Origin of the sequence: Shewanella sp. MEBiC00475, assembly GCF_005234075.1 — a bacterium.
Taxonomy (GTDB): Bacteria; Pseudomonadota; Gammaproteobacteria; order Enterobacterales; family Shewanellaceae; genus Shewanella; species Shewanella polaris.
Genome location: NZ_CP039928.1, coordinates 3,575,626 through 4,036,998, shown reverse-complemented (window position 1 = coordinate 4,036,998; position 461,373 = coordinate 3,575,626). Strand labels below are relative to the sequence as shown.

Below are 461,373 nucleotides of genomic sequence, written 5' to 3'. Positions count from 1 at the left end.
TTTGCTCAAAATGCGCTAAAACACTCGAAAAACCTCAATAACGGTAATAGATGAAGCTTTATTAATGTATTTCCCCAAAAGATTAACAATCTGTTGAACAAGATACACTACACCACGTTAACTAATTTTGGTTGATAGCACCTTATTATTGAATCGACTTAACTTTAATAGGACACTATAAATGAAGGCATTTGAAGGAGCATAACCGGCAGATAATAAATCAACTTAATATTAACTTTATTAGTAACTGCCCTCAATTATTGGCATTTCTCTCTGCTAGGTACACTGATATGTTTTCCAAAAGAGTTTTCAACTGAAATGTCTAACGCGGTATTAAACAAGTTAAGATACCTGCAATGTTTTAAGGCAACCAAACAGTATCAAGATATCAGTAAGCTACAAATGTTTTCTTTCAAACAGAGGCCAGACATTTCTAGTCCACAATAATTGCTCGCCAAAGACAATTACCTATCCATTCTTAATGAGAGATAATTTAACCAATGACGGCAACTCATAGGTTATCCCGAGGCAGATATACTTAACTCATATGCAGCCAAGCATTAACGCAAAACCTATCAAACCTAAACTCAAGGTGATAAACAGTAATCCAATAATTGATGATAAACTGGAACTCAAATAAAATAACGAATAAATAGATTTACTTAATCATCCTGAACATGATGTGCTATTTGTTAAATAATATTGTTACATCATTAACTAATCCGAATAGTTATGCAACGATTATAGATAACAACCTACAATCCACTACAATAGGCGATTACAGTAAAAGGAGAATATTAAAACAGCCACATCACCATTAGTTTTTATAATGCTAAAGCGTATTTTTTCTAGTTTGTCACATTAGTGTATTCATTCTATTATTACCTTGTTTTCAAGACACGTCTGATTCAGATGTTGAAAACAAAGAACTCTACACTGATGTAACCAAATACCTCAGTTCAACCTAGTTCTTATGCTTGACTTCCTTCCTTAAATTTGTTGATTGCAAATTATTTAGCCCACTTGGATTAAGTGGGTTTTTTTTATCTTTTTTTGCAAAAAATATCAGTCATATTACCTATTTGAACAATTACCAAAACGTTTTGAGTTTTTTCAATTCAAGCTTCATCAATGTAGAAGGTCCTAAATATATTTAGATTACTCAACATAGTAGTAGAAAGGTGCAAATAACAGACATTGATTGAGCTTCAAAAACAGATTATGCCAAGCAAGAATCATTAGACATAGATTCTAATGAACAAAGTCATTACTTGAGTTATGCTAGTTACTGATTAATTAAAGGATAATGACATCTAGTGAATGTGCCATCATCTCAATATTGGAGTATAAATTCGGGCATCTCGAGGTGGGATTCTTATGTTGGTGTTCAAAAATCAGTTTTTATATTAACGTTTACCTCAACAACAATTGTGACCGAAAACGACTAACCTTATTGTATAAAAGAGATTTAATATTGCATTTTACTAACAGAAACTAAAAAGCAGAAATAGCGTTATATAGGCTTAGTTATTTTAATCACAACTCTTCTATTTATTTTACGTTCTTCGGCAAGTTCGTTACCAGTAACATGACGTTTTTCGCCATGACCAGCGGAATGGATACGATCTTTGGGGATACCGCTAGCAATTAAAATGTCTTTAACAGAATTAGCGCGTTTATCCGATACTCTTTGGTTAACTGAGCGTCCACCATAACTGTCTGTATATGCATCAATAAGTACAAGTTCAACCTCTGGATCAAAAGACAAATAACGTTGAACTTTTTGTAATTGTTGTCTAGATGAGCGAGTAAGGTCAACCCCACCTTCTTGATAATTCAATACAGTAAACGCAATATCATCAAAACTGTAAGGCAATAAATTAGCTAAACAAGCACGAAATTGACGGTATTTAACGCCAAAATTAGCCGAAGATAACCCGACTGCAATCTTAGAATTGTGGTTATACCAATCCGCATAATAAAACGTCGGTTCCATTCCTTGACTCAACTCACTCAACATCGTCCAAGCTGCTTTTTTGGGCACTTCACCGTTAAATTGCTTATTGTAAGTCAGCTGAGTGATCTCTTTAGAGTTGTGACCAGGGCGCCAACTAGGAGCTCGGCTAATTAATGTCGCTTTAGTTACAGAATCAGGTTTAAGCCACATATCTAAAGTGAAATTTAAATTCAAATCTTTACCCGCTCGACTCGTAAATATCGCCCGACCATAATCCGGAATATCATGTTCAAGACGACACTCAATTGGATTATTCTCGCCAATACGCCAAGCTGAGTTTTCAAGTGACGCAACGTAATACCTCAAGTCAGCATGAGCTGTTGAGCAAAGACACAAACTTGCGAGGACCATCAGTTTTCGCCACATAAAACTACCCTTTATACCTGATTACCTTTTTACTATCGGCTACAAAGTCAGTTACTTTAGTAAACAATCATGCTTAATCGAGGATAAAAATCACAATCAGACATGACACTGCGCTTGAGTTTGCGCATAATACTCGGCTTATATCATTTGCACCGATAAATGATAGCTATTGAGGATAAAGACTGTAATGACTGATATTTGCGACGCTAACAAGTTTAAACACCGCTTCCGTGGTTATTTCCCTGTTGTTATCGATGTCGAAACTGCGGGTTTTAATGCCAATACAGACGCGCTGCTTGAAATTGCCGTCAGCTTATTAAAAATGAATAGTGATGGGGTCATTGAACTTGATAAAACCCTCCATTTTAATATTGAGCCTTTTGAGGGTGCGAACTTAGAACCTGAATCTTTAGCATTTAATGGTATCGACCCTACCAACCCACTTCGTGGTGCGGTAGATGAAAAAGTTGCTTTTTTAGAAATTTTTAAAGAAGTAAAAAAAGCCCAAAAAGCTGCAGATTGTCATCGCAGCATCATTGTCGCGCACAATGCAGCTTTTGATTTAGGTTTTGTTAATAAGGCTATTGAACGAAATAGTTTAAAACGTTCTCCTTTTCATCCTTTTGCTAGCTTTGATACCGCGACACTTGCAGGCCTTGCTATTGGACACACAGTATTAGCTAAAGCCTGTAAAATGGCAGGGATCGATTTCGACAATAAAGAAGCCCATTCAGCATTATATGATACCGAACGCACTGCAGAATTATTTTGCTACATTGTAAACCGTTGGAAAGCCTTAGGTGGATGGCCATTGGCGGCTGTAGAAGATGATAGCGACTCAGCAAGCGAATAATGGATACTAATCTTTTTATTATCTCATGCCATTCATCTACAGCGAGTTCTCGATAAAAAACATTAATTTCACCCAATAAAAAAGCTGCCGAAGCAGCTTTTTTTAATTCTAATCAGCAAAATTATAGTTTAGCTGAGTTGTCTTTTAGATATGCAGCAACACCTTCAGTGCTAGCAGTCATGCCTTTTTCGCCTTTTGACCAGCCCGCTGGGCAAACTTCACCGTGCTCTTCATGGAACTGAAGTGCATCAATCATACGGATCATTTCGTCAACGTTACGGCCTAATGGTAAATCGTTAACCACTTGGTGACGAACTTGGCCTTCTTTGTCCACTAAGAAAGAACCACGAAAAGCAACACCCGCTTCTGGATGCTCAACGTCATATGCTTTACAAATCTCATGTTTAACGTCAGCAACTAGAGTGTACTTAACTTGACCAATACCACCCTTGTCTACTGGAGTGTTACGCCATGCATTATGAGTGAACTGTGAATCAATAGAAACACCAATCACTTCAACACCACGCTTAGTGAACTCTTCCATGCGGTGATCAAAAGCAATTAGCTCTGATGGGCATACAAAAGTAAAATCAAGTGGGTAGAAGAAAATAACTGCAGGCTTACCTTTAATTGCGGTAGCAAGGTTAAATGTGTCAACAATTTCGCCAGAACCAAGAACGGCTGCGGCTGTAAAATCTGGGGCTGGACGGCCTACTAATACGCTCATTATCTATCTCCATTTAATGGCTTAAACACTCAACAACGGAATTATTTCATGGCTAGTTTGATGAGTAACTGTGATCAACTTAGCAATTCATTATACCGTTGGGACTTATATCAGTCGTATACCATACATCTAAATTAGCTGACTTATAAGTTATTTCAGATGAAAATTGGTTTACCTGCTGAAAAATAAAACATACAGACTCACTAATATAAAATTACTCTATGACAAATTAATTATCGCAAATTGACATCCTCCCCCACCTCAAAATCCCCAAAAGGATTTTGCCGCTACGCGCAATGGAAGGGGATTCCTACGGCGCTAAGCAGTTTTCAGCTTAGTCACTTCGATGGGTTCCTGCTTCACAGAGCGGCCTAAAGCTGCCGTTTCTCCACAGGCTAACAAGCGCTGCCCGCGCTCTAATATATTGATAGCGCCGACAACATCGGCGTTATTTTCGTAGTTACAATCTACACACAAAAATTGCGCTTGGGTTTTGCGATTATCCTTTGATACATGGCCACAGCAAGGGCAAGTTTGGCTGGTGTATTGCGCAGGCACCGCGAGCAAAACGCCGCCATTCCAAGCGGTTTTGTATTCCAGTTGTCGCCTAAACTCACCCCAGCCTTGGTCGAGAATGGCGCGGTTTAAGCCCGATTTTTGCGCTACTTTCTTGCCATGCTTTTCCGCCGTACCTTTTGATGATTTCGACATATTCTTAATCTGCAAGTCTTCTACACATACCAGCGCGTGGTTTTTGCTGAGGGTATGTGTGTGCTTATGCAGAAAATCCTTACGAACATTGCCGATATCGACGTGTATTTGTGTGACCTTGGCCTTGGCCTTTTTCCAATTGGCACTGAACTTCACTTTCTTGCTCATGCGCCGCTGATATTTAGCCAGCCGCTGCATCTGCGTTTTGAAGCTGTTTTTCGGCTCAATATAGCTACCGTCATTCATTGCCGCAAAACGCGCAATGCCCACATCAATACCTATGGCGCTTGTAGCCACTGGCACAATCTCAACATCGCGCCGTGTTTGAATCGACACAAACCACTTGCCACCTGATTGACTTACCGTGGCGTTACGCACTTCGCCCAATACATCTCTGCTTTTACGGTATTTTAGCCACCCCAGCTTGGGCAGGAAAATACGGTTATTGGCTTGGTCTAATTTGATTTGCTTGGGTTCTGGATAGCGAAAACTATCGCCACTGCCTTTCTTTTTGAAACGCGGAAAATCCGTGCGCTTTTCAAAAAATCCCTTGAAGGCTTTTTCTAAATCCTTGAGCGCATGTTGCAGCGCTTGCGAGGGGGAATTCTTAATCCAGTCGAAGCCCGCTTCGCGCTTCCACTTCGGCAGATCCGCCGCCATTGGCACATAGCCTATGAACTTATTTCCCGTTTCGTGGTTATCTTTCTGCAACGCCAACGCCTTGTTATAGACGAACCGACACGTACCTGCAAAGCGACGCATATTGCGCACTTGCTCGCCGTTGGGCTGTAGCTCGAATTTGAAGGCTTGTAGTCGTTCCATAGCCAAAGTATAGTTTGGCCTATGCAAACAAACAACGATATTCGACACGGTAGACATTGTGTATTCAATATGCACGTTCACTTGGTCTTTGTGACTAAGTATCGGCACGAAGTATTCACCAAGGAAATACTCGATGAGCTTAAACCCCTCTTTGCAGCTGTATGCGCGGATTTTGGGGCTGAATTGATTGAATTCGATGGCGAAGACGACCACGTTCACTTACTCGTTAATTACCCACCGAAAATAGCGGTATCGGCACTCGTGAATAGTCTAAAGGGCGTTTCCAGCCGCATGATTCGCAAGAAAAATATCCGTCCATCACGAAAAAATTGTGGGGCGGCGCACTGTGGTCTCCCAGCTATTTTGCGGGCAGTTGCGGTGGCGCACCTATCGACGTGATTCGCCGATACATTGAGCAGCAACAAACGCCGCACTAAAGTCAAAACCGTGCCAGCTACGCTGCCAGTGCCTTACATCCCCGACCTGAAGGACGGGGTTTTACGGCGCGTCTGATAAAATGTGGCTTTTTAACGTAAGATGAGAACCCAATGTAACAATCAAATCTGATTTCAGTTATCCATGACTCAAGCGTAAAGTACTCTCAATATTGTTTACATCACATTTTTCGAGTAATTCTGACGAAGAAACCCGCCAAAACAAGCATCAACAACGAAAAAATGCATCTAGGCTGGACAAATAGAGGTGAGACAGTCAAGAATACCCGCCTCACTTACTTTTATGAATTATAATTATGAATGCGGTTGTTATCGCGGTTTGCTTAATGTTGTTTTTAAGCTTTATTCGAATTAACGTTGTAGTGGCATTAACAATTAGTGCTGTGGCGGCAGGTTTAGTCGGTGGATTAGATATTCATCAAACAATCGCAGCCTTTAACGACGGCCTCGGTGGCGGTGCTCAAATCGCATTAAGTTATGCATTACTTGGCGCATTTGCTGCTGCGTTGTCGCATTCAGGCTTAACAACATTAATTTCTCACTTTATTATAAAAAAGCTCGGCAAAGAACCCAATAGCAGTAATACTATCGTTGTGCGTTGGTTATTATTAGCCACAATATTATTAATGGCAGTTTCATCGCAGAATATTTTGCCTATTCATATCGCCTTTATCCCTATTCTTATTCCACCGTTATTGCATGTCATTTCCAAACTGCATATAGACCGCCGCCTTATAGCTTGCATTATCACATTTGGTTTGGTGACCACGTATATGATATTGCCTATCGGTTTTGGTGGGATTTTCCTTAATGACATTTTGTTAGCAAATTTAAACACCAATGGGTTAAATGCGATAGCTGAACAAATTCCCAAAGCAATGTTATTACCCGCTATAGGCATGGTTGTAGGTTTACTTACCGCTATATTTATTAGTTATCGTAAACCTAGAGAATATTTGATCGAACAACCTGTGCTCAATGATGATGTATCAATCACGATCAGCCGTAAAAGCTTGTTGGTTTCACTTTCGGCAATTGTGGTCACTTTAGTGGTTCAGTTACAAACTGACTCAATGATATTTGGCGCCTTAAGTGGGTTTGTTATTTTCCGTTTTTCAGGGATCATTAAACATGACGTAAGTAAAGATCTGTTTAATCAAGGCGTGCTTATGATGGCCAATATTGGTTTTATTATGATTGCAGCCGCAGGTTTTGCTGCTGTAGTAAAATCAACAGGGGAAGTGGGAACACTGGTGACCTCTTTAGGCGACATCATAGGTGACAACAAAGCGTTAGCCGCGTTATTGATGCTAATTGTTGGGTTATTAATTACCATGGGAATTGGATCTTCGTTCTCAACGATTCCAATTATCGCTACCATTTATGTGCCGTTAGCACTTAGCTTTGGTTTTTCTCCCGCAGCTACAATTGCGTTGGTGGGAACTGCTGCGGCGCTTGGTGATGCTGGTTCACCTGCATCAGATTCAACATTAGGCCCCACTGCCGGTCTTAATGCGGATGGTCAACATGACCATATTCGCGACAGTGTGATCCCAACCTTTATTCATTACAACATTCCTTTACTGATATTCGGTTGGATTGCGGCTATGGTGTTGTAATCATGATACAGATATAAAAATGGGAGCCAATTGGCTCCCATTTTTATATTCAAATAATTACGTTATAGCATTATTTAGTACCAAATATTTTGTCACCTGCATCACCTAAACCAGGCAAGATATAACCTTGCTCGTTTAAGCAATCATCAATTGCTGCTGTGTATAATTCAATATCAGGATGTGCAAGCTCAAGAGCTTTAATACCTTCCGGTGCAGCAACTAACACTAGCGCTTTAATTGAACTACAACCACGCTTCTTCAACAAATCAATAGTCGCAATCATTGAACCACCAGTAGCTAACATTGGATCAACAACTAAAGCGATACGCTCTTCAACATTACTGACTATTTTTTCGAAATAAGGTATAGGCTGAAGCGTTTCTTCATCACGATATATACCGACAACAGAAATACGCGCACTAGGGAGATGCTCAAGAACACCATCCATCATGCCTAAACCCGCACGTAAAATAGGCACTACAGTGACTTTTTTACCTTTAAGTTGTTCGATGGTAACAGGGCCATTCCAGCCTTCAATTGTTACAGTTTCCGTTTCAAAATCAGCTGTCGCTTCATAGGTTAATAAACTGCCAACTTCAGTGGCAAGTTCGCGAAATCGTTTGGTGCTGATATCCGCTTCACGCATTAAACCGACTTTATGACGAACCAGAGGATGTTTTACTTCAACGACTTTCATTTATTTCTCCTAGATTTCTGACTATTTCAGGCAAATTTGACAAATGTTAGTCGATTTATCCTCTGTATAAAACATAAAGTTTCAAAATTGCAGTAAATCGTGACCTAAACCAATAAAAAATAGACGATTCATCGTTTTCTTTATGGGATAAAGTAAAAACATGACTTTCGACGAGCAACACAAACTGGTAGAATATCGGCGCATAAAATTCCATAAAACGATGTACCCTAGAGGATCCTCCGTGACCACTACTACCCCCCTAAGTTACAAAGATGCTGGCGTTGATATTGATGCTGGTAATGCGTTGGTAAACAACATTAAATCTGCGGTAAAACGCACTCGCCGTCCAGAAGTTATGGGCAATTTAGGTGGTTTTGGCGCACTATGCGAATTACCGACTAAATATAAACACCCAGTACTCGTTTCTGGCACTGATGGTGTTGGTACCAAATTAAGATTAGCCATTGATTATAAAAAGCATGACACTGTAGGTGTTGATTTAGTTGCTATGTGTGTCAATGACCTAATTGTTTCAGGTGCTGAGCCACTTTTCTTCCTCGATTACTATGCTACAGGTAAGCTTGATGTTGAAACTGCAACTTCAGTTGTCAGTGGCATAGCAGAAGGTTGCTTCCAGTCAGGTTGTGCATTAATTGGTGGTGAAACGGCTGAAATGCCAGGCATGTACGAAGGCGAAGATTACGATCTTGCCGGATTTTGTGTCGGTGTGGTTGAAAAAGCAGACATTATTGATGGCACAAAAGTCAAAGCGGGTGACTCATTAATCGCTCTTGGCTCAAGTGGTCCTCATTCAAATGGTTACTCGTTAATTCGTAAGGTATTAGAAGTCAGCAAAGCTGATCCACAACAAGACCTTGCCGGAAAGCCCTTAATTGACCATCTACTCGAACCGACAAAAATTTATGTTAAGTCATTATTGAAACTGATTGAACAATCAGACATTCACGCAATGGCACATATTACCGGCGGTGGATTCTGGGAAAATATCCCACGCGTCCTTCCTGATGATTGCAAAGCAGTCATTAAAGGTAACTCTTGGCAGTGGCCTGTTGTATTCGACTGGTTAATGACAAACGGTAACATTGCACAACATGAAATGTTTCTAACATTTAACTGTGGTGTCGGTATGGTCATTGCGCTACCTACAGATAAAGTTGATGCCGCATTAGCGTTATTAACTGCTGAAGGCGAAAATGCTTGGTTAATAGGTGAAATTGCAACTCGTCAAGACGACGAAGAGCAAGTGGAGATCATTTAAATGAGCCAAAGCTGTCGTGTTGTGGTACTGATTTCCGGTAGTGGCAGCAATCTTCAAGCTATCATCGATGGCTGTGACGATAACCTAAATGCTGACGTTGTTGGTGTTATCAGCCACAAACCGGATGCTTATGGATTAATTCGTGCTCATCAAAGCGAAGTTGATACCAGTTGTGTTATTCCTTATGCCAATGAAGCTCGCAGCGATTACGATGCGCGCTTATTCAAGGCAATAGAAAAATACCAGCCAGATCTGGTTATTCTTGCTGGATTTATGCGTATTTTAACTGATGAATTGGTCAGCCATTTTCTCGGTAAAATGATTAATATCCATCCATCATTATTGCCTAAGTATACCGGATTACACACACATCAACGTGCTATAGACTCAGGGGACAAGGAACATGGCGCTAGCGTTCATTTTGTTATTCCAGAGCTCGATGCTGGTCCAGTGATCTTACAAGCTAAAGTCCCTATTTATCCTGAAGATAATGCGGAAGTCTTAGCCGAACGTGTTCACGAACAAGAACATGCCATTTACCCTCTGGTAGTGAAATGGTTCAGCTTAGGACGTTTAGCTATGACAGATGGTAAAGCCTATTTGGATGGAGAGTTAATTGGTCTGACAGGTTACGCACCAGACTAAAATCAAATAATTCATACTAAGCCTTTATTATTCATAAAAAAACCTCACTAATTAACGAGGTTTTTTTATGGATTAACTTTCGAAAATAATAACTACCGAACAGGTAACACCATGTCAGCAAACATTTCATCGATCAATTGTTGATCGCGAAGTCCAACCGCTTTCTCAACTACATCTCGGGTTAAATGCGGTGCAAAATTTCTCATAAAGTCATACATGTAGCTGCGTAAAAAACTACCACGGCGGAAACCTATCTTAGTTGTACTGTGAGCAAACAGGTGACTCGCATCAATCGCGACTAAATCATTATCTACCGCTGGATCAATTGCCATAGAAGCAATCACCCCAACTCCTAATCCTAAACGAACATAGGTTTTAAGCACATCGGCACTGGTTGCGCTAAACACGACTCGTGGATCGAGATCTGCACGTTTAAATGATTTCTCAATTTCAGACGCTTTATCGAAACCAAATACATAAGTCACCAATGGATATGTCGCTAGATCTTCTATGCTGATTCTTGCTGATTGGCTAGCAAGCGGATGATCACGAGTTACAACAATTGAACGATTCCAATGATAACAAGGCAGCATAATTAAATCGGTATATAAATGCATTGCTTCAGTAGCAATAGCAAAATCAGCATCGCCTCTAGCAGCCTGCTCACTAATTTGTGATGGCGTACCTTGGTGCATGTGCAAATTCACTTTAGGGTACCGTTTAATAAACTCTTTAATAATTTGTGGCAGAGCATATCTAGCCTGAGTATCAGTAGTGGTAATATTTAACTCGCCCTGATTAGGCTGAGTATGTTCTTCGGACACTTTCTTGATACTATCGACTTTGCCGAGTATATCATTGGCAATATCAATAACTTGCTGTCCAGCAGGCGTCACATGAGTCAAATGTTTACCACTGCGGCCAAATATTTGAATGCCTAGTTCATCTTCTAACATTCTGACTTGCTTGCTAATACCCGGTTGTGAAGTATAAAGATTCTCAGCCGTAGATGACACATTAAGGTTATGTTTAACAACCTCTGCAATATATCTAAGTTGTTGCAGTTTCATGGTTTTATCCTTGATTTAACCGTCACTCATCCGCATGATATGCAAATAAGAAAAAATCTATGTTATTTCACAGAGCAGGAACGATTGTTCAACTATAATAAAATGTTATATATTAAATGAAATGTAATGTAAATAGTAATAACGAGCAAGTAATAATAGCACTGTTATAAATTGAGTTGGCTTTTCATAAACATAGACAGTTAACAGTTTAATGATTTATCAACAAAATGACTTATTATTCAACGACAGTCGCGATAACTTACGCTAAGATATAGATTCTTTTTGATGAAATTTTATTTCTATTATTTCATCCCGTATCAAAACAACTAATAGCTATAGCTATTAGGCTATATTAACCATTTGATATCCAAGATAAAACGGAACCTTTATGTCCTTAATGTTGATATTAATTCTTATTGGGGCGCTATTACTGCTGATAATCGGCTTTAGTATTGTCCAACAACAAAAAGAACGCGCAGAAGCCGAGCGTAGAGTAGAAATGTCTCGCCAACGAGCCATCATAGACGAAACCGATACTGTCTTATCTAATACTGGCATGGCCCCATCTTCTAGCCATATAATGCTAGTACTTTATCGTCGTATTAAAGATGCTTTAGAACAATCAATTGTCCATGCTTCTGGTCAACTTAAATCTGATTATGAACGTCGTTTAACTGATATAAAAACGCAAATATCCGCAGTATCAAACTCACCAGCCCAAGTTCCTGCTATTGAGAATTTTCGCTTACCTGATAATGATAGACAAATTTTAGAATTAGTAAAAACCCTTAAAAAGCTTAAAGCTATTTTACGAGCTGAACATAATAAAGGAAAAGTTGATCCCTCTATTTTTGTACAAGAAGAAATGCGTATTGATAGCCTTCAATTGAGGATCAATGTTGAGTCAATGATTAGTCGAGCTCGTGCCGCGTGTTTTATGAAACAATACGGTTCCAGTAAACAGATGGTCACTAAAGCCTTAAACACATTGCACACCATTAAGGCACAAACGCCTAATGATCCTTTTATAGCCCGCAAAGTAGATGAGGCGAAATTATTACTCGATGAAATAATGGGGGCTCAAAAGAATAGTGAGCCAAGCGCACCAAAACAAAAAAAAGAAGGTGATGATATTGATATGTTATTCCAACCTAAAAAGAAATGGTAGGTTGGTTGTCATCACTCAATAAAATAAGCTTCATTTAGAGGCTTTTTTTATTATAGCCAAAATCAATTTAACACTTAGTTTGCGTTATTTTTTGACCACAAAAAAAACACAAGTAAATACATGAAGTTACCAAAGCAACTCAGACAAATAAACAAAGTTGTCCACAGAATTTGTGGATAACAATTGTAGTCATTTGTTATCACAATTAAGGATAATAAAGAACCTTATGCTCAAACATTACTCCTTTATGATAAATACGAGTAACTTATAAAATGCTAATCACTCATACCTTATAAAATGGCATTATGTAAATGACGTATCTCATGTCTAACCGTATTTTAATAAGGTATGACATACCTTATTTATTACGTCAAGCCATTCTAATCGAAGTGTTCACTTTCTAAACTATTTGAACAAATAATAATTTCTTCAATATGTACTATCAGTATCCAATATTATTTTAGCCATATTCCAAATAGTGAATATATCTAGCACAATACTTTCAACATCAAGATATTCTTTGCAGTAATCTCGTGTTTAACGTGTAAACACATCAAGATTCCAATCTAATATTCATTAAGAAACCGGCTAACTTAACACTTGCTTGGTCCATATAGTGATATATCAAGACTAAAAAAATAACCAAAATATGACTAAATGAACTTGCTAACAAAGCGAATAATTAAGCCCACTAAACAGAGCTTAAGTGAATAATTCGTAACTAACGGAATATGAAATTTTTCATACTAGAACACTTAATATCTATACTCCGACATTGTTTATTCATCAGGCAGACTATTCAACATTGATATCTTTTAGTCTCAAGAAATGAAAAGTACCAAATCAACAACCTACGATTTAGGATCTAAGGTTTTAATACCATGTTCTATACTCGTATTATTTTTTACTATGTCTATCCTTGTCAGCGATGGCATAAATCAGGATACTAGCAACAAAATAATATAAACAGTAAAAGGGCTTTATGCTAAAGATAACTTCTATAAAAATGTTGCCTTTGTTTCTGTTGTTCATCCTCAGTGCATGCAGTCAATCGGATGATATAGGCCAACAGCTACTCTCACCTGAACAAGTTACACTGGGTTTCTTTAATGCGATTTATGTTGAACGTGATGTAGAGAAAGCACAAAGGTTTGTTGCCCCAGACCTCAAAGAAATAATCGACCATTATCATATTGCATCACAGGTACAGAGACATGTATTAGGTTTATCCATGAGTCAGGTCACAATCGCTATCGACGAAATTGATATCGATTTTTTTCGAAAATTTACTGACGATGTCACTGTTGTTGTCAAAATGGAAGGGTTAAAAGGCGGTAAAAAATGGGTAGATAACCGCACGATTCGTCTTCATAAAAAAGGAAACACTTGGATCATTGTAGATTTTTTACCTGAAAAAGGTCGAATTGAAGGTTAGGTGGTAAAAATCGAGTTAAGAAAAATGACTGATTTGTTGGATGTTAGATTGGTTAAAAAGTTAATGTTGATAAAGTGTTAAACTTGAACAATACTCACACAATATAGAAAAATATCATGTATATTTTTAATCACGCTAAACAATACTTAGCAAACAATATCATTAAAAATAACTAATAAAAATAGCAGCCTAAGCTGCTATTTTTATTTCAGTGTCGGAGTATTTAATGTACTGACTCAATGGCCATAACACCAATATGCTCGTTCAATCGTCTTATTCTTCGTTAGAAGGTAAAGACTCTAACACGTCATCTTTTACTTGATAGTAAGCATTTTCGTATTCATGAACTTCCATAATAACTCCAATCTTTTAGGTCGCTTTGTAGGGGAAGGCCTGTCTTATTTTAGTCAACAACATAATGTTATATACACAATACATACAACAAAAAACTGAAGCTGAGGATGACATTTGCCTTACAGAAAGAAGAGTAACAATCACGTACTTCTTGCTATGGAGTATATCAATAGTAAGATCACATTCAAACCATAATTACGAAAAACTTTCAGTTCTGTCGTGCGAATAATGTATCTACACCTTTAAATAGGCATAATTGCTAATAATTATGAAAGTCTTTCAATAACAAAAACATAAAAAATGAAACGCACTATCGATTGTCATTTAGCATAACCTCAAAATCAGACATATACATCTGACAATTAACACTCTGAATTTAAAGTGCTTATTAAATATAAGCATAAAATAAAAACCGATATTAACTAAGTAATATCGGTTTAAGTTATGTCTTTATGCATTAACACAATTGTTTAAAATTATACTTGGCTAATATGATTCAACACTCTTTTTTCTGAAATCGGATAAGCGGTGCCAAGTACTTGAGCAAAGCATGACACCCGATACTCTTCTATCATCCAGCGGGCTTCAATCAATGCTTCAGGGATCGGTTGCGAACGTGGCACTTTGGCTAATTGAGCGGTTAACGCCTCTTGAACTTTAGCAATACTGTGCATATGTAATCTATCGCGCGTGGGATCAATTGGCAGCTTTTCCAGTCTATTCTCAATAGCTTTTAAATAACGGGCTACGTCAGTTAATCGTTGCCAGCCACAGTCTTCGACAAATCCTTTATAAACTAGGCTATCCAGCTGAGTTTGAATATCACTCATCGCAAACGCAATATCAAAGCTAATTTTTCCTTTTAAACGTTTTTTAATTCGTTGATAAATGGTCAAAACTTTCTCTACGTTCAATGCAAGAATTTCCGCAGTAGGATTGAGTTCTTGGCGAACCCACTCTTTTGCTTGCTCGAATTGTTGTTCGTTACGAATATCTAATTGCTTTTGATCTAGCAACTGCTGTACTGCTGCATTAATAATATCTTCAATTAATATCTGTACTTGTCCAAAAGGATTAAAGTACATCGCAAGCTTAGCTTTATTAGGCAATGCTTGCTGCAAGTGCTTCACTGGCGAGGGAATATTAATCAATAACAATCTGCGTAGACCGACTCGATGATGTCGTGTTGCTTCATGTTCATCATCAAATAACTTAATCGCCACATCGGTTTTGTTGTCAATTAATGCCGGATATGCTTTAACTTCGTAGTTACCTTTACGCTGCTGATATTGAGCGGGTAAATCACCGAATGACCACGTAGTGATGGCCTGTTGTTCAATACCTTTGTCTGCGACTTTACGGATTGCTTTGGCGACAACACCTTGCAATTGACCTTTTAACAGTTCTAAATCACGGCCTTGTGCAACTAAACGACCTTGATCATCTTCAATCTTAAAGTTCATCTTAAGATGTTCTGTTAATTGAGTTAAATCAAAATCATCAGCAGAAATACGCACACCACTCATGCGCAGCAATTGTTTACACATGGAATCAAGCATTGATAACTCAAACGGCTTCATTGCTTGATAACATGCCCGGGCATAGTCAGGAGCAGGTACAAAATTGCGCCGTAAGTTTTTTGGCAAAGACTTAATCAATGCGATTAACTTTTCTTCTCGTAATCCTGGTACTAACCAATCAAAATCACTGTCGTCAATTTGATTGATAAGTGCCACCGGAATGTGCACCGATACACCATCATCCGAATTACCAGGTTCAAAGTGATAACTAACTGTTAAAGCCAAATTCCCTTTATGCCATACTTCGGGAAAGTCTAAAGCCGAAATATGATCGGCACTGCGCTGCATTAATAATGCTTGGCTGTAATCGAGTAAATCAGGGGTTTGTTGACGGGCTTTTTTCCACCATGCAAAAAACAATGGTGCGTTATAAATCCCTTCGGGCACCAATGGTTCGTAAAAGTCCACTAGAACTTGTTCATCGACCAAAATATCGCGTCGACGAGATTTATGCTCTAAAGACTCGATATCATTAAGTAACTTTTGGTTGTTAACAAAAAAAGCTTCTTTTGTTTGCAACTGCCCTTCTGCTAAGGCGCTACGGATAAATATTTCACGGGCTTCTACGGCATCGATAGGACCATATTGCACTCGACGGCGGTTGACTATGGTTAAGCCATAAAGCACCTGATTTTCAAGTGCAATAACGCTGCCTGCTTTGGCTTCAAAATGAGGTTCAAGATAATTCTTTTTCACTAAATGCGCGGCTAGTAGCTCTAACCATTCAGGCTCAATTTTAGCGCAGCAACGAGCAAATAACCGTGAAGTTTCAGTTAACTCAGCGGCCATAATCCACTTAGGACCTTTCTTAGCTAATGGCGATCCAGGAAATACAAAAAACTTGCGGTTTCGTGCCCCTAAATATTCGTTGTTTTCACCTTTAAAACCAACATGACTTAGCAAGCCTGACAATAATGCTTTATGCAACTGGTCGTAACTGGCAGCACTGTCATTAATACGCCATTTCAATTCATGTACAGCTTGTTTCACTTGGGTATACAGATCTTGCCATTCGCGTACTCGTAAATAGGCTAAATATTCATCGCGACATTGTTTTCTAAATTGACTGGCTGACAACTCTCGTTTTTGATCTTTAACGTGGTCCCATAATTTAACCCAACTGGCGAAATCAGAGTCTTTATCAGCATAACGACGATGGCACTCGTCGGCCGCTTGTTTCTTTTCTGCGGGACGTTCTCGTGGGTCTTGAATCGACAAACCAGCAGTAATAACTAATGCTTCATGTAGACAACCTAATTGATTCGCTTCAATGACCATTCTAGCCAAACGCGGATCAAGTGGGATTTTAGATAGATCTTTGCCTAATGGAGTTAGGACTAATTCATCACGAGATTTTTTCACAGCTTGCAACTCTTCAAGCAATAAAAAACCGTCTCTAATGTGTTTTTGATCCGGTGGCTGAATAAATGGAAATCCAGCTATATCGCCTAATCCAATCGACAACATGTGTAAAATGACAGAAGCTAGATTGGTACGCAAAATTTCAGGATCTGTAAATTCGGGGCGCTGAATAAAATCCATTTCATCGTATAGTCGAATACAAATACCCGGACCAACACGCCCACAACGTCCTTGACGCTGATTAGCACTGGCTTGTGAGATAGGTTCTATCGGTAAACGCTGTACTTTGGTACGGTAACTATAACGGCTTATGCGTGCGGTACCAGGGTCAATAACATAACGGATCCCAGGCACGGTTAATGACGTTTCGGCAACGTTGGTGGCCAATACAATACGGCGACCAATATGGCTTTTAAAGACCTTAGATTGTTCACCATAAGAAAGACGCGCGTAAAGAGGTAAAATTTCAGTATCGCGATATTGCTGTTTATTAAGTAAATCTGCGGTATCGCGAATTTCGCGCTCGCCATTCATAAATATCAATATATCGCCAGGCCCCGCAGCCATTAACTCATCTACGGCGGCAAAAATACCATCACTGACATCTAAATCTTCATCAGTATCACGCACTAAAGGACGATAACGAGTTTCAACTTCAAAAGTACGCCCAGACACTTCAATAACAGGCGCGTTATTAAAGTGTTTTGAAAAACGATCTACATCAATGGTAGCCGAAGTAATAATCACTTTTAAGTCAGGTCGTTTCTTTAATACCTGTTTAAGGTACCCCAATATAAAATCAATGTTTAAGCTACGTTCATGTGCCTCATCAATAATAATGGCATCATACTGGTTGAGAAATCGATCTGAGGTAAGTTCAGCCAGCAAAATACCGTCAGTCATCAATTTAATGTAACTGTTGTCACTCATGGCATCAGCAAATCGAACTTTAAAGCCAACAACTTCACCTAATGGGCTGTTAAGTTCTTCGGCTATACGATTCGCAACACTTCGAGCGGCAAGACGACGAGGTTGAGTATGGCCAATTAAACCTCGAGTACCTAAACCCAGTTCAAGACAAATTTTAGGTAACTGGGTTGTTTTACCCGAGCCTGTTTCACCCGCCACAATTACCACTTGATTATTGGCAATGGCAGAGGCAATATCATCACGCTTTTGTGACACAGGAAGTTCATCAGGGTAACTGATGGTGGGTCTAGAGTGTAAGCGCTGTTGCGCTTTCGCATAGGCTCGCTGGGCAGCTTCGGTTAACTGCGCTAACGTTTGGGATTTTTTTTCAGACTCAGCTTCTTTATTAACACGATACAAACGACGGCGAATTTTAGCTGCATCGGTTTGATAACAAAGATTGAGATATGCCTTAGATAGCGGGTGAAGGTCCGAATTCAAAACTGGTTCCCTTGCTTACATCGAAAAAAGCGATCCTAGCAAGGAAAACAGTATAATGGTATTGATTTTAACGATTGTTAAGCTGGAGATAAGTAACACTGCTGCATGTAAATATTCATCGCCTTAAGCACATTGGTGCGATTTATGGTACCAATGACTTTCCCCTCTTTTAATACCGGATAAATTTTCGGCTTTGCACCCAACATTTGTTCAGCGAGTTCTAAAATGCTGTCATCCGGCGAGACCGTCAAAACAGGGCTTTTCATGCAATCGTGTACGGTACTTGTCATATCGCAATGGTAGCTACTTTTTAACATTACTGATAAACAATCTTGTTGCGACAAAAAGCCGACAAGCTTGCCAAAAGGATCAATCACTGGCGCGCCATTTTTATTACTTTCAAGTAATTTTTCAACAGCAATTGCCAGCGACATCTCAGCGGTTAAAAGTATTGGACGTCTATCCATATAATCTTTAATTTTAATTGAATCCATATTTCCCCCAAATGCACGCTAATTGACAACGTGCTAAGTAAAACTCGTTATTCAATTCATAATGAATCAACCTATGAGTACTCACTTGATTAAGTCTAGTCAATAATGGTCCAATGGATAGATAATAAAACCGATTGTATTAACCTACTGTATTTGGCAATAGTATTAACAATGCTTAAGTGAACTACTCGCAACTAAAGCAGCGAGCTTCCAATATAACAGCCTAAGCTGCTAACTTTTCTTTTTTGACGCTTCGCAGGGTGCTGCGAGTGGAGCTTTTGGCTCTGCTCGACTTACGGTTCCCTCCACGTCCACTATCTGATTTTAGGCGTAAAACACCTTCATCAGACAACACCGTTCCAGTGTCTAAAATCAGATTAATTGCCCTTTTCTTAATCACCAATGATGCATTGTGATCTGCATTGTCAGTATTGCCACATTTACCGCACACAAAGGGTTCTTGTGATTTACGGTTGTCGGGGTGAGTGTAATCGCACTTGGCGCACTCCTGACTGGTATAAGCTGGGCTTACTTTACATACGACTTTGCCTGCCTGGTTAGCCTTGTATTTTGTATAGGTTTCGATAACGTGCCAGCCTACATTCAGGATGGCTTTATTTAATCCTGCTTTTTGCTTGGCTTTGTTAGAAATAAATTGACCGCTTTCATTCTGTTTGGCTTTGGGCTTTTTGGTCATGTTTGAGATGCGTAGCGCCTCAAACACAATAATCTTAGCGTTGCTATCGACTAACGAGCGACTTGTTTTATGAGCGAAATCGTTGCGGATATTGGCCTTTTTGGCGTGATGTGTAGCAATACGATGCTTGGTCTTGTTTCTGTGATTAGAGCCTTTTGTCTGCTTGGCTAATCGACGCTGTAATCGCTTAATGTAGCGTTCGGCTTTAGTCATGTGATTTTTCTGGTTATCAGAAAAATCGAACGTCATTAAGCCTGCGTGAACAGGAATAGCAACACCTCGGTCAACACCGATAGTGTGTTCTTCCAAATACTCTTTTGTTGAGCATTGCAGGAACGCCAAATGCTCTGCATTGCTCGATAGCTCAACCTCGCTCTTTCCATTCTCATAACAGAAAGACACCGTATATTGGCCGCGTTCTTTACGCACATAAAGTGAATTTGGGATTTTGAATTTACTGTGCGCTTTAAACGATAAATAGCCAATATTATTGGTCTTCGTGCCAATAAACAGCCTAATATTGCCATCTTCACAACGGTCAAATCGAAAGACTTCACAAGTAAGATAAATACTGCCTCGGTCTGTTTTGGGTTTGCGCTTAGGGCGACCGCACGCGCCTTTCATGAACTTCTGATAAGTCTGATACCAGTTGACGGCACTATTGCGGATAATCTGACTAGGACAGGCTGATAACCAAGGCGTTAGCTCTTTCGATTTAAACTGCGATGCTTTCTGATCAATAGGAGCATACGTGCCAATCGAATGATACTTTCTTGCAAAAGTGCGGAAATACCTTTCTTCATCAACCTTGGCATTCCAAATTAATCGAGCACAACCCATCCACTGACTTAATATCAGCTTTTGATTAGATGTTGGGTTAGCACGTAATTTGATGCCAGTTAGCATACTTGCCTTATACTGTAATTATATAAGGGCTATCCACTTAGCACAACCAACCACTATATGTTGTGGTTATCGATTTTTAATTGATTGGTACGTTATCGGCTTAGAACGCACTGCTTGTTCAAGCAACCTGTAGAATAATAATCCCCGAGAATCTGACTTTCTTCTATTGAAGCGAAATGTAAACTCATCTAAATAATAATCAAGTTGCTTAGCCTTTACCGCGCCTTGATATGTACCTAAAAGCCATCTTTTACATAATGATGAGACTCGATGTACCCCAGCCATTGTTTCATGTGCAGGTACAGATGAACCTAAATGCACTATTCGGTTATGCTTATATCCTTTCTTGTCTATTTGTTTGTATGCTTGAGAGCCATCACTACAAATTGTACTACCAGGTTCAATTACATCTTGAATGAATTGATGGATATGTTCTTTGGTTGCACTTTCCACTAGCCTTAAACGTATCCGGCCAAATCCAGAGGGTGATAGCAGCTCAACAGCGACCAAAACTACAGCCTTACGCTTACCCTGTTGATTTTTAATAGATGATTGGGGAACGACGCCACCTATTAGTGTTTCGTCAACCTCTACGATGCCGGACAGTTTATCCCTTTCAGGATCAACCATGGCATGCCTTAACTTGTGCATTAATGACCAAGCGGTTTGATAACTCCCAAGACCTAATAACCTATGAACTCCAAGAGCGCTGACCCCATTTTTTTGATTTGTAATAAACCAGACGGCAGCAAACCAACTTTTCATGGGGGTTCTTGTTTTGTCAAAAAGTGTACTTGATGTTACTGAACACTGAGAACGGCAAGCATGACATTTTAACTTGCCATTACTTAACTGATAAGGTGATTGATGGCTTGAACAGCTTGGGCATATGAATCCGTTTGGCCAACGAAGTTTGTAAAGGTAGCTAATGCAGGATTGTTCATCATGAAACCAATCAACAAATTCGCCCCAACTTGTAGGGTAATCTACACCCGCTTTTAATAAATACGATGAAGTTTTCATCACTACATATTGACACTGGTGGCGCTAAATGGATAGCCCTTAATTATATACAGCATCATGATAATGACATGAATAGTAAAGCCAACATCGCTCGACTTGACTCGCAGCTAAAGCAAGCGAGATTGAATCGAGCACTTGTTCAAAGCGGCTAAAACTTACTTGTCACGCCAGATCATAATATTCGCCTGTTGGCCTTTGCTTCGTGTTGCACGATACATACCTTCGGTATTGAATGGTGTAGCTATATTACCTCGTTCGTCTATGGCTATGACCCCACCCGTTCCACCCGCCGAGAGCAAGCGTTGGTTAATGACTTCATCAGCGGCTTGAATAATCGATAACAGTTGGTATTTCACTTTCGCACATATGTCACCCGCCACCTTATAACGAATAAAATACTCACCGTGACCTGTCGCGGATACAGCACAAACGCCATTTTCAGCATAGGTCCCGGCACCAATAACAGGGGAATCACCAATACGACCAAAACGTTTTGCTGTCATGCCTCCGGTTGACGTTCCAGCAGCAAGGTTACCTTGTTTATCAAGTGCTACAGCGCCTACCGTGCCGTATTTATAATTAGCGGGTAATTGTTCAACTGATGCTTGATAATCACCGCCGTTATTTTGCTCGGCTTTAATAATACTCGCTTTAGCATCTAACAATTGCGCATAACGATGTGGGGTATCAAAGTGACTGTTAGCCACCAAGCTAAATTGTTGTGTTAACGCAAACTCTTCCGCCCCTTGTCCGTAAAGCATCACATGGGGTGACTTATCCATCACCTTTCGCGCTAAATCAATTGGGTTTTTAATATGTTTAACCCCAGCCACAGCACCCGCATTCATGGTGTTGCCATCCATTATAGAAGAATCTAACTCGTGGCCACCATCAAAGGTATAAACAGCACCGACCCCAGCATTAAATAGCGGGCTATTCTCTAATACATTTATTGCAGCTTGAACGGCATCGAGACTGTCACCACCGTTATCCAACACCTTATATCCTGTATCCACAGCCTGCTTAAGCTTGTCGCGAAGATTTTGTTGTAACTCAGGACTTAAACTAGCTTCTGAAATAGTGCCTGCACCACCATGGATTGCAATAGCAAACGGTTTATCATCAGCAGCAAAATTGACAGTCGATGTGAGGCTTAAACAGAGCGCAATCGTTAAATATACTTTATTCATGTTAGTTAAGTCCTTTAAAGTGGTTTATCTTTATCACTATTTCTACTTGTCATTTCAATCATATCATTGCGACTTTTATGCTTTGTAGCGACAATAGACATTATCATCAATTTTGGAAAAGATAGCTTAACTTGTCTACAAAATGCCTTAAATTTAGTCAGTTTATATTACTTTCGTTGACATTAATGATGTCAGGCTTTGTGCTGGCTGATAATAATTGGTTAACGATTAAGGTTTCGGGCGTTAACAAAAAAATTGAAAAGAATATTTTTGCTCATTTAGGCACGTTGCCAGAAAACGAGGTTCAGCGTCGAGCTTTCTTATTTACCGTGGACGATAACACCCAAGATGCACTTGAATCCATGGGCTATTACCATGGTATTTTAGATGTCGATGTTAAAGAAAATGATAATGGCCCTTGGGAGTTAAGCCTCAATATCACCCCAAGCGACCCTGTAATTATTCAATGGATAGATATTCGTTTCCAAGGTGAGATGCTGGAAGACGATACCTTTTCGTTGTGGCTTAATCGTTTAAAAGTCAAACCCGGCGACACCTTAAACCACGGGGTATATGATTTAATTAAATCACAACTGGTAACATTAGCGCTTGCGCGTGGTTATTTTGATGGCCAATACACTAAAGCTGAAATTAGTATTAACCGTGACTTAAATACCGCTCAAATTAATTTGCAGTTTGATTCGGGGAAACGCTATTTATTCGGCCATGTCGATTTTGAAGGCAGTACACTACACGACGATCTTCTCGAGTCCTTAATCCCTTTTGATGCAGACGCCCCTTACGCGACACAACAACTCACTGAGTTTAATCGCAATTTATTAGATACTGGTTACTTTAGCAATATCAAAGTATTACCTCAGTTAGACAAGATAGATACAGGCTTAGTACCCATTAAAGTAGAGTTGAGTCCACGTCCTAGTCATCTTATTGATGTCGGTTTAGGTGCTGATATTGGCAATAGCACCGAAAACGCAGTAGACCCTCGAGTGCGCGTTACATGGCGCACGCCACAAATAAATAGCTATGGTCATTATCAAGAAACCAGTGCCGAATGGTCGCCTGAAAGACCCAAAATATTAACCACTTATACCATCCCATTGACCCACCCTTTGGATGACCAGTTGAAAATAAAACTAGGATTATTACGTGACACCTATGGCGTTACTCAAGATTATGATGCCGACAAACGTGAATTTAGTAATACAGGCCAGCTAGAGTCTAAAAAGTACTTAATCGGCTTAACTCGCCAAAGACGATCTAAAAATAATTGGCTACATGGTTATTCAATTGAATCAATGAGAGAGTTTTATACTCAACTGGATACTGACTATGATCCACGCTTTTATTTATTAAGCTATAACCTGACCAAAACAGTTCGAGGTGACAACACGCTCGATCCCAAGTCTGGTTACCGTCAGACATACAGTATTGAATATGCAGATCCTTCCTTAGGGTCGACCATTCGACTTGCTCGTTTACAAGCCCGATTTAAATGGATAGAGACCTTATTTGATAAACACCGTTTTGTCGCCAGAATTGATTTAGCAGCCAATATTGCCGATAAAAATGATATTGATTATATTCCACCATCACTACGTTATTTTGCCGGTGGTGACCAAAGTATACGAGGTTATAGTTATCAAGAGTTAGGGCCTTATATAGACTATACCAACGACGACGGAGGCTTATCTCGGCAAGTTGTTGGTGGACGTTATTTGGCTATTGGCAGTATAGAATATCAATATTATCTTACCCCGACTTGGCGAGTGGCCACTTTTGTCGATGCTGGTAATGCTTTTGATACACAACAATTTGAACCAGTGGTATCTGTTGGCGGTGGTGTACATTGGATCTCACCCATTGGCCCCATTCGCATGGACTTAGGTTTTGGCTTAAAAGAAACCGAGACCGTTGCACGTTCATATCGTTTCCATTTAACCATGGGGACTGATTTATGATACATAAAAATACTGACAAGAAAAATCAGCAAGATACCGAGTTACAGCCACAGCTCGATTCAAGTGACGAAAAGGCCAACATTTCAACAAGCTTATCGGCAAAGATTTGGCGGCATTTTAAGCTTTATACTCGAATACTCATCTACGTCCCTTTGGCATTATTGATGTTGTTTGCTGTCATTATTGGCACTCCATTTGGCAGTAAAATAGGCGTGATGCTAGCCAACCAATTTGTTAGTGATATCGAGGTTGAATATGCTTCAGGCACCTTAAATGGCGATCTCACCCTGCATCACTTGTCTTGGTCAATGCCAGGCATTAGCGTTAATGCTGATGATTTAACACTAGGTTGGCTGCCAAGGTGTCTCATTAATCAACAGATTTGTGTCACAAATTTAAGCGCATCAAAGATTGATGTAAATATTGTCACAGATGATATTCCAACCTCAGCAAACGTTAGTGACACAAACCAAAGCGAAGATCTTTTAACAGAGCTTGAATTACCCATCAACATTAGTCTCAGCAAGGCCCAATTAGCACAGGTTAATGTTGCTGTGAATAGCATGAAATTTCATGCCGACAAGTTAATGACTCAAGCTATATGGAATAACACTGGCCTTGTAGTTGAATCACTTACAAGCCAAGGATTAGTAGTTAGTATTCCTATAACGACCGAAGCAACAGGCACAACGGCATCGACTACAAGCCAAATAAATCAACAAGATAATAAAGCGATTAATCGATCTGGTGATACCGATAAAAACGTATGGCCGCTGGCTAACTTGCCACAGGTTTTTATGCCTTTTCCTATTAATGTAAAACAATTTAATGCCACTGAAACTCAGCTTACGATAGGTCAACGTAGCGACCATTTTAGTCATATTGGTTTAGCCGCCAGTTTTCACCAGTTTCAACTTGGAATAACCCAATTAACTATTCAACATGACGATGGTGATGTAAGTGTTATCGGTGATATTGCGTTTCAAGATCATTACCCTGTCACCTTAAAATTAGTCGCCAATATCGAAAACCTGCCTGAATTACCGGGTCTTCAACAGCAACAACTTAGTGTTGATCTTACCCAAGATTTGAGCAAATTAAATATCAACGCCATTGCTAAAGGCGATAATTATTTTAAGCTTGATGCTGAAATCAATCTCACCACACCAGAACTCAATTACCAAGTAACGATTACCGACGCGGCGTTACAGTGGCCATTAAAAAATCCGCAATATACTAGCAACATCAGTCGTTTTGCCAGTAAAGGAGATATTAAGAACCAAGAAGCACAGTTTGAAGGGCAACTCACAACGCCGTATCACCCTACTTTAGCTATTATTGCTGATGTCGTTAACCGTAAGCAAAAACTGAGTATCAACAAACTGAATGTAAAGTCAATTGCAGGAAATCTAGATCTCACTGGAGAACTGTCATATCAAGATGACATAACCTGGCAAACCAGTGTGCTTACCGATAATATTCAGTTGCAATATATCGATTATATTAATCAGCAAAACCCCATTCAAAGTAAATTTAGCGGCCACTTTAATAGCAGTGGCACCCTAGCGAATAAACAATGGCAAGTGGCCATTCAAGAGGCAAACTTAACGGGGCGTTTAAATGGTTATCCGCTAAATTTACAAGGTGATATTTCTTTAAATCAAGACATTGCTATTAACGCTAACAACCTTCAGGCAAACGCGCTAGGAGCTCAGCTCATTATCAATGGTCAAGCAGATAAAGCTTGGAACATCAATGTCGAATTAAGCGTTCCCGATGTTAGTCAGTGGCTAAATGGTGGCCAAGGTAATATTTTTGCCAAAGTTAACGTAACGGGGAATAGTGCTGATCCAATCGTTGATCTTAATGCACAAATCAGTAAGTTTAGTTACCAAGGTGGCAAAATCGACAGCCTCGACTTACACGGCAATTACCGCCCTTATTCCCAACATCAATATAAAGCCGAGCTGCACACAAATAATCTCGTGTGGGACAGCTATAAACTTACAGATATCGTATTCATCAGTGATGGAAACCAACAGCAACAACAAAGTAAACTCAACACCCAAGGTGATGTGGTTATCAATACACAAATGACCAGTCATAGTAATATTGATAAACAACAGTTTGATGCCACACTAACAGAGCTCAGTATTAGTAATGCTCTTGGAAAATGGCAGCAAGATAACCCAATTACAGCCAGTTGGGATCAGCTCAATAGCCGTGGTAGCGTGAGTCACTTCTGCTTAGTACATCCACATAATAAATTATGTTTAGTCAAGGATGTTAATTTGGGCAATACCGGCCAAGCCAATATAAATTTCTCTGGTAACCCAGGACAATTATTAGCACCCATTTTGTCTAAAAAAATTACTTGGAGTGGTGAAGCGGCATTAACCAGCCAAGTTAATTGGGCTAAAGGTAAAAAGCCGACAGCCAATGTTCAATTTACTCTTTTACCAGGCAATATTAAGCTAAGCCGTACCAAAAACAACACCATTAGCATTGACTACCAGCAATTACTATTACAAGCCTCCCTTGATGAAAAACAAATTAATAGTTCATTAAGTTTTAATTCATCCGGCATCGCCAGCTGGCAAAGTCAATTGAGTGTCAACATCACTCCCGATCGAACCTTACAAGGTACCATCAATGTTAATGATCTCAATCTGGCCCCTTTTGGAGAGTTCTTCCCTAAGCTAGAAACCTTAGAAGGCATTCTATCCAGTCGATTAATAGTCTCCGGAACTCTTATGGACCCAAGCCTATCGGGTAATATCAAGCTCAGCGACGGTGCATTTGCTTTATCAACAAACCCTACACTCATCGATAAACTCTACTTGTCACTTGCACTTGAAGGCCAGCAAGGACAACTTAATGGACAATGGCATATGGGTGATGGGCAAGTAAGTACTCAAGGAACACTTGCTTGGCCACAAGGAAAATTTAGCGGTGATATTGATATTAAAGGCAATAATTTAGCGGTGATTCAACCACCAATGGCAATATTGGATGTTTCTCCAGATATTAATATCACCTTTAATGAGCAACTGTTGGCAATAAAAGGCAAAGTAAACGTTCCATCTGGCCAAATAAAAATTATTCAATTAGCTGAGGGAGGCGTTGCGATATCAAACGATGTGGTATTTAACGATTCAGTATCTGAACAAACCGTTAAAACCAGCCCTTACGCTGTTACGGCTGATCTCAACATCAATGTCGGTAAAAACCTTACCATTGACGGTATGGGTCTTAAAGGTAAGCTAGAAGGTGATCTAGTATTACAACAACAAGCTTTTAAGCCCCCCATGCTATTTGGTGATATCAAAGTTACCAAGGGTACTTATAAGTTTATGGGACAAACCTTAAGTATTGATACCGGTGAAGTCCAATTTATTGGCCCAATTTCATTACCTAATCTAAATATAGAAGCGACTAGAGAGATTAAAGACAGCGACGTAACAGCAGGTGTTCGAGTCACCGGAACCCCAATGCGTCCAATTGTGACTTTATTCTCTAGTCCAGTGAAAGAACAAGCTGAAATACTCTCTTATATTTTGACCGGTAAAGGATTTAGCAGCACAACTAACCAACAAAGCAATTCATTAATGATGGGAGCGGCACTCAGTTTAGGTTCACAATTTGATGGTGGAGCAATGAATAGCATTGGCAACACCGCATCAGGATTGATTGAGCGGTTTGGTTTTTCCAACGTACAGCTTGATACCAATGATGATGGTAAAGTGGCTGTGAGTGGTTATATTGGCGAAGACTTGATGGTTAAGTATGGTGTGGGAGTATTCAACCCAGGTTATGAAATGACAGTGCGATATTATTTGTTTTCACAATTGTATTTAGAAAGCGTGTCGAGCACCTTAAGTCAATCACTGGATATCTACTATAGCTTCGAAATCGAGTAGTTTTTTATTATTCAGAATAAAATTCAGCCACAAAAAAAGCGCCCTTAGGCGCTTTTTCTCAACTCAGCAATTAAACAAACATAAAGTCGATATGTTCAACCATTTGCTTGAATGCATGACGTTGGATAGCTTTAGTGCGAACTATAACTTCTTTACCGTCGATTACGATAGTTAAATCAGTTGTATAAAAGTCATCGTTTAACTGGATGTTAACGATAGCTTTGTGTTCGAACATAATTGATACAGGCTCTTTACCTGGACCATAAATTACTGCAGGAACTTTACCAGCATGACGTAGGCGGCGGCTCGAACCTTTCCCGATGTTTGTGCGGGTTTCTGCGTTGATTGTGTAAGACATAAGTCACTCACTTAATAATTAAAATAGTATGAAGGCGTCATCATTTTCGACCAACGATGACTCAAATAAAGCGCGCGGATATTACCATAGTCACTCTAAACCCACAAGTAGATATACCAATCCTATTAAATATGTGATATTTCAGCGGGAGTTCAAAGTGCTGTAGGCAAGGCAGATGATTGAAACGAATAGTGATTCTATTTTGAAAGTATCTAACGAAGCATAAAGGACTTTGAAGCCCGCCAGTATGGAGTCTCTCAGGTATTCCACTTCTGTGTTGCATCAATTTAAAAGGGAACAACCATTTCTACATCAATGCGCCTTGAATTGAAAAACCTGAGAGACTCTGAACTAATCAGATATTGAATGGGATTGGTATGAATTACCCCCAACGCCTCACGGGGCCACAATCAATGTGTACAAAACCATCTCGAGGATAAAATCCAACGCCGCCTAACTTAAGTGATACGGCTGCATCACGCAAATGCTTAGTTTTCACACCTGGTAATGCAATATCCATCGCCATGCCTTTCATATGATAACTTTTCTTGGCAACCCCGTTACTGCGAGAAGCAAGCATCTGATTTGTTTTTGGTGAACGATAAGCAGAGATTACATTAATTTCATCATGATGATCTAAAGCGAGTTGTAATTTATATAGATATTCGAATACTCGCTTATCTATAGGTGCTGCAACGTTTTGGCGATGATCACGTAGGACATGATTAAATTCAGTCAGCGTCTCTGGTTGATATTGACCATCAACCCAAAAACTGCCCTGACTTCTTTCACCGGTATGAAGGTTATAAAAACGTAAATCTTTAACACCCAGAGTTGAACGACTTGCTTGCGCGGTATTAGGTAACAAAGTCACCACTGCGGCACCGCTTAAGCCTAATAATAACTGCCGACGAGTTAGGCTCTCGATTGTCATTTATACACCACTTTAATTATCTGAATTACAATACATATAAGCTTCAAAATCACAATTTCATCTTTACAATGCTATTGAACTAATTGTTGCTTTTTTATCCACTTGATGAATAAATTAACCATTAATATTCATAAATGCAAGTCTGCTGATATATAAGTAACTTAATAAATATGCTCTCTTGCATAATAGAGTGATAAAGCTCAATTACTTAGAGACAAAGTAAACCGTGATTAACTTTACTTCATTAATTGATAGTTATTGCACAATTTCTTTTTTGGAGACTTTATGGCTTAATAAATTGACAGGTTCTGCTGGTGCTAACTGATAAATATCATCACGATACTGCACGGCTTGCTGCTCATCCACCCAAGCACGCCAATACACCATGTGTACAGGTAACGTGGACGATAGAGAAAACCATTGAGTTTGAGTATAATTAGACTGCAAGCGATTCCAAGTACGCTTATCAATGACTAAGTGGTTTGCAAACCAATCTGCCAACTGTTGTACTTTTTCAATTCGCACACAACCTGATGATATATCTCGTTCCGCACGTGAAAACAGCTCTGGGGCTGATGTATCATGTAAATACAGACTTTGATTATTTTGAAAGTAAAATTTATAACGGCCTAATGCATTGCCACCACCAGGACGTTGCACAACTTTATAAGGGAACTTCCCTGCTGCAGCCAGCTGCCATTGTTCGGGTGTTTTATCAATACGATGGCCTTCATAATCAAACACATCAAAATGTTTATCGGCAAAGTAATGACCGTTTCTCCTAATTTGCGGCAAAATGTCTTGGCGTAATAACTGTCGAGGAACCGTCCAAGTCGGATTAATGATGACATTTGAAATTTGCCCATTCATCACTGGAGTCTGTCTATATGACTTACCCACAATCACTTTGGATGCCAACACCACTTGATTGTGATCAACTAACACCATTTGAAAAGCGGGAATGTTAATCAACAAATAAGGCTGAGATAGTTGGCTTACATAGGTCGTTTTTTCAACAAAACTTATTGCCAATAAAGAAGCGAGTTGCAAAGGAGTTTGATTTAGCCAGTATAACGTTTTAGGCCCAATAACAGCATCAGCCTTTAACCCATGACGAGATTGAAATCGCTTAACACTTTGTACCAATGTCGGTTGATAAATAACTTCGTCAGTAATATATTCGTTCGCATCACCCAATAACCACAACCGTTGATTAATTTGCTTAATACTTGGGTGGCTATCCCCAGGACGCAACAGACCGCCAGGATCAATAGCTTGCCAATCTTGGGTTTGTGACAACCACATTAACTTACGTAGAGAATTTATGACCCCAAGATAATCATCTGCGATGGGTTCCAGTGCAATATTTTTTTCTAACAATGAGGCGGTGTCATTTATTGAGTCGAATGCCAATGGCACTTGCTTACTATGCCAAAAATCGGCAACACTATGCTGAATGTCATCAATATATTCTAATTGTTCAGCAGCAGAACCCGTTTGTAATATCGCTAAGTATTGAGCACGTCGTGCGGTGGGCTCAGCCAAATACTGTAATTGTAAGTGCTGAGTCAAATTCACATATTGATCTTGAGTGCTGGCCGCAGTAAATGGCGACATACACAAAAGTAATATGCTTATTATGCTTATTATGCTTACGATTACAGAATGCTTAGGTTTGCTGAACATACTCTTCCCCGTTGGCGCTACCCATCAATATTGGCATGTTTTTCACTTAAGTGAAATCGATATAGACATTATGGCAAATAATAAAACTGTTTGAATGATCGACACATTAAAGTAACAAAAATTAATACCAAAACGTCACTTATCAGCACAAAAATCAATCAGAAAGATAAAAAGTAACCACTTAACATTAATTTATTTATACACAACTAGGAAGGACCATGCTGAATTGTTATAAGGGGAATAAGAAGTATTAAATCAAAGTGATTCTCATGAATAAAAAGCAACTAACCCAATCCATGGCCCATAAGATGGACATTCCGCAAACTCAAGCTAAGCAGCAACTAGAGCAAATCCTAGCGATTATTCATCAAGGTTTAGCTGAAGGTGAAAAAATTTATATTCCACAATTCGGCACCTTTGAATTGCGGTTTCACTTACCTAAAGTAGGTCGTAATCCACAAACGGGTGAAGCCATTGAGATTGACGGATTTAATCAACCCAGCTTTAAAGTATCTCCCGTATTAAAAGCATTGATTAACGACTAGCTGAGGCACCAGAGATTATAAATTCCTAGGTGCTAGAATGCTTCGTGACTAGAGTCTATAACTGTAGTTACCCAGTTATACTCCCATGACTGCAATCAACCGCTCTTATAGCCGCGCAGCGAACTAGCGAGGTAAATAGCGCCCTAGCTCAAGGCTCGTTCGCTTTTATCGCTCTCACTATTTCTATCGCTTATTACCATTCACAACCAAATTTCAGGTGTAAAAAAGCCCCAACTAATGTTGAGGCTTTTTACACCACTCTCTATTGCTAGAGATTATAATGGTACCCGAGGCCAGACTTGAACTGGCACGCTTATTCAGCGAGGGATTTTAAATCCCTTGTGTCTACCGATTCCACCACTCGGGCAAACTTATCGTGTTTTGATAAAAAATATCAAGCCACTTAATTCGCATTCACGTTAAATAAATAGAGCTGCTTTCGCGTCCCGTTTAACGTGGTGCATACTTTAATGATTTTTTGGGACCAAGCAACAAAAATATTCATTGCATCGAACTGAATGCTTCAAAAAACGCCAATCCGACGTAAAATACAACAAAACGAAGTCCTTAGCACAGAATATGATTAATTAGCTCTCACAGGCGTTAAGCCTTTACTGCGGTTAGTGACAGCTTCTTCAATTTCAAAACCGGCTTCACTCCACACTTGCGCTTCTTCAACATTAAACGCTTCTTTGGCCCAAATAGTTGCCGTGTCTAATGTAAAGTTGGCTTTTATCCACCCATCTGACTCTGTCGGGCCAAAGCCTCTTACACGCCAATTTTGCGCTTGGGTTGAATCAAAGCCTATCGCTTTCCATTGGCTAATTTCACGTTCAGACATACCTTGCCAGCTAGGAGCTGATGCGCAAGCTACCAATAACGAGACCAATAAACCTAACAATAATTTTTTCATATATTCCTAATGAACAATGTAAATGCTGCGACGCATAAATCGTCTCAAAACAGCACAATGATGTCTAAATTTTGAGAATCATATCTGAGAAAATTTTTTTGACAAGTATGTAAGCAATAATTAATTTTCATTGAAAAAAAAATAACAAAAAAGGCCGCATCTGCGACCTTCCGTAAATTAACCTACATCGCGATATTAGGTACGCTGACGAGTCGGTTTACCATGCTTACCAACCACTTTATGCTTATGAACAGCACGGCGGATTTTAGCACTTTTAACTTTAGAACGAGCAACACTGTGTTTGTCCGTACCTAAAACTGAGCGAGTTTCAGGTTCTAATCCAGCAAGTTGACGTAAGTAGTTAACTTGGTCAATAGGCAGTTCAATCCAGCCACCTCGTGGTAATGTTTTTGGCAATTCAACTTGGCCATAACGCACGCGGATCAAACGACTGACTTGGATTTCTTGTGATTCCCACAAACGACGTACTTCACGATTACGTCCTTCACGAAGGGTAACATGCCACCATTGATTTATGCCTTCGCCACCAGCAGCTTTAATGCTATCAAACTGTGCGGGACCATCTTCCAACGTCACACCGGTACGTAAACGCTGTACTGCGGCTTCTGGCACTTCACCAAAAGTACGCACAGCGTATTCACGCTCTACTTCATTTGAAGGATGCATTAAACGGTTAGCTAATTCACCATCACAGGTAAATAATAGTAAGCCTGAAGTATTGATATCTAAACGTCCTACCGCAACCCAACGAGCATCGCGCACTTTAGGTAAACGTTCAAATACGGTAGTACGACCTTCAGGATCTTTGCGCGAACAAATTTCGCCTTCAGGTTTATGGTATGCCAGTACACGACAAATAATGTCGTCAGCTGATTTTAATGAAATAGCTCGGCCATCAATACGTATTTTGGCATCAACCTCAACACGATCACCTAAACCAGCAATTTCACCGTCAACACTAACTCGGCCTGCAGCAATCCATGCCTCCATCTCACGACGGGAGCCATGGCCTGCACGGGCCAAGACTTTCTGCAATTTTTCACTCATTAGCGGACTCTTTAAAGGATTTAATATGAAAAACAAGATGTTATTAATTCTCGTTCCATTATCTTTTAGGATTGTACCCGCATGGAGCGCATACAATTTAGAAAAGTGCGTAGATTATACGCTGAATAGAGCTGCTGAGCAAAAAATACCATCATTAAGCTTAAATAGGGAAAATAGATGACATAAGCACATGAAAATCAATCAATTTAATGTCTCCAATATCAAACTTACTCTTTCTTGCTCATAAGGCTTATTAACACGTTATACCTGCCCTGTTATGAATCGATATAACCCAGATAACGGCAAGATAATTTTATACACCAGTAATATCTCGAATTAGGGTTATTTAGCCCTTTTAGCTACTGCGTACACTAAAACCAACAGAATAGATCAGCCAATAAAAAGGCTGCTAACGTTATCCGTCAACAGCCTTAATCACTTAATAAACAGTTTAATATGACACTTTAGCGGATCACTTTAAGGTTAAACACTAGGCTGTACATTACAGGTAACACTACTAAGGTTAATAGTGAAGCGAAACCTAAACCAAAGATGATAGTGATTGCCATAGAACCGAAAAATGCATCACTGATTAATGGGATCATCCCCAGCATAGTGGTAATCGCAGCCATCATCACAGGGCGAACACGGCTCACGCACGAATCAACCAGTGCAAATCCGGGCTCTTTACCTTCATCAAGTTCAATATTGATTTGATCAACCAACACAATACCATTTTTGATGACCATCCCTGAGAGGCTCAGTAACCCCAGTAATGCCATAAAGCTGAATGGGGCATCAAATATCAACAAACCAGCTGAAACGCCGATGACCGCTAATGGCACAGTGAACCAAATAACCAAGGGTTGTCGAACCGAATTAAACAGAAAAACGGTGATTAAGAACATTCCTAAATAGCCCAAAGGAATTGAACTAAATACCGCAGTTTGTGCCTCACCTGCTGATTCAAACTCCCCGCCCCATTCTAAGCGATAACCTGCGGGTAGCTTAATATCCTCAACTTTGCTTCTCACTTTTTTATGCACCGAGTCTGCTGTTTCGTCAGATCCCAATTTAGGATCTGCCAATACCGCCAACATACGAATACGGTCACGGCGCATAATTAAAGGGTTTTCCCATTCGGTACTGAATTCGCTAACCACTTGCGATGCAGGAACAAAGATATTGTTCTCTGTGCTCCATATTTGCATTTTCCACAAGCTATCGGCTTGCAAACGTTCAGTAGCGGGAGCTCGAGCGACAATCGGTAATAAATGGCTAGTCTCACGATATAAGCCGATTTGTTTGCCGCTAAAGTTAACCAGTAAAGCGTTATCTAAATCTTGCTTACTAATCCCCGTTTCACGCGCTTGCGCATTTTGCAGTTGCGGACGGATCACCGGGACTTGATTACGCCAATTGTGACGAACACCGTCCATTGTAGGTTCATTGCGGAAGATTGTTTCTGCTTGTATTGCTAAACGACGCAGTACTTGAGGGTCTTCACCGTAGAAACGAGCTTCAATTTTAGCCGCTGGTGACGGACCGTTTTCCATATTTTTTAAGCGATATTGAGCTTGTGGAAAATGACTATTTAATAATTGTTCAAGTTGTGGTTTATAAGCTTCAACCGCGGCTAAATCGCGCATTTCAATGATTAGCTGGGCAAAGGCTGGATAACCTTTTTCTGGTTGATAAGGTAACACAAAACGCTGCGCACCTTGGCCAATCACTGAAGTAAGATGCACTAAACCAGTATCATTGTGTTCACTTTCTTGCAGCAGTTTTTTCTCAATTTCGCTAGTAAAACGTTCAGTGGCTTTTATGTCTGTCCCTTCAGGCATCCATACATCAACAAAAAATATTGGCGTGTTCGATGCAGGAAAAAATACGTTTTTAATGTGACCAAAGCCGATCACTGCGGTCACTAACATTGCCAATACAATTGATAATGTCACCAAACGAAAACGCAGAACAAAATAAAGAAAACTTCGATAAGTGGTAAACAGCCAACCTTTATAGGGATCGGTTTGTTCAGCTTGCGTTGAAGCATCTTTGAACAACAAATTACAGAAAAAGGGTGTTAAGGTAATTGCCGTTATCCAACTGATAAACAGTGAAATCATCAACACTTGAAATAATGAACGACAAAACTCACCAGCCGCATTTTGTGACAAACCAATCGGTGCAAAAGCTATAATGGCTATTACCGTTGCCCCCAACAATGGCCACTGCGTTTGCGACACAACTTGTTTGGCAGCTTCTAAACGGGTTTTACCACGCTGTAAGCCAATTAAAATACCTTCAGTCACAACAATCGCATTATCGACCAACATGCCTAATGCAATAATGAGGGCACCAAGAGAGATCAGCTGCAATTCAATATCTAATACTTTCATAATAATAAAAGTACCCAGAATAGTGAGTAGTAGAATGAGGCCCATTAATAGACCCGATCTTAGGCCCATAAACAACAATAACACTGCGATAACAATCGCAATCGATTCAAGCAGGTTAATCAAAAAACCTTGCACAGTGTCATCCACAGCTAAACTTTGGTTATAAACCGTATCAAGGTTCATCCCTAATGGTCGCTGTGATTCTATTTCAACTAAACGTTCGCTAACACGTTGACCGACATCGACTACATTTACTCCACTGGAAAAAGAAATACCCAGTGATAACGCCGACTCACCTCTGTTGTGGTACAACACACTCGGCGTATCTTCGTAGTCTTTTTCAATATTGGCAATATCACCTAAGTAGATAAGCTCAGTGCTACCCGGTGAGCTAACCACTAAACGAGACAATTCCTCCACTGAACTAAACTCGCCAGTAGGATGCAAGCGAATGCGATTATCACCAATGACAACACTGCCAGCATTTGATACCACGTTTTGATTGTTCACCAATCCATAAATGTAGTTTTGGTCTAACCCTAAAGCCGAGAGTTTTTGCTGAGAAATTTCAATGACAACTTGCTCAGTCAAGTTGCCTACTACTGACACCTTTTTAACTCCGGGAACCAATACTAATTCACGACGTAAATAATCTGAATAATTGGTCAGCTCTCGGTTGCTAAAATCGTTACCTGATAAGTTAAGTAAAATACCGTAAACATCACCAAAGTCATCAATCACTTTGGGTTTGGCCGTTCCCGGTGGTAATAGGCCTATGGTGTCGTTAACTTTTCGACGCAACTCATCCCATACTTGGGGTAAGCGATGCTTGTCATAACTGTCTTTAATTTCTACCTGAATTTGTGATAATCCAGCGCTATTGATAGAGGTGATATGCTTAATGCCATCAAGCTGCTGCAAAGCATCTTCAAGTGGCAAGGTCACTTCTTCTTCAACTTGTTCGGGCGATGCACCTGGGTAAGCGGTGATAACCAATGCTTGTTTAATGGTAAATTCAGGAAATTCTAGTTGTCCTAATCCGGTAAATGCCACACTGCCACCAATAAGCAGCAAAAACGCAAACATCCAGCTAATCACTTTGTGATTGATGGAATACTCAGCAACATTCATCAACTACACTCCTCGTTGCCAGCGTAAAGGCTTTACTTTCATGCCTTCAGATAATTGCGACAAACCGGCAGCAACAATAACATCGCCTTTTTCCAACCCGGTTAATACTTCTACGCCATTATTGCTAACTCGACCCAGGGTGACTTTCACTGGATTAATGTCACCACTTTCAGCTTGATAACGCCAAACCATCACATCACCACTTTCATCTTGTTTGTCTACTGCAGAAATAGGCACTATCGCGGTAAAGCCTTGTGATGACTCATTGATGGTTGCTAGCGTCAACTCAGCACTCATACCAGGCAGTAATTGCACATTCTTAGGTTGTGGTAATGAAAAGACCACTTCATAAGCTTGGGTGCCGGGAGTGACTTGGGTTGAATATTCTTTAAATTTAGCATCGAACGACATACCGTCTAGTGCACTAAACCGCACTTTCGCAGCTAAACCATGGGCAATATCTTGAGTCAATACTGCCGCCATTGCTTCTGGTACTTGAATCGTGACATCAAGTAATTGGTTATTTTGCAGCGTCAAAACGCCTTGATTAGCTTGTACAATTTGATGATTATCCACTAATCGTTTTGCGATAGTCCCACTAAAAGGGGCTTCTAAACGCGTATAACTAACTTGATCATTAGCTGCCGCAAGGGCTGCTTTAGCTGATTTAAGTTGAGCTTTACTGCTGTCGAATAAAGCTTGAGAAATCAGTTTACGATCTAATAAAGTTTGATTACGGGTAAAATCAGCTAACATCAAGTCATACTCAGCTTCACGAGTCATTAAATTATTATGCGCATCGCGATCATCTAATTGAGCCAATAAAAAACCTTGTTTAACGTGCTGCCCTTCAACAAGATCGAGTCTAACCAATTGACCTGATATCCGAAATGATAATTCTGCACGACTGTTAGCTTCTACTCTCGCAGGAAATTGGCGGACAGTATTACCTGCAGAGGTCGCCACTTCAAACAATTTTACGGGACGCACAAGTACTTCTTGTACGACAATTTCGGCCGGTGCACAACCAGCTAAAACAGTAGAAATAAGCAATGCCAACGGCAATGTTAAGTGATATCTCATCGATTCTGATCCTTGATGACAGAAATTTAAACAGACTGGGTTACAACTCAATTGCCCCTTTTTAGAGACAACAGTTTATAGACAATTACGCCGAACCATACGCTGAATTATAGTTGCAATAAACGGGTTTATTTGGGAACATCAATCCCATTATTTGAGTTTGACTTATCAAGCATAATCCGAGCAATCAATATGAAAACCGAAGACATTGCATTATTTCATCGAATTGTCGAAACAGGCAGCATACTTGAAGCCGCTAATTTGTTGAATTTACCTAAATCGACCGTCAGTAGACGGTTGCAATCATTAGAAGAATCATTAAATTTAAAGCTATTTCATCGTCAAAGCCGCGCCATAACACTGACCTCAGCGGGCAGTCATTTCTACGAAAAAACCTTGGTGATGCTAGCGGATCTAGAACAAACCCTCTCCCACATTACCGACAACAAGGCGGAATTAACCGGCCATTTACGTATTTTGATGTTTCCAATTCCACAGATAATGGATGTAGTTAATAAAATTTTTGCCTTTATGGATCAAAACCCCAAGTTTTCGATTGAAATAATCACCAGCACTGAACCATTAGATATGGTACGAAATAATATTGATATCGCATTTATGGTCAACGAAACGTTTACTGAATTAGATATGGTGGCAAAGCCCATTATCAGTGAAGAAATGTGTTTCTTTGCCAGCCCTGAATATCTGGATAAAGCGGGTATGCCAGTGACCATAACTGATATTGAACAGCATAACTCAATTTTATTTCGCTTCCCCAATGGGAAAACCTTTAGTCAAGTGCCGCTAGCAAATGATGCCATGCAAGCCGTTAAAGGCAATTTATGCACTAATAGTATTCAACTTGCCTATGAAGCGACTAGGTTAGGTCGAGGGATCGGTTACTTACCACAAGGTTTATGTATAGAAGACATACAACAAGGGAAATTAGTGCGTTTATTTGATGATTTGCCCCCCTACATTGGCGTAGTATTTTTAGTGTACCCATCAAGGCGCTTTTTAAGCCTAGCTGGACAACGCTTACTTGATTATATGCTTACCGAGTCATCCACTCAAACAACCGAAACCGTGGTCATCAATAATAAGACATGGATTTAATCCAGCGGCTAATGTATCTGGTTTACATTGTTGTCATTTGAACAATTGTATTACTGATACCTAAACACAGATGAAACCTTTGTTGATGGTCGTAATAGCGCCCTTGAATTTATTCAACATTATTGAGGCCATCTTCGGTGCTGTCTTCACTATTGGCCTCATCTTCGGGCTCATCCATCGCTAACTGGGCTTTTTCAAATAACGCATGTAAAGAGCTGGCATCAGTTAATGCAGGTAAATCTGCCAGTTTGCTTAAATTGAAATAATCAAGAAATGCACTGGTGGTTGCATATAATGACGGCCTACCCGGTACTTCTTTATGGCCAACAGCTTTAATCCAATTTCTATCCACTAAACTTTTAATAATATTGCTGCTAATGGCAACACCTCTGATATTTTCAATATCGCCGCGCGTAACAGGTTGGCGATATGCAATAACAGCCAAGGTTTCAAGTGTCGCTCGCGAGTATTTAGGTGCTTTGTCTTGCCATAATGGTTGTAAAAATGGACTGAGTATTTCTTGAGTTTGAAATCGATAACCACTGGCTATTTTAACCAGTTGTACGCCCCGGTCTTGATAATCGAGTTGTAATTCATCTAGCGTTTCCTGAATCCGCGAGCGTGACACACTAAACTCAGCTAACACAGTTTCTTTGATAACTTTTACCGACAACGGCTTACCTAAGACAAATAAACTGGCTTCAATAAGTTGCTTAAGCTGGATGGGATTAATTGGCTTCATGGATCTCTTCGAATATAAGTGAGTTAAAAAGCTTTTACATAAATTGGCGAAAAGGGTTCATTTTGTACTAGCTCAACTAATAACTCTTTGACTAACTCCATTAGCGCTAAAAAGCTCACCACAACACCAGCACGGCCTTCGCTGACATCAAACAAGCACTCAAAACCAATGTATTCAGTACTGGATAACTTAGCTAAAATTTGGCTCATACGTTCCCGTGTTGATAAATGTTCACGTTTAACATGATGATCTTCGTTGGCATCTATGCGTTTCAGCACTTCGCCAAACGCACGGGCAATATCCACCAACGAGACATCTGGCGGCACTATCACTGGTTTAATATCTGGCGCGGCAGTAACAGATGCCTGAAATACATCGCGCTCAATACGCGGTAATGCATCAATATCAGCAGCCGCTTGTTTGATCACTTCATAGGCTTTTAATTGCCGTATAAGTACCACACGAGGATCTTCCTCCTCGTCATCTTCATTAGCCATTTTAGGCAATAATAACCGCGATTTAATCTCTGCCAACGTTGCCGCCATCACCAAATAATCGGCAGCAAGTTCTATCCGAGCTTCAGTAAGAATGTCGATATAAATTAAATATTGTTGGGTAATTTGTTGGATGGGTAAATCAACCACATCCAATTTTTGCTTACGGATTAGATATAATAATAGATCCAGTGGGCCTTCGAATGTTTCAAGAAACACCTCTAAGGCCTCTGGTGGAATAAACAAGTCTAACGGCATGCTTTCAAGCACTTCGCCACGTATTACTGCCAATGGCAGGCTTTGCTGACTGCCTTGCATGTTTATCCTTGGCTATTTATCAATAGTGTGAGTTTATTCAAATGCACTGGTATCGCCAGCACCATGACGTAATATCACCATTTCACCTTCAGACATATCAATTACAGTGGTTTGATTTTCAGGTAAATAACCGCCATGAATTATACCGTCTACCTGGTGATCGAGTATATCGCGAATATGCTCTGGATCTGACTCGGCAAATTGTTCATTTGGCATCACCAAACTGGTGGTCATCATCGGCTCACCCAATGCTTCAAGTATTGCCAACGCTATAATATTATTCGGAACACGGATACCAATGGTACGTTTTTTGTCACATTGTAAACGACGAGGTACTTCTTTTGTCGCTTTGAAAATAAACGTATATGGCCCAGGCATACAACTTTTTAATAGACGGTATGCTTGGTTATCAACGCGGGCAAAATTAGCCAACTCAGATAAATCCCGGCACATTAATGAAAAATTAGCGTCGTTTTCAATCTGGCGGATACGTGCCATACGCGTCATGGCATTTTTTTCACCAATCATACAACCTAATGCATAACCTGAGTCTGTAGGATAAACAATGACTCCGCCTTGTTTAAGAATATCCACCACTTGGTTTATTAACCGAGCTTGTGGGTTCTCATCATGAATATAAAAAAATTGACTCATGCTCTTTCCGTCCAATGTTGTGATTGCCAAACCCATTCCACACCTTGAGGTTGGAATAAGTTTTTACCTAGCTCGATCCAATTACTGGGAAAGTGAAAATCGCTCCCCACAGAAGCAAGTAGGTTATTTTGCTTACTTAATGCGATCAAATTATTACGGTCGTCTAATGTTTGCTGGCCTAAAATAACTTCAATCGCATCGCCACCGGCCTCTGCAAATTCACGCACTAAGCGTTTAAGCCATTTGGCCGATAATTTGTAACCGCTAGGGTGGGCTAATACTGCTACGCCACCCGCTTGATGAATATGTTCTATCGCATTGGTCATGTCGCCCCAATTATTGGGTACATAGCCCGTTTTACCGCGTGCCAAATAACGTTTAAATACACTAGGCATATCTGAAGCATGCCCATTATTAGCTAGCCATCTAGCATAATGACCTCGACTCAGTGCGGCATCGCCTGCAATAGCTTTGGCCCCTTCATAGGCGCCTTCAATACCAGCTTTAGCTAAACGTTCGCCGATCTCTTGGGCTCGCACTTCACGCAATTGGCGTTGATGAATTAAAAACTCGAGCAATCCCGTGTGAGCAATATCCAAGTTTAATCCAACAATATGAATGTCAAAACTGTTCCAACGAGTTGAAATCTCACAACCGTTGATGAGTTTTAAAGGCGTCTCATGTGCTTTATTAGCAAGATGCGCTTCTGCTAATCCGCCGACAGTGTCGTGATCAGTAATAGCAAACATCTCAACGCCTTTTTCAATAGCGCGAGTTAATAATTCTGTTGGTGTTAGTTGACCATCTGATGCGGTCGTGTGGCTGTGAAGATCGGCCAAGAGAGTCTCTGTAATCATATGGTTATTGTACAAGAGTAGCGGTATAAATACTGCTTGGATTTATGAATAAATGATGGCAATTGATAACTTTTTTGCTCTTTAGTTAGTTAAAACGCTCAATAAATAGACCAGATTTATCCTGATTATCATTTTTTAACAACTTTTGAGAAATATTCAATTGACATTAATCTCCAGCTGGGTTTTCCTATAGGTATTAAATACCAACTCAAGATGCTATTAACAATGACACACTGTTTTGCTTCATTACACATTACTTGGTGGTGGCACTTCCCAAATTAACGGGTTGTGTGAAGCGTTGTGCTCATTTTTAAGAGACAAGATTTTACCAGAAAGCCCGCAGAGATGTGGGCTTTCTTGTTATTTGGCCCATTCAACATTGTCACTCGGGTTACACTACATTTAAAGGCCAACAAATGAATAATACAATGACACAGGGAGCGGCTACACAGTGACTACAACAATGACCAAACTAAACCAGCTCGCTCAGGTTACCACGCAAACACAGCCGTTAACCTACCACACTGATCCGCTAAAGCTGTATCAGCAAGTTACCGGCAACGCGCCGCATACCATGTTATTAGAATCAGCTGAGGTCGAAAGTAAAGACCACTTAAAAAGCATCGTATTAACTCATGCTGCTATGATGATCCGTTGTGACGGTTATCAACTTACGTTTAGCGCATTAACTCACAATGGCGTGGCCTTGTTAGCGCCAATTGCCAACTTTTTCAATGATGCAGAGCAACAACGAGATAATGATACCTTAATCATCACGTTGAAAAAGGCCACCGAATTACAAGACGAAGATGCACGCTTAAAGTCTACGTCGCCTCTTGATGGCTTAAGAATGTTTATCAAACACATTCAAACCAATAATCCGCTTAAATTTGAAGATTTATTTTTAGGTGGCGTATTAGCATATGACTTGATTGATACAGTGGAGCCACTTCCAGCGGCGCCCAATGCGCATAATGACTGCCCCGACTACTTATTCTATCTTGCTGAGACGCTTATTTTAATAGACCATCAAACTCAACAAGCTGAGATTGTCAGTCATCAATTTAGTCAAGATACAGACATTAAAAACCAACTCTCTCAGCAAGTTCAACATGTCATACAACAATGTGCACAATTAGATGATATTGAACCGTTAGTACCAGTAGCAACCGACGCAATAGTCAACATCACTGACGAACAATTTAAGCAAACGGTTATTGATTTAAAAGAACACATTGTCGCAGGTGATATTTTTCAAGTGGTGCCATCTCGTTGCTTCAGCCTACCCTGCCCTAATACCATCGGGGCATACCGAGCATTGAGACTCACCAACCCAAGCCCTTATATGTTCTATTTCAGAGGCCCTGACTTCACCTTATTTGGCGCATCACCAGAAAGTGCCCTTAAATACGATGCCGCCAGTAATCAAGTTGAAGTTTACCCCATTGCTGGTACACGTCAGCGTGGCAAGAATGCCCAAGGTGAAATTGATTTCGACCTAGATAGCCGTATCGAACTTGAACTGCGTCTAGATAAGAAAGAGTTGTCTGAACATCTAATGCTGGTCGATTTAGCTCGTAATGACATCGCCCGCATCAGCCAAAGCGGTAGCCGTAAAGTCACAGAACTATTAAAAGTCGATCGTTATTCGCATGTGATGCATTTAGTCAGTCGCGTTACCGGTCAGTTACGCTTAGATTTAGATGCCCTACACGCTTATCAAGCCTGTATGAACATGGGCACTTTAGTTGGCGCACCAAAAGTACGTGCATCACAATTAGTTCGCCAAGCAGAACAAGCTCGCCGTGGTAGTTATGGTGGCGCAGTAGGTTACCTCAATGGTTTAGGCGATATGGACACCTGCATTGTTATTCGTTCCGCTTTTGTTAAAAATGATGTTGCCCATATACAAGCGGGTGCAGGAGTGGTGTTTGATTCAGATCCCCAAGCCGAAGCAGATGAAACTCGTCAAAAAGCCCAAGCGGTGATCTCAGCGATAAAAATGGGAGGTGGTCTATGAGCAACGCAACCACACAAACTGATCAACAGATGAAAATATACTTACTCGATAACTTCGATTCGTTTACTTACAACCTCGTCGACCAATTCCGCAGCCTTGGCTGTGAAGTGATCATTTATCGTAATGATGTCAGTGCCGATTATGTCGCTGAAAAGCTGATGAATGAAACGGGTAAAACAGCATTAGTATTATCACCTGGACCAGGTGCACCTCATGAAGCTGGCTGCATGATGGAGTTAATAGGTAAAGTGGCAGGAAAAGTGCCGATGCTTGGCATTTGTTTAGGTCAACAAGCAATGGTTGAATACTATGGCGGAAAAGTTGAGCGCGCGCCATTTGTGGTCCACGGTAAAGCCAGTCCGACCTTCCATAATGGTCAAGGTGTATTTGCCAATTTACCCTCACCATTACCAGTTGCCCGTTATCATAGCTTAGTGGCGACAATAGTACCTGAATGCTTAGACATTATTGCCACAACAGATGGCATGCCAATGGCAATACAGCACCCACAAGATCAAGCAATCGGTTTTCAATTTCATCCAGAATCCATTTTAACCACATTAGGCAGCCAATTACTGACACAAACATTGGCCTACTTAACCCAAGAACATACTTTTGCTGGAGGCGCATAATGGATAATCTACAAGCTTTATTTGACCGCCTTTACCAAGGTAAGTCGTTAGATCGCGAGCAAATGGCACAAGTGTTTAGCGCTATTATTCAAGGTGATATGCAACCAGCAACAATGGCGGGTATGTTAGTGGCGCTGAAAATGCGCGGCGAAACCATTGATGAAATAGCTGGAGCCGCGGACGCATTACGCCAAGCAGCCAAAGCATTCCCACGTAGCGATGCCTCAAAACACACTGGTATTGTTGATATTGTTGGTACGGGTGGTGATGGTTACAACACCATTAATATATCAACCACTGCCGCGTTTGTTGCTGCTGCAGCGGGCGCAAGAGTGGCGAAACACGGTAACCGCAGCGTATCAAGTAAGTCTGGTTCTTCCGACTTATTGTCTCATTGCGGTATCGCACTCACCATGGAACCAGAAGCAGCAAGCCAATGTTTAGATAAACTCGGTTTATGCTTTTTATTCGCACCGCATTACCATGGTGGAGTTAAACATGCAGTGCCAGTAAGGCAAGCGTTAAAAACGCGAACCATTTTTAATGTGCTAGGCCCGCTAATTAACCCTGCCAGCCCAGAGTTTATGTTACTAGGTGTTTACACACTTGAACTTATTGAACCCATTGCCCACGTGCTGCATGCCCTTGGGGTAAAACGCGCTATGGTGGTTTATGGCAGTGGCTTAGATGAAGTAGCCCTTCACGATAATACTCATGTGGCAGAACTAAAAGACGGTGTAGTGCGTACTTACCAGCTGAGCCCTGAAGATCTAGGGGTTGAACGTGCAGACATAGCACAGCTAACGGGTGGCGAACCGGCAGACAATGCCTTAATAACCCAAGCCATTTTACAAGGCAAAGGCCTGCCAGCTCATCGAGATGCGGTGGCCATTAATGCCGGTTGTGCTTTGTATATCAGTGGTGTTTGCGACTCAGTTCAAGCGGGCACTCAACTAGCGCTTGATACACTTGCGGGCGGTGCAGCCTTTACCTTATTAACCGATTTAGCTGCCGCGAGCCAAGCTGGAGAACATAATGAGTAAGCCAGAAAGTAATGTACTAACCCGTATTGTTGATACAAAAGTGGCGCATATTGCCGCACTTAAACTGCGTTTTCCAGAAGCCAGTTTACAGCCTAAAATATCAGATCGTAGTTTATATGACGCCCTAAAAGCGCCTAATGCTCAGTTCATCTTTGAATGTAAAAAGGCCAGCCCTTCTAAAGGGCTTATTCGTCCAGTGTTTGATGTTGAAGCCATTGCAGATATTTATGTTCATTACGCTGCAGGTATTTCAGTGCTCACCGACGAACAGTTTTTCCAAGGTGACATGGACTACATTCCAAAAGTGCGCGCAAGGGTAACTCAACCGATTATCTGTAAAGACTTTTTTGTCGACCCATACCAAGTAAAATTGGCAGCCCATCAAGGCGCAGATGCCATATTGCTGATGTTGTCAGTACTTGATGATGCACAATATCGTTTATTAGCCGATGAAGCCGCAAAATATCAATTGGATGCCTTAACCGAAGTCAGTAACGAAGCTGAATTGGCTCGGGCAATTGATCTTAATGCGCCGATTATTGGTATTAACAACCGCAATTTACGCGACTTAAGCACGGATCTTGCGACAACAGAGTTATTAGCACCACAGATCCCTGCAGACAGAGTAGTGATAAGCGAATCGGGAATTTACAACCACCAGCAAACTCGTCGTTTAAATCCATTAGTAGACGGTTACCTTGTTGGCAGTTCCATTATGGCGCAACACGATATTGATTTAGCGTGCAGACAACTTGTTTTTGGTAACAATAAAGTCTGTGGTTTAACTCAAATTGACGATATTGAGGCAGTCGCAAAGGCAGGTGCCGTGTTTGGCGGATTAATATTCCATCCTAAATCACCAAGAGCGGTTACTCCTGAAGTGGCAACTGAGTTAGTCGCACAAATGCACCAACGCAATATTGGCTTAAATATGGTGGGGGTATTTGTTAATCATCCCGTTGCTGACATTGCCAACTTAGCCAAAAAACTTGAATTATTTGCGGTGCAATTACATGGCGATGAAACTGAACTTGAAATAAAACAGTTAACAGCATTACTGGCTCAACAACAACTCAGCACTGAGATTTGGAAAGCCGTCGCTGTTGATAGTCAAAGTGGCGAAATGAGCCAAAAGCCAGCGGGTGCCAATCGTTATTTATACGATAGCAAATCAGCACAACAATTTGGCGGCACAGGACAAACATTTAATTGGCAAGCCGATATTGATGATAAACAAGATGCGATGTTGGCGGGTGGATTAACCCCAGACAATGTTTATCTTGCAAGCCAGCAAGGATTTTATGGGGTCGACTTAAATTCAGGAGTAGAATCTAGCCCTGGACATAAAGACCACCAAAAACTCATTGCCGCATTTACCCAATTACGCCGTAATTAATTTTATATTTACGACACTATTTTTAGTTAAAAACATGATTACTCGAAGGGAATATTTATGACCGAGCTCAAGCTTAACCCTTATTTCGGCGAATATGGCGGTATGTACGTACCACAGATTTTAGTGCCTGCATTAAAGCAACTCGAAACCGCCTTTGTTGAAGCTCAACAAGATGAAAGCTTTATTACTGAATTTACCGACCTATTGAAAAACTATGCCGGCCGCCCGACAGCGCTAACCCTCACCCGTAACCTAAGTCCAAATCCTTTGGTAAAAATTTACCTAAAACGTGAAGACTTACTCCACGGCGGTGCTCATAAAACCAACCAAGTATTGGGTCAGGCTTTGTTAGCTAAGCGAATGGGTAAAAAAGAAATTATTGCCGAAACAGGTGCTGGCCAACATGGTGTGGCCACAGCCCTAGCCTGTGCACTTTTGGGGCTAAAATGTAAAGTTTACATGGGCGCAAAGGACATTGAACGTCAGTCTCCAAATGTGTTCCGCATGAAATTAATGGGCGCTGAAGTGATTCCAGTAACATCGGGTTCTTCAACCTTAAAAGATGCCTGTAACGAAGCCATGCGCGACTGGTCAGGCAGCTATGATAAAGCCCATTACTTACTGGGTACAGCAGCCGGCCCGCATCCATTTCCAACTATTGTCCGTGAATTCCAACGGATGATAGGTGAAGAAACTAAAAAGCAAATTCTTGAAAGAGAAGGACGTTTACCAGATGCCGTTATCGCTTGTGTAGGCGGTGGCTCAAACGCTATTGGTATGTTTGCTGATTTTATTGATGAACCATCAGTAGAACTCATTGGTGTAGAACCTGCCGGTAAAGGCATTGATACCCCGATGCACGGTGCACCACTTAAACATGGTAAAACCGGGATTTTCTTTGGAATGAAATCGCCATTAATGCAAGATAGTGACGGTCAGATTGAAGAATCATATTCGGTTTCTGCAGGACTTGATTTCCCATCGGTAGGACCACAACATGCGTATTTAAATTCTATTGGTCGTGCACGTTATGAGTCAGCTACTGATGATGAAGCGCTTGAGATGTTTCAAACACTTGCTCGCTGCGAAGGCATTATTCCCGCATTAGAATCTGCCCATGCCCTCGCCTATGCCGTACGCATGGCAAAAGAAGCCACTAAAGAAACCATTTTAGTGGTTAATTTATCTGGCCGTGGTGACAAAGATATTTTTACTGTGGCTGATATTTTAGAAGCCAAACAAAAAACACAGGAGAGCGGCAATGAGTAACCGTTATCAAACAGCATTTGCTGCACTGAAAGCACAAGATAAAGGTGCGTTTGTTCCTTTTGTGACCATTGGCGATCCGAGCCCTGAATTATCGTTAAAAATTATTCTAACCTTAGTGAATAATGGCGCTGATGCCCTTGAATTAGGATTTCCTTTTTCAGATCCATTAGCCGATGGACCAGTGATACAAGGTGCAAATTTGCGATCGTTAGCCGCAGGTACCACCCCAAGTGATTGCTTTGATATCATCACTAAAATTCGTGCCCAACACCCTGATCTGCCGATTGGGTTATTACTGTATGCCAACCTAGTTTTTGCTAATGGTATTGATGCGTTTTATGCCAAAGCAAAGGCTGCAGGTGTTGATTCAGTATTGATTGCCGACGTACCCGTTGAAGAGTCAGCACCTTTTAGTAAAGCTGCTAAAGCTCACGGTATTGCACCTATCTTTATTGCACCGCCTAATGCTGACTCAGACACATTAAAAATGGTCAGTGAACAAGGTGAAGGTTACACCTATCTGTTATCACGTGCGGGCGTCACGGGTACTGAATCAAAAGCAGGTCAACCTATTGAAAACATTCTGGCACAGCTGGCTGAATTTAATGCACCGCCACCACTATTAGGTTTTGGTATTGCAGAACCAGAACAAGTACGTGCGGCCATCAAAGCAGGCGCTGCAGGTGCTATTTCAGGCTCAGCTGTAGTTAAGATTATTGCTGCACACCAACATGATGAAGTCACCTTATTGGCCAAACTTGCTGAATTTACCGCGACAATGAAAGCCGCAACCTAGACACTTTTTGATAACCATAGCCCAAAAAGAGCCGTTAATTCGGCTCTTTTTTCAGGTATTAATCTGTCCATAATACGGTTTCACTTTCCGATGATAAATATCAACAATCTAGAAACCTATAACGGTGCTAGAGATAGAAACACAAGCGCGACTGACCTTAAGCACTGATTAAAAAGTTACCACCGTAACTTACTCAGCCTAAATAACAACACATAAAAAATGATTCACTGGAGCATATATAAGGCACGGACAATCATCGATCTCGCTGAAGATTGCCGTTAACATTCCCTTGCAAGATGGCCGATGATTAATCATTTTTCGCTATCCTTGTTAATGTGAATAGGGATAACATCATGCTACAATCGATGATTATTACGGTGGTAATGCCACATCATCAGCCTCTTTTTCTAACCTGAGATCGTTATGAAACAACTGTTAGATTTTTTACCTTTAGTCATTTTTTTCGCTGTATATAAACTCTATGACATTTATACTGCAACAGCAGTATTGATTGCTGCTTCAGCAATTCAACTCGTCATCACTTATCTGCTTTATAAACACATTGAAAAAATGCATTTGGCCACATTCGCCTTGGTGACTGTCTTTGGGTCTCTTACACTGTTTTTCCATGATGATGCCTTTATCAAATGGAAAGTCAGCATCGTTTACGCCTTGTTTGCTATTGGGTTAATTGTCTCTCAAATGATGGGCAAACCTGCGCTTAAGAGCATGTTAGGTAAAGAAATGAAAGTTGACGATAAAATATGGGCTCAACTTACATGGTATTGGGTTGGATTTTTTGTTTTATGTGGATTCGCCAACATTTATATTGCGTTCAATTTACCTTTAGAAACTTGGGTTAACTTTAAAGTCTTTGGCTTAACAGCCCTCACCTTAATTAACACTGTTATTACGGTAGTCTATCTGTATAAAAATATGGAAGAAGACAACTCACAACCAACTGATGGTCAATAATCAATCAACAAGATCAAGTAAAGGAAGATGCTATATGTGGTATATGATTTCATCTCAAGATGTCGAAAACAGTTTAGAAAAACGTTTATCTGTTCGTACTGAACATTTAGCCCGTTTACAAACTTTAGCCGATGAAGGCCGTTTATTAACTGCCGGACCACATCCTGCAATTGATAATGAAAACCCTGGAGAAGCGGGTTTTACTGGTTCTTTAGTTGTTGCCGAGTTCTCTTCACTAGAAGATGCCCAAGCTTGGGCCGATGTAGACCCTTATATCGCCGCTGGCGTATACAAAAGTGTCATCGTTAAACCATTTAAGCGAGTACTTCCATAATGAAAATAGTGTCTTTTAACATTAATGGGATACGTGCTCGTTTACATCAATTACAAGCACTGATCGACAGCCATTCACCGGATATTATTGGTTTGCAAGAAACCAAAGTACATGATGACGCGTTCCCTGTCGCTGACGTAGAAGCTATGGGTTATAAAGTTCATTATCATGGTGGCAAAGCACATTATGGTGTGGCGATGCTGTCAAAAATAGAACCTATTTGTGTTATTAAAGGTTTTGAAACCGATGATGAAGACGCCCAACGTCGCCTGATCATTGGCAAGTTCAAGCAAGACAATGGCCGTATATTAACGGTATTCAATGGCTACTTCCCTCAAGGTGAAAGTATTCATCACGAAACAAAATATCCGGCTAAGCGTAAGTTTTATCAAGACTTAATGCTGTATTTAGAAAAGCATCATAATCCTAGTGAAGACATTGCGATTATTGGTGATATTAATATATCGCCAACCGATTTAGACATTGGTATTGGTGATGTTAACGCCAAGCGTTGGTTAAAATCGGGTAAATGTAGCTTCCAACCTGAAGAACGTGAATGGTTAGCGCGCCTAGAACAATGGGGATTTATCGATAGTTTTCGTCAATTACACCCAACTCGCACAGAACGTTATTCATGGTTTGATTATCGCAGCAAAGGTTTTGTTGACAACCGCGGCCTTCGAATAGACGTTATTTTGGTGACTGAACCTATGGTCCCACGCTTAATTGAATCTGACGTGGATTACGATTTACGCGGTATTGAGAAACCATCAGATCATGCGCCAATTTGGAGCACCTTTAGCGAAAAGCTAATATAAGTTAAACAATCTAGTTATAGGTTAACCAAATAACATATCAACTCGATAATTTCGCTACTAAAAGCCATAAAAGCTATAAGTTCATCTTACTTCTAGCGCATTTTTAGTAGCGAATTTGCCTTTAGAACACCCTCTCAGCTAATCTCAACGACCAATCACTATGACAACTCTCTATGGCTACTCTTTATGCCTAGAGTACTTGCAAAACCGCACAGCGCCAGCAGGAAAACACGATTTTAGTTTATATAGATTTTATGTTCAGTGATCTAAAAGAAATAGCGACTGGATAATTGCCATTGTTGTTCGACTAAATCAATAGATTCATTAAGGTAAGCTCTAGCGGGTCGATTTGAATCGATAAGATTGTACTCAAATTGAATAAACCATGGTCGGTCTAATTGGTACTGATAAGCAAGTGTGAATGATTGGCCATCTTCGTTGTTATTATCGCCTGGTACAGTGTCGTTATCGGTGACAGAAAAATCTTCAACACGCATATTGATTCTATGCTGCGACCAACGTTTACTGAGTAAAATATATCCCGATTGAAAATCATTATCTACCACAGGGTAACCTTCCGTGTTGGTCATCAAAGTAGAACCTTGCATAAACTGGCCAATTAAATTGATTCCGTATGGTAAACGCCATTTTGTGCCAACATGACCAAACTGAGTCAACCACACATATTGACCTTGTTTAACGATAAGCGTGTTGGCATTATTGTCATAATAACCAGCTTGAACACTGCCTTTATTACGCCAAGTCCACTTGGCTAACACATGCCCACCAATACGATCGTCAAGTTCAGTAAAAGGATCCGAATTAGCAGCTTGAGCCTCTAACATACCGCCAGTTTCCATTGCTGGAATGGCTGCTATGGGAAGCGTTTCTTGCACTAATGTTTGTCTTGAGGTTTGAGTCCAACCATGCCAAGCCAACATGGCACCAGTGGTATCGTTAAACATAAAGGCTTCAGCTGTTAATGAAAAATCATGCTCTGACTGACGATACTTGCCTAAAGACTCAATGGTTGTCGATAAACCAATGTGTCTGACTTCTTCAGCGAGCCAGCTATTTAACGTTGAGTAATTTAACGTGTAAGGCGATGCCCAAGCTGTTGCAACATTTTCTAACGAGATTTTCGGGTACATCAGCCCAAATTGTACATCAAGGCGAATGCCCGATTCACTTGGAATATCACGATAACGGACCAACGCTTCGGTGATGCCCAATCCATTATTGATCCCATCAACATAGCCATTAGCCGCTATGCGACTCGACCAAGCATCACCCCATTGGATGTGATAATTTAATCCTAGTTGTGATAACGCTAATTGCGCGCCATTGTCTGCGCCAAACTTGCCCAATCCACCCTCTAAATAAGAATCGATACTATCGGCATAACCGGCACGAACATCAATTACGCCACTGAAATCATGCTCAACGTTCTTCAGATCAATAGAGTCGGCATACACACTGCTACTCACAAACAGTAAACAGCACACCATCCTTGTATATAATGAGTAAATAATGATCACTCTCCTATTGATAATCTGATTGTGTTAACCAATCATTAAACTGGCGCTCAGGGAGCGGCCGAGACAAATAAAACCCTTGGCCCATTTCGCAGTTTAGATCGGTTAACCACTCTAACGTAGCCTTGTCTTCGATGCCTTCGGCAACCACTTTAAGCCCCAAGTTATGAGCAAGTTGTAGTGTTGATTGCACAATAATTTGGTCAGCTTGATTTTCTAGTAACTTTTGCACAAATGACTTATCAATTTTTAGCTCATCAACCGGTAATTGCTTCAACTGTGCCAGTGAAGAATAACCCGTACCATAGTCATCTATTGATAGTGTCAGTCCATTATTTCGTAATAATGTGAGCTGCTTTATCGCCAGTTCAGGATCAGATACTACCGCATCCTCGGTGATCTCTAACGTCATTGCAGCTACAGGAACATGATGCTCCGCGAGTGCATTAATGACCCAATGGCAAAATTGCTCATCTTTTAAATTTTCAGCCGAAATATTAACGGCAATACACATATCAATGCCCAATAATTGCCAGCGATGATATTGAGCCATTGCTTCGGTAATAACCCAACGTGTCAACGCATCCATTTGCATGGTTTTTTCAGCAATAGGAATAAACGTATCGGGTGGAATAATGCCTCTAGCAGGATGATCCCAACGAACTAATGCTTCAACATGGGTGATTTTTTGTTTGGCTAAGTTTAATTTTGGTTGGTAATACAATACTAACTGATTTTGCTCAATAGCCACTTTGAGTTCATTAATTAATTGAAAACGTTCAATGCTATTTTTATCAATATTAGCATCATAGATCTGGTAATCACGCTTATTTACTTTAGCGTGCTGCAAGGCGGTATCGGCTTGTCTTAGTAAGGTTACAATATCGATATTTGGCTGATAAAAGCTCACGCCAGCAGTAAACTGTAAATGTAACATCACATCTTTGTAATGATAATCTTGACCAATCTGTTGCTGTAACTTAGATAACACAACATCGAACGATTGATGCTCACAATGCTTAAATGCCAGAACAAATTCATCACCTGACAACCGGTAAGCAAAGGCATCAGAATTAATCTCACATAGACGCTTAGCCACCTCTTTAATCACTTCATCACCCACTTCATGACCTAAAGTGACATTAATTTCGGTCATACGGCGAATATTAATTAAACACAGTCCCATTTTTGAACCTGAAACCAACCAAGGTTCAATGTTGCGCTGTAATTCGTTGCGGTTACCTAAATTGGTTAACGGGTCATGAAACGCTTGATGCTCAATGGCTTTTTCACGCGCTAAAATAGCTTGCTGCATTGAGGTAAACTCGTTAGCTAATTGTTGTAACTCAACACTTGAGTCGACAGTAACATTCGAGTCGTAATTACCTTTGGCAATAAAGCGGGCCTGGGCAATTAATTGTTTAATCGGTCGAGTAATACTGCCCGAAATCAAAAATGCCAATAACAAAGAAACGGGTAACATTAATACCAGCACTGCCACTTGTTGTAACCACTGCGAGTCTATGGAAGCCAGTAAGTCTGAACGCGATTTATACATGTAAGCATGCAGAGCTTGTCCATCAACATCACCCAAAGACTGTTTCCACAAGATATAATCGAGATTGCTTTTTTGATCAGTGATATAGCTGGATAACAACATGCTTTCATCGTTTGACAACGACTCACCAGAGTGGCCAATTGTCGTCATCTTATCCGCCGAGGTTAGGATAAAACCACTATTTAACCCAGTGAGTTTATACAACGAATTGGCCAATGCATCGTCGACGAGAAAACCAAATCCAACCCAACCGATAACACTATTGCCACCACTGGTGAGTGGAGAAAACTTAATTTGATATAACTTATTATCTAATAAATAAAATGGACTTAATGTTTCAAACTCAGAACCTAACAGATAGCGAAACGTACTATTTTGCTCAGAGCCCAAAGCAACCAATTCACGGCCCTTGTCTGTTTGTGATGCGACCAGCTGACCAATAATCTTACCTTCCGCAGATACTGCCATTGCAAGCGAAGCATTGATTCGACTACGATGATTATTGAGTGCAACTAAAAAACTACGGTTATCACCATCAATAAAAATATCTTTTAAGCCGAAGTCTTTTGCTGCCGTTGCTGCGAATGCCGCCAAATAATAGCTTCGATTATCATATTGCGATTCAAAAACAAGACTGGCGACGTCAAGTTGGCTCGCCACATATTGTTGCTCTAATCTTTGATTTGCTTGATAAGACAACCAAAAAGACAAGCTTAATACAGCAATAATTAACAGGACAAAAAAAGCAAAAATCCGAGTTTGCAGGCGATTAAAAAATGCCAATACTAGTATCCTTCTAAAAATTCAAATTCATCTAAACTTTTCTGTTCCGGAATACTATCAAATTCACCCTGTAAAGAGATAGTAATGGTGTTATCACTGGGTAAATGGAACATTTTGACTTGTTGATTATCTGTCAATTTTAATTGTGGATGCCATACAACAATCTTGAAGTCATCGGCTGGTAAATCTGCAAATGTCACCTGCCCTTGTGGATTGGTCACTGCATAAAAAGGGGTGTCGACAACCAACAAATGGCCCGACATCCAATCATGAATATTACACCCCATCGACACATGTCCTGTTTGCTCGAATCTCAGAACTTGTTGTTCTTGATTATGACGTAATTTAAATGCAAAACGTTTCGGACCAAGTGCCGAATAAATATGATGAGTAATATCGTCTTCATTGACAAAAGCCACATCCTTATCTTTTTGCACAATAGTAATATAGGGGGAAAACTGTTTATCTTTTTGATGAACTTCAGCTTTTTTAGGTAATGTGCTGGCAACTATATGGGCTGGATTGCTTGGCAGTAGGTACACCACCATGTTTTCTGCTGGTAGTCCTTGGGTATTTAACACCATTATATTTTGCGAAGCCGCTATCGCAGCACTGGTACTAAATATTAAACTGGTTAAAGTCAGCACGATTACGCGCGTTGAGGTAATGATCATTGATACTCCTAAATGACGTTTGCCTGATCATACAATAAAGCACCGAAACAAGTTTACCATGAAGGTATCCAAGCGGTTGTTATTCATCGGTATCTAATCATGCTGTTATAAAAATAAACGTTGTTAAGCGAGTGGATTAAATTAAATGCGGTTAACTTAATTCAGCCTAACAACTTATTAACAGACCAGCTACCTTAGTACTTTATTTCAAGCTAATCAAAAAAATATCAATAATCCTCTATGATAAGGTAAGACAGACTAAACTAAATTTTATATTGACTTAAAATTACCCCTAAACCTTTAGAAGATTTATTCAAATCTTGAGCTAATATACCAGCTTGCTTGGAAGTACTACGAATAGTATCCGATTGCTGACGAATTTGATTAAGTTGCATGGCAATATCACCGGCAGACACACTCTGTTGTTCTGCTGAAGCAGCTATTTGGCTACTCATATCAAACACCGCATTAATAGACTCAGCCATATGAGTAATATCATCACCGACAGCTTTAATACTCGCACTACCTTGATCGGCTTCTGTCACAATTACAGTGGTAATAGTGGTGAGTTTTTTAGAACCTTGTTGTAATCCTTCAATCATTTTTTGAATTTCTACGGTTGCTTTTTGTGTCCGCCCAGCAAGAGTACGTACTTCATCCGCCACGATGGCAAAACCACGACCTTGCTCCCCAGCACGAGCAGCTTCAATAGCAGCATTTAATGCTAATAAATTTGTTTGCTCAGAAATACTATCAATGGTGGTAACGGCATCATTAATTTGGGTAGCATCGCGGGAGAGTTGCTCTACAGATGAAAATGCTTCAGCTATACATTCAGATAAATAACTAATACGTTTAACCGCATCATTAATCTTACTTTGGCTTTCACCTATGTGTGTAGCATTTTGCTTAGTATTTAATGAGGCATCACTTGCATGATGTGACACATCGGCAATGGCCGCCGTCATTTGATCCATGGCGTGTGCCACCGAATCTAAGAAATGGTGTTGTTGGTCAATTAGCTCGTCATTGGTACTGGCTTGATGATTAAACTCGTTAGCGGCAACAGCCAAGGTTTCAGCATTACTGCGGATAGCACCAACCATTTCACTCATGTTATCTGCGCTGCGATCAATTTCATTAGCAATTAAACTGAAATCATCAGAACCAAAAAAGTTTAACCTAACGGTTAAGTCACCATCAGCTAAACGTTTAATTGCTTGGTAAATATCCCATAAGCCTCCCCCTAATGAGGTGGAAATCCAATAGCTCAGTTGAAATAACGGCAATAAACCAACCAAAGCCAAAATCAACATTAAATTCGTTTGGCTTAGCGGCTCTTGTTCCCATTGCTGAACATTTTGACTTTTAGTTAAATACTTATCGCCAACGCTTGCGGACGTCGTTACCACATCACCACTTCGGACCGTGTTATCACGACTCGATAACTGCAATTGGTTATCTTGTGCAAATTGTTTAAGGGCATCATTATGTAAATCTTGGTTATTGGCAACCGAGGCGAAACTGTCAACACTTGCTTGAGCACGTTGTAACGATGTTTGCTCAATTAATTCTTGAGTTTGTTGGTAATTAATTAATGCAATAACACTGGTGATCAATGCAACAAGTGAACACACCACCCAAAATTTTCCATTGAGGCTTAATTTAATCAAAATAGCATCAATTTTTCTAAACTGGATTTGCTTCATATAAGCTTCCTAAGGCAACTTGCCATTATCTCAAAAGTGACAACAAAACTACATAAACGGACAGCACCCGTACAAACGTCAATCAATATTATAGAAGATCCAGGTTATTCAAATTCATTTGCCATCTTATAGCCGTATTTTTTAAAATGTTAACCTTGAGGCAATAACAATGCCTAAGTACGAATATACTTAGGCATTAGGCTTAATAGTTATCGACTTAAATGAGTAAGACTTAAGTGTTACAGCTCACGTAAATGGCTAAACGGATAAATATTTATTGAGCGGTAAATCGCGATATCTTGCACCGGTCGCTGCAAAAATTGCATTCGTTAAACTTGGCGCTACAGGTGGCACGCCAGGTTCACCAACACCCGCTGGTTTTGCGGTAGACTCGATAACATACGTTTCAATATCTGGGCTTTGTGGCATACGTAATAACGGATAATCATGAAAGTTTGATTGTTCAACCTTACCCTCTTTAAAGCTAATTTCGCCCATCATAGCGAGGCTTAAACCAAAAATAATCGCGCCCTCTAATTGAGATTTAACCCGATCAGGATTAATCACAGTACCAGCGTCCATCACTGCTATTGATTTAATCACCTTAAGCTGCTTATCGACAACTTCAACCAAGGTAGCAACAGCAACATAACTCACAAAGCTGCGATGAATAGCCATACCCCAGCCTTGGTTTTTAGCCGCTTTAGGCGCATTAGCTAACGCAGTTTCAAGTGTATCTAATACCTTAAGGTATCGACCCACATCCACGGGATGATCGGCGGACTCCTCACCATAGTTACCGTATTTAAAAGCTTGGTTTTCAAATGTTTCTATCCGTGGTTTACCCAAAAGATCACGCCACATTTGTATACAAGGCTTATTACCTTTAACGGCTAACTCATCAACAAAACTTCCCATACCAAAAGCGTGTTGAATGTTACACACAGAGCGCATCCAACCGATACGAGTATGCGCCTCTGCCTTTACCGCTTCCAACTGAACATGTCCCAGCGCTAATGGCACATCACTAAAACCTAAATCTAACTCACCAGCCGACGGATATTCTACGCCCTCAGCAAATGTTGAACTAATAGATGGAAAACCTGTCCGCGCTAACAATGCGATTGGCATATTGTTGTTATCAAGTTTTGCCTGATACATTTGCGCACTAATCGCATGGTAATAGCTATTTTGAATTTCATCTTCGCGGCTCCAACACACCTTAATAGGCTTGTTTAACTTTTGCGATAAAATAGCTGCTTCTACGCTAAAATCAGGTTTGGATTTACGTCCAAAACCGCCGCCCAATAAGGTCACATTAACCGTAACCTGCTCTTCTTTAAGCCCTAATGCTCCAGCTACATTCTGTTGAGTACTTTGCGGCGTTTGGCTCGACGCCCATAATTCGCAGCCATCGGCCGTCACATTTGCAGTTGCAACGGGTGGCTCCATCATGGCGTGGGTTAAGTAAGGGACTGTGTACACTGCATTAACGGTTTGCTCTGCAGGCCACTCAGTGATCGAATCACCGAGTTTGCGTATCACTTTCCCCGGCTGGTTAACTCGCTCAACCAAGCCTTGTAAATATAACTCTGAATCATGACCATCATTAATCGACTTAGACCAGGTAATCGTTAATGCTTTGCGCGCTTCAATCGCACTCCAACTGTTGGTAGCGATTACAGCTACGCCGCCCAAAGGTTGAAACAACGGTGCACCTTGTGGTGCTGGCAAGGTAATGATATCAACCACGCCGGCAATACTGCGGGCTTTGGTGTCATCAATACTTACCACATCACTGCCTAATACTGGTGGGCGAGTAATACTAGCGTACAACATGCCATCTAGCTTAATGTCATATCCATATATCGCTTTACCCGTTAGCATCGCATCCATATCGACAATAGTGTGTGACTTGCCAATATGAGTAAAATCACTAGCATTTTTTAACACCACTGAGTCTAATTCTGGCATTGGCAATGTCGACGCTACCAGTGCTAAATCGCCATAAGCAAGGCTTCTGTTACTGCCTTTGTGATGCACTTTATGAGCTTTGGCATATACCTCCGCAGCAGGCACTTTCCATTGTTGTGCCGCCGCTTGTTCTAACATAGTACGAGCGGTGGCACCCATTTGACGCATGCGATGGTAATGCTTACGGATACTGCGGCTACCATCAGTATTTTGGCTGCCATAACGCTTATCTGCTAGGCCTTGCACCACCACAACCTTATCCCAATCAGCTTCTAATTCATCAGCTAAAATTTGCGGGATACCGGTTCGAATACCTTGACCCATTTCAGAGCGATGACAGGTTAAATAGACTTTGTTGTCTTCACCAATAGCAACAAATAGATTCATTAAGGCTTGTTTGTCTTGTGCCAGCGCCATTGGGCTCCATGCTAAACTGGATGTGCCGAGGGCCAATCCGCCGCCAACAGCGCCAAATAGTTTAAGTACATGACGGCGACTGATATTTTCAACTGCAGTAAATGTAGTCATGGTTATGCCTCCGAAGCCGATTTTATCGCCGCTTTAATACGTGGGTAAGTACCACAGCGGCAAATATTGCCCGACATTGCATCGTCAATTTGTGCCTCAGAAGGTTTAGCTGTGGTTTTTAATAATGCAGCCGCAGACATCAATTGCCCCGCTTGACAATAACCGCATTGAGGCACATTGTGTTCCAGCCAAGCTTGCTTTAACTGTTCGGCCTCAAGGCCTTCAATGGTGGTAACTTGCTTGCCTTGCACTTGCTTTAAGCTGGTTAAACAACCGCGCATCGGACTGCCATCAACATGAATCGTACACGCGCCACATAAACCTGCACCACATCCAAATTTAGTGCCCGTTAAACCAAGTATGTCACGCAAAGCCCATAGCACAGGCATATTAGGATCGGCATCAAGGGTAAAATCCTTACCATTGACCATTAATTTTTGTGTTGAGGTTGTCATAATCATTCCTTAATTGGGCCGAAACTTAACTCACTTGATCTAACCAACGCGTTAAATCAGCTGGGGTATCAATATCAAATTGGGCTTGTTCCATAGTCAATATGTTCAAACTGTTATTTTTTTCATGGTGTTTTAATATACTTTTAGCGCCTTTATCACCTTCAATAGACATTAACGCGGCAAAATCCTCTGCTAAAAATATAGCGGGTACACCAACATTTTCCCGATAAAAAGCACAACTACTTAGACCATTTTGGTAATAAGCATCAACAAGCCGAGTATAATCTTGAGCGGTTATCGCCACTTGGTCGGCCAACACCAGCAATAAAGCCTCTGCATGATGATCAATAGCATATTGAGCAGCCTGTTTAACAGAGCTGGATAATCCTTGTTGCCAATCATGATTGATAATTCGATGTGATGTCGAAGTTATTGCCATAATCTCGTCATTAAGGTGTGCACCCAACACCACCGCAGGTGTTTGAATACCTGCTGCGGTTGTCACTTGATTTAGGGTTGTAATGCTATGGGCCAGCAAGCTTTGATCGCCCTGCACTTTGGCCGTTATTTTACGGCCATTAAATCGGCTGCTAGCCCCCGCAGCTAAAATCACGGTAACGATATTAGGTTTCATTATGCCCATCATTACAGCATCACACTATCAAGACTAGTGAGCTGACTGCCATATAGCACCCCGTGACACTGAGATAAAACACTTAATGCTATTGAACCAGGAAGCTCACCGCCTAATGCAAGCCCTGCAGGAGCGGAGAAATAACCACTAAAATCATCCAAACTAAGATCAGCCATTGCTAATACTTTATCGCGGCGGTGCACTGGCCCAAGCAACGAGATATAGGCTAAAGGTTGTGTCTGCAATACTTTAAGGGTCTTGGCATCAATTTGCAGATTGTGACTCATCAAAAAAGCAGCATCTAAATCACTGAGTAAGTGATTAGTTACATTGGCAGTCGGTTGTTTGATAATTTGGCAACCCGGAAAATCATAGCTACGCGCATAAGCGGTGCGCTCGTCAAACACCGAGACTTTCCAGCCCATGGTTTGCGCCATTAGTGCGACAGGTTGCGCGTCTAAACCACCACCGAAAATACCAATATGCACCGGAGGACGCAAAGGGATCTGCAGTAAGGTTTTACCCTGCTCTGTCACTTTAATGGTTTTAGTATTGAGGGTTATTGGTGTGGCCGAATCATTTGGATGCTCAATAAATAAGCCCGATATCTTATTGCTCGATACACCGTCATCGACAATATCCAACTGATAAATCCCGCTGTCTCCCCGCATTAATGCATCGTGTACGTGCAGTAAGCCCAAGTAATTATTAGCTTTATTTACCGACACCATCATAATATTGACAATACCACCACAACCAAGTTGATAACTGGTATCAGACTCGTCGGTCGCATCGTAGGTTAATTGAATAACCTGTTGGGTTTGAATCGCTCGCTGGGCATGACGACGAAGATCAGCTTCAAGGCAACCTCCGCTTAGCATGCCTAAACTTTTCCCCATCGGATGAAATAACATGATAGCGCCGGGCTTGCGATAAGAAGACCCTTGCACTTGAGTTAACACTGCTACAACCCAGTCTTCTTGATAAGAAGGTAACCAGGCATCGAGTAAATCAACAAGGTGTTGAACCATGAGAACTGTCCATCATAATAAACGCAGACTATTAAGCTAACAGACTGGCTTTACAATGCAAAGAATCAATCATTCATGGTATTAAAAATAACCTCAATGATCTGATTTTATAACAAATTATTAATCAAATAACTGATCAGCAACAAAGGGGTTGTTTCGGCGTTCATCTGCAAACGTCGACATAGGCCCATGACCGGGAATAAAATTGACATTTTGCCCTAATGGCCACAATTTAGTGGTAATAGAGTGAAGTAAATCTTGATGATTAGATTGTGGGAAATCGGTGCGACCAATTGAGCCCCTAAAAAGCACATCTCCCACCCAAGCTAAACTATCCTTTTTATCATAAAAAACGATGTGACCAGGGGTATGTCCTGGGCAATGAAGCACCTGCAAATGTTGCTCACCTACATTCACTTCGTCACCATCATTCAGGTATTGGTTTGGTTCAAAGGCTTCTACACGCGGAAAACCGAAGTTTTGACTTTGTTTGACTAAATTATCTAACCAAAATTTATCAGCAATGTGCGGACCAATAATCGGGACAGCTAATTGTTTCGATAACGCCGCAGCGGCACCGACATGATCAATATGACCATGGGTTAATAGTATTTTTTCAACATGTAAGCCTAGCTTAGTCACCTCAGCTAAAATCCGATCAATGTTACCACCGGGATCAACAACCGCAGCCTTTAAGGTCTTCTCACACCAAATGACACTACAATTTTGCTGAAAAGGCGTTACGGGGATGATTTGATACTTCATCGACAACCTCGTTCTTTAAAAAACACTTGCTGATTATCCGTTAATTCTACTTAGGCAGATGTGATCTAGATAGCTCTTTAAAGTGATTTACGTCTAGTGACTGATTGTAAATCATTAACGGGCTAATTAAATAACCTTGTTCGCGCTCGTACATGCGTTCATATATCATATCCACAAGATAAATTTAGTAACATCATTAATAACGACGGAATAGCCATTATATGCAGATTGATCTCACCTTAGCAGACATCGTTGCCCGTAAACATTTTTTCTCTGTGCCGCTTGATTACCAACAAAACCTAAGTAAGCAAATAACCGTTTTCGCCCGTGAAATATCCAGCATAGAAAACCAACATAAAAAGCTACCATACTTAGTGTTTTTTCAAGGCGGACCAGGCTTTGGAGCCGTAAGGCCGATTAGCAATAGTGGTTGGATAAAAAGAGCACTAAAAGAATATCGGGTATTACTGCTTGATCAACGCGGCACTGGATTATCAAGCCCAGTCAATGCCACCAGCTTAAGTGACATGAGCGCCACTGATCAAGCGGACTATCTAAGCTTTTTTCGTGCCGATAATATTATTCGCGATGCAGAGTATATTCGCGCAAAATTGTCACCAGACGAACCCTGGACCATTTTAGGCCAAAGCTTTGGTGGATTTTGTGTATTGCATTATTTATCTGCCGCGCCAGAAGGTTTGAAAGAAGCCTATATTACTGGTGGTATTCCGTCACTAACCCGCACTGCAGATGAAGTTTACCAAGCGACATATCAACGCGTTATCGCTAAAAACAAAGACTTTTTTAATCGTTTTAGTGACGCGAGATTACTGGTTGATAACTTAGCCAAGTACCTTTATGGAAACAAAGTTTACTTAGCAACAGGTGAACAACTGACAGTAGAAATGCTGCAGTTATTAGGCGTTAATATCGGCATGGAACAAGGACCTGAAGCGGTATATTACTTGCTTGAACAAGCCTTAATAGAAACGGCTCACGGTGTAGATTTAAACCCGTTATTTGCACATCAATTCAGTCAATTACTTAGTTACAATACCAATCCAATTTTTGCCTTAATGCATGAGTCGATTTACTGTCAACATAATGCGTCATCGTGGGCTGCTCATCGAGTACGATCGCAGTTTGAGCAATTTAATTACCATCCAGATAAACCTTTGTTGTTTACTGGTGAAATGGTTTATCCATGGATGTTTGCCCAGTTTGAAGCATTAATTCCTTTGCAGCCTGCTGCAGAGTTAATCGCCACAAAGAAAGACTGGCCAGCATTATATGACCTTGAAAAATTGGCTAATAATAAAGTCCCTGTGGCGGCAGCCATTTATAGCAACGACATGTTTGTGGAAATGCAATACAGCTTAGAAACCACCCAACAAGTCGGACAGCTACAATATTGGCTCACCTCAGAATATGAACATAATGGTATCCGTATGGATGGCGAGCGCATTTTAGATAAACTGATAAGCCTTAACCGAGGTCATTGCTTACGTTAGAAGAATTTACGCTAAAAGTATTGATGATAAAAATAGTTAAGTTAAAAGAGTAAGATAAAAAACGGCTTAAACGTTAAACGTTTAAGCCGTTTTTATAGCCTGTAAATAATTTTATATTGCTGCAAGCCAAAATCAATTAATTACAATATTTGAATAACCTGTTCTTTCGCTAAACGCGACTTAGGTAACCCAGCGTTATAATCTTCTTCCGAACTGTGATAACCCAACACGAGTGCCACGTCACAAATATAACCGCCCAATTCTTTTTCAAAAACTTGACCTATCAATTCGCTATCAACCCCTTCCATCGGTGTTGAATCGATACCTAAGCGTGCAACAGCATGCATAGTGTTACCCAAGGCTAAATAGGTTTGTGATTTAGTCCAAGCACCATTGTTGCCCGCTTCGTCGGTATTTAAATCTACAAATGCATATGCCCCAAACGCAGCTTCACGATCAGCAGGCTTAGTACGACCGTCTGCAATACCTTTATCAACAACCTTGGCATAATCTTCACGGGTATACTTAGGATTATAAGCAAACAATATGATATGAGATGCCGCTTTAATATGCGGTTGGTTGAACTGAAACTTGTTGGCAAATGTGTCAGACATACGTTGCTTAGCAGCATCACTTTCAATCACGATAAATTTCCATGGTTGAGAGTTAATCGATGAAGGTGACAGTCTCATTGCTTCATAAATCACGGCTAAATCTTGTTTTGGAACGCGCTTGGTCGGATCATAGCGTTTGGTTGTGTAACGTTTTTCTAAATCAGCAATAATGGCATTGGTCATGTGGTGCTCCATCTTTATTTTAACGATCATTAAAAGGACTGGCAGTTAACGATATCAAATAATAATATTATCGATTAGCTTGCCCTGTTAATCACGACAAAGAGTCGTGAACAACAAACGAGGAAAAGCATAAAACTAAAAACAAATTAACAATAAATACAATTGGTTAACAAGATAACTAAATCAATACATCGTCACCCTGTTGTTGTGCTTAAAAAGGTTTTTTCAAGGTTTGCATTCAATTAAAAGCTATTTAGCGCCATTTAATTGAGCACCCCATACTGGCTGTTTGTTGCTTAGGGCCTTTACCAATCCCAGCGATCATTTGCATGGCATTCAAAAGCTCTGGTTCTCGATTTGGATCATCGTGCAAACGTGCATCATCTAAACGGCCACGATATTGCAATTCACCAAGGTGATTAAACCCAAAAAAGTCAGGGGTACATACTGCGCCATACTGTTTGCCTACTTGCTGGTCTTCATCAACTAAATACGGAAACTCAAACCCATGCAACTCAGCAAAGCGCAACATGTTCTGCGGCGAATCCGCTTCAACATTTTCATAGTCGTTAGACATTATTGCCAATACATTAATGCCTTCGGCCATTAATTGTTTTGTATCCTCGGCTAAGCGAGTCGCAATGGCTTTAACATAGGGACAATGATTACAAATAAACATAATTAACAAGCCCTTTTTACCCAAATTTTCACTCATGGTAAAAGCGTCACCATTAGGCGTGTTAAGTGTGAAATCAGGTGCTTTCCAGCCAAAATCACAAATAGGCGTATCGAGTAACATAGGTCATATCCTTTACAGTTAGCATGAGTAACTTGGTAAGTCTGTCACTACATTAATTTGGTTATCATATCCGATAATTTAATTGCCATATACGGCGTAATAATTGAAAGATTATCAATTATTATTGGAAAATTATCTGAAATAAAAACAGCCGACTAATGCCAGCTGTTTAAAGAGTTTTGCCAGTTAAGTATTAGGCATTTGTGACCACAGTACGATAACCGCCTTGATGTTCATCGGCGACAAACTCAATAAAGTGTTGAATACTATCAAGGCTATCTTCTTGATAATGTGACACATATAGCAATTGAGTTAAGTGTTCTTTTGCAATAAGTTCAAGGGCATTCTTGATCAATCTACGCCCTAGATAGTCTAAACCTTGATAAGGTTCATCGAGGATAAGTAAGGTTGGCTGTTTAACAATGGCTCTGGCGATTAATAATAATCGCTGTTGACCGTATTCTAGTTGTCGAAATGACGATTTACTCAAATGACTCATGTGTAAAATCGCTAGCCACTCCGTTGCAATAGCGACTTGTTGTTTCGACGGTTGCTGATACAAGCCAATAGAGTCATAAAAGCCCGATACAATCACATCAAGCGCACTACAATTAACCCTATACTGTAAATGCAACGCAGATGACACCATGCCGATGTGCTTTTTTATCTCCCAAATACTCTCACCAGAGCCTCTTTTTTTACCAAAAATATCAATATCGTTACTGTAGCATTGTGGATGATCGCCAAAAATAAGCCCAAGCAAAGTACTTTTACCGCAGCCATTAGGGCCTTTAACTTGCCAATGAACACCATTATTGATGCGCCAATTCACCCCAGAGAAAATGACTTTGTCACCGTAAGCGACTCGGCCATTGTTCAATTGAAAAACCGGATTTGCAAATGTTGGGGTGTGACGGTGACGACGAATAAGCGCCAGCATATCTTCACTTTGTTGGCCAGATTGCGCGGTTAATTGAGTGATAAGCGGATGGTTATCCCACTCAGACTTAGCCATTACACTGTCTAATTTACCATGGTTAAACAGGGCAACATGCTCTATCCAATCTGGCATATCTTGCTCACGAGAGACCACCACCAACATTTGCACAGTTTGCGATAACAGCTGTAAATATTGGCTTAACGCTTGCCTATGAGCCACATCTAGCCCGGCATAGGGTTCGTCGAGCACTAAAAATGGCACCTTTGTCGCCAGCGCACGGGCAAGCATCACGCGACGGCTTTCTCCGGTAGAAAGCTGAGTAAACTGGCTATCACTTAACCGAGTAAGATCCAATTGCGCCAATAATCGATGAGTCAGTGCGTCATCATTACATTGGGCAAATATTACGCCATAAACAGTGGTTTTAGGATCGATATAACCTAAAGATTCGCTGTCATCTTGTTCGAGAATATCTTCAAGTAATTGTTGCTGTTCATGCAGCGACACCAAGGCGACTTGCGAATGCTCAAGACCCGATAGTTGGCCGGAATATTCCCAGGTTTTATCTAGCGGTTGCTGAGTTAACAATTTACCCAGTAAGGCGCCTAAGTCACCTTCGGTACTAAACACTCCCCAAGATTGATGCGATTTAATTAGCCAATCTTCAATGTCCATCATGACACTAGATGAACGACATTGCAGTTGTGTAAACCGGATTTCCATTTTGGCGCTTACCCTTGTCTATTTGTACTCATTTATCACCAGATTGTCTCATAAGTAGGTTTATGAAATCGACAAAAAAGCAGACCATTTTTATGGTCTGCCTTTCAGTTAATCTTGTAAAACTCAGTTATCGCAAGCCTTAATCGATTATCGTCATTTCATTCAAGGTAAATTCAACGACTGCACCTTCTGTCGCGGCCACATAATCAGCTAAATGTTGATTATTCATATGAACCTGCCACAATTCACGACTCTGCCAGTTTTCATAAAACATAAAATGTGCGGGATTAGCATTATCTTGGTGTAAATCATAGCTAATACAACCCGTTTCGGCTCGAGTCACTTCAATTAACTTTAACAATTCAGCTTTAACTAAATCGACTTTGTCAGCTTTGGCTTTAATGTTGGCTACGATAGTTAACTTTGACATGTTATATTCCTTTTAATCATACAATCAGTGAATTACCCCGCGACTTCGCTTCGCTCTGATCACGGGGCTTCTGCAATTTAGCTTTTAACGGCTAAGTTGCTTCTTTTTTCTCAGTTCCCACACCAAACTTTGATAGCTCAAAGACTTTCGTTTTAGTAGATGATTTCTTCTGAGATTTGGGGATTACCCTAGTGACTCTCCCAGTCACCATTAAATCATTTTCGCCTGTGTTTTCGATAGACTTAGCAGCCGCTAAATCTCTGCACTGGACTAAACCACAGCTTTCGCAAGCAAATTCTCGCACGCTAAGTCCAAACTTGTGCGGGTGTTTGCATTCATAACAAATGCCTGACGATTTCACATAACGACCTATTTCATGGTAAATACCACCATTCAATTCAACTTTGTATTGAGTCTGCGAAGTGATCATACCCATCACATTATCGTTCACCATATGGCCGTTAAATTGCTGCATACCTTTCACGTTTAAATCCTCAAACACTATGATATCACTGGTCTTGGCTATCGAACATGATACTTCGTGAGCGAACGCTAGGCGTTGGCGTGAGATTTTTCCGTGAAGTGTATTTAAGCGTGATTTGGTTTTATACCAGCGACGAGAGCCTTTTTCCCTTCGGCTCAACTGGACTTGAATTTGCTTTAGCTTTGTTGATGAACGTTTAAGTGCTTTTGGGTTTTTAACGTACCAACCGTTCGAACCTACAACCGTATGCTGACTGTTAATGTCGTAGCCTACTATTGATGACAAGATCCGCTTCGCGGACTTGCATTCAACCTCTTGGGTAAGCGATACATTCCATTTACCATGTGATAGTTGGACAGTAACAGTCTTGATTTCACTGACTAATTTACGGTGTAAAACAATCGGTACTTTGCCAATTTTCGGAATGCTGACCGCCCCATTTTCGATGCGGATACAGTTCGAGTTATTCACACACCTAAAGCTGTCATTGTGCAGTTTTTTCTGTTTGAAACTGACTTTAAACGTCGGGAATTTTTGCAACCGACTCTTAGAAAAAGAGTTTTTTAAAGCCATATCCAGATCTCTTGCCACTTGCTGTGCAGCCGCAGAATCAAAAGATTTTAACCAAGAGAACTCTTCGAATACCTTTAACTCTTTAATTAATTTTGCCATTTCTGGATAGAACAAAAACGTTTTGTCGTACCTATAACGACGCAGATTTTCTGACAATAATAAGTTCCACAACCCACGAGCATACGAGCCAAACTCAATAAGTTTGGCTTCCTGCTCTGGCGTTGGTTTTATCCTAAAATTGTATCTGAGCGTCTTTTTCATATACTGTATAGACTACTGTACGACCTGATATTATCAAGTGGAATACCAAACTAATTCACAGTGCAAGCATCTCATTGTGCAGCACTTCCGTTGATATGAACCGTCAATATATTCAAGAGCGAGGTTAGTTTATCGATTCATCCCCGCGACTTTCGCTACGCTCGGATCAGGGGGTTTTCTCGACAGATTAGATAAAATAAACTGTTTATAAATATGGGATTAGAACAGACTTTATAAAAGACTAAAAGCCTTCTAGTACAATCTTACCAATAGAACGACCTGTTTCTAATGCTTTGTGAGCTGCACGCAAGTTAGCTGCGTTAATTGTGCCCATGTGCTGACCTAACGTTGTTTGAATATAACCTTGGTCTACAAGATCTGCCACACGGTTTAATAAACGACTTTGTTCATCCATATCTGCAGCATTAAACATTGAACGAGCAAACATAAACTCCCAATGTAATGACAAACTCTTTGGCTTCAATTTTGTGATATCAAGAGCTTCAGGATCGTCGATCATAGCAATTTTACCAAATGGTGCTAACAATTGAGTGTAACTTTCAAAATAACTATCGGTGCTGTTTAAGCTTGCAACGTGAGTAACTGGGCTAATGTTCAACGCTTCAATTTGCGCAGCAAGCGGTTTGGTGTGATCAACAACATAATCGGCACCCAACTTTTTAACCCATGCGCTTGAACTTTCACGTGACGCAGTGGCAATGATAGTTGCACCTGTAATAGCTTTAGCTAACTGAACAAAAATAGAGCCTACACCACCAGCAGCGCCAACAACTAAAATGACATCGTCTGATTTGTCAGTCGATGCAGGGCTTTGTTGTTCAATAGCTAAATGCTCAAACAACAGTTCCCATGCGGTAATGGCTGTTAAAGGCAGTGCCGCAGCTTCTGCATTTGGTAAGCTTTTTGGCTTAAAGCCAACTATACGTTCATCAACTAATTGGTATTCTGCATTGCAACCTTGACGAGTAATATCACCCGCATAGTAAACCACATCACCCGGCTTAAATTGGCTTGCTTTATCGCCAGTAGCAATCACTTCACCAACAGCATCCCAACCAATCACTTTTACAGCACCGTCTGTTGGCGGCATATATAAACGTACTTTGTAATCTGCAGGGTTAACCGAAATAGCATTCACCTTGATTAATAAGTCACGGCCTGTCGCAATAGGGTGTGGTAACTCAACATCAATTAACGATTCAGGGTGAGTAACGGGTAATGATTGTGTGTATCCAATGGCTTTCATAATGTTATTCCTGTTGTGTTAATCTGCAAACGGTGTTCAAACTTGATGAAACAATATTAGCCCTTGTTTTACTATTCATAAACAGCATAATGATAGAAACATTATCAAATAAAAATGGATAATCATGCTTCTAGAAGACTTATACGTAGTACTAAAAGTAGCCGAGTTTCGCAGCATCACTGCTGCAGCAACCAATTTAGACATGCGTACAGCAACGGCTAGCGCAGCATTAAAACGAGTAGAAGCTAACTTAGGCGTAGAGTTATTTATCCGCACTACCAGACAATTACGTTTATCGAGCGCTGGCGAAAAGTACATCCCACAGTGCGAACAAGCCATGTTGATGCTGGAGCAAGCAAAGCAGAACATGAAAGGTGAACTGGACATTATTGATGGTGACTTACGTTTAGCCATATCATCGGATCTTGGTCGTAATATTGTTATCCCTTGGCTTGATGAATTTATGGCAACTCACCCAAAAATCAGCCTACATGCCAATATTAATGACAGTAATTTAGACTTTTATCGTGACTCAGTCGATTTAGCCCTGCGATATGGTTCGCCAAACGACGCAAATTTATATGGCTTTAAAATCTGTAATATTCCTAGGTTGTTATGTGCTTCCAAAGCCTACCTTGAAGCAAATGGCACCCCTATACACCCACAAGACCTAGCCTCCCATAACGGATTGTTATATCAACTCAATAATATTACTTATGATGTATGGGATTTTTATCGCAATGATGAACAGTACAAAATCAAAATGAAGGGTAATCGAGTCTCTAACGACGGTGAACTGGTTCATCGTTGGTGCCTTTCAGGTAAAGGCATTGGGCTTAAATCTTGTCTTGATATGTCGAGCGACTTACTTGCCGAAAATGTGGTACACATTTTACCCGAATACCAAGCAAAACCGACCGAACTTTGGCTGATATTTCCCAGCAGACAATCTATTACCCCTGCAGCGCGGTTACTACGTGACACCTTAAAGCAAAAGACCCACAGTATTTTACAGCAACTGATTGAGAAAGGCATATTGGATAAAAGCGTGTTGGATTGATAAGCAATCTTATTGGCGCGCTAAAGTCGTTTACACCTTAAATGAGCCTCTATATGTGTTTGCATACTGTTATTTGTAAAGGCACGATGATTTGACAGCTATCTGATAGACAAAATATAAGAATTTGTTAATTGATTTAAATTTGACTGTAAAAACAGTCAAATACTTTCGGTTAGAAAATGGCTCATCTATTGACTGGCGGGAGGCTCATATGTGTTAGTTTTCACCTTGATGTATCTAAAAGGCGATTATATGGAATTTCATATGCGTCACGATAATATGAAACTATAGAAGAATCTCCACCAACTATCTCATATAGTTCAATAAACTTAAAAAGCCCTTTAGCCGCGTTATACGCCATTAGCCAAATATCGCGATCTTGAAATAATTCTGAGTTAGGTTGCTTCCTAAAAGCAAGGCTATCTCGCAACTCTGCTAGGTGAGCCTCCCAATCAATGGCATCACTAGTGAGAAGAGTACGTAAAGGTAGATCTTTTATATCGTTAGCGGCATCAAAGTTGTGCCCCCATATCCAAGGCTGGTCACAAGTAACGATCATTGTATAACAATCTTTTAAATCAGCTTCATAAGACTTAATGGAAACTAGAACTTCTTCTTTTTCTTGTTGCCCTTTGATAAATCTTAGGTTTTCTAGACCAGCAAGAAAAGCTAGAAAAGCAAATGTCGCGCCTAAAGTACCACCAACATAACTACCAAAACTCCCCCAGTCGCTTTGTACTTTAGAGAAACCTGTATGGAAATTATAGAAATAGGCAAGAACTATAGATACTGCCGTTATTGCAGCAAGGTAAATTAGCCACTTAATCCGATTTGGCACAAAACTCTCCGTGAAAACTAACGCCGCATTAAGCAGACTAAAATAGTGGGTTAAAATTTGTATCGCCGCAAAACGTAACCCACTGTTTTAATTCCGTTTAAGTACCTTACTGAACGAAGCCGCTCTGCGGCAGAAAAGATAAAAGCCCATCTTTATCACCATCATAAATACTTACTAGACCCTGCCTAATAGGCATTACCTAAGAGTATCACCATGAACGACTACGCTTTGATTTTCTTTATGAACAACATCTTACCAATTTAACACTGCAAGGCAAGAGACCTGCTACCATCGATGCTTAAACTCTTGGAGTACCGTAAAACTTGACCGTAATGAATTACAGTTTTTCTATCGGTATGTCCTTAACCAACACTGGGAGTGGCTGAGTATTGTTAAGCCACCACAGGTCAAACGCTTACCCGATATTTTGACCCCTGCCGAATACGTAGATTCACGACGCACCGTTGTCCCTGTTGTCAGCAAAGAATGCGCTTTATGGGCATAGTGAAACGACCGACAAACTTATTGCTCACAACCTAACGTTGAAAATGATAATAAGGATAATGGCTAAACTGAATACCGTGGAGGATTAATTTAAGATATTGAAATATAGCGAGTTACATAACTGGCAAAGAGGCTAAGGGAACTTGCTGACTATTGAAAAGTGGCTAATAATCATAACAAACAGCGCGTTTTCTCGAACTGTTTTTGGCACAATAAAGAGTCACATCTCAGGTGTTCAGGCTTGTTCAACACTTGGGATATGGACGCGGCTTCGCGTGGCATATCTTTATTAGTTAGCAGTATGTTACAACAGCAATAAAAATTTTCGCAAGTCACGCTCTTGTCTCATGACGTGTAAAATATAAACCTTATCGGTCTCTACTTTATAAAATATGCGACATGGGTTAACGACAACCTCTCGATAGTTAAGATTACTTAACTCTATTGGTTTCTTGCCTGATTCAGGAAACGCTTCAAGTCGTTCAACATTATCGAATATTTTAACCACTAACTTTTTAGCTGATATCATATGACTCAAAGCAATATATTCAGCTATATCATTCAGATCCTCTAGTGCAGGGTTTGTCCAAATTATTTCAGCCATTTATTCATTTTCTCTTTCGCTTCAACATTAGACATAGTATCTCCGCGACTTATTGCCTGCTCACCTTTAGCAAGAGCCTCAAGAATTTGCATACGTTTTTGCATAAATTCGAAATCGTCAACATCTACAAGATATGCAGAAGGCTGTCCATGCTCAGTAATTAAGACCGGCTCTTTAGAAGAGTGGAGCTCAGACAATATTTTCGTTGCTTGACGTTTCAGTGTTGTTACTAGTTCTACTCTCATAATACCCCCTTTAAAATGTATCACTATAGTAGCACTCGGTAACCATTTTGGGAATTACTGCTAACGAACCGGTAGAATTACTCGTTTAAAATTTATTTTATTAATGGACAAGCGATATCTGATTTTCTTCTTTAACTCAATCATTTAGCTTGGCAGGCTTTAATACTAACTTGTTGGTTTTGCGGATTTTTAATCGCGGAACGGGTGAGGTTTTAAAGGTGTTTTTAAGGTTGAATAGGAATACACCTTACTTAGTGCATCGTGTTTTGCAACTTTTCTATGTTATGAACAAGGCAATATAGCTGCAATTAGGCATTTACTTTCACTTGACCTGGTAAGGTCAAGTGATTTTGTCTTTTTTAACAGTAATATCCCGAATACAGGCTCAATGCAATCCAGTCGCTTGCTATATTGTCGTCGCCCCCATTGGACGGTCTATTTTCACTTTCATCTTGTCGATGTAACTCAGTTTTTTCCGTGATTTATCATTTTCAAACAGCACCTGTAGTCCCATTTTTATGGGCGGTTTTCGCATACATTGCTGTTGCAGGGGACAGATTTTACAATCTTTAAATAACTGCAAAATCAGGTGTATTCTTGGTGATAGCTTTTTACATTGATGCAACTTCGCCACATATCATTGCTTGCGGGACATCGGCAGCTTTGTGTTGCTTCATCGTAATGAAAGTCATCGGAGGTAAAAATAGTGGCTTGCCATTACGCCTTTGTAACCTGCACTTTTCTTTCTCTGTTTCGTCAGTTTCACTTTTTTAAACAACGGGTTTCGTTTTCTAAATTGGCTATTTGCAATGTAGGTATCAAAGCAACTTTGCGCCATAAATGCCAGATTAGCTTCACTGTTAAACCCGCTGTCTGCGGTGAATTTATAAATGTATAAACTAGATTAATGTGTCGCTTTATCGCCCCAAATTTCTTTTAATCTTTTGTCCCTACCACAACTCCAGCGGTAAGTATTATATCTAATGGGGTTGTTTTTATAATAATCCTGATGATAACTTTCATCGCCTTTTATAGGATAAAAAATTGAAGCATTTAAAATTGGCGTAATAACGTTGCTATTAGGAAATTGCTTTTCGATGTCCTTTTTAGACTGTTGTGCAATGTCTCTTTCTGTTGCGTTTGCCACGAAAATCGCGCTTAAATAGCTGGTACCTTTATCACAAAACTGTCCTTTTGCATCAAAGGGATCAATGTTAACCCAGTAATAATCTAACAGCTCTTTGTAACTCACCTTGTTAGGATCATAGGTTATTTGAACCGCTTCAAAATGACCGCTATGATTACCATTATATATGGGGTCTTTTATGTTTCCGCCTGTGAATCCGGAGATCACATCGGTTACTCCATCAAGTTTTTCAAAATCAGACTCCATGCACCAAAAGCATCCACCAGCCAAAATGGTTTTATCTGCATTGGCATTAGAAGCATAAGACAATAAACTTGCTGCTAATATTATTAACCCTAGTGTAATTTTCATAATATTTCCTTTATTTTCAAGGTTATTGGCATGTTTACCTCTAACATAGCTACAATATGATCTTAATGGTTTAAACGCTTACAACATAATCAAAAATAATCAAACCACCCAATTTTATGACAATTAACATAACGGCTTTACGTGTTAATTACGACCGCATTTTCCATCTTTCAAATATATAAATTGACGGAAATCATCAAAAATTTGAGTTCAATATCAACAAGAGTAAGCATCGCTGTAGATATCACGCAGCACTCGCGATTTGATATCAATATAGCTGGGAAAAGCTAGGGTGAAAGCACGACTGTAACCATTAATGTAAGCAATACTGTCGTTAAGCTTAAACGAATGTGCTGGCAACATGCCACCCAAGCCCTTATAAATAACCCGAATAAAAGCCATTGATTACATTAAAAGACCAACTAAACAGAAAAAAACTTTCAAATAACCTTAGGGCCTGTTGATCTTTCAAGGTCATGTTTGCAGCGAATTGTTGGCCATTACTCACATTTATAACTGCGCGGCAGAGACTTTGTGGTGTAGTTATTCTACATAAAAAGTCGATAACGCAGTAAAAATGACCAACAAACGCTGCCCGAAGGGTTCGGCTAAAAAACCAAAATACAAACATAAACTACAGAATGGTAATAACGAGTTTATTGCTCTATAAAAAACGGCGCAAAATGCGCCGTTTGTTCAATGCTATCTATTCTACCGTTAGATATTCCAGAATAGATGTGCGATTACCCCGAGTACTATCATGCTAATCACGTTGATGATCATACCGACACGCATCATTTCTGATTGCTTGATAAAACCCGAACCGTACACAATCGCATTAGGTGGCGTCGCGACAGGTAACATAAAGGCACAAGATGCTGCGATGCCTATCATGACAGACAACATCACTGGCGATAAGCCTAACGCTTCAGCAATGGCAGCAAAAACCGGTACTAGCAAGGCTGCACTGGCAGTATTACTGGCAAATTCAGTTAACATCACTACGAATGCAACCACAGCAAACACAAATAGCGACATGTGTGTACTGCCAAAAATATCCGTCATAAAGTGAGCCAGAAATACACTGGTGCCCGTCGCTTTTAAAATAGCACTCAAGGTTAAACCACCACCGAATAGAATTAATACTCCCCAATCAGTCGTTGTTTCAATTTTCTTCCAACTAACCAAGCCTAAACTTGCCAGTACAACCACGGCGCTTAAGGCAATAATAGTGTCAAACTGAGGAATACCACCCAATGCTTTAGCTAAGGGCACACTAAATATCCAGCTACAAACTGTGGTAATAAAAATGAGTAATGTTAGCTTACCTCGACGCGTCAGCGTTTTGCTTTCACGTTGAAGCTCTATCTTGGCTGCAAGATTAGGCTTGAAATACCAATATAAAGCTAACCACATTAACGGCAGTAAAATAATAACGGTAGGTATACCAAATTCCAGCCAATCACTGAAGCTTAATCCCACTTGCGCTGCTGCAATGGCATTAGGTGGACTGCCGACTAAGGTTCCTATACCACCAATATTGGCTGAATAGGCAATACCTAAAAGCAAAAACAAATAGGTACTATGATATTTATCTTTATCTAATTGCGACAATATCCCCAACGCTAATGGCAACATCATCGCCGCAGTGGCCGTATTGCTAATCCACATCGAAAGTAAAGCTGTTACCCCAAAAAGCATAAAGCAAGCAACCCCTAATCTGCCTTTTGACGCAACTAGTAATTTTTGTGCAATTAATGTATCAATTTTCTGATGATTAAGAGCTGCAGCCAACACAAAGCCACCAAAAAACAAATAAATAATGGGATTGGCAAAATTAGTCATCGCAACTTTGGTTTCAAACACGCCAAAGCAAACACCTAAAATCGGAACTAATATTGCAGTAATACTAATGTGAATCGCTTCTGTAACCCATAAAATGGCCGTAAATACCAAGATAGCTAACCCTGTGTTTATCCCTTGCTCAAAGGGTAAACCGTAAAATAAAGCAAATAACAATATAACGTCTGAAATTAAAATAAGCATTTTCTTTTGATCAAGCCCCCCTCCGTTGTGGGTGTTTCGGAGGGGATGTTATTTTTTGAATTTGGTGACATAGGTACAGCCTTGGAATAATTTTATTATCAACGAATTTAAGGCATAGGTGACACTTATCAAAGTGCTATATTTTGTATGCTTTTAACTACAACATAACCAAATTAACCAACTAGAATCACACAAAATAAAATTACGTGATCTAAATTGCATTATTCTGATGTATTTTCATGTTTTAAATTTTCATTAGCATAAATAGTCAGCTGAATTGATAAGTTATCGTAATTTAATAACTAACACAAAATGTGATCTACGTTTAATTTTACTTTTTTATAAGCTGCAACAAGCAATTTCATTGTTGTTATAATCACCATTTTTAAGCGATAAATGAGATTAAAAGACAGCAATATTTTATTATAACTTTATGGTCAAAACGCTTAATGTTACTAAATTAAACAGAGGTGAACTTAGCCACTGATGTCTATGCCTTGTAATGGCCATAACACTGTTAACTCAGCTGATAAAATATCACAACAATTCCGGTATAGATAAGCCATAGCGCGAGCGATTTAAAGCTCGTGTTGTTAGATGTTTGCTCCGTTACCGTTGTTTCTGGATCGGCCGAGGCAATATTGGCTGATATGTTATTAGGTTGGCGGAGCGCTTTAACCAATAAAATAAAAATACCAACACTGACCATTAACCAAAAAACTAATTTAGTCAGTGCAATGTACATTATCGTTCCGCCGACAAGCTCACTAGAACCTACAGCAACTTCCCATAGTGCTAAAAATTTTACTATGATGGCATATCCCCAAATAACCGTCCCCAATTGATAACCTAATTTATGTCCCTTAAACAATAATACACTTGCAGGGATCCCTAAATAACCTGTCAGTAAGACTGTGGCTAGACTACTCACCATCAACCAAGTACTGGTTGATTCATTGAAAGCAAAACTAGTGAGTGCACTGATAGTAAGCAGGACAGGCAGTGCTTGAAGAATGGTAAGCACAGCGATAATGGGTGTTTTTTTCATGAATATCCTTGTGACAGCCCAAGCTTAAACCTTAGACTTTATTGAGTTAGCTACCAATATTGATGCGGCAGCCAATGAGTATTACTTTTTAACAAAAAACATACAACCGCAAATTGGTCAATAAAAATGCCACAAAGGTTCTTATGCATAGCAAGCTTACTGACAATATCGACTCTATTAATTACTCATGCAAAGTGATGACTTTGACAACCCCAGTAAGCATTTAACTCACTAATGCATTTCATCAAACATAGTGTTGTCCGTTTTATATGAATAAATATCACTATTTCTAAATTATTTAACTGACAAAATCTTTATACTAGGGACCATTATTGACTATGAAAACAGAATACTGCATGAGCTCAGCTATATTACATAACAAAGTACCATCTCGCTTTTCAGGCGTATTATTGGTGATGGGTATTTTGCTTATCGCGGCTAATTTACGCGCTCCTTTTACCGGCATTGCTCCAGTGCTAGAGCAAATAATTAGTCACTTTGGCCTAAGCGGATCTCAAGCAGGATTTTTAACCACATTGCCGTTAATTGCCTTTGCGGTTATTTCTCCTATGGCGGCCATTTTCGCCCGTAAACAAGGCTTAGAACATGCATTGTTTACTGCGTTAATACTGATTTTATTAGGTATTGTGGCTCGGTTTATTAATTCATCAACCATGCTATTTGTTGGTACTGCCATCATTGGTATAGGTATTGCGATTGCTAACGTATTATTACCCAGCCTGATTAAACGTGATTTCGCTACAAAAGTGGCACTGATGACCTCCGCTTACGTGCTAACAATGGGCGTTGTATCTGGTGGTTTTTCAGCATTGGTATTCCCACTTAGCCAGCTAAATGGTTTGGGCTGGCAATTTGCACTTGGTTCGGCAGCCATTATTTCTGTCGCCACCTTAATTGTATGGACCGCTCAACTGGGTAAACACACTAAGCCCACCTATTCCGCACACCAATCAGCACCATCAAAAAGTGTATGGCGCTATTTATTAGCCTGGCAAATTAGCTTGTTGTTAGGCTTAAATTCTTTTTTGAATTACATCATCATTACTTGGTTGCCAAGCATACTGACCGACACCGGCCACTCAGCAATTCAAGCGGGGGCATATCATGGGGCATTTCAAATTGCGACCGCACTACCTGGCTTAGTATTAATACCTTTACTGGCTAAGTTAAAAGATCAAAGCGCACTGAGCTTTATTCTAGCGCTACTGAGTGCAGCAAGTTCGCTAGGTTTACTGTATATGCCTCACTTTGCCTTTGCATGGACACTCATATTGGGGTTTTGCTCTGGGGCGTGTTTTATATTGGGGTTATCGTTTATTAGTTTACGCACCGACGACCCGCACCAAGCTGCGTCGCTTTCTGGTATGTCGCAAAGTGTTGGTTATTTACTGGCAGCCTTAGGCCCTATGGTGGCAGGGGCGCTACACACGGCAACAGGCAATTGGGACGCGCCATTATGGTTATGTGCTATTGCGGGTGTGTTATGTGCATTGTGTGGTTTAGGCGGCGGTAGAAACACCACTTTGCATAAATCTGTCGGAGAGTAAGCTTATTGTTATTACAAAAAAGTAACGACGCAGACCATCGTCATTCATTGTTGAGTTTTATATGATATTTAGACACTAGCGACGAGCAATGCCCACTTGGAATGATCCTTGATTTTACACCATCGTTATTATCTAAACTTTACCATCATACATACCGCAAATATCAAAGCGAAATTCTTCGCTTGATATTGTATTTCGAGCGCAGTATGGAATACCCAAAGAGTCAATCTTACTTATCGGAGATAAACCCGTTTCTTTTCTTAAAATGAGTAATATTTATGTCCACAATGTTTTCGCCAACTAAACTATTGGTGGATTAAATTCATATGTTGGTCTCAGCATCATGATGTTCCAAGTTCTACTATATTTAAAAAAGCCCTATATGTGGCTAGCTTTTAAACAATTTATAATTTACACATGTTACAGAATTCATTACTATCTGATAGGTAATTTCCTCGAGTGGGCAACATAATTGCTTTAGGATAATTAAGATTATTCATATTTTATAGGAAGTTTACTTACATGGACGATCATTATGACATTGTTGTTATTGGATCTGGATTTGGCAGCCTATTCTTTATAAAGCAACATTTGCAAAATAAACCCAATGCAAAGATCGCTGTTGTTGAGTGGGGTGAGAACAGAGATCGTAACTGGCAGATATCAAATAAAAGAAATTCTGATTTTTCTCCAGAGCAAACACATGCACAAGATAAAAATCATAAGCCTTGGAATTATACGATTGGTCTAGGTGGTGGAACAAATTGTTGGTTTGGACAAACGCCACGTTTTATTCCAGCTGATTTTGAAATGAAATCTCGATTTAATATTTCAGATGACTGGCCATTTTCATATGATGACCTGGAGCCTTATTATATGGCTGCAGAAAATATTATGTCTATATCAGGCTCTGATAAAATGGGGAGAGTGTCGCCTCGATCAGGTTCATTTCCTCTTCCTCCACATCGCGTAAGTGCTATTGATGAAATAATGATGGCTGCGCAGCCTAATCTACATTTTCCGATTGCCACAGCTCGCTCACCGCTAGCACTACAAAATCGCAATCAATGCTGTGCCACTGCGCAATGTAATTTGTGCCCCGTCAATGCTAAATTTACTGCTTATAATGGCTTAACAGATATTCTGACCCACCCTAATATCACATATATTATGAATGCTCAGGCTCGGGAGATAATACATCATAACGGCATAGCCACAGGGGTAATGTATCTCACTGTCAGTGATGAAGAGCGAAGCATCTATGGTGATCTTGTCGTTCTTGGTGCAAATGGAATACAAAGTCCTGCAATATTGATTAGATCTGGCATCAATCATGAACAAACCGGTGTCGGCATATGCGAACAACTGGGTTATGAGTTTGAAATATTTTTAGATGGTGTTGATAATTTTGGTGGCAGCACAATAACCACAGGACTTAATTACAGTCTCTATGATTCACACCCTAATCGTGAAAATGCTGGTGCTGCATTATTTTATTTTGAAAACCGGGTCAAACATGGTTTACGGCTAGAACAAGGCCGTTGGCGCCAAGTCCTTCCATTACTAGTGGCTATTGAAGACCTACCTCAAAGCAGTAATAGAGTGACGCTAAATGCTCAAGGTCAGGCTTACGTATCTCATGCTAGCGTATCTTCTTATGCTAGAGCTGGGCTAGAACACGTTAATGACAATCTTTCAAAAATATTAGCCCCCCTGCCTGTTGAGAGAATTGTAACACTGAGGGAAAGACCAACAGAGTCACATATACAGTGTTCACTTAGAGCTGGACATGATGCAAAAAACTTCGTTGTCGATGGTAACTCTTTACATCATAAAATGAGTAATCTCGTTGTTGTTGGCAGTTCTACATTTACAACGTGTCCTCCAGCAAACCCAAGTTTAACGGTTGCGGCAACAGCTTTAAGAGCTGCTGATAAATTGGTGTAAATATATGAATAATCCTATTGAACGACGTAAATTTCTGAAAATATGTGCTGGAACAGCAATCTTAGCCGCATTACCTTTAGGTATCTACATGCTAGATGGCCAGAGCCGTCTACACGATTTAGTTGAAAGCATACTAAACAAAAACCTACCAGGAAGAGTAATATCCCAAGATGATATCAAACAATTCTCGAAAGATTTTTTTGTCGAAAGATATGATATCGCTTTAAAAACTCATATCTTCTCAGTGTTAGACCCAGTGCTCAGAGTCGCTTCTGGATTTGATGAAAATCTTCATGGAAAAATTGATAATCTCGAACGAATGATTTTGACGAAGTTTCTTTTAAATAGTGATTTTTTTGCTAATGACACATTAAATGAAACGATAATTTACAATGGTGCTATGAGCTCTATATGCCGTACGTCTAACCCATTTGCACAATTTTTAAGCTCATAGGAAAAATATTACTAGCAACTACCAAAGTAAAATAAATGTTACAATTAACTGTCGTGCCAAAGGGTATTATCGCAATACTGCTTGATGAGAGCTTGGATATATTCAACTTCTGTTTCAGAGAAGTTTTTTAATATCGTGTTGTTACCATTGCCTGCTTTCTGAATGAACACTTCATAATAAAAAACACCCTCAGCGTTTTCTCTACCCTCGATAGAAAATGCATTTTCACTAATGATGAAATTGTCTTCTAGAGAAAATAGCACATTATAAAAACCAGAGTGAGAATGGAATTTAGCGCGCTCCAAACTGTCTTTCATTGGCTCGATAATTTTCAAAATTTCCGGATTAATAGGAAACCATTCACTACTGAGTAGCTTAGAAAAACTGACGCATTCTTGACTTATTTCACCTAAAGATTGTTTCAAAAAAACTGAGTCACCAGTAAGTGCCAAGCGATAAGGTGTTTCTCCCTTTTTATTCTGTAGATGAACATTAACAGGTGTTGACTCTGTGAACATTTCAAACATCCCGTCTATACGTGGGTTGGGCGGGTAAGGAGTCCCTGCTGGTAATTTTGCTTTTAGTATTGCGGTCGCGATGGTTTCGCCTTCAGAGGTATAACCATTGTATGCATCTGGTGCGGTATGGTTCCAATTAATATGCTCAACAAGCCCGCCTTTAACCAAAAACGCGACAATATCATCAGCACTACTCATTCCCATATAATGCTTATTAATTGTATTAGCGACTTTTTTAGGTAAATAAACCACAGCCGTCGTTTGATCACTGGTAGGAAGAGTCAGGTACTTACTTTGCAATTCTTTTTGAATAAAATTATTTAGCTTGTCATAAAAACTATCTGTAACCCAGCTAGACCCATCTTGGAGAATGCTAAATTTCTTCTTTTTATCTTTATATTCAAACTGTAACGTGACGGTTGTGTCCATACTCCCACTGACAGAAATATTAGTTGGCTTAAATTCGCCAAGTGTCACATAGACATGTTGCATAAATACGTATTTATATGATTCGATTCCATCAATACACTCTGGATCATAATGAAGAAAACGTTCTGGCGTGATACTTTCGAAAATTTGAAATAAATCATTGCTCGACTCGAGGTCACATAATTCAATTTCAACGTTAATATTATGCTTCTTAAGCAAATTTGTTATTCTTTTTAAAAGATCCATTTTATTGTTTCCATTAAATATACAGGTAACACAGTTGTAACCTCTTTAACTGAGGAAAACCTCAAAGCTTTAAATTACCTTACCACTATTTCACTTTTGCTTTGGTCTTCTTTTTATACGTTTTTTTAAAACTGCGCTTTGGCGCACTATTGGCAACACCTTGTAATGCTGAGGGTAACTGACTTGACGCTTGAGTAATAAGACCATCTAACTGACTGAGTAATGGCTGCATAAACGCATCGTACTTTAAGCGTTTTTGGCTAATGGCATCGAGGCTGTTTTCCCATAATGCGGTCATGTCGGGTGTGGTGGCAGAATCGGGTAAACTGCGAATAAGACCAACACCAACAGGCGTCGCTTTAATGGCTTTACCCTGACGAACTAAATAACCACGCTTGAACAGCAACTCAATAATCCCGGCACGTGTAGCCTCTGTGCCTAGGCCATCGGTTTCTTTGAGGATTTTTTTAATGTCGCTATCGGTAACATAACGACTGATGCCCGTCATGGCGCCTAATAAGGTCGCGTCAGTAAAATGTTTAGGCGCTTGGGTCATTTTTTCTAATAATTCACCACGCTCACATTGCAGTATTTGGCCTTTTACTAGCGGCGGTAGTGACTGCTCGTTATCGTCGTCATCATTGTTATTTGAATCAGTATTACTTTGATTTTCCGTTGTACGTTTAAATAACTGCTTCCAACCTAAAGCTTTATCTTGTCGCGCCTTAGTGGTAAATAATCCACCCTCAATGGTCACTTCAACAGCCGTTTCAGCATAGATATAAGCGGGATAAAACTGGGCTAAATATTGCCTTGCCACATGTTGATACAACTTGACTTCATTACTTGATAACACCGACAAATTTGCAACTTTTTCGGTGGGTACTATCGCATGGTGGGCATCCACTTTACTGTCATCCCAGGCTTTAGATTTAAGCTTGGCATTAGGTGCGTCGCAACCATCCACTAACCCAGAAGCGCCTCTAAGCACTGCATCCAATACTTTTGGTGCCAAAGCATGCTGCTCTTTAGGTAAATAGCGACTGTCTGAGCGCGGATAAGTGATCAATTTATGCCTTTCATACAAACTTTGGCAGGTGTCCAGTACCTCTTTAGCAGACAGGCCAAAACGTTTAGCTGCATCAATTTGCAGTGCAGATAAACTATAAGGCAATGGTGGATGTTGACGTTTATCTTTGGCTTCAAGCTTAGTCACTTCACCTGATTGTCCATTAATACGAGTAACCACATTTTCAGCTAAGCCTTTGGCTAAAACTCGGCCGTCTTCATCCATGTAAGGTTCACACGCTTCGCTAGGTTGCCACTTAGCACTAAAGGTTTGTTGTTGGTCGGTAACTAAATGTGCCAATACCTCATAAAAGGACTTGGGTTTAAAATCAGCAATCTCGTCATCGCGGCGTACCACTAAGCCCAACAAAGGCGTTTGAACTCTGCCAACTGACAACACTCCTTGATAACCCACTTTACGACCTTGAATGGTGTAAGCACGGGTCATGTTCATGCCATACAGCCAATCAGCACGGCTGCGAGCTAATGCTGAAGTCGATAAAGGAATAAACTCACGATTACTGCGTAACTGCCCTAGCGCTCGTTTAACTGCTTGTGGATTTAAATCATTGATTAATAACCGCTGAACTTGGTTGAGCTTGTCACCTTTTACGCCTAAATAGGCAATAACTTCATCCACCAGCAATTGCCCCTCACGATCTGGATCGCCAGCATTAATAATCGACGTGGCTTGTTTAACCAGTTTACGTAACACCGTAAGTTGACTGCGTGTTTTAGGTTTAGGCTGTAGTTTCCACGTTTGCGGCACTATGGGAAGGTGTTCGAGTTTCCAGGATTTAAAGGCATCATCATAAGCATCTGGATCGGCTTGCTCTAGTAAATGACCAATACACCATGACACGCAATCACCATTGGCAGCTGTAATAAAACCATCACCTTTTTTATGTGGCTTTGGCAGAACATCAGCAATAGCACGACCTAGACTGGGTTTTTCAGCAATATATAGAATCATAATCCATTATTGGGTCGCTAACGTTCAACTGAATGAACTTAATAACGCCACTTAACTGTATAAATTTACAGTATAGATTAGCGCTAAATACGCCAAGCTGCAAATACCAAATAATTATCCACTTTTTTGCTCAAATCATTACAATGCGCAGCTTCACTTTTAAACATGATAAACAGATGAAACTCAGTCAACGCTTAACACATATCAATAACATGATCCCCAAGGGTTACAGTCACATTTGGGATTGTTGTTGCGACCATGGATTGCTTGGCGCTGCGTTGCTAGATAAGCAAGCTACTAACATGATCAATTTTGTCGATATTGTGCCAGCATTGATGCAGCAGTTAACCACTAAACTTGAGCGGTTTTATCCGCAACAAACATCTCGTCAATGGCAGGTACATTGTAGTGACGTATCAGCGATACCACTGGAGCAACACCCGCAAATACCTTTGGTGATTATTGCTGGTGTTGGCGGAGATTTGATGATCGAGTTGGTTAATTCGCTTTGCCAACAACATTCTGCACGCAATATCGACTTTATCTTGTGTCCAGTTCATCACCAATATGAACTACGCCAACAGTTTATTAAACTTGATTGTGATTTAATTGACGAAAAACTGATTGAAGAATACCGTCGTTTTTATGAAATTTTGTATGTCCGATATGGTGGCCAGAAACCCCATAAAAACACTAATGAGGTGAACTACTCGCAACTGAAGCAGCGAGCTTCCAAGATAACAGCCTAAGCTGCTAACTTTTCTTTTTTGACGCTTCGCAGGGTGCTGCGAGTGGAGCTTTTGGCTCTGCTCGACTTACGGTTCCCTCCACGTCCACTATCTGATTTTAGGCGTAAAACACCTTCATCAGACAACACCGTTCCAGTGTCTAAAATCAGATTAATTGCCCTTTTCTTAATCACCAATGATGCATTGTGATCTGCATTGTCAGTATTGCCACATTTACCGCACATAAAGGATTCTTGTGATTTACGGTTGTCGGGGTGAGTGTAATCGCACTTGGCGCACTCCTGACTGGTATAAGCTGGGCTTACTTTAAATACGACTTTGCCTGCCTGGTTAGCCTTGTATTTTGTATAGGTTTCGATAACGTGCCAGCCTACATTCAGGATGGCTTTATTTAATCCTGCTTTTTGCTTGGCTTTGTTAGAAATAAATTGACCGCTTTCATTCTGTTTGGCTTTGGGCTTTTTGGTCATGTTTGAGATGCGTAGCGCCTCAAACACAATAATCTTAGCGTTGCTATCGACTAACGAGCGACTTGTTTTATGAGCGAAATCGTTGCGGATATTGGCCTTTTTGGCGTGATGTGTAGCAATACAATGCTTGGTCTTGTTTCTGCGATTAGAGCCTTTTGTTTGCTTGGCTAATCGACGCTGTAACCGCTTAATGTAGCGTTCGGCTTTAGTCATGTGGTTTTTCTGGTTATCAGAAAAATCGAACGTCATTAAGCCTGCGTGAACAGGAATAGCAACACCTCGGTCAACACCGATAGTGTGTTCTTCCAAATACTCTTTTGTTGAGCATTGCAGGAACGCCAAATGCTCTGCATTGCTCAATAGCTCAACCTCGCTCTTTCCATTCTCATAACAGAAAGACACCGTATATTGGCCGCGTTCTTTACGCACATAAAGTGAATTTGGGATTTTGAATTTACTGTGCGCTTTAAACGATAAATAGCCAATAAACAGCCTAATATTGCCATCTTCACAACGGTCAAATCGAAAGACTTCACGAGTAAGATAAATACTGCCTCGGTCTGTTTTGGGTTTGCGCTTAGGGCGATCGCACGCGCCTTTCATGAACTTCTGATAAGTCTGATACCAGTTGACGGCACTATTGCGGATAATCTGACTAGGACAGGCTGATAACCAAGGCGTTAGCTCTTTCGATTTAAACTGCGATGCTTTCTGATCAATAGGAGCATACGTGCCAATCGAATGATACTTTCTTGCAAAAGTGCGGAAATACCTTTCTTCATCAACCTTGGCATTCCAAATTAATCGAGCACAATCCATCCACTGACTTAATATCAGCTTTTGATTAGATGTTGGGTTAGCACGTAATTTGATGCCAGTTAGCATACCTGCCTTACACTGTAATTATGTACAGTATCATGATAATGAAATGAATAGTAAAGTCAACATCGCTCGACTTGACTCGCAGCTAAAGTAAGCGAGATTGCATCGAGCACTTATTCAAACGACCCACATCAACAAGATTTAGCCATACGTTATTTGCATAAAACGCTAGAACATTACAGCAAGATAAACAAATTCAATCCGAATGCAGCGTCACAGGCGCTTGAGTATTATCGCCAAATAAGCATAAAACTGAGGAGCTAGATCGGGCTACCTTACGAGTTTGCTTCGTGGTGATAAAATCCAGAGCCATTATCAATGCATCATTTGCTAGTCATTACACTGACTTTTTAGACTTGGTTTGGATAGAATCTCGCCGCAAAGCGACTAAGCTCTTAATTCGCGCATAAAAAAACCAGCATAAAATATGCTGGTTTTTATTGGCAAACAATCAGGCTAGCTTATGGATGACACTCGTTGTGCATTTCTAAGTTAGTACCGATATCTTTTGAGCGATTGGCTTTGGCATCGTCATTACGTAATTGAGTTAAATGATCCAAGTAAGCTTGGTCAACGTCATTAGTAATATAATGACCATCAAATACTGATGTTTCAAAACGTTTAATTTCAGGATTTTCCATTCTTACAGCTTCAATTAAGTCACTTAAGTCTTGGAAAATAATGCCGTCAGCACCAATGATTTTAGCAATTTCATCTGCATCACGACCATGGGCAATAAGCTCATTAGACGTTGGCATATCGATACCATATACGTTCGGGAAACGGATTTCAGGTGCTGCTGAAGCAAAATACACTTTCTTTGCGCCTGCTTCACGTGCCATTTCAATGATTTGCTCAGATGTAGTACCACGAACGATCGAATCATCAACTAACAACACGTTTTTACCTTTAAATTCGGTATTAATCGCGTTTAGCTTACGACGCACAGACTTTTTACGTTCTTGCTGACCGGGCATGATAAAGGTACGGCCGATATAACGGTTTTTAACAAACCCTTGGCGATACGGTAATTCCATACAACGTGCAATTTCTAACGCTATATCGCATGAGGTTTCTGGGATAGGGATAACAACATCAATGTCATGATCTTCCCATTGTTTCTGAATCTTTTTGCCTAACATAGCGCCCATATTTACCCGACTGGCATAAACAGAGATTTTATCGATGCTAGAATCTGGACGTGCAAAATACACGAATTCAAACATACATGGAGCATGGCTTGGATTAACAGCACATTGACGAGTAAATAACTGCCCATCAAGTGAAATATAAATCGCCTCACCAGGTGCTACATCGCGCATGACTTCAAACCCAACAGCATCCAGAGCCACACTCTCTGAGGCCACCATATATTCAGTGCCGGTTGGTGTTTCATGCTTACCAAGTACCAAAGGACGAATGCCAAACGGATCGCGAAATGCCACCATCCCTTGGCCTATGATCATTGCCACCACGGCATAAGCACCACGAATATGTGCATGCACTTTAGCTACAGCATCAAATACTTCGTCTGCACTTAAGGTTAAGCTGCGCGTTTCTTGCAACTCATCGGCAAACAGATTTAACAAAACTTCGGAGTCAGAGGTGGTGTTTACATGACGACGCTTTGTCACCAAAACATCTGCTAATTCAATCGTATTGGTCAAGTTACCATTATGGGCTAACGAAATACCAAATGGCGAGTTAACATAAAACGGCTGAGCCTCTGATGCACTCGAGCTGCCAGCGGTAGGATAACGAACATGTCCAATACCGGCATTGCCTTGTAAACGCTGCATATGTTTAGGTTCAAACACATCTTTGACTAAGCCGTTTGCTTTACGTAAACGAAACGCATTCATGTCAACAGTCACAATACCTGCTGCGTCTTGACCACGATGCTGAAGCACAGTTAGTGCATCATAAATGGTCTGATTAACTGTTGATTTTCCTACTATTCCGACGATACCACACATGGGTAAGGTTCCTCACTGTAAAGTGTTTTTAGGTTTAAATTTTGGGTACAAAGCTGGAGGTGTTTTCAAGATAGTTAAAAAACCACTGAATAACCACGCCAAATTCAGGTACAAGTACAGAATCCTGCCACCATTTAGTGTCAGGGAATGCCGTAAAAGCATCCATAAAAAACAGTAATGCGCTAACAATTAACGCGCCACGAATGGCTCCAAAACACAGGCCTAAAACACGGTCTGTGCCCGATAAACCAGTTTTATCGACTAACTGGCCTAACAAATAATTAGCTAATGCCCCTAGGATCAGGGTAATGATAAAAAGAATGGCAATCGCCACACCGTTTCTGACTAACTCGTCCTGCATTTGAGTTAAATGAGCAGCAAGATCGAGATAAAACTGGCTAGCGATAAAGAAAGCGGCAAACCAAACCACAAGAGACATGGCTTCTTTGGCAAACCCACGGATCAAACTAATAATAGTTGATAATCCAATGACAATAATTATTGCGTAATCAATCCAAACCATAAAGATGGGGATCCGGTATAGGGTTCAAGACGGCGGGATTCTAACAGAGACAGAGATGTTTCTCACCTCCGATTGTACAAATTATTCTTGCGTGATTTAGAACAATCAAATTGTAAATATTTATCACGCACGTAAACTGCCGTCTAAACAGGTTATTGTTCTTGAGGATTATAGGCTACGATTTTGCCTTTTAACCCCGTTAATTTTAATATAGGTTGTTGACGAGCTTTAAGTTTTTCTTCTGACACTTCTGGGCCAACAAACACACGTGTTAATTTACCTTCAACAGGGGTTTTAGGCAGTGTATAAGCGTTAAATCCTGCTTTTCTAAGCTGAATAATCAAAGCTTTCACATTAGTTACATTATTAAAACCGCCCAACTGCAGTGTAAAACCAGCGGTAACGGGAGATTTAGTTTTACTGGCATTTTGTGTCTCAGGTTTTTTCACTGTCGAAATGGCTGAAGCGGACTGTTGAACTACTTGGCTACCCTCTTTTTTGGGTTTATCTTCGCCTAATGCCACGATATCGTTGCTAATATCTTGTGGCTCAGCAATCGTTAGTACTTGGAATTCTTCCACTGAATCGTCGGTATTGCCCGACTTGGCCCCATTTGAAGAACTTGACTGAACTGGACGTAAAGGAATTTCAGTGAATTCCTCGACCACCTGTGTTTTTTTTCCGTCGAGTAAATCAGGTAAAAAAATCACCCCTAAGGCTGCTAATACAATGGTGCCCACCAAACGATTTTGAAATTGACGATTCAAAGCTAATTCCCTTTTTCAACGAAATGACGTTAATGATGGTTTGTACAACCAACGTCTGACATAAATAATGTTTATAAAGATTTAAATCCTGCCACAGTATAAAAAGATCCAAATACAATGACCACATCATTAGCATTTACGGTAGCTTGTATTGCTTGCCATGCGCTACTGATGTCAGTAAATTCGCTGACATGTTGACGGCAATCGTCATTAGGCAGTGCTTGACACAATGCTTGTGCTGATGCGCCGCGAGGATTATTTAAACTCACCATGTTCCAATGACTAACTTGTGCGGCCAATGTGGCCAGTACCGACTTAATGTCTTTATCCTTAAGCATGCCACATAAGGCTATAATACGACGACCTTTATACGCCTTCAATTGCTGCGATAAATATCTTGCAGCATGCGGATTATGTGCGACATCCAATAATACTAATGGTTGCTCACTCACCTGCTCTAATCGCCCGGCAAGTTGAGCTTGTTGTAAACCTTGGTTAATGTGCCGTTGGCTTATATGTGGCCAAATATGACTTAACAGCGCGACAACACTTGCAGCGTTAGCGAGTGGTAACCTTGGCACAGCTAAATCAGTATAAGACTGTTGCGTTGATTCAAAGTGCCATAATGCTGGTTGATTCTGGTCTTTATGGTAATGAAACTCATGACCAACACGATACAAAGACGTATGGATCTGATCCGCATATTCAGTCACGCTCATGGGTAAGTCTGGTTCACCAATAATAGCGACACAATTGGGGCGGAATACCCCTGCTTTTTCTCTACCAACCAGTTCTCGGGTATCACCTAAATATTCTTGGTGATCAAGATCGATAGAGGTCAAGATAGTGGCAGTGGAGTCAATCATATTGGTGGCATCTAATCGACCACCTAAACCCACTTCAAGAATAATCACATCGACTTTAGCAGCTTTAAACAAATATAAGCCTGCGAGTGTCGCATATTCAAAAAAGGTTAATGAAATATCACCTCGAACCGTTTCAATAGCACTAAATGCCTCAATTAGAGAGTCATCACTGGCATCTTGTTGATTAATCTGTACTCGTTCATTGTACTGCAATAAATGAGGTGAGCTGTAAACACCAACAGATAAGTCGGCCTGGCGTAAAATAGCGGCAAGCATTGCACAGGTAGTACCTTTGCCATTGGTACCCGCAACGGTAATCACTTTAGCTGGAGCCAAATCGATCACGTCAATACGCTTGGCTACGGCGCTAACTCGCGTTAGGCCCATATCAATTTCGCTAGGATGAATTGCCAGTAAATAATCAAGCCATTGATGTAAACTTGATTGTTGATTGGGTACCGTCATTTTAGACTCGATTGACATAATTCATTACCCTTTGACTTAGGCAAACCTTACAAGGTATTGCAACAACATAACGTTCATTTTGCATCTCAATAAATACGATACAAAGCATCTTAATCGAGCATAAACAAGGGACCGAGACTTAACTTAGGTAATTGAAAGTGCTCTGGGTAAGTCACATCAACCAAATACAAGCCGTTCGGTTTAGCTGTGGCTGCTGCTTGTTTGCGATTTTTTACTGCCAAGAGTTGTGTTATCCACTCGATAGATTGATTGCCTAAACCGATTTGAAGCAGTGAACCGACAATATTACGTACCATATGATGTAAAAATGCATTAGCTTGAATATCTACCATCACATACATGCCTTGGCGAGTCACATTGACTTGATGCACGTTTCTAATGGGGGTATTAGCTTGGCAATGCAAAGCTCTAAAAGTGGTAAAGTCATGTTCACCGACTAAAAGCTGTGCAGCTTGATGCATCAAGGTTTCATCAATAACGCCGTGATAATGACTTACACCAGCACTTAAAATGCCTGGTCGCAGTTTATGATTATAAATAACATAGCGATAGCGTCTTGCTGTAGCACTATATCGAGCATGAAAACTATCATCGACTTCTTTTGCCCACCGTACCGCTACGCTGTCTGGTAAATTAGCATTTACACCTTGGGTCCAAGCCGTTATTGGACGCTGAACATTGGTGTCAAAATGAACCACCTGCCCTGTACCATGCACACCCGTATCAGTCCGTCCGGCACATAATACTTTTATAGGTTCATTAGCCACAAAACTTAAGGCTTTTTCAATCTGGGCTTGCACTGAATCGACATCGAGTTGGCGCTGCCACCCATAAAAACTACTACCATCATATTCAACACCTAACGCGACCCGCATGCCTATATCCCCTCGTAAATAATCGCGCGCAGTTTACCACAAAAAAACGGCGCATGTATCTGCGCCGTTTGCTTTTATATGGTTAACATAAGCTTATATTTTACTTATGTAGCATCAATTGTTCCAATTAATTGACAGAGCTAATAGACCTAGTTAACTGAAGCTTTCCAGTAAACTTTTGGCCTCTAGTTTCTGTCGTTCATTGCCGTCCATTCGCACTTCTTTTAACAATGCTCTGGCACTGTCTTGATCTTCAATTTCAATATAGGCTCTAGCTAAATCGAGCTTGGCATTAACAGAGTTTTCTTCATCATCCACATCGACCATATCGGGATTGCCCATAAGCGAATTGGCTGATCCCATATCGATATTAACATCTTTATATTGATCCGTTTTATCGTCATTCTCATCAGCGTCATTTAATAGTTTATCGATATCAATGTAACCATTTTCACGCTCAAAACGCATCAAGTCATCATCAGTGGTTTTAGATTCAACTGATTGACTTTGCTCATTTTTCTCCAATTCAGCCAACGCTTCATCGACGGTTAGATTATCATCACTAAGGATATAACCGTCTTCAGAAGTAAAGTCATCATCATTGTCGTCTTTTAATGACTGTGAAAATGCCGCCAGTAAATCATCATCACTCACCTCTGGTTTATCGGTTTTTTGCTCTTCTGTTGCATACTCCGCAGCATTAAGTAAATCCGATTCCCAATCTAATAATTCAGGCTTAGGTTTACTTGATTTTAGGTCATTAAAAAAGCCTGAAACTTTATTGGCTTTTTGTTGCGCTGTAGGCGAAACAGTATCATCACCGTCCATTTTTGACAGTAAAACATCAAGGCCATCATCGGCTTCAAATGCCGTAGTTTCTGGTATTTCTTCTGAATCTTGAACTACTTCAATATCATCTTTTTGAGTTAAATTGTTATCAGTAAGATATTCGTCAAATTCAGCCAATAACTCGTTATCGTTGATTGGCTCATCAACCATAAGAGCTGTTTCGGCATCGGATGTTAATGAAGCTTGCTCATCATCACTATCTTCTTTAAAACTTGCCAATAACGTTTTCATATCCTCATCAAGCAACTCATCATCTGATATTGACTCTTCAGTAGATAGAGCATCTTCTGGTTCTGCAATGATTGGATCTTGTTGTGGGACAATATCTTGAGCTGTTACTTCAGGCTCAACCACTGTCTGGTTAAGGTCTGCTAATAATGCATCAATGTCTTCATCACAAGTGTCACTGTCATCGACATCAATAGCACCTGCATCATTTAATTCAGCGGTAATTTGTGCTTGTACTGAGTCGCGCTCAGGGTCGCTTGTTTCAGATGCAACAACAGGCTGGTTGAGATCCGCTAATAATGCATCTATGTCTTCGTCGCTGGTGTCACTTTCATCAATCGCATCAGCAACATCTTCATCATCTAATTCTGCAGCAATTTGTGCTTGTACTGAGTCGCGCTCAGGGTCGCTTGTTTCAGATGCAACAACAGGCTGGTTGAGATCCGCTAATAATGCATCTATGTCTTCGTCGCTGGTGTCACTTTCATCAATCGCATCAGCAACATCTTCATCATTTAATTCTGCAGCAATTTGTGCTTGCACTGAGTCGCGGTCAAAGTCGCTTGTTTCAGGCTCAACCACTGGCTGGTTAAGGTCCGCTAATAATGCATCAATGTCTTCGTCGCTAGTGTCACTGTCATCAATAGCATCAGCAACATCTTCATCATTTAATTCAGCCGCAATTTGTGCTGCTATGTCATCATCTTCAGTGTCTTGAAGCTCATCACTGGATGAATGATCACTTGATTTTACGAATATTGACTCAATAATAGGCTCATTTAAGTTAGCCAATAGTACATCTATATCTTCATCACTTGATTCATCATCTTGTGCGTCATCATTGGTATCATCTTGCAACTCAGCAGCAATCAATGCAGCTATATCGTCATCACTGTCAATGGAATCACTCGTTACAGGCGCAACTTCCGCATCATCAGCATTATCATCGTTGGTCGCTGCCAAGCCCACAAGAACATCATCTATGTCTTCGTCATACCCTGCTGGCATATCAAACTCAGCTAACAATGAGTCAACATCATCATCCACATTTGAGTTATCTACTTTAACAGCCTCGTCAGCTGTAGCAGGTTCATCGACAACAGTATTTGCTGATTCTGCAGGCATATCGAATTCGGCGAGCAATGAGTCAATATCATCTTCTGCGCTTGAACTATCGGCTTTAACGGGTTCATCGACTAGGGTATTTGCTGATTCTGCAGGCATATCGAATTCGGCGAGCAATGAGTCAATATCATCTTCTGCGCTTGAACTATCGCCTTTAACGGGTTCATCGACAACAGTATCAGCAGATTCTGCCGGCATATCGAATTCGGCGAGCAATGAGTCAATATCATCTTCTGTGCTTGAACTATCGGCTTTAACGGATTCATCGACTAGGGTATTAGCTGATTCTGCAGGCATATCGAATTCGGCGAGCAATGAGTCAATATCATCTTCTGCGTTTGAACTATCGGCTTTAACGGATTCATCGACAACAGTATCAGCAGATTCTGCCGGCATATCGAATTCGGCTAGCAACGAGTCAATATCATCTTCTGCTGAGGCATCTATGTCATCGGCATCATCTTTGCTATCAACATCCAAATCTGCCAACAAACTGTCTAAATCATCTTCCGGTGCGGTAGAGCTTATGGTTGCAGCGGGTTGATCATCTAATCCATCCAATAAATGGTCTAGATCATCGTCATCTTCTAACGGTTCAAGTTCTGAATCTTGATCATCCATGGCCTCAGCCCATAAATCATCTAATGAAGTGCCTTCATCATCTTCGATTTCTTTTTCACTAATAAACATCTCTGATGCCATATCCATCTCGGCATCACTACTCATTTGGGCTTCAGGCTGTAAATCAACGCTATCTAAATCCAATAAATCATCAATTGACTCTTCATCATCCGAATCTAAATGAACCACAATATCTTCAGCGTCATCATCAACTGTTGAAGTAGTCGATTGTTGTTCTGGTTGAATTTCTGATTTTATTTCTGCCTGTTGAGTCTTTTTATTGCGGCGGCTGAGTAACCAGAAAATAAAGCCGAATAACATAAGCAGCGGAATTGATGCGGCGAGGATTAACAAAATGGTGTTATCCATTAAGCTGCGCCAAAAATCAGTGGGTTCTTCTACAAGAGTTTCGACGTTTTCAGCTTGATAAGTAAGGTTTTCATTTTCTAAGGTTAAACCTTCATATTTCTCACGTAATAGCTGTAAATCTTCTTCAAGTGACGAGATATTCAATGACATTTGTTCAATTTTGTTTTTCAACACTTGATTATCATTGTTGCTAACCATTAATTCATCTTGTGAGCGCGCCAGCTCATCTGTCAACATTAACGTTTTTGCATTGGCTTTATCTAATGTGCTATTAAGCTCGCTGACCACAACATCATTAGCTTCTTTAATGGCTTTGGTTTGTACCGCTACAGCTGGAGTTTTCTGAACTATTTGCAGTGGTTTGCCTACAGTCGGTTTCTTTGCTGTGGTAATTTTAGGAAGTTGAGCTGGTTTACTAATCACAGGAGTAGTTGGCGTTGCTCGATTAACTCTGCGGTCATTTTGCTCTGCACGACGCTTAGCGACGTCATTGGGAATAGCAGCCATTACATCTGCCGAGGGAACTAATAATATCATCCCACGTTCTAATGTATTGTAATTATCACCACTAAACGCATGTGGATTGGCATCAAATAATGCGGCCATTACTTGATAAACACTGACCTTGTCATTCGGCCTGACTTTTTGCGCAATACTCCAAAAGGTATCTCTTACCGTAGTTGGACCATATTGGCGTTTTACTTGTTGTTTTAGCTCACCATTTGGGCCAGTAATTTTCAGTGTTTCTGCCTGTGCAGACTCAATAAGTTGTACACTTGTTAAACCAACAGTGGTGCAGGCAATCAAACCCAAAATATATGAAGTACGCAAAGTCATCAATCCTTCCCTTTTAGCGCTATTGAGTTACCAGCTTGGCAACAGGCTTTAGGCAATTTTTATCGTTAGTATTAAGTCGTTAATTATATCTAATCACATTCATGTTGAGCCCATTTTACAGGCAATGACAATATTATTGATGTTAAAAATGATATATTTACGACTATAAACTAGATTCACCTGACCTGCTACTATTGGGGTCTGTAAAACGAAAAAAGCCTGCTCAGCGCAGGCTTTTTAAACTAAATCGCGTTATTGATTAATATCATTACCCATTTAAAAAATGTAATTAATAATAATCTCTAATCAAAATTTCTGCGATTTGAACACTGTTTAATGCTGCACCTTTACGGATGTTATCGGCAGTAACCCATAAATTTATACCGTGAGAATGCGAAATATCTTTACGAACACGACCAACATAGACCGGGTCGTTACCCGCAGCATCGGTCACAACTGTTGGATATTCGTCGTCACTTTCAAATAACACCACACCTGGTGCATCACGTAAAACAGCTTTAACATCTTCAGCATCAACAGGTTGACGGGTTTCAATATGTATTGCTTCTGAATGTCCATAAAACACAGGTACACGCACAGCCGTTGGATTAACAACGATTTCATCATCGCCAAATATCTTTTGGGTTTCCCACACCATTTTCATTTCTTCTTTGGTGTAGCCATTTTCCATAAACATATCAATTTGAGGCAACACATTAAATGCAATTTGTTTTGGGTAAACTGATGGCTCTGAAGGTAAACCTTGCAATAATTTTGCACATTGGCCCGCTAGTTCTTCAATGGCTTTTTTCCCCGTACCAGATACGGATTGATACGTCGCCACGTTAATACGTGAAATGCCATAAGCATCATAAATAGGCTTTAACGCAACCAACATTTGGATAGTAGAACAATTAGGGTTAGCAATAATATTGCGATTACGGAAATCAGCAATCGCTTCTGGGTTAACTTCAGGTATCACCAAAGGCACGTCTACGTCATATCTAAAATGTGACGTATTATCGATAACAACACAACCGGCTTCACCCGCAATTGGAGCCCATTTGGCAGACACGTCACCACCAGCAGAGAAGAAACCAATTTGCGCTTGAGTCCAATCAAATGTTTCTACGTCAAGAATTTCAACTTGTTTACCATGAAAACTGACCGTTTCGCCAGCACTGCGACTGCTCGCTAATGGAAACAACTTCGCAACCGGGAAATTACGCTGCTCGAGGATCTCAATCATAGTTTGACCCACTGCGCCCGATGCACCTAAAACGACTACATTAAATTCCTGAGACATAATTAACGCTCGACTCCGATTATCCAGTTTGGACAATCAATTTACCTTAGATTGCTTATGCTTTACTAGGGTTAATATGCTAAAAAAGCCTGCTTTGAAGTGATTTTTTCTCAACAGGCTTAAAATACTCAATTTTACCCACAATATCGCTGCTTATTCGAATTGACTACTTTCAGAGTTAACACCCGTGGTTATGAAGTAAACCCCAAAGCCATTAGCATCGATTGGTTAATTGCACCAACTGATAACGATGACGTAACTTGGTTTAACGCAATAGCACTATACTCACGACGGTATGTATGGTTTTTACGCATTAAATCAAATCCTGCAGCGGTTGCAAAACAACCTCTGAAGCTTAAATCATCATCGCGCAAGTCGTAGACTAAACGTGATAATTTCAGTAATTGTCTTTCGTTTAAATCACCTTGACTGGAAATGTGACTAAATTGGAATCTCGGTAACAAGCTCTCCAATGATTTTGCTACTGGTAAATCAAGTAATTCACACCACTTCTGATACAGCATAAACGTGCCACGAGCTTTGCCTTCTAGGCTATAACCAGCAATGTGCGGTGTCGCAAATTCTGCTAACGCCACCAACGCTGCCATGGGTTTAGGTTCACCTTCCCATACATCAAGTACTAACTTTATATCATCACGTTGTTGCTTAACCTTTATTAACGCTTGATTATCAATAACCTCGCCACGACAACAATTTAATAACCACGTATTAGGCTTTAATTGATTGAGTCGCATTTCATCAAATAAATACCAGGTTTTATGCTGCCCCTGTTTCGTAATAGGTACATGTAAACTGATTATATCTGCTTGTTCGATGATAGTGTCGAGTGACACAAACTCACGAGGATCACCTTGCAATGCTTTAATTGGATCGCATAACAATATTTTTAGACCGTAAGCTTGCAAACACTTAGCGGCAGCAGTACCCGTATTACCGGCGCCCACGATACCCACAACTTTACCGGCTAATGATTCACCAAAACGTTGAGCTAACTCCAACATCGCAATAAATGCATATTCACCTACAGCGGTAGCATTACACCCTGGGGCATTAGTGAAATAAATATTGCGAGTTGCCAGATAATCAACATCAACATGATCGGTACCAATCGTCGCACTACCGACAAACTTAAGCTTCTCTGCATTCTCAATTAACGCTGCATTCACTTTAGTCACCGAACGCACCAGCAACACATCAGCATCATTGACTTGTTCTGGGCTCAAAGTTCGGCCATTTACATATTCAATTTGGCCTAAGTCGCCAAATAAGGCTTCAACATAAGGCATATTTTCATCGGCAATTATTTTCATTTTGAGATCTTATTCACTGGCGAAATAAACGATATAACATCGCGATTTATTGGCACTATCTTATACCAAAGCCAGCAAAGGAACGAGGAAAAACGACTTGATGTGGGGAACGGGTGACAAACGATACAAAGGCGAAAACACTTCGTTGATAGGCGCTTGACCACTATTATAACTAAAAACTAAATTTTTATGCCGCCAAGACACTAGGCCTCAAGAATTCTGCTTTTATCGCCCCATTATACTAGTGGTTTAATTTTCTGTGCAAAATTCCATACTTAGGCTTTTTTGTAGATGGTCGAGGGTATACGTCATCTTTTAATGTTAACTTTGCTTCTCCAAGTCTTATTAAAGCATCATCGTTCTGGCTGCGCCACATCACAAGGTACTCTGCTGGAGGTAGCTTAGGGATCTCAAAATAAAAGACAGTAGCAGGATTTTTAGGTACCTGAACATCTAAATTAAGCAAATAACCATCACTATTCTTGATTATAATTGAATGCAAAGTCACAGCGTCATCAAATGTAATTTTTAAAACACTTGCAGGTTCGATAATAAACTCAATAGCCACATCACTATTATCTGAGGGAATATCATTGGCATAAATACTAGTTGTTGCCAACATAGCGAATAACATCATGGTTAAACACTGATAAATTTTCATTTCAACACCTTATCAATTTTACTGAACAAACATCTTTAGACATAAAACTGTATGACTTAATCACTGATAAACCAAACACCTAACATTGCCGTTTCTAACTACGGACTATGCTATTAACGTTAACATAGCGTGCCAGTGTGTATAATTGGTGTAATCCAATATCGACATGGATTGTGCTTACAAACTACAGACAAGGCGCCTAATAACGCCTCTTGTTGGTCCACGGGATGCATAATTTCAAACTTACAAAACTCACGATAACCTTCAACTTGTTCCTTAATATTAAAATGGCTATGCTCGCGGCTAAAACCACAAATGCTACCCAAACTGAAACCTGATAAAAACTCAAGCTCGATCAAGGTATCAACAATATCGTCCTTAATATCATTTTGGGCGATCAGCACTAACAGTTGCTCCGTGATCATCGTCGTTTCTCCAGCCAGTAATAAAGGATTGGTAATAAATAAAGCGTTGTAATGGTTGATGTCAACAAACCTCCAATAACCACAATGGCTAAAGGTTTTTGGATTTCAGCACCAGGACCAGATGCGAAGACTAGCGGCATTAAACCAAACATTGCCGTAGTCGCGGTCATCAAAATAGGTCGTAAACGTCTTGCTGCACCTTGCTCGACTCGCGCCAATAAGCTGCTAAAAACATGTTTGGTCTGCTCGTAATAACTCACCATCACCACACCGTTAAGTACCGCGACGCCGAGTAATGCAATAAAACCAACCGAAGCAGGCACAGATAAATACTCACCTGAAAAATATAAGCTCACAATCCCGCCCATCATAGCAAACGGTACGTTAGCCAAAATCAAACCTGCTTTTGCAAGCGAACCAAAGGTCGTGAATAAAATAAGCGTAATTAATGCAATTGCGACGGGAATTACCAGTAGCAAGTTATTGGTAGCACGTTGTTGATTTTCAAACTCGCCACCAAAACTGACACTGTAACCGCTAGGGAATTTAATCTCTGCACCAATTTTAGCGTTCAGTTCTTCTACAAAACTAACAATATCTCGATCTTGCACGTTAGTTGTAATGACTGAAAAACGGTCACCTTGTTCTCGTTCAATTAAAATAGGACCCTCTTTGTAGTTTAATTGGGCGATATCGGTAAGACGTTTTAACGAATGATCTGGCATCACTAACAACTGATTTTGTAGTTCATTAATGCTACTTAATCCGCCTTGATTATTGGCTATCAATACAGGAGTACGTTTTTTACCTTGTAACACCTCTGTGACAACAACACCTTCAAGTTGGCTCTTTAAATAACGAGCAAACTCCATGGTGCTCATGCCAAAGCCTCGCGCCAGCTCATTGTCTAAGGTTAAATTAATAAATGGACTGCCTTCTATCATGGACATTTTTACATCAACACTGCCACGAGTCCCACTGACAAGCTGTTCAATTTGAGCTGTTAATTGCCCTAACGTATCGATATCAGTGCCAAATACCTTAATTGCCACATCACCAATACTGCCTGTTAGCATTTCAGATACGCGCATCTGGATGGGTTGAGTAAAATTAAAATTTACCCCTGGAAAATTAAGTAGCTCAGTACGAATAGCCTCAATCAATTGCGTCTTATCAGTAAATCGCCACTCATCTCGAGGGGCAAGCTCCAAAAACACATCCGTTTCGTTCAATCCCATAGGGTCTAAACCAATCTCATCAGAGCCTGTTCGAGCGACCATTTGCTTAATTTCTGGAACCTTGTCCAGTAAGGTGGTTTGAATTTGCTTATCTATAGCAATAGAAGCTTCAAGAGAAATAGAAGGTGATTTTTCTAACTGTAAAATAATATCGCCCTCATTCAAGGTGGGCATAAACGTTTTACCAACCAAACTAAACAGCCCTAAACTCACCACTAACAGAGTAAATGCGACAATCATAAAAGGTTTTTTATAAATAAAAGTCCTTTTTAAGCTACTCAAGTAGGCAGCCTTAAGCTTCTCAATAGCCTTGGGCTCTTGCGCCGACTTCTCGTTAACTAAATAAGAGGCAATGACAGGAATAACAGTAAGAGACAACACTAACGCGGATAACATCGCAAACACAATCGTCACAGCCACAGGTGTAAACAATTTGCCCTCTAAGCCTGTTAATGTCAGTAATGGTGAAAATACAATCATCACAATAACAGTGCCAGACACCACAGGAATAGCCACATCTTTGGTCGCACGATAAATAAGATGTAAACGAGGCAAACGTTGCTTGGTGGCAATAAGATTGACCATGTTTTCAACCACCACCACTGAGGAGTCAACCAGCATGCCAATGGCTATCACCAAGCCACCTAGGCTCATAAGATTCGCTGAAAGATTAAAAAGATCCATCATCAAAAAGGTCATTAATGCCGCAAGAGGTAAAGACAACGACACCACTAAAGCCGCTCGCACATTACCTAGAAACAGCGCTAGTAATACAATGACTAACAACACTGCTTCAAATAAGGCACTCGAAATAGTATCTATCGCGGTATTAATTAAATTAGCACGATCATAAAAAACATTGATATCACTGCCTTCTGGTAATGATGTACTAATTTGCGCTAGCTTAGCCTTAATACTGGTAACAACTTGGGCAGTATTGGCATCTTTAAGCGCAATAATTAATGCCTCTGCGGCCTCTTCACCATCTTTTGATACAGCGCCATAACGCGCTAAATGACCAATTTGAATATCAGCCAAATCCATAAGCCTATAAACCTGAGCACCATTAGCTTTTATAACCAACTGTCTAAGTTCATCAATATCATCAACTCGTCCTTCTGAACGCACAATAATGGTATCAGTACCAATCGTTAGCTTACCAGCACCTTCGTTATGATTATTGTCTGTAATAGCTTGTTGCAGATCGGCAAAACTCACTCTAGCTGCCGCCATTGCTGATGGGTTAAGATTAATACTAAAACTCTTAGCATAACCGCCCAAAATATTGACATCTGCCACACCGGCAACAGTACGTAGCAATGGCCTAACTTCCCACTCCAACAACTGACGACGTTCCATCAAAGACAAGTTAGGGTTTTCAAGTGTAAACATAAAAATTTCACTTAAAGGCGTACTCATAGGTGCCACACCACCAGAAACGCCCTCAGGAAAACTATCCCATACTGCAGCTAACCGTTCGCTTACCTGCTGTCTGGCCCAATAGATATCAGTCCCTTCAGTAAAATCTAAAGTAATATCGCTAATGGCATATTTAGTCGTAGAACGTAAAATAGCTTGATTCGGGATCCCCAATAACTCGGTTTCAATCGGCACAGTAATCTGCGCTTCAATTTCTTCTGGAGTCATGCCTGGCGCTTTTATAATAACCTTAACTTGCGTCGGTGAAATATCAGGAAAAGCATCAAGTGGAATAGCAAACCAAGCACGAGTGCCTGCTAACATTAATATCAGCGCAACTATTAGCACAAACAAGCGCTGCGTCAGCGAGAAACGGATCACAGAAGCGAGCATGTTATTCGCCTCCTAAACCAAGTAATATTCCTTTCACTGCAGCAACAGATTGGGACAACACCTTCATTTGACTTAAATCTTGATCACTGGCGACGATATATTCATTAGGAGTTGAGCCTAAAATATCGATATTCAGTGCAGACAAGGATTGAGCGGTTTGAGTAAAAATTTGGCTATCTTGCATCCAAGTAAACACACTATTTTTGGGCACCAAATATACGGCTTTTTGGTACTCAGGTATGACAGTAATTTGTTGCCCTAAAAGTAAATTGCACACTTTGGGTATTGGCATAGACCAAGCAGTTAAAAACACGCCATCAGCAATAGCAGACACTTCATCTATCGCAATATGACATTGATTAATATTCACCGCTGATAACGATGTTGACTGGCTCATAGGCACACTCACCTTCACCCGAATACTCTCGGCGGGTATAAGCGAAAATAACTGAGTCCCAGCACTGTAAGGGCTATTAAGATGATTAAGATTAACGATACCCGCCACAGGCGCTATGACCACCAGAGATTCTGTAACAGCATCAATGCGTTGCACCATTTCCATAAAATGTTGCATATGTTCGTATTCAAGATGAGAACTAAAATAATCTTGGCTAATCTCGCGCCACTTATCAGTACTAATACTGCCATTTTTTAACAAAGGCTTGTTACGGTCATAACGTTGTTGAGCTAAATCATACAGGCTTTTAGCGGCCTCAATTTGAGCAAGAAAATGAAATACTTCAGGCCCGGTCAATTTTACAATCGCTTGGCCTTTGGTAACAATTTCTCCCTGCCCCACTAAAAAGGTCACTTGCTGAATATTTTCAGGTGTCATCACCCTATAATCATTGCCAGGTAAACGCGCTATTTGTGCGGGAAGAGGACTACCTTCATAACTGGCCACCTTTTTAGGCGAAATATAACTCACATCTAAATGACCTAACGCTGTAAGCGATATGGACTCAGCACACACGTAAGTCGATGATAAACAGATTGTGATAGATAAAAGGCTGGTGCCAAATTTGGCCATCATAATGAAATCCCTAAAGCTTGCAGTTGCTGAGAATGAAGTTGTTGCTGAGCCACTTGATTAAGTGCTAAATGCGATTCGGTATCTAATGCATCCATGTAACGACGCAACCAGATTTCATAACCAATTTGATTTTGATCTTTCACTTTGGCTAAATCTTCAGTAATGGTACGGTCCAGTGTTACTCCACGTTGTAACAAGGCATGCTGTTTTTGAAGATTATGCTGCTGTAATGTCAGCTTTTGTGATTGTTTTTTTAATTCAAGATAAAGGCTTTCGCTATTGATACGGTGATCTTGATAATCTTTCTGCCAAACAGACAGTTCACTTTGCGATAATGCTGAACCGAAGCCGAGTGGTATGTTTACCCCCAAACCTAAATGTTGGTCGTTAAATTGATCACCAGCAGTTTCTTTTGCGGTTAATGATACGGTCCAAGGATCTTGATCCCCAGCTTGCTGACTTGCCATGATGACGTCTTGCAGTTGTTGTTGCAGAGATTGCAGTTGCCACAATGGATGCTGCATCAATACCATGTCAGCCCCATTGATAGATTGCGCGTCAAGATCAACAATATTATGGTTATTTTCTTCTATGCGTATTGGTATATCACTTAAGCCCGTGAGTGATTGAAAAAGCGCTAATGATTCATCTTGTTGCTGCATAAGATCAATTTGAATTAAATCTATGTCCACACGTTCACGCTCTAACAGCAATATGTTGACCGCAGGTAACTCACCAGCATCAGAAAGTTGTTTTTGCTGCGCATATAACTGTTCTAGTAATGAGGCTTTACGTTGCAACTGCTCAAGCTTCACTGATGCAATGCGGTATTCCCACATGCTTTGTCTTAGCAAACCAGATAAATACAATTTTTGTAGCGCCACTTGCTGATCAAGTAACGCATTAGTCAGTTGCTTTAGTTTGTTATCGCTACGATGCAAACTAAATGATTTGATGGGTAAGTTAAGTGATACTTCTTGCTCATAAATGTTACTATTATCTAGATCACCAAGGTAACTTAAACTGATACTGGGTAAGCCCGTTAACCAAGTTGAACTGCTTAATTGTAACGAGCGGCTATCATTGGATGGCATGCCATTTATGGTGGTCTTGTTTAATCTATTTTGACTTAATTGCAAAAGTTGCGGCAGGTCATTGGTTGTTGCTCCATAGCCATAAGCACTGCTAGCTAAAGCAATAATAAAACATATTTTGATACTAAACTTAACAACAGACATAAGTGATTTCTGTAACCCAAAATGTATACTTAACATATTCGCTTTTGGATGACATAACATGGGGGATATGTATCATAGACACCGTTATAGTACATATGTACTATAGTGTAAGATCATGATTTTAAACATACAATCCATAGATTAATCTTATTTGTATAATTAACTCACTTTTGGACTGATGTCATGAGAAAAGACGTATTCATCATTATACTATTACTGTTGATAACCCTGTTTAAGTTGTTTGACATCTTTGCCGATCTACAACTTAACATTCCCGCTTGGCATATTGCCCAAGAAAGTATGCTTGTACTACTTACCATTGCTGGTAGTATTTTTTTAGGTTATGACCTTATTCGCAGTTCTCGCCAAGTCAAAGCACTCAGCTCGAAACTAAAACAAGCTGACAAACAAATAAATAACATGTCAGGCCAAATGCGTGCAGCAAGACAAGAATATAGCCAAACCATCGCAACACAATTCGAGGCATGGCACTTCACAAAGAGCGAACAACAAGTCGCATTATTACTGTTAAAAGGGCTCAGTTTTAAAGAAATTGCAGAAGTAAGACTCACCAAAGAAAAAACAGTACGCCAACAGGCCTCAACGATTTATAACAAAGCTCAAGTAGACGGCCGCCACACCCTATGCGCATGGTTTATGGAAGATTTTATTCAAGAGTAATATATTTTACTCGCATAAATAATTGCATTCTATGTCCTGAATCTAGCAGGACTAACTCAGTCCTAAAAGCGTAACCCTCTAATATCAACTTTAAATATTCTTAGTTTTTCGTAGCTTTTTCAGCCGTCATCCCCGAGAGCTTTTATTAATAAACAATTCTTAGCTTTAACTTAAATATTAAAAACGCAGATTCTTTCCAGTTAACACTGTGAACAGGGATCTAAGCATTACAGAATATCGAGTACATGAAACAGGCAGGAATGACGTATACGGAAGGAAGCATGGCAGGAATAACAAAAGTGTTAAAACAGAATATGGTCATCAAACTCATTTATTATAAACAACAAAAAAGCCAGCTTGTTTCCAAGGCTGGCTTTAATCAATTAGCGGCAACAGCCACTCATACTATTTTATACTGAACGTATCTGTTTAAGCTTTATACTTACGCATCACTAATGTTGCGTTAGTGCCACCAAAGCCAAAACTGTTACTCATAACGGTATTCAATTCAGCTTTACGCATTTCGCGAACTACTGGCATGCCGGTAGCTTTCTCATCAAGGTTATCGATGTTAATGCTTGGTGCAATAAAGCTATCTTCCATCATGATTAAGCTGTAAATAGCCTCATGAACTCCTGCGGCGCCTAAAGCATGACCTGTAAGTGATTTAGTCGATGCAATTGGAGGCATATTATCACTAAAGACTTCACGTAATGCTTCAAGTTCACGCATGTCACCTACTGGTGTAGAAGTACCATGAGTATTAATGTAATCAACCGGTGTATCAACATCCGCTAATGCCATTTGCATACAACGAACTGCACCTTCGCCTGATGGCGCAACCATGTCATAGCCATCAGATGATGCACCATAACCAATAATTTCAGCATAAATCTTGGCACCACGAGCAAGTGCGTGCTCTAATTCTTCAACAACAACAATCCCGCCACCGCCAGAGATAACAAAACCATCGCGGTCAGCATCATAAGTACGCGATGCTTTTTCAGGTGTGTCATTGTACTTAGTCGACAATGCACCCATGGCATCAAAGCCCATGGTTAATGTCCAATCAACTTCTTCAGCACCACCAGCAAATACCATATCTTGCTTACCCATTTGGATAAGTTCAACGGCATGACCAATACAATGAGCTGAAGTGGCACAAGCTGAACTGATTGAATAGCTCGTCCCTTTAATTTTAAATGGTGTCGCTAAGCAAGCGCTTGCTGTACTAGACATAATGCGAGGCACAATATAAGGCCCTACACGCTTAACACCTTTTTCACGAAGTGTATCTGCAGCTTGCACTTGGTTTTTAGATGACGCGCCACCAGTACCAGCAATCAGTCCGACACGAAAATTAGAATATTGTTCTTCTGTTAAATTAGCATCTGTAATCGCTTCCTGCATAGCAATATAAGCATATGCGGCAGCATCACCCATAAAGCGAAGTGCTTTACGATCGATATGATCAGCTGGATTAATTTTAATATCGCCCCAAACTCTACTGCGTAATTGCATTTCTTCAAACTGCTCTGAGTGAGTAATACCGCTACGACCTGCTTTCAGTGACTCAGTCACTTCTTGCTTGTTATTACCGATACTTGAAACAACACCCATTCCGGTGATCACGACTCTTTTCATTTTTTTGCTATCCATTTGGTACATGTCAGTACTTAATTGCGGCAATCATAGCTTCTTTAAAGCAATTAAGTGGTCAGCTTTCCATAAACACAGGTAAAATAATGCCAAGTTATCGGCCCTGAGTAAAACATTTTGAATAAAACCACTTTATTATCTGTATCTCCCAATTTACAAGAAATGCATAGTTGTTCATTACTGGGCGCCGACACTCATCAAAATAGCCGATATTCCCAACTTGTTAAACAGTATATCGACATTGTATTGCAAAGCGGTGACGGTCATGAGACTGCCACAGATAATCAACGTCATTTACTCATGCTAGGCCAATTAGGTTTCGGCGATGGCCATGAAATCATCCTATTATGGGCTGCCTTAAGAGCTATAAATAGCCATGCTTCTCTAGCTAATCAACAAACCCGAGTTCACATCAGTATATTTGAACAAACACCTGTAAACCGAAAGCAACTTGAACAAAAATGGCAACAGCAAGGACTCCTTCATTCAGATCACCCTTTAATTGATTTGACCCAAGCATTACTCAATTGCGAAATAGCGGCTATCGAAGGTTGCCAACGATTAAGTCTACACCACAACGAATTAGTCATTGACCTATATCAAGGCTCGCCTTTAGAGCAAACTAAAACGATTGCCACACCGAAGAATAACAGAATAGCACACTGGTTTGCCCTACCCTATACGAGCCAAATGACTCATTCGGATCAATATTTTAATCAGTATTTACTGTGGCAATATGGGCGTATTAGTATTGATAACGCGACATTTTTTACCGCTACCCTTGATAATAACGGTATTCCCTCTGCAATCAAAAAGCAATTGGATTTTTGTGGATTTCCCCAAACAATTACGGCCACATCAACTGATAATATTGCCATTGCAGAACGAGAAGCACTCAGACAACAAACACGTCAACAGTTTGCCTACAATCCAATTCCTGCAATCAAGTGTAATGACCATGATCCTATTGCCGTTATAGGCGGGGGAATTGCTTCAGCAAGTCTGGCTTTATCATTAGCTGAGCGTGGAAAATCGGTAATCATTTATTGTAAAGATGAACAATTAGGGCAAGGTGCATCAGGTAACAAACAAGGTGCAATTTATCCTTTACTCACGCCTGAAAATAATTCACTCAGTCAGTTTTTTCAACAAGCTTTTCTCTATAGTCGGCGTCGTATTCAAGCATTAGTTGATGATGGTTATCATATTGGACATGATTGGTGTGGTGTATTGCACACGGGCTTTGATCAACGTAGCCAAACAAGATTAGATAAAATTATTCATGGTCAAACGTGGCCAGGTGAGATTGCTTTTAGTGTCAATCCAAAACAAGCTACACAACTTGCTAACATCGATATCGATAAATCAGGCTTTTATTACCCCTTGGGTGGTTGGGCTTGCCCGTTTGAATTCGCACAGGCGAGTATTGCCAAAGCACAAACATTAACCAAAGTGAGGGTAATTTATAATAGCGACATTAGCTCACTTAAATCACATTCATCTGGCTGGCAACTGTTTAGTGGCGAAAATATCAACTCCATAGCAACACATAGTCAGGTTGTTATTGCCTCAGGATCGCAACTTACTCGCTACCACCAAACAAAAAAACTGCAAATTACAGCTTTTAGGGGGCAAGTCAGTCATGTTCCCTCACAAGGTGAACTAGCACTGCTTAATACGGTTATCTGTGCCAATGGTTATCTGACACCACAACGAGATCAGTTACATTGTGTCGGTGCAAGTTACGTAAAAGATCCTAAGCATCTAGAATTTTGCTTACAAGAACAGCATGAAAATAGCCTAAAGATGCAGCAAAGCTTTCCTAACGCTAACTGGCCTAACGATATTGATGTTTCAAATAATGATGCCAGAGTTGGCGAAAGAATGGTGAGTCGCGATCATTTCCCCGTTATGGGATGTGTACCTGATGTTAAAGAGATATTTGCGCGTTATGCCGTACAGCAAAAATCTAAAGATAAACCCAGCCTATGGCAACGATACTGGCAAACTACACCAGCACCGATTTATGAAGGGTTATATGTATTAGGTGGATTAGGCTCGCGAGGATTAAGTTCAGGCCCACTCATTGCCGAATGCCTCGCTGCGAATCTATGCGATGAATTGTCGCCATTAAGTTTAGATTTACAAGCACAGCTTAACCCAAACAGAATGTGGCTGCGTAAACTACTTAAAGGCAAGGCATTGATGTGATAAGATTAATACATCAATTTTTAATTAAAGTGTCATTGTAAGAGTAATTTACAACATATAAGCAAGCTACACACATTATGACATGACTATATTCACGAACAACTTTGTCATTGATTATTATCAAAGCATTCAATACTAAGAATTAAACCCTCAACATTACTGTAAATTTTTAGAACTAAATATGGCATAAATGTTGAGAAGCAAAAAAACCTATTTAAACCTAAAGTTCTTTTACACCTAAATAGAATTCTATCATAGTTACAATCGAATTTTAATCACTAACTGATATCAATTAAAATCAAACTTATCCATAACATTATTATATTCAGAGTTTTTCATAAAATGTTTTGCTGAATACTTAGAACCTAAAATAGAAATGTGGCCGCCATCTAAACTATAAGGGACTTCAATACCATCTACAACAAATGTATTGTTATTTTTATAAAGCATTGCCCTACCTATAAATGTGACACTTTCATATTTATAAGATATATTCTTTAACCTAAGATTAGCCTCAGACATTCCTTTGTCACTAATCTGTGTTGAATTTATATATAATGGAATATCAAAATAAATACTTTTGTAAAAACTTGGTAGTGGATTTTTTCTATAACGGTATGGTGCAGTCATTATAAAAACATTTGCACCTACTTTTGCGGCTTTGTCAATAACAGCTATAACATCTTCAAACTGTCCCTTTTCTAAAACAGTATCCCAAGAACCAGCGAAAATAATATTGTTATAATTATGCATATTTTCATTTAAATAACTTCTATTTAACAAACATTGTTGATAAGATTTATGTGTGGTTGGGCCCGTGAAATTCTTACTTAAAGATGGAACACACCAATTCGTTGAAATTGATTGAAAAGATTCATTATTAACCTTAAATATTTCATCCCAGAATGGCTCATTATGACCTGCATAGGAATCACCAAAAAGTAAAGTTAATGGTTTCTCATCTTTAGCACCTAAATAACAATCTGTACCCACTTCCGTGTCAACAAAGTCAACCCCTTCATTAAATGAATAAAAGCAATATCCATTACTCCTTAAAGGCATGATAAGTTGCTTGTTTATTTTTTTAAAACCTTTAGCTGACTCTAGTGATAAATTAAACCTAGAGCTTATGCCATCAGTGTAAAAAACGACACCACCTAAAAATATAACGATTAATGCCATATAGACTGGGATACATTTAAAAATATGAACAAGTCGACTAAAAACTAACTCAAACCGAACCCCTTCAACATATCGATAACTTAAAAAACCTAGAAACAAAGAAAAAAATAAACCAAAAAAAATAAATATAGAGCTTAAGGAATAATAGTAAATAGCTACAACTAAAGGCCAGTGCCATAAGTAAATAGAATAAGACCAAACTCCAATTTTTTGAAGAACAACATTACCTGTAATTAAACTATTATCTCTTTTTGCTGATATAACCAAGAAAGTACCAAAAACCGGAAACAAAGCCAAAAAACCTGGCCAATAATTATCTTTAGATATTACAAAATAAGAACCTATAATTAATATTAATCCTAACCTCTCAACTATTATTTTCTTAGCATTATCCATCGATATAGGGTAAAGATAAGCAACACCGCCAAACATCATCTCCCAAGCTCGTGTTGGTAGTAAAAAGTATGATGCCTCAGGCCATCTGTAAGTAGAAAAAACGCAGAATAAAAATCCGACTAAGGTACCAGCTAACACAATAATCTTTAAGGTTTTAAAGGAAATAAAACGTTTCAAAGCGATTAGAGCTAAAGGGTAGATTATATAAAACTGCCATTCAACAGATAATGACCAAGTGTGTAATAGCCATTTATCATGTGAACTAGCATCAAAATATCCAGCTTCTTTCCAATATACTATATTTGATATAAAGCCTAGACTACTTCCTACATGATGACCTAGAGCTTCATAATCTGATGGAATTAAGTAGAGCCACCCAAAAATAAGTAATGCTAAACAAAGAAAAGCCAAAGCTGGTACAATCCTGTTTGCTCTATCGATATAAAACCCAATGATGGAAAAGTTGTTTTTTTCAATCTTTCTAAAAATTATCCCTGTCATTAAAAAACCTGAAATAACAAAAAAAACATCTACACCAGCAAACCCACCTGGCATCCAATCTGAATTAAAATGAAACAACACTACAGAAATAACAGCAAAAGCACGCAAACCATTAATATCTTTTCTAAAACTCATTTTATTAAAACCAACATTTTACTATGACAATTAAAAATCCAAATAAAAAAATGACTTTCAAATGTTTTAAATAGTAGAAAGTTTAAAATATACTTTTCGACGTATTCGTACTCAAACATTTTAATCCTTAGTTATATTAACTTTAACAAACCATTATCTTGCAAAAGTCATTCATAGGACACAAAGGCATTAATTAACAAATAATTATACTCGAAATCGAAGTTTGTCAGCGATTAAATCTAGAGTAACCTAAGGTTGGTTTCATAAGTGGAGTTTTGAGGAGAAGGCAACATAAACATGAATGCCTAAAATGATATTGGTAATTACGTATTATTTCGTTTCGAAGTTGCGGACATATTATATTTATACAGAGGGCGCATTGTGCCCTCTGTATAGCCTGATGGGTTATCTATACTCTTCTAATAAATTAACAAGTTCTTTCTTGAAACCGCTGCCTAATTTAGGGTCGCGTAAACCGTATTCTACGAAGGCTTTCATATAACCTAACTTGTCACCACAATCATGTGACTTGCCAGTCATGTTAAAAGCTTCTACGGTGTCAGATTCAATTAACATATCTATAGCATCAGTAAGCTGAATTTCATCACCTGCGCCAGGTAGGGTGCGCGCTAATAAATCCCAGATTTTTTCAGACAATACATAGCGCCCAACAACGGCTAAATTCGATGGAGCCAGGCCTATATCTGGTTTTTCAACCATATTGAAGATTTTAGTAGAATCGCCTGGATTGATAGTTTCACCACCACAATCTGCAATGCCATACTTGTGCACTTGATCATCAGGCACTGGGGCAACCATAATTTGACTAGCTTCTGACTCACGATAACGAATTAACATCGATGCTAAATTTTCAGTACGTTGATCAGCAGAGTAAGAATCTAAAATCACATCGGGTAACACAACAGCAAATGGGTTATCGCCAATACAGGGTTTGGCACACAAAATCGCATGTCCTAGTCCTTTTGCTTCACCTTGCCGTACATGCATAATAGTGACGTTTTTAGGACAAATAGCTTGTACCTCATGCAATAACTGACGTTTCACACGTTTTTCTAAGGTTGATTCTAGCTCATAAGATTTATCGAAATGGTTTTCTATAGCATTCTTACTTGCATGAGTCACCAATACTATTTCTTTAATCCCTGCGCTAACACATTCATCAACAATATATTGAATAAGCGGTTTATCCACTAACGGCAACATTTCTTTCGGGATTGCTTTAGTAGCAGGTAACATTCGAGTACCTAAACCGGCAACGGGAATAACAACTTTCATAAACATCCTTATATAGCTGAGGCTAAAAATAAATTGATTAAAAGTGAAAAGTGAAATTTAACAATAATAAGAACAAAGCTAAAACTGATGTGACGACTTCTGAGCACGAGTTATCTCAGAAGGCAAATAACGAACTAACCAACACAAGGTTATAATAGTTAAGAATAACAACGCATTTGAGGGCGATTGCAGGTTAAAATCAACTGAAATATGCAATAACATGTGTATAATGGCCATCGCACAACCAAAAGCGACACCTTTGTAAAGTTTATTATTGCGTAAATACATGGTTCTGCACGCTAACCAAAACGCATATAGCACCCAAAACCCTAAAACTGAAGTCATCACCACTCCGTACTCAACCAAGAACTGAACATATTCATTATGAGCATGGTCATAAAAACCTGAATAAAACTGCGGTTGGTATTGTGGAAATACAGTATAAAAACTGCCGCCTCCAGTACCAGTAAATAAGTGCTGTTTAATAATAGGTATGCTATCAAAAACTACTTCATCTCGGGTTTCAGAGCTAAAAGAAGTATCATCTAATCGCTGTTTTAGCTTATCAACACCGAAAATGGAGCCAACAATAAGCAAATCGAGGATAAAAATGCTAACAACTAAAGGTTTAAATAATGTAGGTGGACGACGGTAGATAAACATCGATAATAACGACACAAAGCCTAAAGCAGTAAAAAAACCGGCATTGCCCATGCGTGAACGACTTAATATTAGCCCTATTACCATAATTATAATCGCTAAACGTAAAATAAGTTTCCGACTAAATAAAGTCGATAACAAATCAATTAACATTTCACGTAAATCGAATTCTTTTTTGGTTGTTTTGAGCTCGGATAACAACCAACCAAAGGCTATACTTAAACAAAGGGCTAAATAATTGGCGAAATGGTTTTGGTATACAAATGAGCCTTTAGCCCTATCACCATCGTGATAGCCAAAAATCGGCGAGGTATCTAACTGCAATAAATTCAATAAAGTACCATAAAAAGCTTGTAAGCAGCCCGATAAAATAATGGCAATCAACAACCAACGTATTGCCTTTGGTTGTTGACAGTATTGACTTAACAGTAAAATAAACAAGGTGAAACAGAAGGTTTTTAGCAGTTGTTGAGCAGTTTGATAAGCATCTACAGTATCAATTCCCGGAATCCAATTAAGTAATTGCAAACATAAATATACCAACATTAATCCTGCTGGAATTAACAACTGTTTTTGCCAACGATAGCGCAATAATAGGTCATTATATTTAAAACAATATACTATATGAGCTATAGAAATTAATACAATACCAATCTCTAAAACAGCTAATGACCAAATTCGATTACTACCTAAAGGAATCGGCATCCAAATTATTAGCCCGCATAATGCCAACATTATGATTCGCTGAAATTGCCCAAAATACGCCGACGTTCTAGCTATATGAATACTCATTAGCGGCACATATCCTGTTTAATCCATTTTTCATCATTAGCACTAAAAGCTGGAATTGAATATTTAAAATAAGTACATATCACGTGTGTTAATTGATATCTCTTTGCCATTTTTTTTAAATCATTACGCATTAACCAATTTGCACTAGCGGCGTGTTTTGCCGTTGTAAACACTAACTGCTTTTGACTTACAGTTAGATTAGGCCAATGAGCAAAACCTATTGCCAACACTTGATGCAGCACCTCTGGGGTGTATGGACCATAAACCAACGCTTGTTCCAAATTTATCCAAGCGAGATTAATATCATGCTGAATAAACGCTAAATTATAAGCATAATCACTATAGGCATTTGGCCATGTAGGCCTTTGCTCAATAGCATCAAGATATAATTGCTTAAATGCCATATTATTAGGCTGAGCTAATTTTGAAAATGCCCCCCACTCCATAACCTTCGCTAAAGTTAATAAGTAGTGTGGGTTTTTACTGTCAATACTAAATGCATAATCTGCGGCTAATAGGGCATTGGCATATTGTAATGACGTTGGATTATGGCTTTGTTGCCACTTATCAATGTAAAATCGAGATTTAAAGTGGTAGGCATTCGCTAATCCTTTTTGCAGCAATATCGGGAGTAAACCTAATAAAGCCACAATAAGTACCATATACACCACACGCCTTGCCGACCAGTTTATTCTCTTCATCTACAAACTCGACGGTTCAAATAACGAGTTCGAAATACTGTAAGGCGTAGCATTAGTTAATAAGTAAGCATAATCCTCATCAACCAACGTAGTTATTGCATCATAAGCTAACGCGATTTTAGGAGGACGCCTATTTAGTGAATGACAGTCAGAAGCAACTATAGAATATAACTTTTTCTTCAAAAGATACTCACTCAACTGTTGTGGTGAAGGCCCCATATCACCAATAAGCGATGCTGCAGTAAGTTGTAATAAACACCCTGATTGTACAAAAGGCTTTATTCTATCGGGATGTGTTTGTAACTCGCGATTGCGCTCCGGATGGGCAATCATGGGTAACACATCTTTTGCTAATAACCAGTTAATTAACTTATCTGTACCAGACGGTATATGGCTGCTAGGCAGTTCTAGCAGCAGCACATCTTTTTGCTGGTAACAGCCTAAAAAAGGCAATTGCTGTAGCTCAATAAACTGCATGATTTCTGGCGAAATCCTTACCTCTGCAGCAGCGCGCACTTGCACGTCTATACTGGTTAACGCCAATGCCTCACACAACACACGATAAGCAACATTAATTGATTGTAAGTTATTATCATAAATGCCCAAATGAATATGTGGAGTCGCGACCATTCGCGACACTCCCTGATCAGCAGCTAGAGCCACCAAAGAAATGGCTTCGTCAATTGATTTAGCTCCATCATCAATATTGGGTAATATATGGCAATGTAAATCTATCATGCCTTACTCTTATCCTTATGCTTAGTTGGGGACTCTACTATTGACGGTTCGGCACCATAAGCTTGGTAATAACCATAATCACCTTGATACCGCTGGGCATCTTTAGTATTGAACTGATTTAATACCACCCCAAATACCTTAGCACGAGCCTGATTCAACTTAGCGATTGTCAGTTTAATTGCTTCACTGCGGGTTTGACCTGCTTTAACGACTAAGACAGTAGCATCACATAGTGAGGTAATAATCAACGCATCACTCACAGCATGAACTGGCGGTGTATCAATGATGATTTTACCATATAAAGTTTTGAGTTCGGTCAACAGCTCTGCGAACTGAGCTGAAGTTAACAACTCTTGAGGGTTTAGTGGAACTGCACCTGCTGGCATTACATCAACGTTTGGCTTAACGTCTTTAACAATACAGTGGTCCACGCTATCAGTACCAGATAATATATTAGCAAGACCAGGCTGGTATGTCGGTAAGCCAAAACGCAAACCTAAACTCGATTTACGAAGGTCTGCATCAATGATCAACACTTTCTCCATTGTTGCATAAGCAAAAGCCAAATTCATTGATGTGGTGGTTTTTCCTTCATTTGGATTTGACGATGTCACTTCAATAGTGGCGAGATCACTGCCCATAGCCATTAATGACATAGATGTTCGAATCGTTCGTACAGCTTCTGCATGCAGGGGAAGATTGCTGTCATAAAAGGCAAAGTTGATATTGTCGTAGCTGGTCCCTTTCTTAGCTTTTGGTACATATCCTAAAGCCCGTAAAGATAAAAGCTTTTCAACATCATCACTGATTTTTATGGTGTCATTTAAAGCATCAAGTATTAATACTAATATTATGGCAAAACCTAAACTGGCAATAAAGGCTAAAATAACAATCACTTTCTTATTAGGCTTTGCAGGTATTAACGGAACAACTGCGCGATCAGTAAAGCGGGCCACTGGCGAATCAAAATCACCTGTGACTGCTGTTTCTTTCTGCCTAGCTAAAAAACTGTCGAATAATTGTCTATTGGTATCGACTTCACGAAGCAAACGTTGATAATCTGTATCTTTAGAACTCAAATTTTGATACGCGCCTTTTGCTTTGGCAAATTGCGACTCTAATGCTCTTAAGTTTTGCGTCGCTGTTTCTGCTTCGTCTTCAATCCCTTGTACTAAGCGGCTAATTTGCTTATGCAGGTTTTGTTGTACCGCAATTAACTCCGCCTGTGCAGCAATCATTTTAGGGTGTTTTGGCCCATACACTTGTTGTAACTCAGATACCTTACGTTCAACCAGTACAACTTCACGTTTTACATTTTGTACCGATTGATGTGATGTCACCTCAGGTAGACTTTCTAGTCTGCTGATATCAGTAGCACCATAACGTCTCACCACAGCCATAAAACTATCAGCTTCGGCCATACGTGATCTAGCCACAGTAATTTCGTCACTTAAACGCTCTAGCTCTTTGGCATCTAAGGCTGTAACGCCTTCAACGTCAATTAAGCCGTTTGCAACCTTAAATTGCTCTAATTTAAATTCAGACTGATTTAAGTTTAAACGCAAATCCTCTAAACGACCGCTTAACCACACATTGGCTTTTTGAGTCATACCCAGCTTGGCCTCTAGCTGGCTAATGATGTAAGTATCGCCTACAGCGTTGGCTACTTGCGCAGCAAGCATTGAATCTGAGCTTTCATAGCTAATTCTCACCAGTTGTGTTTTACGTACCGGCGAAATGTTGATATTTTGTGCGAAATTATCAATCATTTGATGTTTAGCTATATCTTGAGCAATTTGATTATCAACTAAGGCAAGTTCTTCTGGTATGAAATTTAGTTGTGCCTTAAGTTCCGCAAACCAACTTGGAGGCTGGTTAAAAGCGGGGTGATTAATTAAATCAAGCTCATTAAATACTCGCTCAGCAATACTGCGTGATTTAATAATCTCAAACTGAGTTAAATAATATTCTTGCTGGCCAGAATTGATACCATACACTTCATCAATTTTGATCGCCATAGCTTGCTCGGACTCAATCAATAACATTGATGAAGCTTTATAAATTGGCGTCATACTTAACACTACAAACACTGTTAACGCAGTAATCAATAGCGCAAATGCAAAAATGCGCCACTTAAAATGTAATATAGGCATTAATAGTTTTTTGACATCTATAAGCTGATCCATTTGTAATGTTGTAGGACTAGCTATATTAGTAGATGAAGCATTTTGTCGTCTGTCTTGGAAGATCATTAAAAAAATCTCTGTTCAATAGTAATGGTATCACCGGCTAAAATTGCACTATTAATGCTGCCACGTTCAGAATCGATTTTGCTACCTTCACGGGAAATAGCTATTTTATCTTCCGAAGCACGTTCGGTTAATCCTCCTGCCAAGGCTATCGCTTGGTTTACTGTCATTCCAGGTTGATAAGGGTAGCCACCAGGTTTTTTGACTTCACCATGAATATAAAATGGCCTGTACTCCACCATACCGACAAACACATTGGGTTCAACAAAATAATCACCTTTTAAACCGTCATAAACAAGTTTCTCCACTTGTTTAATCGTCAGACCATTCAATTGTAACGAACCTAAAAAAGGGTAATTGATCGTACCGCTATTAGTTATTTGAGTTTCGAGTGTCAAAGCTTCTTCACCATAAACTTTTATGACAATCATATCTCCAGCACCTAAACGATAATTCTGTGTTTCTGCGCTAGCTATCATTGGCAATATTGCCAATGATAAATATAATATAACGGCTAAAAATGATGTTAAATACTTCATGGATGTCCTATAAGGTCATTTCGGCTTTAATAAAATATATATTTCGGTCATAAGAATATTGACTGTCAGTAGACTCTACATCAAACACATCGACACCAGTATTTAGGGTTAACCAGCGAGTGATATAATAATTAAGCCCAAATTGATATACTTTACTTTTATCTTCTCGTTCAATACCAGTATAGTCATCATCTACTTGCTTGAATCCAAATGAGGATGTAAATAACTCACTCCATTCATGATGCCACTTAACACCATAACTAGTGCCTCGAATGTAGTCACCCACCCCATTTGGATCACGACTTGTTCTTCCGGTAGAAAAATCAAAAGCAGAATAAGTTAAAGGCTTCCAGGTAACTTTAGCATCCCAGGACAAGCCGCTAAAATCGTCACGATTTTCGTTATCGAAACTTTTATTTTGATAACCTACTTTAATACTACCTTCAGTCGCGGCGCTAGCTTGCCATTCAACACCGACTTGTACAGTATTGGTTTTACTATCACGATCACCTGTTGGATCAACAATATCGTACACCGTATCTACATGTTGAAAGTCAAGGAAAATACTGCTTGCTGACTGGGTGTCATAATAAAAAGTTGCGCCTAGCGCGGTGTTATCAAAATTACGGTACTGAGTAATTGACTCAAAGTTACTGTACTCTTTACTTGAATATTTGGCATTAGCTCGAACACGAGCAGGCGTTGTTTTTGCACCATATTCATAATAGCCACCGACGCTTGTCACATCATAAGTATTTGGCTCATCTTGATCTGCACCACTGGTTCCTTCAAAAATACCGCTTCCTCGGTCTTCATGACCTGAAATATATGAGGCATCAAAACCAAAGCGTCTAGACTGATTAACATCAACGTCAGCTTTAGCTTTGATTAAAGCATCTAGGTAATTATCATCACTGCTTGAAAAGTAATCACCATATTCAATGCCAGCATCTAGTGTAAAGGTAGTATCACCGTCAATTAATTGTGCTTGCACTGCAGGCGTTACCGTTAATATCCAACTATCAAGTTCATCAGCTGAAGAATTTGCACTGGTAATGTTGTCATCATATTTCAAACCAGAGTTAACACCCGGAATAAAATCGATACCAGATTCTGTGCGAATAACACCTGCTTTTTCATCTACGGCAAACACTGGACTTGTAAATACTGTGGCAGCAACGACAGTAGCGACACAACTCAACTTAAATGGCATGTTCATGACTATATCCTTATAAAGTAAATAAATGGGATTAATTTACACTGACGCGATACGCCAATGGGTAAGCTTTAAAAAGTTAACAGATCGGATTCCTACTCAAATGCGTTTACCAGAATGACGTAAAAACAACACTACCGTAATAAGTAAAAATGCCTGAAGGACATGAAAAAAAACATTATGAGGATGAAATAATTTTATCGGAACGACTTAAAGAATAATATTAGCTGAATATCGTAAAATAGAGCGTCACAAGAATAAAATAAGTTAAACATCATTCAAAAGACTAATAAAAAACCAACTACTGCATGAATATTTCGTGGCTTCGTTAATAAACGTTCTTACCTACAAAGCCCTTGAAAAGCGTTAAAAATACAATTTTCACGTCCCACCACAATGTCCAGTTTCGAATGTAAGCCAAATCAAACTCAACACGCTTTTCCATCTTATCTAAAGTATCTGTCTCACCACGCCAGCCATTAACTTGTGCCCAACCAGTAATTCCTGGCAACACTTTATGACGTAGCATGTAATAAGTCACAAGTTTCCGATATTCTTCATTGTGTGCAACCGCATGAGGACGAGGGCCAACAACTGACATATCCCCCATCAATACATTAAAAAACTGTGGTAATTCGTCCAATGAAGTTCGACGTATAAATGAGCCAACATTTGTAATACGAGCATCGCCTTTACGTGCTTGAGTTACCTTGTCAGAATTTTCAGTTACTGTCATAGAACGAAATTTCCAGACTTTAATTTTCCTACCATCTAATCCATAACGATCTTGTTTAAATATAATCGCACCTTTAGACGATAAATATACGGCTATTGCAACACCAAGCAAGATAGGCGATATAGCTAAAATGGCACAAAAACTGAATACGATATCAAACGAGCGCTTATAGAAACGTCTCATGCCATTTACAGGAGATTCAAACACACTTAATGTATCAACTTCACCTACACTTCCAATACGAGCATGCATTAAGTTTTTTAATAAAAAATCCGGGGTAATCAACACATCAGCAGTGCTGTCACCAAGTGACTCGATAATATTAGCAATTCGTTGTTCCGCTATCATTGGTAAGCATACATATAGTTTTTGAACTTGGCCAAGACGAGCGAGTTCGACCGCATCGTTTATAGGACCTACAATCAATGATGAGTCGAGCTCTTCCATTCGGCTAGGCTCGCGATCATCATAGAATCCAATAAATTCAAAACCAAGTTCATCATGCTTTATAATCTCGTCATATAAATGTTTACCCATTTCAGTCATACCAACAATGGCAACTTTTTCTACGTTAAAACCTTTCGCTCTTCGGATACGTTTAATTTCACGAACACAATAGCGCCAACTAAGCAAAATAATCAAAGATAATGCATACCAACCAGCCATCGCAACTCTAGAATACACTTCACTATATTTAAACAAGAATAAAACGAGAGTCATTAATAAAAATGCAAAAGTTACTGTCACTAACATCAATCGGCACATAGTTGAGAAGCGGCCTAAACGCCAGGAGCGATATAATCCGAGTGACTCGCCAATATAGCTGAAAAAAAATAGTACCCCGATGAGGACTAATAAGTAATCCTTATTGAATACTAAACTGTAACCACGCATCATTATCAGCAATGAAACAGCAATGATAATAATGTCTGTCACACGTAACAAAAAGTTAGAGCGAGTAGCAACAAATTGGAATTTTGAAGGACTATCCATTTAGCTCACCTAATATATTATCCGTATTTATAACTGATAAACGCGCAAGAACAGTTTCAACACACTGCTTGGCATGAAATAAAGAATCGCTTTCAACATAACAACGAAACTCAGGGGCGTTTCCTGAAGGTCTTAAATGCACTATATCTCCATCATCTAAGGTAAACCGAAGTCCATCAATAGTATTTAAGGTAATGGCGTCTTTGGAGAGTAAACCAAGAAGAAATAGTAATTTTTTCGGAGAGGTTGCACCAAATTGAATTATTTTTTGACTTTTAGCCACTGCGAAATTTGTTAATCTATCGCTATGAGTAAAACGATTAGGCAAATTTTCTGTTAAAGATGAAACCGTACCATGTCTTGCACTAAACAGCGCCATTAGTACAGGTAAAACTGCATCTCGAGTAGGCAATGCTACCAGCACTTGATGGTTGAAATGAACGTCAGAACCTAATAAAAATCCGCCATTAGCCTCAAAACCTGCATAGGTATCATAGTCATGTTGTAGAGAATCGAAACCAGAAATAACATAAGGAGAACCGATTTTTGTGCGCATGACGAACTTAAATTGTCGAGATAATTCTATAGCCGTATTACAACTGACCGGAATGGCTAATGCATCAATGTTTAATGCTTGAGCACACAACAACCCCAAGATATCACCGCGCAACCATTGACCATGTTCATCTGCCAACATAGGCCTATCGCCATCGCCATCAGTAGAAAATAACGCATCCAATTGATATTTTTGGGTCCATTCTATCGCTTTTTGACAGTCCGTGTCGCTCACAGCCTCAGTATCAATAGGGATAAATATATCGCTTCGTTCAATTAATACAATCTCTGCGCCTAACTGTTCAAAAAGCTCAGGATAAATATCACGCCCAGCACTAGAATGCTGGTAAATCCCAATTCGTTTGCCTTTAAGCCACGGTGTTTCAAATAGGTTACTGTAGCGCGCTAAATAAGATTTAGCAGCAGAATTGTCTTCGACAATATCAACTAAAGTGTCTAACTGTTCAAACGTAAAATGGCCATTAACAATAGATGACTCATCAGCTTTACTGATTTCACCATCTGGTCGGTAAAATTTAAGTCCATTACGGTCAAATGGAATATGACTGCCAGTCACCATAATAGAGGGAATATTTAAAGCCATCGCCTTAAAAGCTAAAGCAGGGGTTGGTATAACCCCGTAATAAATGACATTAAGGCCGTGCAGTTGTGCTGCAGTAGCACAAGCCTTAGCCATAAAAAAACTACTCGGTCGGTTATCAATCGCAATAGCTAAGGTATCGAATTTAAAAGAAAAATGCATTGTTTGGATAAATGACAGAGTAAATGCAGCACATACATCAGCACTAAAATCTTCAACTAAGCCTCTAGCGCCACTCGTACCAAATGCAATATTGCTATTTTCAATCACCTTGTTAGTCATAAACATTATTTAGACTCCGTTGCTTCAACACGACCATATCTATCTTCGAAGCGAACAATATCATCTTCGCCCAAGTATGACCCCGATTGAACTTCAATCAGTTCTAAAGGGACTTTACCCGGATTTTCGAGTGCATGAACTACACCAACGGGAATATAGGTAGACTGATTTTCGGTCAATAAAATATCTTTATCGCCATTAGTTACTTTCGCTGTACCTGATACAATAATCCAGTGTTCTGCGCGATGATGATGCATTTGCACAGATAATTTTGCACCAGGCTTAACCGTAATACGCTTAACCTGAAAACGACTGCCATTATCAATAGAGTCATATTTCCCCCAAGGTCGATATACTTCACGATGATGCTGCCATTCACTGCGTTGCTCTAACTTTAATTGATCAACTACTTTTTTTACTTGTTGCACTTCTGACTGCTTAGCAACCAAAACGGCATCTTTAGTTTCTACAACGATGACATCATCTAAGCCTATGATAGATACTAGTTTTTCTGTAGCGTTAACATAGGTGTTGTTAGTATCAATACCTATCACATCACCTTTAAAGACATTGCCATGCTCGTCTTTATCCTCAATTTGCCACAGTGCAGACCAACTGCCAACATCACTCCAACCGCAATCCATAGGTACTACTACAGCGTGTTGGGTTTTTTCCATCACCGCATAGTCGATAGAATCGTCAGGGCAAATCTCGAAAGCTTGCTTATTGATACGAATAAAATCTGCATCATGAGTTGTATCTAGCATTGAAGCTTCACAAGCAGCAAAAATATCAGGACTATGTAACGCCAATTCTTGTAAATAAGTACTAGCCTTAAATAGGAACATACCACTATTCCAATAATACTGACCGGTCGCAATATAATTTTGAGCGGTTGTTAAGTTTGGTTTTTCTACAAAATTAGCAACGCTAAATCCAAGCTCGTTTGTTAGTAAAACACCACGTTTAATGTAGCCATAACCAGTTTCTGGTGCCGTTGGCACTATACCAAAAGTGACTAATTGATTTTGCTCTGCTAGCGGAATGGCTCGTTTAACAGCATCACAAAACGCAGACTCATCTCTGATAACATGATCTGCAGCCAACACTAATAATAAAGGGTCATTACCATTTTTTATAGCCAACATTGCAGCGAGTGCAATAGCTGGTGCAGTATTACGCCCTACAGGCTCGAGAATAATGCCACTGTTATTTATACCATTTAACCGAAACTGTTCAGCTACAGCGAAACGATGTTCTTCATTACAAATGACTAATGCTGGCGAATGCACAATACCTTGCAGACGATTTGCCGTGGTTTGTAACATTGAATGATTACCAAGCAAAGTCAGAAATTGCTTAGGGAATTGTTGACGAGACAGTGGCCATAAACGAGAACCTGAACCACCAGCCATAATTATCGGTAAAATCATATACAACCCTAATTAATTTATAAGATCTTTGTAACTTACAAAATTAGCAAAACTTTGTGAACCTAATTGATTTAAATGACCTTCATCTTTATATAACGGTAAACCAAGGCTTTCAGTTTTACATAATCCGTTATTGCAAATTACTTTATTCAAATCGACGAAATTATATGTTATTTTTTTGGACAATCTATTGTTTAAAGATATAAACCAATCATCATAGTTCGGTTTATCAACTAAACAGGTTCTTGAATCTGAAAAAAGCACGCGTTTAATCGGGCAGTTATATCCTATATCACCAGTACCAGCAATATCATTTACAACAACAACTTTGACACCAGAAGCTACTATTGAAAGCAGAGTTTGTTCAAATTTTAACTCGAATTTTTTTAAATCAACAACTTCAAGTTGATTATCAATTAATTGATGCATCTTGTTTGAACGTGGCCAACGTGCTGACATAACAATAATGTCAGGATTATATGTACTTATAACATTCATTGTTTTACTATTTTTTATAAAGCAAGCTGTAGCATGTTCTATACTAGGCGAAATACTATAAGAAAAATCTAAGATTGGATTACAAGCACCTTGAGTAAATTCTGCAATTTGAGGTTGTGAACCATTATTATCTTTCAAGCTTAACAGGAACTGATTTAAATGATTTGCATGCGAATCACCGATTAACAATATTTTTGTGCCATTACCACCATAAATACATCTTTCGAGAAGCCCCCTGGTAGCATCTCGGTCTGCTGCTAAACAATTCCTTTCGTTAGTTCCTTGGTAAATTGAATTAAAAATTTCATTTTCTTTTTTAGTAAACCTATTAGAATATCCGTCAGTAAACAAACCTGAAATTATTATTATAACTAGCGAAAAAATAACAAATAGAAAAAATTTCATTACGACTTCCTTTTCATCAAACTAAGCTCAATATATTGATAAGTAAAGTGAGAAAGTATTAAAGTAAGTAGTAAACCAATTACCTTGTGTATTAACAATGTATATTCTGCGTAATTTAAAAAAACAACAATTGGCCAATGCCATAAATAAATTGAATACGAGCATTTTCCTAAGTAAACAAATAGTTTATTTTTTAAAAAACCATTAAATACTGATGATTCCGTATAAATTATTAACATCGTACCTAAAACAGGAACTAAAGAATAAAACCCAGGAAAACGAGTGTAGGGACCAAAGTATAATGCAGAATAAAAAATTAAAGCAAGTCCAATTAAAGATAAAATAGATTGTATAAAAGTTGGTAATACGTTGTTTTTACTCCACATACAGAATAATGCTAACCAGCAACCAGCTAACAACTCATATGCTCTAGAAACTATTAAGTAATAGCCAGACTTTTGATAATAAATGGAAATATATTCAGATAATAAAACTAATACTACACAGATAACAAAAATGGCTATAACACCTCGAGCTATTTTCTTTAATAAATTTAGTTTATTGAAAAGAAGTAAGAAAAATGGAAATAAAATATAAAATTGCCATTCAACTGCAAGTGACCAAGTATGCAGTAGTGGTGCTTCCTTAACATTTAAGCTGAAATAATTACCATATTCTAAAAAAGCATACACATTAGACAAGAAAATAAAATTTGAAATAGTATGGTTAAATAAATTAATCAAATCTGGAGGTGTCATTATAAAACAGAAAACAATATTAGTGACTAACAAAACAAAAAACAAAGCCGGAAATAATCGAAAAACTCGTTGTTTAAAAAATATTATTACAGAAAAATTATCGTTCATTAGCTTATTATAATAACTGTATGTTATAACAAAACCGGAAATAACAAAAAACACATCAACACCAACATAGCCGCCATCGAAGGAAAAGCCAAAGTGATGAAATAAGACTAAAAAAACAGCAATTGTTCTTAAGCCATCTATGTCAAACCTGTAATTCATAACTTAATCTCTATTTATTATATATTTTAAAAAAATTGGGACAATTTTCACTCCATCAACAATATAACGTTTAAACAGTCTCCTAGGTGATTGGAGCAATCTAAATAACCATTCTAAAGATAACTTTTGAATTATCTTTGGAGCACGTTTTTCTTCGCCACTTAAAAATAAAAAGGATGCGCCAACACATAATGCAACACCAGTAGCACCAGCCGCTTTTAGTTTAATTGATAAGACTTCTTGTCTTGGGGAACCAACACAAATAAATATTATTTTCGAAGGGTTATTTAAAATAAAATCTATGCACTTCTTTACTTCAACAGTATCATCAATAAATCCCATTGGAGGATTATAATGATGTAAAGACATTAGATTATACTTATCGCTAACAAATTTAATCGTTTCATCAGAAGCACCAATAACAGATATTGGATAATCATTACACGGTAAACTTTCGATTAGCTCCCTTGTTAAGTCACTGCCAGGGATTACACCACCTATATCTACATTAGCAATTTTCGATAATAAATTTAAAATGCGACTATCATTGACTGTAATGTTAGCTTGTTGATATATTTTTTTAAAATCTGTATTTGAATTCAATCTTACAACATGATCGACATTGGGTGTCACTACAGTGATATATTGCCCTCTAAAATCGATAATTAATGAAACCAAACTTTCAATAGTGAATTTATTAAAGTAAACACCTAAAAAAACAGCCTTGTTTGAAAAATCCATTTAAACTTTCCTAATAAAAAAATCTGATATTTTAATTTTATTGGATAGTAAAAACACTAATCCAACTAAAAATTTTCGTAAGGTAATTAATAGCAAAGGGATTGACTTGAAATAATGATTTTTCAAAACCCCAAAAGAGCCTTTAAAGTAACGATATCTAAACTCAGCTATTGGATCTCTATGTCCAATTAAATCACTATTATTAAATACAATATTTTTAGCTAAAAGCATTGCCCTGATAGCGAAGTCGGTATCCTCCCCTCCATTATTAATGCTACCAACACCAAACTCTTCATTAAATACTTTAAGTTGGCTAATAATGTTGCTTTTGTAAATTGTAGTATTTGAAGAAGCATTTTTAACTAATTTATAAGTAGTGTGACTTTCATTTAAACTGAAATTATTTATAGGTTTAGAGGAGAATTTTGTATAAAAAATATCTACATCATCCGTTTCCGCTAACGCTTCAAAGCAACCCCAAAATTCAGATGGATACCAACAATCATCATCGGGGAATGAAACATATTCATAATCAGCTATTAAATCTAAATATTCACTTATTAGAAAATTTCTTGCTTTAGATAATGACATAATATCTTTGACATAAAATGCATTTACTGAATGATTCTCTGAACTATTCAATAACTTATTATCTAGAGTGTAATTTTGAAATAAGACCGCATGTTCAAAGAAAACAGATTTTTTTTGTAAAGACAAACTATTAGTGAGTCTCAGAAAGTCTGAGTAATTTTCTTCATTATATAAACATGTAGTTAACAGTAACACTTTCATAAATTAGTACCTAGATAAAAAACTGGAGAATCAAAAACAAACTTGATAAACGTACCACTATAATAATATGTCGTATAAGTAAGTTTAAGATTAAAATAAATAAAAGCTAGTGATGTAGAAATTAATAGTATAAAAAAATCTGCACTCTTGTATCTTATTAACTTTGAACTTAAAAAATTTAGTAAAATAAAGTACACTAGCCACTTAAACGAATCATAAAAAGTTAGAAACCTTAAGGGTAAAAAAGAACTAGCATATGAAAAAGACAATGCAATAAAAAATATGAATATAAATTTATATATGTGACGATACTTAGAATCATAAAAAAAAACTATTATTCCACTTAAAAAGAACAAGATAAAATCTAATAGTTGTAACGCTAAACCTCTTGATTGATCCTGTAAATCCTCATAGTCACCACTTATTTTAAAGTATAACAATATATAAATAAAAGATAAAATACTGCTGGTAAAAACAACTACTTTATATGACAAATAATTCAAATTATACAAGCAAAACAAAAATATCAAAGCTACAACTATAACAGTTGAATTATGAGTAAAAATAGATATTACACAGAAAAATAAGCAAAGCTGTGGTTTTTTTACATACATAAAATAAAATGAAAGAACTACAAAAGAGCTAGCAACTTGTTGCCGTATCATATTATATGCATTGCCGAAATCATAAAAAACTAACATTTGAAACAAAACTAATGACAAACAAATTAAAACGGGGACTCGTTCAATTTTACATATATTAATAATTACAAATGTAGGAACTAGATAAATAATGCTATGTATCATAGTTATATAAAAAGGATAATATCCATTAGTTAATTTACTCGAAGCATATACCAGTAAATGATAAAATGGTTCGCTTGATTTTAATGTGACGGTAGCTAAGTTATCATCTTGGAAAGCACTAAAAAAACCTAGTTGATAGTCCGAAAAGTTTTTAAAGTAAGAGTAATACCATAAAAGATCATTACCTTGATAAAAAAAATCTTTATTGAAATTAATAACAACAAAAAACATTACAAGAGCTATTGGAAGTGTTTTTATGAACTTGTAATCATTTGTATAGATGACTAAAATAGTACAACAAATAAAAGAAAAGAATGGTGCAGCGAAAGAGAAAACAAAAATAAACATGTAAAAAAATAATAAAGAAATATTCTTATTATTTGCTTCACCGTAATACTCTTTACTGTCTAAAATCTTTTCCACTTATCGTTTACCCTTGAGTTTATAAGCAAATCTTTTAATAAAAAATGGTAAGCCATCAACAGTTTTTAACGCATAAAAAAACGATTTAACAATAATAAATAAATTACTCTTATTATCCTGTATTGAATTTAAAAACCTTTTAGTACCAATAAATCTTTTTATAAAGGTATCGAGTCTTGGCATGACAATAAAATAGAAACATAAATAACTTTTTCTATCACTTATTACATTATTCAGGCGGTTAAACTCATTAGGTTTTAAATCAATTTCGTTAAGCAACTTAAATTCATATTTAAATCTAAATTTAACTGTTTGGTATGAACAAGCTTTATTAGATATTCTGTATTCATCATGATCTACATGGATAAAAGCAGGCTTATCGAAATAACATACATTCAATTTAGACAAATGTATCTTTAACATTAGCACATGATCTTGATATTTTTTACAATTATCAAAACCACCAATCCTCAGTAAAGCTTCTCTCTTAGCCATGATCATAGGCGTATAACAGTTACCATCAAGAAGTAAATCAATTGGTGTTAAACCTCTAAAATAACAAAAAGGTAATTGATACTCTTTGCCATTAAATCTGGAGAACATGTCACTACAACAAATATCGAAATCAATCTGATTTTCAAAATACTCAAGCTTTTGTAATGTTTCTTCTACTAAAAGCATATCGTCATCATCAAGAAAGGTGACAACGGATGTTTTTGCAAGCTCTATACCTTTATTACGAGCTATACAAGCTCCAGAATTAGTGTCTAATGCATGATAAATTAAATTATCAGTGTAATCAGAGGTAATACTATCAATTAGTTTTTTAGTTGCAATTTGATTATCCGTATTCAAGCCATTATCATCAACAATAACAATAAATACCTCAGGATGTAAGCAAGAATATATTGATTGTAAAATTTTATCAGACCTTCCATACGTAGGTATTACAACTGTTAATCCATTTAATATATCTGTTTCTAACAACATTTTACTTCCCAGACTAAGATAATGTTTTAAAACACAAATTGATAAAAAACTACTGACTTTAATTAATAACAATAATAAAGAGAATTATAACGCCAACTAATGTAAGAAGAATATTTTTTAGTGTATTAAAAACGCCAGAAGGTAATAAACTACGGCCCATAATATAATAGCATTGAATGTAATTAATAAATGAACAAGCCACTATTGCCCAGCAGAGTAATTGCAAATCATTTGTCCATACGCCTATTATAATACCTGTAACATTTGTAAAAAATGAAAACATGCCACACTTTAACATTAAATCAGCGCGTCCAGCCGCTTGATAAAAGCCACCACTGGTGCTCATTACAATTTGAATAGGAATTGATACAGCTAGAATTTTCAATAGTGGCGAAACTTCTCCCCACTGCTCACCGAGTAAAAATAGAACTATATAGTCAGATAGGTAAAAGATGCTAAAACCGACAATCAATCCTAATATAGACACATAACGTATAAATTTATTATGAAGTTTTTCAAATTCATGCAAATCATTTTTTAATTCTTTCATTACTGGTTGTATTGCTGGTGACATTGCAAATGTAAGTAACAGTAATGGGTAGCGCATTAATTGATATGCTTTGTCATATATACCTAAGCTTGCTGTTCCTAGATACTTACCTACTAAAATATTATCTAAATTTCTTGAGAAATAGTTTAAAAAATTAAAACCAGCTTGATGCTTTGAAAATGCTAATATTTTCTTAATAGAAGATAACTCCTTACCAAAACTAGGCATGCCTATTTCAGTTTTACTTGAGCTAACTAACACTAATATAAAACGAATAAATGCCACTGTTAGTGGTTTCAATGACAATGCCCAAATAGGGTCCATAAATTTAGTCGAAATCAATATAACAATGATTGATGTGATTTCAGCGACACCTTCACATCGGGCTATAGTTATAAATTTTTTATCACGATTAAATGCTGATAAAGGTACAATGGCAGCAGTGTTGAAAATAATACCTATTGCAACAGGGATAACAAGTAATTGGTAAATTTCATTATTATAAAACCAAGAGATCAAAGGGGATAGCGCGAAAAATAAAATAGCAACTACAACACCTAATATCCACGTAAAACTATAAATACCATTACGCATGTTTTTCGAAATGTTAGTTTCATTAACTAATGCGGGTCCAAAACCCATTTCACTGACTAAAGCAAAAAAAACAGCAAAAACTTGAATTATAGCAAATATACCAAATATTTCAGGGGTAAAAACTCGGGCTAACACAATCATAGAAATTAGCTGTATAGCATAAACTAAGTAGCGTCCAGTCATACTATGCAATATTGACTTTATAAGCTTTTTATCTATTGTTAAATCTGACATCAAACACTCTTCAAATGATAAATATTATATTATTTATAATATTCAATGCTTTTTTAAAATATCGTAAATTCTACGTAAAACTGTTATTTTGGATAGTTTATAGCGAACTTTAGATAAAAAATATTTTTTGTTTTTAAATCGCTTAAGTCCACCAGGCATAACCATCATATTTTCATCAACACAAAAAACAAACTTATTAGAGCGATTGGCTATTTCAATAGCTTGATTAATATCACTTTCAACAAAAAGAGAACAATCACTACTTTTATAAAAATTAGCTTTGTGAGCATAATAGTCAGTTTGAGCTAACCTTTCTTTTTTATTAGTTAAACCCAACATAACTAGTTGGTTAAATTTAACTCCATGTTTAGCTAACCAAGCTTCTGTTTGAACACGATACCTCTCTAATCGATTTGTCACTAAAAAATCAACTTTCTGGGTAGGAATAAACCTCGGTTTTGCATTAATTAAAAAGTCAATATATTTTTCACCATCATCGTTCTGTTCTTCAGATGGGTCGTAGCAAAGTACACCATCAATATCGAAACATGAATTATTAACGACTGGATGATGATATATATTCCATTCAAATACTCTTGGAGGTTCTACTTTGGTAAGTATAATATCAACACTTTCGTGCTCTTTATCACTTGAATATACCGCTGCTGTTAGAATTTCACCTTTAAAAGTAGATGGGATTTTCTCAATAGCATCACGCATTGATTTACCAGATAGGACACTGTCATCTATCAGTAGTATTTTTTTCGCTTCATGTGCTTTAACAATATTAGATTCGATATCTCGAGTAATACCTTTGCACAGTTTTTCGTTTCTAATAAAAGCAGGTAAATCTATACAGTGAACATTAAGCAATAATGACACCATATATGAAGGTACCATTCCACTTCGAGGAATACCTACAATTAAATCAAATTTTTGGTAGTTCAACCTATGGACATTATTACTAATATCACGACTTAAGCTACTGTAAGATTTATATATCATCGTTAACCCCAAGTACAAATAAAATAACTTCATATCATTATAATGTTGTTAAATATTATATTGACAAATAAAAATCATTAGCCTTTATATTTTTTATTGTTAATAGATAGCTTTTCACTAAATAAACGTCGATATATTTTTTTTGGGCTTGAAAGGTATCCAATATAACTTTCAGGAAATAACCGCACGTGCCCTTTATTATAACTTTGCAATACAGATTTAAATTCTGCGTATGAAATAGTAAATTTGGATTTTTTAACTAGAGAAAAAACAGAGTCTTTCTCAACATTGATATTATTGTCGTAAATATATTTAGACTCAGCTAATGACACCATTAGTCTAGAGCTTAAGACTTTTTTTGAAAAATTGACGGTTAACGTACCAACACCTCTTGTAACACAATAGAATGTTTCCTCTGAAGCTAATATTCTTGCTTTACTTGCTGAAATTAAAGAGAACATTACATCATTTGATGCAATGACTTGATCAAACTTATACTTATTATCAACTATATATTTACGTAGAAAAACTTTACTCCATGGGACATAATACTTATAACGAATATTTTGATTATTTCCTATTAAATAATCATCAATAAGTTTTGAGTATGGTATATGCCTATCGGATTGTTCTCCAGTAATTAAACATCGACTTGTAGGTTTAAAATAATATATATCAAAATCATCTCTGTTTATTTTCGAATCTAAAATGTCAAATGCACCATTGACAAAATAGTCATCTGAATCACAAAATAAAAGGTACTTACCAATTGCTTTTTTTAAACCAATATTTCTTGCCGAACCTGCACCTTTAACTCCTGAATCATTTAAATACAAACTCATTGAAAATTTATTACTTTTAATCATCAGATTTTTTAACTGATTTAAAACTTTAAGTTCACTATTATCATCGACTATAATTATTTCTAGATCACTTCTTTGTGGTATAGATAAAATTAAATTAATTATACCTTGAAAGTTATTATAATGTGGAACAATAATTGTGTACCGAACAACCATAAAAAATTACCTTCAATACAATTAAATTAAAAAAGCTTATTCATCTCACTTAATACTATATGGTTAGAACATTCCCTTAAAACTTCATTTATAACGATACGAGGTTCAATATATTTAGCATCAACTTCTTCATTAAGTTCAGAGACAAAGCTAAATTTATTTTCACAAAAATCATAAAACTCACTCTTGAACATTAAAACATTAGCTCCAAATGTTGCTGCATGGTAAAAAACTCCACTAACAATCATAGATTTATCATCATGAGGTAAAATAACGAACTTAGTGTTACTTATCATAATACCTAAGTCATTTTCAGATAAGAATACATTCTCTATATCTACATCAAGCTGTCTTTTTAAAATAATAGAGATCAACTCCTCATACAAAGCCTGCTCTTTACAGGAACCTCTAATTACTAATTTTTTATTTACTGGCCAGAAACTTAAAAGCTTTACCAAGCCTTTATATCTAGATATAACTCCAAAATATAAATAATCTATTTTACGTGACTCTATCAGAAATTTATTAATGTTAATATATAATGGATGTGGTATATATTTGTACCCAAGGATATCTCTATGTGTAACTTTCTCATCGCTTATATAATAAAGAAAAAAACAAAAGAACCTATAAACATATGGATTATGTTTATCATGTGGTTTAAAATTGTGTCTTATCCATATTACTTTTCTAAAAATTATTTTTATTATTAAAATATATAAAAACCTATAAATTATCTTAAAAAAATTCCCTCTAAGTGAGGTTTTATCTTCAAACCAATTTAAGATAATAATAGACTCTTTATAAATTTTCATCTGTGATAAAAATGTCTTAAAATCATTCACTTCCGGCATAGATTCTACTTTATGATTTACAGACAAAATACCCTTTATATTAGAAATATAACTATTAACTGACTCACCAGGTAAATAATAAATTCTCATAAAACCTTTGACTATTAATTAAAATTCATATTAAAGTTTAATAAATCATTGCCAAACAAATCTCTGGTATACACTTTCCCAGCAACATCATTTAATTCATCGGCAATTCTATTACCACTTGCTGTAACTTAACAAATTCTTCTGCGACACTGTTGTAATGAGGAATAATTATAGAGTAATTAATACCAATAATTTAACCTCTCAATCTCTTTAACCCTAGATTTATACGATATAGCCCGAACAAAAATAAGCAAGAAAACAATATAATTGAAATAAACAAATTTAAAAAATCAGCTTTGACGTACGTTAAAACCAAATAAGATATAAATATAAAAAACAAATAACGACATAACAACTTCAAGGAAGTCTCTAGCCTAGATATATTAAATAATTTCTTCCTAATCTGTACGCATGCATAAGAGCAGGTTACTATCAACAGGAACGATATAACAAATACAATATTCATCATTTTATCAAAATAAAAAAATGATGCGTAAAGTATAGGTATAAATATAAAAAAATTAACTAAAGAAACTCTAAATTGCAAATTAGATTTATCTGCACTGTTCCAAAACCCACCATTAAAAGATGTAACTATCTGTATTGGTAATGATATAGATAATATAGATATTATAGGTGCTACATCAATCCAAGTTTCACCGAGAATAATTTCTACTATAATCTCAGAATTCAATTGAATAAAGATCGATATTATAAAGCCGATATATATTAAATTGTCAAAATAATATTATAACATTTATTTGCAAAACCAACGTCAAATCCATTAAGTGCTAATGAAGGCTGAATAGCAGGACTGACTGCACTTGTCAGTAATTGTATAGGGTATTTCATTAAGGAATATGATTTTTCATATACCCCTAATGTAAATGCATCGAAAAACTTCACCATTAATAGATTATCTAAATTTCTAGAGAAATAATTTAAACAATTAAATCCGAAACTGTTTTTCATAAAGTCAATAATACTAGACACACCTGAGAAATCTTTTGATATTGAGTAAGCAACACCGCTAATTTTATAACAATAAATGTAAAAAAATATAAATGTGCATAATGGTATTGTTAAAAATTTTAAAGAAAGTAACAAAGCACTATCTTCAGAGTAAGTGAAATATATTAACCCAAGCGTTATCAATTCCGATATTATTAATGAAACAGAAATAAGATAGTACTTTGAGTTTAGATATAGCAATGACTTAGGTACAGTAAGGATTATATTAAAAAAAACACCAATAGACATAAAATAAACAATCCCAACATCATAATTTATATTGGAAAATGATAAAAAAAACTCACAGATAAAATAACTAATTATTGTTGATACAAAAGCAACTAGAATTGAAAAGGTAAACACGCCATTAATCTGTTTAGTTGATAAGGTATTTCTAGTGATAAGACTAGTTGTAATTGTCCCTTCTGATACAGTTATAAAAAAAATATTAACAGCAAGTAATAATGCAATTACGCCTTGAGTTTCTGGTGAAAAAAATCTTGCGTAAAATATTAGTGATACGACCTGGAAAACATAAGTGAGGTATTTTGAACCTAAACTTTTAATTAAATTTTTTTTTAAATTTATTGCTCTATTACTCATACATATATTCAACTATTCTAAAAACTAAAACACCTAACTGCTTCATACATTCTTGCAAATGAAATATTTTTATCATATGTTTTTTTGAAATCTATTTGTAGATCATTAAAAACCATGCTTTCTAATTGTTTCTTATTGAAAAAGTCTTTTTTATCTTTTAAAAAATATGCACATTCAAAACCAGAGGGATTATATGAATACCCAAACTTTGATAACTCTACTTCTTTAAGAAATGACTCATCTGTTATAACTTCAACGATTCTTTTATATTTATTACTTTTAAAAAAACTACTATTAGGGCACTTTTGCCTTATTAAGGCTAGTGGTACACAATTAAAAGCATGATAGCCCACTGAGTGACTTCTTTTATTTAACTTTTCTCTACCCAAAAAACGTTCTATTTTCTTTAAATAATGTTTAATTGTACTTTTTAGGTTTATTTTTACGTTATAACTAACAGAATCATGGTAGATAACCCCATCAGAGTATATTTCAACATTTGGAAGTATTTTATCTATGAATTTTAATGATAACTCTGCAGGTTTTGATCCTTGACCGAATAACAGGCCAACATATGCAAACCATAATTGTTGATTAAATGTACCATGGGGCATAGATGAACTTGAACCGTCAACATTTAATAAATGCCAAGCAGAATATTTTTCATTCCAAATATGTTGGTTAAATACTTCTAATGCTAAATCGTAACAATCACTTCTATTTAAAGTTTTTGATGCATAAAGTAATGATTCGATAACCCAGGCTTGACCTACAAGGCCATTAGAAAAGTCTTTTTCAGGATTTTTTCGGTTAAAAAAAGCACCTGACATAGGCCTCGCTTCATTCGACAAAAGAAAATCAATCGCTCTAGATGCTTTACATCTATACTCTTCTAGACCATTTATAGTTAAAAAGCATAATGAGATCAGTGAGTGCGATGTAGTACGGATACTTGTTTCTTCATCATCATGTGGACCATTTCTACCAGATGGAAAAGTTCCATCTTCATTTTGAATAAAATTATTTTTGAATAAGTTGTCTAGTATTGTAATTAATTTTTCTTTGTTTAAAGTTTGTATATCTATCATTAATCATTCCCAAATAAATCTCTGGTATAGACTTTCTCAACAACATCACTTAACTCATCAGCTGCTCTGTTTGACACGATCACATCCGCATCGACTTTAAATTGTTCGAGGTCACTGTATACTTTTGAGTTATAAAATTCAGCTTGTTCCATAACAGGCTCATAAATGATCACCTCTACCCCCTTAGCTTTTATACGCTTCATGATCCCTTGAATACTCGATGACCTGAAATTATCTGAGCCAGACTTCATGATTAAACGATAGATACCGACTACTTTAGGATTTCGCTTTAAAATTGACTCAGCAATAAAGTCTTTACGCGTGGTATTAGAGTCTACAATTGCACTAATTAAGTTATTGGGTACATTGGCGTAATTAGCACGCAATTGTTTAGTATCTTTTGGCAGACAGTAACCACCGTAGCCAAATGATGGGTTGTTGTAGTGATTACCGATACGTGGGTCTAAACAAACACCATCGATAATTTGTTTACTGTCTAGTCCGTGTGTTTCAGCATAAGTGTCTAATTCATTGAAATAAGCAACTCGCAATGCTAGATAGGTATTTGAAAACAGCTTAACTGCTTCAGCTTCTGTTGAATGAGTGAATAATACTTGAACGTCTTTTTTTATTGCACCTTGCAATAATAAATTAGCAAATTTTTTGGCACGTTCACTTAATTCACCCACGATAATACGTGAAGGATATAAATTGTCGTGTAACGCTTTACCTTCACGAAGAAACTCTGGTGAGAATAGAATATTGTCACAATCTAACTCTTGTTTAATACGTTCAGTATAGCCAACTGGTACGGTTGATTTAATGATCATCACCGCACTAGGATTTATGCTAATAACTTCTTTTATGACCGATTCTACAGATGAGGTATTAAAGTAGTTCGTTGCTGGGTCGTAATCTGTAGGTGTGGCAATGATGACAAAGTCTGCGTCTTTGTAAGCCGAAGCTTTATCTATTGTTGCAGTAAAATTCAGCTCTTTGTTTACGAGAAAGTCTTCAATCTCAGTATCAGCTATTGGAGATTTTTTTTCATTTAGCATAGATATTTTTTGTTCAATAATGTCCACCGCAACCACTTCATTGTGTTGTGCCAGTAACATTGCATTTGATAAGCCAACGTAACCTGTACCTGCAATTGCTATTTTCATGTTGATGTAATTCCTGGTAATGCTAAAGAAAAAGTCATTTTAAGCACAAGACCGAATGAAAAGGATTCAAGGATCATGATTTTAGTCGCGAAGCGTTCTATCCGAAAAAAGACACGCTACCGCCACTAGATTGCAGCCTCTAGATTGCTGTGAAAACGTTCAAATTGTAGATTTAATGAGGTTTAGCGTTTCAGAACAACACTGTAGATTGGTTCCCACTTTGTGTTTTTCAAACACAAGTACTGGTGTTATAGGCGCTTTTATTGCTGTAAAAACATGGCCTAATTTACTACCAGTCACAGATGATTCAGCTCATGGCTTTACATCCAGAGTGATTTAATGGGAAACAATAGGAAGCAACAAAAAGATGAGATCACATCGGTAAACAAATGAGGAAAATCAAACGACTTTACCCCTATAACAGTTCTCGATGGCATCATGCCTTGTTTAAAATTTCCTTTTCTACGTTCTGTTCTTACGTCTATCCTTGCAATTAAGTTGTAACTATAATGTATACATTAAGTTAATGACAGTTTTTTGACGCATTTTTATTAAATACCATTTTTTTGATGATTTTCTTTATTTAAACCTAAACAGGTATATATTTACACCTTTAGTACTAGTTGCTAGAAGTATGTTTATGAAAAATTTACTTCTTTACGTTTGTTCACAAAATCGTCAGTCAACAATGTATAAAGGTACCATTTTGATTTCTATTTTTTGCACTACTATGTAACTTTATAGGCCACCTGCACTATTTTCGTGCTTAAGAAAAATCAAAGTATCATGTTGTAACGCATATCTACTTAAAACGATGAAGTAATATAAAATCATCATAAACAAGCATAAGCTCTTGTTTATAATGATTTTTATATACGCATAATTAGAGCCATCTGTTTTTTTATGATTATTTTTTAACAATTTAATTTCGAAATATGCTCATTAATAACCAAGTACTGCGGTTTATATAACAATTAGCGTGCCAATAAATTGACTCTGTCAAAAACTGTTAATGGCACGGGATTGACTAATAGGGTATCTTTAAGCAGATTAGCTTGATTATAGTTTCTAGCTTGGGAAGATGAGATCGCTAATTCAAGCATTAAAAACACGGTTACAGCGTCATTTTATTGTCACTTTGCAATTAACTAGCTTATGATAAGTATAGTTATTGTATTAATTTAGTAAAATTATAGTGGTATAATTAATTATCATATTCCATGGGATTCGCGTATTAAACTCGTTTTGCGTTACACAGATAGATATCGCCACTGTCTTGTTATGTCATTGGTGTTTTCGGCTGTGTGTATCGCCAATATAACCGACGATTTATTTACCCGTGATTTTTTTACGCAAGTCGAACAACGCTATGGCTCAGAGAGAATAGAAGATTTTAGTGACTGGCGTGACACTATAAATAAAGGCATTACATTGAGCGATTACGATAGGCTAAATTTAGCCAATCAGTTTGCTAATCGCAGGATACGTTTTGTGAGTGATAGCGACCATTGGCATAAAAGTGATTATTGGGCCACGCCGCTTGAATCATTAGGTACTAAAGGCGGTGATTGTGAAGATTTTGCCATTTTTAAGTATTTTACTTTAAAGGCTATGGGTGTAGATGAAAGCAAAATGCGCTTGATGTATGTGCGTGCATTATTGATTAACGAGCCTCATATGGTGTTGATTTACTTTGAAGACCCGAGAGCGATGCCTTTAGTGTTGGATAATTTAAAAACCAAAATTTTACCCGCTGACCAGCGCCGAGATTTAAAGCCTGTTTATTCATTTAATGGCCAAGGATTGTGGTTAGCAAAAGCACAGGGGCTAAGCAGTAATAAACCCACTAGCAGCGGCACAAAAAGTTGGACTGATTTAGTTAATCGAATAGAAAACGGTGAGTAATCGTTACAAAAGGATCTGGAGCAAACAATGTTTACAAAAGGAATGTCTTTGCGGCTACAGCTTTATTTGCTGATAGGTTGTTTATCTTTATTTAGCTTCGGCGCCGCGTTATATAATAATGTATCGAATATGCGTGGTTATTTAAATGAACAGTTAGCATCTCATGCGCAAGGAGCAGCGCACAGTTTAGGTTTATCTATCTCACCTTATATGGATGAAGAAGGTTTGGTGATTGCCGAGACAATGACTAATGCTATTTTTGATTCAGGCTATTACCAACATATTATTTTTACCAACCTTGACGGCAAAGTGCTATTTGAGCGCCATAATCCTCAGGGTAATTTTGCTGTTCCACTGTGGTTCATTAACTGGTTTACCCTGCATCCTCCGGTAATGACAAGTGAAGTGAGTGATGGTTGGCGTATTGCAGGTAAATTAGAGGTACAGTCGCATGCGGGTACCTCCTATAAGAGCTTATGGGATCATGCTGTGAGTACGTTTACATCAACATTGTTTCAACTTGTACTATCATTGATATGCGCTTATTTCATTTTAAAGGCAGTGCTCACTCCGCTTAATAGTATTGAGAAACAAGCTGAATCGGTGATCCAGAAACGTTTTACCTTAAATAAGATTAACCCTTTCACAACTGAACTAAGAACTGTTGTAAATGCCATTAACCGCATGGTTGAAAATATTCAACGTTCGTTTAATGAACAAACTACATTGGCTGAAGCTTTATCTAAAGAAGTCTACATTGACCCGCATACAGGTCTGCCCAATCGCCGTGCTTTGTTAAAGAAGTTTGAGTCGATTCAGGCTGAATATGAACAACACGGTAACCGTTTTTACTTAGGCTTATTGTCAATGACCTCTTTAAAACAGGTTAATGATAATGATGGTTATGGCAGCGGTGATGACTATATTTTATCTGGTGCGCAGCTTTTTAGTGAACAGATAAATAATTTGCAAGAAGCCACCTTATACCGTATTTCAGGCTCTGAGTTTGCATTTTTAAGCTTACTTACTGAAGAAGCGGCCAAAGAAGTTGATCAGAAAATGGCCTCTTGTATTTTGATTGAAAGCTCGTCGCGTTTTAGTAATGGCTTTGCAAAACACAGCCTCACCCGTGTAAATCACCAAGAAAACTTTGTTGATGTGGTTATGCGTTTAGATAACCAATTGGTTCATAATCAATATGCTGATAGCTCCAAAGGCTTGATTTCAGCACAGACAATGCAAAAAAATCATACCCGTGAAGAATGGGTTGGTATTTTGACTCAATTTACTGAATATTTTAAAAATGAGATACGTCATTGTAATAGTAAAGACTTTGCGATTAAGTGTATTCCATTAGATAAGATATTTGATTTAATGCTGCAACCTGTAGTCGATAAAACTCAATCTATTTTATATGTTGAATCATTTGTTCGCTTTAAAATTACCGGCGAAACGCTGTCGACATTAGATGTGTTTGCAATGGCTGAGCGTTTAGGAGTTTTGCAAGAGCTTGAGCAAGCAGTTGTGTGTTTTATTTTTTATAAATTGCAGCACATTGAACACACCCGCGTGGCTATTAATATTAGTAACCGCGCCTTACATAATCCTGTATTTACAGATTGGTTATTTGATTTGTACCAAAAAATGCATAAAACCCTTCCACCACTTTTGTATGAATTTAACGAATCTGGTGCGATGCTTTCTTTGGATTCTACAGATGCATTTATCCGTAAAGCCAAACAATTTGATATTGATATTGCTATTGAACGTTTTGGTTCAAGTTTAAGTTCGTTTTGTTACATAAGAAACTTAAATATTGATTTTATTAAGATTGATGCCAGTTATGTTCGTGACATAGCCGAGTCTGACACTCGTTTTTTTGTCCAAACCGTAACCCAAATTTGTCATGGTATTGGTATAAAGATCATTGCTCCCCAGGTAGAATCAGCTGTAATAGGTGAACTTTTTTCACTCATGAACATTGATGGTTTACAGGGTAATGGATTGTATGCTGTGCGCAATTTTAGTACAATAATTCCTGCAAACGCTACCCACTCATGGACATGTGCATTGCAGCTGAACGACTTTAGTCACTCAACCAATCACGAGGCAAGATAATGCGTAAAAATAAATTAACTCTGTTATTAGTTTCGGCATTAATGACTGCCGGTATGTCTACTGGTGCGATGGCGGCAGAAGAGTCGCTAACTGCTAGCACTCAAAATGTTCCGGTATCAGAAGCCGCAACGCAATTAGCAAATGCATTTATTGCAGCTAATGGCGATGAAGCATTGATTATCGAAGCAATACAAGCGGCTGTTACAGCAGGTATGACTCCAGACGATATTTTAGCTATTGCGATTGCTAACGGTATTGACCCTGCAATTGTTGAAGCAAACCTTGAAGAACTACAAACCGCAGCTGGCGGCGCATTTGGTGCCGCACCCTCGCCTGGTGGTCCAGGCTTTGGTGGTGGCTCAGGCGGCGGTGCAGGCACTATATCTAGCAACTAACTGCTAGAAATAGGGTTTATAACTAAGCTATAGTCCATAAAAAAAACAGCGCTAAATGCGCTGTTTTTTTATGTTTAATTCTTGGGCTGGGAAGTTAATCGCCAGCGGTAAAAAGAGGTAGCAAGTGATAACAGGCGAAAAAGCGAGAATTCAGTGACGTGAGGAAGCTTCTCAGCTGCTCTTATTGTCATCGCTTTTCATCTATTCTAAGGCTTGCTCTATATCCGCGATCATATCCTCTACATTCTCTAATCCGACAGAAATACGTAACAAATTATCAGTTATACCTGCCGCTAATCTTGCTTCTGGTGAGTAGGGCGAATGGGTCATTGATGCGGGATGTTGGATCAGCGATTCTGCATCCCCCAAGCTTACGGCTATGGTGAATAGCTTGAGTCGATTGACGAAGTTTATCGCATCTTGCTTATCACCTGTTAATTCGAATGCAATAACACCACCCGCACGTTTCATTTGTTTACCGATGAAACGATGACCTTGGTGGTGTGCTAAACCAGGGTAAAACACTTGGCTAAATTTAGGGTGTTTATCTAAATACTCGGCTAACACTTCGGCGTTGTCGCAATGACGAGTTAACCGTACATCTAACGTTTTTAAACCGCGTAAAATTAACCATGCATCGTGCGGAGATATCACGCCACCGAAGTCTTTTAATATTTCGTATTTTAATCTGTGCATGTGCTCTGCATTGCCACACACAATACCAGCGATAACATCACCGTGACCATTTAAATACTTGGTGGCACTGTGGATCACCATGTCGATGCCCAACGCTAGCGGTTGTTGCAATAGTGGTGTCATAAAGGTGTTATCGACAATAGACACAATATTATGCGCTTTAGCGATATTGGCCATGGCAGCAAGATCGAATACTTGTAAATGCGGATTTACTGGCGTTTCGCAAAACAGCACTTTGGTGTTTGGAGTGATGGCGGCTTCGATTGCGGCGAGATCAGTAAAATCGACCAAGGTTGTTGTGATGCCTAAACGCGTTAACTGGGTGGTCATTAGTGCGAAGGTGCAACCATAAACGGCTTTAGATGCGACTAAATGATCGCCTGCATGCAGATGCGTTAATAACGCACTTGATACGGCAGCCATGCCAGATGCTGTTGCTGCAGCGCCTTCGGCGCCTTCTAATAGCGCCATTTTGCGCTCAAGTTCTGCGGTTGTCGGGTTGCCTAAACGAGTATAGATATAACCCGGTTCTTCTCCGGCAAAGCGAGCTCCGCCTTGTTCGGCACTATCGAAAACAAATGTGGCAGTTTGATACAAAGGTGTGGTGAGTGAGCCAAAGGCTTCGCGTTGATGTCCGCCATGAATGGCTAATGTGGCTAAGTTCCATTTACCCTGATTGTTATCTTGCATTGCTTCTCCCTGCGCCACCTAGTTATGAGTTGTTACCCTCTTTGGGGTTATTATCGTGGTGGTCAGAATTTAAGATACAGTGGAATAAAATATAACCAAGTGATTACTAAAAATAACCAACGGAAGTGATGTAAGAACAATGTTACAAACGACTTTTCATGTCGTTTAGACCATTCATTTTTTGTATGCTGTTGACGCAATTAAAATGGAGGGGCCTAACAATTAAGTTGTGAGTGATATCTTTAATTTTTGCATGCCTTGGTCAATGTTAAGCAGCGGTTGGTAACCTAAGTCTTGTTTAGCTGCGCTGATATCAAAGTAATGGCTAGTTGAGAGCTGCCTTGCGACAAAACGAGTGATGATGGGTTCTTGCGATTTATTCAATAAACCATATACGGTTTCAAGCACTACGCCTGCAGTATAAGCAACACTTGCTGGCACACGCTTGGTCACTGGCGGTAAATCAACACACGCGAGAATACGATTAAGCATATCAGCCATGGTAATGGGTTGATCGTTACTTAAAAAATACGCTTTACCAGCACACTTAGCATTAGTCACTAAAGCTAACGCGGCTAAAATATGGGCATAGGCAGCGTTATCGACATAAATGGTATCAACCAGTTTGTCTTCATTCCCAACAAGCTTTAACCGCCCTGCTCTAGCCCGTTCAATCACTCTTGGCACAAGATGAGGATCGTTTGGTCCCCAAATTAAATGTGGCCGTAAGGCTGTTGTTCGAAGTTGAGCGGAGTTAGCCGTAAGGACGAGTTGCTCGGCTATGGCTTTAGATTCACCGTAATAATTGAGGTATGTTTTTGCATAAGGTGCTGACTCATTAATACCATTTTCGTCCTGTCCGGCAAAGGTGACACTTGGAGTGCTGGTATAAATAAGATTTTGAATATTAAGTTCTTTACAAGCATTGATAATATTGTTTGCACCATCAACATTAGGCGAGTAATAACTTTGCTTGTTGCCCCACACACCTGCCTTTGATGCCACATGAAATATCAGATCGCACCCATGCATGGCTTGTTTAACACTATCATAGTCACTGATATCGCCTTGACGCATATCGACGCCCAGTTCAACGAGTCTTGGGTAGTCGCTACGGGCATAACCCACCACCTGAATACCAGCCGTTAATAAGCGCTGACAGACAGCCAATCCTAAAAAGCCGCCAGCTCCGGTAACAAACACTTTGTTGACCGACAATGCCAATTGCCTAAGCGCAGATTGCTCAAGTGGATGTAAATCTGTCAGATTCATGATGATGACCTTATTCTTTCCACTGTTTTTGTGCCCAGACAGCAAGTTTTTCTCTGAATATTTTTGCGTTATGACGCACATCGACCGGAAATTCAGGATGAATTAAAAAGCGTCCTATTCCGTCGGTATGTGGATATTGCTCAGCCAAGGTTAATAACTCTTGATACAGTGCTTTAGAGGTTGAGCATACGATGTCTTTTTGTAATTCAATGCACAATACGGGCACAGTATTATCACCAAGATTAACACCAACAATGGCCGAACGCTTAACTTGTGGATGGGTATTGAATACGCGCTCACAAGGTAATGTATAAAAACGCTTTAACCTTTGCTGACCGCGTGTGGCATCTACAATATGGCCTTTACGACCACACATCCACAATAAGCCATTATCGTCTAAATATCCCACGTCACCCATGCGGTGCTTAACGTGTTCACCGTCGTTAATTTTAGCTAATTGAGTGGCTTGTTCACGCTGATAATAGGCTTGGCTGACCATAGGTCCGCCCACCACAATTTCACCAATTTCGTTAACGGCAAGTTTTTTGACTTCAGCCCAATTAAATTGGGCTGTGTTAGTAATGGCAACTATATCAACGCTCACCGACGATATCGGTTTGCCGACACAAATCCCTTTACCTTGATCTGTCAGTTCGCTGGTCGCAAACAATGCATGGCTGCCAATCATGCTGATGGGCAGCGATTCTGTCGCCCCATAAGAGTTAAGCACTTCAACCTGTGGATTGAGCATTTTGCTAAAGCGCTTAATAGAGCTAATGGTTGCCGGAGCACCAGCTGATATTACTCGTTTAATGCTGGTGAGTTTATGTTGGCTTTGCTCCCCTGCTTGGCCTAATCGCTCTAACAAGGCTGGGTTAACAAACATGTTACTGCATTGATATTGCTCAATAGCAGCAAACAAATGGGCTGGATTGGCGGTAATGGGTTTACTGGCATCCATGTCTGGCACAATAGACGCCATGCCAAGTGCAGGGCCAAATAATGAAAACAGCGGAAAAGTCGCTAAATCGCGCTCGCCAGGTGCAATGCCGTAATCGTGTTTAAGGGCGCTAATTTGTGCTTCAAACATTGCATGACTGTACACCACACCTTTGGGAGTGCCGGTACTACCACTGGTAAACAAAATGGCTGCCATATCATCAGGCTTTAGCAATACCATTTCAAAAGGATGGGTAACACTACGCCCAATTTCGGAGATGGTTTCTAAACTGGTAGCATTTGTTAACCAGCGTTGAATGGCTGAGCCACCCACATTAATCACATGCTTAACACTGCCTTTGCCCCAGCCTAAAATGCGCCTAGCAATGTGCGCTTTAGGGATGCCGATAAACGCATCTGGCTGCGATTCTTCAAAACACTGTTTAAGGTTGTTAACGCCCATACCTGGGTCAACTAGAATTGGGATGATACCGGCTTTGAATAAGGCAAACGTTAACGTGAAAAACTCAATGCTTGGCGTCACCATTAATACGGCTTTCATGCCGCGTTTAATACCGTACTGAATAAGCCCTTTAGCAATCATGTCCGATTGCTGGTGTAAGGTAACAAAGTCAATTTCTTGATAATTAAATTGGCCTTGCTTAGCGTGTTGTACAGCAACTGCAAGCCCAGCAGGCATTGTTTGCGCGGCCGTTTTAAGGTGCTGACAGATATTGGCATTAGCAAGTATAGTGGTTTGAGTCATGTGGCTTCATTTTTGGCTAATGTAAGTAACGTATATATGTTGGCTAACAACAAAAGACACGCCAATATATTGATGATTGAAGACGATTAAATAGCTAAAAGGCTCAAATGAGCCTTTTAGGATGTGATTAGTTTTTTGCGATAAAGTCTTTAATTAAGCCAATCACTTCGTCACTTGCATCTTCAAGAATGTAATGACCGCAGTCAGCAAACTCGTGCACAGTTGCATGAGGCATTCGCTTTCGCCATTCTTCTAAAAAATATTTATCGAATACAAAATCTTGTAAACCAAAACAAATCAAGGTTGGTACATCAGCAAACTCGCTTAAGCTATCGCCAATGCTAGTCACTAAATCATAGTTCCTATCGCCAGGCTTAAGTGGAATATCTTGTACAAATCGTAATGTTGAAATACGGTTTTTCCACGAATTAAACGGCGCGACATAAGCTTCACGTACTTCTTTAGACATGGGTTTGCGTTTTACACCAACATACGATGCCGCTGATGAAAATGCATTTAAACCACGGACTAATAACGAACCCAGTAAGGTTTCGCGGCAAATCCACAATGCCCAAGGAAACGGCTTAGTGTTAGGCAAATGAAACGCTGCTGTGTTTAAACAAACTAGGCGTTTGATACGCTCAGGATGACGAGCCGCAAAGCCCATTCCAATCATTCCACCCCAATCATGTACAACCAGAGTAATGTTTTGTGTTACCCCTAAACTGTCAAGTAAGGCTTCTAAGTCATCAATACGATTCTTTAAGGTGTAATCGTATTGCGGATCATCGGGCTTGTCTGATAAGCCACAACCAATATGGTCTGGCACAATACACTGATGCTGGTCACTCAACGCGCTAACTAAGTTACGATAATAGTAACTCCAGCTAGGATTACCGTGCACCATAACCACTGGCTCGCCTTGGCCTTCGTTAATGTAGTGCAGTTTATTGCCGTTACGGTCTAAATAGTGACTTTCAAATGGCAGTAAGTTGTCTAACATGATGCATCCTGTTAACTATTTTTATAATGAAACACAACACTCAGTGTTACCACTTAATTCCTAACATCATGCAGTTTAAGCCACTGCCTATTCCTAAAAAGCTGACTTGATCGCCAACACGTAAAAAACCTTCATCGTGTGCGATAGCGGCGGTAACAGGTAAAGACACTGTGCCCATGTTGCCTAGCTTTTGGTAAGTTGGAAATTCTTTTTCGTGAGGTATATTTAATGCGTTTAACACTTGTCGGCGGTTTGATGCGCCCACTTGATGACAAATCACTTTATCAACTTGTTCGACGACCCAATTGCGTTGCTCTAAAAAATGTCCCCAAGTGTCTTTGGCAAGCTCAACACCTTCTTTAAGCAGGGTTACCGCATCTGTACGCATAAACTCACGATACAATAAGTGTCCTGCTTCTTGTAAACCCCATTGACACAATTGGTAGTGCTCAGGGGCAGACAAATGACTGGCACCTAACAGTTGATGTTGACGTTCGGTTTTAAGCGGTAAACTGCCATCAGTTAGAATAACGGCAACCGCGCCAGAACCGCCAGTCAATGTTGCTAAAGACTGGGCGAAGTTTTGCATCGTCGGTTCGGCTAACATATGCTCTATGGTGGCATCAACGATGTCTCGTGCAGATTCACATGACACCACCATACCGGCTTTAATTTGCCCAAGCTCGATACGATTGGCTATATCCAAAATACCCGACAACACTCCTAAGCAAGCGTTACTGATATCGTAAATCGCGGTGTCTTTTGACACCCCAAGTTCCGCAGCTATTCGACAAGCCGTTGCAGGTTCATGTTGATCTCGGCACACACCAGTGTAAACCAATGCTCCCAAGTCACAGACATTGATACCTGTTTCATTAACAGCCTTTTGCGCAGCGGCAATAGCGCCATCTGACAAACGGTGACCTTTTGGCCACCAGCGGCGCTCAGTAATACCCGTTAATGCGGCAAGTTGCCCCATTGGAATACGAAACTTTTGATATAAGGGTGCTAAGCGTGACTCTAAATCGCTACTCGACACTATTTGTGGTGCTAGCTCATAAGCCAGACTATTGATAAAGACGCGTGAATATTTCATTAAACCGTATAATTCGCTTCGCTCTAGCATGCCCAAAGCCACTAGATTGGTTGTTATTCGTTATTAACCCGCCATTTGAACAAGAATGGCTTAATTATTCAATCAAAAACGGCAAGCTAATGCGGTAATTTGGATGATTTTTTGTGGTTAGATTTTAATGCTTGATTAACTCGTTGGTTAATTTTCACAGTTTTAAGCCAAGTAAGCCAGTTTAAACAAAGGCTTAATTTACACTTTTGTGATAAAGGTTACTATTAGTTTGTTTTAATTGCTTGGATCATCGCATTCCTAGGGGTAACACTGTTTGCACAAAATTCAGTCAATGCAACTTGATACCCCTGTTCTTGTAAAAAACACACCCGATCAAGTAATAACCAGTACTCTAATGCACGGCGAAATAGATGAGCCACTAAATCAATACGCTTAGTGAGCCGTTGTCGCTCAAATCCGCGTTGAGAGTAATCAGTAAAATCGATATCGCTAGGTAATACTAATTCTTTTTGATCTGCAGCCCATTGGCAAAATTCAGTAAAACTGCCGTTAAGCTGACTTTGTTTAACTGTCGGTACCGGTAAATAGGCATTTATCCCTCGAACATTCCGCTGCAGGCTATCAAAACCTAAACGCCATGACACTTGTTGATTACGAAATTTTTGCTGTTTGGGGGTGGCAATAATACTTTGCTGTAACGGCAACTGCAAATCATGGCGCGACAAACTTAATTCACTGTCCTTTGCTGCGATCGATAATGGTTGATAATGTGATTGTTGAATTAAATGATAACAGCAAGGTGATATAGAAATAGCCTGAGTCTTTGCCGATACAGCAAGATTAAGCAACCGCACATGTAAATCGCCACAGGCATGTAATGAAATAGCATGCTGCTGCGCTAATAACAGAGGCTTTTCAGGATCTAGTGGCATAAAAGCATCAGCACATATAAAGGTTTGCGGTATTTGCCATTTCGTAGCAAAACCTTGACCTTGTTCACATAAACGGGCTTGCCACTCAAGACTGATCACATCAACACGCTGTGTTTTAGCAATTAAACGCCCTAAATGCCCTTTACCGGCACACCATTCTAATATGGGTAACAAGGTTAGATTAGGTTGATTTTGTGGATCGACTTTATTTGCAAATGCGATAATTTGTTGCCATTTCCGACCTTTAATATGCGCGCTAAAATGGGCTAACGCGTTTGTTTTATCATTGTTATTTTTCTGGCTTCTGTCAGGCGTTTGTTGAATAGACTCAGGATTAATCGAGTGTGTAGGCAAAGTGATGGCTAACAAGCTTAATTGACTCATTAACTCCTCAGTCTGTGGATGTAAGTTCTGTTTTATGTCGCAAATCAAGCTTGGTAATAACGTCTGGACCAGCTGCAGCTGGTCCATATCTAGGCTATCTATTTCTGCATCATCAAGCTGCCACACTTTTTGAGCTAAATGTGTAAATTTTTGCTGCCAAGGTAAGTGTTCACACTCAAACGCAACTAGCTGCCATAAAGGTTTAAAAGTATTAAGAAGTGAGTCGACTGCATTAAAGCTAAGTTGATAATCGGTTGCTGGCATATTGTTGCTTATGGTTAACCTTAGCTGATTGAAATGATAGGATGCGCTTTATTGATACCCAAACTGGAATTGTAAACCATGCACTCACCTTGTGTCGCCCGCTGCGGCTTAAATGAAGACGATTATTGCATGGGTTGTTTTCGTCATATCGACGAGATAGTGACTTGGTCACAAACAAGTCATGAGCAAAAACAGCAAATTTGTGATAGTTTAGCACACAGAAAACAACAGTTTTTGGGTGATAGTAACAACCAAACCTTGTCTCGTGCAAAATGGCTTGAAGTTGAAAAACGTTTAGGTGAGGACGCTGATAAACTAGAAAACGATAACACGCAATAACGAGCAAAACGGCTAACGCTAAGCACTAAAACCTAAGGCGAACAGTGTCAAGCCAATGCACGCCGCTTATATAAAATGGGTAAAGCAAACAGCAGTCCCCAAAATTATTTACAGGCTCTCAGAAACATTACGACAACGAATCAATTATTGGTTTATGACCTTGCTTGCATAACATCTCTTCACAAAGCTTCTAGATTTTCTAGTATTACTTTTTCATCATCGCTTTTAAATCGGCAAAGGGGTTAAACGTTGCGGCGTCTTGTTTAGCTTCTTTGGTGCTACCATAACGAATAAGCTCTTCAAAACGTGAATGTTCGTTGTCGTGACAATACAGGCACAATAACTCCCAATTGGTCCCATCTGACGGATTGTTATCGTGGTTATGATCACGATGATGCACTGTTAATTCAGACAAATTTTTATGGGTAAATTCGCGGGTGCAGCGACCACAAACCCAAGGATATAGTTTAAGCGCTTGCTCACGATATCCTTTTTCGCGACTGGCTTTGTAGTCTCTGGCTTCTGCTAATACTTTATCTAATTTACTTTCGTTGGCTGACATTGATTTATCACTCATAAGAAAAACTACCCCAAGGATAATCACTGTTATCGCTTGGGGCAATTGTTTGCTAGATCTTATTATCTAATTATTCTGCTACTGGAGAATAATTAGATAAATGGAGCTAGTAAAATAACGTTCATACTGGGTCACAATATCCACAATAATCTGTGATTGTGTATAACCCATTACATCATACTGTTGGCCTCCATGCTCAAGATACACTTCGACACGATAGAAAGTTTATTATGCATTTTCGTCCGTTAATTCTGCACCCAACATGTTGTGTGCTCTGTTCCGTAAACCATATGCAAATTAATATAATGTCAGCAGTCGATGCTAGCCCCTATTGATAAACCCTTAATGGCAAGGGGCAATTTGTTGAGTGATTAATGGTTATAAGGCAAGATTTGTCGCACTAAAACAATATTGGAGAACTGTAAGTTTATTGATGACAGAATCTAAACGTTAGATTTGGTATATGAGTTGTTTTTTTACTACCAGTCACAACATTAGCAGCTTACTCGTTCAGATAGCAGCACAGTGAACGAGCGAGTACCAGACTGTGCTAGTGCCAAGCTTTATAGTGATTAAACCGCTTTACTATTTGATATTCCAGCCGTTAAATTAAAGCGCATAGCATCTTCGAATGACCAATCAACACTGATTAAGTCTTCACGTTTTACTAAGCTGGTCACGCCGGCTATTTGATAGCTTAATTGAAATAAAACCGGCACCCATTCACCTTCAGGCAATGCATCAGCCAATGGCTGTGGTGCAGTCTCACTCATGATAAAACCCACAACATAACTACCATTGGCTTGTTTAACTAAAACAGTTTTTTGAGTTTTAGGTTGGCCGTCGCGATTCATTAAACTGGCGATGTCTCGAATACTGCCATACACAGACTTAAACAGCGGAAACTTCATTAGCTGGTTTTCAATCCAACCATACATCCACGCTATAGGGCTGACTGAAAATAATAAGCCGGCGATAAACACTAAACTCGCCACCAAACAAAAACCTGCCCCGACAAATACAGGTTCTCCCCCCACAATATCGAGCAATAATTTACCTAAGCCATCAAGGGAAATAAACAGTGACCAAAACAGCCAAATAGACAGCACCATAGGCAATAAATTAGTTAAACCACGAGCAAGGGTATTTTTCATTGAGCACACAAAAAAGAAAGAACAGAACAAAAATGTTACCACAGTTTGCTGATTAGTCACTTCAAATATACCAACTGACTCATTGGGGAATTATTGTTCAGTCAACCTGTCCATATAAAAAAGCCCCCATCAGATCAAAATATTACAACACTGGTGCGCTATTATCTTTTTGAGCTAGCAAGATTCAACCATTGATGACGACCTAACTCCAATACAACACCGACAGCCAAGCCAGCTGCGGTATTAATCCATAAGCACGTTATGGCCGTTGAAAAAATAACCAAGATACAAAACGGGTTACCATCAATGAATCGTTTCGACCAAGCTAATTGGGTTCCCGCAATAGCGAGTAAACTACCTAATACAGCTAAAGGAATTAATGACAACGCACTGGCAATACCTTGCCCCCAAAAGATAGCAATGAGGACGCATGTACTGCCAAAAATAGTCGGCGCTAACCAGGTTCGAGCGCCAAAGTGATATTGTACCGCTAACCCACCAGCCCCATGGCACATTGCAGCCGCCCCAAAAGGTGATAACAGCAAATTAGCCCAACCAGAGCTTTTAGCAAATTGTTGCGGTTCAAAATTTTCACTGTCTTCAGGAAACTTATCTTTCGCCATCGCAGAAATCGCAATCACCGCATTGGTCAATGTCAACGCTAACTGTGGCAGCACCAATAAAACGGCAGCGGAGCCCCACTCATCGATACTTGGCCAACCCAAGTGCCAAACACTGGTTTGGGTAAAGTTAAAGCTGGGCATAGTCCCACTGGTTAATTGCCAAACAATACCGAGGGTTATCACTAACGGCATCACCAAATATTGCATTGGCATAAAACGACTGGCAAACAGAAAACCAAAAGCAAGTATGCCGACCAACCATGTTTCGCTCATCATGACGCCACCTAACCATATCAGTTGGAGTCCTATTGCTAGCTGGATACCGATACTGATCGCCGGTGATAACAGCTTAGCCATCCATTGAATAATGCCGCTATAGGCTAAAACAAGTAGAATAAGGCCCATTAACATGGCGGATGCTTGTAGCATTCCAGGAGACATTCCTTCTGCAATGACTAACGCACTGATCACCTTCATAGGCTGTATCGGAATGGGGCGTCGATAATAAAACGCAGTAAATAAGGCAAAAAAACCAAAGCCTAAAAATATCCCTTGGGGAGAGAATTGATTAAGGGCTATTAAGCCTAAAACTAAAGGAAGGAAGGTGCCTAAATCAGCAAACGCGCCACTGAACTCACCTGAAATCTTATTTACGTTGTCGAAACGATTGATTTCACATCTCATATATCTTGCCGTAAGGAATGGATACTAAGATAAAGCAAATACAGTGCCACATTAAAAATGCGACACACCTCTAAATAAAAATGCCTAAACATGAGTTTAACAAAATCATTGCGACAATATGAACCATAGCATGTTGTCAACAATGGTCATTATGTCCACATCATCATTAGCCAAATAATTATCATTTAAAAAACCACATCTAAAAGCATAATACCAATCCTATTAAATATGTGATCTTTCAGCGGGAGTTCAAAGTGCTGTAGGCAAGGCAGATGATTGAAGCGAATAGTGATTCTATTTTGAAAGCATCTAACGAAGCATAAAGGACTTTGAAACCCGCCAGAATGGAGTCTCTCAGGTATTCCACTTCTGTGTTACATCGATTTAAAAGGGAACAACCATTTCTACATCAATGTGCCTTGAATTGAAAAACCTGAGAGACTCTGAACTGACCAGATATTTAATGAGATTGGTATAATTAGCCGAATCAATAATTCTTCAATAGCATGAAAAAGCCCCAATTAATGGGGCTTTATTACAGCGTCGAAAAATAGCTAACTTAAGTGCTCTAGATTCAAGTTTATAATTCAGAGACTTACAGTTCTTTTTCCATTTCTTCGTAAGAAATATGACGAACGTCTTTGCCTTTTACATAGTAAATCACGTATTCACAAATATTCTTACAACGGTCTCCGACTCGCTCAACCGCACGCGCAGCCCATAATACGTCTAACACACCAGGAATTGAGCGAGGATCTTCCATCATATGGGTCATTAACTGACGGATTATACCTTCATATTCTTTATCTAATTTTGCATCTTGTTTATGCAACTCAAATGCTTGGTCAGCATCCATACGTGCTAATGCATCTAAGGTTGAGTGCAACATACGCGTCGCGTGACGCCCCATGTTTTCAATACTCACCAATAAAGGCTGTTGACTGTTAGCACGCTTTTCTACCGCAGCTTTGGCAATGCGCACACAAGCATCACCAATACGTTCAAGATCGGTAATGGTTTTCGAAATCGCAAGGATCAAGCGTAAATCACTTGCAGCAGGTTGACGTTTGGCAATGATACGAGTGCATTCTTCGTCAATAGCCACTTCCATGCCATTCACTTTATGATCGCCTTCAATCACTTGTTGTGCTAATTCTGTATCAAGTGATGCTAGTGCATCCAATGCCTGTTCAAGCTGACGCTCAACTAAACCGCCCATGGCTAATACGCGATTACGAATATCATCAAGCTCAGCATTAAACTGCCCTGATATGTGTTTACTTAAATTCATTTTTTCCATGATACCCACCTAAATTTTGTATGTTAATTAAAAGCGTTTCTAGTAAAGATTAACCATATCTTCCGGTAATATAATCTTCGGTTTTACGCTTTTTAGGGGTAGTAAAAATGGTATTGGTATCAGCATATTCAACCAATTCACCCATGTACATAAAGGCTGTTTGATCCGACACTCGTGCCGCTTGTTGCATATTATGCGTCACAATCACTACGGTATATTGCTGCTTTAATTCAGTAATCAATTCTTCAATAGTTAAGGTTGAGATAGGGTCCAGAGCTGACGTTGGTTCATCAAGTAATAAGACTTCCGGCTCAATGGCAATGGCACGGGCAATAACCAAACGCTGTTGCTGACCACCCGATAATCCAAAGGCATTATCATGTAAACGGTCTTTCACTTCGTCCCAAATAGCGGCGCCACGTAATGAACGCTCTGCCGCTTCATCTAATTCACGGCGGTTACTTAACCCTTGCAAACGTAAACCATACACCACGTTTTCGTAAATTGACTTAGGGAACGGGTTAGGACGCTGAAACACCATTCCTACGTTACGACGTAATGCAGCTACATCAACTTTCTTGTCATAAATGTTCTGCCCATGAAGCAATATTTCACCTTCAATTTTACAACTATCAACCAAATCATTCATACGGTTAATACAGCGTAACAGCGTTGATTTACCACAACCACTAGGGCCGATAAATGCCGTGACTTGTTTTTTAGGGATCTTCATCGACACATCAAATAACGCTTGTTTGTCACCGTAACGTAAATCAAGATTGCGGATCTCAAGTGCGGTATCCTGTGCCGGTAAGTTAACTAAATCAACGGCTTCTGTTTGCATTGCTGAACTATCAATTGAAATCATTTTTTATCTTTCCTCAGGATATCGCTAATTAATGTTCTAGCGAACGGAATTTTTCACGTAAATGGTTGCGCACGCTGATAGCGGTTAAATTAAGAGCAACAATTACAGATACTAATAAGAACGAAGTTGCATACACTAATGGGCGTGCTGCTTCTACGTTAGGGCTTTGGAAGCCTACATCGTAAATATGGAAACCTAAGTGCATGAACTTACGTTCTAAATGCACAAACGGGAAGTTCATATCAATCGGTAATGTTGGGGCTAATTTTACTACACCCACTAACATCAACGGCGCCACTTCACCGGCGGCACGTGCCACGGCTAAAATCAAACCAGTCATAATTGCTGGGCTTGCCATTGGGATCACAATGCGCCATAAGGTCTCGGCTTTAGTCGCGCCTAATGCCAAGCTGCCTTGACGAACTGCACTCGGAATTCGGCTTAAGCCTTCTTCTGTTGATACAATGACCACCGGCAAGGTTAAAATGGCTAAGGTTAATGCAGACCAAATTACCCCAGGAGAGCCAAATGTCGGTGCTGGTAACGCCTCAGGGAAGAACAATTGATCAATTGAGCCGCCCATCATGTATACAAAGAAACCTAAACCAAACACACCATAAACAATTGACGGAACGCCCGCTAAGTTAATTACCGCAATACGGATAAGCTTAGTAATAGGGCCTTTCTTGGCATATTCGTGCAAGTAAATAGCAGCAATAACCCCAAATGGCGTCACGATAACAGCCATGAGCATCACCATAAATACCGTACCAAAAATAGCGGGGAAAACACCACCTTCAGTATTGGCTTCACGCGGGTCATCACTAACAAAGCGACCTATTCCCACAAACCAGTGACCCACTTTACCTAGCAAACTCATGTGATTGACATAACTTACGTCTAAAATTGAGTCCAGTTGCAAGGTGACTTCAACACCGCGCATGTCTTTAATCACCACAGAATCACGCGCCGCTTTATCTCGCAGGGCAAACAAGTCTTTTTCAAGCACTAGGTAGTCTTGGTTAAGCTGTTCGATTTGCGCCTTGATATCCGCTTTACGCTCAGCAGTTAATTCACCATCAAGCTCATAACCACGTTCTTTCAAACGTAAACGTTCCATTTGATAATTGATCGAACCAATATCGCTTTTTTGCAACGCCAAGGCTTGATCAGAAATAGCCACTGCGCGGTCGATATGGTCGAACAAAGACGCTTCTATGTCAGCTTCACTGGTTAACTCTAAACGTTTACCGTCTTCAATTACCGCAACAGGATAACCATAAAAATTACCGTTTTTAGTCCGTTCAAGTTTAGCAACATCAGCAGGGGTTGAACGGCTAACGATATCGGTTCCTAAAATCCAACGGAAATCTAAACCAACAAACTCACGGTTACCGGTTTTTACCAAGTAACGAGTAACAAACTCACCAGGATGTTTGGCAAATTTATGACCGGCTGAAATTAAACGCTCTGTAGGCACCTCTTCACGGTCGTATATCTCACCAATTAGAGTGCTTTTAACCCCATTGTTGTCTTCAAGTTGCCATTCATAAATATCAGCAGGCCAAAAGTAACTCAAGCCACGCCAAGCGATTAACAGTAATAAGCCTAAAACGGCAATCAAACTGATACTAACGGCACCACCGGTCATCCAAATCCACGGTGAACCTGATTTAAACCACTTACCCATTGCACAAACCTCTCAAGGCGATTGGCGAATTAATCATTAATTGAGTCATCATCTTTCCTTACAGTGAGCTATAACGTTCGCGTAAACGTTGGCGAACAACTTCAGCAATGGTATTAAAGAAGAAGGTGAACACGAACAATACAAAGGCAGCTAAGAACAATACGCGATAATGCGTACTACCAATGGCCGACTCTGGCATTTCTACGGCAATGTTTGCCGCTAAGGTACGCATACCTTCAAATACACTCCACTCAAGGATTGCAGTATTACCGGTTGCCATTAACACAATCATGGTTTCACCCACTGCACGACCTAAGCCCATCATAATAGCTGAGAAAATACCCGGGCTGGCGGTAAGTAATACCACCTTAGTCAGGGTTTGCCAGTTTGTTGCACCCAGTGCCAAACTGCCGTTTGATAAATGACGTGGTACAGAGAAAATAGCATCTTCAGCTATCGAGAATATGGTTGGAATTACCGCAAAGCCCATGGCAATACCCACAACCAGCGCATTACGTTGGTCGAATGTGATGCCTAAATCATTGGTAATAAATTGACGAGTATTGCCGTCAAATAATGCCACTTCAATCACAGGGCTGATTTCAAAGGAGAACCAACCAATAAATATAATCACCGGCAATAGCATTAGCTCTTGGTAGGTTTCTGGTAAGCGCTGCTTCCATTTTTCTGGCAATTTACTCCAAGCAAATGCGGTGGCAAGTATTGATGTGGGCAATAACATCAACAACACCACAATGCCGGGCAAATGATCTTCAATCAGTGGCGCTAGCCATAAACCAGCCAAGAAACCCAAAATAACCGTCGGCAATGCTTCCATGATTTCAATGGTAGGCTTAACTACATTACGTACTTTTGGTGTCATAAAGTAAGCGGTATAAATCGCACCAGCTATCGCTAATGGCGCGGCAAATAGCATAGCGTAAAATGCCGCTTTCATGGTGCCAAATGCCAGTGGCATTAAGCTCAACTTGGCTTCAAAGTCGTCAGAACCAGAAGTGGACTGCCACACATATTGTGGTTCAGGGTAACCTTCGTACCATACTTTTTCCCACAGTGCGCTCCACGATATTTCTGGATGATCATTTTCAACAGAGAAAAGGTTAAGTTTGTTATCGGCTTCAATCACCAAGGCATTTGAACGTGGGCTAAAGCCCATTTTACCAGGGTTAGTTAACTGAAATTTTTCGTCGAATAACTCACGTTCACTGGTTGTATAAAGCAGTGTTAATTCGCCATCTGCACTCAACACTGCAAAGCTTTTACGATAAAACTCTGTCGCCATTACACTAACAGGAGCAAGGTCATCAAACTCACGAATCTGCTGATATAAACGACCTTTTTCGCTATTAACTTGGAAGTACTGACTCACAATACCGCTGTCATAACTCACCAATATAGAGCTTGCTCCGGCAAGCAAATTAACTTGCTTAACTTTAGCGCCGGCTTTATTTACATCGACAACCTGAAGTAACTCAACAGAATCGGCATCGCGAGTGTTATAAATAAACAGTTTATTATTTGCACTCAAAATTAGCTGACGATGGTCAGGGGTCATGATTGCTGATATGACATGATTAGGTGCATCGTTAATAAACACTTCAACTGATGACCACTCAACCTCTTCGGTCATCATGTTTTCTTCGCCTTCTTGGCGATTAAGCTTCCACGCACCGTTTTTGTCTTGATAAGCAAAACTCATGCGGCCGTCACTATAATCAAACACCAGATTATATACTGCACCATCACTGTTAATGGTTAACGGCTCTTCGCCCAAGGGGTAACGTAAAGAAGGGGTAATCACGCGTTTGTTGTCAGGATAAGTCAGACCAAACTCAATACCCACCACAATGACTTGGCCATTACTGAGTCCTAATGCAAAACGTTGCTCGCTAGGGCTAGATTTTGCACTACTAGTAACAGTGGCGCCTTGTGGTAATTTAGGCGTAAAAGATGAAATGAGCTGACCTGTAATCGACGAGTAAAAATCAACCGAACCCGATTCAGTAACTCGGTATAACACTTCATTTTGTTCGTCACTGCCAACCATTAACGTTTTAGCATCAGCATGCTGATAACTAATACTGGTAACTGGCTCTATATGTGCACCATCAAAAATGGGTTTGATGACATACAGCAAATAGAAAAATATTAATAACAATGTGACAAACACTAAGGTGCCGCCAACGGTTACCCCAATCTCTGCTGCTTTATCCTTAAATGCTCTGCGAGTTGCATGTCTATCAACAAGTAGACTTTTTTCAGCAGAACCAGGTTGATTTACCTGACTTTCCATTAAGAACCTCTAATAATTAATCGATGCCATAATTAGCGCTTTGATTGTGTAGTTTACTGTGCTAACAATAAATATTTATGACCAAATAACTAATATAAATAACTTATTTAACTAAGCTAAAAACTCAGTAAAAAAACAAGTTAATAACATAAGTAAAAAAACTAGTATCTGAATAAATGTTTGTAACACAAGCGTAAAGCATTTACGCAATCTTAAGTGGCTGCGATTATATGACGTAAAGATGACAGTTGTGTTACAGCCAATATTAATAGGAGAAATATCGTATGATGCGTTACCTTATCACTCTGCAAGCTCCTGATAGAAAAGGTTTAGTCGAACAAATAGCTAATGTTGTTAGTCGACATAATGGCAACTGGTTAGACTCAGAAATGCGTCATATAGACGGTATTTTTGCAGCAATATTACAGTTAGAAGTGCCTGCACTTAAGTGGGATCAATTAATTGATGCTTTAGAATGCATTGACGGATTAACCTTAACTTTTGCAAAAACTAGCTTAAGTGCTAAGCCAATCAAGCATCTGCATTACAACTTAGTTGCATATGACCGCCCAGGAATTGTGTTACATATTTCTAATAAAATGAATGAACTAGGTATCAATATTGAACAGTTTAGTAGCCAATATGAAACGGCTAGTCACACTGGTATTGCATTATTTAGAGCCACCATGGCCTTGGGCTTAACCGATCCTAATCAAGAAGAGAAAATTACAGCATCACTTTATGAAATGGGTGATGATGTTGTATTAGATAAGCTCAATAAACCAACCTGAGTTAATTTTAAAAACCTGAATTATTCAACGTTTTACCAATCTACTTAACCATTAACCCAAGGTGGAGCCAAATTAAGCCTAAAATCCGTTTTCATCATCTGCTAAACTGCCACAAATAATGATGATAAAAATGGATTGACCATGTTTGGAACGCTATCAAAACTGAAAACCCACCTCAATGATAACCATGAGGTGGAGTATCATTTACCTGTAGGTGAAGCGCGCTTAGCCCTTAACCCGCTTATAGGTAAGTCATTAACCATGGTTCACACGGGTAATATTTTTTGCAGCAACTGCGGTAAAAAAACTAAAAAAAGTTATTCTCAGGGTCATTGTTACGTATGCATGACAAAACTGGCCAGTTGCGACCTGTGCATTATGAAACCTGAAACATGCCACTTTGATCAAGGTACTTGCCGTGAACCAGAATGGGCCATGTCAAATTGCTTTGTTCCTCACTATGTCTATTTGTCTAATACTTCAGGTATTAAAGTGGGTATTACTCGCTACACCCAAATTCCAACTCGTTGGATAGACCAAGGCGCAACTCAAGGTTTACCTATTTTTAAAGTGTCGACCCGTAAAATGTCGGGCTTAATCGAAATTGAATTAGCCAAATTTATTAACGATAAAACCCATTGGCAAGCCATGCTTAAAGGCAATAATGATGATATCGATCTCATCGAACAAGCTGGCCAACTTATCCCATTAATTGAAGATAAATTACAAGCCCTCGCTGCTGAATATCAAGACATTGTCATTGAACGTCTTGATGCAAACATCCAAGCCATTAGCTACCCTATTACGCAATTTCCTATCAAAGTGAAATCGCATAATTTTGATAAAATTGCTGAAGTGACAGGTATCTTGCAAGGTATTAAAGGGCAATATTTAATCTTTGATACTGGCGTAATTAATATCCGAAAATTTAGCTCTTATGAAGTGGAAGTCAACCACGATTAATATCAATATTGTTGAATAAAAAAGACGCAAACAGCGTCTTTTTTATGCACAAAAGCCGTATTTAAGCTTGTGGAATATCATTTAACATCATTTTAATCAGCGCATCAAATCGAGCTTCTCGTTCTTCAAGTATACGATCTGGCTCGGTAAACCCTTGCGCTAAAACACGCCAAAATGGCAAGTTAACTCTGGGATTGAAAAAGGCGATTAAGACGGACCCTTTCTCATAATTACCATTAACATCTTGGGTATACAAACCGGGTACTAATCCGACTTTAGCGAGGATCTCTGTATCACTCATTTCTGACTCGAGTGCCATACCAAACCCAACAATCATTTGTGGCGAATCATTAATCGATACTAACTGATAGCCTTTGTTAGCCATTAATTTATTGACTGAACTGATTAATTGTTTGCGTAAAACTTCTTCATCCATCTTATTGGCTGTATGCACAACAAACATGGTTTCATGCCAAGCGTACGTTTTTGATAACGTAGATAAATCACCACTAGCCACGATAGTAATACGGTTATTGGGTGTTGTACTCACTGTATTTGTTGTACAAGCAGTTAACAGCACTATGCTAAGGAAAAAAATAATTTTACTTAGGTTTCTTAACATAAAAGAATTTCCCATTTATTAGTTTGTTTTAAACCTTATCGATATAATGTTTAAGCTACCCCGTTCAACTTGAGATAACAATCTTTAGTTTAATTATAAATTAGCGAACAATTAATATTAGATTGTCATAGCATTAACCGTTAAAATGCCAACAATTTTTAATGAGACCAGGACTAAATACAACATGGAATTGGTATTTGCAATAGCATTATTTGCATTTTCTGCCGGCATAACCCCCGGCCCAAATAACATCATGTTAATGACTTCTGGTGTGAATTTTGGCATAAAACGCAGTATTCCACACTTACTAGGCATCAGCTTAGGCTTTCCGACAATGATATTGGCGGTAGGACTTGGATTAAGCGCAATATTTAAAGCCTACCCAATAATCCACACAGTAATTAAAGTAGTTGGCATAACTTACTTGCTGTATTTGTCATGGTTAATTGCTAACAGCAGCAGTAAAATGGAAGGCAAACAAGTCAGCAAACCGTTTAGCTTTATTCAAGCTGCTGCATTTCAATGGGTAAACCCAAAGGGGTGGATTATGGCTGTCGGTGCTATTGCCACTTTCACCTCGGTGCAACAAGAACTCAACGGCCAAGTGATCACTATTGCAAGCGTGTTTTTATGTGTGGCATTCCCCTGCGCGATTGTCTGGCTTGGGTTTGGCGTAGCATTAAAGCGTCTACTTAAAAATGATCGTCAACAGCGTATTTTTAATGTCACAATGGCTTTATTATTAGTGGCATCTATTATCCCAATGATGTTGCCACCTACAGCACGCTGATGAATTTAATAGGGTTAAAGGCTAATTAATGGAACAACATGAATATCTTATCCACACTGAAATGTGGGTAAAAGATGTCATTATGAAATACAACATATGCCCTTTTGCCCGCCGAGAAGTCGAACGAGCCAGTATTCGTTATGTTGCCATTGAAGACACTAAAATAAAGGCTGTTTTAAAGGCGTTATTGGCAGAATGTCAATACCTAGATAATCACCCTGAAACAGAAACTACGTTATTTATTTTACCTCGCGGTTTTGAAGGCTTTTATGCTTATCTAGATTTAGTTGATGATGCAACAGCGTTATTATCTGAACAAGATTATGATGGCGTGTACCAGTTAGCCACCTTTCATCCAGACTATTGTTTTGATGGCGAACCACAAGACAGTGCAGCTAATTTTACCAATCGTTCGCCCTATCCTACTCTGCATATTATCCGCGAAGTCAGCATGGAAATAGCATTGGCAAGCTATACCGACCCAGAATCCATTCCAGAGCGAAACATTGCTTTTGCTGAACGTAAAGGCAGCGATTTTTTTATTCAGTTATTGCAGCATTGCACTAAAGATATATCAAAAGTAACAGGCGATAAATAACGGTTATTAGTTTGATTGTAAGTCTACACAGAAATCACTGATAAGCTGTGGCCAATCATCAACATCATCCATCGAATGAGCTATATGAAGCGTGGAACGAGGTAATGCCTTTTTAAGTTCTATCGCGGTATTGATGGGATGGGCCTCATCATCTTGCCAAGCTAGAATTAATGTTGGAATTGAAATAGTGGCAAGTTGCTTTTTACTCGGTAAATCATTCACTGCTGCTGCGCGAAATAGTTGGTCAAGCGTGTGACGGGTCATCAATTTCAATCCGTCTAATATGCCAAGCACACTGTGTTGATGTGCATCAACCAACCAACTTGGAAGCATTTTATCTAAATGTTTAGCATTTATTTTAGCTAAACCTTTACCGCCCCATATTCTTGCCGCTTTAGCCATTTTATAATAATCGTCGACTTTTTCTGCCCGAGTTTGCCATGCTGTTGGCGGCGTCATCAAAATCAATCCTTTGACCTTTTGTGGATATTTCAATGCGGCATACAAACTAGTGGCACACCCCATTGATTGACCGCCTAAAACGAGCTCTGACGGTGCATTAAAATGAGTAGCGACATTTATCATATCTTTTGCCATTTCTGGCCATAAATAATCTTCGACACACTTACCCGCTGAAGATAAGCCATGACCTATGGCATCATAACGGATTAGCTGCAATTTTTTGGGGAATCGATGCCAAGCATATAAACCAATCGCATCTTCACTTTGAATACTGCCGGTTAATCCATGAGCCCAGATAAGGGATTGCCCTTTACCGCTAATGGAACAATTATACTGATTAATATTAAATTGCTCTGTCATGGTGGGAGCTCCTAATGAGTTGGCTTATCCTTTTACAATTTCAATCAACCTATTAATGAATAATGTAATTGAATCTGTAGTATCAAACTCAAATGCTAAACCGTAGTGGGTTAACGTTTCATTTAAGCCTTTGTTTTTACGTGTTGGGAATCGGGTCATTTGAGCATTGTGATAGTAATCATACTTTGCACGTACACCATCAATAGTCACTAATTCTGTCGAAAAAATTTCAAAGGCTGGACGGATAATCAATAACGGTGTTTTACCGTCAACATGCAAATAAACAGGTTCTTTTAACTCAGGCAACATGTATTCGGTAACATTCTTTATATTAAAATTAGTACGACATTGCAGTTCATTCAAGGTTGATGCGATTTGTTCAAGGGTAATGCTCATAAAATAGATGCCTGTTCAGGATAATGTCATTGATTTATAACGCTAGAGTATAGAGTCTTGCTGAATAAATAAAAACAAAAAGCCCCGAACATTTGTTCAGGGCTAATAGTGTTAATGCGTTGGTATTGACTATAACGGCTATTGATTGTTAAAGAAGAATTACGCTTCGATACCTTTACTTGCCAAAAATTCGTCATAAGTACCTTTGAAGTCATTAATCCCTGTTGGGGTAACTTCAAGAATACGGGTGGCCAATGATGATACGAATGCACGGTCGTGCGAGACGAACATTAATGTACCTTCGTATTTTTCTAACGCGTTGTTTAATGACTCAATCGATTCCATGTCCATGTGGTTGGTTGGTTCGTCGAGTAATAAAATGTTTGGTTTTTGCATGATAAGTTTACCGAAATACATACGGCCTTTCTCACCACCAGATAATACTTTAACAGACTTCTTAATGTCGTCAGAACCAAACAACATACGGCCTAAAATACCGCGTACTGATTGGTCATCGTCATTTTCTTTGCGCCATTGACTCATCCATTCGAATAAAGTCATATCATTAGCAAAATCAGCTTCATGATCCTGAGCATAGTAACCTATATTGGCATTTTCAGACCAATTAATGGTTCCTTCGTCTTGTGGGATATCATGCACTAATGTACGTAACAAGGTGGTTTTACCCACACCGTTCTGACCCAAAATAGCAATGCGCTCACCGACTTCAACCATTAGGTTAAGCTTGCTAAACAATGGCGTGTCGTAACCTTTAGCAAGGTTTTCAACGATGAGTGCATTACGGAACAATTTCTTTTCTTGTTCGAAACGAATAAACGGGTTAACACGACTTGATGCTTTAATATCATCTAGCTTAATTTTATCAATTTGTTTAGCGCGTGACGTGGCTTGTTTGGCTTTCGATGCGTTAGCCGAGAAACGTGCGACGAAGGTTTGCAACTCGGCAATTTGAGCTTTCTTCTTGGCGTTGTCACTCATTAAACGTTCACGTGATTGCTGTGCAGCCATCATGTATTCGTCATAGTTACCTGGGAACAAACGCAATTCACCGTAATCTAAGTCAGCCATGTGTGTACATACTGAATTTAAAAAGTAACGGTCATGGGAAATAATAATCATGGTACTGTTACGTTGATTCAACATATCTTGTAACCAGCGAATAGTATCGATGTCCAAGTTGTTGGTTGGTTCGTCGAGTAACAGTAGATCTGGATCTGAGAATAATGCTTGTGCCAATAACACCCGCAGTTTAAAACCCGGCGCAATTTCGCTCATCAGTCCGAAGTGTTGCTCTATGTCAATACCGACACCTAACAATAAGTCACCAGCACGAGATTCCGACGTGTATCCGTCCATCTCAGCAAATTCCATCTCAAGTTCTGACACTTTAATACCGTCTTCTTCACTCATTTCAGGTAAAGAATAAATACGGTCACGCTCTTGCTTCACCTTCCACAACTCGCGGTGGCCCATGATCACAGTGTCTACAACAGAAAACGCTTCGTATGCAAACTGGTCTTGGTTTAATTTACCCATACGTTCATTAACATCTAATGAGACGTTACCGCTTGATGGCTCTAAATCACCGGCAAGGATTTTCATAAAGGTGGATTTACCACAACCATTCGCGCCAATTAAACCGTAGCGATTACCGCCACCAAATTTGACTGAGAGATTTTCAAACAGTGGCTTAGCGCCAAACTGCATAGTGATGTTAGCTGTTGTAATCAAAATGAAATTCCAAATCGTGTTGTGTGTTAAAGCCCATATCAAATTATTGTTTATTCACTCGAGTTAACGTATGTATGACTCAAGCCAGCACTTAAACAAATGCTTAAAAAAATACTAATGAGATTAAAACGGGCATACGGCATTGCCGAAAGGGTCGTTATAAAGCGCGACATTGTAAGGATTTCTGGTCTATTTATCAACCTAAACTGGACCTATATCTCTAACCTTCATACTTTAATGAAGGTTAGATCATAACAGCCTAGAAGTTAAGACGAAGTCCGCCCTAGCCTCTAGACTTTATCACTTTTTATCATATTTGAGCTTTGTTAAAGCTTCAAATAATCAACAATGTAATCCAATCCACCAGTAACGGCAGCCACTTGTGCATCATTACATTGTTGCGCTGTCACCAATGGGCTATCAGGATAGACCTCAGTAGTGGTGTTAAAGTGATTGACAGTAATACCGGCACATAAACTGAGTTTTTTAACCGGATAGTTAATTACCCCAAATTGCTCTATCGGTACTTCAATTAATTGTCCGTTATCGTCAGGCGCGATATGAGTCACTTTAGCCACTGAATCAATCACCGCTTTTTGAAAATCAGGGGTTGGGTTGTCACTGTCGCCAACTAAGTAGAAACCATCAGGAATGATGCCTTTATCGTATTCAACGCCATCACGCGCAGATAGCAGAGGCCTAAACTCTAATTCGTCAGTATCAGTCGTTTCATGTAAATCAATGTGGGCATATACCGTCCCCAAACTTGCGACAAATGCCATCAGCGCGGCAGATTCTTCGGCGGGGCTATTGGCATAAAAAGAGCGATTAGGATCGATGGCTTTAGGATTCCATCGATTAATGGTTTCGTAACCCCAAGGGCTAACACAAGGTGCAACGGCCACATTAAAATACTGAGTATAATCCTGTGCTTTAGTGGCTAAAAACTGAATAGCACCATGAACACCACTGGTTTCATAGCCATGTACACCACCGGTAATCAAAATCGTTTTTTTATTGTTGTCCCAATGTTTTGATGTAAAGCCAAATAATGGGTACTTGTCAGCATTAAGGGATAACGCGCCATATTGAACTTGGTCAAATTGGCTGGTAAGCGGGATTAACTTACTGACAACTTCATTTTGATAAGAGCGCTTGATGGTAACTTGTGCTAACCATTGTGCTTTGTCTGCATCGGTCCATTTTTGACCTGGTGTACCAATTGGATAAGGTGTGGAATTGCTCATGTAACCTCTTAATCATTTATTTTATTGAGTTATGTATCTGTCAGTCATTTGCTTGTAAATGATGTTTATTGCTCAACTATCTGTTTAGTTACTGGGTCGGCTTACTAACTGGATGGGCTTTGGCAAAAATAACCAATGCAATCCCAACAAAAATAATCCCAGCCGATACACTAAGATGAAAGCTAATCACTTCATCTAAAAAGAGTATACCGCCCACAGCTGCAATCACTGGGACCGTTAATTGTAAAACCGCCGCATGGGTTGATGTGAGCCCGCGTAAGGCTTGATACCACAGCGCATAACCAATACCCGAGGCGATTGCACCAGATAAAACCGCTAACCATACACCTTTGACAGACAATACCGTTGTTTGTGGTGTTGAGGTTAATTGAGGCAGTATCCACACAACCAATATCATCAACGCAACCAAGGGTATACTGCGAATAAAATTATAACCCGTATCGAATAGTGGATTAACAGACTTTTTGCCTAACAAAGTATATCCGCCCCAAGCACAACCGCTAATGGACATTAACACTAATCCGGTTATCGAAGGCGCGCTCACACCGGGCAACACCAAATACGCAAATCCGCTAAAAGCCAATAATGCCCCAATCCATTCAAGTAACGTTAAGCGATGACCTTGAAAATAGCTGATTAACATCATGCTAATTTGTACCGCTGCAAACAAAATCAACGCACCAGTGGCGGTATCAAGTAGCACGTAAGCGTATGAAAACGTCACAGCATAGGTAAATAATAATCCCGCCGCAAATAGGCTGCCACGGCTAGTTAAATTTGTGGTGTTAGTTTTAGTCGTGCGCAATAACATCAACAACCACAACACTAAAGCACCGGCTATTAAACGGATGGCAGTGAAACTACTCGGGTCTATTAATGGTGTGATTTGTTGGGTTGATAATGCCATACGGCACAACACCGAGTTGGCCGCAAATGCGACCAAGGCTATCAAGGTATACAGAGCGATAGAAAATCGAGATAAAAAGGCTGATAGATCAGACATAAACGGGACTACTTAGCGTTTTTTTTAAAGGTGAATTTACTTGAAAACCAATGCAACACTCTGACTTGCTGTACATGGCTCAAGCCAAAAAATACACAAATCCAAGGCGAAATCAGTAAAAACCACGGTAAAGCAGCCGTCGAACGACCTGAAAAGAATAGATATAAAAAACCGCCATAGATAACAATGACGCCAAGGAGCCCTACAAACAGCATCATTTTTTTAAGCAGGTATTCTAATTTTTCCACGAGATAGCATTCCTAGAGAATAAAAAGTTACGCCGAGCATAGGCTCGGCGTGACAACATCATAACAAACTGATTATGTAAATTACTACCCGCTTATAAACGCAAACCACCGTCAATTTCAAATACTCGGCCGTTAACGTAATCATTTTCGATAATAAAGCGCACAGTAGCAGCTACTTCTTCAGGTTGACCTAAACGTCCTACTGGCACCATTTTTTCTAAACGTTCTAAGGCTTCAGGCTTCATGGCCGCTGTCATTTCAGTAGCCATAACCCCTGGAGCAACTGCAGCACTACGAATATTATGACGAGCTAACTCTTTTGCCCAACCAACCGCCATAGCTGCAACGCCGGCTTTAGACGCTGAGTAGTTAGATTGTCCCATGTTACCAACTTTAGCAATGCTAGAGATATTGATAATCACCCCAGCTTGCTTGGTTTCAATCATAGCTGCAGCGGCTTCACGACCACATAAAAAAGTACCTGTTAAGTTAACGTTAATAACAGACTGAAACTGCTGATACGACATGCGGTCAGTGACCACGCCGTCTTTGGCTTTAATCATTAAGCCATCTCGTAAAATACCGGCATTGTTGATCAACACATTCACTTGGCCAAAGTCTTCAGCAATAAATTTAAAGCCCGCGACCACATCTTCTTCGTCAGTAATGTCTAAGGCATAGCCTTGTACTTCAGTTATTGAACCTAAATCAGCACAAGCTTGTTCAAGTTTAGTTTGATCAACATCGATAAGCGCCAATTTAGCACCTTGGGTGGCTAAATCATGCGCCATCGCTAGACCTAATCCACCCGCTCCGCCAGTAATGACGACAACCTTACCTTTTAATTCCATCAACTGAATCCTTTATTTTTTCTTTGAAAATTGTTCAAAAATACTCGAAAAATCGCGGCGACCATGGCCTTGGCGAGCATGATTAACATATAAGCTGCGAGCCAAAGATCCCATTGGTGTGCTTGAATTAGAGGCGACTGCCGCTTCTTGCGACAACCCTAAATCTTTAACCATCAAGTCAACCATAAAGCCACCTTGGTAGTCTTTTGACGACGGCACATTTTCCATCACGCCTGGGCATGGATTGTATTTCTCTAACGTCCAGTTACCGCCGCTACTGACTTTCATGATATCAGACAACACTTTAGGATCTAAACCATTATCCAAACCAAGTTGTAACGATTCGCTAGTACCCACCATCAATACAGACAACAGCATGTTATTACAAATCTTAGCGATTTGACCTGCTCCTACAGCACCGGCGTGAAAAATATTGCCGCCCATAACCGTTAATACCGTTTGGGCTTGTTGATAGGCGGCTTCACTACCACCACAAATAAAGGTTAAGGTACCCGCTGCAGCCCCTGCTGTGCCACCAGACACTGGCGCGTCCATAAACTCAATGCCTTTTTCGGCCGCTTTTGCACCCACTAAGCGAGCGCTGTCGACATCAATGGTCGAGCAATCTATCAGTAATGCCTGTTTAGATACCACATCCAACAAACCTTTATTGTTGTCATCGCCTAGGTATAAGCTACGAACATGCTTGCCTGCTGGTAGCATGGTAATCACAAAATCTGCAGAAGCTGCTGCACCACAGGCCGTTTTAGCTCTGAGTGCACCTTGTGCTGTTAACGCTTCTACCGCAACTGGGTTTAAGTCAAATACGGTAACTGTCATACCCGCTTTTACTAAATTGGCAGCCATTGGGCCACCCATGTTACCTAAACCAATAAATGCTACTGTTGCCATCTCATTAATCCTTTTTTAAGTAAAGTCAGCTAATGGGTGTTTATCTTCAGCCCAAGGAGAAGTAACCAGTTGAGTCACTTTATTCGCATCCACTGCGTCGACATCTGCAAATAGCCATTTAGGTTGGCGATCTTTATCAATCAGTAAGGCACGCACACCTTCGCAAAAGTCGCCCATAGAACAACAGTTAACACTAACGCCAAGCTCCCATTTAAAACAGTCTACTAAGCTAAGCTCCGTTCCTAAAGCGGCTTGTTCAAAAATAAGATGCCAACTAATTGGGCTACCCGCTAACGCCGTTTTTTGCGCCCGTTTCAACCAATCAAGTTCAGTATTTAAGGTAGATAATTGATAGTGAACATCAAGAATATCACCCGCCATTAACAAATCGATTTGTTGTTGGAATTGCTGCAAATGGCTGGTTGGCAACGAAGCGATGTGCTGCTTGGACAAATCAGTGAGCAAGTCACTTAATCGTTGATGATTTTCCGCGTTATCTTGACTCCACATGACTTCAGCCATGGCATCAAACAATGGCTCTTTTTCATCGCTATTTAAATAATAGTTACCAAGTTCAACATACAAGGCATCTGCGGCATTCATGTTGTAAGCGGTTAACCCTAAAAATAGCCCTGTCTTACCCGGCATACGGTTTAAAAAGTAACTACCACCAACGTCTGGGTATAAACCTATGGTCACTTCTGGCATTGCAATACGGCTACGATCGGTAACAATACGATGGCTACCGCCAGCCATTAACCCTAAACCACCACCCATTACAATGCCGTCACCCCATACCATCACGGGTTTACCAAACTGATGCAATAAATAATCAAGTTGATACTCTTTGGTGAAAAATTCACAAGCTTCTTCGGTGATATTATTGGGGTTTGCTATTGATGCATGATAAATAGCCCGTACATCACCTCCGGCACAAAAGGCTTTCTCGCCGGCGCCATTTAGCACCACGCAAGCAATACTGTCATCGTTTTTCCAACGGGTTAGTTGGACTTGCATGGCATCAACCATATCGAGTGTTAACGCATTAAGCGCTTTTTCAATATTCAGAGTGACCACACCGATAGATTGACCTGATAGCGTGCCTAATGTTTGAAAAATTACATCTTGAGTCATTAGCAGTTCTTCCAGTTTGCGGCGCGTTTTTGTAAAAAGGCGTTCACACCTTCAGTCTGATCTTCGGTATCGAATAAGCCCACAAACAGTTCTCGTTCAAGCGGTAATGCTTGAGTGCGAGGCATATTCCGCCCAGCTTGAATAAGTGTTTTACACGCACTAACACTACTAGGAGACTGTTTAGCCACTTTAGCGGCCAATGCTACCGCAGCATCTAGTGATTGACTTTTTTCGACCACCTCTTCAACTAAACCTATGTTAACTGCTTTGGCGGCATCAATCAGTTCACCACATAAAATCATCCGTTTTGCCCAACCCTCACCCACTAATGCCGTTAAGTTTTGGGTGCCGCCCGCACAAGGTAATAAACCGACAGAAGCTTCAGGCAACGCCATTTTTGCCTGAGCTTCAGCAATACGTAAATCACAAGCGAGTGCGATCTCTAAACCTCCACCCATGGCGTAACCATTAATGGCAGCAATAGATACCCCACGAAACGCGCTTAAGGTTTCAAAGGCTTCACCAAAGTTTTGCGCCATGATGGCTGCATTGTCTTTATTGCCATCGGCGAATAAATTTAAATCTGCACCAGCTGAGAAAAACTTATCACCTTCGCCGGTAATCACTAGGGAATAAATATCCTTGTCCTGATCCAGCTTAAGGATGATGTTTTTAAGTGCTTGTAAACTGTCAGCCGTCCAAGTATTTGCAGGCGGATTGTTCAAGGTCAATATTGCCGTGTGGCCGATAATATGTTCAAGAATCGCAGGTGGTTTTGTCATAACCTTATGTCCTTATGCTAGGGAATATATTGTGGTTTAGTCACCAGTGGATCTGTTTATTACAAGATTGGATGGGCGTCGCTAGCTAACAAACGCCGGGCAATGATTAAACGCATTATCTCGTTAGTGCCCTCTAAAATTTGGTGCACTCGTACATCACGAAAATGACGTTCTAATGGATATTCACGGATATAACCATAACCGCCGTGAATTTGCAGCGCACCGTCACACACTTGGAAACCCACATCAGTAGCAAAACGCTTCGCCATGGCACAATACGCACTGGCCTCTGGGTCTTGAGTATCTAATTTAAAGGCCGCTAAACGTACCATTTGGCGGGCAGCCACTAATTCTGTTGCCATGTCAGCCAGTTTGAACTGCAATGCTTGGAATGCCGCTAGCGGTTTACCAAATTGCTTACGTTCATTCATGTATTCAGTTGCACGAGTCAGTGCAGCTTGCGCCGTACCAATTGAACAGGTAGCAATGTTAATACGTCCGCCGTCTAGGCCTTTCATGGCAAAGGTAAAACCTTGGCCTTCTTCGCCTAGTAAGTTGGCGGCAGGCACGCGCACATTTTCAAAACTGATTAATCTTGTTGGCTGTGCGTTCCAACCCATTTTATCTTCAGCTTTTCCGTATGTAACACCGGCCGCATCAGCAGGTACAGCAATGGCAGAAATGCCTTTAGGGCCTGCTTCACCAGTACGGCACATTACCACTAATAACTCGGTTTCACCGGCACCAGAGATAAACATTTTTGAACCTGTGATCAGGAAATCATCACCATCACGCACGGCTTTGGTTTGCAATGAAGCCGCATCACTACCAGCACCAGGTTCAGTTAAACAGTAAGATGCTAATAATTGCCCAGTGGTTAAGCCTTCTGACCACTGTTTACGCAACGTTTCTGTGCCCCATGTGGTAACCATCCAAGTAGCCATATTATGAATCGTTAACATTGCTGTGGTAGCTGTACAACCATGGGCTAATTCTTCAAAAATAATCGAAGAATCTAACCGAGATAAGCCCATACCGCCTTCTGATTCTGGCGAATACAACGAACAAAAGCCCAGTTCACCGGCTTTTTGAATAACCTCTTTAGGAAAATGATGTTCTTCATCCCACTTAGCGGCGAATGGAGCGAGCTCTTCGGCAGAGAATTGACGAGCTAAATCAGCAAACTGACGCTGATCTTCGTTTAAATTAAAATCCATGCTGGACTCCTAATATTGTCTTGGATGACTCTTGGGTCATTTGAAGTTTTGCCCGCCTGCGGCTTAAGCTGCTTATCCATTAGATTGTCTGTGTTACAACATCATCCAATGGCGCGGGTCAAAATTGTCTTGTTAAATTAGCTAATAAATATTGCCGCAATAAATCAATAAACTAACTATCACGGCGAATGGAGACTTACCCGAGCAGGGATTATTTGAGGTCAATGCTCATGTTAGGACCACTAACGGCTTCTGTGTCAAACCAGCGTGAAGTGATGGTTTTAGTTTCAGTACAAAAACGCACCGCTTGTTTACCATAGGCGTGCTGATCACCATAGAAACTGCCTTTCCAACCAGTGAATGAGAAGAAAGGTAATGGCACAGGGATCGGTACGTTAATCCCTACTTGGCCAACTTCTATTTCGTGTTGATATTTACGAGCGGCACCGCCAGATGCAGTAAAGATAGAGGTGCCATTACCGTAAGGACTGTTATTAACCAGCTCAATAGCATCATCTAAATTGTCCGCTTCCATGCAACACAATACAGGGCCAAAGATCTCTTCTTTGTATATGCTCATGTCGGTGGAGACATTGGTAAACATGGTTGGACCAACCCAGTTACCCGATTCGTAACCTTCTAAGGTAAAATCGCTGCCATCTAATAAACACTCAGCACCTTCAGCTTTACCTTGGGCAATGAGTTTGAGTACCCGTTCTTTTGCTGCAGGACTAATCACTGGGCCGTAAGCAGCGTTTTTGTCATCCCACAAACCTGGGCGCACTTTAGCTAACGCCTCTTTTAACTCAGGGATCCACTCTTTGGCTTTACCCACAAACACTGCGACCGAAATAGCCATACAACGTTGACCTGCCGCACCCACTGAGGCGCCGACCATGTTATTGATCACTTGCTGCTTATTCGCATCAGGCATGATCACGCAATGGTTTTTAGCCCCCGCAAACGCTTGCACGCGTTTTAGGTTGTCGGTGCCCGTTTTGTAAATGTATTGACCCACCCCCACAGAACCAACAAACGAAATCGCTTTAATAGCAGGATCCCTAAGCAAAATATCAACTGCGGTTTTGTCGCCATGAATAAGTTGTAATACACCTTTTGGCGCACCCGCTTCAACAAACAACTCCACTAAACGTTGCGGCGTCATCGGATCTTGTTCAGAAGGCTTTAAAATAAAGGTATTACCGCAAGCAATTGATAATGGGAACATCCATAACGGGATCATTGCAGGGAAATTGAATGGCGTAATACCCGCACACACACCTAATGGTTGCGTGTAACTGTAGGTGTCGATGTTACGGGCAACGTTTTCTACCGTTTCGCCCATCATCAATGACGCTACGTTACAGGCATGTTCGGCTACTTCAATACCGCGCCATACATCGCCTTTAGCATCTTCAAAGGTTTTACCGGTTTCTTGGGCCAAAATGGTCGCCAGTTCATCGTGATGTTCTTTTAGCAAATGTTGGTAACGTAACATGACGCGCGCACGTTCAGATACGGGAACTTCTTTCCATGTCTTAAACGCTTCCTTAGCACTGTGAATAGCCAATTCGACTTCGGTAGTGGTAGCACAGTTAATGTTGGCGATAACTGAATTATTAGCAGGGTTAGTCACATCAATATTGCGGTCACCATTACCATGTGTGAATTCGCCGTCAATGTAATGCTTAACTTGTGTGATCATGTTGCTTTCCTCGATCCTTGAACATCTTATGAGTGAAATAAGCCCACTCGTATTGAGTTACTGCACAGGTGACGCGATTTGTTGTGTTTGTCAGTCTCACTAAAGTGGCTGCGTGTACATCTACCTGTGCGGTGGTCTTGTCGAACTTAACTTGTATTGTCTATTTACACTTCGATCGCCATTGCTGTAGCTTCGCCGCCACCAATACATAACGATGCTACGCCACGCTTAAGGCCTCGTGCTTTTAAGGCGTAAATCAATGTGACTAACAAACGCGCACCAGAACAACCTATTGGGTGTCCCATTGCACATGCACCGCCATTAACGTTGACTTTACTGGCATCTAATTTCAGTTCAGAAATCGCCAACATGGTGACCATGGCAAACGCTTCATTAATTTCATATAAATCGACATCATCTTTACTCCACTGCACTTTATCGAACAGTTTTTGCATCGCGCCAACAGGTGCGGTAGTAAACATTGACGGTTCTTGTGAATGAGTAGTGTGACCTTTAATGGTCGCTAATACGCTTAAGCCCAATTGCTGTGCTTTTTCGCGTGTCATTAACATTAACGCTGCTGCGCCGTCCGAAATTGAACTTGAGTTGGCAGCAGTAATCGTGCCGTCTTTGGTAAATGCTGGGCGTAATGTCGGGATTTTTTCTGGGCGAGCGTTACCTGGCTGCTCGTCTGTATCAACTGTCACGTCACCACGACGCGTGCTCATGGTGACTGGCACCACTTCATCTTTAAATGCCCCAGAGTTAATCGCTGCATTGGCTTTTTCGAGCGAACTTAATGCAAAAGCATCCATTTGCTCGCGGGTTAAGCCAAAGTCATCTGCCGTTTTTTGTGCAAATGTACCCATTGCACCACCAGTGTAAGCATCTTCAAGGCCATCTAAAAACATGTGGTCCATCACTTTGCCATGGCCCATACGCATTCCGCTGCGCGCTTTGTCGAGCAAATATGGTGCTTGGCTCATACTTTCCATGCCACCCGCTACCACAACTTGACTACTACCCGCTTTAATCAAATCATGAGCTAGCATTACGGTTTTCATGCCAGAGCCACAGACCTTATTGATAGTAGTGGCGCCAACACTATAAGGTAAATTGGCACCAAGTGATGCTTGACGAGCTGGGGCTTGACCAAGACCTGCGGGTAAAACGCAACCCATCAACACTTCGTCAATGCTGTTTTCACTTACACCAGTTTGGGCTAATAGGCCTTTAATCGCAGTAGCCGCTAATACTGGAGATGCTACCTCAGACAATGCACCTTGAAACCCACCCATTGGTGTACGCTTCGCGGCAACAATAACGATATCTTGACCTGTTTGCTCTGTACTCATAACTACTCCAATTTAAATACGCTTAGAAATTAACTTTATCAATATTGATATCACTCTGACGTTGACGCGAACGTAAAGCAAGTAAAAAATGGTCTAAATACTGATGTTAATCAATTGGAATTGTCAGTGAAGATTTACAGTTTAAGAATATTAGCTTTAGATTAGATTTAAGATATTGTTTTTATTCTATATATCAACAACCACGCATCAGTAACGTTATTACTGTTGAGTGATTTAATCAGCATAAAACTTTAGTCTAAGCAGAATGTAGCCATAGTGGCCAAATAAACCCAATAGCCATTTAGGGAGGATTAATGGTCCATAATCACTACTTGATTGCGGCCTTTATCTTTTGCTTGATATAAGCCTAAATCGGCTTGCTTAATAATGTCGGCAAGCTCATGAGTTTGCGGGGTTAACATAGCAACGGCCACACTGATGGTGAAATTAATTTTAACATTGTGAAAAACAAACTGGTTTAACTCAATACTGGTTCGTAATCGCTCTGCTATTTCAACGGCTTGTAACTGTCCTGTATCGGGTAAAATAATTAAAAACTCTTCGCCACCTATGCGACCTAAAATATCGTTTTTCTTGAGCCAATTCCGTGCACGTCTTCCACACGCTTTTATGGCTAAATCGCCAATATCATGGCCATAACGGTCATTAATGGCTTTAAAATTATCAATATCAAACATAATCACGGCGAGTGGTCGATTATTTTTTTGAGCCTGATTAAAAATCTTTTTACCCTGTTCAAAAGTATGACGTCTATTAGCAATACCCGTCAGATAATCAGTTTGAGAGCGACGTTTAAATTGTCGGCGAGATTGCCACAAGAAAATCACCACAACCAATAACACCAATGCAATGAGCACTGCGATTACCATTGATAAGTTAGTGATTTTTTGAGTATCAATTTCGGCCTCCAAATTAAGCTTATTAATTGCCAATTGATTTTCGAGCAGGCGATTATTAAATTCAGCAACGGTAAGGTTATGGTCTAATGATGAATTAACCACATCATTATTGATAATATTGGCAAAGTTCTTTTTTTGTAAATCGATGGTATCTAACAGCTTATTCATGCCAAGATTACTGGAACCATTGGCGTAATCAATGATGGCTGCAATCATCAATTTCAATTCACTTGAATGACCGTGATAAGTCGCCGAATGAGAAAACTTTTCCGCATATTTAAAGGCTTTATCTGGCTGTTGTTGACGAAAATAACTTAATGCCAACCATGCATGAGTGGCGTCGACAAAGTATTTTTCTTGAGTTGTATCTTGCACTTCAAGTGCTCGTAAAAAATGCTCAATACCTTCTTGGAATAAACCTTGAGCCCAGCAGCTAATACCAGTATTAAATTGATAAAAAAACTCAAAATCAGCAAACTCTGGCGATTGCTCAACCAGTTGCTGCATTTGCAATAAATGGTCTTTATTCTCCACCCACAAGCCTAATTTAATCGATTCACCCACCATGTTATGTAACATATTAAACATGTCTTGTTTATCTTGGGCTTGCTCCCAAAAACCATAGGATTTTTTAAAGTATTGATAAGCTTTACGATTTAAACCATTGTCACGATAAATAGCCGCGGTAGCATTAAATATCATCGCTTGCCGGCTCAGTCCTAATTGATGCTGTTGTGCTAACGCTAATGCTTCATTTAACCTTTTCAGACCTTCGCCAAAATCACTTGGTTTATTATAACAATACGCGCTTTGCGCTAACACTTCGGCCAAGATATCAACGTTTCCAAGCTGACGGGCTAATGTAATCGCCACTTCACGATCTGGGCAATAAACTTGGGTGTCGTTAGTTTGAAGGTAAAGTATGAATGAGCGTTCGATATAGCTTTTGACCAGTTCTTCACTAAGAGGATGTGGCGTAAGTAATTTAATGGCCTGAGTATAGCTGTCAACTGCAGCAACAAGATCACTGTTAACTTCTTGCTCTATTGCCAACAAATGCAATAACTGGCCTTGCTGTTCAATTGGCCATTGAGCGCTTTGCGGTCGCTGTTGTTGTAAAAAGTCAATACGTTGCTGTGGTGAGCTTAATGTGGATAACTGCCGTTTGATATCCGTTAATGTTGCGCTACCAGTAATACCACTTACATTGGTGCCATTAACATTGGTGTCATTTGCATCAGCGTCACTAAAGAGGTCACTGGCCCCCAATGAGGTTACAGGCCCACTCACTGCACACACCAATAATAACATCAACCGCGTTTTAACCATTTAACCTCGACCTTACAATAAAAACCATTAAACTTAACAATAGCTTTTATCGAAACGATGTCAACGTTAAAGCGCTGGTGAAACTATACTCAGATTTACTTTTTACTTTCCCATGGCGTTTTCGCATTCATGTCAGACAAGTCATATGGTGTTAACTGGTAAACATAATAATTAAGCCAATTACTGACTAATAAACTGCCATGACTATGCCAACGAACAATAGGGTCTTGGTTGGGATCATCTTGACGATAATAATTTTGTGGAATGTCAGGGTTAAGTCCTTGTCCTTTATCGCGCACGTATTCTTCGTTCAAGGTTTCTTTTTGGTACTCAGGATGGCCCATCACAAACACATTATGGCTATCACGGCTAAGTACAATATAGGCGCCAGCCTCGTCAGATTCAGCTAACACTTCTAAATCAGGATGTTGGCGGATTTGTTCGACGTCCATTTCCGCAAAACGAGAATGTGGCGCAAAAAACTCATCATCAAAACCACGTAATAAAGGATGCGGGTCGCTTGTTCGGCGATGATTAAATACGCCAGACCGTTTGTTGGCTAACAACTTACGTTCTAAATCATAAAGGTGATAAAACCCAGCATGAGCTGCCCAGCAGAGAAATAAAACCGATGTCACATGTTGTTGCGACCAGTCAATGATCTCGCGAATATGGTCCCAATAAACCACATCTTTAAAATCAATTTGCCCTAATGGTGCCCCTGTAATAATCAAACCATCGTAATTGTTATGTCTGATGTCTTCAAAATCACGATAAAAAGTGTTCATGTGATCAACTGACGTATGCTTAGATTCTTTATCATGAATACGTAATAAATCGACCCCAACTTGCAATGGCGTATTCCCCAATAAACGTAATAATTGGGTTTCAGTTTCGATTTTGTTGGGCATCAAATTCAAGATGAGTACCCGCATTGGACGAATGTCCTGATTAGCCGCACGGGTTTCAGACATCACAAAGATATTTTCAGACTCTAAAATACCTGCAGCGGGCAGATTATCAGGAATACGAACCGGCATACGTCTCACCTTATAGATTAATTAAACACAGCGTCTTGATTGAGTACGTGCCAAATGGGCTAATAACCTCAACCATTATGCTTACCACATCACAGTTTCAACATTCTGTTAAATTCGCTAAACAGTCAACTTGACCACCAGTATTAACTTATATTTACTAAGGTTATTTAAACCAAACACTGTCAGCACGCTATATCAGCGAGTAGTAGTACAACAATCATTTGTATAATTCATCATACACAAGGATGTCTAGAAGTCTACACGTCTTGAGTTGAATTTTTTTCTCGCTTGTTATCAACAAGCGATATTTCTATCATGAGTCATTACTTAAGATGAGGTTAACTATGTCAATCGCGACTGCAATGATAATTGGTGCAAGTTCCCAACTAAGCCAAACCCTTGCTAAACAATTATCTGCACAGCAGGTTTCACTAGTGCTATTTGTTAACGATCCTGACTCGTTTAGCGAGTTTAGTCAAAGCTTGCCCGGTGAAGTCAGCGTGTATCCATTAGCTATTACCCAACCCGATACACTAATAGCACAACTTAATGCGGCCTGGACCAAGCATGATGGAGCCCATTTAGTGATAGTCAACACCGGCGTTAATGAATATGATTCAACTCTCCCCTGGGCCATTGACCAACATACTATTGATGTAAATGTCATGGGATTTGCCGCTGCCAGCCAGTGTATTTTTAAATTGATGTGCGAACAGGGTTACGGCCAATTAGCAGCGATTAATTCTATAGCCGGCCAACGTGGTGGTCCAAACGTGGCTTACCATGCCTCTAAAGCTTTTGCTGCAAATTATTTGCAAGGCCTTAGCATGCATGCACAACGCTTAAAATTACCTATAACCATTAGTGATATTCAATTAGGCTTATTTGATAAGGCGGTCCACTTAAACACTCAAATGCTTTTATCGCCCATTGATAAAGTGGCAGAACAAATTTTAACGGCACTTAAAAAAGGTAAACGCCGAGTGTATGTCACCAAGCGCTGGCGTATTGTCGCGTGGATTAATCGTTTATTACCTGAATATATTTATAATACCCGTCATTGGAATCCACGTAAAAAATAGTGAATTAGCGTATCAATAAAAGCAGGAACCCAAGGGTTCCTGTTTTTATATCAGCTAACGATATTAAGAGGATAAACTTATCATAGTTAATTTTTCGTTAAGTTTATCAAATGCTAGTTGGGCACTATCAAAATCATATCCATTTATTGCAGATAACACCTTGTTAATATCGGCCTTCATGGGAGTCGATACGAGTAGTAGTTCAAGTTGTTCCGCTATCGAAACCGCTTCTGTATCATAATCATCAAGCAATATTTTAAGTTTCTGAGCACACTCGTTTATTTTAACAATATCCATATCACCGTGTTCAAAACAGGTATTCTCAGACTGCTCAAAGTAATGTTTCAAGCCTGCCACTATTGGCAATAAACTCAAGTTAAGCTCCAAAAAGATATCTTGAGCAACCGGACTTTGTTTATGACAGGCTTGTTCTAATTTTTCTGCAAGTATCTGTATATTTATTGCACCTATGGTGCCAGCATTACTCTTAAGATTATGGGTTTCACGCTCTAATTCTGCCCAATTTTCTTGTTCGAACAAAGAGGCCATATCCGCTGCGAAATTTATATTATTCTGCATATAAATTTCTAGAATTTTATTATAAAGCGTGACGTTATTCATTGTGTGGCTCAACCCTATCGAGCAATCGATCCCAGGAACTTGAGGCAAATTTTTTGACGCCGCTAAGGTAACCTTGTTATCAATATTACCCTCTACCAAGGTTTGTGGTTTAACCCATTTAGCGATAGTAACAAACATATCTTCGATGGTAATAGGTTTGGCAATATGGCCATTCATCCCCGCAGACAATACTTTTTCACGATCACCAATCATGGCATTTGCCGTCATCGCAATAATAGGTAATAGCTTATATTGATGCATTTTTCGAATATGTCGTGTTGTTTCATATCCGTCCATTATTGGCATTTGACAGTCCATGAGAACCCCATCAAAATCATTATCAACTTGAAGCGCTGCTAATGCTGCTGCGCCGTTTTCAACAATTGTGACTGTCACTTCGTTATTACTCAGCAGCTCACAAGCCACCTCTTGATTGAGAGTATTATCTTCAACTAATAGCAACTTGGTACCCTGTAACTGTTTTTTTGCCTGTGTAAAGCGCTTACTGCGGAGTTCGTATTTATTTTCTATTACTGCCCCTTTGCCTTGTGATATTAATATGGCATCTAACATGCTTGAGGGAGTCCCAGGCTTGCTTAAGATGCAGCCTATTGCATTGTCATATTCAGGTGTTCTGTCACTAAGTGCACTAATCAGTATCGTCGCGGGTTGATTGGTAATGTTGAGATTATTGCGAATTGCCGTCAGCATTTCTCCACCACGGATCACTGACATGTCTTCATCGACAATAATAAGGTCATAGGGATTGGTGTGGTTTAATGACTCAATTTTTGTAATCGCTGTTGCGGCACATTTCTCAGTAGAAACAGTAAAATTCATGCTCTCTAACATTTGTCCATAAATGGCACGAGAGGTAGCATTATCATCAACAAACAACACCTTAAGCCTGCCAATTTTATCAATAACGTCTTGATGATAGTCTATTTGTAATTGCTGCTTACCAAGCTTGACGGTAAAGAAAAATACAGTACCAACGTCAGGTTCACTTTCCACCCAGATATCACCATCCATTAAATTAACAAAACTTTTAGATATTGCTAATCCTAAACCGGTGCCACCATATTTTCGTGTTGTAGAAGTATCGGCTTGGGAGAATGACTGGAATAACTTACCCTGTTGCTCCACGGTCATACCAATACCGTTGTCTTTCACAGAAAATTGCAAGGTTACGTCGTGAGTTGATTCTTGCTGTACTGAAATACCGATCACTATTTCACCACCAGAATGGGTAAATTTAACGGCATTATTACCTAAATTAGTTAACACTTGGCCTAAACGTAATGGATCACCTATTAAGGCCGTAGGTAACTTAGTTGGCATATCAAAATTAAGTTCAAGTGCTTTTTTCTTAACGCCAAACCCAATTATATTACCAAAGTTTTCTAATACTTCTTCTAAGTGAAAATCAATTTTTTCTAGCTCCATTTTCCCAGCTTCAACCTTAGAAAAATCGAGAATATCGTTAATTATGCCAAGCAGAGATTGAGCACTGAAATGTAATTTTTCAATATAACTCCGCTGTTTCGATGTTAATTCAGTATCAAGGGCGAGTTGGCTCATTCCGATAATCGCATTCATCGGAGTTCGGATTTCATGACTCATATTTGCCAAAAAATCAGACTTCATCTGACTAGCGGTTTCAGCTTCTAGTTTCGTTTGTCTAAGCGCTTCTTGAACTTGGTGACGTTCGGTAATGTCGCGAGCAAGGCTTATAGAACCGCAAATATTTTGGTTAGGATCGATCAACGGTGTCGATATAATATCTAATAGCAGTTTTTGTTTACTTTCGGGGTTTTCAATCCATAACTCAATTCTATTAGTATCTTCTATTTCAACTTTAGCTGTTTGGGCTAATATGTCAGAGTGAATCCCGTATATTTCCTTTGCTGTTTTACCAATAATCTCACATCGAGACTTACCCACTAATTTTTCAAACGTGGGGTTAGCATCTTGAAAAAGTCCTTGAGTATCAGTTACCGATAAGGCGTCAGGGATACTGTTAAATAATGACACTAAAGTCATTCGTTTACGTTCAGACTCGACATTAGCCTTTCGCAGATCTTCGGTAAGCGTTTCCATCTTTTTCTGAGCACTACGTAACACTTGTGCTAACAGAATAAACATAATCGCAAACAGCCATATAAAAATGGCCATAGCCCCAACCTTATTTCGAACCGAATCCATGGTGTCTTTTACTTGTTGTTTGTGTTTTAACAACATTTTGTCGGCCGTAGATGCCGATATACTTGCATGCTCTATATCAGACGAGAGGTCATTAAACACATTAGACAGAGAAATAAATGATGTTTTATATTGAGAAATAGAAATTTTTATCTCTTCAATAGACTTAAACGATGTGCTGTCAGTAACCATCCCCTCAAGATTGTTTACAGTCGTGATTAAGCTATCGATTCTGTTTATAAATTCGTCGTTATCGATTGAAATGCGCCGCCTATCATGCGGTTGGGGGCGCATAAGATGCTCTGCATCTTTTAATATCTGACTGAATGTATTGAAGAGTATGTCTATAGCAGCTGTCAATTCGTCAGTTGGCTCAAGACCAATAACTTGCTGTCTTTTCTTAAAGGTATTAATAAGCGCCCAAGTCATATCACTGTTGTTTAACATGGTGTCATGTAACATTTTTATTCGATGTTGCTCTTCAATAAAAATGTTGAAGCCATCTCGATAATGCGTGAGTTCTTGGATAAAGCTAGACATAATGTCTGTCGAATCCATTTGTTGATCATGGGACTCTAAAATAGTAAAAATGGCCGCAATGGATTCCATCATTTCACGAGCTTCAGACTCTTCATGATCACGCATGTATGACAACTCAAGAAGCCTTGCTTTATCAAGATGATATATAACTTCAGTTGAGATGTTATAATCATCTACTGTAGCAAAATACTTTTCCGACCAATAATATACGACAGCATTAAATAGTATGATTGAGACGGCAAATATGAAAACCAAATATTTACCACGCTTAAAAATAGGTTCTTGAAACAAAGCACTTTCCACCAGTTAATATATAATCGATTGTTTTATAATTTTTTATTTAAAAAAACCATCATTTAAACTAACAATATGACTATATTAAAAGACCTAATATGAGTCTGAATATTGCTGCATAATCACAGTTATTTCGTCGATACTTTCAACAAATAACGGCACTAAAGATGGGTCAAAGTGAATTCCAGCCTGTTTAACAATGAAACTCATAGTATCTTCAAGTGACCATGCTTTTTTGTAAGGTCTGATACTCGTTAAAGCATCAAATACATCTGCAATGGCAATCACCCTTGCTGACAAAGGAATATTGTCACCTTTTAGACCAAATGGGTAACCGTCACCATTCCACTTTTCGTGGTGATATAAAGCAACTTCACGCGCCATACGCAGTAATGGATTTGTATGTTCACCAATAATCTCTGAGCCAAATTCGCAATGTTTCTGGACCATACACCATTCATCAGAATCTAACTTTCCGGGTTTGCGTAAAATATGATCTGGAATACCAATTTTGCCTACATCATGCATCGCAGCTGAATTGTAAATTAGATCTACCCAAGTTTTATCATTGGACACTTTACTCGCCAAAAGTTCCGAATATTTACTCATTCGAATGACGTGTAACCCAGTCTCGTTATCCTTATATTCAGCGGCGCGCCCCAAACGACGAATAATCTCCAATCTGGTATCTTGTAACTCTGAAGTTCGCGCTTGAACTAATTTTTCCAAATGACGTGATTGATCATAAAGGTCTAAATGAGTTTTAACTCGTACTTTAATCAAAGAGGGGCTGATAGGCTTATTGACATAATCAACGGCGCCCAGTGTTAAGCCATACTCTTCATCTTTTACGGATGTTTTGGCCGTAACGAAAATAATGGGGATTTTACTTGTAACAGGGTCTTTCTTTAAAATTTCACAGACCTCGTAACCGTCCATGTCAGGCATCATGACATCAAGAAGAATAAGATCCGGTTTAGGGTTTGTATTGGCAATTTTGAGTGCAATCTTGCCACTTAGTGCGGCTTTTACACGATAATCTCCTCTTAATACATCGCTTAACACATCGATATTTTCGGGGGTATCATCAACAACCAGAATTGTCGCTTTGGAATTTTGCATACTCACAGACTCAACTCTTATGTCATATTTAGTTAACCAGGCATCAAAAGGAGCTACTTTCGAAATCTGTTAATGCGTTATACATTTAAAATGGTAGGTAACAAAAAAATGCACTTCAATATACTTAAAGTGCGATTTAGTAAATTATTTTGCAAAAAATAGCCAAACAAACCAATGGTCAGCAAGGTTTAACATTATCGATGAACTTTAACGATATTATGACTATTGTGATACTTTCGTATTGCTGTTTTGAGATACAGGCTCAGTTTTAAAGTGTATTTTTTAGTTCACATCGGTCCAATATTTTTAAATATTAAGATTTCACTATTTAACACATAACTTAAGACAATATAGAGTTATTACAGAGGGTGAGACTGGACATTCATCTATTATGGCCTGACAACTTTCAATACGTGGCTATGGATGTTTTTAGTTTCGATGAAGATAGTCAAATAGTAGAGTATTTATACTCAATTTAAGAAGTGCCAAGCAAATAAAAAATGGCTATCCAATGTACTAAATTTAAGACGATTAACTCAGAGCCTTAACGTTTGTATCAAAAAACTTAATCCATCGAATGAATAAAAGCAGGAACCCAAGGCTTCCTGCTTTTGAATCTGCACATGCTAATAAATACTAGAAAGAATAACCTACACTCACCATATACACCCAAGGATCAATATCGGTATCAACGACAACATGATCTCCACCCATATAAAAGCTCACATCAGTTGAAATTTGTGCATACCATACCGAAGCATTAACCAACCATTTTTTATCAATTTGGTAATCAAGACCTAATTGAGCAGCAATCCCCCAAGAGTTCGACAAACTTAAATTGTCTAAACCAAGGTCTTTAGCATCTTGGGTAAACTCACTATCATAGAAATTAGTAAAGTTAACCCCTAAACCAATATAAGGACGGAAAGCAGATTGTGAATTGCCAAAGTAATACTGTGCCACCAATGTTGGGGGTAATTGTTTAGTGTCTCCAATTTTACCTAATTCACCTAGTGACACATCATGGCTAAAAGGCGATGCTGCTAATAATTCAACCCCAAAATTATCAGTTAACATATAAGCAAAATTTAGCCCTAGTTGCACATCATTATCTACCCCAAATTCTGCAATGTTTGCTACTACAGGACTTGACTCATTAGGTGCCACCATAGCAACACCTGCTCGAACGATAATATCACCCGCTTGATGTGCCGCAGCACCAAAAGATAATCCAGCAGTTAATAACGTAGCAGCGGCCAAACTTAGGCTAATTTTATTATTCATTTTTAACACTCCATGGTAATGACAACTAGATGCAACTCTGTGCATCCTCAACATTTTCCGCCAACCTACCGAAGTAATCTGTTAATAACATTGACATAGATCAATGAAAACCAAATACCTCTTTAGAGGTACAAAGGAGGTTGCAGACACTTGATTTAGATCACAAAACGAGGGCATAAAGAGACAAAAGAGGTATTTAATAGTTGGGTTTTGTGAGGTTGATCAAGTAAATAATTGTTGATGACTATTCTGTTACGGATAGTTTGGGGTAATGAGTTAACCACGCCTTTTGATACACGCGATGATTAAAAATCGCCTTGTCACGCTTTGGATTTTGGCTTAACGATAAATCAAACATACAGTTTAAACCAAACACACTGATTACCTGTAATTGAAATTCAGAGGATGTTAGCTTATCAATTGAGACTAATTGAACCCCAATAGCGGTTTGTTTTTCTGGCCAATATGACATGGCATCAGCGCAAGATTGATAAGGTTTATCACCATTTCTAACATGCATTCTAGCTTGATTTTTCACCGACCAAGGCAGATCTATCTGTTTAACCAACATTGCTTGTATCGCTTGGTCTTTTTCGGAAGATGGATTGTTATCGCACCAGTAAATTACATCAATGTCATTTAAGGGTTGTGAAGCCATGCTGTGTAAATTATCCCAAATCATATTTCGTATAAAACCTGCGCTAATTAACCAGTCAGTGATCCCCTGTTGTTGCATTACTTTCTGACACGCTAATAACACTGCTAATCTAGATTCATCCTGTTGCAACCACTGCGCCAACAAGGACAATAGATTTGCTTGCCCCTGTTGCAACTGATCAATAGCCACTTGATTTAACAGGGGCTGATTTAATAGGGTTTGATTAAGTCGCGTCATACTGTTGTTCTGGCGCAGCATCAGCAAATGCTGTTAACTTATTGCACTCATCCCAAATTCGGACAATATTAGGATAAGCAGCAAGCTCTAAATTAAAGCGTTTGGCATTATACACTTGCGGGATTAGACAAATATCGGCCAGCGACGGAGTATCACCAAAACAAAAACGTCTAGAATATTGACTTAACTGCTTTTCTAAAGCGGCAAAGCCAAGGTGTATCCAATGATGATACCAACGCATTTTATCTGCTTCTGATACGCCCATTTCGTTAACTAAATATTGTAATACTCGAAGATTATCTAATGGATGAATTTCACATGCGATGGCTTGAGCCATGCTACGCACAATAGCACGCTGCTCAATATTTCTGGGAAGTAACGGTTGTTGAGGGTGTTTTTCGTCGAGGTATTCCATAATCGCTAACGATTGCGATAAGTTAATCTCACCAAACCCGTTATTGTCGATAAATGTCGGTACAAGATCCGAGGGATTGAGTTGATGATAAACTTCAGAGTGTTGCTCACCACCATTATTAACTAAGTGAACTGAAATATGTTCTGCCGTTAACTGCTTTAAATTTAACGCAATACGCACGCGATATGCCGCACTTGAACGCCAATAGCCATAGAGTTTCATGTCTATATCCCTGTTATTTTTTCATTAAAAAAGGCAATAACGCTTTATCGCTATTGCCTTTTTATTTCGGTTTACATTGCATACATCATCTTAAGCTTTGTATTCAACCACTTTTTGATCGATAGAACCAAAGATGCTCACACCATTATCATCAAACATTTCAATGCGAACTGTGTCGCCAAAGTGCATAAAAGGTGTTGATGCTTTGCCGTCGGCAATAATTTCCAGCATCCGCTTTTCAGCTAAGCAACTAGAACCCGCACTGCGATCATAATTAGAAATGGTACCTGAACCAATGATTGCACCTGCGCCTAATGGACGTGTTTTAGCCACATGTTCAACTAACTGGCTAAAGTTAAACGTCATATCAACACCAGCATTCGGGCGACCAAATAATTCACTGTTTAAATGAGTCACTAACGGTAAATGTACTTTGCTGTCTTGCCATTTGTCACCTAACTCATCAGGGGTAATCGCAATTGGCGAAAATGCACTCGATGGCTTGGATTGGAAAAAGCCAAAACCTTTACCTAATTCACCTGGAATTAAGTTACGCAGTGATACGTCGTTAACTAGCATCAATAATTTAATGTGCTTAGTCGCATCCTCGCTGTTAACACCCATGGCAACATCATCAGTAACAATAGCGATTTCTGATTCGAAATCGATACCGTATTCTTCACTGGCCATTTGAATATCCGCTTTAGGGGCGATAAAACAGTCAGAACCACCTTGATACACGAGTGGATCAGTCCAAAATGATGCTGGCATTTCAGCACCGCGGGCCTTACGAACGAGTTCTACGTGATTGACATACGCACTGCCATCGGCCCATTGGTAAGCTCGTGGTAAAGGTGATAAACAACGTGCTTCATCAAAATTTACTGCATTGTCCATTTGTCCGGCGTTTAATGCTTCATACAACTCATTAAGTTGTGGGTATAACAAATCCCAAGCATCTAATAGTTGCTGCATTGTATGGGCAATAGCAGGCACCGCGACTGTCTTGGTCAAATCTTTACTGACTAACATTAATTGGCCGTCGCGACGTCCGTTGTGATAACTTGCAAGTTTCATTATTGCTCCTAAATACGAGGTGAGTTGTAGTGGATAAACCACACTGCAGACTCATTTTGACCATACAAATAACTGATAATGGCTGAAAAACCTATAGCATGCACAAATCACATGTTATCGGAATAAACCATAGTTCGTAAAATATTCGTTACATTAATTTAACAGTCGTTAAAACACTGAGCTACAGCGCTTAAGTGACTAAAATGCCGGCAATAAGCTGGCATTAAATCGTTACATTACTTTTTCTTACTAATACTGTAGTCACGCAACTTATTGGCAATAGCGGTATGCGATACCCCAAGTTTTTTGGCTAATTGTCGCGTACTTGGGTATGCAGGGTATAACCGGCGTAATAAACTCGCTTCGTATTCTTTCATCGCTTCATCGAGGGTACCTTCGAATTCTTCATCGAAATAACCAAAGCCTTCGGCATATGACGGTAATTTAAGTTGTTCAACGGTCAATTCTGTTGAACCATCCCACATTGATACAGCTCTAAAAATAGCATTTTTCAACTGACGCACATTACCCGGCCACGCATAAGTAAACAGGTAATCACGACAGCTTGCCGAAATACGTCTTAAAGGGCTAGATAACTGCTGACTGTAATGTTCTAAAAACATCTCAGTTAACGGCAGCACATCAACACGTCGCTCACGCAATGAAGGAATGTGATAACTCAATACGTGAATACGATAATATAAATCTTCTCTAAACTCACCTGTTTGGCAAAGCTCTGCTAAATGCTTTTGGGTTGAACAAATAATCCGTACATCGGCACGAATTTCTTCATCACCACCTATGCGCCTAAAGGTGCCATCTTGTAATAAACGTAGTAACTTAACTTGAGCGGCTTTAGACATCTCGGCTATTTCATCAAGAAACACCGTACCGCCTTTAGCTTCTTCAAAGAAACCTCGTTTAACAACAGTGCCATTACTGACAAAACCAAATAATTCTTCTTCGGCGACGCTATCTGGCAGTGCTGCACAGTTAATAGCAATAAACGGATGTTCGCGGCGCATACTGGCATCATGGCTTGCTCGGGCCATTAACTCTTTACCCGTACCGGTTTCACCTGTAATCAATAAAGGAGCATCAAGCTGCGCCATACGCTTGGCTTGCTTGAGTATATCTTTCATTTTATCGCTAACGACTAATACATTGTCAAAACCAGTAGTCTGATTTTGCAACGCATTAAACTGCTTACCCACTCTTGCAGGTGACTTTAGCGAGATAACAGCCCCACCTAAGATTGTCTTATCATTATCATCAGGTAAGTAAATGGGTAACATTTCAGCTAAATACTCGTTCGAGTTAATTTGCACTCGAGTCGCTTGAGGTAATACAGGCGTTTCACTCATCCAACGGGCAAAATTAAATCCTTGCACCCAATGATTAAGTGACTCCCCTGCCACTTCATGATCGCCCATATTGAGCGTCAATAATGCAGACTCATTCGCAATACGAACCCGTCCTTTTACGTCAATTGAAAAAACTGAATCCGGTAAGGTTTTAAGCAATGTTTTTAACGCGTAGTGTTCTTGCTCTGAAGGCATAAAAGAGACAGTGCGAACATCATGCACACTTTCGACTTTACGAATTTGTGGCATAAGTTCACGCAAGGTTTCAAAACTGTTTTCTGCAAATTGCAAAAATAGGAAACCTTTATTGCTGGCATCAATAGCAATTAAGTTAATACCATGATTTTCAAGCACGACTAGGATGTCTTTCGCTAAACCAACACGATCGATACAACTGACTTCCAAACGCATAATGCAACGATTCCCTAATTATTAAAGTTTTATTTTGGAAATTTGGCACAACGTTAGAGGGATATTGCCTCGGTGGCAAGTGAAGTTTACAGCAGAGTTGTAACAGAGCAATTATTTCAGTACATTACGTTTACGTAATGTACTGAAATAGATGATGATAACGATTAATCAAGCAACTGGTCGGTCTTGGCTGCCATGATGAAATCGTTCTTGTGTAACCCCTTAATCGAGTGTGACCACCAAGTCACGGTAACTTTGCCCCACTCAGTTAAGATACCAGGGTGATGAAACTCGGCTTCAGCTAAATCGGCCAACTTATTAGTAAAGGCCATCGCTAACTTAAAATTTTTAAATTTATATACCCGCTCTAACTGCATAATGCCGTCACGAACTTCAACGCCCCAATCTGGGATCATACCGATAAGTTCTGCCAACTCTGCATCGGTTACTTTTGGTGCATCTGCTTGGCATGCTTCACACTTCATCTCGGTTAATGCATTCATTTGTACTCCTTGGCTTAATTAAATAGTGTCTAACTTGCAGGTTATTGAGCCACAAGCCCTACTACAATAAATCGTTAACTGGCTTTAACTTTTGGAGCGAATTTAGGCTCAAACATGCCTAACTGGCGTGCTTCTGTCACCATACTCATAATGTCCATACGAGCAATCTCATCCAGATAATCAATATTATCAATCACATAATAAATAGGCTGCATAATATCAATTCGATATGGCGTACGCAGTACATCAAGTAAATCAAACGGTTTGCGTTCAGGGCTATTACTTAATGCATACATGGTTTCACCCGGTGAACTTAAAATGCCGCCGCCGTAGATTTGCAGTGATTCATTTTTTGTTTGGACTAAGCCAAACTCAATGGTGAACCAATATAATCGCGCCAAAAATACTCGCTCTTCTTTCGATGCGGCTAACCCTAACTGACCATACATATGCGAAAAATGCGCGAAAGAAGGATTGGTTAACAATGGACAATGGCCAAATATTTCATGAAAAATATCAGGTTCTTGCAGGTAATCAAACTCTTCTTTGCCACGAATAAACGTTGCCACTGGAAACTCTTTATTGGCCAGTAACTCAAAGAAACGTCCAAATGAGATCAGTGCAGGCACTGCTGCGGTTTTCCAACCTGTTGCATCAAGCAACACTTTATCGATTTCAGGCAATTGCGGAATGCGATCAATCGACATACCTAATGCATCGAGCCCTTTTAGGTATGCTTGACATGCACGACCAGGCATATTGGTTACTTGGCGTTGATACAATTGTTGCCATAATTGATTCTCATGCTCTGAGTAATCAATGTAACCTTGGGCATCAGGTTGATGTGCTATATATTTTGTTGTTGCACTCATAGGTTCCACTTTACGTCAACTTCACTCCCTACATAGTGTGCTAAGGTTGACGTTTTGTTAACTGTTTCACAGTTTTTTGTCTAACTGTTATCTAGCTCAAAACGTAAACAAATAAATACAACTAACAAATTAATGGCGATAATATCGTCACGTTTACTCACCTTATTATCCCGTTCCCGAAAAACGTTCAGCGTTTATTTGGATGCTGCATCAATAATTTAACTGACGATTGACCAGTGATAACTTACAATATAAACAAAACTTGGTTCATTAATTCACAGGACGATTAAACTATGACAATTTTGGTAACCGGTGGCGCTGGCTATATTGGTACACATACCGTAGTAGAGCTATTAAAGGCCGGACAGAAAGTCGTCATCGTAGACAATCTATCAAACTCAAGTGTTGAAGCATTGGCGCGAGTGCGAACTATTACAGGAAAAGATGTCACTTTTTATCAAGGCGATATTTTAAATAAAGCATTATTACAAAAAGTCTTTACTGACCACAGCATCGAATCAGTGATTCATTTTGCAGGATTAAAAGCGGTTGGTGAATCAGTCGCTAAGCCTTTAAAATATTACGAAAATAACGTCACAGGCACCATTATTTTATGCCAAGTAATGGCTGCAAATAATGTTAAAAACTTAGTGTTCAGCTCATCTGCAACCGTATATGGCGACCCAGCCAGCTTACCGATTAAAGAAGACTTTCCAACGGGTGCCACTAACCCTTATGGTCAGTCAAAATTAATGGTGGAATATATTTTAGCTGACCTACATAACTCAGATAACAGCTGGAATATTGCCCGTTTACGTTATTTCAACCCTGTTGGCGCCCACGAAAGTGGCTTAATTGGCGAAGACCCTAACGATATTCCAAATAACTTAATGCCGTTTATTGCTCAAGTTGCCGTTGGTAAGCGTGAAAAGTTAAGTGTCTTTGGTAATGACTACAATACCCCTGATGGTACTGGCGTGCGTGATTATATCCACGTTGTTGATTTAGCTGTCGGCCACTTACAAGCGCTTAAAAAGTTGCAAACCAAACCAGGTTTGGTGACTTATAATCTCGGTACCGGCATAGGCTACAGCGTGTTAGACATGGTCAAGGCATTTGAGAAAGCTTGCGGAAAAACCATTGCTTATCAAATTAGTCCTCGTCGTCCTGGCGATATTGCTGCCTGTTATGCCGACCCAAGCTTTGCTGCTACAGAATTGGATTGGCGTGCAACTCATACAGTTGAAGACATGGCCAACAGTAGTTGGAAATGGCAATCAAATAATCCTGATGGTTACAATACCAACTCCGTTAATTAGGTGAGCAATCAGAGTCACTCAGGTTTTTCAGTTTGAGGCGCATTGTTAAAAGAATGGTTATTCCCTTATGAAGCAATGCAACAAAAAAATGGAAAGCCTGAGTGGCTCCCGCAGGGCGAGTTTATGCACCTACTATGCTACTTAATAGAATTTTGACGTAGAGCACTATCCTATTACTTGCCTAGAAAGTGCAGAACTCTCGCTGAATGACCAGATAATTATTGGAATTGGTATGAATTGCCAAGCGCTTAACAATTTGGTGCTGCAGTTAATGCTAATATTGACTGCAGCAAATGTGTTTAAGTCCAATTGGAACCCAAATGACCCAAGGTATTAATCAAAGTCGTCGTAATCTTTTTAGTCGCAGAAAGTCCAATGTGACTCGCCCGCCTTGGAGCAAAACAGACCAAGAATTTACGGACAACTGCACCCGCTGTGATAAGTGCATAAGCGCCTGTGAAACCCAAATCATTAAACGTGGTGAAGGTGGCTTTCCTGAAATTGATTTCACTAAAAATGAATGCACCTTTTGTAAGCAATGCGTTGAGGTGTGTCCTGAACCTGTATTTGATGACACGGCGGTATTGCCGTGGACAATTGTCGCCAGTATTAAAGATAGCTGTTTAACCGCTAAAGGAGTCTGGTGTCAAAGCTGTAAAGACGCCTGCGATCCTCGCGCAATTAGCTTTATCATGGCGGTAGGCCAAGTCCCCAAACCCTTGATAGATATTGATGCCTGTACTGGCTGTGGTGCATGTGTGTCACCTTGCCCTACTGATGCAATACTTATCGGTCATCCAAGCTAAGTTTATCGACAAAAAAGTCAAGGTTGTCAAAAATACTGTTAGCTGTTTTGATGTTGTTTCTCAATTGATAACGCTATATTACCCACACAATATAACCATAAGAGCACTAAGATGTTTGGTCAAAAAAAACCTGCTAATTCACTCAGTTTCATCGCCCAAGAATGTCATTTAACCGGCAAACTTATTTTTAGCGGTGACGTGCTCATTGCTGGCTATATCAACGGTGATATAAAAGCCCAAGGCAATGTAACGATTGAGCCTAGCGGAACCGTTGATGGTGATATTTTATGTCGCGAGTTGATGATTTCAGGACAATTGACGGGAGAAGCTCGTTGTAAAAAAGTCACCCTGCATGATCAAGGCGTTTTTGAAGGTGATGCATATTGTGAAAATATTGAGATTTTAGACGGAGGCCAATTTTTAGGTTACCGTCACCGAGATACACCTACCAGCGCTTAATCCACCGTTCTCGCGGCCTTATAACGTCGACAACTATCGTCAATTTTTAACCAACTCACTTGTTCATCAGTGTAGATATGATAGGTCGGTTGCACTCGGTCTGGTTGATCTAAAGATGCGATCGATAATGTAGTGTATTGCGGGTAACTCAGATGTCGGAAAGTCAATGAGCAGCCGCATTGTTGACAAAAGCCACGACGTATATCGTTTGAAGAAGCAAACTCAGTCACTTGTCCTTGTAACCACTGCACTTGTTCACGATGAAAATCCATCCAGCTCACCAACACCGCACCAGAACTTTTACGGCATTGACTGCAATGGCAATGATCGGCATCAAATGGTGTACCATTAACTTGATAACGGATTGCACCGCATAAACAACCACCTTGTAATAACTCAACTTGTGACATTTAAGCTCCTAGATGATCTACTTTTATTTATAAATATACTACTTATCAATTCCTTGAAGTTTCTGCTGCCATTGACGCAATAACACCACAAACTCTTTTGGTTCTCTGTCTAAGCTGTCGATGGATAAATATAAATGATACCCCAACTGCTCATGTAACGTTTGGCAGCGATGACCAAACATGGCCAATACCCCACGATAGCGATCGCCATTTACCAGCAGCGGCGTGTATTCCACGCCTAAATAACCTTCTAAACTTTGTAAATCTTCATCTTGGGTGGCGGCCGTCATTAATAATGGACGTTGTTCGGTTAATAATCCGGTGGCCAGACGTGGCGAAATACAATCTAAAATAGGATTAATCTGTTTAAGTTTGACACCAATATAGGGCAGTTCAATCAGCTCCATATTTTGATTTACCCGTACGCTATCAACGCGCTGAATATTATGCCATTCAATAAACACTTGTCCGCGACGATGAAAAAATTCTACACCTTCAGTGGTTAATTTAAAGCTCACGGCTGGCTGATATAGTTTAGCAAACCCTAAAATAAATCCTACCGATCCAAGGGCAAAGCACAACATACCAAGTACAAAAAAACCTTTAAACCCGATAAAAATAATCAAGCTAGCGATTAAACTGACTGCACCAACAATAGAGAGTGTTATGCCATTGCGCTTAGAATAAGGGCTGATTAGCATTTGCTCATCACTCACGAAAATATCCTTCTCATTGATAATTTATTCCACATACGATTACTCTAGGTTATTCATTAGGCCGACAGTGTTACCTGTTGGTAGACCTTTTATTTGTAGCCATAATATCCCCACATATTCATGGATAGCTCGTTGCGATGTAAGTAACTGATCCGCATTTAAACGCCACCAATAACCACGGCTAGCAATAAAATCGCTTGGCGCTGCTTGGGGTTGCATTCCCAATGAGGTAAAAATTCGCATTGAACGTGGCATATGAGTCGCCGAAGTGACTAACCTAAACGGTTTATAACCAATCATGCTTTTAAGTGCATAAGCTTCTTCAATGGTGTCTTTAGGTTGATTAAATACCAATATACTGGTTTTCGGGATCCCTAATTCTTGTGCGGCTTGGGCCATCATAGTCGCATGGGCTGTAGGTTGGTTGCCACCGCTCCAGCCACTCACAACTAAGGTACAGTGCTGACCAAGACCATACTGCCGTATTCCCTCACTTAAACGAGCCAATGCCGTGGATGATAATTGCTGTACTGCTGTATGGCCAGATTGCTCAAGATTACCCGACCCCAATACCATCACAACACAACTGCCCGTTATAGGTTGATGATTAACTTGATACTGAGACTCTAAAGAATCGGCTAAAAAATAACTTACTTGGGATTGGCTGGTTAGTACTAGCACCAATATAGCAATAACTAATGCAACTCGGCCGCATCGCAGCAAGGTTACCCGCTGGGTTCGCCATAAAACGGCTGCAATAATTAATAACATTATGCTAAAGGGAATGGGCATCACTAACTGAGATAACACTTTCTTAAGCCAAAACATCCGTATATCACTTAATCAATAAAAACTGCCGCTAGTTTATCGTTATCAGCTCTGAATACAAACCCTAGCTACAGTTATTCCTATAACAAAAACGGCACTGTTTAAGTGCCGTTTAGTGAGTGAACTCTTAACGATGTGAATTGAGATTAACTATCATCGATATAATATTGAGGCTATTTTTCGTCTTTGCCCCACAACCATGCAGCCCCACGAACGCCCGATGATGCGCCAAATTGATTCTTCACGACTTGAGTTTCGCACTCACGGCCGACGACGTATTTCGGTAATAATGACGGTAACTCAGTGTAAATGGCGTCAATATTAGATACGCCACCACCCAATACAATGATGTCTGGGTCCATCATATTAATCACATGTGCGAGTGAACGAGCTAAACGGTCGATAAAACGCTTAAATGCCGCGGTTGCCAGCGGATCACCTTGCTGCATCATCTCAGAAATTTGAATACCACTGGTAGCGTCACCGCCTGCGGCGCGAAAGTCTCGGATAAAGCCTGTGCCCGAAATAAAGGTTTCGATACAATCGCGATTCCCACAAAAACACGTTGTGCTATTAAACTCATCGGGGGTCATCCAAGGTAACGGGTTGTGGCCCCATTCGCCAGCAATACCGTTACCACCAGCATGAACAGTGCCATTTATAGATATGCCCGCACCACAACCTGTACCAATAATACCGCCAAATACTAAACGCTTACCCGCGGCTGCACCGTCTACTGCTTCTGAAACAGCAAAACAGTTGGCATCGTTGGCAACACGTACTTCTCGGTGTAATACTTCGCTTAAATCTTTGTCTAAAGGATGGCCGTTAATCCAAGTGGAATTAGAGTTTTTGACTAATCCAGTAAACGGAGATACCACACCAGGAATACCCACACCAACAGAACCGGTTTGTTTCGTTGCCGATTCCGCATCAGCAACTAAACTGACAATGGCTTCTATGGTACCTGGATAGTTTTTTGGCGTTGGAATGCGCTTTCTGAATATTTCAGTACCGTCTTCGGCTAACGCCACTATTTCAATTTTAGTACCACCGAGATCGACGCCCATGCGCATCATAACTTGTCACTCCACTTGTTTATTATTAATTGGGGTTCCATATTTAGCTTACAAAGGTCGATTGACACTCCAGCTATTTACGTGGAAACCATGCCGATGAAGCGGCAATAAAATACGGATTTAAAATATTTTCTTTCTGGTTATATTGAAGCGGTGTTAGCCCAGGATATTCAACTACCTGTCCACCCGCACTTTCTAATACCGCTTGCGCAGCTGCAGTATCCCATTCACTGGTAAGGCCTAACCTTGGATAAACATCCGCTTGGCCTTCAGCAATCATGCAAAACTTTAACGAGCTACCGACACTGAGCATCTTGTGCTCACCAATAGTCTGTAAATAGGCGGCAACATCAGGGCTAATATGGGAACGACTCCCCACCACAATAGGTGGCGATTGCAATTCCCGGTTACGAATATCTAATGTTGCTATCAAGCCGTTATGCTCAAGCCAAGCACCTTGGCCGACTATGCCGCTATAGCATTTATCTAACACTGGCGCATACACTACGCCAGCAATAGCTTGTCCTTGGTGGATCAGCGCAATATTGACGGTAAATTCACCATTGCGTTTAATAAATTCTTTGGTGCCATCCAGAGGATCGATCAACCAATAGGTTTGCCATGTTTGTCGTTCAGTCCAGCTAATATCAGCCGCTTCTTCACTCATAACTGGAATATCTGCAAAATGCTGTTTAAGGCCCGCGGCAATTACATTGTGACTAGCTATATCAGCAGCAGTAACCGGGCTATCGTCTTGTTTCACTTCAATCTGCAGATCAGTTTGAGCATAAACCTGCATAATGGCTTCACCAGCTTGCTTGGCGAGTGTCACTATCAGCTGCAAGTCTGTTTTAGAAAATACAATGTTAGACAAATCAATTCCTTATAAAATTCATATCGCGCTAGCGATCAACACACTATTGATACGACATTATGCCATTGTTAACATCATAGATTGATAACTTTTTGATTGTACTTAATCCAAAAGTACTCGAAAAAAACAGCAGACAAAACCACCACATTGACACAACATACCCGCAACAAAATAAAACCAGTTCTATACTAAGCTAAGCGTCGCCCAGCTCAAAACAAACAGTGTGTTTATGCATTCGTATTCAATTATGGAGCGAATCCGTTAATAAAATGTAGCATCATCATTTAACGACTTATATTTCAGTTACCCTTGGCTAGACATACCTATCTAGGTAAGTCTAGCCAGAGCGTTAACGACTCATTGATTAATTACATCGAATCGTATTTTCAGTTGAAGTTGTTTTAATCACAACATCACTAAAACTGATGTCTACTTTAGCGTCAGTCGTAAGATAAAATGGTATCGTAATTTTACCAAAGTCCATTGGTTCTCCTGCAAAACAGGCCAATGAAATATTGATATTTTGCCAGTCACCTAATTTAGCATTAACCAGTTTGGTAATATCCACTTGTTGACGACAGTCTCCTTCACACGCCAAGCCTAGCCACAGCGGTTTTTGCACTAACTGTAGCGCTTTAATACTTACAGATAACACTGAATCACGATTGCTATAGGCTCTAAGATCGCGCGGAAAATTACTGATTAAACCAACAGTACCTAGCTCACTACCATTAAAAGAGACTAAGCGAGCATCTTCTTGCACTACGCGATCCATAGTACGGATATTCAGTGCATTATTGTTTGCCACGCTGCTTGATAAGCCCTGTCGTTCATTATTGGTCGCTATGTACATTGACCAAGGAGATTTCACTGCTCGTTCAAATAAAGCTAAGTCTTCAAGTGTTTGAGTTGCTGAAAAATTATCTTCTGATAACTTATCTAAGGCTATCGCATCGGTTGATGCTGACTGATAGCTTAACCCGTATCCGTAAGGAATAAGCGGTTGATAGTCTGCTTGTGCTTGCGCACTTTTATCTTGTACTAATGGCACATTCACTTGAGTTTGTTGTGGTGTAGATGGCCACGAGAATGACAATTTACCGACAAAATCATAACCAACACTCCCGTCTGGCTTTGTGAACAACACATCTGCAATACCTTGACCTTCAGACCCAGGAAGCCAAGCAGCAACAAAAGCATCTGACTGATTAAACTCAGAATTAACCCACATTGGGCGACCGCTGATAAATACTGACACAACAGGGATACCTTGCGCCTTCAGCTTTTTCAATAACGCCAAATCTCGCTTATCACCACGTTGATATTCTAGGTTATCAATATCACCATTGCCCTCGGCATAAGGTTCTTCGCCAAACACTACAATGGCAACATCAGGCTTCTGTTCTGGGCTAAATTCACCCGTCACACTTAACATTGCTTCTCCACCGCCTTGGGTGACCACCTGCTTGATACCTGAATAAATTGAAGTTGCACCAGGAAAATCGGAGTTTTTATTATCGGTACCCTGCCAAGTAATCGTCCAACCCCCTGATTGTTTACCTATATTGTCAGCAGCGTCACCAGCAACAAGTACTTTTGCATTTGGCTTGAGCGGCAATAACGATTGATTATTCTTAAGCAGCACCAACGACTCGCGCACCGCTTGACGGGCAACATCGCGATGACTCGCTTGACCTATTAATTCAGTTTTACCCGATAATGGACGATTTGCAGGGCTAGGTTTATCAAACAAACCCGCACGAAACTTTACTCGTAAAATACGGCTTACCGCATCATCTATCCGCGCTTGGCTAATTTCACCGCTATTAACTTGAGCAATGGTATTTTCATATAATGGTTTCCATGCAGCTGTAGGCACCATAAAGATATCTAATCCGGCATTGACAGATTGAGCACAAGACTCATTGCTACAACCAGCAACTTGTCCGTGACCATTCCAATCACCCACGACGAAACCATCGAAATTTAATTTATCTTTAAGCACATCTGTTAACAGGTATTTGTTACCATGGTTTTTAACCCCGTGCCAGCTGTTAAATGAGGCCATAACACTTTGCGCCCCAGCATTTAAGCCACCCACATAACCTTGGGCATGTATGTCATATAAGTCTTGTTCGTTGGCAATATTATCGCCTTGATCTATGCCGTTTTCAGTCCCGCCATCACCGATAAAGTGTTTTACCGTTGATATAACATGTTGGTCAGATAAAAAATCGGCTTTAACAGAACCTTGCAAACCTTCGACAATGGCATACGCGTATGCTTTTACAATCTGTGGATCTTCAGAGTAACCTTCATAAGTTCGGCCCCAACGATCATCGCGCACCACGGCAACAGTAGGAGCAAACACCCAATCAATCCCAGTAACCATTACTTCTTGGGCTGTAATAGCCGCTATTTGCTCAATCAATTTTGGATTATTCGCAGCACCTAAACCAATATTATGTGGAAATAAGGTCGCACCAATCACATTGTTATGCCCATGTACTGCGTCAGTACCCCACATAGTCGGAATATTAATGCCATCGACACTGTCATCTATCGATGCTTGATAAAATGATTCTGCTAACGCAATCCAATCTGCCGGTGTAGCGTGTTTGTCATTATTAGGGTAAGCACCACCACCGTTAAGATAAGATCCAAAGCCATATTGACGCATATCTTCAACAGTGATATCGCGAATTTCAGGCTGGATCATCTGCGCGACTTTTTGCTCAAGTGTCATTTTGGAAATTAATCCAGCAATTTTAGCTTCTAATACAGGATCTTTTGCTACTGCTGGCGTTAATTCAGGCCAAATGGTTAATGTGTTTGATGCCGTTTCATCCGCGGTGACTGTAACAACCGCGGCTTCTGTAGCAAGCTGGTTAGTGGTTTGATTGTCGCCACATCCGCTAAGCCCAAGCAAAACCCCTAAGGTAATCAAGCTGATTTTTGTTAGCATATTTACTCTCGTGACACCTTGCAATTGAGTCTGTTTCATTCTATTTCCCTTAAGCATTTTCAGTTGTCGCGGGACGTTTTGCATCACATCCAATCAAACCGTAGTAGCCAATAAACCCGTAGCATAATAATGGTAAAATAAAGGCAAATTGTATTCCCATGCTGTCAGCTAACATGCCTTGTAATAAGGGTAATACTGCACCACCGACAATGGCTAAGCATAAAATACCTGAACCTTGGCTAGTGTGCTGTTTTAAATCTTGCAGCGCTAAACTAAAAATAGTGGGGAACATAATTGAATTACACAAACCCACTAACAACAATGCCCACATGGCAACAGTACCGGCACTCAATATTGCAGCAGCAACTAAAATGCACGCACATAAGGCATTAAATGCTAACACCTTACCGGCTTTAATTTTTTGCATCACTGCAGCGCCAATAAATCGTCCCACCATAGCGCCACCAAAGTAATAAGCTATATAATGTGCAGCTTCAGATTCAGATACGCCACTCGTTCCATCTTGAGTAATAAAACTAATCAGAAAACTACCAATACCTACTTCAGCGCCAACATAGACAAAAATCCCCACAGCCCCCAACACTAAATGCGGATACTGCCAAGCACTCCCCGATGCAGAGGTCTTAGACTTAGCTTCTCTTTTTCCCAATAACGGTAATTTTAACAACATGAAAATAAGTGCTAATGCAAACAATGACGCGGCTAAAATTAAATAAGGAGTTTGTACCGCACTCGCCTGCTGCTGTACTGACAACTGACCAATCACTTCACCAACTTCAGTGATTTTTTCATCGTGTTCAACGGTTGATAAAATTAACCAACTACCAAAAAATGGCGCAACAGTCGTACCTAACGAATTAAATGCTTGAGTTAATGTCAGTCTTGATGATGCTGTTTCAGCCGGCCCAAGTACACTCACATATGGGTTTGCTGAAACTTGTAAAATAGTAATACCGGATGCCAATACAAAAAAAGCAAACAGAAACATGTTATATGAGCCATAACTGGCTGATGGATAGAATAATAAACAACCAATGCAGGCAATAATCAATCCGGTAATAATCCCTTTTTGATAACCAATTTTACCCACTAGCGCACCAGCTGGAATCGACACAATAAAATAGGCACCAAAAAAGCAAAACTGCACCAGCATTGCTTGGGTGTAGTTAAGGTCGAACATGTTTTTTAGATAAGGGATTAAAATATCATTCAAGCAGGTTAAGAAACCCCACATAAAAAATAATGATGTTAATGCCACTAACGCAAAGCGAAAGTTACCTTGCTGGTGTGTTGAATTGGCATTTGCCAGTTCAGATTGAAGTTGTGAAGTCGCCATGACATTCCCTTATTTTTGTTAATAGTTATCTTGGGTTTCTGCCCATAATGACAGTGAATCAAAATCAATCATCGTCGTTTGAAAGTTAACTCCCCCGTAAACTCTCGCTATTTGACTCATCACCTTCCCCATACCTGTTCAAGCAGATGAGGATTTAATAATTAGCCAAATCAATTATTGACCTTTGGATAATTAATCACTAATCTCAATGTAAGCGCTTTCATTTTTAACATATCGATAACTGATGTCAACGATTTTTAACTACTAGAGCATAATCTTTACTGTGTAACTAACGTGGCACAATGCCATTACCAGTGTGTTTCAAGCAAATTAGTTAATCATAAAAATAGAAAAAATTAATCAATACTAAGTGAATTAAAATATGAAAATTATGTTACCAGCCGATTCCAAAATGCATTCAAAAGCGTTCACCTTTGGTGTGGCGACTGCTTCTTTTCAAATTGAAGGCGCAGTGGCATCACGCCTCCCTTGTATATGGGACACATTTTGTGCCATCCCAGAAAAAATTCGTGATGGTTCAGACGGAGAACAAGCTTGCGAGCATGTCAAATTATGGCGTGAAGATGTCGATTTAATTGAATCATTAGGTGTTGACGCTTACCGTTTATCGATTTCATGGCCGCGAGTAATAAACAAAGATGGCAGCCTAAATCCACAAGGTGTTAAGTTTTATACCGACTTACTCGATGAGTTAAATCAACGTGGAATTAAAACTTTTGTTACTTTATACCACTGGGATTTACCACAACATATTGAAGACAATGGCGGTTGGTTAAATCGTGAAACAGCATACCTTTTTGCTGATTATGCCGACAAAATTACTCAAGCATTTGGTGATAGAGTTTACTCGTACGCCACTTTTAACGAACCTTTTTGCAGCTCGTACTTAGGTTATGAAATCGGTGTACATGCACCAGGATTAGCCAAAAAAGCTTATGGACGCCAATCAGCTCACTATTTATTATTGGCTCATGGCTTAGCCATGAAAGTTTTGCAAAAGAATAGCCCTAATAGCTTAAATGGTATCGTGCTTAACTTTACCCCTTGTTATAGCGCAACCGATTCAGCAGCCGATGTCGAAGCAGCAAGCAAAGCCGATCAGTACTTCAACCAATGGTACATAAAGCCACTCTTTGATCGTTGTTATCCAGAAATAATTTATGATTTTGCAGTTGAAGATGTTCCCATCATCGAAGATGGCGACTTTGATATTATTGCTCAACCTATCGACTTTTTAGGCATCAATTTCTACACCCGTGCAGTATATGAAGCGGATGCGGTAAATGGTTTTAGCCAAGTAGACATGGTCGATAAACCTAAAACAGACATTGGCTGGGAAATTTACCCACAAGCCTTTACTGATTTATTAACCTCATTAAATGCTCTTTATCCCTTGCCACCAATATACATAACTGAAAACGGTGCGGCGATGGACGATAAACTGGTTAATGGTAAGGTAGATGATCAAGATAGAGTCGAATATTATAATGGCCATTTAAATGCCGTTAATAATGCTATTGAGCAAGGTGTGAACGTTGTAGGCTACTTTGCCTGGAGCTTAATGGATAACTTTGAGTGGGCTGAAGGTTATTTAAAACGTTTCGGAATCGTCTATGTTGACTACCAAACTCAACAGCGAACACTAAAAGCCAGTGCCTATGAGTATCGAGACTTTATCAGCGCTAGAAAATAGTCATTTAATCAGCGCTGAATGTTACATAAATGACTTAGCCAACTTCAAACAGTCGCATCATTTTAATTAATAACAACAATAATTGGGGCATGTATGATCAGTATCAAAGAGAAAATAGCCTACGGACTTGGGGACACAGCGAGTAACATCGTGTTCCAAACCGTAATGCTGTTTTTAACCTTTTTCTATACCGATATTTTCGGTATTTCGCCAGCATTTGTCGGCACCATGTTTTTAGCCGTTCGCTTAATCGATGCAGTAACAGACCCTTTAATGGGGGCTCTTGCAGACAGAACCAATACCCGGTGGGGTAAATTTAGACCCTACTTGTTATGGTTTGCACTGCCATTCGGTTTCATCAGTGTGTTGGCCTTTACGACCCCTGATTTAACTGAAGATGGCAAAATGATTTATGCCTTCGTCACCTATACTGCATTAATGATGGTGTATACCGCAATTAACATTCCGTATTGTGCATTAGGCGGTGTACTAACAGCCGATCCAAAAGAGCGCGTCTCAGTACAGTCTTACCGTTTTGTGTTTGCAATGCTTGGCGGTTTATTAGTGTCAGGATTAACCCTGCCATTAGTCGAGTTTTTAGGTGAAGGCGACCAAGCTAAAGGTTACCAATTAACCATTACAGCCATGAGCATTTTGGGTGTAGCGATGTTTTTGGTGTGTTTTTGGGGTACAAAAGAACGTTTGCATCCCCCGGTTGATCAGCAATCTAGCTTCAAAAAAGACTTCACTGATATGCTTAAAAACGATCAGTGGCGCGTGTTATCCGTTGCATCAGTGTGTTTATTATCAGGTATGGTATTGCGCACCAGCTTAGCAATTTATTATGTTAAATATTTCTTAAACATGCCCGACTCAATTACCCTGTTTATTACGCTGGGAATGGTCGGTAATATTTTTGGTTGCATTTTAGCCCAACCTTTAGCAAAACGTTTTTGTAAAGTTAAAGCTTATATTACCCTGCAATTGTTAGCCGCTGCCATGTGTATAGTGAGCTACTTTGTACCTAGTAACCAAGTTGAATTAGCATTCTTCATGTTTATTATTTGGGGTTTCACTTTTAATATGGCTACCCCATTATTATGGGCAAAAATGGCAGATGTAGTCGATTATGGTCAATACAAAAATGGTGTTCGTATTACTGGGATGATTTACTCTTCGGTAATATTCTTCATTAAATTAGGTGTTGCCATTGGTGGTGCCGCTGCGGGTTGGTTGTTAGCTGGCTACGGTTACCAAGCTGATACGCTTCAAACACCAGACACTCAGCAAGGGATATTGTTATCTTTTACAATTTACCCTGCGATTGGATCGATATTGGTTGCATTTGTAATGCGCTGGTACGTTTTAGACAATCAAAAAGTCGACCAAATTCACTTAGAATTAAATAGAGAAGCAAAATAAAAGCATGTTAGTCTTGGAGCCATGTGCTCCAAGATGGCTTTTGCAAACTAATTATATGGCAACAATTTACGATGTATCTGTAATGGCGGGTGTATCTCTGGCAACTGTGTCCAGAGTGATGAATAACAACACCAAAGTCAGCGATAAAACGAAACAAAAAGTAGTTGATGCGATGGAGTCATTAGGTTATCGCCCCAACACTATTGCTCAGTCATTAGCGTCAAACCGTTCAAACAGTGTCGGAGTGTTGGTGTCGCAACTGGACGGTCCATTTTATGGACCGATGATGACCGAAATTGAAATGGTGCTGCGCAGTGCCAATAAACACGTCATCATTGCCGCGGGTCACAGTGATGAAAAACAAGAAAAAGAAGGAGTGGAATTTTTAATGAGCCGTGGTTGCGACGCACTCATTTTAGATGTTGAAGCCGTGTCTGACGAATATTTAATTGAACTCAGTAAAGCCTCAACGCCCATCGTCTTTATTAACCGCTATATCGATGAAATTAAAGATCGCTGTGTTTACCTTGAAAATGAACAAGGTGGTTACATGGCAACTGAACACATTTTATCCCTAGGACATAAACACCTCGCCTATATTTCGGGACCGCTATTCAAACTCGATGTGCGAGATCGCTTAAAAGGCCATAAAAGAGCATTGCAAAAATACCATGTTCCGTTTGATGAAACGCTTTGTTACGAAGGCGATTTCCGTGAACTTGGAGGTAGCAATGCAATGAAACATTTATTGTCGTTAAACAAGCCGATAACAGCTGTAGTGTGCGCCAATGATCAAATGGCCGCAGGTGCTATTGCCGTATGCTTAGAGCACGGGTTACGTGTACCGGAAGATATTTCATTTATCGGTTACGATAATATCCCCTTCCCACAATATATTTCACCTAAATTGTCTACCGTAAGTAATCCAATTCACGAAATGGGCAAAATGGCTGCTCGCTGGGTACTTCAGGAAGTGTACAACGATAAAGAGGTGGTTATTGAACACTCATTTCAACCCGAATTATTTATCCGAACATCAACAAAATCGATCAATTAGCGCTTCAAGCAAACTCGTCTTCTGGTTTTATGCCTCAAATTTAGCCAATCGATTCATTTACGCAACGTAGATGCACCTTCTCGTTAGCGATTGCCCTGCTGTGAACAATCATCCCCAAGACAACTTACAAAACCATTAACATTAAGCACTTAATGGTTACTGATTAAAATCCTGCCAACATTTGATAATTCATACTCAATTTGTAGAATCAATTTGTAGAATAAACGCCCATCACCCCTGTAACATTTTTTGTAACAAAAGAAAGCGCTTACATATTGTTTGTGATAAATACTGTAAATAAAATCATTTAAAAACAATGATTAAAAAATATTCGTATGAGACAGTAAATATTACGGTTAATGAAATGTAATAATTTAAACTTGTTTTTGTTGACTGCGGTCACATTTTACACTAGTTTTATGTAAGCGCTTACATTAGATGTTTTATAACACAACAATTATAAATAATGATTATCGCGTGGATAGAGTATTAAAAAAACGATTTGCGCCTACCCGCAATATTGAGAGAAGTAAAATCTAGTCAATGGGGATTTCCTAGATGAAAACAACAAAATTTACAAAAACTAAACTTGCGACCAGTTTATCTGTCGTGCTAGGCGTTAGCAGTATGCTACCTGCTTATGCTGCTGATGAGATTAGTGATGAAAATATCGAAGTGTTACAGGTCACAGGTATTCGTGGCAGTTTAATTAAATCGATGGATGTAAAGCGTTCATCAAGTGGGGTCGTAGACTCTATTTCTGCTGAAGATATCGGTAAGTTTCCTGATACTAACTTAGCTGAATCACTTCAACGTATTACTGGTGTATCAATTGACCGTTCTAATGGTGAAGGCAGTAAAGTATCTGTGCGCGGTTTTGGTCCAGACTACAACTTAATCACTCTAAATGGTCGCCAAATGCCTGTGACTACAGGTTCGCGCTCATTTGACTTTGCAAACATCGCTTCAGAAAGTATTAGCGGTGTTGAAGTACATAAAACGAGTCAAGCCTCAGATTCTACCGGTGGTATCGGATCTACTATCGATATCTTAACCCATAGGCCCTTCAGTTCTCCGGGCTTAAAAGCGACATTTGGTGTAAAAGCGGTTGATGATCAATCAACAGATAATGGCTCAGTAACACCTGAATTATCTGGTTTATATTCGAATACTTTTGCAGATGACAAATTTGGTATTTCGCTTTCAGCCAGTTATCAAGAACGTGAAAGTGGTAACCAACAAGCCCAAGTTGGCACAGGCTGGCGTACTTTCCCAGGGTCGGCAACAAACGACAGCGAATGGGGCGGCGTAGCGAATGACGACACTCAAGTTAACCGTCCTGGCGATGATGATTTTTACTCAGTACCGCAAACCACAGTTTACCGCTTTGAAGAACAACAACGTACACGTACTAACGGCCAACTAGTTTTACAGTACAGCCCAGTTGATAGCGTAGTAGCGACTCTAGATTACACCTACATGCGTAACGACATTGATACTCAATCAAATGATGTTTCAGCATGGTTTAACTTTGTACCGTCTGAAAACGTATGGTCGGATGGACCATATGCAACACCACTTATTTATTCAGAAACCTACGATTCACCAGCTGACTTATCTATGGCTGCAGGTGACTATGGCGTACGTAACGAAAGTGGTTCATTAGGTTTTAACATTGAATGGCAAGCTAGTGATGACTTAAAGCTAACCTTTGATGCTCACAACTCAACAGCAGAAAACAAACCGAACAACCTGTATGGTTCAAGCAACAACCTAAGTACTGCAGCGTTTGTGCGTACCAGCGCAGCAACTGACTTTAGCGGTGATTTACCAATACTTGCCGTTGGTGGTGGTAACGCAGTGACTCCTGCAGACATGATGCTAACAGGTTCTGTTTTTGGTAACTCACGTAATAAGTCTGAAATCGATCAATATCAGTTTAACGGTGAATATCTATTTGAAGATGCTGGTAGCATTGACTTTGGTATTGCCCTAACGAATGTTAACAATCACTCCCAAAGCGTTAACGTACAACGTAACGATTGGGGTGGTGTGGGTTCAGCCGGTGACTTTGACGATGCCTGGTTCCCAGCAGATACTATTCAAGACAAATTTGATGCTAATGGCGGTGATTTTTCGCTTGCTGATGGTAACTTCGATGTTTTAGATACCATTTTCATGTGGGACTTTGCTGCAGTACGTGATTTTGCCGCAGCAAATTATGCCTCTTCGGTAAGTGGTGATTGTGGTAATGGCTTCTGCCCTTCAACAAATTATGCTGCAGAAACAGATCGTTATACTGAAGAAGAATCACAGGCAGTTTATATACAGTATAATTACGATAACGAAATTGCTGGCATGCCATATGACGTGCATTTTGGACTACGTTATGAACAAACCGATGTAACATCAACTGCTGCTGTTGCAGGTTATGATGGTGCAGATTGGATTGCTGAAACTGAAATTTTATTATCCGCGACAGGTGAACAAGTCTTTGAGACCAAATCGGGTGATTATGATTATTTATTACCAAGTTTCAACTTCAATATTGAAGTGGTAGAAGATGTCATACTTCGTGCTGCGTATAGTGAGACCATTGGTCGTCCTAGCTACACAGACATTCAAGGCGGTACTGTATTAGCTACACTTGCGAATCGTACCAATGGTGGTGGTTCAGCGGGTAACCCTACATTATTGCCATTAGAATCTGAAAATATTGACTTCTCTGCTGAGTGGTATTACGCGCCATCAAGCTATGTGTCTGTTGGGTACTTCCGTAAAGACACTGAAAACTTTATTAGTGTTGATCCGGTTAAAACCACTAACGGCATTTATAACCCTGCATCAGGTGACTTATACAAAGCTGCAGTAGCTGCAACAGGAACAACTGAAGCTGGCGCCGTTCGTGATTATATTTTCGCAAACTTTGCTGATAATGCTGCGGTAGATGTAACCAACCAAATCATTAGCGGCAGTGCGGCTAATAATGATGAGTTATTAAACTTTAACATTAACACACCATTAAACAGCTCTGAAAACTCAGTGATTGATGGTTGGGAATTTGCAGCTCAACACTTCTTCGGTGAAACCGGGGTTGGTGTTATTGCTAACTACACCTTGGTTAACAGTGATTTAGCACTAGTAGGCATCAGTGATACAGCTAACGCCGTATTAGTGTACGAAAACTATGGTTTTCAAGCTCGTGTCGCTTACAACTGGCGTGATGAGTTCTTAAGTTCCACAAGTCAAGGTACTGGATTATTCCCACAGTACACTGAAGCTTACTCGCAAATCGATTTATCGGTCAGTTATGACATCGAATCTGTTGAAGGCTTAACGGTATTTTTCGAAGGACTTAACATTACTGAAGAATATACTCGTGTACACGGTCTGGCTGACGATCAAGTGTTAAATCTAACTGAAACCGGCGCACGCTATAGCTTAGGTGCTCGTTACACTTTCTAAATGATATTGAGCTAAGTGACATTCCGCCTAATTGGGTGGAATGCACTGAAGTCTCCTTTAAGGTCGTTGAGGTGAATAAACTTTATCACCTCTTTTTGCTAGATATTAAGTAACAAGGACGTTACTATTTTTATTGTTAATAAAGGAACTTGGCAACAACATCTACCAATATTGAAAACCAGTATTTGAAAGTGATTACATTTTCCTGAATTCTAAATATGATGTGACTTGAACATTATAAAACCTGCATTACAAACACAAAATAACAATAACGCCAAAGGCGTAGGTAAATATTATGCAAAAACCAATCACCCAAATAGTCATTGTAGGTGGCGGTACAGCCGGTTGGATAACGGCTGGATTATTGGCTGCTGAGCATAATGTCGACAAAGGTGTTCTGGCCCACGACCCAAAGTTAACGATTACCCTAATAGAATCTCCCGACGTTGCCACTATAGGCGTTGGCGAAGGCACTTGGCCTTCAATGCGTTCAACATTGAGTAAAATCGGTATTGATGAAAACGAGTTTATTCGCCGTTGTGACGCTAGCTTTAAACAAGGTTCACGATTTATTAATTGGCGCCATGACTCAGTTAATAATAACGCCCAAACTCAATCTGAGAGTTATTTACATCCCTTTAGCTTACCCCACGGCCATCAAGAACTCGATTTATGCCCATTTTGGTTACCCCATGCAGACCAAGTGAGTTTTGCAGAGGCGGTGAGTAGCCAAGAAGTTCTGACTCAAATGGGGTTAGCACCAAAAGCCATTTCATCGCCACAGTATCACTTCCAAAATAATTACGGCTATCACCTCAACGCCGGAAAATTCAGTCAACTATTAAGCGAACATTGCACCCAAAAACTAGGCGTAAAGCATATTCGTGATCATGTCTGCCAAATTGTTAATAATGACCAAGGCGATATTGATAAACTGATGACCAAAGAGCATGGTGAAATTAGTGGCCAATTATTTATCGACTGCACGGGTGCCAAGTCACTATTGTTAGGTGAGCATTTACAGGTGCCCTTTTTATGTCAAAAATCCGTTTTATTTAATGATAAAGCCCTTGCCGTGCAAGTACCCTATGAACAAGTCGACAGTCCTATAGCATCTTGTACTCATTCCACTGCGCAACCCAATGGTTGGATTTGGGATATAGGCCTACCAACACGTAAAGGCGTGGGTTATGTGTATTCATCAAGCCACACCAATGACGGCGACGCCGAACAAACGCTGTTTAACTATTTAGGCGTTGCTAGTGCCGCAGCCGATAAACTTCAACCGCGAAAATTATCTTTTAACCCCGGTTATCGAGCCAAGTGTTGGCAAAACAATTGTATTGCCATTGGTATGGCTGCGGGGTTTATTGAACCATTAGAAGCCTCTGCATTAGCATTAATTGAATGGACAGCATCAACTTTAGCGCAGCAATTACCGCCAAATCGTCAAGTCATGGACACCATAGCGGCAAGGGTTAACCAACGCTACCAAGTGCATTGGCAACAAATTATCGATTTTTTAAAGCTGCATTATGTAATAAGCCAACGTGAAGTTGATGGTTATTGGCGCGATCATCGCGACAACCAATCGATACCCGACAGCTTACAGGCGCAACTTGAATTGTGGCGCTACCAAGTGCCAAGCCAACAAGACATTAGCTACAAAGAAGCACTGTTTCCTGCGGCTAGCTTTCAATATGTATTGTATGGAATGGGATTTAACACTCAGTTGCCCACTCATGTAAAACCGTCAATGCAGCAACTCGCCCAACGACTTTTTAACGATAACCAGCAACGCACTAAAGCATTAAGCAATAACTTACTCAGCAATCGCGCTTTACTTGAAAAAGTGGCTCAATATGGGTTTTCTAAACTGTAATCTACTTTAGCAGAGCAAGCTGCTAGTATTGAAAATGATTAGCTCTAGCAACGACTAGCACCATGAATCACCTACAATAATCATAACAACAACGTATTTGAACGAACAAGATAGGACATCAATATGAGCCAACATGTATTACTCAACAGCATCGATCATAAAGACCTTAAGGTTATTACCACTCGTTCTGCCGCATTAGGCGACAACCTTTGGTTCAGCCTGACTTTTCCGCAAGAATTTCGCAGCGTTCAAGCTCATTACCCTATTTTCTTTCATAAAGACGCTGCCACGGGTCAGTTTTACTCAATAGCATTGTTTGGTTTTCAGCAGAATGAAAATCTGTTTTTATCTGACGCGGGTTGGAATGCATCATATATCCCATTAAGTGTGCGTCGTCAGCCATTTTTGATTGGTCAACAAACAGTACAAGAAGATGGTGTTGAACATCAGCAGCGTGTTATTCATGTTGATTTAGCCCACCCAAGAGTGAGCAAAACAGAAGGTGAAGCCTTGTTTTTACCTTATGGCGGTAACACACCATTATTAGATGAAGTCGGTGAAATGCTTGAAGTCATTCATCACGGACTCATCGACAACAATCGTTTCATTGATGTGTTAGTTCAACATGAGTTACTCGAATCTTTCACTTTAGACATCGAATTAGATAATGGCCAAAAACATCAAATGATTGGCTTTTATACCATTAATGAAAACACCCTAGCGACATTGTCAGCCGAAACACTAGGTACTTTGCATCAACAAGGATACTTGCAAGCCATATACATGGCGCTTGCATCGCAAACCAAAGTCCGTGATTTACTTAACCTTAAAAATGCTCAAGGTTAATCGATTATGCTGATGCCCAACACTGATTCAATACAAACGGATGCTATGAAAATGGTTAACAGCGTTAGCGGTTGGACCTTAGATCAAGTGTTGGCTCATATTAAACATGCAGATAAACCCATGGTATTTAAAGGCTTATGCCTTACATGGCCACTAGTGCAAGCAGGTCTAGAATCTGCAGACAAGGCAATGGATTATCTGCATCAGTTTTATCAAGGTTCACAAGTTACTGCATATTATTTACCCCATGAGCAACATGGGCGGGTGTTTTACAACCAACAAGTTGATGGCTTTAATTACCAAGCGGGCCGCCTTGATTTCAAACAATTATTAAACCGTTTACAACAAGAAAACACCAACCCAGAACCTGCCGGGATATACATGGGTTCAACTGACATACATCAATGTTTGCCAGGACTGGGTGAACACAACAGCTTAGATTTATCACCGACACAAGCGTTAACCAGTATTTGGCTCGGCAATCAAACCAATGTCGCAGCGCATTTTGATTTCCCGCTCAATCTAGCTTGTAACGCGGTAGGTAAACGTACTTTCACCTTATTTCCACCAGAACAAATTAGTAATTTATATGTTGGCCCAATGGAGTTTGCTCCTGGCGGACAAGATATCAGTATGGTGGATTTCGCCGCTCCTGATTTTGTGCGTTTCCCTAAATTCAAGCAGGCACTGGCGGCATCACTTACTGCCGAATTGACCCCAGGCGATGTGCTTTTCATCCCCAGTATGTGGTGGCATCACGTTCGCGGCATTGAAGACTTTAACGTTCTCATTACTCATTGGTGGCGCGACACACCAGGCCATTTGGGTCGACCGAATAATGCTCTACTGCACAGCATGCTAAGTTTACGCTCATTACCTAAAGCACAGCGCCAAGCATGGAAAGCCTTATTCGATCATTATATTTTCGACCACGATGACGTTGATGATAGCCATATTCCCGACAACGCCAAAGGCATGTTAACCAAACCATTAGATGAGCTAAATGCCCGTAAATTACGCGCAGATTTAATCAACAAATTAAAACGATAATGCTGAACACAGCAAGATACTAAGACATTAAACAGGATGCCAAGATGAATAAATCAATCAAAAAAGTAGTGATTGCCGGTGGTGGTACAGCAGGTTGGATGGCAGCTGCCGCTTTTAGCAAACTATTAGGCAAAAACCTGGATATTGTTTTAGTTGAATCCGACGAAATTGGCACCGTTGGTGTAGGCGAAGCCACCATCCCTACCCTGCACATTTTTCATCGTTTGCTGGGATTAAAAGAGCAAGATGTGATGGCCGCTACCAACGCAACTTTTAAGCTCGGTATTCAATTTGAAAACTGGCATGACGTCAATAAAGACTATTTACATTCATTTGGTTTTTTAGGCAAAGACTGCTGGGCCTGTGGTTTTCAGCACTTTTGGCTAAAAGGTCAACAGCAAAATATGGTCAGCCAAATTGGTGACTATTGCACCGAACATTTAGCCGCTCGCCAAGGGCGTTTTGCGGTGTTGCCAAACCAAGATTACAACCATGCTTACCATATGGACGCCAGCCTTTACGCTAAGTTTCTGCGAAAATTTGCTGAGCAACACGGCATAAGCCGTATTGAAGGTAAAATTGCCGATGTGTTGCAACATGAAGACACAGGTAATATTCGCGCATTACAGCTTGAAAATGGTGAGTTAATTGAAGGCGATCTATTTATCGACTGCACCGGATTTAAAGCCTTATTAATTGAACAAACGTTGAATACTGGCTTTGAAGACTGGAGTCATTGGTTACCTTGCGACAGTGCTATTGCAGTACAAACTGAAGCGGTACAGAAACCCATTCCCTACACGCGCTCAATTGCTCGAGAATCAGGCTGGCAATGGCGCATCCCATTGCAAACTCGTACTGGTAATGGCTTGGTTTTTTGCAGTAAATATATTTCTGATGCCGACGCGACCGAGTTGTTACTGAACAATATTGAAGGTTCACCTATCAATCAACCGCGGGTAATCAAGTTCAAAACCGGCACACGTCGTCAACACTGGAACAAAAACTGTATTGCTGTTGGTTTATCAGCAGGATTTTTAGAACCTTTAGAATCCACCAGCATTCATATGATCCAACGCAGTATTGTACGCTTATTACAGCTATTCCCCTCTCATGGGGTTATTCAGGCTGACGTAGATGAATTTAATCAGCAAACCAAGATAGAAATGGACAATATTCGCGACTTTATCATTCTCCATTACAAAGTGACTGACCGCGAAGACAGCCGTTTTTGGCGTTATTGTAAAAACATGCCAATTCCAGCGTCATTACAACATCGTATCGACATGTTCAGTCAGTCTGGCAAGGTTTACAAATACGGTAACGAGCTATTTGGTGAAAGCTCGTGGATCCAAGTCATGATGGGACAAGGTCTAGAACCTAAAGAGTACCACCCAATTGTCGACATGATGGAAGAAGCTGAATTACAAAGCTTTTTAAACAGCATTAAAGCGACCGTAAAACGCAAAGTCGAAACCTTGCCTGCTCATCATGATTTTGTGGAACATTATTGTAAATCGACTGCGATGCAGGGCTAAAGCGGATGTCAGCATCAGAAACTACAACGCCGATTGTTGAGGTCAATAACTTTGCACCACAGGTGCAATACATTGGCCAACAACAAACGCCGATCATCGTTATTGATAACTTTGCAGGTGATATCACCAAGCTAATTGATATTGCTATCAATGACAGCCAATTCAGTCAAGACCAAGGCTCATATTACCCTGGGCAACGCACCGCACTGCCAAGACAATATATCATCGACGTTATCAATGCGGTATTTCAGCTAATTTATGATGTTTACCACATTCCAACCCAATTACGGCTAAAGCCGCAGCAGTGTGTTTATTCGTTAATCGACAAACAACCAGAAAGCTTAGCACCGCTGCAATGCTTGCCCCATTTTGACACCCCAAGCCCGTATTACTTTGCCATTTTGCATTATTTAAATGATGGGCCCCACGGTGACACGGGGTTTTTTAGGCATAATCTGAGTGGTTATGAGCGGATCACCGCAGAAAATATCGACCAATATTTTGTTAAAGCACAACCTTTTCTCGATGACAAAAAACACACTACACCCAGTTACTTTGTTGCTAGCGATGAACATTACAGCTTGTATCATCAAATAGAATATCGTCCTAATCGCTTAATTATTTACCCGGGCAATTTGCTTCACTCAACCTTGGTAAACCCACAAGCTGATATAGATGCTAACCCCATTTCTGGCCGCCTAACCGCCAATATATTTATCAATTTCCAATAACAGGGATCACGTTATGATTAACCCTCTTTGGGCATTTATGCCTACTTGTTATAAACATAAACGCAATAAAACGCATGCTGCATTGCTTGCGATCAGCTTATTTAGTGTCACTCCTAGCGCATTTGCCACCCACCCAAATATCACCCCAGAAATGCTGCATGCATTAACAACATTGCCAGACAGTGAAAAACTGCGTATTGGCGATCGGATCAGTAATGTTGAAGATGAGATTAATCGTTTATTACCACAGCTCACACTGGTTGAAAAAGTATCCTTGGTACATGCTGCAGGTAAATTTCATATCCCTGCCATTGAGCGCTTAGGCATACATGAAATGTGGATGTCAGATGGCCCCCACGGAGTGCGCTACGAAATTGAACGTGATTCTTGGGCACCCGCAGGCTGGACTAACGACTATTCGACCTACTTGCCACCACTAACTGCCGTTGCGGCAAGTTGGGACCCTAATATGGCGACCCTTCACGGTAATGTATTAGGTGCAGAAGCACGCCATCGCAATAAGGACCTTATTCTTGGCCCAGGGGTTAACCTCGCAAGATTGCCATTGTATGGGCGTAACTTTGAATACATGGGTGAAGACCCTTTTTTAGCCGCCAGTTTAGTGGTGCCAGAAGTATTAGCGATTCAAGCTAATGATGTAGGAGCAACAGTAAAACATTACGCCTTAAACACTCAGGAACTCAACCGTACTGGGGTAAACGCCAAACCGGATGAACGCACCTTGCGCGAAGTGTATTTACCCGCCTTTGAGGCGGCAGTAAAACAAGCCAATGTGTATGCCATTATGGGCGCATATAACGAGTTTCGTGGCACCAATGCCAACCAAAGCGCTCACCTAGTCAATACAATATTAAAAGGTGAATGGGGTTATCAAGGCGTGTTATTAACCGACTGGAATGTCGACATCAATACCTATGATGCCGCAATGAATGGCCTTGATATTGAAATGGGTACCGATGTCGCTGATTTCGACGATTACTTTTTAGCTAAACCATTATTGGACATGATTAACGCAGGCAAAATACCCGTGGCGGTTTTAGATGACAAAGTCCGCCGTATTTTAAGGGTACAACTCAGTATCGGCATGATGGATAAACAGCGCTTATCGGGTCAGCGTAACACTCAAGCACATCGTAATGATGCCAAAACCATTGCCGCTAACGGTATCGTGCTATTAAAAAATGACACTAATACTCTGCCGCTTAATCCGAATAAACTCAAACGGGTACTGGTGTTAGGCCCTAATGCCGATAAGCGACATGGTTTTGGTGGTGGTTCATCTGAAGTCAAAGCTTTATATGAAATTAGCCCGCTTGATGGTTTAAAAGCCAAACTCGGTGACAAAGTCGATATTACTTTTATGCGCCCAGCCAGCAGCGACTTTATGCCTATTCCGAATGACTATCTCACCACTCGCCATTGGACAGGCACCCCGTCTTGGCAAATTAACTATTACCGAGACAATGAAATGAAGCAGCTGGCCAGCGAATCATGGATCGCCGATCCGCAATTTGATGCCAAAGGCAAAAGCCAATTTATTGAAATTAAAGCAAGCCTTAAACCTATCGAAACTGGCAGCCACAGCTTTAATATTAAAGCAGATGGCAAAGTAGCGTTATACATTAATGACAAACCACTGCTCAATACAACCTCAGCAAATTCGGAAAAAGTGATAACTAACACAGTCAAGTTAACCGCGGGCGAAACCTATGCGATTAGCTTACGCTACCAAGGCGACAAACAAGCCACATTAGGCTGGGAAACACCCAACAGCTTATACAATAGTGAACAAGAGTATTTAGCCGCTGCAAAAAAAGCAGACGCTGTCATTTATTTTGGTGGCTTAAGCCATGCTGACGATCGTGAATCGATTGACCGCCCAAACATGACCTTACCCGGCCAGCAAGACGAAGTGATAACTAAACTGCTTAACGTCAACCCAAACACAATAGTGTTTTTGATTGGTGGTTCAGCGGTTGAAATGCCGTGGGCTGAAACGGCCAACACCATAGCTTGGGGTTGGTATGGTGGTATGGAAGCCGGTAATGCTTATGCAGACATGTTATTTGGCGATACCAATCCAAGTGGTAAAATGCCAATAACCATACCGAAAAAGCTCACCGATACAGCACCGATTGCCTTAAATGACTATAACGAAACCGAGTCGTTGTATTCTGAGGGGGTATTTATTGGTTACCGCTGGTTTGAGCAACAACAAATTAAACCTTTGTTTGCCTTCGGCCATGGCTTGTCTTACAGCCAGTTCAGTTACCAAAACATCAAGCTATCAAGTGCGAGTATTGCTGGCGATGACACTATGACAGTCAGTGTAGATATTACTAACACCAGTAAAGTGGATGGCGCTGAAGTAGTGCAGTTGTATTTACACGATGCCAAAGCCAGTGTTCCGCGCCCCACTAAAGAACTAAAAGGTTTTGATAAACTCTGGTTAAAAGCCGGCGAAACGAAAACCGCTAGCTTTACCCTCACTCAACGTGATTTATCATTCTGGGACGTTAACACTAATGATTGGTTGGCAGAATCTGGCGAGTTTAAAGTAATGATTGGCGCATCGGTTGCCGATATTCGCTTACGCAAAACTTTTGACTATCAGAATAAGGCTAAATAATAGCTTGTGACTTGCTAGCATTCTTTATGGACAATAAGTTTACTTGCATTAAGTTTACTGACGATAAGTCTGCTTTATACACCAGCAAAAAGGCAGGACACAGCTTTATGTACGCGGGTTCTGCCAATATATTCTCCCTGTGTAACGTAAACATTGTGGTGCAGGTACTCGCCAATCTCAACTAAACATTAATCCTCAATAAATGCCATTAGCTGATCGGTTAGTTGTTTCGCCAACACAGGTTCACCAGCATTTTTCAGCAGCAAAGCGACACATTCTGCGGTGCATAAACCGCCTTCTATCTGATTACGCCGTAATGGATAAATCGAAGCCTGAGAAGCTTGCAATGCAACGCGAGGTAAAGTCTTAAGATAAGGGCTTTGATTAAACATCTTGCGCGCTTCTTGCCACGTTGCATCGATAAGCACTAAATACTCTGCAGATGCTGACGATACATGAGTCTCTGTCACAATCTCATCGCTTGGAAATACCAACCCCACCTTACCTGCTGCGATCAAACTCAATAAGGCTGCATCAGGTTGTTTACGGTGCCATTCAACCACTCGTGCTCGTTCACCTAATACCTTAGACACCAACTGCCCAGTATTATTGGCTCGCAACACTTCGCGAGTATGGGTTAACAAAATAATATTCACAATAATACCTAACCGAATGAATGCTTTATCTGCATAATGTAACACAGCGATGCTAAAATCATAAAACAGCAACTATGCCAATATGATAAAAATATACCCTAATAGAATTACGTTATTCTTTGCAGTACATTTGCACCATCAATTTAAGCTATAATCGCCAAAATCTATTTTGTGTCACACGTCCTTTAATCCGAGTTGAAATCAGCTAATGATATTCCAGCAAGTTATCGCGTTATTTTTTGCCATGTTTATTTTAGCTATAGTGCCTGGCCCCGCAGTATTTGCGGTCGTATCAAGATCACTGTCAAATGGATTTAGTCACGGCGCAGCAATAACGTTTGGCGTGTTGCTTGGGGATTATCTCTGTATATTGTTAGCACTGTTTGGCTTATCCACTATAGCTAACGCCATAGGGCCAGCATTCGAATTGATAAAATACGCCAGTGCGTTGTATTTATGTTGGCTTGGATTCAGCATGCTGCGCGCAACGGCTAAAGGCGCTAAATTAACAACGACACTGAGAGTGAGTCAGTTTAAAAACATCATCACAGGTAGCTTTATCGCCCTAAGCAACCCTAAAGCATTGATATTTTATGTCAGCTTTTTTCCTGCTTTTGTACCGATGAATCACGTCAGCTTTACCGACGTTATCCTAATACTCACTATTGCAACCTGCGCTTTTGGTTCTGTTAACCTCGCTTATGCTTACCTCGCATCGGGTGCTAAACGACTCTTTATCTCACCCAATTTTACAACCATAATGAATCGTATAGCAGGGTCTATCATGCTGCTTTCAGGCATTTTAGTTGCTATTACGATATAGGATTATCAATGACCGCGTTACGCTTTACCCCATTAACCTTAACAAGTGGATTAACCTTAAAAAACCGTGTTGTGGTACCACCAATGGCATCACAAACTGCAGACAGTAATGGTTTAGCTACCGAACAAACCTTTAACCATTATCAAAACTTAGCCCAGTCTGGCGCTGGCCTAGTAATGGTAGAGTACAGCCATGTCAATCTTGCTGGTCGCAGCGAAGTTAATCAACTGGGTGCACATAATGACGCGTGTTTACCCGGACTCAGTAACATTGCCAAGTTATTACATCAAATGGATGTTAAAACAGGCTTACAGATAACCCATTGTGGCGGTAAAGACAGTGCCGGTATTAGCACCGATATAATGGGCCCTTCTGGCATAACGGTGCCAGCATACGATCGGGTATTACCCACCCCCCGCGCCATGACATTGGAGGATATCGCGACTTGGCAACAAGACTTTGTTAATGGCGCTATTCGAGCGGATAAAGCTGGTTTTGATTTAGTCGAGATCCATTGTGCCCATGGTTACGGCATCAATCAGTGGTTATCGCCGCTGACCAATCAACGCCAAGACCAATACGGCGGCAGTGTTGAAAACCGCGCCAGAATATTGCTCGAAATTGTGAGCAAAATAAAACAAGCCACACCAAGATTGGCAATAATGACTCGCATTCCTGGGCAAGACGGTTATCCCGGAGGGTTATCTCATGCTGATATGGGTCAAGTTAGCCAGTGGTTAGTTGCTGCAGGTGTTGAAATACTCAATGTATCTTCAGGTATTGGCGGTTGGAATCGCCCCAAAGATAAACGCGGCGAAGGCTTTTTAGTTGAAGATGCAGCACCGTTAACCGGTAAAACCTCTGCCGCGGTCATTGGTGTCGGCGGTATTGAAACAGTGAATTACATTGAAACCATTTTGGCGACTAAGCAAGTCGATTTAGTGGCAGTAGGCAGGGCTATTTTGGCGGGTCCAAGTGATTTTGCAACCCGAGTGATGGCTCAACATAAATAATGCAGTAACATCAGTAATGGCTCGCGCTAAATGATGCTCTAGAGCCTAAATCTAATCTTAATTGCTAAGTATTAAGTACTAAAAAGCCCCTCAATAACGCGTTATTGAGGGGCTTTTTAGTAAGTGTTACAAAGACGAGTGATAGAAATTAGTTACCGATTGTTTTCAATTTCTGTAGATAATCCGCTTTGCTTAATAATGCTATCACCTCTGCCGGTTCTAACCATGATTCTAATTGCAATAAGCTTTCAGCATGATTCAATTTCCACTCAGCAATGATTCTCGGGGCATAAAATGTCGGTTTCTGTTCGCCTAAGTCAGGTAACTGAGCAAGATGCCATTTAAATAATATAGGATTATTTACCAGCCGACTAAACGGATGTATGTGCTGTAAATGGGGCAAATTAGCTAGATTCTTTTTCAATTCCACCAAAATCTTAACTGGATTCTTTTCTTCAGGCGCTCGCAGTAATCCAATGGTTTTAATCCATTTAGTTCGCCTCGCGCCACCACTTAGCCATGACAAAGGGATCGATAACATCAACCCTATCGTAATCGGTAGTAACCAGTAAAATAGTTCTTTGCTCAGCAGCAGTGCGGTCAATGCAAGCATAACGCCAAACACAGTGTGACCTGCATGAGCACGCACAACTGATATCCAGCTCAATGCACCATCGTCTCTAGATTGCGGCATCCAGCCACTGTCTTTTCCTCGAAATATAGACAACACCACGCCAAATTGAGAAACCATCAGAATAGGCGCATATAGACCTGACATCACCATTTCCAACAACGTACTCAGCGTTAACAATATTGGCCCGCCAAATCGTAAACAACGAGGAATATTAATCAAGGCAGCAAACCACCCAAACGCTTTAGGTGCGAGAACAATTGCCATTGAGACGATAAACAGACTTAACGCACGCTCAGAATCAAATACTGGCCATGTTGGGAACAGCGATGGATTGGCAAAATACTCCGGACGAATAAAAGCCGCCTGCACGGCAATCGCAAGCCCTACCATAATCAAGGCTAACCAAAAAATTGCACTCAGGTAAGACATCACCCCAGACAATAGATGTAATCGAGTCGGTAACACAAAACCTCGGGCAAACATAAATGCCGAATGCTGTAAATTGCCCTGACACCAGCGTCGGTCACGGATCATCACATCAATTAACGACGGTGGAGCTTCTTCAAATGAAGCCTCAATATCAGTATCAAAACGAACTCCCCACCCTGCACGTCGAAGCAAAGCCGCTTCTATAAAGTCATGACTTAACACATGGCCGCCAAAAGGCGCTTTACCAGACAGAATAGGCAGATGACAGGACTCAGCAAATGCTTTGGTGCGAATAATGGCATTATGCCCCCAAAAATTTGAGGACAAACCATGCCAAGCCGACAAACCCTCGGCATAAATAGGACCGAAGCATTGATTGGCAAACTGTTGCAAACGGCTGTAAAGCGTATTGGCAAACACCAGTGTCGGTAAGGTTTGAATAAGACCGACGCCAGGTGCGCCAGCTAAACGACGTGATAATGTCACCATCGACTTTGCGCTCATTATGCTGTCAGCATCAAGCACTATCATGGCATCATAATCCCCTCCCCAGCGTTGAACCCAGTCGCCGATATTCCCAGCTTTACGTTCACTATTTTGATGACGTCGACGATAATAAACCGGACAGCCATACTGATTTTTATTGATCAACTCAAAGAAAGTATGCTCCTCAGCAATCCATGCATCAGCTCGATTAGTGTCACTGAGAATAAAAAAAGCATATTTTCCAGGTACTGTAGCAATGAGATCCGCACTCATAGCCTCTATGGTGGCCCTGATACGAAGCGGGTCTTCATTATAAATGGGTAGCAATATAGCTGTTCTGAAGCTTGGTTCTATCTCGTTCTCTTTAATTAGACGCGGTTTGAGATGTAACAGAAAGCCCAATAAAGCTTGTGAAAAAGCAAAAGCAACCCAGAGAAAGTTAATGCTAAACAACACTAAAAAGACCATCTGTAAACTGGTAATTGCATTGGTATTAAGCACCAAATACATTTCTCTTATGCCATAAGTCGATAAACCCGCGGTGACCATAAACACAAATAACCGTGCAACAAATGTTCGAAGCGTAAACCACACAGTTTGTTGACTCGGATTCAACCTGTGGCCCGGCTCAGAAACCTCATGACGAGACATAACCAATGGCGACTCGTCAGGCAATGCACGTCCGCCATAGTAGGTATTGTTAACTTGAGCAGATCGAGGATTATTGTTTTCTATCATAAAGGCCAGTCCTCTGCTGTAAATCGATACAGCCATGTCATACCAATTGGTTTATCTTTGTTCCTAAGCTGTACACGTAATTCAGCAACATCGGCATCTTGAGGATCAAACGTGATAAAAACTCTGGCACCATCAACATTGGGATTAGACTCAATGCGTGATTCCAAAATAGCGCCGCTGCTGATACTGGCATCCACGTGAATATGACTGACATCGTCAGCACTAATATGGCTGTAATCGATAACGATTTCGTTTTTATCCGTCGATAACTTACGGCCCCCAGCAGTTCGAACAATCCTGACTTTCCCCTCTGTGTTGGGAATATTATCAACCCAAGTCAGTTGGTATGAGTACGCGAATGGCTGACCTTTTTTCAAGCCTTGTTCTGGCTTCCAATAAGCTACAATATTGTCATTGGCTTCAGAATCCGATGGAATCTCAACCAGTTCGACTCTGCCTTTACCCCAATCACCAGTTGGTTCAACCCAGGCAGATGGACGAAGATGATAATTTGCTTCAAGATCCTGATAATAATCTAATTTTCTATGTGGTTGAATCAGACCAAATCCTTTAGGATTCTCATCCATAAAAGAACTCACTTGTAATCCCCGAGGATTATTGAGTGGCCGCCAAATTTTCTCACTGTTGCCTTTTTCCATTAACAGTCCTTCAGAGTCATGCACCGCTGGACGGTAATCGGCACTATCAGCGCGATCTATGCCACCATGCATAAACATTGACGTTAACGGTGCCAGCCCCACATTTTTAACATCCTGCCTTGGGAAAAGCATCACATCGACACCCATTCGAGTTGGATCACCGGGATAAATAGCAAAACGATAGGCACCCGTCACACTTACACTGTCTAGCAACGCATGAACAACAATCGCCTTTTGGTGGCTTGATGGTCGTTCAATCCAGAACTTTTTAAACAGAGGATATTCTTCGCCTTTAGGATCGGCAACATTGATGGCAAGTCCTCGAGTGGACAAACCATACGCTTGCCCTTTCGATACTCCGCGAAAATAACTGGCGCCCTGAAATACCAGAAACTCATCCTTATAATCATCGCGATTTATTGGATAATGCAGACGAAATCCAGCATATTTACCGACTTGTTCTAATATTTTGCCGATGGATTGATTGGGTACTTTGAAAGAGGATTCTGAGAGTTTAACCGGAAATGATTTACCGCTCTCGACCACATCAATGTCAATCAACTGTTGATAAATATAACCAGGAGCAAATAACTGTATCGAAAAAGGCGTGGGCGCATTGCCCCAAATAGCGGCATGTTGTTGGAAATTAATTTGACGATAGGTTGAGTAATCTATTTTAGTCAGCGCTTCGGGGGCTTGTTTGGGTTCGATAAAGGGGGTCTGGGACAGTTTTCGAGCAACGTCTACGACTGTGTCATGGGAGAATGGCTTACTATCAGGCTTGGAGATTGGCGTTTCTGCATAAATAACATTTGCCCATGATACTAACAAAAGTAATACAGCAAGATTAACCAAAGCTTTCACAGAAAATCTATCATCAACCATTTGTTTAACTGGTGAATTACAGAACATATCAAAATTCCTTATTGAAAATTCACAAAATAATTTCACAACAAAATGTTACAACATCATACTAATGTCTAAATCTAGAAATATGATTTTAATCGAAGATCATTGAGCTCGACTTAACTTCAGATCGGGTTAAGGTGTGGGATAAATTAGTTAACAATAGAATATTGGGTCTATTTCAAATCAAACTTGTCATTTGTTTTACTAACAAGGCACATTGACATATCAATCGCGAGCCTATGATAAGTTAATGAAACACTGTTGTAGGACAAAGAGCAGCTTAATGGCAGTATTCCGACAGAAGTGATTTAGTTTACTTAACACTATGAACATCACTCCGATTTTTTCTAAAGATCAATGCCAAGTAACTTGAACATAACAGTTGTTCTAGTATTAACAGAAAAATCTAAGAATTTTGAGTAATTTCCCTACTATATGAATAATCTTTAACACTCCAAACATACTTGGTCGAAATACAAAACCAATATAGAACCAAACACCAACTCAACATATGACATATTGAGTTGGTGTAGTAAACCTGGAGCGCCAATGTAGGTTGATTAAAGTAGACGAGATCGCCAAAAGCTAGCTGAGCAAAGCCAATAAATCATTGGCATTACCCTGCCATGGACCTTGAGTGCCATCCGATAAAATACTATCTGCTAAACCTTGTTTGTGCTGCTGCATTTCTTGAATTTTCTCTTCAACGGTGCCTTGAGCAATCAATTTATACACGAATACTGGATTTAACTGACCAATACGGTGAGCGCGATCAGTTGCTTGACGTTCTGCCGCTGGGTTCCACCAAGGATCGAAGTGAATAACAGTATCAGCAGCGGTTAGGTTAAGCCCAGTACCACCAGCTTTTAAACTGATCAAAAACACTGAATTATCGCCTTCTTGAAACGCATCAATTTGAGTCTGTCGGTCACGAGTTTGCCCCGTCAACTTACTATAACTAATGGCCAAACGTTTTAGTTCATCTTCAATTAACGCCAGCATGCCAGTAAATTGGCTGAAGATAAGAATTTTACGACCGTCTTCAATCATGTCTGGCAGGTTTTGAATTAACCACGTCATTTTAGCGTTGTCTTTGACTTGCTGCGCTTGTTCAAGCTTCACTAAACGCGGATCGCAACAAGCTTGACGTAGCTTCAACAGTGCATCTAAAAATTCAATATGACTACTTGAAACTCCCTTTTTAGCAAATAATTCACGCAGCTTTTTCTCCATCACTAAACGGATAGATTCGTACAAATTACGTTGGTCTTTTTCAAGTTCCAAAGTTTGAATAATCACCGTTTTTTCGGGTAACTCAGAAACCACTTCTTTCTTAGTTCGGCGCAACATAAACGGAGCGATTCGTTTGCTCAATAACTGCGACTTTTCTACATCAGCTTGTTTCTCAATTGGGCCACGAAACTCTTTATTAAAATAAGTGTGTTGGCCTAATAAACCCGGTAAGCAAAAATCCATTAACGACTTTAGCTCGCCTAAATGGTTTTCAAGCGGTGTGCCAGATAAACATAAGCGAAACTTACCTTTAAGGGTTTTAATCACTTGAGTCACTTTGGCTTGCGCATTTTTGATTTGCTGTGCTTCATCCAAAATAATGTGCTCAAACACATATTCACTGTAAATGGCTTCATCTCGAAGCATTAATGGATAAGTGGTTACCACCACATCAAACTGGTTAATTTGCTCTAATAACGACTGGCGTTTACTACCGTGGATCACCACGACATTCAGCGATGGTGCAAATTTATGGGCTTCTTTTAACCAGTTCCCCACTAAACTAGTAGGACAAACAATTAAACTGGTGCGACGTATCGTCGCGTCTTGCTTAGCTTTCAGTAAAAAAGCCAAGGTTTGAATGGTTTTACCTAGGCCCATATCATCGGCCAAAATGCCACCTAATTGATATTCTTTAAGAAAACACAGCCAATCAAATCCCTGCTTTTGATAATCACGTAACGTTGCATGTAAACCAGCAGGTAACTCTACGGGAACGACACCTTTAAACTCTGCCAGTTTTGTGGCTAGGTTGCGTACTCGTTCACCATTAAGCAAACGCACGTCACTGGCCGATAAATCATTCAAAATATGTGCACGGTTACGGGGTATAGCAATAACATCACCAGAATGACGATTAAACAATTCTTGGATAATGCTAATTAATGGCTTAATGGTTTTAGCTTTAATTTTAATAAAGCCACCATTGGGCCCAGGTAAAAGTAATTCATCATCATCTGCCGGCTCACCATTTTGTTGCAACCAACGAGCCACTAAGGCTAATAACGGTACGCTTTGGCCGTCAATATCGGCACTCAGCGATAGTGAAAACCATCCTGATTCATCATCGTCTACGAGGTCGACATCTAGCTGAGCATCGGTAATTTGTAGGTCAAAGTCATCATCAAAATGAATCTCCATGCCTAATGCATTCAATGCATCAAGACCGTTACTGGTCAATTCAGACCATTCGAAGATAGATTCTGGTAATAAACCAACACTGACATAATAAGCTTGCTGGGAACTCGCTAAAACATTCTCAGGCTCTAGTGTCACCAAACCAACATCAGTTAATGATTGCAATGCCGCAAGTTCTTTTTCAGTATCTCGGTGTACTTGATACTGAATCTGATTTTTTTTAACAAGACTAATACGCTCAGGTTTAGTGCTGGCATTAAATATTATTTCGCCATAACAATGATCCACCCGAATAACCGGTTGCATAATCTGACTGCCGGCAAAAAACTCGCGGGTAAAGGTTAATCGAGTCAGTAATGGATCCGTGATTTCACAAAAATCAATTTCACTTGGCACCGGTACCGTTTTAGGTGAAAAGTGCTGCAGCATTTTATGGCTAATCGCATCAACTTGAGCTAATGGAACGGGCGGCATGTGTTGCAATAAACTCAATTTTTTTACCGGCAAATCAGTGTCGATTTGACCTAAATGCAAATAATCTAACTCGACATATAATGGTGGCACTGTGGCGATAAATTCCCAATTTTCCAGCCCTGGCATACGCATTTGCATTTGGGTGTGTTTTTTATCATGCTCAAGCCAAATAAACTCAGGCACTATGGCTTTGCCCCACGTTAACGGTGTGCGATTTTCTTCCCAAAAACACACTTCTGCAGCCAGCATTTTTGTAATCGCTAAAAATGAAATTTCACCTTCAATGTAAATTTTAGAACCATGATTATTTGATGATAATAATAAGCTGATAATTTGCTTATCTTCAGGATCTATCCACCACGGCATACTGTAACGAATATCGGCCAAAGCAAGTTTACTGCCCTTATTAAATTGACCTTTTTTATTTAATTTACTGCGTTTAAACTCAACATAAATGCCCTGAGGGTCATTGGACAACACATAAATAATGCGGTCTTTTTCTTCATCTTCAACCTCAAACTCAGCAACCGTCTTTTGTTCGTCAAGCTGACGTAACCATTGGTGAATACGTTGTTCTTCAACTGGCTTTTTATCGACCAGTGCCAGCAATGCTGCTGTAACATGTTTGCAGTTGGTTCCGACCGGACAAGTACAATAAGAACGCATCACAATTTTGTGATTAACATTCACTAGGGTGATTTCTTGCCTATATGGCTCTGCTGCAGAACCTTGAACATAGGCTTCAATGTCATGGTTATCACTACTAGCAGTGACTTCTAGCACACGGCCTTGGATCAAATAGTTTTGCGCTTTTTGAATTTGGGGGGCCGAAAACAGTTTCGCAATCATCTCTAATGAGAGCTTAATGGGAAGATTAAACAGTTTCGCCGACATCAATATACCTAATAAAACCGCAGCAAAATAAGCAATGGCTGCTGATAAAAAGTTAACTTACCATTCTATGGAAGAAAGCAGATAATATCTAGGCTTTGCTGATGTTTCGAGCAAAAAACTCAACTAATAACGCAATCGAGCAGCTGTGGCTTCGCTAAAGTACACCAAGATTAAAAATCGACTGTCGATCTTGATTAACAAACAAAAATTTCACACTTAACCCATTCGCGCCATCAATAGGTGATTATGGTAATCACAATCATCAATAAAAAAGGCGAAAGTAAAAACAAGGTTTTTAAGCGAGTTAATTGATGTCTTAACCGCTGTAAAGCAGGATCTTGCAACAATGATAAATGACCAGAATGAAACGACTCCATCAACAGAATTTGAGTATACTTTTGTGCCTGCTCCATTTTACTGCTCATGTCATGGCAACGTTGATACTCGTCAGGATAGTAAAGCTGAATATATTGGCAAATACCTTGGGTCATCATATTCAATTTATATATCAAAAAACTCATTGTTATTATTGATAAAACAACCCAACTAAACACAATCATTTAACGCCTCTATTTACCTATACCAACACGCTCAAAAATCTTATTCGATCAATCACGTTAAAAAGTAACAGCCATGTAAAATGGTTACTATGAAAAAATTAATGACTCACTAAAAACGCTCAACAGACCATTGTATTGCCATCAATCCAATCGCGACCGAGCCAAGTTGCATCCCCCAGTTTCGATACCAGAGGGTATGACGAATAAATATTAATAACGGCAAAACTACCGCTAAAATAGCCAGTTGGCCTATTTCAACGCCAACATTAAATGATAAAATTGCTAATAATTTTTGATTTTCAGGCAATCCAAGTTCACCTAATACTCCAGCAAATCCCATGCCGTGTAATAAGCCAAACGCAAAAGTGATCCAACCTAATCGCAATACAATTGGCCACACATTATTTAAGGCGGCAAACAACACCGACAATGCGATGCCAAGCTCAACCCAATGGCTACTGAAATTAAGGACTCCCATCGCAGTGGCCGTTAACGTGACTGAATGCGCTAACGTAAATGCGGTAACAATCCACGCGGTATCCTTAAAAATTTGTTTCGGGTTATCGATTGCATGCCATTTTTTTTGTTCTCGAACCAATACACAAGTGAGCAACAATGCCAGCAAAAATAAAATATGATCTGTGCCTTTCCAAATATGAATCATGCCTTGATAAACATATTCAGTAAACGTAGCGCTGGCCTGACTTTCACCTAAATTAACCAATATTGTTGGCTTATCGTTATTGATTACACGAGCGTATTGATGATCGGGCACGGTAATAGTCACAATCACTTGATGATCGGGATCAATATCAAAAAAGGCTTGATCATTGATGGATAACACCCCCGAACTATTACACTCTGCTTGAAACGAGGCGACTAAATAGCCTTCATTAAAATGCTGATCAATTTGTTGGGCGTCTTTAAAAGTCAGCGGACAATCTTGTTGTCGACCAATGGCTAAAGAAGATTGTAAATAATCAACCACAGCCACATGATGGGCTTGTAGTTCTGCCCAAGTGATCTCGCCATCTTGGTTATCATCCATAGGAACAATTTGATTGATATCAAAAAATCCCACTTGCCAAGTCCCCTGTATTTGCCCTTGTTTATCCACGTTAACAGACAAATAACTGGTGCTCATTTGATGGGCAAAACTGCTATAACAAAATAATATCGAAAGCAATAATACACTGCTGGTGAACAACTTAAGGAATTGTCTATATCGTTTCACTAAAGGGTCCTTACAGACTATGTTGTCGAGACAAAGATGACGGCGAGTAATACTAACGTTTTATCATTAATAGCGCGACCCAACAATGCTTTAGCTTGCTATTAAAACAATCAGTTATACAAAAGCTTCTACCTGCCAGATTATTGTTATTCAGTAAAGTACTTATTAACGTTTACAAAAAATGTGGATAAACAACCTAGGAAGTCAATTATAAAACATCAATGCATTAAACAAACCTATAAAAAAACACCATAGGTTCGCTATGGTGTTTCTAAGATAATCAACAGTCCTTAGCCTTGGAGTAAATATTCTTCGGCTTTCTCAATACTGCGCGGTTTACCCACCAGCATTAAAATATCATTACGAGTTAACACCCACTCTGGTGGTGGCGGATCTATTTCCTCCCCTTTACGGCGTACAGCACGTAGCTCTACATCCAAAGTTTGCCACGGAATATCGGCAACTTTTTTACCTACCGCACTGGCTCCAGAAGCCAATGACACCGCGTGCAATAAATCCAAGGTGAAGTCAGTTTCAGTTCCCGAGAAAAAGCCATGTAGATATTGATAGTGATTACGCCGCTCAGACTCAAGGCGTTTAATGATACGGGGTAATGGTACGCCACATTTGTACAACACTTGCGAGACCAACATCAAACTACCTTCGAGCGACTCAGGAATAACTTGCGTGGCACCCGCGTCTTTAAGCTCATGCAAATTACTATCATCACGAGTACGCACCAATATTTTTACGTCAGGAGCAAGCTTACGCGCCACGGCTAAACACTCTTCGGATTGTCTGGGTTCGCAAAACGTCACTACTACTAAACTGGCTTGGCGTATGCCCATATTCTTTAATAGCGCCATCCTGCAGGCATCACCAAAATGAATATTTTCACCCGCAGCCCTCGCCTCTGTCACCCGAGTAGGATCTAAATCCATTACCATGTAAGGCACGGCTTCAGTTTTTAAAAAACGGGCAATGGTTTGTCCTACACGGCCATAACCTAAAATAAGAACTGCATCACTGCTATCAGAAGGAGGCAATGCTCTCTCTATTGCTTCTTGTTTAGAAGACAATCTATTGCCGCTGACCTTTTTGGCAATATCAACGCTATGACGGATCAACCAAGGTGCCATCGACATCGAAATCACCGCCACCGCAACTAACACAGTACTCACTTCGGTTTCGAGTAATTGATAATTTACCGCCAATGCTAACAATACAAAACTAAACTCACCAACTTGGCCTAGACTGATTGCGGTACTGAGCGATACCTTGGTATTTTCGCCCACAAGTTTAAGCAAACCATGCACGATCAATATTTTAGTTAACACCACGCCGACCAAAATCAATAATACTTGCCACCAATATTGCATCACTAAATTGAAATCTAACAGCATACCAATAGAGATAAAAAATAAGCCCATTAATAAATCACGAAATGGCCTAATGTCAGCTTCTAGCTGGCGTCGATACTGACTTTCACCCAACAACATCCCCGCAATAAAAGCCCCCAATGCCATCGACAACCCAAGCCATTGAGTAAATGCGCCGGTCACTAGGGCTACAACCAAGGTTGATAACACGAATAACTCATTTGAACGTGAGCGTGCCACTTCATCAAAAATCCGCGGCAATATCCATTTACCAAATGACATTAATCCTAAAAAGGCCAAAATACCGGTGAGTAATCCCCAGGCGATATTGTTGAAGCTCATTTCAGCACCGCCTTTGGCTAACAGCGGCATTAAAATCAATAACGGCACTACCGCTAAATCTTGAAATAACAACACACTAACCGACAGCTCGCCATGCTTTCGTCTTAACCAACCCAGTTCATTAAGCAACTTCAACACAATGGCTGTCGACGATAGCGCGATAGCAGACCCAATCACCACTGCAGCGACTAAGTTTTGCCCAACCAACATAGCAATACCGCCAGCCACAAAAGCCGTTAACAGCATTTGTGCACTACCCAAACCAAAAACGGTGCGACGCATTGCCCACAATCGAGGTACTGAAAACTCAAGGCCGAGGGTAAACATTAACAGTACAACACCTAACTCAGCCACTGATTGCATTTGTAACTGGGTAAACCAATGGAAACCATTGGGGCCACTCACAACCCCGGTCAACAAATAAGCTAAAATAGCTGGCAAGCCAAGTCTACGTAACAATGCAATCGCCACAATAGCAATCACAAGCATCAACAAAATATGGATAAAAATGCTGTGTTCCATTCGGGATCAGGCTCCTTGTCAAAAAACTGTCGAAAGGGAATTAAACGTTTTAATTCTACTACAGTAAAACAATAACCAATTAATAACTATAGAAAAATTTTCATAGGCACGATTATTGCTATTAACATAGTAATTAGTTGTCACGTACTGGAACAAATACAATGGATTTTTCAATAGCAACAGAATTATATCCTGAAGATTACTGGTATCGTTCAGACACTTACTTGAATACGGAATCTGAATTAGACCTTATTCAAGTAATTCAACAACTACATGGAAGTTTAGATCCTCGGACAGTTTTTGCCTGTTTTGGCAAAACCCTAGGACAACATTTGCCTGTCAAAGGAGTGCAGTTGACCCTAGATAAACAGAAATTTGTTTGGGGACGTCACTACGGTATTGAACTACAACGTACTGTTAATGATATGTTTTACATAACATATCAGTTATCAGTCCCCCTCACGCCGTCACAAAAACAAATATTAGAACGACTTGAAAGTGTGTTAGTTCAGCCGTTAAATAATGCGTTAAAGTATCAAAATATGTCAAATCAAGCCATGTTTGACGCATTAACTAACTTAGGTAACCGTTACTATTATCGGCAAGCTATTGATATTGCATTAGCACGAGTCAATCGCCGGCAAGGGCAAGTGTCGTTAATTGTTTTAGATTTAGATAAATTTAAACAACTTAATGATGTACACGGCCATAAAGTGGGTGATTTTGTATTAGTTGGTTTTGCAGAGTTAATCAATCAGGCCATTCGTAATACCGACCAAGCTTTCAGGATCGGTGGTGACGAATTTGTCATAATTACCCAAGGCGGATCCCACGCGGCGGCAAATGTATGCGAACGTATTATAGAAATGATGCCAAAACATGCTGAACTCACCGAATATAACATTCAATGCAGTTTCGGCGTTGCGGAGTCGTTACCGCAGCAAGAGGTAGAAGATTTATACGAACGAGCAGATAAAGCAATGTATGCAGCAAAAGCAGCTGGTCGCAATTGTTATCGAATCTGCGATAAATAGCCTGAACTCGGGATAAGTAATATAAAAGTTACCATCCAAACTGACAACTAATTGTAAAAAAAGACCTTATATCAATCAATAAGGTCTTTAATAACTGCATTAAAATGACATTACATTCCACGCAGTTGAATACGTCTTAAAAACTCCGTCATTACACGATCATAAACTAAATCACCTAAAAACAAATCCTCGACTCCATGGTCAATACTTGGATTGTCATTCACTTCAATCACATAAGCTTTTCCGTCTATTTCTTTTAAATCGACACCATACAATCCTGCACCAATTAAATTAGACGCTTTTACCGCTGCATCAACAATATTTTGCGGCACCATTTTCAAATCGATACAGTCAAAATCACCACTGCTTACGCGGCCACTTTGATGATGTTGGTAAATCTGCCAATGGCCGCGACTCATAAAGTAACGACAGGCATAAATAGGTTGACGATTTAACACCCCGATACGCCAATCATAATCGGTTGGCATAAACGCTTGGGCTAAAATTAACGCACTGTGTTCAAAAATTATAGCAGCTTGTTCAAGTAAGGTTTCACGGTCTTTCACTTTAACCACCCCGAGCGAAAATGCGCCATCAGGCACTTTAAGCACAATCGGTAAGCCGATGGTATCAATCACATTATCGGCCCAGTTTTTATCTGAGGCTTTAAAGATTAAACTTTTGGGTACAGGCACTTTATGTTTATTTAATAGCTCGGTTAAAAATACCTTATTAGTACACTTCATAATGGATTCAGGATCGTCCATTACCACCAACCCAAGTTGCTCAGCAGCTTTTGCAAACCGATAGGTAAAGTTGCTGATATTGGTGGTTGAGCGAATAAATAAACCATCAAATTCGCTTAACCGAGCCAGATCATGAGATCCTATTTGGACCAAATCCATACCAATACGATTAGCTGACTTAGTAAATAGCTTGAGTGCGCCTTTGTTTGATGGCAACATTTTTTCATGCTCATCCACCAACATGGCAATTTCGTAACGATAACGTTTCGACGGTTTCGGTAAACGCCACACTTTTTGCGAAAACACTTCAAGATACTTGGCAAATAAATCTTGTTCTGAGTCGGTTAAGTCTTGAAACGCAGCGGGCTCAATGGTGTTAACTTGCCATTTACCTGACATTTTTAACAAACTCACCTGCAATACAGGCACGGTAAAACGTTCAAATATTTTACGCGCAAGCTTCTCCAGTGATGGATTATCACAATAGCCAAAAAACAGCTTCATGGTCACTTCATTCACCGTATCTGGTAGCTTATCTAAGTCTGATTGCGGCAAACTAAAAAAACGGTCTTGAGATAAATCATTAATGGTCATTACCCTAGGGATCACCCTATGACCGCGAGCTTCAGCCATGAGCGAGCAGTAATAACCGGTACTTAAATAGTCATAACTGCGACACAAGTTAATCACTTGCATGGCACTTTGATCTGCAAATGCACCCATTTCTAAATAATCATGAACCGTGACCATATGGTCACTGGGTAAATAAGGACGCCAATCATTAACATCGTCGGTGACAATTAAAAAATGAGCCATAAATATCTGTTGCCTCTTGTGCGGTTTAGCGCGTAAATTAAGCCACTATCATGTTTGCCAACTCGAGCCGACTCATGCTGCTTCGTCAAGCTATCCCCAGCGATTTACCACAACTAAACCACATCGAAAATAATGCATTTAGCGGTGATAAAATCAGTTCACGGCAGATGAAACGTTTCATTAATTCGCCACTAGACAGCTTATTAGTGGTAGAAATAGACGGTACACTGGCAGGCTATGCCCTAGTGTTGTTTCATCGTGGCACTCGGCTAGCTAGGCTGTACTCTATTGCCGTTGCTAGCGAATTTAGAGGCCGCAATATTGCCTTTGAACTGGTCACACAATGTGAGCACACCGTGGTCGAGCGTGGTTTCATTACATTACGCCTAGAAGTGCGAAACGACAATATCGCCGCAAAAAATCTTTATTTGAAAATGGGTTATAAAGTCCTAAAAACCTTAGTGCATTATTATGACGACTTGGCCGATGGCGTACGCATGCACAAACGCTTAGACCCTCCAGGGCCAAGCAAAGTGATTAAGATGCCATTATATGTACAAACCACACCATTCACCTGTGGCGCAGCCTGCTTAATGATGGCCATGAGTGCTATTAAACCGCAATATCAACCAAGTCGAGTTGATGAGCTGAGCATCTGGCGCGAAGCCACTACTATTTTTATGACCAGCGGTCATGGTGGTTGCAGTGTTCATGGTTTGGCGTTGGCGGCGATTAAACGTGGCTTACAAATTGAGATGTACAGCCAATCAACGTCAGTCCCTTTTATTGATAGCGTACGTGATAGTAATAAAAAAGAAGTCATCACGATTGTGCATGACGATTTTTGCCAACAATTGGCTGCACAAGGCATTGAGATCCATAATACCTCGCCAAGTTTGGCTCAACTTCGTGACTGGATAGACAGCGGTTATGTAGTTTTGCTGATGATCAGCACCTATCGCTTTAATGGCGAGAAAGGCCCACATTGGGTGGTATTAAGCGGTTACAACGAGCAGTTTATGTTTATTCACGACCCGTTTGTTGAAGCACAAAAAGATGCGATTAATGCGGCGTATGTACCGATTAGTCAATCAGAATTGGCGCAAGTGATGCAGTATGGGAAACAGAAGTTGGTGTCTTGTTTAGTGGTTAAGTCATCTTTGGCTTAATGGTGGTTAAGCTTTTTATGGCCTGCGGCCACTAACGTCGTGGCGCTTCACCCACACCAGATTTATCAAACTGCGTTTGAATTAAGATCGCAAGGTTCCACCCTGCACGGACCAAAAGGGGATCAACAGCAATCCCCTCTTGGATCACCCCTGCCGTTCCGGCAACATTTTCGCTTTTTAACCAAACAACAGCAGCGTAAAAATTGCGACGGAAATTAATCGAGTTTTTGGCCGCGTATTTAGCTCTTCGGCCCATCTTACAATAAAGAGTGAAAATGCTAACGCTTCCGATGGTACATCCTGTACCGCGAAAACTAAGCTCACATCCATGTGAGCTTCACGCTATTTTCTTCAACAGCCTCAAGTTCAGAGTTGAATTTAACCATTTGAAAGCTGAGACTAACTCGTTTTTGAACAAAAGTGAGTTACAACTTATCTTTTTGTAAAACTTTACCCTGACCCCACTAAATTCACCACTAATCCAAGTCCAGAGTTGAATTTATGCATTTTTAAACAGCGAGTGATTTCGGATGATTTAACTTGTTTGGTGTTTGGCTCAAATAAATATTTATTTAAACCTTGGAGCGCAAATTTGGCATAAACCACGGACATCTAGCTCCATTACTGGAAACATATCCTCAAAATTAATTTTTGGGATATCATCCGGTGTTCCAGGATCTCTGCCATATTGGCCACAAGCAGCACATTGCCTAATCCATTTCCGTGTCCTTGGATCACGCAAAAACCACTCTTGAGTTTTAGTCTCAGTTTTCATATCGCCTAACGCCTCAAGCATCGGAAAGCGCGAAAGCTTTGGCGCACCCAGTGAGTGGTTTTCCGATGGTGTGGCTTGTTATGTGTTACCAAACTCGGACCTTTGTTTCTAAATAAATGGAGGTTTCGTCCAACTCTCCAGATGGCATAATTGTAATTGACTTGGTTTCAACCAATTTATCTACCGTTACAGCTTCATGCAACCAAAAGTCCTCACGATCAATAAGTTTTTCTGGATATCCACCAATACTATTGTAGTCGTCATCTAATATTTCAATGGAAATAACATCAACTAACTCACCATCGTCAAGCAAGGGACCTGCATGGCTTATCTTCCCGTTTGTAATTTCAAATTCAGAAGATTCCCACCACTCATCTGAGCCTATTAGGGGGTTTTGATCGAAAAAATTGGGAAAGGTAGCAATAATTTCCTCATTGATATCTGTTGCCCACTCACAAAATTCTGACTTAAGGTCGAAAATTATTGTCACAAAACCTCCAGTAACACATAACACTTAAAAAAGGTTATTTATAGCATTTAGCGTAGCGAAAATACATTAACCATGCCATCACCCATTTTTATGATAGTGAAACGACCGACAAACTTATCGCCCACACCCTAACGTTGAAAATGATAATAGTTTAACTGAATACCGCGGAGGGTTAATTTAAGATACTGAAATATAGCAAGTTAACTAATTGGCAGAGAGGCTAAGGGAACTTGCTGACTACTGAAAAGTAGCTAGCTAACAATCACATCAAACAGTGCATTTTCTCGAGCTGTTATTGACATAATAAAGAGTCACATCTCACGTGTTCGGGCTTGTTCACACTTGGGATAAGGATGCGGCTTCGCGCGGCCTATCCTTAGTTATGTTTTAAAGTTCGTTTCTAGGAGCAACTCTACCTGTACTATAAAACTTAACAGGTACTCGACTCTTATTTGAACCAGATGCAACGAGCTGGGTTTTAGGCATTTTATTTATTTGTTCTTGTGTCATAAACCCTTCAGGGTTTGAACTAATTAAAGTATTTTCTACGGTATGCCCATTAGAATCAATTACAGTTAATACTATCCACTCACCTTTCCCTTTCGGTAACCAGTTAGGGCGTTTCTTTAACATCTTTATTTTCTTCGAGCTTACGACCCAATAATTATTTAATTCTGTTGATTCAATTTCAATAATATCAGACGTAAATTCTGGGGTCACATTTGTTGAAGTGCTTTGACAACCTACTAGACTTAAAACTAACAAAACAATACTGATTTTTTTCATATATACCTTCCGTGAGTGAATAAAACATAACAGCGTATCAGCGTGAATTCCGATGAACATCCTGAGAAGCCAACAAAATTCAACTTTAATCTCATTTTTTATTAATATTGATTAGTAACTTATCAGCATGTATTAGCTAAATCAACTCATTAGCGCTTGGATGCTCTTTATGGAGAGAATCGAGAATTTTTGCGATTACATAACGAGAAGCAACACTGTTGTTTTTACATAAATGAATTATAACTGTACAAAAAACAGTATGTTACTGCAAAGATTTATGATGTTTATTGTAGATAGGTTTGCATGAAAACTCATTAATCAACTATTGAAAATGGACAAATTCAACTCTGAACTTGAGGACGTTGAAGAAAATGACGTGATCTGGCCATGGATGGCACCACTAAATTAGGACGCGGCTTCTCACTGCCTATCCTTATTAGTTATTTGTTTTTTGCACTCCACTTTCTATATGTGTGTTTTGTACCCCACTTTCCAGAAATAATCATGACATAAACACCAATTGTAATTATACCAAACATTAATCCTATGAAAGGCGATGAACTCCCAACGAATATAGACATACCAAGTGAAGTTCCTAAGCATAAGGTTACAGCACCAAGCTGCGCTCGATTTAGTTTATTGTTTAATTTCATTTTGGACTCCTCATCCGTGAATTTACTGAGAATAATCTTAAACACATAACGTTTTAGTATTTATGCGTTGCGCTGCTTGCAAGGCATAAATCGCTTGTTAGGCTTGGCCGATGCCACATCCATATTAATCTGTATATTTTATGCTATAGGAATTTGCTTTTTAACGGTAGTGGTATTTTGTACAACCTTTCGGCTAATTGTCTGTTCTGATTACACCTTTTAAGGTGAGATTTAAAGTATTTCACTTTCCATTGACTTATTATTATTTTTATCCTGATAAACTTAACTAACACAAAATGAGATATAAGAGAGTTAATTTTTTGACTCTAAAATGTCCAAGTTCAACTCTGAACTTGAGGACTTTGAAGATCAGCTCATATGTATCAGCTAATAAGCATCACCTCCAGAGCTTAACTCGATAAAGTTAACGTTCTTATTTTTCAATTTTTTGAGCTAGCGTTACTTTTATTCGTTTTATATCAAGTCTACTAGAGATAAAATTCAATATCGGTGGATATAAGGTATTAATAATGCAAAGTTTAATCAATTGGCAATTGCTACATAAGCGCTTATCTAAAAAAAAGAGACCAGAAAGTGAGTTTCTATTGAATTGGGATGAGTTTGCCGAAATGTATGATGGAATGATCCGTCTTGAAGCACGTTTTAGCGAACAGCAAGTCGCCTGTATGCCTATTGAAGCAAGTGATACCGTTGTCGATATTGGTTGTGGCCCGGGTCGTTTATCTGTGCCATTAGCTCACAGAGCTCGCCAAGTAACGGCTGTGGATGCCTTTCCTAATATGTTAGCCCGCTGTATGAAAAACGCTAAAAATGCAGGTGTTGATAATATCAAACCGCTATTACAAGATTGGGAAGCTGAAGATGCTTTAGAACAAATAGGCATGCATGATATAGCAATAGCTTCCCGTTCAGTCGGTTTAGCCGATTTAAAAAAGCTCAATAAAATTGCCAGAAAATATGCCATTATCATCGCATTTGCCAATGCGCCGAGTTTAAAACAGATTCATTTTGAGTTTCTAGAAGGTATGATTCCCAATGCTAAAAGAAGCAAAACAACAAAGGACAGAGCATTTAGTTATAACATTACTTACAATATGCTTTACGACATGGGCGCAGAACCAAATGTGTTAATCCTTGATGATGGTTTTGAGGCTATCTATAACACCAAGCAAGAAGCCTATGATGATTTAACGTTTATGGGTAATATTCAACAAGATGTTGAGCATCTATTTCATCAAAATATTGATAAACATCTTACCGCGACCGAAGATAATCGTTGGAAATTATTTTGTCCCACCCGTTCTTTTGTCATGTGGTGGAAAACCAGTGATATAGTGGAATAGCTAACCCACTTATCGTATAAATATTAACATTTATACGATAATACCAAAAAGGAGGCTTTTGCCTCCTTTTGCTTATCTAATCACTTTTTAATAGCCAACTGACATTACTTACCGTCTTTACTTACCGTCTTTAGCTCGACGCTTTTTAAAGTCTGAATCTTCGATCCATTTTGGCCAGTCGTTGTTGTTGGCTAGCTTTTCAATAATGTCGCTGATTAAGGCTAAGTCTTGTTCTACCCCGCCTAAATCCCAGCTGGCATCGTAGTCATCGGCAGCTTGATGGTACTTGTGGGCGATGTAATCTGGGTCGGTATCACCTAAGCTCATGAACATTAGGCCGGGTACACCTTGTTGGGCTAAGGCAAAATGGTCTGAACGGAACATTAAACCATTTTGCGGACGAGGATCGGCTTTTACAGTACGGCCTTGCGCTTTGGTAGCATCATCTAAATAAGTTTCAAGCTCTGACACTCCTTGGCCATAACGCAAGATGTAATCCACGCTTTTGCCTACGTTCATGCCATCTATGTTTAAAAATGACACCAATTGCTTGGTCGGTACTGGTGGATGGGCGGCAAAGTATTGCGCGCCAATAAGGCCCGTTTCTTCTGCGGTAAAGGCTGCAAACAAAATAGACCGTTTTGGTGCTTTGTTTTGCTGTTTAAAATGACGAGCAAGTTGTAATACCCCAGCGACACCCGATGCATTATCAACGGCACCGTTATAAATACGGGTCTTGCCATCTTGAACGGTTTTACCTAAATGATCCCAATGAGCATGCATGACCACCCATTCATCGGCTTGAGTTGTACCAGGTAATAACCCGGCGACATTATATGAGGTGGCTAATTCTATGGTATTTTTCACCGTTAAATTAGCTTTAAGCTTTAAAGGAATAGACTTAAACCCAGCCTTAGCCGCAGTTAATTTTACCTTGTCATAATCTAGTCCTGCTGCCTGAAACACCTTTTGCGCGGTTTGATGTTGGATCCAACCCATAACGCCAATGTGTGATTGATTTTTATGTTCGTCAACTAAGGTGTATTTAGTATTGGTGTTGCTGTTTTCTACTACGTTCCAGCCATAAGCTGCTGGTGCAGTTTCATGCACAATAAACACCGCTTTGGCCCCCTGCCTTGCAGCTTCTTCATATTTGTAAGTCCAACGACCATAATAGGTCATGGCATTACCTTTAAAGATGGCTGGGTCTTGGGTGGCAAATCCTGGGTCATTGACCAGCATGATCACTGTTTTGCCTTTTACATCGACATTGGCGTAGTCATTCCACTGATATTCTGGCGCATTAATACCATAGCCAACAAACACTACATCGCTGTTATCTAAACTGACTTGAGGTAACACTTGCTCTGTACGTGCGGTGAAATCAGTGCCGTTTTTAAACACTACATCACCCATAGTCAGTTGCATTGTTTGATCGGCAGTAATTTTCGCCATTGGCACAGCTTGACGGTAACTGTCACCAAAACCTGGGGCAAGTCCCATCGCTTTGTATGCACTTTCTAAATACTCAACTGTCAGCTTTTCACCATGGGACAATGGCCCACGCCCTTCAAACTCATCACTCGCGAGGGTTTGTACATCTTGACGGTAGGTTTTTTGATCAAATTGAAATGGCGTAGCATTTACGCTTGGTAGCAAAAACACACCAAACACGGCTAATAAACGAAAGGTATTCACAGACAACATCCTTTGTTAAATATTAAGAAAAATAATTGTAACAGCTAGTGATTAAATCGAAAGAAGTATATCGGTCCTTTTTAAATCAAGGTTAAACAAATAAATCAAAAAAATTTGACATATTATGTCAAACTGGTTAACTTAGATGCTCATGATGACATATTATGTCGTTTGCATTCTAGCAAAAACAAGGAAAGTATATGAAAATTATCATCATAGGAATTTTCAGCTTTATTTTAGGAATGAGTACAGCTGGCGTTGTCGGATTGAAGATATTTGCTTATGGCGGACAAAGTGTTGCAGCAGCTGAAATCCAAATGGCTACCACGACATTACAATTAATTGATTCAAAGCAGCTCGATGTGGCTATCAGTAAATTGTGTTCAATACTGCCCATTGCATTAAACAATAAAGCAGACATGGACTCTTCATGGTTTGCTACTGAGTTTAACTACGGTACGAACATAAATGGGGAAAACATTGAAACACAAGCTACTTCACTGCTCAATCAACAAGGCATATGTCAACATCACTAGGCCTGATCGCTTTTTTATCTCTTTGTCAAAAGCGGTAAACTTATCCCTTGCTGCCCTGCTTGCGCCAAATAACGTTTATCGATCCATAAGCCGATAGCGGCAACTAATACGTCATCATAAAAAACCAATGGGATTTGCTGGCGACGCCAAGGTGGGATATTACATTCTTGCCACAGTTTTTTTAACTCACGCGGTTTTTGACGTTGTGATGAGGCAAATTGCGGATAACATTTTATAGAGCCAACAGCGCCAAAGCATATCGTGATGTTGCTGATAGTTGGCGGCAAAGCTAATAAAGGTATATCAACAGATGTTTGTTGGCTTAAATGATATTGATGCTGGCCGATTTCACACATCATATCTGTTATATCGCCATTAACTAGGCTGATAAAGTCAGCCGTTAATTGGCTAGAAGGTGGCGTTTCCAGCTCACTGTTTTTGAGTACATATGCCACACGGGCAAAACGCTTAACGTGATACTCACCCCATTGAATTGACATGTTAGCATCATCTTTGGCGGCTAAAAGCTGTGACAGTATCTGCTGTAATTGCGCTTGCGAAGGTAAACTAACGCCACAATGAATTAAATAACCACGAAACAGTAATGCTTGCCAAGCGGCACTCAATTGACCAAAATCAGTAAGCGTAAACCCGCTTGATTCGGTCATTAATGCATTGACATCACGGGCTAATACTAACCATTGAGGTAAGCGATGACTGACTTCATCATCAACAATGTGTTGTTGTTCAGCACACAATGCCGCACTTCTCGCTGCTGTTGTTGCAATACTGGGCCAACGCTGCTTTAAACGCGGGATAATATCTAAACGGAGAAAGTTACGGTCATAACTGTTGTCTTGATTACTTTCATCTTCAATGTGAGTTAAGTGATATTCAACGGCAAATTGCTCTATTTGATCACGGCTTATTGATAATAACGGCCGAAGTAACCATGACTGTTTATACGCTTGCATAACGCCCATTGCCGCCAATCCTTTTGGCCCTTGTCCCCGCTTTAGCGCCAGCAATAGCGTTTCGAGTTGGTCATCTTGGTGGTGGGCGGTTAGCAGTATGTCACCCGGATTAAGGTAACGATCAAATGCTTGATAACGAGCGTCGCGAGCTTGTGCCTCAAGACTTTGTCTGGGGCCTTTATCAACGTTAACTCGTTCTACTTGCAGTGGTAATTGGTAATGCCCTGCTCGGGTGACACAATGTTGTACCCAAGTGTCGGCATTTGCACTAAGCCCATGGTGAACATGAATAAGCAGGCAAGCAATATGTGGGTGTTTTTGCGCAAATACACTTAACCCATACGCCAGCACCTCTGAGTCAACTCCGCCACTGTAAGCCAGTACTAACTTAGGCGATGATTCATCTTTAACTACACTCATTTGGTAAAGAGGTAATACAGCTTGTTCGAGCAAACTTAACAGTTGTTGTGCACTCATTTGCTCTGATAACGAAGACTTTTCAATCATGATGATCGCCTAATTAAACACGATTTTGACGTTGGTTGAACCAAGCATACTTTCTAGCGCTAGCATTAATTCATCACTAGGGTTCACTCGCCATTCTTCACCTAACATGATTTTGCCACTGGCTTGTTGTTTGGTGTAGTTAATCACAACAGGCACGGCGCCATTACGCCACGGTGTTAATGTTTGTTCAAAGGTTTCTAGCCAATCAGGGGTGACATCATCGCCATGAACGTTGATTTCTACCGCTTTGGCAAAGTGACTGCGCGCTTCACCAATTTCAATGATATTGCGCGCGTTCATGCGATTGCCGCCAGAAAAATCATCAAAGCTGACATCACCTTCACAAATAAGAATGCGATCTTTTTCAAGCATGTGGCCAAACTTTTCAAACGGTTCGGTAAATAACATCACTTCTAAACGGGCACTTTTATCATCTAACGTGACTAAACCCATTTTTGAGCCACGCTTAGTGATCATGACTCGCGTAGCCACCACTAATCCCGCCGCTTTAACGGTTTTACCGCGCTCGGTTGGGTGAATGTCTTTTAAGCGGCCATTAGTGTATTGCTTAAGTTCTTTTAAATACTGGTTGATAGGATGACCAGTAAGATAAAGCCCTAAGGTTTCACGCTCACCTTCTAGCCAAATTTTATCTGGCCATGGTGTACATTGAACAAAGTTTTGCTTACTGTCTTCAGGCTCACTATTGAGCAAACCAAACATGTCATGCTGACCAATGGCTTCTGCTTTTGCGTGTTGTGCTGCGGCACTAATAGCCTCTGGCAAGGTTGCCATCATTGATGCGCGATGCGGCCCTAACGTGTCTAAGGCGCCCGCTAAAATCAATTTTTCGATCACTCGTTTGTTGAGCTTTTTCAAATCCACACGGGCACAAAAATCAAATAAGTCGGTAAATGGACTGTCTTTACGTGCTTCTAAAATTGATTCTACAGGGCCTTCACCCACACCTTTAATCGCACCAATACCGTAAACAATATTAAGGTCATCATCGACAGTAAATTTAAATAAGCCTTTGTTCACGTCTGGCGGAATTAACGGTAAGCCCATGCGCTCACATTCATCTACCAAGGTGACAATTTTATCGGTGTTGTCCATGTCGGCAGACATTACCGCGGCCATAAACTGCGATGGGAAATGGGTTTTTAACCACAGGGTTTGATACGACACCAAAGCATAGGCAGCTGAATGCGATTTGTTAAAACCGTAACCAGCAAATTTTTCTACTAAGTCGAATATTTTCATCGACAAGTCGCCGTCGATGCCGTTATTAATAGCCCCTTCTTTAAAGGTGCCGCGTTGCTTGGCCATTTCTTCAGGTTTTTTCTTACCCATTGCACGACGCAGCATATCTGCGCCGCCTAGGGTGTAACCTGACAATACCTGAGCAATTTGCATCACCTGCTCTTGGTACAAAATAATACCGTAGGTGGGTGCTAGTAGTTCTTTTAAAGACTCATGCTGATATTCAGCATCTGGGTAAGAAACTTCTTCACGGCCATGCTTACGCTCAATAAAGTTGTCAACCATGCCTGACTGCAAGGGACCTGGGCGGAATAATGCTACCAGTGCAATCATGTCTTCAAAACAATCGGGTTGCAGACGTTTAATCAAGTCTTTCATACCACGAGATTCGAGCTGGAATACCGCGGTGGTTTCGTAGCGCTGCAATAATCTAAAACAGGCAGGATCAGCAAGTGGAATGGCTTCGATACGTACCGGTTCTTTACCTTCTTTAATTTGGCGCGGATTTATCATCTGCAACGCCCAATCAATAATGGTTAAGGTACGTAAGCCCAAAAAATCGAACTTAACCAAACCAGCTGTTTCTACATCGTTTTTATCAAACTGAGTAACCGGGTTTAAGCCTTCGGCGTCACAATATAAAGGTGCGAAATCTGTAATTCGAGTGGGGGCAATCACCACACCGCCGGCATGCTTACCTGCGTTACGTGTTACGCCTTCTAAACGGCGACACATGTCGATAAGTTCTTTAACGTCTTCATCACCGTCATAGGCTTCAGGAAGCGCGGGTTCAACTTCAAAGGCTTTAGCCAATGTCATCCCTGGTTCTGCAGGGATTAATTTGGTTAGACGTTCAACAAAGCCATATGGATGACCTAATACGCGGCCAACATCTCGTACCACGGCTTTGGCGGCCATGGTACCAAAGGTAATAATTTGTGATACGGCTTCACGGCCATAAAGCTCAGCAACGTGATCGATCACTTCGTCACGGCGGTCCATACAAAAGTCGACGTCGAAATCGGGCATGGATACACGTTCAGGGTTCAAGAAACGCTCGAACAGTAAGTCATATTCAAGTGGATCTAAATCAGTAATTTTTAGTGCGTATGCCACTAACGAACCTGCACCAGAACCACGACCCGGGCCGACTGGAATATCGTTATCTTTACCCCACTGAATAAACTCCATCACAATAAGAAAGTAACCTGGGAAGCCCATTTGGTTAATCACTTTCAGTTCAATCTCGAGACGTTCGTCATACTCTGGCCGTTTCTCGAGGCGAACTTGCGGATCAGGGAATAAAAATTCGAGACGTTCTTCTAAGCCTTTTTCTGAGGCAGTAACTAAGAAGTCTTCTATCGATAAATCGCCGGTCGGGAAATTAGGTAAAAAGTATTCATGTAAGCGAATAGTGACGTTACAGCGCTTAGCAATTTCGACACTATTTTGAATGGCCGATGGAATATCGGCAAACAAGGCGATCATCTCGTCTTCGGTGCGCAGGTATTGTTGATCGCTGTAGGTTTTAGGACGACGCGGATCGACTAAGGTAAAACCATCATGAATAGCGACACGAATTTCATGAGCTTCAAAATCATCTTGTTTTAAAAACACCACTTGGTTAGTGGCGACAACAGGCAACCCTTTTTCAGATGCTAGCTCAACCGCCATGTGCAAATAGCGTTCTTCATGTGCACGGCCAGTACGGATAAGCTCTACATAATAACGATCTTCAAAATGTTGTTGATAAAAAGCAATCAGTGACTCAACTTGATGTTGATTGCCTTTTAATAATGCCTTACCAACGTCACCGTCTTTGGCGCCTGAAAGAATGATCAAACCACTGTTAAATTTGATTAACCAGTCTTGATCTATCACAACTCTATTATCGACATGTCCACGAAGATAAGCTTCACTGATCAATTGAGTCAGATTTTGATAACCCTCGTTATCCATGGCAATAATGGTTAAGGCACAAAACTCTTTTTCAAAACCTGGAGTTTGCACCCAAAAATCGGCACCTACAATGGGTTTAATACCAGCATTATTACAAGCACCATAAAACTTTACCAAACCACAGAAGTTGTTTTGATCGGTTAATGCTATCGCTGCCATCCCCTGATTTTCAGCGGCTGCAATGATAGGTTTCACTTTGGCAACGCCATCTGACATTGAATAATCACTGTGGACACGCAAATGAACAAAACGAGGATCGGACATAGATTATTTTTTCTTCGAAAAAGATGAATGAAACAACACGAAAATGCGGGATTTAGACTAGCAAACTAAGCGACGTTATCCAATGATTAAGTCGTTTAATCTTGGTCTTATTACAAGGTATCCTGAAGCAAAATACGTTCTGCAACAGGTTTGAAACTTTTACGATGCTCAGGTAACACACCATACAAGGCTAACGCTTCAAAATGTGCCTTGGTTGGATAACCTTTGTGTTTAGCAAAGCCATATTGTGGATATTGAGTGTCTAACGTATCCATCTCTGCATCTCGAGTCACTTTAGCGATAATAGATGCGGCGCTGATGGCGGCAACTAATCCATCGCCTTTTATAATTGCATGGCTAGCAATACCAAACTCTGGCACCCGATTACCATCTACCAATACTCGTTCAGGTAAAATAGATAATCCAGCCACTGCGCGCTGCATTGCCAACATAGTGGCGTGTAAAATATTCAGCTCATCAATTTCAGCCGGACTCGCTCGGCCAACACTCACGCTTAACGCATTATCCATAATCTGTTGATACAAAGCATTGCGACGTTTTTCACTGAGTTTTTTAGAATCGTTAAGGCCTACTATCGGTTTACTCGGATCTAATATCACCGCAGCAGTCACCACATCGCCAACTAATGGACCACGTCCAACTTCATCAACACCAGCAACTTGCCCATGTGAAATCATGGCAACTTGTTCAGGAGTAATATTTTTTATCACGACGGGTAATGCGTTAATAGAAGTCATTGGTTTTATCCTACAGCACTAAGCAGTTTCAATTAGCGCAACCACAGCATCTGCGGCTCGCTCGCTAGCATTGCACTTAAGTAGTTGATGTAATTGTTCAAAGCGAGCATTTAATGGCGCAAAATCTAGATTGAGTTGCTTGATCACTGCATCGGCAATTAACTGTGGTTGGCAATTAGCTTGCATCAGTTCTGGCACGATCGTTTCGTTAGCGAGTAGATTAGGCAACGAAAAGTTTTTAATCTTCATCATCCGCATACCTATCGCATAGGTAATCGGGCTGACACGATACGACACCACCATAGGACGTTTTACCAACATAGCCTCTAACGTCGCGGTGCCAGATGCCAATAAAATACAATCCGCGGCAGCCATTACTTCGCGAGATTGCCCTTCAACAATAGTGACTTCTAAATCGGGAGCAAACTGTTCAAGCGCAGCAATAAATTGTTGACGACGAGCATCATTCACCACTGGAGTGACAAATTTGATATCTGGATAGGCTTGTTTGACCAATTGGGCCGCTTTGACAAACGGTTCAGCTAATTGCTTTAGCTCTCCGCCTCTGGATCCCGGCAATACCGCCAAGTATTCAGCATTAGGATCTAATCCTAATAACTGCCGAGCAGCCAGCTTATCACTGTGCATCGGAATGTCGTCTGCAAGTGTATGCCCTACAAAGGTACAAGGCACTTGATGTTGGTCGTAAAACGCTTTCTCAAACGGCAATAACGACAACACCATATTAGTGGCTTTAGCGATTTTAAATATACGTTTTGGACGCCAAGCCCATACTGACGGGCTAACATAATGGACGGTTTTAATCCCTTTGACTTTTAATTTAAGCTCTAGGCCAATGTTAAAATCGGGCGCATCAATACCAATAAAACAATCTGGCGCTAGTTCAGTAATTTGTTCCACTAAGCTTGAACGAATATGCAGCAGTCGTGGTAAATGTGATAACACCTCGACTAATCCCATAATCGAAAGCTCTTCCATTGGAAATAAACTTTCAAACCCAAGCGCTTGCATACGAGGACCACCAATGCCAATAAAGCGCGCATCTGGATAGCGTTGTTTAAGTGAATTGACTAAACCGGCACCTAAAATATCGCCGGAGATTTCTCCGGCGACAATGGCAAATATTTTTTGAGAAGTGTGAGTCATTATGTCTTCTATCGAATGATGCCACGACCAGAGTGGTTAATAAACTCCATAAATGCTTTTACATTTATGTCATTTTCGGCCGCACTGCTTAATTCCGCATTAGCTTCTTCAATGGTTAAACTCTTACGAAATACCGTTTTATAAGCATTAAGAATAGCACGCTGGTCTGCTTTACTAAATCCACGACGTTTCAAACCTTCAAGGTTTAAGCCACGGGGAGCCGCGGGTGAACCTGCGGCCATAACAAACGGCGGTACGTCTTGTAAAATCAATGATGCTCCGGCGGTAAATGCATGTTCACCAATGTGAACAAACTGGTGCACGCCAGTCATGCCGCCTAAAATAACCCAATCACCAATATGTACATGACCAGCAATAGAAGCATTATTGGCCATAATAACGTTATTACCAACAAGACAGTCATGAGCAATATGAACATACGCCATGAATAGGTTATTAGACCCTATTCGGGTTTCACCCTTGTCTTGAGTAGTACCACGGTGAATCGTAACCGACTCACGAATAATGTTATTGTCGCCAATAATTAAGCGAGTTTGTTCGCCTGCGTACTTTTTGTCTTGACACTCTTCGCCAACAGAAGCGAATTGAAAAATACGATTACCTTTACCAATAACGGTTGGACCTTTGACCACTACATGAGAGTTGATGCATGTGTCATCGCCGATTTCAACATTCTCGCCTATATAGGTCCAAGGACCAATAGTGACATTGTTACCAATTTTGGCTGTTGAGTGAACAAACGCTAATTTATCTATCACTTTTCAATCTCTCTACGTGCGCACATAATTTCAGCTGAACAAACCAGTTCACCATCAACCAAGGCTTCACCAATAAACACACCGATACCACGACGCTCTTTAATCATTTTAACGTGAAAATGTATTTGATCGCCTGGCTCAACAACACGTCTAAAACGCGCTTTATCAATACCAGCAAAATAATACAATACGTCAGGAGATGGTTCTGTGCTCATGGTTTTAAACGCAAGCAAACCTGTTGCTTGAGCCATAGCTTCTAAAATTAGAACCCCAGGCATAACAGGTTGTACAGGGAAATGTCCCTGAAAAAATGGTTCATTAATCGTGACATTTTTAATCGCATGTAATTGCTCACCTACGGTAAAATCTAACACACGATCAATTAACAAGAATGGATATCTATGAGGCAGATATTTAAGTATCTCTTTAATATCCATGGTGTTTAATTGATTTGACACACTACATTCCTTAAATAAGGCAGAATTACAATTATTCTGTGCCCTTAGCACTTTTTTCGAGATGTTTTACTCGATTAAAAAGCTCATCTAATTGACGGAAACGAACAGTGTTTCGACGCCATAATTTATTTTCCATCGCAATCGTCGCAGATGAATACACACCTTTATCACGGATAATGCTGGTCACATTCGTTCCGCCGCTAACATGAACTCCGTCAGCAATACTCAAGTGTCCTGCGATTGCACAATTACCGCCAATAATACAGTATTTACCTATGGTACAGCTACCAGCCAAAATAGTACCACCTGCAATGGCGGTATTTTGCCCAATAATAACATTATGAGCAATTTGGATTTGGTTATCGATTATGACACCATCATGTATTTCAGTATGTGATAATGCACCACGATCAATACTAGTACATGCACCGATTTCGACATGATTGCCAATCCGAACACCACCGGTTTGCGGGATTTTAATCCAGTTACCGCGCTCATTGGCATAACCAAAACCATCAGACCCAATAACAGACCCTGAATGGATGATGCAATCATGGCCTATATGAACATTATGATAAACACTCACATTTGCCCAAAGACGTGAATTTGAACCAATAATACTGGTTTCACCAACAACACAACCAGGACCTATCTGAACATTTTCACCTAAAATAACTTTAGCACCAATCACCGCATTAGCACCAATGGCAACACCTTCACCCAAAATGGCTGAAGGATCTATTTGTGCAGAGGGATGAATACCGGGGGTTTCTTTAGGAGTGGTATCAAGTAATTGCGCTATACGAGCAAAGCCGACATAAGGATCGTTAACGATCAAGGCATTGCCAGAATAACCATTTGCATCTTTTTCGCTCAGCAATACCGCACTAGCTTGAGTGGCCTCAAGCTGATCGCGATACTTGCTATTGGCTAAAAAAGAGAGTTGGCCTTGAGTTGCATTTTCAAGGGTAGCCACGCTAAATATTTCCAGGGTGTCATCACCTTTAACCGTTGCCCCCAATAATTGGCCAAGCTCTTTTAAAGTCACTTTCTGCATATTTATTATTGGCCTTTGCTTAAGGCTTCTACCACTTGGCTGCTAATATCAGCTTCTGGCTTAACAAAAATAACTGCGCCACGTTGTAGCACCATGTCATATTGTTCTTTACTAGCAATAGTATTAATGGCTTTTTGAACTAGAACTAATAGCTTGTTTTGCTCTTCACCTTGACGACGACGCATGTCTTCGTCTAATGCTTTGCCTTTCAATTGGAATTCAGATTTTAGAGATTCCATTTTACGCACTAATTCAGTCTTTTGTGTGTCGCTCATTAACGCGCCATCACGTTGTTGCTTTTCAACCAAAGAACGCATTTCTTCCTGCATTTTTTGGACGCTTGCAACACGATCTCCAAATTCAGCTTTTAATGATTTTGAAATCTGTTCACGCTGAGGCAGTTGTTCAAACACTTCGCCCATATCAACTACAGCGAGTTTTTCCGCTTGAGCTAGCATAGGTGTTGCACAAAATACCAATGTAATTAACGCGCGATTTACCATCTTTTTCAAAGTAGACTCCTTGTTAAACTTGTTGTTATCAGCAAAACTTGCCGAGTGTATTAGTTTTAGAACGTTTTGCCAATATTGAACGAGAAAATCTCTGTCTCGTCATCTTCATATTCTTTCAGTGGCCAAGCTAAGCTAAATACCATAGGGCCCATTGGTGATATCCACTGCACACTCATACCCCATGAAGCACGTAAGCGATCCGGATCACTATAGTCTTGTAATTTAGTGAACTGATCCGCTGGCAGAGTTCGGTAAGAATCATAGTCGAACTCGGTATCCCAAACGTTACCAGCATCGAGAAAGAAGCTGGTCCGCACTGAGTTAGTGTAAGCTTCATCAAGGAATGGAGTCGGAACAATCACTTCCAAACTAGCGGTAGCAATGGCATTACCACCAATTGAATTCCCTGAACTCACTTGAATCGTATCTAAGTTGCCAGGTAAGCTACAACCATCACCAGACACATCTGGTGAACATGCTTCACTACCACGGTATAAGTAAAATGAACGAGGACCTACAGAGTTAGATTTAAAGCCACGTAACGAGCTAGAACCGCCTGAATAGTAGTTTTCCCAGAAAGGTAATATCTGATCATTGTCGTCAAACTTACCATAACCATTGGCGTAACCTAAGTGAGCACGCGCTAACATGACAAACCCATGCTGAGGTGTCAGAGGGAAGTAAAAACTGGTGTCAAAATCTGTTTTAAAGTACTTTAAATCAGAGCCAGGCACTGTCATTTTACCGCTTAAACGTTGTGATGAACCATCAGTTGGAAACTGACCACGGTTAACGGTGCTGCGATACCAACCAGCATTTAATTCAAAGTTATCAAAGCTTAAGTCTGAATCAGGATCATCGTTACGATATACGTTATAAAAACGTAATGCTTGTTCATAAGACGATATTTCTGAAATCGTATTATGACGGTAACCAATACCACCGTTCAAACGATTAGATTCGTTAATGGGGAATCCTGAATTTAATGCAACACCATAAGATTTGTTCTTATAACGTTCAAGGTTAGCCTCGTTAGCATCAAATTCATTCCAAAAGATACTGCCACCTAAGCTAACGCCATCTTTAGTAAAATATGGGTCGGTATAAGATAAATTAGCACTTTTTGAATATTTGTTGGTATTAATACTAAAACCAGCTTGGTTACCTGTACCAAGGAAGTTATTTTGCTCAACACCAAACTGCAAACTCACGCCTGATTCAGTACCATAACCAACACCTGCATTAAATGAACCAGATGGTTGTTCTTTCACCTTAACGGCCACATCAACTAAATCATCGCTGCCCGGAACGGGAATAGTTTCAGCATCAACTGTTTCAAAATAACCTAAACGGTTAAGGCGTAGTTTAGATTGCTCAATTTGGGCCGAATTTAACCATGCGCCTTCCATTTGGCGCAATTCGCGGCGCATAACTTCATCTTTGGTTACAGTGTTACCAGTAAAGTTAATCGAGCGAACGTATACTCGTTTACCTGGATTAACATTGATGTTAAGAACCACTTCTTTAGTTTCATCGTTAATTTCAGGATACGTTTTCACTTCTGGATAAGCATAACCAAAGCGACCAAGGTATTTACTGTACATTTCTTCGGTGAATGTCACATCGGCACCGTTGTACATGTTACCGGGTTTAATCGGCAAAATAGCTTTCATTAACTTTTCGCGACCCATAAGGTCACCAATTAAGTTAACTTCTTTTACTTTATACTTTTCGCCTTCATTCACATTGATAGTAATGTACAAACCTTTACGGTCTGGTGTCATTGCTACTTGTGTTGAGGTCACATCAAAGCGAATATACCCTTGATTATGGTAATAGGTTTTGATGGTTTCTAGGTCAGCTTGTAGCTTTTGTTTTTGGTAACGACGCTCACCAAACAAATCCCACCATGCAACATAATCTTTCAATTCAAGCATACCAATAAGCTCATAATCAGAAAACACAGTGTTACCCACTACGTTTATCTGGCGGATTTCAGCCGCTAAACCTTCGGTGAATTTAAATTTAAGCTCAACACGGTTACGAGGTAAGTTGATGATTTGCGCTTCAACTTTGGCACCGTATTTACCCACACCGTAATAGAAATCTTGCAGACCTTTTTCAATACCTGTCAACATAGTTCTATCGAGCGATTCGCCAGCTCTAACACCAGAACCGTCAAGACTTTCTTGTAACTGCTCGTCTTTAATATCTTTGTTACCTTCGAACGAGATAACGCTAATAGTTGGACGTTCTTTAACTGTTACAAAAAGTATACCGTCTTCATGACTGACACTAATGTTTTCAAAATTGGTTGAACCGTAAAGGCTCTTTATCGCTTGCTGTAATTTAACTTCATCTACTGTGTCACCTACTTTCACAGGCAAACTCAATAGTGCTGCACCGAGAGCAACTCGTTGCAAACCTTCTACTTGGATGTCGGTCACTTCAAAAGGTTGGAAAGACTCTGCCCAACCATTCCCTGAAAAAGACGCGCCGACGAATAACATCGAGGCAAAAATTTTATTCAATCTCATAGAGCACTTCTAATTATTGTCTGTCTTGCTCAGAGTCGGGCGAAATCGTTGAATAAGGCTACGCCCATCAACATTAGCAGCAAAGCTGCACCAAACCTGAAACCTATTTCCTGTACCTTTTCGGGTACAGGCTTACCAGTAATCACTTCTATAAAGTAATACAGCAAGTGTCCACCATCGAGCACTGGCAAAGGCATTAAATTAATAATCCCTAAGTTAACGCTGATGAGCGCGATAAACCCTAGAAAGTACACTAATCCGTAACTTGCACTGGCGCCAGCGCCTTGTGCAATGGAAATAGGACCACTGAGGTTTTTAACCGACACATCGCCGGTAAATAATTTTTCAATCATCTTAAAACTGACGGCAACAAGTTGCCAAGTTTTATCTGTTGCAGCGACAATCGAATCTACTATGCCATACTCAAGCTCAAAGCGCATATTATCAGGCCATGGTGCTTGGGTTGGACTAATGCCTATAATTCCGATAGTTTTACCGTCAGAATTTTGCTGTGCTTTTGGCACTACATTCACATTGATGGATTGACCTTCACGTATCAATGTCATATTAATATTTTTGTTGGCAGAGCTTTGTACCACATCAACAAACGCTTTCCAATCACTGTATTGGACACCATTAATATTGACGAGTTTATCGCCCACTCTAATGCCAGCTTTTTCTGCCGCACTGTCTTTGCTGATCACCGCAATGGTAGGATCTATTCCTGGACGGAAAATGCCTAAACCTAATGAAGTAATTGGAGATTCTTTTTCTGGATCAAATTGCCACTGACGCGTATCGAGCTTAACGGTACGTAAGGGCATATCCACACCTGATAGTTCAGATAATGGCGCTAAGGTTATATCAATGCTTTCATCACCAATATGGCTAACCAAGGCTAAGTTAACCTCTTCCCAGGTTCTTACTTTTTGTCCTGATACTGCCATTATTTGTTGCGGTTCAACCAACTGAATAACACTGGCAGGGCTATTTAACGTGGTGCTATCAATAACAGGCTTGATTGATGGAGTACCTATCAGATACATAACGTACAAGGCTGCTATAGCAAAAATAAAGTTAGCAATGGGGCCTGCTGAAACAATGGCAATACGCTGCCATACCGTTTTACGGTTAAAGGCTTGATCGACGAGCTCGGCTGGGACGTCTTCTACCCGCTCATCAAGCATTTTGACGTAACCGCCTAACGGGATCATAGCCACCACATATTCGGTGCCATCTTTACCCATTTTGCGCCAAATGGCTTTACCAAAACCAATAGAGAATCGTTCAACTTTTACCCCACAACGACGGGCAACCCAAAAATGGCCGTATTCGTGTGCGGTAATCAAAATACCTAATGCAACAATAAAAGAACCTAAGCTCCAAAAAAAATCTATCATCATTCCCCTGAACTAATTAAGTGCTTTAATAGCAGACATTGCTATCATGCGAGCTTGTCCATCTAACTGTAAAATATCGCCAATACTCGCTAAACATGTTTGCGGTATGCTATCTAAACACCGTGCATTTATATCCGCAATATCAGTAAAACGTATTTGACCATTTAAGAAAGCTTCAACGGCAATTTCATTGGCCGCATTCAACACTGTGGTCGCTTCCTGTCCATGTTCACATGCTTGCATTGCTAAACGTAAACATGGAAATCGACTGAAGTCAGGTTCACAAAAGCTTAACTGTCCGACTTTGAAAAAATCCAAAGGTTCAACACCAGCGTTAATTCTTTGCGGATAGCTCATACAATGAGCAATAGGAGTACGCATATCAGGGTTACCCATTTGCGCAATAACTGAACCATCGCGGTACTGCACCATGGAATGAATAACGCTTTGAGGATGTATCACCACTTTGAGTTGATCGGCCTGAGTATTAAACAACCAGCGTGCTTCAATAAACTCTAAGCCTTTGTTCATCATCGTGGCTGAATCGACAGATATTTTAGGTCCCATAGACCAATTAGGATGATTACAGGCTTGTGTCGGTGTCATCGCACTAAGTGTCGATAAATCCGTTTGCAAAAACGGACCACCTGAACCGGTTAATAAAATATGAGCGATGCCTGATGCGGCTATATCACAATAACCCAATTGTGCTTGTGCATTGGTAGGTAAACATTGAAAAATCGCATTATGTTCACTATCGACCGGTAACACTGTTGCACCAGAAGCCCTTGCCGTGTGCATAAATAATTCACCCGACATCACCAATGCTTCTTTGTTGGCTAACAGTACCCGTTTGCCCGCTTTAACAGCATCAAATGTTGGCACCAATCCAGCAGCACCAACAATGGCAGCCATAACGGTATCGGTATTAGCATCGGTAACCAATGCATTAAGCGCTTCTGCCCCTGTTGTTACCTGAGTAACACTTCCTTGAGGCAATAAGGCTTTAAGTTGCATGGCGGCGCTCTCATCCACCATATGAGCATATTCAGGTTTATAGGTAATACACAATGCCAGCATTTTATCTACGCTGGCATTAGCCACTAGACCATAGACATGAAATTCCGCTGGATTATTTGCCATCACACTTAGCGTGCTAGCACCTATCGAGCCTGTTGCCCCTAAAATCACCATATTTTGCATTGGCATCACATCCACATCGCTATGTAGATAAAGGTAAATACCGGTAGCGCAGCAGTAAGGCTATCGATGCGGTCTAAAATTCCACCGTGTCCCGGTAAAATGGTGCCAGAGTCTTTAATGTTAGCAGCACGCTTAAACATACTTTCAGATAAATCACCAAAAGCAGATGCTAACGCAGTGATTAACGTAACCACAATGAGTAAACCTAGTTCTTGTTCTGGTGCAACATACATAATGCCTGCCACCACAACCATAGACGTAATTAATCCGCCAACCAGACCCTCAAGGGTTTTTGCAGGACTTACACTCGGCATCAGTTTATGTTTACCTAATTTACGACCCGCAAAATAAGCGCCAGTATCGGTAGCCCAAACCACTAACAATACTAAAAAGACTAATGTGCCACCATAATAAGGGTGAACATTGCTGCTTAACGATTTAAGCGCGATCAAAGACGTAAAACACGGTATGAGTGTTAACTGACCAAACATGGATTTTAGCATTGGGCTTTTTTTCCATATGCTGGCGCTTTTAGGAAAACTAAACACTAATCCAATACTCACTATCCACCAAAATACACCAATGGTGATAATGGCAAGATACATGGGATGCAATTGTCCCTTAAACCATAAAACATCAACGGGGACCGCTAGATTAAGCGCTATCAGTAACAGACTGAGCGTCGCGGTAAAAGACCACTGAGTGACATTACAACTGGGGTCAATGAAACTCCCCCACTCTTTTGCTGCAATTAAAAATACTGGTACTAACGCCCATGCAAAATAATTTGCAGGAAGTAAAAAGATTGCCCCAAGTACAATTGGGATTAACCACAATGCTGTTATTATTCGTTGTTTTAGCAAAAATTAATCCTCTTAAAATTTATATTGCGCGTATATCTTCAATTTGACTTCCAGTCAAACCAAAACGGCGCTGCCGACTGGCAAAAATGGCAATAGCATCACGAAACGCTAGCTCATCAAAATCAGGCCATAAGGTGTCAGTAAACACCAACTCGGCATAAGCGGCCTGCCATAAAACAAAATTACTAATGCGGCAATCACCGCCTGTTCTTATCATTAAATCAACTTCGCTCTGATTTTGCATGCACAAATGTTCATTTAATGCCTCTTCAGTCATCTGACTGCTGTTGATTTCACCACTTTCAACTTTTTTGGCTAATTTTTGTGCAGCCTGCAAGATATCCCAACGGCCACCATAGTTAGCTGCCACATTTAATATCAAACCAGTATTGTTTATTGTTTTCTCTTGAGCAGCAGCAATCTGCTTTTGTAAACGCGTCGAAAATCGACTGGTATCACCAATAATATTGAGTTTAACTTGGTTTTTATTAAGCAGTTTTAATTCACGTTGTAACACGGTAAAAAACAGCTCCATTAACAAGCTGACTTCTTTATCTGGTCGGCGCCAGTTTTCACTAGAAAATGCAAACAGAGTTAATGATTCAATGCCAAGTTGAGTCGCAGTACTTACCGCACGGCGAACCGCTTTAACACCTGCTTTATGGCCAAACACTCGAGCTTTACCCTGCAGTTGTGCCCAACGGCCATTACCATCCATAATAATCGCAACATGCTTGGGCAGAGATTGTTTTACCACATCAGATAATTGTTCCGGCAACAATTGCGAAGTCATTTGCTCCGAATCGGCTTTGGGGTCTGATTCAAACTCAACTGTAGATGACATCTACGACAATCCTTTATAAAAACAAACGCCGTGTAGTATACCCTTACACGGCGTGTTAACTCTAGCGTCTAAGATGACAGATTATACTTCCATCAACTCTTTTTCTTTTGCAATGAGAATTTGATCGATACTCTTGATAGATGAATCAGTGTACTTTTGTACTTCATCTTCACTACGACGTACATCATCTTCAGTACATTCTTTGGCTTTTTCAAGCTTCTTAACTTCGCTGATAACATCACGACGAACGTTACGAATGGCAATACGACCGTTTTCTGCTTCATTACGAACGACTTTAATAAAGTCCTTACGACGCTCTTCAGTTAACGAAGGTAACGGAATACGCAATGTCGCGCCAGCAGTCATAGGGTTTAAGCCAAGATCAGAACTCATGATGGCCTTTTCTACCGCTTGAACCATAGTTCTATCAAACACGTTTACAGTAAGTGTACGAGAATCTTCAACACCAACGTTTGCCACTTGCTTAAGCGGTGACATAGTACCGTAACAAGCAACTTGAATAGAATCTAATAAACTTGGATGAGCACGACCAGTGCGAACTTTCGCCATTTGGTTTTTAGTCGAGTCAACACATTTACCCATGCGCTCTTGCGCATCCAACATAATAGTATCAATCACAATAATTTCCTTTTTGTCACAAATTCACGTTTGTTTGAGCATTAGCCTAAGAATGACACATGCAATAAAACCGCTCAAACAGTTAAATTATATAATCTAAATATATTTTATGTCTGTGATTAAGCAGGTTGTTTACTGCTAATAATCGTACCTTCTTCCTCACCCATGATTACACGACGAAGTGCACCAGGTTTGTTCATATTGAACACAAGGATAGGTATATTATGATCACGCGCCATGGTAAATGCAGCAAGGTCCATTACTTTTAATTCTGATTCAAGGACTTCGGCATAAGTTAGCGTGTCATATTTAACAGCTTCAGGGTCTTTCATTGGGTCAGCAGAATAGACGCCGTCTACTTTGGTGCCTTTTAATACCACTTCAGCTTCAATTTCGATACCGCGCAAACAAGCTGCAGAATCGGTTGTGCAAAAAGGATTACCCGTACCCGCAGCAAAAATGACTACACGGCCAGATTTCAATAAGCTAATTGCTTCAGCCCAATTATAGTCGTCACACACGCCTTTAAGCGGTATAGCTGACATTAGACGAGCATTAACATATGCTCGGTGTAAGGCATCACGCATGGCTAAGCCATTCATTACGGTTGCTAACATACCCATGTGATCGCCCACCACGCGGTTCATGCCTGCTTTTGCTAAGCCTTCACCACGGAACAGATTACCACCACCAATGACCACACCAACTTGAATACCGAGTTCAACAAGCTCTTTTACTTCTTGTGCCATACGATCAAGTACTTTTGCGTCAATGCCGAAGCCTTCTTGACCCATTAATGCTTCACCGCTTAATTTAAGCAGAATACGTCTAAACGCTGGTTTTGGATTGGTACTCATAATTCTCATCCTGATCATAACAAAACCGCAGCGGTTGCTGCGGTCTTAGGGTATTTAGATAAAAGCGATTACGCTTTTTTAGTAGCAGCGATTTGCGCCGCGACTTCAGCAGCAAAATCTTCTGCTTTCTTCTCGATACCTTCACCTACTTCTAAACGAATGAAGTTGGTTACTTTAGCGCCTTTCTCTTTAAGAACAACGCCAACAGTTTTCTTAGGTTCCATGATGTAAGCTTGACCAGTAAGAGATATCTCACCAGTGAACTTCTTCATACGACCAATAACCATCTTCTCAGCGATTTCAGCAGGCTTGCCTTCATTCATCGCGATTTCGATTTGCAGCGCTTGCTCTTTTGCAACAAGATCAGCAGGCACATCTTCAGGGTTAACAAACTCTGGCTTAGAAGCTGCAACGTGCATTGCAATGTGCTTTAGGGTTTCTTCGTCAGCTTCGCCCGCAACAACAACACCAATACGATCACCGTGACGGTAAGACGCTAGGTTTGCACCATCGATATACTCAACGCGACGAATATTGATGTTTTCACCAATTTTAGTCACAAGTGCAACACGAGTTTCTTCAAACTGTGCTTTTAAGTCTTCAATAGTGATTTTAGATGCTGCAGCAACATCTAGCACTGCGTTAGCAAATGCTAAGAAGTTTGAATCTTTAGCAACGAAATCAGTTTGACAGTTAACTTCTAATAGTGCAGCGAAACCGTCGCCATTCTTGATTAGAATAGTACCGTCAGCAGCGATGTTACCTGCTTTTTTGGCAGCCTTTGCAGCACCGCTCTTACGCATGTTATCAATCGCTAGTTCGATGTCACCGTCAGTTTCAGTCAGTGCATTCTTACAGTCCATCATGCCAGCGCCAGTGCGGTCACGAAGTTCTTTAACTTGGGCAGCAGTAATTGCCATTGTTAAATCCTCTATTTTAATTCGTCTAATTTTGCATTTATAAAACAGGGGCCCAAGGGCCCCTGTTCACCAATTATCTTATTGGCAAATAAGGGGGGATGCTATGCATCACGCCTTATTAAACAGCTTCTACGAAACCGTCTTGCTCAGCTTGAACAGCTAAATCTTGACCACGGCCAGCGTTAGCAGCTGCAGCAACAGAAGAAGTGTACAAACGAATAGCACGCATCGCATCGTCGTTACCAGGAACGATGTAGTTAACACCGTCTGGAGCAGAGTTAGTATCAACAACTGCAACAACTGGGATACCTAGGTTGTTTGCTTCTTTAATAGCGATATGCTCATGGTCAGCACCGATAACGAATAATACGTCAGGTAAACCGCCCATGTTCTTGATTCCGCCTAGAGACTTTTCTAACTTGTCTAATTCGCGTGAACGCATTAACGCTTCTTTCTTAGTAAGCTTGTCGAAAGTACCGTCTACAGACTGGCTTTCTAGCTCTTTAAGACGCTTGATTGACTGACGAACAGTTTTCCAGTTGGTTAACATGCCGCCTAACCAACGGTGATCAACATAGTACTGATCACAAGAAAGTGCAGATGCTTTAATCGCTTCGCCAGCAGCGCGCTTAGTACCTACGAATAAAACTTTACCTTTCTTAGAAGCAATGTTGCTAATGAAAGCTAACGCTTCGTTAAACATTGGTACAGTGTGCTCAAGGTTGATAATGTGTACACCATTACGAGCACCGAAGATGAAAGGCTTCATCTTAGGATTCCAGTAACGAGTTTGGTGACCGAAGTGAACACCAGCTTGAAGCATGTCGCGCATTGAAACAGTAGTCATTGTATATACCTTTATGTATGTAAGGGGTTAGACCTCCACGCATCCCATGTTTCGACCCTCTAACTTCAATAAGAATTAGAAAGCACCCCGAAAAATGTGTCGATACGTGTGTGATTTAGTATTTAAGTTAATTGCCATGTATAATGACCGTCATCTTTTACGGTTTGCCGAACTTTATGTGAATTCTGCTTATAAAAGCAACAACACGCATCTCGTTAACTCGAACCGTACAACAACAATCTTATACATAACGGCGCGCTTTATACCATAAACGGCATGTAAATACAAATTTTTGCCGTAAATTCCTTGGATAAAACATGCCTATTTTGACCGCCAAAAGATAGAGAGTTTTCATGAGCATTGTCATCAAAAAAGCAGACGAAATAGAAAAAATGCGAGTAGCAGGTAAATTAGCCGCTAAAGTATTGGAAGTAGTAGCCCCTCACGTTAAAGCGGGGGTCACAACAGATGAATTAAACGACATTTGTGCCAAGTATACCGAAGAACAAGGTGCCATTTCTGCGCCACTCAATTATCACGGATTTCCGAAGTCTATATGTACTTCAGTTAACGAAGTTGTCTGTCATGGTATTCCTTGTGATTACGCCTTAAAAGAAGGCGATATGATCAATCTAGATATTACGGTGATTAAAGACGGTTATCATGGTGATACTTCAAAAATGTTTTTAATCGGTGAAGTATCAGCTAAAGATAAACGTTTGAGCCGCATTGCCCAAGAAAGTCTATATTTAGCGATTCGAAAAGTGCGTCCTGGTTTAAAATTAGGCGAAATAGGCACTACAATCGAAAAATTTATCAAAACCAGCAAAACAGGGCTTGATAAGTACTCAATCGTGCAAGATTATTGTGGTCACGGTATTGGAACAGGCTTCCATGAAGAACCTCAAGTTGTTCATTATAAAAACAATGACAAAACCGTGCTAAGACCAGGCATGTGCTTTACGATTGAACCTATGATCAATGCAGGTCGTCATACTACTGTTTTGGATAAAAACGATAATTGGACTGTTAGCACATCTGATGGTAAAAATTCAGCACAGTGGGAACACACCTTGTTAGTTACTGAAACGGGTGTAGAAATATTAACGTTACGTGAGGAAGAAGATTTTCCTCGCATCATTAATCACTAGATATAATTAGTAAGGACATCAATGAATACTGCGCTGGACGCCAAAAATGCATTAATTGACTTAAACCAGCGCTTAGTTGAGCAATATACTGCAAAACATCCAATTGCTGATATTGTTAAACATCGTAGTCAATTTGTTGATTCCTTGCTAACACAAACTTGGCAAAATTTTGGCCTCAACAATGGCCATCTTACCTTAGTTGCCGTTGGCGGTTATGGTCGAGGTGAGCTGCACCCACATTCAGATATTGACTTACTGTTTTTGGTTGATGATGAACCATTATCAGCTGAAACTGAAACTCAGTTGAGTCAATTTATTACCTACCTGTGGGATACGGGGCTTGAAATAGGCCATAGTGTTCGCACCATCGCCCAAACCATTGAGCAAGGTAAAGCCGACATCACCATTGCCACCAATCTGATTGAAGCCAGATTACTTACCGGCAGTGAATTTCTATTTGATGTGCTATACGATGCCATTCGCCAACAAGACTTTTGGCCCTCTTACGACTTTTATAACGCAAAAAAAGACGAGCAAACCGCTCGTCACAGCAAAGCCAGCGCCTTTGACTTAGAACCTAATATTAAAACCTGCCCTGGTGGATTACGCGATATTCAAACGATTGCTTGGGTAGCAATGCGCCATTTTGATGCCGCAACCTTAGAAGAACTCGTCGAACATGACTTTTTGTCACCAGCAGAATTAGATGAGCTCATTGAATGCCAAAATTTTCTTTGGGAAATCCGCTTTGCATTGCACATCACAGCTAACCGCAACGAAAACCGTTTGTTGTTCGATTTACAACGGCAAATCGCCAGTTTATTAGGTTATGAAGATGCCACCCAGTTAGCCGTTGAACAAATGATGAAGCGTTACTATCGCACGGTCCGCCGCGTGATGGAGCTTAACCAAATGTTACTGCAATTGTTTAAGCGCGCGACATTAGGTCACACTCAAGCATTAGAAATACAGCCTATCAGTGATATTTATCAACGTCGTGGACGTTATATTGAAGTGTTAGATGATGATGTGTTTAGCCTTCATAATGAGGAAATATTACGCTTATTCTTATTAGTAGCAAAAAACTCTAATATTCAAGGGATATATGCCCCAACGCTAAGGTTGTTGCGTAATGCCCGCAGAGCACTGACCTCGCCCTTACAAGACAATCCGGCCTGTCGTAAGGTCTTTATGGAGATCCTAAAACATCCTCGGGGTATTGCGGCATTATCTTTGATGCACCAACACGGTATTTTATCGTCGTACTTACCTGCTTGGCGTAAGATTGAAGGCCAAATGCAGTTTGACTTATTTCATGCTTATACCGTTGATGAACACACCCATCGATTGCTGCTCAATATTGAGCGTTTTTCACAAGCCGAGCAAAAAGATGAATTCCCACTGGGAGCCATCTTAATAAATCAATTGCCTAAAAAAGGCTTATTGGTATTGGGAGCGATTTTTCATGATATCGCTAAAGGACGTGGCGGCGATCATAGTAAACTAGGTTCAAAAGATGCCATCGATTTTTGCAAATTGCATGGTATGAATGATCATGACGGTCGTTTAGTGGCTTGGTTAGTTGAAAATCACTTAGTGATGTCAGTCACCGCCCAACGCAGAGATATTTCAGATCCAGAAGTAATCGCACTGTTTGCTGAAAAAGTACATGATGCCGCCCACTTGAGTTATTTATATTGCCTCACGGTTGCTGACATTTGTGCCACTAATGAAAAAACGTGGAACAACTGGAAAGGCTCACTATTACGAGATTTGTATTTTTCAACCCAACGAGTATTGGCTCGGGGCAAAGAAAAGCCTATCGATGTCAAAGCTCGAGTTAAAGAGATCCAAGCTAAAGCTAAAAAAGAGCTGATTAGACGTGGATTAAAAGAAAAAGACATGGATGCACTCTGGTCTCGATTCAAATCTGACTATTTTTTACGTCACCAGCCAACTCAAGTTGCTTGGCACGCTGAGGCCATTTTAAAACATCATCACGATGAACCATTAGTATTAATGTCTAAAAATACCACTCGAGGTGGTACTGAACTGTTTATCTATAGCAAAGATAAACCTAAACTGTTTGCAACCGTAATGACGGTGTTAGATAACAAAAACATTAATGTTCATGATGCTAATATCATGACATCAAAAGATAACTATGCACTCGACACCTTTGTTATTCTAGAACAAGATGGTGAACCCATCATTCAACTATCACGCATTCAAAGTATCCGTAAGGCATTAGAAAAAGCCTTAGCCACAGAAAAACCTAAATTGCCAAAGTTTAGGAAATTAGCGCGGATCATGAAACCTTTTAATGTTGCGACTCATGTGAGTTTCTTACCTAGTACTCGTCATGGTACAAGTATGATGGAACTAACCACCTTAGACACCCCTGGCTTATTAGCCAAAGTGGGTGACACGCTTTATCGTTGCAACGTAACACTATTGGCCGCCAAAATTACCACTATTGGTGAACGTGCAGAAGATTTTTTTATATTACAAAGCCAAAGTGGTACGGCCTTAGATGAGCCCCAGCAACAGCAACTATCTGACGCGCTAACACTCGCGTTAAAATCATCTAACTAATTTAAACAATAATTTACGTAATCATTTAATATCAGGAGAAAACAATGGAGGCTTTACGTCAACGCATTGAAGCTGCATTCGAAACACGTCAAGACATCTCACCTGCAAGCGTAGAACCAAGTGTTCGTGCCGATGTGGAAACCGTGATCAATATGCTTGATAAAGGCCAAGCACGCGTTGCTGAAAAAATTGACGGTGAATGGCATGTTCACCAGTGGCTAAAAAAAGCGGTACTACTGTCTTTCCGCATTTTTGATAATGCCATGATTGAAGGTGGAGACACCAAGTATTTCGACAAAGTCCCACAGAAATTCAGCAGCTATGACGAAGCTCGCTTTAAAGCTGAAGGCATTCGAGTGGTACCACCAGCAACGGTTCGTAAAGGGTCATTTATCGGTAAAAATACCGTATTGATGCCATCTTATGTGAACTTAGGTGCTTATGTTGATGAAGGCACTATGGTCGATACATGGGCAACCGTGGGGTCGTGTGCACAAATTGGTAAGAACGTACATTTATCTGGTGGTGTGGGCATTGGCGGCGTATTAGAGCCGTTACAAGCAGGACCAACCATCATTGAAGATAATTGCTTTATTGGTGCTCGCAGCGAGATAGTTGAAGGTGTTGTCGTTGAAGAAGGCAGTGTGATATCAATGGGCGTTTACATTGGTCAAAGCACCCGAATTTTTGATCGCGAAACCGGTGAAGTACATTACGGTCGTGTTCCAGCAGGCTCGGTTGTCGTGTCAGGTAACCTACCATCTGCTTGTGGCAAATACAGTTTATATGCTGCGATTATTGTTAAAAAAGTTGATGCGAAAACCCGTGGTAAAGTGGGTATTAATGAACTTTTACGTATCGTTGATTAATTTTATAATCCGACGGTAAAAGTAATAAAAAAGGCTCTTTGGAGCCTTTTTTATTACCATAAGCATTATGAATTTATGAGTATAATAATCAATCGGAACAGCATCATATTAGTAACCTCACAATGGCATTATCTATTAAGCAATGCTGCGGCTAAAATCCGCCATGTCAACATACCAACGACTTGTTGCTTGTCATTATGAACAATCAAATAGCTAGCATTAGTTTTTTCCATCATCAATTTGGCATCATGCAAAATGGTATGATCAATAATCATATTCATTTTATGCACCATCACTTGATGCACTCGTTTCTTAAGCAAACTTCTATCAACCGCGCGCTCTGCTGTAGTATCTAAAAAAGGGCTGTGCCAAAAAGCTAAAACATTACTGTCAATAACGCCAATTGGACTACGTTCTTTTTCCGATAAAACGACAGCCACATCCATTTTCGCTTTTTTAATCATGGATTCAGCGTGTTCAAGAGTATGAAACTCTTCAAGAAACACCACAGGTTCTAGTGGTAAGCCACTGACATATTGCTCTTCTTTAAAATCTTCAACAGCCAAAATTTCAAGACAAGTATCAACAATAACCTCATCGTACTCTTTGCCTCTGCCTTTAAGTAACTCTTGGGTTAACACCTCCATTCCAAGTGAAGGTCGATACGGTCGATGACTGAGAATAGAATCTGCAACGTCAGCCACTGCAATGATTTTAGCTTCAAGTATAATGTCATCAGCTTTTAATCCTTTGGGGTAACCAGAGCCATCTAAGCGCTCATGATGTTGAAGGATCATTTGCTTGATAGGCCATGGGAACTCCACTTCATCAACGATTAATGCACCATGCTCTGGATGCTGCTTAATTAGACCAAATTCAGCATCACTTAACCGCGACGGTTTAGATAAAATCTCGCTTGGAATCGCCAGTTTGCCAATATCGTGGATCAACGAACCCAATTTTAATCCTTCCAAAACGGCGGGTGTTAAGCCCATTTTTTCACCAATAAGATAACTTAACTGTGCGACTGACTTTTGATGCCCTGCGGTGTATGCATCTTTAAGCTCAAGCGCTCCAGAAATAGCTCCAATTAGCTGTACGAGAATCGATGTCATCTTCTCTTTTTGGGTTTTAATAATACTCGACTGCCTTGAAACAGCCTTCATCGTTCGAGGTAATTCGACACTGTGCCACAAAATAGTAGCAAAAATACTTAACGATTTGGTATCAACTTGAGTGTAGGGTTTATCTCTATTACCTACACCAATAATGCCGACTATTTTATTACGATAATGAATAGGAATGCACAGGTGATTTTTAAAAGCGAAAAAACCATCCTCTTGAGTTTTATTTGTAATCAGTTCAGTTAAATCATTATGAATAACTGCTTTACGAGTCTTTATGGTTTCAGTCCAAATACCAGAATCAGCTTGATAAGTTTGTTGCTTTGAAATATTAAAGTAATCTTCTACACCATCATTCCAAGCTGTTTTGGTTATTCGGTTATTCTTTTCATCAAAAATATGTACATAACCCACTTTTGATTGTGTTAACGACAGACCTTGTTTTATAGCAGTAGTAAAAACCACATCACCACTCGCATTAATCACTTCTTCAATTTGGTGAAGCCAATCATCACTAGACTGAATCGCCTGATGATAATCAGGGTGCAACTCTGTTAACCAGGCTTTATCCAACTCTATTTCAATGACTGTAATACACCAGTTTTCATCACTTTCTTCTATAGGGATTAAGGTAGCTTGTAATGCATGCCCTTTGTCGTCAACAAAGTTGATAACATGGTGAGTTTGGCGTTGGTTAAAATCGATATCGTTCAATTTAAGGGCTGAAAATGCATTTAGAAGTGGTTGCTTCAAAATAGTAACAATGGGTTTATTTACTAATTTATACAGTGACTCACTCAGCTTAATTAATTCAAGCCTACCGTTAACAATTCCCCAGCAAAGTCCAACTGAATTAGGTAATTCTGCTGGTTTTAAGAAAAAATCCTTTTTGAGTACCATTCTGAGTCCTGTTGAATAATTCGAATTTAACTGATAGCTGAAACGTTTTCATATATTACATTCATTGCTACTGAAAATGTTAACTCTGACATATTAGAAAAAACACAATATGAATGAATTAAACAATATCATTGATGAGTGTAAAACCTTATTAATAGGCTGCAAGCAGAACATTTCTCATACTTTTAACTTACAAGTATTGATTTACTTCTATCGACCCAAACAGAGAATATACAAGGGTAACAAACCTTAGTGTTACCCTACTTAATTTAAAGCGACATACATTACACCGTATCAAATGGTTTAAAATACGACTGTCTTATTGCCATAAACAATAACTTGCTCATTTAATACTAATTGCAACGCTTTACTTAATACGCTTTTTTCTACATCACGACCGTTATGAGCTAATTCTGCTGCGCTAAAGCTGTGATCTACCGAAATAACATCTTGTTTAATAATAGGTCCTTCATCAAGATTATTATTAACAAAATGCGCCGTTGCACCAATAATTTTAACGCCACGATCCCACGCTTGCTTATACGGTGAAGCACCAATAAAAGCAGGTAAAAATGAATGATGAATATTAATAATTTTATCTGCAAATGCAGTCACAAATTCTGGCGTGAGTACTCGCATATATTTTGCTAGTACCACAAAATTGGGATCATATGGCTTAATCACTTTAAGCATAGCTTGTTCATGCTCTTGGCGACTTAATCCTTCATGACTGACAAAATGAAATGGAATATCAAACTTTTCAGTTAATGGCTGCAAAACATCGTAATTACCTACTACTGCTGCAATTTCAACATCTAAACCACCATAATAGGACTTCATTAAAATATCACCCAAGCAATGAGCTTCTTTTGTCACCATGATCACGATACGTTTTTTACCCATATCGACTAGTTTCATATGATTTTTTGCAGGTAACACATCACGAAGTTCACTCAACAAACGTTCATCATCAAATTGCCCCTCAAGTTCAGCACGCATAAAAAAGCGTCCTTGAGCATGGTCAACAAATTCGGTATTTTTAATAATATTGAGCTGATTGGCAAAACATACGCCGGTAATTTTTGCTATTAACCCTTTAGCATCGACACAATCGGTAATTAATACTTTGCGTTGTAGTTGGCTTGGATCGGTTTTTATGGATTGATGACTCACGCTTACGACTCCTCTTTAACGACTATGTATGAGTGTGCCATTGAAAAGGAAATTTAGGTGATGTTTTTTAATGATAAATACTCATAAATGCTAAAAAAAATTCAATTTAAGCACAAAAGCTTAAAAACAGAGTAGATACGAAAAAATGGTATATGTTTCATCGTTAAAATGAGTTTGAAAAAATAGATTTTCGAATTATAGCAATAAGTAACACCGAGTTAATCAATGCTGTTATCGACGTGAATCGAGGTACTTTTGCAGTAATTTACGCAAACTTTCGGCTTTAGTACCATAGACGACTTGCACCCCTTTCCCCATTACCACAACACCTTTGGCCCCCAAACGCATCAACCGAGCTTTATCAATTAAATTAGCTTGGTTAACACTAATTCGTAAACGGGTTAAACAGGCATTAATTTCAATAATATTGTCACGCCCACCTAAGGCCGCAATCATCGCTCGCAGGCTTTCTTTAGGCTCAGCAGGTAAATCTGTTTGCTCTATTCGACCAGGAGTTTTCAAATTGAACGCTAAAATGCTAGCCCTGAAAATAGCATAATAAATTAATCCAGTAAGTGGCCCAAGTATCCAAATCCACTGAGTATTTTCTGAGCGTGAAAACAGTAATGTGAAATCAACTAAGCCATGTGAAAAGACAATACTATGGTGAATACCAAGCAAAATACACACGCTATAAGCTATTCCTGTCAACAAGGCATGCACGATAAATAGAATCGGAGCAACAAACATAAATGCGAATTCAATGGGCTCTGTAACCCCCGTTAACCAACTTGCCGTAGCCGCAGATAACATAATTCCTGCTACCCTGTTACGTTCGGGTTTATCTGCGCAACGCCAAATTGCCAGTGCAGCGGCAGGTAACCCCCACATTTTGATTAAGTATCCCCCTGCGAGATTTCCCGCCAACGGATCGCCGGCTAAATAACGTGCCACTTCTCCTCTGACCACTGTACCTTGATTAATATACTGCCCCACTTCCAAATAAACTGGGGCATTCCAAATATGATGCAAACCTAGCGGAATGAGTAAACGCTCAACAGTGCCATACACCCCAAAGGCAATAGCAGGATCTTGATAAACAGACCAATCAGAAAGGTGCTCAATAACAGTCGATAAAGGAGGCCAAACATGTACTAATAAGTACGCCAATACCATAGACAGGGGAATAACAAGAATAGGGGCACTGCGACGACCTTCAAAAAATGAAAATATAGCAGGTAATTTTACATGATGACTGAGATTAACAGCTAAACAAGTGATAGCGCCAACTAACATACCACCTGCGATACCAGTATCAATGGTTTGCATGCCCCATAATGGTCGAGATACCAAACCATAAATATTTGTCAGGGCCCCCATGGTAGATAAAAACACCCCAAAACCAAATACTGCGGAAAACGCCGCAATCCCTTGATCACGACAAAAACCAATGGCTACAGCAACACTAAACAACAAAGGCATCATGGTAAAAACCAGATTACCTACAGCTGACAGCACAGTATTTAATTCAGTTGGAATAAAGGGCAACGGATTAACCGTTATCCCCAACATCAACCCTGCTGCAGGTAAAATAGCAATAGGTATAAGCAACGCCTGACTGAGGCGCTGGGCAAATTTAAACCACTGTTGTGTAAAAAGGCTTACGCTACGCTTACCGATGTGACGGCGTTGTGCCAACTGGCTATCCATGTTTTAGCTTCTATTTCCGGTTCCATTGTTTCACAGGCATCAATTTCTAATCGCTCAGTAAGCGGCTTTGCGCCAAGCTCAGCTAGCAACTCATCAAACTTTTTTATCGCTCCACAAAAGGTTTCATAACTTGAATCACCTAGCCCTATTAAGCTGTATTGCAATGCTGGTAAATAAGGTGCTGCGGATTTAAGTTCATTAAACCACGGAGCAATATCTTCAGGTATATCTCCGTGTCCCGTGGTTGATGACACTATAATTAAAAATTCGTCTTGAGGAGGTACAAAATCTAATAATTCATTAGGTTGCCAAAGCTTAGTTGTAAAACCTAATTTTGCAATCGCCTTAGTCACTGTTTCTGCAGTAAATTGAGCGCTACCATAAACGGTACCAAAAACAACATTGACCTTTTTCATGGTATACTTTCCCCTTAATTGTAATACGATATAAAATACCTTGAGTCTTAGTAACTTACCTTACTGTATTCCTTGAGTCTCTCGCAAGTATCTTTTATGGTGTGATTAAAGTTGATATGACCAACCCTAGTTGGCTCAATGTGAAATAGCGCAATAACGGAACCATGACCATGCGACAAGTGAGCAGAAAGCGGAAACTCAAACTACAACATAAATTCGCCCATATACGCCGCAACTACTACTTCCGTATAGAACAAAAGCAGCAGAAACTCATACCCAAAATCCCTGAGTTTGAAAAGCTTAAAGCTTTACTTGCTGACCATATGGACTAACTTAATAGCATGCTTGGCTCAGATGATAACTGATCATCATCCCAACCGAATTCCTTGAAAATAGTTAACCACTCTAACTCAAGCTCAGTTTCTATGTGCATCGGTTGTTGCGTTACCGGATGTATAAACTGCAGACTTTTTGCAATCAACCACAAACGATTAATCGCAAAATGTTCACGGAAAAATTTATTTTGCTTGCCGTCACCATGCGTGGTATCTCCAACGATTGGATGACGCAAATGTGCCATATGACGACGTAATTGATGTTTTCTCCCAGTATGAGGGCTTAATTTTATCAATCCATAACGGCTAGAAGGATAGCGGCCTGAACTAAATGGTATTTCTGTATTCAACAACGGCTGATACTCTGTCACGGCTTCTTGAGCAGCTTTGTTGGGATCAACATGCTTATCACCCAAATCATCAAACTCTTGTTTTAGGGCATAATCTAAAGTGCCAGATTCATGCATATTGCCACGAACTATCGCTAAATAGTGCTTCTTAATACAGTGATTGGCAAATTGCTCACATAACAATCGAGCCACTTCGCTGGATTTAGCAAACAGCAGCACGCCAGATGTAGGTCGATCAAGACGATGCACAGGAAAGACATGACAACCCACCAAATCTCGAGTCATCTGCATAGCAAAAAAACGCTCTCTACGGGCTAAATAACTGCGATGAACTAATAAACCTGCGGGCTTGTGAATAGCAACGATATGCTCGTCTTCAAATAGTATGTCGATATGGGGAGGGTGTAAATCATCGTCTAATTCGGTATCTGTAGTAGAGGGCATGTCAATGTCTTCTGAGCTTATTGGCTCACATAAGTCATCGTTATCTAATGAGTATTCAGCATCGTTATCTTTTGAGATCATGTTTATCACTTTACTTATTTGTATTGGCTAAATCTATATTGGTTTAGTTTATAGGCACTTAATTTATATATACTTAACTTATATAGATTTCATTTTTATAGTATTTGTTGGTATTAATGTCATCAAGTGGCGCGGCAGTACTCTTAACGCTGACTAAGCTCAGCATCAAATTGCTGCAACTGAGCAACCATAATGGTGCCATGGGGCATACTTTGCCAAACATGTTCTGCCATAGGAGCCAAGGCCATATTGGTCGGCAAAGGTTGTTGTAGCACTACAAGCTCAGTCATCTTGGGAATAAAAATAAATTGTAACCATTGCTCAAATGCCATTACATCACAGCAAAATGGCGCAGTACTGACCATCGCAGTTTCAGGAGGTGGTGTTTCAGACCAAAGATCATAGGCCTTAAGCAATTGTTCTAATTTAATTAAATGATTTTTGCTGGTTAAATAAAGCATAAAAATGAACGACAATATCAAGGCTAAGTCCGAATATGATATCATTTAGCGGATTGAATACCCATCCAACTTCTTTGATTTAGTGACAACACAATGACCGAGATAACCACCTTAAGCCAGTTTCTGACGACCGCTAATACTCAATTCCAAATATACGATTTAGGTCGCCGGGTGCAACATATCGATATGTTAGCATTTCAGCAAATCGACTCTTTACTGGCACCATACCCTTATCCAATTCAAGGCCATGCACAGTTTGCTATTGTATTTTGGCAGCAACAACAATTACCGTATATTTGGTTTGTAAAATTACCTTTAGATGAACAAGGTTTGTTATCACCTGCGCCGCGAACTCAATTTATTAAGATGATTTTAGAAGCCCTCGGTCGTAATCCAACCCAAACATTAACCGATGAACAGCAAGAGCAATTAGCCAATCATCCTTTTAGTTTTAAACCTAATCAACATAAATTGGCATTATTTAATGCACTAGTTAGGCTTCAACTTGGTCAACCGGCATCGAGTCAATATGAATTTGCGGCACAGTATTTATCAGGTCAAGCAACACCAGACACGTGGCCACAGCTTGGTTTGCAGGGATTAGCTGATATTTGTGTTCGCGCAGATCAATTTAACCATCTTGATGACATCACCAATGCGCTTAATAACGCGCCAATAGAAGTACAAGCTGCACTTTGCCAATGTTTAGAACATATTAATGTCGATAAACGTCTCGCTAAACAGTTATTCGAAAAATTAAATCAAGCCGAAGACCATCTAAAAGTAATGTATTTAGCGGCATTGGCGTCAGATGTTCAATACAGTATGAAAGCGATTAATCATCTCAATGAGCAACAACTTTTAGATGATAATAAGCTCATCACCATTGCAGCACGTAATTGGTTAGCCTTAAAAGATGACCTAACCCGCAAAGGTTATTTAGAAGCATTAGCAAAACAACCTCAGCACTTCTTTAATCAAGTATTTGCTGATATTGTGGCAATACCTAGCTTGCGATCAGGATTATTAGCCGACTTAAGGTATCCTGAAAGAAGTGTTCAATTAGCAACCGCAATTGGCGGATTATTTAGAGCAACCAGCCTATGATGAGTGATTTTTTATTAATTGTTGCTTTAGTCGTGATAGCGGCCTTTTTTTGGCAACTCCGACAAATGGCAGAGTCAAGCCGGACCCTTGCAGAGCAAGCCTGTAAAAAACAGAATGTACAATTACTTGCCATTGCAATGGAATCAGCTCGCCCAAGTGTTGGCGGCAATGCGGGTATCTGTTGGAAAGCCACCTTTATGTTCGAATTTAGCACTGATGGTATCAACCAATATCGAGGCCATATTTTCATGCATGGTAATCGAGTCACAAAAATTGATTGGCCAATATTTCCCGAACCAGAATGGATGGATGCCCCAATGGCCAGTGGTAAATTTGGTGGGTGTGGTAGCAGTAAAAGCTGTGATTCAGGTAAATGCCACTAATTACCCTCCTTTATTAGTCGATGTTGAATCCAAAAAAACGCTATTTTTCAAAAAATAGCGTTTTTTATTGCCACACAATGCAATTAAGTTTGTGGATTGTTGAGGATTTTATAATCGCTGTAGGTAACAGTTTGAACACTGTCGAGTGACTTAAAAATTGCCGCTGTACCCATTATAGTGGTTGATGTATGAGCTGGCATCACTAATCCCTCAAACACATCAAAACTTAACTCTAATTCAAATTTAGTTAAAGTAACTGAAAACGCAGGATTTAACTCGTCAGTATTTCTGATGAGAATTTTACGTAAATGCTTGGATGTTTTATCCAAATAGAGCACGCCTGCTAATACGTTATTGTCTAACTCATCAATATTGGGTGTAAACGTAAATGACATATTATTGTCATCCTCACCGACAAAAACCAATGTCGACAAATCAATTAAATCAGAAAACGCTAATTCATAGCTAGTTTCGTCTTTATCTTCATGCAAATCTTGTTGACGTTCTCGGTATTCAGTTAAGCGCTTTTTACCAGGAGTATCACCATTTTCAGACACCAAACTCCAACGTTCAGTTTCAGGTAAGGATGCATTGAATTGTTCAATACGTGTCATGTCTGGCATCACTGTTTGCTGTGAATACTGCCAAAGCACCTTGGTACCGTCATTATTACTATTGAGATCGCTGAACGCTTGATCAACCCATTGTTGTTGTTCTTCGCTCACGACTGCATTGGCGTTATAGCAAAAGAATGAAAAACCAACCAATAGTGCAACTTTAAACCCTTTCATGCTATCTCCTTATACAATGGTGAGTTAGATATTGTGTACTTTAATGAAGTAATCAAACCCTGCACATAGGCACTTTACAATTTGACAACATAACCACCATTAGTTCCGCCGATACTGAAAAAAAGCCAAAAGAAAGGCCACGACAGTAAATGCCGTGGCCTCTTTGTTTCTTGTTAAGCTTTCCTGCTATAACTGTGCTCCCTGCACCATCCATGCGTATCGCTTGCGTCCTGCTCTATCCTTGTTCAATCCTTGATGTTCCATGTACATAAAGTACTTTCCTTCTTACTCGATTATCCTTTTACCGAGCCTGCTCTATCCTGAGCGTGTCCTTATATCATCCATGGAATTCTTACTTTATCCTGTCGCAAATCATTTGCGTAGAATCTTGCATCCATTGCACACTATCATCCTGATAATGTTATTAAACTCACTTAATCCGCTATTGCGTCCATTGAGCAAGTCTACTGTTTCATCCTGAAACTCAAAATCGTCCATTACGTCCATATACTCATGGTCTTCTAGACCTTTTTACTACCTTGTAATATTCCCGTCCTAGGAACAAACAAATAATAATTCATTTACCGTAACGTAAACAGATACCTCAAAATGATTAAAGTCTCTCACAGATACCAAAATAATAAATATTAAATACAATCAACAACTTAAATTTAAACTAGAAATATCAACCATCAAATACGTGATTTGTCTCACACGATTTGTGCGATATATCTCACAAAGCAACAAGCAAAATAGGTAAACATTAAGTTAACTGTTAGCATTTACATAACATTATCATTATCGCTACAGTTAGAAATAGGCTCAAACTATAATTTGGTTAGGATTTGGTTCAGTGGAAATACATCAATATGAGAATAATTAAGCTCAGAGCAAAACAGAAAGCTGGAGAGAAGCCACGCAAATGAGTTTTAGTTAAGTTAGTAATGAACTAAAAACACCAGCAGTTAAACATTTAACAACAATTTAGGTATTGTTGTTTTAATGACTCACATGTTTACAAAAAGCTTGAAAACAACATTATATTTAAAATCGTTAGAATTACGGCAATCGATAACAATAGCAGATTCATTAATGTTGAATTTTTGTGTTTACCCATCACTTTTTTAGATGACGTCAAATAAATTTGCAAAAAAACGGTAATGGGTAATTGAATACTTAATATCATTTGCGAGATGATCAGACCTTTAAATGGGTCTGAAATCAAAAAAATAATCAACGTTGAAATGACTAATATCCCGGCTACCCCAATTTTAGTATGTGTGTTTCTGATGTTATAAGGTTCTTTAAATAGTCCAGCATAAACGGAGCCGCCAGCCATACCGGCGGTAATCGTTGAGGAAATTCCCGCAAACAATAAAGCAATGCCGAAAACAAGAGCAGCCTTTGAACCAAGCATTGGCGCTAAAAGATGTTGTGCCTGCTCTAACTCGGTAACGACTATCTTTTTATCAAAAAATGCAGCCGCCGCAAGTATAATCATTGCACTATTAATAGCCCATCCAATAATCATCGATACTAACGTGTCGGTAAATTCATACCTTAATTGCTTTTTAATAACGGCTTCATCTTCGTTGTTCCATTGCCGACTTTGAATGATTTCTGAATGCAGAAATAAATTATGTGGCATCACAACTGCGCCCAATACAGCCATTACAATCACCATAGAACCATTAGGAATACTGACAGTTACCCAACTTGTTAACGCTTCTGGCCAGTTAATGCTGACAATGCTCATTTCGTATAAAAAAGAAAAACCAATTATCGAAACAAAACCGATTATCAGTTTTTCAAGCTTGGTGTAAGTGTTTGTGAAGAGCAATACAATAACAATAGCGAGAACAATGACAGAGCCAACTACTATTGGTATATCAAAAAGAAGTTTTAGTGCAATTGCACCGCCGAGAATCTCAGCTAACCCGGTCGATATAACCGCGAAAATGCTGGTCAAAAGGATAACTCTAGCTAGATGAATATTTACGTTTTTCATCGCTGATTCGGCTAAGCAATCCCCAGTGACAATGCCAAGATGCGCAACATTGTGCTGTAGTATAATCAACATCAAAGTCGATAATGTCACCATCCACAAAAGTGTGTAGCCAAACATTGATCCAGCGGCAATATTTGAAGCCCAATTACCAGGATCAATAAAACCTACGGTGACCAGCAACCCCGGTCCCATATACTTCAGTACTTCACTAAACCCATGATTATGTTTGCTTTTGTATTCAGGATTCAGTGTAAACAATGACTTGATTTTCATGAAGATTCTGGCTGGCCGTGTAATTACTCATTTGAATTAGACTAAACATTTATCTATTCACTCGCTGGAGGTTGATAGATAGACATCATATTATCCTTGGTTTAAAACCTTATACATTTATTTGATTAACGGTACGCCGTAGGAATAGCATTTAAGTATTTGATAACAATTATAGAAGTAGCAACGTCACACGCTGAAATCCTATTTTATATCAGTCTTTTAGGCAATCATATTGGTAAATAAACTGAGTAGCATACGCTTAACTGATGACAATAGTTCCGTGTAAAAAAGCTATTACAAATGCCCTAAACCAGTTTAATAACCTAGTACAATAACAAATAATACCCCTCGAACGAGTAGAAAAACAATAATTCCTGATGATAATCCGTGAAAAAATTCTAAGCTAATGAATACCTATCCACATCTGAAATAATAAAAATTTGAATTCATAAAGTGGGTACATAAGAGATTGATATAAATAATTTAAAAAGTAAAATTTTGAACGGTGTTATCAGTACGTTTGTTTCTAAACGGTACATTGCCACTTTAAACAAAAATAATTTTGATCATAAAACGAGGCTTAAAACATGAGAGAACAACGCAAGCTAGGTATCAGCCAAATTGTTATGTTGTGAATAGTATTTCGCATAACCCAGCCCCAAAAAACATCCACGTTTGGCCAGAAAGCAAAAGGGCACAACCTTACATAATAAGGTTGTGCCCACTGGCACTTTTGTCAGCAATCCTGCTGATATATTGCTCCCTGCGTCATCCATGTACACCAGCTTCCTGCCGTCCTTTTCCCTGTGCTCATTTCCTTGTGTTTTTAATGTGGCTTACCATTTAAAAATACTTATGAGTGTCATTCCATTGAACAGTCGCTCCATCAACTGAGGGGTAAATCTGTTCAATCCGTTGAACCATCCATGCTGCATCCGGCAGTCCTATCCATATATCCTTGTGTCGACAAATTATCGTCTTCACCCATCCTTGATTCGGCTATCCATTTGCCGAGCTTATGCACTATTTCCTTGAGCGTGTCCTAGTATCATCCTTGATATTCTTAAGCATCATTAGTCTTATTTCTAATCCTAAGAAAACCAACTAATGACCCGCTTTCGATAACAATATAGTAACCTAAAAACGTAATCTTAAAAGTCAGCCAATGCGCTTGAAACAAATATTTTAGTTTTAAAAAAAACTAAAATAAACCTAATGTACTGATTGTAATGAATTTAAAATAAATCGCGACGCCAAATACTGACAACTTAAGATAAAATACCTTACATGCTTGCAAGATATGTCTTACACCAATGTGAGCAAGTTAATCCTACAGCTTTACTTTCGCCATAAACGCATTAGCATTTGGCCAAACATAACCCAATCAGCCCACAAGCTGTATAACGGATAAGTGAATGTTGCAGGCCGATTTTTTTCAAACATAAAATGCCCTAGCCATGCAAAACCATATCCGACTACAGGTAACCACAGCAACTGCCACCAATGGTGGTTAATCAGGGTATTAACCACAATCACCAAAATAATAGTACTGCCAATATAATGTAGCCTTCTACAAACGGGATCTTGATGCTGAGACAGATAAAATGGATAAAACTCTGCAAATGAAGCGAAACGTTTAGGTTCCATTAACTTACTCCTTTATTTGTACCGTTGACCTTTCGAACAAGATGTATACCAAACGTTTTCAATTACAGTATTCAAGCTAGCGCTTTGTTACATAACACTTCAGTGAAACAACCATTCATTACCGCAGAAAGAATCCACAGTTCCATTCAGCTGAACATACGTGTTAGCTTATTCTAACGTTGCCTTATACCTTACTGTAAAACAAAATTTCACCATCAACGTTACCGATACTGACACTAGCAATATTAGTAAATCCTTGTTGTATAAATGCTTGATGATGCAATGGATTACTTACAAACACCCCTATTCCATCAAGTCCTGGTTGTTCATCACACCAACTCAATACCGCTTGAATTAATTTGGCACCATAACCTTTTTTTTGCTCATTAGGTGATAGAGCAATAAATTGTAAAACCCCACATTTTTGAGATGGGAGATGCTCTACGATACACGTTTCCTTGTCCATTAAACCTTGAGTAGATTTCCATCCTGTACCCAGCATCATTTTCAAACGCCAATGCCAATAACGTCCTTCACCCAAAGGCACTTGCTGAGTAATAACACACACAACACCAATTAAACGGTCGCCATCAAATAGACCAATCAAGGGTTGTTCTTGTTGCCATAATTCATTTAATTCTTCGCGAATAGCGGCTCGTAGTTTCTGTTCATATTGTTGCTTGTCATCTTGGCCAAGCACTTCCATAAAATATGGGTCGTCATGATAAGCATTGTAAAGAATAGAAGCCGCAACGCGTAAATCTTCAGCCGTTAAGTAAACTGCACGTATGGTTTCCAAGGTGTTATTGTCCATTATTATTCCTTGTTTTTTGACTCTATAAACTTAACTTAACAAGTTTGAAACAATCTACAAGTTTTGTTTACCCAATTAAGTAATAAAGCCGTTATCAACATCAGTTGTTTGCAATTTAGCGTATCAAGACTGATACTAAAATGGTTTACTTAACCATGACGAGGAATGCTTCAAATGGATACAACATCAAATGATTTAAGCCACTTATTTAAGCAATTAGGCTTACCCAATAATCAAGAGAGCATTAATGACTTTGTTAACAAAAATAAACTTGATAAACATACATTGATGATTGATGCCGATTGCTGGAATTCAAGCCAAAAAGCATTTTTAAAAGAAGAGTTATCTGAAGACGCCCAATGGTCAGAAGTCATTGACCAATTGGACGTGATGATGCGAGCTTAAGAGTAATTTATTGTGAGTGTTAGGTGACACAATTCAATGATTAAATTTGTTGATAGACAGTGTCACCCCAACCCACTAAAACGTCATCTCGAAATACTATTGGCGTACATTCGTCTTTGGTTGTTTTACCATCTCCTTCAGCCCATTGGGTTCGATAAAACAACACTTTGATAGACTGTTCGGCATGGTTTTGAGTTGGCTTAGTATAAGCCTCACTAAAATCAGCAGTGCCCATAACGGTTGTCACTTGATTACTGCTCATCCCCAAAGACAATTTGCTCAACAGATCACGATTTTTATCTTGCTGTTCTTGCCAATAATCGCCACTCTTAGACGATTCATGATCGCCTACACTGATAACACAACCACTTAAGGCTAATGATGTTGCGCCAATTAATCCTGCTGCGATAAGTTTTAATTTCATGTTGCATCCTTTTTGTTAAAATATAATCCACATGTATTTACAGACCTTTTGAACCCAAATAATGCCAAAAATAAGACATTGATTTGTATGGACTTATTTTTAACTCAACAACAATTAGTTAATCTCACACTCTTGAATTAAGGAATTTAGCCAACAATGAGTCCAATTGAACAAGTGCTTGCAGCGGCTAAGTCAATTGCCAACAATGGGCATTCCCCTAGCTTGGCACTGATAAAAGGTCGTTTAGGTAATAGCATTCCAATGCCAGTCCTAATCCAAGGATTACAACAATTTAAAGCACTGCCGAAGTCTGAGTGGCAAAATATACCTGAATTAAGCGATATCCCTTCTACTGAAAGTTTGCCAGCAGAACAATGTGATCCTGTAGTGAAATTACAGCAGCAAGTGAGCGATATGCAGCAACTTATTGTGCAACTCACTCACAGAGTCCACGAACTTGAACAACAAGCCAGCAAAATGAATCATAAGGTTAAATAATCCATGTTTGTTTTTGAACTGCGCTTTGAATGTTTTGCAGATACCACCATTGAGGCAGCAGAAAAAGCTATTAATGGTTTACTTGAGGCTTTGCGTGCCAACGGACAAATATTGGGTCGTGAATTTGCGGTAGCTTTCAACGAAGGCGAATTTAGAGTTCGCTTGTTATTACCTGAAAAAACCAGCCTCGCTAATCGTTATAATAGCCCGTGGGTAAAAATGACATTAGCAGGCTTAACAGCGGCTAAACTATTGGCTCCTAGAGAAAAATTTATCGGCCAAGACATTAATTCTGAAGCCAGCAACAATGACTCTCCTTCGTGGCAAGTCTTGTATACCAGCTATGTGCATATGTGTTCACCGCTTCGTAATGGTGACAACCTGTTACCTATTCCTTTGTATCAACTGCCCGCGACGTTTAATGGCGATCATAAACGCATCATAAAATGGCAAACAGAATGGCAAGCTTGTGATGAATTGCAAATGGCTGCAGCCACTAAAGCAGAGTTTGCAGCATTAGATGAAATCACCCGAGCTGACAGTGACCTATTTAGACGTGGTTGGGATTTACGTGGCAGGATAGAATATTTAACTAAAATACCAACTTACTATTATTTGTACCGCGTTGGTGGTGAGTCTTTAGAAAGCGAAATGAACCGAGCTTGTCCACGTTGCGGTTCACATGAATGGAAACTCAAACAGCCACTTTTAGATATGTTTCACTTTCGCTGCGAACCTTGCCGCATTGTGTCAAATTTATCGTGGGATCATCAATGATCCCAATAAGCATTCAATAGCCGCATCGCTCAACGTCATTGAGAGATGCAGGTTACGGCTATCATTATTTGTTTCCACGCAATGATTGCCACATGCTATTGATCCGCTGCCAGATCCCAGGATGATCGGTAACCGTAGAGGTATCTTCGATAGGTTTAACGGGTGGTTTAACCACGGGAGACAACTGTTCGATAAATTGGCTTAATGATGCTGCAATGTGAGTGCTTTGCTTCTGACCAGGTATTTCTACCCATACACTGCCATCATCATTGTTTACCGTGAGCATTTCATCACCATCACCTAGCACACCGATAAACCAAGTCAGTGGCTGTTTCAGCTTTTGCTTCATGATTAAATGCCCAATTACATTTTGTTGCAAAATCTCAAAATCAGCTTGATTCCATGCTTGGAGTAATTCTCCTTCACCAAAGCTTGAGGTAAACGGCAATGGAGCGGAAAAATATTGACCATAAAATGCATGAATATCAGGGTATAACTGAATATTTAATGCATGTTCAACATTAGTGAAATCTGCTATTTCATCACGTTTAATAGGCTTCCAGAACACTACCTCATCACTATTTTCATCAAACTCACCTTGAATACATATTGACGCTTCGCCCAAAGGATAATAGCGTGGAAATTCAGATAGGGTATCTTGATAAGAATGAAGATAATTTTTTATAAAGCAATCTAATGCAGATGAACAAGACACTTAAGCCACTCGTAGTTTATAATAAAACCATATTTTGACACGGAAACCGATTCGATGACAAACAATCACGACCCTTATAGTGATGCAGCTGCATTAAAAGGCCTAACATTAGGCCATGCAACTGCGTATCAAGCTGAGTATGACGCGTCACTGCTGCAAGGGGTTCCACGAAAACTCAACCGAGATGCATTAGCATTAAGTGGTGAGCTTCCTTTTCATGGCACCGATATTTGGACCGGCTATGAATTGTCTTGGCTTAACGCCAAAGGCAAGCCTGTTGTGGCCATTATGGAAGTTCAGTTAGACATTAACAGTGTCAATTTGATTGAATCGAAATCGTTTAAACTGTACTTAAACAGCTTTAACCAAACTAAGTTTGAAAATGCTGAAGCGGTACAAGATACATTAAGCCGTGATTTAGCAGCTTGCGCTCAAGGAGAGGTAACAGTAAACGTTATCGAACCGAAACATTTCAACCTTGAACGCATTGTTGATTTACCAGGCACTTGTATTGACGACTTAGATATTGAAATCGAAGAATACACCTTTAAGCCCGATCACTTACTAGACAGCACCGACTCAGATAAGAGTGTCGCCGAGACGCTAAATTCTAATCTGCTAAAGTCTAACTGTTTAATTACTTCGCAACCCGATTGGGGCAGCGTAATGGTACGTTATCAGGGGCCTAAAATTGATCGTGAAAAACTGCTGCGCTATTTAATCTCATTCCGCCAGCACAATGAATTTCACGAACAATGCGTCGAACGTATCTTTGTTGATTTAAAGAAATACTGTCATTGCACTAAGTTAACGGTTTATGCGCGTTACACTCGCCGCGGTGGTTTAGACATTAATCCATATCGCAGCGATTTTGAAAACCCGCCAGAGTCAAACAGACTCGCCAGACAGTAACTGTTTGTAAACTCTTTTGCTGTAGACGCTAAGCCTTTATCGAATGATAAAGGCTTTTTTGATTTATCATTATTTTTATACCAACAATGGCAAGTGCATATGGTGTTTCGTTATCAAATTGAAACACCTTAATAAACCAAACATTTAACTAAAGAGCGCTCTCTTCAAGGGTAAATGGATCATCAAGACCACCCTAAACTTAAAAAAGGTAACCACACCAATTCCATTTTCAAGCCATTATGAAAGAACGCCGAGGGTACACATATTACTTCTCGAGACCATTAACGACTCAAACTAAAATTGTGATTCAATATTGCACAATTGTTTACAATATTAGCTCATCTTCCCGCCCCCGTTTAAGCAATCGTTATGCTAATCTGCTAGTCACTCGACAATGACTAATCACTTTAACGAGACCTCTTATGCGCCATTATTTATTCAAAACATGTGTCATCGTGCTCTGCCTGCAAAGTTTTTGCATTTCATCAACGGCTTTCGCCGACGAAATAAGACAAGTTCCCATTGATGAAAAAGTGATCACTGAACATAAAATGCAAATCAATGGCAAAAAAATCTCCTATCACGCAACTACAGGTACTCAGCCAGTATGGGATGACGAAGGTCACCCAACTGCAACCTTGTTTTACACCTATTACCAGCGCACAGATATTAAAGATGACAGTAACAGACCGTTAATTATTTCGTTTAATGGCGGCCCAGGTTCTGCTTCGGTATGGATGCACATTGCCTACACGGGACCTAGAGTATTAAATGTCGACGATGAAGGTTATCCACTGCAGCCTTACGGTGTTAAAAATAACGACTACTCGATATTAGATACCGCCGACATTGTATATGTGAATCCAGTTAATACTGGCTATTCAAGAGTATTGCCTAATGCAAAAGGGAAAATGCCGTCAAAAGATGAACAACAAAAAATGTTCTTTGGCGTAAACGCCGATATTAAATATCTAGCGGAATGGGTTACCACCTTTGTGACACGTAATGAGCGCTGGCGCTCGCCTAAATATTTAATCGGCGAAAGCTACGGAACGGCACGCGTATCAGGTTTAGCTTTAGAGCTTCAAAAAAACCAATGGATGTATCCAAATGGCGTAATTTTAGTATCGCCAACCGATCTCGGCATTGAACGAAACGGACCTGTAAAAGCGGCCAATCGTTTACCGTATTTTGCCGCCGCAGCTTGGTATCACAAAGTGCTTGGGGAAGATTTACTACAACAAGATTTAACCCCACTACTGGCTGAAGTAGAGCAATTTACATTAAATCAATATCTGCCTGCGCTCGCTAAAGGTAGCTTTATTGAACCAGAAGAAAAACAACGTATTGCCGAGCAAGTCGCCCGATATTCAGGGCTAAGTGTCACTGAAGTACTGCAAAGTAATTTAGATATCGATACCAACTATTTCTGGAAAGCGCTTTTGCGTGACCGCCAACAAACCATTGGCCGCTTAGACTCGCGTTATATTGGTATTGATGAAAAGACTGTTGGTGGTCGACCAGACTACAATGCGGAACTGACATCTTGGTTACACAGTTTCACTCCAGCCATTAATGATTACCTCCGCACTGAACTAAATTACAAAACGGATCTAAAATACAATATGTTCGGCCCTGTTCACCCATGGGATAAAAGTAAAGACAATACTGGTGCAAACTTACGCTTAGCGATGGCACAAAACCCATACCTTAATGTCATGATTCAATCAGGCTATTATGACGGAGCGACCAATTACTTTGACGCTAAATATACTATGTGGCAACTTGACCGTAGCGGATTAATGAAACATAGATTGTCTTTTAAGGGCTATCGCAGTGGCCATATGATGTATCTTCGTCATGACGACTTAAAACAATCGAATCAAGATTTACGCGAGTTTATAAAAACAACGCTACCCACAACAGGCCAACCGGCAAAATACTAACCTGTTACAAAGTGAATTAATTGCGTCAACGAGATTATCAATATCGTTGGCGTTTTTATTTGCGCGTCGATTGAGGTTATCGTTCACCAATACACTGAATAGAAATAGATCGAATACATATACTCGTCCAACGTAAATGGCCATCGCTCTAAGTCATAATCTGCAAGAGCTCAACTTTAAATTTGGCTTTTTTGAAGAGCCTCTTTTTTATGAAGGTTTATATGCCTCTTTCATCAATGTCTCAATGGTTTGCCGTAACCAAATACACGACTTATCTTGTGAATGCTTACTCGGCCAAATACTGAATAACTCAATAGGTCGAGTTTCAAACGGCAATTCAAGTAAATTAAGGTTAAATAATTGTGCGTAACTTTGGCTAAATGCGTAAGGCGCAATACCAATGGCATTTGATTTACTGATCAAAGACAACATACTCAATATCGACGACTGTTCACAATATAACGTCCGTTGCGGTAAAGGTTCATTGGAAATAATGTCAGCGACACGCATGTTGTCGCGATGAAAACGATACATGACATGTTCTGCAGCAAAGTAATCTTCACGACTAACACTATTATGTATCTGAGGGTGCTGTTGACGTACAACACAGATAATCCGTTCTTGAGCGACCTTTTGAAAACGAAAAGTTTTGAGTTTTGGAGGAACAATATCAATTAACAAATCAATTTTTTGCATTTGTAAGTCTTGATATTGATCGTCCTCATGCACAGGAGAATTTCGAAAAACCACTCTCACCGTTAACTGAGCTAACGCCTTATCTAAGTGCGGTTGCAGTAAATCAATCACAGCTTCATTAGCATATATGGTAAATACTCGTGAAGAGGTATAAGGATCAAACTCGCTGATCCCCATCAATGTTTGTTCAATAGCATCAAGCATAGGTTGCACCGAATTAAAGATATACAACCCTGTCGCAGTAGGTTCAATACCACGACCAATCCGAATAAATAACTCACAATCTAATGCGATTTTAAGACGATTTATCGCATTACTCACAGAAGACTGGGTTAATGCTAACTGTTCAGCAGCACGAGTAATCGACGATTGCTGACAAACCACACAAAACACCCGTAATAAATTCAAATCTAAAGTTGATAATTTATGGCTCAATTCATCATTCATATGCTTACCTTTATCATCAATACATTTACATTGTGAATATATTATAACCATTTAGCTATAGTTATCTTTTGGTGTTTATTCCTTAAGATAGGTTCATCAAGTTTAAAACCTATATTTTAATTTAACGAGGAATACCACTATGAACAAATCAATCATCGCACTATCAATGATAACAACACTTTCACTCAATGCATTTGCAGCACAACACGAGCACGATCATATAACGGTCGACTATCACGGAAAAGCGGCAACACCTGCTACTATTGCACATAATGCTGCCTTAGCAAAAAGCCTGAATTTTGATGACAAAGTCGCTTTTGAGCGTTTTAGTAAAAACCAAATTGCTGAGTTCGACCAAACAACCGCTGACATTTTACGTGCAGAATTTAGCTTTATCAGTGAACAATTTCCGGACTCGGTTAATCCATCACTTTATCGCCAAGCACAACTCAATATGGTACCCAACGGTTTATATAAAGTGACTGACGGTATCTACCAAATTCGTGGCACTGACTTATCTAATATGACCTTGATTCGTGGTGAAACAGGCTGGATTGTTTATGATGTACTGTTAACAAAAGAAGCCGCAGAGCAATCACTAAAATTTGCTTTTGAACACTTACCTGAAGGCAACAACTTACCCATTGTAGCAATGATTTATTCCCACAGTCATGCAGACCACTTTGGTGGAGCGCGCGGGGTTCAAAACTTATATCCTGACGTGAAAGTGTACGGTTCAAATAATATTACCACAGAAGTTGTAGATGAAAATGTACTGGCTGGTAACGCGATGAGCCGCCGAGCTGGTTATCAATATGGCGCCACATTGGGTAAACACGATCATGGTATTGTTGATGCAGCCTTGGCAAAAGGCTTATCAAAAGGTGAAATTACTTATGTGAAACCAGACTATGAACTTAACCAACAAGACAAATGGGAAACGTTAACGATCGACGGGCTTGAAATGGTATTTATGGATGCCTCAGGCACTGAAGCGGCCAGTGAAATGGTGACTTATATTCCGTCTATGAAAGCGTTATGGACAGGTGAACTCACCTATGACGGTATGCATAACATTTATACATTACGCGGTGCCAAAGTACGTGATGCCTTAAAGTGGTCAAAAGACATCAACCAAATGGTCAATGCATTTGGTCAAGATGTTGAAGTATTATTTGCATCACATTCAGCACCGGTATGGGGTAATGGTGAAATTAATCAATATCTTAAAATGCAACGTGACAATTATGGTTTAGTGCATAACCAATCATTACGATTAGCCAACCAAGGCGTTGTGATACAAGATATTGGCGATGCAATCATGGACACTATTCCGCAACAGGTCAAAGACACCTGGTACACCAATGGTTATCACGGCACATACAGCCACAACGCCAAAGCGGTTTACAACATGTATTTGGGCTACTTTGACATGAATCCTGCCAACTTAAACCCACTACCCACTCAACAAGAGGCAAGTAAATTTGTCGAATATATGGGTGGAGCTAATAATATCGTGAAAAAAGCTAAAGCAGACTTTAGCGAGGGGGATTACCGCTTTGTGGCTACGGCACTCAACAAAGTGGTGATGGCCGACCCAAATAATCAACCTGCCCGAGACTTATTGGCTGACACTTATGAACAACTTGGTTATCAAGCAGAAGGTGCAGGCTGGAGAAATATTTACCTTACGGGAGCCCAAGAGCTACGTATTGGTATTCAGCCTGGCGCACCAAAATCAGCGTCACCAGATGTATTGAGCGAAATGGATATGACAACATTGTTTGATTTTCTAGCCGTTAAAGTGGACAGTATTGCAGCAAATAAATTAGGGGATATAAGTTTAAATGTGGAAACTAAAGCAGCCAAAGGCGAGCCAGCGAACACAGTATTTGTAGAGCTAAGTAATGGTAATTTAAACAATATCATTGTCGAAAAAGCTAAAGCGGCAGACGCAACCTTAACGATTGCAAAATCGGATGTTGTTGATATTTTATTAGGTCAAACAACGCTAAAGCAGTTGCTTGAGCAAGGTAATGCCACCATGACTGGCGACCAAGATGCCTTTAGTAAAATAGCTTCAACGTTAGTTCAATTTGACGAAAATTTTGAAATCGTTCCATTACGTTAATGCTAAACTAGCTCAACTAAACACAATTCAGCCGAAGTTTTGCTTCGGCTGAATTGTTTGTACCGGCTCAAATTAATTTTTTTATTTAACATCTGATTTTAGAAAGTAGTTTTTGGCTTTAACCAAGTAATTCTGCCAGCGACAATTGGTAAATATTTAATGAATTATCAATGGGCTCTATTCTAAGTGAATGTTGTTCATTTACTTGCTTAGTTAAGCCAAAGGTTATTGCAAAACGATATTGCTGGTCAAGCCGGCCTAATACTGTTTGCCACGCCATTGTAGTGGCGATGTCTTCATCCTCCGTAAAATGGAGCTTAACGTCTTGCTGTAACTCAATCGTTTGGTGTGATTTATCAGCGAGCTGCACATTTACATTCCCTTGCGTTATTAAGCCAAAATCAACAGAAAATGATTTAAGTGATAATGCTAAACCTAAACCACGGGCTTTAATGTAAGACTCTTTTACCGCCCATAAATCAAAAAATCGCTGTCGCTGCAATGATGATGGCAATTGTAATAAAGTGTCTGTTTCAGCTTGGGTAAAGTAGTGATTAAGAATAGGTACAATATCTGTACTGCTACGTTCACGCTCAATATCTACCCCAAAACATAGGTCAGCATCAGCGTAATGATCAGCTTTTAACGCATGTCCGCCCATCACGATCCCAATCATTAACCACTCACCGCTGTGACTTAAATTAAAATGCAATCCAGTTTGAGCTAATAAATCTTCACTAAGCGTAGGTTTACCTTTGTCTCCATAACTAAAACGCCACTCATTGGGCTTAAGCTCACTATGAAGTGATAACACCGCCCGAAGTGCTAAACGGACTTGTAAACCATTGTTGCGAGCCGACTCGCTTCTATAACGGCTCACCTTAGTAACCTCATCATCGGTTAACCAACCTAAAGCTAAACCCGCTTCAAAATCAGCAGGTGATAGCGCCCCATTAAGCGGCATAAAATAAACATAGGGTAGAGAAAGCCCAGTAGATCGAGTGCCTGATTGAACAGCTGATGGTGTCGTTGATTGAGTTGCTGAGGACATAGCCGACATTAAAAATACATAACACCCTATTAAACAATAATACGGCTAAATTACCTCAATAAGACCGATGCCGCGAGAGTTTTGTCAAATATCCCCCATATAGCGAGTAGTGCAAATAAGCACTTTTAGCATCAAAAAAGATATTTTCGCTTTTACTGTTGATGATTGACGCTAATTCATCAACAATCACCACTATCATCACAACATCGAAAGCTTATACATTCATGCGCATAGTCAGTTTAGTCATCATGCTATTTTTATCGCTACTCAGCTCAAACGCTGCGTTTGCTCAATGGCATCAAAAGAGTTTTGATGTAATGGGAACGCTGGCCCATGTTGAGTTTTGGTTACCCGACACTGCCGAGTCATCAACGGCAGATAATTTAATTGCCGCTGTAGAGCAAGAAATGCAACGCATTGATCAAACAATGAGTCCTTACATCGCCACCAGCGAACTCAGTATCATAAATCGCGATGCCGCCACAAAACCCGTCAAAATCAGCCCAGAGCTATTTGATTTACTCACCGACGCGCAAGATATTGCCAAATTAACCAATGGCATGTTTGATATCACCTACGCTTCTGTCGGCTACCAATATGATTACCGTAAACACCAAAAGCCCGACCAAGCAGCCATTAACAACGCATTAAAAGCGATAAACTACCAAGCGGTAATGCTCGATAAATCCACCTCTTCAGTTCGTTTTGCTCATACCGATGTCAAAATTGATTTAGGCGGCATAGCCAAAGGACATGCGGTTAAAAATTGCATTGCGATATTGAAAGTCGCAGGCATAGAACATGCTCTTATCAGCGCTGGCGGCGACACGACATTACTGGGCGATCGCATCGGACGCCCTTGGTTTGTTGGTATAAAACACCCTCGTGCAGACGACAAAACGGCAGTGCAATTACCGCTTAGTAATGAGTCAATTTCAACCTCTGGCGATTACGAACGTTACTTTATCGAAGACGGCGTGCGTTATCATCACATTATTAATCCTAAAACAGGCGACTCAGCACGCAATGTTGTCAGCGTGTCGATTATCGGCAAAAATCCAACTTTTGTGGATGCCCTTTCCACCGCCATTTTTGTCATGGGATTACAACAAGGCATGGCGCTAATTAATGAGTTACCTGAATACGAAGCCATCATTATTGACAATCAACAAACGTTACATGTATCGACGGGATTACAACAAGATTGATATTGTGAATTAAGTTGCTAGAAGCGATCTTGTCACCCATACAGGTAAACCTAGCGTTATATTAATTAACTACGTGGATGGCCATGTTAATTGTTGTTCACTCAAAAGCGGTGAACAGCACTTCATACGACTTCACGTCGCACGGGCATTTTCGTGTTAAAAAAGGCAGCACTAGTGATACTAACGCTGGCTATTGAGTTTGATACTCTATTACTCAGTATCAAACTTATTATCTTCCAACACCTAAGCAGGCATTATAGCTTTTATAAACTCTGCAAACGGCACAACGTTATTATCTATCGAGGCATTCTCTAGCGCATCAAGGTACTCGGTACGCTCAGTTACAGGAACAATTGTCCAGTTATAGCCTCCGAGCAAGAACATAAAGTTCATCAAAAACCTACTAGTTCTTCCATTTCCATCCGGGAATGGGTGTATGTACCCCAAGAAAAAATGTCCTAGTACAGCTTTTACAGCAAAATTCGGTTCGCTGACAATAAGGTCTTTCAATGCACCCATACAATCCATAAGCTGTTCACTCTGCGGCGGCATATGTCTCGACGTCCTGATTATGATTGGTCCCTTTCGGTAACCGGCCAAATCACGATCATTAATGATCCCTGCTATAACGCATGGTTTGAATAACGACGTGTATATTTGCGTAAGGCTGACATCAACAAGGTACGCAAGATCTAAATCGTCTGCGCCTTCATCATACGCTTCCTCAATAAGGCCTCGTAGCGCTTGAAAAGCCTCGTAGTAGCCTCTTGCTGCTAGAGCATCTTTTTGCTGCTTGTCGGATTCAATATGCTCTGTATCCCACTCCCCATTCGCTACCCGATTAATCAGCTCTTCGGTAACAACATATCCTTCGATAGAAAGAGAGTGATATGCATCCGAGACGTACACCTTATCCACTGAATCCAGCAGTTCATTAAGCGGGCTTTGAAAGAAGCCTGAAACTGCTGTGTCAATGAATACCTGTTCAACTTCGTCGCGGAGTTTTTGCCAAAGCAACCTAACTCGTATAGCCGCAGCAGACTCTTGGCGCTTATTATCAATCTTTACTACTGGCACTTCGAATGGGTTTTCTGCTTTAAGTGGCCCCAAACCGACTGCATTAATTATATTTTTGAGGTTGCGTGAGTCGGCCTTTCTCCCGATTTCCAAGTAAGCTCCAATCAAACGGTTGGCTGATTGAACATTCTTAGTTACCAGCAAACTACTGGCAACAGCATTAACGTCAGATTTACCCAGTGCGATTTGTACGGCCAGAGGGTTTGAGCGATAAATGGTTGGAGCCAGACCTGCTAATGCAAATTCCAAAGAAAGAACGTTCACACCATTAAACTCAATAATTTCAGTAGACTTACCTGATTTCTTGATCACCATCAGGCTCATATTATTTGGTAAGAGAATGTTCTTTGTAGCCCCCTCACTGGTAAACACTACGAGCTGCTTTGGCAGAGAGTTGTTTGCCGTGTGTATATCGATCGATGCCTCTGGATTTAACCAATAATCATCACCATAAGACTCTTTCAAGTATTGGCCAATGAACTGCCAAATTGACTGATACCAGAGTGCTGATTCTCCAGCCTTATCAACGGATACATCTGCGTCAAACAGGTACCACCCACGAATGATCTGTTTTAGATATCCTTCACTGACTAAAAGTGTGCGTGTAGTGGGCTTGAGGTTACTACTATTCACTATGTTTCCAGATCTTATTGCAGCAGCTTCTCTAAGAGCATAAGCTAATTTTTCATTACCAGTCTTTGCCATAACAGAGCCCTTGTCTTGGGTATATACGTTAGTCAATCGAAATAAATTGCTTTCATTTACGCAATTGTATCACTTGCTTTTATGGATTCAAATAATTCTTACTTATGAATTTATATTTGTATCACTTACGCAATCAAATAATTTTCACTTATGCTTTTTTATGTCTTTTTACACGCCAAATAAATACAACCATTTGATTGAATTAAGGCGTTAGGTTTTACACTGAATAGTCACCTAACTATTTTTTGTGTAGCTCATAGCATTAGCTTATGTATCTAAAATTCTAAACTAGAGACATGCTCTGGCAATTCGGCTAACAAGGAATGGGGCGTGCGACGTGAAGTCGCATGAAGCGCTGTTCACCGCTTAACGAGTGAACCATCTGTATCACCAGATGAACCTAGGGCTCTGAATAAAGTAGCGAGCCTGACAATGTAACGAAGATTGGTCATAGACTAATCGGAATCTAAATCGTGAGAGAACGATCCTCCTGATAACCACAAATCGGGTGAGTGCTAGGCTGTCAGTATGATGAACATCAGTGAATCCGCATAAGGTGCGTTATGTGATGAAACAGCGGAAGTGGTTAATACGCTGTAGCCAAAAGGCATGAGAGTTGGAAAGAGATTGCCCCATGCTCTTTCGTGATCGTTAAGCTCTTCGCACTATAGCGGGCATCTAACCTGAGATTGCGCGACATGCGGAACACGGTAAGCGAATAAGGACGAAGAGGGTTAAATACGCGGTCAGAAGCTGGATTTAACCACGTCGCGAAATTATCGCTTCTCAGATAATTTTGATGTGGCGGTTGGGAGATCCAAGAGGGAACAGCCGTTGGTTTCCTCTTGGTCTGGTGTGAGCGAAGCGCCACGACGGTGATGGCCGCAGGCTATAGTCTAAACACATTCACTACACTATTGGTTGAAACGCGGTTAACGAATCAAGCATAGTGGCATTGCCTAATCCTTGTCCTGGGGCAATTGATGTAAACTGGCTTTGTTCGCCATGTAGAGCCATATAATTTAGCAATACGGTTTCAACTAACAAGTTAACGTTATTGGCCGACGGCGCTGACGCGGTATCAACTGATGCATCAGATCGCATAAAACCAATTTGTTGTTTCATAGCCATTTGGTCGGTGTTGCCGCCCATTAGCTGTGGTTTTCCAGACGGATTGTAAACTAAAAAGAATGACGCGCCTGTTGACGAATTATCGCCAGTCCACTCACCTTTACCGCGCCCTTCCATTGAGTCATCGATGCGGCCATTGCTAGCAACTGAACCATCACTAAACACATATAACATTAACGGCATATTGCGACGTGAAGCATATTCTAAACACGCGCCCATGCAGCGACCAGCTCGTAAATCTCTTAACTCACCAGTGGCGCGCTCGCCAGTGTGATAGTCAAAACCCCCCATGGTGACAGTACCCGCACCAGAAAAGCCATTAACCACTAACTTCATGATTGAGGCGGTTTTTTGGAACTCAGACTCTGAATCAAATTCATTAATCCCAAAAATGCCACCAGGGCCAACAATATCAGGATCTAACAATGGGTTTAATGTTGATGGATCGCCAAAGCGGTCGGCAAGATCGGCACTTTTAACATAACCACAATTAACCAAATCTTTAATCACATCACCGCGGGTAACTTGCGTGTTCACCGCCGCCATTTTTTGCGCGCTAATACGTTGAATACTTTCCATTACAGCCACGGCATCACGTTGCGACAATAAATTGAATAAATCACCTACATCCACTAAACCTGTTACGTCTGAAGGTCGGTCAATTTTAGTGGGCCGTTTGCTTAAATCGATAAAGCTGGTGGGCGCCATTGAATTGCCGCCTGAATCTGAATTACGCGACCCCACTAGCGGCATTAACGAACCGTTCGCCCCTGCTGCCGCAATGGCATACATTGGATTGTGTGGATTATTGCCCGTGTCATTGTCTGAACGGTTTGGGATCACAGCACCATTGATACGTGATGCGGTATCTGACGATACTTTCTCTAAAATCCCGCGTAAAAAAGCCGAGTCAGAGTGAAACGCCAGCCCTAAATCAGTATTAATAAAATCAGACATTCCCGCATTGGGGTTCGCAATAGACGGAGCCATATCACCAGGTAAACCCAGCTTGTTATAACCAGCCGTGGATAAGAAATCTTGCTGGCCGCCAGCGCCACCAACGAGTACGTTAGAGCCAGCAATGTTAGCACCACCGGCTAAATCGAAACTAATAAACGGAATTTTCCCCGCCCCTTGTACGCTTATGCCACAAGAGTCTCTTAGTGCTTCAAGATCAGGCGATAACGCCGCATTGGCTTTATTAGGGTTAGCAAACATGCTAAATAGCGATAAACCGGCAACTGCCGCGCCCCCTTTGTACAGGCCTGTCGAAATAAAATCTCTTCGAGTCATCGGTTTACGATGGTCAGCAAACAACAATGGACTGTCTGGATGAAGGTGCTTAGGTCTAGTCATTGTTGAATCCTTTTTGTGTCTGTATTAAGGCTACATCCGTTGCATGCGTTAATCGTGAAACGGTCAATCCAACAACCGTTTTTATATGCTGCGCGGTTAATGGTATCAATCGCTTTATATATCGTTTCATACTGTCGCCCCCTATTGCACTAACATCACGGAACTGGCCAATACGGCTGCACAACTAGACTTGGCGATAGTACGGGTACGTTCGGCAGTACAAGTGCCACTACAAACCGACAGACCGCTCACTAAGCTATCAAGTTCATTGTATACCGAACTTTGACTTGGCTGACTTGCTAACGATAACGGCATAAGTTGGTTAATTAACGGGTTCAATAAATTAGCGCGATCAGTGGCATTTAACGCCACACTAGGCACGGCAGTAAAGTCCACATCAGGGAACCAATTACCACGAATCGTGTTGTCTTCAATCGCAGTGTCACAATAGGCAATTGCAAGCTGGGTAATGCCCATTTGCTGCGCTGAAATAAAGGTTTCGATATTTTCTAGGCTCGGTAATTGACGCTTAACGAGTTGGTAAGTATCAAAAACTTTGGTCGATTGTTGTTCGACGCCCGTGAGCATACTCATACTGTGATTGATTTCAGCAAAGTTACGCACGCCAACTTGGGCCGACTGAGTCGTTGCAGGCACCTCGGCTGGGGTAACAAATACCCCAGGTAACACCACATTGGTGTGTTCGCCCAATTGTTCAAAGGTTAAGAAAAACTCATCCAAATTAGCACCTTTTTCAAGGGCGATAATAGTACCCAGCGAAGATATTGAAAACGGCTCAGCAATCGCTTGGCTTGCCGATAAAGACAAGTCCAAATTAGCATAAGACTGACCTTGAGCACTTTCTTTACCGTTAATACCAATACGTAAGCCTTTAATATCAAAACTGTCGGCAATAGGCGTACCATCAATGTTCACAATAGCTGCATTGCTGAATAAATAGCTGTAGTTATCAAACTGACTGACTTCAAACATGACGTAGGTATTTGGAAGATCAATTAAATGACTTATCGAGAACAGTAAAAAGAATTTTTCACCCACTCCAACATTATAGTTTTGTTGTACTTGCTCAGGTGCGAGCACCCGATTATAAATAGCTAATAAGCGAATGTCGCCTTGCCATACATGTTGGTTTGACGCTTCTTTGCCCAAAATAAGCGCAAAGCTGTCGTCCCAATTGGCCAGCGGCGCAATGTCTTCATCGACAACATCAATTAATTGACCATTAACATAAATACTGCGGCCAGCGGTGGCATTATAGGTCATCACTACATGCTGCAATGTTGCTTGTAATACTTCATCGGCATCTGGCGTACTTAAGGCCGGCTCACCATTAGTGTTTGACGCTTCAGTACGAAGCATAACATCATAATTATATAGGGTTTGTCCTAAGGTAAAGTTACGAGCATCGTCACCTGCAGAATAGGTTACAATACGGGCGGGACCTTCTTGAGTTACATTATTGGGAGTGACCCAGGCTTCAACAGAAAGCTCACCAGTGGCAGTAATTAAATCATGTAACTTTTTACTGTTAGCCGTACTCGCCTGCGCTTTACCGTTAGTAAACGACAAGCCCCAACTGCCCAGCCAATCTACATCACCTGTTAGGCTTAAGTTGGCTGCGGGTGAAATGCCTGACGTGTCATAAGCAATGCTGCCCTCACCTGTTTTAAATTGATATAAAGCAATTACGTCAGTTTCGAAGCGTCCACCACTTGATGCGGTAATGCCATCGGTTAAACGCAATGATTTTGACACCACCATGTCTGGTGAGATTTCATCAAGTTCAATGCCATCACTGAAGGCTATAATCGCATCACGCATTTCAATGCTGTCGTCTACACAATTGCTCCAACAATTATGAAACTCAGAACCTAACCGCACAACAAGCCTTGATTGCGCAGGATCATCTAAGTTAATGACCCCTTTAGCAGCTTCATAAGCTTGCTCAATGTCGTTACTGGCAAAAAACGGCGACTGTGCAGCTTGCACGCCTTCGTTATGGCAAGACGCACAATATTGACTCACGATGGGATAAACGTGCTGACTAAATAGGCTGCTGTCATCAGGGAAGTTTTTACTTGAACCAGGATCACGAATAACCGGTGCGGTCAGCTCAATAGTATTGGCACTGCTAACACGTTCATCGGCCCACAATTTTATCCATTGAGTCATGGTTTCGCCACAAGCTGAATCACTGGCGAGCCAACAATTGTGGCCACCAGCCACTTTGCTAACCAAACGAGATGCTTTGGGGTCGGTTAAATCAACCAATGGATTCGTGGCGGCATAAGCATCATTTACATCATTGCGACTAGCAAAATAAGGCGCTTGATTACCTTCTGTATGACACGCACCGCATTTTTCTTGGGTTGAAATATTATCCCACAATGATGTTTTGTATTTTTGAATATCAGCCGTTGCCGCTGCGGGGCCGGTATACACGTCAGATTGCGGGTTTTGTTGTGCAGGCGGATTTTTTTCAACATCCCCACCGCCACAAGCAGAAAGTCCCAAGATTAATGAGACAATAACAAGGCCTTTAGCCATTAAATATTTCACGGTCATTCTCCCATACAGTAGTTGCCAACTTCAGCAAACACGCGCTTAAGTTGGTAAGAATTCTGTTTAAAAGAAGCCGTAGTGGCACTAATTTGTGCAATATCCGCTTGGCTTTCTGCATCTCGTAAACACACAGTTTTAAAAACTTTTTTGACTTGGCATTGCGCAAAGGCATTGCTGTTTGCCAACTCTTGCCCTAAGGATTTAGCTCCACTACCTTGACCTGACAAACTGTTATCCCAACCCAATTTTTGATTAGGTCCTTCGCGCCAGTAATTGTTCCATTTATCGTTTGGCGTTGCATAGCCAAAAGGAAAGCTGGTTGAATTGATATGATACTTACCTTGCACTCGAGTGCCGGTGGCAGGGTCGGTTTGACCGCTGGTGTTGTAAACTATCGCACCAGCCTCACCGGTTGGATCTTGGTCACGGTTAAACTCATATTCATAATAAGCAAACGCTTGTGCCAGCGGATCCATACCACTGTGGCAACTTGAGCAGTTATTAATAAACAAACGACTGTCACCACCTGGGCTGCGGCTCACATCTTGTCGAATACGATCAGTTGGGCGGGTGTTGTCTTTTAATGGCTCTAAATCGGTACACAAATGATTCATTAAGGTAAAACGAAACATGGCGCGGTTAGTGCCTAAATAAAAAAATTCTTTCGCCGCGGCACGGCTAGTTAACACCCCAGCGGTTGCGTCAGCAGGTAATCCATTCACACTCGATTGAGTGGTTCGCTCCAAGCCGTCTTTTAAATCAATAAATTGGTCTTCTAACGCTTGATAATGGTCATTATTGTTGCGGTTGTAACTGGGCAAGCTCAAACTATTTTTACCTACATACACCATGTCTGCTTGAAGAATATCTCTGAAATCAACATCGTCCCTAACCGCACCAATCACAGTGGCAGAATAGTCATTTAACGGCGCAAAAATGTCTTGATCAATATTGGTCCACGGCGTGGCGAACAATTTCAACGTCGTAGAATAAAATGCCGGCGTTTCCATTGCGAGGTAGGCGGCTTCGATGGATTTGCCATCATCAAGTAATGCCGCCATATTTTGCAATGTGGCTTCTGAAGCGGGAACCCCAGCGATGCGGTCATGCAATTGTTTTGCTTGCTCTAAGCTGGCCGCTACTGCATTGATCGAGAAAAGACCAAATACACCAAGTGCTAATACACTCCTAACCTGCTTAGAATGCATTGTTTTTCCATAATAAGATAATAAGCTGAGGCTTTTTATCGTACGAAGTCGTTGCTTCATACTATCTCCTTGTTAGCACTTGACTGCCTTACATTGAACTGACATTGATGTTTGCACATGATGAAAATCGAATTGTGCTGATTAAATCATTCAACGGCTCACAATAAAAGTTTTAATTTTGTTAATTTTTTTGACACTTACAGCCAATTACTTGACGTCAAAAAAAATACCTACCCCGTCAAAAAAAAGTATTCAAACTATTTGATAAAAAGTGTTGAAACACTGGCTCTAGAAAGCAATAATGTCAGGCGCCATCAGGTTTTGCCATGATACTAACAAAAATAATAAATCGTTAAGGAAAACAAATGAGGCCGACTTTTGGCTATAACATTATGATGTTTACGGTAATTGCATTGTTATTGGGATGTAACACCGAAACAGCAATCAAAGATCAACAGCCTGATCCTGTTCTGGTTGAATATCCTGTGGTTTATATTGAGCGTAATTTAACTGCGGTCGATCAAACACCGGCACAATTTCAATCCCTCAATCCTGCTTATTTTAATCCTGGCGCTCAATTACTCATTAAACGCAATGCCTTCGCTGATTCACCTGCGACGAATTTAACAGCCTCCTTATTTGCAGAAGATCAGCTGATTGATATTCGCGATCTGTCAGTGTCTGACGATGGCCAACAATTGCTTATGGCCATTCGCGCACCAGAAATCGATGGTGTTGACGACGATGAACAACCTAAATGGAATATCTGGCGTTATACAGTTGCTAGCGAAACCTTAGAAAGAATCATCACGAGTGACATAACAGCTGAACAAGGCAATGACCTAATGCCTGCGTTTTTGCCAGACGGCAGAATTATATTTGCATCAACCAGACAACGTTTATCTCGAGCCATTTTGCTTGATGAAGGTAAACCACAATACACAGCATTAGATGAAAGCCGCGCTAATGAAACCTTCAATATCCATGTAATGGACCCAGACGGCAGCGCCATTAAGCAGTTAACCTTTAACTTAAGCCATGACTTTTACCCATTGGTACTGCAAAGCGGAAAGATTTTATACAGCCGCTGGGACCGTATGGGCGGCGACCATGGTATTAACCTGTACCGTATGAATCCAGACGGAACTGAAAACGAATTAGTATTTGGCTGGCATTCGCATCAATTGACCCTTGACGGCCAAGCCGAGCCGATTGATTTCATCAAGCCACAACAAGTAGCTAGTGGCGAGATATTGATGTTGTTGACATCACAGGATGACACCGTAATTCAAAAGCGCCCGGTGCTGATTAATATTGATGACTACATTGACGCTCAGCAAGCCACTGCCAACTCTGGCGCACAAGGCGAAGCGATTACAGACGCCACGTTATCGGAATTTAATTTCTCATTTTCTGCCGCATTATCAGAAACAGGTAGAATCAATCATTTATACCCGCTACCCGATAACAGTCAGCGCTTCTTAATGAGTTGGGATCTGTGCCGTGTAGTCGTTAATGACATCATCCGTGCCTGCGGCCAATTTACCGCGGAGCAACTCGCTGACGATAATCTGATTCAGGCCGATCCACTATACGAGTTATGGCTACTCAATAATGCCAACAACACTCAACAGTTAGTTGCCAGCACCACTCAAGGGACAGTGTTAACCGAATCGGTAGTGATGCAACCTAGCGCACTGCCGAAAACCTTTATAGCAGACAAAGTTGTTGGCAACGAACTCGATTCACAGCTTAGCCAAGAATTAGCCGGCTCGATCCACATTCGTAGCGTTTATGACTTTGATGGCGTTGACAGCACAACTAGCGCAGGCGGGTTAACTCTCCTTAGCGACCCGTCGCAAACACCCGCGGTAGATTTGCCAGCACGTTTTTTGCGTATCGTTCGTGGCGTTCCCATGCCACCAGACGATGTTAGAGATATTGCCAATACTGATTTTGGGCGCAGTAATAACCAACTGATGCGCGAGATTATCGGTTATAGCCCAATTCAGCCCGATGGTTCAGTCAAAATAAAAGTGCCTGCTAATATCCCGTTAGCCATCAGTATATTAGACATCAATGGTCAGCGTATTGGTGGACGCCACAGTCAATGGATCACCTTAACGCCGGGTGAAACCTTAGAATGTACCGGTTGCCATACTGCTAACAGTCAACTACCTCATGGCCGACTAGACGCCCAAGCCGCTAGCATTAATCCAGGAGCCGCGGGTGGTTCAGCCTACCCTAATGCCACTAGCAATATCATTCCTGAGCAAGGACAAACCATGGCCGAAGCCGATGAAATGGTGAATGGCCTTGCCGAGCTTAGCGACAGTATTAAATATCAAGATATTTGGACTAACCCCGTATTGTCTGCCGTTAATCCAAATATTGAATACAGTTACAGTAATTTAGCCACACCAGCGCCTAATGGCAGCGAATGCTTTGAAAATTGGACGCCCTATTGCCGTATTCAAATTAATTATGTTGAACATATTCAACCGCTGTGGGACTTAGCTCGACCCGTTATAGACGAGACAACTCAAATAATCGTTGCCGATAACACTTGTACCATTTGCCATAATATCGTCGATGCCGATGGCACGGCGCAAGTGCCTGCGGGACAGTTGTCGTTAATCAATTCACCTTCAAGCGATCAAGCCGCACACTTAACCTCATATCGTGAACTGTTATTTAACGATGTTGAGCAAGAAGAAGTCGACGGCATTTTAATCGACAAATTAATTGAAGTCCTCGATGCCGATGGCAACGTGGTCTATCAAGTAGACAGTAACGGTGAGCTTATTCTCGACGCTGACGGTAACCCCATTCCGATGTTAACGACAGTCAATGTGCCCGCTATTTTGTCGACTAATGGTGCTCGCTCAAGCAGTACGTTTTTTGAGATGATGACAAATACTACCCATCAAAATATGCTGTCGGCCGATGAGCTCAAATTACTCAATGAATGGTTAGACATTGGCGCGCAATATTACAACACGCCATTTTATTCACAGGACTAACAAAGCATGCCACAAGCAAATCCATAGGTTTGCTTCATGACTTTGCGATAGGGAATTATGCGAACATATTTACGAAACACCTTTTTGTTACTGATATTGCTGTGCTTAAGCCCAGTGTTGCAGGCCGACGACAACCCAAGTTTGCGTATTGAGGTGCCCTTTATTGAGCTACATTCTGGGCCAAGTGCTGGCTACCCTGTAGTGTCAATTATCGAACAAAACGAAACAGTCACTGTGCTGCTTAAGCGTACATCTTGGTTAAAAGTGCAAAACAAACGTGGCGTTGAAGGCTGGTTTCATGAAGATAACCTAAAAGGTTTATCCCAAGATGGCCAAGCCATTGATACCAATTTAATCACAGAACAAGACGTCATCAATCGTCAAATAGAAGCCGGTGTCATGTACGGCGATTTAGAAGGTGCCAATTTTTACAATATCTATGCAGGCTATGCATTTACCCCCGTATTTAGTGCTGAAATATCAGCGGGTAAAGCACTGGGGAGCATTTCAGACAGTGATGTATTTGAAGTCATGCTGTTTAGCCAACCTCTACCCGACTTAATCGTAGTGCCATACATTGGCGTTGGCGCGGGGATCATTAATACCGAGCCCCATAGTGTGTTAGCCGACACCGAATCGCGTCGCAGCACCTTAATGAGTGCTGCGGTTGGGATTAAATATCACCTTGCACGTAATTTTTTATTACGAGCCGAATATAAACTCTCGTTAGCCTTAACCGACCGAGATGAAAATGAAGAGATCCAAACATGGAAAATAGGATTCAGCGTATTTTTTTAATGCCTTTGTTCACCGCTAGTACCTTAGCGCTGACCGCATTAACGCCAAGCTCAGCAGTATTTGCAGCAGACGATGTTCCAACCACAGTCAAAGCCGATGTAGAACGTCGAACAGTGCTTGATGATGTGATTGATACTGAAAACTTTGAAGTGGGTATTCAAGGCGGTATTTTGTCAATTGAGGATTTTGAATCAAATCCTTGGATAAGTGCCCATGTGGGTTACCACATCAGCGAGCACTTTTATGTCAAAGCTCGCTATGCTCAAGCCAAAGCAGGTGAAACCAGTTTTGAAAAACTGTCTAACGCAGCCCCTTTGTTAACTGACGATGAGCGCGAGTTAACTTATTACGGCTTAAACATTGGTTATAACTTGCTGCCTGGTGAAATCTTTTTCAGTAAAGACACGGTGTTTAACAGTGTCTTTTCAATCGAATTAGGTGGCGGCAGTACCGAGTTTGCCGGTGACGAGCAATTTACCTTCAACCTCACAGCAAACTACCGAGTATTTTTAACCGACTGGATAGCATGGGATTTAAGCATGAGTGATTACCTGTTTAATACCGAGGTCACTGGCGCGTCTAAAACAACCCATAACCTGAATTTTGCTACGGGTGTGTCGTTCTATTTTTAATCCACCTCGATAGCGGTCGTTAAAAGAGACCATAGAATATTCGAGTAGCAAAAGTGAAAAACCAATAAGGAAATACAATGTTGTTCAGTCGATTTAGTGGTAAATGTCTTATTACATTAGGTGCAATATTGTTGTCGATGCAGGTACAGGCGCTCACGCCTGGCCAAGCTGCACCCGACTTCACCTTAAAAAACCAGCAAGGGACTAACCTCAATTTAGCCGAGCAACGTGGCGAGATTATCTTGATCAACTTTTGGGCATCTTGGTGTGGACCATGCCGTAAAGAAATGCCGGTTTTGCAAAAATTACAAGACAAGTATCAAGACCTCGGCGTTCAAGTCTGGGGCATTAATGTTGAACAGGAAAATCAAGCAGGCAAAGACTTTCTAGCCGATCTTGATTTACGTTTTCCGATATTTTTCGACCAAACCAATTCTTTGTCTAAGACCTATCAAGTTGAAGCCATGCCAACCACTGTGATTATTGATCGCGATGGTAATGTGCGCTTTATATTTCAAGGCTATAAAGACGGCTTTGATAAAAAGTATGCTGCGGCCATTAAACAGCTGATAAGGGAGTAAATTGATGAAAAAAACCTTATCTCCTCGTATCACTGCTTTATCGCTTAATTGCATTGCGCTATTAAGCTTAATTACTTTGAGTGGTTGCACGAGTATGGGCATTGAACCTTGGGTTAAACCTTACGAGCGCCAAAATTTAGCCGACCCCATAATGCGCTTAAATCGTCATCCCAGTGCCAGCATGCATATGGCTCACGTACTTGAAGGTCGTGAATCGGCCCGTGGCGCAGAAGGAACCGGAGGTGGTGGTTGTGGCTGTAACTAATTTTATCAATAAAGGCGTTAAGTTATTGGCGGTACTACTTGTCAGTATGACGAGCTTGTCTGTCCAAGCTGCGGTGCTCGACCCTGATCGTGCTGACGTCTTGTATCACAGCTACGAAGGCGGCGGCATGACCATTGATGGCCCGTCTGTATTACTCAGAAAAAAGACCTCTGAATCTGTCGCATTTACCGCATATTATTATTTAGACAGTATTTCATCTGCATCGGTAGATGTTATCAGCACTGCCAGTGCTTACACAGAAAAGCGTAACGAAGGACAATTTGGGGTTGAATACCTGCATGACAAAACCTTGATGTCGTTTAACCTGCGCCAAAGTGATGAAGACGATTATTTAGCGCAATCATTTAGCATCAATGTCTCACAAGACACCTTTGGTGATTTAACCAATTTAAATCTGGGTTTGTCTTATGGCGATAATGAGATTCGCCGCAATGGTGATGACCAGTTTGAAGAGCAAAGCGAGCAATATCGTATCCGCGCTGGCATCAATCAAGTGTTAACCCGCAACCTTACGGCGAGTGTTAACGTTGAAGCTATTGCCGACAGTGGTTATTTAAATAATCCATATCGCACGGTGAGATACGTAGACAACAACGTTCCATCAGGTGTGGCTTATCAGGCAGAAGTGTATCCAGAAACTCGCAACTCGTTTGCGGCAAAATTATCTGCCAGTTACTTTTTACCTTATCGAGCTGCCTTGTTTTTTCATTACCGCCACTTTACCGACAGCTGGGAAATCACCGCCAGTGATGTAGAGCTTGGATATCGACATCCGCTGGGCGACAGTCTCGAATTAGAATTTAAAGTGCGTTATTACCAGCAAACTCAAGCTGAATTTTACAGTGATTTGTTTCCTTATCGCGACGCACAAAACTACCTTGCGCGCGACAAAGAACTCAGTGACTTTAGTGACATTACTTACGGTGTTGGCATTACCTATCAATTACCCGCCTCGGTATCGTTTGGCGACACTCGCTCGGAAGCATCGCTTCAATGGGATTATATTGACTTTCAATACAATAACTTTAGGGATCCTACTGCAGATGGCGGAGTGGGCAACGAACCGTTTTATGGGTTCTCTGCCAATGTCATCCGTGCTTTTGTCAGCGTGTATTTTTAATTGCTAGCCCTAAATATTGATACTTTTAACAACGTAATTGCCAAGGCCATAACTATGACGACCGACCGTAAATGGGGTACTTTTTTAACACAGATTTTCGCAGCAACTGTGCTTATTGCAGGTTTATTTGCATTACCAGCCCAAGCTGAAGAGACCAAACAAGGCAATGGCGCATTAGCCAGCGAGCTTGAAGACATTAAAAGCCAAGTACTAAAACTCAATCGCGATTTATTTATTTTAGAAGAAGATTTGTTGTTTCCTGCCAGCACCCAAATTGCAGTGTTTGTATCGGTTGATGTGGGGCGTTTTCTAAAACTCGACAGTGTCGAGTTAAAAATTGACGACAACAATGTCAGTGGTTTTTTATATACCGAACGTCAACGTAAAGCACTAGAGCAAGGTGGAATTCAACGTATTTACTTGGGTAATCTTAAAATGGGTCCTCACCAACTAACGGCTATTTTTACCGGCAACGATGCCGAAGGCCGCACTGTGCAACGAGCCATTAGCCATAGTTTTGATAAAACCGATGAAACGGTAATGATAGAACTCAAAGTCGAAGACAGTGAATCAAGCTATCGTGCTGATATCAAAGTCGAACAGTGGGTATTGTAAACAACAATGGCTGTTAATACTCAATCACTTAGCGTTAAGCTAGCTCACATCAGTAACCGACTCACACGACGTTTCGGCTGTGCCGCCATGTTTTGCAGTTGCTTGGCACTCTTGCACTTGGCTGACCTTCAAGCTGCAGAACACGCTGTGAAGGACTCAATGGAGGCAACGGCAGCTAAAACAGACTTAGAAGATAAGTTTTACCGTCAATCATTGTACTTTTATTTTGCCGGTGATTATGGCGCTGCTTTAAGGCAAATTAGCCTCAACCGCCAACACAAAGGCATCGATTCTGATCGTAGCCAATTGTTCGAAGCCGGACTACAAGTGTCGATAGGCTTACACGATCAAGCCACCCAAACCTTGGTGCAATTTGAACAACAGCAAGCGAATGCTACGGCCAAAACCACAGCGAATACCAGTACTAATACCAATAGCAGCAAAACGAAGTCAGCCACATCGCCAACCGAATTATTATTGATCGCTTTGTTGCAACTCAGCGAACAACAAATTGAGCAAGGCGATATTGATGCGGCCAAACTCACACTAGGCAGAATTACCATATTACTCCCCGATTATGTCGAACAATATCATGTGTTAAATCAATTAGCTTATTGGCCAGATGCGCCGCCGTTAACCGCGCAAGTACAGCAACAATCAACATCAGAAGATGACCAGCCACCAACAAGTTCATCTGCCGCCTACATCGCCTTAAACCAGGCGTTGCTGCATATGAAGCAGCAACAATACAGTGCAGCACAACCTATATTAATAGAGCTTAAAAGCCAACAATGGCAGCCACCCAAGATTAATTTTTGGCAGCAAGTGTTTAACCCTTTTGCTGAACCCAATATTTTTGACGATAACGACGAGTTATTACCAGAAGTTAAGGACGCCTTGTTGCAACAACAAGCCGTCAATGATTATGCAAAGTTACTGTTGGCTCAGTTGTATGTTGCCAATAAACAATACGATTTAGCCTATAACGAACTGGCCGACTTTCCTGAGCAAAGCCCTTACGCTGAATCCGCTTTGTTTTTATTTGCCTACTCGGCCCAGCAACAACAGCACTATGACATGTCATTTAAATTACTCACGCTATTGCAGCAGCAATACCCCTATTCAAATTTAGCTTGGCAAGCCGCGTTGTTAAATGCGAAACAAGTCAGTGAGCAGCAATCTTTAGCCCAAGGATTAACCTTATATCAGCAAGCTGAACAAGTGTATTTACAAAAGATTGCCGATATTAAACTGTTTGCAGAAGCATTTAGCAATATTAACAATGTCACTGATTTTGCCAGTAAGACGCTTGCTCAACAAACCCCATCATTAGCGCCTAAGTCTGACGCGTTAGAACTTATTCTTACCGAGCGTTTTAGCACTGATTCACCTTGGTTAAAAAAAGCCTTAAATGAACCGCAATTAGCGACCGATTATCAAACCTTACTAAACCTAGATTTACTTAGCGACAATGTGCAAAAACAACAGATTAACAGTCAATGGTTAAAAGACACTTTAGCGCTCAACACTCAACGCCAAGCAAACGTTATTGAACAGCAAAAACAGCTCGCTTACACAGAGATTATTAATGCGATCACCGAGCAAAAACAACGTATTGTGAAGATTATTGAACAAGCTGAAGCAGAGCAAAATGGGCAAGTGTTTGCCGACCAAAGCCAGCAACAATGGATAGACCGTATTGATGCCAGCCAAGCCACGTTAACTAAATTGGCACCTCAACGTAATATCGACGATGAACAACAAAGACTTGATAAGGTTAAAGGAGTATTGCATTGGCAGCTGCAGCAAACATTGCCACAACGACTTTGGCAACATAAAAAAAGCCTTATGCAATTAACAAAGCAACTTGAACAGCTTGAAGTACAAGCCAGTCGATTTAGTGCATTGTCGAGTAACACACGTTTGTTGTCTGACTTTGAGTTACGTCAACAACAAACCCAAACCGACATTAACAGCATGAACCTTAATATTACCGGACTGCGTGATAAAACCGACCGAGATATTCGTGGGAAAATCAGCATCTTTACCCAGCAACAGCAATATACGTTACAACAGCTGCTGCTCACCACTCGCCATCAGATGGCAAATGTATTAGAGCAAATGTCACAAGCAGACACTGCGCCAATCAGTCCCTTTTCAGTAAACGAAACGGCGGTAAATGAATCGACTGAAAGTGATTCCACCGCAGGTGAGTCAGCTGCACAAGGAGCGTACTAATGTCAGCATCGGCTTATTTATCACGCGCATTAATCTTAATAAGCGGTATTGCATTATCAGGTTGTTTTAGCAGCGGTCAGGCTGATTACGATCAACAAGCCAAACGCACTAGTTTAGGCGACTTGGCCAACAAACGCAGCAACGAAACCGTGGCGAGTGTTGAAATGACCCAAAATCAACGCAGTGTCGCATTGGCCAGTATTTATCAGCAACTGCTGACACTTGAGCCCGATCCTGAAATCCGGACGCACGTTGAATATCGTTTAGCTCAAATCAATACTGAATCATTTGAAACACAATCTTATGCTGACTTAGATGACGAGTCGCAGACAGATAGCCAAGTATTAGCACAGTTGACTCAAAACGATGCCGCACTGCAAAAATTAATCACCGAATATCGACAATTATTGCAGCGATATCCACAGCGACCTGAAAACGAGCACATACAATATCAATTAGCTAAAGCGCTCGATTTACAAGGCAAGTTAGATGCTAGTCTGGCTGAAGTTGAATCACTATTGTTACACTATCCGCAAACTGCTTATCTCGCCGAGCTTAACTTCAGACGTGGTGAAATCTATTATAATTTGCAAAATTACTCTGCGGCGATTCAGTCGTATAAGAAAGTGTTAACCGCTCAACATAATCAAAAATACCGACTGAACAGTTTATATATGCTCGGTTGGTCTGAATTTAAACTCAATCGACCTGCCAATGCCGACAAAGCATTCTTGCAAGTATTTGAAGCATTAGTGGCCAGCCAACAAAGTAATAGTGATGTTGCAAACTTAACGTCCGACAACTTTACCTTTGAAAAACTCGGCAGTCGCGCACAAAATTTGGCGATTGATACCCAAAGAGTATTGAGCATTTCATTAAGCCAACAACTGCAATCACAATCATTATTGACTTTGGTTAATGACAATCAATCGCTGCCTTATCTTGGTCTATATCAACATGTATTATTTGCCAATTTAGCTGAATTCTTGCTCGACAAAAAACTTGATTATGACGCTGAACAAACCTATCAAACTTACATTGCACTGGCTCCCGACAATATTTGGTCAGCACGTTACTCGCTAAAGTTGCTTGATCTCTACCAAGGTCAGGGTAAATTTGCTTCAATGCATAAACTTAAAAATGACTATGTTAATCAATATGGTCTTAGCAGCACTTTTTGGGTAAATGCCAGCACAGCGCAGCAAGCAGAGTTATTACCACAACTGCTTAGCTTTAGTGACGAGCATAGCCGCCGTTTGTATGCCGATGCGCAAACTCAACAAGGCGCACAACGGGTTAGCGCTTTCGCACAGGCTGCCAGCGCATTAAACACCTATTTACAATTGGCCAAATTACCTCAAGCCAGCACGTTACTCACTAAAGATATTCTTAATGACGAGTACTTGTTTGCTGACGCCAATTTTGAAGCCAAACAATATCAGCAAGCACTTGCCAGTTATTACGCCATTGCCTATGACGCTACAGCAACCTCTGCGGCCTTGCACAAGATACAACAGCAATCGGCTTACGCAACAACCGTCACGGTACGCAATATCCTTTCGCAACATGAACAAAGCCAACAAAATCAAAACCAAAATGAACAACGCAATACTGATGATTACAATACACTCATTTCACAACGTAATCAGTTAGATAAAGAATTCATCAATACATACCCATCAGATGAGCGAGCCTTACAGTTAGCCAGTAATGCCGCCCAATATTCGTTTGATGCTCAACACTACACAGACCTTAAATATTTTACTGATTTTGTATTACAAGCCCACGGCATTAACACACTCAATGACGCGGCAAGCTCAGTGCAAACCGCGACGCCATTGTCAGACTCTGCCCGCAAGCAAGTGCAGTTTGTCAGCCAGCTTTATGCCAATAGCTTGTATCAGCAAGAGCAATACGCTCAGGCTGAAGAAGGTTACATTTTAGCGCTGCAATACACAGACAAGAGCACAGACTCATGGTCTGAAATGCGTAATCTGTTAGCTTCAAGCATTTACTTCCAAGCGCAAGCCGTTAAACAAACACAACCAGAGTTAGCCGTGAGTCAATTATTACGAGTCGCTCAGGCAGTGCCCGAATCAAAATATGCAGTTAATGCCGAACTCGACGCAGCAAACTTATTGCTGGAACAACAACGCTGGCAAGAAGCGGTCGACGTATTAAAACCGTTTCAACAACGTTATCCAAACCATGAGTTTAGCGCGATTATTCCGGCCAAATTAGCCCAGTCCTACGAAGCACTTTCTCAATGGGACTTGGCCGCCGAGCAGCTTTTAATCATTGTCGCCAATGAAAAGCCCGGACCATTAAAACGTGAAGCTCAATACACCGCGGCGGAGTATTACTTAAAAGCAGGCGATAACAATAACGCACTCAGCACCTTTAGAACATATGCAAAAACCTACCCTCAACCGTTTGATGTGGCACAAGAAGTCCGCTTTAAAATGAGTGAGTTTTATCGTCAAAGCGGTGAAGCCAATAAACAATATTACTGGTTTAGACAAATACTCAGCTTTGATCGCAAACAACTGCAACTCGACCCGAATGCCATTCAAGCTCGCCAAATTGAACTCGCCTCCATCGCGGCGTTTGCCTTGGCTGAAGCTGAACAACGCAGTTTTGTGGCAATAAAACTCAACGCACCATTGCAAAAGAGCTTAAAGCGCAAACAAGATGCGATGAAAAAAGCCATTGGTTACTATCAACAAGTGCTCGATTTTCAATTGGCTAAATACGTACCTCATGCGACATACAATCTCGCTGAAATGTATCGCCAACTTGCAGCCGACATGATGAGCTCACAACGCCCTAGCGACTTAGACGAGTTAGCGCTAGAAGAGTACGAGATCTTAATCGAAGAACTGGCTTACCCATTTGAAGAGAAAGCCATCGAAATCCACGTCAGTAATACTCAACGCGCATGGGAAGATATATACGACCAATGGATAGAAAAAAGCTTCAATCGATTGGCTGAAATGTCTCCAGCCTTATACCAAAAATCTGAATTAACTCATGAGGTCATCGATGCTATCCATTAAGTCATTATTTGCCTCATCGACACCGCAAGTGGCACTCATGGCGCTATTAGGACTCATGCTGTTACCTGGTTGTAGTTCGTCACCTAGCGGCACGAACAAACAAATCACTACGGATCCAAGCCCAGATGGCATGGACAAAAACATTGTCGACTTAGTTAACCTAAATACAAAAGGTGCCAATAACAGCACCAGTAGCAGTGCAAGTTCAACCGATAACCGTAATGTGTATATTGAACAAGCCTCACAACGTTTAGCCGATGTGCCCGCATCGGTATTGAGTCAATATCAGCAAGCCATTAGCCACATGAAAAACCTGCAATGGCAAGCAGCGAATAGTTTGTTTGATAAAGTGATTGCAGCCCAGCCTCAGTTGTCGGGCGCGTATGTGAATAAAGCCATCATCGCGATGGATCAGCTGCAATTAGATCAAGCTGATGCACTGCTTGCACAAGCGATAGCGGTTAATAATAACAATCCATATGCGCATCAAATAAAAGCCAATATCGCAAGGCGACAAGGCCAGTATGATAAGGCCGAGCAAGGTTACTTAACAGCGTTGACACTGTGGCCACAATACCCACAAGCGCAATTAAATTTGGCGATATTATTAGAGTTATATCGTGGCAAGCTGCTGCAAGCACGCCAATACTACCTGGCTTATTTGGTTAACCAACCAAATGATGAACAAGCCAAGCGTTGGCTCGCTGGCGTGGAAATTAAAATTCAACGCGCTGGGTTAACATTACCCGACAATGCTAATGGAGCAGGCTAAGATGACCATGAAAAAGGTGTTTCAAGCAAGGTGTCGTCTTGGCACATTGCCGCTGTTTTTAGCCGTCAGTTTACTGAGTGTCTCTGCTCAGGTGGTTGCCAATGATGACACTGAAAAACAACAAACAGTGAAACCCACAAGCAACAAACCTGTGGTGATCCAAAGCCAAGTGACCGGCTCACAAGAGCAACCCAAAGTGCTTTATATTATGCCGTGGCAAGGGATCACCAACCCAATAAATATTAACAACCAAGACATGCAGCTAACCTTGCCAGAATTTAAACCCATTAACCCTAAAATATTTAGGCAACAAGTGAGAGATTTTGCCGATAACGGCCAACAAACTAAACAATAATTTGATCCATTAATTAGACCAACAGTTAGATCGTAAATTAAGCAATAAATGATCCCAAAAACCTGAGTAAGCAGTCAATAAAACAAGATAACTGAACCCATGTAGCCATTAGTGCCTTGTGTTCACTACAACAAAAAAGAGAAGGAACATCACATGAGCTTTACCGACCATATCATTGCGTTTTTACAAAATGGCGGCCCATTTATCTACCCTATTGCTTTGGTATTAGTGGTCGGTTTGGCCATTACAATCGAACGCTGGTTATATTTAAGCTCAGCACATCGTAGTAATCAGAAGGCTTTTGCACTGATTAAAAATGCCCTAAAAACTGGTGATATCGATACCATCAGCCAACAAGCGCAAAACAACAAAGCGCCAGTTTTTGATGTATTACAGTCAGGTATTGCACGTATCTCCAGCGCAAGTCGACGTGAAGATGTTGAATATGCCATGGAAGAAACCGTGATGGAATATATGCTACGTCTTGAAAAACGCACACCCTTTATTGCCACTCTCGCCAACATCGCTACATTATTAGGTTTGCTAGGTACTATTATGGGGCTTATTGCGGCGTTCTCGGCCGTTGCAAGCGCAGATCCTGCTGAAAAAGCTAACTTATTGTCTTCAAGTATTTCGGTCGCAATGAACACCACCGCATTTGGTTTGATCACTGCCATTCCGCTGATTTTATTTCACTCAAGCCTACAAACTAAAACGGCAACCATCGTTGACTCGATTGAAATGGCAGGCATCAAACTGCTTAATTCATTGTCATTTAACAAGTAACCGGATAATAACCGAGGCTAATGAGTATGAGACGCCGTCGTCGCCCTAATACCCAAGATGCAGAACTGGATATCACCTCATTCATGAATTTGATGATCGTGTTAGTGCCAGTACTTCTGCTGAGTTTGGTGTTCTCACAAGTGCGTATTTTAAATCTGCAATTGCCAGTATTGTCTGAAGCTGAGCAAGCACAAGATGATCAAGAACCCAAAATACTCGAATTAGTGATTACCCCTGCTCGCTTAGAATTAAACTACCCTGCAGGTATGTCACTTAAACGTTTTGAACTGACTGATAACGGTTATGATTTCGCCGCATTGTCTGTTTATCTGCAAGACTTAAAGCTGACATTTCAACAGCAAGATATTGAAAAAAATGACATTGTATTGTTACTCGATCCTGCTATTGACTACCAAACGATAGTGTCAGCCATGGACACAGTTCGCTCATTTAAAGCGGTAGTGGCAGCCAATTTGGTTGATGCAGAACTGTTTCCGATGATCTCATTAGGTGATGCACCTGCCGTTAATGACGCAGATATCGCCCCACCGACGCAAGCCACTATTGGAAAACCAATAGGAGCCAAACAATGATGAAGCAATCGGCAAGAAGTCGCAGATTAGGCAAACATCACAAGCGCTTAAAAAACGGCAGTAAGCTCAACTTAGTGGCGTTGATGGACATATTTACCATTTTGGTATTTTTCTTAATCGTGAATCAATCTGAAGTGCGAGTACTGCAAAACATCGACAAGATGACTTTACCAGTGTCGGTGGCAGAAGCCCTGCCAGTCGAAAATCTGGTGATTACCGTATTAGCAGACACAGTATTAGTGCAAGAACGCGCAATATGGCAAAAAGGCCCAGATGGAGTGGGCTTAACCGAACAAGAAAACCCTGAGTTTATTAGCACCTTAACCACAGAGTTAACCTATCAAGCCAGTAAACGTATTGAACTAAGCGAAACCGAGCAACAAAATGGCCGTGCAGTAACCATTATTGGCGATGCATCCACACCTTATGTGGTGCTAAAGCAAATTATGGCCGCATGTGCTCAAACGGGTTATCGTGACATTTCTTTAGCCGTTGAGCATCTAGCCCAAAAAGCTAATGGTGAGGGCTAATATGACAGCTGCAACCCTACAATCAGGTGGACTAAGCGGGCAAACTAATAATAGCTTTAATGACTTAGGTGACTTATTTAAACCCAGTAAACAAGACAAACTGTACAAACAAATTTTGTGGTTGTTGCTGTTGGTTTATCTAGTATTGGCGGTGGTCGTTCCTATGCTTGAACAAGTTGAAGTTCCGCGCGAAGTGAAAGAGCAAGTGCCACCGCAATTAGCCAAAATCATCTTGCAAAAAAAGCAGTTACCTCCACCAGTCAAACCTGAGGTGAAACCACCAGAACCTGAACCATTGCCTGAACCTGAGCCTGCACCACCAGAAGAAAAGGCACCCGAAAAGCCTGTTGAACAAGCTGTAAAACCTCAAGTTGTTCAACCGATAACTCGTGACGCTGCAAAAAAGAAAGCCAGCACATCAGGCTTAGCGGCGATGAAAGATGAGCTTTTTTCAATGCGCGAAGCATTTGATATTAAACCTACAGCGCAACGTAAACTTGACCAAACCACGTCTCAAGAAGTCAAAGTAAAACGTGATTTATTAGCTGGTGCGGCCAATAAACAAACTGACAGCTTGGCAAAATCAACTATCAGTAAAACTGTTGCTTCGGGGTCGTTAACAGGCAACGAAACCCAACAAATTCGCTTAGCAAAAGAGGAAGTATTGGCAAGCCAAGGGGCCGTTTCTGAAAAAGCCAGCCAAGCGAGTCAAAATGGACAACGTTCAGAAGCGGCACTTAGGCGTACATTGGAGGCCAATAAGTCTCGGCTTTATTCGTTATACAATCGCGCACTGCGAAAAGATCCGTTCTTAAAAGGCAAAGTGATGTTTGAAATTGTCATCCAACCTAATGGCAATGTGAGCAAAGTGACGATTAACTCAAGCGAACTAAATAACGCCAAATTAGAGCGCCAATTAACCTTGGTATTACGCTCTATCAGCTTCCCAGCAGAAAAAGTCGCGGTAATGACCACTATCTGGGCTATCGACTTCTTCCCGAGTTGATTGGTGTAACCTTAATGTCGATTGATAAAAAAGCAGGTAATGAGGCAACTCTTACCTGCTTTTTTTATTTGAATACGAAGATTAAATAGATAAACAGCTAGAGTTGAATTCGGGCCTTTTATAAACAGCTACCCATCGACAGTTCATCACTTATTTCAAAAGAATCAATACTGGGTCTGGAATGTATAACGTATTGTTCTCCCCTAATGAGCGAAGGTGGTCGCTCCTCACATTCCTTAGGTAAATATTTTTTTACATCTAAGATATCGTTTTTAGTCTCGGGTGATTGTATCGAAGTGAAACCTCAGGTAATGTGCTTTGTGATAAAAAAACCATAAATGGATATTTAAACGAAATTTAACTTATTTAAGTCAGATTTGAGTATAACTTAAGTAGGTACGAGCGAGTTTGAGTGAACTGAAGTCCCAATAGATTATTTGGAATCCCGGTCTAGATGACAAAAAAGATAACAACACATTTAGAATCAGGTCTATTTAAGGGCAAACCCCGCCAAAAAACGGTTCAACACCGTAATGCGACGACGACGCCTGAAATGCGTCAATTTATTCAGCAATCCGATTACAGCGTCAGTCAATTATCCAAAATCCTCAATATCAGCGAAGCCACAATACGTAAGTGGCGTAAACGTGACTCAATCGATAACACCCCAAATACCCCGCACAAACTCAACACCACACTATCTCCGATGGAAGAATACGTGATGCTGGGCTTGCGTTATCAATTAAAAATGCCTTTAGATCGGCTACTAAAAGTCACCCAAGAATTTATCAACCCCAATGTCTCTCGCTCCGGCCTTGCCCGTTGCCTAAAACGTTTTGGGGTCTCGAAACTAGACGAATTTGACAGCCCTTTTGTGCCAGAAAAATTCTTCAATCAGCTGCCGATTACTCAGGGCGCTGATATACAAACCTATACCGTTAACCCTAAGACCTTAGCCGATACATTGGCACTGCCAAGTCCAGATCCGGACAATGTAGTGCAAGTGGTGTCGTTAAGTATTCCGCCTCAATTAACAGAGCAGCAAGCTTATTCTGTTTTGCTTGGAGTCGATTTTAAGTCTGATTGGGTTTACCTCGATATTTATCAAGACAGCCATACCCAAGCGAGTAATCGCTATATCACGCATGTCTTAAAGCACGGACCATTTCATTTACGTAAATTATTGGTTCGGAACTATCACACTTTTCTTGCTCGTTTCCCTGGAGCAAGTCAACCAGCCGCAGTATCCACTAGCACCATTGATGCAGCTGGATCCCAACACCAGATAACTGAACCTCAGTTATCAAACGGAGACTCATATGAGCCAATCCAGTAATAAAGATAAGCGTTTAAACAAACGCTTAAAAGACATGCCTGTCGCGATTGTCGGCATGGCAAGTATTTTTGCTAACTCACGTTACCTAAACAAGTTTTGGGATTTAATCAGCGAAAAAATTGATGCGATTATCGACGTTCCAGAAACCCATTGGAATGCCGAAGATTACTACAATGCCGATAAATCAATGGCCGATAAAAGCTACTGTAAGCGCGGTGGTTTTTTACCTGAAGTCGATTTCAATCCAATGGAATTTGGCCTGCCACCTAATATCCTCGAACTAACAGACACCTCGCAACTCTTATCGTTAGTGGTCGCCAAAGAAGTGTTAGCTGATGCTGGTATTGATGCACAGTACGATACCGATCGCATCGGTATTACACTAGGTGTCGGCGGTGGTCAAAAAATCAATCATAGCCTCAGCGGTCGCTTGCAGTACCCAATACTCAAAAAAGTATTTAAAAATAGTGGCCTAAGTGATGAAGACACGGAGATGTTGATTAAGAAGTTTCAGGATCAATATATCCACTGGGAAGAGAACTCATTTCCAGGCTCACTCGGCAATGTAATTGCAGGACGTATCGCTAACCGCTTTGACTTGGGCGGCATGAATTGCGTGGTTGACGCAGCTTGTGCAGGTTCTTTAGCGGCAATGCGCATGGCGATTACAGAGTTAGTTGAAGGCCGCAGTGACATGATGCTCACTGGTGGTGTGTGTACCGATAACTCGCCTTCTATGTACATGAGCTTTTCAAAAACCCCGGCATTTACCACCAACGACACCATTCAACCTTTTGACATTGATTCAAAAGGCATGATGATAGGTGAAGGTATTGGCATGATGGCGCTTAAACGTCTTGATGATGCCGAACGAGATGGTGACCGAATTTATGCTGTTATCAAAGGTATTGGCTCATCATCAGATGGTAAGTTTAAAAGTATTTATGCACCGCGCCCTGAAGGCCAAGCTAAAGCACTTCGACGCGCTTATGATGATGCAGGTTTTGCCCCGCAAACTGTTGGCTTAATTGAAGCCCATGGTACTGGTACTGCAGCAGGTGATGTTGCGGAGTTCAATGGCCTAAAATCGGTGTTTGCCGACGGTAATGACACTCAACAGCATATTGCTCTTGGATCTGTTAAATCGCAAGTTGGCCACACTAAATCGACAGCCGGAACCGCTGGAGTGATTAAAGCGGCTCTGGCTTTGCATCATAAAGTGTTGCCGCCGACCATTAACGTCAGTAAACCGAATCCAAATTTAAACATTCAAGATTCGCCATTTTATTTAAACACCGAAACCCGCCCTTGGTTACCTCGTGCAGACAATACGCCGCGCCGCGCGGGTATTAGTGCCTTTGGTTTTGGTGGCACCAACTTCCACATTGTGTTGGAAGAATATCGTCAAGAACATGCTCGAGGCGATAAGTATCGTCAACGTTCAGTGCCACAAAGTCTATTGATCCATGCTGAAAATAAAGCAGCATTACAGGCTCAATTAACCGCACTGCAAAGTGAAATTAATGCTGTTGATACCACACAGCAAAATCGCCAAGAAATTGTATTAGCCGATTTTGGTAAACGTTTTGCCTTGAATACCATCGCCCCTAATGCGGCACGTATAGGTTTAGTGGTTGCTTCATTAGCAGACTTAACCATTCAGCTGACTCAGGCGCTTGCGCAGTTAAGCTCAAATACTGCCGACAGCTGGCAATTGCCTTCTGGTACCAGTTATCGCGCAGCAGCATTGATTCATCCTGAAGCGGCAAGCCATAAAGTGGCAGCACTATTTGCTGGGCAAGGGGCACAATATCTGAACATGGGCGCCGATTTAGCCTGTTTGTATCCAGAAATGCGTCAGCAACTGATGCAAGCTGATAAGGTATTTGCGCAACATAAACAAACGCCACTATCGCAAATCATGTACCCAAATCCTGCTTTTGAAGCCGAAGATATTGCCGCGCAACAGGCAGCATTAACCAATACAGCCAATGCCCAGAGTGCTATTGGCGCGGTCAGCATGGGCCAATATGCAATATTGACTCAAGCAGGTTTTAAAGCCGATATGGTTGCTGGCCATAGTTTTGGTGAACTGTCAGCATTATGTGCAGCAGGCGTCATTAGCCAAGCTGATTATTACCAATTGGCCTTTGCTCGTGGCCAAGCAATGGCGGCGACACCTAAAGATCAAGACGCTGGCGTAATGTACGCCATTATTGTCCCAGCTCAATCTGTTGACCACGGAGTTGAAAAGCTTGAACAGTGCATTAGTGCATTTGAAGGCGTTAAGGTGGCTAATTACAATGCACCAACCCAACTGGTTATTGCAGGCCCAACAGCGTCATGTACCTTAGCGGCACAAGCTATCACCACCGAACTTGGTTTTAAAGCAATCGCCCTGCCGGTTTCTGGTGCGTTCCACACTCCATTAGTGGCGCATGCGCAGCAGCCGTTTGCTGCGGCAATCAATAAGATTAAATTTGCTAAGCCAAAACTAAGCCTTTATGCCAATGGCACAGGTAAAGCACATCCTAACGATGCTAAAGCAATCCAAGCAGCATTTAGTGAACATATGCTGCAATCGGTTCGTTTTAGCGAGCAACTAAACGCCATGTATGATGCTGGTGCTCGTGTATTTGTTGAGTTTGGTCCTAAAAACATCCTCCAAAAATTGGTGGAGGCTACCCTAGGCAATAAAGCAGAATCAGTCAGTGTAGTGAGCTTGAACCCAAATCCTAAAGGCAATAGTGACACTCAACTGCGCCAAGCGGCTTGTCAGCTTGCAGTATTAGGTGTTGCATTAACCGAGGTTGATCCATATCAAGCGCCTATCGCAGAACTTGCAAAAGTGTCACCGATGAACGTTAAGTTGACCGCGAGTAATTATATTAGTCCGGCCACTCAAGCCAAAATGCAAAAATCATTGCAAACTGGCACCGTTACCAGCCAGACAGTGGAAGTGCCTGTCGAAAAAGTTGTGGAAAAGATTGTGGAAAAAGAAGTCATTAAAACTGAATACATTGAAGTGCCTGCAACATCAGCACAAGCTCAAGCCTCTGCAGTCGCCACACCTTTAGCGGCAACGACTCCTGTAGCTAAAGCTCAACCGGTTAACTCAAGTGTGCCAGCGTCGGCCGATAGTATCGGTTCATTTTTTGCTGCGCAGCAACAAACAGCTGAATTACATCAGCAGTTTTTAGCCATACCACAGCAATATGGCGACACCTTTGCTCACCTGATGACAGCCCAAGCACAAATGGCGTCATCGGGATTAGCCATTCCAGAAAGCTTGCAACGTTCGATGGAGATGTTCCACCAGCATCAAGCACAAACATTGCAAAGTCATACCCAATTTTTAACGCAGCAAGCACAAGCAAACCAAGCCGCATTAGCCATGTTGCAAGGGCAAGCGGTAACACCTTCAATACAAGCAACAGTATCTGTACCTGCTCCATCAGTACAGCCTGCGTTTGTACAGCCAAACCAAGTTGATCAAGCCACAACGACACCTTCGCCAGTGGTAGCACCTATTGCTCCAGCTCCGGTTCAAACAGCTCAAGCAGTTCAATCTCAACCGACACCCAGTCAACCTGTTCAAGCTCCTGTCGCTCAGCAAGTTAGCTCAGCAGCGGTTTCTGCACCAACAGCCGGACTAACACAGCAACAAGTGTTAGACACTATGCTCAATGTGGTCGCAGACAAAACCGGTTACCCAACAGAAATGCTTGAACTTGGCATGGACATGGAAGCCGACCTTGGTATCGACTCAATCAAGCGGGTAGAAATTTTAGGCACAGTACAAGATGAGCTTCCAGGCTTACCTGAACTGAGCCCAGAAGATTTAGCCGAGTGTCGCACCTTGGGCGAAATCGTTAGCTATATGCAAACCAAATTACCAGCGGCCAACTCGGTTGCTGTAGCGTCAACGGGATCAACATCGGTAGATGCTGTTGCACCTGCATCAACAGGCTTAACGGCTGAAAACGTCCAACGTACCATGTTAGCTGTGGTTGCCGATAAAACCGGTTACCCAACTGAAATGCTTGAACTTGGCATGGACATGGAAGCAGACCTTGGTATCGACTCCATCAAGCGTGTAGAAATTTTAGGCACAGTACAAGATGAGCTTCCAGGCTTACCTGAACTGAGCCCAGAAGATTTAGCCGAGTGTCGCACCTTGGGTGAAATCGTCAGCTACATGCAAACTAAACTGCCTGCTGCCAGCACAGTGGCGCCAGCATCAGTTGCATCTACAGTGCCAGCAACAGGCTTAAGTGCAGAAAGCGTTCAGCGTACTATGTTAGCTGTGGTTGCCGATAAAACCGGTTACCCAACTGAAATGCTTGAACTAGGCATGGACATGGAAGCCGACCTTGGTATCGACTCAATTAAACGCGTTGAAATTCTCGGCACAGTGCAAGATGAACTACCAGGTTTACCTGAACTGAACCCAGAAGATTTAGCCGAGTGTCGTACCTTGGGCGAAATCGTCAGCTACATGCAGACTAAACTGCCAGCAGTCAGCACTGCGGCTCCAGTAGCAACTGTATCTGCAACGTCAACAACGGGCTTGAGTGCTGATACAGTATTAAGCACCATGATGTCAGTAGTAGCCGACAAAACCGGTTACCCTGCAGAAATGCTTGAACTGAGCATGGACATGGAAGCTGACCTTGGTATCGACTCAATCAAACGTGTTGAAATTTTAGGCACAGTGCAAGACGAACTACCCGGTTTGCCTGAGCTGAACCCAGAAGATTTAGCCGAGTGTCGTACCTTGGGCGAAATTGTCAGTTATATGCAAACCAAATTGCCTGCAACCAACACTGAGGCTCCAGTATCTGCTCCAGCAACAACAGGATTAAGTGCTGATAGCGTTTTAAGCACCATGATGTCAGTAGTAGCCGACAAAACCGGTTACCCTGCAGAAATGCTTGAACTGAGCATGGACATGGAAGCTGACCTTGGTATCGACTCAATCAAACGTGTTGAAATTTTAGGCACAGTGCAAGACGAACTACCCGGTTTGCCTGAGCTGAACCCAGAAGATTTAGCCGAGTGTCGTACCTTGGGCGAAATTGTCAGTTATATGCAAACCAAATTGCCTGCAACCAACACTGAGGCTCCAGTATCTGCTCCAGCAACAACAGGATTAAGTGCTGATAGCGTTTTAAGCACCATGATGTCAGTAGTAGCCGACAAAACCGGTTACCCTGCAGAAATGCTTGAACTGAGCATGGACATGGAAGCCGATTTAGGTATCGACTCAATCAAACGTGTTGAAATTTTAGGCACAGTGCAAGACGAACTACCCGGTTTGCCTGAACTGAACCCAGAAGATTTAGCTGAATGTCGCACCCTAGGTGAAATCGTTAGCTACATGCAAACCAAATTGCCTGCAGCAACCAATATTGCGCCGGTCGCACCAGCATCAACTGCAAACAAGGTTGACGTTAACACCGCAGCATTACCTCCACACAGCGAGGTAGCGCTAAAAAAGTTACCAGCGGCGGATAAACTCGCAGATTGCTTTTCAACAGACTCTTGTATTGTCATCACAGACGATGGCCACAATGCAGGTTTACTGGCTGAAAAGCTAAATGCAAAGGGATTAACCGTCGCCGTTATTCGTAACCCACAAACCATTACCGTGGCACATTCACCCTTAAGCAGTGATATTAAAAGTTACACCTTGAGCAGCATTGATGATGCCCAAATTGCACAAGTGATTGCCGATATTAAGGCCGACTTGGGCGCTGAACATGCCATTGCGGGCTTTATTCATTTACAGCCACAAACCACCGCTAACAGCAGCGAATTAATGTCGTGCACTGTTGCAGCAAAAGCCGCTGTCGACAACGCGTTTTTATGGGCTAAGCATCTTCACGCTGAGTTTGCCAAACCAACTCAAGCTTCGCGTTTATGCTACTTTACCGTGAGCCGTTTAGACGGTGGATTTGGTTATCTTGATAATACTCAGCTAGCAACAGCAGAGCTTAACCAAGCAGCCTTATCTGGTCTAAGCAAAACCCTAAGCCATGAATGGCCAAAGGTGTTTTGCCGCGCATTAGACATTGCCAACAATATTGATACTACAAGCTTTGCCGATGCCATCGTTGCAGAGTTATTTGATATCGATGGTGCCAATACTAGCGCGGACCGCATTAATGAAGTGGGGATCAGTAGCCAAGGTCGAGTAACCTTAGTTGCCGGCAATGCCAGCGAGCAGTTCGCACCAGCAAGCTTAAACAGAAATGACACTATTTTGGTCACCGGCGGCGCAAAAGGCGTAACGTTTGAATGCGCCCTCACCTTAGCCAAACAATGCCAATCACATTTTGTGTTAGCAGGTCGTAGCCAACATTTTGGCAAAGACTTACCGGCTTGGGCACAAGGGAAAAAAGCCTCTGAGTTAAAAGCCGCTGCCATCGCTTATATTCAATCTCAAGGCAACAAGCCGACGCCAAAACAGATTGATGCACTCGTATGGCCAATTAGCAGCAGCCTAGAAATAGATGCTGCGTTAAACGCGTTCAGCAAGGTTGGTGCCAGTGCTCAATATGTCTCGATGGATGTCAGCAATGCCACCGCGGTAGCTGCCAGCCTTAAAAGCCTGACTAATACCAAGGGCGACTCATTCACCATTAACGGGGTTATTCACGGTGCTGGCGTATTAGCCGACAAGCACATTCAAGATAAAACCTTGGATGAACTTAACCGCGTATACCACACCAAAGTGACTGGGCTTGCTAGCATTATTAATGCACTCGACCCACAACAGATTAAGCTTATTGCGCTGTTTTCATCGGCTGCCGCTTTTTACGGTAATACCGGTCAAAGTGATTACGCTATGTCTAATGAAATTCTCAATAAAACCGCACTGAAACTGGCACACACCTTACCGCAAGCTAAAGTGATGAGTTTTAATTGGGGCCCTTGGGATGGCGGTATGGTCAGTTCAGCATTAAAGAAAATGTTTGTTGAACGTGGCGTTTACGTTATTCCGCTACAAGCAGGTGCCGAGTTATTTGCCCACAGTTTATTAAGCCAACAAGGAGCACAACTGCTCATTGGCTCTGATATGCAAGGTTCATCAGAGCAGGATAACACTGCAAAAAAGCTTAATGCGGACGCTTTGCTTATTGCCAAGGGTTCGCTGACATTTGCTACTAATACACTTGTGACTAAAGCATTTGCGGCTAACGCAGTTACGACTAAGTCATCAGCTACTGATATTATCAGTCAGACGGTGACTCGAGTATTAACCCCGGCTGAAATGCCTTTTGTTAGCGATCATTGTATTGCTGGCAATCCGGTATTACCAACGGTATGCGCCATGCAATGGATGCGTGATGCGGCAGAAACCTTATGTCATGTACCTGTCAGTATTGCTGAATACAAATTGCTTAAAGGGGTTATTTTTGACACCAATGAGCCACATTTTTTGCAACTGGAACTAACGCAAACTGACGCAGGGATCAGCGCGCTGATCTCCTCTCGTTTGTTAAACGATCCTAGCGCAGTCATGAAACCGCAATACCAAGCTCAATTGGTGATCAATAAAGCAATATTGGCAATTGATGTTGCTAAACCCACTGTTGGCGACAGCAGTTTGGCTCAATGGGCTAACATGGCACCATTGTATTCAGGCGCTGAACTGTACCAAAATGGAACCTTGTTTCATGGTCCGCGGTTGCAAGGCATTGCTCAAGTGTTGGCATTTGATGACGCTCAACTATTGTGTCAGGTTCAATTGCCGAGCATTAATGCCAGCGATTGCCAAGGTTTTATACCGTCATCGGCATTAGGTGGTAGCCAAATTTTCGCTGAAGATTTGCTACTACAAGCCATGTTGGTATGGGCAAGACTAAAATACGATGCCGCAAGCTTACCGTCATCAACCGGTGAGTGTGTTACTGCTTGGCCATTTGCAAATGGCGATAAAGGTTATATTCAACTTGATGTGGTTAAACACAGCGGCAGAATGCTAGTGGCTAACGTGAGTTTATATCATCAAGACGGCCGCCTGAGTTGCCAAATGCTCAATGCTAAAGTGACCATTAGTAAGAGTTTGAATGGGGCATTTATTCCACATCAAGCTTCTGCTGAACTTTCACACAAGGACACAGTGTGACAGCCGCAGATAACATGGTGCTAAAACCCATTAGTGAGCGTATTTTGCAGCAACAAACCAAGCCAATGCGCTTGGCTTTGTTGCTGAGCAAACCAAATATCAACTCGGTTAATGAGCACCACGTTGCGATTGATACTCAGCGTGGCGACAGTTTTGAACTGGCGTTATTGCACAGCATAGAGAGGCTATCATCCACTACCGATGAAATGATCAATATTGCCGATCGGTTGTGGATAATGCCAGGGCTACTTGCCGCGAAAAATAGCGTCAATGCGCACGCTTATCTCAATGGTGTTGCACTTGGTAGCAATCAGGCTGAAGCAATCACCCTCGCGCTGAATCATGCAAAACGTTTACATACTCAACCGCAGATTGTCGCGTTAGATGGCAATGCAAAATCCAATACTGCCAATAATGCACAAACTGCATTGGTCGCAATGACCACCTTAGTAGAGTCTATCGCCAGTCGTTGTATACCAACACAGGACAAGGTCAACAGCCAGTATTGGTTTAGCCCACTTCACCAAAGTCGAGTTGCAGCGTTATGTTACCCAAGTGCCAACGGTGTTCAGGCAATGATCTTGACCCAAGGGCGTGCATTAGTCGCCTCAAAGCAATTGGTTAATCCCCAACGTTTATGGCTGCCACTGTGTGCCACTTCATTGGTGCAACTGCACACTAAACTGATGGCTTTTTCTGCGCAGGTCAATTCGGCGACAGACGATGTCAGCTTACTTACACTTATCAAAAGTACATTGGCCGATTATCAAACTGATGCGCCCCTAGCTTTAGTATTAATGGCGCAGGATCGTAACGGATTAATCATAGAAATTAATGCGATGTTGGCAACGATGTCGACTCATCTTCAGTCAGACGTTAGCGATAAGCCATCGATAGAATATAAAACCCCTGCTGGCAGTTGTTTTTATTCCGCACCGCTGGGTGATCATGGCTTAAGTTTTGTCTATCCTGGTGTCGGTACTGTGTATCCAAACATGCTCAGTCAAATGGGCTTGGTTTTCCCCAATGTGTATGCAGAACTCGAAAACCAAGGTGACATGCAATCGATGTTACAAACCGAGTTTATTTACGCGGCAGATAAAAACCGTACCGCACAAATGAGTTTGAGCCAATTAGCCATTGCCGGTGTGGGCGCCAGTTATGTGTTAACCAAACTGTTGCAGCAAGAATTTGCCATTGAACCTAAGTTTGCCTTGGGTTACTCCATGGGCGAAGCGGCCATGTGGGCGAGTCTAGATGTTTGGCAAGCACCACACACTATGATTGAAGCAACCCAAAATAGCAGTATCTTTACCCAAGATATTTCAGGCGAGCTTCGCTGCGTTCGTCAACAATGGCAATTAGCCGATGACGAAACCATTGTGTGGAACAGCTTTGTGACTCGAGCCAGCATTGACGAACTCACGCCCCATTTAGCGGATTACCCGCGTGCTTATATTGCCATCATCCAAGGCGATACATGTGTTATCGCAGGTTGTGAATCCAGTTGTAAAGCATTGTTAAAACAAGCAGGTAAACGCGGTATTGCAGCCAATCGAATTACGGCAATGCATACACCAGCCGCACTGAATATTACCGACGATGTACGGCAATTTTATCTGCAAGCGCTGTTGGCAAACTTACCCGAACATTTACAGTTTATCTCGGCGGCTCAAGTTGCGCCTGTCACGTTAGACTCACACGCTATTGCACAATCGATTGCCGATACTTTTTGTCATCAGCTGGATTTTACTCAATTAATCCACAATGCTCGAGATCAAGGCTGTCGATTATTTGTTGAAGTCGGAGCCGATAGACAAACCACCACCTTAATTGACAAAATCAATGCTCAAAGTAACAACACGTCTCCAGCAATGGCCGTTGCCGTTAATGCCAAAGGCGGCGACGATGTCAGCAGTTTACTCAAGTGTTTGGGACAATTAATGGCGCATCGAGTGCCGATGTCATTAACCCCCTTTATTCGCAGCCTTGACGATGCAATTAGCTCATTATCTCAGCAGACGGCAATAGCCGACGGCTCACCACTGTCTCGTTGCAGTGAAACATCATTAGAAGGAGAACCTCATTGAGTTCTCAAGCCACCCCTAAAATAGCCATTGTCGGTTTAGCCAATCAGTATCCCGACGCGGATACTCCCGCTAAATTTTGGCAAAACTTATTAGATAAAAAAGATTCTCGCAGCCAAATCAGTGCTAGCAAACTCAATGCTTCACCGAGCGACTACTTGGGTGTACAAGGCGAATCGGACCGTTTTTATTGTGATAAAGGCGGCTACATTCAAGACTTTCAATTTAACCCTCAAGGTTATCGTATTGAGCCCGACGCATTTACTGGTTTGGATGACAGTTTCTTGTGGGCAACCGACACCGCACGAAATGCGTTAACCGACGCGGGTATAGACCTTAACAATAACGTTCTGCAACGCACCGGCATTGTCATGGGCACTTTATCGTTCCCGACTGCCAAGTCTAACGAGCTATTTGTGCCGCTTTATCACAGCGCGGTCGAAAAAGCCTTACAGACTAAACTCCAGCAGCCAAACTTTAATCTGCAATCGTTTAATCAAGCATCGCAAAGCAATAGCGCAGAAAATGCCAATAACAATAATAATGTAGCGCCTAAAACGGTTAACTTGCGTAATGGTGCCATTGCCCATAACGCCTCTAAAATCGTTGCCGATGCTTTGGGCTTAGGTGGTACGCAACTGAGTTTAGATGCCGCCTGTGCGAGCTCGGTTTACGCATTAAAATTAGCCTGCGACTACTTGCATACCGGCAAAGCAGACATGATGCTGGCTGGCGCAGTGTCGGGAGCCGATCCGTTTTTTATCAATATGGGCTTTTCGATATTTCATGCTTACCCGGACCACGGAATTTCAGCTCCGTTTGATCAAAACAGTAAAGGCTTGTTCGCCGGTGAAGGTGCTGGAGTCTTAGTGCTAAAACGCCTTGAAGATGCCGAGCGTGATGGCGACCATATTTATGCTTTGGTCAGTGGCATTGGCTTATCAAACGATGGCAAAGGCCAGTTTGTATTAAGCCCAAACATTAAAGGCCAAGTACAAGCATTCGAGCGCGCTTATCTTGATGCCGCCGCAATTGACCCTAACATTACGCCTGCCAGTATTGAAGTGATTGAATGTCACGCCACGGGGACACCATTAGGCGACAAAGTTGAATTAGCTTCAATGGAACGTTTTTTTGAAGACAAACTTGAAGGCAGCGCCACGCCATTAATTGGTTCCGCAAAATCCAATTTAGGCCATTTACTCACAGCAGCAGGCATGCCGGGGATCATGAAAATGATTTTTGCGATGCGTGAAGGCGTGTTGCCACCGAGTATTAATATCAGTGCCCCTATCGCCTCACCTAATGGCTTATTTGGCCAAGCGACTTTGCCAAATGCAGTGCTACCTTGGCCCGATAAAGTTGGCAATAAAGCCCGTCATGCAGGTTTATCGGTATTTGGTTTTGGCGGTTGTAACGCCCATTTATTACTTGAGTCGTATCAAGCTAAAGCCGTCGCTGACAAGACGCTGAACAATCATTCTCAAAATAATAATTCTCTAAGTAATAATACTCAGAACAAAAACGCTCAAACTCGCAGCACAGTGTTAGTTGATGCAGAAACGCCAATGCACATTACCGGCATGGCGGCGCATTTTGGTCAATGCAGCAGTATTGATGCACTGGCGAAAAAAATCATCGCCAAACAAGCCATCTTTAGCCCGCTACCCACTCAGCGCTGGAAAGGCTTAGATAAACATCCTGAGCTATTAGCCCAATATGGCATCACCCAAGTGCCGCAAGGCGCGTATATCGATCGGTTCGATTTTGATTTCTTGCGTTTTAAAGTGCCACCCAATGAAGATGATCGCCTGATCTCGCAACAACTACTGTTGATCAAAGTCGCCGATGAAGCTATCGCCGATGCCAAGCTAACGCCAGGTAGTAAAGTCGCGGTATTAGTCGCCATGGAAACCGAACTTGAACTGCATCAATTCCGTGGTCGAGTAAACTTACACAGCCAAATAGCTCAAAGCCTTAACGCTCAAGGTATTCAATTATCGACAGCAGAATATGACAGCCTTGAAACCATTGCGATGGACAGTGTGCTCGACGCCGCTAAGCTTAACCAATACACCAGTTTTATTGGCAATATTATGGCGTCGCGGATAGCCTCACTATGGGATTTCAACGGCCCAGCATTTACGATTTCTGCGGGCGAACAGTCAGTTAACCGCTGTATTGATGTGGCGCAAAACCTGTTTGCGTTAGGCTCGTTACAAGAGCCATTAGATGCAATTATTATTGCCGCGGTTGACCTGTCTGGCAGTATTGAAAATATGTTGTTCAATACCGCCAAGCTTAACGCTAAAGGATTGCGTTCAACCGATTGGTTAGTGGGTGAAGGGGCTGGCGCGCTAGTGCTGCAACAAACCAGTGCAGCACACTCTCAGCTTGATAGTTACGCCAGTATCGACAGCGTTAACTTTACGCCATTGTCACAATTACCAACACAATTGCCAACACAATTACCAACTGAGTTATCGGCAGACATTGTTGAGTTAAACCAATCGCCGGAATGTATATTATCGACTCAAGGTCAACAGTTTGCCCAAGGATTAACTGATGCTGCGACAGCGGTCAGCTCAGCACCGTTATTGAGTAAAGCCCATGATATTCTCGGTCATACATTTGCCGCTTCAGGCATGGCCAGTTTGCTGCACGGTTTAGTGCAAACTCGCCACATCGACAAACCGTCTATCAATGCCAGTGTATTCACCAGTAGCGACAATCAATACTCACAAGTTAATCTGTCGGTTTCTGCGGCGCAACAACACGCATTGCACGCTCGACTGGGTAATAATTTAACTCAACAACTCGCCACGGGCAGTAAGTTAAGTTTAATTAAACAAGTCAGTTTAGGTGGTCGCGATATTTACCAACACATTATCGACAGCCCACTTGATACCCTCGACAGTATTATCAATCAATGTGCTGATATCGCCCCTAGTGCGGTCAGTTCCACTGAAAGTAAGCAACCAACTATTGGTGATAATAGCCCTCTTAGCGTCAATAATAGCGAGAATATCGCCGAGCCTCTTATGTCAGAAAATATGCCCGATAAAACGTTTCCAAAGCAACCAAGGGTTGCCAGTATGATAAATCATACGATTCCACCAGCACATTTAACGGCATTCCAACAAAATCAGTGGTTAGTACAACAAGCGCATTTAGCTTATTTAGCCAGCCGTGATACTGGTTTGAAAGTGGCAGACTGTTTATTACGGTCCCAATTAGCCGGTTTGAGCCATCAGCCAACCGCGACTCAAGTCGCGTCTCCGGCGGCTAATACTTATGCGGTTAATGCTGCGGTTCAAACAGCGGTTAAGAGTGAAGCAATTAGCCCAGCTAGGTTAATCCAACCTAATCATGCTTGTGTGCCAGCTTACACTGCGCCTATTCCAGCGGATAAACCGTGTATTTGGAATTATGCTGATTTAGTTGAATATGCCGAAGGCGATATCGCTAAGGTGTTTGGCCCAGATTACGCCATTATCGACAGTTACTCGCGCCGAGTTCGCCTACCGACCACAGATTATTTATTAGTGTCGCGTGTGACCAAACTCGATGCCACCATGAATCAATACAAACCGTGTTCAATGACCACCGAATATGACATTCCCGTCGATGCGCCGTATTTAGTGGATGGTCAAATTCCTTGGGCTGTAGCGGTAGAGTCGGGTCAGTGCGATTTAATGTTGATCAGTTATTTAGGTATCGACTTTGAAAACAAAGGCGAACGAGTTTATCGCTTATTAGATTGTACTTTGACCTTTTTAGCCGATTTACCTCGTGGCGGCGACACACTGCGTTACGACATAAAAATCAATAACTTTGCCAGCAATGGTGACACGTTATTATTCTTTTTCTCTTACGAGTGTTTCGTAGGCGACAAGATGATCCTAAAAATGGATGGTGGCTGTGCAGGCTTCTTTACCGACCAAGAGTTGGCCGATGGTAAAGGGGTTATTCAAACTGAAGATGAAATAAAACATCGTCAACAAGTGCTCAACAATCCAAATAAGCCGACCTTCACTCCATTATTACACTGTAGCCAAACGGCATTTGATTATAGTCAAATTCATCATTTATTGACTGGCGATATTGGCAGCTGTTTTGGCGGCGAACATGTTGCACACCAACTGCAAACTGGAATACAAAAATCGCTTTGTTTTGCCTCAGAAAAGTTCTTAATGATTGAGCGAGTGAGTCAATTACAAACACAAGGTGGCGCGTGGGGCTTAGGCTTACTCGAAGGTCATAAACACATTGCGCCAGACCATTGGTATTTCCCTTGTCATTTCCAAGGCGACCAAGTGATGGCCGGTTCGTTAATGGCCGAAGGTTGTGGCCAACTATTACAGTTCTTTATGATCCACATTGGCATGCATACTCTAGTCGAGAATGGTCGATTCCAACCATTGGAAAATGCTTCGCAAAAAGTTCGCTGTCGGGGCCAAGTGTTACCACAAACGGCTGAGCTGACTTATCGCATGGAAGTGACTGAAATCGGTATTCATCCCCGTCCTTATGCCAAAGCAAATATTGATATTTTACTCAATGGTAAAGTCGTGGTCGATTTCCAAAACTTGGGGGTGATGATTAAAGAAGATGCCGAATGTACTCGTTATCCGCTTATCTCATTAGACGCTAGCCCTGCCGTTGATTCAAACGCTAGCAGTAAAGTGATGGCTAACAAAGCGCCGTTAATGGCGCAAATTCCAGATTTAAACGCCCCGACTAACAAAGGCGTTATTCCACTAAAACACGTTGAAGCGCCCATAGTCAGTGCCGATTCAAAGTACGCCAATCGCGTGCCAGATACAGTGCCATTTACCCCATACCATATGTTTGAGTTTGCTACTGGCGATATCGAAAAATGCTTTGGCCCTGACTTTAGTATTTACCGCGGACTTATCCCGCCGCGCACACCTTGTGGTGATTTACAGTTAACCACTCGCGTGGTTGAAATTAACGGTAAACGCGGCGAATTGAAAAAGCCATCATCGTGTATAGCAGAATACGAAGTGCCGGCAGATGCTTGGTACTTTGCTAAAAACAGCCATCAAGCGGTAATGCCTTATTCGGTGTTAATGGAAATTTCATTACAACCCAATGGCTTTATTTCTGGCTACATGGGCACCACCCTAGGTTTTCCTGGGCAAGAGCTATTTTTCCGTAACTTAGACGGTGGCGGAAAATTATTACGTCATGTGGATTTACGCGGTAAAACTATCGTCAATGATTCAAAGCTATTATCAACTGTCATTGCTGGCAGTAACATTATTCAAAGCTTCACCTTTGAGTTAAGTGTCGATAACGAGCCGTTTTACACGGGTAGCGCGGTATTTGGTTACTTTAAAGGTGATGCGCTTAAAAACCAGCTCGGCATAGATAACGGCAAAATAACCCAACCATGGCATGTTGACAATAATGTTGCTGCTGACATTAGCGTTAATTTACTGGATAAACAGTCACGGGTGTTTACTCCGCCAACTAGCCAACCGCATTATTGTTTAGCGGGTGGCCAGCTTAACTTTATCGACAAAGCTGAAATTGTTGAAGCAGGCGGAAAATACGGTAAAGGCTATCTTGCTGCGTCACGCACTATTGACCCTAGTGATTGGTTCTTCCAATTCCACTTCCATCAAGATCCTGTGATGCCAGGTTCATTAGGTGTTGAAGCCGTGATCGAGTTAATGCAAACTTACGCCATCAGCACAGACCTAGGTAAAGGTTTCACTAATCCAAAGTTCGGCCAAATATTGTCGGATATTAAATGGAAATATCGCGGTCAAATTAACCCACTGAACAAACAAATGTCACTTGATGTACATATCAGTGCAGTAAAAGATGAAGACGGTAAACGCATCATAATAGGCGACGCAAACCTCAGTAAAGATGGTCTGCGTATTTATGAAGTCAAAGATATCGCCATCTGTATTGAAGAAGCTTAGGCCAAAAAGGAATAATAATGACAACTCAAGTGCATAACGAAAAGCTTTCTCCTTGGCCATGGCAAGTTAGCCAGCAACACGTCAGTTTTGACCCTGTAGGCATGGATAAGAAGCTTAAAGATTTATCACAAGCGTGTTATGTGGTTAACGACACACAACAAGGCTTAGGGGTTGCTCAGCAAGCCCAAGTCGTAACCGATGCTATTACTGCAGCAAATGCTCTGCCAGTCAGCGCATTTGCCCCTGCCCTTGGCACCCAAAGCTTAGGTGACAGTAATTTCCGCCGCGTGCATGGGGTAAAATTCGCCTATCATGCTGGCGCAATGGCCAATGGTATTTCTTCTGAAGAACTGGTTATTGCGTTAGGTCAGGCTGGTATTTTATGTTCATTTGGCGCAGCAGGGTTAATTCCATCTCGAGTTGAACAAGCGATTAACCGCATTCAAGCCGCGCTGCCAAACGGGCCTTATGCGTTTAATTTAATCCACAGCCCAAGTGAACCCGCACTTGAACGTGGCAGTGTCGAGCTATTTTTAAAGCACAAAGTGCGCACTGTTGAGGCCTCTGCCTTTTTAGGTTTAACCCCACAAATTGTCTATTACCGTGCAGCCGGTTTAAGCCGTGATGCAAACGGTGATGTGCAAATAGACAATAAAGTGATTGCGAAAATCAGTCGTACTGAAGTGGCGATTAAATTCATGCAGCCTGCACCTGTTAAAATACTGCAACAGTTGGTTGATGAAGGACTTATCAGCGCAGAGCAAATGGCGTTGGCTCAGCTAGTGCCTATGGCTGATGATATTACTGCTGAAGCAGACTCAGGCGGTCATACCGACAATCGACCATTAGTCACTTTATTGCCCACTATTTTGGCATTAAAAGATCAAGTACAAGCACAATACAAGTATAAGACCCCTATTCGTGTTGGTGCCGGTGGTGGTGTTGGCACGCCTGACGCAGCACTGGCGACATTTCATATGGGTGCAGCCTACATTGTTACCGGTTCAATCAACCAAGCCTGTGTCGAAGCCGGAGCCAGCGAGCATACTCGTAAATTACTGGCCACCACAGAAATGGCCGATGTGACTATGGCACCTGCTGCCGATATGTTCGAAATGGGCGTGAAGCTGCAAGTGGTAAAGCGCGGCACTTTATTTCCAATGCGCGCCAACAAGTTATATGAAATATATACCCGCTATGATTCTATTGAAGCGATTCCAAGCGAGGAACGTGAAAAGCTTGAAAAACAAGTATTCCGCTCAAGCCTGGATGATATTTGGGCTGGCACGGTAGCGCATTTCAATGAGCGCGACCCAAAACAAATTGCGCGCGCTAAAAATAATCCTAAACGTAAAATGGCGTTAATTTTCCGCTGGTATTTAGGTTTATCAAGCCGTTGGTCAAACACTGGTGAGCTTGGTCGCGAGATGGATTATCAAATCTGGGCAGGTCCGGCACTCGGCGCCTTTAACGCATGGGCTAAAGGCAGTTATTTAGATGACTACACCCAGCGTCATGCAGTAGACTTAGCCAAACACTTAATGCATGGCGCAGCTTATTTGGCCCGAGTTAATTTATTAACGGCACAAGGTGTTAGCCTTCCGGTAGCATTACAACGCTGGCGTCCAATTGACCAAGTAAAATGATCGACCAAATGAAATAGATTGATCTCGCTTTATTGCGAGATCAGCTAGAAAGATAGGAACCGACATGAGCGATACCCAGAAACTCGATTTTTCAGCGATTAATGACCCAACATTGGCATCGTTTAATCAACAAAAAAACCTGATAAAACGCATGCTCAAAGGTAACAGCGCAACTTGCAGCGACTGTAGTAAACCGCTGACGCTGCAACTACCGCCTAACACTAAAAAAGCACCAAAAAGTACTAAAGCCCCTGGGATTTATTGCGCTAAAGGTTGCACTGACATTGAGCTAGACATGGAAGCCGTAGCGTTAATGAAATAGCATTAATTAAGCGAGCCAATTTAATGCCTTCATAAAAAATGACCTTCTTTAATAAGATGGTCATTTTTTTCGAGCATTCTTTATTTCACGGCCTAACGCTATTTTGCCTGCCATTGCTTAACGATTTCTGGGTTACCACAAAGCTGTTCAATCGGTTTATCCCCCGACTGTGCAGCTTCAAATACAGTAAATGGCACATTAGCCCATAAGCTCAGCTCAAAAGTAGCATTTTCTGTCACCACACCTACGCCTTTAGGTGTGCCTGTCATGACAATGTCACCATCGTTTAAGGTCATAAACTCACTGACGGCGTTATAAATAGCGTGTGGCTGGTACATCATTAATTGCTGATGACCTAATTGCGTCACGACATTATCAATGGTTAATTGAAAGCACCAATCTTTTATATCTGCAGTTATAGCAATAAATTCGCTGAATAACGCCGAGCCATCAAAAGCTTTAGAACGCTCCCACGGTAAACCTTTGGTTTTTAACTTGGTTTGCAGCTCACGCTTGGTCATATCAAGCCCAACACCAACCGCACTAAAATGACCATTATTCACCATAAAGCACAACTCGGCCTCGTAATGTAAGGGCTCACCTAAGTAACTACATAAGGTGTTAGTAATGGCTGAGTTTGGCTTAAGAAACACTACCATATCATCAGGAATGTCATTACCGAGTTCGTGAATATGCTCGGCATAATTACGACCAATACAAATGATTTTTGATGGGGAGATTAATTGATGATCGTCTTGTTGTTTTAGTTCTACCGTTTGTAAACCCACATTAACCTCTTCAAAATGAAAACACCTCTAAAATCGTTAATTTAGGATAAGCGTTACACAAGGATATGAGCAATTAATATTTTTGATTATCTAAGAAAAAATCAATTTACAAGTCAATGAGTCATTAATTAAACGGTGTGATACAAAGTATGAGGGATAATCAATGAATCGCGTCGGGTTAGTCCAACGCGATTCATGTTTATAGCAAAAAACTAAGCGTATTCTTGCATAAAATCATCAAGGTTATCGTTGATAATTTCTATTTCATCACCGCTAAATTGGGCGATATGAAACAAGGCTTCACCTTCATTCGTCACCGGAATATTACTGTTACCAATAATAATCCCGTCAGTAGGTGCAAGTAGAGGCAATGGTTCACCACCCAAAGGATTAACAATATTGGCTAACACCTGCCCTTTGGATACGCGCTCGCCCAATTTAAGCTTAATGTTAACTAAGCCATCTGACTCACTGCGAACCCAATAACTGCGGCTGGCATTAACACTGGTACTTTTAGTTTTAATTTTGCCTTTAGTCATATTTAAACAGCGCATCACATTGATAACGCCATTGACGCCAGACTTAATCGACATATCACTAAAACGCAGCGCTTCGCCTGCCTCATATAAAATACAAGGAATATCAAGGCTATTAGCGTAACCACGCATTGAACCTTCACGTGCTTTTGATGACATTATCACCGGTGCACCAAAGGCATTTGCCATGTCGAGCATCACTTTATTATCGGTATCACAGCGGATCTGCGGTAAATTATCTCGATGGATAGCACCGGTATGTAAATCGACAATATGCGTCGCTCGTTTAACTAAAACACTACTGAATAAATGTGCCAGACGACTTGCTAACGCGCCTTTAGCTGAGCCCGGGAAACAGCGATTTAAGTCGCGGCGATCCGGTAAATAACGAGATTGTTGAATAAAACCAAATACGTTAACGATGGGAACAATTAACAAGGTTCCCGTTAAGGTTTTAGCATTAACACGACCGAGCAAGCGTCGACATATTTCAATGCCATTTAACTCATCACCGTGAATGGCTGCACAAACCAATAAAACGGGGCCCGCTTTAGTGCCGTGAAATACTTCAACGTGCAGATCCATCGGTGTATCGTTATACAGTTTTGCTGCGGGCAATTTGACACTTTGTTGAGTGCCTGCCGCTACGCTAACATCACCGAAAACGAACGGTTCGTGCTTTTTTGCCATTAACCAACTCCTTTCGTTTTTGTACTAGAAGGTTTCACATTTTTTTCGATAAATTGAATGATTTTTTCAGCGACATCAATACCGGTGGCTTTTTCGATACCTTCAAGACCTGGAGATGAGTTAACTTCCATCACTAAAGGACCGTGTTTTGAGCGTAAAATATCGACACCTGCAACATTTAGCCCCATTGTTTTAGCAGCACGTAACGCCGTTGAGCGCTCTTCTGGAGTCAACTTAACAATGCTAGCAGAACCGCCACGATGCAGATTAGAACGAAACTCGCCTGGTAATGCCTGACGTTTCATTGCCGCTATCACTTTGTCACCAATCACGAAACAACGAATATCTGCACCGCCTGCTTCGGCAATATATTCTTGCACCATAATGTTGGCTTTTAAGCCCATAAACGCTTCGATAACCGATTCTGCTGCTTTACGCGTTTCAGCTAAAACAACCCCAATACCTTGGGTTCCTTCAAGTAGCTTAATCACACAAGGGGCGCCACCAACCATGTCTAATAAATCGGGGATGTCTGCCGGTTTGTTAGCAAAGCCTGTTACTGGTAAACCAATATTCTTACGTGATAATAGTTGCAATGAGCGTAACTTATCCCGTGAGCGCGTAATGGCAACCGACTCATTTAATGGATGAGTTCCCATCATCTCAAACTGACGTAATACTGCAGTGCCATAAAAGGTGACCGATGCGCCGATACGCGGAATAACGGCGTCAAATTTTGGTAGTTCTTCACCGCGTACATGGATACTTGGCGCATTCATGTTGATGTTCATATAACATTTTAATGGGTCAACAATATTAACAATATGACCACGAGCTTCTGCTGCTTCTTTTAATCGACTAGTCGAATATAGATTTTTATTTCTCGACATAATTGCTATGTGCATTTGTTATTCTCCTGCTAAAAACGATTCTGCTGAATTAACCAAAAAACGCCCGGCTAATGCACGACGTCCCAATAACATTCTAAATTTCATGTGATCTCGATTAGTTAACGTCAATTCGATATCAAAAAGTTCCTCACCAATAAGGATAGGTGTTTTTATCACGTAGCGTTTGGTGACATGACCACCTGAATCGCTGACATCTCGTCGATCAAATACACTAAACTCACACACAACTTCACGATCTGAATCTTGATCAGGGTGAAGCCAGACTCTTACCCATTTTTGGTTGTTTTTTTGAAACGGTTTTATTTTAAATGCATGTAAACAGGATGTTTTTGCCCCTGTATCCACTTTGATTTTGACTCGTTCGTTGCCAATATCAGGAAAAGTACCCCATTCACGCCAACCCACAATTCCGAGGGAATGTTCAGTCATGGTCAATCCTTTCTTGTAGAGGAATTATTCATTCCAAGTGTAATCATTCAATAAAATCAATGTTTGAATAAACGTCATGTTTAGCTTAATTCGAGACAGGCTAAATAGACAAATATTACTATATAGGATGTTAATAAACAGGTTTTTACACCAATAAAATAGCCTTAGCAACAACTTTAGCACTAAGGTGTTATTTATATCGAATTAACATCAACAAAATAGTTAAAAAAAATATTTATGTCAGTAAGTTACAATGATAATAAAATAATATCAAAAGCACTAAAAAACAAAGCTTACTTGATGTTTTAACACTACAAATACTCAGTTAATATAAAAGTGTTCAAATAATGTTCATAATATTAATGACTTAAATCAATGTATCCTATTTCACTCATGGCAGACATTGTTTAACATGTTAGAAAAACTATCACATCATTCAGCATCGCTATTGTTAAAAAGGTATTACCATGTTCAGCCAACTCAGTTTCAACTTTTTAAACAGCTTAGCCATTAACAACGATAGAGAATGGTTCAAAGCCAATCAACAGCAATACGAAGATCAAGTTAGAACACCTGCGTTACAGTTTATAGAAGCCATGCAAGGGCCTATTTTAGGTATGTCTCCGCGCTTCACCGCTGTGGCTAAAAAAGTGGGTGGCAGCTTAATGCGTCCACAACGCGACAGTCGCTTTAGTAAAGATAAAACACCCTATAAAACTAATGTCGGCATTCAGTTTAAACACTTTCAAGCCAAAGATGTCCATGCTCCGGGGTTTTATGTTCACATCGCTAATGATGAATGCTTCATTGCCGCGGGCATTTGGCACCCCGAATCAAAAGATCTCAATGCCATTCGTCATTGTATTGATGAAAACCCTAATGCTTATCAAAAAGCATTAGCTCAACTATCGCAAGCAGGATTTGAATTAACGGGAGATAGTTTAATTAGACCTCCACGAGGATTTGATAAAAATCACCCAATGATTGACGAGCTCAGACGCAAAGACTTTATTGCCATCAAGCCTATTAGCTCACAACAAGTATGCCAGGCTGATTTTGTTGAATTTTGTAACCAAGAATATCAACATACACGCGCCTTAATGGCTTACTTATGTTTTGCATTAGATTTAGACTTTTAATTATCAGTAACAATCGTAACAACAAGAAAGTTTTACTCCGTTGACACTATTGTTACTGAAAATGTAATAGCACAATTATAATGATAATCTTCTAAGGTTTCTTCACTTTGGAAGATTATGATTACAGTATTCGGTGCTTTTTAATGCGTCACAGTTTTAGATCATCATTTAGATAAGCCATGTTAAACTAGCAGAAAATAGTCTTCAGAACAGCATAATGAAATTTGCTGTTCAGTAACCTCAGGTCAATTCATGAGTAATAACATTCCCGCCATGTCTAACGTAACTGCATCAGACGATAAACATGTGCAAGACATCGCTGCGACCACACCAGCGCAAAAACGAGCCCTAAGTTACGCTACAACCATTGCGATGCTATTTGACCAGGTCATGAGTACAAGCATGCCCGCTGATAGAATCATCGGCCAATATTTTCGTGAACATAAAAAGCATGGTTCTAAAGATAGACGAGTAATCCGTGAAAGTTTGTTTGGTCTATTTCGATGGAGGGGCTGGTTAAACCAATTAGACTCAGGTCAAAAACATTCTATCTGGTTTCAACAACTAAGCACCTGTGCGATGTTAGAGCAACATCAGTGGAGTGACATAATCACTGCTTGGAATGAATTTGCACAATGGCCTCAAACTCGCGCGGACCAAATACAACTAGAACACAAAGCATCTTTGAATGACAAATTGAGCGCATTTGCAACATTAAGCGGCATTACTACCAGCCAAATCACCCAACTATTACCACAATGGTTTTGGCAGCTTTGTCCTGTCGCTGAAGCCGATCAATATGCTGTTGTTAACGCAATGAGCAGTCGACCACCAATATGGACTCGTGCACAAACACTGTCGGCAGCAAAAGTGATTGAGTCTCTTAGACAAGCGGGGGTTGAAGCAGAAGCTAGCCATTACTTTTCAGATGCCATAAGTTTGGGCCATAAAAGTATTAACCTAAATGAGATAAATCTTTATAAGCAAGGTCATATTGAAATTCAAGATTTAGCCTCGCAAGTCATTGGCCAAATTTGCCAACCAAGTAGCCATGAAAAATGGTGGGATGCTTGCAGTGGTGCTGGTGGTAAAACCCTGCAGTTATACTCATTAATGTCACAACAAAATGTTCCCATCACTGGCAACATTATTGCTTCTGACATTCGCCGCAAACCATTAGAAGAACTTCGTAAACGCGCTAATCGGGCAGGTTTTGAGAATATTAGTGTTGTAGCTTGGAAGGGCGATGAATTACCAGTAGATGCTAAAGCCTTTGATGGTGTTTTAGTGGATGCTCCATGTAGCTGTACTGGTACTTGGCGTCGCAATCCTGATATGCGCTGGCTTGATGATGCCAGTGCAATAACAGACAAACCAATACTACAATTAGCCATTTTACGTCGTAGTGCTGTAGCAGTAAAATCAGGCGGTAAATTGATTTATGCAACTTGCTCTTTATCACCAAGTGAAAATGAGCAAATAGTGCAAGACTTCTTATCTGAAACCACTGAGTTTGAGCTAGAACCAGTCACCCATCCTTTTACCGGCCAACAATGCGATATGTTAACAATTTGGCCTCAGCAAGCTGATAGCGATGGTATGTTTGTCGCCAAGATGCGTCGTAAATAGCATACTTCACCAAAGATTAACTAATACCAATCCTTATTAGATAAAGCATTACCCACTAAAAAGCCATCATATCGATGGCTTTTTTATTATGGAGAGCCAGACTGGCAACGCTCGACTATTTACGATGTATACGAAGTATTAATTCAGCTTCTGCTTTCGGCAGTTCGCACTCTTGCATTAACTCATCAATTCCTGCGCCTAAACCCACCATTTTCACAGCCCGAGAATATAATTTTGCTTGTGGATCTTGTTGGCTGGCTTCTTCAAGCATGTCAGATTGTTTAGAAAGTTTTTTCTCTAATTCAACAACCCGTCTACCAACACCGATTGTACCACTGCGCAATTCGTGTAATTCACGCTTAAAAGCTTCTCGTTGGCGATCACTTTCTTTGACAAGTACTGTCAGAGCATCGACTTTTTTCTTCAATTTACTCGATTGTTTTTGTAAATAAAGAACCAAGCCAAGACATGCAATCACGTACACTAAAGCTGCAATTAGAAATTCATCACCCATTAATATACCTATGTTGGCATTACCTAAATACAAAGCTAAAGCAAAACAAAAAGCCAACAATAATTAGGTTGGCTTGTTTTATTAGAATGTATTTAAAGTTGAGTTAATTCAACCCATTCATCGTCAGATAATAACTTATCTAAATCAACTAAAATTAATAGTTCATTATCGCGATTACTCACACCTTGAATAAATTTAGCACTTTCTTCAGTGCCGACGTTAGGTGCATTATCGATTTCAGACCGGCGTAAATAGACCACTTCGGCGACGCTATCAACCAAAATACCGATAACTTGTTTTTCTGCTTCAATAATAACGATACGAGTTGAATCGTCTAATTCAGCAGATTGTAAACCAAAACGTGAACGAGTATCGATAACCGTTACTACATTTCCGCGGAGGTTAATAATCCCTAAAACATAATCAGGAGCACCTGGCACAGGTGCTATTTCGGTGTAACGTAATACCTCTTGAACTTGCATTACGTTAATACCATAGGTTTCATTATCTAATTTAAATGTTACCCATTGTAATACGGCATCGTCTTTACTTGCAGCAACCGCTGCTACACTTCTAGAATCGCTCATAGTTAACCTCGGTCAATCGAATCCTGACAACCTAAACCTGCATCAAGCATTTTGATTAATGCTTGAACATGTAAAATGCCACACATTTGTTGCTTTACTACCCCAGCAAGCCAAGGACGCTTACCCGGCTTTTCACGCCAATTGACGTGAGATTTATCTATTTTAACGGCGTTAACTAACGATTCGCACGTTAATCCCCATTGACTATCTTCAAGCATTACAAGGTACTGATATTTTACCGTTTGTGCTAATTCTGGAGAATACTTTTCAGGCATCACCCATGCACAGGTATCAACCACATTTATTTTACTGTCGCGATGGGTTTGCACCCCCATAAACCAAGAGGGTCTACCAATAAGATGGTTTATCTTCTCAATTTTAATAATTCCACCTAAGCTCACCAGTGGAACCGCTAACGTTAATCCTGCTACCTTAAAAAATAACACCTGAAATTCATCATCGAGTAATTCTTGTAAATCATGAGTAATACTCGGCGGTTGATGGCCAACCTGAGTTTGTGGCACCGTGTCTTCGTGTACCGCAGCCTCCGCCACCAACTGATCATGCTTAATAATAGCGTCTTTTATGTCAGTACGTGAACTTTCATTAATTTTTATATCGACTAACGGCTTGATTTCTTTATCCGTTAATCGTGTTTTTTGTATTTCTGCAGTATCGATTACCGTTTTAGGTTCGATCTGAGTGATAGCCCGACGCACACGTTCAGAGCTGGCTTTAATTTGTTGCGATATATCAACTTCTGTTTTTGGTTTAGACACCGCTGACAGTAATTTTTCCAACGCAAGTTTATCGACATTAGTCGTCGGCTCTGCATATAGCCGTTGATTAACAATAACAGGAGCAGATTTTGAAGATGTCAATTGCGAATAATGAGCCGATAATGCTATTTCTGCTGCACTTAAATTGACAGAACTACTAGCGATGTCATTGACGGGAGCAACAGAAATAGTTTGTTTTATCTCAGGGCTTCTTTCAGGAGTAGCTTTTGGCAGTTCCTGTAATAAAAGACTGAAATAATCAAAAACAGTTTCATCAACCGATTTTGACATGATTGAACTCCCGAGAATATAAAAAATCTAGCAGGCGATTATATGCTTTTACACCTCGGCTACTGGCAGAATAATGTGATGCTGGTAAATGAGCCAAGCTCGCGTCTCTAAATTTAGTATCAACAGGAATCACGTCATCAGGCCAAAGCATTGGACCATATTGATCCTGTAAAAATTGCAGTGCTACTGGGGAAGCTTTTGTACGCTTGTCATACATAGTGGGCAGAACAGTATAGCTATAACGTGTTGTTTTAGAACGTCCCATGATGTCCATGGTTTTGACCATACGCTCAAGTCCTTTTATGGCCAAAAACTCAGTTTGAACAGGAATAATAATATGATTACTTGCCGCTAATGCATTAACCATTAACACCCCTAAAACGGGTGGGCAATCGATAATAGCCACATCATATTTATCTTCAACCAGTGCTAATAAATTTCTTAGCACCAAGCCCATTCCTTCTTGATGGCCTAATGATCGATCGAGTGTCGCTAACGCCATATTTGCCGGAATAATATCCAAGCCTTCAATCTGAGTTGGGATAACATTTTGTAAAATGAATTCTTGGGTCAACGACTGATGCTGCAAAAATACATTATAAAGTGAGCTAGGCACTTCGTCGGAATCAATACCCAAATAATAACCAAGAGAGGCATGAGGATCTGTGTCAATCATCAACACACGTTGACCACGCTTAACCAATGATCCGGCTAAACTGGCTACAGTGGTGGTCTTACCCACTCCACCTTTTTGGTTAGCTACCGTCCATACTTTCAAAAAAGCCTCTCAACTTATCATAATGATGCTGTTATCGAATAATGACTACTGTTTATCTTGCTTATCATCACGGGTTGTTACGCGAATACCACCATTGGATAAACGGATCACTTTAACCCCTTGAGCATTTTCCGATACGATAACGTCTTGCTTTTTCAATTCAGCAGAAACATCAGTATCATTCTTATTGCTATCAACTTCAGTTAGCGGTTCACTATCTAAAGCTCCTGGTCCCAATAACACGCTTTGTGTTTGATCCTTTTTTGCAGACGATATCATTGCTTTTGTCTGTTCAGGGTGTTGAGTTAACCAATTAGCAATATTAGCCGCTTGGTCTTCAGGTGCCATCAACAATACTTGAGAAGCAGTTAAACGTAAAACATCTTGCTCTAATAATGTGACTTTACGATGAGCATGAATATATAAACCCGCTAACACTAATATGACTATAAAGGATAAAAATAACCCCAGAGAGAGCTTAGTCTGTAAAGAGTATTCAGACTTAGCCACGACTAGACTCTTTTAAAATGGCTTCAGCCATATTTTCTAGCGCAATAGAATGAGAAGATAGTCCAGCTGAAGCTATAGCTTGCGGCATTCCATATACCACACAACTAGCTTCATCTTGTGCCCAAATAGTCGCACCAGCAGACTTTAACATTCTGGCCCCTTCTCTACCGTCAGCCCCCATTCCCGTTAATATAACGGCTAAAACATCACCACCAAAAGCTTTAGATGCTGACGCAAAAGTAATATCCACAGACGGTTTATAGTTCATTTCAGGGGTTCCTGGAATCACTTTCAATCTTCCGTTCATACCATTTCGGTCAATCATCAATTGCATTCCGCCAGGCGCTAAATAGGCACAACCAGGATGCATAACATCACCATTTTCGGCCTCTTTCACTTCAATTTTACACAGTGTATTTAACCGAGCAGCAAAAGCGGGCGTAAAAGCAGCAGGCATGTGTTGGATCAACACAATAGGATGAGGATAATTAGCCGGGAAAGCCGTTAACACTTTTTGTAATGCTACCGGACCCCCTGTTGATGTTCCGATCAATAAAACTTTATATAGCTTACCACTGGCTCGAATAGACGATACTGAAGAAGTGGATTGATGAGCAGTCTGACGTTCCGGAACTGGAGTCGCTATACTTGAACGAGTTTCCGTAGTTGAATTCAAACGACTGCTTAGAGGGCGAGAAGACAGCTTTGCTTCTTTATCGACAATCGTTGTTCTACGAGGTTCAGGTGCATTTACAAAAGTAGACGTTAACGAACTAGGACGATACATTCTACGTCGCCCTAACGCTTTAATTCGTTGTTGTAATAAAAAAATTGCATCATCTTTATTAGTGGCAATATCTTCAAAACGTTTAGGCAAAAAATCTAATGCACCGGCTTCTAACGCATCGAGAGTGGCTTTTGCGCCATCATGCGTTAATGATGAAAACATCAAAATTGGAGTAGGATTCTTAGCCATGATTTCACGGACAGCAGTTATACCGTCCATCACAGGCATTTCAATATCCATCGTAATGACTTGTGGCTTTAACTTTGCAGCCATATCAACAGCTTCTTTGCCATTAACAGCAACGGCAATGACTTCGAGATCAGGATCTTGATTGACAATCTCACTGACTCGACGTCGAAAAAAACTGGAATCATCTACAACAAGTACTTTTATGGCCATTTAAGTCCTTAATTAATGGAACTTTTGTTGTTATTTTCTGCTCTTTGCATAATGTTTTAGCAACCCAGGTACATCTAAAATAAGTGCAATACCACCATCAGATGTAATTGTCGCGCCAGCCATTCCAGGTGTACCTTGCAACATACTACCAAGCGGTTTAATGACCACTTCTTCTTGGCCAATCAACGCATCAACAACAAAACCAATTTGCATGGTACCAAGCTGGACAATCACAACATGGCCTCGTTCTTTGTCACCATGTTTAAAAGTAGACTTTTTACTGTGCAGCCAATGCTCTAAATAAAAGAGTGGTACGGCTTTATTACGGAAAATAACCGTCAGCTGGCCATCAACAATATTGGTATTTTTTAAATCTAAATTAAAGATTTCATTTACGCTCGATAATGGCAGTGCAAATACTTGATTAGAAACATCAACCATTAATGTCGGCATAATAGCCAAGGTTAATGGCACTTTAATTTCAAGTATTGTGCCCTTACCTTTCATCGAGTCTATATGAACAGTACCATTAAGTTGATTAATGCGGGTTTTAACCACATCCATCCCTACACCACGACCTGAAATATCTGAAATTTCAACCTTGGTTGAAAAACCAGGAGCAAAAATAAGGTTATAAGCTTCGCTATCGGTCATTCTCGAGGCGGCATCTTCATCTAACACACCACGATTTATTGCAATTTGTTTTAACTTCTCAGGATCCATCCCTGCACCATCATCCTCAATTTTTAGTAGGATGTGGTCACCTTCTTGGCTAGCTGATAAGGTAATGGTACCAGCCCGAGGTTTACCATTCGCTTCGCGCGTAATCGGCATTTCGATACCATGATCGACCGAGTTACGAACTAAGTGAACTAAAGGGTCGGCTAACGCTTCTACCAGGTTTTTATCAAGATCTGTGTCTTCACCAATCATGATTAAATCAATTTCTTTATTTAGGGTGCGCGCCATATCTCGAACAACACGAGGGAAGCGTCCAAATACCTTCTTGATTGGTTGCATGCGAGTCTTCATTACCGCGCCTTGTAAATCAGCGGTAACTAAATCAAGATTTGCAAGGGCCTTAGACATTTCCTCGTCTTCACGATTAATTCCTAAACTAACCAATCGATTACGTACCAATACTAACTCACCAACCATATTCATGATTTCATCTAAACGAGCTGTATCTACACGAACCGTTGTTTCGCCTTGTGGAACAGAAGGTGCTTTCGCAGGAGCTTTATCTTTAACCAGTTCTACTTTCGGTGTGACCGCCGGTGGCGTTGCAGCCGCGGGCTTCGCAACAGGTGTCACTACGGATTTCTTAGGTTCTATTTTGGCAGCAGTGACAGGTTCTGATTGCGTTTTAGCAACCGCTGGGGCACCGGCTTTACCATGCAACTCATCTAAAAGGCGTTCAAACTCATCGTCAGTAATTTCATCTGAATCAACTAGAGGTTCAACAACCGGAGTACTTGCTGGCGGCTTAGGTGAAACAAGGGGATCAGACTTTTGTGAAAGTGAACCAGAACCGTGTAACTCATCTAGTAATGCTTCAAATTCGTCATCAGTAATTTCGTCGCTATTACTTGCAGCAGGCTGTAAAGCCGCTTGAGATGATACTGGACTTTTACCAGTACCATGTAAAGCATCAAGTAATGCCTCAAATTCGGACTCATCAATGTCATCAATACTACCAGAACCAGACAATATACCTGATGAAGAGGAGATACCTTCGATGTGTTCTGGTTCGCTTGGCTCAAGATCTTCAACTGTCATTTCTGAAGGTAAAGGGGCGCCTGAACTTAATAATTTGAGTTTAGCGAGCAGTTCAGAATCTGCAGAGTCTTGTTCTTGCCCCTGCTGAGTTTGAGCAAACATAGTATTAATAGCGTCGACCGCTTGCAAAATAATATCCATTAACTCTGCATTTACGCCACGTTTTCCGGTGCGTAATAAGTCGAACGTATTCTCAGCTTCGTGACACACATCAACCATGGGTTTTAGGCTTAAAAAGCCTGCGCCACCCTTAACAGTGTGAAATCCACGGAAAATAGCATTAAGTAAATCACTGTCATCAGGATTATTTTCAAGAGCAACAAGCTGCTCTTGTAGAAGCTCTAAAATCTCGCCAGCTTCAATTAAAAAGTCCTGGAGTATCTCTTCATCAACATCAAAGGACATTAAATTGACTCCTAATTAGAAACCGAGGTTTGATAGCAGATCGTCTACTTCATCCTGACCAGTCACAACATCTTCACGTAATTCAGCATGCATGATGGGACCTTCTGCTTCTATCTTATTATCGTTTATAGCTGGCGATGATTCGGTAACATGATCTCCAAACACAGTTAACATTGAGACCAAATTACTTTCTACTTCACGAACTAAATCTATCACTCTGCGGATCATTTGACCCGTTAAGTCTTGGAAGTCTTGTGCCATTAAAATTTGATTTAATAGCTCACGTAGACGGTTTGAATCATGTTCGCTATGGGACATAAACTGCTGAACATCATGACAAAGTGATTTAAACTCACCTAATTGAATATCACGACTCATTAGCTTATCCCACATAGGCGTCATAGATTGTATATTACTAATGATGGTATCGGCCAAAGGTAGACATTCTTCAACTGCGTCCATGGTTTTATTTGCAGCTTGTTCTGTCATATCGATAACATAATTCAATCTTTCTTTAGCATCCGGTATCTCGGTATTCGCTAATTCAGATAAACGGTTATCTACTTGAAAATCTCTTAATGCACTATGGAGTTGTCGAGTTAACTTACCGACCTCTTCAAAAAGCTCGCGCTGCAATGGTGTTGCAAGCTCCCTGATAACGTCATCTGCTTTATTTTGCTGACCAGAAGAAAGCAACTCAACAAGTTCTTGGGCCTGTTCGAGAGTGATCAACCCCGATATTGATGCCTGCATGACTTATCCTTGCTTATGCGAGTCGTTCAAAGATTTTATCTAACTTTTCTTTTAACGTCGCCGCGGTGAAAGGTTTTACCACGTAACCATTAACACCGGCTTGCGCTGCTGCAATAATCTGTTCACGCTTAGCTTCTGCGGTTACCATCAATACAGGTAAATGCTTTAAAGAATCATCGGCACGAATCGCTCTAAGCAAATCGATACCTTGCATTCCCGGCATGTTCCAGTCTGTTACTACAAAATCAAAATCGCCTTTTTGTAACATAGGTAGGGCTGTTGAGCCATCATCTGCTTCTTGGGTATTATTAAATCCCAAATCTCGCAACAAGTTCTTAATGATACGCCTCATTGTTGAAAAATCGTCAACAATGAGAATCTTCATATTCTTGTCCAAGGTTTCCTCCGGTGAGCTGATACTCATTTGCTCTAGATAAGTTATTATTCTTGTGTCCAATGCTTGAGTTTTGCTTTTAATCTGAGCATTGCCTGACTTAATATCTGGCTTACTCGCGATTCACTAACTTCAAGGATTAAACCAATTTCTTTTAAATTTAATGCTTCGTCATAATATAATGACAACACTAAGGCATCTCTTTCTGGTAATGTTTTAATTGCTGCAACCAGCGCAGATTGGAATTGCACTTCAGCAAGTGAGTCAAAGGTTTTATCTGTCGGTTCGTTGTCAGTGACTAACACATCTTGCGAAACGCCAAGATCTTCTATGCCTATGATTTTACCAACAGAAACATCATTTAAGATATGATGGTACTCATCGAGCGACATATCAAGTTTTTCAGCAATTTCAGTGTCATTAGCATCACGTCCAAGCTGTTGCCCTAATTCATCAATTACCTGGGCAACACGACGATTATTTCGATGTACTGAACGTGGGACCCAGTCACCACGGCGAATTTCATCTATCATTGCGCCACGAATTCTGATACCCGCAAAGGTTTCAAATTTAGCGCCTTTACTGTTATCAAAGTTAGATGATGCTTCAAGTAATCCCATCATCCCAGCTTGTAATAAATCATCAAGTTGCACCGATGCTGGTAATCTTGCCAGCATATGATGGGCAATTTTTTTTACCAGCGGTGCATACTGTTCAACAATAGACGTTTTGTTATCGAACTGAGTATACGCAGCGGCTTTATTCACTCGTTGTTCCTTCTTCTTGTATCGGTTTACGTTGTACAAGACGTTCAACAAAGAACTCTAAATGACCACCGGGCTGTTGTGGTACAGGCCAGGTCATAATTTTATTAGCCAATCCTTGGTAAGCAATAGCTGAAGGTGATTTAGGATACGCTTCAACAACTAACTTTTGCTTACGAACAGATTTTCGTAAATTTTCATCAAATGGAACGGTTGCCACTAGTTCTAAAGCGACATCTAAGAATCTATCCGTCACTTTACTTAGTTTAGCAAATAACTCCATACCTTCTCGTAGACTTCGCACCATATTTGCTACAATTTTGAAGTGGAACACACCATGTTCACGGCTTAAAATTTTAATCAATGCATAGGCATCAGTAATTGATGTCGGTTCATCACATACTACGATTAATACATCTTGTGACGCTCGAGAAAAACTCAGCACCATATCTGATATACCAGCCGCAGTATCTACAATTAAAATATCGAACTGAGTACGCATTTCACTAAATGCACGGATTAAACCGGCATGTTGTGCTTGTGTTAACTCAACCATCGCTTGAGAACCTGACGTAGCTGGAACAATACCAATACCTTTAGGTCCACGTACGATGATGTCATCTAATTCGGCATCACCGGACAAAACATGAGATAAATTTTTCTCCGCACGTATCCCAAGCATGACATCGACATTAGCTAAACCTAAATCGGCATCAAGCACTAATACACGTTTGCCCTTTTCAGCTAGCGCTACCGCGGTATTAATTGACACACTGGTTTTACCCACTCCGCCTTTACCACCGGATACGGCAATTACTTTTACTTTATCGTTATTTGGTTGATTCATCATACGTAAACCACTTGCTTGATCCCGAGTCATATTTTCACTCAAATGCATAGGCTGTGTCATTAGACCACACTGGGTCTTGTGACGTCTGTTGTTCTTTTTCGTTTAATGCTGCTAATGCTTGCTTCGCTAATTCTAATGTATCAGCCACTTTCATGTCTTCAGGAACACGTTGACCGTTTGTAACATAACTCAATGGTAACTCATTTTGAATCAATACGCTCAATGCACCTGCAATTGATATCGATTCGTCTAATTTAGTCAGAATAGCACCAGATAATGGAATCCGCTTAAAGTGCTCTACCGCATCTTGTAATACGCGACGTTGACCTGTCGCAGATAATACTAAGTAACTCCGAATAGGGATCCTACTGTTTGCTGTCAAATTATCAAGTTGTTGATACAGACGCATGTCACGTTGTCCCATACCGGCAGTATCAATTAACACTAATTTCCGGTTTCTAAACTGATAAAGAATTTGTTCTAATTCTGATAAATCATTTGCTTGCTTAACTGGACAACCCATAATTTTCCCATAAGTCGCTAATTGGTCATAAGCACCAATTCGATAATGGTCAGTGGTAATTAATGCAACTTGTTCAGGGCCATGATGGGCAGCAAATCTCGCAGCGATTTTAGCTAAAGATGTTGTTTTACCGACACCAGTAGGTCCAACAAATGCCACAACGCCACCACGTTTAACAATGTCATCACCTTGATTATCAAGTAGATTAGCTAAACTTTGTGGTAACGCTCTCACTAAATCTGCTGGAGAGTAATGTTGGCTTAATCCGGCTAGTTTAGCCGCTACTGCAGGGGAAAACTCAGCTGCAATCAATTTACTTTCAAGCATGGCACCAACAGGGTCGGTGCGCTTTTTTTGATCCTTCATTAATGAAGACACTTGATGGGTCAATAAGCTTCGTAATGAAGCCATCTCTTCGCGCAACTCTTCCATATCAGCAGATTGATTTTTATTGGCTTTCTTAGAATGTTCCGCGGTAGTTTGTGGTTGAAAAGTTGCAGCTGATTTAGCTGGCTTAGCACCTTCTAATTGACGAGCCCATTCAGGTAATTCTGGCTCATCTTGGCGCACTGACATCTGCTGAGTCATGCGGTTATGTTGTTTTTCAAGTAATGCTTGCAGTGAATCAGCCGCTGGCGGTGGGCTAACTTTAGATTGAGCTTTCACAGCAGGTTTAGCACCTAGTGATACTCTATCTTCACTCACATCCATAAAACTGCTGGTCGGCGCTTGTGACGCAATAGCGGCTTTAGGTTCGTCATAATCAACCGCCGCGACAATTTCTATCCCACCAGTGACTTTCTTGTTTGACATAATGACAGCGTCAGAACCTAGCGTTTCTTTAACTTGGGCCAATGCTGCGCGCATATCTTTGGCAAAAAATCGTTTAATTTTCACTTATGCACCTCTAAAAACTGACATTATCACTATTGACCTACAGCTGAAACAATTCGTATTTGCTTCTCGTCTGGTATTTCTTGATAAGAAATCACTCGTAAATTTGGAATAGTGTATTTAACAAATCGTGACAGCGTTGACCTAAGCATGCCAGATGTCAATAAAATGGCCGGTTGCCCTACCATTTCTTGCTTCTGAGCAGCATCTAATAACGACTGCTGCATACGCTCTGCAAGGCCCGGTTCAATATTAGGTCCTTCACCGCCGGTAGCCTGCATAGACTTATGCAACATCTGTTCCAACTCTGGCGCCAATGTAATGACAGGGATTTCAAGCTCTGGACCAGAGATTTCTTGTACAATCATACGTTTTAACGCAATACGCACTGCAGCCGTTAGCACTTCAGTATCATTACTCTTAGTGCCATATTCTAGCAATGTCTGCACTATGGTGCGTAAATCGCGTACCGATACGCCTTCATTAAGTAAGTTTTGCATCACTTTAACGACCGAGCCCAGAGGCATAACATCTGGCACAAAACCATCCACTAATTTAGGTGAATTTTTGGCCAACATATCCATTAATTGCTGCACTTCTTCGTAACCTAATAGTTTTGCAGCATTATTACTGAGTACTTGACTAATATGCGTCGCTACCACAGTTGCGGTATCAACTACGGTATAGCCCAATGTTTGCGCGTGTTCACGTTGCTCAGGTGCAATCCATACAGCCTCTAAACCGAAGGCTGGATCATGAGTCTCAATGCCATCAAGCTTACCGTACACTTGGCCAGGATTAATCGCTAATTCACAATCATGCCTAACTTCAGCTTCCCCGACCACGACGCCCATTAACGAAATGCGATAAGCATTAGGTGATAAATCTAGATTGTCACGAATATGTACAGCGGGAACTAAAAAACCTAATTCTTGCGAGAGTTTTTTACGTACGCCTTTGATCCTGCCTAATAGCTCACCACCTTGAGACTTATCAACTAATGGAATTAAGCGATAACCGACTTCAAGTCCAATGGTGTCTACATGACGCACATCATCCCAACTTAAATCTTTAGGTTCTTTATTTTTAGTTTCAACAGGCCCTTTAGTCGCTAGTGTCAATGCGGCTTGTTTTTTATCTACGTTACGCTTGTAAACAAAGTACGCAGCACCTGCGGTAATAAATGCAAATGTTAAAAATGCAACATGGGGCATACCAGGCACGATACCCATAACAAATAATAACCCAGCGGCAATGGCTAATGATTTATGACTGTCAAACATCTGACTAAACATCATTTGGCCCATATCACCAGACTCATTTTGACGAGTCACCAATAAAGCAGCGGCAATAGATAATAATAAACCAGGGATCTGTGCAACCAAACCATCACCGATGGTTAATAACGTATAAATTTCTACAGCACTAGAAAAATCTAGATCATGCTGCACAATACCGATAACAAAGCCACCTAAGATATTGATGACTAAGATCATAATACCAGCAATCGCATCACCTTTTACAAATTTTGAAGCACCGTCCATAGCACCATAAAAGTCAGCCTCTCGGGTAACTTCAGCGCGACGAATACGAGCTTGATCTTGGGTTAACGTCCCCGCATTTAAATCGGCATCAATGGCCATTTGTTTACCAGGCATGGCATCTAAGGTAAAGCGAGCACTCACCTCAGAAATACGTCCAGCACCTTTAGTCACAACGGCAAAGTTAATGATGATCAAAATAAGAAACACCACTAAACCAACGGCATAGTTACCACCGATAACCACCGAACCGAAAGCTTCGATCACTTTACCGGCAGCATCACCACCATTATGACCTTCAAGCAATACAATACGAGTAGAGGCAACGTTAAGGCCAAGCCTTAACAAGGTAGCCACCAGTAATACGGTAGGGAATGCAGCAAAATCGAGGGGTCTATCGGTATAAATAGTAACAAGCAACACCACTAATGCTAACGCGATATTGAATGAGAAAAGGATATCGAGCAAAAAAGCAGGAATGGGTAACACTACCATTGCCAGCGCCGCAAGCACCAATAAAGGTGTACCAATACCTTTAAATGTCGCCAGTCTTATTTGTTTAAATTGCCCGAAAGCTGCTTTTGCATCCATTGAGGTAAACCCTTCGTATAGTCTATTGCGAAATAAAGTACTGATATTTGACGCCAATAAAACTATAAAGCAAAAATTGAGCCACTATTAGTTATTGCACAACATAAGCTAATTGAGTGGTGATTAATGCTTCAAATCATCAGGGATAGGTTGATTAAGTGGGATGGCTTTAGGTCGACGGCCTTTACCTTTCTGGTATTGTCTTAGTTGAAATACATACGCTAATACTTGAGCTACTGCGGTAAATAAACCTTCTGGCACTTGTTGATCAATCTTAGTGGTATGGTAAATAGCGCGAGCAAGTGGTGGTGCAGAAACAATAGCAATATCATGCTCACGAGCAATCTCTCGGATCCTAAAAGCAACGTCATCAACGCCTTTAGCGAGTAAGAATGGAGCTGACGAACGTTTTACGTCATATTTAACTGCCACCGCATAATGTTCAGGGTTAACCACAATAACATCTGCATTAGGCACCTCAGTCATCATACGTCGCTGTGCCAACTCTTGCTGCATCTGTCTTATACGGCCCTTAACTTCAGGCTTACCTTCTGAATCTTTATATTCATCTTTGATTTCCTGCTTAGTCATTTTCAGTTGTTTATTGTGATTCCAAATTTGAAAGGGTACATCAATAATCACAATAAATAGCATTGAACAGCATAGCAGGATAAACATCCAAATAAGTAAATCTAAAGCATGGTAAACATTACCAGGAAGGTGATCACCAGACAGAGTTAAAATATCATAAAAATAAAAACTTAGGAGAAAATAAGCGGATAATGCAACCACTAAAAATTTAGCTATCCCCTTAGTAAGCTCAACTAAGGCTTGAGTGCCAAACATGCGTTTAAAGCCGTTCATTGGGTTTAATTTACTGCCTTTAGGCATAAACGCTTTTACTGAAAAAGACATACCGCCTAAAACGATATTACCCAAAAAAGACACAAATGCCAGTAAAGCAATAAAACTCATTAACGGCCAGGCTAGCTCGTTTCCAACAATGCCCCATACCCGAAACATGGAGTTAGTATCAAAAATTTGATCACGTTCCATGGAAAATATTTGCTTCATAATGGTATAGAGGCTTTTGGCAATTGCCGGTCCTGTCATCGAAAAACCAACCGATGCAGCAATCAGTACAGCTGCGGTACCGAGCTCTTTAGAACGAGCGACCTGACCTTTTTCACGAGCTTGTTCAAGTCGTTTCCCTGTGGGCTCCTCGGTGCGTTCTTGACCACTATCACTTTCTGCCATCAGTGTCCCTAGAAAACGACTGAACTATCAATTGGACATTGAAGCAGCAAAATATCACACAAAAGTAACTGTGCAGCTGACCAGACTTCATCAAAATGCTCCATGATGGGTCCCAATGTTAACCATAGAATAAATAAACCACTGACCATGGTGACTGGAAAACCAATCGAAAAAATATTCAATTGGGGTGACGCACGCGTCATCACACCAAATGATAAATTAATTAATAACAAGGCAATAATAGCCGAAATAGACATAGTTAATGCGGCACCAAACATAAAACCGCCCCATTCAGCAAGAGCGCGATAATTAGCGATTGAGATACCTTGATTTGAAATTGGAATCGATTCAAAACTCGCCACCAGCATTTTAAACATCAATAAATGACCATCTACAGCCAAAAAAATCAATGTTGCCAGTAATAGAAAAAAGTTACTTACTACAGGTGTTTGTGCACCAGAACCAGGATCAACCATTGAGGCAAAACCTAAGCTGGTTTGCATACCAATAATCTGTCCCGTTAACACAAAAGTTTGCATTACCATTAAGGTGACAAACCCCATGGTCACCCCAATTAGTATTTGTTGCAAAATGACAAAGACAGAACTTAATGCCATTAACTCGACATTTTCAATCGGGGGTAAAATAGGCGCAACGGCCATTGTTATCGCAACGGATAACATCAGCCTAACTCGAGTTGGAGTGGTATTGGCGCCAAAGACGATCATGACCATCAACATGGATGAAATACGAAAAAAAGGCAATAAATAGGCAGCTATTGTTTGACTAATTTCACCAAACAAAATGTCCATGACTTAACCTATCACTTGTGGAATGAGATTCACCATCTCGATAAAAAATTCCATCATGGTTTGCACTAGCCAATGGCCTAAAAACATCAACGCAAATAACGTTACCAGTAAACGGGGTAAAAAACTTAAGGTTTGCTCGTTAATAGATGTCGCGGCTTGAAAGACCGCCACAACTAAACCGATGCATAAGCCGGGTAAAATAATCGCTGACACCATCAATACAATAACGGATAGTGCTTCTCGGAAAATATCAATTAGCGATTCTGGAGACATAATTTAAGCGCCTTATATTCCGAAGCTGTTCGCTAAAGTCCCCATAACAAGACCCCAACCATCAACAAGAACGAACAACATAATTTTAAACGGCAGTGATACAATCATCGGCGACAACATCATCATACCCATAGCCATTAAAATACTGGCCACAACCAAATCCAATACCAAAAATGGCACAAACAACATAAACCCAATTTGGAATGCCGTTTTAAGCTCACTAGTAATAAATGCTGGAATAACAACACTCATTGGCGTTTGTTCAGGTGATTGAATATCTTTATAACCAGATATTTCAATGAACGTTTGTAAATCGGTGGTTCTCACTTGCGACAACATAAACTTTTTAATCGGTTCTTTGCCGACATCATAAGCCTGAGTCAAGGTTAATGTTTCATTGATATAAGGTTCAACAGCTTCGGCATAAATTTTATCAAATACCGGCGCCATAATAAAAAATGTCATAAATAAGCTAATGCCAATCAACACTTGATTTGACGGCGTTTGCTGTAAACCTAGGGCTTGTCTCAATATCGATAACACCACAATAATACGGGTAAACGATGTCAACATGATAACCATTGCGGGGATGAAACTCATTGCTGTCATTAGCAATAAAATCTGCATCGTTACCGAATATTCAGTTGTACCATCAGCTCCTGTGGTCACCGTTAACGCGGGTAATACACCATCCTGAGCAAATGCAGTAGGAGATAATCCCATTACCATTAGTGCAACAAGCAAGATTAACACTGTAGTGCACTTATTCATTATTGCTGTTCCTTAGCTTGTTTTAGACGATTGGCAAACGAGGATATGGGAATGTCGACAGGGTTAGCGAGCTTATCAATGAGGTTAATCTGTTGTGAGGTCACACCAAGTAGGTATTGTTGGCCGTTAACCTCAACTAATACCACTTTCTCACGTTGTCCTATCGACGTAACAGCAACGGTTTTAATGACACCACCACTTGATGGCACTAATTTAAGACGTTTTACAATATAAGCTAACAAAAATATTAGCGCTAATACCACAATCAAGCCACCAACCATATTGGCTAATGTGGCAACATTTGACACTTCATTAGTCTGCGCTGCGGTATTATTGGCAAGCGTACTTGACACTTCAGGTGCGCTCAATGCCTCACTCATAATGCCAAGCATTAGTATCATATTCGCCACTTTAATTCCTTGAGATGTGGAATCAACTCAGCAAATCGAATATAACAATATATAATTTGCTGCGTTAATGAATGTGGTTATTTAAGCTTTTTAATCCGCTCAGTCTGACTAATCACATCAGTTAAACGAATACCAAACTTATCGTTCACCACCACGACTTCACCATGGGCAATCAATGTACCGTTAACCATTACGTCTAAAGGCTCGCCCGCTACACGGTCAAGTTCAACTACCGACCCCTGGTTTAACTGAAGTAGATTACGGATACTAATAAAACTGCGCCCTACTTCCATAGAAATAGTCACTGGAATATCTAAAATACCATCGAGCTTTGCAGCTTCTTCTTTAGTAATGGGTTTAGAGTCATCAACTAACTCATCAAGCTCAACCTGTGCAGCTTCTTCAATCGCCTGCTCAGCCATTGCTGCAGCCCAGTCATCACCTGTATCTTCTGTGCTCATTTACTTCACCTTATAAATCTGAAATATCACGCGACTTGCCTTTGCGAGTCACTAACTGCAGTTCTGACTTAACCGTCTCTGGCCGCGGTATTTTTTCTTTAATTTTTAATGCTAAATTATCGCGTGATTTACCCAACTTACAACGATAAGTAGGTAAGTCCTCGATTCGCATCATAATATGCTCGGGTAACTCAATTGGGATAATATCACCCGCTTTAAATCCCATCACATCACGCAGTGTCACTTCATGTTCTATAATGTTGGCATCAAAGCCCACTTGCACATCCATGATTTCATCACGTAATGCTTGCGACCAGCGCATGTCAGTATCTTGCTTATCACTTTGGACACCTGCATCCAATAACTCTCGAATGGGTTCAATCATTGAATACGGCATAGTGATATGAAAATCACCACCGCCACCATCAACTTCAATATGAAACGAATTAATAACCACCACTTCTGTTGGGCTAACAATATTCGCCATCGCAGGGTTCACTTCAGAGTCCAGATATTCAAACTCAACATCCATTACTGGCGCCCAAGCATCTTTATAATCTTCAAAAATAATTTTGAGCAACAACTGTACAATTCGACGTTCTGTTGGCGTAAATTCACGGCCTTCAATTTTGGCGTGAAAACGGCCATCACCACCAAAAAAGTTATCAACAAGAATAAACACTAACCGTGCTTCCATGGTAATTAAGGCCGTGCCTTTGAGCGGGCTAAATCGCACCATATTTAAGCTGGTTGGAACAAATAAAGTATGAACATACTCGCCGAACTTTAGCATCTGAACGCCATTAATAGACACTTCAGCAGCACGACGCATCATGTTAAACATACTGATCCGCAAATGACGTGCAAATCGTTCATTAACAATTTCAAGCGTGGGCATACGGCCACGTACAATTCGGTCTTGAGATGAGAAATCATAAGAACGCGCATCAGCACGATCCTCTTCTATTTCATCATCATCAACATCATCGACACCATGTAATAGCGCATCAATCTCATCTTGACTTAATAAATCACTCACATAATCGCCTTAGCAGTTAATGCTTTTGGTTATTGCATTACAAAGCCAGTAAACAGGACTTTTTCAACGATTTTATTTCCTGTTATTGGTTGCAGCGTATTTTGAACATTAAGTAACGCTAACTGACGTAATTCATCTTTACCAGCTTGGGTACTCAGTTTTTGTACATCAGCACCACTAAAAGTGGTTAATAATGCAGCTTCAATTAATGGGATATGTTTTTGGACAAGTACACTGTCATTTTCACCACGCACCATTAGTTGAACTTTTATTTCGACAAGCCTAGCTCTGTCAAGACCAGGTAAATTAAATAAAAATGGCCTCGGCATACCTACATAATCAGCTTCTACATTGTTTTTTGGATCCGATTGAGATGCGACAGAAACATCCTCTCCATCAACTGGAGCTGTGTCATCCGACCCCATGAAAAACCAAATAGCACCACCAATTAATAATGCAACCACTAAACCAATACCGCCAAAGATAAGCAGTTTACTTTTCTTCTTACCGCCTTCAGCGGTTTCGTTTAATTCTAATTCTTCTTCAGCCATCTTAGTGGTTCCTAATCAACATAGTGATTAACATTAAAACTGGCTTAAAAAGTCAGTATTTGATTGAGCCGTCATATTATTGCTATAGGTTACCTACTTAAGCATAATAATCTATAGCTGAATGTAAACTCCTTGACGGATTTGTCATCAAGCTAACCTCTTGTGTTGAAATTTCATCCAATTGGCTATCACTATCACTCTGACCACTTGATTGACCTTGTTGTTCACTTCCCTCATCGCCCTGAGAAACATGACTATCTGTCAATTGTAATCCTTCTTGAGAGAGCATATCTCGTAGTCGAGGCATAGCCTGTTCAACAATATCACGGGTTTGCGACTGGGCAACATGGAACTGAACTTGTGTTTGATCGCCCTGGATTTGAATTTTAACGGTTAAATGCCCAAGCTCTGGTGGATCAAGACGAATTTCAGCTTGTTGGATGCCATTACTTACCATGGTGATCAACTGTTGTTTCATCACAGGAGAAAACCGCTGGATCATCTCTTGCATTTGACCACCCGCCTCGCCTTGCGTTCTTAACGATAACTGAAATTGTGGTACATCACTTTTGTGTGTGGGGGTCAAACTACTGAGATTTTGTAGCGCTTTATTGTCAGTATCACTCGCGCTGGCCAAAGCGTCCATTCCCAAGTTAACTTGATTGGCGTTAACAGATGCATCAGCTGAAGTGCGTTTTGCCGCTAAAGAGTCCAGTACCACGGCAAAATCCGCTTTTGCCAATACTTTGGCACTATCTGTATCTAATTGAATATTGCCATCAGTGAGAGTTTTATCACCTAAAATAGTCTTAGGATCAACACCCGTCATTGTTGATGCGGATTCAAGTGAGGTTGCCGAACCGCTAACCCCAGAGCTCAAGGGACGAGTCATATCTGATTTAACTTGCGCAGCATTCACACCGCTAGCACTGGCCTGTCCAGGTATCGCCACGCTTGCGGCCACCGACTTATCAATCTCGCTTGGTTTATTTCCCATCACTATATCGTCTGATACTTCATCACTATTATCAACAGTGTTGTCCATCATGGCTAAACTAGAAGGTTCTGTAGCCAGTGATTGTAAATTAAATTCACCAATTAATTTATTTAACGCCTGGTTGTCTAGCGCTTGTAAATCTTCTAAAGATAAATTAGCAAATGCCATAATCTTATCTAGGTCTTCACTACTGAGCTGAGAAAGAGCATCTGTGGCAGTTGCAAAATCAACGGGTAAATCGATCGTATCAGTAGAATTATTGCCAACAAGGTCATTTCCAGAGACTAATAAAACTGTCGCGTCAAAATCTCCTTCGGTCATCTCGCCGAGCGGCAAGTCTTTTCCGTCGATGGCATTACGGTTATTCAATGAGTCAGCCATATTAAGCTGCGCAAAAATCATTTCCGCATCGGCATTTTCTTCTGAAGAAGACTCAGTGCCAATATCGACATTCGCTTTTGCAACTTCGGTATTAAACGAATTCTTGGTCGTATTAACGTTACGTTGTGAAGCAAGATTGGATTCGTTTGCTTGATCTAAAGCAGATAAGAACGATTTATTATCAACATCTTGCATGTTTGCTTTCGAACTCACATCAGCAGATTTACTGCTACTGCCGAGTAAGATATTGTTGACCTGCTGCATAATCTGCCCCACTCAATTAAACAAAATTAGGTAATCTATCGTCGAATAAACACAAGTCAATGAAACACTATTTGCGCATATTAGTCTTCTTGGCGATACAAAATGCTCATTGCAAAATCTGCTCGTGAATTATTCACTGTCGCTTCGCTGACGATTTTTACTTATATTTGTAATGTTAAGCAATTTAAATGCCAACACTAATGACTTAACGATCTTTACATGAAAAGCGATGTACCAGAAGATTAGCGGAAAATAGGGGGGTAAGTGATATTTAGATTAGGTTAACAAAGACTATTTCTTTTTTTGACGGAAATATTGCTGCATAGCAAATTCATCTGACATTTTTTGCTCGCGTTTAGCTTCTATTACCCTCGCTTTATTGGCTTTTTGGGCCAATAACATCTCAACGGCTTTGCGCTTTTGTTGTTTTTCTTGCCAATGGATTTGACGATAACCGACTTGCTTTTCGGCATCCTGAACCGCGGCAACTTGCTGTGTTATCGCACTATCCACTTGACGAATAAACTGATGGAATTGATGATATTGATTTGCCCGTAACGTAGTACCAGCATGCCCTTCCATCTGTTTCATATAATCTAAACGATAATTGTTTAATGCATCCAGCTGACCTTGACGTTTTTGTTTTTCAAATTGGGCGGATTTGAGCTGTAATGCCGCTTGTTCTTCTGCGGAAGTGGCTAACTTCAATACGGTTAAAAGGGGATCAGTTCGAGTCATTTACCTTATCCCTGACACTGTGCAGCTATTTGAGTCAACATTACTCGGCTTTCTTCAAATGTCACAGGATCTTTAAATCCCTGACGTAAAAAAGCGTTCATTGCGGGTTGTAAGCGTATTGCGTTATCAATGCGAGGATCGCTGCCCTGAGAATAGGCCCCAATTGAAATAAGGTCGCGATTCTGCTGATATAAAGAATACATCTGTTTAACTTTACGCATCGCTTCTAGATGTTCCACACTAATGACCATAGGCGCGACACGACTAATTGATGCTTCTACATCAATAGCAGGATAATGACCCGAATCGGCAAGCTGACGAGACAACACTATGTGACCATCTAAAATAGCCCTTGAAGCATCAGCAATAGGATCTTGTTGATCATCACCTTCGGTCAATACAGTATAAAATGCTGTAATAGAACCTTGTCCTGCGCCACCATTACCCGCTCGTTCAACCAAACGTGGAAGTTTAGCAAATACTGAAGGTGGATATCCTTTAGTTGCAGGCGGCTCGCCTACCGCAAGAGCGACTTCACGTTGTGCTTGTGCGTAACGTGTTAAGCTGTCCATCAGCAATAGCACATCGTAACCTAAATCTCTAAAATACTCAGCGATACGAGTGGACGTTTCACAAGCCCGTAAACGCATTAATGGCGACGTATCAGCAGGCGCAGCCACCACAACGGATCGCGCACGACCTTCATCACCCAAAATTTCTTCAATAAATTCTTTAACTTCTCGACCACGCTCGCCCACCAAACCCACCACAATAATGTCGGCTTTCGATCCTCGCGTCATCATGCCAAGCAGCACACTTTTACCTACACCAGAACCAGCAAACAAACCCATACGCTGACCTTTACCCACAGTCAACATTGAATTAATCGCGCGAACACCAACATCTAACGGTTCAGTAATCGCGCGTCGAGATAATGGATTAATATAAGGACCATGACGTGCAGCATGTTGATCTGTATTAAGCGGACCTAGACCATCTAATGGCACGCCGCTACCGTCTAAAACCCTACCCAGTAATGATAAACCAACATTTAATCCCGATTGCTCACCAAGTGGTTGAACTCGAGCTCCGGGCAACACACCTCTTAGCTCTTCAATAGGCATTAAATACAGTAACTTGTCATCAAATCCTATGACTTCAGCTACCAATTCACCCACCATAGTCTCAATAGAACATAAACTCCCCACCGGCGCACGACACCCAGTGGCTTCGAGTGTTAAACCAACCACCCTAACTAACTGACCACTTGCAACAGGTCGCAACGGCAATACATGCTTATGATGCACCGCAAATTTATTCAATAGTTTATGTTGACGAGTACTCATCGGTGTTTCCTTAAGATAAGTCATTCTGTGGAGGCTGAATGTCATCCGCTTTATCAGCTCGCACGGGATCGTCACTTACATCAGGACTTGTATTAGGAGCAACAACTTGGTCAACATCGATTGATGCAGAAGGTGGATCCATTTTTTCATCCACCACAGACTCAGTTGATTCGGTGACATCGTCTTGGAGAGCTTGATGTTGAACTGAACTGCCAGTATCAGACATACCAATGCCGCCATCATCCATTTCTTTACCAATAGCCCTGTCGGAAAGCTCAGCCGCTTGTTGATATTCACTTAAATTGTCGACTGATGTGGTTTGGTATTGGGGATGAGTGGTCTTTTGTTGTTTTACATTTTTGGCTAACTGATTTGACTGAGCATCTAACTCGCTAAATACTTGATTGATACGTTGTTCAACACGTAAATCGACAGATGAACGAACACTGTCGAGCATACAATCACCATTTGATAATGTCGGATCGATATCAATCTGCCACTGATTTTTTTGCAGCTGCTCAACACTAAAACATTGATTCACGATTTCCGAATCTGTTTGATTCAGGCGTATTTTAACAAGTTGTTCTTTTAGTGGAAGTGCATCAACACCTTGACGTAGCGCCGATAAAACATGCTCTGGATGTGTTTTAAGCTCATGGCCAATCACCGCTTTTGCTAAGCTTAACGTCATGGCAAGCAGCTCAGCTTCTATTTCGTCATCGAGTATTGATAATGGGTGCTCAAATTGACTAATAATATGATTAAGTTGCTCACCAAGTTGATTTGCATTTGCTTGGCCAGCCTCTAATCCTTGCTGCTCGCCCTGAGTAAAACCTTCAAGATGCCCTTGCTCTAGCCCTTCTAAACGCCCTTGTTCTAATCCTTGTTGATAACCGTCTTGCTTACCTTGCTCAAAACCTTCTAGCTCTGCCGCAGCACGGATCTCTTCAATTTGCGCCATGGTAGGTGGAGCCATAGGTCGGCTCGACTTAACAACAGGATCTTGTTTATGCTCGCCAGAAAACTTACCAAATAAATTTGAAGGACTTTGACTGCGATCTTGAGTAATATCAGGTAATTGCCAATGACTAAATTCATGCTCATCATCCGCATTAAGTACCTTTTTAGGTGATTTTGATTCTGGCATAATGGATCACTTATATTGTTGAAGTCATGGTTTCAAAGCAAACAACAGGGCATCACATTATAATGTGGCACTCATGATAATGTGCACTCATGGTAAACATACAAACATAACCGAGAACAATCCAATGGAGATACCACCCATATACAGATAATTGTTATTGGTTACAAGAATTCGTCACCACCACCGCCAGCTAACATAATTTCACCACTGTCACTGAGACGACGAGCAATCGATAAAATCTCTTTTTGTGCGACTTCAACTTCACTAATACGAATCGGTCCCATAGCTTCTAAGTCATCACGCAACAGTTCAGCGGCACGTTTAGACATATTACCCAAAATTTTCTCTTTCAGTGCATCATCAGCACCCTTAAGTGCTTTCATCAGAATATCTTGCTGTACTTCACGTAACAAGGCCTGAATACCACGATCATCCACATCGATAAGGTTTTCAAATACAAACATCATGTCCTGGATTTGTTGCGCCATTTCTTCGTCAGTGTCGCGCATCGTTTCCATGATCTGGCTTTCAACCCCAGTATCAAGATAATTCATAATATTGGCAGCCGCTTTCAAGCCACCCATCTTCGCGGCTTGAGCACCACCTTGACCAGCAAATTGTTTCTCCATAATGTCATTCAACTCTTGCAATGCTGCAGGTTGAACTTCCTCAAGATTAGCAATACGCATCATTAAATCTAAGCGGGTATTCTCTGGAAACTGGCTAAAAATCTCAGCGGCTTGATCGGGTTCTAAATACGACAACACAATCGTTTGAATTTGCGGATGTTCATTTTGAATGATCGTTGCTACTTGACGCGCATCCATCCATTTTAACGAATCAAGCCCTTTAGCGCCGCTACCCATGATAATTTGTTCAATCAAATTACCGGCTTTATCTTCACCCAATGCAGCGGTCAACGCCTTACGGACGAATTCTTCACTGTTAAAACCAATAGACGAATATTTTTGAATATCATCTAAAAATAATTTATGAACGCCGATGACTTTTTCTTGACCAAACTCTTCCATAGCCGCCATCGCCATACCCACTTTTTGCACCTGTTTAGGTTCTAAGTGTTTTAAAATTGACGCAGCATCAGCTTCACTCAAACTCAGCAGTAAAATAGCTGTTTTTTCGACGCCAGTGACAGAATCAGGATCAAAACCTGCTACTGCCGCTTTTTCGGTTTTTTCTTTTTTATCATTAGCCATTGTCTTGTAACCAATTTTTAATTACTTGAGTGGAAAGTTCAGGCTCATTGGCCACGAGAGCTCTAATTGCTTTAATCATATCATCATCTTTATGCAAATTAGGTATGTGAATTGATCCGTCATCGGCATAGCTGTATTCCGCCTCTTTGGTATTAAGCATACCTAAGGTATCTGCGGCATATTGATCTTCAATTTCGGCTAATTCATGCCCAGGGCGAACATCGTCAGGCATGTTGACCCCACTAGGATTCGTTAGCTTCTTAAGCATAGGTCGAACCACAGCTAAAATGAGCACTAAAATAACAATTGCACCTAAAGCCAATTTTATCGCTCGCCAAAACCAAGGCTGCTCCCACATATCCGGTTCTGGTAATTCTTCAATTAACTGATCCATAAAGGGAACGGTAACTACTTCGAGTGCATCACCACGTTGAGAGCTAAACCCTACAGCACCTTCTAATAAACGGCGAATATTGGTTAACTCTTGTTCTGTTCTTGGCACCCGTGATACTTGACCATTCTCATCAACCTGACCAGGTTTAAAATTAATTGCAACAGATGCACTCACCCGACGTACAACACCAATTTGCTGACGAGTATGACTTATCGTTGTGTCTAATTCATAATTTCGCGTAGCTTCTTTTGAAGAGTCACCTGAAGTAGTAGAACTAGCACTAGAAGCCTCACCTGCCACTTCTGGAATAGTAGATTCCATTGGCGGTTGATTACTTAACGCCCCAGGAATGCCACCAGAACTTTGACCAGATGAGTTACGCTCAATCGTCATTTCACTGCGAATAGCAGGTAAATCAGGCGAGAAACGTTTAGCCGTTTGTTCTACAGCGGTAAAGTTCATATTCACATCGACTTGAGTGGTAAAATTCTCAGGCCCTAAAATTGGCATCAATATTGATTCAATTTTATTACGGTATTCGGCTTCTTTTTGTTGTACCAACTCAGACTCACGACGTGCTCTTGCAGAGGTACCATCTTGGCTACCAGAATTAAGTAAGCGGCCATTTGAATCGGTTACCGTTACGCGTGATGGAACCAACCCTTGTACCGCAGAGCCAACAATATCAACAATCGCATCAATCTCTTCCTGGCCTAAACCGCCACGACGAACACTCACCACCACAGTCGCACTTGGTTTAGACGCATTACGAGCAAAAACGTTTTCCTTCGGTAATGCTAAAATCACCTTGGCGCGACTAATACTTTTTAACTCTTCTATCGCTCGGGCTAAATTAGATTCCTGGCTTTGCTTTAAGCGAGCTTGCTCCATGCGCTGGCTTACCCCAAAACCACTGTCTTGACTTAAATAGTCATTGGCTTGAGTGCTACTTTGAATCCCAGCACGGCTAAGCAGTAATTTTACATCTTGATATTTATCTTCAGGCACTTTCACCACATCGACATTAATTTGATAATCGATTTGGTTTTTATCGAGAACATCTAAGACCTGGATCATCTCAGCAGTTTCCATTTTACCCAATGGGCGATAATCAGGCTCCTGCGCCCACATCATCACAAAAACCGCCAACGCAAGACAGATTGCCAATGCCAGAATCATGATCACCTGACGCATCATGTCGGCACCACCAGCACCGCCAAGCAATCCAGATTTATTCTCTTGCTGGACTCCGTCATCAACTGTTGAATCTGAACCTACCATTATGTCTGTGCTCACAATACGTACCTGCTATATCTGATGGTGTTATGTAATTTAGTGCTTAAAAACGTCTGCACTAAACAGGCATATTCATAATTTCTTTATAAGCATCAACCAGCTTATTACGTACCTGCACCGTTGCCTCAAACGCAACGCCAGCTTTTTCACGCGCAATAACGGTATCAGACAAAGAAACAGTGGTGTCGCCCATGTCTAAACGAGTCGCTAAACTTGCCGATGTTTGCTGCAATTCATTAACACTACCCACGGCTTGAGACAGTAACTGACTAAAATCAGCTCCCGTCGTGTTATTCACTTGTTGGGTAAGGTTGGGACGAATAGATGAACCAATAGAAGGAGATATTTCGCCACGAAGTGACTGCATTTCTTGCATTAATGGATTTGCGCTAATCTGCATGGTGTAACTCCCTTTCGTCGATTTTTTGACGACAATAATAACTAATACAGAGTTAAAGCAATTTAGATGCCAAGATGTTAAATAACAGGAGAAAGATAGAAACCAGGAAGGCAAAAATAACCTATTCACATAATGGAATAGGTTATTTGTTGGTATATAAAGCGGTATCAATCTAATTTAATGAACAGAAATAAAATTATTAGAGTGCTAAATCATAGACTTAACAAAAAACTGATAACTGCACTTTTTGCTATGTCGGTTGCTATGCAGGTAATTGGATCCCCATATCACGCATTTTAGCCATTTTATAACGTAACGTGCGGGCACTGATCCCCAGTTTTTCTGCGACCATTTTCCGACTGCCCTGACATTGATTAAGGGTTTCTAAAATAATCACATGCTCTTGAGCTTTTAATTCATCGCCTAAACCGTCTACGTCAACAGACTTATCATTTTCAATACTCTCTGTAGAAACCAACTTCACATCGGCAGAGTCAATAATAATATCATTGACACCTATATAATCATTAGCCCGTAATATCAGTGCACGTTGAATAACATTATCTAACTCACGTACATTACCTGGCCAACGATGGGTTAATAAACGTCTAGTGGCAGCATCATCAAGCTTAGGTACTGTAGTCATATTAAATGCTTTAGCATGCTTAATCAGCAAATGTCGCGCCAGCGGTAAAATATCTGCAGGGCGTTGATGCAGCGCAGGCCAAGTTAACGGAAACACATTAATTCGGTAGTATAAATCTTCTCTAAACTCACCAGATGTCGCCATGGCTTTTAAATCTCGGTTTGAGGTAGCCAGTACTCGCACATCAAGTTTAATGGTTTTACGGCCACCTAAACGCTCTACTTCGCGTTCTTGCAATACCCGCAATAATTTAGCTTGTAAGCCAAGTTCCATCTCGGATATTTCATCAAGCAATATGGTGCCACCTTGGGCTTGTTCAAACTTACCTGGGCAAGCTTGATAAGCGCCCGTAAATGCGCCTTTCTCGTAACCAAACAAGGTGGCTTCTAACATGTTTTCGGGTATTGCTGCGCAGTTAATCGCAATAAACGGTTGGTCATGGCGTTGACTATGTTGGTGAATAAACCGTGCCAACACTTCTTTACCCGAACCACTCGGCCCCATAATCATGACCGATGCATCTGACACGGCTACCCGCTGAGCCAGCGACAACAAGGCTAAACTTTTGTCATCGGCAACCACAGGTTTATCGTGATTTTGCGTTAACGGTAAATAACGTGACACCTGATTCAACAACACTTCAGGCGCAAACGGTTTAGCAAGATAATCTACAGCACCTAATTTCATCGCACTAACCGCACTGTCAATCGTGGCATAAGCGGTCATTAACAATACCGGCAGTTTAGGTTGATGTTGCTGTAAATAGGCCAACAAACCCAGTCCACCAATGCCTTCCATCTGCACATCGCTAATCACCATATCAAAATGGTTGGCTTTTAAGGCCAAAATAGCCTCTTCGGCACTACCGACATCAACACAGTCGTAATGGGCAAGCATTAAGGTATCAAGCAATGCTTCACGTAAATCAGCGTCATCCTCAACTAATAGAATATTGGCTTCAGTCATGCATCACCTCCTGATCTGCTGTTTTTTTAATGTGCGGGAAGCGCAAACGAATATGGCAACCCATACCAGGCTTACATGACAACTGAATGTGCCCGCCATGGTTACGTACTACCGACTGAACAACGGCTAAGCCTAAACCGGTACCTTGGCTCTTAGTGGTAAAAAAGGGTTCTAATATTTGCTGTTGCATTGACGGTTCAAGCCCTTTGCCATTATCAATGACATCTAACAACAGCCCCTCTGGGGTTTCACTGGCACTGACTTTAATTTTTGTGGCACCCGCTTCAATACTGTTCATCACTAAATTATTCACCGCAGAGCTCAATGCATTAGCATTGGCAAGCATCAATGAATTGGATGTATCTTCAACAACAAGCTGGCAGTGTTTTTTATCTGCAATAGGCTCGCAGCTTGCCATCACTTGAGTAATAATCTCGTCCATTGAAACGGATTCTGCCATTCCCTCTTGACGCCCTTTGGCCATCAATAACATGTCATTAACTTGACGCTCTAATTCATTCAGTCGATCAACTAACTTAGATTGAAACTTAGTTCGAGCTGAATCTGATAATTTAGGACTGGCGAGATTAGAAGCATAGAGCAAGGCGGCAGATAATGGGGTACGCACCTGGTGGGCTAATGTCGCCACCATTTTTCCTAATGCGGATAAACGTTGTAAATGAGACAGGTTTTTCTGTAACAAACGGGTTTCAGTAAGGTCGGTTATCACTATCAACTGTCCAGATTCTGGTGCCAATGGCGTTATGGCCAATTTTACTCGGCGACCATTTTTTAATGACACTTCATGGCCATCATCATCTTGTGGAGCAAAAGCACGTTGAATAATGTCAAACCAGCGGGCACCTTGTAATGGACGCCCCAAAAGCTCGGTAGCAACGGGGTTAGCAAGCGTCACCACGCCATCGCCATCAATAATCACTACCCCAGATGGCATGGCTTGGAGAATATGCGCCATTTGATTCGACATATTGGCAGCCTTACTTGAATAAGCACTCACAGCCGGCGTAAACACCGGTGTTTTAGCGTGAGCAATACTTTGACGAATGGCACTTTCATTCGGCCGGGAAACAGGCTTAGTCGATGCATAAGGTGTGGTGGTAAACGATGCTGTAATAGGCAACTCAACCTCCGCATTACGCGGATTTGATAACACTCGAGCTGAATACATGGCCACTCCGTCAAAAGAATTACATTTGACTAACCTAATGCATTTAGTGTGCCAATGAAAACATTTTTTATTGGTGCATCAACAGCCATAAAAACAAAAACACACCCGAAGATGTGTTTTTGTTTTTATGCGATACTTCATTCATTAACAATGTAATGTCATTTAACGCTATTCTTTACTCAGTCCATATTTACGCATTTTTTCGACCAATGTTGTACGGCGAATACCCAGCATTTCAGCGGCTCTTGCAACAACATTGTCTTGCAGCTCAAGAGCTTGACGGATCATGTCAATTTCCAGCTCCGCCAATAAATCTTTTAAATTAACCCCTTCGGCCGGCAGTTCACTGGGAAAGCGGGTTTCCGGAATATTAACGGGTTCTTCATCACTAAATATCGACGCTAACGCATCTCGCTCTAATTGTTCTTCATTCACTTCGACACAATATTCAGGCACGTCAATATAGCGATACTTTTGGGGTAAATCATTTACGTCAACCAGCCCACCAGGAAACAAAATGGTTAAACGTTCAACTAAGTTAGACAATTCACGGACATTACCAGACCAGGAATGTTCTTTTAACGATTCAATAGCCCGTTGGGTAAAACGAACCTTGCCACGGCCTTCATTAAATACTCGATTCACTAATTCATGGAGTAATAACGGCACATCTTCACTGCGCTCACTTAACCCTGGCATTTCAATTGGGAATACATTAAGTCGATAATATAAATCTTCGCGAAACAAGTTATCAATAATCATGGTTTCAAGATCGCGATGCGTCGCCGCAACAATACGAACATCTGTCGCGATAGTTTTACTGCCACCAACACGCTCAAATACCTTTTCTTGCAATACACGCAGCAACTTAACTTGCATTTGCAGCGGCATATCACCAATTTCATCTAAAAATAATGTGCCGCCTTCAGCTAATTCAAAACGACCTTTACGTGAAGATATCGCACCAGTGAAAGAGCCCTTTTCATGACCAAACAATTCACTTTCTAGCAACTCCGCAGGAATAGCACCACAATTGACCGGAATAAACGGCCCATCGCGACGTTCAGATAAATAATGAATATTGCGCGCGACAACTTCTTTACCCGTACCCGATTGCCCCAGTATTAATACGGTGGCATCAGAACTTGATACTTGATTAATCAAATGACGAACTTTAGCAATACCTTCACTGCGGCCCACTAAACTACGGAACAACTTGGTTTGATTACCGCTGGTGAGTGTGTAGTCTCGTTTGGCTTGGCCAAACACCTGACAAAAATGAAGTAGTTCAGTTAATTGCGGATAATTTATCGGTTCTTCTATGGTGCCAAGAACGCTAGATAAACTGATATCGGTATCACCCAGTAACAACATGGGTTGCCAAGGCGCTATCACAGCTATATTTTTAATGCTGTCGGCATCAACGTGATCTGTCGCCATGATGAGGGCGCGGAAACGAGATTGCTCGAGTAAGGTGAATAAGCTCTCGGTTGAAACAATTTCACATTCTTCGCCTAAAAATTCGAAAATGCAGCACAAACGAGTCACACGCTCTGATGGGGTACCGACAATTAAAATTCTTTGTTCTATTTGCATCATTCAGAAGGCCAAAGCTCTTGTTATAGGTATTTACTCGGGAAGGTTATAGCCAATAAGCTACAACACCAAAATACAGTGTAGCCAAAAAATTGACTACTGTGACAATATACTATCATTATGTCTAAACAGGGTTGTTAATTTGTTAATTAACGCAAAAACGCAGTCACAACAATAGATACAATCATAAATACTGTATTATCAAGCCATCATAAGCAAGTACCAGTTACATTTTATCGATATCAAGCCACATTTTTTTTAAAAATGCTGCTTTTTCATTCAAAAAATCTAATGAATGCTTACAAGCTTACCGCTTTGTTATTTTTATTCAGCTTAACAGCAAGCCAACTACCCGTTTATCTACAAGAAGAATCACTGTAAGCCAAATAGCAAAAAAGACGCTATGCGTCTTTTTTATTACCTGGATTACAGTATGCAGTATACTGTAACGATTAACTCGCTTCTGAGGTTAACTCATGCATATCTTGTGGAATTGTATCCCAACCTTCTTTAATGGTTCTAAGCAAAGCAGAAACTTCTTCGAGCATTTCCACATCATTAGCGACATTGGCCTCTGATAATCTTCTCAACATATACTCATAAAGAGAGTCTAGATTAGCAGAAATTTCGGAGCCAGCATCCATGTTTAGGCTACCACTCAGCCCAGCAATAATACTAATTGCTTTACCGATATTTTCGCCTTTTTGCGCAGGTTGTTTCTGCTGAATGGCATACTTAGCTTGTGCAATACGCTGCAATGCGCCTTCAAACATCATTTGTATAATGCGATGCGGCGAAGCCACCGCAATTTCGCTTTCTAGCGAAACTTTTCTATATGACTGTAGTGAGCTTCTCATAAATACCTACCTATCTGAATCAATACTTTTATAAACATTAACTTGACGTTGGTTTTTCTTTCCTAAATGTATTTCAGCATGCAAACTCTTCATGACTAACTTTGCTTTCACCTCAAGGCTTAATGTCAGCTCCAATTGGCGTTGCAAATAATCTTTTTGCACAAACGAATCGTCTGCAATCAAAACATCCAATAAGTTTTGACGCTTAGTAACCAACTCTTGCAAATCTAATACCAACTTATCAAATTCTTCTGTCTCATTTTTGCTTTTTAAACTATCTAATACTGTTCTGCATTGTTCGCTGGTCGCATCCAAATCATCGATTAACATTTTTTGTGCTGTTGTTGTCATTTATTTTCAACTCGCCATCATCTTTTAAATAGATTAAATCCACAGGTTAATTGCGCAGGTTAATTTCACAGGTTAATTTCACAGGTTAATTTCACAGGTTAATCAACCATGCAATTAATCATTTTGGCTCACAAGCCCAGGAAGTGAATCGAGTCGAGATTGCAAGTCGGAACTCTGAGTGCTCAGTTGCCCCACAATTAAATCCATATAGTTATACTGGGTATACAAGCGCGCTTCAAACGCCGCCATTTTTGTGGCAAACGCTTCACGCTGATCAGCCAAACGTTCCAAGCTACTGTCAAGGGAGGTATCACGGCTATCAATAATGGAACCTGTGCCAACATATGAGTCTAAATAGCCATCTAACTTGGTTGCAACACCGGTATCTTCCGTGGTAAACATTTCTTTAATACCGTCTACATTGTTTTTTAATGCTGCGGTTAAAATATCGTCATCAATTTCTAAGGTGCCGCTGCGAGTGGTGGTAATACCGATAGAAGCCAATGACAAACTACCGTCCGTTGTTGAAAATGATGATGAAATCACATTACGTAACTGGCTTTGTATCCCGCGCGGTAAAGAGTCACCCTGTAAAACGCCAGCCACTTGGGTATCAGCATTATAACTGGTTAAACTTGTAATGGACTCGGTCATAGAGTTAAAAGCGTCAACAAAGGCTTGTATCCCCGTTTTAATTGAGCTGGTATTCTGGGAAACGGTTAATGTGGTCAACTCGTCAATATCAGCGCTTTTAAGGTTAAGCGTCACGCCTTCAATGGCATCTTCAACGGTATTACTGCTTGAGGTAAGCTTTAGGCCGTCGATATACACAATCGAATCTTTAGCGGGCTGCAACTCAGTCATGGTAAAGGTATCGGCTAGCACAGTACTAGCACCGGCATCTGCATCGGTGGCAGAAACCGTTATATTATTGGCGGTACCGGTTTCGTTAGAGGTTAAGACTAATTTGGCACCGTCATCACTGTTCACTATGGTTGCCGTAACACCAACATTATCATCAGCACCATTAATTTTTGCTACCAGTGTTTGTAAGGTGTCTTCTGCGCTAACGGCAATGTCAAAGCTGTCACCATCCACAGCAAAGTTTAACGAGCCCTCACCTAACGCCGCCGTTACATCACTCACAGCCGCAGAACCGACTTTTTGATTTACCGCCAACTGTTCAACAGCTACACTATAACTGCCTGATACCGCGTCATCCGTTACCGTTGAACTTAAGTAGGTGCTCTTTGACAGTTTCACGCTTTGACTTTCAAAGGAGTCTTCTTTAGAGAGAAAGCTTAAGCTGTCTTGAAATTCCGATAAGGCACTTTTTAAAAACCCTAGCGCTGATATCTCAGAGTTAATCGCGCCCTCTTTTGTGTCAAATTGAGCAACCTTAGGAGCTTGTTCCGAGCTAACTAAAGCCGATACAATACCGTTAATGTCTAGGCCAGACCCTAGCCCTACCGATGTTAATCCCATGTTTACCTCAACTTATCTCAATTAATCTTAAAGCGATTTAATTTGTTGTCACAAAAAAACGCAATCGACTTATTCTATCAACAACTCGCCATGCCCCATCAGGCATTAGCATCAAGCATTAGCTATTAGGCTTCGGTTCTCATCAACAACCCTTTTACGTCTTGCAATTTTTGCGCCAACTCTAGCGCCTCATCACTGGGGATTTGACGTATAATTTCACCCGAACTAATATCCATTACTTTAACAATAGCCGAGCCTGAATCTTCGTCAACCGAAAATGCCAGCCCTTTATTCATTAATGACATCACTTCCGACAACTGGGAAACTACTTCTTCTAAGGCTTCAGTTTCAGTCTGCTCTGCTTTAGCATCTGTTGCAATATTAGCGTCAGCTGCAATTTTAGCGTTTACTTCAGTTTCTGCTACCCCGTTAACCAACGACACTTTATCGACTTCCGCCACATAAGCGCTTTTATCTACCGCTATATGCGCCGCAACATTCTTGCCTGATAAAGTATCTGATACCGCATCCGAAATAGCTTCGGTTTTATTTGTAATGGCTTCAGGCCTATTTGTTACAGAGGGATTTACAGGTGAGCCTGTTATACCCATTGAATTATTATCCATAACATCCTCTCTAAATAATGTAATCCCGATTAATGTCTTACTTACTAAAACGACTCAGGCAACAAAGTCACACTCATTGAGTAAATCACCAACTCAGTAAATCACCAACCCAGCAAATCGTCTATTGGCCTGCTTGCCAAAAGATTAGCATACTAAATAGTGCCGTTAAGCTCTATGTCTATCTAATTTCTATATATTAGTTATTTATATAGGTATTAAACAAAAAGGAAGATTCAACAATGTGAATCTTCCTTTTCAATTTTGACGTTATTTACTGATTCACTCAGTGAGTTACTATCAAGCTGCTACTTATCAATAGCTGATTATAGTAGTGGCTACAGTAATGACAATGCAACCTGTGGCAACTGATTCGCTTGCGCAAGCATTGAAGATGATGCTTGTGACAAAATTTGTTGCTTACTTAACTCAGCACTTTCAGAGGCAAAGTCAACATCCTGAATACGACTACGCGCATCTGACACGTTATTTTGAATGTTACTTAAATTGCTGATGGTGAAATCCATACGATTTTGCGTTGCACCCAAGTCTGCTCGTTGGCTATCGATGTCAGCCAATGCCGCATCAATGATATCAATTGCGTTTTGTGAGCCACCAGCAGTAGAAATATCAATACTGTCGACCGAAGCAAATTTTGATGCGCCTATTGTCGCTGCAGCCCCACCAGTAAAACCAAGCGTTCCACCCGTTACATTTAACGAAGCTGTAGCAACTGTACTGGCCACTGTGGCATTAGACCAATCAAGTGTTCCTGTTACGTCCGCAGAGACCGAGGTAGTCCCAGAAATACCCGTTGCCGCTGCATCAACTACGGTACCTATTTTAGTGCCTGTACTATCCACAGCATCAATATTGACATCCAAGCCCTCTACCAAGCCACCTGTAGTAGTTGCCGCAACCGCTATATTCTCGCCTGATGCTTTTTCAAAGATAAGGCCACCAGTTGTCGCATCTAGACTATACGTTATACCTTCAGCAGCAAGCGCATCCGTCGTAGCTGAATCACTTACCAACGCAGCATGCATGAGCCCACTTTGAGCTATTTCATCACCTGTAGCATCTATGGTGAAATTCATATCAACGCCATCAATAGATAAAGCTATTGAATCACCAGCAGTGGCGTTGTCAGTACCAATACTAATCATAACGCGAGAAGTTGCCTCTACACCATTCAAGCCTTCAGCCGCATTCAACTCACCAGCCAAATCAGCAGCGCTCATCCCATCAGTTAAGGTAACAGCAGTCTTTTTAGTGCCTATCTGCATTTCAAGCGCTTCAGTACCATCGAAGGTCATCGGTGAAGTCCGTGCACCACCAAAACCAGTTACTGCTCCCACTGACACTTCTTTACCTGTTAAACCAATTTTGTCAGCTGAAACATCACCCAAAGAAATTGAAATCGTTTCGTTAGAATTAGAACCTACTTGGAATTTTTGGGTACCATAAGAACCATCGAGTAATTTTTGACCACCAAATGAGGTAGTTTCAGCAATTCGTGTTAACTCCTCTTGCAAAGAGGTAATCTCTGATTGCATTGCAACACGGTCATCAGATGAGTTTGAACCGTTAGACGATTGCAATGACAAGTCACGCATACGCTGGAGGATATTGGTTGACTCACTCATGGCGCCTTCAGCGGTTTGCGCAATGGAGATACCATCGTTGGCATTACGCATCGCGATACCAATACCGTTAATCTGGCTGGTCATACGATTCGAAATCTGTAGGCCGGCGGCATCATCTTTAGCACTGTTAATGCGTAAGCCTGAAGCTAAACGCTCCATTGATGTTGAAGTGCTGCTTTGAGCGCTATTTAAATTGCCTTGGGCTTTCATTGATGTGACGTTAGTGTTAACTGAAATAGCCATGATTTAATTCCTCGTATTCCTGACTGTAGACATTGCCTGTCTGTATTAAGCCAGGCGGATCATATATTGGTTACACTTAAGGTAACGGCAATAAAAGGAAGAACTTTAGTTTTTTTTTACACCACACTAAAATAAATCACTAAAAATTAAATAAACATTTAAATTCAGTAGATTAAGCTTACAAACAAAAACCGCCACTTGATAGGTGGCGGTTTTTAATATCACGTTTAATGACTCAGTTGATGACTAACCAAGTAGTGATAACGCTACCTGTGGTAACTGGTTAGCCTGCGCAAGCATTGAAGATGATGCTTGAGACAAAATCTGCTGCTTACTTAATTCAGCACTCTCTGACGCAAAGTCAACATCTTGAATACGACTACGCGCATCTGACACGTTATTTTGAATGTTACTTAAATTGCTGATGGTGAAATCCATACGATTTTGCGTTGCACCCAAGTCTGCTCGTTGGCTATCGATGTCAGCCAATGCCGCATCAATGATATCAATTGCGTTTTGTGAGCCACCAGCAGTAGAAATATCAATACTGTCGACCGAAGCAAATTTTGATGCGCCTATTGTCGCTGCAGCCCCACCAGTAAAACCAAGCGTTCCACCCGTTACATTTAACGAAGCTGTAGCAACTGTACTGGCCACTGTGGCATTAGACCAATCAAGTGTTCCTGTTACGTCCGCAGAGACCGAGGTAGTCCCAGAAATACCCGTTGCCGCTGCATCAACTACGGTACCTATTTTAGTGCCTGTACTATCCACAGCATCAATATTGACATCCAAGCCCTCTACCAAGCCACCTGTAGTAGTTGCCGCAACCGCTATATTCTCGCCTGATGCTTTTTCAAAGATAAGGCCACCAGTTGTCGCATCTAGACTATACGTTATACCTTCAGCAGCAAGCGCATTCGTCGTAGCTGAATCACTTACCAACGCAGCATGCATGAGCCCACTTTGAGCTACTTCATCACCTGTAGCATCTATGGTGAAATTCATATCAACGCCATCAATAGATAAAGCTATTGAATCACCTGTAGTGGTGTTGTCAGTACCAATACTAATCATAACGCGAGAAGTTGCCTCTACACCATTCAAGCCTTCAGTCGCATTCAACTCACCAGCCAAATCAGCAGCGCTCATCCCATCAGTTAAGGTAACAGCAGTCTTTTGAGTGCCTATCTGCATTTCAAGCGCTTCAGTACCATCGAAGGTCATCGGTGAAGTCCGTGCACCACCAAAACCAGTTACTGCTCCCACTGACACTTCTTTACCTGTTAAACCAATTTTGTCAGCTGAAACACTACTTAAGGTAACAGAAATAGTTTCGTTAGAATTAGAACCTACTTGGAATTTTTGGGTACCATAAGAACCATCGAGTAATTTTTGACCACCAAATGAGGTGGTATCTGCAATACGAGTTAATTCTGATTGTAATGCAGACAACTCTTTTTGCATTGCGGCACGGTCACCACTAGAGTTTGAACCGTTGGCAGACTGCAAAGACAAGTCACGCATACGCTGTAAAATGTTGGTTGACTCGCCCATTGCGCCTTCAGCGGTTTGGGCAATTGAGATACCATCGTTGGCATTACGCACCGCGACGCCAATACCATTAATTTGACTTGTCATACGGTTGGCAATTTGCAAACCTGCGGCATCATCTTTAGCGCTGTTAATGCGCAAACCTGATGCTAAACGTTCCATAGACATGGATGTAGCATTCTGAGCACTATTTAAATTACCCTGCGCCTTCATGGATGTCACGTTAGTGTTAACTGAAATAGCCATATGTAAAATTCCTCTTCTTAGTTGAACGCCAAGACTCGGAGCTTGGCTAAACGGTTAATCATGTAAACTGTTTAATGTTTTGTTAACGCTATGTATAAGCGCTTCTGTTTTTATGGTTTACAAACAACCAATCAAAAGCTTGCCTAAACCTGTTATATATAATCAAACAAACTGGTCGAACTAATTTTACTGAACAAACTCGATGCTGCATTGAGCGCTAATTGTTGCTTTTCAAATTCGGTAATTGCCGAGGCAAAATCTAAATCTTCTAATTTTGATAATGCCGAAGTGTTAATCAACTTTTCGTCAGTATGATTGTCGCTGTACTGTTGCAACACTTTTAAGCTGTTGCCAGTTGAGCTTCGCTCTTGACTCATTTGATTGACGCCACTATCAATGTTATTCAAGAGCTGTGCCAACTCTGACTGACTAGCAGGCGTTTGTGCGTCATCGCCACTTTCATATAATGCAATAACCTTGCTGAACGTATCGAATATACTGACTTGCGCTACTTCTTCTATGCTGAATGTATCGCCAGCTTGAGGCTCGCCAGTGATGTTAATTGCCATGCCGTTAAACTCTATTGGCGTTGAAGCGTCAAAAGAAGTTGCTGGGTAGGCAATAGTTGCCGTCGGTGTGGCGTTATCTGTCACCTCTACGTTCAGACCACCGGCACCATCATCGGTAAATGCAAAGCTATAGGTATAGTCATTATCAACATAAGCAACGCTATCAGTAACTTTGGCACTGGTAACCACAAAGTCGCCTTGCTGTAATGACGAATAATTGACGCCATAATCGCCCATGCCGCTAGGTGCATTCATAAACGCAGCATCACCGGGCACATTGGTATTAACTTGGACGCCCGAAGCAATATTGCTTTTTCGAATGCCTGAATCGCCGCTGTAAACCACATCGCCGTTATTATCAAAGGCAAATGGAATGTCGTTGGTGTTATTACCCGCAAAAATATAATTGCCCGATTCATCTTTGGTGTTGGCAATGGACATTAATTGTTCAAGACTTTGACGCATGTCAGCGGCAATCACTTGCCGATCAGCGGAAGTCATGCTGCCGTTAATACCGCGAAGCACAGATTCTCTCATGCTGCTAACTAAGGTATCGGCTTGGCCTAACTGACTTTCGGCTTGTTGAATGTGGTTAGTGGCGTAATCAATATTTTTGACAAATTGGTCTATTAAGGTATTTTTTTGCTTTAGATTATCAATACCAATGGCCGCGACAGGGTCATCACCTGCGGTGTTGACTCTTTTGCCGCTAGAAATTTGTGCCGTAATGCTGTTAGTAGCAGATTGTTTTTCTAATATGCTATTGGTGTTTTGTTGAAACATTTGTCCGGTAGAAATTCTCATGATGTATCTCCTAACGAACCGAGCTGAATAAAGTATCGAAAATGGTTTGTGCTGTAGTCATAATTCTGGCGGCGGCTTGATAAGATTGCTGAAAACGCAATAGGTTTGCCGCTTCTTCATCTAGGTTAACGCCTGACTCACTTTGCACTCGGTCGCTAGCTTGTTGGTATATTGCCGTGGCTGAGCCTACTCGCACTTCTGCTGATTTGGTTTGGCTACCGATATCCAATTTAGTATTTTCAAATACACTGGTTAGGGTCCCGGTACCGTTATTCATTAATTTGCTGTTTGATAACCCAGCTATTGCGACAGCATTGTTGTTATTGCCTTCTGCAAATGCTAAATCAAATGTAAAGCTATCTGCGGTACCAGAACCAGTAATATCAAAGTCCATACCAAAAGCATTAATATTGTTACCTGTATATGTGGCGCTTGGGCCTAATGAAACTCCAGCACTAGTAAATGCTTCATAAGAATTTAATGTAGTGTCGAGCTTGAAAGTAATCGTTGAACCAACCTGGAAACCCGTTACTGTTGAATCCATGCTGTTTAAGCTAATTGCTGTACTGCCAGAATTACTCGTGTCGGCCGTTAACGTTGGCCCTGCTGCGGCAATGCCTTTGGGGTCGATCATCACCACACTTAAACTTGATGCGGCACCGGCGGTTGGGCGTATATCAAATTTATCGCCGTCATTCATTGCGCCACTGGCAATGTTAATACTAAAACCAGCACCGCCAGTAAGTTCGCTACCCGTTAAGGTTAATGTGGTTTTCTCACCAGTTTGTGTATCTGTTAATTGGTAGCCGTCAGCGGTAGTAAAACTCAACTTGTAATTGCCACCCGATAGCGCACCCACATCATCAATATTGACTGACACACCTGCAGCAGTACCTGTATTGGTTGAATATTCACCCACTCGGCCTAATGCCATTAGTGGGTCGTTGATATCACGAAAAAGGTTACTGCCAACGTCACCGTTTAAATCAAAACCTTTGGACTGCATTTCGTTAAAGGTGTCTGCAATACCTAATGCCATTTGACCGAGTTCAGCACTGGCAGGTAATAAAGTGTCGTCTCTAAAAGAGAATAATGCGCCTAGTTGACCGCCCAATTTAGAGGGGTCGACATTAAGAGTTTTATCACCAATAGACGCATTAAGTCCTGGTTCGTTGGGATAAGGGTCGCCAATACTGGTGCCTATCGACATCGAGACTTCACCAGACACCAACATCACAGAGCCGCCTAGCATGATTGATTTGGCGCCTGTATCTAACGGAATAACATTGACCTGAGCATACTCACTCAGCTCTAAAATAAGGGCATCTTGCTTGTCTAGTACTTGGCTGTCTTCACCTTGAGATTTCATCAATTCTAAATTGATGCTGCCTAACTCTTTACCGATTTCATTAATACGAGTGGTGATAGATTCTATTTGGCTGTTGGTTTGGGTTGTTTGACCGTCAAGGAGCGATTGCATTTGATTAATAGTGTTTGCCATCTGTTCAGCTGAACTGAGACTACTGCTGCGAATACCAAGATCGGTTGGTAAATCAGCCACATTATTAATACTGGCAAAAAAGTTGTTCAGGTTTTCTGGCACCATGCTGCCAATTTGAGAATAAATTTGGTCTAATTCGCTTAACTTATCGTAAGAGGTTTCAGCCGCGCTCATACTGGTTTGGCCTATACGTAACTCACGGGCAGCAAACTCGTTATAGACACGTTTAACATCGGACACATACGTGCCAGTACCATAAAAATTATTACCATAGCGTTGTGATTCTGTTGATGCTTGCGTGGCAACTTGTCTGTTATAACCTTCAGTATTAGCATTAGCGATGTTATTACTGGTTACACCTAGTTGTGCTTGAGATGCTTGAACGCCTGTGCGAGCGATATTGAGTAAGTCTACTGACATTATTTAGTCTCCACAGGTAATATAGATTTAAGGCCTTCTTTTACCGACTTCATCACATTGATAACCTTATTGGCATATTGCGGGTCGGTGGCGTAGCCTGCTTTTTGCAGCGCTCGAATAAATTGAGTTGGTTCGGCGGCAACGTTACGCGCATCTTGATAGCGATCGCCCTGGCTGATAAACGATACAAAGTCATTAAAGCTTTGTTCAAGGTTGTCATACATTCTGAAATCCGCTTTTTGTTGCACCGCAATGCCCTTTTCAAATTCCAATGTATTCACTGAGGTTTTCTCACCTTGCCAGCGTTTATCTGCTTTGATATTAAATAAGTTATGACTCATAGTGCCGTCGTTACGACGTACAACTTTTTGGCCCCAACCGGTTTCCAATGCTGACTGGGCAATTAATACCTCAGCCGATGTTCCCAATGATTGTGCGGCTTTTTCCGCATGAGGATACAACACCGAAATAAAATGCTCTGGGCTGGTAAATTCGCTTACGGCAATGCCTTTATCTTTTACTGCGTTAACATTTGCTTGAGGCAAACCTTTGCCTGCTTGTACCGCTTGGCTGGCTAATTGCTCACCGCGTAGCACACTGTTTAACTGTTGTTCGTCTAACACACTCGTCAGCTGGGCCGACATTGGTCGCATCGATTCGGCGCTGTCTATAACAGAGTGGGTAATAACAGAATGCGATGCCGCTATTTGATCTTTTGGCGCAATAGCATCGAGAGTGTCTTTATCTAACTCGGTTGCTGGCGCAACAAACGTACCTGAGTTAACTTTGTAGTCAGTATCACTTCGTAATACTGAGGCTGGTGTAACAGGGCTATTTTCTGGGTCTAATTGCTGCACCATGAGTTCTGCAAGCCCTAGCATGCCTTTACTTGATAAATCGACCGACATTTGCTGATCACGCATTTGTTCAAAAAATTCGGTCGTTTCACTGTTCATTGGATTGTCTGACTTAAACGCGGCATTGGCATCTCGCATGCTTTTCATTAGCATTTGAATGAAGATACCTTCAAACTGCTTTGCTGCTTCTTTAAGTGCCCCCTTCTCGTCTTTCTGGGCTTGGACACGAAGTGAATCTAGTCCTCCTAGATCCAGAAAGTTCGATGAAGCTGACAACTTTTCCATAGTCATTCCGACAATATTTAGATAATGATAAGTTCACCATGCAAAGCGCCTGCCATCTTTAACGCTTCGAGTATGGCAAGTACGTCTGATGGTGCTGCGCCCACTAAATTCACGGCTCTGACAAGCTCGTCAAGTGTGGTACCTGGATTAAACATAAACATACGACGATCTTTTTCTGACACATCAATCGTACTGTTAGTGGTCACAACCGTATCGCCACCCGCTAATGCGTTGGGTTGTGATACTTGAGTGGCTTCAGCGATGGTGACGGTTAATCCGCCGTGTGTTACCGCTGCAGGCAACAATTTAACGTTTTGGCCTACCACTATGGTGCCGGTGCGTGAGTTAACAATGACTTTGGCCGACTCTTCCGCCGGTATCACCTCTATGTTTTCTAATGTCGATAAAAATGACACTCGCTGTGATGCATCCCGCGGGGCGCTGACTTGAATAGAGGTAGCATCAATCGCTTTAGCCATATCTGGGCCGAGTAAATCGTTAATGGCATCGGCTGTACGTTTGGCGGTCGAAAAGTCTGAACGACGTAAATTAAACGTTAGGTAGTCACCACTTGAAAATGGACTTACCACACTGCGCTCAACTATGGCACCACTTGGGATACGACCAACAGTTGGGGTGTTTTGAATAACCACTGAACCATCAAGCCCTTCGGCGCTAAAACCACTGACGATTAAGCTACCTTGAGCAATGGCATACACATTGCCATCAACCCCTTTTAAGAAAGTTTGTAATAAGGTGCCGCCACGTAAACTTTTGGCTTGACCTAAACTGGACACGGTAATGTCAAGATTTTGACCCGGCTTAATAAAAGCAGGCATTTCGGCATGTACTGCCACCACGGCTACGTTTTTTGAACTTGGGCGAACTGAGTCTGGTAAATTAATACCAAAGTTTTTTAGCATGGTTCTAAACGTTTGTTGGGTATAACGGGTATTTTCCCCAGTGCCAGGCAAACCAACCACTAGGCCATAACCGACTAATTGGTTACTTCGCACCCCTTGAATACTGGCAATGTCTTTAATCCTCTCGGCATGTACCGGCGAGGTTAACATTAATATTGATGCGACTATTGAGACAGTCGACTTAAGCAGTTTAGTTTTCATGCATTACTCCTTAAAAAGGCCACCAGTCACTCATAAAGAATGAACTCAGCCAACCGACTTTTTGGGAGTCAGCAAACGTACCGGTACCGCTATACTGAATTCGAGCGTTAGCCACACGTGTGGAGTCGATGGTATTGTCTGTTGTAATGTCTTGGCTGCGGATCATGCCGGTAACACGGATAAATTCGTCACCGTTGTTAATCGAAATCCATTTTTCGCCGCGTATCACTAAATTGCCGTTATTGAGCACTTGGATGATATTGGCCGAAATACTGCCATCTAAACTGTTAGATTGATCGGCGTCTGATTCTCGTTTGGTATTCATGCTGTCGGTGTAACCTAAATCGATAGGTACGCCGCTAATGGATATGTTTTTACCACCAGCATAAATAGGTTCCATGCTTAAATCGGTACCTTTTTTAATTTCGTTATTGGCACTTTTCGACGCTTGAGTCGATTCTTTCAGCATGACGGTAATAATGTCGCCAATGCGATGCGCACGAATATCGGAATACAAACTTGACGCTTGGGAGTCATGATAAATAGATCCCGTCGCCGCCACTTGCGTCGGTGTGACATCTGGATATACCGGCGCATAAAATGGGTCATCTGCAATCGGTTTCTTGGCAGTAGAACTACAGCCAGCCAATAATACCAATGACGCTAACGCAATGTATTTAATCATGTCAGCTCCTTAGAGATTCTGATTAATATAAGACAGCATTTGGTCAACCGCCGAGATAACTTTAGAGTTCATCTCATAAATACGTTGGCCTTGAATAAGGTTAACCAATTCTTCTGTTACGTTTACGTTTGAGGTTTCCAGCGCACCTTGGCGAATAGAACCTAAACCGTCTTGCGATGCTGTGCCTTGAATTGGCGTGCCACTTGCTCCGGTTTCGGTATACAAGTTTTGTCCTAGGGGATCTAAACCTGCCGGATTAATAAAGTCTGTCATGGTAAGCTGCCCTACCACTTGGCTTTCTGCTGTACCAGGGATTTGCACTGATACTTCACCAGCCGAAGACACGGTAATGCTGGTTGCATCATCAGGAATGGCAATTGTTGGCTGCACGACATAACCCGAACCTGGTGTTACAATCTGACCTGTTTCATCTAAGCTAAACTGGCCGTTTCGGGTATAGGCAGCGGTGCCATCTGGCATTTGCACTTCAAAAAAGCCCGAACCTTCAATCATTAAATCTAATGAATTATCCGTGGTAAGCATGTTGCCTTGAGTAAACATTTTTTGGGTGGCAACCACTTTAGTACCAGCACCGATGTTTAAACCATTAGGCAGTTTGGTATTATCTGAGCTAACACCACCGGCTTGATTAACCGTTTGATAAAGTAAGTCTTCAAATACCGCACGACTTTTCTTAAACCCAACAGTACTGGCGTTAGCCACGTTATTAGAAATAACGGCAATGTTAGTTTGCTGGGCATCGACACCGGTTTTACTTATCCATAACGCTGGATGCATAATAATTACTCCTAACTAATTCTCATCAAGGAAGTGGACGCCCGATCAATTTCTTCAGCGTTCTTCATCATTTTGACTTGCATTTCGTATTGACGTTGAATATCAATCATGGCGACCATTTCGTGTACTGAGTTGACATTGCTGCCTTCTACCGCACCGCTTTCAACGGCAACGCCGGGGTCGTTTGGTGCATTACCACCTGTAATAAGGCGAAACAAACCATCTTCACCGCGCATTAGGTTTTCATTACCCGGATTAACTAATTTAATTCGGGCGACCTCTTCGACTATTTCAGCTGTTGCGCCTTGCGGACGTACTGAAATAATGCCGTTGGCCGAAATTTCTATTTTTTCAACAGGAATGGGTAACACAATGGGACCTGACGTTCCCATTACCGGACGGTTACTGCTGTTTAACAACATACCTGTACTGTCAATTTTTAAACTGCCTGCACGGGTGTAACCTTCGGAACCATCAGCTGCTTGCACTGCAAGCCAGCCATCCCCCTTAACCGCAACATCAAGATCGCGACCAGTGGTTTTAATAGGACCACTGTTAAAATTACTGCCAGGGCTTTCCATCATTGAAAAAACCCGCGAAGGCAAACCTTCACCAAATGCCTGCATTGAACGGGCTTGGACCATGTCAGCTTTAAATCCATCAGTATTGGCGTTGGCAAGATTGTTAGCACTTACCGCTAATGCATTCATCCCTTGCTTTGCGCCACTCATGGCAATATAAAGAAATTTGTCCATTTGTTGCTCCGTCAAACTTTCAGTAAAAATACTCTATACGGAGATAAAGCAAACATCATGCCAATGAGGTGGTCAATATTTTTGGTTATTGTAATTACATGAAATTGAATAAGAAAAATAAATAATGAGTCACTGTGAGTGTCAAAAAACCATCAATCAACACTAGGGTCCTAATAACAAGGAGTAACGAGGAGTAACAACAAGAAGGGTAAAGGCAAGGTGTTGCCGTAAACGGCAACACCTTTATATAACGATAAGCCTAAATTTATAATGTATGCGTAAATTTAGCGGATCTGTAAGATTGTTTGGTTTAAGGTATTGTTAACTTCGAGCGTACGCGAGTTGGCTTGGAAGTTACGCTGAGCTGAGATTAAATCAACAAGCTCTGTGGTTAAGTCTACGTTTGATTGTTCAAGTGCAGACGAATTAATACTACCAAAAGTACCACTATTAGCTTCACCGGCTAATGCTTCACCAGAACCTAAACTGGCTTGCCAAGAGGTATTACCCACTTGAGTAAGCCCTTGCTCGTTAGCAAAACGGACTAATGCCACACGTGACAACGGAACCGTTGAACCATTACTGTAACTGGCGGTAATCAAACCATCTGAGCCAATACCAACGTTAGTTAATCGACCAACGGTAATACCATCTTGAGTCAATTCAGTGACTTCAAACGGAGAAGCATACTGAGTTGGAGTATTAAAGCTTACTGTAAGCGTTTGAGTACCATCGGCTCCGGGGCCTAAAGCACCCGCACCACCGGTACCCAGTGCCTCAGTTGTAATCGTACCTGGTTCACTGCCAATGTAACTACCAGTATCGTTAAATTTAAGTACCGCACCTGACCATGTGCCTACACCGCTCGGATTAGCAGCTGATGCGGTACCCGTTCCATCAACGGTACCATCACCATCGGTATCCGTATCATAAGTCCCAGTACCACTGGCCACATCAACCGGCTCACCGTCTACCGCATAAAAAGCGACCCAGTTACTTTCACCTGTATATGAGCCAGCGGTAGGTTTAATGAAATAGGTGGTCATGATATGTGATTCACCGAGTGAATCGTAAATGGTTACTGAGGTAGAGTTGTTGAATGTATCAGAATCATCAGGATCAAAACTCGCTGGGTCTAATGCTTCTTCACCCACATTAAGGTTCATCTGCAAGCCAACATTTTCGGTTTGTTCAGGACTACCCGCTGTGTCAGGTACCTTGATAGGATCCGTGGTGGTTAAACTGACTGAGGTTGAGTTACCATCGTCATCCACAGGGAAACCTTGTAAAAAATTACCTGCTGCATCAACCATGTAATTGTCTGAATCAACTTTAAATGCACCGGCTCTAGTATAAGATAGATCCTGTGTGTCTAACCCTGATGAAGTGACAAAAAATCCGCTACCACTTATCGCCATATCGAGCGAGTTACTGGTAAATTGCAAACTACCTTGATGAAACTGTTGCGCAACTTGCGTAGTGGTCACACCACCACCGACTGTTGTTTTACCATTGGCAAAAATTGAATTTGCATATACATCTGCAAATTCGGCACGAGATTCTTTAAAACCAACGGTATTGACGTTCGCGATGTTATTCGCAGTAGTGTTTAAGTCTTTTTGCGCGGCTGCGATACCACTGAGTGCGATGTTAAATGACATAGTTCACCTCTCACAATTAATTCATTTTTAATATGACCAGTTTTATAATGCTGGCCGTATTATGTTTCGGATACTGCGAGTACGTCAGATAACTTAATTCCGCCTACTCCACGCAAATTCAAAATAGCGCCGGTTGCCGTTGTGCCTAATGACACGCTGGCAACATGGGCATAAGTCGATACCGCTAAATCTTCCGATGTTCCATCGACTTTACCGCTGGCCTTAATGGCATAATTACCCGCTTCAACAGGTTCACCATTTTTGTCTAAACCATCCCAAGTAATATCAACATTGCCGCCTTCGCTGCCATCAACATTAAAACTCTTAATAAGCTGGCCGGACGCATCTTCCACCCTAACCGTAATAGACTCGATTGCTGATGGTGTACTAATCACCGCTTTAATTTCAGGGCTTTCAGTCGATATAGCACCAGTATCAGAAGGAATAAGTACCTTACGCCCTACTAAGCTAGAAGCTTGTAATGCTTGGCTTGAGCTCATAACAGTATTGAGATTAAGAATTTCATCATTAAGATTTGAAATACCATCTACTGTTGAGAATGATGCCATTTGCGCAATCATTTGGTCGTTGTCAACGGGTTCAAAAGGATCTTGCATCGATAACTGCTGACTGAGTAGAGCAAAAAAATCTTCTTGCTGTAACATCTGATCATTAGCTTCAGGGATCGCACTCTCTTCAGGTAAACGGATGCTATCTAGAAAAACATTACCTGTTGTAGTCGTCGTTGTATTTGTCTGTACCGAGCTTTTTGTTGCCGCGCTGGTATTAGAAGCACTACTGCTCTGCTGTGGTAAAGACTGACTGTAAGCATTAACGAGGCTCATTGTTACCTCCTTGAATAATCATACTATTTACCCATCCTTATGGTCTGTTGCAACATAGTCTTGGTTGCATCAGCCACTTGAACGTTCATTTGATAAGAGCGTGATGCAGAAATCATATCAGCCATTTCTTCCATCACATTGACATTGGGTTTGTAGATAAACCCTTCATTGTCTGCCATTGGATGGTCGGGTGAATATTCTTTTTGCAATGGTTTGTCACTTTCGACAATGCCTTTTACATTGACGCCTGGCGAACTATTTTGCTGGCTATTCGCTTTTAGCATTTCGGCTTCGAAAATTGGGTGACGTGCGCGATAGGTTTTATCTGCGCTGCTTGAAACAGAGTCAGCATTAGCAATATTACTGGCGGTAGTATTCAAACGCACTGACTGCGCAGACATACCCGAGCCAGATACATTTAAAATATTAAATAAACTCATAATTAATCACCTCGTAATGCTTTACGCATGCCAGAAAATTTACTTTCAAGAAAACCTAATGACATTTGGTATTCGAGTGCATTTTGCATAAATGCTGCTTGTTCTTTTTGCGTGTCGACAGTATTACCGTCACCAGTATCGGCTTGATTGGGTACACGATATTGAACATGCTGTTGGCTTAATGCCGTTAAATCAAAATGTTTTTCTGTTGTTTGGCTCATACTTAAGCCATTTTGATGCGTGCTTGCTGCTTTCATTGCAGAAGCAAAATCAACATCTTTAGCTTTATAATGAGGAGTATTGGCATTGGCAATATTACTTGAAATCACTTCTGCTCTTTGAGCTCGTACGCCCAATGAGTATTGGTGAACACCTAATGCATTATCGAAATTAATCGCCATAAAATTGCCTCCATCAGCTAACTGATAGGAATAAAGCAAAGGTTATGCCAACAATTTGGTTTTCGGAACGAATTAAAGATAAAAACAAACATGCCGACGAATGCCGGCATGGTAAATAGATTAAGTTATTATTTTATCTATACTTTCTTTTGATAATAAATACCAGGATTACAGCGAACCATATTAAATTCATCGCTCAAACCCGCAAGAGATTCTGACGCTCCCAAAAATAATATACCTTTAGGATTAAGTGCGGCAGCAAATTGCCGCAAAATTTTAGTTTTTGCCTCTGGCCCAAAATAAATCAATACATTACGGCAAAAAATAATGTCGTATCTGCCTAATAAACTATAATTTTCAAGGAGATTATGCGCCCTAAAATTAACTAAACGCTTAACATTATCTTTCACTTTCATATTGCCAGACGGTAAAGCATCAAAAAACTGACGTTTACGTTCTTCAGACAAACCGCGAGCTAGGGCTAAACCATCATATTCCGCATTCTTGCAGCGTTCTAACATTGAAGGTGACAAATCAGTTGCCTGAATAGCTACCCCACCAGGCAAAGCACCAGGTTTACGCTGCTGATATTCCAACACCGTCATGGCTAAAGAATAAGGTTCTTGCCCAGAAGAGCATGCCGCCGACCATATTTTTAATGGTCGACCAAGCTTACTGTACTCAGGTAACAGAGTATTGTGCAGTAATTCAAATGGATAACGGTCTCGAAACCATAAGGTTTCATTCGTCGTCATAGCATCAATCACTTCAGTGCGTAAATGACGTTCTGTCGGTTTCATTGACTTTTTAACCACCTCAGATAAAGAAGGTAAATTATACTTTCCCATCAGTGGTGCTAAACGACTGCGCACTAAATATTGTTTATTCTCACCTAACACAATACCGCTATGCTGCTCTAAAAACAGCCTAAATTGATTGTACTCTGCTTCAGCAAGTGATTTATCTGTCACATTATCTTCCTAAATATACGAACCTATGAGCTAAAATATCAATATTGGCTTTATAAGCTCAAATGTTTGTTAACCGCAGCGGCTAATTCATCGGGATTAAACTTGGCAATAAAGTCGTTAGCCCCTACTTTCTCTACCATTGCTTGGTTAAACACACCACTTAATGATGTATGCAATACCACTTTTATATTCTTTAATTTTGGATCATCGCGAATTTCTGCCGTTAATGTATAACCATCCATTTCAGGCATTTCAATATCAGAAATAATAAGCGGGATTTCAACAGATACATCATCCATTTCAGCCGCTATACTTTTCAGTTTAAGTAACGCTTCTTTACCATCTTTAGCGGTATCGATTTGCAGATTTAAAGATTCTAATGAGCGAATAATTTGTTTACGAGCCACTGTTGAATCATCAATAACCATAATATGATAATGTTGATCTCTATCAATGGTTAATGTTTCATTGACCTCTTTACTGATAGAAGTCTTAACCGGTGAAATTTCATCGAGAATTTTTTCAACATCTAAAATTTCAACCAACTCGCCTTCAATCTCAGTGACAGCGGTTAAATATGAAGAACGACCAGAACCTTGTGGAGGAGGCATAATGGCTTCCCAGTTCATGTTGATAATACGTTCAACAGAACTCACTAAAAAGCCTTGAACACTTCGGTTATATTCTGAAATGATAACAAAACAATTTTCGGTCGATGTCAGTGGACGCCCGCCTGTTGCCGCACTTAAATCGATAACAGAAATGGTTGCTCCACGGATATGAGCAACACCTTTAACATAACGATTTAATTTAGGCAGGGTGGTCAGTGGTGGGCATTGCAACACCTCTTTCACTTTAAACACGTTAATCCCAAATCTTTGGCGGCCATTAAGCCTAAACAATAGCAACTCTAGTCTGTTTTGCCCGACAAGTTGAGTACGTTTATTTACTGATTCTAAAATGCTCGACATAAAACAGCCTTGTAGTTAACGGTCACCCAAAAGGATAATTTGTTCTTTGAAATTATAATAAACCTAGGTTTAACATAATACGGTTTATGTGTTTCTCTACTGATGACAAGTTCAACATGAGTATAAACTATCACCAACCTAGCGAATACTTATCAATTGATCGAATCTAAAAGTGGGCATGTAACTTGCTTAAACTAGCATTGGTTCATACTCGCAGAAAACCGACACTTTTTTGACGAAAGGATAATGTTATTGTCATATCCTTAGGCTATTTATTCTTAACTTCTTACATATGCCGAGATAACTCGCATATTATTCATTTTTCAAAGTATAGGTGTATTCTGGCAAAACAAGCTAGTATCTTCATTATGAAAGTATTTTTTTTATGTTTTTTGTGCTCAATAACCTTTTTTTCGCCAGTATTTGCTAGCGAAGAGATAGTTACACCTACATTATCGACCATTTATACCTTAGCTAAAGAGATGGTAGCCAAAAAAATTGACGCTGACTCAAAAGCTAAGATAGAAATTACCCCACAAAATCTTGAGGGCAGAATAAACCCACCACGGTGCTACCCACCAATAAATGTGGAACTCGCCAGCGAAAGAGCAATTAGCCGTAATAATATGGTGAAATTAAGCTGTGATAGCCCTGATTATGACTACCCATGGCAAATGTACATCTCAGTTCGAGTCGAAATAAAATATCCTGTCGTAGTCGCAAACCAGTTACTTTCTAAAGATCAAATCATTGCTCAACATCACTTACAGATAATGTATGTCGACCAATATAATTTAAAAGGCCAATATTTTTCTAACACATCTACATTAATAGGTTCACGAGTACAACGTCGTGTTAGCAAAGACTCGCCAATATTGACCAATAATCTGTGTTTTGTTTGCAAAGGTGATACGGTTTCGATCTATGCTAAAACGGCTAATGTTCAAATAAAAACCCTAGGCGAAGCATTGCGAGACGGTAATATTGATGAAGTGATCAGAGTGAAAAATAGTAATACCGGTAAACAATTTGATGCTGTGGTAATTGGCGTTGGCGAAGTTGAAGTAAGAATGTAAAATAAAGCTAAAGTTTTCCCTTAGGGTGTCGATAACCTGAATGGAAAACCTGATTCATTACGCTGGAGCCTCCCATGGCAATTGACATTAAGCATAACACTGCTAACAATACACAAATGCGCACTGCTCGTGATACGCAGTCTGCTGCGCAATCTAAAACAACTGCAGCCCCAAAATCAGCTGCACCGGTTAAAACAGATTCCGTCAGCATTACCTCTCAAGCTCAACAGCTTCAGGGTGCACAAACGAAAATGGCATCGCTACCTGAAGTAGACCAAAAAAAGGTCGCGGAAATTAAGCAAGCTATCTCTGAAGGACGCTATAAAGTTGATCCTGAAAAGCTAGCAGCGAATATTGCCAGTTTTGAAGCAGAGCTAGGCAGTTTATCGTTTAATAAAGAGTAACCGTTAAACGTTACTCTTTAATTTGTTTTAACGACACACAAACAATAGGTGCAACCTTGCATTATAGTGAAGTGTTAGCTAAGAAAACTTAAGAGTAATTTATGACCGTACTAAATGAAAAGCCAAATGGACAGCTACACGATGAACTTCGTGGACTATTAGACACCCAGAATAAAACGTTAGTACAGCTAAGACAGCTTATTTCTGAAGAAAAATCGGCATTATCAAAACAAGATGCAGACAAACTGCTAGCACTTTCTAAAGACAAAACTCAATGTTTATTCAACATGAAAATCACAGACGAAAAATTAGCAAATCACCCACAACACAATCTGCTTACAACAGATGCTGAACTGGCACAACAAGTCGCGCAAGCTAAAGCTATTCTTGCAGAGTGCAAAGACATCAACAGCCAGAATGCCAGCTTGATTGAGCTCAATATTGCCAGCCTCAATCGCTTTGCCCAAGCATTACAAGCCAGCCGAAATGCTTCAAGTTTAACCTATAATGGCAAAGGTAAAACGTCTACCATTTCAACTCTCGGCAATGACTTTTCAGCCTAATACTTACCTATTAGCACTGCGACCTCGCGACTCTCATTTAATTACTTTTGTAGCATGCGAAAAGCCTAGAGTCGAAGACGCTTCGCGGCTAGATGCTATACAATCGTAGCAGCGTAGCGACCTAGCTAGATACTGCGCCTAGCATTGCTTCACGTAAACTTTGTTGTGCAGATTCTTCACCTAACCAAATCTTAAGTAATGCCTGACGAAAAGCCTCACCCACTATCTCGCCCTGAACCTGACCATTTTTAATGCTGGTCACGCCCTTGCCTTTTTGAGTCACAAAAGTAAATTGATCACCTTCAACAATTTCATCAGCAAATAGCTGTGTAAAATGTTCAATGTCTTTGGCAATAAAATGCGTGTCATTGTCGGTAGCTGCCTCAAATCCTTCGGTTATGCCGTTACGCATTTTGTTTGAAGAGATCATTCCTGAAGTGATAGTTAACTGGATCACCGCTATAGGTTGAGCAAGCACATCTTCTAGAGTGTGCATTTTTGTCGGCAAATACAAACTACCTACATATAAATCCATAAAAAACTTACTGCGTATACCTGCACCATTCAATACTAATGGCTGCTCTGCAGCAGTCATTTTCTCTGCTACATCAACATCTGCAATCATGCTAGCTTGTGCAAACAACGGCAGCATTAACGATAAGCTCAATCCAATTGAAGCTAATAATTTCATATAAACTCTCTAAAAAAACTGTAATACAAACGGATACAACTTAGGGCGGGTTAATTAACCGCGAACGCCTAATTTATATTGACCATTCTGTAGAAACATTAATGCTTGCTTATGTTTTGGGGAGATAAGAATTGGGCCATCATCAAAAAATAAAAAGCACTTCCAATTACGTACGAATACATCCCAGCGAGTTTCAACTATTTGGTACTTTTCATAGCAAAAATACACCACCGCATCATCGGGCCATTGAATATGCGCACTAATCGCTTCAGGCATCGCATTGTCATTAGAATCCCAGGCTGATTGCCAATGCTCAGTTTCTGTCCAAGCATCTTGCTTTGCTGGCCAGTCACCTTTTTCAAACAGCTCTGCACGACTGCTCTTATTGCTTATCCACTTATCCCACACTTCCATAGCACTTTTATCAGTCAGTGGTTTAATCAAGGCCTTATCATCATCTGATACAGGCAAATCTTTATGGTTAAAAATCCACTTACGCTTATAAAGATCAAACGGAATATATGAATATGACAAACAATTGCTCCTAGCAACAAAAATGAAGCACAATTATAACGCTAAAGCTGATCAGACTGCGATAGCGAGAGAGATAAATGATGTGGAGATTGAAGAAATATTAAAGCTGTAGTTAAAAAATACTGATACTAGTAAATATCTCAATTCTGGGAAGGGCAATGAAGTAAATAAGATGATTATAAAAGAGTGAAAATGAGCATAGAAACAGTTTATATGGTCTCCCCACAGGGACTCGAACCCCGATCGGCCGCTTAGGAGGCGGCTGCTCTATCCTGTTGAGCTATAGAGAGACCCAGTGATTATACTGAGTTTATAATTGAATTAAACCTTTTAAATTTAATTGCTTGATTAATAACCAACTAATGTATAATAGCTTAGTTCTTAATCTTTAATCTTTAGTTCTTAGTTCTTAGTTCTGAACTCTCAACTTTTAATCATTAGTTCTTAATCGCAATGTCGTTCACTTGAATATTGTCAGCACTGTCGATGCCGTCAAAAATTGCAGTTGAACTGTCTTCAGTAACTTGTTCAATAACCACATTGGCACGGCTTTTTGTAGCGATGGCGCGCATGGAATTGAATCTGTCTGGGATATTTTTTTGTAATACAATTTGGAATTTATCACCCATTTTGACGCCATTTTTACGACCTAAGTTGATGATAATACGATCCCCTTGTCTGGCAACAATTTGGCCTAGTAATGGACGACAATTTAACTGTTTATCCAGGGACATCACACTTTGTTGTAAAACATCACTAATAGCCTGACCATAGGAAGAACGCCAAAAGCGTTGGTTAGCAGGAGAAACTATTTCTTGTCTTTCAAACTCCCAAGGCGCTGATGTAGCAAACGATTCTGACCACACAACTTCGCCACTGATACCATGATAAAGAGTTAATTTTATCATGAATTGCCTAAGCGGATCATCGTCTACCAACCCCATATAACTGCTTTGTACCGGTTCAGTAGAAATATCAATAATTTCTGGTTGCAATACATATTGGCTGTCGGTGATTTCACCTAACCAACTGGGAATACGGTAACCCTTAAAATTTACTAATTGATTGGTGTTATCAATTTTTTCGTCGGCGTGTAATCGAGCGAAACTGTACCGAGATTGAGCGTTGATAATTTTGCCTAAATGTTCAGTGACCCGTTGTTCAAAGTTGGCCAATTGGCCATAGCGTAACTGAGCGCGTTCTTGTAAATAGGCTTGTGGCAACATAATGGCGGCTTTGAGAGACTGGCTTTTACATTGTGCATCGGGTTCTTGCTCACCAAGTTCTAATTGTAAAACCACGGTAATAGTGTGCTGGCTGATCATTTCACTCATTAATTCAACATTATTGGCCGATCCCATCCGTTGAATTTGAAAGGTATCTTGAGTAAGTCGACCTTGATTGACTTGTTGTTGGCTGGAAAAGTTAACTCCGGCTTTTAAGCTGGCATAATTTAATGCTTGGCTAATGGCATCTTCGCGGGCTTTATCAATATCACCATTAACAATTTTGGCCTTGCCGGTAACTTCAATTTGTTCAGCTGATGCAGACATTGTCGCCAGCAAGCCACAGACGCATAGCATGACTATTGCGGCAATATGACCGAAGGGATTAGCTCGGTTAGTAGGGCTTTGTCTGATCAGCATGCGATGTCCTAATGTCAAAAAAACGTCAATTTGGCCTAATTACACAAATTAAGCTTACTCTATTTTTAATAAAGCAAAAATTGTGCCTCTTTAGAATCTACTGTTCTTTACTGGTTAAATTTTATTCGAGATAAAAACGTTTTAATCGAGACGAGTGGATTGCTGTCTATCAATCTAAGCACCACTCACTTAACAAATAATCGCTCATCAAAGAGTAAAACGTTTTTAGCCAAACCCTTCGGGCAGCGTTTGTTGTTCATTCCTAATGCGTTATCGGCTTCTAAATGTAGAATAACGACACTACAAAACCTCTGCCTTGTAGCCCTTTATTTAAGTAATGAACAACAATTCACTGCAAAAACTACCTTGAAAGATCAACAGCCCCTCACATTTTGCAGTTATTTTTCGATCTAGTGCAATTATAGTAAAGCTTCTTGTACATTTGCCGATATAAGGTGACGAACAATAAAGAAGTAAGTTATTGGCCTTAGTCAGCGGTAAATAAGGTGATTAAATAGCTCATTTATACCAAGACTTGCGGCATTAAGTGTTAGAGGAATTATTATGATTAACAGGCTTTTTATCCCCGCGGTCATGCTCGCATCGTTATCGTTAGCGGCATGCACCCAAACGCCTAATGCTGCCAATAACTTTGCCTTCAATAATAACGGTAAATTTGTCAAAACCGCCGACGAAGATGAGGTTTATCACGATAAGCTGGCTTATGATATTCAGGCTGCAGGAATATCACCTAAAGGCCAAGTGAATGTGTGGGCCGAAAAGTTAGTCAACGAGTTAGTGCTACAGAATGACGCTTTACGACCTGATCAACCACTGCTTATATCTACGCCAGTAATGGCCAGTAATTTAAATACCACCAACGAGTTGGCATTACAGTTACAACAAGGATTACTTGCAGCCTTTCATGCCCATGAATTTAACTTAGTTGATTTAAATGTAGCGACTAGTTTACGCGCAACGGAGCAAGGCGAGTTTTTGTTGAGTCGGAATTGGGAGTTATTACGCTCAGATTTACCGGTATCACATGTGTTAGTGTCAACCATGGCCCTAACACCTGAAGGCATTATATTTAACGGCCGAGTGGTCAATATCACCAATAATCGGGTGCTTTCTGCGGTGCAATCATTTGTAGCTGCATCTAGCTTGTCAGGTTATTTACAGCCTTCTGAAATTATTGAATCTCGCAACGGTTTGTTGTATCGCCACGAAAAGCGAGGCGACAGTCGTTACACCGTATTAGGAGATAAGCTATGAAATCGCTGATATTAATAATGCTGTTGGTACTAAGCGGATGCGTCAGTAAGGACAAATATGTTCAGTGGGAAACTGAAGCTCCAGCCTCGTTTCCAACTCTAACAGCAATTGGTTACGCACCTTTAGCAACACAGCCGAGTAAAGAAGCGTCACATCGTATTTTAATGGCGATGCAAGCGTCAAAAATTGCCGCTTATCGTGAGTTAGCAGAACAAGTTTATGGCCAAAAGGTTACGGCTAATAGCGACGTGAGTGAGTGGTTATTAACTGATGATAACGTTAAATCGAGCGTTAGTGGCATTATCCGTGGTGCCAAAGTGGTTAAGACTTACCCTTCAGGTGAGTTTTATGTCACAGAGCTCGCTTTGGACTTTAAACAAGTATGGCAATTGTACGAACAACAAAATCGCCCTAAACGGGTGAAAGATGTTACCTACTTTTAAATATTAAAGTCGATTTGGATTAGCTTGATACCTAATGTTATTAACTAATGTTTGAGTTAATTAGCTTGCTTAAACCAAAATGTTTATACAAAAATGTATGGTCCGCCTCGTTATTGCAAATGATATTTTCGATAACGAGGTTGGTTTGCGCTAATGTATTCGGAATCTTCATTAGGTGCTTTACCACCCGCTCCACGATGAGTTCCGCGCTAGATTGTCCTCAAAAAGCCCAAAGCATACTTTCGGTGCTGTTTTTTGTGTCAGGTCTTCAATCTAGTGGTCTGACCGTTCTGTCATCTTCTCTATCATCTGCAAACTCGGGTTAAACTCTTATTTCAAATGCTTGCTTGGTCGATAATACCGACCACGCTATTCGTACCAACTTATTCGCTAATGCAACGACGGCTACATTAAATGGCTTCCTCGCTCTGAGCTCAAGTATCCATTCTCCAAATACGGCCACCGCTTTTTCTGGCCTTGATAACATCGCTCGAGCACCATGAATAAACAACGTTCTTAACGCCTTATTTCCACGCTTACTTATCCCGAGCAAGGTTGACTTCCCTCCCGTTGAATATTGATGAGGAACTAATCCTATCCATGCGGCCATTTGACGGCCATTTTTAAAATGCGTGACATCTGAGATATCGGCCAAACACTGAGCTGCGGTTAAATCTCCCACCCCAGGGATCGTCTTTAATAGCTGCGCTCGCACATCTTGCTCGACAAGCTGTTTAAGCTTTTTATCTTGCCCTGCTATACGCTCATTAAGCAGTAAGTAATACTCGTGGTGTTCAATTAATTCTTGCATCAACATGGTTGGAAGCGGTTCGCCGTTATCGGCAAGCCATTGGAATAACACTTTCATTTTGGCATGCCCTCTAGGAAAGCTCATGCCAAACTCGAGTAAAATTGCTCCAATGCGTGACATACACGCTGTCCGCTCTTTGATATAACTAGACCTAACTCGCTGAATAACGCTGATGACTTGTGAGGTCTCTGTTTTGACACCAACAAAACGCATCGATGGTCTTGTGCATGCTTCTGCTATTGCATCGGCATCAATATAATCATTTTTATTCGTTTTAACGTAAGGCTTAACATATTGGGGAGGAATGAGCTTAACCTCATGACCCAGTGCTTGGCATTTTCTTGCCAACCATTGGGAACCGCCACATGATTCCATTGCAATCATTGTTTTAGGTGTTTGTGACAGAAATTGAATGAGCTTTAAACGAGTTAAATGTTTACGAAATTGTTCACGACCAGTGTGATCATGCCCAACAAGATGAAAAGAAGATTTGCCTAAATCGATCCCAATTACTTTAATAATAGACATGATGGTTCGCCTCTTTGATTAGCCTACCCTAAGTATAGCTTAGGCGTGAGGCGGACCATCTAATTAAGCCACTGATTTAAGCGGCTTTTTTGTTATCGGCTGTGTTATCGCTCATTGTTAAAACGATAATTTAAACGCTAAGCCAAATGCGGCCTGGTTTTCCATGTCTTCAGTAATGTCAGGATAACTTAACTCCATTTCTCCAGCAAAATAGTACCCTGCATAAGCATTAAGGCTGATATTACTGGTCGCTTTCCAGCCTGCTCGAGCAAAGCCTACCCATTCTTCGACTTCGATTGTTTGATCATCATCAGCAATTAAAAAACGCTCGGTTCGCATTGAACTTCCCACGCCAAAATCCCAGTCACGATTATATTGATAACTTAATTCTAACCCCGCAGGGCCACTAAAACCGGCTTGGAATGGGTTAGCAAGTACCCACTTATCGTTTATTTGCCAACGAACTGCCAAATAAGGAATGGTACGCACTTCTGAAATATCATTTAAATATGCAACGCCAACACCCAACATATTGCCCGAATCAAAGCGGTACATTCCCGATGCCACTACGCCATAACTTTGCGCGTTTGAAGATGAAGCCGTATCGGCATAGGCATATTGCAATTTTGGCGCAATAAGAAACATCCAATGATTATCAAGACGGTAAGATAACGATAAACCAGCACTGTACTGATGTATGGTTGACCAAGGTTGAACAGTTGAATTTAAAGGAGTGTTTTGGTTTATTTCCCAATCGTAATCGAGGTTATCGTAGCCTAAGCTTGCTCCTATAGACCACTGGCGATTAAGTGGCATGTTGGCCGAAAAACTGGTTTTCCATGTATCTCGCTGTAACTGATTAGCGTTAGCGCTATCAGTCCCAACATTTGCAGTGCCCGTTGATGTACGAGCCACGGTGAGTGAAAAAGGTGAACGTTCTGGTGCTGCTAAAGCATACTGACTTAACAACAGTCCCGATGCTAGCAAAATTGACAAAGCTGATTTACTCAATGATTTTGGCTGAATTACGTTAACGTTATAAAGCGTCATATCGATCTGCTTCCCTTCAAATAATGAGATAAGTTAAATATTACCTTGGTTTAATTACACCTTGGTTTAATTGCACTTTGGTTTAATTGAATAGCAATACTATTTTTGAGCCAATTAGGTTCATCTTTTATTGGTTTATTTTACGTCAACTTGGTGTGCTCGCAAAAACATCTCTGCAGTATCTTGTATGTATGCTTGTCTGGATATCTGTAAATCACCGATCTCCAAGCCCAACTCTAAACGCAGTTTAAGTTCACCAAATAACATTAAACATAATCTAACTGCGCTTTCGTGCGGATTTTTAAACCAGTATTCGCCGTGCTCATTGACCTTTTTTAAATAATTTCTAACCAGTCCGAGTACGTGCTTGGGGCCAGCGTCATAGAATAATCTAGACACTTCTGGGTGAGTATCAGCTTGAGCTACGCAGGTTTTAAATACTGTCATGGCTTCTTTGCTAACAATCATCTCACCAAATTGCTGAGCAAACTGCAAAATAACCTGTTGGGGTTTAGTTGCATCGACTAAAGCATTGTCAGTGAGTTGATGCACAACACATTTAGATTCAATCGCGGAAACAAACAAATCATCTTTGGAGCCAAAATGAGAGTAAACGGTTTGTTTTGATACACCAGCATGTTTTGCCACTTCATCCATACTGGTATTAGGAAAACCCTGATGGCAAAAAAGGTCAATGGCAGACTCAAGTACCTGGGCACGCTTTTGCTCACTGCGGCTCAAATTAACTTGTCCGTCATTATTAAGCGATGTGTGTTCTTTTGTCATGTTGGTTCCGTAAATTAACCCATTAAGCAAAATCGAGCTTCAGTAATACAGCTCATTATTTAGCGTTATAGTAACCAAAAATAGACTGGACAGTCTAGTCTTATAAACCTAGACTACTGAGTCTAATTAACATTTAAATTACATATTGCGGTTTGTAACAAATGCTTTCATTAAGATAAGCCAGACAGACACAACCTATTGCTATGCAAGGAAGACACTTTATGTACGCGTCAAAGACATTCACCCCAATCATTCTATACTTAGCGCTAGGTTTAAGCTTCATCGCATTAGGCGGTTGTGGCTCTGAGGTAAAAGAGCATTCACAAACAACTGAGTATCAAACGGTATTGTCACAGCCTTTGTCGTTAAGCGACCGTTATCAGCACATGCAAACTTACACGGGTACGATTCGCTCGGCCAATACCACCGGAATTGGCTTTGAACTTGCGGGCAAACTCAATAATATCCTGGTCGACAGTGGCGATACGGTTAGCAAAGAACAAATATTAGCGCAGCTTGATACTGATTTATTGATCGCAGAGAGGCAGCAATTACAAGCTAGTTTATTACAAACTCAGGCAGATATAGATTTAGCAAAAAGCACCTTAGCTCGTACTCAAAAGTTGAAACAACAAAACTATGTGTCTGAACAGCAACTCGATGAAACCCAACAACAAGTTATCAGCTTACAAGCTAACCAGAAGCGTATAGAAGCCAGTTTAAGTGCGACCAATTTAAAAATTGAAAAATCAACCTTACTGGCCCCATTCAATGGAAAAATCAGTCAACGTTTTCATAATGTCGGCGAAGTGATTGCGCTAGGTAGTCCGGTTTTCACCTTAGTCGGTAACAGTCAGTCTGTGGCTTATATTGGGGTACCCATTGACATCGCACAGCAGTTAACCGCCGAGCAGATGGTAGATGTCCGTGTAGGTAAACAAACCTTTACCGCTAAAATTGCCGGCATTAGCGCCGAAGTGAACACGATTAGCCGTACAGTTCAGTTACGTATTTTGTTACCCGATTCAGCAAGAGTCATCAATGGTGAGATAGCATACTTAGCTTATCAGCAAGATGTTCTGGAACCTGGTTATTGGGTACCAATGTCGGCCTTAACTGACGGAGTTCGCGGATTATGGAATGTGTTTGCCTTAGTTGAGGCTGAGCAAGGTTTTTATACCATTGAACGTCGCGATGTAGAGATTATCTATACCAATGAACAACAAGCATATATTCAAGGTGCCATAAAACCAAGCGATCTAATTGTGTCACAAGGATTACATAAATTGGTCGTTAGCCAAAAAGTGACTCTCGCTCAAGCTGAGAAAACGGGGGCACTATGATTAAAGCATTTTTAGAAAATGGCCGCCTAACCAGTTTATTTATCGCATTATTAATTGTTGCTGGATTAGGTGCCATTTCAAGCCTACCTCGCACCGAAGACCCACATATTACTAACCGGTTTTCATCTGTTATCACTCAATACCCAGGTGCATCTGCTGAGCGGGTTGAAGCGCTAGTGACCGAAGTGTTAGAAAATCAATTACGTCGTTTAGAAGATTTAAAGCTAGTCCAGTCTACTTCTCGCCCGGGAATTTCGGTTATCCAGTTAGAGTTAAAAGACACAGTAACAGAGACGGCTCCGGTGTGGTCACGCGCTCGAGATCTTATCGCCGACAGTGAATCATTGTTGCCATTAGAAGCACAAAACAGCGTATTAGATGATCAATTAGGTTATGCCAATACAGCCATTTTAGGGCTTGTTTGGGCTGACGACAGTCCTGTAAGAGCCGATATTCTTAATCGTTATGCCAAAGAATTACAAAGTCGTCTAAGACTGCTCAGCGGGACTGATTTTGTTAAGCTCTATGGCGCACCACAAGAAGAGATTTTAGTTGAGTTAGATGGCAATAAAATCAGCCAATTGCATTTAACCCCCGCCAGTATTGCCGCGATTTTAAATAATGCCGACAGTAAAATTTCAGCGGGTGAAGTTAATAACAGCCAATTTAGAGCCTTAGTTGAAGTATCTGGTGAGTTAGATTCGCAAAATCGTATCCGCCAAGTGCCGTTAAAAGTAGATGACTATGGTCAAATTATTCGCTTAGGGGATGTGGCTAATATTACCCGCCAAGCTAAGACCCCAGCATCAAGTATCGCCTTAATCGACAGTCAACAAGGCGTATTAGTCTCTGCGCGCATGCTCAATAATAATCGAGTCGATGTGTGGCAACAGCATGTTAGCAACACCATAGATGATTTCTCAGTTAATTTACCGGCCAATATCAAGGTGCAATGGTTATTCGACCAACAAAGCTATACCAGTGACCGATTAGGCGACTTGGTGATTAATCTGTTACAAGGATTTGTGATTATTTTAGTGGTTCTGATGCTGACATTAGGACTGAGAAATGCGGTTATTGTGGCGATATCATTACCATTAACTGCGTTATTTACCCTCACCTGCATGAAATATACTGGCCTACCGATCCACCAAATGTCGGTAACAGGTTTAGTGGTTGCGCTGGGGATTATGGTCGATAATGCGATTGTGATTGTTGATGCCATTGCTCAACGCCGTCAGCAAGGTATGAGCAAGCTGGAAGCGGTATCGAAAACACTACATCATTTATGGCTTCCACTGGCGGGCTCTACCATCACCACGATGCTCGCCTTTGCGCCTATTGTGTTAATGCCGGGGTCCGCGGGTGAATTTGTTGGTGGCATTGCCATTTCAGTCATGTTCGCCTTACTTGGCTCATATATTATTTCTCATACCATTATTGCTGGCCTTGCGGGTCGATTCAGTCGCAGTGAAAAACCAACGGCTTGGTATCAGCAAGGCATGGCATTCCCAAAAATTAATCAGGCATATACTGCCAGCCTTAGGTTTGCGTTAACAAGACCAATACTGACCGCCATTGTGATTGGAATATTACCGGTTGCAGGCTTTTTTGCGGCGGGGAAAATGACTGAACAATTTTTCCCACCATCTGATCGCGATATGTTTCAAATTGAAGTCTACTTGGCACCTCATGTGAGTATCGATAACACTCTCGAGCAGGTTAAACTGATTGATAATAAGCTGCAACAGATTGACGATATTGTCGCCGCTACATGGGTTGTTGGCGGTAATACGCCCTCTTTCTATTACAACTTAACTCAACGGCAACAAGGGGCAACCCATTATGCTCAAGCAATGATTAAAGTGACTGATTATGTCGCCGCCAATAGGTTAATTTTACAATTGCAAAAAGAGTTTGATACCCAATTTCCACAAGCACAGATTTTAGTGCGCAAACTGGAACAAGGACCCCCTTTTAACGCTCCTGTTGAGCTGCGTATTTATGGCCCTAATCTTGATACCCTTAAAACATTGGGTGAACAAGTACGCGGCATCTTAGTCGCCACACCAGATGTCATTCACACTCGTGCCACGCTCAGTTCTGGCGCTCCAAAAGTGTGGTTACAGGTGAATGAAGACGCCAGCTTAATGAGCGGCTTAAGTTTAAGCGACATTGCTAATCAAATTAAAATGGCGACCACTGGCGTCATTGGTGGCAGTATTTTAGAGCAAACCGAATCACTGCCAATACGTGTTCGTTTAGGCGATAACAGTCGCGAACAAGCCACGCGTTTAGCCGAGATAAATTTGGTGTCACCATCAGGGTCAGGCATTCCACTATCGGCATTATCTTATAATGAAATCAATGTCAGTCGCGGTGCAATCCCCCGCAGAAATGGTGAGCGCGTTAATACTATCGAGGCTTATATCACCAGTGGTGTATTACCAGCACAAGTGCTAAACGAGGTTAAAGATACTATTGCTAATTTACCCATTCCAGTTGGATATCATCTCGAAATCGGCGGCGAAAGCGCAAAACGCAATGAAGCTGTAGGTAATTTACTGTCTAATATTGTGTTGGTGGTCACGTTGTTATTAGCGACGGTAGTGCTGTCTTTCAACTCGTTTAGATTAACCGCCATTATTTTACTGAGTGCATTTCAATCGGCAGGTTTAGGCTTGTTATCCGTATATGTATTTGGTTACCCGTTTGGGTTTACCGTCATCATCGGTTTATTGGGATTAATGGGCTTAGCCATTAATGCCGCCATTGTTATTTTAGCTGAATTAGAAGATATCCCCGAGGCGCGCAATGGCAATATACCAATAATCATTTGTACGGTGAGCAGTTGTGGGCGTCATATTGGATCAACCACCATTACCACCATAGGTGGATTCTTACCTTTGATCATCGCCGGTGGTGGCTTTTGGCCACCCTTTGCTATCGCTATTGCTGGCGGTACCTTGTTGGCAACCATGTTGTCACTGATTTGGGTGCCAGTAATGTATACCTTATTGATGAAACCTAAAACAGTTCTCAATACTGCATTAGCATTACAAAGTTAGACGTGACAACGAATAAGTGTTTGTGAGCCACCCATCGACGTAGGTTCGCGTAGATCAGAGGGTTTTTACATCTATATCATTATAAACTCTCTGAACAAAATTTATAGCCAATAAAAAACCGCTTTATCACTAAAGCGGTTTTTTTTTCAGAATCTATAACGTTTATAGTTCGCTATTGCGATCCATATTTTCAGTATTCTCAAGCCATAAGGCGTTGATAATACCGAATGCACACGCTAACAATACCCCTAAAATCCACGCAAAATACCACATAGATGTTGCTCCTTAATTTAGTAAAGTGAGGTTTTATTGTTTTCAATAAACTCACGATTTAAACGGCCGAACATCTTGTAATAAGTCCAAGCAGTATAACAAAGTATCGTTGGTACAAAGATGGCAGCAACAACGGTCATCACATTAAGTGATAGTTGGCTGGCTGTCGCATCCCACATGGTTAAGCTAGCATTAGGCTCTAGTGATGATGGCATAACAAATGGGAACATTGCTGCACCACAAGTCAAAATAACGCCAGCAACAGCAAGTGAACTAAATAAGAATGCAAAACCACTGCGATTTAAGCGACTAGCAAAAATCACTAATATTGGCATTAATAACCCTAATACTGGAAACAACATCGTAATAGGATATTTGTCATAATTAGTTAACCAAGCGCCCGCTTCAATAGCAACCGTTTTAGTGGTTGGATTTGACGGACCAGCTAGATCAAGTGTAGAGGTAATGACGTATCCATCAATACCGTTGACTAACCAGACACCAGCAGCACCAAAGAGTACAAATAATAGACCACCACAAATTTGTGATGCCTTAACACTGCGTACCCGTAACTCGCCATCTGTCTTCATTTGTAACCATGAAGCCCCTTGCATAACAAACATTGTTACACTGACAAGTCCAACTAACAAACCAAACGGATTTAATAAACCGAAGAATCCGCCATGGTAAGTTGCACGTAGATATTCATCAAAGTTAAAAGGTACACCTTGCAGTAAGTTACCAAATGCTACACCAATGATTAATGGTGGCACAAAACTGCCGACAAATAATGCCCCATCCCATGACTTACGCCATCTTGGATCTTCAATTTTAGAACGGTAATCAAAGCCGACTGGACGTAAATATAAAGCGAATAATACTAGCATCATCGCTACATAAAAGCCCGAAAACGATACGGCATAGACCATAGGCCAAGCGGCAAACAATGCACCAGCAGCTGTAACTAACCATACTTGGTTACCGTCCCAGTGCGGTGCGATAGTGTTAATCATAATACGGCGTTCAGTATCGTCTTTACCAATAATCGGTAATAACATACCCACGCCCATATCAAAACCATCAGCCACAGCAAAACCAACAAGTAACACACCAATTAGTGCCCACCAGATAAATCTTAATACTTCATAATCAAACATAATCAGGTCCTCCGCTTAAGCATCTTGGTTTTCAAAATGGTAACGACCAGTTTTTAAGCTGCTTGGGCCAAGACGTGCAAACTTAAACATCAAGTAAGCTTCTATAACCAACAGAATAGTGTAGAAAACCGTGATCGAAATAATACTGAACCATAAATCGGCCGGCGTTAAACTCGATGCAGACATGAAGGTTGGTAGAATTTCTGAAATGGTCCAAGGTTGGCGACCAAACTCTGACACAAACCAACCACATTCAATGGCAACCCAAGGAAGCGGTAAACTGTAAAGTGCAGCGCGAAGTAGCCATTTTTTCTCTGCAATTTTATGACGAGTGCTTTGCCAAAACGCAGCTGCAAATACAAATAACATAATCACACCTGCACCAACCATAATACGGAAGGTCCAGAACATTGGTGCTACAGTAGGAATAGAATCAAAAGAGGCAGCAATAATTTGCTCTTCAGTCGCATCGACCACTTTATCGGTATAACGCTTCAGTAAGAAGCCATAACCTAAATCGTCTTTAACCGCGTCAAATTGCTCTCTTACTTCGGCAGATTTATCACCTGCACGTAGTTTTTCAAGTAATCCGTAAGCAACCATACCAGTACGAATGCGTGCTTCATGATTTTTAACGAGATCGGTAATACCAGTCACTTCGGTATCTAAAGATCGAGTGGCAATAATGCCCATCGCATATGGGATTTTAATGGCATAATCGGTTTCCATCGTTTCTTGATTAGGAAAACCTACTGCTGTAAAGGCTGCTGGTGCAGGCTCAGTGTGCCACTCAGCTTCAATCGCTGCTAATTTTACCCGCTGAACTTCACCGACTTCATAGCCAGATTCATCACCAAGTACAATAACCGATAGAATTGAAGCCAAACCAAAGCTTGCGGCAATGGCAAACGAGCGACGAGCAAACGGTAAATCTCGACCTTTCAATATGTAATACGAGCTAATGGCAAGTACAAACATGGCTCCGGCAACATAACCAGATGCGACAGTGTGAACAAACTTAACTTGCGCTACAGGGTTAAACACCAAAGCGCCAAAATCGATCATTTCCATGCGCATGGTTTCATAGTTAAACACCGAACCCACAGGGTTTTGCATCCAACCGTTTGCGATCAAAATCCATAACGCTGACAAATTAGAGCCAAGAGCGACAAGCCAAGTGACGACTAAATGTTGGCGTTTGCTGAAGCGATCCCAACCAAAAAAGAACATTCCGACTAACGTTGACTCAAGGAAGAAAGCCATCAAAGCTTCTATCGCCAGAGGCGCACCAAAAATGTCACCGACGTAATGAGAATAGTAGGACCAGTTAGTACCAAACTGGAACTCCATCGCTAAACCAGTTGCGACACCTAACGCAAAATTAATACCAAACAATTTACCCCAAAATTTTGTCATGTCTTTATAGATTTGCTTATTGGTCATCACATAAAGTGATTCCATAATGGCAAGAATAAAGGCTAAACCTAGGGTGAGTGGAACAAATAAAAAGTGGTACATAGCTGTAAACGCAAATTGATAACGCGATAGCTCAACGACCTCTTCGATAATCATTGGCGACTCCTTACTTCAGTACAACCAAATACGACACAGCAACAGATTGTTGCCATAATGATGATGTTATACCTGAAAACGGTCATTTTGAAACAATGAACAACTCACCAAAATGTAAAAAATGATAAATTAATCTGTTTGCCTATGTTTTCAAGCCCAATCCTAAACGCTTATATCTTACGGTATAATCCTTGAGTAGATCATATTTTTTAGTCAAATTTGTGACCCACATTAGATCTTTTGCATAGATATTTTTTTTACTTATATAATCATTAACTTAGAATAATTAAAATGCTTAAAACTGGTCTTTAAAACGATACCAGAGCAGACAACTTATACTTATATACTCAAAAAAGTCGTTACAATTAACAAACTACACTTTTGTCCTCCCAAGAGGTATTGACAATATTTCTCCCATTGCTAGGAGCCACAATGCCTATAAATAAAAAACCGATTATTTGGTCATTAGAGCCAATTGTTACCACAAAGTATATTATTTAATTAATTATTAACCTAGGATGAATAATTTATTAAATAATCTAATCAGACTAAAATAATAAATTCAATAAAAACAAAACAATAAAAACAACAACACTAATTTTACAATACTTTAAAAAAACAAAATCATTAGAATAACTAATGTCAAATATCATTTTTTCTCGTTTGAAGACAATAATGTTGAACCGTATAATTAATGCACAGTTAAGAAGACGCATACTGAGTGAGCAAGGCGTCGTAGTCTTAATCCATCATCACCTAATATTAAGAGATTCAGTTATGACTCAATTATTTGAAAATATTGCCAACTTGTATAAACGTGCTTTTACTGAAATGTTTACAGCTAAAGAATTGAAATAAGTTAGATCACTTTTTTAGCTACACAGTGTTAGTGGTTATTTTTGTTAGCGCAGAAATCATATTAACCGGCAATCGTTATTACCCTAATATAACGATACAGAAAACCCCATAGAGTTAATCTATGGGGTTTTTCTTTATGACGAACAATAACGCCGCGAACTAAACTAACTCTTATCCTAAACTGAGCGCTAACCTACTTCTCAAACCTAGCTCTAAACAGAAGACTAAACTTAGCTCTAAACTTAGCTCTAAACTAAGTATTAATATACGTTACATGATCGGCCAAGATCATGTAAAAATCATACAGACAGCCATCGCTAACTGCATAAATTGAATAGTTATTAAATACCCAGCCAATAAAAAGACGACTCAATTGAGTCGCCTTAGTACTTTACTTAAGCTAGGTTGTTGATTTGGTATTAACCAATCTTAACCCGTGCATTACGGAACATCCGCATCCATGGGCTGTCTTCACCCCAGTTATCTGGATGCCATGAGTTGGCAACGGTTCTAAATACACGCTCAGGGTGCGGCATCATAATCGTAACGCGACCATCAGTAGTACAAATACCGGTTAACCCATTAGCAGAACCATTTGGGTTTTCTGGGTACTGAGTGGCAATTTGACCATGACCATCGACATAACGTAGCGCAATAGTGCCAGAAGCTTCTGCATTTGCCAGTGCTTGTGCGTTGGCAAATTCAGCCAAACCTTCACCATGAGAGACTGCGATAGGCATACGCGAACCGACCATACCGTCAAAGAATACCGACGGTGTTTGCTGCACTTCAACCAAGCTGAATCGCGCTTCAAAACGCTCTGAACGGTTACGCACAAAATGCGGCCAATGTTCACTGCCTGGAATAATTTGTTTCAAGTTAGACAACATTTGACAACCATTACACACACCAAGTGCAATGCTTGAATCACGTTCAAAGAAACGGCTAAACTCATCGCGGGCACGATCATTAAACAGGATCGATTTTGCCCAACCTTCACCAGCACCGAGAACGTCACCGTATGAGAACCCACCACAAGCCACAAGGCCTTGAAATTCTTCTAAACTAATTCGTCCAGATAAGATATCCGACATGTGCACGTCACGACTTTCAAAACCCGCACGGTCAAATGCAGCTGCCATTTCAACATGGGAGTTAACCCCCTGCTCACGTAAAATAGCCATTTTAGGTGCTGCACCTTTAAGAATATAAGGTGCGGCCACATCTTCACTTGGGTTAAAGCCTAATTTAACCGTTAGACCTGGCGCATCAGCTTGCTGTTTAAGTTCATACTCTTCGCGTGCGCATTCTGGGTTGTCACGTAGTGCTTGCAAGCGATAGGTAGTTTCTGACCACAAGGTACGTAATGCCGTACGACTATCGGTAAAGATAACTCGCTCGCCATCGTTAATGCTAATTTTGTCTGTTGCTTGTAAACCACCAATGTGATGACACGTTACGCCTTTAGCCTCAAATCGCGCGGTAATGGCTTTAACATCAGCAGCACTAACTTGAATAACGGCACCGAGTTCTTCGTTAAATAGACGTTCTAAATCAGTACCACTCAAACTAACTAAATCAATAGTTAACCCTGTATTACCAGCAAATGCCATTTCCACTAAGGTGGTAAATAAACCGCCGTCACTGCGGTCGTGATAAGCCATAACAGCTTGATCAGCGACTAGCTGCTGCATCACTTCAAAGAAGCCCGCTAAGTTAGCGGTAATATCCAATGTTGGTGCTATGTCACCTAGCTCACTGTAAACCTGCGCCAAGCAAGAACCGCCTAAACGGTTTTGACCATTACTTAGGTCCAGCATTAATAATGCGCTGTCACCTTTATCACTGCGAAGCTCTGGCGTTACCGTTTTACGAATATCTTGCACTACACCAAAAGCGGTGATGACTAACGACATTGGCGATGTAACAGTTTTCTGGGTACCATTATCTTCCCATGCGGTTTTCATCGACATGGAGTCTTTACCGACCGGAATAGTAATACCAAGTTCTGGACAAAGGTCTTCACCAATCGCTTTAACGGCTTGATATAAACCCGCATCTTCACCTGGGTGACCTGCTGGCGACATCCAGTTGGCAGACAATTTAATACGCTTGAACGAGCCAATATCAGTACCGGCAATGTTCATAATCGACTCAGCAACGGCCATACGGGCAGAGGCGTCAAAGTCGAGTAAGGCTAACGGAGTACGCTCACCCATAGACATTGCTTCACCGCAGTAACTGTCATAACTTGATGCGGTTACCGCACAGTCGGCTACTGGAACCTGCCATGGGCCCACCATTTGGTCGCGATTCACTAAACCAGTAACGGAGCGATCACCAATGGTGATAAGGAAGGTTTTGTCTGCCACGGTTGGCAAAGTTAAAATGCGCTTAACGGCATCTTTTAGCTCAATTTTAGTTTGATCTAACGCTGGCGATACCGCTTGAGCCGTCACTACATCACGGCTCATTTTAGGTGCTTTGCCTAATAAAACTTCAAGCGGTAAATCAATCGGCTTGTTGTTAAAGTGACTGTCGGCAAGGGTTAAATGCATTTCTGCTGTCGCTTCACCAACCACTGCAAATGGTGCGCGTTCACGGGCACAAATATCAGCAAACTGTTGTAAGTTCTCTGGCGCAACCGATAACACATAACGTTCTTGTGATTCATTACACCAAATTTCAAGCGGGCTCATGCCAGGCTCATCAGAAGGAACATTCCGTAAATTGAATACCCCACCACGGTCTGCATCATTCACTAATTCAGGGAATGCATTTGATAATCCACCCGCACCCACATCGTGAATAAATTGAATTGGATTGGTGTCACCTAACTGCCAGCAGCGGTCGATCACTTCCTGACAACGGCGTTCCATTTCTGGATTTTCACGTTGTACAGATGCAAAATCTAAATCTTCGCTAGACTGACCAGATGTCATTGAAGATGCTGCGCCGCCACCTAAACCAATGTTCATTGCAGGTCCGCCAAGCACAATGAGCTTAGCGCCAATGGTGATTTCGCCTTTTTGAACATGATCTTCACGGATATTACCTAAGCCACCAGCAATCATAATGGGTTTATGATAACCACGAACTTCAACACCATTATGACTAGAGACTAATTGCTCGTAAGTACGGAAATAACCCGTAATAGCTGGGCGACCAAATTCGTTGTTAAATGCGGCACCGCCTAGTGGGCCTTCAAGCATAATTTCAAGTGGCGTTACAATGCGATCTGGCTTGCCGTAATCGCCTTCCCATGGCTGTACAAAACCAGGGATTTTTAAATTAGAAACGGTAAAACCAGATAAACCCGCTTTAGGTTTAGAGCCTCGGCCTGTAGCACCTTCATCGCGAATTTCACCACCAGAGCCAGTAGCTGCACCAGGATATGGACTAATTGCAGTAGGATGATTGTGTGTTTCTACTTTCATCAATATATGCATTGGTTCGGAGTGGTAGTTGTAAATACCATCGGGATCAGGGAAAAAACGACCCGCAACAGAACCCGTCATCACCGCGGCATTATCTTTGTAAGCTGATAACACGTAATCTGGTGTGACTTCAAAAGTGTTTTTAATCATTTTGAATAATGACTTTGGCTGCACTTCGCCATCGATTGTCCAATCAGCATTAAAGATTTTGTGGCGACAATGTTCTGAGTTTGCTTGAGCAAACATCATTAATTCGATGTCGTTTGGGTTGCGCTTTAAACGTACAAAGTTTTCAACTAAATAGTCAATTTCATCATCAGCAAGCGCCAAGCCTAACTTCACGTTTGCCACTTCTAATGCGCGACGACCTTCTGCAAGAATATTCACACTGCTGAATTTTGCTGGTTCAGTGTGAGCAAATAATACTTCTGCAGCTTCAAATGCTGGCAACATGACTTCAACCATGCGGTCATGCAATAAACCATTCAGTTGTTTTTGTTGCTCTGCCGTTAATACAGGGGCTTCAACATAATAAGCAATACCACGCTCAAGACGCTTAACCTTACTTAAACCACAGTTATGGGCAATATCGGTTGCTTTAGATGACCAAGGAGAAATAGTACCAGGACGCGGAGTAACAAATAACAAAGTGCCTTGTGGCGCATGGGACTCAATTGCTGGCCCGTAGGTAAGAATGGTTTCTAACTGTAGACGCTCATTATCATCTAGTGGTTCATTCAAATCAGCTAAATGAACATATTCAGCATAAATTTGCGATACAGGAAGCGCTGCATTTTCGCAAGCCTCCATGAATTTTTGAACTCTAAATGCAGATAGTGCTGGGGCTCCGCGAATGATTTCCATCACGTCTATTCACCTTATAATATAGGAGGATCAGAATTGGCGCTATTATAAGGAATTGCACACTACAAATCACCTTTAAGGACCAGTAAAAACAGTGTTTCCTGATAGGGAAAATATCTCATCCAAGTAATGCTAAATTGAATAACATAATCACTTTACCTTTTAACAAAAAACAACCACAAAATGCTGCTTATTTGTTCAACTATAGGCGTTTAGGAAAACTCCTGATAAAGTAACCAAAAAAACACCCTAACCCCCTACATATTTAAAGGCTATTCAACCGGTATTACATTCGTTTCTTACGTACTACTCTCGTGAAATGAACGAAACAACTTAAGATAACCAATTAATAAATATGATCAAAACCTTATTCATCATTTTAATTTGCGGGATATTATCCGCCTGTCAACCTGTTGATATTCAAAAAGTTGATATTGCTGCGCCCGCACTAAAGCGTACCGAATTAAGGGTAGGGACCTTGTATGGCCCACAGATTTATCTTAATTCAGAACTGGGCGAAAGCGGATTCGACTTCGAAATGGCGCAACGTTTTGCTGATTATTTATCTCTCCCTTTAAAAATGATCCCGTATACCAATCGCAAGCAACTTTTTGCGGCATTAAAAGATAACAAGATTGACATTATCGCTGCTGGTATCGCTAAAACCCCAAACCGCAGTCAACAATTTAAAATGGGACCGACCTTATATAAAGTCAATCAAGTATTGGTTTATAAAGAAGGAACACCTGAGCCCAAAGATATTAGCACCTTGTCGGGTGAAATCACCGTTATGGCTAACTCATCTTCAGTCAACACGTTAACTAAGTTACAAAAAGACTATCCAGATTTGTTGTGGAACCAAGTCAACGACAAAGACAATGAAGAATTGTTTGCATTAATAGCCAATGGTGAACTTAACTACACGATTTCAGATTCTAATAGCTTATTGATCAACCAGCGTTTTTTACCTGAATTGCGCGCAGGAATGATTTTAGAAGAAAAAGTCGAAGTGGTGTGGCTGTTACCGCCTAATAATAGCGATCGTTTAATGAGTCGATTATTGGCCTTTTGGCATAAAGAAAGGCGCGCGGGGACTCTTGAACATTTAAACGAAAAATATTTTGGCCATGTTAAACGCTTTGATTATGTCGATACACGCGCCTTTATCCGTGCAATCGATAATATCCTTCCAGAATACCGTAGCTTTTTCGAGCAATATTCAGGCGAATTAGATTGGCGTAAATTGGCCGCTGCTAGTTATCAAGAATCACATTGGAACCCCAGTGCTCGCTCACCTACAGGGGTGAGAGGCATGATGATGCTAACTCAACCCACCGCCAGTTATGTGGGTGTTGATGACCGATTAGATGCTGAACAAAGTATACGTGGTGGCGCATTTTATTTAAAAGACATGATGGAAAGGTTGCCAGATTCTATTCCGGAAGCCCAACGAATTTGGTTCGCATTAGCCTCTTATAATATCGGTTTAGGCCATGTTGAGGATGCGCGTCGATTAGCGGAATCAATGGAAATGGATCCCAGCGCTTGGCGTGACGTTAAAAAAGTATTGCCTTTGCTACAACAATCTAAATATTACAAACAAACACGCTATGGCTATGCCCGCGGCAGTGAGGCGGTTCACTATGTCGACAGTATTCGTCGTTACTATGACACTTTAGTTTGGGTCGATAATCAAACCAAGAAGTTGGAACCGATGGAAGGTAATGGACAAATTGAAGTGATTGCAGAAGAAGACTCAACCAATATTAAAGTATCGGCAGAATAATAATGGTGTATAAAAGAGGAATTCAATTAAATCTAACGCATAATCGTCACAAAAAGAGCGTATGATGTCACCGAATTTATCAATATAAAGCATGCGAGTTAAGTATGCATTTATTTAGAACATCTGTGAGATTAGCCAATATTAAGGATTCACGGTATGAGAAGAAGAGCTTTAAACAATACCATTTCACGTCGCCGCGTTATGCAAAAACTACACAAAATCCGTATTAGAACCCGCATAAGGGCACACTTTTTACTCATTCACAGTCACGAAACTTAATCACACACTATTTAGCTATACCGTTAAACAAACACATAGAACAGCACTCAATCAGGCAATTTTCTCGCTAACTGTTTGAGTGCTTTTTTTTCTGCTCGACGGCGCTTAAAAAACAAACTTAATTGCTCCGCACATTGCGCGGCTAGCACGCCAGAAGTCACATCAAGCTGATGATTGAAAGCAGGATGTTGTAATAAATTAATTACGCTACCTGCTGCGCCTGTTTTTAAATCATCTGCACCATACACTATCCTGGTAATGCGACTGTGGATCATAGCTCCTGCGCACATAGTGCAAGGTTCTAACGTGACATATAAAGTGGTGTCCAGCATACGATAGTTTTCCAGTACCTTGCCTGCTTGGCGGATACATTCCATCTCGGCATGTGCTGTTGGGTCGTGATTAACAATACTTAAATTACAACCACTGGCAATTAAAACATCGTCTTTAACCAACACAGCACCAACGGGCACCTCACCTTGTTGCTCGGCTTGCTCAGCAAGTTGCATCGCTACGCGCATCCACTTTTCATCAATGGCTAACTGAACATGATTCACTTGGGGAGCGGCAATGTCATTATCAACATCAGCAAGAGGCCAAGGTTCGGTTGAAACGGCTGCCTTTGGGGTATCTGTCACTCTATTAACCTAGGTAATTGTTATGTTCACTATTCTAGCAAATAAAAAAGACGCCGCAGCGTCTTTTTTAAATCAAACTAGGTTTAATCTTACAGGGTTATTCCCATTCGATTGTTGCAGGCGGCTTACCTGAAATATCATAAACTACACGTGAAATACCATCGACTTCATTGATAATACGGTTTGAAACGCGACCTAAGAAATCATACGGTAAATGTGCCCAATGCGCAGTCATAAAGTCGATTGTTTCTACCGCACGCAACGATACAACCCAATCATATTTACGACCATCGCCCATTACACCTACCGAACGAACTGGTAAAAATACCGTAAAGGCTTGGCTAACTTTATTATACAAATCTGCTTTATGCAGTTCTTCAATAAAGATAGCATCTGCACTGCGCAATAAATCACAATACTCTTTTTTGACTTCGCCAAGTACACGAACACCTAAACCAGGCCCAGGAAAAGGATGACGATAAAGCATATTGTAAGGCAAGCCTAACTCTAAACCGATCTTACGCACTTCATCTTTAAATAATTCACGTAATGGCTCTACTAAACCCATTTTCATATCGGCAGGTAACCCGCCAACATTGTGGTGCGACTTAATCACATGGGCTTTACCCGTTGCACTGCCCGCTGATTCAATTACATCTGGATAAATGGTGCCTTGAGCTAACCATTTAGCATTAGCACATTTCTTTGATTCTTCATCGAAGATTTCAACAAATACACGACCAATAATTTTACGCTTAGCTTCTGGCTCAGCTTCACCAGCCATTGCATCTAAGAAACGGTTTTCGGCATCTACGTGAACAATATTCAATCCAAAGTGATCGCCAAACATTTCTAATACTTGATCAGCTTCATTCAAACGTAATAAACCGTTATCAACGAACACACATGTTAATTTGTCGCCAATGGCGCGGTGTAATAACATCGCCACAACCGATGAATCAACACCGCCAGACAAGCCTAGAATAACTTCGTCATCGCCAATTTGTTTTTTAAGACGCTCAATGGCATCTTCAATGATTGATGACGGTTTCCAATTGGCTTTACAGTTACAAATGTCTAACGCAAAATGCTCTAGCATGCGCTGACCTTGACGAGTATGAGTCACCTCAGGATGAAACTGTACACCGTAAAAACCTTTCTCCTCATTGGACATAGCAGCAAAAGGGCAAGTTGCTGTGGTCGCGACTGTCACAAATCCTTCTGGAATAGCCGATACTTTGTCACCGTGACTCATCCACACATCAAGTAATGATTTACCCTCTTCACTTACAGCGTCTTCAATGCTGCTGAACAATGCTGATGCGGTTTGCAGTTCTATTTGGGCATAACCAAACTCGCCTTCACCAATGCCTTTAATTACTTTACCGCCAAGCTGTTCTGACATGGTTTGCATGCCATAACAAATACCCAATACCGGTACTCCAGCAGTAAACACATATTCAGGAGCTCGTGGTGAATTGTCTGCGGTGACACTTTCAGGGCCACCAGCCAAAATAATACCATTTGGGGCAAACTCACGAATTTGCGCTTCGCTCACATCCCACGCCCATAACTCACAATACACACCAATTTCACGGATACGACGCGCAATAAGTTGAGTGTACTGAGAACCAAAATCGAGGATTAGAATCTTATGATCGTGAATATTACTCATGAATAACCTTTACATATTAATTAATTGTAATAACTCGCATCCAACTGATGCGGGCAAATTAGCGCTAATAAAACAAGGGCGACATAACGTCGCCCTTACAGTAATTATGAACGATAGTTTGGTGCTTCTTTGGTAATGGTCACGTCATGTACGTGTGACTCACCCATACCTGCTGAAGTGACTCTTACAAACTGTGCTTTTTCATTTAAATCTTTAATGGTAGCGCAACCCGTTAAGCCCATACATGAACGCAAGCCGCCCATGTGTTGGTGAATAATTTCTTTCAACTTACCTTTGTACGGCACACGACCTTCAACACCTTCAGGTACGAGTTTGTCTGCAGCGTTGTCGCTTTGGAAGTAACGATCAGATGAACCTTGAGTTTGGCCCATTGCGCCCAGAGATCCCATACCACGGTAAGACTTATAAGCACGACCTTGGTAAAGTTCAGTTTCACCTGGAGCTTCTTCAGTACCAGCAAACATAGAACCCGCCATGATGCATGATGCACCTGCGGCTAATGCTTTAGCTAAGTCGCCAGAAAAACGAATACCGCCATCTGCAATAACAGGAATGCCTAACGCAAGCACTGCTTCAGCAGCATCAGATACCGCAGTAATTTGCGGCACACCGACACCCGTTACAATACGAGTAGTACAAATTGAACCAGGGCCGATACCGACTTTAACGGCGTTAACGCCCGCTTCAACTAACGCTAATGCGCCAGAAGCCGTTGCCACATTGCCGCCAACAATTTGTAAATCTGGGTATTTAGCTCTGGTGTCACGAATGCGCTGTAATACACCTTCTGAGTGACCATGTGATGAGTCAATCAATAAAACGTCAACACCGGCTTTTACGAGTGCGTCAACACGCTCTTCATTGCCTGGGCCTGCACCAACTGCAGCGCCGACACGTAAACGACCTAATTCGTCTTTACATGCGTTTGGTTTGCGTTCCGCTTTTTCGAAATCTTTAACGGTAACTAAGCCTTTAAGTTTAAAGTTATGGTCAATCACTAAGATTTTTTCAATACGATGAGAATGCATTAATTTTTGCACTTCATCTAACTTCGTGCCTTCGATCACGGTAACCAAACGATCTTTAGGGGTCATCATGTCGGCAACCGTTTTGCTCCAGTCAGTCACAAAACGCACGTCACGACCAGTAATGATGCCCACAAGTTCGTGTGCATCATTCACCACAGGATAACCGGCAAAACCATTACGTTCAGTTAATAAACGTAAATCAGTTAAGGTTGTTGTAGGAGTAACGGTAACGGGGTCTTGAACAATACCGGCTTCATAACTTTTAACTTTACGGACTTCTTCGGCTTGTTGCTCAATACTCATGTTTTTATGAACAAACCCTAAACCACCTTCTTGCGCCATCGCGATCGCAAGACGAGATTCAGTCACCGTATCCATAGCAGCTGATACAAGTGGAATATTTAATTCAATTTTGTTCGTTAAACGAGTTTTAAGAACTGCGGTATTAGGGAGTACGGTCGAGTGGGCAGGAACCAACAAAACATCATCAAAGGTTAGTGCATCTTTCAGTAAACGTAGCATGGCAACATCTCCCTAGTAAGTAGGATTTTGAGTGAAATATTGCGGCGAGATTATACCTTGCATATTGCTATTGGTAAATGGAAAATAGAAATTTATTAACGTTAGAATGAGAACTCTCATGAGTGCCACAAAAAACAATGTTTACAGTGTGTCGCAATTAAATAGCGAAGTGAGGCATATTCTTGAAGGTCAAATCGGTAAAATTTGGCTAAATGGTGAAATATCAAACTTTTCGGCACCCAGTTCAGGACACTGGTATCTCACCTTGAAGGACTCTCATTCACAAGTTCGTTGTGCGATGTTTAAGGGCCGTAATCAATCGGTACGCTTTAAACCTATTAATGGCCAACAAGTATTAGTAAAAGGTGCAATCAGTGTTTACGAGCCACGTGGTGACTATCAGTTGCTGCTTGAGTCGATGCTGCCTGCTGGTGATGGGTTACTTGCACAAGAATTTGAAGCATTAAAACTTAAATTGGCTGCTGAAGGTTTATTTGCATTAGAAACCAAACGCCCTATTCCTGATAACATTCAACGTATTGGGGTGGTGACATCGGCAACTGGTGCGGCACTGCGAGATATATTGCATGTATTAGCTCGTAGGGATCCCTCTATCGAAGTGATTGTGTACCCTACTCAAGTGCAAGGTGCCACGGCCAGTCAATTAATCTGCCAAGCGATCGTCGCTGCAAACCAACGCATGGAAGTCGATGTTCTGTTGCTTACCCGTGGTGGTGGTTCATTAGAAGATTTATGGTGTTTCAATAGCGAACATTTAGCTCATGCTATTTATAACAGCGCCTTACCGATTATCAGTGCTGTCGGCCATGAAATAGATACCACCATTAGTGACTATGTTGCCGATGTTCGCGCGCCAACGCCATCCGCAGGTGCAGAGTTATTGTCAAAAGACAAAGGCAATAAAGCAGAAAAATTGGCGTTGTTGTTATCGCGTATGCAACAGGGCATGAAACATTACCAATTACAGCAGTATGGACGATTAACTCAGTTATCACATCAACTGCAACGCCATGAACCACAACGTAAACTGCAACAATTTGAACAGCGTTTTGATGAAATGCAAATGCGTTTAGAAAATGCCTTGCAGCATAAGCTCAGCCGGTTAACCCTACGCCACCAGCAATTACATAATCGCTTGCAGCAACGATCGCCGATTAATACCCTAACCTTGGAAACAAATCGATTGTCTTACCTGCAAACTCGTTTGGTTGATGTAATACAGCATAAATTGACTCAATCAGAGCAAAAGCTGACTAATGCAGCGCATCAGCTTGACACCGTGAGTCCGTTGGCCACATTAAGTCGTGGTTATTCAATAACGAAAGACAATAATGGCAAAGTATTATTTGATGTTGCCAATGTCAAATCGGGTGATGAAATTAACACTCAACTTGCACAAGGCAATTTAACCTCGATAGTTAAATAACTAAATAGCTATGATAAGTCGTGGTAAACACGCCACATAGATTGGTTAACGCGCAAATATAATCATAAAAAATGGCACAAAGTGAATCAATCACTTAGTGCCATTTTTGACTTAAATTTTAGCGAACTACTTGCCTATTGGCGTTAGCACTATTTCTACGCGGCGGTTTTGAGCTCGGCCACTTGCGGTAGCATTGCTTGCAATTGGGCTAGACTCACCCATGCCAGTAGACGATACGCGTGAACCACTGATGTTTTGGCTAGTGAGATACTGTGCAACTTCACTTGCTCGTACTTGAGATAAACGCAAGTTGTAAGAATCAGAACCCGAACTGTCGGTATAACCAATCACGTTTAAGCGAGTATCATCATATTCTTTAGCAACTAATACAACACTGTTTAATACTGATTTAGCACGTGAACTTAAGACAGTTTGATCAACGGCAAAGGTCACTTCATTGGGCATATTCAATACAATAGTGTCACCGTTGCGAGTCACACTCACACCCGTTGAACTGAGTTGTTTACGAAGCTCCGCCTCTTGCACATCCATATAATAACCAACACCGCCACCGACAGCAGCACCTGATGCAGCACCAATTAACGCACCTTTACCGCGATCGCTTTTACTTGATGAGGCAACACCAATGACTGCACCTGAAATGGCACCAATAATGGCACCATTAGTTGCTTTAGCATTTTCTGATTCGCCTGTATAAGGATTAGGTAATTGGCAACCAGATAACAACAGCGCCGAACCAATTAATGAACTGCATAACAATGATGCATTTAACTTTACTAACATACTCACTCCTAACGACTTATCCCTAATGAATAAGTCAAAACTGCCAAAATCAAAACTGCCAAAATCAAAACAAAAAAACTGATAAAATCAAAAATAGGCATTCTACCGTAGTTAAGACGTAGATAAGTAAAAAAGTTAGGTTATTTTTTATTAATCAAACGTCTACGAAACCCTGCAACCATCATTAATAAGCCAGCAGTTAACCAAGACAACGCCCCACCTGAATGTTCTGTTTCGATATAAATCTCTTCTACATAAACCGCATCACGATCACTACTTTCAAGCGGCAAAGCATAAAGAGCATTGGACTCATCGCTGCTAATGGTCGCCACAGGATCGGCATAACCCAACTCATACAAATCTATTAATACATCATAATGATCGGTTTGATAACCGCTGGCCAAGGTTGTAAGCACTTCGTAATCATCATCGCCAGAATTAGAATACAAACTAAAAACGTCAGTAGAGTAATAATGGATCCAAGGACCACCGTCTTGGCTTAAATATAACTCAGCAAATACATCGCTCTGAATATCACCGGCACTACTATTAATATCAGCATCAAAAGTCACACTAAACGTTTGATGAAAACCGTCATAATCGTTGTCTTCAAGTAAAAAAGAGTCGGCACCATAGAACGAGAAATCATAGTAAACCACCTGATTTTGCTGAGCCAAAACCCGCTGTTGCTGGCTTTCTTTAGTCGTTGCCTCTTTTTGATGCAAAGCCATCATTTGTTCACGAGTCACTTTTTGAGTGATTGCCGCACTAGCAGATAACACCGTTGCTTGCTGGTGCAGTTCTGCCACTCGCTGTTGAGTTTCAGTGTCTGAACTGATTGCTGAGGAATCAAGTTGGCGCGCTTGGCTAAAGGCACCACTCACTTGACTAGTAGACTCTTCAGCACTGAATGCCGCACTTGAACTTAGCCCTAACGCACAAGCAACACATAAGCTTAATCTCAATGTAAACGGTTTACGACTTGGGGCTAAGTTGATCATCTTATTTGAATGTTGTTTCATGGTTATTCCTCACAACCGTAAATGTTGCAATCATTAAAGCCCACTTAAAATGAACACAAGCTGAACATCAACTCCGCAGCATTATTTAATACCCAATAAGGCTGCTAATACTTGTTATTCAGTTAATGTTCATCTGTTAACACGTATACTGCACAGACAAAACATCCAGACATTGGTTAGTTTGAAATAAAGCGGTTTATATCGACTTATCACTTCTCTATATACTGAGTTGAGCTTAAGTAGATGTTTCTATATAGAAAGGGATCTTTTACACTGGTGATAATAAGGTTATTAGGATTAATACAATGCAGCGTATGCTCAAGCTCAGTGCCACTCTATTAGGCTTAATATTAGTGATACCATCACCCAGCTTTGCTGGTACTTCGCTGGTGTCTGCATTAAGTTCATCTGCAAGGTTACAGCTTGTCCCAGGCCCTAAAAATAATCGCCAAGACAATAATTTAGTAGTAACCAGTTCACAACAAGCCATTCAAATGGCCAAACGCAGTTATTCAGGCAAAGTGTTAAAAGTACAATCAGCTAACGTCAACGGACATCCAGGTTATCGAGTTAAATTACTCACCAATGATGGGGTGATTTTTTATGTGTCAATTGATGCCAGCAATGGATCAGTCACAAGGAACTAGCCCATGAGATTATTACTGGTCGAAGATGATTTAAACTTGCAAGGTAATATCAAACAGCATCTTATTGAAGCGCAGTATACTGTTGATGTCGCTAGCGATGGTGAAGAAGGTTTATTTCAAGCACAAGAATATCAATACGATGTGGCTATTATAGATGTTGGTTTACCTAAACTCGATGGCTTGTCATTAATCAGCCAATTGCGTGAGCAAAATATCAGCTACCCAATTATCATTTTAACCGCTCGAGACAGCTGGCAAGACAAAGTGGTTGGATTAGATGCTGGCGCTGATGATTATTTAAGTAAGCCGTTTCAACTAGAAGAATTAGTCGCCCGTATCAATGCGTTAATTAGGCGTTCGGTAGGTAAAGCCAGTCCGATGATCCAAAATGGTCCCTTTAGTATTAATACCCGCAGCTTAGAAATTAAAAAAAATCTCCAAAGCATTAATTTAAGTGGTTCTGAATACAAATTATTTGAATACCTAATGTTACATCCGGGTTCAGTGCATTCAAAAAGCAGTTTAATTGAACACATTTATGATCAAGATTTTGACCTAGACTCTAATGTGATTGAAGTGTTTATTCGTCGCTTACGTAAGAAGCTAGACCCAGACAATCAATATCAACTAATCGAAACGCTACGCGGCCAAGGTTATAGACTGCGTCAATTAGATCAAGATGCATAAACTACTCAACTCACTTAAAGTCCGCATTGTTATCAGTGCCTTATTACTGATTTTGGTGTTATTGCCCATTATCGGCATAACCGTAAACAATGCCTTTGAAAGCCAAATAAATGTTGCAGCAAAAAACCAATTAAAAGCTTATGTTTACTCTGTTTTAGCCATGGCTGAAGTAGAAGATAACCAATTACAAATGCCGACTCATTTACTTGAAAACCAGTTCAATGTAATTGGTTCAGGTCTTTATGCGTTAATCACCAAAGATAGCCAGTTGCTGTGGAGTTCCAATTCATTTCTCGGTCTAAATACTCCGATTAACTTACCCAAACCCGTAACCGGTAGAAGTACATTTGACTCGATATTGATTAATGACAAACCGCAATTGATATACAGTTTTAGCGTGAGTTTTGCCACCAGCGAACAGCCTTTTACGATGACGTTGCACATTATAAAAGACCAACAAGAATACCTACAACAAATCAAAAACTTCTCTAATACCTTGTGGACTTGGCTACTCATTTTAACCGCCTTGCTCGTTATCGTGCAGCTCAGCTGGTTACTATGGACCCTAAAACCATTAGGTCAATTTAGCCAAGAACTCAGTGCAGTAGAACAAGGTAATTCGATGCAGCTAAGTACCCATTACCCAGTGGAACTGCAAAAAGTGGCTCAACAATTAAATACCTTATTACAAACCGAACAAAATCAGCGTAAACGCTACCGCAATGCGTTAGCCGATTTAGCCCACAGTTTAAAAACACCTTTAGCGGTAATCCAAACTCAAGCTGATTTAAGTGAAACCTCGACAGAACAAATTAATCGCATAAACCAAATTATTGCCTACCAACTAACCCGAGCCCAAAGTGCTGCTGGAAGCGCTTGGCATTTAGGGGTTAATGTTGACAGTATTGCCGTTAGATTAGTGAGAACCTTGAGTAAGATATACCAACATCAAAATCTCACCATTGAGTATCACCCCAACAAACAAGCCCGCTTTAAAGGTGATGAAGCAGACTTAACAGAAATGCTCGGCAATGTGCTCGACAATGCCTGTAAAGCCGCTAAAACAAAGGTAATATTAACCCTTACACAGCAAGAAAATCAGCTGTGTATGTCGATTGAAGATGATGGTGAAGGTATTCCTTCAGATAAACAGCAACATATTTTTGAACGTGGGATCCGTGCAGACACTTACACTCAAGGCCACGGGATCGGACTGGCAATCGTCAGAGATCTTGTCGACAGTTATCACGGTAAACTGACGGTAGGTCAATCGGCATCATTAGGTGGTGCCAAATTTGAATTTACTTTCCAACAGTAAGCGCCTGCTTTAGGTTCCGACTACACATCATTTCTTTAATTTATTTATCTAGCTTCATCCTCTCGCTTATTCCTCTCCCATAGTTCTAGCATATTAATTACAGTCATTAGCTTTCAGCTTATGTTCATCTTCGACTCGTTATGATGACCCTAACAGTCATCAATGACACTGGAGATAACATGAAAAAAGCCATTCACGTACCCGCTCAGGCATTACTCGCCTTAGCCTTGGTTTGTATGCCATTAACACATGTGCAGGCAGCGCAACCAACAGAGTCATATACTTACACCGCCGAAGATGATGCGGTAAGTGATGCTGAATTAGCCCAAATGCTCGCACCAATTGCGCTATATCCAGACAGTTTATTAACTCATATCTTAATTGCGTCTACTTATCCTTTAGAAATTGTCCAAGCCAAACGTTGGTTATCAAGCCAAGGTAATAACGACACAAACCAAATAATGACAGCAGTAGAGACACAAGACTGGGACCCAAGCGTAAAAGCCTTGGTGGCCTTCCCTAATGTCCTCGATCGTTTAAATGATGATTTAGTTTGGACCCAAAGTGTCGGTGATGCCTTCCTACAAGATGAAGGCCGCATGCTAGACAGTATTCAAACCCTAAGACAACAAGCCGATGAAGCCAATAACTTAGCTGATCTTGAACAAGTGAAAGTCACCAGAGTTGAGCGCAGGATTATCATTGAATCCGTTCGTCCAGAAATCATTTATGTGCCTTATTACGACAGTCGTATCGTTTATGGTAACTGGCGCTGGAACCGTTACCCGCCAATTTATTGGAATGCACCAGCTTATGTGCATTATCGCCCTAACCACAGTGCCATTTATTGGAACAGCGGAGTACGCATTAACTTTAACTTCTTCTTTAGTGGTTTCCAGTGGCATGACCGCCGTGTGATTGTGGTACCTGTACGTCAACACTATCGTTACTACACGCCACGTAAAGTAAGTTACAGTAATGGTGCCCAACATTGGCAACATAAACCTAAACATCGCAAAGGGGTGGCATATCGCAGCCAGGTGATCAGCAAACGTTACAATGGTCATTATGAAAAGCGTAATCAACCAGTGAGTTATTCACGTGAACCTAAACGTCAACAGGTAAGCGACAGCGTTAAGCAAGACAAACGCAGCGAGAAAGCAGTGGTAAGAAGTGTGAACCGCAATGACCAAGCTAAACACAAAAGCACCCAGTTAAAACGCGAGTTAAGTCAGCAACGTCAACCGACTACAAACACTAAGTCATTTGATCGTAAAGGTGAGCCAATAAAATCAAGCTATAGTCGTCAACGCGATGTTGCCAAAACTAACCCTAGAAATGAGGCAAAATCAGTAGTTAATGTAACAAGTAAGCCAGGTACACAAACATTACAACAAGCTCAGCGTAACACCCGAGTTGAAAAAGCGCGTCAACCGCAAGTTAAGCAAACTAGCAGGAGTCAACCGCAAAAAACGCAAGTTCGCTCAACGACTAGATCTGCGCCTCAGCAGGCTTCACGCTCAGTGAGCAAGCAACGTGATAGTTCATCATCACGCACTAGCCAGTCAAGGGAAAATAAGTCGTCGAGAGAAAGACAGTAAGCAGTAATCAGGTAGCAGATAAAAACAATATGAGTCGATAACCTTTCTCATGTTGTTTTTATCGATTTAAAGCCTATGACTGTGCGCGAGGTAATACGATACACACATCCAGTCCATGAGGTTGTACCCGACTAAAAGTCAGCTCGCCATGATGTAAGCTGATAATGTGCTGACAAATAGACAATCCTAAACCCGCACCTTGTGAAGTGTTTTCATCGACACGATAAAATCGATTTTTGGCTAAAGCAATTTCCTCATCTGACATACCGCAACCTTGGTCAGCCACACAAATCATAGTCTGTTGCTCGTCCTGAGTAACCTTAATGCTTATCAATGATTCTGTAGGGCTATATTTACAGGCGTTTTCTATAATATTTTTCAGTACTAATTCAATGTAAAACGGATCGACATTGATGATCATATCTTTAGGCACAACGATATACCACTCGTAATCGGCAATGATATGTACTAACTGATTTATCACATTCTCTATAATATTCTGCAGCTTACAATCGGTTTTATTTAACGCCTCAATGGCATCAACTCGTGATAATAACAACAACTGCTCTACTGTATGGCTAATACGATTTACCCCCTCGCCTATAGCTTCAATGTAAGGCAAAGTAGCTTGCTTAACGTCTGGGGATTGACTGCTCAGCACGTCACTTAAACCGTCGCTGTGTAACTTAATAATGGCTAATGGGGTTTTAAGTTCATGGGCTGCATCGGCACTAAAGCGACGCTCACGGATCATAGTCTCGCTAATACGCAGTAGATAGCTGTTAAGCGCTTTTTGGGTTGATGCTAATTCCGTCGGTAAAGTGAAATTAATTGGGCTTAAGTCTTGGGCAGGACGCTTGTCTAAATGTCGCTCTAATAACTTAACTGGTTTAAATAAGTAATAGGTTAGCACCAACATAAAAAACATCATGATGGGGGTAATGATTAATGGCGCTCGCCAAGTGTTGCTGATGATTAATGACACTAACTCTTGCCTAACATCATCACGTTGTGCAGTAACAATCCATACCTGATGCGGCTCAGAGAAAAAACTGTACACATGCCATAATTCACGGTCAATTATACGAGTATCATAACCGGGGTTAAAAGTGGTTAATTGCTGCTCGCCAGAACTGTCAGAATACGCCAGTATCTGCCCGGTACTAGACAATAATTGAAAGGATAATTTGTGTTCATAAGACAAGGTATTAGGATTGGCTTGCTCAGCAAATGTTTCAATTTTCGAATCGTCAACATGAAATAAGATCGGCTGAGAGATCAATTGTGCCAACTGGTCTTCTGTAAGCTGATCCACATAAAACTGTTCAAGCATTTTAGCGGTTTGCACCATTTGTGCGTCAAATAACTCTTCAACTTCATGTTTGGCATCACGGGTGCTTAATATGCTCGAAAAGGTCACCGTGAGTACAATTCCCACCAGCATGATCAAACTTAATAATAATCGTAACGAAAACATAATATCCTTATTGCATTAAGTTCATCAATTTACTGGTAAGTATACAGAGCCCAATAGACCCAAATAAATTACACTATCTCATTTAAAATGTAACCGATGCCACGTACGGTTTTAATTAATTCAGTGGCGGTTTTTTTACGTAAATGATGTATATGCACTTCTATCGAGTTACTGCCCACTTCATCCCAACCATAAGTTAACTGCTCTAACTGATTTCGGGTTAATACACGCCCTGCCGATTGAGCGAATTCTAACAATAGTTGATATTCACGCCGAGAAAGTGAAATAAGTTGATCGCGAAAATGCACTTCACAGCGAGTGAAATCAATCGTTAATGCCCCATAACTGAATTGGTTATGGTCTAAACCATGTTGACGACGAATAATCGCTTTTAGTCTGGCAATCAGCTCTCTTACATCAAAAGGTTTACTTAAATAATCGTCGGCGCCAATATCTAAACACATTAAGCGGGTGTCAAAATCAGTGTTTGCGGTCAACACAATAATGGGTAACGAGATACCGTTTTTGCGCCACTGTTTTAATAAGTCCGCACCATTACCATCGGGTAAACTAAGATCCAAAATAATTGCACTAAAATCTTCATTGTTTAAGGCAACTTGAGCTTGATGAAATGATGCTAAATGATCAACCTGAATGCCTTCTTTAGCTAAGCTCATGACGATACCTTGCGCTAAAAGCTTATTATCTTCTACTAATAATACCCGCATTCATTATCCTTAATCATTAACGAAACACCTTAAAGTCGACACCTTGTTGCTGTAAAAAATCTTCCGCATCCGGTCCTTTTAACATCGACATAGTGGCTAACATGCCTGCCATAACACAATTTGGCGCCAATACTGTCACAGACAATGGTGCCAGCTCTATGGGGTAACCTGTTTTGGGGTTAATAATATGCCCATAACGTTTACCATCTACCTCAATATAGCGGCGAGTATTACCACTAGTGGCTAATGCCCCTTGGCGAATGGTTAAAAGTGCGGCGGCGTTATCAAGCTTATGAGGGTTCTCAATCCCCACCTGCCAACCATCACTTTTGATAATAGGGCAAGCAATATCACCACCAAAGTTGACTAATACCGAATGATTTGGCCAACGATTCACTAAAGTTTGTGCGGTGCGATCAACCGCATATTCCTTACCGATACCGCCAAAATCGACACTCATGTCTGCTGGCATACAAACGCTGTTGTCAGTTAATGCAATACGAGCAAAACCCACCTTACGCAAACTTGCATCAATCTCAGTTTGTAACGGCACACCATGGCTACCGTCAAAGCGCCACAACGCCATTAATGGACAAGCACTGATATCAAATGCCGATTCACTTAACTGAAAACACTGTTGAGCAAATTTAAATAAATGCACTGTTTCGGCATCGATCGGTGTGGTTTCACCTTGGGCATGGTTTAACTCCCACACTACGTTACCTTCAATAAAACGGCTGAATTTATGTTCTATACGCTTTGCTTCATCATAAGCAATGTTCAGCATTTGCCTCGCTATGTGCTCGTCATCAACCGCCATTAATAATTCACACGGACTAGCCATAGCGCTAAATGAACCTAAAAAGCCCCAAGGACGAGGCTGTAAGCTCATCACCTTTGGGGCTTTTGACATTGTTTTGATTGGTTCAAGCAAATTAAATTACTCTGTTTATTGATGATACGTTCATCTTAAAACGAATAACTCACTTGAGCTACTATCGCCTTCACAGAAGGAAATAAATCGTAGTTTTGTAGCTGACCAGGTATCTCAGTGCCATTATTTTCAGGATTTTGCTGATAATACTCAATACGATAACTTAGTTCATGGCCACCAGATAAATGCTGACCAAATTTAAGCCCTATGGTGTAAGCCGTCATATCACCAATGCGATAATCCGCGCTGGCATATTCAGGTATTGCATCGCCACTCATCAAAAATGGTTGATAAAACTCAGCGGCTTGCTGCTGGTAATAACGTAAGTGCAATTGTGCGTACATAGTTGGGCTAAAATTATAGCGGTAATGCGTTTCTAAAGTATGCGATTGAATTTCCCAATCATCAGTACTATAGCGATATGAAAAATCAACTACCCCTGAATCCAATGCACCTTTGGTGAGTAAAAACACACTGTGTTTAAGGCGTGAGTCTGGACGATTCTCATAACGGTAGGATTGAGTTACACCATTAACATCAACTTCACTTAAGATTTTATATGGATCAGTCATGTAGCCTGACACACTTGATAAACCATAATTAGCTTGCATCAACCAATTACGATTAATAATCTGAGTCACACCAAACATAATATCGCTAGTTTGTTTAGTATCATCACCGGCCAAACGAGTTTGATCAAAGGCCGCTTGATAATCGGCATCGTTGTCATAATTGCCACGAAACACCATTTCTGACATTGCAACAGGGCGACCGCCAACGGGATCGACAACATCATTGGTAAAGGCACCCGATAACGACAACGTAGTATTATTTTTATTAAAACTACGCTCAAGGCCGCCATTAATACCCATAGATAAATAATCAAATTCTTTCGAACCATATACACCAATATTACCGGTCCAATCTTGATTGATCACTTCTTGCCAATTAGCGCTTAACTGAACGCGAGTATCATGAAAAGTATCGTCCAGCGGAGTATCACCAGCAGCAACTGTGTATTGTCCATCACCCGATGGACGAGTAAAGGTTTGGCTTTCAGCTTGAGCGACAGCACCTGAAGCCGACGCACCAGTTAAGCTGTCGACAACGATCTTCATATCCAATAGAGATGTATCACCAAAGGCTTTTTGTACGTTACCTATGGCTTCAGTAGCTTGTACACGGTCTTGCTCGCCATAGTACATAATGGCAGCATCTACCTTCCAATCATCATTGGCAGGAATAGGTTCTGCAGCATTGGCCTGTTGGCTCAATAAACTACAACTTGCTAACGCCAATGCACTGGCAATACTTTGCTTAGATGTTAGTTGCATCCACAACCTCCGCCCGCTAATGAACGACCACCACTGGTGCCTTCTTTACTAAAATAAATATGATCATCTAATGCGAGATCGAGTTTTTCACTATTCAAAGCCATATCGGCACGAGCTAATTGGTCTTTTTCCCAAGGCTGTACTCCTAGGCTAGAACATCCAACCAAACTACTGGCAATAGCTAATGCGACTGCAGCCTTGGCAAAGGGGTGATATAACGCTTTTGTCATGAATTTACTCCTGTAACAACATTTGGATTTCTTGCTCGTAGGCGGGAATGTTTTCGGTAAAAAATCCCATATGAGTTTGGACTAATTCACCTTTACGATTAAACAAAAAGCTACTTGGCATACCTTGTAACTCAAATGCTTGGGCAATATCACCTTCAGGGTCAAAACGAAGATTAAATTGTGCTGGCAGCTTGCTCAAAAACTCATGGGCTAATGCGGTATCAACATCAAGATTAATGGCTACAACCTCTAAACCTTGCTGTTGATATTTAGCCTGGATGGCATTCATCCACGGAAATGATTTACGGCACGGAGCACACCAAGAAGCCCAAAAATCAACATAAACAACTTTACCGGCAAATTGCTGTAAACTGACCGACTGCCCTTGCTGATCCATCACCTTATTATCTAATGATGGCGCGGCTTGAGCCGTTATGCTTAGTCCAAGCCCTAAAGCCAAACTAAATGCAGCAACGTTAAACTTCCCTAAGTGTGAAAATAACTTCTTTAACATTATACTTCTGCCTAATGACTTAATAGACAACAAAGTAAGTTATCAATCTTAAGGTTTACTTAAGTAACGAAACTGAGCAAACTAAATAGCGAGTTAGAGCAACTATTGCCCTAACCCATTAACAGGAAAAGTTACCCACCAATCATCTTCGACACTAAGCCTTTTTCGTGACCCGATTCTGCCACTAAAATACCAGCCAAATGTAAACTAATAAAAGGAACGAAATACCATAATGCCAACTTATGAATTGTTTCAGCCTGTTGTTCTATTACTTCAGGACCAAACTTGAGTAACAAACCTGTAATTACCGATAACGCAACGCCAGCATAGAACACCCAATACACCCATGCCTGAAACTTTTGCTTGGTTGTCGCTTGGCTCGAAAATGGTGACGGATAATGCAAACCAAACTTGGCCATATAAATAAATCGTGCTGACACAAACACCCCCACAGCATAACCAAAATAGATATGCCACTGGAACATAACGCCACGAATACTTTTGGCAATCGTTACTGCTTGCTTGTCGGTAATCATCACATCGATTTTCGCTAAGCCTTGATGAATTATGGCGGCCATGTGGTTTTTCTCCATCCACCCAAGCCTTAATAATACGGTTAATAACATCACCATCATGGTCAATGCCAATCCCCAATGAATAAGACGATGAAGTAACGGGTAAGTAGTCTGTGTTTGCATATAAACCTCGGTAGGATTGCGATGATGGGTCCATTATCACGCCAAAATCTTAACAATCACTTATGGATAACAATAATCGAAAAAGAATCTAAAACATGACATTATGACGATAAAATAACGATGAACGGAATCACACATGACTCATTTTTTTCAAAAAACTCGGCAGGTGGCATTATTCCTCGCCGGTATAGGCACGTCATTAGGCGGACTTTATACTTTATTCCCGCTGTGGGCAGTCGAAAATCTTAACCAACTAACCTATCAGCCCAGTGACACGATATTTATTCAGCATTGGGGATTTATGGTATTAATGGTAGGGTGTAGCTTTTTTATTGCGATGGTGCGTTCAACTTGGATAAAGCCGCTGTTTTGCATTGCGCTCATTGAAAAGCTGTTTTTTGTTAGCCTGGTATTGAGTCATGCCAATCAAGATTTTGTCGATGGATTTTGGTTATCAATGGTAATGGACAGTATTATATGTACTTACATTGCCGCATATTTATGGTGGTGTCGAACTACTGGTGATTTAACGTCTTAAGATAAACAATCGTCATTCAATCGATATGATCAGGCGGTGCCGCAACATCGCATTTTTTACAATTAAGGATCATCCCCAATTGTTGTTGCCGACCTTCTACCGTCGTCACCCAAGGGCGAACAGTCCAAGGTGGATTATGCCGTACATGTTGAAAATGGCCACAGCCTAATTCTGCTACCCAATGATGCTCTTCATCCAGATGATAACCGGTAATTTTTTGCTGCATCCTAGTTCACCCAATCTTTAATACCAATTCCATGAGCACGGTTCACACCCACAAAAAAGCCTGAACAAGTCAGGCTTTTTGAGCAATAAATAACGTAGTTTAATACTACGACATTCCAATACTAAGTTATTTAGTACGATCGCGGATATGACTTATTGAGCGCTTACGACGACGCTCCTGACTGACGGTCAATTTCTCGGTTCTGCCTTCAAACGGGTTAGCACCTTCATGGAAACGTAACTGAATTGGTGTACCAACCACTTTTAATGAACGACGGAAGTAGTTCATCATATAGCGCTTATACGAATCAGGTAGCTTCTTAACTTGGTTACCATGAATAACCACAATTGGTGGATTATAACCGCCAGCGTGAGCATATTTAAGCTTCACACGACGACCATTAACCAATGGTGGTTGGTGATCATCTTGCGACATTTGCATCACACGAGTAAGCATTGATGTACTCACACGACGAGTAGCACTGTCGTAGGCTTCTTCAATTGACTCATATAAGTGACCAACGCCAGTACCATGTAATGCTGAAATAAAGTGAATACGGGCAAAATCGATAAAACCTAAACGGCGATCAAGTTCGCTTTTAACACGGTCTTTGACTTTTTGATCAATACCGTCCCACTTATTTATCGCAATAACTAATGCACGACCTGCATTTAAGGTAAAACCTAATAAACCAAGATCTTGTTCTGCAATACCTTCGCGCGCATCGATAACTAACAAGACTACGTTAGCATCCTCAACTGCTTTCAAGGTTTTAATTACCGAGAATTTCTCGATAACTTCATTTACTTTACTGCGACGACGAACACCTGCTGTATCAATTAATATATACTCTCTACCTTCACGAGACATCGGAATGTAAATACTGTCACGGGTGGTACCTGGTTCATCATAAACAACAACACGTTCTTCACCGAGGATACGGTTGATTAGTGTTGATTTACCCACATTAGGCTTACCAATAATAGCGAGCTTAATGGGTAAGTTTTGTAAACGTTCTTGTTCCGCTTCAGCTTCTTCTTCAGTATATTCACGTTCAACCTGCTCGCCTTCTTCGTCAAGCTGGCGAACAATACCCATAGCTTCTGCATAAGGCGTTAACGCATAGTCAATCATGTTAGTGACACCACGACCTTGCGCAGCTGCCATTTGATATACTTCACCTAGACCTAAAGACCAAAACTCACCACAAGCAGAATCGGCATCAATACCATCAACTTTATTAGCAACAACAAAGGTGACTTTGTCACGGCTACGTAAATGCTGAGCAATCGCTAAATCGGCAGCCGTCATACCCGCACGAGCGTCAGTCATAAATAATACGACATCAGCTTCTTCAATCGCGGCCAATGACTGTTCAGCCATTTTGGTTTCGATCCCTTCTTCACTGCCATCAATACCGCCAGTATCAACAACGATAAACTCGTAGCCAGCTAAGAATGCACGACCGTATTTACGGTCACGTGTTAAGCCAGGAAAATCAGCGACTAACGCATCACGAGTACGAGTAAGACGGTTAAATAATGTCGATTTACCGACATTGGGTCGCCCAACAAGGGCCACTACAGGGATCATGATTTTGCCTCTAAAAAACTTTTCAATAAAAAGCCCCCGGAACACTTCCAGGGGCTCTAGTAAGGACATTATACCTTAATTAACGCAACAATAGTGCTAGCACTTATTCCGCATCAGTTTCGGTATCTTCCTCATCATTCATTTGCTCTTGTTTGTTCAAGGTAACAATTGCAACTTTACCGCTGCGACCTTGAACATAAATTTTATCACCTACTACTAAAGGCTGGCCAAATAGTCCATCGCTATCAACTTGAATACGGCCAACTATTTTGCCACTATTGCGGTCGATAAAATGCAAGTAACCTTCAAAATCACCGACTACAATATTATTATCTAGCACTGCAGGAGAGGTTAATTCACGATTTTGAAGTTCCGTATTACTCCATAACTCTAAACCATTACGGCGATCGACAGAATAAATACGGCTATGGTCGTCGACTAAATACAGGCCAATGCCTGCAGCTGCTAACTCATTAAAACTTGAATATTTACGCGACCAAACCACACGACCACTGCGAAGCTCCATAGAGACTAAATTACCATTGTAACTAGCAACATACAGATTTTCGCCCAAGATTAATGGCGTCATATCAATATCAGCCATACGGGTAAACTCATTGGCACCTGTAGGAGTAAAAACAGCTTGTTCCCAAGCCGCTTGACCATTGCTTTTAACCACAACGGCAACTTTGCCATCTGCAGTGCCTACAAAGAAACCACCCGCTTCATATGCCGCAGAGCCCGTACCCCGTAAGGTAAGGTTTGGTAGTTGCATTTCAAATGTCCATAACTTTTCACCGTTATCGATATTAAATGCTTCAAATGCGCCTTTACTGGTATTCACTGCAACAACATCTTCTGCCACTGTCGGTGCCGATAATAATTCGCCATTTGCTTGTGCTGACCATACGACGTCACCCGTTGCTTCATCAAGGGCGACTAATAAACCAGTTTCACCACCAACAAAGACTTTATTACGAGCAGCTGTAACACCAGCCGCTAAACGAACACCTTTGGTTTTGGTTTTAAGCTGCTCTTTAAAAGCATCATTAAAATCTTGTTTCCATAACTCATCACCCGTTGTTTCGTCAAATGCAACGACAACACCACTGCGGTCAGCAACAAACAATTTTCCATAACGAACCGCAGGACGAAGCTGCGAGTAATAATCGCCTACACCATCGCCTACACTAGTATCCCAGCTAATTTCTGGAAACACGGTTGCTTGAATATCAACAAGTTCAGTTACAGGCTCTTCTTCAACATCACTTGAAGAGCAAGCAGACATAAGAGCAACACTTAACCCAACGGCAAGTAGATTTTTACACCACGACTTCATCGGCTAAATTCCTTATGCCTTGTTTAGATTGTCTAACTTCATGGTCAACGCTGGACTGGTTAGTGCACCACCATTATCCACTGCTGCTTGATAAGCTAATTTGGCTTTATCCAAATCACCTTGACGCACTAAAAAGTCGCCTTTTAATTCTTCACGTTGTGAAGAAAACGCTTTGTCCGTTACCTGTTCTAGTGTGGCTAATGCCATTCCTAAATTGTCTTGTTCAGCTTGAATTCGCGCTAAACGGATCATCGCTACCATATCCAAACCAGAACCAGGTTTTGCGGCTATCACTTTAGTAAATGATGCTTCTGCTTTCGCTAAATCACCGGCTTCCACGGCTGATTTTGCGACCATCAGTTCGAGCAACGATTGATAACCTTGTGAATCATGTTCTGTTGCAAAGCTTTCTGCTTGAACCAATAATGCTGCAGGATTAGTCGACTGTGCCACAATAGTCTGGAATGACTCTGAAGCATCTTCAGCAGCGGTTACTTTCATATCGGAATAAGTATTCCAACCATATAGACCACCAAGGCCTACTACGGCACCAATGACTATAGAAGCACCATAATCTTTCCAGAACTGCTTGATAGCATCTACTTGTTGTTCTTCTGTGCTATAAATTTCCACTTGCACTTCCCCTTTAAAATCAGTTCTTAAATCAGTTCTGCTATTTTAGCTACGAGTTCAGCACGCGTAACCAATAGTTGTTCGTTGTTTGTTCTTAACGGCTTAATAGCGACTTGATTATTGGCTATTTCGTTTTCACCAATGATCAACGCAAATTGTGCACCACTTTTATCAGCGCGTTTCATTTGCTTTTTAAAGTTACCACCACCGCAATGGCTCATGACTTTAAGCGTTGGCAACTGTTGACGCAACTCTTGAGCGACTTTAATCGCTTCAATTTCGCAATTATTACCCATTGCTGTGACATAAACATCCACTTCGGAAGCTATATCATTGGTCAGTTCAAGGGTTTCAAGCAGGAGCACAATGCGCTCAAGTCCCATAGCGAATCCAACTGCCGGTGTATCTTTCCCACCAAGTTGGCCGACTAAACCATCGTAACGTCCACCCGCCAATACGGTACCTTGAGAGCCCAAACTAGTGGTAACCCATTCAAATACAGTACGGTTATAATAATCTAAACCACGTACTAAACGTGAATTAATGGTGTATTGGATGCCTACAGCGTCTAAGAGTTCACACAAAGTTGAAAAATGTGTCTTGGAGTCTTCACCCAAATAGTCCATCAACGCAGGTGCATCGCCTAAAATGGCCTGTACCTGTTGATCTTTACTGTCTAACACTCGCAATGGATTTGAATACATCCGGCGTTGGCTATCTTCATCGAGTTTGTCTTTATGTTGCTCTAAAAAAGCAATTAAGGCATCACGATAAGCAGCGCGCTCCGCAGAGTCTCCTAGGGTATTTAGTTCTAATGCGACATGTTCTTTAATGCCTAACTGGTCCCATAAACGGGCAGATAACATTAAGACTTCAGCATCTATATCGGCACTGCCGATACCATAGACTTCGACACCAAATTGGTGGAATTGACGATAACGACCTTTTTGTGGTCGCTCATGACGAAACATCGGTCCCATATACCATAAACGCTGTTCTTGGTTATAGAGTAAGCCGTGCTCATTACCTGCGCGCACTGTTGAAGCAGTCCCTTCAGGACGCAAGCTTAAGCTGTCACTGTTACGGTCTTCAAAAGTGTACATTTCTTTTTCAACAATATCAGTAACTTCACCAATAGAGCGCTTGAAAAGATCGGTACTTTCTACAATAGGGGTACGAATTTCGCTATAGCCAAATGCACTTACGGATGAACGCAATACAGCTTCAACTTTTTGCCATAAAGGACTTTGCGTTGGCAGAATGTCATTCATGCCGCGAATAGCTTGGATTTGCTTTGCCACTGTTAACGGGTCCAATGTTTGAATTAGCTCGCGCTAATAAAATGTAAATATGCCTTCAACATCCACAAGGTTTACGTTGCGATGCAAAGGATTAATGATTATTCGGTTTTGTCGGTAATCGCAATACGATTGGCCATCATACTCGCTTTTGCACGGATTTTAGCTTCTAAACCATCGATAATGTTTTTATTGTCAAAGCGCTCTTTTTGACGCACTCCGTCATCATAATAACCGCTCTTGGCATAACCACCCGTTAAGCCGATATCAGACACTAATGCTTCGCCAGGGCCATTGACAACGCAACCAATAATAGAGACATCCATTGCGGTAGTAATATCTTCAAGACGACGTTCAAGTTCATTGACGGTACTAATGACATCAAACTCTTGGCGCGAGCAAGAAGGACAAGCAATAAAGTTAATCCCACGACTACGGATCCGTAAAGACTTTAAAATATCAAAACCGACTTTAATTTCTTCAATTGGATCGGCAGCCAATGAAATACGTATAGTATCGCCAATACCTTCAGCCAATAACAAACCTAAACCAACAGCTGATTTGACAGAGCCGGCGCGCAAGCCACCCGCTTCTGTAATACCCAAATGTAAAGGTTGGCGAATTTGTTTCGCAAGTAAACGATATGATTCAACGGCAAGGAAAACATCAGAGGCTTTAACACTGACTTTAAACTGGTCAAAGTTCAAACGGTCTAAAATATCGACATGACGCATTGCTGATTCTAATAATGCTTCTGCCGTTGGTTCGCGATATTTGTCCATTAAATCTTTTTCAAGCGATCCGCCATTAACGCCTATGCGGATAGGAATGTTTTTATCACGAGCACACTCAACAACACTGCGAATACGTTCTTCATTGCCAATATTGCCTGGGTTAATGCGCAAACAATCAACCCCATATTCAGCCACTTTAAGCGCTATACGGTAATCAAAATGAATATCAGCAACTAACGGCACATTGACAGACTGCTTGATAATCTTAAAAGCTTCAGCTGCATCCATCGTTGGCACAGAAACACGGACAATATCTGCACCGACCTTTTCTAATGCACGAATTTGCGCCACTGTGGCTTCAACATCAGTGGTTTTAGTGTTGGTCATCGATTGCACTGCAATCGGTGCACCATCGCCAATAGGCACGTTGCCCACATAAATACGTGTGGATGGTCTGCGAATGATTGGGGATTCGTTATACATGCAAATATGCTCTACTGCTGTTGCTAAAGCATTATGACGCTTTAGGCAGGGTTAATCTTGCGACTCGACCATTGACAAATTCAGCTAAACTGACCTTTTCGCCATCGAGACTGATACTGGCAACTTGAGGCGCACCAAGAATCACTTTAAAAGGTTTTTTACCACTGACTTCAATTCGATATGCGGCACTCTTTACACCGTCAACCATCACTTTGCCATTGGCATCTGTCACGTTAACCCAACAATCACCGGAGAGTTCGATGGTTAATACACTTTCTACACCGTCTACATTGGTATCGGTTGATGTTGTAGATGTGGAGTCGGTATTAAGTGTATTAGTCGATAATACTGTAGCGGCACTCGCCGCGTTTTGCGCCGTTTGGATAAGTTTATCTTCGGCCTCTATTGCAGCATTATTAGCGCTATCAGAGACATTATCACTACCATCATGATTCAACTCATTAACGTTGGGTGTTACAGCTTCACTGCTCATAATTTGGTGCGGTTCAAGCTGGTTACTTCCGGCAGCAATTTCTTCAACGGTTGGTTTTGAAAAATCTACATTAGTTAATAACGAGGACTTTTGTACCCACCATAAGACTAACAACGCAATTAATACCGCAACAATCAAGTAAGTCACTAAATTAAGACGGCTATTACGCGCTTGATGAGTGGTTTTGCGTGAAAAACTTTGCATTGCTGGTGCTACAATTTCAGGCAATTGATGGCTTAAACACTGCTGAATTTGGCTTATGTCCGCATTGACAATGCGAGCATAATTTTTAATATAACCTCTAACATAAGTCGTGGAGGCAATATTAACGAAAATATCATTTTCAAGATCATTAATGATCTTGGGGCGTAAATGCAATTGGGTTGCTACGGTCTCAATAGAGATACCTTTTGCTTCGCGAGCCGCTTTTAAAATGGCGCCAGCAGTAACAACATCTTTTAACAACGACGCATTTCCAGCGTCTTGTTCTTCTTCGAATTCTTTAGTCATTAATTCAAGTTAGCTCTATAATTTTTGGCTTGTGGAGATGCAGGAAACTTCGCAATTAATAAAATGCCAAATCGTTTTACGGCCTCTACATCATTCGCCGCCCGCTCAATCTTAATCCCTAAGGCTAAACTTTCTGCTGATTCGCTAGCAACTTGATGGTATCTTGCAAGTAGCTCGCGCGCATTGCCGTAGTCAGCATCTTCCATGGCTAACTCGGTTAATTCTAGTAATGTTACTTTCCGTCTTTTATCATACTTTAACGCCATATTAAAATACTGTCGCGCTTTTTCTTTATTACCTGCTTTACGACTGCATACGCCTAAGTTTTCATAACTCGATGCTGTGCGGGTATAATTAGGTGTTTCAATTGCAGCAAGAAACATTTTTTCAGACTCAACAAACTTATTTTGCTGGCATAAAAAAACCCCAAAATTATTTCGCGCATCGCCTGTCACATCATCTAGGCTAATGGCTTTTTTGTATGACGCTTCTGTTCGTTCAACATCACCAACGGTTTGATAATAATATGCCATGGCCATATGTACTTCACTGATATTCGGCGCATATTCAACGGCTTTATTTAAATTGTACTTTGCTTGTTCACTATTCCCACGACCTAGGTAAGTGAGTCCAAGTTGCATTCGTTCTCTCGCAGCCCCCTGCCTATCAAACTGACGTTCCGCTACAGGGGTATCTGTACCACTGTAAGTACGTTCAGTCACACAAGCAGTGGTAGACAAGGCGATTAAGGTAAACAGACAAACTTTCTGCATTCCGTGCTTCATTTATAAGCCTATTATCTGTGCAAACAACAAGTTATTCCATTGTGACTGAAATCTGACTCTGTTGCATTTGTTTTTTTGCTAAACGTTTTGTTCTATCACGGATATCACCAGCTAATTGACCACAAGCAGCATCAATATCATCACCACGTGTTTTACGCACGATGACCGTTAGGCCATATTCCATCAATACTTTAGAAAAACGATCTATACGTGAATTAGACGAGCGACCGTAAGGAGAACCAGGATACGGGTTAAACGGAATTAAGTTAATCTTACATGGAGTATCTTTCATTAACTTTGCAAGTTCATGCGCTTGATCTGTGCTGTCATTGATATGGTCAAGCATCACATATTCGACGGTCACGCGGCCGCGATTTGCATTCGACTTTTCCAAATAACGACGAATACCCGCTAAAAATTCTTGCAGTGGATATTTTTTATTCACAGGAACCAGCACGTCACGCAACTCATCATTAGGCGCATGAATACTTACTGCTAGCGCAACATCAATGGCATCACCTAATTTATCAAGTGCTGGTACCACGCCAGAAGTCGATAACGTCACACGACGTTTAGATAAACTAAAACCAAAGTCATCTAACATAATGTCCATTGCAGGAATAACATTGGCAAGGTTTAGCAAAGGTTCGCCCATGCCCATCATTACTACGTTTGAAATAGGACGATCGCCAGTGTCTTTATGGAAACCTAAAAATTGTGACACTCGCCAAACTTGACCAACGATTTCAGATACCGTTAAGTTACGGTTAAAACCTTGCTGACCCGTTGAGCAGAAGGTACATTCTAAGGCGCAACCAACTTGTGATGATACACACAAGGTCGCACGGTCTTCTTCTGGAATGTAAACTGTTTCAACTTCTTGGCCTTGGCCAACATTGATAGCAAATTTAATGGTGCCATCATTAGATTTTTGAAAACTAGCAATTTCAGGTGCTACTATTTCGCATCGCGCAGCTAATTTCCCACGCAACACTTTGTTTATGTTGTTCATCTCTTCAAAGTCACTGACGCCAAAGTGATAGATCCACTTCATTAACTGATCGGCACGAAATGGTTTTTCGCCCATCTCGCTGAACAACGCTCGCAGTCCTTTACGATCAAGATCTAATAAATTGATTTTCTTTTCACTCATCTGCCTAACCTCAAAACTCAAACACCAAAACCTGTAACAGGGCGGCGAATTATACAGATGCTTACCAAGATTAGCTAGTAATCAAAGTAGTCTTGTTATTACATTAAAATCCAAACTCTAAGGTGATTTGGCACCCCATATTCATAAAACAATGTTAGAATCGTTTTCCAATGAAAGAGGGAATTTATGAAGCAACGCTACACGTTAACCTTGGCCCACATTAATGATACCCATTCCAATTTTGAACCCAGTCCAGTTCAGTTTAGTCTCGAGAATCAACAACAAATCTATACCCTCGAAGCGCATTCTGGTGGTTACGCGCGTTTAGGTTATCAAATTGAACAAGCTAGACAACAAGCAATAGCCAAACAATCACCTTTTCTTTTTTTACATGGCGGTGATAGTTTTCAAGGCACTTTGTACTTTAGAGAATTTAAAGGTGCAGCCAACGCCCATTTACTTAACTTGCTAAAACCTGATGCTATGGTGCTCGGTAATCACGAAGTCGATGCCGGTAACAGCCCTGTTCAAGCCTTTCTAAACCGTATCGATTTTCCGGTATTAGCCGGTAATATGGATTTAAGCCAGGAAGACCGCCATAAATCAGGCCGACTTTATGGCCATCCAATGCTATACGATTTTGATGACTCTACTGAAACGGCCAAAGTATTAATTAAACCATTTCATGACACTAAAATAGCAATAATTGGTATCACATTAGACCAAATGCGCTTAATTGCTAGGCCCGATCCCGATACCCACTTTGTTAACGCCATAGAAACTACGCAACGAACAATACAACGTTTGCAACAACAAGGTATTTATCACATTGTTGTACTCAGCCATTTAGGCTTAGATCAAGACCGGGAGCTCGCGTCAAAAGTTGATGGAATAAGCTTAATTGTAGGCGGGCACTCACATACACTTCAAGGTGAACTAAGTGATATAGGTTGGAGTAATATCCCGTATGCCGAAACAATCAATTCAACCCCCATTTTGCATGCAGGGAAATACGCAGAAACCATTGGTTTAGCGGATATATGTTTTGACCAGAACGGTAATGTTATCGAATTGTTAGGCAACAATTATTTTATGATCGATGAACAAATTACAGTAACGACTAAAGAAGGTAATACCACCGACAGCACTACCGCAGCAAAATTAGTAACACAACTTTTTGCTCATCCCTGTATTAAAGATGCACAATATGATGAAGTTATTCACTCTGTCATTCATACTCAATATAGACCATCTTTAGATGCGATAGAAAACCAAATTCTTGCTCATATTCCACGCGACTTTGTCCATACTCGCTTACCGAGTAAGCACTTACCCCATGGTAGTGAAATTGCACCTTGGGTAAGTCGAAGTATGTATAAAGCCGCTAAAAATATTGAACCCGCTATCGATTTTGCATTACATAATGCGGGTGGTGTTAGGCAGTCATTACACAAAGGTCAATTATCATTAGCTGATGTTGTGGGCCGAATTTTGCCATTTGAACTGCCACTGACCTTGTATAAAATTCAGGGTAAATATGTTATCGAAGCATTAGAGTCATCGATAAACTCCGCAACCAATAATGGCATAATGGGCACTGGCGCAGGTAGTTTCCCCTACCCTTATGGTTTGCGTTATTTTTATGATGGCAAGCAAGCTAAAGGTCTGCGGATCACTCAAATTGAAATCTACAAACAAGATCAATGGCAACCACTACAACCGAACCAATTATACCTAGGCGTATCAAGCTCTTATACTGCAGCAGGCAAAGAAGGATATGGAGCATTACTCCATGCCCATTGGCAGCAACCGATTAACAACCAAACATTACCAGAAGCTTTTATCGATTTTGTCAGTCAACATGGGCGTGTTATTGATGGACTACTGTTTGCAAACGTCAATTATATTAGCCATCATGATTAAACGATAAATTCATACCTTTTAACACTTAACAACCAACTGCTAACACCTATCAGCTGAAAGACAACAATAATTCGCGGTAGATCACAGACCACGATAAGCAGAGATGGTTAAATAGTGCAAACGTAAAATTTATTTGTTTGTTAACAACTCTTTTTAGGCAAAATAGGAATACATACATGAAAGCTAAATTAATTGCATTTGCTGCCGCTGCCACCTTGGCTTTAGGTGTTTCTTCTGCATGGGCTCAAGGCGCTTTACACCAAGCTGAAGTTCTCGACACCATGAATAGCGGTGGTTATACCTATGTTCAACTTAAAGAAGCTAACGAAACATATTGGGCTGCGGGTCCACAAACTGAAGTAAGCAAAGGCGACAAAGTAGAAGTTTCTGAACAAATGTGGATGAATAACTTTAAAAGCTCTAGCCTAAACAGAACATTTGATAAAATCATGTTTGTTGGCAATATTGATAAAAAATAGTTCGTTTTATTGATAAAACCTTACATAATTGACCAATCTTAGCGATTGGTCTTTTTTTATGAACAACTCAATCAAACAATCAAAGCACATTGTTGATTTTTCTGCGTCATATGCAATTCAAATCAGTCAGTTATATCACACTGCGGTACAAGGTATTGTTCACCCAAGATATCCAAAACTTAAACTCAACGTATGGTCATCGGCACCACGTTCAGCTAAATTCTGGCAACAACAATACAAGCGAAATAAAGCATGGGTAATGCTAGACAACCAACAGGTGATCGGTTTTATTAGTTTAGAAACCCATTTTAAATACCGAGGCTACATCGACTGCCTATATGTGCATCCAAACTATCAGCACCAAGGCGTAGCCAGCGCACTCTACAAACACCTACAACACTGGGCACTACAACAGCAATATCCGAACCTAACGGTTGATGCATCATATTTATCCAAAGCGTTATTTGAAAAAATGGGCTTTATTGAGCAACATACAAACTATCAACAAAAACGCGGGCAAATGTTCACCAGTTTCTACATGAAAAAAAATATCAACAGACTTTCGATAAAAACAGCAACTGCAATAACGAAAGATAACAATCGAACGCTGAGCTTACGGAACTAGTGGTAATAACCTAGATACTAGAGCGGACTTCGCCCTGCAAGATCCTATAAAAGCGGTAACTGCGATGATAAGCTGTCAATAAGCGCAGCGCTCGTTATCACTCTTAACGTCCCTGACGATTTAAAAGCGGTTGTAGCATGTCTTCCAGTCCATTAAGCTTCACTTCATACATTAATGCCAGTTGCTCACCGAGTTTCCCCTCAGGGAAGCCTTTAGAATGAAACCACACCAAATAAGGCTCAGGCAGTTGTAGTAGCTTACGACCAGCATATTTTCCAAATGGCATGGTTTGATTAATCGCTTCTAATAATTGTTGCTCATTCATTATTTCCCCCCACTGCTTTATTTTCAATAATAAGAGTGTATCACGCTGTTAACTCCAAAAATTCCGTTTAAACACCAAACACCACTTATATCAATTTGAAATATAAAACATGTAGATAAAACAATAATGGCATATAAGTGTTTTCAAGAAGCCTTCCCTATCTGCTCATTTTCAAACTTTAGAACATCTAATCACAATATGAACATTTTAAGTAATTATAAAGTTTAACTTTTCAATAACATTGACGCGTCCAATACTCAATTGTCAATTTATTGCCAAACAAACTCTTTAGTCAATTAAACATCTAGGTGACATTAATAAAAAAGCGTCAAAAATCAGCTGGTTGACGAAATACACTTCAGTATTTACAGTTATGGTAAATATTATATTCAGTTAAGCAAAGAGTCTGATAAGGAGGGATGTGTAGATGATCATTTTAGTCGGTGGTGAAAAAGGCGGAAGTGGAAAAAGTTGCCTTGCGCAGAATATTGCAGTATTCCTAACCCATGAAGCACAAGCATGCGTGATCATGGTAGATTGTGACCCACAAAGAACTACATCGGACTGGATCCAAACGCGCAACAATAACCCCAAATTACCCGCAATAAACTGCGTTCAGCTTTACGGAAAAATCCGCAATGACTTACTCAGCTTAGAACAACATTATGATTACGTTATTGTTGACTGTGGTGGCCAAGATAATTTAGCTCTTAGAGCCACCATGTCAGTGGCATCACATGTACTAATGCCACTAAGGCCCAAACGACGTGATTTAAAAACCGTCAGCCATATGGACGATATTGTTGCCACTTGTTTGATGATTAATCCAAAAATGAAAGCGTCATTTGTAATCACTCAATGTCCTAGTCTGCCTAATCAGGCAAGTAGAATATTAGAAGCAAAAGACGTCTGTCGTACTTATGATATCAATGTATTAAAAGCGGTTAATTACAGTCGCAATATTTATGATGACAGCGAAGAGTCGGGATTATCGGTATTTGAATTAGAACCCAAAGGTAAAGCCGCTGCAGAAATGCGCAATATTGCCTGCGAATTACTCGACATTACCGATGCAAAGCAACTTATTGAACAGCGCAATATCGCATCTAACGTGACGACATTGAGAGGAAATTATGGGACTAGCCGATCTCAAGAAAAACGCTTCGTTATGTAAAAAAACCAACAATATTGCGGTTTCGATTGATGACTTTATTGCTGCGGCCGATTTATACGCCGCCGGTCAAAAATGTCCTCAAAATGAAGTAAAGCAAACAATGATTGCAACCGACGCAGATAATCAAACCAATATAATCGATTTTTTACAACGTAAACACCCACAGCATATTGAGTTAATAGAATCAGCGAATAATGAAAAGAAACAACCTTATAAACGCTGTACGTTTACCTTAAGTGAATCAGCAATACATCAACTATCGATACTGAGCCAACAGGGTCAAATAGCAAAATCAAAACTCATCAGGCAATTGATTTCACGATATTTCAATTTGTCTCCACAACAACAAAAAATGTTAGAGGCTCATTTTACAGATTAGTCAGTATTGTAGATTAGCTGTAAAAAATATCAAAAATTATATTTAAAACAAAAAATATGCACCGCTTTTCTCCCCCCTTCACTGGCTGCAAATATGACATTAATTTTGTTAGCCAGTGTTTTTATTACCCCAACGCATAAGCCCACTAGCCTCACCCTCTGCTATTTAGTTTTCACGAAAGCTTGAATTTGTTCATTCACTACCCCATTAATCACTAATGAAATAAAAACAGTCATCGAATAAAACAACTAAGTCATGCTCAAACTTGTCATCTCAGATAATACCTAAGATTAAGATTGGGGCAGCAATCTTAACGCCTCTTCAACTATCAGGACACTTCTATGATCGCGATTGTAATATTGCTCGTTATATCGATGACAGCCGTGGGATGGATTACCAGTAGTCAATGGCGCCTGAACCGCCAACGTAACATTGTCACCAACCAACCATTCCCCACACTATGGCGCAATATATTAAAAAAACGCTTTCCCTACTTCAAAGCCATGCCGACGGATTTGCAGCTTCAACTGAAAAAGCATATTCAAGTATTTATTAATGAGAAACAATTTGTCGGTTGTGACGGATTCGAAATTAATGACGAAGTCAAAGTCACCATCGCGGCCCAAGCCTGTTTATTATTACTCAACCGTAAAACCGATTATTACCCTAAGTTGAAGCAAATTTTAGTCTACCCAGCTGCATTTATTGTTAAACAAAACCGAACTGATCTCGCGGGAGTTCAGTCATCTCAACGTAATGTCCTATTAGGTGAGTCCTGGGAATACGGTAAAGTGGTATTGTCATGGAACAGCACAGTAGAAGGTGCTGCAGATCCATTTGATGGCAGTAATGTTGTCATACATGAATTCGCTCACCAACTTGATCAAGAAGACGGTACGGCAAATGGTGCCCCACCTTTACGAGATATCACTTCGTATCGTTCATGGTCTACCACCTTGGGGCAAGAATTTAAGCAATTACAGTATTGCGCTCAGCAGCATATCCCGTCATTATTCAACTATTATGGTGCGACCAACCCTGCTGAGTTTTTTGCGGTGATCAGTGAAACATTTTTTGAACGCCCAGTGGACTTTTACCAACAGCATCAACAATTATATAAAGAATTGAGCCAATTTTATCAGCTAGACCCCATAAATTGGCATTAAAATACTAAGTAAAGCAATCAAATTAAAACAATCGAACATTATGTTAAAAAGGATACTATGCAATCAATTATTCACCGACTCGGGTTTATTGCCGTGTTAATGACGACTGTGGCAGCCTTTGACTTGCACGCAATCGAAGCAGCAGAATCAACGACTGAGCAAAACCAAGCCGAGCAAAATAACAAACAAGTGAGTCAACAAGTCAGCTCCGAAAGTGAAGCAGTGATTAAAGACATCAGTCAGGAAAGTGAGTTAATAGACAACCAAGGCTTATCTGAAGCTGACAGCCAAGCCGTCAATGCATTATTAAACCAATTACACGAAAGCGCTGCCGCCGCTGACTGGATCACTTATTTTAGCCTTTACCACCCTCAAGCGGTATTTATTGGCACAGATCAATCAGAACGTTGGAATATGGTTGAGTTTGAGGGCTACGCTAAACCCACCAAAGGCTGGCATTACGATGTGAAATCACGTCACTTGTTACAAATTGACGATACAATCGTGTTTGACGAACAACTTTATAGCCCTTCTTATGGTGTTAGCCGAGGAACGGGGGCTTTAGTGCATACCGTTGATGGTTGGAAAATTGCTCAGTATCATTTAAGCTTTCCAATTCCTAACGATAAAGCGAAACGAATTACCAGTTTAATTATGCAGTAGACAAAGTATTATGGCGGTCTCTGGTCATTAGCATGACCACCCTAATACGAATAATTAATGCGGTATATTGCCGCATTGTAATCATTAACATCTTTATGTCATCGATGTCCCAAAACAAACATTTGCTAATTCACTAAAGTGAGTAAAACTATCAAAATCTTCTTGAGCAAATGGTCGAATAGAGCCATCTCTATCGGCGTAAAAGACACCTAACACTTTAGTACCAACAGCTAATGGAGCCAGTAAAAAACCATTGCTAGAAAAACGTTCAACCAATACATCATTAATCTGTACCTTACATTCTGATTCAGTCGGGGCATTAACCCAAATACTTTTTTTCTGTTGAACACATTGAGTGAAAACTGATTGTGGTTTATCAAGTTCAATCACAAAAGCTTGTTTTAACAAATCGATATTGTCACCAAGCATCACTCTAGGCCGTAATAATTTACGACTAGGAGATAATAGCAATACACCGCACCTATCCACTCCGACACCGGTTAATATCCCTTCCAAAGTGGTATGTATTATTTGATTAAAATCAGTTTTTACCACTGCATAATGAGTAAGCTGTCTGAGTTTTGTGAGTTGATAACCTTGGTTAGATTGCCTTATCAACAGAGGTTTAACTGGCGCATCAGCATGTTCTAATACGTCTGCAGTATGTGGTAAATAAGACACAATAGCTTTAGCACCATATTCAATGGCTAACTTATGGGTAATGTTACTGCAATCGATAAACTTTTCTGTAAATTCAGCCACACTGATGTCTAACATGTTAGCTGCTTGGGAAAGATATTTGTGCAATTCTTCAGTATTAATGACAGGTTGGGATACAACATCCGATAATTTATCTGCGAGGAATATACAACGGATTTCAGGCATACGTTCATTTGGCTGTGCTAATGATTTAATCAGTACTTCACCTAACCCCCAACTTCTGGCAACACTTTGGGTTAGTTGGGTAAAAGACGTGCCGAGTTCAGCCCGTATCAATGAGTTTTGTTCAACTTGATCGTCAGTGGCTAATAATTTTTTATCAAGCAGTTCAGTTATTTCACCACCCATGCTCCAAAATGCACTCTCTCCGATGCGATACAATAATGAAGCAATAAAAACCTCTTCACGCAATGACTCATCACGGTCATTCATCATCATCCTAGCAAGCATCGCCGCTTGAAATGATTGTGCCATGAGTTTTAATAAACGCTTATAAACACTTTCAGTAAGATGATGGCTTTCAAGTAAATTAGTCAATAGTTTAGCGGTAATACATATATTGCGGATAGTATCAAAGCCTAACACTACTGCAGCACGGCTTACTGTCGATACTGGATTAATACCTTTATTATAAATAGCGCTATTTGCAACACGTAAAATACGTGATGTGAGTGCGTTATCATGCATCACACTTCGTCCGAGCAAGGCTAATGAAGATACATCATCTTTTGCGAGTTTCTCTAAGTCTCTTACTGTTGAGCATAATGCAGGCATTTCTTCATCACTGATCCGTTTGGTCCAGTAATCCGCCCCTTTCTGCTGAGTGATGGGTTTCAAAAAACAATTAACCTAAATGTAACAAATGTTGGTTTTAGTATACTTAATTTCACCAAAGAGTGATGTGTTGAATGTCTTTTGTTGTTCACAGATCTTAAAAAAACACCATACTTAAGCAAGAGGATATTTTTGTCCAAGAAAAATGCATAAAAAAAAACGGCTCACAAGAGCCGCAATCACAAATTTGTGGTTGAAAAAACTTACAGGCAGGAAGAACCCAAATAATCAAGATCAACTACTAAGCATTGCTTATAATCAATTATACTTGGGTAAAAAACCCGCACGACCTGTAGGTGAGCCGTACGGGTGACAACAGTCACAAAGTGACCGAACTTTTTAAAACGGTTGAGCTAACGACTAAAACTGTTCTTCTTCAGTAGAACCCGTTAGTGCTGTTACTGACGATTTACCACCTTGAATACACGTTGTTACTTGATCGAAGTAACCAGTACCCACTTCTTGCTGATGCGACACGAAAGTATAACCTTTCTTAGCTGCAGCAAATTCAAGTTCTTGTACTTTCTCAACATAGTGCTTCATACCTTCGCCACGAGCATAGTCATAGGCTAGATCAAACATGTTGTACCACATGTTATGAATGCCCGCTAACGTAATGAACTGGTACTTATAGCCCATGTTAGATAGCTCTTGTTGGAACTTAGCAATCGTAGCGTCATCCAAATTCTTCTTCCAGTTAAACGAAGGAGAACAGTTATACGCTAACAGTTGGTCTGGGTACTGTGCATGAATTGCATCAGCAAATACCTTTGCTTCTTCAAGACAAGGTTTAGCCGTTTCACACCAAATCAAATCTGCATAAGGGGCATAAGCAAGGCCACGTGAAATAGCTTGGTCAATACCTGCGTTAACACGGTAGAAACCTTCGTTAGTACGTTCGCCAGTAACAAACTCACGGTCATATTCATCACAATCTGAAGTCATCAAATCTGCAGCATTAGCATCGGTACGCGCAATAACCAAGGTATCAACACCGCTTACATCTGCCGCTAAACGTGCAGCGACTAACTTTTGTACTGCTTCTTGAGTTGGTACTAGAACTTTACCGCCCATGTGACCACACTTCTTAACAGACGCTAATTGGTCTTCAAAGTGAACGCCAGCAGCACCAGCATCAATCATCGACTTCATCAGTTCGAATGCATTCAGTACGCCACCAAAACCAGCTTCAGCATCAGCAACAATAGGTAAGAAGTAGTCAGTATAATTGTCATCACCAGGATTAACTTCTTTACCCCATTGGATCTGGTCAGCTCGGCGGAAAGAGTTATTAATACGGCTCACGACGGCTGGTACAGAGTTAGCAGGATAAAGAGATTGGTCAGGATACATTGTGCCTGCTAGGTTAGCGTCTGCAGCAACCTGCCAGCCTGATAAGTAAATAGCTTCAATACCCGCTTTTGCTTGCTGTACGGCTTGACCACCAGTCAATGCGCCAAGTGAGTTAACGTAGCCTTTTTTAGCTCCGCCATTAACCAATTTCCACAATCTTGCAGCCCCAAGCTTCGCAATTGTGTTTTCAGGTACAACAGAACCACGTAATGCCACGACTTCTTCAGCAGTAAATGGACGTTTAACACCTTTCCAACGTGGATTTTCAGCCCAATCTTTCTTAATTGCATCAACCTGTTGCTGACGAGTTAGTTGTGTAGTCATAGTATTACTCCTTCCAGATTAATAAGTTGGCAAAGTAAAAGTGATTAACCTTACCAAATATATTTTTCTATAATAAATATATAGTTAACTTGCTATTTAGCGGTCAACAATTCATAACCTGGTAATGTTAAGAAATCGACTAACTCATCTGAGGTAGTAATTTGTTCAAATAACGCTGCCGCTTTAGTGAATTGGCCAGCTTCAAAACGCTCAGTACCGAGCTCTTTTTTTACGTTGGCCGTTTCTTCTTTTAACATCTGTTTAAATAATTCTTTAGTGACAAGTTTGCCATTTGATAAGCTCTTGCCATGTTTGATCCACTGCCAAATAGAAGTGCGAGATATTTCTGCCGTAGCAGCATCTTCCATCAATCCGTAAATCGGTACGCAACCATTACCTTGGATCCACGCTTCGATGTATTGCAAAGCAATACGGATATTCAAACGCATGCCTTCTTCAGTTCGCTCACCATCACAAGGCTCAAGTAACTCACTGGCTAAAATAGGTGCATCAACATCACGAGTAATATGCAATTGATTTGTTCTGCCGCCGCCAATGTAATCATTAAAGATTTTCATTGCAGTATCAGCTAAACCAGGATGAGCAACCCAAGTACCATCGTGGCCATTGCGAGCTTCCAACTCTTTATCGCCACGCACCTTTTGCAATACTAGTTCGTTAGTGGCTTCATCTTTAGCAGGAATAAACGCTGCCATGCCACCCATGGCTAATGCACCACGTTTATGACACGTTTTAATCAATAATCGAGAATAGGCACTTAAAAACTTGGTATCCATGGTCACTGCCTGACGGTCAGGTAACACACGATCTGGATAGTTTTTTAAGGTTTTGATGTAACTGAAAATATAATCCCAACGGCCACAGTTCAATGCGACAATATTTGAACGAAGCTCATATAAGATTTCTTCCATTTCAAATACTGCAGGCAAGGTTTCAATTAAACAGGTACATTTAATTGTGCCGGGCTCCAAACAAA

Annotated in this window: 378 protein-coding genes, 2 tRNA genes and 1 pseudogene (1 of these 381 only partly in view); 113 read left to right on the top strand and 268 right to left on the bottom strand. The window is 40.7% G+C overall.

Annotated features, from left to right (window positions below):
• Nucleotides 1–1,513 precede the first annotated feature (1,513 nt).
• Nucleotides 1,514–2,383 (bottom strand): OmpA family protein, encoded by an 870-nt coding sequence (locus tag FCN25_RS17870; RefSeq protein WP_137226745.1) that lies wholly within the window; start codon nucleotides 2,381–2,383, stop codon nucleotides 1,514–1,516.
• Nucleotides 2,384–2,570: 187 nt separating this feature from the next.
• Between FCN25_RS17870 and rnt the strand changes: the two genes are divergently transcribed.
• Complete coding sequence (gene rnt, locus FCN25_RS17865) at nucleotides 2,571–3,236, top strand: ribonuclease T (RefSeq protein ID WP_137226744.1); 666 nt, start codon at nucleotides 2,571–2,573, stop codon at nucleotides 3,234–3,236.
• A gap of 121 nt (nucleotides 3,237–3,357) precedes the next feature.
• Here rnt and FCN25_RS17860 read toward each other — a convergent pair whose 3' ends face one another.
• Nucleotides 3,358–3,963, bottom strand: a complete 606-nt coding sequence (locus FCN25_RS17860) for a peroxiredoxin (RefSeq protein ID WP_137226743.1) — start codon at nucleotides 3,961–3,963, stop codon at nucleotides 3,358–3,360.
• A 318-nt stretch (nucleotides 3,964–4,281) separates the two neighbouring features.
• Nucleotides 4,282–5,496 (bottom strand): RNA-guided endonuclease TnpB family protein, encoded by a 1,215-nt coding sequence (locus tag FCN25_RS17855; RefSeq protein WP_137226742.1) that lies wholly within the window; start codon nucleotides 5,494–5,496, stop codon nucleotides 4,282–4,284.
• 21 nt (nucleotides 5,497–5,517) lie between these two features.
• Between FCN25_RS17855 and tnpA the strand changes: the two are divergent.
• Nucleotides 5,518–5,933 (top strand): annotated as a pseudogene (tnpA, locus tag FCN25_RS17850) (IS200/IS605 family transposase).
• A 314-nt stretch (nucleotides 5,934–6,247) separates the two neighbouring features.
• Nucleotides 6,248–7,570 carry a Na+/H+ antiporter family protein gene (locus FCN25_RS17845; RefSeq protein WP_137226741.1) on the top strand — a complete coding sequence of 441 codons (1,323 nt, stop codon included), beginning with the start codon at nucleotides 6,248–6,250 and terminating at the stop codon, nucleotides 7,568–7,570.
• Nucleotides 7,571–7,640: 70 nt separating this feature from the next.
• Here the strand turns inward: FCN25_RS17845 and upp are convergent, their stop codons facing one another.
• A complete protein-coding gene (upp, locus tag FCN25_RS17840; RefSeq protein WP_137226740.1) occupies nucleotides 7,641–8,267 on the bottom strand; it encodes a uracil phosphoribosyltransferase in 627 nt (208 codons plus the stop codon).
• Nucleotides 8,268–8,508: 241 nt separating this feature from the next.
• Between upp and purM the strand changes: the two genes are divergently transcribed.
• Both purM and purN read left to right on the top strand, forming a co-directional pair.
• Nucleotides 8,509–9,546 (top strand): phosphoribosylformylglycinamidine cyclo-ligase, encoded by a 1,038-nt coding sequence (purM, locus tag FCN25_RS17835; protein ID WP_137226739.1) that lies wholly within the window; start codon nucleotides 8,509–8,511, stop codon nucleotides 9,544–9,546.
• The gene (gene purN / locus FCN25_RS17830) at nucleotides 9,547–10,191 is read left to right on the top strand and encodes a phosphoribosylglycinamide formyltransferase (RefSeq protein WP_137226738.1); all 645 of its coding nucleotides are present in this window, start codon (nucleotides 9,547–9,549) and stop codon (nucleotides 10,189–10,191) included.
• 92 nt (nucleotides 10,192–10,283) lie between these two features.
• Here purN and cysB read toward each other — a convergent pair whose 3' ends face one another.
• Nucleotides 10,284–11,261, bottom strand: coding sequence for an HTH-type transcriptional regulator CysB (cysB, locus tag FCN25_RS17825; protein WP_137226737.1), 978 nt, complete (start codon nucleotides 11,259–11,261; stop codon nucleotides 10,284–10,286).
• Between the two features lie 388 nt (nucleotides 11,262–11,649).
• Between cysB and FCN25_RS17820 the strand changes: the two genes are divergently transcribed.
• Both FCN25_RS17820 and FCN25_RS17815 read left to right on the top strand, forming a co-directional pair.
• Nucleotides 11,650–12,429: a hypothetical protein gene (locus FCN25_RS17820; protein WP_137226736.1), complete on the top strand. Its 780-nt coding sequence runs from the start codon at nucleotides 11,650–11,652 to the stop codon at nucleotides 12,427–12,429.
• Nucleotides 12,430–13,435: 1,006 nt separating this feature from the next.
• A complete protein-coding gene (locus FCN25_RS17815) occupies nucleotides 13,436–13,864 on the top strand; it encodes a hypothetical protein (protein WP_254693791.1) in 429 nt (142 codons plus the stop codon).
• 830 nt (nucleotides 13,865–14,694) lie between these two features.
• Here the strand turns inward: FCN25_RS17815 and hrpA are convergent.
• The 5 genes from hrpA to FCN25_RS17790 all read right to left on the bottom strand — a co-directional run bounded on the left by hrpA (nucleotide 14,695) and on the right by FCN25_RS17790 (nucleotide 22,880).
• On the bottom strand, nucleotides 14,695–18,570 hold the full coding sequence (hrpA, locus tag FCN25_RS17810; RefSeq protein WP_137226734.1) for an ATP-dependent RNA helicase HrpA: 3,876 nt from the start codon (nucleotides 18,568–18,570) through the stop codon (nucleotides 14,695–14,697).
• A 77-nt stretch (nucleotides 18,571–18,647) separates the two neighbouring features.
• Complete coding sequence (locus FCN25_RS17805) at nucleotides 18,648–19,064, bottom strand: CBS domain-containing protein (RefSeq protein WP_137226733.1); 417 nt, start codon at nucleotides 19,062–19,064, stop codon at nucleotides 18,648–18,650.
• Between the two features lie 223 nt (nucleotides 19,065–19,287).
• Nucleotides 19,288–20,667, bottom strand: a complete 1,380-nt coding sequence (locus tag FCN25_RS17800; RefSeq protein WP_137226732.1) for an RNA-guided endonuclease TnpB family protein — start codon at nucleotides 20,665–20,667, stop codon at nucleotides 19,288–19,290.
• Between the two features lie 66 nt (nucleotides 20,668–20,733).
• A complete protein-coding gene (locus tag FCN25_RS17795) occupies nucleotides 20,734–21,690 on the bottom strand; it encodes an IS1595 family transposase (RefSeq protein WP_137222035.1) in 957 nt (318 codons plus the stop codon).
• Nucleotides 21,691–21,845: 155 nt separating this feature from the next.
• Nucleotides 21,846–22,880: an isoaspartyl peptidase/L-asparaginase family protein gene (locus tag FCN25_RS17790; RefSeq protein ID WP_137226731.1), complete on the bottom strand. Its 1,035-nt coding sequence runs from the start codon at nucleotides 22,878–22,880 to the stop codon at nucleotides 21,846–21,848.
• Nucleotides 22,881–23,068: 188 nt separating this feature from the next.
• Here FCN25_RS17790 and FCN25_RS17785 point away from each other — a divergent pair, with 188 nt between their 5' ends.
• Both FCN25_RS17785 and FCN25_RS17780 read left to right on the top strand, forming a co-directional pair.
• Nucleotides 23,069–24,859: an autotransporter assembly complex family protein gene (locus FCN25_RS17785; protein WP_137227466.1), complete on the top strand. Its 1,791-nt coding sequence runs from the start codon at nucleotides 23,069–23,071 to the stop codon at nucleotides 24,857–24,859.
• Complete coding sequence (locus tag FCN25_RS17780; protein WP_137226730.1) at nucleotides 24,856–28,779, top strand: translocation/assembly module TamB domain-containing protein; 3,924 nt, start codon at nucleotides 24,856–24,858, stop codon at nucleotides 28,777–28,779. Before FCN25_RS17785 ends, FCN25_RS17780 begins: the two co-directional genes overlap by 4 nt.
• Nucleotides 28,780–28,849: 70 nt before the next feature.
• Here FCN25_RS17780 and rplY read toward each other — a convergent pair whose 3' ends face one another.
• From rplY to FCN25_RS17765, 3 genes are all read right to left on the bottom strand, one after another.
• Nucleotides 28,850–29,137 (bottom strand): 50S ribosomal protein L25, encoded by a 288-nt coding sequence (gene rplY, locus FCN25_RS17775; RefSeq protein ID WP_137226729.1) that lies wholly within the window; start codon nucleotides 29,135–29,137, stop codon nucleotides 28,850–28,852.
• 382 nt (nucleotides 29,138–29,519) lie between these two features.
• Nucleotides 29,520–30,071, bottom strand: coding sequence for a DUF882 domain-containing protein (locus FCN25_RS17770; protein WP_137226728.1), 552 nt, complete (start codon nucleotides 30,069–30,071; stop codon nucleotides 29,520–29,522).
• Nucleotides 30,072–30,326: 255 nt separating this feature from the next.
• Nucleotides 30,327–31,688 carry a murein L,D-transpeptidase gene (locus FCN25_RS17765; protein ID WP_254693677.1) on the bottom strand — a complete coding sequence of 454 codons (1,362 nt, stop codon included), beginning with the start codon at nucleotides 31,686–31,688 and terminating at the stop codon, nucleotides 30,327–30,329.
• A 338-nt stretch (nucleotides 31,689–32,026) separates the two neighbouring features.
• Here FCN25_RS17765 and FCN25_RS17760 point away from each other — a divergent pair, with 338 nt between their 5' ends.
• Entirely contained in the window at nucleotides 32,027–32,302 is a 276-nt protein-coding gene (locus FCN25_RS17760; RefSeq protein WP_137226726.1) for an HU family DNA-binding protein, read from the top strand.
• A 281-nt stretch (nucleotides 32,303–32,583) separates the two neighbouring features.
• On the opposite strand, the gene FCN25_RS17755 is transcribed toward FCN25_RS17760, so the two are convergent.
• The 5 genes from FCN25_RS17755 to FCN25_RS17735 all read right to left on the bottom strand — a co-directional run bounded on the left by FCN25_RS17755 (nucleotide 32,584) and on the right by FCN25_RS17735 (nucleotide 38,896).
• Nucleotides 32,584–32,669: transfer RNA gene (locus FCN25_RS17755), tRNA-Leu, on the bottom strand.
• Between the two features lie 216 nt (nucleotides 32,670–32,885).
• A complete protein-coding gene (locus FCN25_RS17750) occupies nucleotides 32,886–33,215 on the bottom strand; it encodes a hypothetical protein (RefSeq protein ID WP_137226725.1) in 330 nt (109 codons plus the stop codon).
• Between the two features lie 195 nt (nucleotides 33,216–33,410).
• Nucleotides 33,411–34,283: a 23S rRNA pseudouridine(2605) synthase RluB gene (gene rluB, locus FCN25_RS17745; RefSeq protein ID WP_137226724.1), complete on the bottom strand. Its 873-nt coding sequence runs from the start codon at nucleotides 34,281–34,283 to the stop codon at nucleotides 33,411–33,413.
• A gap of 464 nt (nucleotides 34,284–34,747) precedes the next feature.
• Complete coding sequence (locus FCN25_RS17740) at nucleotides 34,748–37,813, bottom strand: efflux RND transporter permease subunit (protein ID WP_137227465.1); 3,066 nt, start codon at nucleotides 37,811–37,813, stop codon at nucleotides 34,748–34,750.
• 3 nt (nucleotides 37,814–37,816) lie between these two features.
• Nucleotides 37,817–38,896 carry an efflux RND transporter periplasmic adaptor subunit gene (locus tag FCN25_RS17735; RefSeq protein WP_137226723.1) on the bottom strand — a complete coding sequence of 360 codons (1,080 nt, stop codon included), beginning with the start codon at nucleotides 38,894–38,896 and terminating at the stop codon, nucleotides 37,817–37,819.
• A 192-nt stretch (nucleotides 38,897–39,088) separates the two neighbouring features.
• Here FCN25_RS17735 and FCN25_RS17730 point away from each other — a divergent pair, with 192 nt between their 5' ends.
• Entirely contained in the window at nucleotides 39,089–40,012 is a 924-nt protein-coding gene (locus FCN25_RS17730) for a LysR family transcriptional regulator (protein WP_137226722.1), read from the top strand.
• Nucleotides 40,013–40,121: 109 nt separating this feature from the next.
• Here FCN25_RS17730 and scpB read toward each other — a convergent pair whose 3' ends face one another.
• The 4 genes from scpB to FCN25_RS17710 are packed head-to-tail and all read right to left on the bottom strand — an operon-like array spanning nucleotide 40,122 to nucleotide 43,077.
• Nucleotides 40,122–40,754: an SMC-Scp complex subunit ScpB gene (gene scpB, locus FCN25_RS17725; RefSeq protein WP_137226721.1), complete on the bottom strand. Its 633-nt coding sequence runs from the start codon at nucleotides 40,752–40,754 to the stop codon at nucleotides 40,122–40,124.
• Nucleotides 40,755–40,777: 23 nt separating this feature from the next.
• The gene (locus FCN25_RS17720; protein ID WP_137226720.1) at nucleotides 40,778–41,566 is read right to left on the bottom strand and encodes a ScpA family protein; all 789 of its coding nucleotides are present in this window, start codon (nucleotides 41,564–41,566) and stop codon (nucleotides 40,778–40,780) included.
• Nucleotides 41,567–41,599: 33 nt separating this feature from the next.
• A complete protein-coding gene (locus FCN25_RS17715; RefSeq protein ID WP_137226719.1) occupies nucleotides 41,600–42,220 on the bottom strand; it encodes an L-threonylcarbamoyladenylate synthase in 621 nt (206 codons plus the stop codon).
• The gene (locus FCN25_RS17710; protein WP_137226718.1) at nucleotides 42,217–43,077 is read right to left on the bottom strand and encodes a PHP domain-containing protein; all 861 of its coding nucleotides are present in this window, start codon (nucleotides 43,075–43,077) and stop codon (nucleotides 42,217–42,219) included. Before FCN25_RS17710 ends, FCN25_RS17715 begins: the two co-directional genes overlap by 4 nt.
• Before the next feature lie 463 nt (nucleotides 43,078–43,540).
• Between FCN25_RS17710 and FCN25_RS17705 the strand changes: the two genes are divergently transcribed.
• From FCN25_RS17705 to xthA, 9 genes are all read left to right on the top strand, one after another.
• Nucleotides 43,541–45,097, top strand: coding sequence for an anthranilate synthase component 1 (locus FCN25_RS17705; RefSeq protein ID WP_137227464.1), 1,557 nt, complete (start codon nucleotides 43,541–43,543; stop codon nucleotides 45,095–45,097).
• 29 nt (nucleotides 45,098–45,126) lie between these two features.
• Nucleotides 45,127–45,729, top strand: a complete 603-nt coding sequence (locus FCN25_RS17700; RefSeq protein ID WP_137227463.1) for an aminodeoxychorismate/anthranilate synthase component II — start codon at nucleotides 45,127–45,129, stop codon at nucleotides 45,727–45,729.
• Complete coding sequence (gene trpD / locus FCN25_RS17695) at nucleotides 45,729–46,772, top strand: anthranilate phosphoribosyltransferase (RefSeq protein ID WP_137226717.1); 1,044 nt, start codon at nucleotides 45,729–45,731, stop codon at nucleotides 46,770–46,772. The genes FCN25_RS17700 and trpD overlap by 1 nt, the downstream gene beginning before the upstream one ends.
• Nucleotides 46,765–48,168, top strand: a complete 1,404-nt coding sequence (gene trpCF / locus FCN25_RS17690; RefSeq protein WP_137226716.1) for a bifunctional indole-3-glycerol-phosphate synthase TrpC/phosphoribosylanthranilate isomerase TrpF — start codon at nucleotides 46,765–46,767, stop codon at nucleotides 48,166–48,168. Before trpD ends, trpCF begins: the two co-directional genes overlap by 8 nt.
• Nucleotides 48,169–48,225: 57 nt before the next feature.
• Nucleotides 48,226–49,437: a tryptophan synthase subunit beta gene (gene trpB / locus FCN25_RS17685; RefSeq protein ID WP_137226715.1), complete on the top strand. Its 1,212-nt coding sequence runs from the start codon at nucleotides 48,226–48,228 to the stop codon at nucleotides 49,435–49,437.
• On the top strand, nucleotides 49,430–50,233 hold the full coding sequence (gene trpA / locus FCN25_RS17680; protein ID WP_137226714.1) for a tryptophan synthase subunit alpha: 804 nt from the start codon (nucleotides 49,430–49,432) through the stop codon (nucleotides 50,231–50,233). The genes trpB and trpA overlap by 8 nt, the downstream gene beginning before the upstream one ends.
• 423 nt (nucleotides 50,234–50,656) lie before the next feature.
• On the top strand, nucleotides 50,657–51,208 hold the full coding sequence (locus tag FCN25_RS17675) for a septation protein A (RefSeq protein WP_137226713.1): 552 nt from the start codon (nucleotides 50,657–50,659) through the stop codon (nucleotides 51,206–51,208).
• A 34-nt stretch (nucleotides 51,209–51,242) separates the two neighbouring features.
• Nucleotides 51,243–51,542: a YciI family protein gene (locus FCN25_RS17670; protein ID WP_137226712.1), complete on the top strand. Its 300-nt coding sequence runs from the start codon at nucleotides 51,243–51,245 to the stop codon at nucleotides 51,540–51,542.
• On the top strand, nucleotides 51,542–52,360 hold the full coding sequence (gene xthA, locus FCN25_RS17665) for an exodeoxyribonuclease III (RefSeq protein ID WP_137226711.1): 819 nt from the start codon (nucleotides 51,542–51,544) through the stop codon (nucleotides 52,358–52,360). Before FCN25_RS17670 ends, xthA begins: the two co-directional genes overlap by 1 nt.
• A gap of 266 nt (nucleotides 52,361–52,626) precedes the next feature.
• Here xthA and FCN25_RS17660 read toward each other — a convergent pair whose 3' ends face one another.
• From FCN25_RS17660 to FCN25_RS17620, 9 genes are all read right to left on the bottom strand, one after another.
• Nucleotides 52,627–53,847 (bottom strand): hypothetical protein, encoded by a 1,221-nt coding sequence (locus FCN25_RS17660; protein WP_254693676.1) that lies wholly within the window; start codon nucleotides 53,845–53,847, stop codon nucleotides 52,627–52,629.
• Nucleotides 53,848–53,902: 55 nt separating this feature from the next.
• Complete coding sequence (locus FCN25_RS17655) at nucleotides 53,903–56,236, bottom strand: EAL domain-containing protein (RefSeq protein ID WP_137226710.1); 2,334 nt, start codon at nucleotides 56,234–56,236, stop codon at nucleotides 53,903–53,905.
• A 2-nt stretch (nucleotides 56,237–56,238) separates the two neighbouring features.
• Nucleotides 56,239–56,910, bottom strand: a complete 672-nt coding sequence (locus FCN25_RS17650; protein ID WP_254693675.1) for a hypothetical protein — start codon at nucleotides 56,908–56,910, stop codon at nucleotides 56,239–56,241.
• A gap of 263 nt (nucleotides 56,911–57,173) precedes the next feature.
• Nucleotides 57,174–58,619: a methyl-accepting chemotaxis protein gene (locus FCN25_RS17645; protein WP_137226709.1), complete on the bottom strand. Its 1,446-nt coding sequence runs from the start codon at nucleotides 58,617–58,619 to the stop codon at nucleotides 57,174–57,176.
• A gap of 258 nt (nucleotides 58,620–58,877) precedes the next feature.
• On the bottom strand, nucleotides 58,878–61,121 hold the full coding sequence (locus FCN25_RS17640; protein ID WP_137226708.1) for a xanthine dehydrogenase family protein molybdopterin-binding subunit: 2,244 nt from the start codon (nucleotides 61,119–61,121) through the stop codon (nucleotides 58,878–58,880).
• Nucleotides 61,122–61,123: 2 nt separating this feature from the next.
• Complete coding sequence (locus FCN25_RS17635; RefSeq protein ID WP_137226707.1) at nucleotides 61,124–61,576, bottom strand: (2Fe-2S)-binding protein; 453 nt, start codon at nucleotides 61,574–61,576, stop codon at nucleotides 61,124–61,126.
• A 25-nt stretch (nucleotides 61,577–61,601) separates the two neighbouring features.
• Nucleotides 61,602–62,210 carry a nucleotidyltransferase family protein gene (locus tag FCN25_RS17630; RefSeq protein ID WP_175405898.1) on the bottom strand — a complete coding sequence of 203 codons (609 nt, stop codon included), beginning with the start codon at nucleotides 62,208–62,210 and terminating at the stop codon, nucleotides 61,602–61,604.
• Between the two features lie 11 nt (nucleotides 62,211–62,221).
• Nucleotides 62,222–63,241: an XdhC family protein gene (locus FCN25_RS17625; RefSeq protein WP_137226705.1), complete on the bottom strand. Its 1,020-nt coding sequence runs from the start codon at nucleotides 63,239–63,241 to the stop codon at nucleotides 62,222–62,224.
• Nucleotides 63,242–63,361: 120 nt separating this feature from the next.
• Nucleotides 63,362–64,006, bottom strand: a complete 645-nt coding sequence (locus FCN25_RS17620; protein WP_137226704.1) for an MBL fold metallo-hydrolase — start codon at nucleotides 64,004–64,006, stop codon at nucleotides 63,362–63,364.
• 221 nt (nucleotides 64,007–64,227) lie between these two features.
• Here FCN25_RS17620 and FCN25_RS17615 point away from each other — a divergent pair, with 221 nt between their 5' ends.
• Entirely contained in the window at nucleotides 64,228–65,517 is a 1,290-nt protein-coding gene (locus FCN25_RS17615; RefSeq protein WP_137226703.1) for an alpha/beta fold hydrolase, read from the top strand.
• Nucleotides 65,518–65,657: 140 nt separating this feature from the next.
• On the opposite strand, the gene FCN25_RS17610 is transcribed toward FCN25_RS17615, so the two are convergent.
• The 6 genes from FCN25_RS17610 to FCN25_RS17585 form a co-directional block, all read right to left on the bottom strand.
• On the bottom strand, nucleotides 65,658–66,314 hold the full coding sequence (locus FCN25_RS17610) for a nitroreductase family protein (RefSeq protein WP_137226702.1): 657 nt from the start codon (nucleotides 66,312–66,314) through the stop codon (nucleotides 65,658–65,660).
• A gap of 253 nt (nucleotides 66,315–66,567) precedes the next feature.
• Complete coding sequence (locus tag FCN25_RS17605; RefSeq protein ID WP_137226701.1) at nucleotides 66,568–67,113, bottom strand: thioredoxin family protein; 546 nt, start codon at nucleotides 67,111–67,113, stop codon at nucleotides 66,568–66,570.
• 193 nt (nucleotides 67,114–67,306) lie between these two features.
• Nucleotides 67,307–68,776: an ATP-binding cassette domain-containing protein gene (locus tag FCN25_RS17600; RefSeq protein ID WP_137226700.1), complete on the bottom strand. Its 1,470-nt coding sequence runs from the start codon at nucleotides 68,774–68,776 to the stop codon at nucleotides 67,307–67,309.
• Between the two features lie 139 nt (nucleotides 68,777–68,915).
• Entirely contained in the window at nucleotides 68,916–69,206 is a 291-nt protein-coding gene (locus tag FCN25_RS17595; RefSeq protein ID WP_137226699.1) for a putative quinol monooxygenase, read from the bottom strand.
• Nucleotides 69,207–69,297: 91 nt separating this feature from the next.
• Nucleotides 69,298–70,524, bottom strand: coding sequence for an RNA-guided endonuclease TnpB family protein (locus FCN25_RS17590; protein WP_137226698.1), 1,227 nt, complete (start codon nucleotides 70,522–70,524; stop codon nucleotides 69,298–69,300).
• Nucleotides 70,525–70,765: 241 nt separating this feature from the next.
• Nucleotides 70,766–71,791 carry a zinc-binding alcohol dehydrogenase family protein gene (locus FCN25_RS17585; protein WP_137226697.1) on the bottom strand — a complete coding sequence of 342 codons (1,026 nt, stop codon included), beginning with the start codon at nucleotides 71,789–71,791 and terminating at the stop codon, nucleotides 70,766–70,768.
• 124 nt (nucleotides 71,792–71,915) lie between these two features.
• Here FCN25_RS17585 and FCN25_RS17580 point away from each other — a divergent pair, with 124 nt between their 5' ends.
• The gene (locus tag FCN25_RS17580; protein WP_137226696.1) at nucleotides 71,916–72,851 is read left to right on the top strand and encodes a LysR family transcriptional regulator; all 936 of its coding nucleotides are present in this window, start codon (nucleotides 71,916–71,918) and stop codon (nucleotides 72,849–72,851) included.
• A 223-nt stretch (nucleotides 72,852–73,074) separates the two neighbouring features.
• Here the strand turns inward: FCN25_RS17580 and FCN25_RS17575 are convergent, their stop codons facing one another.
• The 6 genes from FCN25_RS17575 to FCN25_RS17540 form a co-directional block, all read right to left on the bottom strand.
• A complete protein-coding gene (locus FCN25_RS17575) occupies nucleotides 73,075–73,689 on the bottom strand; it encodes a hypothetical protein (protein ID WP_217495318.1) in 615 nt (204 codons plus the stop codon).
• Between the two features lie 808 nt (nucleotides 73,690–74,497).
• Nucleotides 74,498–74,797, bottom strand: a complete 300-nt coding sequence (locus FCN25_RS17565) for a type II toxin-antitoxin system RelE/ParE family toxin (protein WP_137226695.1) — start codon at nucleotides 74,795–74,797, stop codon at nucleotides 74,498–74,500.
• Complete coding sequence (locus FCN25_RS17560) at nucleotides 74,785–75,042, bottom strand: type II toxin-antitoxin system Phd/YefM family antitoxin (RefSeq protein WP_137226694.1); 258 nt, start codon at nucleotides 75,040–75,042, stop codon at nucleotides 74,785–74,787. Before FCN25_RS17560 ends, FCN25_RS17565 begins: the two co-directional genes overlap by 13 nt.
• A 904-nt stretch (nucleotides 75,043–75,946) precedes the next feature.
• Complete coding sequence (gene msrA / locus FCN25_RS17550; protein ID WP_137226693.1) at nucleotides 75,947–76,540, bottom strand: peptide-methionine (S)-S-oxide reductase MsrA; 594 nt, start codon at nucleotides 76,538–76,540, stop codon at nucleotides 75,947–75,949.
• A 717-nt stretch (nucleotides 76,541–77,257) separates the two neighbouring features.
• Nucleotides 77,258–78,586 carry a DASS family sodium-coupled anion symporter gene (locus FCN25_RS17545; protein WP_137226692.1) on the bottom strand — a complete coding sequence of 443 codons (1,329 nt, stop codon included), beginning with the start codon at nucleotides 78,584–78,586 and terminating at the stop codon, nucleotides 77,258–77,260.
• Between the two features lie 517 nt (nucleotides 78,587–79,103).
• Complete coding sequence (locus tag FCN25_RS17540) at nucleotides 79,104–79,634, bottom strand: hypothetical protein (RefSeq protein WP_137226691.1); 531 nt, start codon at nucleotides 79,632–79,634, stop codon at nucleotides 79,104–79,106.
• A gap of 368 nt (nucleotides 79,635–80,002) precedes the next feature.
• On the opposite strand from FCN25_RS17540, the gene FCN25_RS17535 reads away from it, so the two are divergent.
• From FCN25_RS17535 to FCN25_RS17525, 3 genes are all read left to right on the top strand, one after another.
• Complete coding sequence (locus FCN25_RS17535) at nucleotides 80,003–81,202, top strand: MFS transporter (protein WP_137227459.1); 1,200 nt, start codon at nucleotides 80,003–80,005, stop codon at nucleotides 81,200–81,202.
• Between the two features lie 522 nt (nucleotides 81,203–81,724).
• Nucleotides 81,725–83,149, top strand: coding sequence for a GMC oxidoreductase (locus tag FCN25_RS17530; RefSeq protein ID WP_137226690.1), 1,425 nt, complete (start codon nucleotides 81,725–81,727; stop codon nucleotides 83,147–83,149).
• 4 nt (nucleotides 83,150–83,153) lie between these two features.
• A complete protein-coding gene (locus FCN25_RS17525; RefSeq protein WP_137226689.1) occupies nucleotides 83,154–83,603 on the top strand; it encodes a hypothetical protein in 450 nt (149 codons plus the stop codon).
• Nucleotides 83,604–83,647: 44 nt separating this feature from the next.
• On the opposite strand, the gene FCN25_RS17520 is transcribed toward FCN25_RS17525, so the two are convergent.
• Both FCN25_RS17520 and FCN25_RS17515 read right to left on the bottom strand, forming a co-directional pair.
• On the bottom strand, nucleotides 83,648–84,796 hold the full coding sequence (locus FCN25_RS17520) for a hypothetical protein (RefSeq protein ID WP_137226688.1): 1,149 nt from the start codon (nucleotides 84,794–84,796) through the stop codon (nucleotides 83,648–83,650).
• 85 nt (nucleotides 84,797–84,881) lie between these two features.
• A complete protein-coding gene (locus FCN25_RS17515; protein ID WP_137226687.1) occupies nucleotides 84,882–86,837 on the bottom strand; it encodes a DNA topoisomerase III in 1,956 nt (651 codons plus the stop codon).
• A gap of 176 nt (nucleotides 86,838–87,013) precedes the next feature.
• Between FCN25_RS17515 and FCN25_RS17510 the strand changes: the two genes are divergently transcribed.
• Complete coding sequence (locus FCN25_RS17510) at nucleotides 87,014–87,586, top strand: tRNA (adenine(22)-N(1))-methyltransferase TrmK (RefSeq protein WP_137226686.1); 573 nt, start codon at nucleotides 87,014–87,016, stop codon at nucleotides 87,584–87,586.
• Here FCN25_RS17510 and FCN25_RS17505 read toward each other — a convergent pair.
• From FCN25_RS17505 to FCN25_RS17440, 14 genes are all read right to left on the bottom strand, one after another.
• The gene (locus FCN25_RS17505) at nucleotides 87,583–88,941 is read right to left on the bottom strand and encodes an RNA-guided endonuclease TnpB family protein (RefSeq protein WP_137226685.1); all 1,359 of its coding nucleotides are present in this window, start codon (nucleotides 88,939–88,941) and stop codon (nucleotides 87,583–87,585) included. The two genes, FCN25_RS17510 and FCN25_RS17505, sit on opposite strands and share 4 nt — an antisense overlap.
• Nucleotides 88,942–89,399: 458 nt before the next feature.
• Nucleotides 89,400–90,914 carry an amidophosphoribosyltransferase gene (gene purF / locus FCN25_RS17500; RefSeq protein ID WP_137226684.1) on the bottom strand — a complete coding sequence of 505 codons (1,515 nt, stop codon included), beginning with the start codon at nucleotides 90,912–90,914 and terminating at the stop codon, nucleotides 89,400–89,402.
• A 34-nt stretch (nucleotides 90,915–90,948) separates the two neighbouring features.
• Nucleotides 90,949–91,437, bottom strand: coding sequence for a CvpA family protein (locus FCN25_RS17495; protein WP_137226683.1), 489 nt, complete (start codon nucleotides 91,435–91,437; stop codon nucleotides 90,949–90,951).
• A gap of 152 nt (nucleotides 91,438–91,589) precedes the next feature.
• Nucleotides 91,590–92,204, bottom strand: a complete 615-nt coding sequence (locus FCN25_RS17490) for an SPOR domain-containing protein (protein ID WP_137226682.1) — start codon at nucleotides 92,202–92,204, stop codon at nucleotides 91,590–91,592.
• A 71-nt stretch (nucleotides 92,205–92,275) separates the two neighbouring features.
• Nucleotides 92,276–93,553, bottom strand: coding sequence for a bifunctional tetrahydrofolate synthase/dihydrofolate synthase (gene folC, locus FCN25_RS17485; protein ID WP_137226681.1), 1,278 nt, complete (start codon nucleotides 93,551–93,553; stop codon nucleotides 92,276–92,278).
• Between the two features lie 92 nt (nucleotides 93,554–93,645).
• Nucleotides 93,646–94,431, bottom strand: a complete 786-nt coding sequence (truA, locus tag FCN25_RS17480) for a tRNA pseudouridine(38-40) synthase TruA (RefSeq protein ID WP_137226680.1) — start codon at nucleotides 94,429–94,431, stop codon at nucleotides 93,646–93,648.
• A 153-nt stretch (nucleotides 94,432–94,584) separates the two neighbouring features.
• Nucleotides 94,585–98,460 (bottom strand): FimV/HubP family polar landmark protein, encoded by a 3,876-nt coding sequence (locus FCN25_RS17475; RefSeq protein ID WP_137226679.1) that lies wholly within the window; start codon nucleotides 98,458–98,460, stop codon nucleotides 94,585–94,587.
• A gap of 289 nt (nucleotides 98,461–98,749) precedes the next feature.
• Entirely contained in the window at nucleotides 98,750–99,766 is a 1,017-nt protein-coding gene (locus FCN25_RS17470; RefSeq protein ID WP_137226678.1) for an aspartate-semialdehyde dehydrogenase, read from the bottom strand.
• A 191-nt stretch (nucleotides 99,767–99,957) separates the two neighbouring features.
• Complete coding sequence (locus FCN25_RS17465; protein WP_368074090.1) at nucleotides 99,958–101,073, bottom strand: 4-phosphoerythronate dehydrogenase; 1,116 nt, start codon at nucleotides 101,071–101,073, stop codon at nucleotides 99,958–99,960.
• A 265-nt stretch (nucleotides 101,074–101,338) separates the two neighbouring features.
• A complete protein-coding gene (locus tag FCN25_RS17460) occupies nucleotides 101,339–101,758 on the bottom strand; it encodes a copper resistance protein CopC (RefSeq protein ID WP_137226676.1) in 420 nt (139 codons plus the stop codon).
• 119 nt (nucleotides 101,759–101,877) lie between these two features.
• Nucleotides 101,878–102,183: a DUF3240 family protein gene (locus FCN25_RS17455; protein ID WP_137226675.1), complete on the bottom strand. Its 306-nt coding sequence runs from the start codon at nucleotides 102,181–102,183 to the stop codon at nucleotides 101,878–101,880.
• The gene (locus tag FCN25_RS17450) at nucleotides 102,180–105,233 is read right to left on the bottom strand and encodes an efflux RND transporter permease subunit (RefSeq protein ID WP_137226674.1); all 3,054 of its coding nucleotides are present in this window, start codon (nucleotides 105,231–105,233) and stop codon (nucleotides 102,180–102,182) included. Before FCN25_RS17450 ends, FCN25_RS17455 begins: the two co-directional genes overlap by 4 nt.
• A 1-nt stretch (nucleotide 105,234) precedes the next feature.
• A complete protein-coding gene (locus FCN25_RS17445) occupies nucleotides 105,235–106,266 on the bottom strand; it encodes a membrane fusion-like protein (RefSeq protein WP_137226673.1) in 1,032 nt (343 codons plus the stop codon).
• Nucleotides 106,263–107,504 carry a metal transporter gene (locus FCN25_RS17440; protein WP_137226672.1) on the bottom strand — a complete coding sequence of 414 codons (1,242 nt, stop codon included), beginning with the start codon at nucleotides 107,502–107,504 and terminating at the stop codon, nucleotides 106,263–106,265. The genes FCN25_RS17445 and FCN25_RS17440 overlap by 4 nt, the downstream gene beginning before the upstream one ends.
• 183 nt (nucleotides 107,505–107,687) lie before the next feature.
• Between FCN25_RS17440 and FCN25_RS17435 the strand changes: the two genes are divergently transcribed.
• Together FCN25_RS17435 and FCN25_RS20965 are read left to right on the top strand one after the other, a co-directional pair.
• The gene (locus FCN25_RS17435; protein WP_137226671.1) at nucleotides 107,688–108,185 is read left to right on the top strand and encodes a LuxR C-terminal-related transcriptional regulator; all 498 of its coding nucleotides are present in this window, start codon (nucleotides 107,688–107,690) and stop codon (nucleotides 108,183–108,185) included.
• Between the two features lie 281 nt (nucleotides 108,186–108,466).
• Nucleotides 108,467–108,604, top strand: coding sequence for a hypothetical protein (locus FCN25_RS20965; RefSeq protein ID WP_175405897.1), 138 nt, complete (start codon nucleotides 108,467–108,469; stop codon nucleotides 108,602–108,604).
• Nucleotides 108,605–108,614: 10 nt separating this feature from the next.
• On the opposite strand, the gene fabB is transcribed toward FCN25_RS20965, so the two are convergent.
• On the bottom strand, nucleotides 108,615–109,829 hold the full coding sequence (gene fabB, locus FCN25_RS17430) for a beta-ketoacyl-ACP synthase I (RefSeq protein ID WP_167496098.1): 1,215 nt from the start codon (nucleotides 109,827–109,829) through the stop codon (nucleotides 108,615–108,617).
• Nucleotides 109,830–109,961: 132 nt separating this feature from the next.
• On the opposite strand from fabB, the gene mnmC reads away from it, so the two are divergent.
• Entirely contained in the window at nucleotides 109,962–112,055 is a 2,094-nt protein-coding gene (gene mnmC / locus FCN25_RS17425) for an FAD-dependent 5-carboxymethylaminomethyl-2-thiouridine(34) oxidoreductase MnmC (protein WP_137226670.1), read from the top strand.
• Nucleotides 112,056–112,343: 288 nt separating this feature from the next.
• On the opposite strand, the gene FCN25_RS17420 is transcribed toward mnmC, so the two are convergent.
• From FCN25_RS17420 to FCN25_RS17305, 24 genes are all read right to left on the bottom strand, one after another.
• The gene (locus FCN25_RS17420) at nucleotides 112,344–114,269 is read right to left on the bottom strand and encodes an acyltransferase family protein (RefSeq protein WP_137226669.1); all 1,926 of its coding nucleotides are present in this window, start codon (nucleotides 114,267–114,269) and stop codon (nucleotides 112,344–112,346) included.
• A 405-nt stretch (nucleotides 114,270–114,674) separates the two neighbouring features.
• The gene (gene galU / locus FCN25_RS17415) at nucleotides 114,675–115,565 is read right to left on the bottom strand and encodes a UTP--glucose-1-phosphate uridylyltransferase GalU (protein ID WP_137226668.1); all 891 of its coding nucleotides are present in this window, start codon (nucleotides 115,563–115,565) and stop codon (nucleotides 114,675–114,677) included.
• A gap of 78 nt (nucleotides 115,566–115,643) precedes the next feature.
• Nucleotides 115,644–116,930, bottom strand: coding sequence for an O-antigen ligase (locus tag FCN25_RS17410; protein ID WP_254693674.1), 1,287 nt, complete (start codon nucleotides 116,928–116,930; stop codon nucleotides 115,644–115,646).
• Nucleotides 116,931–117,016: 86 nt separating this feature from the next.
• Nucleotides 117,017–117,718, bottom strand: coding sequence for a hypothetical protein (locus FCN25_RS17405; protein ID WP_137226666.1), 702 nt, complete (start codon nucleotides 117,716–117,718; stop codon nucleotides 117,017–117,019).
• Nucleotides 117,719–118,456 (bottom strand): tyrosine-protein phosphatase, encoded by a 738-nt coding sequence (locus FCN25_RS17400; RefSeq protein ID WP_137226665.1) that lies wholly within the window; start codon nucleotides 118,454–118,456, stop codon nucleotides 117,719–117,721.
• Nucleotides 118,453–120,642 (bottom strand): polysaccharide biosynthesis tyrosine autokinase, encoded by a 2,190-nt coding sequence (locus FCN25_RS17395; RefSeq protein WP_302629530.1) that lies wholly within the window; start codon nucleotides 120,640–120,642, stop codon nucleotides 118,453–118,455. Before FCN25_RS17395 ends, FCN25_RS17400 begins: the two co-directional genes overlap by 4 nt.
• 65 nt (nucleotides 120,643–120,707) lie before the next feature.
• Nucleotides 120,708–121,244, bottom strand: a complete 537-nt coding sequence (locus FCN25_RS17390) for a polysaccharide biosynthesis/export family protein (RefSeq protein ID WP_137226663.1) — start codon at nucleotides 121,242–121,244, stop codon at nucleotides 120,708–120,710.
• A gap of 7 nt (nucleotides 121,245–121,251) precedes the next feature.
• Nucleotides 121,252–122,463: an outer membrane beta-barrel protein gene (locus FCN25_RS17385; protein ID WP_137226662.1), complete on the bottom strand. Its 1,212-nt coding sequence runs from the start codon at nucleotides 122,461–122,463 to the stop codon at nucleotides 121,252–121,254.
• 325 nt (nucleotides 122,464–122,788) lie between these two features.
• Nucleotides 122,789–124,189: an undecaprenyl-phosphate glucose phosphotransferase gene (locus FCN25_RS17380; protein WP_137226661.1), complete on the bottom strand. Its 1,401-nt coding sequence runs from the start codon at nucleotides 124,187–124,189 to the stop codon at nucleotides 122,789–122,791.
• The gene (locus tag FCN25_RS17375) at nucleotides 124,182–125,633 is read right to left on the bottom strand and encodes a phosphomannomutase (protein ID WP_137226660.1); all 1,452 of its coding nucleotides are present in this window, start codon (nucleotides 125,631–125,633) and stop codon (nucleotides 124,182–124,184) included. Before FCN25_RS17375 ends, FCN25_RS17380 begins: the two co-directional genes overlap by 8 nt.
• The gene (locus FCN25_RS17370; protein ID WP_137226659.1) at nucleotides 125,633–127,060 is read right to left on the bottom strand and encodes a mannose-1-phosphate guanylyltransferase/mannose-6-phosphate isomerase; all 1,428 of its coding nucleotides are present in this window, start codon (nucleotides 127,058–127,060) and stop codon (nucleotides 125,633–125,635) included. The genes FCN25_RS17375 and FCN25_RS17370 overlap by 1 nt, the downstream gene beginning before the upstream one ends.
• 12 nt (nucleotides 127,061–127,072) lie before the next feature.
• A complete protein-coding gene (locus FCN25_RS17365; protein ID WP_137226658.1) occupies nucleotides 127,073–127,963 on the bottom strand; it encodes an SGNH hydrolase domain-containing protein in 891 nt (296 codons plus the stop codon).
• Nucleotides 127,963–128,988, bottom strand: a complete 1,026-nt coding sequence (locus FCN25_RS17360; RefSeq protein WP_137226657.1) for an acyltransferase — start codon at nucleotides 128,986–128,988, stop codon at nucleotides 127,963–127,965. Before FCN25_RS17360 ends, FCN25_RS17365 begins: the two co-directional genes overlap by 1 nt.
• Before the next feature lie 3 nt (nucleotides 128,989–128,991).
• Complete coding sequence (locus tag FCN25_RS17355; protein ID WP_137226656.1) at nucleotides 128,992–129,729, bottom strand: WecB/TagA/CpsF family glycosyltransferase; 738 nt, start codon at nucleotides 129,727–129,729, stop codon at nucleotides 128,992–128,994.
• Nucleotides 129,730–130,521, bottom strand: a complete 792-nt coding sequence (locus FCN25_RS17350; protein WP_137226655.1) for a hypothetical protein — start codon at nucleotides 130,519–130,521, stop codon at nucleotides 129,730–129,732.
• Complete coding sequence (locus tag FCN25_RS17345) at nucleotides 130,518–131,750, bottom strand: EpsG family protein (protein ID WP_137226654.1); 1,233 nt, start codon at nucleotides 131,748–131,750, stop codon at nucleotides 130,518–130,520. Before FCN25_RS17345 ends, FCN25_RS17350 begins: the two co-directional genes overlap by 4 nt.
• Nucleotides 131,751–132,740, bottom strand: coding sequence for a glycosyltransferase family 2 protein (locus FCN25_RS17340; RefSeq protein WP_137226653.1), 990 nt, complete (start codon nucleotides 132,738–132,740; stop codon nucleotides 131,751–131,753).
• A 58-nt stretch (nucleotides 132,741–132,798) separates the two neighbouring features.
• The gene (locus tag FCN25_RS17335; protein WP_137226652.1) at nucleotides 132,799–134,118 is read right to left on the bottom strand and encodes a lipopolysaccharide biosynthesis protein; all 1,320 of its coding nucleotides are present in this window, start codon (nucleotides 134,116–134,118) and stop codon (nucleotides 132,799–132,801) included.
• Nucleotides 134,119–134,160: 42 nt separating this feature from the next.
• The gene (locus FCN25_RS17330) at nucleotides 134,161–135,123 is read right to left on the bottom strand and encodes a phosphoribosyltransferase (protein ID WP_175405896.1); all 963 of its coding nucleotides are present in this window, start codon (nucleotides 135,121–135,123) and stop codon (nucleotides 134,161–134,163) included.
• A gap of 77 nt (nucleotides 135,124–135,200) precedes the next feature.
• A complete protein-coding gene (locus FCN25_RS17325; protein ID WP_137226650.1) occupies nucleotides 135,201–136,142 on the bottom strand; it encodes a glycosyltransferase family 2 protein in 942 nt (313 codons plus the stop codon).
• Nucleotides 136,143–136,168: 26 nt separating this feature from the next.
• Nucleotides 136,169–137,086 carry a hypothetical protein gene (locus FCN25_RS17320; protein WP_137226649.1) on the bottom strand — a complete coding sequence of 306 codons (918 nt, stop codon included), beginning with the start codon at nucleotides 137,084–137,086 and terminating at the stop codon, nucleotides 136,169–136,171.
• Nucleotides 137,087–137,815: 729 nt separating this feature from the next.
• Entirely contained in the window at nucleotides 137,816–138,700 is an 885-nt protein-coding gene (locus FCN25_RS17315) for an oligosaccharide flippase family protein (RefSeq protein ID WP_137226648.1), read from the bottom strand.
• Nucleotides 138,701–138,717: 17 nt separating this feature from the next.
• Nucleotides 138,718–139,788 (bottom strand): hypothetical protein, encoded by a 1,071-nt coding sequence (locus FCN25_RS17310; RefSeq protein ID WP_137226647.1) that lies wholly within the window; start codon nucleotides 139,786–139,788, stop codon nucleotides 138,718–138,720.
• Nucleotides 139,788–140,954 (bottom strand): nucleotide sugar dehydrogenase, encoded by a 1,167-nt coding sequence (locus FCN25_RS17305; protein ID WP_137226646.1) that lies wholly within the window; start codon nucleotides 140,952–140,954, stop codon nucleotides 139,788–139,790. Before FCN25_RS17305 ends, FCN25_RS17310 begins: the two co-directional genes overlap by 1 nt.
• A 1,281-nt stretch (nucleotides 140,955–142,235) precedes the next feature.
• On the opposite strand from FCN25_RS17305, the gene FCN25_RS17300 reads away from it, so the two are divergent.
• Genes FCN25_RS17300 through FCN25_RS17290 form a run of 3 tightly spaced genes read left to right on the top strand, consistent with a single transcriptional unit; the run spans nucleotide 142,236 to nucleotide 145,372 of the window.
• Entirely contained in the window at nucleotides 142,236–142,859 is a 624-nt protein-coding gene (locus FCN25_RS17300) for a transglutaminase-like cysteine peptidase (protein WP_254693672.1), read from the top strand.
• A gap of 27 nt (nucleotides 142,860–142,886) precedes the next feature.
• Nucleotides 142,887–144,977 (top strand): LapD/MoxY N-terminal periplasmic domain-containing protein, encoded by a 2,091-nt coding sequence (locus FCN25_RS17295; RefSeq protein ID WP_137226645.1) that lies wholly within the window; start codon nucleotides 142,887–142,889, stop codon nucleotides 144,975–144,977.
• Nucleotides 144,977–145,372, top strand: a complete 396-nt coding sequence (locus tag FCN25_RS17290) for a hypothetical protein (protein ID WP_137226644.1) — start codon at nucleotides 144,977–144,979, stop codon at nucleotides 145,370–145,372. Before FCN25_RS17295 ends, FCN25_RS17290 begins: the two co-directional genes overlap by 1 nt.
• Before the next feature lie 201 nt (nucleotides 145,373–145,573).
• Here FCN25_RS17290 and megL read toward each other — a convergent pair whose 3' ends face one another.
• The 6 genes from megL to FCN25_RS17260 form a co-directional block, all read right to left on the bottom strand.
• The gene (megL, locus tag FCN25_RS17285) at nucleotides 145,574–146,758 is read right to left on the bottom strand and encodes a methionine gamma-lyase (RefSeq protein WP_137226643.1); all 1,185 of its coding nucleotides are present in this window, start codon (nucleotides 146,756–146,758) and stop codon (nucleotides 145,574–145,576) included.
• 222 nt (nucleotides 146,759–146,980) lie between these two features.
• Nucleotides 146,981–148,030 carry a 2-alkyl-3-oxoalkanoate reductase gene (oleD, locus tag FCN25_RS17280; protein ID WP_137226642.1) on the bottom strand — a complete coding sequence of 350 codons (1,050 nt, stop codon included), beginning with the start codon at nucleotides 148,028–148,030 and terminating at the stop codon, nucleotides 146,981–146,983.
• A gap of 10 nt (nucleotides 148,031–148,040) precedes the next feature.
• Nucleotides 148,041–149,735, bottom strand: coding sequence for an olefin beta-lactone synthetase (gene oleC / locus FCN25_RS17275; protein ID WP_137226641.1), 1,695 nt, complete (start codon nucleotides 149,733–149,735; stop codon nucleotides 148,041–148,043).
• A 127-nt stretch (nucleotides 149,736–149,862) separates the two neighbouring features.
• Entirely contained in the window at nucleotides 149,863–150,738 is an 876-nt protein-coding gene (locus FCN25_RS17270; RefSeq protein WP_137226640.1) for an alpha/beta fold hydrolase, read from the bottom strand.
• A 46-nt stretch (nucleotides 150,739–150,784) separates the two neighbouring features.
• Nucleotides 150,785–151,834, bottom strand: coding sequence for a 3-oxoacyl-ACP synthase III (locus FCN25_RS17265; RefSeq protein ID WP_137227456.1), 1,050 nt, complete (start codon nucleotides 151,832–151,834; stop codon nucleotides 150,785–150,787).
• A gap of 254 nt (nucleotides 151,835–152,088) precedes the next feature.
• Complete coding sequence (locus FCN25_RS17260; protein ID WP_137226639.1) at nucleotides 152,089–153,405, bottom strand: methyltransferase; 1,317 nt, start codon at nucleotides 153,403–153,405, stop codon at nucleotides 152,089–152,091.
• Nucleotides 153,406–153,483: 78 nt separating this feature from the next.
• On the opposite strand from FCN25_RS17260, the gene FCN25_RS17255 reads away from it, so the two are divergent.
• A complete protein-coding gene (locus FCN25_RS17255; protein WP_137226638.1) occupies nucleotides 153,484–153,744 on the top strand; it encodes a DUF1289 domain-containing protein in 261 nt (86 codons plus the stop codon).
• 205 nt (nucleotides 153,745–153,949) lie between these two features.
• Here the strand turns inward: FCN25_RS17255 and FCN25_RS17250 are convergent, their stop codons facing one another.
• From FCN25_RS17250 to FCN25_RS17220, 7 genes are all read right to left on the bottom strand, one after another.
• Complete coding sequence (locus FCN25_RS17250) at nucleotides 153,950–154,306, bottom strand: YajD family HNH nuclease (protein ID WP_041413485.1); 357 nt, start codon at nucleotides 154,304–154,306, stop codon at nucleotides 153,950–153,952.
• Between the two features lie 587 nt (nucleotides 154,307–154,893).
• Nucleotides 154,894–155,475 (bottom strand): DUF502 domain-containing protein, encoded by a 582-nt coding sequence (locus FCN25_RS17245; protein WP_137226637.1) that lies wholly within the window; start codon nucleotides 155,473–155,475, stop codon nucleotides 154,894–154,896.
• 161 nt (nucleotides 155,476–155,636) lie between these two features.
• Nucleotides 155,637–156,782, bottom strand: a complete 1,146-nt coding sequence (locus FCN25_RS17240; RefSeq protein ID WP_137226636.1) for a putative sulfate/molybdate transporter — start codon at nucleotides 156,780–156,782, stop codon at nucleotides 155,637–155,639.
• 595 nt (nucleotides 156,783–157,377) lie between these two features.
• Nucleotides 157,378–158,082 (bottom strand): phosphate signaling complex protein PhoU, encoded by a 705-nt coding sequence (gene phoU, locus FCN25_RS17235; protein ID WP_137226635.1) that lies wholly within the window; start codon nucleotides 158,080–158,082, stop codon nucleotides 157,378–157,380.
• A gap of 49 nt (nucleotides 158,083–158,131) precedes the next feature.
• Nucleotides 158,132–158,950, bottom strand: coding sequence for a phosphate ABC transporter ATP-binding protein PstB (gene pstB / locus FCN25_RS17230; protein WP_137226634.1), 819 nt, complete (start codon nucleotides 158,948–158,950; stop codon nucleotides 158,132–158,134).
• Nucleotides 158,951–158,978: 28 nt separating this feature from the next.
• A complete protein-coding gene (gene pstA, locus FCN25_RS17225; RefSeq protein WP_137226633.1) occupies nucleotides 158,979–160,640 on the bottom strand; it encodes a phosphate ABC transporter permease PstA in 1,662 nt (553 codons plus the stop codon).
• 58 nt (nucleotides 160,641–160,698) lie between these two features.
• Nucleotides 160,699–162,954 (bottom strand): ABC transporter permease subunit, encoded by a 2,256-nt coding sequence (locus tag FCN25_RS17220; RefSeq protein ID WP_137226632.1) that lies wholly within the window; start codon nucleotides 162,952–162,954, stop codon nucleotides 160,699–160,701.
• A gap of 284 nt (nucleotides 162,955–163,238) precedes the next feature.
• On the opposite strand from FCN25_RS17220, the gene FCN25_RS17215 reads away from it, so the two are divergent.
• Both FCN25_RS17215 and FCN25_RS17210 read left to right on the top strand, forming a co-directional pair.
• Complete coding sequence (locus tag FCN25_RS17215; protein ID WP_137226631.1) at nucleotides 163,239–163,745, top strand: glycine cleavage system protein R; 507 nt, start codon at nucleotides 163,239–163,241, stop codon at nucleotides 163,743–163,745.
• A 141-nt stretch (nucleotides 163,746–163,886) separates the two neighbouring features.
• Nucleotides 163,887–164,708, top strand: coding sequence for a DUF2797 domain-containing protein (locus FCN25_RS17210; RefSeq protein ID WP_137226630.1), 822 nt, complete (start codon nucleotides 163,887–163,889; stop codon nucleotides 164,706–164,708).
• A gap of 61 nt (nucleotides 164,709–164,769) precedes the next feature.
• On the opposite strand, the gene FCN25_RS17205 is transcribed toward FCN25_RS17210, so the two are convergent.
• Nucleotides 164,770–165,330, bottom strand: a complete 561-nt coding sequence (locus FCN25_RS17205) for a DUF4136 domain-containing protein (RefSeq protein ID WP_137226629.1) — start codon at nucleotides 165,328–165,330, stop codon at nucleotides 164,770–164,772.
• 184 nt (nucleotides 165,331–165,514) lie between these two features.
• Here FCN25_RS17205 and FCN25_RS17200 point away from each other — a divergent pair, with 184 nt between their 5' ends.
• Together FCN25_RS17200 and FCN25_RS17195 are read left to right on the top strand one after the other, a co-directional pair.
• A complete protein-coding gene (locus FCN25_RS17200; RefSeq protein WP_137226628.1) occupies nucleotides 165,515–166,120 on the top strand; it encodes a LysE family translocator in 606 nt (201 codons plus the stop codon).
• 28 nt (nucleotides 166,121–166,148) lie between these two features.
• The gene (locus FCN25_RS17195) at nucleotides 166,149–166,718 is read left to right on the top strand and encodes a DUF1415 domain-containing protein (protein WP_137226627.1); all 570 of its coding nucleotides are present in this window, start codon (nucleotides 166,149–166,151) and stop codon (nucleotides 166,716–166,718) included.
• A 6-nt stretch (nucleotides 166,719–166,724) separates the two neighbouring features.
• On the opposite strand, the gene FCN25_RS17190 is transcribed toward FCN25_RS17195, so the two are convergent.
• From FCN25_RS17190 to metA, 15 genes are all read right to left on the bottom strand, one after another.
• Complete coding sequence (locus FCN25_RS17190; RefSeq protein ID WP_137226626.1) at nucleotides 166,725–167,540, bottom strand: alpha/beta fold hydrolase; 816 nt, start codon at nucleotides 167,538–167,540, stop codon at nucleotides 166,725–166,727.
• A 24-nt stretch (nucleotides 167,541–167,564) separates the two neighbouring features.
• Nucleotides 167,565–167,936 (bottom strand): hypothetical protein, encoded by a 372-nt coding sequence (locus tag FCN25_RS17185; RefSeq protein WP_137226625.1) that lies wholly within the window; start codon nucleotides 167,934–167,936, stop codon nucleotides 167,565–167,567.
• Nucleotides 167,937–168,095: 159 nt separating this feature from the next.
• Nucleotides 168,096–169,688: an ABC-F family ATPase gene (locus FCN25_RS17180; RefSeq protein ID WP_137226624.1), complete on the bottom strand. Its 1,593-nt coding sequence runs from the start codon at nucleotides 169,686–169,688 to the stop codon at nucleotides 168,096–168,098.
• Between the two features lie 326 nt (nucleotides 169,689–170,014).
• Entirely contained in the window at nucleotides 170,015–170,935 is a 921-nt protein-coding gene (locus FCN25_RS17175; RefSeq protein WP_137226623.1) for a M14 family metallocarboxypeptidase, read from the bottom strand.
• A gap of 88 nt (nucleotides 170,936–171,023) precedes the next feature.
• Nucleotides 171,024–171,959: a DMT family transporter gene (locus FCN25_RS17170; protein WP_137226622.1), complete on the bottom strand. Its 936-nt coding sequence runs from the start codon at nucleotides 171,957–171,959 to the stop codon at nucleotides 171,024–171,026.
• 8 nt (nucleotides 171,960–171,967) lie between these two features.
• Nucleotides 171,968–172,174 carry a hypothetical protein gene (locus FCN25_RS17165; RefSeq protein ID WP_137227455.1) on the bottom strand — a complete coding sequence of 69 codons (207 nt, stop codon included), beginning with the start codon at nucleotides 172,172–172,174 and terminating at the stop codon, nucleotides 171,968–171,970.
• A gap of 125 nt (nucleotides 172,175–172,299) precedes the next feature.
• Nucleotides 172,300–173,058 (bottom strand): SDR family oxidoreductase, encoded by a 759-nt coding sequence (locus FCN25_RS17160; protein ID WP_137226621.1) that lies wholly within the window; start codon nucleotides 173,056–173,058, stop codon nucleotides 172,300–172,302.
• Nucleotides 173,059–173,070: 12 nt separating this feature from the next.
• The gene (gene mmsB, locus FCN25_RS17155) at nucleotides 173,071–173,970 is read right to left on the bottom strand and encodes a 3-hydroxyisobutyrate dehydrogenase (protein ID WP_137226620.1); all 900 of its coding nucleotides are present in this window, start codon (nucleotides 173,968–173,970) and stop codon (nucleotides 173,071–173,073) included.
• A gap of 15 nt (nucleotides 173,971–173,985) precedes the next feature.
• Nucleotides 173,986–175,104, bottom strand: coding sequence for an enoyl-CoA hydratase/isomerase family protein (locus tag FCN25_RS17150; protein WP_137226619.1), 1,119 nt, complete (start codon nucleotides 175,102–175,104; stop codon nucleotides 173,986–173,988).
• On the bottom strand, nucleotides 175,104–175,886 hold the full coding sequence (locus tag FCN25_RS17145) for an enoyl-CoA hydratase (protein ID WP_137226618.1): 783 nt from the start codon (nucleotides 175,884–175,886) through the stop codon (nucleotides 175,104–175,106). The genes FCN25_RS17150 and FCN25_RS17145 overlap by 1 nt, the downstream gene beginning before the upstream one ends.
• 59 nt (nucleotides 175,887–175,945) lie before the next feature.
• Nucleotides 175,946–177,103 carry an acyl-CoA dehydrogenase family protein gene (locus FCN25_RS17140; protein WP_137226617.1) on the bottom strand — a complete coding sequence of 386 codons (1,158 nt, stop codon included), beginning with the start codon at nucleotides 177,101–177,103 and terminating at the stop codon, nucleotides 175,946–175,948.
• 211 nt (nucleotides 177,104–177,314) lie between these two features.
• Nucleotides 177,315–178,808, bottom strand: a complete 1,494-nt coding sequence (locus FCN25_RS17135; protein WP_137226616.1) for a CoA-acylating methylmalonate-semialdehyde dehydrogenase — start codon at nucleotides 178,806–178,808, stop codon at nucleotides 177,315–177,317.
• Nucleotides 178,809–178,972: 164 nt separating this feature from the next.
• On the bottom strand, nucleotides 178,973–180,163 hold the full coding sequence (locus FCN25_RS17130; RefSeq protein ID WP_137226615.1) for an acetyl-CoA C-acyltransferase: 1,191 nt from the start codon (nucleotides 180,161–180,163) through the stop codon (nucleotides 178,973–178,975).
• 311 nt (nucleotides 180,164–180,474) lie between these two features.
• A complete protein-coding gene (locus tag FCN25_RS17125; RefSeq protein ID WP_137226614.1) occupies nucleotides 180,475–182,412 on the bottom strand; it encodes a GGDEF domain-containing protein in 1,938 nt (645 codons plus the stop codon).
• A 95-nt stretch (nucleotides 182,413–182,507) separates the two neighbouring features.
• Nucleotides 182,508–183,452, bottom strand: coding sequence for a homoserine O-succinyltransferase (metA, locus tag FCN25_RS17120; protein ID WP_137226613.1), 945 nt, complete (start codon nucleotides 183,450–183,452; stop codon nucleotides 182,508–182,510).
• A 344-nt stretch (nucleotides 183,453–183,796) separates the two neighbouring features.
• On the opposite strand from metA, the gene FCN25_RS17115 reads away from it, so the two are divergent.
• Entirely contained in the window at nucleotides 183,797–184,534 is a 738-nt protein-coding gene (locus FCN25_RS17115; RefSeq protein WP_137226612.1) for an SDR family oxidoreductase, read from the top strand.
• 63 nt (nucleotides 184,535–184,597) lie between these two features.
• Here the strand turns inward: FCN25_RS17115 and FCN25_RS17110 are convergent, their stop codons facing one another.
• The 9 genes from FCN25_RS17110 to phhA all read right to left on the bottom strand — a co-directional run bounded on the left by FCN25_RS17110 (nucleotide 184,598) and on the right by phhA (nucleotide 196,356).
• Nucleotides 184,598–188,002, bottom strand: a complete 3,405-nt coding sequence (locus tag FCN25_RS17110) for a response regulator (RefSeq protein WP_254693790.1) — start codon at nucleotides 188,000–188,002, stop codon at nucleotides 184,598–184,600.
• Nucleotides 188,003–188,284: 282 nt separating this feature from the next.
• Nucleotides 188,285–189,313: a two-component system response regulator gene (locus tag FCN25_RS17105; RefSeq protein WP_137227454.1), complete on the bottom strand. Its 1,029-nt coding sequence runs from the start codon at nucleotides 189,311–189,313 to the stop codon at nucleotides 188,285–188,287.
• Between the two features lie 636 nt (nucleotides 189,314–189,949).
• Nucleotides 189,950–190,597, bottom strand: coding sequence for an outer membrane protein OmpW (ompW, locus tag FCN25_RS17100; RefSeq protein WP_137226610.1), 648 nt, complete (start codon nucleotides 190,595–190,597; stop codon nucleotides 189,950–189,952).
• A 244-nt stretch (nucleotides 190,598–190,841) separates the two neighbouring features.
• Entirely contained in the window at nucleotides 190,842–191,492 is a 651-nt protein-coding gene (locus FCN25_RS17095; RefSeq protein WP_175405895.1) for a nucleotidyltransferase family protein, read from the bottom strand.
• The gene (gene maiA, locus FCN25_RS17090) at nucleotides 191,479–192,129 is read right to left on the bottom strand and encodes a maleylacetoacetate isomerase (RefSeq protein WP_137226608.1); all 651 of its coding nucleotides are present in this window, start codon (nucleotides 192,127–192,129) and stop codon (nucleotides 191,479–191,481) included. The genes FCN25_RS17095 and maiA overlap by 14 nt, the downstream gene beginning before the upstream one ends.
• Before the next feature lie 90 nt (nucleotides 192,130–192,219).
• Nucleotides 192,220–193,206: a fumarylacetoacetate hydrolase family protein gene (locus FCN25_RS17085; protein WP_137226607.1), complete on the bottom strand. Its 987-nt coding sequence runs from the start codon at nucleotides 193,204–193,206 to the stop codon at nucleotides 192,220–192,222.
• Nucleotides 193,207–193,442: 236 nt separating this feature from the next.
• A complete protein-coding gene (gene tyrR / locus FCN25_RS17080) occupies nucleotides 193,443–194,981 on the bottom strand; it encodes a transcriptional regulator TyrR (RefSeq protein WP_137226606.1) in 1,539 nt (512 codons plus the stop codon).
• A 164-nt stretch (nucleotides 194,982–195,145) separates the two neighbouring features.
• Nucleotides 195,146–195,484 (bottom strand): 4a-hydroxytetrahydrobiopterin dehydratase, encoded by a 339-nt coding sequence (locus tag FCN25_RS17075; protein ID WP_137226605.1) that lies wholly within the window; start codon nucleotides 195,482–195,484, stop codon nucleotides 195,146–195,148.
• Between the two features lie 74 nt (nucleotides 195,485–195,558).
• Complete coding sequence (gene phhA, locus FCN25_RS17070) at nucleotides 195,559–196,356, bottom strand: phenylalanine 4-monooxygenase (protein ID WP_137226604.1); 798 nt, start codon at nucleotides 196,354–196,356, stop codon at nucleotides 195,559–195,561.
• Nucleotides 196,357–196,649: 293 nt separating this feature from the next.
• Here phhA and galE point away from each other — a divergent pair, with 293 nt between their 5' ends.
• The 3 genes from galE to FCN25_RS17055 all read left to right on the top strand — a co-directional run bounded on the left by galE (nucleotide 196,650) and on the right by FCN25_RS17055 (nucleotide 198,940).
• Nucleotides 196,650–197,675 (top strand): UDP-glucose 4-epimerase GalE, encoded by a 1,026-nt coding sequence (gene galE, locus FCN25_RS17065; protein ID WP_137226603.1) that lies wholly within the window; start codon nucleotides 196,650–196,652, stop codon nucleotides 197,673–197,675.
• A 320-nt stretch (nucleotides 197,676–197,995) separates the two neighbouring features.
• A complete protein-coding gene (gene napF / locus FCN25_RS17060; RefSeq protein WP_137226602.1) occupies nucleotides 197,996–198,481 on the top strand; it encodes a ferredoxin-type protein NapF in 486 nt (161 codons plus the stop codon).
• Nucleotides 198,482–198,592: 111 nt separating this feature from the next.
• A complete protein-coding gene (locus tag FCN25_RS17055) occupies nucleotides 198,593–198,940 on the top strand; it encodes a polymer-forming cytoskeletal protein (protein WP_137226601.1) in 348 nt (115 codons plus the stop codon).
• On the opposite strand, the gene FCN25_RS17050 is transcribed toward FCN25_RS17055, so the two are convergent.
• The 7 genes from FCN25_RS17050 to fucP all read right to left on the bottom strand — a co-directional run bounded on the left by FCN25_RS17050 (nucleotide 198,937) and on the right by fucP (nucleotide 207,169).
• Complete coding sequence (locus FCN25_RS17050; RefSeq protein WP_137226600.1) at nucleotides 198,937–199,350, bottom strand: GFA family protein; 414 nt, start codon at nucleotides 199,348–199,350, stop codon at nucleotides 198,937–198,939. The two genes, FCN25_RS17055 and FCN25_RS17050, sit on opposite strands and share 4 nt — an antisense overlap.
• 38 nt (nucleotides 199,351–199,388) lie before the next feature.
• The gene (locus FCN25_RS17045; protein WP_254693789.1) at nucleotides 199,389–200,072 is read right to left on the bottom strand and encodes a DUF2982 domain-containing protein; all 684 of its coding nucleotides are present in this window, start codon (nucleotides 200,070–200,072) and stop codon (nucleotides 199,389–199,391) included.
• A gap of 33 nt (nucleotides 200,073–200,105) precedes the next feature.
• Nucleotides 200,106–200,894 (bottom strand): ElyC/SanA/YdcF family protein, encoded by a 789-nt coding sequence (locus FCN25_RS17040; protein ID WP_137226599.1) that lies wholly within the window; start codon nucleotides 200,892–200,894, stop codon nucleotides 200,106–200,108.
• A 173-nt stretch (nucleotides 200,895–201,067) separates the two neighbouring features.
• Entirely contained in the window at nucleotides 201,068–201,973 is a 906-nt protein-coding gene (mak, locus tag FCN25_RS17035) for a fructokinase (protein ID WP_137226598.1), read from the bottom strand.
• Between the two features lie 73 nt (nucleotides 201,974–202,046).
• Nucleotides 202,047–202,847: a 3'(2'),5'-bisphosphate nucleotidase CysQ gene (gene cysQ / locus FCN25_RS17030; RefSeq protein ID WP_137226597.1), complete on the bottom strand. Its 801-nt coding sequence runs from the start codon at nucleotides 202,845–202,847 to the stop codon at nucleotides 202,047–202,049.
• A 364-nt stretch (nucleotides 202,848–203,211) separates the two neighbouring features.
• The gene (locus FCN25_RS17025) at nucleotides 203,212–205,851 is read right to left on the bottom strand and encodes an exo 1,3/1,4-beta-D-glucan glucohydrolase (RefSeq protein WP_137226596.1); all 2,640 of its coding nucleotides are present in this window, start codon (nucleotides 205,849–205,851) and stop codon (nucleotides 203,212–203,214) included.
• Nucleotides 205,852–205,861: 10 nt separating this feature from the next.
• Complete coding sequence (gene fucP / locus FCN25_RS17020; RefSeq protein ID WP_137226595.1) at nucleotides 205,862–207,169, bottom strand: L-fucose:H+ symporter permease; 1,308 nt, start codon at nucleotides 207,167–207,169, stop codon at nucleotides 205,862–205,864.
• Nucleotides 207,170–207,551: 382 nt separating this feature from the next.
• Between fucP and FCN25_RS17015 the strand changes: the two genes are divergently transcribed.
• From FCN25_RS17015 to FCN25_RS16970, 10 genes are all read left to right on the top strand, one after another.
• The gene (locus tag FCN25_RS17015) at nucleotides 207,552–208,883 is read left to right on the top strand and encodes a GH1 family beta-glucosidase (RefSeq protein WP_137226594.1); all 1,332 of its coding nucleotides are present in this window, start codon (nucleotides 207,552–207,554) and stop codon (nucleotides 208,881–208,883) included.
• 93 nt (nucleotides 208,884–208,976) lie between these two features.
• The gene (locus FCN25_RS17010; protein ID WP_137226593.1) at nucleotides 208,977–210,305 is read left to right on the top strand and encodes a glycoside-pentoside-hexuronide (GPH):cation symporter; all 1,329 of its coding nucleotides are present in this window, start codon (nucleotides 208,977–208,979) and stop codon (nucleotides 210,303–210,305) included.
• 55 nt (nucleotides 210,306–210,360) lie between these two features.
• Complete coding sequence (locus FCN25_RS17005; RefSeq protein ID WP_137227452.1) at nucleotides 210,361–211,362, top strand: LacI family DNA-binding transcriptional regulator; 1,002 nt, start codon at nucleotides 210,361–210,363, stop codon at nucleotides 211,360–211,362.
• Between the two features lie 558 nt (nucleotides 211,363–211,920).
• Nucleotides 211,921–214,827, top strand: a complete 2,907-nt coding sequence (locus FCN25_RS17000) for a TonB-dependent receptor (protein ID WP_137226592.1) — start codon at nucleotides 211,921–211,923, stop codon at nucleotides 214,825–214,827.
• Between the two features lie 295 nt (nucleotides 214,828–215,122).
• On the top strand, nucleotides 215,123–216,709 hold the full coding sequence (locus FCN25_RS16995) for a tryptophan halogenase family protein (protein ID WP_137226591.1): 1,587 nt from the start codon (nucleotides 215,123–215,125) through the stop codon (nucleotides 216,707–216,709).
• A 123-nt stretch (nucleotides 216,710–216,832) separates the two neighbouring features.
• Nucleotides 216,833–217,555 carry a SapC family protein gene (locus tag FCN25_RS16990; protein ID WP_137226590.1) on the top strand — a complete coding sequence of 241 codons (723 nt, stop codon included), beginning with the start codon at nucleotides 216,833–216,835 and terminating at the stop codon, nucleotides 217,553–217,555.
• A 45-nt stretch (nucleotides 217,556–217,600) separates the two neighbouring features.
• On the top strand, nucleotides 217,601–218,605 hold the full coding sequence (locus FCN25_RS16985; RefSeq protein WP_137227451.1) for a cupin-like domain-containing protein: 1,005 nt from the start codon (nucleotides 217,601–217,603) through the stop codon (nucleotides 218,603–218,605).
• 44 nt (nucleotides 218,606–218,649) lie between these two features.
• Nucleotides 218,650–220,143, top strand: coding sequence for a tryptophan halogenase family protein (locus FCN25_RS16980; protein WP_137226589.1), 1,494 nt, complete (start codon nucleotides 218,650–218,652; stop codon nucleotides 220,141–220,143).
• A gap of 5 nt (nucleotides 220,144–220,148) precedes the next feature.
• Nucleotides 220,149–220,874: a DUF6445 family protein gene (locus FCN25_RS16975; RefSeq protein ID WP_137226588.1), complete on the top strand. Its 726-nt coding sequence runs from the start codon at nucleotides 220,149–220,151 to the stop codon at nucleotides 220,872–220,874.
• Between the two features lie 13 nt (nucleotides 220,875–220,887).
• Nucleotides 220,888–223,524 carry a glycoside hydrolase family 3 C-terminal domain-containing protein gene (locus FCN25_RS16970; RefSeq protein WP_254693670.1) on the top strand — a complete coding sequence of 879 codons (2,637 nt, stop codon included), beginning with the start codon at nucleotides 220,888–220,890 and terminating at the stop codon, nucleotides 223,522–223,524.
• Nucleotides 223,525–223,712: 188 nt separating this feature from the next.
• Here FCN25_RS16970 and FCN25_RS16965 read toward each other — a convergent pair whose 3' ends face one another.
• Complete coding sequence (locus FCN25_RS16965; protein WP_175405894.1) at nucleotides 223,713–224,180, bottom strand: tRNA-uridine aminocarboxypropyltransferase; 468 nt, start codon at nucleotides 224,178–224,180, stop codon at nucleotides 223,713–223,715.
• Between the two features lie 208 nt (nucleotides 224,181–224,388).
• On the opposite strand from FCN25_RS16965, the gene FCN25_RS16960 reads away from it, so the two are divergent.
• Together FCN25_RS16960 and FCN25_RS16955 are read left to right on the top strand one after the other, a co-directional pair.
• Nucleotides 224,389–225,003, top strand: coding sequence for a LysE family translocator (locus FCN25_RS16960; RefSeq protein ID WP_137226586.1), 615 nt, complete (start codon nucleotides 224,389–224,391; stop codon nucleotides 225,001–225,003).
• Between the two features lie 8 nt (nucleotides 225,004–225,011).
• Nucleotides 225,012–226,016 (top strand): NADH:flavin oxidoreductase, encoded by a 1,005-nt coding sequence (locus FCN25_RS16955; protein WP_137226585.1) that lies wholly within the window; start codon nucleotides 225,012–225,014, stop codon nucleotides 226,014–226,016.
• A gap of 148 nt (nucleotides 226,017–226,164) precedes the next feature.
• Here the strand turns inward: FCN25_RS16955 and mdoH are convergent, their stop codons facing one another.
• From mdoH to FCN25_RS16925, 6 genes are all read right to left on the bottom strand, one after another.
• Nucleotides 226,165–228,303, bottom strand: a complete 2,139-nt coding sequence (mdoH, locus tag FCN25_RS16950) for a glucans biosynthesis glucosyltransferase MdoH (RefSeq protein WP_137226584.1) — start codon at nucleotides 228,301–228,303, stop codon at nucleotides 226,165–226,167.
• Nucleotides 228,300–229,874, bottom strand: a complete 1,575-nt coding sequence (locus tag FCN25_RS16945) for a glucan biosynthesis protein G (RefSeq protein ID WP_137226583.1) — start codon at nucleotides 229,872–229,874, stop codon at nucleotides 228,300–228,302. Before FCN25_RS16945 ends, mdoH begins: the two co-directional genes overlap by 4 nt.
• Nucleotides 229,875–230,456: 582 nt before the next feature.
• On the bottom strand, nucleotides 230,457–233,669 hold the full coding sequence (locus FCN25_RS16940; RefSeq protein ID WP_137226582.1) for a DEAD/DEAH box helicase: 3,213 nt from the start codon (nucleotides 233,667–233,669) through the stop codon (nucleotides 230,457–230,459).
• Between the two features lie 233 nt (nucleotides 233,670–233,902).
• Nucleotides 233,903–234,181, bottom strand: a complete 279-nt coding sequence (locus tag FCN25_RS16935; RefSeq protein WP_137226581.1) for a hypothetical protein — start codon at nucleotides 234,179–234,181, stop codon at nucleotides 233,903–233,905.
• A 157-nt stretch (nucleotides 234,182–234,338) separates the two neighbouring features.
• Entirely contained in the window at nucleotides 234,339–235,463 is a 1,125-nt protein-coding gene (locus FCN25_RS16930; protein ID WP_254693669.1) for a HupE/UreJ family protein, read from the bottom strand.
• 290 nt (nucleotides 235,464–235,753) lie between these two features.
• The gene (locus FCN25_RS16925; protein WP_137226580.1) at nucleotides 235,754–237,706 is read right to left on the bottom strand and encodes a monovalent cation:proton antiporter family protein; all 1,953 of its coding nucleotides are present in this window, start codon (nucleotides 237,704–237,706) and stop codon (nucleotides 235,754–235,756) included.
• 161 nt (nucleotides 237,707–237,867) lie between these two features.
• Between FCN25_RS16925 and FCN25_RS16920 the strand changes: the two genes are divergently transcribed.
• On the top strand, nucleotides 237,868–238,740 hold the full coding sequence (locus tag FCN25_RS16920) for a GGDEF domain-containing protein (protein WP_137226579.1): 873 nt from the start codon (nucleotides 237,868–237,870) through the stop codon (nucleotides 238,738–238,740).
• Nucleotides 238,741–238,850: 110 nt separating this feature from the next.
• Here FCN25_RS16920 and FCN25_RS16915 read toward each other — a convergent pair whose 3' ends face one another.
• Nucleotides 238,851–240,302, bottom strand: a complete 1,452-nt coding sequence (locus FCN25_RS16915) for a RimK family protein (RefSeq protein WP_137226578.1) — start codon at nucleotides 240,300–240,302, stop codon at nucleotides 238,851–238,853.
• A 74-nt stretch (nucleotides 240,303–240,376) separates the two neighbouring features.
• Here FCN25_RS16915 and FCN25_RS16910 point away from each other — a divergent pair, with 74 nt between their 5' ends.
• A complete protein-coding gene (locus tag FCN25_RS16910; RefSeq protein ID WP_137226577.1) occupies nucleotides 240,377–241,471 on the top strand; it encodes a GNAT family N-acetyltransferase/peptidase C39 family protein in 1,095 nt (364 codons plus the stop codon).
• 31 nt (nucleotides 241,472–241,502) lie between these two features.
• Here the strand turns inward: FCN25_RS16910 and FCN25_RS16905 are convergent, their stop codons facing one another.
• The 5 genes from FCN25_RS16905 to FCN25_RS16885 form a co-directional block, all read right to left on the bottom strand.
• Nucleotides 241,503–241,727, bottom strand: coding sequence for a hypothetical protein (locus tag FCN25_RS16905; protein ID WP_137226576.1), 225 nt, complete (start codon nucleotides 241,725–241,727; stop codon nucleotides 241,503–241,505).
• 312 nt (nucleotides 241,728–242,039) lie between these two features.
• Entirely contained in the window at nucleotides 242,040–242,246 is a 207-nt protein-coding gene (locus tag FCN25_RS16900) for a hypothetical protein (protein ID WP_137226575.1), read from the bottom strand.
• A gap of 85 nt (nucleotides 242,247–242,331) precedes the next feature.
• The gene (locus FCN25_RS16895) at nucleotides 242,332–242,736 is read right to left on the bottom strand and encodes a hypothetical protein (protein WP_137226574.1); all 405 of its coding nucleotides are present in this window, start codon (nucleotides 242,734–242,736) and stop codon (nucleotides 242,332–242,334) included.
• Nucleotides 242,737–243,123: 387 nt separating this feature from the next.
• Nucleotides 243,124–243,522 carry a hypothetical protein gene (locus FCN25_RS16890; protein ID WP_137226573.1) on the bottom strand — a complete coding sequence of 133 codons (399 nt, stop codon included), beginning with the start codon at nucleotides 243,520–243,522 and terminating at the stop codon, nucleotides 243,124–243,126.
• A gap of 440 nt (nucleotides 243,523–243,962) precedes the next feature.
• Nucleotides 243,963–244,175 (bottom strand): hypothetical protein, encoded by a 213-nt coding sequence (locus FCN25_RS16885; RefSeq protein ID WP_137226572.1) that lies wholly within the window; start codon nucleotides 244,173–244,175, stop codon nucleotides 243,963–243,965.
• A gap of 530 nt (nucleotides 244,176–244,705) precedes the next feature.
• Between FCN25_RS16885 and FCN25_RS16880 the strand changes: the two genes are divergently transcribed.
• Nucleotides 244,706–245,539, top strand: coding sequence for a class I SAM-dependent methyltransferase (locus FCN25_RS16880; protein ID WP_137226571.1), 834 nt, complete (start codon nucleotides 244,706–244,708; stop codon nucleotides 245,537–245,539).
• Between the two features lie 117 nt (nucleotides 245,540–245,656).
• Here the strand turns inward: FCN25_RS16880 and FCN25_RS16875 are convergent, their stop codons facing one another.
• On the bottom strand, nucleotides 245,657–247,246 hold the full coding sequence (locus FCN25_RS16875) for a M28 family metallopeptidase (RefSeq protein ID WP_137226570.1): 1,590 nt from the start codon (nucleotides 247,244–247,246) through the stop codon (nucleotides 245,657–245,659).
• Between the two features lie 191 nt (nucleotides 247,247–247,437).
• On the opposite strand from FCN25_RS16875, the gene FCN25_RS16870 reads away from it, so the two are divergent.
• The gene (locus FCN25_RS16870) at nucleotides 247,438–247,773 is read left to right on the top strand and encodes a hypothetical protein (protein ID WP_137226569.1); all 336 of its coding nucleotides are present in this window, start codon (nucleotides 247,438–247,440) and stop codon (nucleotides 247,771–247,773) included.
• 14 nt (nucleotides 247,774–247,787) lie between these two features.
• Here the strand turns inward: FCN25_RS16870 and tilS are convergent, their stop codons facing one another.
• The 17 genes from tilS to rpsB all read right to left on the bottom strand — a co-directional run bounded on the left by tilS (nucleotide 247,788) and on the right by rpsB (nucleotide 267,581).
• The gene (tilS, locus tag FCN25_RS16865) at nucleotides 247,788–249,254 is read right to left on the bottom strand and encodes a tRNA lysidine(34) synthetase TilS (protein ID WP_137226568.1); all 1,467 of its coding nucleotides are present in this window, start codon (nucleotides 249,252–249,254) and stop codon (nucleotides 247,788–247,790) included.
• A 9-nt stretch (nucleotides 249,255–249,263) separates the two neighbouring features.
• On the bottom strand, nucleotides 249,264–252,740 hold the full coding sequence (gene dnaE / locus FCN25_RS16860; protein WP_137226567.1) for a DNA polymerase III subunit alpha: 3,477 nt from the start codon (nucleotides 252,738–252,740) through the stop codon (nucleotides 249,264–249,266).
• Between the two features lie 110 nt (nucleotides 252,741–252,850).
• On the bottom strand, nucleotides 252,851–253,438 hold the full coding sequence (gene rnhB, locus FCN25_RS16855; protein WP_137227448.1) for a ribonuclease HII: 588 nt from the start codon (nucleotides 253,436–253,438) through the stop codon (nucleotides 252,851–252,853).
• A 78-nt stretch (nucleotides 253,439–253,516) separates the two neighbouring features.
• The gene (gene lpxB / locus FCN25_RS16850) at nucleotides 253,517–254,665 is read right to left on the bottom strand and encodes a lipid-A-disaccharide synthase (RefSeq protein ID WP_137226566.1); all 1,149 of its coding nucleotides are present in this window, start codon (nucleotides 254,663–254,665) and stop codon (nucleotides 253,517–253,519) included.
• Nucleotides 254,666–254,673: 8 nt separating this feature from the next.
• A complete protein-coding gene (gene lpxA / locus FCN25_RS16845; protein ID WP_137226565.1) occupies nucleotides 254,674–255,444 on the bottom strand; it encodes an acyl-ACP--UDP-N-acetylglucosamine O-acyltransferase in 771 nt (256 codons plus the stop codon).
• On the bottom strand, nucleotides 255,441–255,902 hold the full coding sequence (gene fabZ, locus FCN25_RS16840) for a 3-hydroxyacyl-ACP dehydratase FabZ (protein WP_137226564.1): 462 nt from the start codon (nucleotides 255,900–255,902) through the stop codon (nucleotides 255,441–255,443). Before fabZ ends, lpxA begins: the two co-directional genes overlap by 4 nt.
• A gap of 31 nt (nucleotides 255,903–255,933) precedes the next feature.
• A complete protein-coding gene (gene lpxD, locus FCN25_RS16835) occupies nucleotides 255,934–256,959 on the bottom strand; it encodes a UDP-3-O-(3-hydroxymyristoyl)glucosamine N-acyltransferase (RefSeq protein WP_137226563.1) in 1,026 nt (341 codons plus the stop codon).
• Between the two features lie 5 nt (nucleotides 256,960–256,964).
• Nucleotides 256,965–257,462, bottom strand: a complete 498-nt coding sequence (locus tag FCN25_RS16830; RefSeq protein ID WP_137227447.1) for an OmpH family outer membrane protein — start codon at nucleotides 257,460–257,462, stop codon at nucleotides 256,965–256,967.
• Nucleotides 257,463–257,527: 65 nt separating this feature from the next.
• Nucleotides 257,528–260,008, bottom strand: a complete 2,481-nt coding sequence (gene bamA, locus FCN25_RS16825) for an outer membrane protein assembly factor BamA (protein WP_137226562.1) — start codon at nucleotides 260,006–260,008, stop codon at nucleotides 257,528–257,530.
• A 29-nt stretch (nucleotides 260,009–260,037) separates the two neighbouring features.
• Nucleotides 260,038–261,408, bottom strand: coding sequence for a sigma E protease regulator RseP (gene rseP / locus FCN25_RS16820; protein ID WP_137227446.1), 1,371 nt, complete (start codon nucleotides 261,406–261,408; stop codon nucleotides 260,038–260,040).
• A 12-nt stretch (nucleotides 261,409–261,420) separates the two neighbouring features.
• On the bottom strand, nucleotides 261,421–262,611 hold the full coding sequence (gene ispC, locus FCN25_RS16815) for a 1-deoxy-D-xylulose-5-phosphate reductoisomerase (RefSeq protein ID WP_137227445.1): 1,191 nt from the start codon (nucleotides 262,609–262,611) through the stop codon (nucleotides 261,421–261,423).
• Nucleotides 262,612–262,616: 5 nt separating this feature from the next.
• Nucleotides 262,617–263,474 (bottom strand): phosphatidate cytidylyltransferase, encoded by an 858-nt coding sequence (locus FCN25_RS16810; RefSeq protein ID WP_137226561.1) that lies wholly within the window; start codon nucleotides 263,472–263,474, stop codon nucleotides 262,617–262,619.
• A 19-nt stretch (nucleotides 263,475–263,493) separates the two neighbouring features.
• Nucleotides 263,494–264,318, bottom strand: a complete 825-nt coding sequence (uppS, locus tag FCN25_RS16805) for a polyprenyl diphosphate synthase (RefSeq protein ID WP_137226560.1) — start codon at nucleotides 264,316–264,318, stop codon at nucleotides 263,494–263,496.
• An 81-nt stretch (nucleotides 264,319–264,399) separates the two neighbouring features.
• On the bottom strand, nucleotides 264,400–264,957 hold the full coding sequence (gene frr, locus FCN25_RS16800; protein WP_137226559.1) for a ribosome recycling factor: 558 nt from the start codon (nucleotides 264,955–264,957) through the stop codon (nucleotides 264,400–264,402).
• Between the two features lie 119 nt (nucleotides 264,958–265,076).
• Nucleotides 265,077–265,814, bottom strand: a complete 738-nt coding sequence (gene pyrH, locus FCN25_RS16795) for a UMP kinase (protein ID WP_137226558.1) — start codon at nucleotides 265,812–265,814, stop codon at nucleotides 265,077–265,079.
• Between the two features lie 68 nt (nucleotides 265,815–265,882).
• The gene (gene tsf / locus FCN25_RS16790; protein WP_137226557.1) at nucleotides 265,883–266,734 is read right to left on the bottom strand and encodes a translation elongation factor Ts; all 852 of its coding nucleotides are present in this window, start codon (nucleotides 266,732–266,734) and stop codon (nucleotides 265,883–265,885) included.
• Between the two features lie 118 nt (nucleotides 266,735–266,852).
• Complete coding sequence (gene rpsB / locus FCN25_RS16785; RefSeq protein WP_011636744.1) at nucleotides 266,853–267,581, bottom strand: 30S ribosomal protein S2; 729 nt, start codon at nucleotides 267,579–267,581, stop codon at nucleotides 266,853–266,855.
• A gap of 353 nt (nucleotides 267,582–267,934) precedes the next feature.
• Between rpsB and map the strand changes: the two genes are divergently transcribed.
• From map to dapD, 3 genes are read left to right on the top strand one after another with little or no spacing between them, the layout of a single operon-like run.
• Complete coding sequence (gene map / locus FCN25_RS16780; protein ID WP_137226556.1) at nucleotides 267,935–268,732, top strand: type I methionyl aminopeptidase; 798 nt, start codon at nucleotides 267,935–267,937, stop codon at nucleotides 268,730–268,732.
• A 21-nt stretch (nucleotides 268,733–268,753) separates the two neighbouring features.
• Nucleotides 268,754–271,327: a bifunctional uridylyltransferase/uridylyl-removing protein GlnD gene (gene glnD / locus FCN25_RS16775; RefSeq protein ID WP_137226555.1), complete on the top strand. Its 2,574-nt coding sequence runs from the start codon at nucleotides 268,754–268,756 to the stop codon at nucleotides 271,325–271,327.
• Nucleotides 271,328–271,371: 44 nt separating this feature from the next.
• Nucleotides 271,372–272,196: a 2,3,4,5-tetrahydropyridine-2,6-dicarboxylate N-succinyltransferase gene (gene dapD, locus FCN25_RS16770; protein ID WP_137226554.1), complete on the top strand. Its 825-nt coding sequence runs from the start codon at nucleotides 271,372–271,374 to the stop codon at nucleotides 272,194–272,196.
• Between the two features lie 128 nt (nucleotides 272,197–272,324).
• Here the strand turns inward: dapD and FCN25_RS16765 are convergent, their stop codons facing one another.
• From FCN25_RS16765 to FCN25_RS16740, 6 genes are all read right to left on the bottom strand, one after another.
• On the bottom strand, nucleotides 272,325–274,220 hold the full coding sequence (locus FCN25_RS16765; RefSeq protein ID WP_137226553.1) for an HD domain-containing phosphohydrolase: 1,896 nt from the start codon (nucleotides 274,218–274,220) through the stop codon (nucleotides 272,325–272,327).
• A gap of 303 nt (nucleotides 274,221–274,523) precedes the next feature.
• Nucleotides 274,524–275,393, bottom strand: a complete 870-nt coding sequence (gene purU / locus FCN25_RS16760) for a formyltetrahydrofolate deformylase (RefSeq protein ID WP_137226552.1) — start codon at nucleotides 275,391–275,393, stop codon at nucleotides 274,524–274,526.
• Nucleotides 275,394–275,624: 231 nt separating this feature from the next.
• A complete protein-coding gene (locus FCN25_RS16755; protein ID WP_137226551.1) occupies nucleotides 275,625–277,103 on the bottom strand; it encodes a PTS transporter subunit EIIC in 1,479 nt (492 codons plus the stop codon).
• Entirely contained in the window at nucleotides 277,055–277,519 is a 465-nt protein-coding gene (locus FCN25_RS16750) for a flavodoxin (protein WP_137226550.1), read from the bottom strand. Before FCN25_RS16750 ends, FCN25_RS16755 begins: the two co-directional genes overlap by 49 nt.
• Nucleotides 277,520–277,847: 328 nt before the next feature.
• Nucleotides 277,848–278,648 carry a tRNA pseudouridine(65) synthase TruC gene (truC, locus tag FCN25_RS16745; protein WP_254693788.1) on the bottom strand — a complete coding sequence of 267 codons (801 nt, stop codon included), beginning with the start codon at nucleotides 278,646–278,648 and terminating at the stop codon, nucleotides 277,848–277,850.
• Between the two features lie 224 nt (nucleotides 278,649–278,872).
• Entirely contained in the window at nucleotides 278,873–279,235 is a 363-nt protein-coding gene (locus FCN25_RS16740; RefSeq protein WP_137226548.1) for a YqcC family protein, read from the bottom strand.
• A gap of 48 nt (nucleotides 279,236–279,283) precedes the next feature.
• On the opposite strand from FCN25_RS16740, the gene FCN25_RS16735 reads away from it, so the two are divergent.
• Together FCN25_RS16735 and FCN25_RS16730 are read left to right on the top strand one after the other, a co-directional pair.
• Entirely contained in the window at nucleotides 279,284–280,297 is a 1,014-nt protein-coding gene (locus FCN25_RS16735) for a DUF3549 family protein (RefSeq protein ID WP_137226547.1), read from the top strand.
• Complete coding sequence (locus FCN25_RS16730) at nucleotides 280,294–280,680, top strand: DUF3301 domain-containing protein (RefSeq protein WP_137226546.1); 387 nt, start codon at nucleotides 280,294–280,296, stop codon at nucleotides 280,678–280,680. Before FCN25_RS16735 ends, FCN25_RS16730 begins: the two co-directional genes overlap by 4 nt.
• A gap of 83 nt (nucleotides 280,681–280,763) precedes the next feature.
• Here the strand turns inward: FCN25_RS16730 and FCN25_RS16725 are convergent, their stop codons facing one another.
• The 4 genes from FCN25_RS16725 to FCN25_RS16710 form a co-directional block, all read right to left on the bottom strand.
• The gene (locus FCN25_RS16725) at nucleotides 280,764–281,471 is read right to left on the bottom strand and encodes a hypothetical protein (protein WP_137226545.1); all 708 of its coding nucleotides are present in this window, start codon (nucleotides 281,469–281,471) and stop codon (nucleotides 280,764–280,766) included.
• A gap of 1,015 nt (nucleotides 281,472–282,486) precedes the next feature.
• Nucleotides 282,487–283,752 carry an Nramp family divalent metal transporter gene (locus FCN25_RS16720; RefSeq protein ID WP_137226544.1) on the bottom strand — a complete coding sequence of 422 codons (1,266 nt, stop codon included), beginning with the start codon at nucleotides 283,750–283,752 and terminating at the stop codon, nucleotides 282,487–282,489.
• A 1,338-nt stretch (nucleotides 283,753–285,090) separates the two neighbouring features.
• Entirely contained in the window at nucleotides 285,091–285,399 is a 309-nt protein-coding gene (locus tag FCN25_RS16715; protein ID WP_137226543.1) for a DUF962 domain-containing protein, read from the bottom strand.
• A 184-nt stretch (nucleotides 285,400–285,583) separates the two neighbouring features.
• Nucleotides 285,584–286,213 carry a GNAT family N-acetyltransferase gene (locus FCN25_RS16710; RefSeq protein WP_137226542.1) on the bottom strand — a complete coding sequence of 210 codons (630 nt, stop codon included), beginning with the start codon at nucleotides 286,211–286,213 and terminating at the stop codon, nucleotides 285,584–285,586.
• Nucleotides 286,214–286,387: 174 nt separating this feature from the next.
• On the opposite strand from FCN25_RS16710, the gene FCN25_RS16705 reads away from it, so the two are divergent.
• Entirely contained in the window at nucleotides 286,388–286,618 is a 231-nt protein-coding gene (locus tag FCN25_RS16705) for a DUF2789 domain-containing protein (RefSeq protein WP_137226541.1), read from the top strand.
• A 40-nt stretch (nucleotides 286,619–286,658) separates the two neighbouring features.
• On the opposite strand, the gene FCN25_RS16700 is transcribed toward FCN25_RS16705, so the two are convergent.
• A complete protein-coding gene (locus FCN25_RS16700) occupies nucleotides 286,659–287,042 on the bottom strand; it encodes a DUF3192 domain-containing protein (protein WP_137226540.1) in 384 nt (127 codons plus the stop codon).
• 156 nt (nucleotides 287,043–287,198) lie between these two features.
• Between FCN25_RS16700 and FCN25_RS16695 the strand changes: the two genes are divergently transcribed.
• The gene (locus FCN25_RS16695; RefSeq protein ID WP_137226539.1) at nucleotides 287,199–287,540 is read left to right on the top strand and encodes a hypothetical protein; all 342 of its coding nucleotides are present in this window, start codon (nucleotides 287,199–287,201) and stop codon (nucleotides 287,538–287,540) included.
• Between the two features lie 3 nt (nucleotides 287,541–287,543).
• Entirely contained in the window at nucleotides 287,544–288,317 is a 774-nt protein-coding gene (locus FCN25_RS16690) for a Zn-ribbon-containing protein (protein ID WP_137226538.1), read from the top strand.
• A gap of 64 nt (nucleotides 288,318–288,381) precedes the next feature.
• Here the strand turns inward: FCN25_RS16690 and syd are convergent, their stop codons facing one another.
• Nucleotides 288,382–289,032 carry a SecY-interacting protein gene (gene syd, locus FCN25_RS16685; protein ID WP_137226537.1) on the bottom strand — a complete coding sequence of 217 codons (651 nt, stop codon included), beginning with the start codon at nucleotides 289,030–289,032 and terminating at the stop codon, nucleotides 288,382–288,384.
• 54 nt (nucleotides 289,033–289,086) lie between these two features.
• On the opposite strand from syd, the gene queF reads away from it, so the two are divergent.
• Nucleotides 289,087–289,944, top strand: a complete 858-nt coding sequence (gene queF / locus FCN25_RS16680) for an NADPH-dependent 7-cyano-7-deazaguanine reductase QueF (protein ID WP_137226536.1) — start codon at nucleotides 289,087–289,089, stop codon at nucleotides 289,942–289,944.
• A gap of 422 nt (nucleotides 289,945–290,366) precedes the next feature.
• Nucleotides 290,367–291,890, top strand: coding sequence for a S10 family peptidase (locus FCN25_RS16675; protein WP_137226535.1), 1,524 nt, complete (start codon nucleotides 290,367–290,369; stop codon nucleotides 291,888–291,890).
• 207 nt (nucleotides 291,891–292,097) lie between these two features.
• Here FCN25_RS16675 and FCN25_RS16670 read toward each other — a convergent pair whose 3' ends face one another.
• On the bottom strand, nucleotides 292,098–293,033 hold the full coding sequence (locus FCN25_RS16670; protein WP_167496022.1) for a LysR family transcriptional regulator: 936 nt from the start codon (nucleotides 293,031–293,033) through the stop codon (nucleotides 292,098–292,100).
• A gap of 139 nt (nucleotides 293,034–293,172) precedes the next feature.
• On the opposite strand from FCN25_RS16670, the gene FCN25_RS16665 reads away from it, so the two are divergent.
• Nucleotides 293,173–295,164, top strand: a complete 1,992-nt coding sequence (locus FCN25_RS16665) for an alkyl/aryl-sulfatase (RefSeq protein ID WP_137226533.1) — start codon at nucleotides 293,173–293,175, stop codon at nucleotides 295,162–295,164.
• A gap of 118 nt (nucleotides 295,165–295,282) precedes the next feature.
• On the opposite strand, the gene FCN25_RS16660 is transcribed toward FCN25_RS16665, so the two are convergent.
• On the bottom strand, nucleotides 295,283–296,224 hold the full coding sequence (locus FCN25_RS16660; RefSeq protein WP_254693668.1) for a 4'-phosphopantetheinyl transferase superfamily protein: 942 nt from the start codon (nucleotides 296,222–296,224) through the stop codon (nucleotides 295,283–295,285).
• A gap of 215 nt (nucleotides 296,225–296,439) precedes the next feature.
• Here FCN25_RS16660 and FCN25_RS16655 point away from each other — a divergent pair, with 215 nt between their 5' ends.
• Nucleotides 296,440–297,423, top strand: coding sequence for an FAD:protein FMN transferase (locus FCN25_RS16655; RefSeq protein ID WP_137226532.1), 984 nt, complete (start codon nucleotides 296,440–296,442; stop codon nucleotides 297,421–297,423).
• 243 nt (nucleotides 297,424–297,666) lie between these two features.
• Here FCN25_RS16655 and FCN25_RS16650 read toward each other — a convergent pair whose 3' ends face one another.
• The 4 genes from FCN25_RS16650 to FCN25_RS16635 all read right to left on the bottom strand — a co-directional run bounded on the left by FCN25_RS16650 (nucleotide 297,667) and on the right by FCN25_RS16635 (nucleotide 305,543).
• Nucleotides 297,667–299,205: a Fic family protein gene (locus tag FCN25_RS16650; RefSeq protein WP_137226531.1), complete on the bottom strand. Its 1,539-nt coding sequence runs from the start codon at nucleotides 299,203–299,205 to the stop codon at nucleotides 297,667–297,669.
• A gap of 909 nt (nucleotides 299,206–300,114) precedes the next feature.
• Complete coding sequence (locus FCN25_RS16645) at nucleotides 300,115–301,692, bottom strand: general secretion pathway protein GspF (protein ID WP_137226530.1); 1,578 nt, start codon at nucleotides 301,690–301,692, stop codon at nucleotides 300,115–300,117.
• 141 nt (nucleotides 301,693–301,833) lie between these two features.
• Nucleotides 301,834–304,272: a LamG domain-containing protein gene (locus FCN25_RS16640; RefSeq protein ID WP_254693667.1), complete on the bottom strand. Its 2,439-nt coding sequence runs from the start codon at nucleotides 304,270–304,272 to the stop codon at nucleotides 301,834–301,836.
• A 2-nt stretch (nucleotides 304,273–304,274) separates the two neighbouring features.
• Nucleotides 304,275–305,543, bottom strand: coding sequence for a hypothetical protein (locus tag FCN25_RS16635; protein ID WP_137226529.1), 1,269 nt, complete (start codon nucleotides 305,541–305,543; stop codon nucleotides 304,275–304,277).
• A 305-nt stretch (nucleotides 305,544–305,848) separates the two neighbouring features.
• Between FCN25_RS16635 and FCN25_RS16630 the strand changes: the two genes are divergently transcribed.
• The 21 genes from FCN25_RS16630 (at nucleotide 305,849) to FCN25_RS16530 (ending at nucleotide 341,356) form a co-directional block, all read left to right on the top strand.
• Nucleotides 305,849–308,506 carry a PD40 domain-containing protein gene (locus FCN25_RS16630; protein WP_137226528.1) on the top strand — a complete coding sequence of 886 codons (2,658 nt, stop codon included), beginning with the start codon at nucleotides 305,849–305,851 and terminating at the stop codon, nucleotides 308,504–308,506.
• A 57-nt stretch (nucleotides 308,507–308,563) separates the two neighbouring features.
• Nucleotides 308,564–309,304, top strand: a complete 741-nt coding sequence (locus tag FCN25_RS16625; RefSeq protein ID WP_137226527.1) for an SH3 domain-containing protein — start codon at nucleotides 308,564–308,566, stop codon at nucleotides 309,302–309,304.
• The gene (locus FCN25_RS16620) at nucleotides 309,274–309,936 is read left to right on the top strand and encodes an outer membrane beta-barrel domain-containing protein (protein ID WP_254693666.1); all 663 of its coding nucleotides are present in this window, start codon (nucleotides 309,274–309,276) and stop codon (nucleotides 309,934–309,936) included. The genes FCN25_RS16625 and FCN25_RS16620 overlap by 31 nt, the downstream gene beginning before the upstream one ends.
• Nucleotides 309,937–310,013: 77 nt before the next feature.
• Nucleotides 310,014–310,517 carry a TlpA disulfide reductase family protein gene (locus FCN25_RS16615; RefSeq protein ID WP_137226526.1) on the top strand — a complete coding sequence of 168 codons (504 nt, stop codon included), beginning with the start codon at nucleotides 310,014–310,016 and terminating at the stop codon, nucleotides 310,515–310,517.
• Between the two features lie 4 nt (nucleotides 310,518–310,521).
• Nucleotides 310,522–310,782 carry a DUF4266 domain-containing protein gene (locus tag FCN25_RS16610; protein ID WP_137226525.1) on the top strand — a complete coding sequence of 87 codons (261 nt, stop codon included), beginning with the start codon at nucleotides 310,522–310,524 and terminating at the stop codon, nucleotides 310,780–310,782.
• Entirely contained in the window at nucleotides 310,769–311,923 is a 1,155-nt protein-coding gene (locus FCN25_RS16605; RefSeq protein WP_254693665.1) for a DUF3570 domain-containing protein, read from the top strand. The genes FCN25_RS16610 and FCN25_RS16605 overlap by 14 nt, the downstream gene beginning before the upstream one ends.
• Nucleotides 311,924–311,977: 54 nt before the next feature.
• Entirely contained in the window at nucleotides 311,978–312,538 is a 561-nt protein-coding gene (locus tag FCN25_RS16600) for an AraC family transcriptional regulator (RefSeq protein WP_137226523.1), read from the top strand.
• 6 nt (nucleotides 312,539–312,544) lie between these two features.
• Nucleotides 312,545–314,776, top strand: a complete 2,232-nt coding sequence (locus FCN25_RS16595; RefSeq protein ID WP_137226522.1) for a tol-pal system YbgF family protein — start codon at nucleotides 312,545–312,547, stop codon at nucleotides 314,774–314,776.
• Nucleotides 314,776–317,832, top strand: coding sequence for a tol-pal system YbgF family protein (locus FCN25_RS16590; protein ID WP_137226521.1), 3,057 nt, complete (start codon nucleotides 314,776–314,778; stop codon nucleotides 317,830–317,832). The genes FCN25_RS16595 and FCN25_RS16590 overlap by 1 nt, the downstream gene beginning before the upstream one ends.
• A complete protein-coding gene (locus FCN25_RS16585; RefSeq protein WP_175405892.1) occupies nucleotides 317,819–318,604 on the top strand; it encodes a tetratricopeptide repeat protein in 786 nt (261 codons plus the stop codon). Before FCN25_RS16590 ends, FCN25_RS16585 begins: the two co-directional genes overlap by 14 nt.
• A 1-nt stretch (nucleotide 318,605) precedes the next feature.
• Nucleotides 318,606–318,959, top strand: coding sequence for a hypothetical protein (locus FCN25_RS16580; RefSeq protein ID WP_137226519.1), 354 nt, complete (start codon nucleotides 318,606–318,608; stop codon nucleotides 318,957–318,959).
• A 153-nt stretch (nucleotides 318,960–319,112) separates the two neighbouring features.
• Nucleotides 319,113–319,745: a MotA/TolQ/ExbB proton channel family protein gene (locus tag FCN25_RS16575; RefSeq protein WP_137226518.1), complete on the top strand. Its 633-nt coding sequence runs from the start codon at nucleotides 319,113–319,115 to the stop codon at nucleotides 319,743–319,745.
• Nucleotides 319,746–319,771: 26 nt separating this feature from the next.
• Nucleotides 319,772–320,338 (top strand): biopolymer transporter ExbD, encoded by a 567-nt coding sequence (locus FCN25_RS16570; RefSeq protein ID WP_137226517.1) that lies wholly within the window; start codon nucleotides 319,772–319,774, stop codon nucleotides 320,336–320,338.
• Nucleotides 320,335–320,868 carry a biopolymer transporter ExbD gene (locus FCN25_RS16565; RefSeq protein WP_137226516.1) on the top strand — a complete coding sequence of 178 codons (534 nt, stop codon included), beginning with the start codon at nucleotides 320,335–320,337 and terminating at the stop codon, nucleotides 320,866–320,868. Before FCN25_RS16570 ends, FCN25_RS16565 begins: the two co-directional genes overlap by 4 nt.
• A gap of 1 nt (nucleotide 320,869) precedes the next feature.
• Complete coding sequence (locus FCN25_RS16560; protein ID WP_175405891.1) at nucleotides 320,870–321,874, top strand: AgmX/PglI C-terminal domain-containing protein; 1,005 nt, start codon at nucleotides 320,870–320,872, stop codon at nucleotides 321,872–321,874.
• 454 nt (nucleotides 321,875–322,328) lie between these two features.
• A complete protein-coding gene (locus tag FCN25_RS16555; protein ID WP_137226514.1) occupies nucleotides 322,329–323,210 on the top strand; it encodes a helix-turn-helix domain-containing protein in 882 nt (293 codons plus the stop codon).
• Nucleotides 323,194–331,344, top strand: coding sequence for a type I polyketide synthase (locus tag FCN25_RS16550; RefSeq protein WP_137226513.1), 8,151 nt, complete (start codon nucleotides 323,194–323,196; stop codon nucleotides 331,342–331,344). Before FCN25_RS16555 ends, FCN25_RS16550 begins: the two co-directional genes overlap by 17 nt.
• The gene (locus FCN25_RS16545; protein ID WP_137226512.1) at nucleotides 331,341–333,434 is read left to right on the top strand and encodes a PfaB family protein; all 2,094 of its coding nucleotides are present in this window, start codon (nucleotides 331,341–331,343) and stop codon (nucleotides 333,432–333,434) included. The genes FCN25_RS16550 and FCN25_RS16545 overlap by 4 nt, the downstream gene beginning before the upstream one ends.
• Nucleotides 333,431–339,388 (top strand): beta-ketoacyl synthase N-terminal-like domain-containing protein, encoded by a 5,958-nt coding sequence (locus FCN25_RS16540; RefSeq protein ID WP_175405890.1) that lies wholly within the window; start codon nucleotides 333,431–333,433, stop codon nucleotides 339,386–339,388. The genes FCN25_RS16545 and FCN25_RS16540 overlap by 4 nt, the downstream gene beginning before the upstream one ends.
• Nucleotides 339,389–339,405: 17 nt before the next feature.
• Nucleotides 339,406–341,034, top strand: a complete 1,629-nt coding sequence (gene pfaD, locus FCN25_RS16535) for an eicosapentaenoate synthase subunit PfaD (RefSeq protein WP_137226510.1) — start codon at nucleotides 339,406–339,408, stop codon at nucleotides 341,032–341,034.
• A gap of 64 nt (nucleotides 341,035–341,098) precedes the next feature.
• Nucleotides 341,099–341,356: a hypothetical protein gene (locus tag FCN25_RS16530; protein WP_137226509.1), complete on the top strand. Its 258-nt coding sequence runs from the start codon at nucleotides 341,099–341,101 to the stop codon at nucleotides 341,354–341,356.
• 98 nt (nucleotides 341,357–341,454) lie between these two features.
• On the opposite strand, the gene FCN25_RS16525 is transcribed toward FCN25_RS16530, so the two are convergent.
• The 4 genes from FCN25_RS16525 to FCN25_RS16510 form a co-directional block, all read right to left on the bottom strand.
• A complete protein-coding gene (locus FCN25_RS16525) occupies nucleotides 341,455–342,144 on the bottom strand; it encodes a fumarylacetoacetate hydrolase family protein (RefSeq protein ID WP_137226508.1) in 690 nt (229 codons plus the stop codon).
• 212 nt (nucleotides 342,145–342,356) lie between these two features.
• Nucleotides 342,357–343,370 carry a succinylglutamate desuccinylase/aspartoacylase family protein gene (locus FCN25_RS16520; RefSeq protein WP_137226507.1) on the bottom strand — a complete coding sequence of 338 codons (1,014 nt, stop codon included), beginning with the start codon at nucleotides 343,368–343,370 and terminating at the stop codon, nucleotides 342,357–342,359.
• Nucleotides 343,370–344,275 (bottom strand): 30S ribosomal protein S6--L-glutamate ligase, encoded by a 906-nt coding sequence (gene rimK / locus FCN25_RS16515; RefSeq protein ID WP_137226506.1) that lies wholly within the window; start codon nucleotides 344,273–344,275, stop codon nucleotides 343,370–343,372. The genes FCN25_RS16520 and rimK overlap by 1 nt, the downstream gene beginning before the upstream one ends.
• 3 nt (nucleotides 344,276–344,278) lie before the next feature.
• Nucleotides 344,279–344,710 (bottom strand): RimK/LysX family protein, encoded by a 432-nt coding sequence (locus tag FCN25_RS16510; protein WP_137226505.1) that lies wholly within the window; start codon nucleotides 344,708–344,710, stop codon nucleotides 344,279–344,281.
• A gap of 467 nt (nucleotides 344,711–345,177) precedes the next feature.
• Here FCN25_RS16510 and FCN25_RS16505 point away from each other — a divergent pair, with 467 nt between their 5' ends.
• Entirely contained in the window at nucleotides 345,178–345,849 is a 672-nt protein-coding gene (locus FCN25_RS16505) for a DUF2461 domain-containing protein (protein WP_137226504.1), read from the top strand.
• Nucleotides 345,850–346,101: 252 nt separating this feature from the next.
• A complete protein-coding gene (locus FCN25_RS16500) occupies nucleotides 346,102–347,478 on the top strand; it encodes an RsmB/NOP family class I SAM-dependent RNA methyltransferase (protein WP_137226503.1) in 1,377 nt (458 codons plus the stop codon).
• Between the two features lie 115 nt (nucleotides 347,479–347,593).
• On the opposite strand, the gene FCN25_RS16495 is transcribed toward FCN25_RS16500, so the two are convergent.
• From FCN25_RS16495 to FCN25_RS16250, 50 genes are all read right to left on the bottom strand, one after another.
• Nucleotides 347,594–347,992, bottom strand: coding sequence for a DUF2802 domain-containing protein (locus FCN25_RS16495; RefSeq protein ID WP_137226502.1), 399 nt, complete (start codon nucleotides 347,990–347,992; stop codon nucleotides 347,594–347,596).
• A 92-nt stretch (nucleotides 347,993–348,084) separates the two neighbouring features.
• On the bottom strand, nucleotides 348,085–348,579 hold the full coding sequence (locus FCN25_RS16490; RefSeq protein WP_137226501.1) for a chemotaxis protein CheW: 495 nt from the start codon (nucleotides 348,577–348,579) through the stop codon (nucleotides 348,085–348,087).
• A gap of 2 nt (nucleotides 348,580–348,581) precedes the next feature.
• On the bottom strand, nucleotides 348,582–349,649 hold the full coding sequence (locus FCN25_RS16485; protein ID WP_137226500.1) for a chemotaxis protein CheW: 1,068 nt from the start codon (nucleotides 349,647–349,649) through the stop codon (nucleotides 348,582–348,584).
• Nucleotides 349,633–350,427 (bottom strand): ParA family protein, encoded by a 795-nt coding sequence (locus FCN25_RS16480; protein ID WP_137226499.1) that lies wholly within the window; start codon nucleotides 350,425–350,427, stop codon nucleotides 349,633–349,635. Before FCN25_RS16480 ends, FCN25_RS16485 begins: the two co-directional genes overlap by 17 nt.
• Nucleotides 350,428–350,472: 45 nt before the next feature.
• Nucleotides 350,473–350,937 (bottom strand): membrane anchored protein in chemotaxis locus, encoded by a 465-nt coding sequence (locus FCN25_RS16475; RefSeq protein WP_137226498.1) that lies wholly within the window; start codon nucleotides 350,935–350,937, stop codon nucleotides 350,473–350,475.
• Nucleotides 350,930–352,123 (bottom strand): chemotaxis response regulator protein-glutamate methylesterase, encoded by a 1,194-nt coding sequence (locus FCN25_RS16470; protein WP_137226497.1) that lies wholly within the window; start codon nucleotides 352,121–352,123, stop codon nucleotides 350,930–350,932. Before FCN25_RS16470 ends, FCN25_RS16475 begins: the two co-directional genes overlap by 8 nt.
• A 30-nt stretch (nucleotides 352,124–352,153) precedes the next feature.
• On the bottom strand, nucleotides 352,154–354,307 hold the full coding sequence (locus tag FCN25_RS16465; RefSeq protein ID WP_137226496.1) for a chemotaxis protein CheA: 2,154 nt from the start codon (nucleotides 354,305–354,307) through the stop codon (nucleotides 352,154–352,156).
• 15 nt (nucleotides 354,308–354,322) lie between these two features.
• Nucleotides 354,323–355,060: a protein phosphatase CheZ gene (locus FCN25_RS16460; RefSeq protein WP_137226495.1), complete on the bottom strand. Its 738-nt coding sequence runs from the start codon at nucleotides 355,058–355,060 to the stop codon at nucleotides 354,323–354,325.
• A 13-nt stretch (nucleotides 355,061–355,073) separates the two neighbouring features.
• Nucleotides 355,074–355,457 carry a chemotaxis response regulator CheY gene (cheY, locus tag FCN25_RS16455; protein ID WP_011919599.1) on the bottom strand — a complete coding sequence of 128 codons (384 nt, stop codon included), beginning with the start codon at nucleotides 355,455–355,457 and terminating at the stop codon, nucleotides 355,074–355,076.
• A gap of 44 nt (nucleotides 355,458–355,501) precedes the next feature.
• Nucleotides 355,502–356,221 (bottom strand): RNA polymerase sigma factor FliA, encoded by a 720-nt coding sequence (locus FCN25_RS16450; RefSeq protein ID WP_137226494.1) that lies wholly within the window; start codon nucleotides 356,219–356,221, stop codon nucleotides 355,502–355,504.
• Entirely contained in the window at nucleotides 356,214–357,098 is an 885-nt protein-coding gene (locus FCN25_RS16445; RefSeq protein WP_137227441.1) for a MinD/ParA family protein, read from the bottom strand. Before FCN25_RS16445 ends, FCN25_RS16450 begins: the two co-directional genes overlap by 8 nt.
• A gap of 4 nt (nucleotides 357,099–357,102) precedes the next feature.
• Nucleotides 357,103–358,488 (bottom strand): flagellar biosynthesis protein FlhF, encoded by a 1,386-nt coding sequence (flhF, locus tag FCN25_RS16440; RefSeq protein WP_137226493.1) that lies wholly within the window; start codon nucleotides 358,486–358,488, stop codon nucleotides 357,103–357,105.
• Between the two features lie 29 nt (nucleotides 358,489–358,517).
• Nucleotides 358,518–360,617: a flagellar biosynthesis protein FlhA gene (flhA, locus tag FCN25_RS16435; protein ID WP_137226492.1), complete on the bottom strand. Its 2,100-nt coding sequence runs from the start codon at nucleotides 360,615–360,617 to the stop codon at nucleotides 358,518–358,520.
• 123 nt (nucleotides 360,618–360,740) lie between these two features.
• Nucleotides 360,741–361,874, bottom strand: coding sequence for a flagellar biosynthesis protein FlhB (gene flhB / locus FCN25_RS16430; protein ID WP_137226491.1), 1,134 nt, complete (start codon nucleotides 361,872–361,874; stop codon nucleotides 360,741–360,743).
• A gap of 8 nt (nucleotides 361,875–361,882) precedes the next feature.
• Nucleotides 361,883–362,686 (bottom strand): flagellar biosynthetic protein FliR, encoded by an 804-nt coding sequence (gene fliR, locus FCN25_RS16425; protein WP_137226490.1) that lies wholly within the window; start codon nucleotides 362,684–362,686, stop codon nucleotides 361,883–361,885.
• A gap of 3 nt (nucleotides 362,687–362,689) precedes the next feature.
• Nucleotides 362,690–362,959, bottom strand: coding sequence for a flagellar biosynthesis protein FliQ (gene fliQ, locus FCN25_RS16420; RefSeq protein ID WP_137226489.1), 270 nt, complete (start codon nucleotides 362,957–362,959; stop codon nucleotides 362,690–362,692).
• Nucleotides 362,960–362,971: 12 nt separating this feature from the next.
• On the bottom strand, nucleotides 362,972–363,730 hold the full coding sequence (gene fliP / locus FCN25_RS16415; protein WP_137226488.1) for a flagellar type III secretion system pore protein FliP: 759 nt from the start codon (nucleotides 363,728–363,730) through the stop codon (nucleotides 362,972–362,974).
• Nucleotides 363,730–364,110: a flagellar biosynthetic protein FliO gene (gene fliO / locus FCN25_RS16410; RefSeq protein ID WP_254693787.1), complete on the bottom strand. Its 381-nt coding sequence runs from the start codon at nucleotides 364,108–364,110 to the stop codon at nucleotides 363,730–363,732. The genes fliP and fliO overlap by 1 nt, the downstream gene beginning before the upstream one ends.
• A gap of 107 nt (nucleotides 364,111–364,217) precedes the next feature.
• Nucleotides 364,218–364,601 (bottom strand): flagellar motor switch protein FliN, encoded by a 384-nt coding sequence (gene fliN, locus FCN25_RS16405; protein WP_137226487.1) that lies wholly within the window; start codon nucleotides 364,599–364,601, stop codon nucleotides 364,218–364,220.
• Between the two features lie 10 nt (nucleotides 364,602–364,611).
• Nucleotides 364,612–365,640: a flagellar motor switch protein FliM gene (gene fliM / locus FCN25_RS16400; protein WP_137226486.1), complete on the bottom strand. Its 1,029-nt coding sequence runs from the start codon at nucleotides 365,638–365,640 to the stop codon at nucleotides 364,612–364,614.
• Nucleotides 365,641–365,669: 29 nt separating this feature from the next.
• Nucleotides 365,670–366,191 carry a flagellar basal body-associated protein FliL gene (gene fliL, locus FCN25_RS16395; RefSeq protein WP_137226485.1) on the bottom strand — a complete coding sequence of 174 codons (522 nt, stop codon included), beginning with the start codon at nucleotides 366,189–366,191 and terminating at the stop codon, nucleotides 365,670–365,672.
• 97 nt (nucleotides 366,192–366,288) lie between these two features.
• On the bottom strand, nucleotides 366,289–367,833 hold the full coding sequence (locus tag FCN25_RS16390; RefSeq protein ID WP_254693664.1) for a flagellar hook-length control protein FliK: 1,545 nt from the start codon (nucleotides 367,831–367,833) through the stop codon (nucleotides 366,289–366,291).
• Nucleotides 367,834–368,124: 291 nt separating this feature from the next.
• Nucleotides 368,125–368,571: a flagellar export protein FliJ gene (fliJ, locus tag FCN25_RS16385; protein ID WP_137226484.1), complete on the bottom strand. Its 447-nt coding sequence runs from the start codon at nucleotides 368,569–368,571 to the stop codon at nucleotides 368,125–368,127.
• Between the two features lie 5 nt (nucleotides 368,572–368,576).
• A complete protein-coding gene (fliI, locus tag FCN25_RS16380) occupies nucleotides 368,577–369,917 on the bottom strand; it encodes a flagellar protein export ATPase FliI (protein WP_137226483.1) in 1,341 nt (446 codons plus the stop codon).
• 10 nt (nucleotides 369,918–369,927) lie between these two features.
• Entirely contained in the window at nucleotides 369,928–371,064 is a 1,137-nt protein-coding gene (fliH, locus tag FCN25_RS16375) for a flagellar assembly protein FliH (protein WP_137226482.1), read from the bottom strand.
• A gap of 161 nt (nucleotides 371,065–371,225) precedes the next feature.
• Nucleotides 371,226–372,278, bottom strand: coding sequence for a flagellar motor switch protein FliG (gene fliG, locus FCN25_RS16370; protein WP_137226481.1), 1,053 nt, complete (start codon nucleotides 372,276–372,278; stop codon nucleotides 371,226–371,228).
• Complete coding sequence (fliF, locus tag FCN25_RS16365) at nucleotides 372,271–373,956, bottom strand: flagellar basal-body MS-ring/collar protein FliF (RefSeq protein WP_175405948.1); 1,686 nt, start codon at nucleotides 373,954–373,956, stop codon at nucleotides 372,271–372,273. Before fliF ends, fliG begins: the two co-directional genes overlap by 8 nt.
• Before the next feature lie 70 nt (nucleotides 373,957–374,026).
• Nucleotides 374,027–374,368 carry a flagellar hook-basal body complex protein FliE gene (gene fliE, locus FCN25_RS16360; RefSeq protein WP_137226479.1) on the bottom strand — a complete coding sequence of 114 codons (342 nt, stop codon included), beginning with the start codon at nucleotides 374,366–374,368 and terminating at the stop codon, nucleotides 374,027–374,029.
• A gap of 262 nt (nucleotides 374,369–374,630) precedes the next feature.
• Nucleotides 374,631–375,980, bottom strand: a complete 1,350-nt coding sequence (locus FCN25_RS16355) for a sigma-54 dependent transcriptional regulator (protein WP_137226478.1) — start codon at nucleotides 375,978–375,980, stop codon at nucleotides 374,631–374,633.
• Nucleotides 375,973–377,169 carry a PAS domain-containing sensor histidine kinase gene (locus FCN25_RS16350; RefSeq protein ID WP_254693663.1) on the bottom strand — a complete coding sequence of 399 codons (1,197 nt, stop codon included), beginning with the start codon at nucleotides 377,167–377,169 and terminating at the stop codon, nucleotides 375,973–375,975. Before FCN25_RS16350 ends, FCN25_RS16355 begins: the two co-directional genes overlap by 8 nt.
• A gap of 168 nt (nucleotides 377,170–377,337) precedes the next feature.
• On the bottom strand, nucleotides 377,338–378,768 hold the full coding sequence (locus tag FCN25_RS16345; RefSeq protein ID WP_137226477.1) for a sigma-54 dependent transcriptional regulator: 1,431 nt from the start codon (nucleotides 378,766–378,768) through the stop codon (nucleotides 377,338–377,340).
• A 449-nt stretch (nucleotides 378,769–379,217) separates the two neighbouring features.
• Nucleotides 379,218–379,622 (bottom strand): flagellar export chaperone FliS, encoded by a 405-nt coding sequence (gene fliS / locus FCN25_RS16340; RefSeq protein ID WP_137226476.1) that lies wholly within the window; start codon nucleotides 379,620–379,622, stop codon nucleotides 379,218–379,220.
• Nucleotides 379,623–379,628: 6 nt separating this feature from the next.
• Nucleotides 379,629–379,973: a flagella biosynthesis chaperone for FliD, FliT gene (locus tag FCN25_RS16335; protein WP_137226475.1), complete on the bottom strand. Its 345-nt coding sequence runs from the start codon at nucleotides 379,971–379,973 to the stop codon at nucleotides 379,629–379,631.
• A gap of 114 nt (nucleotides 379,974–380,087) precedes the next feature.
• Nucleotides 380,088–381,458 carry a flagellar filament capping protein FliD gene (fliD, locus tag FCN25_RS16330; RefSeq protein ID WP_137226474.1) on the bottom strand — a complete coding sequence of 457 codons (1,371 nt, stop codon included), beginning with the start codon at nucleotides 381,456–381,458 and terminating at the stop codon, nucleotides 380,088–380,090.
• A 125-nt stretch (nucleotides 381,459–381,583) separates the two neighbouring features.
• Nucleotides 381,584–382,084, bottom strand: coding sequence for a flagellar protein FlaG (locus FCN25_RS16325; protein WP_254693662.1), 501 nt, complete (start codon nucleotides 382,082–382,084; stop codon nucleotides 381,584–381,586).
• A gap of 335 nt (nucleotides 382,085–382,419) precedes the next feature.
• Nucleotides 382,420–383,970, bottom strand: a complete 1,551-nt coding sequence (locus tag FCN25_RS16320; protein WP_137226473.1) for a flagellin — start codon at nucleotides 383,968–383,970, stop codon at nucleotides 382,420–382,422.
• A gap of 246 nt (nucleotides 383,971–384,216) precedes the next feature.
• Entirely contained in the window at nucleotides 384,217–385,770 is a 1,554-nt protein-coding gene (locus FCN25_RS16315) for a flagellin (protein ID WP_137226472.1), read from the bottom strand.
• Between the two features lie 152 nt (nucleotides 385,771–385,922).
• Nucleotides 385,923–387,143 (bottom strand): flagellar hook-associated protein FlgL, encoded by a 1,221-nt coding sequence (flgL, locus tag FCN25_RS16310; protein WP_137226471.1) that lies wholly within the window; start codon nucleotides 387,141–387,143, stop codon nucleotides 385,923–385,925.
• Between the two features lie 10 nt (nucleotides 387,144–387,153).
• Nucleotides 387,154–389,064: a flagellar hook-associated protein FlgK gene (flgK, locus tag FCN25_RS16305; RefSeq protein ID WP_137226470.1), complete on the bottom strand. Its 1,911-nt coding sequence runs from the start codon at nucleotides 389,062–389,064 to the stop codon at nucleotides 387,154–387,156.
• A complete protein-coding gene (gene flgJ / locus FCN25_RS16300; RefSeq protein ID WP_175405889.1) occupies nucleotides 389,064–390,206 on the bottom strand; it encodes a flagellar assembly peptidoglycan hydrolase FlgJ in 1,143 nt (380 codons plus the stop codon). Before flgJ ends, flgK begins: the two co-directional genes overlap by 1 nt.
• A 17-nt stretch (nucleotides 390,207–390,223) precedes the next feature.
• On the bottom strand, nucleotides 390,224–391,330 hold the full coding sequence (locus FCN25_RS16295) for a flagellar basal body P-ring protein FlgI (RefSeq protein WP_137226468.1): 1,107 nt from the start codon (nucleotides 391,328–391,330) through the stop codon (nucleotides 390,224–390,226).
• Nucleotides 391,331–391,340: 10 nt separating this feature from the next.
• A complete protein-coding gene (gene flgH, locus FCN25_RS16290; RefSeq protein WP_137226467.1) occupies nucleotides 391,341–392,015 on the bottom strand; it encodes a flagellar basal body L-ring protein FlgH in 675 nt (224 codons plus the stop codon).
• Nucleotides 392,016–392,024: 9 nt separating this feature from the next.
• Complete coding sequence (flgG, locus tag FCN25_RS16285) at nucleotides 392,025–392,813, bottom strand: flagellar basal-body rod protein FlgG (RefSeq protein WP_137226466.1); 789 nt, start codon at nucleotides 392,811–392,813, stop codon at nucleotides 392,025–392,027.
• A gap of 11 nt (nucleotides 392,814–392,824) precedes the next feature.
• Nucleotides 392,825–393,568, bottom strand: coding sequence for a flagellar basal-body rod protein FlgF (flgF, locus tag FCN25_RS16280; protein WP_137226465.1), 744 nt, complete (start codon nucleotides 393,566–393,568; stop codon nucleotides 392,825–392,827).
• 284 nt (nucleotides 393,569–393,852) lie between these two features.
• Nucleotides 393,853–395,229 (bottom strand): flagellar hook protein FlgE, encoded by a 1,377-nt coding sequence (gene flgE / locus FCN25_RS16275; protein ID WP_137226464.1) that lies wholly within the window; start codon nucleotides 395,227–395,229, stop codon nucleotides 393,853–393,855.
• Between the two features lie 59 nt (nucleotides 395,230–395,288).
• Nucleotides 395,289–396,074 carry a flagellar hook assembly protein FlgD gene (gene flgD, locus FCN25_RS16270; RefSeq protein ID WP_137226463.1) on the bottom strand — a complete coding sequence of 262 codons (786 nt, stop codon included), beginning with the start codon at nucleotides 396,072–396,074 and terminating at the stop codon, nucleotides 395,289–395,291.
• Between the two features lie 23 nt (nucleotides 396,075–396,097).
• Complete coding sequence (flgC, locus tag FCN25_RS16265) at nucleotides 396,098–396,514, bottom strand: flagellar basal body rod protein FlgC (RefSeq protein WP_137226462.1); 417 nt, start codon at nucleotides 396,512–396,514, stop codon at nucleotides 396,098–396,100.
• Between the two features lie 2 nt (nucleotides 396,515–396,516).
• Nucleotides 396,517–396,915 carry a flagellar basal body rod protein FlgB gene (gene flgB / locus FCN25_RS16260; protein ID WP_137226461.1) on the bottom strand — a complete coding sequence of 133 codons (399 nt, stop codon included), beginning with the start codon at nucleotides 396,913–396,915 and terminating at the stop codon, nucleotides 396,517–396,519.
• A gap of 137 nt (nucleotides 396,916–397,052) precedes the next feature.
• On the bottom strand, nucleotides 397,053–397,886 hold the full coding sequence (locus FCN25_RS16255; protein WP_137226460.1) for a protein-glutamate O-methyltransferase CheR: 834 nt from the start codon (nucleotides 397,884–397,886) through the stop codon (nucleotides 397,053–397,055).
• Between the two features lie 50 nt (nucleotides 397,887–397,936).
• Nucleotides 397,937–398,857: a chemotaxis protein CheV gene (locus FCN25_RS16250; RefSeq protein ID WP_137226459.1), complete on the bottom strand. Its 921-nt coding sequence runs from the start codon at nucleotides 398,855–398,857 to the stop codon at nucleotides 397,937–397,939.
• Between the two features lie 368 nt (nucleotides 398,858–399,225).
• Here FCN25_RS16250 and flgA point away from each other — a divergent pair, with 368 nt between their 5' ends.
• The 3 genes from flgA (at nucleotide 399,226) to FCN25_RS16235 (ending at nucleotide 400,900) form a co-directional block, all read left to right on the top strand.
• The gene (gene flgA / locus FCN25_RS16245; RefSeq protein ID WP_137226458.1) at nucleotides 399,226–399,933 is read left to right on the top strand and encodes a flagellar basal body P-ring formation chaperone FlgA; all 708 of its coding nucleotides are present in this window, start codon (nucleotides 399,226–399,228) and stop codon (nucleotides 399,931–399,933) included.
• Nucleotides 399,934–400,007: 74 nt separating this feature from the next.
• Nucleotides 400,008–400,337, top strand: a complete 330-nt coding sequence (gene flgM / locus FCN25_RS16240) for a flagellar biosynthesis anti-sigma factor FlgM (RefSeq protein WP_137226457.1) — start codon at nucleotides 400,008–400,010, stop codon at nucleotides 400,335–400,337.
• Between the two features lie 101 nt (nucleotides 400,338–400,438).
• Nucleotides 400,439–400,900, top strand: coding sequence for a flagella synthesis protein FlgN (locus tag FCN25_RS16235; protein ID WP_137226456.1), 462 nt, complete (start codon nucleotides 400,439–400,441; stop codon nucleotides 400,898–400,900).
• A gap of 121 nt (nucleotides 400,901–401,021) precedes the next feature.
• Here FCN25_RS16235 and FCN25_RS16230 read toward each other — a convergent pair whose 3' ends face one another.
• The 4 genes from FCN25_RS16230 to FCN25_RS16215 all read right to left on the bottom strand — a co-directional run bounded on the left by FCN25_RS16230 (nucleotide 401,022) and on the right by FCN25_RS16215 (nucleotide 403,771).
• Nucleotides 401,022–401,591: a chalcone isomerase family protein gene (locus FCN25_RS16230; protein WP_137226455.1), complete on the bottom strand. Its 570-nt coding sequence runs from the start codon at nucleotides 401,589–401,591 to the stop codon at nucleotides 401,022–401,024.
• 54 nt (nucleotides 401,592–401,645) lie between these two features.
• Nucleotides 401,646–402,125, bottom strand: a complete 480-nt coding sequence (locus FCN25_RS16225) for a DUF2947 domain-containing protein (RefSeq protein ID WP_137226454.1) — start codon at nucleotides 402,123–402,125, stop codon at nucleotides 401,646–401,648.
• Nucleotides 402,126–402,339: 214 nt separating this feature from the next.
• Nucleotides 402,340–402,415: transfer RNA gene (locus FCN25_RS16220), tRNA-Arg, on the bottom strand.
• 147 nt (nucleotides 402,416–402,562) lie between these two features.
• Nucleotides 402,563–403,771, bottom strand: coding sequence for a flagellar assembly protein FlgT (locus FCN25_RS16215; protein ID WP_137226453.1), 1,209 nt, complete (start codon nucleotides 403,769–403,771; stop codon nucleotides 402,563–402,565).
• A 564-nt stretch (nucleotides 403,772–404,335) separates the two neighbouring features.
• Here FCN25_RS16215 and FCN25_RS16210 point away from each other — a divergent pair.
• A complete protein-coding gene (locus FCN25_RS16210; RefSeq protein WP_137226452.1) occupies nucleotides 404,336–405,046 on the top strand; it encodes a FlgO family outer membrane protein in 711 nt (236 codons plus the stop codon).
• Nucleotides 405,043–405,489 carry an LPP20 family lipoprotein gene (locus FCN25_RS16205; RefSeq protein ID WP_137226451.1) on the top strand — a complete coding sequence of 149 codons (447 nt, stop codon included), beginning with the start codon at nucleotides 405,043–405,045 and terminating at the stop codon, nucleotides 405,487–405,489. The genes FCN25_RS16210 and FCN25_RS16205 overlap by 4 nt, the downstream gene beginning before the upstream one ends.
• 322 nt (nucleotides 405,490–405,811) lie before the next feature.
• Here the strand turns inward: FCN25_RS16205 and FCN25_RS16200 are convergent, their stop codons facing one another.
• The 3 genes from FCN25_RS16200 to FCN25_RS16190 all read right to left on the bottom strand — a co-directional run bounded on the left by FCN25_RS16200 (nucleotide 405,812) and on the right by FCN25_RS16190 (nucleotide 408,664).
• On the bottom strand, nucleotides 405,812–406,828 hold the full coding sequence (locus FCN25_RS16200) for an IS110 family transposase (protein WP_137223285.1): 1,017 nt from the start codon (nucleotides 406,826–406,828) through the stop codon (nucleotides 405,812–405,814).
• 117 nt (nucleotides 406,829–406,945) lie between these two features.
• Entirely contained in the window at nucleotides 406,946–407,878 is a 933-nt protein-coding gene (locus FCN25_RS16195; protein ID WP_137226450.1) for a DUF6268 family outer membrane beta-barrel protein, read from the bottom strand.
• 135 nt (nucleotides 407,879–408,013) lie between these two features.
• On the bottom strand, nucleotides 408,014–408,664 hold the full coding sequence (locus tag FCN25_RS16190) for a TetR/AcrR family transcriptional regulator (protein WP_137226449.1): 651 nt from the start codon (nucleotides 408,662–408,664) through the stop codon (nucleotides 408,014–408,016).
• Between the two features lie 221 nt (nucleotides 408,665–408,885).
• Between FCN25_RS16190 and FCN25_RS16185 the strand changes: the two genes are divergently transcribed.
• Nucleotides 408,886–410,007 carry an efflux RND transporter periplasmic adaptor subunit gene (locus tag FCN25_RS16185; protein ID WP_137226448.1) on the top strand — a complete coding sequence of 374 codons (1,122 nt, stop codon included), beginning with the start codon at nucleotides 408,886–408,888 and terminating at the stop codon, nucleotides 410,005–410,007.
• Entirely contained in the window at nucleotides 410,004–413,075 is a 3,072-nt protein-coding gene (locus FCN25_RS16180; RefSeq protein WP_137226447.1) for an efflux RND transporter permease subunit, read from the top strand. Before FCN25_RS16185 ends, FCN25_RS16180 begins: the two co-directional genes overlap by 4 nt.
• A 162-nt stretch (nucleotides 413,076–413,237) precedes the next feature.
• Here FCN25_RS16180 and cydX read toward each other — a convergent pair whose 3' ends face one another.
• The 4 genes from cydX to purL form a co-directional block, all read right to left on the bottom strand.
• Nucleotides 413,238–413,348, bottom strand: coding sequence for a cytochrome bd-I oxidase subunit CydX (gene cydX, locus FCN25_RS16175; RefSeq protein ID WP_137226446.1), 111 nt, complete (start codon nucleotides 413,346–413,348; stop codon nucleotides 413,238–413,240).
• Between the two features lie 17 nt (nucleotides 413,349–413,365).
• Complete coding sequence (gene cydB / locus FCN25_RS16170) at nucleotides 413,366–414,505, bottom strand: cytochrome d ubiquinol oxidase subunit II (protein WP_137226445.1); 1,140 nt, start codon at nucleotides 414,503–414,505, stop codon at nucleotides 413,366–413,368.
• A gap of 15 nt (nucleotides 414,506–414,520) precedes the next feature.
• A complete protein-coding gene (locus tag FCN25_RS16165) occupies nucleotides 414,521–416,077 on the bottom strand; it encodes a cytochrome ubiquinol oxidase subunit I (protein ID WP_137226444.1) in 1,557 nt (518 codons plus the stop codon).
• Nucleotides 416,078–417,354: 1,277 nt separating this feature from the next.
• A complete protein-coding gene (gene purL / locus FCN25_RS16155) occupies nucleotides 417,355–421,236 on the bottom strand; it encodes a phosphoribosylformylglycinamidine synthase (protein WP_137226442.1) in 3,882 nt (1,293 codons plus the stop codon).
• A gap of 355 nt (nucleotides 421,237–421,591) precedes the next feature.
• Here purL and mltF point away from each other — a divergent pair, with 355 nt between their 5' ends.
• Nucleotides 421,592–423,022, top strand: a complete 1,431-nt coding sequence (gene mltF, locus FCN25_RS16150) for a membrane-bound lytic murein transglycosylase MltF (RefSeq protein ID WP_137226441.1) — start codon at nucleotides 421,592–421,594, stop codon at nucleotides 423,020–423,022.
• Between the two features lie 326 nt (nucleotides 423,023–423,348).
• Here the strand turns inward: mltF and tadA are convergent, their stop codons facing one another.
• From tadA to guaB, 3 genes are all read right to left on the bottom strand, one after another.
• Complete coding sequence (gene tadA, locus FCN25_RS16145; RefSeq protein ID WP_167496107.1) at nucleotides 423,349–423,837, bottom strand: tRNA adenosine(34) deaminase TadA; 489 nt, start codon at nucleotides 423,835–423,837, stop codon at nucleotides 423,349–423,351.
• Between the two features lie 199 nt (nucleotides 423,838–424,036).
• Nucleotides 424,037–425,614 carry a glutamine-hydrolyzing GMP synthase gene (gene guaA, locus FCN25_RS16140; protein ID WP_137226439.1) on the bottom strand — a complete coding sequence of 526 codons (1,578 nt, stop codon included), beginning with the start codon at nucleotides 425,612–425,614 and terminating at the stop codon, nucleotides 424,037–424,039.
• Between the two features lie 104 nt (nucleotides 425,615–425,718).
• Entirely contained in the window at nucleotides 425,719–427,185 is a 1,467-nt protein-coding gene (gene guaB / locus FCN25_RS16135; RefSeq protein WP_137226438.1) for an IMP dehydrogenase, read from the bottom strand.
• Between the two features lie 118 nt (nucleotides 427,186–427,303).
• Here guaB and xseA point away from each other — a divergent pair, with 118 nt between their 5' ends.
• A complete protein-coding gene (xseA, locus tag FCN25_RS16130; RefSeq protein ID WP_137226437.1) occupies nucleotides 427,304–428,632 on the top strand; it encodes an exodeoxyribonuclease VII large subunit in 1,329 nt (442 codons plus the stop codon).
• Between the two features lie 126 nt (nucleotides 428,633–428,758).
• Here the strand turns inward: xseA and FCN25_RS16125 are convergent, their stop codons facing one another.
• Together FCN25_RS16125 and FCN25_RS16120 are read right to left on the bottom strand one after the other, a co-directional pair.
• Nucleotides 428,759–429,436: an OmpA family protein gene (locus FCN25_RS16125; protein ID WP_137226436.1), complete on the bottom strand. Its 678-nt coding sequence runs from the start codon at nucleotides 429,434–429,436 to the stop codon at nucleotides 428,759–428,761.
• A 140-nt stretch (nucleotides 429,437–429,576) separates the two neighbouring features.
• The gene (locus FCN25_RS16120; RefSeq protein WP_137226435.1) at nucleotides 429,577–430,458 is read right to left on the bottom strand and encodes a choice-of-anchor H family protein; all 882 of its coding nucleotides are present in this window, start codon (nucleotides 430,456–430,458) and stop codon (nucleotides 429,577–429,579) included.
• Between the two features lie 305 nt (nucleotides 430,459–430,763).
• Between FCN25_RS16120 and FCN25_RS16115 the strand changes: the two genes are divergently transcribed.
• From FCN25_RS16115 to FCN25_RS16100, 4 genes are all read left to right on the top strand, one after another.
• On the top strand, nucleotides 430,764–431,105 hold the full coding sequence (locus FCN25_RS16115) for a PepSY domain-containing protein (RefSeq protein WP_240778322.1): 342 nt from the start codon (nucleotides 430,764–430,766) through the stop codon (nucleotides 431,103–431,105).
• A 3-nt stretch (nucleotides 431,106–431,108) separates the two neighbouring features.
• On the top strand, nucleotides 431,109–431,792 hold the full coding sequence (locus FCN25_RS16110) for a response regulator transcription factor (protein WP_137226434.1): 684 nt from the start codon (nucleotides 431,109–431,111) through the stop codon (nucleotides 431,790–431,792).
• Nucleotides 431,785–433,110, top strand: a complete 1,326-nt coding sequence (locus tag FCN25_RS16105; protein WP_137226433.1) for an ATP-binding protein — start codon at nucleotides 431,785–431,787, stop codon at nucleotides 433,108–433,110. The genes FCN25_RS16110 and FCN25_RS16105 overlap by 8 nt, the downstream gene beginning before the upstream one ends.
• A 179-nt stretch (nucleotides 433,111–433,289) precedes the next feature.
• Nucleotides 433,290–434,711, top strand: coding sequence for a DUF3300 domain-containing protein (locus FCN25_RS16100; RefSeq protein ID WP_175405888.1), 1,422 nt, complete (start codon nucleotides 433,290–433,292; stop codon nucleotides 434,709–434,711).
• 73 nt (nucleotides 434,712–434,784) lie between these two features.
• Here the strand turns inward: FCN25_RS16100 and FCN25_RS16095 are convergent, their stop codons facing one another.
• The 7 genes from FCN25_RS16095 to FCN25_RS16065 all read right to left on the bottom strand — a co-directional run bounded on the left by FCN25_RS16095 (nucleotide 434,785) and on the right by FCN25_RS16065 (nucleotide 440,626).
• Nucleotides 434,785–436,188, bottom strand: a complete 1,404-nt coding sequence (locus tag FCN25_RS16095; RefSeq protein ID WP_137226431.1) for an ATP-binding protein — start codon at nucleotides 436,186–436,188, stop codon at nucleotides 434,785–434,787.
• Between the two features lie 68 nt (nucleotides 436,189–436,256).
• The gene (locus FCN25_RS16090; RefSeq protein WP_137226430.1) at nucleotides 436,257–436,916 is read right to left on the bottom strand and encodes a response regulator transcription factor; all 660 of its coding nucleotides are present in this window, start codon (nucleotides 436,914–436,916) and stop codon (nucleotides 436,257–436,259) included.
• A gap of 16 nt (nucleotides 436,917–436,932) precedes the next feature.
• On the bottom strand, nucleotides 436,933–437,829 hold the full coding sequence (locus tag FCN25_RS16085; protein ID WP_137226429.1) for an FAD:protein FMN transferase: 897 nt from the start codon (nucleotides 437,827–437,829) through the stop codon (nucleotides 436,933–436,935).
• 56 nt (nucleotides 437,830–437,885) lie between these two features.
• Complete coding sequence (locus FCN25_RS16080) at nucleotides 437,886–439,184, bottom strand: DUF3570 domain-containing protein (RefSeq protein WP_137226428.1); 1,299 nt, start codon at nucleotides 439,182–439,184, stop codon at nucleotides 437,886–437,888.
• Nucleotides 439,175–439,414 carry a DUF4266 domain-containing protein gene (locus FCN25_RS16075; RefSeq protein ID WP_167496033.1) on the bottom strand — a complete coding sequence of 80 codons (240 nt, stop codon included), beginning with the start codon at nucleotides 439,412–439,414 and terminating at the stop codon, nucleotides 439,175–439,177. The genes FCN25_RS16080 and FCN25_RS16075 overlap by 10 nt, the downstream gene beginning before the upstream one ends.
• 4 nt (nucleotides 439,415–439,418) lie before the next feature.
• Nucleotides 439,419–439,928, bottom strand: a complete 510-nt coding sequence (locus FCN25_RS16070) for a TlpA disulfide reductase family protein (protein WP_240778324.1) — start codon at nucleotides 439,926–439,928, stop codon at nucleotides 439,419–439,421.
• 131 nt (nucleotides 439,929–440,059) lie between these two features.
• On the bottom strand, nucleotides 440,060–440,626 hold the full coding sequence (locus tag FCN25_RS16065; RefSeq protein WP_137226427.1) for a cytochrome b/b6 domain-containing protein: 567 nt from the start codon (nucleotides 440,624–440,626) through the stop codon (nucleotides 440,060–440,062).
• A 136-nt stretch (nucleotides 440,627–440,762) separates the two neighbouring features.
• Between FCN25_RS16065 and FCN25_RS16060 the strand changes: the two genes are divergently transcribed.
• Entirely contained in the window at nucleotides 440,763–441,164 is a 402-nt protein-coding gene (locus FCN25_RS16060) for a hypothetical protein (RefSeq protein ID WP_137226426.1), read from the top strand.
• Between the two features lie 16 nt (nucleotides 441,165–441,180).
• Here the strand turns inward: FCN25_RS16060 and FCN25_RS16055 are convergent, their stop codons facing one another.
• The 9 genes from FCN25_RS16055 to FCN25_RS16015 all read right to left on the bottom strand — a co-directional run bounded on the left by FCN25_RS16055 (nucleotide 441,181) and on the right by FCN25_RS16015 (nucleotide 450,411).
• Nucleotides 441,181–441,390 carry a DUF3565 domain-containing protein gene (locus tag FCN25_RS16055; RefSeq protein WP_137226425.1) on the bottom strand — a complete coding sequence of 70 codons (210 nt, stop codon included), beginning with the start codon at nucleotides 441,388–441,390 and terminating at the stop codon, nucleotides 441,181–441,183.
• A 126-nt stretch (nucleotides 441,391–441,516) separates the two neighbouring features.
• Nucleotides 441,517–442,983: a ribosome biogenesis GTPase Der gene (gene der / locus FCN25_RS16050; protein ID WP_137226424.1), complete on the bottom strand. Its 1,467-nt coding sequence runs from the start codon at nucleotides 442,981–442,983 to the stop codon at nucleotides 441,517–441,519.
• A gap of 103 nt (nucleotides 442,984–443,086) precedes the next feature.
• Nucleotides 443,087–444,322, bottom strand: coding sequence for an outer membrane protein assembly factor BamB (gene bamB / locus FCN25_RS16045; RefSeq protein WP_137226423.1), 1,236 nt, complete (start codon nucleotides 444,320–444,322; stop codon nucleotides 443,087–443,089).
• Nucleotides 444,323–444,334: 12 nt separating this feature from the next.
• On the bottom strand, nucleotides 444,335–444,955 hold the full coding sequence (locus FCN25_RS16040) for a tetratricopeptide repeat protein (RefSeq protein WP_137226422.1): 621 nt from the start codon (nucleotides 444,953–444,955) through the stop codon (nucleotides 444,335–444,337).
• Between the two features lie 26 nt (nucleotides 444,956–444,981).
• Nucleotides 444,982–446,256, bottom strand: coding sequence for a histidine--tRNA ligase (gene hisS / locus FCN25_RS16035; protein WP_137226421.1), 1,275 nt, complete (start codon nucleotides 446,254–446,256; stop codon nucleotides 444,982–444,984).
• Nucleotides 446,257–446,354: 98 nt separating this feature from the next.
• Nucleotides 446,355–447,470: a flavodoxin-dependent (E)-4-hydroxy-3-methylbut-2-enyl-diphosphate synthase gene (gene ispG, locus FCN25_RS16030; protein WP_137226420.1), complete on the bottom strand. Its 1,116-nt coding sequence runs from the start codon at nucleotides 447,468–447,470 to the stop codon at nucleotides 446,355–446,357.
• 31 nt (nucleotides 447,471–447,501) lie between these two features.
• Nucleotides 447,502–448,473: a RodZ domain-containing protein gene (locus FCN25_RS16025; protein ID WP_137226419.1), complete on the bottom strand. Its 972-nt coding sequence runs from the start codon at nucleotides 448,471–448,473 to the stop codon at nucleotides 447,502–447,504.
• Nucleotides 448,473–449,258: a type IV pilus biogenesis/stability protein PilW gene (gene pilW, locus FCN25_RS16020; protein ID WP_137226418.1), complete on the bottom strand. Its 786-nt coding sequence runs from the start codon at nucleotides 449,256–449,258 to the stop codon at nucleotides 448,473–448,475. The genes FCN25_RS16025 and pilW overlap by 1 nt, the downstream gene beginning before the upstream one ends.
• 31 nt (nucleotides 449,259–449,289) lie before the next feature.
• Nucleotides 449,290–450,411, bottom strand: coding sequence for a bifunctional tRNA (adenosine(37)-C2)-methyltransferase TrmG/ribosomal RNA large subunit methyltransferase RlmN (locus FCN25_RS16015; protein ID WP_137226417.1), 1,122 nt, complete (start codon nucleotides 450,409–450,411; stop codon nucleotides 449,290–449,292).
• Nucleotides 450,412–450,597: 186 nt separating this feature from the next.
• Here FCN25_RS16015 and FCN25_RS16010 point away from each other — a divergent pair, with 186 nt between their 5' ends.
• The 3 genes from FCN25_RS16010 to FCN25_RS16000 all read left to right on the top strand — a co-directional run bounded on the left by FCN25_RS16010 (nucleotide 450,598) and on the right by FCN25_RS16000 (nucleotide 453,438).
• Nucleotides 450,598–452,334 (top strand): bifunctional UDP-sugar hydrolase/5'-nucleotidase, encoded by a 1,737-nt coding sequence (locus FCN25_RS16010; RefSeq protein WP_137226416.1) that lies wholly within the window; start codon nucleotides 450,598–450,600, stop codon nucleotides 452,332–452,334.
• 176 nt (nucleotides 452,335–452,510) lie between these two features.
• Complete coding sequence (locus tag FCN25_RS16005) at nucleotides 452,511–452,813, top strand: NrfJ (protein ID WP_137226415.1); 303 nt, start codon at nucleotides 452,511–452,513, stop codon at nucleotides 452,811–452,813.
• Nucleotides 452,814–452,871: 58 nt separating this feature from the next.
• A complete protein-coding gene (locus FCN25_RS16000; RefSeq protein ID WP_254693661.1) occupies nucleotides 452,872–453,438 on the top strand; it encodes a GNAT family N-acetyltransferase in 567 nt (188 codons plus the stop codon).
• Nucleotides 453,439–453,541: 103 nt separating this feature from the next.
• Here the strand turns inward: FCN25_RS16000 and FCN25_RS15995 are convergent, their stop codons facing one another.
• Entirely contained in the window at nucleotides 453,542–453,763 is a 222-nt protein-coding gene (locus FCN25_RS15995) for a DUF3820 family protein (RefSeq protein WP_137226413.1), read from the bottom strand.
• A gap of 427 nt (nucleotides 453,764–454,190) precedes the next feature.
• Between FCN25_RS15995 and FCN25_RS15990 the strand changes: the two genes are divergently transcribed.
• The 4 genes from FCN25_RS15990 to FCN25_RS15975 all read left to right on the top strand — a co-directional run bounded on the left by FCN25_RS15990 (nucleotide 454,191) and on the right by FCN25_RS15975 (nucleotide 457,145).
• On the top strand, nucleotides 454,191–454,937 hold the full coding sequence (locus FCN25_RS15990) for an AAA family ATPase (RefSeq protein WP_137226412.1): 747 nt from the start codon (nucleotides 454,191–454,193) through the stop codon (nucleotides 454,935–454,937).
• Entirely contained in the window at nucleotides 454,897–455,316 is a 420-nt protein-coding gene (locus tag FCN25_RS15985) for a hypothetical protein (RefSeq protein WP_137226411.1), read from the top strand. Before FCN25_RS15990 ends, FCN25_RS15985 begins: the two co-directional genes overlap by 41 nt.
• A gap of 341 nt (nucleotides 455,317–455,657) precedes the next feature.
• Complete coding sequence (locus tag FCN25_RS15980; RefSeq protein ID WP_137226410.1) at nucleotides 455,658–456,482, top strand: M90 family metallopeptidase; 825 nt, start codon at nucleotides 455,658–455,660, stop codon at nucleotides 456,480–456,482.
• Between the two features lie 57 nt (nucleotides 456,483–456,539).
• Nucleotides 456,540–457,145 carry a nuclear transport factor 2 family protein gene (locus FCN25_RS15975; protein WP_137226409.1) on the top strand — a complete coding sequence of 202 codons (606 nt, stop codon included), beginning with the start codon at nucleotides 456,540–456,542 and terminating at the stop codon, nucleotides 457,143–457,145.
• A 93-nt stretch (nucleotides 457,146–457,238) separates the two neighbouring features.
• Here the strand turns inward: FCN25_RS15975 and FCN25_RS15970 are convergent, their stop codons facing one another.
• The 3 genes from FCN25_RS15970 to aceB all read right to left on the bottom strand — a co-directional run.
• Complete coding sequence (locus FCN25_RS15970; RefSeq protein WP_175405947.1) at nucleotides 457,239–458,639, bottom strand: HDOD domain-containing protein; 1,401 nt, start codon at nucleotides 458,637–458,639, stop codon at nucleotides 457,239–457,241.
• Nucleotides 458,640–459,059: 420 nt separating this feature from the next.
• Nucleotides 459,060–460,376: an isocitrate lyase gene (aceA, locus tag FCN25_RS15965; protein WP_137226408.1), complete on the bottom strand. Its 1,317-nt coding sequence runs from the start codon at nucleotides 460,374–460,376 to the stop codon at nucleotides 459,060–459,062.
• Between the two features lie 92 nt (nucleotides 460,377–460,468).
• A protein-coding gene (gene aceB / locus FCN25_RS15960) for a malate synthase A (RefSeq protein ID WP_137226407.1) crosses the window boundary here: on the bottom strand, nucleotides 460,469–461,373 show its 3' portion. Its footprint extends 751 nt past the window's final position; the window shows 905 of its 1,656 coding nt (coding positions 752–1,656); the start codon falls outside the window, past its right edge; its stop codon occupies nucleotides 460,469–460,471.

What these genes read in the sequence shown, in the direction of transcription:
- FCN25_RS17870 (WP_137226745.1), bottom strand. Translation starts at nt 2,383, where the DNA reads ATGTGGCGAAAACTGATGGTCCTCGCAAGTTTGTGTCTTTGCTCAACA.
- rnt (WP_137226744.1), top strand. Translation starts at nt 2,571, where the DNA reads ATGACTGATATTTGCGACGCTAACAAGTTTAAACACCGCTTCCGTGGT.
- FCN25_RS17860 (WP_137226743.1), bottom strand. Translation starts at nt 3,963, where the DNA reads ATGAGCGTATTAGTAGGCCGTCCAGCCCCAGATTTTACAGCCGCAGCC.
- FCN25_RS17855 (WP_137226742.1), bottom strand. Translation starts at nt 5,496, where the DNA reads ATGGAACGACTACAAGCCTTCAAATTCGAGCTACAGCCCAACGGCGAG.
- FCN25_RS17845 (WP_137226741.1), top strand. Translation starts at nt 6,248, where the DNA reads ATGAATGCGGTTGTTATCGCGGTTTGCTTAATGTTGTTTTTAAGCTTT.
- upp (WP_137226740.1), bottom strand. Translation starts at nt 8,267, where the DNA reads ATGAAAGTCGTTGAAGTAAAACATCCTCTGGTTCGTCATAAAGTCGGT.
- purN (WP_137226738.1), top strand. Translation starts at nt 9,547, where the DNA reads ATGAGCCAAAGCTGTCGTGTTGTGGTACTGATTTCCGGTAGTGGCAGC.
- cysB (WP_137226737.1), bottom strand. Translation starts at nt 11,261, where the DNA reads ATGAAACTGCAACAACTTAGATATATTGCAGAGGTTGTTAAACATAAC.
- FCN25_RS17820 (WP_137226736.1), top strand. Translation starts at nt 11,650, where the DNA reads ATGTCCTTAATGTTGATATTAATTCTTATTGGGGCGCTATTACTGCTG.
- FCN25_RS17815 (WP_254693791.1), top strand. Translation starts at nt 13,436, where the DNA reads ATGTTGCCTTTGTTTCTGTTGTTCATCCTCAGTGCATGCAGTCAATCG.
- FCN25_RS17805 (WP_137226733.1), bottom strand. Translation starts at nt 19,064, where the DNA reads ATGGATTCAATTAAAATTAAAGATTATATGGATAGACGTCCAATACTT.
- FCN25_RS17800 (WP_137226732.1), bottom strand. Translation starts at nt 20,667, where the DNA reads ATGCTAACTGGCATCAAATTACGTGCTAACCCAACATCTAATCAAAAG.
- FCN25_RS17795 (WP_137222035.1), bottom strand. Translation starts at nt 21,690, where the DNA reads ATGAAAACTTCATCGTATTTATTAAAAGCGGGTGTAGATTACCCTACA.
- FCN25_RS17790 (WP_137226731.1), bottom strand. Translation starts at nt 22,880, where the DNA reads ATGAATAAAGTATATTTAACGATTGCGCTCTGTTTAAGCCTCACATCG.
- FCN25_RS17785 (WP_137227466.1), top strand. Translation starts at nt 23,069, where the DNA reads ATGTCAGGCTTTGTGCTGGCTGATAATAATTGGTTAACGATTAAGGTT.
- FCN25_RS17780 (WP_137226730.1), top strand. Translation starts at nt 24,856, where the DNA reads ATGATACATAAAAATACTGACAAGAAAAATCAGCAAGATACCGAGTTA.
- rplY (WP_137226729.1), bottom strand. Translation starts at nt 29,137, where the DNA reads ATGTCTTACACAATCAACGCAGAAACCCGCACAAACATCGGGAAAGGT.
- FCN25_RS17770 (WP_137226728.1), bottom strand. Translation starts at nt 30,071, where the DNA reads ATGACAATCGAGAGCCTAACTCGTCGGCAGTTATTATTAGGCTTAAGC.
- FCN25_RS17765 (WP_254693677.1), bottom strand. Translation starts at nt 31,688, where the DNA reads ATGTCGCCATTTACTGCGGCCAGCACTCAAGATCAATATGTGAATTTG.
- FCN25_RS17760 (WP_137226726.1), top strand. Translation starts at nt 32,027, where the DNA reads ATGAATAAAAAGCAACTAACCCAATCCATGGCCCATAAGATGGACATT.
- FCN25_RS17750 (WP_137226725.1), bottom strand. Translation starts at nt 33,215, where the DNA reads ATGAAAAAATTATTGTTAGGTTTATTGGTCTCGTTATTGGTAGCTTGC.
- rluB (WP_137226724.1), bottom strand. Translation starts at nt 34,283, where the DNA reads ATGAGTGAAAAATTGCAGAAAGTCTTGGCCCGTGCAGGCCATGGCTCC.
- FCN25_RS17740 (WP_137227465.1), bottom strand. Translation starts at nt 37,813, where the DNA reads ATGAATGTTGCTGAGTATTCCATCAATCACAAAGTGATTAGCTGGATG.
- FCN25_RS17735 (WP_137226723.1), bottom strand. Translation starts at nt 38,896, where the DNA reads ATGAGATATCACTTAACATTGCCGTTGGCATTGCTTATTTCTACTGTT.
- FCN25_RS17730 (WP_137226722.1), top strand. Translation starts at nt 39,089, where the DNA reads ATGAAAACCGAAGACATTGCATTATTTCATCGAATTGTCGAAACAGGC.
- scpB (WP_137226721.1), bottom strand. Translation starts at nt 40,754, where the DNA reads ATGAAGCCAATTAATCCCATCCAGCTTAAGCAACTTATTGAAGCCAGT.
- FCN25_RS17720 (WP_137226720.1), bottom strand. Translation starts at nt 41,566, where the DNA reads ATGCAAGGCAGTCAGCAAAGCCTGCCATTGGCAGTAATACGTGGCGAA.
- FCN25_RS17715 (WP_137226719.1), bottom strand. Translation starts at nt 42,220, where the DNA reads ATGAGTCAATTTTTTTATATTCATGATGAGAACCCACAAGCTCGGTTA.
- FCN25_RS17710 (WP_137226718.1), bottom strand. Translation starts at nt 43,077, where the DNA reads ATGATTACAGAGACTCTCTTGGCCGATCTTCACAGCCACACGACCGCA.
- FCN25_RS17705 (WP_137227464.1), top strand. Translation starts at nt 43,541, where the DNA reads ATGACCAAACTAAACCAGCTCGCTCAGGTTACCACGCAAACACAGCCG.
- FCN25_RS17700 (WP_137227463.1), top strand. Translation starts at nt 45,127, where the DNA reads ATGAAAATATACTTACTCGATAACTTCGATTCGTTTACTTACAACCTC.
- trpD (WP_137226717.1), top strand. Translation starts at nt 45,729, where the DNA reads ATGGATAATCTACAAGCTTTATTTGACCGCCTTTACCAAGGTAAGTCG.
- trpCF (WP_137226716.1), top strand. Translation starts at nt 46,765, where the DNA reads ATGAGTAAGCCAGAAAGTAATGTACTAACCCGTATTGTTGATACAAAA.
- trpB (WP_137226715.1), top strand. Translation starts at nt 48,226, where the DNA reads ATGACCGAGCTCAAGCTTAACCCTTATTTCGGCGAATATGGCGGTATG.
- trpA (WP_137226714.1), top strand. Translation starts at nt 49,430, where the DNA reads ATGAGTAACCGTTATCAAACAGCATTTGCTGCACTGAAAGCACAAGAT.
- FCN25_RS17675 (WP_137226713.1), top strand. Translation starts at nt 50,657, where the DNA reads ATGAAACAACTGTTAGATTTTTTACCTTTAGTCATTTTTTTCGCTGTA.
- FCN25_RS17670 (WP_137226712.1), top strand. Translation starts at nt 51,243, where the DNA reads ATGTGGTATATGATTTCATCTCAAGATGTCGAAAACAGTTTAGAAAAA.
- xthA (WP_137226711.1), top strand. Translation starts at nt 51,542, where the DNA reads ATGAAAATAGTGTCTTTTAACATTAATGGGATACGTGCTCGTTTACAT.
- FCN25_RS17650 (WP_254693675.1), bottom strand. Translation starts at nt 56,910, where the DNA reads ATGATCATTACCTCAACGCGCGTAATCGTGCTGACTTTAACCAGTTTA.
- FCN25_RS17645 (WP_137226709.1), bottom strand. Translation starts at nt 58,619, where the DNA reads ATGAAGCAAATCCAGTTTAGAAAAATTGATGCTATTTTGATTAAATTA.
- FCN25_RS17640 (WP_137226708.1), bottom strand. Translation starts at nt 61,121, where the DNA reads ATGACTACATTTACTGCAGTTGAAAATATCAGTCGCCGTCATGTACTT.
- FCN25_RS17635 (WP_137226707.1), bottom strand. Translation starts at nt 61,576, where the DNA reads ATGACAACCTCAACACAAAAATTAATGGTCAATGGTAAGGATTTTACC.
- FCN25_RS17630 (WP_175405898.1), bottom strand. Translation starts at nt 62,210, where the DNA reads ATGAAACCTAATATCGTTACCGTGATTTTAGCTGCGGGGGCTAGCAGC.
- FCN25_RS17625 (WP_137226705.1), bottom strand. Translation starts at nt 63,241, where the DNA reads ATGGTTCAACACCTTGTTGATTTACTCGATGCCTGGTTACCTTCTTAT.
- FCN25_RS17620 (WP_137226704.1), bottom strand. Translation starts at nt 64,006, where the DNA reads ATGAAGTATCAAATCATCCCCGTAACGCCTTTTCAGCAAAATTGTAGT.
- FCN25_RS17615 (WP_137226703.1), top strand. Translation starts at nt 64,228, where the DNA reads ATGCAGATTGATCTCACCTTAGCAGACATCGTTGCCCGTAAACATTTT.
- FCN25_RS17610 (WP_137226702.1), bottom strand. Translation starts at nt 66,314, where the DNA reads ATGACCAATGCCATTATTGCTGATTTAGAAAAACGTTACACAACCAAA.
- FCN25_RS17605 (WP_137226701.1), bottom strand. Translation starts at nt 67,113, where the DNA reads ATGTTACTCGATACGCCTATTTGTGATTTTGGCTGGAAAGCACCTGAT.
- FCN25_RS17600 (WP_137226700.1), bottom strand. Translation starts at nt 68,776, where the DNA reads ATGGAAATCCGGTTTACACAACTGCAATGTCGTTCATCTAGTGTCATG.
- FCN25_RS17595 (WP_137226699.1), bottom strand. Translation starts at nt 69,206, where the DNA reads ATGTCAAAGTTAACTATCGTAGCCAACATTAAAGCCAAAGCTGACAAA.
- FCN25_RS17590 (WP_137226698.1), bottom strand. Translation starts at nt 70,524, where the DNA reads ATGAAAAAGACGCTCAGATACAATTTTAGGATAAAACCAACGCCAGAG.
- FCN25_RS17585 (WP_137226697.1), bottom strand. Translation starts at nt 71,791, where the DNA reads ATGAAAGCCATTGGATACACACAATCATTACCCGTTACTCACCCTGAA.
- FCN25_RS17580 (WP_137226696.1), top strand. Translation starts at nt 71,916, where the DNA reads ATGCTTCTAGAAGACTTATACGTAGTACTAAAAGTAGCCGAGTTTCGC.
- FCN25_RS17565 (WP_137226695.1), bottom strand. Translation starts at nt 74,797, where the DNA reads ATGGCTGAAATAATTTGGACAAACCCTGCACTAGAGGATCTGAATGAT.
- FCN25_RS17560 (WP_137226694.1), bottom strand. Translation starts at nt 75,042, where the DNA reads ATGAGAGTAGAACTAGTAACAACACTGAAACGTCAAGCAACGAAAATA.
- msrA (WP_137226693.1), bottom strand. Translation starts at nt 76,540, where the DNA reads ATGAAAATTACACTAGGGTTAATAATATTAGCAGCAAGTTTATTGTCT.
- FCN25_RS17545 (WP_137226692.1), bottom strand. Translation starts at nt 78,586, where the DNA reads ATGCTTATTTTAATTTCAGACGTTATATTGTTATTTGCTTTATTTTAC.
- FCN25_RS17540 (WP_137226691.1), bottom strand. Translation starts at nt 79,634, where the DNA reads ATGAAAAAAACACCCATTATCGCTGTGCTTACCATTCTTCAAGCACTG.
- FCN25_RS17530 (WP_137226690.1), top strand. Translation starts at nt 81,725, where the DNA reads ATGGACGATCATTATGACATTGTTGTTATTGGATCTGGATTTGGCAGC.
- FCN25_RS17525 (WP_137226689.1), top strand. Translation starts at nt 83,154, where the DNA reads ATGAATAATCCTATTGAACGACGTAAATTTCTGAAAATATGTGCTGGA.
- FCN25_RS17520 (WP_137226688.1), bottom strand. Translation starts at nt 84,796, where the DNA reads ATGGATCTTTTAAAAAGAATAACAAATTTGCTTAAGAAGCATAATATT.
- FCN25_RS17515 (WP_137226687.1), bottom strand. Translation starts at nt 86,837, where the DNA reads ATGATTCTATATATTGCTGAAAAACCCAGTCTAGGTCGTGCTATTGCT.
- FCN25_RS17510 (WP_137226686.1), top strand. Translation starts at nt 87,014, where the DNA reads ATGAAACTCAGTCAACGCTTAACACATATCAATAACATGATCCCCAAG.
- FCN25_RS17505 (WP_137226685.1), bottom strand. Translation starts at nt 88,941, where the DNA reads ATGCTAACTGGCATCAAATTACGTGCTAACCCAACATCTAATCAAAAG.
- purF (WP_137226684.1), bottom strand. Translation starts at nt 90,914, where the DNA reads ATGTGTGGTATCGTCGGAATAGTAGGAAAATCAACAGTTAATCAGACC.
- FCN25_RS17495 (WP_137226683.1), bottom strand. Translation starts at nt 91,437, where the DNA reads ATGGTTTGGATTGATTACGCAATAATTATTGTCATTGGATTATCAACT.
- folC (WP_137226681.1), bottom strand. Translation starts at nt 93,553, where the DNA reads ATGTCAATCGAGTCTAAAATGACGGTACCCAATCAACAATCAAGTTTA.
- truA (WP_137226680.1), bottom strand. Translation starts at nt 94,431, where the DNA reads ATGCGGGTCGCGTTAGGTGTTGAATATGATGGTAGTAGTTTTTATGGG.
- FCN25_RS17475 (WP_137226679.1), bottom strand. Translation starts at nt 98,460, where the DNA reads ATGACTTTGCGTACTTCATATATTTTGGGTTTGATTGCCTGCACCACT.
- FCN25_RS17470 (WP_137226678.1), bottom strand. Translation starts at nt 99,766, where the DNA reads ATGTCTCAGGAATTTAATGTAGTCGTTTTAGGTGCATCGGGCGCAGTG.
- FCN25_RS17465 (WP_368074090.1), bottom strand. Translation starts at nt 101,073, where the DNA reads ATGCCTTATGTTGAAGCCTTATTTGGCGACTTAGGCCAAATTGAATAT.
- FCN25_RS17460 (WP_137226676.1), bottom strand. Translation starts at nt 101,758, where the DNA reads ATGAAAATTTATCAGTGTTTAACCATGATGTTATTCGCTATGTTGGCA.
- FCN25_RS17455 (WP_137226675.1), bottom strand. Translation starts at nt 102,183, where the DNA reads ATGATCACGGAGCAACTGTTAGTGCTGATCGCCCAAAATGATATTAAG.
- FCN25_RS17450 (WP_137226674.1), bottom strand. Translation starts at nt 105,233, where the DNA reads ATGCTCGCTTCTGTGATCCGTTTCTCGCTGACGCAGCGCTTGTTTGTG.
- FCN25_RS17445 (WP_137226673.1), bottom strand. Translation starts at nt 106,266, where the DNA reads ATGATGGCCAAATTTGGCACCAGCCTTTTATCTATCACAATCTGTTTA.
- FCN25_RS17440 (WP_137226672.1), bottom strand. Translation starts at nt 107,504, where the DNA reads ATGTCTGTTGTTAAGTTTAGTATCAAAATATGTTTTATTATTGCTTTA.
- FCN25_RS17435 (WP_137226671.1), top strand. Translation starts at nt 107,688, where the DNA reads ATGAGAAAAGACGTATTCATCATTATACTATTACTGTTGATAACCCTG.
- FCN25_RS20965 (WP_175405897.1), top strand. Translation starts at nt 108,467, where the DNA reads ATGGCAGGAATAACAAAAGTGTTAAAACAGAATATGGTCATCAAACTC.
- fabB (WP_167496098.1), bottom strand. Translation starts at nt 109,829, where the DNA reads ATGAAAAGAGTCGTGATCACCGGAATGGGTGTTGTTTCAAGTATCGGT.
- FCN25_RS17420 (WP_137226669.1), bottom strand. Translation starts at nt 114,269, where the DNA reads ATGAGTTTTAGAAAAGATATTAATGGTTTGCGTGCTTTTGCTGTTATT.
- galU (WP_137226668.1), bottom strand. Translation starts at nt 115,565, where the DNA reads ATGAAAGTTGTTATTCCCGTTGCCGGTTTAGGTACTCGAATGTTACCT.
- FCN25_RS17410 (WP_254693674.1), bottom strand. Translation starts at nt 116,930, where the DNA reads ATGCCGATTCCTTTAGGTAGTAATCGAATTTGGTCATTAGCTGTTTTA.
- FCN25_RS17405 (WP_137226666.1), bottom strand. Translation starts at nt 117,718, where the DNA reads ATGAAGAGAATAAACTGGTCGGCAAGGCGTGTGGTGTATATGGTACTT.
- FCN25_RS17400 (WP_137226665.1), bottom strand. Translation starts at nt 118,456, where the DNA reads ATGATAGATTTACATTGCCATATATTACCCAATATTGATGATGGAGCT.
- FCN25_RS17395 (WP_302629530.1), bottom strand. Translation starts at nt 120,642, where the DNA reads ATGGATCAGCTTATAGATGTCAAAAAACTATTAATGCCTATATTACAT.
- FCN25_RS17390 (WP_137226663.1), bottom strand. Translation starts at nt 121,244, where the DNA reads ATGAAGTATTTAACATCATTTTTAGCCGTTATATTATATTTATCATTG.
- FCN25_RS17385 (WP_137226662.1), bottom strand. Translation starts at nt 122,463, where the DNA reads ATGAACATGCCATTTAAGTTGAGTTGTGTCGCTACTGTCGTTGCTGCC.
- FCN25_RS17380 (WP_137226661.1), bottom strand. Translation starts at nt 124,189, where the DNA reads ATGGATAGTCCTTCAAAATTCCAATTTGTTGCTACTCGCTCTAACTTT.
- FCN25_RS17375 (WP_137226660.1), bottom strand. Translation starts at nt 125,633, where the DNA reads ATGTTTATGACTAACAAGGTGATTGAAAATAGCAATATTGCATTTGGT.
- FCN25_RS17370 (WP_137226659.1), bottom strand. Translation starts at nt 127,060, where the DNA reads ATGATTTTACCGATAATTATGGCTGGTGGTTCAGGTTCTCGTTTATGG.
- FCN25_RS17365 (WP_137226658.1), bottom strand. Translation starts at nt 127,963, where the DNA reads ATGAAATTTTTTCTATTTGTTATTTTTTCGCTAGTTATAATAATAATT.
- FCN25_RS17360 (WP_137226657.1), bottom strand. Translation starts at nt 128,988, where the DNA reads ATGAATTACAGGTTTGACATAGATGGCTTAAGAACAATTGCTGTTTTT.
- FCN25_RS17355 (WP_137226656.1), bottom strand. Translation starts at nt 129,729, where the DNA reads ATGGATTTTTCAAACAAGGCTGTTTTTTTAGGTGTTTACTTTAATAAA.
- FCN25_RS17350 (WP_137226655.1), bottom strand. Translation starts at nt 130,521, where the DNA reads ATGAAAGTGTTACTGTTAACTACATGTTTATATAATGAAGAAAATTAC.
- FCN25_RS17340 (WP_137226653.1), bottom strand. Translation starts at nt 132,740, where the DNA reads ATGTTGTTAGAAACAGATATATTAAATGGATTAACAGTTGTAATACCT.
- FCN25_RS17335 (WP_137226652.1), bottom strand. Translation starts at nt 134,118, where the DNA reads ATGTCAGATTTAACAATAGATAAAAAGCTTATAAAGTCAATATTGCAT.
- FCN25_RS17330 (WP_175405896.1), bottom strand. Translation starts at nt 135,123, where the DNA reads ATGATATATAAATCTTACAGTAGCTTAAGTCGTGATATTAGTAATAAT.
- FCN25_RS17325 (WP_137226650.1), bottom strand. Translation starts at nt 136,142, where the DNA reads ATGGTTGTTCGGTACACAATTATTGTTCCACATTATAATAACTTTCAA.
- FCN25_RS17320 (WP_137226649.1), bottom strand. Translation starts at nt 137,086, where the DNA reads ATGAGAATTTATTATTTACCTGGTGAGTCAGTTAATAGTTATATTTCT.
- FCN25_RS17315 (WP_137226648.1), bottom strand. Translation starts at nt 138,700, where the DNA reads ATGAGTAATAGAGCAATAAATTTAAAAAAAAATTTAATTAAAAGTTTA.
- FCN25_RS17310 (WP_137226647.1), bottom strand. Translation starts at nt 139,788, where the DNA reads ATGATAGATATACAAACTTTAAACAAAGAAAAATTAATTACAATACTA.
- FCN25_RS17305 (WP_137226646.1), bottom strand. Translation starts at nt 140,954, where the DNA reads ATGAAAATAGCAATTGCAGGTACAGGTTACGTTGGCTTATCAAATGCA.
- FCN25_RS17300 (WP_254693672.1), top strand. Translation starts at nt 142,236, where the DNA reads ATGTCATTGGTGTTTTCGGCTGTGTGTATCGCCAATATAACCGACGAT.
- FCN25_RS17295 (WP_137226645.1), top strand. Translation starts at nt 142,887, where the DNA reads ATGTTTACAAAAGGAATGTCTTTGCGGCTACAGCTTTATTTGCTGATA.
- FCN25_RS17290 (WP_137226644.1), top strand. Translation starts at nt 144,977, where the DNA reads ATGCGTAAAAATAAATTAACTCTGTTATTAGTTTCGGCATTAATGACT.
- megL (WP_137226643.1), bottom strand. Translation starts at nt 146,758, where the DNA reads ATGCAAGATAACAATCAGGGTAAATGGAACTTAGCCACATTAGCCATT.
- oleD (WP_137226642.1), bottom strand. Translation starts at nt 148,030, where the DNA reads ATGAATCTGACAGATTTACATCCACTTGAGCAATCTGCGCTTAGGCAA.
- oleC (WP_137226641.1), bottom strand. Translation starts at nt 149,735, where the DNA reads ATGACTCAAACCACTATACTTGCTAATGCCAATATCTGTCAGCACCTT.
- FCN25_RS17270 (WP_137226640.1), bottom strand. Translation starts at nt 150,738, where the DNA reads ATGTTAGACAACTTACTGCCATTTGAAAGTCACTATTTAGACCGTAAC.
- FCN25_RS17265 (WP_137227456.1), bottom strand. Translation starts at nt 151,834, where the DNA reads ATGAAATATTCACGCGTCTTTATCAATAGTCTGGCTTATGAGCTAGCA.
- FCN25_RS17260 (WP_137226639.1), bottom strand. Translation starts at nt 153,405, where the DNA reads ATGCCAGCAACCGATTATCAACTTAGCTTTAATGCAGTCGACTCACTT.
- FCN25_RS17255 (WP_137226638.1), top strand. Translation starts at nt 153,484, where the DNA reads ATGCACTCACCTTGTGTCGCCCGCTGCGGCTTAAATGAAGACGATTAT.
- FCN25_RS17250 (WP_041413485.1), bottom strand. Translation starts at nt 154,306, where the DNA reads ATGTCAGCCAACGAAAGTAAATTAGATAAAGTATTAGCAGAAGCCAGA.
- FCN25_RS17245 (WP_137226637.1), bottom strand. Translation starts at nt 155,475, where the DNA reads ATGAAAAATACCCTTGCTCGTGGTTTAACTAATTTATTGCCTATGGTG.
- FCN25_RS17240 (WP_137226636.1), bottom strand. Translation starts at nt 156,782, where the DNA reads ATGAGATGTGAAATCAATCGTTTCGACAACGTAAATAAGATTTCAGGT.
- phoU (WP_137226635.1), bottom strand. Translation starts at nt 158,082, where the DNA reads ATGGAAAAAATGAATTTAAGTAAACACATATCAGGGCAGTTTAATGCT.
- pstB (WP_137226634.1), bottom strand. Translation starts at nt 158,950, where the DNA reads ATGATTTCAATTGATAGTTCAGCAATGCAAACAGAAGCCGTTGATTTA.
- pstA (WP_137226633.1), bottom strand. Translation starts at nt 160,640, where the DNA reads ATGGGTAAGTGGTTTAAATCAGGTTCACCGTGGATTTGGATGACCGGT.
- FCN25_RS17220 (WP_137226632.1), bottom strand. Translation starts at nt 162,954, where the DNA reads ATGGAAAGTCAGGTAAATCAACCTGGTTCTGCTGAAAAAAGTCTACTT.
- FCN25_RS17215 (WP_137226631.1), top strand. Translation starts at nt 163,239, where the DNA reads ATGATGCGTTACCTTATCACTCTGCAAGCTCCTGATAGAAAAGGTTTA.
- FCN25_RS17210 (WP_137226630.1), top strand. Translation starts at nt 163,887, where the DNA reads ATGTTTGGAACGCTATCAAAACTGAAAACCCACCTCAATGATAACCAT.
- FCN25_RS17205 (WP_137226629.1), bottom strand. Translation starts at nt 165,330, where the DNA reads ATGTTAAGAAACCTAAGTAAAATTATTTTTTTCCTTAGCATAGTGCTG.
- FCN25_RS17200 (WP_137226628.1), top strand. Translation starts at nt 165,515, where the DNA reads ATGGAATTGGTATTTGCAATAGCATTATTTGCATTTTCTGCCGGCATA.
- FCN25_RS17195 (WP_137226627.1), top strand. Translation starts at nt 166,149, where the DNA reads ATGGAACAACATGAATATCTTATCCACACTGAAATGTGGGTAAAAGAT.
- FCN25_RS17190 (WP_137226626.1), bottom strand. Translation starts at nt 167,540, where the DNA reads ATGACAGAGCAATTTAATATTAATCAGTATAATTGTTCCATTAGCGGT.
- FCN25_RS17185 (WP_137226625.1), bottom strand. Translation starts at nt 167,936, where the DNA reads ATGAGCATTACCCTTGAACAAATCGCATCAACCTTGAATGAACTGCAA.
- FCN25_RS17175 (WP_137226623.1), bottom strand. Translation starts at nt 170,935, where the DNA reads ATGAGCAATTCCACACCTTATCCAATTGGTACACCAGGTCAAAAATGG.
- FCN25_RS17170 (WP_137226622.1), bottom strand. Translation starts at nt 171,959, where the DNA reads ATGTCTGATCTATCAGCCTTTTTATCTCGATTTTCTATCGCTCTGTAT.
- FCN25_RS17165 (WP_137227455.1), bottom strand. Translation starts at nt 172,174, where the DNA reads ATGCTGTTTGTAGGGCTCCTTGGCGTCATTGTTATCTATGGCGGTTTT.
- FCN25_RS17160 (WP_137226621.1), bottom strand. Translation starts at nt 173,058, where the DNA reads ATGGAATTAAAAGGTAAGGTTGTCGTCATTACTGGCGGAGCGGGTGGA.
- mmsB (WP_137226620.1), bottom strand. Translation starts at nt 173,970, where the DNA reads ATGGCAACAGTAGCATTTATTGGTTTAGGTAACATGGGTGGCCCAATG.
- FCN25_RS17150 (WP_137226619.1), bottom strand. Translation starts at nt 175,104, where the DNA reads ATGACTCAAGATGTAATTTTTCAAACATTAGGCACGCTATCAGGTCAA.
- FCN25_RS17145 (WP_137226618.1), bottom strand. Translation starts at nt 175,886, where the DNA reads ATGACAAAACCACCTGCGATTCTTGAACATATTATCGGCCACACGGCA.
- FCN25_RS17140 (WP_137226617.1), bottom strand. Translation starts at nt 177,103, where the DNA reads ATGGATTTTAATTTAAACGAAGATCAGCGTCAGTTTGCTGATTTAGCT.
- FCN25_RS17135 (WP_137226616.1), bottom strand. Translation starts at nt 178,808, where the DNA reads ATGATCACACAAGTTAAGCATTACATTGACGGCGAATTCACACATGGT.
- FCN25_RS17130 (WP_137226615.1), bottom strand. Translation starts at nt 180,163, where the DNA reads ATGAGTACAGAGCAAACAGGTCAAGATATCGTTATTGTTGCCGCGAAG.
- FCN25_RS17125 (WP_137226614.1), bottom strand. Translation starts at nt 182,412, where the DNA reads ATGGTTAAAACGCGGTTGATGTTATTATTGGTGTGTGCAGTGAGTGGG.
- metA (WP_137226613.1), bottom strand. Translation starts at nt 183,452, where the DNA reads ATGCCGGTTCGTATTCCTGATAATCTGCCCGCTGCAGGTATTTTAGAG.
- FCN25_RS17115 (WP_137226612.1), top strand. Translation starts at nt 183,797, where the DNA reads ATGTCAATCGCGACTGCAATGATAATTGGTGCAAGTTCCCAACTAAGC.
- FCN25_RS17110 (WP_254693790.1), bottom strand. Translation starts at nt 188,002, where the DNA reads ATGCGTGATCATGAAGAGTCTGAAGCTCGTGAAATGATGGAATCCATT.
- FCN25_RS17105 (WP_137227454.1), bottom strand. Translation starts at nt 189,313, where the DNA reads ATGCAAAATTCCAAAGCGACAATTCTGGTTGTTGATGATACCCCCGAA.
- ompW (WP_137226610.1), bottom strand. Translation starts at nt 190,597, where the DNA reads ATGAATAATAAAATTAGCCTAAGTTTGGCCGCTGCTACGTTATTAACT.
- FCN25_RS17095 (WP_175405895.1), bottom strand. Translation starts at nt 191,492, where the DNA reads ATGACGCGACTTAATCAAACCCTATTAAATCAGCCCCTGTTAAATCAA.
- maiA (WP_137226608.1), bottom strand. Translation starts at nt 192,129, where the DNA reads ATGAAACTCTATGGCTATTGGCGTTCAAGTGCGGCATATCGCGTGCGT.
- FCN25_RS17085 (WP_137226607.1), bottom strand. Translation starts at nt 193,206, where the DNA reads ATGAAACTTGCAAGTTATCACAACGGACGTCGCGACGGCCAATTAATG.
- tyrR (WP_137226606.1), bottom strand. Translation starts at nt 194,981, where the DNA reads ATGCGTTTGGAAGTCAGTTGTATCGATCGTGTTGGTTTAGCGAAAGAC.
- FCN25_RS17075 (WP_137226605.1), bottom strand. Translation starts at nt 195,484, where the DNA reads ATGAATGCATTAACCGAGATGAAGTGTGAAGCATGCCAAGCAGATGCA.
- phhA (WP_137226604.1), bottom strand. Translation starts at nt 196,356, where the DNA reads ATGAGTGCAACAACAAAATATATAGCACATCAACCTGATGCCCAAGGT.
- galE (WP_137226603.1), top strand. Translation starts at nt 196,650, where the DNA reads ATGACAATTTTGGTAACCGGTGGCGCTGGCTATATTGGTACACATACC.
- napF (WP_137226602.1), top strand. Translation starts at nt 197,996, where the DNA reads ATGACCCAAGGTATTAATCAAAGTCGTCGTAATCTTTTTAGTCGCAGA.
- FCN25_RS17055 (WP_137226601.1), top strand. Translation starts at nt 198,593, where the DNA reads ATGTTTGGTCAAAAAAAACCTGCTAATTCACTCAGTTTCATCGCCCAA.
- FCN25_RS17050 (WP_137226600.1), bottom strand. Translation starts at nt 199,350, where the DNA reads ATGTCACAAGTTGAGTTATTACAAGGTGGTTGTTTATGCGGTGCAATC.
- FCN25_RS17040 (WP_137226599.1), bottom strand. Translation starts at nt 200,894, where the DNA reads ATGTTTTGGCTTAAGAAAGTGTTATCTCAGTTAGTGATGCCCATTCCC.
- mak (WP_137226598.1), bottom strand. Translation starts at nt 201,973, where the DNA reads ATGATGCGCATGGGCGTCGATCTCGGTGGTACTAAAATTGAAATAGTG.
- FCN25_RS17025 (WP_137226596.1), bottom strand. Translation starts at nt 205,851, where the DNA reads ATGAAACAGACTCAATTGCAAGGTGTCACGAGAGTAAATATGCTAACA.
- fucP (WP_137226595.1), bottom strand. Translation starts at nt 207,169, where the DNA reads ATGGCGACTTCACAACTTCAATCTGAACTGGCAAATGCCAATTCAACA.
- FCN25_RS17015 (WP_137226594.1), top strand. Translation starts at nt 207,552, where the DNA reads ATGAAAATTATGTTACCAGCCGATTCCAAAATGCATTCAAAAGCGTTC.
- FCN25_RS17010 (WP_137226593.1), top strand. Translation starts at nt 208,977, where the DNA reads ATGATCAGTATCAAAGAGAAAATAGCCTACGGACTTGGGGACACAGCG.
- FCN25_RS17005 (WP_137227452.1), top strand. Translation starts at nt 210,361, where the DNA reads ATGGCAACAATTTACGATGTATCTGTAATGGCGGGTGTATCTCTGGCA.
- FCN25_RS17000 (WP_137226592.1), top strand. Translation starts at nt 211,921, where the DNA reads ATGAAAACAACAAAATTTACAAAAACTAAACTTGCGACCAGTTTATCT.
- FCN25_RS16995 (WP_137226591.1), top strand. Translation starts at nt 215,123, where the DNA reads ATGCAAAAACCAATCACCCAAATAGTCATTGTAGGTGGCGGTACAGCC.
- FCN25_RS16990 (WP_137226590.1), top strand. Translation starts at nt 216,833, where the DNA reads ATGAGCCAACATGTATTACTCAACAGCATCGATCATAAAGACCTTAAG.
- FCN25_RS16985 (WP_137227451.1), top strand. Translation starts at nt 217,601, where the DNA reads ATGAAAATGGTTAACAGCGTTAGCGGTTGGACCTTAGATCAAGTGTTG.
- FCN25_RS16980 (WP_137226589.1), top strand. Translation starts at nt 218,650, where the DNA reads ATGAATAAATCAATCAAAAAAGTAGTGATTGCCGGTGGTGGTACAGCA.
- FCN25_RS16975 (WP_137226588.1), top strand. Translation starts at nt 220,149, where the DNA reads ATGTCAGCATCAGAAACTACAACGCCGATTGTTGAGGTCAATAACTTT.
- FCN25_RS16970 (WP_254693670.1), top strand. Translation starts at nt 220,888, where the DNA reads ATGATTAACCCTCTTTGGGCATTTATGCCTACTTGTTATAAACATAAA.
- FCN25_RS16960 (WP_137226586.1), top strand. Translation starts at nt 224,389, where the DNA reads ATGATATTCCAGCAAGTTATCGCGTTATTTTTTGCCATGTTTATTTTA.
- FCN25_RS16955 (WP_137226585.1), top strand. Translation starts at nt 225,012, where the DNA reads ATGACCGCGTTACGCTTTACCCCATTAACCTTAACAAGTGGATTAACC.
- mdoH (WP_137226584.1), bottom strand. Translation starts at nt 228,303, where the DNA reads ATGATAGAAAACAATAATCCTCGATCTGCTCAAGTTAACAATACCTAC.
- FCN25_RS16945 (WP_137226583.1), bottom strand. Translation starts at nt 229,874, where the DNA reads ATGTTCTGTAATTCACCAGTTAAACAAATGGTTGATGATAGATTTTCT.
- FCN25_RS16940 (WP_137226582.1), bottom strand. Translation starts at nt 233,669, where the DNA reads ATGTCGGCGAAACTGTTTAATCTTCCCATTAAGCTCTCATTAGAGATG.
- FCN25_RS16925 (WP_137226580.1), bottom strand. Translation starts at nt 237,706, where the DNA reads ATGGAACACAGCATTTTTATCCATATTTTGTTGATGCTTGTGATTGCT.
- FCN25_RS16920 (WP_137226579.1), top strand. Translation starts at nt 237,868, where the DNA reads ATGGATTTTTCAATAGCAACAGAATTATATCCTGAAGATTACTGGTAT.
- FCN25_RS16915 (WP_137226578.1), bottom strand. Translation starts at nt 240,302, where the DNA reads ATGGCTCATTTTTTAATTGTCACCGACGATGTTAATGATTGGCGTCCT.
- FCN25_RS16910 (WP_137226577.1), top strand. Translation starts at nt 240,377, where the DNA reads ATGCTGCTTCGTCAAGCTATCCCCAGCGATTTACCACAACTAAACCAC.
- FCN25_RS16905 (WP_137226576.1), bottom strand. Translation starts at nt 241,727, where the DNA reads ATGGGCCGAAGAGCTAAATACGCGGCCAAAAACTCGATTAATTTCCGT.
- FCN25_RS16900 (WP_137226575.1), bottom strand. Translation starts at nt 242,246, where the DNA reads ATGAAAACTGAGACTAAAACTCAAGAGTGGTTTTTGCGTGATCCAAGG.
- FCN25_RS16890 (WP_137226573.1), bottom strand. Translation starts at nt 243,522, where the DNA reads ATGAAAAAAATCAGTATTGTTTTGTTAGTTTTAAGTCTAGTAGGTTGT.
- FCN25_RS16885 (WP_137226572.1), bottom strand. Translation starts at nt 244,175, where the DNA reads ATGAAATTAAACAATAAACTAAATCGAGCGCAGCTTGGTGCTGTAACC.
- FCN25_RS16880 (WP_137226571.1), top strand. Translation starts at nt 244,706, where the DNA reads ATGCAAAGTTTAATCAATTGGCAATTGCTACATAAGCGCTTATCTAAA.
- FCN25_RS16875 (WP_137226570.1), bottom strand. Translation starts at nt 247,246, where the DNA reads ATGTTGTCTGTGAATACCTTTCGTTTATTAGCCGTGTTTGGTGTGTTT.
- FCN25_RS16870 (WP_137226569.1), top strand. Translation starts at nt 247,438, where the DNA reads ATGAAAATTATCATCATAGGAATTTTCAGCTTTATTTTAGGAATGAGT.
- tilS (WP_137226568.1), bottom strand. Translation starts at nt 249,254, where the DNA reads ATGATTGAAAAGTCTTCGTTATCAGAGCAAATGAGTGCACAACAACTG.
- dnaE (WP_137226567.1), bottom strand. Translation starts at nt 252,740, where the DNA reads ATGTCCGATCCTCGTTTTGTTCATTTGCGTGTCCACAGTGATTATTCA.
- rnhB (WP_137227448.1), bottom strand. Translation starts at nt 253,438, where the DNA reads ATGATTTCACATGGGCAAGTTGCTGGTGTTGATGAAGTTGGACGTGGT.
- lpxB (WP_137226566.1), bottom strand. Translation starts at nt 254,665, where the DNA reads ATGACTCACACTTCTCAAAAAATATTTGCCATTGTCGCCGGAGAAATC.
- lpxD (WP_137226563.1), bottom strand. Translation starts at nt 256,959, where the DNA reads ATGCAGAAAGTGACTTTAAAAGAGCTTGGCCAATTATTGGGGGCAACG.
- FCN25_RS16830 (WP_137227447.1), bottom strand. Translation starts at nt 257,462, where the DNA reads ATGGTAAATCGCGCGTTAATTACATTGGTATTTTGTGCAACACCTATG.
- bamA (WP_137226562.1), bottom strand. Translation starts at nt 260,008, where the DNA reads ATGAGATTGAATAAAATTTTTGCCTCGATGTTATTCGTCGGCGCGTCT.
- rseP (WP_137227446.1), bottom strand. Translation starts at nt 261,408, where the DNA reads ATGATAGATTTTTTTTGGAGCTTAGGTTCTTTTATTGTTGCATTAGGT.
- ispC (WP_137227445.1), bottom strand. Translation starts at nt 262,611, where the DNA reads ATGCAAAATATGGTGATTTTAGGGGCAACAGGCTCGATAGGTGCTAGC.
- uppS (WP_137226560.1), bottom strand. Translation starts at nt 264,318, where the DNA reads ATGTCATCTACAGTTGAGTTTGAATCAGACCCCAAAGCCGATTCGGAG.
- pyrH (WP_137226558.1), bottom strand. Translation starts at nt 265,814, where the DNA reads ATGAGTACCAATCCAAAACCAGCGTTTAGACGTATTCTGCTTAAATTA.
- tsf (WP_137226557.1), bottom strand. Translation starts at nt 266,734, where the DNA reads ATGGCAATTACTGCTGCCCAAGTTAAAGAACTTCGTGACCGCACTGGC.
- rpsB (WP_011636744.1), bottom strand. Translation starts at nt 267,581, where the DNA reads ATGACTACTGTTTCAATGCGCGACATGCTTCAAGCTGGTGTTCACTTC.
- map (WP_137226556.1), top strand. Translation starts at nt 267,935, where the DNA reads ATGAGCATTGTCATCAAAAAAGCAGACGAAATAGAAAAAATGCGAGTA.
- glnD (WP_137226555.1), top strand. Translation starts at nt 268,754, where the DNA reads ATGAATACTGCGCTGGACGCCAAAAATGCATTAATTGACTTAAACCAG.
- dapD (WP_137226554.1), top strand. Translation starts at nt 271,372, where the DNA reads ATGGAGGCTTTACGTCAACGCATTGAAGCTGCATTCGAAACACGTCAA.
- FCN25_RS16765 (WP_137226553.1), bottom strand. Translation starts at nt 274,220, where the DNA reads ATGGTACTCAAAAAGGATTTTTTCTTAAAACCAGCAGAATTACCTAAT.
- FCN25_RS16755 (WP_137226551.1), bottom strand. Translation starts at nt 277,103, where the DNA reads ATGGATAGCCAGTTGGCACAACGCCGTCACATCGGTAAGCGTAGCGTA.
- FCN25_RS16750 (WP_137226550.1), bottom strand. Translation starts at nt 277,519, where the DNA reads ATGAAAAAGGTCAATGTTGTTTTTGGTACCGTTTATGGTAGCGCTCAA.
- truC (WP_254693788.1), bottom strand. Translation starts at nt 278,648, where the DNA reads ATGCCCTCTACTACAGATACCGAATTAGACGATGATTTACACCCTCCC.
- FCN25_RS16740 (WP_137226548.1), bottom strand. Translation starts at nt 279,235, where the DNA reads ATGATATCATATTCGGACTTAGCCTTGATATTGTCGTTCATTTTTATG.
- FCN25_RS16735 (WP_137226547.1), top strand. Translation starts at nt 279,284, where the DNA reads ATGACCGAGATAACCACCTTAAGCCAGTTTCTGACGACCGCTAATACT.
- FCN25_RS16730 (WP_137226546.1), top strand. Translation starts at nt 280,294, where the DNA reads ATGATGAGTGATTTTTTATTAATTGTTGCTTTAGTCGTGATAGCGGCC.
- FCN25_RS16725 (WP_137226545.1), bottom strand. Translation starts at nt 281,471, where the DNA reads ATGAAAGGGTTTAAAGTTGCACTATTGGTTGGTTTTTCATTCTTTTGC.
- FCN25_RS16720 (WP_137226544.1), bottom strand. Translation starts at nt 283,752, where the DNA reads ATGAAAATCAAGTCATTGTTTACACTGAATCCTGAATACAAAAGCAAA.
- FCN25_RS16715 (WP_137226543.1), bottom strand. Translation starts at nt 285,399, where the DNA reads ATGGAACCTAAACGTTTCGCTTCATTTGCAGAGTTTTATCCATTTTAT.
- FCN25_RS16710 (WP_137226542.1), bottom strand. Translation starts at nt 286,213, where the DNA reads ATGGACAATAACACCTTGGAAACCATACGTGCAGTTTACTTAACGGCT.
- FCN25_RS16705 (WP_137226541.1), top strand. Translation starts at nt 286,388, where the DNA reads ATGGATACAACATCAAATGATTTAAGCCACTTATTTAAGCAATTAGGC.
- FCN25_RS16700 (WP_137226540.1), bottom strand. Translation starts at nt 287,042, where the DNA reads ATGAAATTAAAACTTATCGCAGCAGGATTAATTGGCGCAACATCATTA.
- FCN25_RS16695 (WP_137226539.1), top strand. Translation starts at nt 287,199, where the DNA reads ATGAGTCCAATTGAACAAGTGCTTGCAGCGGCTAAGTCAATTGCCAAC.
- FCN25_RS16690 (WP_137226538.1), top strand. Translation starts at nt 287,544, where the DNA reads ATGTTTGTTTTTGAACTGCGCTTTGAATGTTTTGCAGATACCACCATT.
- queF (WP_137226536.1), top strand. Translation starts at nt 289,087, where the DNA reads ATGACAAACAATCACGACCCTTATAGTGATGCAGCTGCATTAAAAGGC.
- FCN25_RS16675 (WP_137226535.1), top strand. Translation starts at nt 290,367, where the DNA reads ATGCGCCATTATTTATTCAAAACATGTGTCATCGTGCTCTGCCTGCAA.
- FCN25_RS16670 (WP_167496022.1), bottom strand. Translation starts at nt 293,033, where the DNA reads ATGAATGATGAATTGAGCCATAAATTATCAACTTTAGATTTGAATTTA.
- FCN25_RS16665 (WP_137226533.1), top strand. Translation starts at nt 293,173, where the DNA reads ATGAACAAATCAATCATCGCACTATCAATGATAACAACACTTTCACTC.
- FCN25_RS16660 (WP_254693668.1), bottom strand. Translation starts at nt 296,224, where the DNA reads ATGTCGGCTATGTCCTCAGCAACTCAATCAACGACACCATCAGCTGTT.
- FCN25_RS16655 (WP_137226532.1), top strand. Translation starts at nt 296,440, where the DNA reads ATGCGCATAGTCAGTTTAGTCATCATGCTATTTTTATCGCTACTCAGC.
- FCN25_RS16650 (WP_137226531.1), bottom strand. Translation starts at nt 299,205, where the DNA reads ATGGCAAAGACTGGTAATGAAAAATTAGCTTATGCTCTTAGAGAAGCT.
- FCN25_RS16645 (WP_137226530.1), bottom strand. Translation starts at nt 301,692, where the DNA reads ATGACTAGACCTAAGCACCTTCATCCAGACAGTCCATTGTTGTTTGCT.
- FCN25_RS16635 (WP_137226529.1), bottom strand. Translation starts at nt 305,543, where the DNA reads ATGAAGCAACGACTTCGTACGATAAAAAGCCTCAGCTTATTATCTTAT.
- FCN25_RS16630 (WP_137226528.1), top strand. Translation starts at nt 305,849, where the DNA reads ATGAGGCCGACTTTTGGCTATAACATTATGATGTTTACGGTAATTGCA.
- FCN25_RS16625 (WP_137226527.1), top strand. Translation starts at nt 308,564, where the DNA reads ATGCGAACATATTTACGAAACACCTTTTTGTTACTGATATTGCTGTGC.
- FCN25_RS16620 (WP_254693666.1), top strand. Translation starts at nt 309,274, where the DNA reads ATGGAAAATAGGATTCAGCGTATTTTTTTAATGCCTTTGTTCACCGCT.
- FCN25_RS16615 (WP_137226526.1), top strand. Translation starts at nt 310,014, where the DNA reads ATGTTGTTCAGTCGATTTAGTGGTAAATGTCTTATTACATTAGGTGCA.
- FCN25_RS16610 (WP_137226525.1), top strand. Translation starts at nt 310,522, where the DNA reads ATGAAAAAAACCTTATCTCCTCGTATCACTGCTTTATCGCTTAATTGC.
- FCN25_RS16600 (WP_137226523.1), top strand. Translation starts at nt 311,978, where the DNA reads ATGACGACCGACCGTAAATGGGGTACTTTTTTAACACAGATTTTCGCA.
- FCN25_RS16595 (WP_137226522.1), top strand. Translation starts at nt 312,545, where the DNA reads ATGGCTGTTAATACTCAATCACTTAGCGTTAAGCTAGCTCACATCAGT.
- FCN25_RS16590 (WP_137226521.1), top strand. Translation starts at nt 314,776, where the DNA reads ATGTCAGCATCGGCTTATTTATCACGCGCATTAATCTTAATAAGCGGT.
- FCN25_RS16585 (WP_175405892.1), top strand. Translation starts at nt 317,819, where the DNA reads ATGCTATCCATTAAGTCATTATTTGCCTCATCGACACCGCAAGTGGCA.
- FCN25_RS16580 (WP_137226519.1), top strand. Translation starts at nt 318,606, where the DNA reads ATGACCATGAAAAAGGTGTTTCAAGCAAGGTGTCGTCTTGGCACATTG.
- FCN25_RS16575 (WP_137226518.1), top strand. Translation starts at nt 319,113, where the DNA reads ATGAGCTTTACCGACCATATCATTGCGTTTTTACAAAATGGCGGCCCA.
- FCN25_RS16570 (WP_137226517.1), top strand. Translation starts at nt 319,772, where the DNA reads ATGAGACGCCGTCGTCGCCCTAATACCCAAGATGCAGAACTGGATATC.
- FCN25_RS16565 (WP_137226516.1), top strand. Translation starts at nt 320,335, where the DNA reads ATGATGAAGCAATCGGCAAGAAGTCGCAGATTAGGCAAACATCACAAG.
- FCN25_RS16560 (WP_175405891.1), top strand. Translation starts at nt 320,870, where the DNA reads ATGACAGCTGCAACCCTACAATCAGGTGGACTAAGCGGGCAAACTAAT.
- FCN25_RS16555 (WP_137226514.1), top strand. Translation starts at nt 322,329, where the DNA reads ATGACAAAAAAGATAACAACACATTTAGAATCAGGTCTATTTAAGGGC.
- FCN25_RS16550 (WP_137226513.1), top strand. Translation starts at nt 323,194, where the DNA reads ATGAGCCAATCCAGTAATAAAGATAAGCGTTTAAACAAACGCTTAAAA.
- pfaD (WP_137226510.1), top strand. Translation starts at nt 339,406, where the DNA reads ATGACAACTCAAGTGCATAACGAAAAGCTTTCTCCTTGGCCATGGCAA.
- FCN25_RS16530 (WP_137226509.1), top strand. Translation starts at nt 341,099, where the DNA reads ATGAGCGATACCCAGAAACTCGATTTTTCAGCGATTAATGACCCAACA.
- FCN25_RS16520 (WP_137226507.1), bottom strand. Translation starts at nt 343,370, where the DNA reads ATGGCAAAAAAGCACGAACCGTTCGTTTTCGGTGATGTTAGCGTAGCG.
- rimK (WP_137226506.1), bottom strand. Translation starts at nt 344,275, where the DNA reads ATGCACATAGCAATTATGTCGAGAAATAAAAATCTATATTCGACTAGT.
- FCN25_RS16510 (WP_137226505.1), bottom strand. Translation starts at nt 344,710, where the DNA reads ATGACTGAACATTCCCTCGGAATTGTGGGTTGGCGTGAATGGGGTACT.
- FCN25_RS16505 (WP_137226504.1), top strand. Translation starts at nt 345,178, where the DNA reads ATGTTCAGCCAACTCAGTTTCAACTTTTTAAACAGCTTAGCCATTAAC.
- FCN25_RS16500 (WP_137226503.1), top strand. Translation starts at nt 346,102, where the DNA reads ATGAGTAATAACATTCCCGCCATGTCTAACGTAACTGCATCAGACGAT.
- FCN25_RS16495 (WP_137226502.1), bottom strand. Translation starts at nt 347,992, where the DNA reads ATGGGTGATGAATTTCTAATTGCAGCTTTAGTGTACGTGATTGCATGT.
- FCN25_RS16490 (WP_137226501.1), bottom strand. Translation starts at nt 348,579, where the DNA reads ATGAGCGATTCTAGAAGTGTAGCAGCGGTTGCTGCAAGTAAAGACGAT.
- FCN25_RS16485 (WP_137226500.1), bottom strand. Translation starts at nt 349,649, where the DNA reads ATGTCAAAATCGGTTGATGAAACTGTTTTTGATTATTTCAGTCTTTTA.
- FCN25_RS16470 (WP_137226497.1), bottom strand. Translation starts at nt 352,123, where the DNA reads ATGGCCATAAAAGTACTTGTTGTAGATGATTCCAGTTTTTTTCGACGT.
- FCN25_RS16465 (WP_137226496.1), bottom strand. Translation starts at nt 354,307, where the DNA reads ATGTCCTTTGATGTTGATGAAGAGATACTCCAGGACTTTTTAATTGAA.
- FCN25_RS16460 (WP_137226495.1), bottom strand. Translation starts at nt 355,060, where the DNA reads ATGCAGGCATCAATATCGGGGTTGATCACTCTCGAACAGGCCCAAGAA.
- FCN25_RS16445 (WP_137227441.1), bottom strand. Translation starts at nt 357,098, where the DNA reads ATGACTCGGGATCAAGCAAGTGGTTTACGTATGATGAATCAACCAAAT.
- flhA (WP_137226492.1), bottom strand. Translation starts at nt 360,617, where the DNA reads ATGGATGCAAAAGCAGCTTTCGGGCAATTTAAACAAATAAGACTGGCG.
- flhB (WP_137226491.1), bottom strand. Translation starts at nt 361,874, where the DNA reads ATGGCAGAAAGTGATAGTGGTCAAGAACGCACCGAGGAGCCCACAGGG.
- fliR (WP_137226490.1), bottom strand. Translation starts at nt 362,686, where the DNA reads ATGGACATTTTGTTTGGTGAAATTAGTCAAACAATAGCTGCCTATTTA.
- fliQ (WP_137226489.1), bottom strand. Translation starts at nt 362,959, where the DNA reads ATGTCTCCAGAATCGCTAATTGATATTTTCCGAGAAGCACTATCCGTT.
- fliP (WP_137226488.1), bottom strand. Translation starts at nt 363,730, where the DNA reads ATGAATAAGTGCACTACAGTGTTAATCTTGCTTGTTGCACTAATGGTA.
- fliO (WP_254693787.1), bottom strand. Translation starts at nt 364,110, where the DNA reads ATGAGTGAGGCATTGAGCGCACCTGAAGTGTCAAGTACGCTTGCCAAT.
- fliN (WP_137226487.1), bottom strand. Translation starts at nt 364,601, where the DNA reads ATGAGCACAGAAGATACAGGTGATGACTGGGCTGCAGCAATGGCTGAG.
- fliL (WP_137226485.1), bottom strand. Translation starts at nt 366,191, where the DNA reads ATGGCTGAAGAAGAATTAGAATTAAACGAAACCGCTGAAGGCGGTAAG.
- FCN25_RS16390 (WP_254693664.1), bottom strand. Translation starts at nt 367,833, where the DNA reads ATGCAGCAGGTCAACAATATCTTACTCGGCAGTAGCAGTAAATCTGCT.
- fliJ (WP_137226484.1), bottom strand. Translation starts at nt 368,571, where the DNA reads ATGACTCGAACTGATCCCCTTTTAACCGTATTGAAGTTAGCCACTTCC.
- fliI (WP_137226483.1), bottom strand. Translation starts at nt 369,917, where the DNA reads ATGAGTACTCGTCAACATAAACTATTGAATAAATTTGCGGTGCATCAT.
- fliH (WP_137226482.1), bottom strand. Translation starts at nt 371,064, where the DNA reads ATGCCAGAATCAAAATCACCTAAAAAGGTACTTAATGCGGATGATGAG.
- fliG (WP_137226481.1), bottom strand. Translation starts at nt 372,278, where the DNA reads ATGGCTAATGATAAAAAAGAAAAAACCGAAAAAGCGGCAGTAGCAGGT.
- fliE (WP_137226479.1), bottom strand. Translation starts at nt 374,368, where the DNA reads ATGCAGATTAGCGCAAATCCATTAATGCAAGAAATGCAGTCACTTCGT.
- FCN25_RS16355 (WP_137226478.1), bottom strand. Translation starts at nt 375,980, where the DNA reads ATGACTGAAGCCAATATTCTATTAGTTGAGGATGACGCTGATTTACGT.
- FCN25_RS16350 (WP_254693663.1), bottom strand. Translation starts at nt 377,169, where the DNA reads ATGTATTCAGCTCGAGTGTTATCAAATCCGCGTAATGCGGAGGTTGAG.
- FCN25_RS16345 (WP_137226477.1), bottom strand. Translation starts at nt 378,768, where the DNA reads ATGATGCAAATAGAACAAAGAATTTTAATTGTCGGTACCCCATCAGAG.
- fliS (WP_137226476.1), bottom strand. Translation starts at nt 379,622, where the DNA reads ATGAGAAGCTCACTACAGTCATATAGAAAAGTTTCGCTAGAAAGCGAA.
- FCN25_RS16335 (WP_137226475.1), bottom strand. Translation starts at nt 379,973, where the DNA reads ATGACAACAACAGCACAAAAAATGTTAATCGATGATTTGGATGCGACC.
- fliD (WP_137226474.1), bottom strand. Translation starts at nt 381,458, where the DNA reads ATGGGATTAACATCGGTAGGGCTAGGGTCTGGCCTAGACATTAACGGT.
- FCN25_RS16325 (WP_254693662.1), bottom strand. Translation starts at nt 382,084, where the DNA reads ATGGATAATAATTCAATGGGTATAACAGGCTCACCTGTAAATCCCTCT.
- FCN25_RS16320 (WP_137226473.1), bottom strand. Translation starts at nt 383,970, where the DNA reads ATGGCTATTTCAGTTAACACTAACGTCACATCAATGAAAGCCCAAGGC.
- FCN25_RS16315 (WP_137226472.1), bottom strand. Translation starts at nt 385,770, where the DNA reads ATGGCTATTTCAGTTAACACTAACGTGACATCCATGAAGGCGCAGGGT.
- flgL (WP_137226471.1), bottom strand. Translation starts at nt 387,143, where the DNA reads ATGAGAATTTCTACCGGACAAATGTTTCAACAAAACACCAATAGCATA.
- flgK (WP_137226470.1), bottom strand. Translation starts at nt 389,064, where the DNA reads ATGTCAGTAGACTTACTCAATATCGCTCGCACAGGCGTTCAAGCATCT.
- flgJ (WP_175405889.1), bottom strand. Translation starts at nt 390,206, where the DNA reads ATGGAAAAGTTGTCAGCTTCATCGAACTTTCTGGATCTAGGAGGACTA.
- FCN25_RS16295 (WP_137226468.1), bottom strand. Translation starts at nt 391,330, where the DNA reads ATGAAAACTAAACTGCTTAAGTCGACTGTCTCAATAGTCGCATCAATA.
- flgH (WP_137226467.1), bottom strand. Translation starts at nt 392,015, where the DNA reads ATGATTAAATACATTGCGTTAGCGTCATTGGTATTATTGGCTGGCTGT.
- flgG (WP_137226466.1), bottom strand. Translation starts at nt 392,813, where the DNA reads ATGCATCCAGCGTTATGGATAAGTAAAACCGGTGTCGATGCCCAGCAA.
- flgF (WP_137226465.1), bottom strand. Translation starts at nt 393,568, where the DNA reads ATGGACAAATTTCTTTATATTGCCATGAGTGGCGCAAAGCAAGGGATG.
- flgE (WP_137226464.1), bottom strand. Translation starts at nt 395,229, where the DNA reads ATGTCATTTAACATCGCACTCAGTGGTATCGCAGCCGCGCAAAAAGAC.
- flgD (WP_137226463.1), bottom strand. Translation starts at nt 396,074, where the DNA reads ATGAGCCTCGTTAATGCTTACAGTCAGTCTTTACCACAGCAGAGCAGT.
- flgC (WP_137226462.1), bottom strand. Translation starts at nt 396,514, where the DNA reads ATGAGTTTATTTAATATTTTAAATGTATCTGGCTCGGGTATGTCTGCG.
- flgB (WP_137226461.1), bottom strand. Translation starts at nt 396,915, where the DNA reads ATGGCGATTAATTTCGATAATGCATTAGGTGTTCACCAATACTCATTG.
- FCN25_RS16250 (WP_137226459.1), bottom strand. Translation starts at nt 398,857, where the DNA reads ATGTCGAGCATTTTAGAATCAGTAAATAAACGTACTCAACTTGTCGGG.
- flgA (WP_137226458.1), top strand. Translation starts at nt 399,226, where the DNA reads ATGAAAGTATTTTTTTTATGTTTTTTGTGCTCAATAACCTTTTTTTCG.
- flgM (WP_137226457.1), top strand. Translation starts at nt 400,008, where the DNA reads ATGGCAATTGACATTAAGCATAACACTGCTAACAATACACAAATGCGC.
- FCN25_RS16235 (WP_137226456.1), top strand. Translation starts at nt 400,439, where the DNA reads ATGACCGTACTAAATGAAAAGCCAAATGGACAGCTACACGATGAACTT.
- FCN25_RS16230 (WP_137226455.1), bottom strand. Translation starts at nt 401,591, where the DNA reads ATGAAATTATTAGCTTCAATTGGATTGAGCTTATCGTTAATGCTGCCG.
- FCN25_RS16215 (WP_137226453.1), bottom strand. Translation starts at nt 403,771, where the DNA reads ATGCTGATCAGACAAAGCCCTACTAACCGAGCTAATCCCTTCGGTCAT.
- FCN25_RS16210 (WP_137226452.1), top strand. Translation starts at nt 404,336, where the DNA reads ATGATTAACAGGCTTTTTATCCCCGCGGTCATGCTCGCATCGTTATCG.
- FCN25_RS16205 (WP_137226451.1), top strand. Translation starts at nt 405,043, where the DNA reads ATGAAATCGCTGATATTAATAATGCTGTTGGTACTAAGCGGATGCGTC.
- FCN25_RS16200 (WP_137223285.1), bottom strand. Translation starts at nt 406,828, where the DNA reads ATGTCTATTATTAAAGTAATTGGGATCGATTTAGGCAAATCTTCTTTT.
- FCN25_RS16195 (WP_137226450.1), bottom strand. Translation starts at nt 407,878, where the DNA reads ATGACGCTTTATAACGTTAACGTAATTCAGCCAAAATCATTGAGTAAA.
- FCN25_RS16190 (WP_137226449.1), bottom strand. Translation starts at nt 408,664, where the DNA reads ATGACAAAAGAACACACATCGCTTAATAATGACGGACAAGTTAATTTG.
- FCN25_RS16185 (WP_137226448.1), top strand. Translation starts at nt 408,886, where the DNA reads ATGTACGCGTCAAAGACATTCACCCCAATCATTCTATACTTAGCGCTA.
- FCN25_RS16180 (WP_137226447.1), top strand. Translation starts at nt 410,004, where the DNA reads ATGATTAAAGCATTTTTAGAAAATGGCCGCCTAACCAGTTTATTTATC.
- cydX (WP_137226446.1), bottom strand. Translation starts at nt 413,348, where the DNA reads ATGTGGTATTTTGCGTGGATTTTAGGGGTATTGTTAGCGTGTGCATTC.
- cydB (WP_137226445.1), bottom strand. Translation starts at nt 414,505, where the DNA reads ATGTTTGATTATGAAGTATTAAGATTTATCTGGTGGGCACTAATTGGT.
- FCN25_RS16165 (WP_137226444.1), bottom strand. Translation starts at nt 416,077, where the DNA reads ATGATTATCGAAGAGGTCGTTGAGCTATCGCGTTATCAATTTGCGTTT.
- purL (WP_137226442.1), bottom strand. Translation starts at nt 421,236, where the DNA reads ATGGAAATCATTCGCGGAGCCCCAGCACTATCTGCATTTAGAGTTCAA.
- mltF (WP_137226441.1), top strand. Translation starts at nt 421,592, where the DNA reads ATGATCAAAACCTTATTCATCATTTTAATTTGCGGGATATTATCCGCC.
- guaA (WP_137226439.1), bottom strand. Translation starts at nt 425,614, where the DNA reads ATGAGTAATATTCACGATCATAAGATTCTAATCCTCGATTTTGGTTCT.
- guaB (WP_137226438.1), bottom strand. Translation starts at nt 427,185, where the DNA reads ATGCTACGTTTACTGAAAGATGCACTAACCTTTGATGATGTTTTGTTG.
- xseA (WP_137226437.1), top strand. Translation starts at nt 427,304, where the DNA reads ATGAGTGCCACAAAAAACAATGTTTACAGTGTGTCGCAATTAAATAGC.
- FCN25_RS16125 (WP_137226436.1), bottom strand. Translation starts at nt 429,436, where the DNA reads ATGTTAGTAAAGTTAAATGCATCATTGTTATGCAGTTCATTAATTGGT.
- FCN25_RS16120 (WP_137226435.1), bottom strand. Translation starts at nt 430,458, where the DNA reads ATGAAACAACATTCAAATAAGATGATCAACTTAGCCCCAAGTCGTAAA.
- FCN25_RS16115 (WP_240778322.1), top strand. Translation starts at nt 430,764, where the DNA reads ATGCAGCGTATGCTCAAGCTCAGTGCCACTCTATTAGGCTTAATATTA.
- FCN25_RS16110 (WP_137226434.1), top strand. Translation starts at nt 431,109, where the DNA reads ATGAGATTATTACTGGTCGAAGATGATTTAAACTTGCAAGGTAATATC.
- FCN25_RS16105 (WP_137226433.1), top strand. Translation starts at nt 431,785, where the DNA reads ATGCATAAACTACTCAACTCACTTAAAGTCCGCATTGTTATCAGTGCC.
- FCN25_RS16100 (WP_175405888.1), top strand. Translation starts at nt 433,290, where the DNA reads ATGAAAAAAGCCATTCACGTACCCGCTCAGGCATTACTCGCCTTAGCC.
- FCN25_RS16095 (WP_137226431.1), bottom strand. Translation starts at nt 436,188, where the DNA reads ATGTTTTCGTTACGATTATTATTAAGTTTGATCATGCTGGTGGGAATT.
- FCN25_RS16090 (WP_137226430.1), bottom strand. Translation starts at nt 436,916, where the DNA reads ATGCGGGTATTATTAGTAGAAGATAATAAGCTTTTAGCGCAAGGTATC.
- FCN25_RS16085 (WP_137226429.1), bottom strand. Translation starts at nt 437,829, where the DNA reads ATGTCAAAAGCCCCAAAGGTGATGAGCTTACAGCCTCGTCCTTGGGGC.
- FCN25_RS16080 (WP_137226428.1), bottom strand. Translation starts at nt 439,184, where the DNA reads ATGCAACTAACATCTAAGCAAAGTATTGCCAGTGCATTGGCGTTAGCA.
- FCN25_RS16075 (WP_167496033.1), bottom strand. Translation starts at nt 439,414, where the DNA reads ATGACAAAAGCGTTATATCACCCCTTTGCCAAGGCTGCAGTCGCATTA.
- FCN25_RS16070 (WP_240778324.1), bottom strand. Translation starts at nt 439,928, where the DNA reads ATGTTAAAGAAGTTATTTTCACACTTAGGGAAGTTTAACGTTGCTGCA.
- FCN25_RS16065 (WP_137226427.1), bottom strand. Translation starts at nt 440,626, where the DNA reads ATGCAAACACAGACTACTTACCCGTTACTTCATCGTCTTATTCATTGG.
- FCN25_RS16060 (WP_137226426.1), top strand. Translation starts at nt 440,763, where the DNA reads ATGACTCATTTTTTTCAAAAAACTCGGCAGGTGGCATTATTCCTCGCC.
- FCN25_RS16055 (WP_137226425.1), bottom strand. Translation starts at nt 441,390, where the DNA reads ATGCAGCAAAAAATTACCGGTTATCATCTGGATGAAGAGCATCATTGG.
- der (WP_137226424.1), bottom strand. Translation starts at nt 442,983, where the DNA reads ATGATCCCTGTAGTGGCCCTTGTTGGGCGACCCAATGTCGGTAAATCG.
- bamB (WP_137226423.1), bottom strand. Translation starts at nt 444,322, where the DNA reads ATGAAGTCGTGGTGTAAAAATCTACTTGCCGTTGGGTTAAGTGTTGCT.
- ispG (WP_137226420.1), bottom strand. Translation starts at nt 447,470, where the DNA reads ATGTATAACGAATCCCCAATCATTCGCAGACCATCCACACGTATTTAT.
- FCN25_RS16025 (WP_137226419.1), bottom strand. Translation starts at nt 448,473, where the DNA reads ATGACTAAAGAATTCGAAGAAGAACAAGACGCTGGAAATGCGTCGTTG.
- pilW (WP_137226418.1), bottom strand. Translation starts at nt 449,258, where the DNA reads ATGAAGCACGGAATGCAGAAAGTTTGTCTGTTTACCTTAATCGCCTTG.
- FCN25_RS16015 (WP_137226417.1), bottom strand. Translation starts at nt 450,411, where the DNA reads ATGAGTGAAAAGAAAATCAATTTATTAGATCTTGATCGTAAAGGACTG.
- FCN25_RS16010 (WP_137226416.1), top strand. Translation starts at nt 450,598, where the DNA reads ATGAAGCAACGCTACACGTTAACCTTGGCCCACATTAATGATACCCAT.
- FCN25_RS16005 (WP_137226415.1), top strand. Translation starts at nt 452,511, where the DNA reads ATGAAAGCTAAATTAATTGCATTTGCTGCCGCTGCCACCTTGGCTTTA.
- FCN25_RS16000 (WP_254693661.1), top strand. Translation starts at nt 452,872, where the DNA reads ATGAACAACTCAATCAAACAATCAAAGCACATTGTTGATTTTTCTGCG.
- FCN25_RS15995 (WP_137226413.1), bottom strand. Translation starts at nt 453,763, where the DNA reads ATGAATGAGCAACAATTATTAGAAGCGATTAATCAAACCATGCCATTT.
- FCN25_RS15990 (WP_137226412.1), top strand. Translation starts at nt 454,191, where the DNA reads ATGATCATTTTAGTCGGTGGTGAAAAAGGCGGAAGTGGAAAAAGTTGC.
- FCN25_RS15985 (WP_137226411.1), top strand. Translation starts at nt 454,897, where the DNA reads ATGGGACTAGCCGATCTCAAGAAAAACGCTTCGTTATGTAAAAAAACC.
- FCN25_RS15980 (WP_137226410.1), top strand. Translation starts at nt 455,658, where the DNA reads ATGATCGCGATTGTAATATTGCTCGTTATATCGATGACAGCCGTGGGA.
- FCN25_RS15975 (WP_137226409.1), top strand. Translation starts at nt 456,540, where the DNA reads ATGCAATCAATTATTCACCGACTCGGGTTTATTGCCGTGTTAATGACG.
- FCN25_RS15970 (WP_175405947.1), bottom strand. Translation starts at nt 458,639, where the DNA reads ATGCCTGCATTATGCTCAACAGTAAGAGACTTAGAGAAACTCGCAAAA.
- aceA (WP_137226408.1), bottom strand. Translation starts at nt 460,376, where the DNA reads ATGACTACACAACTAACTCGTCAGCAACAGGTTGATGCAATTAAGAAA.